General features: G+C 40.0%; 490 protein-coding genes, 2 riboswitches and 1 other annotated feature (2 of these 493 cut by a window edge). Of the genes, 79 read left to right on the top strand and 411 right to left on the bottom strand.

Features of this window, described 5'->3' with window-relative positions; all coding sequences use genetic code 11:
* From JNO66_RS04030 to JNO66_RS04055, 6 genes are all read left to right on the top strand, one after another.
* Positions 1-383: the end of an ABC transporter ATP-binding protein gene (locus JNO66_RS04030; protein WP_203086908.1), read on the top strand. 652 nt of this gene lie to the left of the window's left edge; the window shows 383 of its 1,035 coding nt (coding positions 653-1,035); the start codon falls outside the window, past its left edge; the stop codon is at positions 381-383.
* Positions 380-1,918, top strand: coding sequence for an ABC transporter permease/substrate-binding protein (locus JNO66_RS04035; RefSeq protein ID WP_210340762.1), 1,539 nt, complete (start codon positions 380-382; stop codon positions 1,916-1,918). Before JNO66_RS04030 ends, JNO66_RS04035 begins: the two co-directional genes overlap by 4 nt.
* A gap of 62 nt (positions 1,919-1,980) precedes the next feature.
* Positions 1,981-2,394, top strand: a complete 414-nt coding sequence (locus JNO66_RS04040) for a CoA-binding protein (RefSeq protein WP_203086909.1) — start codon at positions 1,981-1,983, stop codon at positions 2,392-2,394.
* Positions 2,395-2,596: 202 nt separating this feature from the next.
* A complete protein-coding gene (parE, locus tag JNO66_RS04045) occupies positions 2,597-4,573 on the top strand; it encodes a DNA topoisomerase IV subunit B (protein WP_203086910.1) in 1,977 nt (658 codons plus the stop codon).
* A complete protein-coding gene (gene parC / locus JNO66_RS04050) occupies positions 4,566-7,010 on the top strand; it encodes a DNA topoisomerase IV subunit A (protein ID WP_203086911.1) in 2,445 nt (814 codons plus the stop codon). The genes parE and parC overlap by 8 nt, the downstream gene beginning before the upstream one ends.
* Before the next feature lie 88 nt (positions 7,011-7,098).
* Entirely contained in the window at positions 7,099-7,584 is a 486-nt protein-coding gene (locus tag JNO66_RS04055; RefSeq protein WP_203086912.1) for a TraR/DksA family transcriptional regulator, read from the top strand.
* 42 nt (positions 7,585-7,626) lie between these two features.
* Here the strand turns inward: JNO66_RS04055 and ytvI are convergent, their stop codons facing one another.
* The 3 genes from ytvI to motA all read right to left on the bottom strand — a co-directional run bounded on the left by ytvI (position 7,627) and on the right by motA (position 10,497).
* Entirely contained in the window at positions 7,627-8,748 is a 1,122-nt protein-coding gene (gene ytvI, locus JNO66_RS04060; protein ID WP_203086913.1) for a sporulation integral membrane protein YtvI, read from the bottom strand.
* 146 nt (positions 8,749-8,894) lie between these two features.
* Positions 8,895-9,713 (bottom strand): flagellar motor protein MotB, encoded by an 819-nt coding sequence (locus JNO66_RS04065; RefSeq protein WP_203086914.1) that lies wholly within the window; start codon positions 9,711-9,713, stop codon positions 8,895-8,897.
* Complete coding sequence (gene motA / locus JNO66_RS04070) at positions 9,703-10,497, bottom strand: flagellar motor stator protein MotA (protein WP_203086915.1); 795 nt, start codon at positions 10,495-10,497, stop codon at positions 9,703-9,705. The genes JNO66_RS04065 and motA overlap by 11 nt, the downstream gene beginning before the upstream one ends.
* Positions 10,498-10,960: 463 nt before the next feature.
* Here motA and JNO66_RS04075 point away from each other — a divergent pair, with 463 nt between their 5' ends.
* Entirely contained in the window at positions 10,961-11,833 is an 873-nt protein-coding gene (locus JNO66_RS04075) for a DUF6612 family protein (protein WP_203086916.1), read from the top strand.
* Positions 11,834-12,042: 209 nt separating this feature from the next.
* On the opposite strand, the gene JNO66_RS04080 is transcribed toward JNO66_RS04075, so the two are convergent.
* Genes JNO66_RS04080 through JNO66_RS04090 form a run of 3 tightly spaced genes read right to left on the bottom strand, consistent with a single transcriptional unit; the run spans position 12,043 to position 13,452 of the window.
* Positions 12,043-12,228, bottom strand: a complete 186-nt coding sequence (locus tag JNO66_RS04080; protein ID WP_203086917.1) for a hypothetical protein — start codon at positions 12,226-12,228, stop codon at positions 12,043-12,045.
* A gap of 32 nt (positions 12,229-12,260) precedes the next feature.
* Positions 12,261-12,542 carry a hypothetical protein gene (locus JNO66_RS04085; RefSeq protein WP_203086918.1) on the bottom strand — a complete coding sequence of 94 codons (282 nt, stop codon included), beginning with the start codon at positions 12,540-12,542 and terminating at the stop codon, positions 12,261-12,263.
* A gap of 25 nt (positions 12,543-12,567) precedes the next feature.
* Positions 12,568-13,452 (bottom strand): phosphotransferase, encoded by an 885-nt coding sequence (locus JNO66_RS04090; protein ID WP_203086919.1) that lies wholly within the window; start codon positions 13,450-13,452, stop codon positions 12,568-12,570.
* A 218-nt stretch (positions 13,453-13,670) separates the two neighbouring features.
* Between JNO66_RS04090 and katG the strand changes: the two genes are divergently transcribed.
* Positions 13,671-15,902, top strand: coding sequence for a catalase/peroxidase HPI (gene katG / locus JNO66_RS04095; RefSeq protein WP_203086920.1), 2,232 nt, complete (start codon positions 13,671-13,673; stop codon positions 15,900-15,902).
* A gap of 188 nt (positions 15,903-16,090) precedes the next feature.
* Here the strand turns inward: katG and JNO66_RS04100 are convergent, their stop codons facing one another.
* The 3 genes from JNO66_RS04100 to JNO66_RS04110 are packed head-to-tail and all read right to left on the bottom strand — an operon-like array spanning position 16,091 to position 18,179.
* Complete coding sequence (locus JNO66_RS04100; RefSeq protein WP_203086921.1) at positions 16,091-16,936, bottom strand: amidohydrolase family protein; 846 nt, start codon at positions 16,934-16,936, stop codon at positions 16,091-16,093.
* The gene (gene fucU / locus JNO66_RS04105; RefSeq protein WP_203086922.1) at positions 16,914-17,348 is read right to left on the bottom strand and encodes an L-fucose mutarotase; all 435 of its coding nucleotides are present in this window, start codon (positions 17,346-17,348) and stop codon (positions 16,914-16,916) included. Before fucU ends, JNO66_RS04100 begins: the two co-directional genes overlap by 23 nt.
* A 12-nt stretch (positions 17,349-17,360) precedes the next feature.
* Positions 17,361-18,179 (bottom strand): helix-turn-helix domain-containing protein, encoded by an 819-nt coding sequence (locus JNO66_RS04110; RefSeq protein ID WP_210340763.1) that lies wholly within the window; start codon positions 18,177-18,179, stop codon positions 17,361-17,363.
* 228 nt (positions 18,180-18,407) lie between these two features.
* On the opposite strand from JNO66_RS04110, the gene JNO66_RS04115 reads away from it, so the two are divergent.
* Genes JNO66_RS04115 through JNO66_RS04130 form a run of 4 tightly spaced genes read left to right on the top strand, consistent with a single transcriptional unit; the run spans position 18,408 to position 22,032 of the window.
* Entirely contained in the window at positions 18,408-19,178 is a 771-nt protein-coding gene (locus JNO66_RS04115; protein WP_203086924.1) for an SDR family NAD(P)-dependent oxidoreductase, read from the top strand.
* An 18-nt stretch (positions 19,179-19,196) separates the two neighbouring features.
* Complete coding sequence (locus JNO66_RS04120) at positions 19,197-20,093, top strand: fumarylacetoacetate hydrolase family protein (protein WP_203086925.1); 897 nt, start codon at positions 19,197-19,199, stop codon at positions 20,091-20,093.
* A gap of 10 nt (positions 20,094-20,103) precedes the next feature.
* Positions 20,104-21,201 (top strand): mandelate racemase/muconate lactonizing enzyme family protein, encoded by a 1,098-nt coding sequence (locus tag JNO66_RS04125; protein ID WP_203086926.1) that lies wholly within the window; start codon positions 20,104-20,106, stop codon positions 21,199-21,201.
* A gap of 33 nt (positions 21,202-21,234) precedes the next feature.
* The gene (locus JNO66_RS04130; RefSeq protein ID WP_203086927.1) at positions 21,235-22,032 is read left to right on the top strand and encodes an SDR family NAD(P)-dependent oxidoreductase; all 798 of its coding nucleotides are present in this window, start codon (positions 21,235-21,237) and stop codon (positions 22,030-22,032) included.
* A gap of 104 nt (positions 22,033-22,136) precedes the next feature.
* Here the strand turns inward: JNO66_RS04130 and JNO66_RS04135 are convergent, their stop codons facing one another.
* From JNO66_RS04135 to htpG, 18 genes are all read right to left on the bottom strand, one after another.
* Positions 22,137-22,508, bottom strand: a complete 372-nt coding sequence (locus tag JNO66_RS04135) for a helix-turn-helix domain-containing protein (protein WP_203086928.1) — start codon at positions 22,506-22,508, stop codon at positions 22,137-22,139.
* A gap of 114 nt (positions 22,509-22,622) precedes the next feature.
* Positions 22,623-23,447, bottom strand: a complete 825-nt coding sequence (locus JNO66_RS04140) for an ABC transporter permease (RefSeq protein ID WP_203086929.1) — start codon at positions 23,445-23,447, stop codon at positions 22,623-22,625.
* Positions 23,444-24,424 (bottom strand): ATP-binding cassette domain-containing protein, encoded by a 981-nt coding sequence (locus tag JNO66_RS04145; protein WP_373367151.1) that lies wholly within the window; start codon positions 24,422-24,424, stop codon positions 23,444-23,446. The genes JNO66_RS04140 and JNO66_RS04145 overlap by 4 nt, the downstream gene beginning before the upstream one ends.
* 215 nt (positions 24,425-24,639) lie before the next feature.
* Complete coding sequence (locus JNO66_RS04150) at positions 24,640-25,458, bottom strand: carbohydrate ABC transporter permease (protein ID WP_203086931.1); 819 nt, start codon at positions 25,456-25,458, stop codon at positions 24,640-24,642.
* On the bottom strand, positions 25,458-26,372 hold the full coding sequence (locus JNO66_RS04155; protein ID WP_203086932.1) for a carbohydrate ABC transporter permease: 915 nt from the start codon (positions 26,370-26,372) through the stop codon (positions 25,458-25,460). The genes JNO66_RS04150 and JNO66_RS04155 overlap by 1 nt, the downstream gene beginning before the upstream one ends.
* Complete coding sequence (locus JNO66_RS04160; protein ID WP_203086933.1) at positions 26,365-27,663, bottom strand: ABC transporter substrate-binding protein; 1,299 nt, start codon at positions 27,661-27,663, stop codon at positions 26,365-26,367. The genes JNO66_RS04155 and JNO66_RS04160 overlap by 8 nt, the downstream gene beginning before the upstream one ends.
* A 184-nt stretch (positions 27,664-27,847) precedes the next feature.
* Positions 27,848-28,834 carry a tryptophan--tRNA ligase gene (gene trpS, locus JNO66_RS04165; protein ID WP_203086934.1) on the bottom strand — a complete coding sequence of 329 codons (987 nt, stop codon included), beginning with the start codon at positions 28,832-28,834 and terminating at the stop codon, positions 27,848-27,850.
* Positions 28,835-28,938: 104 nt separating this feature from the next.
* Positions 28,939-29,190: a binding site (T-box leader), on the bottom strand.
* A gap of 6 nt (positions 29,191-29,196) precedes the next feature.
* Positions 29,197-29,916 carry a YebC/PmpR family DNA-binding transcriptional regulator gene (locus JNO66_RS04170; protein ID WP_203087497.1) on the bottom strand — a complete coding sequence of 240 codons (720 nt, stop codon included), beginning with the start codon at positions 29,914-29,916 and terminating at the stop codon, positions 29,197-29,199.
* Between the two features lie 133 nt (positions 29,917-30,049).
* A complete protein-coding gene (locus tag JNO66_RS04175; protein WP_210340764.1) occupies positions 30,050-31,669 on the bottom strand; it encodes a type 2 periplasmic-binding domain-containing protein in 1,620 nt (539 codons plus the stop codon).
* A 26-nt stretch (positions 31,670-31,695) separates the two neighbouring features.
* Positions 31,696-32,601, bottom strand: coding sequence for a carbohydrate ABC transporter permease (locus JNO66_RS04180; protein ID WP_203086935.1), 906 nt, complete (start codon positions 32,599-32,601; stop codon positions 31,696-31,698).
* Between the two features lie 18 nt (positions 32,602-32,619).
* Complete coding sequence (locus JNO66_RS04185; protein WP_203087499.1) at positions 32,620-33,474, bottom strand: ABC transporter permease; 855 nt, start codon at positions 33,472-33,474, stop codon at positions 32,620-32,622.
* Positions 33,475-33,774: 300 nt separating this feature from the next.
* A complete protein-coding gene (locus JNO66_RS04190) occupies positions 33,775-36,060 on the bottom strand; it encodes a helix-turn-helix domain-containing protein (RefSeq protein ID WP_203086936.1) in 2,286 nt (761 codons plus the stop codon).
* 45 nt (positions 36,061-36,105) lie between these two features.
* Positions 36,106-37,575 (bottom strand): alpha-L-fucosidase, encoded by a 1,470-nt coding sequence (locus JNO66_RS04195; RefSeq protein WP_203086937.1) that lies wholly within the window; start codon positions 37,573-37,575, stop codon positions 36,106-36,108.
* A 177-nt stretch (positions 37,576-37,752) separates the two neighbouring features.
* Positions 37,753-39,261 carry a phytoene desaturase family protein gene (locus JNO66_RS04200; RefSeq protein ID WP_203086938.1) on the bottom strand — a complete coding sequence of 503 codons (1,509 nt, stop codon included), beginning with the start codon at positions 39,259-39,261 and terminating at the stop codon, positions 37,753-37,755.
* Between the two features lie 21 nt (positions 39,262-39,282).
* The gene (locus tag JNO66_RS04205; RefSeq protein ID WP_203086939.1) at positions 39,283-39,843 is read right to left on the bottom strand and encodes a methyltransferase family protein; all 561 of its coding nucleotides are present in this window, start codon (positions 39,841-39,843) and stop codon (positions 39,283-39,285) included.
* Positions 39,844-39,861: 18 nt separating this feature from the next.
* On the bottom strand, positions 39,862-40,500 hold the full coding sequence (locus tag JNO66_RS04210) for an SdpI family protein (RefSeq protein WP_203086940.1): 639 nt from the start codon (positions 40,498-40,500) through the stop codon (positions 39,862-39,864).
* A gap of 1 nt (position 40,501) precedes the next feature.
* Positions 40,502-40,771, bottom strand: a complete 270-nt coding sequence (locus JNO66_RS04215) for an autorepressor SdpR family transcription factor (protein WP_203086941.1) — start codon at positions 40,769-40,771, stop codon at positions 40,502-40,504.
* Between the two features lie 147 nt (positions 40,772-40,918).
* On the bottom strand, positions 40,919-42,799 hold the full coding sequence (htpG, locus tag JNO66_RS04220) for a molecular chaperone HtpG (protein WP_203086942.1): 1,881 nt from the start codon (positions 42,797-42,799) through the stop codon (positions 40,919-40,921).
* A gap of 179 nt (positions 42,800-42,978) precedes the next feature.
* Between htpG and JNO66_RS04225 the strand changes: the two genes are divergently transcribed.
* From JNO66_RS04225 to JNO66_RS04240, 4 genes are read left to right on the top strand one after another with little or no spacing between them, the layout of a single operon-like run.
* Positions 42,979-44,409 carry a spore germination protein gene (locus tag JNO66_RS04225; protein WP_203086943.1) on the top strand — a complete coding sequence of 477 codons (1,431 nt, stop codon included), beginning with the start codon at positions 42,979-42,981 and terminating at the stop codon, positions 44,407-44,409.
* 16 nt (positions 44,410-44,425) lie between these two features.
* Entirely contained in the window at positions 44,426-45,517 is a 1,092-nt protein-coding gene (locus JNO66_RS04230; RefSeq protein ID WP_203086944.1) for a GerAB/ArcD/ProY family transporter, read from the top strand.
* Positions 45,514-46,656, top strand: coding sequence for a Ger(x)C family spore germination protein (locus JNO66_RS04235; protein ID WP_203086945.1), 1,143 nt, complete (start codon positions 45,514-45,516; stop codon positions 46,654-46,656). Before JNO66_RS04230 ends, JNO66_RS04235 begins: the two co-directional genes overlap by 4 nt.
* Positions 46,657-46,701: 45 nt before the next feature.
* The gene (locus tag JNO66_RS04240; protein WP_203086946.1) at positions 46,702-47,004 is read left to right on the top strand and encodes a hypothetical protein; all 303 of its coding nucleotides are present in this window, start codon (positions 46,702-46,704) and stop codon (positions 47,002-47,004) included.
* On the opposite strand, the gene JNO66_RS04245 is transcribed toward JNO66_RS04240, so the two are convergent.
* The 4 genes from JNO66_RS04245 to JNO66_RS04260 all read right to left on the bottom strand — a co-directional run bounded on the left by JNO66_RS04245 (position 46,996) and on the right by JNO66_RS04260 (position 50,939).
* On the bottom strand, positions 46,996-47,997 hold the full coding sequence (locus tag JNO66_RS04245) for an LLM class flavin-dependent oxidoreductase (protein ID WP_203086947.1): 1,002 nt from the start codon (positions 47,995-47,997) through the stop codon (positions 46,996-46,998). The two genes, JNO66_RS04240 and JNO66_RS04245, sit on opposite strands and share 9 nt — an antisense overlap.
* Before the next feature lie 302 nt (positions 47,998-48,299).
* Positions 48,300-49,322 (bottom strand): LLM class flavin-dependent oxidoreductase, encoded by a 1,023-nt coding sequence (locus tag JNO66_RS04250; protein WP_203086948.1) that lies wholly within the window; start codon positions 49,320-49,322, stop codon positions 48,300-48,302.
* Positions 49,323-49,383: 61 nt separating this feature from the next.
* Complete coding sequence (locus tag JNO66_RS04255; RefSeq protein WP_203086949.1) at positions 49,384-49,977, bottom strand: hypothetical protein; 594 nt, start codon at positions 49,975-49,977, stop codon at positions 49,384-49,386.
* Between the two features lie 176 nt (positions 49,978-50,153).
* Complete coding sequence (locus JNO66_RS04260; RefSeq protein ID WP_203086950.1) at positions 50,154-50,939, bottom strand: exodeoxyribonuclease III; 786 nt, start codon at positions 50,937-50,939, stop codon at positions 50,154-50,156.
* 309 nt (positions 50,940-51,248) lie between these two features.
* Here JNO66_RS04260 and JNO66_RS04265 point away from each other — a divergent pair, with 309 nt between their 5' ends.
* On the top strand, positions 51,249-53,360 hold the full coding sequence (locus JNO66_RS04265; RefSeq protein WP_203086951.1) for an ATP-dependent Clp protease ATP-binding subunit: 2,112 nt from the start codon (positions 51,249-51,251) through the stop codon (positions 53,358-53,360).
* 72 nt (positions 53,361-53,432) lie between these two features.
* Here the strand turns inward: JNO66_RS04265 and JNO66_RS04270 are convergent, their stop codons facing one another.
* Positions 53,433-54,215 (bottom strand): SDR family oxidoreductase, encoded by a 783-nt coding sequence (locus tag JNO66_RS04270; protein WP_203086952.1) that lies wholly within the window; start codon positions 54,213-54,215, stop codon positions 53,433-53,435.
* A 290-nt stretch (positions 54,216-54,505) separates the two neighbouring features.
* Here JNO66_RS04270 and JNO66_RS04275 point away from each other — a divergent pair, with 290 nt between their 5' ends.
* The gene (locus tag JNO66_RS04275; RefSeq protein ID WP_203086953.1) at positions 54,506-55,465 is read left to right on the top strand and encodes a C40 family peptidase; all 960 of its coding nucleotides are present in this window, start codon (positions 54,506-54,508) and stop codon (positions 55,463-55,465) included.
* A gap of 51 nt (positions 55,466-55,516) precedes the next feature.
* On the opposite strand, the gene JNO66_RS04280 is transcribed toward JNO66_RS04275, so the two are convergent.
* On the bottom strand, positions 55,517-56,500 hold the full coding sequence (locus tag JNO66_RS04280) for an acrylyl-CoA reductase family protein (RefSeq protein WP_203086954.1): 984 nt from the start codon (positions 56,498-56,500) through the stop codon (positions 55,517-55,519).
* 165 nt (positions 56,501-56,665) lie between these two features.
* Between JNO66_RS04280 and JNO66_RS04285 the strand changes: the two genes are divergently transcribed.
* On the top strand, positions 56,666-57,595 hold the full coding sequence (locus JNO66_RS04285) for a diacylglycerol/lipid kinase family protein (protein ID WP_210340766.1): 930 nt from the start codon (positions 56,666-56,668) through the stop codon (positions 57,593-57,595).
* 42 nt (positions 57,596-57,637) lie between these two features.
* Here the strand turns inward: JNO66_RS04285 and JNO66_RS04290 are convergent, their stop codons facing one another.
* From JNO66_RS04290 to JNO66_RS04345, 12 genes are all read right to left on the bottom strand, one after another.
* Entirely contained in the window at positions 57,638-58,216 is a 579-nt protein-coding gene (locus JNO66_RS04290) for a DNA-3-methyladenine glycosylase (RefSeq protein WP_203086956.1), read from the bottom strand.
* A gap of 66 nt (positions 58,217-58,282) precedes the next feature.
* Entirely contained in the window at positions 58,283-58,768 is a 486-nt protein-coding gene (locus tag JNO66_RS04295) for a hypothetical protein (RefSeq protein ID WP_203086957.1), read from the bottom strand.
* A gap of 129 nt (positions 58,769-58,897) precedes the next feature.
* On the bottom strand, positions 58,898-59,968 hold the full coding sequence (locus JNO66_RS04300; protein WP_203086958.1) for a sulfate/molybdate ABC transporter ATP-binding protein: 1,071 nt from the start codon (positions 59,966-59,968) through the stop codon (positions 58,898-58,900).
* 12 nt (positions 59,969-59,980) lie between these two features.
* Positions 59,981-60,823 carry a sulfate ABC transporter permease subunit CysW gene (gene cysW, locus JNO66_RS04305; protein WP_273753209.1) on the bottom strand — a complete coding sequence of 281 codons (843 nt, stop codon included), beginning with the start codon at positions 60,821-60,823 and terminating at the stop codon, positions 59,981-59,983.
* Between the two features lie 24 nt (positions 60,824-60,847).
* The gene (cysT, locus tag JNO66_RS04310; RefSeq protein WP_203086960.1) at positions 60,848-61,681 is read right to left on the bottom strand and encodes a sulfate ABC transporter permease subunit CysT; all 834 of its coding nucleotides are present in this window, start codon (positions 61,679-61,681) and stop codon (positions 60,848-60,850) included.
* Between the two features lie 20 nt (positions 61,682-61,701).
* The gene (locus tag JNO66_RS04315) at positions 61,702-62,739 is read right to left on the bottom strand and encodes a sulfate ABC transporter substrate-binding protein (protein WP_273753210.1); all 1,038 of its coding nucleotides are present in this window, start codon (positions 62,737-62,739) and stop codon (positions 61,702-61,704) included.
* A gap of 216 nt (positions 62,740-62,955) precedes the next feature.
* Positions 62,956-63,762, bottom strand: coding sequence for an energy-coupling factor transporter transmembrane component T family protein (locus tag JNO66_RS04320; RefSeq protein ID WP_203086961.1), 807 nt, complete (start codon positions 63,760-63,762; stop codon positions 62,956-62,958).
* Positions 63,759-65,207 carry an ABC transporter ATP-binding protein gene (locus tag JNO66_RS04325; RefSeq protein ID WP_203086962.1) on the bottom strand — a complete coding sequence of 483 codons (1,449 nt, stop codon included), beginning with the start codon at positions 65,205-65,207 and terminating at the stop codon, positions 63,759-63,761. Before JNO66_RS04325 ends, JNO66_RS04320 begins: the two co-directional genes overlap by 4 nt.
* A gap of 22 nt (positions 65,208-65,229) precedes the next feature.
* Positions 65,230-65,811: an ECF transporter S component gene (locus tag JNO66_RS04330; RefSeq protein WP_203086963.1), complete on the bottom strand. Its 582-nt coding sequence runs from the start codon at positions 65,809-65,811 to the stop codon at positions 65,230-65,232.
* Between the two features lie 118 nt (positions 65,812-65,929).
* Positions 65,930-66,028: riboswitch (TPP riboswitch) on the bottom strand.
* Positions 66,029-66,089: 61 nt separating this feature from the next.
* Positions 66,090-66,878 (bottom strand): HAD family hydrolase, encoded by a 789-nt coding sequence (locus JNO66_RS04335; protein WP_203086964.1) that lies wholly within the window; start codon positions 66,876-66,878, stop codon positions 66,090-66,092.
* 48 nt (positions 66,879-66,926) lie between these two features.
* Positions 66,927-68,000, bottom strand: coding sequence for a branched-chain amino acid aminotransferase (locus JNO66_RS04340; RefSeq protein WP_203086965.1), 1,074 nt, complete (start codon positions 67,998-68,000; stop codon positions 66,927-66,929).
* Between the two features lie 84 nt (positions 68,001-68,084).
* Positions 68,085-68,897, bottom strand: a complete 813-nt coding sequence (locus JNO66_RS04345; RefSeq protein WP_203086966.1) for a uroporphyrinogen-III synthase — start codon at positions 68,895-68,897, stop codon at positions 68,085-68,087.
* Positions 68,898-69,157: 260 nt separating this feature from the next.
* Here JNO66_RS04345 and JNO66_RS04350 point away from each other — a divergent pair, with 260 nt between their 5' ends.
* The gene (locus JNO66_RS04350; protein WP_203086967.1) at positions 69,158-70,036 is read left to right on the top strand and encodes a cation diffusion facilitator family transporter; all 879 of its coding nucleotides are present in this window, start codon (positions 69,158-69,160) and stop codon (positions 70,034-70,036) included.
* Between the two features lie 119 nt (positions 70,037-70,155).
* Here the strand turns inward: JNO66_RS04350 and JNO66_RS04355 are convergent, their stop codons facing one another.
* Positions 70,156-71,220, bottom strand: a complete 1,065-nt coding sequence (locus JNO66_RS04355; RefSeq protein ID WP_203086968.1) for a peptidoglycan-binding protein — start codon at positions 71,218-71,220, stop codon at positions 70,156-70,158.
* A gap of 352 nt (positions 71,221-71,572) precedes the next feature.
* Complete coding sequence (locus JNO66_RS04360) at positions 71,573-71,947, bottom strand: gamma-glutamylcyclotransferase family protein (RefSeq protein WP_246483190.1); 375 nt, start codon at positions 71,945-71,947, stop codon at positions 71,573-71,575.
* A gap of 94 nt (positions 71,948-72,041) precedes the next feature.
* Here JNO66_RS04360 and JNO66_RS04365 point away from each other — a divergent pair, with 94 nt between their 5' ends.
* Complete coding sequence (locus tag JNO66_RS04365; RefSeq protein ID WP_203086970.1) at positions 72,042-72,761, top strand: class I SAM-dependent methyltransferase; 720 nt, start codon at positions 72,042-72,044, stop codon at positions 72,759-72,761.
* Between the two features lie 142 nt (positions 72,762-72,903).
* Positions 72,904-74,316 (top strand): NADP-dependent phosphogluconate dehydrogenase, encoded by a 1,413-nt coding sequence (gndA, locus tag JNO66_RS04370; RefSeq protein WP_203086971.1) that lies wholly within the window; start codon positions 72,904-72,906, stop codon positions 74,314-74,316.
* Between the two features lie 365 nt (positions 74,317-74,681).
* On the opposite strand, the gene zwf is transcribed toward gndA, so the two are convergent.
* The 4 genes from zwf to JNO66_RS04390 form a co-directional block, all read right to left on the bottom strand.
* The gene (gene zwf, locus JNO66_RS04375) at positions 74,682-76,169 is read right to left on the bottom strand and encodes a glucose-6-phosphate dehydrogenase (protein WP_203086972.1); all 1,488 of its coding nucleotides are present in this window, start codon (positions 76,167-76,169) and stop codon (positions 74,682-74,684) included.
* A 219-nt stretch (positions 76,170-76,388) separates the two neighbouring features.
* Positions 76,389-77,246, bottom strand: a complete 858-nt coding sequence (locus JNO66_RS04380) for an ABC transporter permease (protein ID WP_203086973.1) — start codon at positions 77,244-77,246, stop codon at positions 76,389-76,391.
* A complete protein-coding gene (locus JNO66_RS04385; RefSeq protein WP_203086974.1) occupies positions 77,239-78,174 on the bottom strand; it encodes an ABC transporter ATP-binding protein in 936 nt (311 codons plus the stop codon). Before JNO66_RS04385 ends, JNO66_RS04380 begins: the two co-directional genes overlap by 8 nt.
* Positions 78,167-80,557 carry a hypothetical protein gene (locus tag JNO66_RS04390; RefSeq protein ID WP_203086975.1) on the bottom strand — a complete coding sequence of 797 codons (2,391 nt, stop codon included), beginning with the start codon at positions 80,555-80,557 and terminating at the stop codon, positions 78,167-78,169. The genes JNO66_RS04385 and JNO66_RS04390 overlap by 8 nt, the downstream gene beginning before the upstream one ends.
* Positions 80,558-80,783: 226 nt before the next feature.
* Here JNO66_RS04390 and JNO66_RS04395 point away from each other — a divergent pair, with 226 nt between their 5' ends.
* Positions 80,784-81,068, top strand: coding sequence for a hypothetical protein (locus JNO66_RS04395; RefSeq protein WP_203086976.1), 285 nt, complete (start codon positions 80,784-80,786; stop codon positions 81,066-81,068).
* Positions 81,069-81,147: 79 nt separating this feature from the next.
* On the opposite strand, the gene JNO66_RS04400 is transcribed toward JNO66_RS04395, so the two are convergent.
* The 6 genes from JNO66_RS04400 to JNO66_RS04425 form a co-directional block, all read right to left on the bottom strand.
* Entirely contained in the window at positions 81,148-81,972 is an 825-nt protein-coding gene (locus JNO66_RS04400; protein WP_203086977.1) for a methyl-accepting chemotaxis protein, read from the bottom strand.
* Positions 81,973-82,094: 122 nt separating this feature from the next.
* Positions 82,095-82,919 carry a methyl-accepting chemotaxis protein gene (locus tag JNO66_RS04405; RefSeq protein ID WP_203086978.1) on the bottom strand — a complete coding sequence of 275 codons (825 nt, stop codon included), beginning with the start codon at positions 82,917-82,919 and terminating at the stop codon, positions 82,095-82,097.
* A gap of 128 nt (positions 82,920-83,047) precedes the next feature.
* On the bottom strand, positions 83,048-84,040 hold the full coding sequence (gene mgrA / locus JNO66_RS04410; RefSeq protein WP_203086979.1) for an L-glyceraldehyde 3-phosphate reductase: 993 nt from the start codon (positions 84,038-84,040) through the stop codon (positions 83,048-83,050).
* A gap of 80 nt (positions 84,041-84,120) precedes the next feature.
* Entirely contained in the window at positions 84,121-84,735 is a 615-nt protein-coding gene (locus tag JNO66_RS04415) for a hypothetical protein (RefSeq protein WP_203086980.1), read from the bottom strand.
* A gap of 98 nt (positions 84,736-84,833) precedes the next feature.
* The gene (locus tag JNO66_RS04420; protein ID WP_203086981.1) at positions 84,834-86,015 is read right to left on the bottom strand and encodes a NupC/NupG family nucleoside CNT transporter; all 1,182 of its coding nucleotides are present in this window, start codon (positions 86,013-86,015) and stop codon (positions 84,834-84,836) included.
* A gap of 218 nt (positions 86,016-86,233) precedes the next feature.
* Positions 86,234-86,887: an MOSC domain-containing protein gene (locus tag JNO66_RS04425; protein WP_203086982.1), complete on the bottom strand. Its 654-nt coding sequence runs from the start codon at positions 86,885-86,887 to the stop codon at positions 86,234-86,236.
* A gap of 139 nt (positions 86,888-87,026) precedes the next feature.
* Between JNO66_RS04425 and JNO66_RS04430 the strand changes: the two genes are divergently transcribed.
* The 5 genes from JNO66_RS04430 (at position 87,027) to JNO66_RS04450 (ending at position 92,225) form a co-directional block, all read left to right on the top strand.
* Positions 87,027-87,743 (top strand): restriction endonuclease, encoded by a 717-nt coding sequence (locus JNO66_RS04430; RefSeq protein WP_246483158.1) that lies wholly within the window; start codon positions 87,027-87,029, stop codon positions 87,741-87,743.
* 414 nt (positions 87,744-88,157) lie between these two features.
* The gene (locus JNO66_RS04435; RefSeq protein WP_203086983.1) at positions 88,158-89,369 is read left to right on the top strand and encodes a glycosyltransferase family 4 protein; all 1,212 of its coding nucleotides are present in this window, start codon (positions 88,158-88,160) and stop codon (positions 89,367-89,369) included.
* Positions 89,366-90,385 carry a glycosyltransferase family 4 protein gene (locus JNO66_RS04440; protein WP_203086984.1) on the top strand — a complete coding sequence of 340 codons (1,020 nt, stop codon included), beginning with the start codon at positions 89,366-89,368 and terminating at the stop codon, positions 90,383-90,385. Before JNO66_RS04435 ends, JNO66_RS04440 begins: the two co-directional genes overlap by 4 nt.
* Positions 90,382-91,416 carry a lysylphosphatidylglycerol synthase transmembrane domain-containing protein gene (locus JNO66_RS04445; RefSeq protein WP_203086985.1) on the top strand — a complete coding sequence of 345 codons (1,035 nt, stop codon included), beginning with the start codon at positions 90,382-90,384 and terminating at the stop codon, positions 91,414-91,416. The genes JNO66_RS04440 and JNO66_RS04445 overlap by 4 nt, the downstream gene beginning before the upstream one ends.
* Positions 91,417-91,496: 80 nt before the next feature.
* Positions 91,497-92,225 carry a protein-glutamine gamma-glutamyltransferase gene (locus JNO66_RS04450; protein WP_203086986.1) on the top strand — a complete coding sequence of 243 codons (729 nt, stop codon included), beginning with the start codon at positions 91,497-91,499 and terminating at the stop codon, positions 92,223-92,225.
* A 43-nt stretch (positions 92,226-92,268) separates the two neighbouring features.
* Here JNO66_RS04450 and JNO66_RS04455 read toward each other — a convergent pair whose 3' ends face one another.
* Positions 92,269-92,778 carry a hypothetical protein gene (locus tag JNO66_RS04455; RefSeq protein ID WP_210340767.1) on the bottom strand — a complete coding sequence of 170 codons (510 nt, stop codon included), beginning with the start codon at positions 92,776-92,778 and terminating at the stop codon, positions 92,269-92,271.
* Positions 92,779-92,934: 156 nt separating this feature from the next.
* Between JNO66_RS04455 and JNO66_RS04460 the strand changes: the two genes are divergently transcribed.
* Positions 92,935-93,222 (top strand): transposase, encoded by a 288-nt coding sequence (locus tag JNO66_RS04460; protein ID WP_203086988.1) that lies wholly within the window; start codon positions 92,935-92,937, stop codon positions 93,220-93,222.
* Here JNO66_RS04460 and JNO66_RS20500 read toward each other — a convergent pair.
* The 3 genes from JNO66_RS20500 to JNO66_RS04475 all read right to left on the bottom strand — a co-directional run bounded on the left by JNO66_RS20500 (position 93,219) and on the right by JNO66_RS04475 (position 95,191).
* Positions 93,219-93,395: a DUF4177 domain-containing protein gene (locus JNO66_RS20500; RefSeq protein ID WP_203086989.1), complete on the bottom strand. Its 177-nt coding sequence runs from the start codon at positions 93,393-93,395 to the stop codon at positions 93,219-93,221. The two genes, JNO66_RS04460 and JNO66_RS20500, sit on opposite strands and share 4 nt — an antisense overlap.
* A 170-nt stretch (positions 93,396-93,565) precedes the next feature.
* Positions 93,566-94,024: a hypothetical protein gene (locus tag JNO66_RS04470; RefSeq protein ID WP_203086990.1), complete on the bottom strand. Its 459-nt coding sequence runs from the start codon at positions 94,022-94,024 to the stop codon at positions 93,566-93,568.
* 105 nt (positions 94,025-94,129) lie between these two features.
* Positions 94,130-95,191, bottom strand: a complete 1,062-nt coding sequence (locus JNO66_RS04475) for a response regulator aspartate phosphatase (protein WP_203086991.1) — start codon at positions 95,189-95,191, stop codon at positions 94,130-94,132.
* Between the two features lie 197 nt (positions 95,192-95,388).
* On the opposite strand from JNO66_RS04475, the gene JNO66_RS04480 reads away from it, so the two are divergent.
* On the top strand, positions 95,389-95,577 hold the full coding sequence (locus JNO66_RS04480; protein ID WP_203086992.1) for a hypothetical protein: 189 nt from the start codon (positions 95,389-95,391) through the stop codon (positions 95,575-95,577).
* Between the two features lie 85 nt (positions 95,578-95,662).
* On the opposite strand, the gene JNO66_RS04485 is transcribed toward JNO66_RS04480, so the two are convergent.
* A complete protein-coding gene (locus JNO66_RS04485; RefSeq protein WP_203086993.1) occupies positions 95,663-95,839 on the bottom strand; it encodes a DUF4177 domain-containing protein in 177 nt (58 codons plus the stop codon).
* 467 nt (positions 95,840-96,306) lie between these two features.
* Between JNO66_RS04485 and JNO66_RS04490 the strand changes: the two genes are divergently transcribed.
* Positions 96,307-96,750, top strand: a complete 444-nt coding sequence (locus tag JNO66_RS04490) for a hypothetical protein (RefSeq protein ID WP_203086994.1) — start codon at positions 96,307-96,309, stop codon at positions 96,748-96,750.
* Here JNO66_RS04490 and JNO66_RS04495 read toward each other — a convergent pair.
* The 5 genes from JNO66_RS04495 to JNO66_RS04515 form a co-directional block, all read right to left on the bottom strand.
* On the bottom strand, positions 96,729-97,541 hold the full coding sequence (locus tag JNO66_RS04495; RefSeq protein WP_203086995.1) for a hypothetical protein: 813 nt from the start codon (positions 97,539-97,541) through the stop codon (positions 96,729-96,731). The two genes, JNO66_RS04490 and JNO66_RS04495, sit on opposite strands and share 22 nt — an antisense overlap.
* Positions 97,542-97,748: 207 nt before the next feature.
* Positions 97,749-99,263: a flagellin N-terminal helical domain-containing protein gene (locus JNO66_RS04500; RefSeq protein ID WP_203086996.1), complete on the bottom strand. Its 1,515-nt coding sequence runs from the start codon at positions 99,261-99,263 to the stop codon at positions 97,749-97,751.
* A gap of 90 nt (positions 99,264-99,353) precedes the next feature.
* Positions 99,354-99,569 (bottom strand): carbon storage regulator, encoded by a 216-nt coding sequence (locus tag JNO66_RS04505; protein WP_203086997.1) that lies wholly within the window; start codon positions 99,567-99,569, stop codon positions 99,354-99,356.
* A gap of 126 nt (positions 99,570-99,695) precedes the next feature.
* Positions 99,696-100,781, bottom strand: a complete 1,086-nt coding sequence (locus JNO66_RS04510; protein WP_203086998.1) for a hypothetical protein — start codon at positions 100,779-100,781, stop codon at positions 99,696-99,698.
* Positions 100,778-101,218: a Panacea domain-containing protein gene (locus JNO66_RS04515; RefSeq protein WP_203086999.1), complete on the bottom strand. Its 441-nt coding sequence runs from the start codon at positions 101,216-101,218 to the stop codon at positions 100,778-100,780. Before JNO66_RS04515 ends, JNO66_RS04510 begins: the two co-directional genes overlap by 4 nt.
* Positions 101,219-101,435: 217 nt before the next feature.
* On the opposite strand from JNO66_RS04515, the gene JNO66_RS04520 reads away from it, so the two are divergent.
* Positions 101,436-101,804 (top strand): YolD-like family protein, encoded by a 369-nt coding sequence (locus tag JNO66_RS04520; RefSeq protein ID WP_203087000.1) that lies wholly within the window; start codon positions 101,436-101,438, stop codon positions 101,802-101,804.
* A 325-nt stretch (positions 101,805-102,129) separates the two neighbouring features.
* On the opposite strand, the gene JNO66_RS04525 is transcribed toward JNO66_RS04520, so the two are convergent.
* Positions 102,130-102,957 carry a hypothetical protein gene (locus JNO66_RS04525; protein WP_203087001.1) on the bottom strand — a complete coding sequence of 276 codons (828 nt, stop codon included), beginning with the start codon at positions 102,955-102,957 and terminating at the stop codon, positions 102,130-102,132.
* A 173-nt stretch (positions 102,958-103,130) separates the two neighbouring features.
* On the opposite strand from JNO66_RS04525, the gene JNO66_RS04530 reads away from it, so the two are divergent.
* Complete coding sequence (locus JNO66_RS04530; RefSeq protein WP_203087002.1) at positions 103,131-103,544, top strand: hypothetical protein; 414 nt, start codon at positions 103,131-103,133, stop codon at positions 103,542-103,544.
* A 99-nt stretch (positions 103,545-103,643) separates the two neighbouring features.
* Complete coding sequence (locus JNO66_RS04535) at positions 103,644-104,132, top strand: zinc ribbon domain-containing protein (protein ID WP_203087003.1); 489 nt, start codon at positions 103,644-103,646, stop codon at positions 104,130-104,132.
* A 108-nt stretch (positions 104,133-104,240) separates the two neighbouring features.
* Here JNO66_RS04535 and JNO66_RS04540 read toward each other — a convergent pair whose 3' ends face one another.
* The 33 genes from JNO66_RS04540 to JNO66_RS04695 all read right to left on the bottom strand — a co-directional run bounded on the left by JNO66_RS04540 (position 104,241) and on the right by JNO66_RS04695 (position 134,024).
* On the bottom strand, positions 104,241-105,269 hold the full coding sequence (locus JNO66_RS04540) for a peptidoglycan recognition protein family protein (protein WP_203087004.1): 1,029 nt from the start codon (positions 105,267-105,269) through the stop codon (positions 104,241-104,243).
* Complete coding sequence (locus tag JNO66_RS04545; RefSeq protein ID WP_203087005.1) at positions 105,266-105,691, bottom strand: phage holin family protein; 426 nt, start codon at positions 105,689-105,691, stop codon at positions 105,266-105,268. Before JNO66_RS04545 ends, JNO66_RS04540 begins: the two co-directional genes overlap by 4 nt.
* Positions 105,692-105,737: 46 nt before the next feature.
* Positions 105,738-106,019 carry a hypothetical protein gene (locus tag JNO66_RS04550; RefSeq protein ID WP_203087006.1) on the bottom strand — a complete coding sequence of 94 codons (282 nt, stop codon included), beginning with the start codon at positions 106,017-106,019 and terminating at the stop codon, positions 105,738-105,740.
* 65 nt (positions 106,020-106,084) lie between these two features.
* Positions 106,085-106,276, bottom strand: a complete 192-nt coding sequence (locus JNO66_RS04555; RefSeq protein WP_203087007.1) for a hypothetical protein — start codon at positions 106,274-106,276, stop codon at positions 106,085-106,087.
* Positions 106,269-106,589, bottom strand: coding sequence for a hypothetical protein (locus JNO66_RS04560; RefSeq protein ID WP_203087008.1), 321 nt, complete (start codon positions 106,587-106,589; stop codon positions 106,269-106,271). Before JNO66_RS04560 ends, JNO66_RS04555 begins: the two co-directional genes overlap by 8 nt.
* Position 106,590: 1 nt before the next feature.
* Positions 106,591-108,702: a hypothetical protein gene (locus tag JNO66_RS04565; RefSeq protein WP_203087009.1), complete on the bottom strand. Its 2,112-nt coding sequence runs from the start codon at positions 108,700-108,702 to the stop codon at positions 106,591-106,593.
* Between the two features lie 18 nt (positions 108,703-108,720).
* Entirely contained in the window at positions 108,721-109,107 is a 387-nt protein-coding gene (locus JNO66_RS04570) for a phage tail-collar fiber domain-containing protein (protein WP_203087502.1), read from the bottom strand.
* A gap of 35 nt (positions 109,108-109,142) precedes the next feature.
* Entirely contained in the window at positions 109,143-110,621 is a 1,479-nt protein-coding gene (locus JNO66_RS04575; protein WP_203087010.1) for a putative phage tail protein, read from the bottom strand.
* The gene (locus JNO66_RS04580) at positions 110,614-111,654 is read right to left on the bottom strand and encodes a baseplate J/gp47 family protein (RefSeq protein ID WP_203087503.1); all 1,041 of its coding nucleotides are present in this window, start codon (positions 111,652-111,654) and stop codon (positions 110,614-110,616) included. Before JNO66_RS04580 ends, JNO66_RS04575 begins: the two co-directional genes overlap by 8 nt.
* A 22-nt stretch (positions 111,655-111,676) precedes the next feature.
* On the bottom strand, positions 111,677-112,111 hold the full coding sequence (locus JNO66_RS04585) for a DUF2634 domain-containing protein (RefSeq protein WP_203087011.1): 435 nt from the start codon (positions 112,109-112,111) through the stop codon (positions 111,677-111,679).
* A 9-nt stretch (positions 112,112-112,120) separates the two neighbouring features.
* Positions 112,121-112,384 carry a DUF2577 family protein gene (locus tag JNO66_RS04590; RefSeq protein WP_203087012.1) on the bottom strand — a complete coding sequence of 88 codons (264 nt, stop codon included), beginning with the start codon at positions 112,382-112,384 and terminating at the stop codon, positions 112,121-112,123.
* Positions 112,384-113,370 (bottom strand): XkdQ/YqbQ family protein, encoded by a 987-nt coding sequence (locus JNO66_RS04595; RefSeq protein WP_203087013.1) that lies wholly within the window; start codon positions 113,368-113,370, stop codon positions 112,384-112,386. Before JNO66_RS04595 ends, JNO66_RS04590 begins: the two co-directional genes overlap by 1 nt.
* 8 nt (positions 113,371-113,378) lie before the next feature.
* A complete protein-coding gene (locus JNO66_RS04600; protein WP_203087014.1) occupies positions 113,379-114,050 on the bottom strand; it encodes a LysM peptidoglycan-binding domain-containing protein in 672 nt (223 codons plus the stop codon).
* A complete protein-coding gene (locus JNO66_RS20505) occupies positions 114,043-120,207 on the bottom strand; it encodes a peptidoglycan DD-metalloendopeptidase family protein (protein ID WP_246483159.1) in 6,165 nt (2,054 codons plus the stop codon). Before JNO66_RS20505 ends, JNO66_RS04600 begins: the two co-directional genes overlap by 8 nt.
* 18 nt (positions 120,208-120,225) lie before the next feature.
* Positions 120,226-120,363 (bottom strand): hypothetical protein, encoded by a 138-nt coding sequence (locus JNO66_RS20410; protein WP_210340768.1) that lies wholly within the window; start codon positions 120,361-120,363, stop codon positions 120,226-120,228.
* Positions 120,364-120,407: 44 nt separating this feature from the next.
* Positions 120,408-120,902 carry a phage tail assembly chaperone gene (locus JNO66_RS04610; protein ID WP_203087015.1) on the bottom strand — a complete coding sequence of 165 codons (495 nt, stop codon included), beginning with the start codon at positions 120,900-120,902 and terminating at the stop codon, positions 120,408-120,410.
* A gap of 64 nt (positions 120,903-120,966) precedes the next feature.
* Positions 120,967-121,413: a phage tail tube protein gene (locus JNO66_RS04615; protein ID WP_203087016.1), complete on the bottom strand. Its 447-nt coding sequence runs from the start codon at positions 121,411-121,413 to the stop codon at positions 120,967-120,969.
* Positions 121,414-122,736, bottom strand: coding sequence for a phage tail sheath family protein (locus tag JNO66_RS04620; protein ID WP_203087017.1), 1,323 nt, complete (start codon positions 122,734-122,736; stop codon positions 121,414-121,416). It abuts the gene before it with no gap.
* On the bottom strand, positions 122,736-123,017 hold the full coding sequence (locus JNO66_RS04625) for a hypothetical protein (protein ID WP_210340769.1): 282 nt from the start codon (positions 123,015-123,017) through the stop codon (positions 122,736-122,738). Before JNO66_RS04625 ends, JNO66_RS04620 begins: the two co-directional genes overlap by 1 nt.
* Entirely contained in the window at positions 123,010-123,474 is a 465-nt protein-coding gene (locus tag JNO66_RS04630) for a hypothetical protein (protein WP_203087018.1), read from the bottom strand. The genes JNO66_RS04625 and JNO66_RS04630 overlap by 8 nt, the downstream gene beginning before the upstream one ends.
* Positions 123,471-123,992 carry an HK97 gp10 family phage protein gene (locus JNO66_RS04635; RefSeq protein ID WP_203087019.1) on the bottom strand — a complete coding sequence of 174 codons (522 nt, stop codon included), beginning with the start codon at positions 123,990-123,992 and terminating at the stop codon, positions 123,471-123,473. Before JNO66_RS04635 ends, JNO66_RS04630 begins: the two co-directional genes overlap by 4 nt.
* Positions 123,989-124,333: a DUF3599 family protein gene (locus tag JNO66_RS04640; RefSeq protein WP_203087020.1), complete on the bottom strand. Its 345-nt coding sequence runs from the start codon at positions 124,331-124,333 to the stop codon at positions 123,989-123,991. Before JNO66_RS04640 ends, JNO66_RS04635 begins: the two co-directional genes overlap by 4 nt.
* On the bottom strand, positions 124,330-124,719 hold the full coding sequence (yqbG, locus tag JNO66_RS04645; protein WP_203087021.1) for a protein YqbG: 390 nt from the start codon (positions 124,717-124,719) through the stop codon (positions 124,330-124,332). Before yqbG ends, JNO66_RS04640 begins: the two co-directional genes overlap by 4 nt.
* Positions 124,719-125,087, bottom strand: a complete 369-nt coding sequence (locus JNO66_RS04650) for a hypothetical protein (RefSeq protein ID WP_203087022.1) — start codon at positions 125,085-125,087, stop codon at positions 124,719-124,721. Before JNO66_RS04650 ends, yqbG begins: the two co-directional genes overlap by 1 nt.
* A gap of 18 nt (positions 125,088-125,105) precedes the next feature.
* Positions 125,106-126,032 carry a P2 family phage major capsid protein gene (locus tag JNO66_RS04655; RefSeq protein ID WP_273753149.1) on the bottom strand — a complete coding sequence of 309 codons (927 nt, stop codon included), beginning with the start codon at positions 126,030-126,032 and terminating at the stop codon, positions 125,106-125,108.
* Positions 126,033-126,061: 29 nt separating this feature from the next.
* Positions 126,062-127,150: an XkdF-like putative serine protease domain-containing protein gene (locus JNO66_RS04660; RefSeq protein WP_203087023.1), complete on the bottom strand. Its 1,089-nt coding sequence runs from the start codon at positions 127,148-127,150 to the stop codon at positions 126,062-126,064.
* 21 nt (positions 127,151-127,171) lie between these two features.
* Complete coding sequence (locus JNO66_RS04665; RefSeq protein ID WP_203087024.1) at positions 127,172-128,092, bottom strand: phage minor head protein; 921 nt, start codon at positions 128,090-128,092, stop codon at positions 127,172-127,174.
* The gene (locus JNO66_RS04670; protein WP_203087025.1) at positions 128,085-129,617 is read right to left on the bottom strand and encodes a phage portal protein; all 1,533 of its coding nucleotides are present in this window, start codon (positions 129,615-129,617) and stop codon (positions 128,085-128,087) included. The genes JNO66_RS04665 and JNO66_RS04670 overlap by 8 nt, the downstream gene beginning before the upstream one ends.
* 6 nt (positions 129,618-129,623) lie before the next feature.
* Positions 129,624-130,970, bottom strand: a complete 1,347-nt coding sequence (terL, locus tag JNO66_RS04675) for a phage terminase large subunit (RefSeq protein ID WP_246483160.1) — start codon at positions 130,968-130,970, stop codon at positions 129,624-129,626.
* Positions 130,971-131,190: 220 nt separating this feature from the next.
* Positions 131,191-131,778: a terminase small subunit gene (locus JNO66_RS04680; RefSeq protein WP_203087027.1), complete on the bottom strand. Its 588-nt coding sequence runs from the start codon at positions 131,776-131,778 to the stop codon at positions 131,191-131,193.
* A 410-nt stretch (positions 131,779-132,188) separates the two neighbouring features.
* Positions 132,189-133,022 carry a hypothetical protein gene (locus JNO66_RS04685; protein WP_203087028.1) on the bottom strand — a complete coding sequence of 278 codons (834 nt, stop codon included), beginning with the start codon at positions 133,020-133,022 and terminating at the stop codon, positions 132,189-132,191.
* Entirely contained in the window at positions 133,022-133,216 is a 195-nt protein-coding gene (locus JNO66_RS04690) for a hypothetical protein (RefSeq protein ID WP_203087029.1), read from the bottom strand. Before JNO66_RS04690 ends, JNO66_RS04685 begins: the two co-directional genes overlap by 1 nt.
* Positions 133,217-133,307: 91 nt before the next feature.
* Complete coding sequence (locus JNO66_RS04695) at positions 133,308-134,024, bottom strand: hypothetical protein (protein ID WP_203087030.1); 717 nt, start codon at positions 134,022-134,024, stop codon at positions 133,308-133,310.
* 183 nt (positions 134,025-134,207) lie between these two features.
* On the opposite strand from JNO66_RS04695, the gene JNO66_RS04700 reads away from it, so the two are divergent.
* Complete coding sequence (locus JNO66_RS04700; RefSeq protein WP_203087031.1) at positions 134,208-134,453, top strand: hypothetical protein; 246 nt, start codon at positions 134,208-134,210, stop codon at positions 134,451-134,453.
* 19 nt (positions 134,454-134,472) lie between these two features.
* Here JNO66_RS04700 and JNO66_RS04705 read toward each other — a convergent pair whose 3' ends face one another.
* From JNO66_RS04705 to JNO66_RS04725, 5 genes are all read right to left on the bottom strand, one after another.
* On the bottom strand, positions 134,473-135,036 hold the full coding sequence (locus JNO66_RS04705) for a sigma-70 family RNA polymerase sigma factor (RefSeq protein ID WP_203087032.1): 564 nt from the start codon (positions 135,034-135,036) through the stop codon (positions 134,473-134,475).
* A gap of 15 nt (positions 135,037-135,051) precedes the next feature.
* The gene (locus JNO66_RS04710) at positions 135,052-135,225 is read right to left on the bottom strand and encodes a hypothetical protein (protein WP_203087033.1); all 174 of its coding nucleotides are present in this window, start codon (positions 135,223-135,225) and stop codon (positions 135,052-135,054) included.
* A gap of 145 nt (positions 135,226-135,370) precedes the next feature.
* On the bottom strand, positions 135,371-135,862 hold the full coding sequence (locus JNO66_RS04715) for a hypothetical protein (RefSeq protein ID WP_203087034.1): 492 nt from the start codon (positions 135,860-135,862) through the stop codon (positions 135,371-135,373).
* A 38-nt stretch (positions 135,863-135,900) separates the two neighbouring features.
* Positions 135,901-136,101 carry an XtrA/YqaO family protein gene (locus JNO66_RS04720; protein ID WP_203087035.1) on the bottom strand — a complete coding sequence of 67 codons (201 nt, stop codon included), beginning with the start codon at positions 136,099-136,101 and terminating at the stop codon, positions 135,901-135,903.
* 27 nt (positions 136,102-136,128) lie between these two features.
* Positions 136,129-136,881, bottom strand: coding sequence for a phage regulatory protein/antirepressor Ant (locus tag JNO66_RS04725; RefSeq protein ID WP_203087036.1), 753 nt, complete (start codon positions 136,879-136,881; stop codon positions 136,129-136,131).
* Positions 136,882-137,445: 564 nt separating this feature from the next.
* On the opposite strand from JNO66_RS04725, the gene JNO66_RS04730 reads away from it, so the two are divergent.
* Positions 137,446-137,586, top strand: coding sequence for a hypothetical protein (locus JNO66_RS04730; RefSeq protein WP_210340770.1), 141 nt, complete (start codon positions 137,446-137,448; stop codon positions 137,584-137,586).
* Between the two features lie 11 nt (positions 137,587-137,597).
* Here the strand turns inward: JNO66_RS04730 and JNO66_RS04735 are convergent, their stop codons facing one another.
* From JNO66_RS04735 to JNO66_RS04840, 24 genes are all read right to left on the bottom strand, one after another.
* Entirely contained in the window at positions 137,598-137,990 is a 393-nt protein-coding gene (locus JNO66_RS04735; RefSeq protein WP_203087038.1) for a hypothetical protein, read from the bottom strand.
* Positions 137,991-138,003: 13 nt separating this feature from the next.
* Positions 138,004-138,195 (bottom strand): hypothetical protein, encoded by a 192-nt coding sequence (locus tag JNO66_RS04740; protein ID WP_210340771.1) that lies wholly within the window; start codon positions 138,193-138,195, stop codon positions 138,004-138,006.
* 170 nt (positions 138,196-138,365) lie between these two features.
* Positions 138,366-138,773: a hypothetical protein gene (locus tag JNO66_RS04745; protein ID WP_203087040.1), complete on the bottom strand. Its 408-nt coding sequence runs from the start codon at positions 138,771-138,773 to the stop codon at positions 138,366-138,368.
* Positions 138,770-138,955, bottom strand: a complete 186-nt coding sequence (locus JNO66_RS04750; RefSeq protein ID WP_203087041.1) for a hypothetical protein — start codon at positions 138,953-138,955, stop codon at positions 138,770-138,772. Before JNO66_RS04750 ends, JNO66_RS04745 begins: the two co-directional genes overlap by 4 nt.
* Positions 138,948-139,322 (bottom strand): YopX family protein, encoded by a 375-nt coding sequence (locus tag JNO66_RS04755; protein WP_203087042.1) that lies wholly within the window; start codon positions 139,320-139,322, stop codon positions 138,948-138,950. The genes JNO66_RS04750 and JNO66_RS04755 overlap by 8 nt, the downstream gene beginning before the upstream one ends.
* A 20-nt stretch (positions 139,323-139,342) precedes the next feature.
* Complete coding sequence (locus JNO66_RS04760; protein ID WP_203087043.1) at positions 139,343-139,603, bottom strand: hypothetical protein; 261 nt, start codon at positions 139,601-139,603, stop codon at positions 139,343-139,345.
* The gene (locus JNO66_RS04765; protein ID WP_203087044.1) at positions 139,590-139,754 is read right to left on the bottom strand and encodes a hypothetical protein; all 165 of its coding nucleotides are present in this window, start codon (positions 139,752-139,754) and stop codon (positions 139,590-139,592) included. Before JNO66_RS04765 ends, JNO66_RS04760 begins: the two co-directional genes overlap by 14 nt.
* Positions 139,755-139,762: 8 nt before the next feature.
* Entirely contained in the window at positions 139,763-140,245 is a 483-nt protein-coding gene (locus JNO66_RS04770; RefSeq protein ID WP_203087045.1) for a hypothetical protein, read from the bottom strand.
* A gap of 91 nt (positions 140,246-140,336) precedes the next feature.
* Entirely contained in the window at positions 140,337-140,705 is a 369-nt protein-coding gene (locus JNO66_RS04775) for a Holliday junction resolvase RecU (RefSeq protein ID WP_246483161.1), read from the bottom strand.
* The gene (locus JNO66_RS20510) at positions 140,698-140,871 is read right to left on the bottom strand and encodes a Holliday junction resolvase RecU (RefSeq protein WP_246483162.1); all 174 of its coding nucleotides are present in this window, start codon (positions 140,869-140,871) and stop codon (positions 140,698-140,700) included. The genes JNO66_RS04775 and JNO66_RS20510 overlap by 8 nt, the downstream gene beginning before the upstream one ends.
* Positions 140,872-140,907: 36 nt before the next feature.
* Complete coding sequence (gene ssb / locus JNO66_RS04780; RefSeq protein ID WP_203087046.1) at positions 140,908-141,363, bottom strand: single-stranded DNA-binding protein; 456 nt, start codon at positions 141,361-141,363, stop codon at positions 140,908-140,910.
* The gene (locus JNO66_RS04785; protein ID WP_203087047.1) at positions 141,360-141,536 is read right to left on the bottom strand and encodes a hypothetical protein; all 177 of its coding nucleotides are present in this window, start codon (positions 141,534-141,536) and stop codon (positions 141,360-141,362) included. Before JNO66_RS04785 ends, ssb begins: the two co-directional genes overlap by 4 nt.
* Positions 141,536-142,141 carry a DUF6011 domain-containing protein gene (locus JNO66_RS20885; protein ID WP_203087048.1) on the bottom strand — a complete coding sequence of 202 codons (606 nt, stop codon included), beginning with the start codon at positions 142,139-142,141 and terminating at the stop codon, positions 141,536-141,538. The genes JNO66_RS04785 and JNO66_RS20885 overlap by 1 nt, the downstream gene beginning before the upstream one ends.
* A 15-nt stretch (positions 142,142-142,156) precedes the next feature.
* Complete coding sequence (locus JNO66_RS04795; protein ID WP_203087049.1) at positions 142,157-143,443, bottom strand: helix-turn-helix domain-containing protein; 1,287 nt, start codon at positions 143,441-143,443, stop codon at positions 142,157-142,159.
* Positions 143,444-143,455: 12 nt separating this feature from the next.
* Positions 143,456-143,656, bottom strand: coding sequence for a hypothetical protein (locus tag JNO66_RS04800; RefSeq protein WP_203087050.1), 201 nt, complete (start codon positions 143,654-143,656; stop codon positions 143,456-143,458).
* On the bottom strand, positions 143,649-144,692 hold the full coding sequence (locus tag JNO66_RS04805; protein ID WP_203087051.1) for a RecT family recombinase: 1,044 nt from the start codon (positions 144,690-144,692) through the stop codon (positions 143,649-143,651). The genes JNO66_RS04800 and JNO66_RS04805 overlap by 8 nt, the downstream gene beginning before the upstream one ends.
* A gap of 93 nt (positions 144,693-144,785) precedes the next feature.
* Positions 144,786-144,986, bottom strand: coding sequence for a hypothetical protein (locus JNO66_RS04810; RefSeq protein WP_203087052.1), 201 nt, complete (start codon positions 144,984-144,986; stop codon positions 144,786-144,788).
* Positions 144,983-145,150 carry a hypothetical protein gene (locus tag JNO66_RS04815; RefSeq protein WP_203087053.1) on the bottom strand — a complete coding sequence of 56 codons (168 nt, stop codon included), beginning with the start codon at positions 145,148-145,150 and terminating at the stop codon, positions 144,983-144,985. The genes JNO66_RS04810 and JNO66_RS04815 overlap by 4 nt, the downstream gene beginning before the upstream one ends.
* On the bottom strand, positions 145,147-145,317 hold the full coding sequence (locus JNO66_RS04820) for a hypothetical protein (RefSeq protein ID WP_203087054.1): 171 nt from the start codon (positions 145,315-145,317) through the stop codon (positions 145,147-145,149). The genes JNO66_RS04815 and JNO66_RS04820 overlap by 4 nt, the downstream gene beginning before the upstream one ends.
* Positions 145,318-145,459: 142 nt before the next feature.
* On the bottom strand, positions 145,460-145,828 hold the full coding sequence (locus tag JNO66_RS04825) for a hypothetical protein (RefSeq protein ID WP_203087055.1): 369 nt from the start codon (positions 145,826-145,828) through the stop codon (positions 145,460-145,462).
* A gap of 16 nt (positions 145,829-145,844) precedes the next feature.
* Positions 145,845-145,976, bottom strand: coding sequence for a hypothetical protein (locus JNO66_RS20745; RefSeq protein WP_273753151.1), 132 nt, complete (start codon positions 145,974-145,976; stop codon positions 145,845-145,847).
* 22 nt (positions 145,977-145,998) lie between these two features.
* A complete protein-coding gene (locus JNO66_RS04830; protein ID WP_203087056.1) occupies positions 145,999-146,631 on the bottom strand; it encodes a sporulation sigma factor-processing peptidase in 633 nt (210 codons plus the stop codon).
* A gap of 75 nt (positions 146,632-146,706) precedes the next feature.
* Complete coding sequence (locus JNO66_RS04835) at positions 146,707-146,853, bottom strand: hypothetical protein (protein WP_203087057.1); 147 nt, start codon at positions 146,851-146,853, stop codon at positions 146,707-146,709.
* 84 nt (positions 146,854-146,937) lie between these two features.
* Entirely contained in the window at positions 146,938-147,168 is a 231-nt protein-coding gene (locus tag JNO66_RS04840; protein WP_273753152.1) for a helix-turn-helix transcriptional regulator, read from the bottom strand.
* Positions 147,169-147,323: 155 nt separating this feature from the next.
* Here JNO66_RS04840 and JNO66_RS04845 point away from each other — a divergent pair, with 155 nt between their 5' ends.
* From JNO66_RS04845 to JNO66_RS04870, 6 genes are all read left to right on the top strand, one after another.
* A complete protein-coding gene (locus tag JNO66_RS04845; protein ID WP_203087059.1) occupies positions 147,324-147,680 on the top strand; it encodes a helix-turn-helix domain-containing protein in 357 nt (118 codons plus the stop codon).
* A gap of 103 nt (positions 147,681-147,783) precedes the next feature.
* A complete protein-coding gene (locus tag JNO66_RS04850) occupies positions 147,784-148,800 on the top strand; it encodes a hypothetical protein (RefSeq protein ID WP_203087060.1) in 1,017 nt (338 codons plus the stop codon).
* Between the two features lie 68 nt (positions 148,801-148,868).
* Positions 148,869-149,489, top strand: coding sequence for an ImmA/IrrE family metallo-endopeptidase (locus tag JNO66_RS04855; protein ID WP_203087061.1), 621 nt, complete (start codon positions 148,869-148,871; stop codon positions 149,487-149,489).
* Positions 149,470-149,829 carry a hypothetical protein gene (locus tag JNO66_RS04860; protein WP_203087062.1) on the top strand — a complete coding sequence of 120 codons (360 nt, stop codon included), beginning with the start codon at positions 149,470-149,472 and terminating at the stop codon, positions 149,827-149,829. Before JNO66_RS04855 ends, JNO66_RS04860 begins: the two co-directional genes overlap by 20 nt.
* A 3-nt stretch (positions 149,830-149,832) precedes the next feature.
* The gene (locus JNO66_RS04865; RefSeq protein ID WP_203087063.1) at positions 149,833-151,269 is read left to right on the top strand and encodes a recombinase family protein; all 1,437 of its coding nucleotides are present in this window, start codon (positions 149,833-149,835) and stop codon (positions 151,267-151,269) included.
* A gap of 36 nt (positions 151,270-151,305) precedes the next feature.
* The gene (locus JNO66_RS04870) at positions 151,306-152,352 is read left to right on the top strand and encodes a hypothetical protein (RefSeq protein WP_203087064.1); all 1,047 of its coding nucleotides are present in this window, start codon (positions 151,306-151,308) and stop codon (positions 152,350-152,352) included.
* A gap of 46 nt (positions 152,353-152,398) precedes the next feature.
* Here JNO66_RS04870 and JNO66_RS20750 read toward each other — a convergent pair whose 3' ends face one another.
* From JNO66_RS20750 to JNO66_RS04885, 4 genes are read right to left on the bottom strand one after another with little or no spacing between them, the layout of a single operon-like run.
* Positions 152,399-152,524, bottom strand: coding sequence for a hypothetical protein (locus tag JNO66_RS20750; protein ID WP_273753155.1), 126 nt, complete (start codon positions 152,522-152,524; stop codon positions 152,399-152,401).
* 51 nt (positions 152,525-152,575) lie between these two features.
* The gene (locus JNO66_RS04875) at positions 152,576-153,346 is read right to left on the bottom strand and encodes a trypsin-like peptidase domain-containing protein (RefSeq protein WP_203087065.1); all 771 of its coding nucleotides are present in this window, start codon (positions 153,344-153,346) and stop codon (positions 152,576-152,578) included.
* Positions 153,347-153,381: 35 nt separating this feature from the next.
* Positions 153,382-153,537 (bottom strand): YycC family protein, encoded by a 156-nt coding sequence (locus JNO66_RS04880; RefSeq protein WP_203087066.1) that lies wholly within the window; start codon positions 153,535-153,537, stop codon positions 153,382-153,384.
* Positions 153,534-154,334: a YtvA family blue-light photoreceptor gene (locus JNO66_RS04885; RefSeq protein ID WP_203087067.1), complete on the bottom strand. Its 801-nt coding sequence runs from the start codon at positions 154,332-154,334 to the stop codon at positions 153,534-153,536. Before JNO66_RS04885 ends, JNO66_RS04880 begins: the two co-directional genes overlap by 4 nt.
* Before the next feature lie 168 nt (positions 154,335-154,502).
* Here JNO66_RS04885 and JNO66_RS04890 point away from each other — a divergent pair, with 168 nt between their 5' ends.
* From JNO66_RS04890 to JNO66_RS04905, 4 genes are all read left to right on the top strand, one after another.
* Positions 154,503-154,850: a YojF family protein gene (locus JNO66_RS04890; protein WP_203087068.1), complete on the top strand. Its 348-nt coding sequence runs from the start codon at positions 154,503-154,505 to the stop codon at positions 154,848-154,850.
* 19 nt (positions 154,851-154,869) lie between these two features.
* Complete coding sequence (gene bshB2 / locus JNO66_RS04895) at positions 154,870-155,541, top strand: bacillithiol biosynthesis deacetylase BshB2 (protein ID WP_203087069.1); 672 nt, start codon at positions 154,870-154,872, stop codon at positions 155,539-155,541.
* Positions 155,542-155,558: 17 nt separating this feature from the next.
* Positions 155,559-156,458 carry a 5'-3' exonuclease gene (locus tag JNO66_RS04900; protein WP_203087070.1) on the top strand — a complete coding sequence of 300 codons (900 nt, stop codon included), beginning with the start codon at positions 155,559-155,561 and terminating at the stop codon, positions 156,456-156,458.
* Positions 156,459-156,875: 417 nt separating this feature from the next.
* Positions 156,876-157,382: a hypothetical protein gene (locus tag JNO66_RS04905; protein WP_273753156.1), complete on the top strand. Its 507-nt coding sequence runs from the start codon at positions 156,876-156,878 to the stop codon at positions 157,380-157,382.
* Positions 157,383-157,432: 50 nt separating this feature from the next.
* On the opposite strand, the gene JNO66_RS04910 is transcribed toward JNO66_RS04905, so the two are convergent.
* On the bottom strand, positions 157,433-157,678 hold the full coding sequence (locus JNO66_RS04910) for a hypothetical protein (protein WP_203087071.1): 246 nt from the start codon (positions 157,676-157,678) through the stop codon (positions 157,433-157,435).
* A gap of 135 nt (positions 157,679-157,813) precedes the next feature.
* On the opposite strand from JNO66_RS04910, the gene JNO66_RS04915 reads away from it, so the two are divergent.
* Complete coding sequence (locus tag JNO66_RS04915) at positions 157,814-158,110, top strand: hypothetical protein (protein ID WP_203087072.1); 297 nt, start codon at positions 157,814-157,816, stop codon at positions 158,108-158,110.
* Between the two features lie 253 nt (positions 158,111-158,363).
* Here JNO66_RS04915 and JNO66_RS20415 read toward each other — a convergent pair whose 3' ends face one another.
* The 5 genes from JNO66_RS20415 to JNO66_RS04935 form a co-directional block, all read right to left on the bottom strand.
* Positions 158,364-158,546 (bottom strand): hypothetical protein, encoded by a 183-nt coding sequence (locus tag JNO66_RS20415; RefSeq protein WP_210340772.1) that lies wholly within the window; start codon positions 158,544-158,546, stop codon positions 158,364-158,366.
* A 179-nt stretch (positions 158,547-158,725) separates the two neighbouring features.
* Positions 158,726-159,073: a bacillithiol system redox-active protein YtxJ gene (gene ytxJ / locus JNO66_RS04920; RefSeq protein WP_203087073.1), complete on the bottom strand. Its 348-nt coding sequence runs from the start codon at positions 159,071-159,073 to the stop codon at positions 158,726-158,728.
* A gap of 73 nt (positions 159,074-159,146) precedes the next feature.
* Positions 159,147-159,989 carry a DegV family protein gene (locus tag JNO66_RS04925; RefSeq protein WP_203087074.1) on the bottom strand — a complete coding sequence of 281 codons (843 nt, stop codon included), beginning with the start codon at positions 159,987-159,989 and terminating at the stop codon, positions 159,147-159,149.
* A gap of 134 nt (positions 159,990-160,123) precedes the next feature.
* The gene (gene recQ, locus JNO66_RS04930) at positions 160,124-162,247 is read right to left on the bottom strand and encodes a DNA helicase RecQ (RefSeq protein ID WP_203087075.1); all 2,124 of its coding nucleotides are present in this window, start codon (positions 162,245-162,247) and stop codon (positions 160,124-160,126) included.
* Positions 162,248-162,304: 57 nt separating this feature from the next.
* A complete protein-coding gene (locus JNO66_RS04935; protein WP_203087076.1) occupies positions 162,305-163,387 on the bottom strand; it encodes a PQQ-dependent sugar dehydrogenase in 1,083 nt (360 codons plus the stop codon).
* 189 nt (positions 163,388-163,576) lie between these two features.
* On the opposite strand from JNO66_RS04935, the gene JNO66_RS04940 reads away from it, so the two are divergent.
* Positions 163,577-165,166, top strand: a complete 1,590-nt coding sequence (locus JNO66_RS04940) for an ABC-F family ATP-binding cassette domain-containing protein (protein ID WP_203087077.1) — start codon at positions 163,577-163,579, stop codon at positions 165,164-165,166.
* A gap of 290 nt (positions 165,167-165,456) precedes the next feature.
* Here the strand turns inward: JNO66_RS04940 and JNO66_RS04945 are convergent, their stop codons facing one another.
* Genes JNO66_RS04945 through JNO66_RS04955 form a run of 3 tightly spaced genes read right to left on the bottom strand, consistent with a single transcriptional unit; the run spans position 165,457 to position 168,497 of the window.
* Positions 165,457-166,287, bottom strand: a complete 831-nt coding sequence (locus JNO66_RS04945; protein ID WP_203087078.1) for a carbohydrate ABC transporter permease — start codon at positions 166,285-166,287, stop codon at positions 165,457-165,459.
* A gap of 15 nt (positions 166,288-166,302) precedes the next feature.
* Complete coding sequence (locus JNO66_RS04950; protein ID WP_203087507.1) at positions 166,303-167,190, bottom strand: carbohydrate ABC transporter permease; 888 nt, start codon at positions 167,188-167,190, stop codon at positions 166,303-166,305.
* Between the two features lie 59 nt (positions 167,191-167,249).
* Entirely contained in the window at positions 167,250-168,497 is a 1,248-nt protein-coding gene (locus JNO66_RS04955) for an ABC transporter substrate-binding protein (protein WP_203087079.1), read from the bottom strand.
* A gap of 122 nt (positions 168,498-168,619) precedes the next feature.
* On the opposite strand from JNO66_RS04955, the gene JNO66_RS04960 reads away from it, so the two are divergent.
* On the top strand, positions 168,620-169,549 hold the full coding sequence (locus tag JNO66_RS04960) for an aldo/keto reductase (RefSeq protein ID WP_203087080.1): 930 nt from the start codon (positions 168,620-168,622) through the stop codon (positions 169,547-169,549).
* Between the two features lie 240 nt (positions 169,550-169,789).
* Here JNO66_RS04960 and JNO66_RS04965 read toward each other — a convergent pair whose 3' ends face one another.
* The 4 genes from JNO66_RS04965 to JNO66_RS04980 form a co-directional block, all read right to left on the bottom strand.
* Positions 169,790-170,404, bottom strand: coding sequence for a DedA family protein (locus tag JNO66_RS04965; RefSeq protein WP_203087081.1), 615 nt, complete (start codon positions 170,402-170,404; stop codon positions 169,790-169,792).
* Between the two features lie 80 nt (positions 170,405-170,484).
* Positions 170,485-170,685 carry a DUF6501 family protein gene (locus JNO66_RS04970; protein WP_203087082.1) on the bottom strand — a complete coding sequence of 67 codons (201 nt, stop codon included), beginning with the start codon at positions 170,683-170,685 and terminating at the stop codon, positions 170,485-170,487.
* Positions 170,686-170,757: 72 nt separating this feature from the next.
* Positions 170,758-172,020: a dihydrolipoyllysine-residue succinyltransferase gene (sucB, locus tag JNO66_RS04975; protein WP_203087083.1), complete on the bottom strand. Its 1,263-nt coding sequence runs from the start codon at positions 172,018-172,020 to the stop codon at positions 170,758-170,760.
* A 15-nt stretch (positions 172,021-172,035) separates the two neighbouring features.
* Entirely contained in the window at positions 172,036-174,873 is a 2,838-nt protein-coding gene (locus JNO66_RS04980; RefSeq protein WP_203087084.1) for a 2-oxoglutarate dehydrogenase E1 component, read from the bottom strand.
* A gap of 422 nt (positions 174,874-175,295) precedes the next feature.
* Between JNO66_RS04980 and JNO66_RS04985 the strand changes: the two genes are divergently transcribed.
* Positions 175,296-175,526 carry a hypothetical protein gene (locus JNO66_RS04985; protein ID WP_203087085.1) on the top strand — a complete coding sequence of 77 codons (231 nt, stop codon included), beginning with the start codon at positions 175,296-175,298 and terminating at the stop codon, positions 175,524-175,526.
* Here JNO66_RS04985 and JNO66_RS04990 read toward each other — a convergent pair.
* A complete protein-coding gene (locus tag JNO66_RS04990) occupies positions 175,513-176,496 on the bottom strand; it encodes a class I SAM-dependent methyltransferase (protein ID WP_246483164.1) in 984 nt (327 codons plus the stop codon). The two genes, JNO66_RS04985 and JNO66_RS04990, sit on opposite strands and share 14 nt — an antisense overlap.
* Positions 176,497-176,661: 165 nt before the next feature.
* Between JNO66_RS04990 and JNO66_RS04995 the strand changes: the two genes are divergently transcribed.
* Positions 176,662-177,276, top strand: coding sequence for a lytic transglycosylase domain-containing protein (locus tag JNO66_RS04995; RefSeq protein WP_203087087.1), 615 nt, complete (start codon positions 176,662-176,664; stop codon positions 177,274-177,276).
* Here JNO66_RS04995 and JNO66_RS05000 read toward each other — a convergent pair.
* A complete protein-coding gene (locus tag JNO66_RS05000; RefSeq protein WP_203087088.1) occupies positions 177,267-177,452 on the bottom strand; it encodes a hypothetical protein in 186 nt (61 codons plus the stop codon). The two genes, JNO66_RS04995 and JNO66_RS05000, sit on opposite strands and share 10 nt — an antisense overlap.
* A gap of 146 nt (positions 177,453-177,598) precedes the next feature.
* Here JNO66_RS05000 and JNO66_RS05005 point away from each other — a divergent pair, with 146 nt between their 5' ends.
* Together JNO66_RS05005 and JNO66_RS05010 are read left to right on the top strand one after the other, a co-directional pair.
* Positions 177,599-178,423 carry an aldo/keto reductase gene (locus JNO66_RS05005; protein WP_203087089.1) on the top strand — a complete coding sequence of 275 codons (825 nt, stop codon included), beginning with the start codon at positions 177,599-177,601 and terminating at the stop codon, positions 178,421-178,423.
* A gap of 134 nt (positions 178,424-178,557) precedes the next feature.
* Positions 178,558-179,541, top strand: a complete 984-nt coding sequence (locus JNO66_RS05010) for an ABC transporter substrate-binding protein (protein WP_203087090.1) — start codon at positions 178,558-178,560, stop codon at positions 179,539-179,541.
* A gap of 67 nt (positions 179,542-179,608) precedes the next feature.
* On the opposite strand, the gene JNO66_RS05015 is transcribed toward JNO66_RS05010, so the two are convergent.
* From JNO66_RS05015 to queC, 7 genes are all read right to left on the bottom strand, one after another.
* Positions 179,609-179,782 carry a hypothetical protein gene (locus JNO66_RS05015; RefSeq protein WP_203087091.1) on the bottom strand — a complete coding sequence of 58 codons (174 nt, stop codon included), beginning with the start codon at positions 179,780-179,782 and terminating at the stop codon, positions 179,609-179,611.
* 112 nt (positions 179,783-179,894) lie between these two features.
* On the bottom strand, positions 179,895-180,788 hold the full coding sequence (gene thyA, locus JNO66_RS05020) for a thymidylate synthase (RefSeq protein WP_203087092.1): 894 nt from the start codon (positions 180,786-180,788) through the stop codon (positions 179,895-179,897).
* A gap of 23 nt (positions 180,789-180,811) precedes the next feature.
* Entirely contained in the window at positions 180,812-182,035 is a 1,224-nt protein-coding gene (locus JNO66_RS05025) for an RtcB family protein (protein WP_203087093.1), read from the bottom strand.
* A gap of 118 nt (positions 182,036-182,153) precedes the next feature.
* Entirely contained in the window at positions 182,154-182,651 is a 498-nt protein-coding gene (gene queF / locus JNO66_RS05030; RefSeq protein ID WP_203087094.1) for a preQ(1) synthase, read from the bottom strand.
* A gap of 12 nt (positions 182,652-182,663) precedes the next feature.
* Positions 182,664-183,374: a 7-carboxy-7-deazaguanine synthase QueE gene (gene queE / locus JNO66_RS05035; RefSeq protein WP_203087095.1), complete on the bottom strand. Its 711-nt coding sequence runs from the start codon at positions 183,372-183,374 to the stop codon at positions 182,664-182,666.
* Complete coding sequence (gene queD / locus JNO66_RS05040; protein ID WP_203087096.1) at positions 183,367-183,795, bottom strand: 6-carboxytetrahydropterin synthase QueD; 429 nt, start codon at positions 183,793-183,795, stop codon at positions 183,367-183,369. The genes queE and queD overlap by 8 nt, the downstream gene beginning before the upstream one ends.
* Positions 183,795-184,457, bottom strand: a complete 663-nt coding sequence (gene queC / locus JNO66_RS05045) for a 7-cyano-7-deazaguanine synthase QueC (RefSeq protein ID WP_203087508.1) — start codon at positions 184,455-184,457, stop codon at positions 183,795-183,797. The genes queD and queC overlap by 1 nt, the downstream gene beginning before the upstream one ends.
* Before the next feature lie 92 nt (positions 184,458-184,549).
* Positions 184,550-184,593, bottom strand: a riboswitch (PreQ1 riboswitch).
* Positions 184,594-184,718: 125 nt separating this feature from the next.
* Between queC and JNO66_RS05050 the strand changes: the two genes are divergently transcribed.
* Positions 184,719-185,948: an aminopeptidase gene (locus JNO66_RS05050; protein ID WP_203087097.1), complete on the top strand. Its 1,230-nt coding sequence runs from the start codon at positions 184,719-184,721 to the stop codon at positions 185,946-185,948.
* A 276-nt stretch (positions 185,949-186,224) separates the two neighbouring features.
* Here the strand turns inward: JNO66_RS05050 and JNO66_RS05055 are convergent, their stop codons facing one another.
* From JNO66_RS05055 to JNO66_RS05065, 3 genes are all read right to left on the bottom strand, one after another.
* Entirely contained in the window at positions 186,225-187,577 is a 1,353-nt protein-coding gene (locus JNO66_RS05055; RefSeq protein ID WP_203087098.1) for an alanine/glycine:cation symporter family protein, read from the bottom strand.
* 261 nt (positions 187,578-187,838) lie between these two features.
* Positions 187,839-188,114: an acylphosphatase gene (locus tag JNO66_RS05060; RefSeq protein WP_203087099.1), complete on the bottom strand. Its 276-nt coding sequence runs from the start codon at positions 188,112-188,114 to the stop codon at positions 187,839-187,841.
* A gap of 52 nt (positions 188,115-188,166) precedes the next feature.
* Positions 188,167-189,495 (bottom strand): S8 family peptidase, encoded by a 1,329-nt coding sequence (locus JNO66_RS05065; RefSeq protein ID WP_203087100.1) that lies wholly within the window; start codon positions 189,493-189,495, stop codon positions 188,167-188,169.
* A 230-nt stretch (positions 189,496-189,725) separates the two neighbouring features.
* On the opposite strand from JNO66_RS05065, the gene JNO66_RS05070 reads away from it, so the two are divergent.
* Positions 189,726-190,004 (top strand): spore morphogenesis/germination protein YwcE, encoded by a 279-nt coding sequence (locus JNO66_RS05070; protein WP_203087101.1) that lies wholly within the window; start codon positions 189,726-189,728, stop codon positions 190,002-190,004.
* 42 nt (positions 190,005-190,046) lie between these two features.
* On the opposite strand, the gene qoxD is transcribed toward JNO66_RS05070, so the two are convergent.
* From qoxD to JNO66_RS05110, 8 genes are all read right to left on the bottom strand, one after another.
* The gene (gene qoxD / locus JNO66_RS05075) at positions 190,047-190,358 is read right to left on the bottom strand and encodes a cytochrome aa3 quinol oxidase subunit IV (RefSeq protein ID WP_203087102.1); all 312 of its coding nucleotides are present in this window, start codon (positions 190,356-190,358) and stop codon (positions 190,047-190,049) included.
* A gap of 1 nt (position 190,359) precedes the next feature.
* Entirely contained in the window at positions 190,360-190,977 is a 618-nt protein-coding gene (gene qoxC, locus JNO66_RS05080) for a cytochrome aa3 quinol oxidase subunit III (protein WP_203087103.1), read from the bottom strand.
* The gene (qoxB, locus tag JNO66_RS05085) at positions 190,978-192,924 is read right to left on the bottom strand and encodes a cytochrome aa3 quinol oxidase subunit I (protein WP_203087104.1); all 1,947 of its coding nucleotides are present in this window, start codon (positions 192,922-192,924) and stop codon (positions 190,978-190,980) included.
* 37 nt (positions 192,925-192,961) lie between these two features.
* Positions 192,962-193,936: a cytochrome aa3 quinol oxidase subunit II gene (gene qoxA, locus JNO66_RS05090; RefSeq protein ID WP_246483165.1), complete on the bottom strand. Its 975-nt coding sequence runs from the start codon at positions 193,934-193,936 to the stop codon at positions 192,962-192,964.
* Positions 193,937-194,256: 320 nt separating this feature from the next.
* Complete coding sequence (locus JNO66_RS05095; RefSeq protein WP_246483166.1) at positions 194,257-195,429, bottom strand: alpha/beta hydrolase; 1,173 nt, start codon at positions 195,427-195,429, stop codon at positions 194,257-194,259.
* 108 nt (positions 195,430-195,537) lie between these two features.
* Positions 195,538-196,056, bottom strand: coding sequence for a peptide-methionine (S)-S-oxide reductase MsrA (msrA, locus tag JNO66_RS05100; protein WP_203087106.1), 519 nt, complete (start codon positions 196,054-196,056; stop codon positions 195,538-195,540).
* Positions 196,057-196,070: 14 nt separating this feature from the next.
* Complete coding sequence (uvsE, locus tag JNO66_RS05105; protein ID WP_203087107.1) at positions 196,071-196,952, bottom strand: UV DNA damage repair endonuclease UvsE; 882 nt, start codon at positions 196,950-196,952, stop codon at positions 196,071-196,073.
* A gap of 22 nt (positions 196,953-196,974) precedes the next feature.
* Entirely contained in the window at positions 196,975-197,274 is a 300-nt protein-coding gene (locus JNO66_RS05110; RefSeq protein WP_203087108.1) for a HesB/YadR/YfhF family protein, read from the bottom strand.
* Positions 197,275-197,435: 161 nt separating this feature from the next.
* Between JNO66_RS05110 and JNO66_RS20755 the strand changes: the two genes are divergently transcribed.
* Complete coding sequence (locus JNO66_RS20755; protein WP_273753157.1) at positions 197,436-197,558, top strand: hypothetical protein; 123 nt, start codon at positions 197,436-197,438, stop codon at positions 197,556-197,558.
* Between the two features lie 64 nt (positions 197,559-197,622).
* Here the strand turns inward: JNO66_RS20755 and JNO66_RS05115 are convergent, their stop codons facing one another.
* The 3 genes from JNO66_RS05115 to JNO66_RS05125 all read right to left on the bottom strand — a co-directional run bounded on the left by JNO66_RS05115 (position 197,623) and on the right by JNO66_RS05125 (position 200,554).
* Positions 197,623-198,528 carry a chemotaxis protein CheV gene (locus JNO66_RS05115; RefSeq protein WP_276511861.1) on the bottom strand — a complete coding sequence of 302 codons (906 nt, stop codon included), beginning with the start codon at positions 198,526-198,528 and terminating at the stop codon, positions 197,623-197,625.
* A gap of 144 nt (positions 198,529-198,672) precedes the next feature.
* Entirely contained in the window at positions 198,673-199,416 is a 744-nt protein-coding gene (locus JNO66_RS05120; protein ID WP_203087109.1) for a SurA N-terminal domain-containing protein, read from the bottom strand.
* Positions 199,417-199,609: 193 nt separating this feature from the next.
* Positions 199,610-200,554 (bottom strand): dipeptidase, encoded by a 945-nt coding sequence (locus JNO66_RS05125; protein ID WP_203087110.1) that lies wholly within the window; start codon positions 200,552-200,554, stop codon positions 199,610-199,612.
* A 66-nt stretch (positions 200,555-200,620) separates the two neighbouring features.
* Here JNO66_RS05125 and JNO66_RS05130 point away from each other — a divergent pair, with 66 nt between their 5' ends.
* Together JNO66_RS05130 and JNO66_RS05135 are read left to right on the top strand one after the other, a co-directional pair.
* Entirely contained in the window at positions 200,621-201,016 is a 396-nt protein-coding gene (locus JNO66_RS05130; RefSeq protein WP_203087111.1) for an Hsp20/alpha crystallin family protein, read from the top strand.
* A gap of 12 nt (positions 201,017-201,028) precedes the next feature.
* Positions 201,029-201,328: a YppG family protein gene (locus JNO66_RS05135; protein WP_203087112.1), complete on the top strand. Its 300-nt coding sequence runs from the start codon at positions 201,029-201,031 to the stop codon at positions 201,326-201,328.
* A 2-nt stretch (positions 201,329-201,330) separates the two neighbouring features.
* Here the strand turns inward: JNO66_RS05135 and JNO66_RS05140 are convergent, their stop codons facing one another.
* From JNO66_RS05140 to metA, 4 genes are all read right to left on the bottom strand, one after another.
* Positions 201,331-201,633 (bottom strand): iron-sulfur cluster biosynthesis family protein, encoded by a 303-nt coding sequence (locus JNO66_RS05140; RefSeq protein ID WP_210340773.1) that lies wholly within the window; start codon positions 201,631-201,633, stop codon positions 201,331-201,333.
* A 25-nt stretch (positions 201,634-201,658) separates the two neighbouring features.
* Positions 201,659-202,879 carry an EAL domain-containing protein gene (locus JNO66_RS05145; protein WP_203087113.1) on the bottom strand — a complete coding sequence of 407 codons (1,221 nt, stop codon included), beginning with the start codon at positions 202,877-202,879 and terminating at the stop codon, positions 201,659-201,661.
* A gap of 57 nt (positions 202,880-202,936) precedes the next feature.
* Complete coding sequence (locus JNO66_RS05150; RefSeq protein WP_203087114.1) at positions 202,937-203,767, bottom strand: alpha/beta hydrolase; 831 nt, start codon at positions 203,765-203,767, stop codon at positions 202,937-202,939.
* Between the two features lie 111 nt (positions 203,768-203,878).
* Complete coding sequence (metA, locus tag JNO66_RS05155) at positions 203,879-204,790, bottom strand: homoserine O-acetyltransferase MetA (RefSeq protein WP_203087115.1); 912 nt, start codon at positions 204,788-204,790, stop codon at positions 203,879-203,881.
* Between the two features lie 121 nt (positions 204,791-204,911).
* On the opposite strand from metA, the gene JNO66_RS05160 reads away from it, so the two are divergent.
* Positions 204,912-205,580, top strand: coding sequence for a reverse transcriptase-like protein (locus JNO66_RS05160; RefSeq protein ID WP_203087116.1), 669 nt, complete (start codon positions 204,912-204,914; stop codon positions 205,578-205,580).
* Between the two features lie 28 nt (positions 205,581-205,608).
* Here JNO66_RS05160 and JNO66_RS05165 read toward each other — a convergent pair whose 3' ends face one another.
* The 8 genes from JNO66_RS05165 to acnA all read right to left on the bottom strand — a co-directional run bounded on the left by JNO66_RS05165 (position 205,609) and on the right by acnA (position 217,044).
* Positions 205,609-206,469 carry a PHP domain-containing protein gene (locus tag JNO66_RS05165; protein WP_246483167.1) on the bottom strand — a complete coding sequence of 287 codons (861 nt, stop codon included), beginning with the start codon at positions 206,467-206,469 and terminating at the stop codon, positions 205,609-205,611.
* A 24-nt stretch (positions 206,470-206,493) separates the two neighbouring features.
* The gene (nadE, locus tag JNO66_RS05170) at positions 206,494-207,324 is read right to left on the bottom strand and encodes an ammonia-dependent NAD(+) synthetase (RefSeq protein ID WP_203087117.1); all 831 of its coding nucleotides are present in this window, start codon (positions 207,322-207,324) and stop codon (positions 206,494-206,496) included.
* A 61-nt stretch (positions 207,325-207,385) separates the two neighbouring features.
* Positions 207,386-207,688: a hypothetical protein gene (locus JNO66_RS05175; protein ID WP_203087118.1), complete on the bottom strand. Its 303-nt coding sequence runs from the start codon at positions 207,686-207,688 to the stop codon at positions 207,386-207,388.
* Positions 207,688-208,119: an acyl-CoA thioesterase gene (locus tag JNO66_RS05180; protein ID WP_273753158.1), complete on the bottom strand. Its 432-nt coding sequence runs from the start codon at positions 208,117-208,119 to the stop codon at positions 207,688-207,690. Before JNO66_RS05180 ends, JNO66_RS05175 begins: the two co-directional genes overlap by 1 nt.
* Positions 208,120-208,203: 84 nt before the next feature.
* The gene (locus JNO66_RS05185) at positions 208,204-210,510 is read right to left on the bottom strand and encodes an AAA family ATPase (RefSeq protein WP_203087120.1); all 2,307 of its coding nucleotides are present in this window, start codon (positions 210,508-210,510) and stop codon (positions 208,204-208,206) included.
* Positions 210,511-210,645: 135 nt separating this feature from the next.
* On the bottom strand, positions 210,646-210,786 hold the full coding sequence (locus JNO66_RS05190; protein ID WP_203087121.1) for an acid-soluble spore protein N: 141 nt from the start codon (positions 210,784-210,786) through the stop codon (positions 210,646-210,648).
* Positions 210,787-210,854: 68 nt separating this feature from the next.
* Complete coding sequence (locus tag JNO66_RS05195; RefSeq protein WP_203087122.1) at positions 210,855-214,163, bottom strand: efflux RND transporter permease subunit; 3,309 nt, start codon at positions 214,161-214,163, stop codon at positions 210,855-210,857.
* Positions 214,164-214,332: 169 nt separating this feature from the next.
* Complete coding sequence (gene acnA / locus JNO66_RS05200) at positions 214,333-217,044, bottom strand: aconitate hydratase AcnA (protein ID WP_203087123.1); 2,712 nt, start codon at positions 217,042-217,044, stop codon at positions 214,333-214,335.
* A gap of 198 nt (positions 217,045-217,242) precedes the next feature.
* Here acnA and JNO66_RS05205 point away from each other — a divergent pair, with 198 nt between their 5' ends.
* Positions 217,243-217,380 carry a small acid-soluble spore protein P gene (locus JNO66_RS05205; protein WP_203087124.1) on the top strand — a complete coding sequence of 46 codons (138 nt, stop codon included), beginning with the start codon at positions 217,243-217,245 and terminating at the stop codon, positions 217,378-217,380.
* A gap of 87 nt (positions 217,381-217,467) precedes the next feature.
* Complete coding sequence (locus JNO66_RS05210) at positions 217,468-217,551, top strand: YjcZ family sporulation protein (RefSeq protein WP_203087513.1); 84 nt, start codon at positions 217,468-217,470, stop codon at positions 217,549-217,551.
* Between the two features lie 61 nt (positions 217,552-217,612).
* On the opposite strand, the gene JNO66_RS05215 is transcribed toward JNO66_RS05210, so the two are convergent.
* Positions 217,613-217,804, bottom strand: coding sequence for a hypothetical protein (locus JNO66_RS05215; RefSeq protein WP_203087125.1), 192 nt, complete (start codon positions 217,802-217,804; stop codon positions 217,613-217,615).
* A 62-nt stretch (positions 217,805-217,866) separates the two neighbouring features.
* Here JNO66_RS05215 and JNO66_RS05220 point away from each other — a divergent pair, with 62 nt between their 5' ends.
* The 3 genes from JNO66_RS05220 (at position 217,867) to JNO66_RS05230 (ending at position 219,018) form a co-directional block, all read left to right on the top strand.
* A complete protein-coding gene (locus JNO66_RS05220; protein ID WP_203087126.1) occupies positions 217,867-218,265 on the top strand; it encodes a GNAT family N-acetyltransferase in 399 nt (132 codons plus the stop codon).
* Between the two features lie 32 nt (positions 218,266-218,297).
* Positions 218,298-218,732, top strand: coding sequence for a DUF2621 domain-containing protein (locus JNO66_RS05225; RefSeq protein WP_203087127.1), 435 nt, complete (start codon positions 218,298-218,300; stop codon positions 218,730-218,732).
* 112 nt (positions 218,733-218,844) lie between these two features.
* A complete protein-coding gene (locus JNO66_RS05230; protein ID WP_203087128.1) occupies positions 218,845-219,018 on the top strand; it encodes an aspartyl-phosphate phosphatase Spo0E family protein in 174 nt (57 codons plus the stop codon).
* Positions 219,019-219,030: 12 nt separating this feature from the next.
* Here the strand turns inward: JNO66_RS05230 and JNO66_RS05235 are convergent, their stop codons facing one another.
* The 8 genes from JNO66_RS05235 to JNO66_RS05270 form a co-directional block, all read right to left on the bottom strand.
* A complete protein-coding gene (locus JNO66_RS05235; RefSeq protein WP_203087129.1) occupies positions 219,031-220,818 on the bottom strand; it encodes an ABC transporter ATP-binding protein in 1,788 nt (595 codons plus the stop codon).
* Complete coding sequence (locus JNO66_RS05240; protein WP_203087130.1) at positions 220,815-222,572, bottom strand: ABC transporter transmembrane domain-containing protein; 1,758 nt, start codon at positions 222,570-222,572, stop codon at positions 220,815-220,817. The genes JNO66_RS05235 and JNO66_RS05240 overlap by 4 nt, the downstream gene beginning before the upstream one ends.
* Before the next feature lie 52 nt (positions 222,573-222,624).
* The gene (locus tag JNO66_RS05245; protein WP_203087131.1) at positions 222,625-222,840 is read right to left on the bottom strand and encodes a YneF family protein; all 216 of its coding nucleotides are present in this window, start codon (positions 222,838-222,840) and stop codon (positions 222,625-222,627) included.
* A gap of 101 nt (positions 222,841-222,941) precedes the next feature.
* Positions 222,942-223,400, bottom strand: a complete 459-nt coding sequence (gene sirA, locus JNO66_RS05250; RefSeq protein WP_203087132.1) for a sporulation inhibitor of replication protein SirA — start codon at positions 223,398-223,400, stop codon at positions 222,942-222,944.
* Positions 223,401-223,539: 139 nt separating this feature from the next.
* Positions 223,540-225,534, bottom strand: coding sequence for a transketolase (tkt, locus tag JNO66_RS05255; protein ID WP_203087133.1), 1,995 nt, complete (start codon positions 225,532-225,534; stop codon positions 223,540-223,542).
* 128 nt (positions 225,535-225,662) lie between these two features.
* Positions 225,663-225,902, bottom strand: a complete 240-nt coding sequence (locus JNO66_RS05260) for a DUF896 domain-containing protein (RefSeq protein WP_203087134.1) — start codon at positions 225,900-225,902, stop codon at positions 225,663-225,665.
* A gap of 84 nt (positions 225,903-225,986) precedes the next feature.
* Positions 225,987-226,664 (bottom strand): YneB family resolvase-like protein, encoded by a 678-nt coding sequence (locus JNO66_RS05265; RefSeq protein ID WP_203087135.1) that lies wholly within the window; start codon positions 226,662-226,664, stop codon positions 225,987-225,989.
* Complete coding sequence (locus JNO66_RS05270; RefSeq protein WP_203087136.1) at positions 226,645-226,875, bottom strand: hypothetical protein; 231 nt, start codon at positions 226,873-226,875, stop codon at positions 226,645-226,647. Before JNO66_RS05270 ends, JNO66_RS05265 begins: the two co-directional genes overlap by 20 nt.
* A 151-nt stretch (positions 226,876-227,026) precedes the next feature.
* Between JNO66_RS05270 and lexA the strand changes: the two genes are divergently transcribed.
* On the top strand, positions 227,027-227,656 hold the full coding sequence (gene lexA / locus JNO66_RS05275; protein WP_203087137.1) for a transcriptional repressor LexA: 630 nt from the start codon (positions 227,027-227,029) through the stop codon (positions 227,654-227,656).
* A gap of 187 nt (positions 227,657-227,843) precedes the next feature.
* Here lexA and JNO66_RS05280 read toward each other — a convergent pair whose 3' ends face one another.
* The 4 genes from JNO66_RS05280 to melA form a co-directional block, all read right to left on the bottom strand.
* A complete protein-coding gene (locus JNO66_RS05280; RefSeq protein ID WP_246483169.1) occupies positions 227,844-228,737 on the bottom strand; it encodes a carbohydrate ABC transporter permease in 894 nt (297 codons plus the stop codon).
* A complete protein-coding gene (locus JNO66_RS05285) occupies positions 228,718-229,599 on the bottom strand; it encodes a carbohydrate ABC transporter permease (protein WP_203087138.1) in 882 nt (293 codons plus the stop codon). The genes JNO66_RS05280 and JNO66_RS05285 overlap by 20 nt, the downstream gene beginning before the upstream one ends.
* A 69-nt stretch (positions 229,600-229,668) precedes the next feature.
* Positions 229,669-230,952, bottom strand: a complete 1,284-nt coding sequence (locus tag JNO66_RS05290) for an ABC transporter substrate-binding protein (RefSeq protein ID WP_203087139.1) — start codon at positions 230,950-230,952, stop codon at positions 229,669-229,671.
* 31 nt (positions 230,953-230,983) lie between these two features.
* Positions 230,984-232,285: an alpha-glucosidase/alpha-galactosidase gene (gene melA / locus JNO66_RS05295; RefSeq protein ID WP_203087140.1), complete on the bottom strand. Its 1,302-nt coding sequence runs from the start codon at positions 232,283-232,285 to the stop codon at positions 230,984-230,986.
* A gap of 168 nt (positions 232,286-232,453) precedes the next feature.
* Between melA and JNO66_RS05300 the strand changes: the two genes are divergently transcribed.
* Positions 232,454-233,317 carry an AraC family transcriptional regulator gene (locus JNO66_RS05300; RefSeq protein ID WP_203087141.1) on the top strand — a complete coding sequence of 288 codons (864 nt, stop codon included), beginning with the start codon at positions 232,454-232,456 and terminating at the stop codon, positions 233,315-233,317.
* Positions 233,318-233,368: 51 nt separating this feature from the next.
* On the opposite strand, the gene JNO66_RS05305 is transcribed toward JNO66_RS05300, so the two are convergent.
* From JNO66_RS05305 to spoVK, 7 genes are all read right to left on the bottom strand, one after another.
* A complete protein-coding gene (locus JNO66_RS05305; protein ID WP_203087142.1) occupies positions 233,369-234,247 on the bottom strand; it encodes a PhzF family phenazine biosynthesis protein in 879 nt (292 codons plus the stop codon).
* A gap of 7 nt (positions 234,248-234,254) precedes the next feature.
* The gene (locus tag JNO66_RS05310) at positions 234,255-234,770 is read right to left on the bottom strand and encodes a GNAT family N-acetyltransferase (RefSeq protein WP_203087143.1); all 516 of its coding nucleotides are present in this window, start codon (positions 234,768-234,770) and stop codon (positions 234,255-234,257) included.
* Positions 234,771-234,805: 35 nt separating this feature from the next.
* The gene (locus JNO66_RS05315) at positions 234,806-235,582 is read right to left on the bottom strand and encodes a YtvA family blue-light photoreceptor (RefSeq protein WP_203087144.1); all 777 of its coding nucleotides are present in this window, start codon (positions 235,580-235,582) and stop codon (positions 234,806-234,808) included.
* Positions 235,583-236,098: 516 nt separating this feature from the next.
* Positions 236,099-237,448 (bottom strand): type I glutamate--ammonia ligase, encoded by a 1,350-nt coding sequence (glnA, locus tag JNO66_RS05320; protein ID WP_203087145.1) that lies wholly within the window; start codon positions 237,446-237,448, stop codon positions 236,099-236,101.
* A gap of 149 nt (positions 237,449-237,597) precedes the next feature.
* Positions 237,598-238,827 (bottom strand): methionine gamma-lyase family protein, encoded by a 1,230-nt coding sequence (locus tag JNO66_RS05325; RefSeq protein WP_203087515.1) that lies wholly within the window; start codon positions 238,825-238,827, stop codon positions 237,598-237,600.
* A gap of 31 nt (positions 238,828-238,858) precedes the next feature.
* The gene (hflX, locus tag JNO66_RS05330) at positions 238,859-240,127 is read right to left on the bottom strand and encodes a GTPase HflX (RefSeq protein ID WP_203087146.1); all 1,269 of its coding nucleotides are present in this window, start codon (positions 240,125-240,127) and stop codon (positions 238,859-238,861) included.
* 67 nt (positions 240,128-240,194) lie between these two features.
* Complete coding sequence (gene spoVK / locus JNO66_RS05335) at positions 240,195-241,139, bottom strand: stage V sporulation protein K (RefSeq protein ID WP_203087147.1); 945 nt, start codon at positions 241,137-241,139, stop codon at positions 240,195-240,197.
* 146 nt (positions 241,140-241,285) lie between these two features.
* On the opposite strand from spoVK, the gene JNO66_RS05340 reads away from it, so the two are divergent.
* Entirely contained in the window at positions 241,286-242,290 is a 1,005-nt protein-coding gene (locus JNO66_RS05340; protein ID WP_203087148.1) for a tyrosine-type recombinase/integrase, read from the top strand.
* 93 nt (positions 242,291-242,383) lie between these two features.
* Here JNO66_RS05340 and hfq read toward each other — a convergent pair whose 3' ends face one another.
* From hfq to smc, 126 genes are all read right to left on the bottom strand, one after another.
* A complete protein-coding gene (gene hfq / locus JNO66_RS05345; protein WP_203087149.1) occupies positions 242,384-242,617 on the bottom strand; it encodes an RNA chaperone Hfq in 234 nt (77 codons plus the stop codon).
* Positions 242,618-242,659: 42 nt separating this feature from the next.
* On the bottom strand, positions 242,660-243,577 hold the full coding sequence (gene miaA / locus JNO66_RS05350; RefSeq protein WP_203087150.1) for a tRNA (adenosine(37)-N6)-dimethylallyltransferase MiaA: 918 nt from the start codon (positions 243,575-243,577) through the stop codon (positions 242,660-242,662).
* Between the two features lie 31 nt (positions 243,578-243,608).
* Complete coding sequence (locus tag JNO66_RS05355; RefSeq protein ID WP_203087151.1) at positions 243,609-244,388, bottom strand: class I SAM-dependent methyltransferase; 780 nt, start codon at positions 244,386-244,388, stop codon at positions 243,609-243,611.
* 15 nt (positions 244,389-244,403) lie between these two features.
* Positions 244,404-246,254, bottom strand: a complete 1,851-nt coding sequence (mutL, locus tag JNO66_RS05360; protein WP_203087152.1) for a DNA mismatch repair endonuclease MutL — start codon at positions 246,252-246,254, stop codon at positions 244,404-244,406.
* Positions 246,255-246,274: 20 nt separating this feature from the next.
* Positions 246,275-248,893: a DNA mismatch repair protein MutS gene (gene mutS, locus JNO66_RS05365; RefSeq protein ID WP_203087153.1), complete on the bottom strand. Its 2,619-nt coding sequence runs from the start codon at positions 248,891-248,893 to the stop codon at positions 246,275-246,277.
* A gap of 111 nt (positions 248,894-249,004) precedes the next feature.
* On the bottom strand, positions 249,005-249,571 hold the full coding sequence (locus JNO66_RS05370) for an outer spore coat protein CotE (RefSeq protein WP_273753159.1): 567 nt from the start codon (positions 249,569-249,571) through the stop codon (positions 249,005-249,007).
* A gap of 469 nt (positions 249,572-250,040) precedes the next feature.
* Complete coding sequence (locus JNO66_RS05375) at positions 250,041-250,451, bottom strand: YlbF/YmcA family competence regulator (protein ID WP_203087154.1); 411 nt, start codon at positions 250,449-250,451, stop codon at positions 250,041-250,043.
* A 6-nt stretch (positions 250,452-250,457) separates the two neighbouring features.
* On the bottom strand, positions 250,458-252,062 hold the full coding sequence (miaB, locus tag JNO66_RS05380; protein WP_203087155.1) for a tRNA (N6-isopentenyl adenosine(37)-C2)-methylthiotransferase MiaB: 1,605 nt from the start codon (positions 252,060-252,062) through the stop codon (positions 250,458-250,460).
* A 156-nt stretch (positions 252,063-252,218) separates the two neighbouring features.
* Positions 252,219-252,479 carry a stage V sporulation protein S gene (locus JNO66_RS05385; protein WP_203087156.1) on the bottom strand — a complete coding sequence of 87 codons (261 nt, stop codon included), beginning with the start codon at positions 252,477-252,479 and terminating at the stop codon, positions 252,219-252,221.
* A 109-nt stretch (positions 252,480-252,588) separates the two neighbouring features.
* Entirely contained in the window at positions 252,589-253,386 is a 798-nt protein-coding gene (locus tag JNO66_RS05390; protein ID WP_203087157.1) for a TIGR00282 family metallophosphoesterase, read from the bottom strand.
* Positions 253,387-253,404: 18 nt separating this feature from the next.
* Positions 253,405-254,973 carry a ribonuclease Y gene (rny, locus tag JNO66_RS05395; protein WP_210340775.1) on the bottom strand — a complete coding sequence of 523 codons (1,569 nt, stop codon included), beginning with the start codon at positions 254,971-254,973 and terminating at the stop codon, positions 253,405-253,407.
* A gap of 160 nt (positions 254,974-255,133) precedes the next feature.
* The gene (locus JNO66_RS05400; RefSeq protein WP_307730685.1) at positions 255,134-255,793 is read right to left on the bottom strand and encodes an AAA family ATPase; all 660 of its coding nucleotides are present in this window, start codon (positions 255,791-255,793) and stop codon (positions 255,134-255,136) included.
* A complete protein-coding gene (locus tag JNO66_RS05405; RefSeq protein ID WP_203087158.1) occupies positions 255,783-256,037 on the bottom strand; it encodes a hypothetical protein in 255 nt (84 codons plus the stop codon). Before JNO66_RS05405 ends, JNO66_RS05400 begins: the two co-directional genes overlap by 11 nt.
* A 20-nt stretch (positions 256,038-256,057) precedes the next feature.
* Positions 256,058-257,485 carry an AAA family ATPase gene (locus tag JNO66_RS05410; RefSeq protein ID WP_203087159.1) on the bottom strand — a complete coding sequence of 476 codons (1,428 nt, stop codon included), beginning with the start codon at positions 257,483-257,485 and terminating at the stop codon, positions 256,058-256,060.
* Positions 257,478-258,470: a metallophosphoesterase family protein gene (locus tag JNO66_RS05415; protein WP_203087160.1), complete on the bottom strand. Its 993-nt coding sequence runs from the start codon at positions 258,468-258,470 to the stop codon at positions 257,478-257,480. Before JNO66_RS05415 ends, JNO66_RS05410 begins: the two co-directional genes overlap by 8 nt.
* 59 nt (positions 258,471-258,529) lie before the next feature.
* Complete coding sequence (gene recA, locus JNO66_RS05420) at positions 258,530-259,579, bottom strand: recombinase RecA (protein ID WP_203087161.1); 1,050 nt, start codon at positions 259,577-259,579, stop codon at positions 258,530-258,532.
* A gap of 228 nt (positions 259,580-259,807) precedes the next feature.
* Positions 259,808-261,409: a DEAD/DEAH box helicase gene (locus tag JNO66_RS05425; RefSeq protein ID WP_203087162.1), complete on the bottom strand. Its 1,602-nt coding sequence runs from the start codon at positions 261,407-261,409 to the stop codon at positions 259,808-259,810.
* Positions 261,406-262,653 (bottom strand): competence/damage-inducible protein A, encoded by a 1,248-nt coding sequence (locus tag JNO66_RS05430; protein WP_203087163.1) that lies wholly within the window; start codon positions 262,651-262,653, stop codon positions 261,406-261,408. The genes JNO66_RS05425 and JNO66_RS05430 overlap by 4 nt, the downstream gene beginning before the upstream one ends.
* A gap of 16 nt (positions 262,654-262,669) precedes the next feature.
* Complete coding sequence (gene pgsA, locus JNO66_RS05435; RefSeq protein WP_203087519.1) at positions 262,670-263,248, bottom strand: CDP-diacylglycerol--glycerol-3-phosphate 3-phosphatidyltransferase; 579 nt, start codon at positions 263,246-263,248, stop codon at positions 262,670-262,672.
* A 169-nt stretch (positions 263,249-263,417) separates the two neighbouring features.
* Entirely contained in the window at positions 263,418-264,302 is an 885-nt protein-coding gene (locus JNO66_RS05440) for a helix-turn-helix domain-containing protein (protein WP_203087164.1), read from the bottom strand.
* Positions 264,303-264,322: 20 nt separating this feature from the next.
* On the bottom strand, positions 264,323-265,090 hold the full coding sequence (locus JNO66_RS05445; RefSeq protein WP_203087165.1) for a DUF3388 domain-containing protein: 768 nt from the start codon (positions 265,088-265,090) through the stop codon (positions 264,323-264,325).
* A 199-nt stretch (positions 265,091-265,289) separates the two neighbouring features.
* On the bottom strand, positions 265,290-265,538 hold the full coding sequence (locus JNO66_RS05450; RefSeq protein ID WP_203087166.1) for a DUF3243 domain-containing protein: 249 nt from the start codon (positions 265,536-265,538) through the stop codon (positions 265,290-265,292).
* Positions 265,539-265,616: 78 nt separating this feature from the next.
* Complete coding sequence (ymfI, locus tag JNO66_RS05455) at positions 265,617-266,345, bottom strand: elongation factor P 5-aminopentanone reductase (RefSeq protein ID WP_203087167.1); 729 nt, start codon at positions 266,343-266,345, stop codon at positions 265,617-265,619.
* The gene (yfmH, locus tag JNO66_RS05460) at positions 266,342-267,628 is read right to left on the bottom strand and encodes an EF-P 5-aminopentanol modification-associated protein YfmH (protein ID WP_203087168.1); all 1,287 of its coding nucleotides are present in this window, start codon (positions 267,626-267,628) and stop codon (positions 266,342-266,344) included. Before yfmH ends, ymfI begins: the two co-directional genes overlap by 4 nt.
* A complete protein-coding gene (gene yfmF / locus JNO66_RS05465; protein WP_203087169.1) occupies positions 267,609-268,901 on the bottom strand; it encodes an EF-P 5-aminopentanol modification-associated protein YfmF in 1,293 nt (430 codons plus the stop codon). The genes yfmH and yfmF overlap by 20 nt, the downstream gene beginning before the upstream one ends.
* Positions 268,902-269,147: 246 nt before the next feature.
* Positions 269,148-269,867: a GntR family transcriptional regulator gene (locus tag JNO66_RS05470; protein ID WP_203087170.1), complete on the bottom strand. Its 720-nt coding sequence runs from the start codon at positions 269,865-269,867 to the stop codon at positions 269,148-269,150.
* 29 nt (positions 269,868-269,896) lie between these two features.
* On the bottom strand, positions 269,897-272,281 hold the full coding sequence (locus JNO66_RS05475; RefSeq protein WP_203087171.1) for an FtsK/SpoIIIE family DNA translocase: 2,385 nt from the start codon (positions 272,279-272,281) through the stop codon (positions 269,897-269,899).
* Positions 272,282-272,398: 117 nt separating this feature from the next.
* On the bottom strand, positions 272,399-272,620 hold the full coding sequence (locus JNO66_RS05480; protein WP_203087172.1) for a YlzJ-like family protein: 222 nt from the start codon (positions 272,618-272,620) through the stop codon (positions 272,399-272,401).
* Positions 272,617-273,330 (bottom strand): ClpP family protease, encoded by a 714-nt coding sequence (locus JNO66_RS05485; protein ID WP_203087173.1) that lies wholly within the window; start codon positions 273,328-273,330, stop codon positions 272,617-272,619. Before JNO66_RS05485 ends, JNO66_RS05480 begins: the two co-directional genes overlap by 4 nt.
* 127 nt (positions 273,331-273,457) lie before the next feature.
* Complete coding sequence (locus JNO66_RS05490; protein WP_203087174.1) at positions 273,458-275,125, bottom strand: ribonuclease J; 1,668 nt, start codon at positions 275,123-275,125, stop codon at positions 273,458-273,460.
* Positions 275,126-275,361: 236 nt separating this feature from the next.
* Positions 275,362-276,225: a 4-hydroxy-tetrahydrodipicolinate synthase gene (dapA, locus tag JNO66_RS05495; protein ID WP_203087179.1), complete on the bottom strand. Its 864-nt coding sequence runs from the start codon at positions 276,223-276,225 to the stop codon at positions 275,362-275,364.
* 4 nt (positions 276,226-276,229) lie between these two features.
* Positions 276,230-277,477: an aspartate kinase gene (gene dapG / locus JNO66_RS05500; RefSeq protein ID WP_203087184.1), complete on the bottom strand. Its 1,248-nt coding sequence runs from the start codon at positions 277,475-277,477 to the stop codon at positions 276,230-276,232.
* Positions 277,478-277,491: 14 nt separating this feature from the next.
* Complete coding sequence (asd, locus tag JNO66_RS05505; protein WP_203087185.1) at positions 277,492-278,538, bottom strand: aspartate-semialdehyde dehydrogenase; 1,047 nt, start codon at positions 278,536-278,538, stop codon at positions 277,492-277,494.
* 105 nt (positions 278,539-278,643) lie between these two features.
* On the bottom strand, positions 278,644-279,237 hold the full coding sequence (locus tag JNO66_RS05510) for a dipicolinate synthase subunit B (RefSeq protein ID WP_203087189.1): 594 nt from the start codon (positions 279,235-279,237) through the stop codon (positions 278,644-278,646).
* A complete protein-coding gene (dpaA, locus tag JNO66_RS05515; RefSeq protein WP_203087190.1) occupies positions 279,234-280,127 on the bottom strand; it encodes a dipicolinic acid synthetase subunit A in 894 nt (297 codons plus the stop codon). Before dpaA ends, JNO66_RS05510 begins: the two co-directional genes overlap by 4 nt.
* 184 nt (positions 280,128-280,311) lie before the next feature.
* A complete protein-coding gene (locus JNO66_RS05520; protein ID WP_203087191.1) occupies positions 280,312-280,557 on the bottom strand; it encodes a YlmC/YmxH family sporulation protein in 246 nt (81 codons plus the stop codon).
* Positions 280,558-280,650: 93 nt separating this feature from the next.
* Positions 280,651-281,904 carry a M16 family metallopeptidase gene (locus JNO66_RS05525; RefSeq protein WP_373367152.1) on the bottom strand — a complete coding sequence of 418 codons (1,254 nt, stop codon included), beginning with the start codon at positions 281,902-281,904 and terminating at the stop codon, positions 280,651-280,653.
* Positions 281,888-282,898, bottom strand: a complete 1,011-nt coding sequence (locus JNO66_RS05530) for a polysaccharide deacetylase family protein (RefSeq protein WP_203087192.1) — start codon at positions 282,896-282,898, stop codon at positions 281,888-281,890. The genes JNO66_RS05525 and JNO66_RS05530 overlap by 17 nt, the downstream gene beginning before the upstream one ends.
* 103 nt (positions 282,899-283,001) lie before the next feature.
* Complete coding sequence (gene pnp, locus JNO66_RS05535) at positions 283,002-285,116, bottom strand: polyribonucleotide nucleotidyltransferase (protein ID WP_203087193.1); 2,115 nt, start codon at positions 285,114-285,116, stop codon at positions 283,002-283,004.
* Positions 285,117-285,256: 140 nt separating this feature from the next.
* Entirely contained in the window at positions 285,257-285,526 is a 270-nt protein-coding gene (gene rpsO / locus JNO66_RS05540; protein ID WP_203087194.1) for a 30S ribosomal protein S15, read from the bottom strand.
* A gap of 138 nt (positions 285,527-285,664) precedes the next feature.
* The gene (gene ribF, locus JNO66_RS05545) at positions 285,665-286,615 is read right to left on the bottom strand and encodes a riboflavin biosynthesis protein RibF (RefSeq protein ID WP_203087195.1); all 951 of its coding nucleotides are present in this window, start codon (positions 286,613-286,615) and stop codon (positions 285,665-285,667) included.
* Positions 286,612-287,553 (bottom strand): tRNA pseudouridine(55) synthase TruB, encoded by a 942-nt coding sequence (truB, locus tag JNO66_RS05550; RefSeq protein ID WP_203087196.1) that lies wholly within the window; start codon positions 287,551-287,553, stop codon positions 286,612-286,614. The genes ribF and truB overlap by 4 nt, the downstream gene beginning before the upstream one ends.
* Positions 287,554-287,631: 78 nt before the next feature.
* Entirely contained in the window at positions 287,632-287,988 is a 357-nt protein-coding gene (gene rbfA / locus JNO66_RS05555) for a 30S ribosome-binding factor RbfA (RefSeq protein WP_203087197.1), read from the bottom strand.
* An 18-nt stretch (positions 287,989-288,006) separates the two neighbouring features.
* Positions 288,007-288,288 carry a DUF503 domain-containing protein gene (locus JNO66_RS05560; RefSeq protein WP_203087198.1) on the bottom strand — a complete coding sequence of 94 codons (282 nt, stop codon included), beginning with the start codon at positions 288,286-288,288 and terminating at the stop codon, positions 288,007-288,009.
* Positions 288,285-290,426, bottom strand: coding sequence for a translation initiation factor IF-2 (gene infB, locus JNO66_RS05565; protein WP_203087199.1), 2,142 nt, complete (start codon positions 290,424-290,426; stop codon positions 288,285-288,287). The genes JNO66_RS05560 and infB overlap by 4 nt, the downstream gene beginning before the upstream one ends.
* A 16-nt stretch (positions 290,427-290,442) precedes the next feature.
* Complete coding sequence (locus tag JNO66_RS05570) at positions 290,443-290,754, bottom strand: YlxQ family RNA-binding protein (RefSeq protein ID WP_203087200.1); 312 nt, start codon at positions 290,752-290,754, stop codon at positions 290,443-290,445.
* Positions 290,751-291,029, bottom strand: coding sequence for an RNase P modulator RnpM (rnpM, locus tag JNO66_RS05575; RefSeq protein WP_203087201.1), 279 nt, complete (start codon positions 291,027-291,029; stop codon positions 290,751-290,753). The genes JNO66_RS05570 and rnpM overlap by 4 nt, the downstream gene beginning before the upstream one ends.
* A 22-nt stretch (positions 291,030-291,051) precedes the next feature.
* Positions 291,052-292,185, bottom strand: a complete 1,134-nt coding sequence (nusA, locus tag JNO66_RS05580; RefSeq protein ID WP_203087202.1) for a transcription termination factor NusA — start codon at positions 292,183-292,185, stop codon at positions 291,052-291,054.
* A 32-nt stretch (positions 292,186-292,217) separates the two neighbouring features.
* Positions 292,218-292,688: a ribosome maturation factor RimP gene (gene rimP, locus JNO66_RS05585; protein WP_203087203.1), complete on the bottom strand. Its 471-nt coding sequence runs from the start codon at positions 292,686-292,688 to the stop codon at positions 292,218-292,220.
* Positions 292,689-292,861: 173 nt separating this feature from the next.
* Positions 292,862-297,187, bottom strand: a complete 4,326-nt coding sequence (locus JNO66_RS05590; protein ID WP_210340777.1) for a PolC-type DNA polymerase III — start codon at positions 297,185-297,187, stop codon at positions 292,862-292,864.
* A gap of 42 nt (positions 297,188-297,229) precedes the next feature.
* Positions 297,230-298,840 (bottom strand): proline--tRNA ligase, encoded by a 1,611-nt coding sequence (gene proS, locus JNO66_RS05595; RefSeq protein ID WP_203087204.1) that lies wholly within the window; start codon positions 298,838-298,840, stop codon positions 297,230-297,232.
* Between the two features lie 34 nt (positions 298,841-298,874).
* Positions 298,875-300,122, bottom strand: a complete 1,248-nt coding sequence (rseP, locus tag JNO66_RS05600; RefSeq protein WP_203087205.1) for an RIP metalloprotease RseP — start codon at positions 300,120-300,122, stop codon at positions 298,875-298,877.
* Between the two features lie 24 nt (positions 300,123-300,146).
* The gene (locus JNO66_RS05605; protein WP_203087206.1) at positions 300,147-301,292 is read right to left on the bottom strand and encodes a 1-deoxy-D-xylulose-5-phosphate reductoisomerase; all 1,146 of its coding nucleotides are present in this window, start codon (positions 301,290-301,292) and stop codon (positions 300,147-300,149) included.
* Positions 301,293-301,332: 40 nt separating this feature from the next.
* Positions 301,333-302,139 carry a phosphatidate cytidylyltransferase gene (locus tag JNO66_RS05610; RefSeq protein WP_203087207.1) on the bottom strand — a complete coding sequence of 269 codons (807 nt, stop codon included), beginning with the start codon at positions 302,137-302,139 and terminating at the stop codon, positions 301,333-301,335.
* Between the two features lie 21 nt (positions 302,140-302,160).
* Positions 302,161-302,928 carry an isoprenyl transferase gene (locus JNO66_RS05615; RefSeq protein ID WP_203087208.1) on the bottom strand — a complete coding sequence of 256 codons (768 nt, stop codon included), beginning with the start codon at positions 302,926-302,928 and terminating at the stop codon, positions 302,161-302,163.
* Positions 302,929-303,031: 103 nt separating this feature from the next.
* Positions 303,032-303,589: a ribosome recycling factor gene (gene frr, locus JNO66_RS05620; RefSeq protein WP_203087209.1), complete on the bottom strand. Its 558-nt coding sequence runs from the start codon at positions 303,587-303,589 to the stop codon at positions 303,032-303,034.
* On the bottom strand, positions 303,586-304,308 hold the full coding sequence (gene pyrH, locus JNO66_RS05625; RefSeq protein ID WP_203087210.1) for a UMP kinase: 723 nt from the start codon (positions 304,306-304,308) through the stop codon (positions 303,586-303,588). The genes frr and pyrH overlap by 4 nt, the downstream gene beginning before the upstream one ends.
* A gap of 91 nt (positions 304,309-304,399) precedes the next feature.
* A complete protein-coding gene (gene tsf, locus JNO66_RS05630; protein ID WP_203087211.1) occupies positions 304,400-305,284 on the bottom strand; it encodes a translation elongation factor Ts in 885 nt (294 codons plus the stop codon).
* Positions 305,285-305,387: 103 nt separating this feature from the next.
* A complete protein-coding gene (gene rpsB / locus JNO66_RS05635) occupies positions 305,388-306,122 on the bottom strand; it encodes a 30S ribosomal protein S2 (RefSeq protein WP_203087212.1) in 735 nt (244 codons plus the stop codon).
* 150 nt (positions 306,123-306,272) lie between these two features.
* Positions 306,273-306,728, bottom strand: coding sequence for a DUF6115 domain-containing protein (locus JNO66_RS05640; RefSeq protein ID WP_203087213.1), 456 nt, complete (start codon positions 306,726-306,728; stop codon positions 306,273-306,275).
* 12 nt (positions 306,729-306,740) lie between these two features.
* Positions 306,741-307,043, bottom strand: coding sequence for a hypothetical protein (locus tag JNO66_RS05645; RefSeq protein ID WP_203087214.1), 303 nt, complete (start codon positions 307,041-307,043; stop codon positions 306,741-306,743).
* A 13-nt stretch (positions 307,044-307,056) separates the two neighbouring features.
* On the bottom strand, positions 307,057-307,833 hold the full coding sequence (locus JNO66_RS05650; RefSeq protein ID WP_273753166.1) for a FliA/WhiG family RNA polymerase sigma factor: 777 nt from the start codon (positions 307,831-307,833) through the stop codon (positions 307,057-307,059).
* Between the two features lie 43 nt (positions 307,834-307,876).
* Positions 307,877-308,362: a chemotaxis protein CheD gene (locus JNO66_RS05655; protein ID WP_203087215.1), complete on the bottom strand. Its 486-nt coding sequence runs from the start codon at positions 308,360-308,362 to the stop codon at positions 307,877-307,879.
* Positions 308,355-308,993: a chemotaxis protein CheC gene (locus JNO66_RS05660; RefSeq protein WP_203087216.1), complete on the bottom strand. Its 639-nt coding sequence runs from the start codon at positions 308,991-308,993 to the stop codon at positions 308,355-308,357. The genes JNO66_RS05655 and JNO66_RS05660 overlap by 8 nt, the downstream gene beginning before the upstream one ends.
* 16 nt (positions 308,994-309,009) lie before the next feature.
* Complete coding sequence (locus JNO66_RS05665; RefSeq protein ID WP_203087217.1) at positions 309,010-310,056, bottom strand: protein-glutamate methylesterase/protein-glutamine glutaminase; 1,047 nt, start codon at positions 310,054-310,056, stop codon at positions 309,010-309,012.
* Positions 310,057-310,069: 13 nt separating this feature from the next.
* Entirely contained in the window at positions 310,070-310,963 is an 894-nt protein-coding gene (locus tag JNO66_RS05670) for a MinD/ParA family protein (protein ID WP_203087218.1), read from the bottom strand.
* Entirely contained in the window at positions 310,950-312,059 is a 1,110-nt protein-coding gene (flhF, locus tag JNO66_RS05675) for a flagellar biosynthesis protein FlhF (RefSeq protein WP_203087219.1), read from the bottom strand. Before flhF ends, JNO66_RS05670 begins: the two co-directional genes overlap by 14 nt.
* Positions 312,056-314,098: a flagellar biosynthesis protein FlhA gene (gene flhA / locus JNO66_RS05680; protein ID WP_203087220.1), complete on the bottom strand. Its 2,043-nt coding sequence runs from the start codon at positions 314,096-314,098 to the stop codon at positions 312,056-312,058. Before flhA ends, flhF begins: the two co-directional genes overlap by 4 nt.
* 20 nt (positions 314,099-314,118) lie before the next feature.
* Complete coding sequence (flhB, locus tag JNO66_RS05685; RefSeq protein ID WP_203087523.1) at positions 314,119-315,213, bottom strand: flagellar biosynthesis protein FlhB; 1,095 nt, start codon at positions 315,211-315,213, stop codon at positions 314,119-314,121.
* A gap of 16 nt (positions 315,214-315,229) precedes the next feature.
* Entirely contained in the window at positions 315,230-316,006 is a 777-nt protein-coding gene (gene fliR / locus JNO66_RS05690) for a flagellar biosynthetic protein FliR (protein ID WP_203087221.1), read from the bottom strand.
* Positions 316,006-316,275 carry a flagellar biosynthesis protein FliQ gene (gene fliQ, locus JNO66_RS05695; RefSeq protein WP_203087222.1) on the bottom strand — a complete coding sequence of 90 codons (270 nt, stop codon included), beginning with the start codon at positions 316,273-316,275 and terminating at the stop codon, positions 316,006-316,008. Before fliQ ends, fliR begins: the two co-directional genes overlap by 1 nt.
* 13 nt (positions 316,276-316,288) lie before the next feature.
* On the bottom strand, positions 316,289-316,996 hold the full coding sequence (gene fliP, locus JNO66_RS05700) for a flagellar type III secretion system pore protein FliP (RefSeq protein ID WP_246483170.1): 708 nt from the start codon (positions 316,994-316,996) through the stop codon (positions 316,289-316,291).
* Positions 316,993-317,679 (bottom strand): flagellar biosynthetic protein FliO, encoded by a 687-nt coding sequence (fliO, locus tag JNO66_RS05705; protein WP_210340778.1) that lies wholly within the window; start codon positions 317,677-317,679, stop codon positions 316,993-316,995. The genes fliP and fliO overlap by 4 nt, the downstream gene beginning before the upstream one ends.
* The gene (locus tag JNO66_RS05710; protein ID WP_203087224.1) at positions 317,654-318,016 is read right to left on the bottom strand and encodes a response regulator; all 363 of its coding nucleotides are present in this window, start codon (positions 318,014-318,016) and stop codon (positions 317,654-317,656) included. Before JNO66_RS05710 ends, fliO begins: the two co-directional genes overlap by 26 nt.
* A 17-nt stretch (positions 318,017-318,033) precedes the next feature.
* Positions 318,034-319,188 (bottom strand): flagellar motor switch phosphatase FliY, encoded by a 1,155-nt coding sequence (gene fliY / locus JNO66_RS05715; protein WP_203087225.1) that lies wholly within the window; start codon positions 319,186-319,188, stop codon positions 318,034-318,036.
* Positions 319,185-320,171 (bottom strand): flagellar motor switch protein FliM, encoded by a 987-nt coding sequence (fliM, locus tag JNO66_RS05720; RefSeq protein WP_203087226.1) that lies wholly within the window; start codon positions 320,169-320,171, stop codon positions 319,185-319,187. Before fliM ends, fliY begins: the two co-directional genes overlap by 4 nt.
* Before the next feature lie 29 nt (positions 320,172-320,200).
* Positions 320,201-320,632: a flagellar basal body-associated protein FliL gene (fliL, locus tag JNO66_RS05725; RefSeq protein WP_203087227.1), complete on the bottom strand. Its 432-nt coding sequence runs from the start codon at positions 320,630-320,632 to the stop codon at positions 320,201-320,203.
* Positions 320,633-320,845, bottom strand: coding sequence for a flagellar FlbD family protein (locus tag JNO66_RS05730; protein WP_203087228.1), 213 nt, complete (start codon positions 320,843-320,845; stop codon positions 320,633-320,635).
* 57 nt (positions 320,846-320,902) lie between these two features.
* Positions 320,903-321,724, bottom strand: coding sequence for a flagellar basal body rod protein FlgG (gene flgG, locus JNO66_RS05735; protein WP_203087229.1), 822 nt, complete (start codon positions 321,722-321,724; stop codon positions 320,903-320,905).
* Between the two features lie 70 nt (positions 321,725-321,794).
* Positions 321,795-322,175 carry a TIGR02530 family flagellar biosynthesis protein gene (locus tag JNO66_RS05740; protein WP_203087230.1) on the bottom strand — a complete coding sequence of 127 codons (381 nt, stop codon included), beginning with the start codon at positions 322,173-322,175 and terminating at the stop codon, positions 321,795-321,797.
* The gene (flgD, locus tag JNO66_RS05745; RefSeq protein ID WP_203087231.1) at positions 322,172-322,624 is read right to left on the bottom strand and encodes a flagellar hook assembly protein FlgD; all 453 of its coding nucleotides are present in this window, start codon (positions 322,622-322,624) and stop codon (positions 322,172-322,174) included. Before flgD ends, JNO66_RS05740 begins: the two co-directional genes overlap by 4 nt.
* A 21-nt stretch (positions 322,625-322,645) precedes the next feature.
* On the bottom strand, positions 322,646-324,220 hold the full coding sequence (locus tag JNO66_RS20890) for a flagellar hook-length control protein FliK (RefSeq protein WP_203087232.1): 1,575 nt from the start codon (positions 324,218-324,220) through the stop codon (positions 322,646-322,648).
* 14 nt (positions 324,221-324,234) lie between these two features.
* The gene (locus tag JNO66_RS05755; protein WP_203087233.1) at positions 324,235-324,822 is read right to left on the bottom strand and encodes a MotE family protein; all 588 of its coding nucleotides are present in this window, start codon (positions 324,820-324,822) and stop codon (positions 324,235-324,237) included.
* A 12-nt stretch (positions 324,823-324,834) separates the two neighbouring features.
* Positions 324,835-325,272, bottom strand: coding sequence for a flagellar export protein FliJ (fliJ, locus tag JNO66_RS05760; protein WP_203087234.1), 438 nt, complete (start codon positions 325,270-325,272; stop codon positions 324,835-324,837).
* Positions 325,273-325,285: 13 nt separating this feature from the next.
* Positions 325,286-326,590, bottom strand: coding sequence for a flagellar protein export ATPase FliI (gene fliI, locus JNO66_RS05765; protein ID WP_203087235.1), 1,305 nt, complete (start codon positions 326,588-326,590; stop codon positions 325,286-325,288).
* Entirely contained in the window at positions 326,568-327,362 is a 795-nt protein-coding gene (fliH, locus tag JNO66_RS05770; protein WP_203087236.1) for a flagellar assembly protein FliH, read from the bottom strand. Before fliH ends, fliI begins: the two co-directional genes overlap by 23 nt.
* On the bottom strand, positions 327,355-328,371 hold the full coding sequence (fliG, locus tag JNO66_RS05775; protein ID WP_203087237.1) for a flagellar motor switch protein FliG: 1,017 nt from the start codon (positions 328,369-328,371) through the stop codon (positions 327,355-327,357). The genes fliH and fliG overlap by 8 nt, the downstream gene beginning before the upstream one ends.
* 14 nt (positions 328,372-328,385) lie before the next feature.
* Entirely contained in the window at positions 328,386-329,987 is a 1,602-nt protein-coding gene (gene fliF / locus JNO66_RS05780) for a flagellar basal-body MS-ring/collar protein FliF (protein WP_203087238.1), read from the bottom strand.
* A gap of 47 nt (positions 329,988-330,034) precedes the next feature.
* Positions 330,035-330,340 carry a flagellar hook-basal body complex protein FliE gene (fliE, locus tag JNO66_RS05785; RefSeq protein ID WP_373367153.1) on the bottom strand — a complete coding sequence of 102 codons (306 nt, stop codon included), beginning with the start codon at positions 330,338-330,340 and terminating at the stop codon, positions 330,035-330,037.
* Between the two features lie 11 nt (positions 330,341-330,351).
* Positions 330,352-330,783: a flagellar basal body rod protein FlgC gene (flgC, locus tag JNO66_RS05790; protein WP_203087526.1), complete on the bottom strand. Its 432-nt coding sequence runs from the start codon at positions 330,781-330,783 to the stop codon at positions 330,352-330,354.
* Positions 330,784-330,790: 7 nt separating this feature from the next.
* Positions 330,791-331,189, bottom strand: a complete 399-nt coding sequence (gene flgB, locus JNO66_RS05795; protein WP_203087239.1) for a flagellar basal body rod protein FlgB — start codon at positions 331,187-331,189, stop codon at positions 330,791-330,793.
* A 403-nt stretch (positions 331,190-331,592) separates the two neighbouring features.
* A complete protein-coding gene (codY, locus tag JNO66_RS05800; RefSeq protein ID WP_203087240.1) occupies positions 331,593-332,372 on the bottom strand; it encodes a GTP-sensing pleiotropic transcriptional regulator CodY in 780 nt (259 codons plus the stop codon).
* Between the two features lie 31 nt (positions 332,373-332,403).
* Positions 332,404-333,798 carry an HslU--HslV peptidase ATPase subunit gene (hslU, locus tag JNO66_RS05805; RefSeq protein ID WP_246483200.1) on the bottom strand — a complete coding sequence of 465 codons (1,395 nt, stop codon included), beginning with the start codon at positions 333,796-333,798 and terminating at the stop codon, positions 332,404-332,406.
* Positions 333,799-333,817: 19 nt separating this feature from the next.
* Entirely contained in the window at positions 333,818-334,360 is a 543-nt protein-coding gene (gene hslV, locus JNO66_RS05810) for an ATP-dependent protease subunit HslV (RefSeq protein ID WP_203087241.1), read from the bottom strand.
* Between the two features lie 22 nt (positions 334,361-334,382).
* Positions 334,383-335,291 carry a tyrosine recombinase XerC gene (xerC, locus tag JNO66_RS05815; RefSeq protein ID WP_203087242.1) on the bottom strand — a complete coding sequence of 303 codons (909 nt, stop codon included), beginning with the start codon at positions 335,289-335,291 and terminating at the stop codon, positions 334,383-334,385.
* A gap of 61 nt (positions 335,292-335,352) precedes the next feature.
* Entirely contained in the window at positions 335,353-336,660 is a 1,308-nt protein-coding gene (trmFO, locus tag JNO66_RS05820; RefSeq protein WP_203087243.1) for an FADH(2)-oxidizing methylenetetrahydrofolate--tRNA-(uracil(54)-C(5))-methyltransferase TrmFO, read from the bottom strand.
* A gap of 109 nt (positions 336,661-336,769) precedes the next feature.
* Positions 336,770-338,845 (bottom strand): type I DNA topoisomerase, encoded by a 2,076-nt coding sequence (gene topA, locus JNO66_RS05825; protein ID WP_203087244.1) that lies wholly within the window; start codon positions 338,843-338,845, stop codon positions 336,770-336,772.
* 143 nt (positions 338,846-338,988) lie between these two features.
* Positions 338,989-339,819: a DNA-processing protein DprA gene (gene dprA / locus JNO66_RS05830; protein WP_203087245.1), complete on the bottom strand. Its 831-nt coding sequence runs from the start codon at positions 339,817-339,819 to the stop codon at positions 338,989-338,991.
* A 174-nt stretch (positions 339,820-339,993) separates the two neighbouring features.
* Positions 339,994-340,908 carry a succinate--CoA ligase subunit alpha gene (gene sucD / locus JNO66_RS05835; protein WP_203087246.1) on the bottom strand — a complete coding sequence of 305 codons (915 nt, stop codon included), beginning with the start codon at positions 340,906-340,908 and terminating at the stop codon, positions 339,994-339,996.
* A 19-nt stretch (positions 340,909-340,927) separates the two neighbouring features.
* On the bottom strand, positions 340,928-342,088 hold the full coding sequence (sucC, locus tag JNO66_RS05840) for an ADP-forming succinate--CoA ligase subunit beta (RefSeq protein ID WP_203087247.1): 1,161 nt from the start codon (positions 342,086-342,088) through the stop codon (positions 340,928-340,930).
* Between the two features lie 141 nt (positions 342,089-342,229).
* Positions 342,230-342,415 carry a hypothetical protein gene (locus JNO66_RS05845; RefSeq protein ID WP_203087248.1) on the bottom strand — a complete coding sequence of 62 codons (186 nt, stop codon included), beginning with the start codon at positions 342,413-342,415 and terminating at the stop codon, positions 342,230-342,232.
* Positions 342,416-342,441: 26 nt separating this feature from the next.
* Complete coding sequence (locus JNO66_RS05850) at positions 342,442-342,726, bottom strand: EscU/YscU/HrcU family type III secretion system export apparatus switch protein (protein ID WP_203087249.1); 285 nt, start codon at positions 342,724-342,726, stop codon at positions 342,442-342,444.
* Positions 342,723-344,288: a hypothetical protein gene (locus JNO66_RS05855; RefSeq protein ID WP_203087250.1), complete on the bottom strand. Its 1,566-nt coding sequence runs from the start codon at positions 344,286-344,288 to the stop codon at positions 342,723-342,725. Before JNO66_RS05855 ends, JNO66_RS05850 begins: the two co-directional genes overlap by 4 nt.
* A 25-nt stretch (positions 344,289-344,313) precedes the next feature.
* On the bottom strand, positions 344,314-345,087 hold the full coding sequence (locus tag JNO66_RS05860; protein ID WP_203087251.1) for a ribonuclease HII: 774 nt from the start codon (positions 345,085-345,087) through the stop codon (positions 344,314-344,316).
* Positions 345,088-345,159: 72 nt separating this feature from the next.
* Positions 345,160-346,026, bottom strand: a complete 867-nt coding sequence (gene ylqF / locus JNO66_RS05865; RefSeq protein ID WP_203087252.1) for a ribosome biogenesis GTPase YlqF — start codon at positions 346,024-346,026, stop codon at positions 345,160-345,162.
* 8 nt (positions 346,027-346,034) lie between these two features.
* Complete coding sequence (gene lepB / locus JNO66_RS05870; RefSeq protein ID WP_203087253.1) at positions 346,035-346,592, bottom strand: signal peptidase I; 558 nt, start codon at positions 346,590-346,592, stop codon at positions 346,035-346,037.
* 213 nt (positions 346,593-346,805) lie between these two features.
* Entirely contained in the window at positions 346,806-347,765 is a 960-nt protein-coding gene (manA, locus tag JNO66_RS05875) for a mannose-6-phosphate isomerase, class I (protein WP_203087254.1), read from the bottom strand.
* A gap of 28 nt (positions 347,766-347,793) precedes the next feature.
* The gene (locus JNO66_RS05880; RefSeq protein ID WP_203087255.1) at positions 347,794-348,663 is read right to left on the bottom strand and encodes an ROK family protein; all 870 of its coding nucleotides are present in this window, start codon (positions 348,661-348,663) and stop codon (positions 347,794-347,796) included.
* Between the two features lie 32 nt (positions 348,664-348,695).
* Positions 348,696-350,618: a BglG family transcription antiterminator gene (locus tag JNO66_RS05885; RefSeq protein WP_203087256.1), complete on the bottom strand. Its 1,923-nt coding sequence runs from the start codon at positions 350,616-350,618 to the stop codon at positions 348,696-348,698.
* Between the two features lie 161 nt (positions 350,619-350,779).
* Entirely contained in the window at positions 350,780-353,416 is a 2,637-nt protein-coding gene (gene mngB / locus JNO66_RS05890) for a mannosylglycerate hydrolase (RefSeq protein WP_203087257.1), read from the bottom strand.
* Between the two features lie 41 nt (positions 353,417-353,457).
* A complete protein-coding gene (locus JNO66_RS05895) occupies positions 353,458-354,579 on the bottom strand; it encodes a PTS fructose transporter subunit IIC (protein WP_203087258.1) in 1,122 nt (373 codons plus the stop codon).
* A gap of 17 nt (positions 354,580-354,596) precedes the next feature.
* Complete coding sequence (locus JNO66_RS05900; protein WP_203087259.1) at positions 354,597-354,920, bottom strand: PTS fructose transporter subunit IIB; 324 nt, start codon at positions 354,918-354,920, stop codon at positions 354,597-354,599.
* Positions 354,921-354,922: 2 nt separating this feature from the next.
* The gene (locus JNO66_RS05905; protein WP_203087260.1) at positions 354,923-355,378 is read right to left on the bottom strand and encodes a PTS sugar transporter subunit IIA; all 456 of its coding nucleotides are present in this window, start codon (positions 355,376-355,378) and stop codon (positions 354,923-354,925) included.
* Positions 355,379-355,584: 206 nt separating this feature from the next.
* Complete coding sequence (locus JNO66_RS05910) at positions 355,585-356,022, bottom strand: DUF4871 domain-containing protein (RefSeq protein ID WP_203087261.1); 438 nt, start codon at positions 356,020-356,022, stop codon at positions 355,585-355,587.
* Positions 356,023-356,054: 32 nt separating this feature from the next.
* Complete coding sequence (locus JNO66_RS05915; RefSeq protein WP_203087262.1) at positions 356,055-356,384, bottom strand: hypothetical protein; 330 nt, start codon at positions 356,382-356,384, stop codon at positions 356,055-356,057.
* A 131-nt stretch (positions 356,385-356,515) separates the two neighbouring features.
* Positions 356,516-358,003, bottom strand: coding sequence for a DUF4041 domain-containing protein (locus tag JNO66_RS05920; protein WP_203087263.1), 1,488 nt, complete (start codon positions 358,001-358,003; stop codon positions 356,516-356,518).
* Positions 358,004-358,213: 210 nt separating this feature from the next.
* Entirely contained in the window at positions 358,214-358,567 is a 354-nt protein-coding gene (rplS, locus tag JNO66_RS05925; protein WP_203087264.1) for a 50S ribosomal protein L19, read from the bottom strand.
* 149 nt (positions 358,568-358,716) lie between these two features.
* Entirely contained in the window at positions 358,717-359,448 is a 732-nt protein-coding gene (gene trmD, locus JNO66_RS05930) for a tRNA (guanosine(37)-N1)-methyltransferase TrmD (RefSeq protein ID WP_203087265.1), read from the bottom strand.
* Positions 359,445-359,960, bottom strand: a complete 516-nt coding sequence (gene rimM / locus JNO66_RS05935; protein WP_203087266.1) for a ribosome maturation factor RimM — start codon at positions 359,958-359,960, stop codon at positions 359,445-359,447. Before rimM ends, trmD begins: the two co-directional genes overlap by 4 nt.
* Before the next feature lie 8 nt (positions 359,961-359,968).
* Positions 359,969-360,367: a YlqD family protein gene (locus JNO66_RS05940; RefSeq protein WP_203087267.1), complete on the bottom strand. Its 399-nt coding sequence runs from the start codon at positions 360,365-360,367 to the stop codon at positions 359,969-359,971.
* 80 nt (positions 360,368-360,447) lie between these two features.
* Complete coding sequence (locus JNO66_RS05945; RefSeq protein WP_203087268.1) at positions 360,448-360,678, bottom strand: KH domain-containing protein; 231 nt, start codon at positions 360,676-360,678, stop codon at positions 360,448-360,450.
* A gap of 21 nt (positions 360,679-360,699) precedes the next feature.
* Complete coding sequence (rpsP, locus tag JNO66_RS05950) at positions 360,700-360,972, bottom strand: 30S ribosomal protein S16 (RefSeq protein ID WP_203087269.1); 273 nt, start codon at positions 360,970-360,972, stop codon at positions 360,700-360,702.
* Positions 360,973-361,069: 97 nt separating this feature from the next.
* On the bottom strand, positions 361,070-362,428 hold the full coding sequence (gene ffh, locus JNO66_RS05955) for a signal recognition particle protein (protein WP_203087270.1): 1,359 nt from the start codon (positions 362,426-362,428) through the stop codon (positions 361,070-361,072).
* 11 nt (positions 362,429-362,439) lie between these two features.
* Complete coding sequence (locus tag JNO66_RS05960; RefSeq protein ID WP_203087271.1) at positions 362,440-362,769, bottom strand: putative DNA-binding protein; 330 nt, start codon at positions 362,767-362,769, stop codon at positions 362,440-362,442.
* 94 nt (positions 362,770-362,863) lie between these two features.
* Positions 362,864-363,862, bottom strand: a complete 999-nt coding sequence (gene ftsY, locus JNO66_RS05965; protein ID WP_203087272.1) for a signal recognition particle-docking protein FtsY — start codon at positions 363,860-363,862, stop codon at positions 362,864-362,866.
* Between the two features lie 11 nt (positions 363,863-363,873).
* Positions 363,874-367,440, bottom strand: coding sequence for a chromosome segregation protein SMC (gene smc / locus JNO66_RS05970; protein WP_203087273.1), 3,567 nt, complete (start codon positions 367,438-367,440; stop codon positions 363,874-363,876).
* Positions 367,441-367,578: 138 nt separating this feature from the next.
* Here smc and JNO66_RS05975 point away from each other — a divergent pair, with 138 nt between their 5' ends.
* The gene (locus JNO66_RS05975; RefSeq protein WP_203087274.1) at positions 367,579-367,803 is read left to right on the top strand and encodes a DUF1128 domain-containing protein; all 225 of its coding nucleotides are present in this window, start codon (positions 367,579-367,581) and stop codon (positions 367,801-367,803) included.
* 59 nt (positions 367,804-367,862) lie between these two features.
* Here the strand turns inward: JNO66_RS05975 and rnc are convergent, their stop codons facing one another.
* The 12 genes from rnc to JNO66_RS06035 all read right to left on the bottom strand — a co-directional run bounded on the left by rnc (position 367,863) and on the right by JNO66_RS06035 (position 379,156).
* Positions 367,863-368,651 carry a ribonuclease III gene (gene rnc / locus JNO66_RS05980; protein ID WP_203087275.1) on the bottom strand — a complete coding sequence of 263 codons (789 nt, stop codon included), beginning with the start codon at positions 368,649-368,651 and terminating at the stop codon, positions 367,863-367,865.
* Positions 368,652-368,789: 138 nt separating this feature from the next.
* Positions 368,790-369,023: an acyl carrier protein gene (gene acpP, locus JNO66_RS05985; protein ID WP_203087276.1), complete on the bottom strand. Its 234-nt coding sequence runs from the start codon at positions 369,021-369,023 to the stop codon at positions 368,790-368,792.
* 100 nt (positions 369,024-369,123) lie between these two features.
* Positions 369,124-369,867, bottom strand: coding sequence for a 3-oxoacyl-[acyl-carrier-protein] reductase (gene fabG / locus JNO66_RS05990; RefSeq protein WP_203087277.1), 744 nt, complete (start codon positions 369,865-369,867; stop codon positions 369,124-369,126).
* Positions 369,867-370,814, bottom strand: coding sequence for an ACP S-malonyltransferase (gene fabD / locus JNO66_RS05995; RefSeq protein WP_203087278.1), 948 nt, complete (start codon positions 370,812-370,814; stop codon positions 369,867-369,869). Before fabD ends, fabG begins: the two co-directional genes overlap by 1 nt.
* On the bottom strand, positions 370,814-371,827 hold the full coding sequence (plsX, locus tag JNO66_RS06000; protein ID WP_203087279.1) for a phosphate acyltransferase PlsX: 1,014 nt from the start codon (positions 371,825-371,827) through the stop codon (positions 370,814-370,816). The genes fabD and plsX overlap by 1 nt, the downstream gene beginning before the upstream one ends.
* A 19-nt stretch (positions 371,828-371,846) precedes the next feature.
* Positions 371,847-372,413 carry a transcription factor FapR gene (fapR, locus tag JNO66_RS06005; protein WP_203087280.1) on the bottom strand — a complete coding sequence of 189 codons (567 nt, stop codon included), beginning with the start codon at positions 372,411-372,413 and terminating at the stop codon, positions 371,847-371,849.
* A gap of 91 nt (positions 372,414-372,504) precedes the next feature.
* Positions 372,505-374,556 carry an ATP-dependent DNA helicase RecG gene (gene recG / locus JNO66_RS06010; RefSeq protein WP_203087281.1) on the bottom strand — a complete coding sequence of 684 codons (2,052 nt, stop codon included), beginning with the start codon at positions 374,554-374,556 and terminating at the stop codon, positions 372,505-372,507.
* On the bottom strand, positions 374,553-375,437 hold the full coding sequence (gene sdaAA, locus JNO66_RS06015) for an L-serine ammonia-lyase, iron-sulfur-dependent, subunit alpha (RefSeq protein WP_203087282.1): 885 nt from the start codon (positions 375,435-375,437) through the stop codon (positions 374,553-374,555). The genes recG and sdaAA overlap by 4 nt, the downstream gene beginning before the upstream one ends.
* A gap of 16 nt (positions 375,438-375,453) precedes the next feature.
* Positions 375,454-376,116 carry an L-serine ammonia-lyase, iron-sulfur-dependent subunit beta gene (sdaAB, locus tag JNO66_RS06020; protein ID WP_203087283.1) on the bottom strand — a complete coding sequence of 221 codons (663 nt, stop codon included), beginning with the start codon at positions 376,114-376,116 and terminating at the stop codon, positions 375,454-375,456.
* A gap of 65 nt (positions 376,117-376,181) precedes the next feature.
* Entirely contained in the window at positions 376,182-377,045 is an 864-nt protein-coding gene (locus JNO66_RS06025) for a DegV family protein (RefSeq protein ID WP_203087284.1), read from the bottom strand.
* Between the two features lie 32 nt (positions 377,046-377,077).
* Positions 377,078-378,772, bottom strand: a complete 1,695-nt coding sequence (locus JNO66_RS06030) for a DAK2 domain-containing protein (RefSeq protein ID WP_203087285.1) — start codon at positions 378,770-378,772, stop codon at positions 377,078-377,080.
* 21 nt (positions 378,773-378,793) lie between these two features.
* Complete coding sequence (locus JNO66_RS06035) at positions 378,794-379,156, bottom strand: Asp23/Gls24 family envelope stress response protein (RefSeq protein WP_203087286.1); 363 nt, start codon at positions 379,154-379,156, stop codon at positions 378,794-378,796.
* 198 nt (positions 379,157-379,354) lie between these two features.
* Between JNO66_RS06035 and rpmB the strand changes: the two genes are divergently transcribed.
* Entirely contained in the window at positions 379,355-379,543 is a 189-nt protein-coding gene (gene rpmB, locus JNO66_RS06040; protein WP_143848813.1) for a 50S ribosomal protein L28, read from the top strand.
* Positions 379,544-379,585: 42 nt separating this feature from the next.
* Here the strand turns inward: rpmB and spoVM are convergent, their stop codons facing one another.
* From spoVM to JNO66_RS06105, 13 genes are all read right to left on the bottom strand, one after another.
* The gene (gene spoVM, locus JNO66_RS06045) at positions 379,586-379,666 is read right to left on the bottom strand and encodes a stage V sporulation protein SpoVM (RefSeq protein WP_203087528.1); all 81 of its coding nucleotides are present in this window, start codon (positions 379,664-379,666) and stop codon (positions 379,586-379,588) included.
* Between the two features lie 200 nt (positions 379,667-379,866).
* The gene (gene rpe, locus JNO66_RS06050; protein ID WP_203087287.1) at positions 379,867-380,529 is read right to left on the bottom strand and encodes a ribulose-phosphate 3-epimerase; all 663 of its coding nucleotides are present in this window, start codon (positions 380,527-380,529) and stop codon (positions 379,867-379,869) included.
* Position 380,530: 1 nt separating this feature from the next.
* Positions 380,531-381,412: a ribosome small subunit-dependent GTPase A gene (gene rsgA / locus JNO66_RS06055; RefSeq protein ID WP_203087288.1), complete on the bottom strand. Its 882-nt coding sequence runs from the start codon at positions 381,410-381,412 to the stop codon at positions 380,531-380,533.
* 90 nt (positions 381,413-381,502) lie between these two features.
* Positions 381,503-383,560, bottom strand: a complete 2,058-nt coding sequence (pknB, locus tag JNO66_RS06060; protein ID WP_203087289.1) for a Stk1 family PASTA domain-containing Ser/Thr kinase — start codon at positions 383,558-383,560, stop codon at positions 381,503-381,505.
* A gap of 5 nt (positions 383,561-383,565) precedes the next feature.
* Positions 383,566-384,327, bottom strand: a complete 762-nt coding sequence (locus JNO66_RS06065) for a Stp1/IreP family PP2C-type Ser/Thr phosphatase (RefSeq protein WP_203087290.1) — start codon at positions 384,325-384,327, stop codon at positions 383,566-383,568.
* 35 nt (positions 384,328-384,362) lie between these two features.
* Positions 384,363-385,703, bottom strand: coding sequence for a 16S rRNA (cytosine(967)-C(5))-methyltransferase RsmB (gene rsmB, locus JNO66_RS06070; protein WP_203087291.1), 1,341 nt, complete (start codon positions 385,701-385,703; stop codon positions 384,363-384,365).
* 1 nt (position 385,704) lies between these two features.
* Positions 385,705-386,640: a methionyl-tRNA formyltransferase gene (gene fmt, locus JNO66_RS06075; protein WP_203087292.1), complete on the bottom strand. Its 936-nt coding sequence runs from the start codon at positions 386,638-386,640 to the stop codon at positions 385,705-385,707.
* Between the two features lie 24 nt (positions 386,641-386,664).
* Entirely contained in the window at positions 386,665-389,061 is a 2,397-nt protein-coding gene (gene priA, locus JNO66_RS06080; RefSeq protein ID WP_203087293.1) for a primosomal protein N', read from the bottom strand.
* Positions 389,058-390,272, bottom strand: a complete 1,215-nt coding sequence (coaBC, locus tag JNO66_RS06085; protein ID WP_203087294.1) for a bifunctional phosphopantothenoylcysteine decarboxylase/phosphopantothenate--cysteine ligase CoaBC — start codon at positions 390,270-390,272, stop codon at positions 389,058-389,060. Before coaBC ends, priA begins: the two co-directional genes overlap by 4 nt.
* A gap of 80 nt (positions 390,273-390,352) precedes the next feature.
* A complete protein-coding gene (gene rpoZ / locus JNO66_RS06090) occupies positions 390,353-390,574 on the bottom strand; it encodes a DNA-directed RNA polymerase subunit omega (RefSeq protein WP_203087295.1) in 222 nt (73 codons plus the stop codon).
* Entirely contained in the window at positions 390,575-391,189 is a 615-nt protein-coding gene (gene gmk / locus JNO66_RS06095; protein WP_203087296.1) for a guanylate kinase, read from the bottom strand. It abuts the gene before it with no gap.
* A gap of 31 nt (positions 391,190-391,220) precedes the next feature.
* Positions 391,221-391,484, bottom strand: a complete 264-nt coding sequence (remA, locus tag JNO66_RS06100) for an extracellular matrix/biofilm regulator RemA (protein WP_203087297.1) — start codon at positions 391,482-391,484, stop codon at positions 391,221-391,223.
* A gap of 456 nt (positions 391,485-391,940) precedes the next feature.
* Entirely contained in the window at positions 391,941-394,646 is a 2,706-nt protein-coding gene (locus tag JNO66_RS06105) for a calcium-translocating P-type ATPase, SERCA-type (RefSeq protein WP_203087298.1), read from the bottom strand.
* A gap of 123 nt (positions 394,647-394,769) precedes the next feature.
* Between JNO66_RS06105 and JNO66_RS06110 the strand changes: the two genes are divergently transcribed.
* Positions 394,770-396,485 carry an Rqc2 family fibronectin-binding protein gene (locus JNO66_RS06110; protein WP_203087299.1) on the top strand — a complete coding sequence of 572 codons (1,716 nt, stop codon included), beginning with the start codon at positions 394,770-394,772 and terminating at the stop codon, positions 396,483-396,485.
* Positions 396,486-396,680: 195 nt separating this feature from the next.
* Here JNO66_RS06110 and pyrE read toward each other — a convergent pair whose 3' ends face one another.
* From pyrE to JNO66_RS06315, 41 genes are all read right to left on the bottom strand, one after another.
* A complete protein-coding gene (pyrE, locus tag JNO66_RS06115) occupies positions 396,681-397,316 on the bottom strand; it encodes an orotate phosphoribosyltransferase (protein ID WP_203087300.1) in 636 nt (211 codons plus the stop codon).
* The gene (gene pyrF / locus JNO66_RS06120; protein WP_203087301.1) at positions 397,301-398,026 is read right to left on the bottom strand and encodes an orotidine-5'-phosphate decarboxylase; all 726 of its coding nucleotides are present in this window, start codon (positions 398,024-398,026) and stop codon (positions 397,301-397,303) included. The genes pyrE and pyrF overlap by 16 nt, the downstream gene beginning before the upstream one ends.
* Positions 398,011-398,940, bottom strand: a complete 930-nt coding sequence (locus tag JNO66_RS06125) for a dihydroorotate dehydrogenase (protein ID WP_203087302.1) — start codon at positions 398,938-398,940, stop codon at positions 398,011-398,013. Before JNO66_RS06125 ends, pyrF begins: the two co-directional genes overlap by 16 nt.
* Positions 398,937-399,719 carry a dihydroorotate dehydrogenase electron transfer subunit gene (locus JNO66_RS06130; RefSeq protein ID WP_203087303.1) on the bottom strand — a complete coding sequence of 261 codons (783 nt, stop codon included), beginning with the start codon at positions 399,717-399,719 and terminating at the stop codon, positions 398,937-398,939. The genes JNO66_RS06125 and JNO66_RS06130 overlap by 4 nt, the downstream gene beginning before the upstream one ends.
* Before the next feature lie 16 nt (positions 399,720-399,735).
* Positions 399,736-402,933 (bottom strand): carbamoyl-phosphate synthase large subunit, encoded by a 3,198-nt coding sequence (gene carB / locus JNO66_RS06135; protein WP_203087304.1) that lies wholly within the window; start codon positions 402,931-402,933, stop codon positions 399,736-399,738.
* Between the two features lie 21 nt (positions 402,934-402,954).
* Positions 402,955-404,043, bottom strand: a complete 1,089-nt coding sequence (gene carA / locus JNO66_RS06140) for a glutamine-hydrolyzing carbamoyl-phosphate synthase small subunit (protein WP_307730689.1) — start codon at positions 404,041-404,043, stop codon at positions 402,955-402,957.
* On the bottom strand, positions 404,040-405,320 hold the full coding sequence (locus JNO66_RS06145) for a dihydroorotase (protein ID WP_203087306.1): 1,281 nt from the start codon (positions 405,318-405,320) through the stop codon (positions 404,040-404,042). The genes carA and JNO66_RS06145 overlap by 4 nt, the downstream gene beginning before the upstream one ends.
* Positions 405,321-405,332: 12 nt before the next feature.
* On the bottom strand, positions 405,333-406,241 hold the full coding sequence (locus JNO66_RS06150; RefSeq protein WP_203087529.1) for an aspartate carbamoyltransferase catalytic subunit: 909 nt from the start codon (positions 406,239-406,241) through the stop codon (positions 405,333-405,335).
* A gap of 151 nt (positions 406,242-406,392) precedes the next feature.
* Positions 406,393-407,706, bottom strand: coding sequence for a solute carrier family 23 protein (locus JNO66_RS06155; protein WP_210340780.1), 1,314 nt, complete (start codon positions 407,704-407,706; stop codon positions 406,393-406,395).
* Between the two features lie 144 nt (positions 407,707-407,850).
* On the bottom strand, positions 407,851-408,405 hold the full coding sequence (gene pyrR / locus JNO66_RS06160) for a bifunctional pyr operon transcriptional regulator/uracil phosphoribosyltransferase PyrR (protein ID WP_203087307.1): 555 nt from the start codon (positions 408,403-408,405) through the stop codon (positions 407,851-407,853).
* Positions 408,406-408,590: 185 nt separating this feature from the next.
* A complete protein-coding gene (locus JNO66_RS06165; protein WP_203087308.1) occupies positions 408,591-409,505 on the bottom strand; it encodes an RluA family pseudouridine synthase in 915 nt (304 codons plus the stop codon).
* On the bottom strand, positions 409,502-409,969 hold the full coding sequence (gene lspA / locus JNO66_RS06170; protein WP_273753172.1) for a signal peptidase II: 468 nt from the start codon (positions 409,967-409,969) through the stop codon (positions 409,502-409,504). The genes JNO66_RS06165 and lspA overlap by 4 nt, the downstream gene beginning before the upstream one ends.
* 93 nt (positions 409,970-410,062) lie before the next feature.
* Entirely contained in the window at positions 410,063-410,725 is a 663-nt protein-coding gene (locus tag JNO66_RS06175) for a TraR/DksA C4-type zinc finger protein (RefSeq protein ID WP_203087310.1), read from the bottom strand.
* Between the two features lie 97 nt (positions 410,726-410,822).
* Positions 410,823-411,005 (bottom strand): hypothetical protein, encoded by a 183-nt coding sequence (locus JNO66_RS06180; protein ID WP_210340781.1) that lies wholly within the window; start codon positions 411,003-411,005, stop codon positions 410,823-410,825.
* Between the two features lie 79 nt (positions 411,006-411,084).
* The gene (gene ileS / locus JNO66_RS06185) at positions 411,085-413,850 is read right to left on the bottom strand and encodes an isoleucine--tRNA ligase (RefSeq protein WP_203087312.1); all 2,766 of its coding nucleotides are present in this window, start codon (positions 413,848-413,850) and stop codon (positions 411,085-411,087) included.
* 334 nt (positions 413,851-414,184) lie between these two features.
* Positions 414,185-414,685, bottom strand: coding sequence for a DivIVA domain-containing protein (locus JNO66_RS06190; RefSeq protein WP_203087313.1), 501 nt, complete (start codon positions 414,683-414,685; stop codon positions 414,185-414,187).
* A 105-nt stretch (positions 414,686-414,790) separates the two neighbouring features.
* A complete protein-coding gene (locus JNO66_RS06195) occupies positions 414,791-415,564 on the bottom strand; it encodes a YlmH family RNA-binding protein (protein WP_203087314.1) in 774 nt (257 codons plus the stop codon).
* Positions 415,561-415,827 carry a YggT family protein gene (locus JNO66_RS06200; protein ID WP_203087315.1) on the bottom strand — a complete coding sequence of 89 codons (267 nt, stop codon included), beginning with the start codon at positions 415,825-415,827 and terminating at the stop codon, positions 415,561-415,563. Before JNO66_RS06200 ends, JNO66_RS06195 begins: the two co-directional genes overlap by 4 nt.
* A gap of 24 nt (positions 415,828-415,851) precedes the next feature.
* The gene (locus JNO66_RS06205) at positions 415,852-416,337 is read right to left on the bottom strand and encodes a cell division protein SepF (RefSeq protein ID WP_203087316.1); all 486 of its coding nucleotides are present in this window, start codon (positions 416,335-416,337) and stop codon (positions 415,852-415,854) included.
* 16 nt (positions 416,338-416,353) lie between these two features.
* Positions 416,354-417,046 (bottom strand): YggS family pyridoxal phosphate-dependent enzyme, encoded by a 693-nt coding sequence (locus JNO66_RS06210; RefSeq protein ID WP_203087317.1) that lies wholly within the window; start codon positions 417,044-417,046, stop codon positions 416,354-416,356.
* A gap of 10 nt (positions 417,047-417,056) precedes the next feature.
* A complete protein-coding gene (gene pgeF, locus JNO66_RS06215; RefSeq protein WP_246483171.1) occupies positions 417,057-417,881 on the bottom strand; it encodes a peptidoglycan editing factor PgeF in 825 nt (274 codons plus the stop codon).
* 80 nt (positions 417,882-417,961) lie between these two features.
* Positions 417,962-418,267: a YlmC/YmxH family sporulation protein gene (locus tag JNO66_RS06220; RefSeq protein ID WP_203087318.1), complete on the bottom strand. Its 306-nt coding sequence runs from the start codon at positions 418,265-418,267 to the stop codon at positions 417,962-417,964.
* Between the two features lie 96 nt (positions 418,268-418,363).
* Positions 418,364-419,149, bottom strand: a complete 786-nt coding sequence (gene sigG, locus JNO66_RS06225; protein WP_203087319.1) for an RNA polymerase sporulation sigma factor SigG — start codon at positions 419,147-419,149, stop codon at positions 418,364-418,366.
* 156 nt (positions 419,150-419,305) lie between these two features.
* A complete protein-coding gene (gene sigE / locus JNO66_RS06230) occupies positions 419,306-420,019 on the bottom strand; it encodes an RNA polymerase sporulation sigma factor SigE (protein ID WP_203087320.1) in 714 nt (237 codons plus the stop codon).
* Positions 420,020-420,050: 31 nt separating this feature from the next.
* Positions 420,051-420,971 (bottom strand): sigma-E processing peptidase SpoIIGA, encoded by a 921-nt coding sequence (gene spoIIGA / locus JNO66_RS06235; protein ID WP_203087321.1) that lies wholly within the window; start codon positions 420,969-420,971, stop codon positions 420,051-420,053.
* A gap of 237 nt (positions 420,972-421,208) precedes the next feature.
* The gene (gene ftsZ / locus JNO66_RS06240) at positions 421,209-422,363 is read right to left on the bottom strand and encodes a cell division protein FtsZ (RefSeq protein WP_203087322.1); all 1,155 of its coding nucleotides are present in this window, start codon (positions 422,361-422,363) and stop codon (positions 421,209-421,211) included.
* A 41-nt stretch (positions 422,364-422,404) separates the two neighbouring features.
* Positions 422,405-423,700 (bottom strand): cell division protein FtsA, encoded by a 1,296-nt coding sequence (ftsA, locus tag JNO66_RS06245; RefSeq protein ID WP_203087323.1) that lies wholly within the window; start codon positions 423,698-423,700, stop codon positions 422,405-422,407.
* 580 nt (positions 423,701-424,280) lie between these two features.
* The gene (locus JNO66_RS06250; RefSeq protein WP_203087324.1) at positions 424,281-425,051 is read right to left on the bottom strand and encodes a cell division protein FtsQ/DivIB; all 771 of its coding nucleotides are present in this window, start codon (positions 425,049-425,051) and stop codon (positions 424,281-424,283) included.
* A 276-nt stretch (positions 425,052-425,327) separates the two neighbouring features.
* Positions 425,328-426,428, bottom strand: coding sequence for a stage V sporulation protein E (gene spoVE, locus JNO66_RS06255; RefSeq protein ID WP_203087325.1), 1,101 nt, complete (start codon positions 426,426-426,428; stop codon positions 425,328-425,330).
* A gap of 119 nt (positions 426,429-426,547) precedes the next feature.
* On the bottom strand, positions 426,548-427,903 hold the full coding sequence (gene murD / locus JNO66_RS06260; RefSeq protein ID WP_203087326.1) for a UDP-N-acetylmuramoyl-L-alanine--D-glutamate ligase: 1,356 nt from the start codon (positions 427,901-427,903) through the stop codon (positions 426,548-426,550).
* Entirely contained in the window at positions 427,904-428,878 is a 975-nt protein-coding gene (gene mraY, locus JNO66_RS06265; RefSeq protein ID WP_203087327.1) for a phospho-N-acetylmuramoyl-pentapeptide-transferase, read from the bottom strand.
* Entirely contained in the window at positions 428,875-430,263 is a 1,389-nt protein-coding gene (locus JNO66_RS06270) for a UDP-N-acetylmuramoyl-tripeptide--D-alanyl-D-alanine ligase (RefSeq protein ID WP_203087328.1), read from the bottom strand. Before JNO66_RS06270 ends, mraY begins: the two co-directional genes overlap by 4 nt.
* The gene (locus JNO66_RS06275) at positions 430,260-431,723 is read right to left on the bottom strand and encodes a UDP-N-acetylmuramoyl-L-alanyl-D-glutamate--2,6-diaminopimelate ligase (RefSeq protein WP_203087532.1); all 1,464 of its coding nucleotides are present in this window, start codon (positions 431,721-431,723) and stop codon (positions 430,260-430,262) included. Before JNO66_RS06275 ends, JNO66_RS06270 begins: the two co-directional genes overlap by 4 nt.
* A gap of 93 nt (positions 431,724-431,816) precedes the next feature.
* Positions 431,817-433,751: a stage V sporulation protein D gene (locus JNO66_RS06280; protein ID WP_203087329.1), complete on the bottom strand. Its 1,935-nt coding sequence runs from the start codon at positions 433,749-433,751 to the stop codon at positions 431,817-431,819.
* Positions 433,752-433,841: 90 nt separating this feature from the next.
* Positions 433,842-436,043 (bottom strand): penicillin-binding protein, encoded by a 2,202-nt coding sequence (locus JNO66_RS06285; RefSeq protein ID WP_203087330.1) that lies wholly within the window; start codon positions 436,041-436,043, stop codon positions 433,842-433,844.
* Positions 436,044-436,113: 70 nt separating this feature from the next.
* Complete coding sequence (ftsL, locus tag JNO66_RS06290) at positions 436,114-436,479, bottom strand: cell division protein FtsL (RefSeq protein ID WP_203087331.1); 366 nt, start codon at positions 436,477-436,479, stop codon at positions 436,114-436,116.
* A 12-nt stretch (positions 436,480-436,491) separates the two neighbouring features.
* On the bottom strand, positions 436,492-437,427 hold the full coding sequence (rsmH, locus tag JNO66_RS06295) for a 16S rRNA (cytosine(1402)-N(4))-methyltransferase RsmH (RefSeq protein WP_203087332.1): 936 nt from the start codon (positions 437,425-437,427) through the stop codon (positions 436,492-436,494).
* Positions 437,428-437,455: 28 nt separating this feature from the next.
* Positions 437,456-437,887, bottom strand: coding sequence for a division/cell wall cluster transcriptional repressor MraZ (gene mraZ, locus JNO66_RS06300; protein ID WP_203087333.1), 432 nt, complete (start codon positions 437,885-437,887; stop codon positions 437,456-437,458).
* Positions 437,888-438,037: 150 nt separating this feature from the next.
* A complete protein-coding gene (gene bshC / locus JNO66_RS06305; protein ID WP_203087334.1) occupies positions 438,038-439,666 on the bottom strand; it encodes a bacillithiol biosynthesis cysteine-adding enzyme BshC in 1,629 nt (542 codons plus the stop codon).
* Positions 439,667-439,776: 110 nt separating this feature from the next.
* Positions 439,777-440,166, bottom strand: coding sequence for a DUF3397 domain-containing protein (locus JNO66_RS06310; RefSeq protein ID WP_203087335.1), 390 nt, complete (start codon positions 440,164-440,166; stop codon positions 439,777-439,779).
* A gap of 25 nt (positions 440,167-440,191) precedes the next feature.
* The gene (locus tag JNO66_RS06315) at positions 440,192-441,100 is read right to left on the bottom strand and encodes a 2-dehydropantoate 2-reductase (protein ID WP_203087336.1); all 909 of its coding nucleotides are present in this window, start codon (positions 441,098-441,100) and stop codon (positions 440,192-440,194) included.
* Between the two features lie 170 nt (positions 441,101-441,270).
* Between JNO66_RS06315 and JNO66_RS06320 the strand changes: the two genes are divergently transcribed.
* A complete protein-coding gene (locus tag JNO66_RS06320) occupies positions 441,271-441,774 on the top strand; it encodes an N-acetyltransferase (protein ID WP_203087337.1) in 504 nt (167 codons plus the stop codon).
* Between the two features lie 71 nt (positions 441,775-441,845).
* On the opposite strand, the gene JNO66_RS06325 is transcribed toward JNO66_RS06320, so the two are convergent.
* The 3 genes from JNO66_RS06325 to JNO66_RS06335 form a co-directional block, all read right to left on the bottom strand.
* A complete protein-coding gene (locus JNO66_RS06325; RefSeq protein ID WP_203087338.1) occupies positions 441,846-442,415 on the bottom strand; it encodes an RsfA family transcriptional regulator in 570 nt (189 codons plus the stop codon).
* Positions 442,416-442,596: 181 nt separating this feature from the next.
* The gene (gene rpmF, locus JNO66_RS06330; protein WP_203087339.1) at positions 442,597-442,767 is read right to left on the bottom strand and encodes a 50S ribosomal protein L32; all 171 of its coding nucleotides are present in this window, start codon (positions 442,765-442,767) and stop codon (positions 442,597-442,599) included.
* A gap of 45 nt (positions 442,768-442,812) precedes the next feature.
* Complete coding sequence (locus tag JNO66_RS06335) at positions 442,813-443,328, bottom strand: YceD family protein (RefSeq protein ID WP_203087340.1); 516 nt, start codon at positions 443,326-443,328, stop codon at positions 442,813-442,815.
* 158 nt (positions 443,329-443,486) lie between these two features.
* Between JNO66_RS06335 and JNO66_RS06340 the strand changes: the two genes are divergently transcribed.
* Positions 443,487-444,716, top strand: a complete 1,230-nt coding sequence (locus JNO66_RS06340) for a nucleotidyltransferase (protein WP_203087341.1) — start codon at positions 443,487-443,489, stop codon at positions 444,714-444,716.
* A gap of 25 nt (positions 444,717-444,741) precedes the next feature.
* Here JNO66_RS06340 and JNO66_RS06345 read toward each other — a convergent pair whose 3' ends face one another.
* Entirely contained in the window at positions 444,742-445,797 is a 1,056-nt protein-coding gene (locus JNO66_RS06345; protein ID WP_203087342.1) for a SepM family pheromone-processing serine protease, read from the bottom strand.
* 110 nt (positions 445,798-445,907) lie between these two features.
* On the opposite strand from JNO66_RS06345, the gene ylbJ reads away from it, so the two are divergent.
* Positions 445,908-447,125, top strand: a complete 1,218-nt coding sequence (gene ylbJ, locus JNO66_RS06350) for a sporulation integral membrane protein YlbJ (protein ID WP_273753182.1) — start codon at positions 445,908-445,910, stop codon at positions 447,123-447,125.
* Here the strand turns inward: ylbJ and coaD are convergent.
* Positions 447,112-447,588 carry a pantetheine-phosphate adenylyltransferase gene (gene coaD / locus JNO66_RS06355; protein WP_203087343.1) on the bottom strand — a complete coding sequence of 159 codons (477 nt, stop codon included), beginning with the start codon at positions 447,586-447,588 and terminating at the stop codon, positions 447,112-447,114. The two genes, ylbJ and coaD, sit on opposite strands and share 14 nt — an antisense overlap.
* Positions 447,585-448,160 (bottom strand): 16S rRNA (guanine(966)-N(2))-methyltransferase RsmD, encoded by a 576-nt coding sequence (rsmD, locus tag JNO66_RS06360; protein WP_203087344.1) that lies wholly within the window; start codon positions 448,158-448,160, stop codon positions 447,585-447,587. The genes coaD and rsmD overlap by 4 nt, the downstream gene beginning before the upstream one ends.
* 328 nt (positions 448,161-448,488) lie before the next feature.
* On the opposite strand from rsmD, the gene JNO66_RS06365 reads away from it, so the two are divergent.
* Entirely contained in the window at positions 448,489-448,881 is a 393-nt protein-coding gene (locus JNO66_RS06365; RefSeq protein ID WP_203087345.1) for a DUF7147 family protein, read from the top strand.
* 56 nt (positions 448,882-448,937) lie between these two features.
* Here JNO66_RS06365 and JNO66_RS06370 read toward each other — a convergent pair whose 3' ends face one another.
* Positions 448,938-450,176, bottom strand: coding sequence for an MFS transporter (locus JNO66_RS06370; protein ID WP_203087346.1), 1,239 nt, complete (start codon positions 450,174-450,176; stop codon positions 448,938-448,940).
* Between the two features lie 164 nt (positions 450,177-450,340).
* Positions 450,341-450,619, bottom strand: a complete 279-nt coding sequence (locus tag JNO66_RS06375) for a YlbG family protein (RefSeq protein ID WP_203087347.1) — start codon at positions 450,617-450,619, stop codon at positions 450,341-450,343.
* 113 nt (positions 450,620-450,732) lie between these two features.
* Between JNO66_RS06375 and JNO66_RS06380 the strand changes: the two genes are divergently transcribed.
* Entirely contained in the window at positions 450,733-451,038 is a 306-nt protein-coding gene (locus JNO66_RS06380; RefSeq protein WP_203087348.1) for a hypothetical protein, read from the top strand.
* 58 nt (positions 451,039-451,096) lie between these two features.
* Here JNO66_RS06380 and JNO66_RS06385 read toward each other — a convergent pair whose 3' ends face one another.
* Entirely contained in the window at positions 451,097-451,537 is a 441-nt protein-coding gene (locus JNO66_RS06385) for a YlbF/YmcA family competence regulator (protein ID WP_203087349.1), read from the bottom strand.
* A 159-nt stretch (positions 451,538-451,696) separates the two neighbouring features.
* Here JNO66_RS06385 and JNO66_RS06390 point away from each other — a divergent pair, with 159 nt between their 5' ends.
* The gene (locus JNO66_RS06390) at positions 451,697-452,458 is read left to right on the top strand and encodes an ATP-grasp domain-containing protein (protein WP_203087350.1); all 762 of its coding nucleotides are present in this window, start codon (positions 451,697-451,699) and stop codon (positions 452,456-452,458) included.
* Between the two features lie 20 nt (positions 452,459-452,478).
* Here the strand turns inward: JNO66_RS06390 and JNO66_RS06395 are convergent, their stop codons facing one another.
* Both JNO66_RS06395 and JNO66_RS06400 read right to left on the bottom strand, forming a co-directional pair.
* A complete protein-coding gene (locus tag JNO66_RS06395; protein WP_203087351.1) occupies positions 452,479-452,745 on the bottom strand; it encodes a YlbE-like family protein in 267 nt (88 codons plus the stop codon).
* Positions 452,746-452,762: 17 nt separating this feature from the next.
* The gene (locus JNO66_RS06400; RefSeq protein WP_203087352.1) at positions 452,763-453,209 is read right to left on the bottom strand and encodes a YlbD family protein; all 447 of its coding nucleotides are present in this window, start codon (positions 453,207-453,209) and stop codon (positions 452,763-452,765) included.
* A 133-nt stretch (positions 453,210-453,342) separates the two neighbouring features.
* Here JNO66_RS06400 and JNO66_RS06405 point away from each other — a divergent pair, with 133 nt between their 5' ends.
* Positions 453,343-453,843, top strand: coding sequence for a PaaI family thioesterase (locus tag JNO66_RS06405; RefSeq protein WP_203087353.1), 501 nt, complete (start codon positions 453,343-453,345; stop codon positions 453,841-453,843).
* 6 nt (positions 453,844-453,849) lie between these two features.
* Here JNO66_RS06405 and JNO66_RS06410 read toward each other — a convergent pair whose 3' ends face one another.
* Positions 453,850-454,914, bottom strand: a complete 1,065-nt coding sequence (locus tag JNO66_RS06410) for a CAP domain-containing protein (RefSeq protein ID WP_203087354.1) — start codon at positions 454,912-454,914, stop codon at positions 453,850-453,852.
* Positions 454,915-455,136: 222 nt separating this feature from the next.
* On the opposite strand from JNO66_RS06410, the gene JNO66_RS06415 reads away from it, so the two are divergent.
* Positions 455,137-455,490, top strand: coding sequence for a YugN family protein (locus JNO66_RS06415; protein WP_203087355.1), 354 nt, complete (start codon positions 455,137-455,139; stop codon positions 455,488-455,490).
* 70 nt (positions 455,491-455,560) lie between these two features.
* On the opposite strand, the gene JNO66_RS06420 is transcribed toward JNO66_RS06415, so the two are convergent.
* The 5 genes from JNO66_RS06420 to coxB all read right to left on the bottom strand — a co-directional run bounded on the left by JNO66_RS06420 (position 455,561) and on the right by coxB (position 460,218).
* Positions 455,561-456,103, bottom strand: coding sequence for a DUF420 domain-containing protein (locus JNO66_RS06420; protein ID WP_273753186.1), 543 nt, complete (start codon positions 456,101-456,103; stop codon positions 455,561-455,563).
* Positions 456,104-456,310: 207 nt separating this feature from the next.
* Positions 456,311-456,655 (bottom strand): cytochrome C oxidase subunit IV family protein, encoded by a 345-nt coding sequence (locus tag JNO66_RS06425; protein WP_203087356.1) that lies wholly within the window; start codon positions 456,653-456,655, stop codon positions 456,311-456,313.
* Entirely contained in the window at positions 456,648-457,280 is a 633-nt protein-coding gene (locus JNO66_RS06430; RefSeq protein ID WP_203087357.1) for a cytochrome (ubi)quinol oxidase subunit III, read from the bottom strand. Before JNO66_RS06430 ends, JNO66_RS06425 begins: the two co-directional genes overlap by 8 nt.
* Position 457,281: 1 nt before the next feature.
* Positions 457,282-459,147: a cytochrome c oxidase subunit I gene (gene ctaD, locus JNO66_RS06435; protein ID WP_203087358.1), complete on the bottom strand. Its 1,866-nt coding sequence runs from the start codon at positions 459,145-459,147 to the stop codon at positions 457,282-457,284.
* Between the two features lie 24 nt (positions 459,148-459,171).
* Complete coding sequence (gene coxB, locus JNO66_RS06440; protein ID WP_203087359.1) at positions 459,172-460,218, bottom strand: cytochrome c oxidase subunit II; 1,047 nt, start codon at positions 460,216-460,218, stop codon at positions 459,172-459,174.
* A 385-nt stretch (positions 460,219-460,603) separates the two neighbouring features.
* Between coxB and JNO66_RS06445 the strand changes: the two genes are divergently transcribed.
* Positions 460,604-461,373, top strand: the 5' portion of a protein-coding gene (locus tag JNO66_RS06445) for a COX15/CtaA family protein (protein WP_308807428.1). The gene runs 145 nt beyond the window's last position; 770 of the gene's 915 nt are visible here — the first part of the coding sequence; the start codon lies at positions 460,604-460,606; the stop codon falls past the right edge of the window.

The following is a 461,373-nucleotide window of genomic DNA, read 5'->3' on the forward strand; positions in this document are numbered from 1 at the left end:
TTGGGACGCCTGAGGAATTGATTACAAACCCCAAAAACGAATTTGTTCAACAGTTTATTGGGAATCGTGCACCTAAAAACGCTGAATCAATTGAAGCATTTATAAATACTGCTAGCCCTTATCTACAACCAAATCATTCAAACGATGTAGAATTACAGTTTATCTTAAATCAAGATGGTTCATTAGCAGAAACCACATATCGCAAATCGAATCAATTGAATGTAGAAGTGTTGTCTTATAAGAATTCTGTTAAAGATGTGTATGCTTCTCTTCAGAAAAGCAATCTTCCAGCGCTTCCCGTTGAGCGAGAAAACAAAATAATAGGGACGATTTCTTATGAAGATCTTGCCCGCATGGCAGCAGAAGGGAGCGGGAGCAAATGAGTGGATTTATAAGTGATTTTTATAACCTCTTTATCCAAAGACAAGACATGCTTTGGCAAGCACTTTGGGAGCACTTGCAGTTATCGATTATTTCTTTACTCATTGCTGTGGTTATCGCTGTACCTGTAGGGATCCTGTTAACTAGAAAAGACAGTATTGCTGAAGTGATTATAGGGATTGCAGCTGTCCTTCAAACGATACCAAGTCTTGCATTACTTGGATTCATGATTTTATTTGTCGGGATTGGGACTACTCCTGCTATTATTGCGTTAACCGCTTATGCCCTTTTACCAATTCTTCGTAATACGTACACGGGTATTAAGGAAGTTAACCCTGCCATTCGCGAGGCAGCAAGGGGAATGGGAATGAACTCACTCCGTAGCCTTATAAAAGTGGAACTTCCAATCGCTTTGCCTACAGTTATGGCCGGGATTCGAACATCTATGGTTCTAATTGTCGGTACGGCGACGCTTGCTGCATTAATTGGAGCTGGAGGTCTGGGAGACTTAATTATGACGGGCATTCAGCGATCGAACAATGAGTACATTTTACTTGGTGCGATCCCAGCGGCACTTTTAGCTTTGTTGTTTGATGGCATTTTACGTTTAACAGAAAGGCTAAGCAAACGGAATTCGTATAAACCGGTAGTTGCAGTCATAGGATTATCACTTGCCATTATCTTTGTTCCGCTTTTAGCTGGAAGAGGTGCCGTAGGTCCAGATCTTGTTGTTGGTGGAAAAATGGGTGCCGAGCCTGAGATTGTTGGAAACATGTATAAGCATTTGATTGAAGAGCAGACTGATCTTACAGTGCAAGTCCAAGGAAACTTAGGAGCGACGGATTTTGTTTTTAATGCATTACGAGTTGGTGACATTGACGTATATCCAGAATTCTCTGGTACGATTGTTGGAGAATTACTCGCATTAGATGACTTTAGCTATGATCCTGATGAAGCGTACCAGCAAGCAAAAGAAGGAATTTATGATGAATATCAATTTCGTTTCTTAGAACCAATGTTATACAACAATACGTACGCTATTGCTGTGCCTAGAGAGCTCGCTGAAGAACAAGGAATTGAAACGATCTCAGACCTAAACTCAGTAAAAGACGACTGGTCATTTGGTTTTTCTTTTGAATTTATCGATCGTCAAGACGGTTATGCAGGATTCCCTGAACGATATGGGTTTGAACTGGGTAACGTAACATCTTTAGACGTTTCAGCTGGTTTCAGGGCAATTGAAAGTGGAGACATTGAAGGAACCGATGTCTTTTCAACCGATCCTCAAATTGTGGAGAATGATCTATTGGTATTAGAAGATGATGAAAACTTGTTCCCTCCTTACCAAGGCGCACCATTAATCCGTGAGGAAACATTAGAAACGTATCCTGAAGTTGAAGACATTCTTAATCAGCTTGCCGGAAAAATCTCAGAAGAAGATATTCAAGAATTAAACTATCTAGTCGATATTGAAGACGAGAACCCAAGTGATGTAGCGAGAGATTATTTAGTTGAACTTGGGCTATTAGATGAGTAATGAGTGCAAATTTACTTTTTAGGGTATGATGGTTGTACACGTGATACGAAAGGAATGATACAATGTCTATTGAAAACCCATCGAATCAAGCGATCACAAATATTCTTCACACGAGTAAGCGAATTGCTGTAGTAGGACTTTCAGACAATCCTGAGAGAACTTCTTATATGGTTTCAGAGGCGATGCAAAAAGCAGGCTATGAAATCATTCCAGTGAATCCTACGATTGATGAAGCATTAGGTGTTAAGGCCGTTTCTTCGCTCCACGAAATTGACGGAGACATCGATATTGTGAACGTCTTTAGAAGAAGTGAGTACCTCCCTGATATCGCAAAAGAAACAGTTGAAGTTGGAGCGAATGTCTTCTGGTCGCAGCTTGGTGTGGTAAACCAAGAAGCATATGATTATTTAAGAGAGCATAACATCGCAACAGTAATGGATCGTTGTATTAAAGTGGAACACGCAAAATTTAAATAAGAGTTGGGAGGGTGCCGAATGGTATCCTCCCTCAATAATCCTCTTTTACCAGACTCAATTACAGCTTAAAATAATAATAAAAATATAAAAGAACCTTGATATAACTGAAATAACCTTTAGAATGAACTTATAACTATAGCAAGAAACGTATGTTCGGTTTTTGTGCTACAATAGTAGCAGCACGTTGAAAGGGGTTCAAACTTTGGCAAAATCACAAATAGAATATAACGATGATGCGATACAAGTACTAGAAGGGTTAGAAGCCGTACGTAAAAGACCTGGTATGTATATTGGAAGTACAGATTCACGTGGCTTACACCATTTGATCTATGAAATTTTAGATAACGCTGTTGACGAAGCAATGGCGGGATTCGGTGATTACATAAAAGTAACACTTCATTCAGATGGAAGTGTCTCGGTACTAGATAATGGGCGTGGTATGCCTGTTGGAATGCATAAAATGGGGAAACCAACCCCTGAGGTAATCTTAACTGTTCTTCACGCCGGTGGTAAATTTGGTCAAGGCGGATATGCAACAAGTGGAGGCTTGCATGGTGTTGGTGCCTCTGTTGTTAATGCACTTTCTGAGTGGCTCGTTGTTGAGATTAGACGCGATGGAGAACATTATCAGCAGCGATTTGAGAATGGCGGGAAACCTGCGACAACACTCGAGAAAAAAGGGAACACTCGCAAATCAGGAACGGTTGTTCGGTTCAAGCCGGATCCAACCATTTTTTCAACAACCACCTTTAATACAGAAATCCTTTCAGAGCGGTTGCGTGAAGCGGCATTCTTATTAAAAGGTCTTACAATTGAATTGTCAGATGAGCGTGGATCGGAAACCGTGGATGAAACCTTTTTCTTTGAAACGGGAATTGAAGCCTTTGTTCAGTATTTGAACGAAGGAAAAGAAACACTTCATCCAGTGATCACTTTTAGTGGCGCTCAGAATGGAATTGAGATGGAGATGTCCTTTCAGTTTCATGATGCGTATACGGAAAATGTATTAAGCTTTGTGAACCATGTACGTACAAGGGACGGCGGCACACATGAGCTTGGTGCTAAGTCTGCCATGACCCGAAGTTTTAATGAACATGCAAGGAAATTAAAGCTCCTTAAAGAAAAAGACAAGAACTTAGAAGGCGCAGACATACGTGAAGGCTTTACAGCCATTATCTCTGTACGTGTGCCTGAAGCAAAGCTCCAGTTTGAAGGTCAAACCAAGAGTAAGCTAGGAACACCAGAAGCACGTTCTGTTTTAGATAGTGTTGTGTCTGAAAAGCTAGCGTATTTCTTTGAAGAGAATCCGGATATTGGGACAAGTCTCATTCGAAAAGCGATTAAAGCTTCTCAGGCGCGAGAGGCAGCAAGAAAAGCACGTGAGGACTCCCGAAATGGTAAGCGTAAAAAACGTGATGTGTTATTAAGTGGAAAGCTAACACCTGCTCAATCTCGAAATCCCAAGCGAAATGAACTGTATCTCGTTGAGGGTGATTCTGCTGGAGGTTCAGCAAAGCAAGGACGCGACCGCAAGTTCCAGGCTGTACTACCGTTGCGAGGAAAAGTCATTAATACGGAAAAAGCGAAGCTAGATGATATTATGAAGAATGAAGAAATTCGAACCATTATTCATACGATAGGTGCTGGCGTAGGTGCTGACTTCACTATTGAAGATGTAAACTATGACAAAGTAGTGATCATGACAGATGCTGATACCGATGGAGCACATATTCAAGTACTTCTCCTTACATTCTTTTATCGTTATATGAAAGAATTATTTGATGCGGGCAAGATTTATATTGCACTACCACCTTTATACAAAGTCAGTAAAGGCGCCGGCAAAAAAGAAGTGGTTGAATATGCTTGGGATGAGCGTGAGCTAGACAAAGCAACGAAAAAAGTCGGAAAAGGCTATGCCCTGCAACGCTATAAAGGTCTAGGTGAGATGAATCCTGTTCAACTATGGGAAACAACAATGGATCCAGAAACGCGAACGCTTATTCGAGTGACACTTGATGATGCTGCGAGAGCAGAAAAGCGTGTCACCACATTAATGGGTGATAAAGTCGAGCCGCGTCGTAAATGGATTGAATCTCACGTCGCGTTTGGTTTAGAGGAAGAAACGAATATTTTAGAAAATGAGAACTTAGGTGTGACGGAGGGCGAGCAAAATGTCTAAAAGTGAACGTTATCTTGATCTTCCGTTAGAAGAAGTCATCGGTGATCGATTTGGACGCTATAGTAAGTACATTATCCAAGAACGTGCATTACCAGATGCAAGAGATGGACTAAAACCCGTTCAACGACGAATTCTTTATGCTATGTACAAAGAAGGTAACACGGCGGAAAAGGCTTACCGTAAATCAGCAAAAACAGTCGGAAATGTAATCGGTAATTATCATCCACACGGTGACTCATCTGTTTATGAAGCCATGCTTCGAATGAGCCAAACATGGAAGGTGCGTCAATTACTAGTTGATATGCATGGGAACAATGGATCAATTGATGCTGATCCACCAGCTGCTATGCGTTATACAGAAGCTAGGTTATCTGCTATTAGCTCTGAATTACTCCGAGACTTAGATAAAGATACGGTTGAGTTTATTGATAACTTTGATGACACAGAACAGGAGCCAGTGGTTCTTCCAGCAGGATTTCCAAACCTACTGGTGAACGGTTCTACAGGGATTTCCGCAGGGTATGCAACAGACATTCCACCGCATAACCTACGCGAGATCATTGATGGCGTTATTATGCAGATGGAAAAACCTGAAACGTCCCTTGATGATCTTCTTCAAGTCGTAACAGGTCCTGATTTTCCTACTGGAGGCATTGTTCAAGGTCTTGATGGGATCAGACAAGCGTATAAAACGGGTAAAGGGAAAGTGGTTGTTCGTGCAAAAACAGAGTTAGAGGATTTACGTGGTGGACGCCAGCAAATTGTCATTACTGAAATTCCATTTGAAGTGGTAAAAGCCAATCTTGTCAAAAAAATGGACGAAATTCGTTTTGATAAAAAAGTAGATGGGATTACAGAGGTCCGAGATGATACAGACCGAACGGGACTGCGGATTGTTGTTGAACTGAAAAAAGATGCAGATACTAATGCCATCCTGCATTATTTGTTTAAAAATACGGATTTGCAAACAACCTTCCACTTTAATATGGTTGCCATTTATCATAAGGCACCACAATTAATGGGACTTCAAGCGCTAATCCAAGCGTACATAGATCATCAGAAATCGGTTATTAAGCGTCGCTCCGAATATGAGCTGAGAAAAGCGAAAGCTCGCGAACATATTGTAGAGGGATTAATTAAGGCTGTTTCGATTCTTGATGAAGTTATCAAGGTCATTCGTGCGTCACAAGATAAACGAGATGCAAAGAATAATTTAATCGATTCCTTTTCTTTCACCGAAGAACAAGCAGAAGCGATTGTTAATCTTCAACTTTATCGTTTAACCAATACGGATGTAACCACTCTTCAAAAGGAAGCAGAAGAGCTTAAAAACCGTATTAATGAATTGGAAGCAATTCTTTCAAGTGAGAAAAAGCTTATACAAGTTATTAAAAAGAATCTAAAACGGGTGCAAAAAGAGTTTGGAGAAGATAGACGAACTCAAATTACTGCCCAAATTGAAGAGTTAAAGATCAATATGGAAGTACTTATTGCAGCCGAGGATGTTCGCGTAACCGTAACAGATTCTGGTTATGTGAAACGGACAAGCTTACGATCCTTCCAAGCATCGAGTAAAGAACCTACTGGTATGAAGGAAGGAGACCGTATCCTCTTTAACCAGGAGTTGAATACAACGGACACCTTGTTACTATTCACTAAACAAGGGAACTATCTCTATATTCCTGTACATCAATTGCCGGATATTCGTTGGAAAGACAATGGACAGCATGTGGCGAATCTCGTAACACTTGATCGAGATGATGAATTTTTATGTGCTATGGGTGTCAGGGAGTTTACAGAAGAGGACTCCCTACTATTCTTAACGAAAGATGGTATGGTCAAACGGTCACAGCTGTCACTATATCAAGCAGCAAGACACTCTAAAGCGTTAGTGGCATTAAAGGTAAAAGACGGAGACCAGCTTTTATCCGTTACACGAACGAAGGGAACTAGCGAGATTTTCCTAGCCACTAATCAAGGGTACGGACTATGGTTTGGGGAAGAGGAAGTCAGCTTAGTTGGTCAGCGTGCAGCTGGTGTGAAGGCTATAAACTTAAAAGAAGGCGATACGGTTATTGGAGCAGAGACTTTCTCTTTAGACGAAAAAGTAGAATTTATTCTTGCAACACAACGTGGTTCCGTGAAAAAAATGGCGATAACGGAAATGGAAAAAAGCTCAAGAGCCAAACGCGGGCTAGTGATGTTACGTGAGTTGAAAAGTAACCCACATCGACTCGTAGGCTGTATGCGGATCTTTGCACCGACAGATGAATTTGTATTGCGTTCTGAAAAAGGAATGGAAACAACGATTCAAGCAAAATCCTATCGACCTAGTGATCGATATAGCAATGGCTCATATGCTGTTGATACGCAAAAGGATGGATCACTTACGGAAATGAAACGCATTCCTAATGATCCAATCATTGAAAAAGAGTAGGCCCAAACGGCTTACTCTTTTTTTGATCTGAGACAAAGGTTTATAACCATTTTTGAGGGGAATACAGAATACAAAGGAGGCGCTACATATGCCATTAACAGACAAACAAATGCAATCCTTAAAAGAGGAGTTGCTTACACTTAAAAAAAATCTTGAAGGTGAAGAAGGCTTCGAGGAGGATTATACAGAAACAACAGGTGAACTATCTAGTGGAGTAGATAATCATATGGCAGATCAAGCAGCCGAATACGAGGACCGGATGAAAGAACAAACATTCCAGCGTGCAGATCAAGAAAAGCTTCAGGAAGTAGATGAAGCGTTAGAGCGCATGGAGGAAGGGACGTACGGGGTTTGCGTTGATACTGGAGAAGAAATCCCTTATGAGCGATTAGAGATTGTACCGTACACAAAAAGAACGATAGAAGCTCAACAAAAAGTTGATCAAGAAGGTTCAGATCAAATGGCCGATCAGCAATTTGCTGAAGCGATGGACAATGTGGCTGATCGAGATACGTTGCGAGAAGAAACATTAACTACAACTAAACTTGATAAAGAACAAGACGCTTATAGATAATCATTAAAAAAGCATTTCTCTTAGTTGAGAAATGCTTTTTGCTTATTCTTCCTTCCAGCCGTATCGGATAAACTGTCCGATGGAGGTTGTTAATCCAATATCATGGAAAATCATAACTAAAACTAAAATCAATGGACCGACGATAATACCTACAGCGCCTAAAATTTGAAGACCTGCAAACATGGAAATAAGAACGGCTACAGGATTCAAGTTCAAACTACTGGAAAGAACCTTTGGCTCAATCATTTGACGTATAACCACGATAATTCCATATAAAATCAATATTCCGAATGCAAGTGAAAAGTCGCCGCTAATTAACAAGTAAACTGCCCAAGGGAGTAAGATTGTCCCTGTTCCTAGATAAGGCAGAAGTTCTGCAAGTCCGACAATAATCGCTAGAGTGAAAGCACCATCTACCCGAATAATTAGAAGGCCAACATACACGATAATTGCGGTAATAAACATGAGAATGACCTGTGCTCTAATAAATCCAAACAAGCGAATCCTCACACCTTGAACAAACTCACGGAACTTTTTTCGCACTCCTAATGGAACGACTTTTCTAAAGGCCGCTTGATAGCTATGCCAGCTTTTACCCATAAAGTAAATGCTTATAACTCCAAATAAGAAAGCGACAAGGAAAGCTGGAAGTCCTAAAATAAGCTGATATGTCCAATCGAGCAAAGATTGCCCAGTTTGACCGATAAGAGAGCCTAATTGGCCACCCAATTGCGAAATACTTTGCTTTAAAGCTTCTTGTTGAGTGCCATCAAGACTATTAAATAAACCTAGCCCTTGCTGCCAAAAAGGAAGAATCGTTTCATTAAAAAAGCTTTGAAACTTAATAGAGCCTGTTTCAATCCAAATTGGGACCTGATTAAAAAATTGTCTAAGACTAATGTAAATAAGAAAGACAATTCCGGCTAATAAAGAAGAAATGACAACGACTCCGCTTAATAAACTTATAATGCTTGCAAAACCTGTATTTAGTTTAACCTTTTTCATGAGTAGCCTGATAAATGGCTGCATAGTCCACGCAAAGAAAGCAGCAAACCAAAAAGGATAAGTGACTTTAAATAATTTAATAAAAAGCCAGCTTGCTAAAATGAGGGCGAGCGTAAAGAGTATGGCTCGAAGTACCATGTAGGCTTGAGCTTTGGTCATAGGATGTATCCTTTCTGATGTTCTAAAAATGTGACTGTTACTTTGTATGAACCAAGTATTTCCTTATATATTAATTCCCTTAAAATGACCTGTCAAACATTAATCAAACGAAAAAGAAACACCCTAAAAAGAGTGTTTCAGACACCTTATTCCGCGAATTCTGTTTCTAGTCGTTCTCTTTCAACATTAAATGGAAGAATTAAAATTTCTACACGTCGGTTTTGTTGACGGCCTTCCTCTGTATCATTTGAGGCAATAGGCTTGTATTCACCATGACCAGCTACAATAAACTGATTTGGGTTTAGTTGATCATTCATTAAGAAGAAGCCTAATACATTTTCAGCCCGAGAGATACTTAAAGACCAGTTTGACTGAAACTGTGGAGTGTTAATTGGATTATCATCCGTATGCCCTGAAATTTGAATATATCTAGGTGGGTCTGTTGCTAGCATATCGGAAATTTCAAATACGATATCACGAGCTTCATCTTTAAGACTGTCACTACCTGAATCAAACAGGATATTATCATTAATGGTAATGAGGAGACCATCCATTCCAATTTCCGTTGTGAGACGGTCACTTAATCCTTGTTCTTCTATGTAGCGGTTTAACTCTCGTTGTAGCTCCCACAGATCTTCAGAAGGACCTTCCTGACTGGTACCATCTTGATCGGTTTGTTGATCATTTTCTGCGTCATTTACTTCATCTAGGTCAGTCACTTCCGCGGCATCTTCGGGAGGGGAGGTTCCTTCACCCTCAAGTGAATCAGATTGCTCTAAAATACTCGTTCCACCTAATGCTTCATTTAGCGCTGACTTTAAGGATTCGTAGCGAGTGTTATCTACTTGGCCCATTGCAAACAATATGATAAAGAGGGCAAGTAATAAAGTAAGCATGTCGGCATAAGGCAATAGCCAACTCTCATCAACATGCTCTTCATCATGCTTTTTTCGTCTAGCTGACATTTTCCTGCTCAGCTCCTTCAATATAGGAAAGCTGTTCTTTTTCTCCCATATATACACTTAAATATTCTTCGATTGCTCGTGGTGAGCTTCCGTTTAAGATCGCAATCGTGCCTTCAACAATCATATGATTATGTAGAACTTCAGCTCTTGACTTACGTTTTAGCTTGTTAGCAAAGGGGTGGAAGAGAACGTACCCTAAAAAGATACCAAAAAGGGTTGCAACAAATGCAGCAGCAATGGAATGACCTAATGCTTCTGTATCGTCAAGATTTCCAAGTGCAGCAATCAATCCTAGAACAGCACCTAAAACGCCTAAACTCGGTGAATACGTACCTGCCTGCGTGAAAATAGAGGCACCAGATGCATGACGGTCTTGCATCGCATCAATTCGTTCATTTAAGGTATGACGAATAAATTCAGGCTCTTGGCCGTCAATCATCATACGAACAGCTTGTTTAAAGAATGGATCATCGATTTCATCTACCTTAGATTCTAATGCAAGCATACCTTCACGGCGTGAAATCGTTGCATATTCTACAAATTGCTTAACTAGTTCTTCCTGGGAGACTTGTTTTTTCTCGGTAAATAATACTTTAAATAAACTAGGAACTCGTTTCACCTCAGCGAAAGGGAAGGCGATCATAATTGCAGCAGCCGTTCCTGCGAAAATGATCAGAATCGCAGCAGGGTTTACGAGAACTGCCAAACTGGTTCCTTTTGCAACCATTCCAAATAATACGGCTGCAACTCCTAAGGCAATTCCGATATATGACGTTTTATCCATTATGATTCTCCTTAAAAATAAATTGATATGATTCAGTATACTATACTTAAGTCCTAGTAAGTAAGAATGGTTTAACATTCTCATAAAATGCTTGCTTCGACTTATAATTTTACCAATTTTTGCGTGAAAATAAGGAGTAATGGCGTGTAAACATTAACAAAAAACTGCCGATATCGCTAGAGGAAAGTGATTAATAAATAGTAAATTACGCTTTGACACGTCATTTTATTAGGTATATATACTTATATAGATGTAAAGGACATCGATTCCACAGTTTCTTCTTCAAAAGTGATGATTCAGTCTCATCATTTAAAAAATAATAGACTAAACATCTAGGTATATTGAAGTGAAAAATGAGTACTTTACGATTTATCCGTTTTATCGCTAGAAATGTGGTACACTGTGTATTAATGTGAAATTAGAGTGCGTCTTTAATTCATTTAAATAAAGGGAGTATATGTTAATGATTAAAGAAGCGATATCTACGTGTGTGATCTTACTATGCATTTGTATTTTACTATCTTGTGTGAATAAGGATTATCCTACTGAAGAAGTAAAGGAAACGAACCGATTCATAGCAGAAGAATTGATTCAACAAATAAAAGAAGAATTAAATGAGCTGCAAAGTGTAAGTATTGAATCTGCTCATATTCAGGCTATCAAAAAAGGTGATAACAAAGAAGATACCACAATACAGAATCGGTTTACTCAATATAATGATTCGCCATTTGTGATGTATCAACAATTTGAAACAACGCATTCATCGGCAAATGCGAGTGAAAAACTAACCCAAGTAGCTCAGTATGTTACAAAGGAATTAGCGTACGTATATAATCAGCAATCCGATGTTTGGATGGAGGTACCAGTTGAATTAAGGGAAGATTTGAATTTGCACCATGATCCAAAAGCCGAATTACAGCAATATCTTTCTATCGCTGAAGAATACAGTCATCTAATTAAGGTAGAGGAATTTGAGGAAACTGATAAAGAATGCGAACTAAGGGTTGAAGGGGCAGGAATGGAAGTGAGGTCTGCTGTTGTTCAATCTTTAGAACTAAGCAGTCTTATAAATGAGCAACAATCATCTGATTTAGTGAATCACATGGAGATTAAGGAGTTAGAATTCATTGTGAGTGTTGAGAAAAAAACAAATATGATTAACAGAATGGATATTAATATCCAACTTGCAATGCAGCATAATGGAGATCAAGTTGATATGTATCTTGAAACATATTTAAATGTACAGGACTTTAATAAAACAGAATTAAATGGTATTCCTGATGATATTATTGAGAATGCTGAAGAATATAAAATGGAACTCGGAAATATGGAATAGTAACTTAAATAAAGATGAGAATCATCATTTGAGATCATAAGAATCCAAGTGATGATTTTTTAGTTATGACATAAATTATATCATTATTTTTCTTTCGTCTCAAAACAACAAGAATACTTAGATAATGAGATATAACTGATCAATTTTCTATTGGTTCCGATAATATATATTATGTAAACCTAGAAAAATCATTAAACTTTTTTTGCAATTTACACGTTTAAACTACTCCTCTCACTATTTGAATAATGAACTTTATAACTGGTGCAAGTATTCCTGCTGAAAGCAAGTAAAAAAGTTAATAAGAAAGGTTCTAATGAAAGTCCAGAAACGAATGCGACAATGCCGAAAACGATAATTAGCTTTTTCTTTGATGTCTTCTTATCATTAGCTTCCATAGTATATTCCTCCTTTTTCATCATTACTTTTCCTAAGAACTAATAAATTTAACAAACTCCATCAGTAGTGTTAAAGGTAATAGAACGGCGATCATTCCTCCTGTAACTAAACTAATCCCCCTACCCCATTTTACTAACCTTTGATTATAATCATCTTGTTGTTTCGCAATAGATGCGAGTACGATACCAACAATTCCTACTAGACCACCTACTATAGGTAAAAAAACAAACCAAAATGCTGAGAGAATCCCGGTGATCAACGTTAAGACAGAAAGAGCATCGTATGATTGATTTTGATTTTGCTCATTATTCATGCTACTCTTCTCCCTTTACTTTTAGTTAAAACAAAATCTTTCTATTCATCCAAGTCTCAAGCTCCACATTCCCTTGTACAGATAATAGACGATATAAAAATCTGTAAGGTATTCTCACGTGTTCTAGCTGCGGTAGCTCTAACACCGTTTGATAACCTTCTTTAAAGGCTGCTGCGGATGGCTCATCTAATACATACTCAAGACCAACAAAATCAAGCTCTCGTGGAGCAACGACATAGGCTTCTGTGTCAACCAAACCTGTAATCGTGTTTCCGTCGCTCAAAAATTGAGTTGGGTCAATATCTACTAATACAAATGTTGAAGATTCTGGATGAGAAATATGCTGAAGCTGTGTACGAGTCGTGTGGAGTAATTCTTTAAAGTCCTTTTTATCATCGTAAAACCTAAATACCAGTTGACTCATTGTTTCTGTGACATGTGAATGAAACTGATCTAACGAAACGTGGAAGGTTCTACTAGGAGATCCTATATAATCTCTCTTTATGGAGTGGATTCCTGCTAATCCTGCCCCTAAGCTTTTCATCATTGATGGGTGTTGATCTATAAAGGAATGAATGGTCGCACCCTGTATTTTTTCCAATAAAGCAAATTCTTTTTCGTCTATTTTCTTAACATCAAACAAAGTTGGGATCGGAATCTGCGTCTGTTTACTCAACGTCTGGTGAATAATATTAAGTTCGGTTAATCGTCTTGGATCAATACCAAATAGATTGTGGCATCCCCACCAGAACGCATTAGATGGCTCATCAACCATCTTGGATGAGCGAACTATTACTTCTCTATCAGTTGTCTTTACTAACCAGACGTCACTGGCATGGTCTTCATATCCAGGGCTAAGTTCTTGGATTTCTATGATACTCTCGTTTGGAAATAGTTTTTTGCTAAACATTAGTCGCTCCCTCACTACTCTACTGTAATCTTATGTACTGTCTTTCCCAATAAATTGAAGTTTGAATCCAGAAATATTTTAAGCGTTTGCAATTTTGAGCATCTTTTCCTTTTCATCTCTCAAACTTTTTAATATAATAATTAGATAATAACGATTATTATCTAATAGTCGTTTTCGTGTTATTTCTACAAAAATATACAAAGAAATGGGGAATTTGCATGAGCCGTAATAATATTATTTCGCGCGCAAATCATGGCGCAGACGAGTCTGGTGGGAAATGTCCTTTTTTACACGGGAGTACAACGAGTGCACATTCCAGTGGTACAACAAATAAGGATTGGTGGCCAAACCAATTAAATTTGAACATCCTCCATCAACACGATCGTAAGTCTAACCCATTCGGAGCTGAATTTAATTATAAGGCAGAATTTGAAACATTAGATTATACCGCGTTAAAAAAGGATCTTGAAGCTCTTATGACGGATAGTCAAGATTTTTGGCCGGCAGACTATGGCCATTACGGTCCCCTTTTCATTCGAATGGCGTGGCATGCTGCAGGTACATATCGTACAGGTGATGGCCGCGGTGGTGGGAATACAGGTAATCAACGCTTTGCACCTCTAAATAGCTGGGCTGATAATGCAAACGTTGATAAAGCGCGTCGCCTTCTCTGGCCAATTAAACAAAAGTATGGAAATAAGATTTCATGGGCTGACCTCCTTCTTATGACTGGGAATGTAGCCATTGAATCAATGGGTGGAAAAACATTTGGTTTTGGTGGCGGCCGTGAAGATATTTGGCAACCGGAAGAAGATGTCTATTGGGGAAATGAAACAGAAATGCTGGGTGACAACCGTTACACAGGTGATCGACAGCTTGAAGATCCCCTTGCTGCTGTTCAAATGGGGTTAATTTACGTGAATCCTGAAGGTCCTAATGGAAAGCCAGATCCAGTTGGTAGTGGTCGAGATATTCGTGAAACGTTTGCTCGTATGGGAATGAATGATGAGGAAACGGTCGCTCTTATCGCGGGCGGACATACGTTCGGTAAGGCTCATGGTGCTGGTGATGCAAAGCAAGTTGGGCCTGAGCCTGAAGCTGCACCACTTGAAGCACAAGGCTTAGGATGGATCAGCTCTCACGGTAGCGGAAAGGGACGCGATACCATTACAAGTGGAATTGAAGGTGCGTGGACAGCCAACCCTACACAATGGGACAATGGATTCTTTGACTTATTATTCGGTTATGAGTGGGAGTTAACGAAAAGTCCAGCAGGAGCGTATCAATGGGTTGCGGTTGATCAGGACGAGAAACATCTTGCGCCTGACGCGGAAGATTCCTCTATCCGAGTCAAAACCATTATGACAACAGCTGACATGGCATTACGCATGGATTCAGCCTATGAGAAAATTGCTCGTCATTTCCATCAGAACCCTGAGGAGTTTGCAGATGTTTTTGCTCGTGCTTGGTTTAAGCTACTCCATCGTGATATGGGCCCTCGCTCTCGTTATCTTGGTCCAGAAGTTCCACAGGAAGAGTTAATTTGGCAGGATCCTGTGCCGACAGTTGATTATACATTGACCGATGAAGAGATTTCTTCACTTAAAGCGACGATTCTTCAATCAGGGCTTTCGGTTAGTGAGCTCGTATCAACGGCATGGGCTTCAGCTGCTACCTTCCGCAGGTCTGATAACCGTGGTGGCGCCAATGGCGCTCGTATCCGTTTAGAACCGCAAAAGAACTGGGAAGTAAACGAACCAGCTCAGCTTCAGAAGGTACTTCAAGTATTTGAGACAATTAAAGCAGATGGTAAAACGGATATTAGTATCGCTGACCTAATCGTATTAGGTGGTACTGCTGCTATTGAAAAAGCCGCACAGGATGCTGGCTTTAACGTAGAAGTACCTTTTGCCCAGGGGCGTGGAGATGCCACTGAGGAACAAACGGATGCAGATAGCTTTGATGTACTAGAGCCTTTTGCAGATGGGTTCCGTAACTATCAGAAGAACCAGTACAGCGTGACTGCCGAAGAGCTTTTAGTTGATAAAGCTCAGCTTCTTGGATTAACGGCTCCTGAAATGACCGTTCTTGTTGGAGGGTTACGAGTTCTCGGAGCAAATCATGGTGGTTCTGATAAAGGTGTATTCACAAATCAGGTTGGCGTGCTCACCAATGATTTCTTTGTGCACTTATTAGATAATCAAGTAGCATGGAAGCCTACTGATGAAGGTACCTATGATGGGTATGATCTTCAGAGCAAACAAGTTGTACGCAAAGCATCACGTATTGATCTTGTTTTCGGTTCAAACTCCGTATTACGCGCAATCTCAGAAGTGTACGCACAGGATGATAACAAAGGAAAGTTCGTGCAAGACTTTATCTCTGCATGGGTTAAGGTGATGAATGCGGATCGATTTGAATTAAAGCAACGAAGCAAACAATCGGTATAAAATAAAAAAGAGCTTGGGATATAACTAATAATCGATACAAAAAAGGCGAATGATTCTACGATTGAATCATTCGCCTTTCGTGTTTTTTGATTTTTAGTAAGACGAGCGAAGGATTCTCCTGAAGCGGATTTATTGCTATGTTCGTGTTTTGTTATCTAAATTGACGTTATGTCCCAGCCTCTTCTTAGTTATATGTCTATACGATAAAACCTTGCTGCATTCTCTCCAAATAGCTTATGTTTGTCTTCTTCTGATAACTTATCTTCAAATGTACTGTTTATGATCTCAACTACTTCATCATATGTTGCGGCTACTAAACAGACGGGCCAATCACTCCCAAACATTAAACGATTAGGACCAAATGCATCATATGCACGTTGAAGATATGGCTTAAAATCAAGAATCTCCCAGTCGACTTTTGCCTCTGTCACTAATCCAGAAAGCTTGCAGTAGACTGTTGAATAAGAAGCGATCTCCTGAAGCTGATCTTCCCAAGTGTCAAGCTGGGCATTTGCAATCGTAGGTTTACCTAAATGATCAATCATAGCTCTTAATTTAGGTACTTCTCTTAATAACTGTACGATTACAGGTAATTGAATTTCTCTTACCAACAAATCAACGGATATTTGCTGCTTCTCCAAATATTTAAACGCTTTCAAATATGAAGAGCTTAATAGGATGGACGGATCCTCCATATCTTGAATCATGACACGAATACCTACAAATTTCTTATGCTTCTTTAAAGTTTCTAGATCTTCTTTAAACGTATGACCTGTTACATCAACCCAGCCAACTACACCTAGTATAGAGTTTGTTTGTTCACTTAACTCTAAAAGCAACTCAGTATCTTTTATGTTTGGAGAAGCTTGAACGGTTATGGTTCCGTCCATTGAATGTGTTTTTAGATGATGGACTAAATCCTCTGGTACATAATCGCGGTAAAGTACCGAATCACTAGGATCAATCCAATCATAATAACCATCCTCGATCCTCCAGAAATGTTGATGTGCATCAATTCGAATGGTCTTCCCCATCTAAGACGACCCCCTTCTTTAGAATAATGTTGGCATACTGTGACTTCTCACCTGTCGCTACAATGGCATAGGCTTGTTTTGCTCGTTCATAGAAATCAAATCTCTCTAAGTATTCGAATGATGTGGATCCTACCTTCTCTTGGTACATTCCCCAAATAGGCGTTTCAACTCGATCTCCTTCTACAACCTTCATCAAGCTTAAAGGTTCTTGCACGTATTGGTCTAACGGAAATAAAGGTAAAATAGCGTCTAATAATGCAGGAATGGTGATCCCATCACTTCTGATTAATCGCGAGGTATGACTCGCTGCTGGAAAATGGGCATCTGCTAAAACAATTTCATCACCATGCCCCATTTCCATTAAAATCTTGACCAGTTCAGGACTTAATAATGGAGAGATCCCTTTTAACATATCATTGTCACCTCACCGTATTAGTTTATAATTTTGTTTACGGTACGTAGAGGGTGTTACCCCCACTGCTTTTTTGAATGAGCGGAAAAAATGAGGCATACTTTGATATCCTAATTGCTCCGCGATAGATTGAATGCTCCAATCTGTATGTGCTAGAAGTTCACGTGTTTTTAATAGTCGTTTTGTAGCTAAGAACTCACTAAAAGTCATACCTATCGTTTGTTTAAATTTTTTGCTGAAATACACGGTACTCATGTTTGCTATTTGAGCTAAATCCTCCAGCCTTACTGTTTTGCTTAGATTTTTGTCGATATATTCTAAGCTATCTTGAATCCACATTAAGTTCGGTGGTATAGGATTCGGAAGAAGTTTTAAGTGATCAAACCAACGATTAATCTGAAGAATGAACAAGAGAATATGTAATGAGCATACCTCCTCCCAGTGAGAATTCATCGTTAATTTCTCCTGATGTATTCGTTCAAAAAAAGTAAGGACAAGTCTCTGGTCAGGAGCTGATAGCTTATATCTAAATAATCGATCCTCTTTAACCTTTTTAAATGTTTGGTTCAATATCTGGCGGTTAGCTTCTGAAAAAATGGAGTTTGATGGTGAAAAGAATAGTGCAGTTGCTGTCAGTGTATGATCTCCTTGCAACGTAGACTTATGAATGCTGTTCGGTGGAATGAAAATGAAATCGCCTTCTTCCAATTCATAGATCATTTGATCAATAAAAAACGTTGCTCCTCCTTTATGAATGTAAATAAGCTCGCACCAATCATGTAAATGTTCGGTTAGTTCCTCCTCTTTTCCCTTGGTTATCTTATAATTCAACAAAAATGGCATGGTTCCTTCTGAAGAGAGTTTCTTTCTAATCGGATGCATCCATTCCAACCTCCGAGTCTTAAAATGTTAAAATAAGCTACGATTCTGTTAAATGAAGCTATTAGTGTAGCTTATACCATATGATAAACTAATTATGAAAATCATATCATATTGGTTTTTGTTTTTGGAAATATGTTCATGTTCAATTGATTAATAAGATGCGGAGGGAGTGTTCGAATGCGTTTAGAGGGCAAGATTGCTCTAATTACAGGAGCTGGTTCTGGAATTGGTAGGCAGACGGCACAGCTTTTTGCTAGAGAGGCAGCGACAGTTATTGTTAATGATATCGACCGGAATCGTGGTGAGGAAACAGTTCACTCTATAAAAGAAGAAGGCGGAGAATCTACCTTTATTCAAGCGGACACAACAGATGCTGAATCAGTAAAAAATATGGTTGATCAAATCATTCAAACATATTCTACGATTGATATTCTGTTTAATAATGCTGGAATAAGTGGAATTGGCCCTCTTCATTTAATTGAGGAAGAAGATTGGGACCGGATTATGCAGGTAAATATAAAAGGAGTGTATCTCCCTAGTAAATATGTACTCCCCCATATGATGAAAGAATCGAATGGAACGATCATTAATATGTCATCATGTATTGCTGAAATTGGCCTAGCAGACCGAGCGTCTTACGCTGCGACAAAAGGGGCAATCCTTTCTTTAACGAAATCAATGCAAGTAGACTATGCCTCTTATCATATTCGTGTGAACGCCATCTTACCAGGAACGATATTTACACCCTTTGTTGAACAGTATTTAAGTCAATCACCTGATCCAGAAGCAGCTATTGCAAAAGTAAAAACCCGACAATTATCTGGAGAACTAGGAAAACCTGAGGATGTCGCAAGAGCAGCATTATTCTTGGCTTCAGATGAATCCAAATTTATGATGGGTTCTCCACTGTACATTGATGGCGGTGTCGTTTTCGGAAAAAATGCTTAATCATAAGGAGTGTGTAAAGTGAAAATATGTAATATCGTTATTGACCAAAAAGATCAACTAGGTATCGTATTAGATCATCACATTATTCATATCCGTAAGGCTTTAGAAGTCTTGCCTTGTGAAGGAATACCTCAAACTGTAAGCGAATTCATAGAGGTTGGCGCTGAATCAACGATTCGTATAGCAAGTTATCTTCAAACATTACGTACGACTAGCGACCAACCTTATGTATTTGAAGAAGAAGAATGCCATTTTGGCCCTGTCGTTACTCATCCTAGCAAAATTATTTGCGTAGGATTAAATTACCGGCGCCATGCTGATGAAACAGGAGCAGCCTATCCAGAAGTCCCTATCCTTTTTAACAAATTTAATAATACGCTCACTGGCCATTTAAAGGATATCGCTATCCCGAATGTGACCGAAGAACTTGATTATGAGGTTGAATTAGCTGTCGTTATTGGTAAGAAAGCCAAAAACGTTAGTGAAGATCATGCCCTAGATTATGTTTTAGGATATACAATTGCAAATGACTTATCGGCACGTGACCTTCAGATGAGAACGCCACAATGGCTTTTAGGTAAAACCTGTGATGATTTTAGTCCAATCGGTCCCTATCTTGTTACAGCAGATGAAGTTGGTGATCCTCAATCACTGGCTCTCCAAACAACGGTAAATAATGAGCTAAGACAGGATTCTAATACGTCAGATATGATTTTCAATTGTAAAGAGATCATAAGCTACATCTCCAAACATTTCACGCTTGAACCAGGTGATATGATTTTAACTGGAACTCCAGAGGGGGTTGTTCTTGGGCAACCGGAAGATAAACGCAACTACTTAAAGCCAGGTGATGTTGTAACTGTTGAAATTGAGAAACTAGGAGCTTTAACGAATACCTTCATCGAGGAAAAGTGAGGAGCGGACTATGAAAATCACAAATGTTGAAACCTATTTATTAGATGTTCCTTTAAAACAAAAAGCCATCACGGACTCGCAAACAAGATTAGAATCGGTTGAATTTGTGGCGGTACGTATCGATACGAATGAAGGCATTAGTGGTTGGGGGTTTAATTGGAACTATACAAAAGGATCTCGGGCCATCCAGACCATTATCGATGATACGTATGCCCCTGCTCTAAAAGGAGAAGATCCTCTCCTTCATAAGAGCCTGATGAAAAAGCTACACTACACCAATCATTTTATCGGACAAGTGGGTATTACAAGAGTGGCTCTTTGTGCGGTAAACTTTGCACTTTGGGATATCAGACTTAAAGTGGCTAACATGCCATTATGGAGATACTTAGGTCCCGCTAAAGAGAAAGTTAAAGCATATAATACGGACGGTGGCTGGTTACACACAACGACAGATGAACTCGTTCGAGATATGAATGCTTTAGTTGAGCGGGGATTCGATGCGGTTAAAATGAAGTTAGGCTTGCCTGATCCTAGAGAAGATTACGAGCGAGTGAAGCAAGTGCGTCAATCTATTCCAAAAGAAGTGAAACTTATGGTTGATGTGAACACGGTTTGGGATTTGAAAACCGCTATGGTTTGGGGCAGAAAGCTTGAGGAATTTGATATTTACTGGCTTGAAGAACCGATGAATCCATTTAATAAAACGGACCATGCTAAGCTTGCTCAGGCGCTTGACGTACCTATCGCTGTAGGTGAAACCATTTATACGAAATATGATTTTCGTGAATACATTGAAGCGGGTGCGGTCGATATTATTCAGGCTGATGCGACCAAGCTCTCAGGAATTGATGAGTGGCTAGATGTAGCTGCACTTGCCCGCTGTCATGATCTAGAAGTGATTCCACATACCAACGTTCAACAAAAACTACATGTGCAGCTTGCTGCTGCCTCCTCAAATGTTCCGATGGTTGAGTGCTGCTATGAATCAATTATGGACATTTGGGAAGATCCGATCCAAGTCGTGAATGGGTACTATACGCTACCAGAAGAGCCTGGACTTGGTTGTAAGTTAAAAGACTCTGTTTTGAAGGATTGTAGGATTGGATGAGGATTTCACACTACTTGATAAGGGAGATATCATATGGGGAGATTAGCTGGCCGCATTGCTCTTGTCACTGGAGGCGCTAGAGGGATTGGGAAAGCGATCGTCACACGTCTAGCAGAAGAAGGTGCTCATGTAGCAATCAATTATCATACACAAGAATTAAAAGAACAAGCAAGCATTTTACAAAAGCATATAGAACAAACCTATCATGTGAAAACAATGATTGTTCAAGGGAATGTAGGGATTAAACAAGAAGTTGATCTAATGATTACGGAGGTTGAAGAAGCCTTAGGTCATGTTGAGATTCTTGTTAATAATGCAGGGATTGCTCCCTTTGAATCCTTTTTACATGTGTCTGAGCATACATGGGACTCAACCTATGAGACAAACGTCAAATCCATTTTCTTATTAAGTCAACGTGTTGCACCTCATATGATTGAGAAGAGATATGGTAAAATGATCACGATTGCATCTACAGCTGGTGTTCTTATTACAAGTCCAGTACTCCCACACTATATCTCATCAAAAGCTGCTGCAACTCAATTAACTAAGGCGTTGGCTATAGAATTAGGACCTTATCATATTAATGTAAATGCGGTCGGGCCAAGTACCGTGCAAACAGATATGACTAGCGCTATGTTCGAGGATGAAGAGAATCATAAGCGTGAAATAGAAGCTAATCCTATGAAAAGACTTGGAACGCCAAAGCAGATTGGTGATGCTGTCGTCTTCTTAGCTTCAGACGAAGCAGAGCAAATTAATGGTCATTTATTAATGGTAGATGGCGGATTAACCGTAAAAGCGGCTCAACCTGATGATCAATTGGAACGATAATCACTATTGAAGGAAGATGGTAACACTCCATCCTCCTTTTTTATTTGGAATCGAAACGGAACAAACGTTCCGACACCGTCAAATTTCTCATTTTTATCTATATGTTACTTGTCAGTTAAGTCTTCAATAGCTTGTTCTAACAGGGCATGAGACCTGATGAATTCATCTAGTGCTTGTTGTTTTATGCTCTGTGCTTTTTCACTATCTCTTAAGAAATATATCGTCACTTCTTGAAACGTGTCTTCTCGCAATTTTCGTTTATCAGGGCGTATGACGCCTTCTTTCATTAATTCATGTAAGGCTCTATATACTTCCGCATGATTTGGTGAAAATCCAAAGGGCTTAAATTGTTCTTTTAATTCTTGAAGCATCTGTGTACCATAGGGCCTACCTTTTTCAATGAAGGTAATCAGATACGCTTTTAAGAACAATCGTTGTTTAACTAAAAAGCCAGTCGAATTTCGTTTAGCGTTCATCTCATATCCCCTCCCCTTATTATACTAATTGTATAATAGTGGCGAATAAAGAGATATGGTTTTCACTAAAAAAGCCTTCTTATACGTTCGTTCGTCAAGAAGGCCCCTACTTTGCTATTTTTTGTTTTTGTATAAGTACATCGTTAGTGGTGCAAAGATGACTAAAATAATTGCCGATGCTAACAACACCCAGCCAATCTCTGAAGCTGCTACTGAACCATACATGCATCCTCTTACTGCCGTCACTAATAATGAAATAGGATTCACATCTACAAATCCTTGAAGAATTTCAGGAAGTGTTTGGGGGTCAACAAACACATTACTTACAAATGTCAATGGGAATAAAACCATCATACTAACCATCATTAGAGATTTTTCTGAACGCATAATGATCCCAAGTGTCGTCCAAATCCAAGACAAACTAAAGCAAAAGATGAGGATAAGACCTAAAGCAGCCAGAACGCCAATAAATCCTCCCTCTGGTCTAAAGCCAAGCAGTAACCCTAGAAGTATCATAATCGTTGACGCCATCAAATAGCGAACGGCATCTATAAGTAAAGCACCGACTAAAGCAGAAGGTAACCATATTGGTAATGTTCTAAAACGGTCAAACACACCTTTTCGAATGTCATTGTTTAAGTCTACACCTGTATACATTGTGATCTGAGCAACGGTCATCACTAAAATGCCTGGTAGCAAGAACTGTAAATACTCACCTGTTGATCCAGCAATCGCTCCACCAAACAGGTAGGTGAACATTAACAGAAAGATAATCGGGAACATTGTAACATCGAACAATTGTTCTGGTACGTGTTTAATTCGTAACAAAGCTCTTGTGGAAAAAGTTAAAGACGATGAAAGCGGACTTGGATGTGGTGGCCTAACACTTGATGCAATCGCATCTTGTAGTTTTTGGTCTACATCAGATTGTTGACTCATTTACCTTCCCCCTCCTTTTCAATTGGCGCCGTTTGGCCTGTTAAGGTAAGGAAAACCTCATCTAGACTTGGTTGACCAAGAGAAAAGTCTACAAGTGAAATGCCAGCATCATTCAACCCGTTAAGCGCCTCAATCACAATGGATGAATGTGTCACCTGACAAGTGAGTGAGGTTGAATCTGATCCGATATGTACCGGTCCATCAATTATGGTTTCGAGCAAGGCCTTCGCTTGAGTGCTTTCCTCGCTATGACGTAAACGTAATTGCAGGGTTCCTGAACCAACAGATGCTTTTAATTCATCACTTGTTCCCTCTGCAATAATTTTACCTTGATTAATTACTGCAATTCGATCTGCAAGCTGATCGGCTTCTTCTAAGTATTGAGTCGTTAATAGTACCGTCGTTCCGGCTTTTACTAACGCACGAACAATATCCCACACTTGATTTCGACTTCTAGGATCAAGTCCTGTCGTTGGTTCATCGAGAAATAGGAGTTCAGGAGTCACAACGATGCTTGCAGCAATATCAATACGACGTCGCATTCCACCTGAATACTTTTTCACTTGTCTTTTAGCCGCGTCCTCCAAGCTAAATGCATGCAACAATTCATTTGCACGCTCCTTCGCTTGTTTGCGGGAAAACCCCATTAAACGTGCAATCAGTATTAGATTTTCAATCCCTGTTAAATCTTCATCAATGGAAGCATATTGTCCAGTTAAGCTGATGCGACTTCGTACTTCAGCTGATTCTGAAGCTAGGTCATATCCAAAGATGTTCGCCTTGCCACCGTCTAAAGGTAAGAGCGTTGACAGCATACGAATGGTTGTTGTTTTACCTGCACCATTCGGACCTAAAAACCCATATACTGTTCCTTTTTTGATGGATAGATCAACACCATCTACTGCGCGGTGATCTCCAAAAACTTTGACTAACCCTTTTGCTTCAATTGCAAAATCTGAATTTACTACATGATTCAATGCTTTACACCACCCTTTTGTATACGTTGAATAACCCATGTATAGGCCATTATTCTTAGTAAACCACAACTTTATTCATATTGTTGGGATTTATGTTAAAGAACATTAAATTATTTAGGTTCTCGTAGGAGGATGATTATATAATTGCATGATCACTCATTAAAAAAACCACTCTAGCGCAATCATTTCTGCGGTAAGAGTGGTTTTTTAAACCTCTATTCTTTTACTGCACCACTTGCTATTCCTGCAATAAAGTAACGCTGTAAGAATAAAAACATAATGAAAATTGGAAGAACAGATATGGCAGCAGCAAGCATCAATTGTCCATAATCTAGATTATCTTGACCGGCAAGAATGGATAAGACGATCGGAAGAGTGTACATGTCTTCTGTGACAATCGCGACAAGTGGCCATAAGAAATTATTCCATTGATGTGTAAAAAGGAAGATGGATACTGCACCGATTGCTGGTAGCATCATTGGTAACGAAATTTGAAAGAAAATCCGGTATTCGCCACATCCATCAATTCGTGCAGATTCAAGTAATGAATCTGGGATCGACTTCATACTTTGCCTCATTAAAAAGATGGCAAATGGATAAGCGAGCTGTGGCAAAATAATAGCACTGTATGAATTTAGAATCCCAATGTTCGCGAACAATTCAAACTGTGGAATGATTAAAGCCTGATAAGGGATCATCATGGACACAAGCAGCATCGCAAACAGTGTTTTTCGACCTCTAAATTCATATTTTGCGAAAGCGTAACCTGCCGCTGCACTAAATAGTCCCGCAACAACTGTGAATGTGACTGTTATGATGGTTGAATTCCATAATGCCTGAAAGATATCAATGTTATCAATCAGGTTGCGAAAATTTGTAGCAAGTTGATCGCCTGGAATTAAATTAGGTGGAACAGATAACAGTGACCCTGAAGAGTTGGTTGCACCGACGAGCATCCAATAAAACGGACCAAGAGTGATAAACAAACCGATAGCAATAACAAGATATTTTCCAGCTAAACCAAGTGCTCGCATCAATCATCACCTGCCAATTTAAATTGAATAAATGATAATACGGCGATAATTAGTACAACGACATAAGCAATGGATGATGCGTAACCAAAGTCAAAGTACTCAAACCCGTTTTCATATAAGTACATCGTAACCGTTGTTGTTGCATTAATCGGCCCACCATCCGTTAAGTTAAAGGCTTCATCAAATAACTGGAAGGTACCAATTGTAGACATAACAAAAGCAAAGAGTAGAACAGGTTTTAGCTGAGGTAGTGTGATGGAGAAGAACTTCCTCAGTGGTGTTGCTCCATCAATGCTTGCAGCTTCGTACAAGTCTTTAGGTATAACTTGAAGTCCTGCTAGAATGATAATCATGTTGTACCCTGTCCATCTCCAAATCGTGACAATAATGAGTGATACCTTTGCCCAGAACGGATCATTTAACCAAGGAATTCGGTCCATCCCAATTGATTGTAGGATGAAATTCAAAATTCCAAAGTCTTGATTTAAGATTAATAGAAAAATCACGGCTGCTGCTACGAGTGATGTAACAGTTGGTGTGAAGAATGCCACTCGTAACACACCTTTGAACCGGTGGATCCCACTGTGAAGGACATTGGCCAATATAACCGCCAGCAAAATCATAATTGGAACTTGAAAGATTAATATGATAAAGGTGTTCAACAATGATTCATAAAACAAACTATCCTGAAACAAGCGGATATAATTTTCAAATCCAGCAAATGTATTTGCCCCTTCTACATTCGTGGTAAAGCTCAGAATGAGAGAATACACAATCGGATAACCAGTGAAAAGTAAAAAAAGGATAATCGCTGGCCCTACAAAAACATAAGGTGCCAGACCCGCTTTGTTTTTAGTTGCTTTTGCTTTAGACGTCCGAGGTGCTTTTGGTTTAGGAGTGACTGTATTACTCATCGCTTACCTCCCGTCCGGTGGCCGCTTGCAATCGATTGGACGCTGTTTCAAGCGCTTCGTCTATTGGGACATCCTGTAAGATAACTCGCCCAATGGCATCATTAAATGTATTTTGTGCGCGTAAGTAATCGTCTGTAAAGTTTACAACTGGTAAGTCTACTGCTTCTTCACCAAATAGTGTAAACACTTCCTGACCTCCAAAAAATGCATCACCCTCTTCAAGTTCTGAGCGATCGATCGCTTCAATTAAAGCTGGATATGCACCATATGATAGGGCTCCATGTACTTGATTATCAACATTAACCGATGCGAATTCACCAAATAGGTAAGCCGCTTCCTTGTTTGAAGAGACAGAAGTAATGGCAAGATTTGATCCACCGTCATTTGCAGCTGTTAAGCCACCTTCTTCAAAGGCAGGTAGCTTCATGACTCGCCACAACCCTTCTTGCTCTGGCATTTGATCTTCTATAATCCCTTTCTGCCATGATCCACTAATAACTGAAGCAACCGCATCATTTTTTATAGCGGCGTTTACCTCTTCACCATTCGAAGCATATAAGAATAAGCCCGCATCATTCATTTTTTTAAGCGTTTCCATAGAATTCAACGCTGCATATGTATTCGCTGTGATTCCGCCATCTAAATCAAAATAAAACAAATTCTGTTGTTGAAGCATGGCTCGATAGAACTGTGTATCACCAGTTAGTTGAATGCCTGTCATCAATGTTCCAGTTCGTTCTAACATCTGTTCACCTGCTTCAATGTAATCATCCCAGGTAACAATATCATTGGCATCGATTCCAGCCTCTTCAAATAAATCCTCGCGATAAAAGACCGCCATTGGCCCCGTGTCCCTTGGAAAAGCCATCACTCCACCTTCATCATTTATAAGAGGAGAGATTTTACCTTCTACAAACTTATCTCGGTGTTCATCAAACCCCATATTAGATAAATTAACGAAGCTCTCTTGAAAATTGTCCATGTATAAATCAATTCGTTGATTTTCGACCTGGACAAGGTCAGGAAGCTGACTTTCTACCCCAGCCGCTAAACCTGTGGTTAAACGCTGATACACTTGATCTCCACTTAATTTTAAAATGTTTACTTCGATATCAGGATACAATTTTTCAAACTCTGGAACTAAGTCAATTAAATAATCGGCTTCTAAATTCCAAGCCCAAACCGTAATTTCTCCTGATGCTTCTTCGGTTTCATTTGTATTTTCGTTGACGCTACAACCTGCAGTTAGAACTAAGACTACCGCTGCACTTAAAGGCCATTTAAGACGCATAATCTCCCTCCCTTATGATCGTGAAACGTGTTAAAATACTTTTGATAACGCTTCCATTATTAGCATATGGATATTCATACGTCAATTAACAACCCTTTTCAAAGTTCATATTTTAGAAAAAAGCATGTTCATTTTTTATAAAAAAAAGCGATTCCTCTAAGGGATAATCGCTTCAAAAAATGAATTAAAAATAATTTATCATCAACGCTTCTCGTACTTCTTCCATCGTCTCTTTTGCGATCAACTGAGCTCGCTCTGTTCCCGCCTGAACAATCTCTTTTGTATAGTTAGACCTTTGAAGATAGGTGTCTCTACGTTCATGCATCGGTTCAAGTAAAGTGTTAATGCTTGCTGCGATCATTGCTTTACATTCAACGCAACCTAGCATACCTTTTTGACACCCTTCATAAATGCTGCCTGATTCCTCTTTACGAAACACATTGTGATACGTATAGATAGGACAAATGTCAGGATGTCCTGGATCTGATCTTCGGATACGTGCTGGGTCTGTTTTAGCTTTCTTTATTTGATCATATACTTCTTGTTTTGTTGAATCTAAATCAATCGTATTACCTTTGCTCTTACTCATTTTGCTATCTCCGTCAAGTCCGATCAGTCTTGCACAATCACCTACGATTGCTTTTGGTTCATTGAACACCGGGGCATAAAGCTGATTAAACCGCCTCATGATTTTTCGTGACTGTTCCATATGAGGTAGTTGATCTTCACCTACTGGTACAACGGTTGCCTTGCAAAATGCAATATCAGCCGTTTGGCTAATCGGATACCCTAGAAAACCATAATATAAATCGCTGTATCCTTTTTCGCTTGCCTCAGCTTTTATTGTAGGGTTGTGTTTTAAAGAGTTAACTGTTACAAACATTGAAAAATAAGCTGTTAGTTCCGCAATTTCCGGTATAAGCGATTGAATAAAAATGGTCGATTGCTCTGGATCTATACCAACTGATAGATAGTCGAGAGTTACTTGATTTACATGTGCTTTTAAGGTTTCAGGTTGTTTATAGTGAGTCGTTAGTGCATGAACATCTGCAAGCATAAAAAAGGAATCATAGGAATCTTGAAGCTCCACACGATTTTTTAAACTTCCCACGTAATGCCCAAGATGAAGCTTGCCAGTTACACGATCTCCTGTTAATAAACGTTCTTTCATTATTTTGCCTCCTCATTTTACATACATTTATCGTTCTAATTAAGTGCCACCAGCCTTCATCCAATCGCATCACCCCCTTTAAAAAACGCAAAAAACCCCGTCCAAAAAAGGACGAGGTTCCCGTGGTACCACCTTTATTAATGACCATTAAGTCATCCACTTCTCGTACGGAAAAATCAGTTACTTTCGATACGATTCTAAGTGATAACGGGTTGAAACACCCGGCTACATCTACTACCAGTTCAACATAGCAACTCAGAAGCCCATTCTACACAAGGAGGAGATTGGTTTGCACCAGCCACCAACTCTCTTCACACCTCATCTTGTGTGTACTTACTCTTCATCAACGTTTTTTATATAAATTACTCGCTTAGATCCACATTATGATACACTTGCTGAACATCCTCTAAGTCCTCAAGTGCATCAATTAGTTTCTCAAATTGTTCTTTTGATTCTTCTGGAATAGCAACATCATTTTGAGCAAGCATCGTTAGCTCTGCTACAGAAAATTCACTAACACCCGCATTTTTAAGAACCTCTTGAACTGCATGGAATTGTTCTGGCTCTGCATAGACAATCACCGTTTCATCCTCGGCGACGATATCCTTCACATCAACATCCTCTTCCATCATCAGCTCTAATACATCATCTTCTGATTTACCTTCTATACCGATAACGGAGGCCGCATCAAACATGTAAGCAACAGATCCACTTACTCCCATGTTACCGCCGTTTTTACCAAATGCCGCACGAACATCAGATGCTGTCCGGTTTACATTGTTTGTTAATGTATCTACAATAATCATTGAGCCGTTTGGACCAAATCCTTCATATCGAAGTTCATCGTAATTCTCATCTGAACCGCCTTTAGCTTTTTCGATCGCACGATCAATGATTGCTTTTGGTACATTATATGTTTTCGCACGCTCAAGAACGACCTTTAACGCTTGGTTTGACTCTGGGTCAGGTTCCCCTTGTTTGGCGGCTACATAGATTTCACGACCAAATTTGGCATAAATTCGACTTGTATTCGCATCCTTTGAGGCTTTCTTTTCTTTAATATTATTCCATTTGCGTCCCATCTTGAACACTCGCTTTCCTTTTTCTCTCCAGTTAATCATATCCTACCTATACTTAACCTGACAAGTCGTTTGTTCCATAAGTAAAACGAGCGATCAAATCAACTGATTCATCGCTCGCTCCCGAATATGCTCATTAATTTACAGTTGCACGGTATTCATCGTATGCTTCTTGCATGATTTCAACATATCGATCTACTCCTAGTGATTCCAATCCACTTAGATAGCTATCCCAGTCTTTTTCAAAATCTAATTCCCCTACAATAAAACGAACAGCGCTTTGTTCAACATTCGTCTTAATATTCGTCTCAAGTGTTGCGACTTCCTCTTGTACAATTTCATCAAACCATACACTCCAGTAAGGGAACACTTGTTCTGGCTCTGCATCTGCATAGAGGTATGTTGCCTCTTGAAGACGACGTTCATATCCTTCCTGCGTATAAATATCCTCAGCCTGTACCCACGAATCCCTAAACTCTACTGGATGATAATATTGAGCACTAGCTCCCCAGTTACTATTCGGTTCATCTTCTGGGTGTAATTCTTTAATTTGTGCTTCTACATCTTCATTAATAGCCACATCTCCGTCTTTTGCCTCCTCCCAGGATTCGCCTTCCTCACCATACATGGAACGAAGAGAACCTTCAGTCGTAAACATATAATCAAGTAGCTGAATGGCTTTTACTTGTACGTCTTCACTTGCCTTATTTGTTATCGCAAAGGTTGCACCTTGCTCAATCGGATACTTATATGTTGAATAAGCTGCATTTGGTCCTTGTAGAGGGGCAAGTGCATCGTATTCTAAGCTATTATCATTATTTGCAAATTCATTAGGGTGCATGGATGGGCCAGCACCTAAAATAACCTCATCAGCGTTACTGCCAAGTTGTGTGTAGGCTTCAGCATTCTGAGTGAAGGCACCTGGATCAATCAGTCCTTCCTCATACAGTTCATGAATATATTCTAATCCTTGTTTCCATTCGTCAGATGTAGCAACAAAAGATACTTGATCATTGTCAACGGCTAAACGTGTCTTTGCATCGTCGTACACAAATCCATTCATTAAGAACGGAATAACGGAGTGTTGAGCAATTGAGATGGACCCACTAAATGGGATTTCATCATTTGATCCATTCCCGTTTGGATCATCGTCTTTAAACGCTCTTAACACGTCTCTAAATTCTTCATGTGTTTTAGGTGCTTCTAGGTTTAAGTTATCAAGCCATGTACTGTTCATCCATAGCTTGTTTGGCCAGGTACAATGAAAGCACTCAATTAATTGAGGGATACCATAGATATTCCCATCCGGTGCTGTAGCGAGAGCCCGATACTCATCATCTGAATCTAACACTTGCTGCAGATTAGGGGCGTGCTCTTTAATTAAATCATTTAGTGGAAGAAGAACGCCCTGTTTCCCATACCGTAGCATGTCATTAGCGGAAAATTGATCTACCCAAGGGATTAGGAAATAGACATCAGGATAATCGCCACTTGATAGGGAAATTTGACGTCGTTCTTTAGCAGCGGATGTATCATATGAAGTCGTCTCAAATTCTAAATTAAGATCAAACTCGTCTTCAACAAATGCAGTAAACGAATTGGTATCTAGATCTCTTTCAGTGTAGTCTGGCATGAAGACTTTCATTGTTGTTTTTCCATCAACAGTTTCCTCTGATACATCTTCGTTTGAACTACATGCAGTAAAAATGAAAACACATAGTGATAATAGTAAAATTTTAGACCAATTACGTTTCAAAACGATTCCCCCTCAATTTGACTATTTTATCCTTTCACAGAGCCAATCAGCATTCCTTTTACAAAATATTTCTGTGCAAATGGGTAGATTACTAATACAGGTAAGCTTGAAATAACGATCAGCGAATATTTCATCAGGTTTGCTAAGCGATCTCTTTCCGCTTGAACAGCAATGTCCATATTCGCTCCAGAATTGGTTTGTGTAATCAGTATTTCTCTAAGCTCCAATTGAAGTGGAAAGAGATCTCTTGTTTTTAGGAAGATCATCGCATCAAAATAACTATTCCATTGAATCACTGCATACATTAGCGCTAAAACGGCAATAATTGGTTTTGATAATGGTAAAACCACTGACCATAAAAACCGAATGCTACTGCATCCATCCATTTCACTTGCTTCAACTAATTCTTCAGGAATACTCGTTTGGAAGAACGTTCTTGCAATAATGACCTGCCAGACAGCGATTGCTTTTGGGATGATGATGGCCCAAATACTATCTAACAAACCAAGCTTTTGTACAAGCAGGTACTCAGGGATTAACCCTCCAGAAAAAAGCATGGTAATCAGGATAAAAAACATTAAGAATGTGCGACCATAGAAGTTTTTACGAGACAAGGGGTAGGCAAAGATCACTGTTAGAACGACTGCCAGCAACGTATAACTTACGGTATAAATAATTGAATTCTTAAAGCCTCTTAACACATCTGGGTTTGTTAGAACTTCCTTATACCCGGCGAATGAAAGATCTACTGGCCACAACCACACTTCTCCAGCTGTCACTGCCTCAGCACTACTTAAAGATGAGCTGACAATATAAACAATGGGGTACAGGACAATGATTAGAACAAGAACCAAAAAAGTGTAGACGCTATATAGAAAAAGACGGTCAGTAATTGACTCTTTCATTCGATTTTTAGAGTGGCGCTTTTTCATCTGTTCTCCTTCCTATCATTACCATAGCCCCGTTCCGGTTACCCTCCGAGCTATGAAGTTAACGATCACAATTAAAATTAAATTAATGATGGAGTTAAAAAGACCTACAGCAGCACTAAAACTAAAGCTTGCATTAATAATCCCCATTTTATATACGTAAGTTTGAAGGATTTCAGAAGTGCTTAAGTTTAACGGGTTTTGAAGTAAATAAACTTTTTCAAAACCAATGGACATGAGGCTTCCTACACTCAATATCATGATGATAACAATTGCGGGCATAATCCCTGGTATATCTACGTTCAGAATTCTTTGTATTCTTGATGCCCCATCCACTTTTGCAGCTTCGTATTGTTGTTTATCGACTCCTGCTAACGCAGCTAGATAGATAATGGCAGCATACCCCGTTTGTTGCCACGCATCAGACCATACATAAACTGAGCGAAAGGCATCTGCTTGAGATAAGAAGTTTGAAGACTCAAAACCAAGAAAGAGTAACAGATCGTTAATAATCCCTGATCTTGGAGACAGCATAATAATAATCATTGAAACGATAATGACCGTTGAGATGAAATAAGGAGCATACGTAAACATCTGAACCGTTTTCTTAAAAATGCCATGCCTAATTTCATTTAATGCTAAAGCAAGAATGATCGGTAAGGGAAAGGTAACAGCCATCTGATAAAGACTTAAATAGAGAGTGTTTTTAATGAGATCCCAAGCAACTGGATTTCTAAAAAAGGCTTCAAAATGCTTTAGACCAGCCCAGTCACTACCAAATACACCTTGAATGATGTTGTAATCCTTAAATGCAATAATAGCCCCACCCATAGGGATGTATTTAAAGATGATGAAATACAATATGGGAGGAATCATTAAGAGATAAAGCTGCCAATGTCTTTGAAAGCTTTTTTTGGCCAATTCCCTTTGTGATTTTCGTTTGAGCTTTACTTTAGGTACATATAAATCTTTTTGCAGTTCTCCTGATGTCTTCAACGCCCCACCCCTTTCTATCGTCAATTTGTAAGCGCCTTCATTACGAATATAACAGGTCTTCGCCATTTTGAAAGCGTACATTTTTTTTATCAGCGTACACTTAAATGAATTGCACCTAAAAAAAACCGTACACTTGTAATAACAAGGTACAGTTCACTAAAAACAAAGGCGTGATAAGCATCATGGACGCATATTATCTCGAAATTGCACAGGAGTAATGGAGTGTATTCGCTTAAAAACTCGACGAAAAGAGTGAGCACTATTATACCCGACCCGCTCAGCAATCTCATCAATTGTTAAAGCATTCTGCTTAAGTAATTCTTCAGCTTTTTGAATTCTTATTTTTTCTACGTATTCTATAAGCTTTTCACCCGTCACTAATTTAAAGAGGACCGTCATGTTTTTTTCCTCCATATCTAATTCAGTAGCGATCATGTATGAAGTAAGATCAGACCTGTAATAATGAATCTGGACATACTGTTTGATTTCCTTAATTAGAAGATGGTTTTCATCGGCTTGTCTTGACTTCTTCCATTGAGAATAGTGTTCTACAATGAAAAGAAAAAGTTCCTTAATTTCGCTTGTCCGTTTAGCATGTATATCTAACAAAAGTAGCTCTGTGTATATCTTCTTTCCTTTTTCATCGTACATTTGTGAATCTACTGCTCTTATAATGGTTCCTTTCATTGCCAACATAAAATGCTCAAACATAGTTGGCGACAATTTCTTTTCTTCTTGATTCTTTCTAAATACTGTCTCAATGGTTTTAAAAGCTAATTCAGCATGACCTTCTTTGATTTGTTTGAACAGCTTTAGCTCTACGTCATAGGGATAAAAATATAAAGTTGGACTCTGAGAAATTTCATCATAAAACGTTACAACCGAAGACTGATCCTGAGCGTAATGTAACGCAAGTATTGCTTCGCGATAAGATTGCGTTACATTTGAGAGCGTTTCAAATCGGTTCCCTATACCAAACTGAATTGATGGGATCGAAATGACAGTATTCATTTCTTTTAGAAACGTTTCAATCTCATAAAAGCTTTTTAAATGCTTGTCTTTATCAACTAGAATAAGATAAATCAGCTTGTTTTGACTGTGCGTTTTGTGGAAAAATGTATAAAGTGAACCTAGCTGACATTTCAACTGGTCGTCAAACTGCTCATAGTGACGATTAGAGGTTTTTTCAAGCAACAAATCTGTCGTTGAAGAACTACTCACGACAACAACTCTTCCTTGATGTTGATCCTTTAGCGAAAAATCTAAATGGTTTCCTTCTTGAATGAATCCTCCTTGCAGTAGCTGTTTAATAAATAAATCTTTGAGTACAGGAGTTTGTTTTGACAATGAATGTTGCATTTTACTATGACTTTCTAATAAGTATGAAACATGACTAATAATTGAATCGTACTCATTCTTGGTTTTCATTTCCCTTCCAACGTAGTCATCTAACTTTTGAACAATTGAAGTAATAGGTAGACTATTTTTTCTTGAGAATTGAAGAGACATAATGAATCCAACTAATAATGTAATCGTGACAACAATGAATGTAATGTCTTTAATCGGCTTCGCTTGAGCTGCAATCGTATTTTTAGGAATACCTGCTGCATAAATCCAATCATTTTTTTCTGAACGCAACGTAATGAGTAACGTTCCATCCTCTAGATAACGAACCTCTTCACCGTTAGAAAGATTCGCCCATTTAATGACATCGGACGTGCGAATGTTTGTAGAAGAAATGACGTTAGATTGTTTGTCGAGTATATACGACCATGCATTCATATCATCTGGGATTGCTTTAACGATCTTATTAATATTACTTTGTTTAATCGGGACTACAACAGAACCAAGTGGAGAGTAAGCATGATCAATAGGTATAGGCTGAACAAACGTTAATCCAAATTCGTGTTCTCCATCGGGTGAGCTGATATATGAACTTCTTGATAGATCCCCGTTTTCGATTAATTGAAGATAAGCTTCACTATAATTGCTTGCGCGATAGAAGTGTTGAGGCCGAAACTGCACAGAACCTGGGGTAATAATTAAATCACTCTTAGATACACGAATGTAGTAATCCTCAATAAAGTCATTCGTCGATGCGAAAGGAGTAATAGCTTTCGAAACATTGGTTAGGGATGAGATTTGTTCCGTAGCTTCATTCTTATTTAATAACATAATGTTAACTAGGTCTTCATTAATAGCAATTTGCCTTGTAAAACGCTCTACCTCAGATAACCTTTGTTCAAGTAAAGACTTGCTTTGATTTAAAGATTGAACACTAGTCCGAATCGCATAGTTTTGTGCCTCTTTTATCGCGGCATGATATGTAAAGTAACCTGCACATAATGGGATAAATAATATAATGACATAAGAAATAAGGAACCGTCTGTATACCTTGGATGTTTTCTTCAGGAAAATAAAGACCCTCCCCTTACGTATGAAAATGAATAGTGAGTAGGGTGCCATCGCTTAGACACCCTAGGTAAACGATACTCGGTTGAATCATTTGTTTTAGTTTAAATGAATTTTAAACACAACAGGTTTATCACTTTGGACCGCTTTAGTCCGAATGTGTAACCCTGTTTCAGATCGATTCCACTCTGGTTGCTCATCAAAGCCTAGTACTTCCACATCTTCAATCATCCCATGAAAATGTGGAAGTTTTGAAGCATCATTTTGTCCTAAAGACCTAACACATACGTTTCCATCATCTGGAAAACTAAGAACAGTTGCATAAAGAAAGGAACCATTCACTGTAAAGCGAATATCTTCTTTAGTAAACTGTTTTGATACAGAATCTGTAAACTGTCCTTCTTCTATCATGGTAGGTCCTTCTGCTGAAAGTCTCCAAACTGAAGAATTGTAGATCGATTCACCGTTTGTTTGCAGCCAATCTCCAATTTCTAGTAGGATTTTCTGATCTTCATCCGGAATCGTCCCATCTGCTTTTGGTCCAATGTTCAGAAGGAGAGAACCATTCTTACTGACGATATCAACTAGGTCAGCGATGATTTCTTTTGCTTCTTTATATTGATTATTCTCCGTGTAGCACCAGGAGTTCTTTGCTACGGCGGTGTCCGTTTGCCAAAAATAAGGCTTCTGGTCAGCAAATTGTCCTCTTTCAATATCAACAACTGCTGTCCCAAACATAAATGCATCATGTTTATAATTGATGGCTACTTCCCTACCCCATTGCTCTGCTCGATTATAATAATATGCGGCGAATTTCTTTAAGTAAGGTTTAACTGAATCATGCTGAATCCACCAGTCAAAATAAACGATACTCGGTTGATATTCATCTACGATTTCACAGGTGCGCATGAGCCAATCTTCTAGAAATTCTTCTGTAGGATATGGTTCACTAAATAAGTCATGATGATCTGGTTCTGGCATGGATGGCCAGTAAAAATCCCCTTTTTTAAGAGGTTCTTTTATGTCACTTTCAAATTCCTTGCCATGGCTCATAAAGAACCAATGTTCAACACGGTGGGTAGAGGCACATAAAGCAATGTCCCTTTTTGAGAGAGATTTACCTAGTTCACCTAACACATCTCTTTTTGGTCCCATTTCATATGCATTAAAATGTGAGAGTTTGCTCTTATACATTTGAAAACCGTCATGATGCTCTGCTACTGGCATAACATACTTAGCTCCTGCTTTTTCAAACAATGTAGCCCATTCTTCAGAATCAAACTTTTCCGCCTTGAATTGAGGAATAAAATCCTTATATCCAAATTCTTTATGTGGTCCATACGTCTTAATATGATGTTCGTATTCCTTTGAACCTTGAATGTACATGTTACGTGAATACCATTCACTTCCGAATGCTGGAACTGAATAAACGCCCCAATGAATAAAGATCCCAAACTTTGCTTTCTGATACCAGTCTGCTAATTTGTACCGAGATAAAGAATCCCAGTTATCCTGGTACGGTCCAGCTTGAATGACTTTTTCAATTGTTTCTAAATAAGAAGAGTTCATTGTATCCTCCCTTTTATAGGTAATCATCATTAGTTTAGCTTTTTATGAAAACGTTTTCAATATAAAGTTAATAAATGTTTAAAAATTTAGAAAATGACTCGTGCTCATTGCTTATAAAATAAATTAGCCTACTTTTCACGTTAAAAGTAGGCTGATTAAACGAGCGTGGTTTCCTCATTATGATCCAGTACTTGAACCCAAGTGAGTGTCATCCTCAAGAACAAGGTCAGCAGTTAATTGACCAGAGAGTGTTACCATTGGTACGCCTCCACCTGGATGCGTTGAACCTCCAACAAAATAAAGGTTTTTAAGAAGCTGACTACGACTTGGAATTTTAAAGCCACCATTTGTCTTCTTATTCGCGGCAACTCCGTAGATGGAACCTCCATTTGAGCCGTACAGTTGTTTAAGATCATTAGGAGTAAACGTATATTCGAACTCAATATGCTCACGAATGTTCTTTAAACCGTTACGCTCAAGCTTCGAAAGAACAACCTCTCTATACTCTTCCTTAAATGTAGACCAGTCATCACCGGGTTTAAGTGGGGGTACATGTGTTAAGATAAAATGATTTTCTTTGCCTTTCGGTGCATGGGTTGAATCTGATTTAGACGAAATGCCAATATAAATGGTTGGATCATTAGCTGGTCTTTTTTCTTCAAAGATTTGCTTAAACTCGAGCTTTGGATCCTTAGAGAAAAAGAAATTGTGATGAGCGAGCTGCGGATATGTCTGGTCCATCCCAAGTAATAGAACTAAACCAGAAACACTCGGTTCAAATGTCTGCAATTTTTTTACTTCTTGTTTTGCTTGATTTGAATCTGGTACGAGCGTTTCATAAGCTGGAATGACTTCAAGGTTTGAAATGATAATATCTCCATAGATGACATCCCCATTTTCAATTTGTACACCTTTTGCTACACCATTTGATTCGATCACTTGAGTGACTCGTGTATTCGTTCTATAGCGAACGTCAAGTTCATCAAGTACCTTTTGCATGGCTCGGATGATATTATACATCCCACCTTCAACATAATGTACACCAAGGCCAAATTGCACGTAAGCAAGCTGAGAAAGAACCGCAGGCGCTTGATATGGTGAGGAGCCTACATACATTACTAGAAAATCAAGCAATTGTTGAAGATGAGGGTCTCGTATGAATTTCTTAGTCGCCTGGTTCATACTTTTCATCGGATCCATGGCCAGGAGATCTTTAAAACTGTGACTTGTACGGAGATCCTTTAGTCCAGATAAGCTTCGTTGATAAAAGCTCTTTGTACACAACTCATAAATCTGACTGCTATAGTGAATGTAATCAAGAAACCCTGACTTATCATCAGGAGAGATACGATCAATCTCATCTAGCATGTCAGGTAGATCCCCTTTTAAATCGATCGTGACACCGTCTTCAAAAAAGGTACGCCATTGGGGCTCCACTCGCTTGACCGTAAGATAATCAGAAAGGTTTTTCCCTGCACGTGTAAAGAGTTGTTCCAGTGTCCACGGCATCGTTAAAATGGAAGGGCCTGTATCAAATGTGAACCCTGACCCACTGCGTATATTACATTTTCCACCTAATCGTTCATTCGCCTCAAATAATTGAACATCATAGCCTTCTGCAGCAAGTGATATCGCTGATGATAATCCACCTATGCCTCCGCCGATCACAATGACTTTTTTCTTCACTCTTCCCTACCCCTTTTTTCATTAGTAGATCCAAGGCAAGAGTATCCACCGCTTGGTTTTCCAATGAATGTACTGACTACCAAGCACGTTCTCAAGCATTTTTTCTTCAAGCTTAATCCGGTAAAGGATAGACTGGAGAACGAGTAGAATGGTAGCAGCAACTCCTATCCAAAAAGCAAGATAGAACGAGATGCCAATCATACATAAAAGTAGCCCGCTGTATAATGGATGACGCACTAAATGATAGGGTCCATGGCTAACAAGCATCTTGCTCGGTGATACGTGGACATGCCTTGTAAATTCTTGCTTTAACACAAGCATTGACCAGTATCTGAGAAAAATACCTGTACCGTAGAGAAATAAACTAATCCATTGTAAAAATAAAGAAGGGGAGTGTACAATTCGCCACTCTTGTATACCAATACATATTCCGATTGTTAGTAAGATAGAGAAAAGAATATAATAAAAGCTCTTTCGCTCCTGGCCTGGTGATGTTTTCTTTGTACCAGGATTTTTGAACAGAATAAATTCCATTAGCCAAATGACATTTAATAAAAGGAACATCCATTCTTCCGTTGTCATATGATTCCGCCCTATTCCCTAATTTGATGTGACGCGTTTATAAATAGCCCTTGAGTAAAATTGAACGACAACTGCAACGAATAGAACAATTGAAACGATTAGGACGGCTTGATATGAAGGAATAATGATCACTCCTATCACAATAAACAAACCACAAATAAAAAATGCCCAACCTGCAAAACGGTTAACAATTGACCAAACCTTATCATTTTTGAGTGTATATTGGTTTCTAGCACCAAATATCATGTTACGCTTTAATTGAGGCATAACATTACCGAGAACCATTAATAGTAAGCCAAGTGAAATGCCAAAAATAAGTTCTGTATCAAGTGATAGTCCACTGCCTGTTAGAATGATAACTAAATGACACACAAAAAGAATGCTCATTAATCCACCAAGTAATGCAAGTTCCACAAGAGAAACTGTTTTTTGGTTTTGGGCTTGTTTAGACATTAACAACGTTAGTCCTTTTGCCAAGATAAAAAGGATCACCATTACAATTGGCATAAGGCTTACAGCTGTTAAAGTAGGTAAGCTTCCGGTAACAGCTTCACCTGTCCAGTGAACAGCTAATTGATCAGGTAGTCTAGGATATGTAGCTACACTTAAAATCAAAGCAGATAAAATGAGAAGGATTCCAACAATGTTTGCTCTCATATTACTCATCTCCCTTAGGCTTAAATTGATAAAACCAGGTAAACACATCCTGAAGCACCGTTGTATTTAACGTATGATAAATAAACTGCCCCCGTTTATCTGCCGTCACAAGGTTTGCTTGCTTTAAGATCTGTAAGTGATGAGAAATACTCGGCTTACTCATCTTAAAATGATCGGCAATTTGAGTCGCTGTTAAACATCCCTCTTTACTTAATACACTCATAATCTCCCTCCTTGTCTCATCATTTAACGCTTTAAATAATTCATTCACATGTCTAGCTCCTCTAATTAGATAATTAAATAACTGTCTAATTACATCATACCATAATTACATAATTAAACAACTATCTAATTACAAATTCATCCTTTTTAATCAAAAAAAGACGCCCTATATTTAAGACGTCTTTTGCTAATCCGATTACACCATAACCTTACACATATCTTTTGTAAATTCCACTGGATCTTCAAGCGGTAATCCTTCAATTAACAGTGCTTGGCTATATAACAAGTTTGTATAAAGCTTTAGCTTTTCTTGATCTGTGTCTTTTGCAGATTGTAGAGCTTTAAATACATCATGATTCGGGTTGATTTCTAACACTTTTTCTGCTTTCACATGTTGATTATCTGGCATCGCTTGAAGAACTTTCTCCATTTCAATCGTAACTTCACCCTCTGCCGCTAAAATAACAGGGTGTGTTTTTAATCGCTTAGATAGGCGGACATCTTTTACCTTACCTGCTAAGATGGTTTTCATCTCTTCAAATAGGTCTTTATTTGCATCTAGCTCTTCTTTTGACTCTTCAGATTCATCCTCATCAAGCTTCAAGTCTGCACTTGATACAGACTGAAATTCTTTGTCTTGATAGCTTTGTAACATCTTAATCGCAAACTCATCTACATCCTCAGTAAAGTAAAGAATCTCATAGCCTTTATCTGCAACTAATTCTGTTTGAGGCAGCTTCGCAATACGCTCTATAGACTCACCAGTAGCGTAATAAATGTTGCTTTGATCTTCCTTCATACGAGATACGTATTCTGATAGCGTAACGAACCCTTTTTCCGTAGAAGAATGGAATAATAACAAGTCCTCTAAAACTTTTTTATGAGCACCAAATTCATTATAGACACCAAACTTAAGCTGACGTCCAAATGATTTGTAGAACGTCTCATATGCTTCTCGGTTGTTTTTAAGTAGTGACTGAAGCTGAGACTTAATTTTGGATTGAATGTTTTTAGCGATTAGTTTTAATTGACGGTCATGCTGTAGCATTTCACGTGAGATATTTAATGACAGATCCTCCGAGTCAACCATCCCTTTAACAAAGCTAAAGAAATCTGGTAGAAGGTCTGCACACTTCTCCATAATCAAGACACCATTTGCGTAAAGCTCAAGCCCTTTTTCATATTCTTTTGAATAATAATCAAATGGAGTACTTTCAGGAATAAACAAGATGGAATTGTATCGAACGGCGCCATCAACACTTAAGTGAATATGCTCAAGTGGCTTATCAAAGCCATAACGCTTGTCTTGATAGAACTGCTCGTAATCTTCTTTTGTGAGCTCGCTTTTGTTCTTACGCCAGATTGGAACCATACTGTTAATAATTTGTTCTTCTTGTACTTCTTCCGTTTCGCCTTCTTCGCCATCTTCTTTTGGTTTGTAGGTTGTTACATCCATTTTAATTGGATAGCGTATAAAGTCCGAATATTTTTTAACAATTGATTTTAAGCGATGCTCGTCAAGAAACTCATCAAAGGACTCATCCTCAGTGTTTTCTTTAATATGTAGTGTAATGTCTGTTCCTGGAACATCCTTCGTAGCTTCTTCGATGGTATAACCATCACTTCCATCAGACTGCCATCTGTAAGCTGAATCTGCATCTACGGATTTACTAACCACGCTCACCTGGTCAGCTACCATAAACGCTGCATAAAACCCAACACCAAACTGGCCGATAATATCATGCCCATCTTTCATTTCATTAGTCTTTTTAAAACCTAGTGAACCACTCTTTGCGATTGTTCCTAAATTTGTTTCTAGCTCGTCCTTCGTCATACCAATTCCAGTGTCGGTTAACGTCAGAGTGCGAGCCTCTTTATTAGCCGAGATATGAATCGCATAACGGTCTTGATCGAAGCTAATCGCTTCATCAGTTAATGCACGATAATATAGCTTATCAATCGCGTCACTTGAATTAGAAATCAATTCACGAAGAAAAATCTCCTTCTGCGTGTAGATTGAATTGATCATCATTTCCAACAGACGTTTGGATTCAGCTTGAAACTGCTTTTTCTCCATCTTATAAACACATCCTTAATTGAAATGGTTGTCTTTTAGCACTCGACTAATACGAGTGCTAATCTACTTATATTTTACACATTTGTTCGGTGGCGTCAACCGTTTCAATCGCAGGTGAATAATTCAGCTAGACAAAGACACACTACCAAAACGTACACCAACTGAGAGGAGCGAGGAAAATGGATCAAACGGTTCATTTTAACACAGATACTGACTATAACAAGACACTATTACATACCTTTTTCTCGAACCAATCAGACTTTGGCGAACGTCAGTTTTTTATGATTGAATTAAATAAGTCCTGTACGTTTTACTTTTTAAAATCAAGAACGAACTTTACAACACTTATGTCATTTATTCAGAAGCTTGAAAAGATTACTCCTTCATTGTTTCAAGACGTGCCTCAAGAAGAAATCGTTCAGAAATCCTTACAAACGTATTCCTATCAAACAACATACAACCTCTCTGACTGTATTCGCTTTATCTTTGAAGGCAAGTCTGTGTTAATTATTGATCAATCTGCAGAGGTCTATATTTTTGATACTGCCGACAATTTAAAAAGAGGTCTAGAAGACTCTTCTAGTGAGAAGGTTATTCGAGGACCTAAGCTAGCTTTTATTGAGAGTATTAACGATAATGTAGGACTCATCCGACAATTAACTCGCGATCAGAACATTATTGTGAAAGAACACAAATTAGATGTGCAAAACAACGAGAAATTAATTCAATACCTTTATAACCAAAAGGAAGTTAGTGATGAGCTTTTAAAAGAGGTCGATAAACGCTTGTCCTCGATAAAAACAAGTAATCTTGAGGATTCAGGAATGCTAGAAGAACTAATTGAGGACAATTCATTGTCACCGTTTCCGCAAATGCAAAACACGGAGCGGCCAGATCGGGTCATTGCGGCGTTGAACGAGGGAAGAGTTGCAATGTTTATAGACGGCTCACCTTTTGCACTTATCATGCCTACTACGTTTGATTTGCTCCTCCAATCACCTGATGACTATTATGAGCGCTGGCTTGCTGCGAGTTTTATACGAATGCTTCGCTATTTATCGATCTTTATTACGTTGTTTCTATCTGCTTTCTATATTTCTTTGGTTTCCTTTAACCAAGGCCTTCTTCCAACGGAGCTTGCTATTACAATTGCTGGAACAAGACAAAATATTCCATTCCCTCCTTTTATAGAAGCAATCATTATGGAGATCACCATTGAGTTATTAAGAGAAGCTGGAATTCGTCTTCCCACTCCCTTAGGTCAAACAATAGGGTTAGTTGGTGGAGTTATCATCGGCCAAGCGGCAGTTGAAGCCAATATCGTGAGTTCTTTAATGGTTATTATCATCGCTATTACAACGATTACTTCTTTCACAGTCCCGCAGTATAGCTTCGGACTTTCCTTTCGAATGTTGCGTTTTGGAGCCATGATTTCTGCTGCCATTTTTGGATTGTTTGGGACTGTTTGTTTCTTTATCTGGATATCGATTCATTTAGCAAGCTTAAAAAGCTTTGGGACCCATTATTTCTCATTTGAATTTTCAATCTCAAGAAAGAAATTTCTGGATTTATTCTTACGTTTGCCTAAGAAGATTAAATCTGCTCAATAAAAGGAGGGGAATATCAATGGAAAAAGAAACAGAGACACTCACAACCTTCCGATTAACTGTTCTTATGATCAATTGCATGTTAGGTGTTGGATTTCTTGTCATTCCCCGTTATCTTACAGCGATCCTGGATTCCCCTGATGGCTGGATTTCTTTACTGATCTCAGGCGGAGTTATTTTATTGGCTGTCTTTCTCCTGTTATATTATTTTAAAAAGCATCAGGTTAAAGACATTGTAGAATATAGTGAATTAGCATTCGGATCAATTATTAGCAAAGTAATATGCGCACTCTTAGTTCTTTATTTTTCTACTCTCATTGGATATGAAGCCGTCGCAATGAGTGAAATGGTGCGGTTCTTCTTGCTGGAGAAAACGCCGCAAATGCTTGTCATTTTTATTATTATTTTTTTAGCAGCTTACCTAGCTATTAAACCTTTTTCTACTCTCGTTCGAGTATGTGTATTCTTTCTTCCATTTTGTTTGTTTGTTGTTTTTTTTATCTTTGTATCTGGTATTGAAGAAGTAAATATTAATAACCTACGTCCCATCTTATATGAAGGATTCGCACCTTTATATAAAGGGTTTTTAAATACAACCTTATCTTTTCTAGGTCTTGAATCCTTATTAGTTCTGTTAGCATTTACAACCTCTAAAACGAAAAAAATGAGAGCTGCTACGATCGCAATTGGAAGCACAACACTCCTTTATTCCATCTCTTATATCATTGTAGTAGGTGCCCTCAGCTATCAAGAAGTGATGACGTTAACGTGGCCAACCATTTCCTTTATCCAGACGTTTAGTATTCAAGGAATTTTTATTGAACGATTAGATTCACTTTTACTATCTACGTGGATTCTTCAATTCTTCACCTTGTGTGCCATTAATATGTTTAACTGCTGTTATATTATGAAAAAACGATTTTCGATTCGACCGTTTATTACTTGTTTGATCGTAGTGCCAGTTGCTTTTATTGTCGCTTATATCCCTGATGACTCCGCAGAGATCGTTTTCCTCTCAAGTGTTGTCAACCGTGTTGGTTTAGCATGTTTAGTAGGGCTTCCACTCATTTGTTTTCTAGTAGTTAGTATAAAAAAGAAGGTGAGCTCATGAGAAAGATAAAATGTCTATGTAGTCTTTTAATCATGGCGATTCTTTTAGCAGGTTGTTGGGATAGCCGAAGTATTGAAGACATTTCATTAGTAATTGGTGTAGGAATTGATCTAGAAGAAGATAGTGACAATATAGCCCTTGGTCACCAAATTATAGTACCGCCTAGCAATGGAGGAGACAGCTCACAAGGGTCTCCCTTTAAGAATATTTATACCTCAGGTAAAACAGTACATAGTGCAATAAGAAATTTAGCTTTGCGAGATGACCCAGTGTATAGTGATCATCAACGAATATTACTGATACATAACAAAGTTCTTCAAAAATATAGATTAGATGAAGTGATCAATCAATTAGTAAAAGATGACAAAACTCGCCGAAGTCTTTATGTATTTACGACAGATGAATCTATAAAAAAGATTTTTTCAACCACTGATAGGGATGAAATACCCTCTAATCAATTGTATAGCCTGATTGAAAATAGAAGCCGCTCTACAAAAATACTGCCATCTGTTTCTTTAGGTAAGGTATCGTCAAACTTACAGAAAAAAGTTAGCTTTGTTTTACAGAATGTAGAAGTCATTAATAATCAAATTGCTTTAGCGGGAGGTGCAATCATTTCTGACGGTAAAATAATGAATCAAGAATTATCAGTTGACGACATTGCTACATTAAATTGGTTAACAGGGCGTATTGAAGGTGGGGTTATATCAACTGAAGAGGATTCTATGCCACTTGCATTTGAAATTCTTGATGATGTAAAGGTTAAAGTGAAATCTGAATATAAAAATGACCGGATTTATTTTACAGTTCATTCAGAAACAGAAGGACGAATTTCTGAGGATTGGAACGAAGAAGGTGATTCATTTAAAGAGGCCTACAGTGTGAACCGTGAAAGAGCTGTAGAAGAAGAAATTAAGAATCGCGTGGTGGATTTTATCCGTAAGTTGCAAACAGAAATACAAGCTGATGTCATAGGGTTTTCAGAATACGTAAAAGTTCAACAGCCTGACTTTTGGAAAGAACATAAAGAAGAATGGAACCGGTACTTCTCAGAATCAGATATTTCCTTTTCTGTGTCTGTTACAGCTGAAGATTTTGGTACAAAAGGTTCTATTAAAAAGAGAATGAGTGATAAATGATATATGATATGATAAAGACGACATTGTTTTAGGAGTTGACTACATATGAACCCATCAGAACGTGAAGCCTTTATTATTCAAAAATATAAACAAGAAGAAACGCTCATGATTCTTTTATATGCACAATGGTGTGTGAATCATGAGCTTGATCCCGTGATGATCTACGAAAAAGCCTATCCGCATCAACCTAAAAACCAACAATTACTAGATGCAATTGATCAAACCTTACCTAAAGCTGAAGCGGATCCAGTTCCACTTTCTTCATTACTAGAAGTCCTTTCATGGTTTGAGCAAAATGAGTTAGCTTTTTATGTGTCAGAAGTGGCCAACCACTTAGATTTACGTTAACTTAAATGTTGAAGCAAGCCTCTGATAAGAAGCGATCCGCTCATTTAATGAATGAACGTTAGTTAAGACTATACACTCGTTAGATTGATAAGCGTGCGCCAACGTATTGATTTGCTCCCTAACGGATTTCGCATCTCCTACAATTTGCTGTTCTCGTAATTGTATTTGCAATTCTTTTTCCGTCTCTTCTAAAGAATACTGTTTGGCATATGTGACTGGAGGCAATCCTTCGTTGCCCTTCCCTGCCGTTCGTTCAATCGACCAGATCTGCCCGCTGCATGCCAGTTCTTCCGCTTGTTCTTCTGTTTCTCCACAGATAACCGAAACAGCTAGAATCACTTCAGGCTTATCTAAGTAGTTGGAAGGTTGAAAGTGATCTCGGTACGTTTTCACAGCCTCCTCACTTGATGCTTTGTTCATAAAATGTCCAACTGCATAAGGGAGCCCAAGTGATCCTGCAAGTTCAGCACTTTTTTTACTCGTACCAAGAATCCATGGACTTGGTGAGACCTCAGGAACAGGGGCCGCTTTTAATGAAGAATAGATATGGTTCTCCGGAAAATCATTGGATAGGAAATGTAGGAGCTCCTCTACTTTTGCAGGCATTTGATAAATGGATTGCAGCATATTATCCGTTAATGCCCTGGAAGCTTCTGCTGAACCTCCGGGAGAACGACTGACTCCAAGGTCTACTCTTCCTGGATAAAGGGTTGCAAGAAGATGATATCGTTCAGCGATCGTATATGGTTTATAATTTGGCAGTAAAACTGCACCCGATCCAATTCTAATTCGATCCGTTTTTGAACCGATCAAACTAAGGATAAGATCAGGAGCAGGGCAGCAAAGGCCTGGTAAATCATGATGCTCAGCAACCCAATACCGATGATATCCCCACTCTTCAGCTAATTGTGCGAGTTGAATGCTCTCCTCAATTGCCTCTTCGGGAGTTTGACCTCTTGATTGAACAACTTGATCTAAAATACTTAGCTTCAACGGGAATCCCTCCTTTATTAGAAAGAGCGTGGGACAAAACTTTAATGTAGATGGTAAAACACGAACAGAGCAAGATATCCGCTGCAGGAGAATCCCTCCCACCCACGTGGCACGGCCTCAGCCTCTTACGCGGAACCCCATCGCTACAGAGTCTTCACCACGTACTGTATCCACAGGAGAGTCGGGTTCTCCTTTCGCTCGTCTTACCAAAAAAACCGAGAAACACGAATGGCGAATGATTCGTTCGTAGAATCATTCGCCATTTTCTCGTTCATTTATAGTTTTGTCTTAGCCTCTCCTCATTATGTTAATAATTCAGCGACAATTTCATGTGAGCGAACGCGTGCGTCATGATCGAATGTATCAGAAGAAATGATGATTTCATCTGCACCTGTTTCATCAATAAAGTCACTTAGATTTTGTTTAATGGTTTCAGGTGAACCTGTCATATAAGAGCTTGCTCCTCGGTTTCGTTCAAGAGCTGCAATTTCACCCGGAGAATAATGGTCTGCAAGGTTTTTAACAGGTGGTTTAAATTGACCAGGTGTGCCTCGCATCAAATCGAGCATTTGTTGTTTACGAGAAGTTGATAAATATTCTGCTTCCTCGTCTGTATCTGCTGCAACTAAACTTACACCAAGCATCACATGTGGTTTAGAAAGTGTTTCTGACGGCTCGAATCGACTACGATACAAATCAATGGCTTGATGCATATAATCCGGTGCAAAGTGTGAAGCAAAAGAAAATGGCATTCCTTTCGCTGCGGCAAGTCTTGCACTAAAGCCACTTGACCCAAGTAACCAAATCGGTACATCCTGCCCAACTCCTGGATAGGCTTTAACACCAGTGGATACATCCTCACTCATATATGCTTGTAGTTCTTCGACGAGCTCTGGAAAGTCTTCTCCATTACTAAACAACGTACGACGCAAAGCACGAGCTGTTAACTGATCACTTCCTGGAGCCCTACCTAGACCTAAATCAATTCGACCAGGATGAAGCGCATCGAGTGTCCCAAACTGTTCAGCAATCATAAGTGAAGCGTGATTTGGGAGCATAATTCCTCCAGATCCAACTCGGATCTGCTTTGTTCCTTGCGCAATATGATTAATGATAATCGAAGTGGCTGATGAACCAATTCCAGGCATGTTGTGATGCTCCGCGAGCCAGTAACGATTAAATCCCCATTCGTCTACTTTTTGAGCTAAATCAAGGCTTCGTTTAAATGTTTCTGTCGCATTCGATCCTTGCGTAATAGGTGCTAAATCAAGCACTGATAACAATGTATGTTTAAACTGTTTAGCATGAGGTTGTGTTAACTTCATTCTTTTCATCTACCTTTCTTGAATCCATGCACCTATTGTAAGGACTCAGAACATCAGGTGTCTACTTTCCTGCTTGTGAGCTTTGAAATCCATGTCTTGATTCCAAATAGGACGTAATCTCTTCATCCGAATAAGATAACTCAGAAAGTCCTTTAGCAATGGTTTGTGCATACGGCTCTGCTGGCTTATGAAAAGCATCCGTTCCTATATCTTGAGGATTCGTAAACGTAAGCTTAGGGTACCCATCCTCTGTCCCAAGATATACAACGCGACCATACCAGCCATCATCTAACGTAACAGATCCTTTCTCAACCAATTCGTCAAAAGATAAACCGGATGCGTCTGCTTCGTTTTCTTGTTCCACAACATCAACAAATTGGTCAAAGGTAATAAGATATTGCCTGGCAATGGTTTTCTCTGAAGGATCCTCTTGATGTCCTATAAAGGCAACGCCTCCTACCCCCCATTTGCTTGCATCCTTTGCAAAGTAAAGAGGGTAAGGTAACTCGCAGCCCTTGTTGGCAATAGGGAGTGTGTGGTCGCGACATCCTTTTTCAGCTTCAGTTGATCCAACAGGTATCCCACCTTTTATATAACAATGGAAGCGCTCCTCCATTAAGTTTGATCCATAACTTACATACCATACTAAATTCATATTTCCGCCTCTTTCTTCTTAACATTTATTGTGAGTATAAAGGTTCACTAAATGGGCTGTAAAATGAATCCTTCATACGATATTGTTTAACCATTTCTCAACCCATATAATAGTAATAAGTTGAGGTGATCTATATGAAAGAATTACGTTCCTTTTATGGAGTGGTTATAGTAGGTTTAGTCACGGCTCTCATCATGAGCTTCATCTGACAAAGTAAGCTCAAGCTTCACCGGGCAGTGATCACTTCCGTAGATATGTGAATCAATATCCGCGAGTTTTAAGAAAGGAGCAAGTTTATTTGAAACAAGAAAATAATCAATCCGCCATCCAATATTGCGCTCCCTTACATTAGCCATATAGGACCACCACGTAAACGCATCGTCTGTTTCAGGATAAATTGTTCGATAGGAATCAATGAAACCAGCTTCAAGTAGTTTCGTAAACTTCCCTCGTTCTTGATCTGTAAAGCCAGCGTTACCGATATTGGCCCGGTCATTCTTTACGTCCTGTGGCTTGTGAGCAACATTTAAGTCTCCGCACAAAATAACGGGCTTTTGTTCCTCTAATGTTTGAATATAACGGCGTGCTGCTTCTTCCCAAAGCATCCGATAGCCTAAGCGTGTTAAATCACGCTTTGCATTAGGAGTGTACACGGTCAGTAGATAAAATCCTTCATATTCTAATGTAATAACGCGCCCTTCTAAATCCTCTATCTCATCTCCAAGACCAAACGTCACACGTATTGGCTCATGTTTTGTGAATATAGCTGTGCCGGAATACCCTTTTCTTTCTGCGCTATTCCAGTATTGCTTGTAGCCCTTGAGATCAAGATCAATTTGCTCTGGTTGACACTTTGTCTCCTGTAAGCAGAAAAAGTCTGCATCTTCATTATAAAAGTAGTCTAAGAAACCTTTTTTTACACATGCTCGAATCCCATTAACATTCCACGAAATAAATTTCATTATATCCCCCAATAATCTCAAGCTAATCATTTGACCAATTTGACCTATTTTATCATAATAGACCTTACCATTCAGATCCACTATTCTATATTGATCAAAAAAGATCAAACAAAATACTTGAAAGGTCAAAAAAGGTCAGGTATAATACATGTAGAATCAAAAAACACATAAGCAGTTCATTTGACTATGAATTGTATCTGTTTTAAAATTAAGGTCAGACTTAGTCAAAGAACTCGGCCTTCTTTTTTAACTCAAAGGTCAAAGTTAATCAAAGTCTAAATTCATTCTTACTTAGGAGGAATGTTTAACATGAAATGTCAACATTGTCAGCAACGTGATGCATCAGTAGATGTGAAATTAATGATTAATAATCAAGCTCGTAACATACAACTTTGTGGTGAATGCTTTCAAATGATGCAGCAACCTCTTAATAGTCAAGGTGGATCATTTGATGATCTATTTAAGCAATACTTTATGAACCAGAATGCTGAAAATGGTCAAGGCACTAGACAAAAAGTAAAACAAAAACAGGGTGCTGGTGATGGTTTTCTTGATCAATACGGACGTAACCTTACTGCCATTGCTAAAAACGGTGAGATTGATCCAGTGATTGGTCGAGACGAGGAAGTGGAACGTGTAATTCAAGTTCTAAGCCGAAGAACAAAAAACAATCCAGTGCTTATTGGTGAAGCTGGTGTTGGTAAAACGGCGATTGCTGAAGGTCTTGCGAGACGTATTGCAGAGGGCTCCGTTCCATTTAAGATTCGTGACAAACAAATCTATAGTCTTGATCTTACGTCTCTTGTAGCTGGCACTAGCTATCGTGGTCAGTTTGAGGAGAATATTCAAAAGCTGATTGCTGAAGTAGAGGAACGTCAAGATGTCATTATCTTTATGGATGAGATTCATATGATGGTTGGTGCTGGTTCTTCGAATGATGGCAGCATGGACGCTTCAAATATTTTAAAACCGGCACTTGCTCGCGGAAAGTTTCAATTAATCGGTGCAACAACGCTTAAAGAGTTCCGCCAAATTGAGAAGGATGCAGCACTTGAGCGTCGTTTCCAACCTGTAAATGTTGCTGAACCTACACTTGAGCAGACATTTGAAATCTTAAAAGGATTACGTCCGATTTATGAAGCGTACCATCATGTTGCTTATTCAGATGACGTATTACGTGCAAGCGTCACTCTCTCTGATCGTTACATTCAGGATCGCTTCTTACCGGATAAGGCCATTGATCTTCTTGATGAAGTCGGTTCAAGACTCTCATTATCAGATGAGAATCAGGATAAAGAACAAATGAAAGAACGCTTAACAAAGATTCGCGAAGACAAGCAACAAGCATCTGAAGTGGAAGACTATGAAAAAGCAGCGATGCTCCGCCAAGAAGAGCTGCTACTTCAAGAACAACTGCAAAAATCAACAGGTGCTGCTGTAGAAGTGACAGTTGATTTAATTCAAGATGTCATTGAAAAACGCACAGGCATCCCAGTGAAAAAGCTACAAAAAGCAGAACAACAAAAAATGAAAGACCTTGCTTCTCGTCTTGCAGGTCAAGTAATTGGTCAAGAAGAAGCCGTTGAAAAAGTAGCTAAAGCGGTGAAAAGAAGTCGTGCTGGCTTGAAAGCCGCTAACCGTCCAATCAGCTTTATGTTTGTTGGTCCGACTGGCGTTGGTAAGACGGAGCTCAGTAAAACACTAGCTGAAGAGGTATTCGGTAGTCGAGACGCGATGATTCGTTTAGACATGAGTGAGTTTATGGAAAAACACTCTGTTTCTAAATTAATCGGTTCTCCTCCAGGATACGTTGGCCATGATGATGGTGGTCAATTAACAGAACAAGTTCGTCGGAAGCCTTACAGCATCATTTTATTGGATGAGATTGAAAAGGCACATCCAGACGTACAGCATAGCTTCCTGCAAATTTTAGAAGATGGTCGTCTCACCGATAGCCAAGGACGTGTGGTTTCTTTCCAAGATACGATTATCATTATGACATCTAATGCGGGTGCAGGAATTCAAAAGGCGTCTGTTGGCTTTAACCATGCACAAAGTAAAACGCTTGGCATTCTTGAGTCATTAAATGATTACTTTAAACCAGAATTCCTCAACCGTTTTGATGGAATCATTGAGTTTAATCAATTATCTGAAGACAATCTGGTAGCTATTGTTGATGTTATGCTTAATGAGCTCCAAGGTCGTCTTGATGCACAAGATATCCAAATGTCTGTTACGGATGAAGCAAAACGTAAGTTATCTGAGCTTGGTTATCACCCTACATTTGGTGCTCGTCCACTACGCCGTGTGATCCAAGAAACGATTGAAGATGAAATCACTGAATTAATCATTGATGAAGAAGTGGTATCTTCCATTGAAGTAACGGTTCAAGACAATGAGCTTGTTGTTCAAAAAGCGTAAAACGTTTTTAAAACTAAAAAGGAGTACATTCCGATACTGGAATGTACTCCTTTTTACATAGATGAGTTAAGATCATAGTAACGACTGAGCACCGTCTACGTAAAGCTCCATTCCTGACACATGATTGGAGTGTTCAGAACATAAAAACCCAACGACACTCGCAACTTGATCGGGTTTACCATGTCCCCCTAAAGGAATCTCACCTTTTGGATACTCTACAGGAATCCGAATTTCATCCACTTCCTTTTGAATATGTGTGTTTTCGCCAATGTTTGTTTCGATGGCTCCAGGACAAACCGCATTTACACGAATATTATATTGCCCAAGTTCAACAGCAGCCATTTTCATAAATGCAACCTGCCCTGCTTTGGACGCACTATATGCACTCATACCCGCTCCTGAGAATTTCCGATTCCCATTTATTGAACTTGTAATAACGATACTTCCTCCACCCGCTTCTTTTAAATATGGAATGGCGTGTTTGGTAGTTAAAAACGTACTTCGTAAATTCGTTGCTTGAGTTGTATCCCAATCTTCTACTTTCATATGCTCAATTGCTTGGAATACGCCATTTACACCTGCATTTGCTAATACGGCTTTAATTGATCCATCCCACGAAGATGCAACTTTAGAAAATGCTGTTTGAATATCATCTTCCTTTTGTACATCACCTTTTACAAACATTGCTTCTGCACCTAGTGCCTGAATTTCTTTTACTGTTTCAGACGCCGAATCCTCTTCTACCTCAAATATTGCTACTGAATAGCCTTGTTTCGCTAATTGAATCGCAGATTGCTTTCCAATGCCTGAACCCCCACCAGTAACAATGGCAATAGACTTATCTTGTTTAGCCATATTCCATATCCTCCTATCATCCATCAATATTAGTTATGTAGTACGTACTCAAACTACTTTTCTCGTAAAAATCTTGCATTTTTATAGCTTTTTCCATAGAATTCATTTGACATTCTATTCTTATTCCAAGTTTCTTTCGATTTTAAACGATAAATTTCAAATTGTAATCGAATTGTAATGTTCTTAAAACCTCACTGTTATTTAAATGAGTTAAATTAATAAATGTTAAAGAAAAACTAAATAAATTTCGTACATAATCGTTTAATTATAATCATTCGGAGGTATATTATATGTTTAAAACTAATTCAAATGTTAAAGGGCTTGTTATTAAAACAAGTTTCGTAGTCGGACTAGCTTCAGCTGCAACACTAGCAGCAAATTCAAATGCTTATGCAAATGTTGACATGAGCAAAGTCGTTGAAGAAAACAAAGCTGCTGAGGTTCAACAAGCAGAACAAACTCAAGCTGCTACTGAAAATGCAGTTGCTCAAGAGGAAACTCAAGCTGTTTCTTCTTCTACTCTTCGCCAAGGGCAAACTGGACAAGCTGTAAAAGATCTTCAAGCAAAACTTGTTAATCACGGTTATAACACAAATGGTGTAGATGGAATCTTTGGTGCTGGTACAGAGGCTGCTGTACGTTCATTCCAAGCAGATAAAAGTCTTTCTGTTGATGGACTAGCTGGTCGTCAAACAATTTCTGCACTAGGTGGCGAAGTAACAACTTCTTCTGCTCCTGCTAGCTCAAATACTGCACAAGCTTCATCATCAAATGAAAGTGCATCTGCAACAGAAACAGCAACTGCTTCTGCTACAGAGACAGCTTCTGAAGAAAATACCGTAAGTGCTCAAACTCAAGTAGCTGGAACTCAAGTTTCTGCAAGCTACGGATCTGTTATCGCAGCAGCTGAAGCTCAAATTGGCGCACCTTACAAATGGGGCGGTACGACTCCAGCTGGATTTGACTGCAGTGGTTTCATCAACTACGCATTTAATCAAGAAGGAATTAGCCTTCCTCGTACAGCACAAGGAATCTATGATTCTTCTGCTAAAAAATCTAAATCAAACCTACAAGCTGGTGATCTAGTATTCTTCACTGGCACGTATAGCGGAGCACCTACTGTATCTCATGCTGGTATCTATGTTGGCGGTGGACAATTTGTTCATGCAAGCAGCAGCGGCGTACAAAAAAGCAATCTGAACGCTGGATACTGGAGCAACCATTACTACGGTGCAGGTTCAGTAAACTAATATTAAAAATATAAAACGCTAGAAGAGATTAATCTCTTCTAGCGTTTTTACTTATCCCATTTTTACAATCGTACGCCCTCTTACTTTGCCTTCTAAAATATCTTTGAACACTTGATCAAGTTCTTCTAGCTTCACTTCAATGACCACTTCATCCTCAAGGCATGTTGGCTTTAAATCAGTTGCTAGTCGTTTCCATATGTTTTTACGAATATCCATTGGACAACGGACAGAATCAATGCCTAGCCAATTGATGCCTCTACCGATAAATGGGTATACTTGAGTTGAGACATCTACTCCTCCAGCTAATCCACTTGTTGCGACAGATGCTCCGTAAGAAAGAGTTGAGAGAATATATTGAGTTGTTTTCCCACCTACAGGATCAACAGCCCCTGCCCATTTTGAAGACCTAGTTGACTTATTTTCATGATCAACCAAATCGTCTCGATCTAAGACTTCTTTGGCTCCTAGCTTTTTTAAGTAATCTTCTTCGTTTTTCTTACCCGTACTTGCAGCAACATCATATCCTAAGTTGGCCAGCATATTGACTGCAAGGCTTCCTACTCCGCCGCTTGCTCCGGCAACTAGGACTGGACCTTGTTTTGGATTAAGGCCGTTTTTCTCAAGCTGTTCAACTGATAATGCCGCTGTAAATCCTGCAGTACCAAGTACCATAGCCTCTTTTAAAGAAAGTCCAGCCGGCTTTGGAACCACCCATTCAGCAGGAACTTTAGCGTATTCGCTAAATCCACCATGATGTCCTGTACCTAAACGATAACTTGTTACAATGACCTCGTCGCCTTCTTTAAACTGTTGGTCATTAGACTCCACTACGACGCCAGCCAGATCAATTCCTGGAATTAATGGCGTAAACTCGGATATGTTCCCCGTGCGTCCTACGATTCCATCCTTGTAATTAACACTTGAATATGAAACCTTTATGAGTACATCTCCATCTAATTGATCCGTTGACCATTCTTGAACTCCTGTTTTTACAGGGTTAGTTGATTGTAGAACAAATGCTTTAAATGCTGCCATCTTTACCAATCTCCTTACGTTTAAACTATTACTTACTATTTCCGCCTTTTCGTACAGTGAAACATCGGTTTACATAATAATGTTATGGATAACTATAAAACAAACAACATCCCCTAATTTGGCTTGAAATAATGGAAAAAGGGTAATGATACGTATTACAACCTTATGACCAATAAAGGGGTGCCAACCATGTATAACCGTGCCATTTTACTATACAACATTAAAGCAGGACAAGACAAAATAACTGATCAACTAGGAGACATTGTAGAGCAACTAGCCCCCCACGTTCATGAATTTACGCTTCTTCAAACTCTTGAAAAAGGTGAAGCAGAAGACGTTTGTTCACGTCTTGGTTCTGAAGTAGACTTACTTCTTATATTTGGTGGAGATGGGACTGTTCATGAATGCATTAATGGATTAATGAAAGTTGAAGAAGAAAAGCGTCCTAAAGTTGTTATTCTACCTGGAGGAACATGTAATGATTTTGCGCGTTCCTTAAACATTCGTACTGTAAAAGAAGCAATCGCAGCTGTCTTGGCTAATCATAGTAAAAAGCTTGATATGGGTCAGGTGAACGACCGATATTTTTCTAATTTTGTAGGTGTTGGTTTAATAACGGAAGCCTCACAAGCGAAAGAAGGTCACTTGAAAGAAAAATGGGGTAAGTTAGGTTACATTATGAGCGCTGTGCAATCATTAAAAGACCCAACCTCCTTCTCCTATTCTTTGCAGACTGATACTGAGTCTTTTGAAGGCGAAGCGGTTATGATTCTAGCCATGAATGGTCATTATCTCGGAACCGCTGGGTTATTTGTGCAAGATAACGTGATGGATGATGGAAAGCTTGATTTATATATTTTAAAGGAAGCGGGCTTTTCTTTATTAAAGAATGTATATAACAAATCAAGATCTGATACGGCTAAGGAATGGCTTTCACAGGCAGAAGATATTGAGGTTTTCCGTACAAATTCATTAAAGTTAACAACCGATCAGGCGCAACTAGCTGACTCAGATGGAGAGTTGTATCTTGAGACTCCTCTTGATGTAGTGATACATCAAAAAGCAATTGAATGGATTTACTTAGTTGAAGAATAAGAAAAACCCTCAGAGGAAACCATTTCCTCTGAGGATTTTTAACTATCTGGAGACATATTTGTTATTCGTAATCCAGAAACGGTAAGGATACTCCTTAGCGGGCCCACTGTTATCGATTCCTATTCGTGGTCCTACCTGAATATCGGTGGGAGTTGGACCATTCACTATATAGATAGGTGGTTCTGTAATGATGCTGCCGTATGCATCCATCGTAATTCCCATTGCTTTCGTTAGCTTCCCTGGCCCATTTGTTAATAAAACTCCTTGTTTATTTCTTCTTTTTCTCATAAGCTCCACACCTTCAACCGGTTCAATTGCTCGAATGAGAACAGCTTCAGGCACATCTACAACGTTAGAGACAATGTTAATCAAACAGTGAGTATGCATCACATATGTATAGATAACCCCTGGAGGGCCAAACATGACCTCCGTACGTTTCGTTCGCCTTCCATTAAAGCTGTGTGCTGCTTGATCAATCACACCAAGGTAGGCCTCCGTCTCAACAATCTTGCCAACGGTCTTACCCTCAGGACTCTCATGAACTAAATGCTTGCCAAGTAAGCTCTTAGATAGAGAAAGTGTGGACTGTTCATAAAACGACTCTGGTAGCACTTGCGACATTTTCCCATCCACCTTATGATAAAACGTATGACTTATAGCCTTCCCTATTAGCAGGGCGTTAACACTTTACTCGTACTCCGCACCTGTTTCATCCATTAATCGCTCAAGTTCAATTAAAAATTCATCTTCTAATTGGTCATATTCAGCGAATAAGTCATCTGACTCTGCTAAAAGATCCTCGTCTTGACGATAATGGCCTTCCACTTCTTTTTCGCCAGCTTCATAAAATACCTCATTAGCATCAAGATATAGTGAATGTAACTGCTTAACGTCGTCTGTTTCAGGACTAAGCGCTTGTAATTCCTCATAATACTCATCAAGCTCAGGTTTTAAATCACTCTCGTATACCTCATAAAATTCTTCGTCGGATAAGGAATCGGTTTCTCTGAAAAATTCATCCCATGCATCATCAATATCTGCTTGTATCGGTAAGATATGATCATTGTAATACACTTCAAGGTCATCGCCTACTTTGTTGTTGTTATTACATCCAGTCAGAATAAGTGCGATACCTATTGAAATAATGGTTCCATGAATAATCCACTTCTTCATTCTCTGAGTCTCCTATTCTATTGTATTCTACTTTATTCTTTAAAAAGTCTACCACGTTTCAACAATTCTTTGCAAAGATATCCACGTATTCAAAAGAGAGGAAAGCCATGTAGCCTCCCTCTCATTCGTTCATATGCTAAATTCTTCAGGCGAGAACACATGTACCTGATTAGGTCTGCTATAGACCGTATCCCCTATTTTTAATCCTAAAGGTGTGAATTCATTTTTAGGTAATTCAATATCGATGAGCTCTCCCTCGTTCACTTTTTCCGCTTCAATAAAGACAATCGGTCCCACTGGTTGGATATGCGTAATCTTGATTGGAAATGCTCCCTCAATATGTGACTGATGAAGCTCCATTTGGTGTGGCCTTATATATCCAACAACTTCTTTATTTTCATGCTTCGGACTACCAGACGTTCTAAGGGTAATGGTACCTGATGTTAAGTTGCCTTCTTGTACACGTCCTTTAAACAAATTCACATTTCCTAAAAAGTCAAAAACAAACGGAGAATTAGGATTCTCATACACTTCATCCGGAGTGCCTATTTGTTCAATTCGTCCTTTATTCATGACAACAATTCGGTCAGCCACATCCATTGCTTCCTCTTGATCATGTGTCACAAAGATACTTGTCACATCAAATTGGTTATGAAGATTTCGAAGCCAGCGTCTAAGCTCTTTTCTCACCTTTGCATCAAGTGCACCAAAGGGCTCATCCAATAAGAGGACTTCTGGTTGAACAGCTAAAGCCCGAGCTAGAGCAACCCGTTGTCGTTGTCCGCCTGAGAGCTGGGATGGATACCGTTTTTGCAAGCCATCTAGTTTTACGAGATTCAATAGCTCATCCACTTTCTCATTTATCTCTTTTTTTGATGGGCGAACGCGACGAGAGCGTACTCGAAGTCCATATGAAATATTATCTGCAACAGTCATATGTGAGAATAGTGCATAATGTTGAAAAACAAATCCAACGTGTCTTGAAACTGCATCTACATCCGTCATATCTTGATCATTAAAGAATATGGAGCCTTCAGAAGCACTTTCTAAACCCGCAATAATCCGTAATAAAGATGTTTTTCCTGATCCCGAGGGTCCAAGTAAAGCGATGAGCTCACCTTTCTTTATGGATAGTTGAATCTGTTCAAGGGCTTTAAAGTCACCAAAGTACTTCGATACATGATTGATTTCAATCGACATACATATCACTCCTTACAATTGTGGACTCTTCTTCTCTACTATGTTTTTGATAACCAGTGTAATGATTGCCAAAATAGACATCAGGGATGCAACAGCAAAAGCAGCTGTAAACATATATTCGTTGTACAAGATTTCTACGTGTAGGGGCATCGTATTTGTTAATCCGCGTATTTTTCCTGACACTACAGAAACGGCACCAAACTCTCCGATTACGCGTGCATTACACAGGATCACACCATATAATAAACCCCATTTTATGTTTGGTAATGTGACATGCCAAAATGTTCGCCATCCATTTGCCCCTAAAGAAAGTGAAGCTTCCTCTTCAGCGGTACCTTGTGCTTGCATCAAAGGAATTAATTGTCTAGCCACAAAGGGAACCGTTACAAACATACTTGCGAGCACAATACCTGGTACAGCAAAAATAATTTGAATGTTGTTGGCTAAAAGCCATTCTCCAAGTAACCCGTGAACACCAAATAAAAGAACAAAAACAAGACCCGCGATAACTGGAGATACCGCAAAGGGTAAGTCAATTAATGTAATTAAAAAGCTTCTACCTTTAAATTGAAACTTTGATAAGGCCCAAGCTGCCGTGACTCCAAAAATCGTATTAAGTGGAACAACAATCGCCACAGTTAGTAGTGTTAGCTTAATTGCCGATAATGCAGCAGGATCTGTTATTGACTGAAGATAGACAGACCAGCCACCTGCAAATGCACGAACAAAAATAGCTGTTAACGGTAAAATTAAGACAAGTGAGAGAAATAACAAAGCAATGGAAAGGAGTACCCATTTTACCCACGTCTTTTTTTTCTTACGTTTTGAATAAACTGGCTTTTGATTAATTGGGATCTCTGTATTCAACTTGTGCCTCCTTTATGTATGACGTTTAGATGCCCACCATTGTATAAGGTTCATCAGGAACAATAATAAAAATGAAAATAAGAGCATGACAGATGCAATGGCAGTAGCACCTTCGTAATTAAATTGTTCGAGCTGATTCATAATTAGTAATGGAGTAATTTCCGTTTTCATTGGCATATTACCTGAGATAAATACAACGGAACCATACTCACCTAGTGCTCTCGCAAATGCTAAAGACATCCCGGATAACAAAGCAGGAAATAAGACGGGCATAATCACTTTTGTGAAAGTGTGAAACCCATTCGCTCCAAGAGAGGATGAAGCCTCCTCGAGCTCCTTATTAAGATCTTTTAACACAGGCTCGACCATACGCACAACGAATGGTAGTCCAATAAAAATGAGGGCTGTCATGACCCCAAGTGGAGTAAATGCAACTTTAATACCAAGTAGATCAAAGTATTTGCCCACCCAGCCATCGGATGTGTAAATGGTTGTTAACGCAATCCCTGCAACCGCAGTCGGTAAGGCAAAAGGAAGATCAATAATCCCATCTATGATCTTTTTACCTGGAAAGGAGTAGCGTACTAAGATCCAAGCGAGTAATAATCCAAATACACCATTGATCAGAGCTGCAGCAAGTGCAGCTCCAATACTAAGCTTATAAGATGCAACCACACGAGGAGAGGTCACAGTCGCCCAATAATCTGAGAAACTCATATTTGACGTTTGAATGAAAATCATTGATATGGGAATTAGAACGATTAATCCTAAATACATTAATGTCATTCCTAGTGTTAATGAAAACCCAGGGATGATACTTTCTTCTTTAAAGCGTAATGTTCTCATACGATCCTCCCTTTGTGCTCTTATTGCTCATAGATTTGGTCAAAAACCCCTCCATCACTAAAATGCTTCTCTTGTGCTTCTTGCCAGCCTCCAAATGTATCGTCAATTGTTACAAGTTGAATTTCAGGGAAGTACTCACTAAATTCGTTTAAAATTTCTTCATTTCTTGGTCGATAATAATGTTCTGCTGCCAGCCGCTGTCCCTCATCGGTATACAAATATTCAAGGTAGGCCTCGGCCACTTCGCGAGTTCCTTTCTTATCTACATTTTCATCAACAACAGCAACAGGTGGCTCTGTAAGGATACTAATTGATGGAGCAACAATATCAAACTCATTCTCTCCTAATTCTTCTGTAGAAAGAATCGCTTCATTTTCCCAAGCAAGTAAGACATCTCCAATCCCACGTTCAACAAATGAAGTTGTTGCACCTCGTGCACCAGAATCGAGTACAGATACGTTTTGGTATAAATCAGAGATATACTGCTTAGCCGCATCTTCAGAGCCATATTCCTCTTCGGCCCATGCCCAACCAGCAAGATAGTTCCAACGAGCGCCTCCTGATGTTTTTGGATTTGGCGTAACCACTTCTACATCATCACGGATTAAGTCATCCCAATCTTGAATATTCTTAGGGTTGCCTTCTCTAACTAAAAAGGTAATGGTCGACGTATAAGGAGTTGAATTATCTGGTAATCTCGTTTGCCAATCTTCTGGAATGAGATCACGAGAGTCATGTAAAACATCTATGTCATAAGCAAGTGCTAACGTAACAACGTCAGCCTGCAAACCATCTATAACCGATCGTGCCTGACTACCCGAACCTCCGTGTGATTGATTAAATGTAACAGTTTGACCTGTTTCTTCTTTCCAGTGTTCAGCGAATAACTTATTAAAATCTTCATATAATTCACGCGTGGGATCATAGGAAACATTTAAAAGATCAACTGTATCTCCATCACCAGCTGCTTGATCATTTGAACCACATGCACTCAAAGCAATAAGCAAGATTGGAATAGAAGTGAATTTGAGAAGTGACTGTGTTCGGGTTGTTTTGATTTTCAATTGGTTCCTCTCCTTTTTACATTCTTTTTATATACATTTAAGTATAGTGGTTTAGTTGGCTTTAAGAACAAAAAAAGAAGCCCTCCACTAATAAACACTATTAGTAAAGGCCTTCGGTTTTCCGATCAGCAACTATCTTATTGTACTCATATCTTATCCATGCTTTTCCGATGTGTCAAGTGTATTTTAAAACGTCTACACTTTAACTCATTAATTTGTGAAGTAACGCACATCCGTGCGATCAAATAATGGAAAGGCATCTGCTAAAAAGAAGGTAATTAAAGGTGCTAACAAAATAACGATAAAAAAGAGTACATCCCACATGCGAACACTCGTTTCATAGTAGTACGTTCGCTCAGTTGCTTGAGTAAAACGTTTTGCCTCCATTGCAACAGCTATTCGTTGAGCACGCCTTATACTATGGGCAAGGAGTGGAATAGAGAAAAAATGAAGTTTTTTATAAAACCCCTTCAGCCCTTTCTCTGGAACTGCCTGTCTAATAATTAATGCATGCCTCAGCGTTTGAAACTCTTCAAACATAATCGGAATCATACGTATCGACGCTAAAAAGCTATAGGCATACTTCGAAGGAATTCGAAGCTGCTGCATCATCGAATAGAACAACAAGACAGGCTTTGTTGTTAATGCAAAAATCATTCCAAGTATGGCAAACGAAAGTGCTCGAAAGCCTAGGTGAATTCCTCGGTAAAAGCTTTCCTCGCTAATCTGAACAATTCCCCATTTGTACCAAATCGTATCTCCTCTTCCGAAGAAAATCATTGAGCTCGCTGAGGAGACAAATACTAGCACAAAGGGAAGTGAAAAGAGAAGTAAATATTTAAATGGATGACCTGAATACACATATAATATGACGCTTAGTACGATTGTTAAATATGCTAAATGAGTAGGGTTATGGATAAAAATCATATAGAAAAAGAGAAAGATAGAAAGAACTAATTTTATGCTCGGATTAACACGCGTTAACCACGTTTCTTGAACATGATATAATGAATTCATCTGCTTTCCACTCTTTTCATCTCAATATTTAAAGACTCTACCTCAGAGACTTCACCTTTTTCTACGTTCCAAACGCGAGTAGCAAATGAACGAACAATCTCTTCATCATGAGTCACCATTATAATTGTTACACCTTGGTTTTTTAATGTTTCCATCATCTCAAGTAGCGCAAATGTATTCTTAGCATCCTGTCCGAAAGTAGGTTCATCAAGTAATAATACGAGCTGCTTCCCTACAAGAGCGGTCGCAACACTCAATCTTCGCTTTTGACCAATAGATAGTTGATAAGGGTGTTGCTGCTGGTGTTGAGCAAGCGTAAAAGCATGTAATATTTCTTCTACTCTTTTATCGATTTCCTCATCGGATCGCTTTTCTTGCTTTAATGTAAATGCAATTTCCTCATGTACATGATTTGTCACAAATTGATACTCTGGATTTTGAAAAACAAATCCTAAAAGGTTACTTACTTGATCCTTCTTCTTAACCTTCATTTGATTTAATTTATAGGTTCCTTTTGTGCGAAGGACATTCATCAAACCTAAAAGCAGAGTGCTTTTACCCGCTCCATTTTCACCAGTAATGCAAATCCATTCACCAGGATCGACGTATAACGAAGGAACCGTTAATTTTACTTCTTTTCGGCGCAACACTTGAAAATCTTCCAATTCAATCAATGGATCTTGTTTTTGATATGGAGATTCTGTTGTCCACTCTCGACTTTCAAGATACTCCTGCCACACACCTGGATACCAGATACCATAGTCACGCAGAGTTTGTTTGTATGTTTTAAATATTGTATTCGTCTCGCCATCTGCAATAATTTGACCTGCATTATCTAGGACAATGACTCTCTCGACAAAATCAAGAATGTGATCAATCTTATGTTCAACGATAATAACGGTTTGATCTTTCGTAACAGATCGAATGAGGTTCCAAATATGTTCAGTACCTGTAGGATCAAGCATGGCTGTTGGCTCGTCAAAAAAGAAAGTGGATGGCTTGAGTGCGAGTACGGATGCGATGGCTAGCCTTTGCTTCATTCCTTGAGATAACTGAGAAATTGGCGTATGAAGTTCGTCAAGCTCTAAATCCACCAATTCAAGAACGTTTTTAATTCGTTCCAGCATGTCTTCTCTTGGTACACCTAGGTTCTCTAATACAAATGCTATTTCCTCATCTAAGTAAGGCATACAAAATTGACTATCTGGATCTTGAAAGACATAACCCCACGATTCGGGATGAATCAGTTTATTATATTTGAGCGGTAAATTGATAGCGGATGGCACTAATCCAGTTAATACTTGAAGCAGTGTTGATTTTCCACTGCCACTCGGCCCAAGGATAAGGACCTTCTCTCCTTCAGATATTTTAATACTCAGATCTTTAAATAAAAGCTTCCCGCTCCCAGGAAAGGTGAGCCTTAGTTTCTCTATAGTTGCTGCCATCTTTAAAGTATCTCTCCTTTCTTTACGAATCTAATGTGTCAAAATCTTTTTTAGAAGAAGGTCTTAATAAATCCGTTACACCTGTTTTCTCAAGTGCTCGAACGAGATAGTAAGCAAATACACCGGCAATTAGAATACCGCTAATGGTTCGTAAAATAACGACTAATGTGACATTCCAACCAACTAGATCAGCCATATAACCGCGGTTCCAGTCCATGACAAACGAACCGCCTGCGGATGCTGCGCCAGCAAGTGAGGTAGTAAGAATGGAGTAGCTTTTGTACATGAACAAAGCAAAAACAAGTTCGGCGCCAAGCCCCTGCATCACTCCATAAATTAACACCTCTAATCCATATTGAGAGCCTACAATAAATTCACCAGAGGCTGCTGCTGTTTCAGCAATTAAAGCAACGCCTGGTTTACGAATAATTAAAAAAGCCACAGTAGCTGCAATAAACCACATTCCATACATCAATTCATTTACTTGAAGTGGAAATAGTTTTAAGCTGTCATTTACTGGCCCCCATAATCGGTACACGATCCCAAAGACCACCGCGATAATAACTGTGACTAAAATATCTGTTAATGTTAAACGCTTCTTCATTCATTTCCTCCTGTCCCTTATTCCCACAGTCAGCCGAAAAAAAGAAGCCACTCCTAGAATGGAGTGGCTTCTTTCATACATATACACTTATCCCTTAAAAGACAAGCTGTCATAGTAAAAAGAGTCGACTCCACTTTCCTACGCTAGTATTATCTAGATCAGGTCAAGGGTTAAGGCAAAGTCGCCTCTCTCAGCTTACGCGCCCCTAGTGGAAATAAAAGTTTATAATATTGTACATGTATATTTAACCATATTCACATGAAGCCGACAATCTTTTTTTACGAATGCTTTACTAAGACAGATTCTACTTCTAAGAGAGATGTAATCTCATAAGTCGGTTCAACGTCGGTAGTCTTTTGATCTTTACGGTTAACCCATATAGAAGGAATACCTGCTCGTTGTGCGCCGAGAATGTCAGTCATTAGGTTGTCCCCAACCATAATTACTTCGTCTTTCTCAAGCTCCATTAATGATAATGCATGCTCAAAGATACCTTTATCAGGTTTACCCTTACCATAGGCTCCAGAAATCACAATGTGGTCAAAATATGGAACTAACTCAGGCGTGAGCTCCAATTTTATATTTTGTAGATCTGGAGAGCCGTTTGTTAACAATAGAAGTTTGTAGTCTTCTTTTAAACGATCTAGTACTTTAAACGTTTCATCATAAACAATCGGATTTTTGCGACGTTCAAGTGGGAATTTTTCAGATAATTCTTTTGCAAGCTCGGAATTATCTACTCCACATTTTTTCAAGGCAAGGTCCCAGGAAGCTAACCGATACCCAGGAGCGAGGTCTTTTAACTTTTGAAATTCTTCTTCATGATCCTGAAAGTTTGCCCATAGACCCTCAAAGGGATTAATTCCGATCATTTGAGTAAAAGTAAACGTCTCGTAGGATGCATATAATTGCTTTGCTTCTTCCCTTACCGCATGCTCAAGCTCATCAGCTTTAATACGTTCATCTTGTTCTGCTGCATAAACACACGTGGCGTCAAATGCTTTTTGAACACTTTTTTGATCCCATAAAAGGGTATCATCTAAGTCAAAAAAAACAGCTTTTATCATCAAGGATTCCCTTTCTTTAAATCAAGTTTAAATGAAAATCTTGTACAATTATTTTACTTCGTAAGTCCAATTAAATGAGTCTTCTATTCTGCCTTTTTGTATGCCTGTCAACGTTTCATAGAGTCTTGCAGCCAAAGGACCTGTTTCACGATTATTAATAAGCGACTGCTCCCCTTTCCAGCTAAGCTCGCCAATAGGTGAAATCACAGCTGCCGTTCCCGTTCCAAATGCCTCTTCTAGACGATTTTCTTGAATCGCAAGCAATACTTCATCAATTGAGATTTTCCGCTCTGAAACAGGCAAATCCCAACTCTTCAGTAATTCAATGATCGATTTGCGAGTAATTCCTTCTAGTATACTACCACTAAGTGCTGGCGTAATAATTTCTCCATCAATTTTAAAGAAGACATTCATACTTCCTACTTCTTCAATATACTTTTTCTCGGAACTATCGAGCCAAAGCACTTGAGCTTGACCATGGGCTGTCGCTTTATCTTGAGCTTTGTAAGCGGCAGAGTAATTACCTGCTGTTTTGGCCATACCGGTTCCACCTAATGCAGCTCTTGTATACTCATCTTCAACATAAATTCCCACAGGGGCAATACCTTCTTTATAATAGGAGCCTACAGGTGAAAGAATAATCATAAATTTATATGACGCGGAAGGTGCTACACTAAGGTTAGGTTCAGTCGCAATAATGAACGGTCGAATATACAACGAGGTTCCTTCATATGTAGGGATCCATTCTTTGTCTAACTTTACTAACTCATTTAGATAATCTAAAACAATGTCTGTATCAATATCCGGAATACTTAAACGGTCACTAGATAAGTTAAGTCGCTTAAAATTTTGTTCGGGTCTAAATAATAACACTCTGTCATCATCAGTACGATATGCTTTAAGACCTTCAAATACAGTTTGTCCATAGTGATAAATCATTGCTGCTGGATCGAGTGTTAGAGGTTGATAAGGAATAATTCGTGGACTATGCCAGCCGTTTTCATTTGTATAATCCATGATAAACATATGATCAGTAAACGTTTTACCGAACTCAAGGGTCTCAGGATCTGGCTTTGTTTTATGGTGTGTTGCGGTCATAATTTCTAAAGTTTGATCAGACATAATAAGAAACTCCCCTTTTTATCCCACGATAGTAACATTGTAACGTACTTATTATAACACGACTAAGCAAATTTTGAATGAGCCTTATCCCTTAGTCTGTTTCATATAATTTCCAAGCTCAACAAACATCGCACCCATACGTTCAATTTCTGGAGAAACCACTCGTTTAACCCCATGACTATAAAGCTCCTCAGAAGTGACTTTCCCAACTGATACGGCTAGAACACGCTCTTCAAATAACGTTAATAAGGATTGTTTTTTATCATACTTACTAGCAATTGTGAACAATTCTCTAGCTTGAATCGCTGTAGTGAAGGCAATAGCATCGTATTGACCATTTAGTAATTCGTCTAATAGGATCAGTACATCCCCCTCATTCACAGAGATATGCTGATAAGGTAAAATTTCATTTATCGTTGCTCCATTTTCTTTAAGAAACGAATGTAGGACAGGTGCACTCATTCCGTGGAGCTGAACCATCACTCGTTTATCCTCCAAATTAACGTTTTTCATTACTTTTATTAGTCCTGAGGTTGTCCCATCTTCATCTCGCAAATCAGGAGTAAAACCATACTTCTTTAGCACAGCATGCGTTTTATATCCTCTTGCTGCAATCGTGGATTGTTTTAATGCTTCAAACAGCTCAGCATCAAACTTCTCTTTTTCCGCAAGTCTAAATAAGGTTTCTGTTCCAATGCCAGTTGTAAAGATAAAAATATCTGGTTTTTTTAAAATGGTATCTTTGAATTCTTCTGCAACCTCAAGTTCAGCTAAAAAGACCGTACCCTGAAGTGATCTGACTTCGCTTGTTCCGCCTTGTTTTCGAATAATGGTTTGCATTTCTTCCGTTTTTCTCGACGCCGTTAATGCAATATGACAGTTTGTGAGACTTTTCATGAAGGTACATCCTTCCTCTTCGTGAATAAACATAATGTTTACGTTTGAATAAACTGAATATATCATGTTTTTGTTTTTTCGTTAAGTTTTTCTATTTATATATCCATTTCGGTACGTGAAATTATAATGTTGATCAAAGGAAAGATACTTTTCTTTAGACTAGAATACTGAATTAGGCTAATCATCTTGCTATAGACCCACTCGGTATCAGCTTGATACGATATAAAGGTAAAACGTTACGTTTGAAAGAGAGGAATACTATGGAGCGTTATAGCCAGTTAAAAAAAGGTGAAAAAGGTGCATGGCTAAGCATTATCGTTTATCTTGCATTATCCGCAGTAAAACTTATCATTGGGACCCTGTTCTTCTCTGACGCGTTACGTGCCGATGGTCTTAACAATGTAACAGACATTATCGCCTCCATCGCTGTTTTAATTGGATTACGGATCTCTCAAAAGCCACCAGATGCGAACCACCCTTATGGTCATTTTCGTGCTGAAAACATTGCATCACTTTTTGCCGCGTTTATTATGGCTGCTATCGGTTTGCAAGTGTTGGTCGAGGCAGTACGGTCCTTTATGTCAGAGCAGGCAGCACCTGATCCTGTAGCTGGTTGGGTTGGAGCTGGATGTGCTCTTATTATGTTCGGGGTCTATCACTACAATCAAAAGCTTGCAAAAGAAGTAAACAGTCAAGCGCTTTACGCTATAGCTGCTGATAATCGCTCCGATGCACTTGTGAGTGTCGGTGCCACCATTAGCATTCTTGCTTCTCAGTGGAATGTTGCATGGCTTGATACAGCCACAGCGCTTTTGATTGGTTTATTAATTTGTTACACTGCCTTTGACATTTTCCAAAAGGCTACCCTCTCATTAACCGATGGGTTTAATGAGCAGGATTTAAATACGTATCGAGAAACCATTGAAGTCATTCATCATGTGGAGGCCTTAAAACAGGTAAAAGCTAGACAGGTTGGATCGACCATATACGCTGATGTTATTATTGAAGTTCATCCCAATTTAAGTGTTCATGAAAGTCATCAAATTGCAGACAAGGTTGAAGCTGTTATGAGAGATAAACACAATATATCTAATACGCACGTTCACGTAGAACCATCGAATCAACCTAAAGAAGAATGACAGCAATCTGGTCATCTTTCTTTAGGTTTTATAAGATTCTGAAAAAATAGTTTATGTCGCTTACATTCGGGTATTTACATAATAAAGAAGACGAGGTCAAAGACCCCGCCTTACTACCATTAGTCTAAAATGGTTACATTGATTGTTTGACGACCAAATGCAACTGCATCGCCGTGCGATTGCATGTAAAGGTCTACTTTGTTTCCATTAATTGCGCCGCCAGTATCACCAGCAATTGCTTCTCCGTATCCTTCAACGTATACACGAGATCCTAGTGGAATGACACTTGGGTCCACAGCAATCACTTTTTGGTTTGGATTAGCATTTAAGTCAATACCAGTAGCTGTTACTCCACTGCATCCAGCACAGTTCGCTGTGTAAGCAGTTGCTTCAACTTGAATGGTCTGACCAGTTGCTTCACCTGATTGATTACTAGTTTCTGTTTCTTTAACAGACTCTTCTACTGGAGCTGATTCTTCAGCAGGAGCTTCTTCTTGAACTTCTTCTGCAGGAGCCTCTTCTACGGCTGGCTCTGATTCTTGTACAGGCTCAGCTTGCTCTGCAACTTCTTCTGCTTGTTGTTGTGGCTGTTCCGTCTCAGTAGTGGTTTCCTGAGTTTCTGGTTCAGCTGTTACTTCTTCTGCTTTTGTTTCTGTTTTTTGTTCAATCACTTTTTCAGATGCTGTATAATAAAGCTCTTTAAATGTGTTTGGTCCAGCAATTCCATCTACTGAAAGATTATGCTGTGATTGGAATGACTTCACGGCTTCTTTTGTATGCGGTCCAAAGATACCGTCTTTCCCACCATTTAGAAAACCTAGCTCATTTAATTGGCCTTGTAATTCCTTAACGATCTCTCCAGTATCACCTTCAGATAAAACATGGAGGGCTCCTACTGTTTGAGCTCCCGCTACTCCGTCAGATTCTAACTGATATTTTTCTTGAAATGCTTTTACTGCATTTTGTGTTTCAATAGTGAATGTGCCATTTATCTCATCAGTGAAGAACCCTTTTTCGGATAACAACTCTTGTAGTTGTTCAACGTTCTTCCCTTCATCTCCCTTGTTTAGGGTATCAAAATTGCTCGCTTCAGAAATGCTCGGTGAAGCAAACAAGACAAATCCAGCTGTTGCAACTGGTAACGTTACATAACGAAGTGTTTTAAATGGAATTTTAGCATTCATAGTGCCAACCTCCTTTGATTTCAACCACTGCCACATACAGTACCAGTGCGCTACAAATCTATCAATCCTTTGGTGACCTAATTAAACGAATTGAAATCTTAATGTAACAAAAGTCAAAGGAAGGTCATTTTCATTCCATTATTTAGTGTATTGACAAGTCCCCAATTAGAGATTTACCCATAATTGAAGAGATTAATTCCGCATTTTGTTTAATCCGTTAAGATTGAATCTAAAATCCTTGTATAAATGAGCTAAATTGAATGATTTCAACAGATTTCGCCTTATTTTAATCGCTTTAACATGTCACACCTGTAACCATGCTGTTATATAAGCATGATTCGACAGGGTCATTTCACACTCGTTCTTTCCAACGGCCTGATTTTATTAATGACAAATGCGCGGTCTTTATGGCTGGAAATACGTAAACTAGAGCTTGACTCACGCCAACCTTACGATACACGTTTAACTGAACGCGATTGTAATCATTCTTCAGCTCATCTCCTATGTACCCTTCTAAAGCATCAATCTTAAGAAGAATCTCATCAGTTACTTCATATAACTCTCCCCAAACAGTATGGCTCGTCTCATCAACGCACACAGCAGGGTACCCTAAACTCGTGTCATACAGTTCCCCATAAATAAAGCAACTGGAATCAATACATGCTGCTCCAACTAGCAAATGACTATTTGATTCATGTTTTAAAAGGGTTCCGTATACAAAAAGCATTGGCACTTGTCATCATCCTTCGATTATTCTGTTTTTATTTAAAGTATCAGATTTTCTGAATATTGCATAGGCTGTATAAAAAAAGAGGTGTCCAATGCATTATACGTATATGGATCTTTTGGCTGAATATGGAATAGGAAGTGCTCATCCTGGAGGCTTTCTTTTAACAAAAAGTCTTTTAAAACAGCTTCAAATTAAACCTGTTCACCATGTCTTAGACGCAGGGTGTGGGACAGGACAAACTTCCTCTTACCTTTATTCTACCTTTAAATGTCACGTAAGTGCAGTAGACAATCATCCGTTAATGATTGAAAAAGCCCTTAATCGTTTTCATATGGAAGATCAGGAAATCACATTAAAGGAGGCTTCTATTGAACAATTACCTTTTTTAAATGAGAGTTTTGATTTTGTGTTGTCTGAATCAGTTACTGCCTTTACAAACATTGCCACGACGTTGTCAGAGTTTAATCGAGTTTTACGATCAGGTGGACGTCTTCTACTCAATGAAATGGTTCAAAATCAGCCTACTACTCATTCAGAACGTTCATCATTAAGCGAGCTGTATCAAATAAATGATTTATTAAAGCCTGATCAATGGAGAGAACAGTTAACGGCATGTGGCTTCTCGCACATTGAACAATGGAGGGTTGAACCGATCTCTACTTTAGTACAACAAAAGATTGATAACGAAAATGATTTTTTCCCTTCAGATGTTTTAGACTCTTCCCTACAAGAATTATGGCAACAGCACCAACGTGTCACTCAGCTTCTTGCATCAAAATTATCATACTTGCTTGTGGTTGCAGTTAAGTGAAAAGGAGCTACCCAAGACAGGCACCCATAGCGTCTGTCTTAGTTGCTTTACTCGATCACAATCTTGATTATTTGAGCGCTCCCAAGGGTTGTGGTATATTCTTAAAGATAGATATTTTGCTGTAGGAAGGAAGACTTGATTCATGGAAAAACAAAACATTGGTATTATTGGTGTCGGGGTTATGGGTAAAAGCCTTGCACTAAATCTAGAGAGTCACGGGTTTTCCGTTTCAATGTATGATGTTTCAACTGAACGTGTAAAACGAATCGTTGAGCTTGAGAAAAAAGAACGCCTTGTAGGTACATATAGCCTTGAGGAATTTGTTTCTTCATTAGAGAGCCCTAAGAAGATTTTATTAATGGTACAAGCTGGTGCTGTGACCGATTCTGTCATTAATGAATTAATTCCACACTTGGAACCAAATGATATCGTAATGGATGGTGGGAATACATATTATACAGACACCATTCGTCGAAACGAAACACTCGCAAAATCGGGTATTCACTTTATTGGAACTGGGGTATCTGGTGGTGAAGAAGGAGCATTAAAAGGGCCTTCCATTATGCCTGGAGGACAGAAAGAAGCATATGAACTTGTTCGTCCGATGTTTGAAAAGATTGCTGCTAAAGTAAACGGCGAGCCGTGTACAACATATATCGGACCTGATGGCGCTGGTCATTATGTAAAAATGGTCCACAATGGTATTGAATATGGAGATATGCAACTGATTTGTGAAGCCTACTGGTTAATGAGAGAACATCTAGGCATGTCTTCTGAAGAATTGCACCAAACGTTTAAGGACTGGAACGACGGTGAGCTGAATAGTTACTTAATTGAAATTACAGCTGACATCTTTACGAAGATTGATGAGAAGACTGGTAAGCCTCTTGTAGATGTCATATTAGATACAGCCGCTCAAAAAGGAACTGGAAAGTGGACAAGTCAAAATTCACTAGATCTAGGTGTTCCGCTTCCGATAATTACTGAGTCTGTATTTGCTCGTTTTGTATCTGCAATGAAGGACGAACGTACAAAGGCAAGTACAATCCTACCAAAAGCCGCGGGCACTCCTGCTGAAGCATCACGCGAAGAGTGGATTGAGTCTATCCGCCAAGCGTTATATTTCAGTAAAGTGATCTCATATGCTCAAGGATTCTCTCAGCTTCGCTTTGCTTCTGATGAATTCAATTGGGATCTTCAATATGGCCAAATCGCAAGTATTTTCCGTGGAGGTTGTATTATTCGTGCCGGTTTCCTACAAAACATTATGGATGCATATGAAAAAGAACCTAACTTGAGCAATCTTCTGCTTGATTCTTATTTCGTGGAAATTGCGAAGAACTATCAGCAATCGTTACGTGATATTGTATCACTAGCTGCACAAACTGGTTTACCGACTCCAGGCTTTGCTAGTGCCCTGTCATACTATGATAGCTACCGCTCTGAAACATTGCCTGCAAACCTTCTTCAAGCTCAACGTGATTACTTTGGTGCTCATACGTACAAACGTATTGATGAAGATGGCGTGTTCCACACAAACTGGTTAGAATCTTAAGTAGAAAATTCTCTTAAAAGGAACATACACAAAATGCAAATGATTCTTAACTGAATCATTTGCATTTTTTCATTTTTCACCTTGAAAAAAAGAGGCTGGAACAGAACTCAAAATAAACGAGAAAATGGCGAATGATTCAATAAGCGAATCATTCGCCATTCGTGTTTTTATGAAACGAGCGGAGGGAGAACCTGAGACTTCTACGGAACAGAACGTGGTGAAGACACTGTAGCGGCGCTTTTCCCGCGGAAGGGGCTGAGGCCGTTCCCGTGGAAAGCGAAGGATTCTCCTGTAGCGGATATTTTGCTATGTTCGTGTTTTCGTGAGTAATTTACTGTTATGTCCCAGTCCCTTTTCCACTATTATTACATATCTTCAATCGGCCACCATTTAAAGCCGTCAGCAAGAAGAAGCTCATCCGCTTCTGTTGGTCCCATTGATCCAGATGGATAGGATGGAAGTTTGGTTTGATCTTCATCCCACGCTTCACTTATTGCATCGATGTATGCCCATGAAAGATTCACTTCATCCCAATGCGCAAAGTTTGTTGCATCACCAATCATACAATCATAAAGTAAACGTTCATAGGCTTCTGGTGTATTAATTCCGTCTATGCCGTTGTTTGAGTAATTTAAGTTTACTGGACTCGTATCACCCGTTGTGCCAATCTTCTTCCCATTCAGCATTAAGCTCATTCCTTCATCAGGCTGAATGTGAATAACAAGAAGGTTTGCGCCATTATTCTCAACTTTATCATGATAAAGATTATGTGGCTGTGGCTTGAATTCGATCACAATTTTTGTTGACTTAGCAGCCATGCGTTTTCCTGTTCGGATGTAGAATGGCACGCCAGCCCAGCGATAATTATCAATTAATAATTTACCGGCAACGTACGTTTCCGTTTGAGATTCTGGCGATACATTTTTTTCTTTAAGGTATCCTTGAACAGGATCCCCCTTATAAGTGCCTTGACCATATTGTGCTCGAACAAAGGATTCGATTACTTTTTGATTTCTTATCGGTCTAAGTGCACGGAGCACCTTAATTTTTTCACTGCGAATTTCTTCCGTACTAAGTCGTAATGGTGGTTCCATTGCAAGAAGTGTCACCATTTGCATTAAATGGTTTTGAACCATATCTCTAAGGGCACCAGAATTCTCGTAATATCCACCACGGTCCTCCACACCAAGTTGTTCACTAGATGTCACTTGAATATTCGCAATGTGCTGGTTATTCCATAAAGGTTCAAAAACAGCATTTGCAAAACGAATCACCTGAATATTTTGAACCATCTCTTTACCTAAGTAATGGTCAATCCGATAAATTTCGTCTTCATGGAAGGCTTCACGGATTTCACTGTTTAATTTCTCTGCTGAAGGAAGATCATGGCCAAATGGCTTTTCAATAACTAACCTTGTCCACCCTTCTGTATCGGTCACACCTTCTGATTTTAAATACTGAGCAATCGTTCCAAAGAACTCTGGTGCCATTGCCATATAAAAAATACGGTTGCCACCAATTTGATATCGCTCATCCAGTGTTTCAAGCATGTTTTTCAGATCTGTATATGATTCCTGGCTCGTTACATTAAATGGTTTGTAATAAAACTGATTACAAAACTCATCTAAGTTCGTATGATCGCCTTTAATTTCTGCTTGGATGGACTCTCTCACTTGATTTCTAAGAGTCTCATCTGACCATTCTCTTCTTCCTATCCCAACAACTGCAAATTGCTCACTAATGCTTCCCTGTTGAAATAAACGAAAAAGTGAAGGGAAAAGCTTTCTTTTAGCCAGATCTCCTGTTGCTCCAAAAATAACAATAATTGATTTAGGCTGCTCACTGTTTTGCATAAGATACCTCTTTTCTGACTAAAATAGTTCATTCTAAACTTTTGGTTATGTAAGGAAGTAATTTTACTACCAAACTTCAATTAGTATACAGCATAATTTCATTTTTAGAAATTTCTCTGCTTATAATTTTGAAAAAAGTAAATCAGCTTGCCTAAATAAAGTGACAAGCTGATTCATGTAAACGCCATCTTGTATCATTGTTACTCTAGATAGCTTAAACTATTCGTTGTTCGGTTTTGGTCCTTTTTTCATTCGTGGTCTTAACCTGCGAATGGAGGTAAATAATAGGAGTGAGATAAGAATTACATAAAAGCTTGCAAAAAACCACCATGGACTCAGCTTCCAACCCGCATATTCTTGAAGCATAATGATTGGCGATTGATCGAATAATCCATAGAGCATGATCGGAATGTTAATGGATGCAAGGATAAGCGGCCATGGGAAGCTTGCCCCATCTATCGTATATTCTTCCCCGAAGATGCTCATCATCAATGTAACAATTGCAAACCCTCCTGTTAGAAAAAAAGCAATCCCATATGAAGTAACCATTGATACAATAGTCTTTTGAAAAAAAGTCGATGTCCAAATACCAATAGCTGCGATCGTTATCATGGTAAGAATGAATAAACTAATAGATGAAAGTAACAGTGCTGGAGATACTCCCCCATAAAGAAATACCATTGTATATAACGGTAAAGACGCAATAAGATATAACAATAAATAAGCAAGCGAAGCGATCATTTTACTAATAATAATAACTGATGACGATTGAGCTGTTGTTAATAAAATAGGTAATGTTTGACGCTCTCTCTCAGAGCTAATCACACCTGCAGTTAATCCTGGTGTAACAAAAATAAATAAAGCGAGTTGAAACAAACAAAGGACTAGAAAAATCCCCCTACTTTCCGATGGCTGAAAGGCATGATTTGTATCAAAGCTCATGTATGCACCCATATAGCCCAAGACGAGTAAGCCAAGTACAATTAAGTATATCGCGATGCCTAGATAGCTTTTAAATGAGCGAAACCTTAATTTAATTTCTTTTGTTAATACGGGATTGTTTAACCATTTACTCATCGGTTGTCACTCCTTTTGTGATATCCATAAAGATATCCTCTAAATCTGTGTCAACCTGATTAAAGCTTAACAATGGCAATTGCGCTTCGACAGCTCGTTTTAACAAATCTTTCTGTTCAAAATCTGATCCTTTATAATCGAATTCGATCTCGCCTTCTTTTATAGACTGAATCCTTAGTACATCCTCCTCCGCTTCTAAAAAGGCAATAACTTCTTGATGGGACCCAAATGTACGAATCTGAATGACTTTTTGTTGCTGAAGCTTATCATGTATATCATTTACACTTCCATTTGCAACTAAGACCCCTTGATCTACGACTCCAATTTGATCACACATCTCAGCAAGCTCTGGCAAGATATGCGATGAAATAATAATGGTTTTATTCATAGATTTTAAGCTACGTAAAATATCACGCATTTCAACTCTTGCCCTTGGGTCTAGTCCGGATGCTGGTTCATCTAAAATGAGTACCTCAGGATTATGAATGAGGCATCGTGCCAAACAAAGTCTCTGCTTCATTCCTCTAGATAGCACATCAACGTAGTCATTTACTTTATGGGATAATTGAACCAGCTCGAGTAATTCTGGAATTAGCTTCTTACGTTCCGAAATAGACAATCCGTAACTTGCCCCATAAAAATCTAAGTACTCAGATGTTCGTAATTGATCGTATACGCCAAAGAAATCTGGCATATACCCAATTTTCCGCCTAACTTCTGTCGGATTCTGAGTAACATCTACTCCATCAATTAGCGCCGTCCCTGATGTTGGTACCATTAAAGTAGCCAAAATTTGAAAGGTTGTTGATTTTCCTGCCCCGTTTTGACCAACTAGCCCATAAACCGTCCCTTTTTTCACATGGATATTTAGCTCATTTAGTGCCGTGTACGAACCGTAACGTTTTGTGAGATCTATGGTTTCAATCATTCTTAAATTCACCTTTCAAATTAATCTGAGGGATCGTTAACGTATCTTTAGAATCATTTTTATTGATTCTAATTTGAATGTCTCCCCAATCATCAATATAAAGTGAAGGATCCTCAAAGGTCACTCGACCAGTAATGTCCTCATATAATTCTTCCTTCACATTATAGAGCTGAACAATCGTCTCTTCTTCATTCAAAGTGGATAGACTCATTTCGTTAAAGACAAATGTATCCTCCATTAGATCAGTCGGAACGGAGAACATCAGCTCATATTCTCCGTTTTCAGCGTAAATGGTTCGCTCCCCTAAAGAAACTTCCTCTTCAAAGTATATATCTCCAGTAAAACTATATCCTGAGGGCATCAAATCTTTATTGTCTAATGAAAGCTGACCCTGCTGTTCCGATTGAACATCAATAGGTTGCACAATTAAGTTGTTGACTTTAAGTATGCCTTGGCTACCATTTAATACTGGATGTAAGATTGAATCTTTAGACAAACCAGCAATAGCCGGCAGTCCTTTTGAATATACCTCCTCGTTAAAGGAAGCCTCAAACAACCCTTTTTCTACTAGCTCTGGTAATGATGTATCTTCTTCATAATCATATGGGTACGTATTGTTACTCGGTGTAAATAGAGTCTTCCCAGCTAAAGTAAACGAAACTTGATTCGTTTCTCCTTTTTTAAGGGGGCCAAGCGTGACTTTTTCTGCTCCAGCCATGAAGTAAACAGCTTCGTAATCAAAATTCGTTCGGTTTGTAATGGTTCCTTCAACTTCATTGTTCTTATACGTTAAATCTGTTTCAAAATTCCCAGCTTCCACATTCGAAATGGAACCAACTGCATTTGAGATTGACCAAAACTCTCGATTTCGGAACGTAAGCAGCTGCTCTTTTTCTAAGTGGACTACACTAGTGTCCGTTTTCCCATCAAACGTGTTAAAGTACACATTATCAACCAATGGAACAGGCAAGAACTCTTGATCTTTAAATAATAATGAATACGTCCCTTTTTTATTATTTAAAAATGATACACTACCAACACCATATCCAGTACCAGTATGGTCTAATCGCATAACCACATTCTCATTTAATTGATGATCCTTGATCCGATCCTTCCCACCTACAATAAAGATGGCAAAGCAAAGAATGATTGATAAACTAGGCAGAATCCACCAAGCATGTTCGCGTTTGTCTGCTCTTCTTAAGATAAAATAAAGTAAAGGACATAAGATAAGAACGTATCCAGCAAACACCATCACCAGATTACGTATTGGAATAAAAGAAGATGGAAATAAGTTCGAAATATTCGTAAAGGTGTATTCGTAATTCTCAAATTCTGACGCTCCATAAAAAGATGTGCTATTTTTAACAAATGGGTTGAACCACTGACTCCAAGCCTCATTTGCCCCCTCCCATTCTTCGAAATTATTCTGTAATGGGCTTACTAACAGCTGAGCAAATTCACCTTTCCCACTTTTAGTGCTGAGTAAGACTGGTTCATCATCCTCTGTTTGCAGATGAACAATAGAAGCCTTAAGAGGATTGCCTTTTTGCAATGGAACAACATCCTCGCTGTAATCGACATTCGTTAGTTTCTTAAGAAAATTTGCGTTAGCATCCGTTTCTTCCACAAATGCTTCTATAGGTAACTCGGAGGCAAAAATAGATTGTTCAATACCTTTGACATCTCCAGTTAATAATAAAGTTCCCCCTTCATTCACCCATGTGGAAATGACCCTTTGTTGTTTCTCACTTAAAGAATCCAGATCATAGTCTGATATAAGCAAAACAGACAACATGTTTAAGCCTGTTCCTAATTCAGGAATTTGATCTTGTTTCACTTCTACAACTTCAAATCGATGATCTGTGACAAGCTTCATAGATTTTAACGACTCTAACCGTTCAATAGATGGAGAAAGAACTCCGATTACTAAATCTTGATCATTAATTCCTCTCGCTGTTAGAAGTGATTTCCCTTCAAAAAGTAGGTCCTCTCCATCGTCCCAGCCACCTTCATAAAAATGAATCGTCTTAACGGTTGTTCCAGTCCCTGTTCCAGACATAGCGGTGTAATCGAAACTTGGAATACTTACAGTAAAAGAAACCTCTGATTGAGCAGGCACTTCGACAGACTGTATAAAATCTGTTGGTTCTGTTGAATATGAAGGACTTATACTAAAGGCTAAATCTCCAGAAATATCTCGATCACTCACATTGTTTATTGTGACAACAACCGGAAATCCTCTATAAGGGTTCGCTTTGTTCTCGAATCCAATATCCATTTGAATCGATAAGTCTCGTTCATGCTCTGCTTTTACAGTAATCGGAAACATAATTAGTGCTAGCATCACAATAATGATACAAATTAAACTTTTTTTACTCATTAAATTTCCCGCTTTCCGCTCAATATCTTACTTTAAACTTCTTTAAAGATAGCATAATTGCATTCATTTTTTTCTCAAGTTTTTCTAAAATTTTTCAAGCCAATGTCAAAATTCGTCGAAATAATTAAGACTTTTTGCAACTAACTGTCGGAAGAAATTTAGAGGAAATAGAAGGAATTAATAGAATATTTGTTAATAACAATATTCAAACGTGGGGGATCTCAAAATGAGCTCGATCATAAAGAACAAAGAAATCATTAAAAAACATGTTTACCACAATAGTGAGTTAGGAAAAGCGACAACTCTTCATGAGTTTTCTATAGAGTATTCTTTGGAACAAGAGGAACTTTACCGGATCTTAGACTTATTAGTTGACGAAGCAACGATCCAATGGACAAACGAAGAACAAGTTATTTCTTTCCCGTTACCTGGTTGGTATAAAAAGCAATTACAGCAAATGAAAGCATGTCACTTATCGGCTTTAGCCAAGCGACAACTAAACGAATGGTAGAAACCATAAACAAAAGGCAAACTGATCACAAATGTGACGTTTGCCTTTTGTTTGTTTGATTTATGTATGAATGATCGATCTATTCGTTACTTAATGTTTGCACAAATTTTTCAAAGCGTTTATTTTGCTCATTTAGAAGCTCAATATTTTCCATGAATGTAGCGACTAATTGCGCCTGATCGGATGATGCACCAGAAATTTCACTAATTTCTTCTTGCATTCGTTTGACTGAGTTTTGAACATTTGATACGTTCTCATCGATTTGATTAGCTGCCTTTTTAGTTTCATCAGAGAGCTTACGAACTTCTGTGGCTACCACACCAAAGCCGGCACCTGCTTGGCCCACACGTGCTGCCTCAATCGCTGCATTTAAGCCTATTAAGTTTGTTTGTCTTGAAATATCACCGATGAAATTCGTAATTTCAGCAACACTTCCTGATTCATCTACCGTCTTTATAGCATTTTTTAATAATTGATCTGAAGTTGCCGAAAGCTGTTCAGAATGTGCTGCCACTTGTTGAATTCCACTAAGGAGATTATCCGTAATTGTTGAAGTCTGTGTCATTAATTCGTTTAACTTCTTTTTATTTTTATGACTAAAATTTGCTGTTAGAACAGCAACAATTTGCCCCGTTTCATCTTTCACTGGTACAAACACGACATCAAATGCTACGCCAAATAATTCTTCTGGGATGGATCCGTATGTGACCTCGTTATGTTTAATATCTTTAAAATCCGTATGTGGCTCAACTAATGGATCCCCTGGTTTTTGTCCGATTTTTAAAGAATCGCTGTCACACCAATATAATACTTTTTCATGATCATATACAGAGAGCGCTACATCACCTTTAAATAATTGTTTGATAAATGGCATACTCGCAACCAAGCCATCAACAATAGACATTCGCTACAACCCCTTTCTTAACATCCTTCTTTTTATCGGCTATCCCATCCATTTAGTTAACAACATCTTACAAATATAAAGAAGCCCTCCTAATGATTTTCATTAAGAAGGCTAGTATCTTTTTATAAATCGTTTAAAGATTGAACGTAGTTTTTAAATTGTTGATTTTGATCATTTAGCAGCTCTATATTTTTCATAAAGTCTGTCACTAATTGGGCTTGATCATTTGAAGCATCTGTAATATCACTAATTTCCTGTTGCATTTGCTTAATGGAGCTTTGAATCTTAGACAGCGTTTCATCAATTTGGTTTGCTGCTTTTTTGGTCTCGTCTGAAAGTTTGCGAACTTCAGTGGCAACCACTCCAAAGCCAGCACCTGCTTGACCTACACGAGCGGCCTCAATGGCTGCATTTAAACCAATCAAATTCGTCTGTCTTGAAATATCACCAATAAAGGTTGTCACTTCAGCCACTGCATTTGACTCATCTACCGTTTTTACAGCATTTTTTAATAGCTGGTCTGATGTTGCTGATAGTTGCTGTGAACGAGCAGCCACCTGTCGAATTCCACTAAGAAGCTGGTCAGAAATCTCCGAGGTGTCGCCCATTAACTGTTCAATCCGATCAAGTTCCTTGCGACTACTATTCATACTTAGTACAGCTATGATGTGCTGATCATGATCTAAAAAAGGAACATATGTAATGTCATAAGCGTGTCCATAAAGTTCCTTTGGAATCTGGCTATAGGTTACACCTTTATTTTCAATGCAACTAAAATTCTCAAAACCCTTTTCGAGCGGATCCCCTGCTTTCGCTTGTATATCAAGCGTAGAACTACCGCTAAAAAACAAAATCTTTTCTTCATCAAAAAGGCTCAAAGCTACATCACCTTTGAACGCTTTTTTTAATAATGGCATATTTTTCGTTAAGCCTTCAACAAACTCCATTCCCATACTTCCTCTCTATCTATCAACATATGAAGAACATATCGGAAGAAGGGGTTCATTCGTGTAGATAAGACTCAACAAAAAGTACAGAAAACCAGTGTAAAACTATGTTTAGAGAATAAAAGGAATTATTGAAGGATTAAATCAATCTCCTTTAATTCATCTGCTGAGAATGACAAGTTCTGAAGAGCTTGAACATTTTCCTCAATCTGACTGACTCTGCTCGCTCCAATCAATGCAGATGTGACATGACCCTCTCTAAGAACCCAGGCTAAAGACATTTGCGCAAGTGTTTGGCCGCGTTCGTGTGCAATCTTATTTAATCGGTTTAAACGTTTGACCAAATCTTGATTGATTTGTTCTTCACTAAGGAAATGACTCGCTCCACCCGCACGTGAATCAAGAGGTACAGATCCGTCTAAGTATTTGTTCGTTAAGAGACCTTGAGCCAGTGGACAGAACGCGATCGAGCCTACCCCACTCTCATTTAGTACATCCAGTAACTCATCTTCAATGCCGCGATTTAACATTGAATAATTTGGTTGATGGATGAGAAGTGGTGTGCCCAAGTCAGCTAGAATTCGTGATGCTTCTTTTGTTTGAGCAGGACTATAGCTTGATATACCAACGTAGAGGGCTTTACCTTGACGTACAATTTGATGAAGAACTCCCATAGTCTCTTCTAATGGTGTGTCCGGATCCGGTCGATGAGAATAAAAAATATCAACATAATCCAACTTCATTCGTTGTAAGCTTTGGTCAAGACTTGCGATCAGATTCTTTTTAGACCCCCACTCTCCATACGGTCCTGGCCACATATAATAACCTGCTTTTGAGGAGATAATTAACTCATCCCGGTATGGCGCAAAGTCTGTTTGAAGGATTCGTCCAAACATTTCTTCAGCGGATCCTGCAGGAGGACCATAATTATTCGCTAAATCAAAATGGGTGATCCCTTGATCAAATGCACTTCTTAACATCGCACGTCCATTTTCATATGAATCGACTCCACCAAAATTATGCCAAAGTCCAAGTGACAAAGCAGGTAACTTTAAACCTGATCGTCCAGCTCGGCGGTAAGGCATTGTAGAATATCTTTGATCTGATGCAACGTAACTCAAAGTACCATCTCCTTCGTAAGCGTTATCATTTTTTATAGAGTATCACAACATGACAAAAGAGTCTTGTTTGAGCTCATGACCTATAAGTCACGTTCTTTATCATCATCACGGATTTGAATGTTGAATGAACCTAGACTACCACTTCCATTTGCTTTGTAACGATTGATTTCAATCTTATGAGTAGTTCTTGGTTTTAAAAGGATAGGCTCCCAATCGTCTTCATCAAATAGGAATTCTTTATTCCCCTCATAAAAAACATCATAGACATTTAAAAGAAACTCCACTTCATTTGATGAATGGTTTTTAAGTTCGACCTCACACATCGTATCTCTTCCATCAAATGTACAAGAGGATTCCTCGTCATTATAAGATACAGCATCCACACCCGTGGCAAGGGTAAATTGATACAGTTCAACCACCTTCATTGGTAACCACCCCACTGCAATGACCATTAAGACGGTGAGAACAGCACGGTGATCAGTAAGAGAGCGGACAAACAGAACGATGGCAATCACAAACAATATAAGCGAGATCCACTCCATCAGTTCAACTCCAGTGCGGCTACTGAGATTAAAAAGGAACAGATCACTTGATCCAGAGCCTATGAACCGTGTATTAGGATAAGGAAGGCGGTATATAATCAGTAAGATAAAAATGAAAACAGACCCCATAAGTAACCATTTATTACGAATCATACGTCACCCCGTTATTGGCTTTTTTTATCAATCATAGCACAATACGGTACTTATTAAATAAAAAAGCTGCAAAACATCATCTGTTTTGCAGCTTGAAATCAATAAATTAAACCAACAATTGTAGCGGTTAGGAAGCTAACTAATGTGGCACCAAATAATAATTTTAATCCAAACCGAGCAACCATGTTCCCTTTTTCTTCATTTAACCCTTTCACTGCACCTGAGATAATACCGATCGATGAAAAGTTGGCAAATGAGACTAGGAATACAGAAACGATGGCTTCTGATCTGGCACTTAATGATTCAGCACCTTCAGATAGGATTTGCATGGCAACAAACTCATTAGATACAAGCTTAGTTGCCATAATGCTTCCTGAATAAACCGCCTCATTCCATGGCACACCCATTAAGAAGGCAAATGGAGCGAAAATGTACCCAAGCAAGTCCTGGAATGAGATTCCAAGTACAGCATTAAATATTCCGTTAATCATCGCAATTAATGCTACAAAACCAAGAAGCATAGCAGCAACAACAACAGCTACTTTAAAGCCATCCATAATATATTCACCAAGCATTTCAAAGAATGATTGTCTTTCTTCCTCTTCTACAACAATTAAGTCTTCCTCTTCTGTTACTTGATACGGATTAATAATGGAAGCAATGATAAACCCACCAAATAAATTTAGAACAATAGCTGTCACGACATAAGCCGGATTAATTAGTGTCATATATGCACCAACGATTGACATAGATACGGTAGACATAGCTGACGCACATAATGTATACATTCGGTGTTTCGGTAATAAATGCAGCTGTTTCTTTAATGAGATAAATACCTCAGATTGTCCTAATATAGCTGAGGCCACCGCGTTGTACGATTCCAATTTCCCCATACCATTTATTTTACTTAATGCAAATCCAATGTACTTTACAATAAAAGGTAGAATTCTCCAATGCTGCAAAATACCAATCAAGGCAGAAATAAATACAATAGGCAATAGCACATTCATAAAAAATGGAGACTCACCTGGATTCATCAAACCACCAAATACAAATTGAATGCCTTCAGCAGCATAATCCAGTAGTCGTTCAAACCCGTTTGCTATTCCACTAATAATAAACTGGCCAACACTCGTAACGAGTAGTATGTATCCTAAGATAAACTGTAAGACAATCATAATAATGATTGGACGTAGTTTTACCTGCTTTTTGTTACTACTTGCTAACCAGGCAATCACTAAAAAGAGGAGTAATCCTAGTCCTCCAATAAGATACTTCAAAATCATCCTTCCCTTCTTCTAAAACATCAACGGTTCTAATCGTTATGGACCCTCTGATCCTTAGTTAGTATGACATAATCTGACCCCTTACATACAAGGGAAAACCTCCACAACATAAATGTCCGAAAACTAATACTCTTAACACTCTTTGCCCTAATTTGAATTTAAGCAAACAAAAAAAGCAAACACCGAATACATCAGAGTGCTTGCTTTCAACATTACCTATCTAATTTTGCTACCAGCCGTTCAAAATGGGTTCTCCACTTATCCGCTAAAGCCTCTTCTTGTAAGAGCAACTCTATTTGATTCTGATCTTTTTCTTGTTGAAAAAACAGGCGGTTTGCTTGAAGCACAGAAATCCCGTGCGTGCCTTTATCCTTAAGCTCAATTGAAGAGTCAGGGGTAATCATCCCCTCTTCTATCACTTTAGCAAAGTACCCAGTGTAGCCTGTTTCAATCATTTGTTTGAATAGTCCCTTACATCCGGTTCTTCGATCAATCGTGTTACATGGAACGCGACCTTGTGTGATCGTTACAACCGCCTCACCAATTTGATAGATATCACCAATACAAACCTCGTCTTCAAGCATTCCTTTAACAGTTAAATTTTCACCAAACGCTGCTGTATCAAGTGAATCTTTGTATGTTTTATTCCAATAGTCATACCGTTCATCCGCATAAAAACAAACAGCGCGCTCAACCCCGCCATGATGCTTTAAGTCAGCTACCCCATCACCTTCAAAACCGTCAATCTTAAGTACGACTTGCTCCCTTGACTGTTTTTTTATCGCTGTACTCATTTCTTGATTATCAGCATATTGCATGACCTCTGGCTTACCGACTGCAACATTTACTAATTGATAATTCCCCATGTAAACTCCTTTAAAGCTTTTTCTTTTATCTTATCAGATCAGTTAAATGATTGGCAGATTTTTTGAAAATAGATGGACAAATCTCATTTTTATTATGTATGCTTATTTAACTAGTTTATTTCCAAAAGGAGGATTTATTTTGAGCAAAAAGAAACAAAACCAATCCATCATGTACGATGTAAGAAAACTAATTTTCTTATCTATTATTGGCGCTTTATTTTTATTTCCTGAACATCGCATTTTCCTTATTTCCGTCCTTATTATCTTCCTCATCTATCCTTTCATTTTTCGAATGATAAAAGAGATCGCGAATACAAAGAAACTTCAAAAAAGCGGGATTAAACAAATTGATGAAATGAACGGTATTCAGTTTGAATATTATTTAAAAGCACTATTTTTAGGCCTCGGATATAAACCAACTGTTACAAAAGCAAGTTATGATTTTGGGGCCGATGTTGTTTTAAATGGTCCAAAGCGCATTGTCATTCAAGCAAAATGTTATGGTACTAAAAACAAAGTAGGCATTGAAGCCATTCAACAAATTTATGCGGCAAAAGCTTTTTATAAAGCCGACGATGCTTGGGTTGTAACAAATCGTAGCTTTACTCCGAGTGCCATACAACTTGCTAAAAGCTGTCAGGTATCTTTAATTGGGCGGGATGAACTCACTGAACTTATCCTTTCTATCCAAGAAAAAAATCCACAACTGGATTTGCCACTAAAGCAAGATAATCAGATCTCCTACGACTGTAAAAGGTGTGGATCCCCACTTACCTTAAGAACTGGGAAAAGAGGTTCATTTTATGGATGTACATCTTTCCCTGCATGTAAACATACAGAAGCTCTTCAATCTTAATATTTAATCCGATTAATTAACTACAAGACGACTGACGATTTAAATCGACAGCCGTTTTATTTCACTATATAAGTTTACATAATAATATTATGATAATCTATTTCATAGCTTCCAAAAGATGGTTGCTTTTATTCCGGTGTCGGTGTACTATACAATTAATACACCGTATCACATAAAATGAATTTCACTCTTTACATAATTTCTTGATTAAAACTTTAGAAAAGCTTGAGAAATGTCAGCCATTTTTTGTGCTATCTTATTAATCATGGTTTGATTTCACGCATACATATCTTACATGCTTGTAAGGTTTTTGAAAGAATAATGGATTTAAGCTTCTAGTCAATTATCGTATTCTATAGCTACTCTTTTCAACATTCCATCTAATTAACTGTTCTAAAAAGGGGTTTATTAACCATGAGAATTGCTTTATTTACTGATACGTACCATCCTCAAATTAATGGTGTTGCTACCTCAATTATGGTACTAGAAAAATACCTTCAACAAAGAGGACATGATGTGTACGTTTTTACTTCTTCAGATTCCCATGCTGACCTTACAGAAGAAAACGGAAAGGTTTTTCGTTTCCCTAGCTTAGGAGCTTTGTTTGTGCCAGAACGGCGCTTAGCTGTAGCGGGATTATCAAGGGCCTCTCACCTTATTGAAGACTTAGACATTGATCTTATTCATACGCATACTGAATTTTCTATGGGTGTAATGGGGAAAATGCTAGCGAAGAAGTATCACCTTCCTTGTATTCATACGTACCATACAATGTATAAGGATTATTTACACTATATTGCAAAGGGAAAGTTAATCCCCCCTTCTCTTGTAGGAATCTTATCTCGTCTTTACTGTAAAAAGACATATGCTGTGATCGCTCCTACAGAGAAGGTAAAAAAACAGTTAGAACAGTATAATATTCGCGGATCAATACGCACCATCCCAACTGGAATTGATTTTGCAACATTTAAGCGAGACTTTAAACAGATTGAAACAATTTACCAAATTAAAGAAAAGCTACAGCTTCAATCAACTGATACCATTTTATTGAGTGTAGGAAGAATCGCACAAGAAAAAAATATGCGAGTATTAATAGAATCCCTACCTACCCTTCTTTTGGAACACCCGTTCGTAAAGCTAGTGATGGTTGGTGATGGCCCTGAAAAAAAAGAACTCATGCAGTTAACTAAGAAACTTGGGCTCACTGAATCTGTAAGGTTTACAGGTGCCATTCCTTGGTCAGACATTCCAGCATACTATCAAATGGCCGACTTATTCTTAAGTGCTTCTACTTCTGAAACCCAAGGGCTAACCTATATTGAAGCAATGGCTTCTGGGTTGCCTGTAGTAGCGAAACAAGATCCTAGTATTGAAGAACTATTAATTGATAAACGAACAGGCTTTCTTTTTCAGGAAGATCTAGAGCTTGCTGAAACACTTAGCAACATTCTAAATCGACCAGACCAATTTCGCTCCATTAAGCAACAGGCAAAACGGCATATAGAGCGCTTATCCGCTGATCATTTTGCAAATCAAATGGAACAACTTTATGAAGAAGCCATTTATTCCTACGTAACATCGCATCACTCAATACGAACACTTAACAAGAAAGAGAGACTCTCATGATTCGATTAACTATGTTTTCATCCGCTGAAAAAGTAAAAGGGCAAGGCGTGGCTTCTGCATATCGAGAATTAATCAATCTATTGTTTAATCAAACAGATCTGTATGATATGAAGATCAATACGTATCGTTCCGCAGATATTTCTCATTATCATACAGTTGACCTGCCCTTTTACCTTTCAACGTTCTCAAAGAAACGCGGAATAAAAGTTGGATATGTTCACTTTATTCCAGAAACGGTTGATGATAGCCTTCAGCTACCTAAATGGTTTAGACGCTTTTTCTATTCATATCTGATCTCTTTTTACAAACGAATGGACAAACTAGTTGTCGTAAATCCCGCATTTATTTCTAAGTTAGAAGCATACGGAATTACGAAAGATAAGATAGAATACATTCCAAATTTTGTATCAAACCAAACGTTTTATCCATTGGACGCCACCGAACGACATGCAATTAAAGAGAAGCATGTATCAACTCACGCGTTCACAGTACTCGGAGCAGGACAAATTCAACAGCGCAAAGGGGTATTGGATTTTATAGAAGTGGCAAAGAAACTGCCTGAGGTTCAATTCATTTGGGTTGGGGGCTTTTCATTCGGAAAAATCACGTCCGGATATAAGGAGCTTAAATTGATTGTCGACAATCCACCTAAGAATGTTTTATTTACTGGAATTGTAGATCGTGAACAAATGAACATGTACTTTAATTTAGCAGATGTGATGTTCCTTCCATCATTTCACGAGCTTTTTCCTATGACGATTTTAGAAGGCATGAGCTGTGAACGACCTATCTTACTTAGGGATTTAGAGTTGTATGAAGACATTTTGTTCGATTACTATCTAAAAGCAACGTCTGTTGAAGGCTTTGTTGAGGAAATCATACAGTTAAAATCCAATCCAGAATACTATGAAGCTGCGAAGACTTCAGCTGCCAGGGGGGCTTATCACTACTCTGAGGAGCGATTATCAGAGATATGGAAAGACTTTTACTATGATCTCGCCGGGAACACAACATGAAGTCTTTTAAAAGTCACCTATTAAATATATCCTTACTATTACTCATTACTGGCGGGGTTCTTTTTTTTATTTTTCGTAAGCTAAGCTGGTACGATGTGAAAGAAGAGCTTGCAACCTTGCAGTTGGGCTGGTTCATCGCTGGTGCTGGTGCCATCATTTTAAGCTGGTTCTTTGAAGCTGTTGTTCTACATAATATGACGAATACGGACAAAACGAATGTGCGCTTCGGCTCTATTTTTAAAATTACGATGGTTGGCTTATTATTTAACAATATTACCCCTTCCTCTACGGGTGGCCAGCCTGCACAATTGTTTATGTTATTTAAACGAGGTGTGGAGGTAAGTAAGGCAAGCTCTGTGCTTCTTATTAAATTTATATTATTTCAGACGATCTTGGTCTTTCTCTTTGTTGGGATCCTTGTATTTGGTTATCAAGATTTAACCGCCATTGTGCCAAACATGAAATATTTTATTTTTATTGGTTTTATTATTAATTTAAGTGTCATTACCTGTCTGCTCCTGATTTGCTTTAGTAAAAAATCGGTGCTGTTTCTCATTCGCCTAGTTTTATATCCAATCTCCTTGTTTAAAAAGACACTAGCTGAAAAATGGAGACTATCTTTGCATGAAAAGGTTCTTACATTTCACGACGAGAGTAGAAGACTGATCCATGAAAAGTCACTTCTTCGTCGATGTTCTTTGTACACACTCTTACAGCTATTGTTCTTTTTAATTGTGCCTTACTTCGTTTTTTTAAGTTTAGGATATAATGAGTTAAGTTTATTTAGCGCTATAGCTTTTCACGCGTTTATCATGATGTTTGCGTCAGTAATTCCTACTCCAGGAGGAAGTGGCGCGGGAGAGTACAGTTTTACATTACTTTTTGGTACCGTCGCAGGTCAAACTGACCTACTTGTTGGCCTTTTACTCTGGAGATTTCTAACAGCTTACAGTCCAGCCATCATCGGGGCACTAAGTTTCGTGATTCGTTCAAACAAACCTATAAAAGAACCAACCAAAGGAGTGTCCTAGATGGATGCTTCTTTTTTTGGTCTAGTGGCAATCTTGGGTTCATACAGATAAATGGAACCCTCGCATGAAAGGAGGCTCTTATGATTACAATTGCCGGAAAGCTAATAACAGATGCCGAGTTAAATACCATTCCCCTATCTTTAAAACGTCGAGCGGTGTTAAGTAGCATTGCCACGAATCAAACTATGTATTTCTTTCCAACAATGGAGGATTTACTTTTTGAGGTGAAGGTTAGGGCGAATACGACTCAAGCATCTCATGACTTAGCTGTAAGTGGGGTTGGGTTTGCTGACTTTGATCATTCAACCTGTAACCAAGCGCTTTGGACGCTAACAAGGGAGGGCGGTTTTCTTCTTAAACCATCCATTACTCCTCAAAGAGGAATCGACGATATCTTTAATAATGGTCGCTTGTACTCATTTGAATGCGCCGTGGCAATAATTATTATCTTTTACAAAGCAACCTTAGATTCAATTGGGGCTACAGCATTTAATCAACTTTTTAGAGGGCTTTATTTATTTTCATGGAGATATGATGAGGATCTTCATTTAATTAGTCATTCAGGCTCCGAATTCTTACCAGGTGACTGCGTATACTTTAACAATCCTGACTTTAATCCAGCCACACCTGAATGGCGCGGAGAAAATACAATTGTGATGGATTATGACTTATATTTTGGACATGGAATTGGGATTTCACCAGGTGCAGATATTATTAAATCACTTAATGAAGAACGTTTTCCTGGCGCGAGACAATCTGCATACCTTGAAAACCGGATTACACACCCCGAGTATAGATATCTAGGGTAAAAGGAGTTGGAGACATGACATGTGTCTCCAACTCCTTTTTGTGTTAATGTGTTACATAAAGTTCCATTTGTTCCACTACATCATTCATCAAATAAAATGTCAGTTCGATCTGTTTATCTCGATAACTCACTTTTTGTATATATGGTTCTTCGTCCTTTTTTTCATACACTTCTCCGTACTGGTCAATGACATCCATTAGCGAATCACCATGCGATATCCCCTTACTTGTCTTTACCTCTGGATTCAATGAAGTAATTTGAACAACTTGATTTGATGAATCGAACGATAGCAACACCTGCTCATGTTCAAAGGTATGAGTAAATTCAGAGCTTGTATCGTTTGCGATGATAAGCTTCGAAGGTTCAAACTCCGTAATTGGAGTAAGTAATTGGATCTGATTAAGCGATTCATCAGAAAGGTCTAATATCCCTTCCTTTGACTCAGCTTGAAAATAAAGTTGTAGTGAAAATAACCCAAGTATACATAGTAAACATGCTACATATGTCATCCATCTTTTTTTCAAACAGTTCACTCCAGCAATTTGTCCTACCATTAGAATGAACCATGATTCTAAAGAAACTCTAAACTCCCTATCAACATTTTGTGAAGTTGTGAAGTTTTTTTATACACTGCGTCAATATGGAAGATGTCTTAATTAAACTGGTTTAGGGTAAAGTAGGAAGAAGGTGATAATGAGGAGGAGGACTAGATGTTTATTATTAGTTTTGGAGTAAGCATTATTGTATCAACAACTATGTATCTTATTCAAAGAAAATGGAGCATGTTTCGCTCTATTTTTGATATTATAGCCCTCCTCTGTCTGCTTGTATTCAGCAGCATCGCAGCCAGTGCGATCTACGAGGTTTTGATCAATCACACGGTATTTATGACAAACATTCATGCTCTCTTTTTAAATGGATTTTTCCTTGTTTCGGGAGCATACGTTTTGATGTATAGCATGTACAAACTGATCCATATGATTGTTCGTCCTGCCTAATGCTCTTCTCGAGTGAAAACAGCCAAATTCCCATCTGTTCCTCCCATTGCAGATTGGGGCGCAAAGCTATGTAATTGCCAGCCCTCACTCGCTATTTCATTTAACGCAACTTCAATTTTAGCCGCTTGTTTTTTCGTTACAGCGCCCGGTAATAAAACCGTTTTATACTCCACAGCTACCACTCCTTATAATTATTAGATTTAATGTAACATATAGGATTAAATGAGTGAAACCAAAATAGGTAGAGTAGCAAATCGCTCCCCTACCATGTTATTCATCCTTGACCATATTTCGTTTTCCTGTTTTTCAATCGCTTTTAATACGGTACGTGAAATTAAAAAACTTATTCATGCTCAATTGGAACAACAATTGTTTCCTTAAACTCATTAAAATGCTCTGTATTCATATCTTCCCAAACGAGTAAGATTTCCAAGGCTGACTCTTCTTTTGATATTGGAAAATTCGAAAAGCTTGTTAAGACTTCATGACTTTTAAGCAATTCCTTTGTTTCTCTAAAAAAGCCTCCCTCTTTTCCCGAACCAGAAGCAGAGGGCTCACTTTGATACGTATGGAGAGTCATGACATTTGTTTTCTCTCTACTCTTATTCGTCGTGACAATATGAAAATTAGAGCACCCTTCATCACATTTCGCTTGCTGTTGATCCCGACTAAAGTCTGTTTTATACACTTCTACTACCCAATCTGGCGTTTCAACCTTTGAAACCAGCTCTTCCGCTTGTGCGAAATGAATAGGTGTTAGTAAGCTAATTAAGATACTTACAAAAAAGATGATCCGTTTCAACGTACATACCTCCCAGAGTTATTTACTGGTATGGTTTGCCAAAATAAAAGAAGTATGTATTAAAACAAATAAAAATAATTCATGGTCAGATGTTTCTAAACTAAATCATTCATCCATTCCTAATTGATGATTTTTTACATTCATCTTAAATGCCATTTTTGAAAAATAGAGAGCCTTTCCAAACTGTTCACGTTCCTCATAATAGGTAACAAGCTCAACAGCGATTTCTTCCGCATCGAAGTATAATTGATGCTGAATTAATTCTTCAAATCCTTCCTTCACACCATCTTCACCCACTCCAATGAAAACATCTTCATAGATAAGTGCTTTTGCATGATATTCATTATTATCTTGTAACCACTCTTCAATTTCGTTTAATAGAGCTTTAGCAGGTTCAATTTCTCCTAGTCGAAGTTGAATAAAAGCGAGATCCGCTTTTGTCTTATTCCCTACCTTTGTTAGTACATGCTCTTTAATGTCGAGAGCTTGAATAAAGAAAGATTTTGCTTCTGTGTACTTGTGTTGTCTCAATCGATTTAATCCCAAACTACGTAAGATTAGTGCTTTTACTTTTGGAAATGCCTCCGCCTCATATAACGACTTAAAATAACGAGCCTCCGCTTTATGATACATCCCAATCTCTGAATCGATTGCTGCTAGTAATAACTGCGCATTCAAGACCTTGTTCTTATAAGTTGGATCTCTTTCAAACAGTTCAATGGCTTGTTCTAAATACGTAACTGCAAATGTATATTGATTGATTCGATAGTACCCATCTGCTATCCGAAGAAAAAATTCAGCTCGCTCAAATGGGTCACCAACAGAATCTAATAGTTTTTCAGCGCTCGTATACATACGCACCGCCGACGTATATCTGCCCTCATAGTACTCTTGCTGGCCACTGATAAAGTAATACATATAGTTTAAATATGGCTCTTCTGAAGATAATGGTAAATTCTTAGTTGTAGTTTCTTGTAATAGTAGGCTGTGACGCACGGCTAGTACTTCATAAAACGCAGTAACATGTTGATCAGCCTCCATACGATCAATCATATCTGTCACTTCATGTTTAAGTCTGATTGCTGCTTCAAAATCACTTTGAATCATGGCACTATACCAATCCAGACACCTAGATCCTACAATAACAGATGGTATTCCCTGAATCATCGTAGTAACTCCTTTTCATCTAGAGCCTAGTTCGCTGGCTCATCAAACATCATTTGATAGTCTATAAAGCATTTAACACATCTTAACACATGATTACCATTCACTTGAATCTTGAAGATAAAAAGCTGCAGTTTCTATGAAAGCATAAGTGGGAATTGTATTGATAATAAATTGGAATCTAACAATTGGAGGTCTCCATGATACATAAAAACTTTTTTATTGATGCTTTTATTACCTTCGCAATTATTTTAACGGTTTCAACCATACTTGTCTTACTTTTCAATGATGGTACCATCGCTGAAATCCTGTTAGATCGAGTCTTTTTCGCAGCAATCTTTGCTCTTGTTTGGACCATACTTTATTTTGCAATTGTAAGAACTAGGTAGTCTTATATTGAGACTATTACTTTCAAATTTGTCTACTCATAAATAAGAGCCATCCGTTTAGATGGCTAAATGATTATGTACGATGTTATTCCCTTTTTAGAATGGCTGAGTGCTCACCAAAGCTAAAGCCAAAGAAAATATATGGTTGTAAGATATGATCTAACATCCACCCCTCTTCTGCTTCTTTGTTTAAGATGTCAGCTACTTTTTGATGATCACGCTTACTGTTTATATAAGGAAGCCTGATTACTTTATATTCCATAATGATCCCCTCCACCCATATTATAACAGATATAAGCAAATCACTATGATACACGATCACTTTTAAGCTCTTCCACTAGTAACTAATTATTCTTACCAATTATCCTATGCTATCTTCATCATTATGCTTGTCAAACAATGAAAGAATGGCAAATATGATTCCAAAAATGAAGATACTGTATTGAATGATTTGATCACTAATTATTCTGCCGGTCCCTATAATCATTGATATCACGTAGAACACCAATAGTAGCAAAAGTATGATAATACATGTTAATCTTAGCGTCTTTAATATAAAATCAACTCCTTTTTATTCCATTTTAACATCTTATTAGGTGCGCTAAAACCCTGACTTTTCTTAAACCAATTTTATAAATACAAACATATATATTTTAATATAGCTTTCATTCACCCCCTCCCCCTTCCTCACATAGGCTATTGTACCGAATGGTAAGGAGGGGGATCGTTATGGTCGAGCTGACGCTTGCTCACTGGGTGTATCTTGCGGGTACGGTTTTAATCATTTTAACGATGTTATTCCGGCAAAATGTGTTGGTTCCTTCACTTTTTATGACCTTTTTAGTTGGAATCGTGTATACAGGGTCGTTTGTGGAAGGGTTACAAACAACGTTTAGTGCGAGTTTGGTTGCAGCTGCGGAATTGTTTAATATTTTCTTAATTATTACGGTGATGACAGCTCTTCTTCACGCGTTGCGGTCACTTCAAGCAGACATAAGGATGGTGCGACCGTTTGGATATGTGATGAAGTCCGGCCATTCGTCGTTTTGGGTGTTGGCTTTGATTACGTATGGTATTTCGTTATTCTTTTGGCCAACGCCTGCTGTACCTTATGTTGTGAAAGGTACAAAAACAGAAATCAAAACATGTATTTACGTATGCTTTGATATATAGTCCTTGAAGAACTTATTAATAATATCATCTGTCGTTAAGTCATAGTAAAATAAATGACCTTGGCGATTAAACTTCGCAATCTTTGTTAGATTTAATTTACATAAGCGGATGATACGCTTTTTTATTTTACTTTTAGCTTTTGAATCGATTGTATTTAGGAAATCTAATCTATTAAAGATCGTTTCATATCTTGCAATACAGGCAAATAAGTAGCTAAACGGGATGAGTAATATAGATAGAATAACCGAAATTAACACTTCGTATAGTATTAAAGATAAGTCAGCAAAATTATTTATTAGTTGAATTACGGAATAAATGAACAAGATTAACCCTGTCAATTTAAGCAAACATCCAGCTCCGTCTCCAGCTGTTTTATATTCATCCTTTTTATCATAACTATAAATAGCCACAATAAACGTTAATAATAAGATAATTACTACCAATACTAATTCAATAGCAATTGAAAAAGTATAAAAATTAATCATACATTCCAAAAACACTACTATTGAAATTGCTTTCAAGAAGGTTTTTCTAAAATAAGAATTATCTTCTGCATCTGATATGCTTTGAAATGTTACATAATATGGAACAGTTATTACCCAAACTAAAATTGTCTTAAGATTACTTTCATCTACTAATCCTATAAAGTAGATGAAAGCTATAATTATACTACTGTATAGAGTTGTAAATATTCCTGCTATAACAATTCTATTATGCATTAATTTACTAAAGAAATTTTTTAATGATGCTCTACCTTCTGAAGTAGAAATTAGTACAATAACAAAAAACAATAAAATAAGTACATAAGCCCATTCTCTCGTATTTAAAAAATTGAAAATTGTAATATCCTCCTTCTAAGGCATCTCAAAGTTAAAATACAAATTTACTAATAAAAGAATCTATTATGACTTTATCACATAATTAATAATTTTAAGCACAGCTCCAATAAAACACAAAAAAACTCGGCCAATTAAGACCGAGTCTAAATCTAGATTGTATTATCCTAGAAGTTGAAGAACTTGTTGTGGAGCTTGGTTTGCTTGAGCAAGCATAGACTGAGAAGCTTGAGAAAGAATGTTGTTCTTAGTGAACTCCATGATTTCTTTAGCCATGTCAACGTCGCGTACACGAGACTCAGCAGCTTGAAGGTTCTCAGAAGAGTTATCAAGGTTAGAGATAGTGTGCTCTAGACGGTTTTGGTTTGCACCAAGTTTAGAACGCTCAGCAGAAACTGTGTCAATTGCTGCTTGTATTGTAGTGATGGCTTCAGAAGCAGATTCATGAGTAGAAACATTCAGTGCATTTTCTGTTTGTGCATTGTTAGTACCATTAGTTACTTTTAGACTATCATTTAAAGTACCAGTAGTAGTGAGATTTAAAGCTTTTGCTCTCATATCATTGACATCTAGAGTGATACTTTGACCTTCGTTAGCTCCGATTTGGAAAGTAGATGTAAAGTTACTAACTTTGATGTCAAAATTATTACCAGAAGGTGTAGCTTCAGTTAGAGTAATAACACCGTCAGCAGCAGAAGCTGTTGTAGCAGCACCATTGATCAGAGCTGCAATGTTAGTAGCGGTCTCTGCTGAATTAGCACCTATTACAAATTGATTAGCCCCAGCAGTTTCACCAGCAGCTACTGCTGTATAAGTAGTATTGTTTACTTGAATTGTTTCTCCACTTTTTAGATTACCTGATAATGAGATAGTTGCTTGGCCAGCTGTCGCAGTTACGCCCTCAACTGAAGCAGTTGTTTGAGCAGAAGTCACATCTTCATTTGTAGAAGCAACAGTGACAGGATTACCAGTTGCTGCATTCTCTGTTAGAGTAATTGTAGCATTTGCACCGGCAGCTACTAATCCAGAAGCTGCAGTGTTACCATTAATTGCAGTACGAAGTGCTGTAGCTGTAGCATCAGCATCTGCACCAATTACAAATTCATTGGTACCACCACCTGCAGCAGCTACTGCAGTGTAAGTAACATCATTAATAGTTATTGTTTCACCGTCAGCAAAATCTGCTCCAATTGTAACTGTTGATACACCCGGAACTGCTGTAACTTCTTGAGTAGATTGAACTGTTTGTGAAACTGAGGCTTTACCTTGCAACAATTTCTGAGTATTGAACTCAGTAGTATTACCAATACGGTTAATCTCTGAAGTTAGAGAGTTGATCTCTTTTTGAATTTCATTACGATCAGAATCAGTGTTAGTATCGTTAGATGCTTGTGTAGCAAGTTCACGCATACGTTGAAGGATAGAATGAGTTTCACCTAGTGCTCCCTCAGCTGTTTGAATCATAGAGATTCCATCTTGTGCGTTACGAGAAGCTTGATCCAAGCCACGTACTTGAGCACGCATTTTTTCAGAGATTGCAAGACCAGCAGCGTCATCCCCTGCACGGTTGATGCGAAGACCTGAAGATAGTTTTTCTTGAGCTTTTGCTCCAGCAGCTTGGTTTGAACCAAGTTGACGGTGAGCGTTCATTGCAGATAAATTGTGATTAATAATCATTTAAGATTACCTCCATGTTTTGTTTTTAGGGTCACATCCGTATGCCCCTTAATTTATATACAAAACTTCCTAAGAAGTGATGTAACACTCTTACTTGATGTGCTTGCGATGTTCTTCTGCAAGAGCTTGAAGTGCTTCTCCGTGATCGGTTCTTTCTTCATAAATCTCTTCCCTAAGAATATCCACACCAATTGGCGCATCAATCTTTAACCTGACAAGGCCGTCTTCTGTTTTAAGAACCTGGACCTTTATTATGTCAGCGATAATAATCGATTGACCGTCTTTTCTTCCTAATGTTAATGCCATTTTTAATCCTCCCTGATCTCCATAATTAATCATCTTCCATGATGTTCTACTTTTTATATCGGAACTTTAATCATGATGTTTAGCTTTTTTTGCAAAAAAAAAAAGAGTTTCATGCTAAACTCTTTTTTACTCCTTACTATGAACTTTTCTTTTTACATTAAGTAAGGCATTCTTCAGAAAAGCTATGAATACTAGACTAAAAAAAATTAGTGCACATGTAGATGCAAATGGCCCTAAATCTGTATGTAAGAAATCATTATAACTTTCATTGCTTCTCCATAACATCATTGAAACACCAGCCAATGCCATAATAAACAGAAAGAAATTAGTATAAATTAATAACGGATACTTCTCAGCTGGTGAACAACTACATACAATGTCCTCAGTATTATTTTCTTTAGATATTTCTTTTCTTTTAAATAGACGTTGATTGTTACAGTTACAACTGGATAAATTAAAACCAATTAATCTACTTAATGAGTGCATCAAGAAGAATAAAATAAAAATAATGGACGCAGCACCTATAGATGAAACAAATAATATTTTTCCCATTGGAAGATTCTCAGCATTATTAAAAAGACTAGTGAATCCTTGTATCCCTCCAAAAGTACCAATTAGTACTGCAGAGAAAATACCAAGAATACCAATAAATTGAGTTACTATCCCATTATATTTAGATTTTAAATCCTCGATTTCATTCTTATATTCCTTTATTTTAATTTCAAAACTTTGGTATTCTTTTTTAGATGTTAATAGTTGTTCATTCACTTCAAACACTTGATTCTCTAATTCATCTGTAATGTGTGTACGCTGTAATACTGATAATGTTATATGTTCAATTAACTTAAAAACTTTTTCATCCAATTCCTTGCCTAATTCAAAGAAAAATTCATTCTCATAAGTTCTCCAATTATCCCCGTTCACACCTTCAATAATGCCTAAAAGTTCTGGTTTAGCCTCACGGTAGAGCACTCTTGTAATTTCAGCATAAGGCATTTTTTTTAAGGGTATGTCTTCCAGTGTTTTTAGAAGTAATTTAAACTCTTCATAGGCTACATTTTCAACATTTTCATCTTTAGAAGTTTCAGAAAATAAACCATCTAAAAAGCCTCCCTTATCCTCATTTGGAGGCTCATCAACTCTTAAAATTTCAGTGTCTACAGCTTTTAAGTAATTACGTAATCGCTCCGAAAAACTATCATAAGTATTCATTCAGTAAAGTCCGTAAAAATTTCATCTAGGGTATAAGGATCAACATGCCTGCCTTCTAAAATATCATCTTTAAAATCATCCCAAGCACTCATTTGATGAGAAAAACTAACTAATTTAAAAACATCACGGTCCAATAAATTAATTATTGCTGTATCCAGATGTTCGAATCTAGGATCTCTATTTGCTACTTGTGGAATTATAGGTTGACTTCCATATCCATTGTAAGTGAAGTATAGATCTTCTACCACAGGTCCATAACGCCATTTTGAGAAAGGTAAGTTATATATTTCTTGTGCAAGTTGATCTATTCCTCCTCTAAGTCTCAAGTGCAATCCAAGTGAGAAAAATAGAATTTTTTGCAATTGCAAATTTGTAATACTTCGCCCTGTTTCATTCGCAACAGCGAAAATGTGTCCAGCTAGCGCTTGCATGGTCATTAAAAACCGCCTCCCTTTATGACTTATTTTTATTTTATCATATTTTAGAACATACGGTCTCATTTCAAGAAATAATACTTTACATTTTATGAAAAAGTGAAGTATTACGATACATCTTATGATTATATTCTTGTCTTAGCTGTGTTAAATTAAGATTGAACGAGAACATACTTTCCCGCATTATGAATAATATTAAGTCAATTTGGGAGTGTTGATCATGCCTTCTTTTGAGGAGTTAGAGGAATACAAAACGTTTCTAAGGCGTGGAAATCTAACGTGGGAAGGTAGCCGAATGATGCTTCCAGAACATAAGCCTCGGATACTTGAAAGCAATGAGCGTGACAAGTGGATTGAAAAACATGAATTGGATCAGGATGAGCTGCAGGAGATTGGATATGTGGTAATGGATGCACTCAACCACACTCATTCTGTAGCAATTAACTACTGGCACGATTGGAATTATCACGAAATTTCGTGTTATATCTTAAATGTGAGCAGGGATCAGAAACAAATTAAGATTGAACTGTCGAATGGGGAGATTGATTATATTCAGGTAAATTTTCTTCGAAGTGTTGTGATCTTATGAGGGTAAGGAGCTTAAATACGTCTTGATGTTCTCCTTTTGAAATTGGAGAGAAATGAACTACCCTATTCCGAACTAATATAGAGTGCTTGAGCAATCTTCTAACGGTTGGTGTGTAAGCTGAGGGTGTTACTGGAGGACTTTTCTTGCGTTTATAGCGTAGTCAAATCCTTGAGGGTTTGGCGATCGATGAGGGTTTGATTGATGTGTAATAAGTCTACATAGGTTTTTAAGTTGTATGACATGTAGCATCTCCTATTAAATGATTCTTAGAAATTTGTAAGAATCCTTTTAAAGAGCTCTCTCCAGATAGGAGAGAGCTCTTTTTTTACAAGATGTCGGTAATCAATCTAAATGTATAGACCTCTCCAGACATGTATAGTTCATATTCATCAAATATAACAGTATTGCCTTTATTTAAAGTTATTTCATCTTGTTGTAACATCAATTTCAAAGCCATTGCTTCTGTTTCAACTTTATTTTCTCGGAGTAATTTATTTGCTGCATTACCTGTTACCACATATAGAAATTCTTCTTCTTCATCAATAAATGTTAATGAATAAGTATCATTCACATAAAGAGTAGTAATCAAATCTGTATGTATAGATTTATTTTTAATTTCAAATTTAATGTCTTTAGGAACCACTGCGCCTGGAAACTGTGTTTGTACATTTATATAATCCTCTAAGGACTTAATTCCGCTATATAACTCTCTTATTTTTAAAAAAGTTTGAACTTCTGAAATGATATATTCATAGTACTGGTCCTCATAATTTAGACCATTTTGATAATCTTTTATGTCGCTAATTTCAGATATTGAAGTAATAGGCTCGTCTCTTAATACGTTTTCACTAAAGTCTTTACTAATAGCACGCCAACTCTTCGAACTAACAATTTCAAGAAAGTGATCTTCTAATTTTAAAATATTTTCATATTCGTATCCATATTCATTAGTAATGGAGTAAAAATCAGATTCTTCGTACTCACTAACAAATTCCTCATCACCTAATTCAGGCTCTTTTTCACTAAAAAAAGAACTCTCATTAGTGTTTGCAGTTACACTTCCCCCATTTCCGCCAAATAAAATGTACCCCATAAAACCACCAATAATAAAAACACATAATACCAAAAGCAACTTTAAAGTTTTATTACTCATAATTTCACCTCAATATAAATTCTTATTTAATCTTTATCGGCCATTTATACTTCCTCCTTTACAATTTTAAACCAAATTTATATTTTGTTTCTAAAGATCCCACATTTATTGTCGATAAATTATAAGTGTAGATTTTTGAATAGTTATAGTAATGCAAAAAGGAGGGTATTTATTTGAGTAAATATGTAGTTAATGAAGGTAGCTCAATCTTAAATTTTTTTCATGTTGTATATTTTATTCAGAATTTATTTTTTAGCCTAATAGCTGTAGCTTTAATCCCTACTATTATTTTTCATTTTTTAGGTATTAGTACATCTATTCTTACTGAGACTACGTGGACCTTATTTGGATCTTTAATTTATTTTATAATTTCTTTGTTCCTTATCTATTATTTATCTATGAGGTTTTTATGGTTTTTAATAGTGCGGGTTATTTTATTCTCTTTTGTTTGGGGCGCAATATTTTATAACATGAATGATGGGCATTATGGTCATGGAGCAATAGCTTTTTTTATCAGTTTGTTTTTCAATATGCTCTTTATTATGTTTCCTTACATTAGCGATACAACCATTGAGAAAGTTAGTTAAGGGTAAGTAGATTTCTTTCTATTTAATAAAATAGTAACTTTTACCCTTTCAAGAGTTCTATTCACACATATTTAATAAAAATTATAATAGGAGGCAAATATGGAGTTAATTATTTTATTAATTATCATAATTATTGGCGGAGTTATTTTATATTTTGTTGATAAGTATATGATGAAGAAAAAGCGAGAGGAAGAATCTAAACAACTAATAGAGGAAATAAATCAGGAAATCGAAGTATCTGATTGGAAGAGGCCAACTGGATTTATTGTTATGCTTTTAGGTATAGGCGTTGTGGTCTATTCAATGATTCAAGCTAATAATATGCATGATGCCGTTTATTTTGCAGAGAAAGAACTTGGATTAGGAAGTAGCATAGCACAAATGGAGCAACTGGCCATTTGTGGCGGAGTGTTATTTGTTGTTGGTTTAGTTCTTTTTATGGCTTCATTCGTTTTCACCAAGACTATACCTGCGATTTCGAATGTTAAATTTAATCATACGATTCATCAAAATGTTTGCAGTGAGTGTAATTACGCAACTAGAGAAGAAGTTAAATTCTGCCCTAACTGTGGTAAAGAAAATACATAAAAGAGCCTATCTCCAAAGGGTTAGGCTCCGCTACTTAAAAAATCCCGCCAACAGTATAACACTACCTGTATAAAGTATAGCACAGGCTCTCCGATTGGAGAGTCTTTATTATTTTATGAAAGAAAGTAATTTAGCTCTTGTTGCAGGGCCGTACACACCATCAGCTGCTAACCCATTAACCTCCTGGAATCGTCGCACAGCGTCAGCCGTTTTAGGACCGTAGACTCCATCAATCCCATTGTTCTTTGCACCTTTATCAGGGTAGAAGTACGCACTCGCTAAAGCTTCTTGTACAGCTCGCACATTGGCACCATGAGGGAAAGGTCTAACAGCACGTAAAATCACATTAGGAAGGCTGATCTTTGAAACTGCTGTTCCGGATCCCTTCGTCACAGTGCCTTTTTTGTTGTCAGGTGCATATGTCACATGATTACTGTTGGCTGTTATGAATAAGCCACTGAGTAATTCAAGCATCTTAGAACCGCTTACTGTATGTTCTGCTACAACTGTGAACACCTCTCCTGCCTTCACTTTTTGATAACGCGCACTCCAGTCCTTATTATCATACACCCATAATTCAGAAGCTTTCACACGAACGGTTCCGCTACCCACATGTGACTCTTCCCCACCTGCTGTAACCGGCTTAACTTGAGGTGCAGTTGGAGCACTTTTGGTATTAGAAATAAGAGCAATATAGCTTCCCCATTCTTTCAACAAGTTAGCAGGGCAGTTCTTACCTGTCCAGAACTGGTGCGACACAACACGTGTGATCGGAATGTTATGCTTAGCCATAAGATGGCGCACTAACCACGCAGCGTTCGCTTTTGCCTTATTAAAGTCACCATCACTATTTACACACAGTTCAATTCCGATTGATTGACGATTCCCAGTAGCTCCAGCGTGCCATCCCATCTCGTTATCGGGTAGATGTTGAATAATTTCCTTGTGGTCAACCGTATAATGCCAAGACACAGATCTATCGATGGCATTTTGTCCTTTGACGTATCTAGCATGAGTAGCCGCACCTGCGCCTTTGCTTGTATTTGCTGTCTCATGCTCAGTGATGTAAGTAGGCGTAATCTTTGTACCAGGACGGTTTCGGTTGCTCTTTGGAATAAAATCTTGTTTGATGTTCATTTCTCTTCACTCTCCTCTGATTTTGTTTGTTCCTCTGGTCCATGTTGATTAAAGCCACGAAGCTTTTCCATAATGACTGGTGGTACTTTCAATCCAATGTGTGCTGAATTCTCAACAATTGATAAGATCTCATTGGCCATATAAAAAAGCACAGTCGCTGTGGCGACCATTCCGTTTAAATCGAGTATTGTATCTACGATGTTTGCCACAATGATTATTGCAAAGATAGCAATTTTCCTTGCATAGCCGAACAGTGCTGAGCGACTACGTAAATCCTTGTTCTTAATTGCTTTGAAAACACCGGTTACGATGTCAACTAACATCAGTACAAGTAAAAGATCTAAATAACTCACATTACCGAATAGATATAATTTTACAACCTCTAGACTTTCTAAATTAAAGAACACAGAAATTTGCTCCATTGCTACACCCTTTTCATTTAAATTAAAAACCCTCCAAACGGAGGGCTCATTGATTTGTGGCTTTTTTATATAATCTGAATAACTCTACTTCATTAAACGAGTAAATAATGCGGCCCTTGGTGGATATACACGGCTTCTTAGGATCAGTATCCTTGAGTTCAATGATGTTATTGAACATAAGCCTTACTAGCGTTTGATTTAGAAAGACTTGCTCACGATCCGTGAGTTGACTATACATCTCATCAGTATTTTTAACCTTAGAGATTGTCAGAGATTCATAAATAAAAACGTGTGCTGCTTCATATGAAAAGAAATTTGTTATTAACATTGAATCCCTCCTTTTTTGTCAATAATTATTCATTCGACAAAAAGAAAAGATTTCATTCATAATTTTTAATTTTCCTTGTCAGAATTACTGTCAGTGTCTGCATCGACTGGTTCTTGTACCTGTACTGGGTCGGGCTGCGGTGAATTCAGTTCATCCTCACGCCCTAACATTGCAGCAACCTGAGTTCGGCAATGATCCGGTACATCTAACAATTGCATGCGTCCAAGAGTTACCATTGTGCTGTAAAAACTATTCATTCATTTCTCCTCCAATTTGAGCCTCTAAATCGGCTATTTTTTCTTCAAGATTTTTAATAAGCTGACGGTCCTCTTCTGCTTGAATCATCATGAACGAAAGAGCCTCTCCCACGGCATTGCTGTCGACCATGACACTTGCAAGTGCAGCACCTAATTCCTCAGAATCAAATAAGACAGCTGCAAGAGCTAGCCCAACATGTTCTGCATCAATTAAAAAAGGAAGGCGATCGCCCTCCTCCGTTTCTGTGCTTAATCCCTTTTGGTTGAGTAACTCAATGATGACTCCTAAGTCTAAAGATGGTTGATTGCTCATATTACACTCCTTTCAACTGGCGCAAAGCTTTTACAACCTCGGCCAACATAAGTTCATGAACGGTTACCTGCTCTTTTGTATCCGTATTGCGCTCAACTTCTTTTTCAAAGGCTGATTTGAAGCTGGATTGATAGATCACACTCGCTCTCGTAATAGCTGTAGAAAGCGTATGCTTATCTAATGGCACATAGGTAACAGTATATTCAGCATCAGGATCGTAGTTTTTCCCAAAAGATACTCTTTGCAATCCGTGAGCGTCACCTGAAATAATGTTCGCGTTTAAATCAATAACTCCATCTTTATAAACAGCCAAGATTTTTTCTGTTTTGTATTTTAATTGACCTCCAATGGTAGCACTGGCGTGATTTATCTTATAGTTACCATCATTTTGATCTAAGACAGGAACTGTTTTCTCTCTAACAATCAACCCTTCTCCCAAATTAACTAAGTTTGCACCACTGTGTAAGCCTATTTCACCTTCCTCTGAAATATCTCGAAGAATAGGCCTATTAAGTTCATAGGTAAGAATCAAAGGATTTGCTTTAAAGAAAGCTCTGACTTCACTGTTTGAAGGGATTTTGTCATCATCCCAACCAGTTATTGAATTTGCGATGGTAACTGATGTTGATCCAAAAGAATCACCATGAACTAATATTGTATTAATAGTCCAATCATTACCTGAAACGGGTTTCTCGGTGAAATAAATTCCTGTGCTAGGCTGGAACGCAAAGGCTCTTCCTCTAGGTTTAATGGCACTACCCATTTCAAATTTCAAACGCTTAAAACCAATATAGCTTTCTTGAAAATAACTTATAGCCTCAGTCTCTGAGCCATTAACAATATAATCTTTTCTCATAAACTCTTGTAAGAAATAATTTCCCTCAACCTTATAAATTCGATCTCTTACACTCCCGTCTAAAGATGAACCTAAGAGAGTTTCAGGAAAGTAGATCTGATCATTATTAAGGGGTTCGAAAGGAATTCGCTCTGAACCTAAAGTTAAACTGAAATTTTTAAACAAGTACGTTCCGGGGGTAGATAAACTTGATAATCTTATTTCTAAATACTTGGTACCCGGAAGGGTTTTAAAGACTCCCCTGCTTGCTCCAGTACTTACATAAGCACTGTCGTCATTAGAAATTTCACTTTTATTAAACGCGATTACACCATTGTTATTTCCATCTGTCTCGACTTCGCATTGCAAAAAGTATGTTTGATTAGGTAAAACTGGCACATGAAACCTTGCAAATTGATCTGAACCATTTGCGACAAACTTTAATTCATAAGGCTTTAGAGTAACTACATCACTACTCGCTAAGCGTGAAGTAAAGTTATCAGGAAAAGCAGGAAGCAGATTCTTACCTTTCTTCATTAAGAAAGGATTTCTCACATGCTTTACACCTTCAATATAAGGAAATTTTTCTGCTAACTGTGCTTCAGAAAGTGTAATCGCCTCTTGGTACTCCTGATTAGTTAATTCATACACTCTAAGTTTCTTAAAGAAAGACGTTTCTCCATCGGCCACGTATGCATTTCCGTTCTCTAATTCTTTATTTAACTGCAGCCTGATTTGTACTTCGGATGTATCAGCAGGAGTGAAAGATCTAGCTACTCCTTTCTTATCATTCTTTAAATGATTCGATTCAACAAAGGTGCGATCTTCTTTATAATTGACGGTTCTCAATTGAGCTCTACCCACTATAGCTTCATATTCGACTATAATTAGATGCCTTTTTGATTTATCAATACTCACTTTCAAGGTCACATAATGTTCTAACGAAGCACTAGCTTCTGCTGTTAACTTAACCCCGCCATTTTCGAAACTACGTCTAACGTTCACAATTGGATCAAAATAAGTATTTGAAGAAAGGGAACCTTTAACCCCTAATAAATTCACTCGTGACTGTCCTTCTATTACTAAGTTCACAGGACTTGGTTGCACACTTTCAACGACATTTATTCCCTTCTGCAAAAGAGCCGTAATCGCATCCTGCAGACGAAGTTGCTCGGCAATCTTTTCATCTCGTTCTTTTAATTCGTTTTGACGTTTATTTAAATCATCTGCATGACCTGGTGTCTCAATCGTGTAAGGTGTAACCTCAGGTAGTTTCACAGCTTTTCATCTCCTTTCTTAGTACATATCATCGATTTCAAAACCAAATTCCATGTCACCGTCTTTACGTTTGCTGTACATGGTACGAATCGCTGTCAGCTTTCCAGCCTCATCTACTAAAGCCATTTCGTTAATGTTCCGACCAACAAGCTCTGATTCCGACAATGTAATCTCATATCTCATTGTGGCAGGAGCGATGAAAGTGGACTTTTCGATTGGTTTCCGGATCAATTGATTTTTTAAAGATTGCTCATTCCCCGTTGGAACGATAGGATTACCAGCTGAGTCTGTTCCTCCCTCGCCTAAAGCAATATGTGTATTTTTGGTAATTCTTGATCCCGACGCGCGTGCTTTAGCCATCTGTTCCCGAGCATAGATAGTGGTTTTTGTCGTTCTGTTTTCCATTAAGTTTGCAGGTATACTCACAACTTATCTCTCCTTTAGAGTGCAATTTTTTCAGATGTAGCATTTAAAAACTTTGTACCATCAAGTTTTACCGAGCCGTCCAACGTCCACCAATTCTTACGGACAGTAAGTACCCCTTTACTATTAGTGGGCACTCGTACCACGCTTTTAAAGGTCACCTTTTGTCTAAATAGAAGCGGGTGCAACTTATTGAATCCGTTTAGATACCAATTACCATCAAGCTTATCTACACCGTTGAGATAAATAGGTAAGACACCAAAGAAATCTAGCCGTGTATGAAAAATCTGCTTTTGTTTTTGATCTTTGTTTTCAAGTGAATCAACCTTTGCTCTAACGGCTGCAGAGCTTTTCGTTTGTTGTTTTTCAGGAACCTTAAATCTCGTTTTTAATTTATTAGCAAACACCTGGCGCGGATATTTATCGGTTGTACCATTGAGGTACCAGCTGCCATCTAAATAGTGACGGCCATTTAAAGACACCGGCACAAAACCAAAAAAACCAACAGCAACTCGAATGATCATCTTGCGCCATTGGATGTCTTTATTCTCAAATGATTGAACCTGGGAACGAACCTTCTGCTTAACTCTTGATTGCATCAATTGTTCACTAATCATCTTCATTAACATTTTGTGGCCAAACAACTGCCTTCTGTACCGGTTGTCGTAGCCGTCAAGTGAGAAGGTACCATCCAAATTGTAGACACCATCTAAATAGACCGGCAACATATCAAAGAAACCTACTCGAGTACGAAAGCGATTTTTCTTACCATAGTCTTTAGATTCAAACGAATCGGTGATCGCGCGAAAGATCATCTTTTCATGATTCGATAATTCAGCTTTAATCTTGCTTCTAAACTTAATAAGAAACTGATAATAATTATGAATTTCTTTCTCTGAGAATCCATTTAAGCGCCATGAACCATCTAATTTATGACTACCGTCTAAATAACCGCGTGATACCTTATCCCAATAAGGCTGAACCGCCTTAATTTTTAATTTCTGTTTGTACTGAATTAAGTTATCTGTATGCTCTTTAAACAGGGCTCTAAACGTGTATGCTAAATGCGCTGGCTTCATGCGCTCTAGTTGTTGAATGATTTGTGTCCCGTACTGCAGGTCATATCCATTTATGTTCACAATGAAATGAGGTCGTCCAGGTGTGCTCCTAACAGTTGTTGACGGGTTCATCAAATACCGGTCAATCGTCCGCTCCAACGTTTTGTAAGTTGTAGAAGGGAAGTTACTAATCTGTGAAATAATTCGATTACGACGTACATAGATATCGTCTGAACTATCTCGATCGGTTGAAAGAAGGTCTTCCCATCGATCCAACCCCCATGTAGCAGTGGGAATGAATAGTTGATCGGTTATATCAAAAAGGAGATCGTTAAGTTGCTGAAACTCTTCTGCTTCAGTACCAAAGATCTCCTTCATCTCAATTAAACGATTCAACATAGGTGGTAAATAGGCTTCCATTTCCTCACGCTTACTCATACAGGTTCACCTCTGCTAGCCTCGGAATCTCAATTTCGTCAAGCTCAAGGTTTCCGCTTTGGCCATCGATCAGAACCTCAGCATAGTCAAAAACAGAAGGCGATCGCTGAAGGATTTGGTTGATCTGACTCACACGAATGAATGGGTCCTCAAACGCCAATGTCCTGAACAGTGCTTGAACACCTTCCCGAACTTCTCTCTCACAGTCCTCAAGCGTTCTACCGGATGAAAGAACGATCTTTGCACTGATGGCTATGTCTTTCCATTCTGCGCTAACCACAGTAGCTCTGGCTCCAATTGGTGCCTCACCCTCGCCATGACCCTCTTCCGGATCAATGAACGATTGAACATCACTAATTAACCTGGTAGTCGCAGGCTCAATGTTTGCATCAGTTATAACGATCCTTACCGTACCCTCACCTAAAGCCAGAGGGAAAATCTTTGCTTTCCCTACTCCCTCGACGGATTCGGCCCACTGTTTATAATGTGCAGCGTTTCCCGAAACAGCTTCTCTCCTCACACGGACTTGATATCGTGCAAAAAGAGCTTGATCAGACTCCTCCTCCGCACCTGGTACGAGTAAACTGACTAATTGTGCTGTCTCTAGACCTGGTATTGATTCGACAGGTTGGAGAGGAAGATCTTTCATACTTGAAACGTTCCCCGCTTCACCAGCTGTTTCAGCTCTTAATTGTGAATCCCCAAGCGATTGAAAATATATAGAATGTGATTCAAGAAAGAACCGCATGCCTGCAGGTACAGATACATTAAAACACGCATCCCAAACAGCTCTAGTCGCAGGCACTCGCTCGATTCCAGCTTCAACTACACGCTTATCCAAAAACTCGCCAGTTGCTGTATCAGCGAAAACGAGATCAAATGAAGCCTCTAACCATGCGTAAGACTGAGTTACCTCTGCTGCCGCCGGTGCAAGTGCATTCCAAATGATACTGCCCTCTCGTTTATCAATATCATTTGGTACCCTATCCAACATACGCTCCATGATGGATTCAAACGTGTAGCTTTGAAGCAAATCAATGACTTCTTGATACCTTTTATTCGCTAAGGTTTCCCGCATCGCCTACCACCTCCTGAACGTCAAATAAGCCCTCTTCACTTTCAACGGTAAAGGACACAAAGAAGGAATCTCCACTTTTTTCAACTTCCATATTCGATATAGCCTCTATACGTTCATCATAAAGAAGGGCTTCCTCAATCACTCGAGGGATCTCCATTTCTTTATAAGCGTCAGAAGCCTCCTCATCGGCGCACACGGCTTTTAATTCACTGCCAATATCATGGCTATAGATCGCGTAAGCAAATCGCTCAGTGCGTAGAGAGAGAATGACAAATTGCTTAATTGCATCAATGCCATCGATTAAACGAGTGGAGATTCTTCCAGTGTCGAAATCGATTGCGTAAGTGGCTGATGTTTCAATCTCTTCCGACTCTACATCTTCCACAAAATTTAAACCTGGTGTGATCGTCATCCGAACCTCCTAAATGGCATCCAGTACATAAAACGACTGACCACCTTGTAATTTAATTGTCATGACTTTATCGCCTACACTTAATGCATAGTCACCGTGTCTGAGTCTTCGTGGTACGGTCACAAGATCACCTGGTATCACGAGCTTAGAATTAGACTGCAGTCTAATTGAAATTGGATTAATTGCAACAATTGTTGCAACGGTAAGCTCCGTTAATTCTGCTGAGGCACCAGTTAATTTAATTAGCTGAAGTAATTCTGATTCAAAGCTCACTAACTCACCTCCGGTATACGATTGTGCTCCACAAGATCAAGAGTCATCGTGTGTTTGTTGCCATGGAATGAATGTGAGTCTGAATCAACCCAATGCGTCTTATTTAAACCAATCTCATCTATCTTTACACTGACCGGCAAACCGCTTGTTACATCAGGTATGCCGACAGCAATCAGACCTTGTAGCTTCTTTTTAACGCCTTTCAATTCTTTCTGTTTGTTATCAGCTCGCCGTTGTAGCTGAGCCTTATTCATTTCCTCTGTGACATTTTCGGTATACTGTAGCACACCAAATTTAGAAGCACCGGAATTGTCTCGAGCAGTCACAGTGGTTGTTTTCCCATCAACCTCATGTGTCATTTTTACTCGAGTCGCCGATTCCTCAATACTGGTACTGTATTCCCAGCTGATGATATTTCCTGTCTTTCCGGTCTCTAAGACCCATATGTCAGACGGATCTGGCCAAGCCTGCAGACCTAACTTCCCCTCAGACGAATACAATTGATAATTACGGCCATTCTGCTCCCTCGTTTGCTTGAGAGCTTTTAGAATGATGTCATACAAGCTAGTTTGTTGCGTGATGAGCAGAGATTTAATAACATGGCCCGTATTAATAATTGAAGTCATAGGGATATCAAAGTCATTGCAAATGCGTCGAACGATTTGATCTGCACGTTGATTCGTAAAAACATAGACATCTTGGTTCCGCACAATGTAAGTAAGCATATCAAGCGCTTCAAAAAAAAGAGTGTTAGAGCGTGGAATACGACTAAACACCACGCCCCTAAATAACTCCTTACCTTTCCATTTCAAGAGAATGGTGTCGCCCTCTTCAACGCTAAAATATTTTTCACTCCCCTGCTTCGTTACGATTGTTGCTTGAACCTTTCGTGGCGCTTGAAACCTCTTACCTTCCCACTTCACTTCACCTTCAACAACAAGCTCAAGACGCTCGGTTGACTTCACATTCCAAATTTCAATACTCATATGTCACCTCACGCGGGCAGTTTTAAGACATATCCAATGTGGATCCAGTGTCCAGGTTGTCTAGTATTTCTTTTATCACGTTTGATAAGTCCAGCCTTATTAGCATTCCATAGCTTACGCCAATCTGTGTTTTTACCGTACTGCCTACCTGCAATCGCCCAAAGAGTATCTCCTTTTTTTACTTTGTACGTTTTATCAGGCTTCTTAGCAGGTCGCTTTGCTGCAGCAGGTTTTTTCGGTGCTGCTTTGACTTTGATTTTTCGTGGAGTAGCGACCTTGTATTCTTTAAGAGAAATTGAGTAATCACGATCGCCTACGCCACTCTCACCCTCTGACCAATCAAATGCCTCAAGGCTACAATTAAAATTGATCTTGGTACCCGTAACGATCAGACGAATGGGTTCGTTTTTATTTCTCCACTTTTCAATTGTCTGGACGCAGTTTTCAGGTGACGGGAATCCTTTGTATTCACATATTGGTGAATGCCTCAAAGGAAAAAAAGAATCCAATCTAATTTGCTTGGATCCTTGTTGTTTGATAAATGTTAATTCGCCGAGCTTGTCTACCTCTACTGAATCAGACTGCATGTTGCTTGTTAAGTTAATGGCTTCCGGAAGAACAGGGAGCCTAAGCTTCTCCTTCCCTTGCGAAAGCCAAATTTCATACTTCGATTTAGCCATTACTTAGCACCCCCACGGTTCCATTTAAACGCATATTTCTAAACACTGCAGCAAGATCATTTTTAATGATTGCAGCCAATTTCTCCATATCGACTTCATTATGATAATGATTGTCCCCAGTGATATTGATATGAACTGTCACATCACCTTCTTGAACGGTAGAGCTTGAGTTATCAATCTGGCTTGATGAATCAATAGAAGGACGACTGGTTAAACCAATCTCCTGAGCCACTGATTCAGGCAGATCGTAATCACTATCTCCTTGATCGATGACTTGCATACCAAGATCAGCAGCTGCCTGATTTAGGAGGTAACGACCTCTAATTCCTCGTTCAGTTGGAATGATCCACTCACGACGACCACCCTCACCGATACGAGCGATTTGTTCATTCGTAATTAAGCCACCGTTAGCATAACCACGGTACGCTCCACCATTACGCATAGAACGAATACCAGGTACATTCGAGATATCGCCGTAACGAGACTGAATGTAGCGAATAGCTGCGGCTGTGTTATGAACAGGATTATAGATATCATCCATGCCAGGAAGCTTATGAGCATTGAATGTAGGGTCGATTGTCTGCATCAACCCTTTGGATGGCACGCCCCGTCTTGCATTCGAATCCCAGTTATTAATCGCTCGAGCGTTTCCACCACTTTCTTTCATAGCAATGGTCATGAGAGGATCAATCCAGTCTTTGCCTACGCCTGTTGCTAACGCTGCTTGAGCAACAGCACTTCTGGTCGATACGTCTGCACCAGAACCACCAAATAAGGCATTTTCTCCGCCCATTGGGTTAAATGCTACACCATTTCTCCGTGTCTCATAGTGGACGTGTGGACCGGTACTATTTCCTGTTGACCCAACAAGCGCGATCGTTTGACCGCCGGTTATCATGTCGCTTTGCTTAACAAGGTTTTTGGAGTTATGACCATACATATACTCAATACCGTCCGCTCCTTGAATCTTAACCAGATTCCCGTAACCGCCTTGCCATCCACTGAATGTGACCATACCAGGTGCTTGTGAAGGAATAGGCGTACCCATAGGAGCAGCGAAATCGACACCCTTATGATTGGTTGTACCAATTCCACCTGGAGATTTACGCATTCCAAATCCGGATGTCATGGTGAAAGGAGATCCGAAGTCTGGAGCCATACCTGTATACGCACTAATTAAGCCATCAACTTGCTTATTGGCGAACTTCTTAAGGTCTACCGCATCTAACCCTTTCAAGATTCCGAGTGATGTCCATTCACCTAAGCCAAACATGACACGTGAAGGCGAATGAATACCTAGTCGCTCTTTAAAAGTGGATTCAACGGTATCAGCCAAGAACTGCGCAGCCTCTTTAACTTGCGAACTATGTGAACGCATACCTGAAACAAACTCAGACATTGTACCAGTTCCCCAGCTGCTCCCTTTCGCTTGTGTATCGTTGAAAGGTGAGTGAACCTGTCTTTGTAGATAAGATTCCGTTCCGGTTTGTGAAGCATCTTGACCTGATCTAAACGCAGTCACCGTATTTCTACCGTGTGAAGGAGCCTCTGATTCAATCGTGTTGAATGGTCTAGTCACCTGTGATGCTAAGTAAGTGCTAGTGCCTGTTTGTGAAGCATCTTGACCACTACGGAATCCCTGTACAGTACCCGAACCATGCGCGGATGCTCCACCCTGAATGACTTCAAACGGTCGTTTCACTTGATTGTGCAAGTGAGATCGAGTACCTGTTGCTGTACCATTCTGACCGGCACTGAAAGATTGCACAGTACCTGATCCAAAGCCAACAGCATCTTGGACAATACCTTGCATCGGGTTACTGATGTTACGCTGTTTCCAAGCTGATAACGAGATTGTGTTCCTGTTCACACCTGCAGATACAGCTTCACTAAACTGCTGACCATAAGCATTCGCTTCTTTTTGCATGTTCGCTGTTCGAACAGCGTCCAACGAAACGACCGCAGATACGGCAGCAGGTTGAGCAACAGTCGAAGGTGAGCTAGCGTTAATTGATCCACCAACTAAACCACCATTCGCATAAGGTCTTACACCAAGCGCAGATCCTGTTTGCTCGTAAAGATCAAGTGCACGACTTCTACGGTTGGCCGATAAAGGAATAATAGCCTCTGGTCCCGCTTCACCAACTAAACCAACATGTGGACGGTTAATAAAACCACCATTTGCATAAGCTGGCGTGTGACCACTATAAGCAGAATGCCTTGTTGGGGATGTTTTCTGTTGGCTTGCTGTAGTCGACGCATTACCAGCAGCTTGACCACTTTCTCGACCTTCTTTAAATGGTGCAGCTACATTCTCATCAAACCAAGAACCGGCTCCTTTTAAAATACCTTTACCCCATTCGAGGACATTGCTCCATTTATCTCCCCACCAGTCTTTGCTAAACAGGGAATCTGAGATCGTTGTACGAACGCTATCCCAAATGGATTGAGCACTGTCCCATTTATCCTGAGTCCATCCTTTTACGGATTCCCATTTGTTGTTCCACCAATCTCCGCTAAAGATGGTTTCTCCAATCTTAGTGGTTACGGAATCCCAAATAGATTGTGCACTATTCCATTTGTCTTGTGTCCAGGATTTGACTGACTCCCAATGTCCTGACCACCACTCGCTGTTGAAAACAGTGTCGGAAATGTTAGTCGCAATAGAAGTCCAAATACCTTTTGCGCTGTCCCACTTGCTTTGCGTCCAAGACTTAACATTTTCCCACTTCTCTAGCCACCATTCAGAACTGAAGACAGTTTCCTCAATCCCGGTCTTGATTTTATATCCTAATCCACCAATTTGAATTGCTTTCTCTGTGGACCAGGCTTTAACATCTTCCCACTTTTGATTCCACCACTCACCATTGAAAACTGTGTCATTGATAGCGTTAAGTGTTCCCTGTAACCAGGAGCCTTCGTATAGCTTTTTGGTACCCTCTACTGTAGAATCCCAGTTTCCTGACCACCATTCCGCATTAAATACGGTATTATCTATTGCCGAAACAGTCTTTTCTAGCCAAGAACCTTCATACAGTTGTCGAGACCACTGAGCTGCTTCAGCCCATTTAGCACTCCACCACTCTCCACTAAAGAGAGTCGTTTCAAGTAGTCCGAATAACTCCCCGATCTGATTAGACCACCAACTAAGATCCGTTAATTTAGAAGCGTACTCAGTAATCTCAGCCCACTGACCGCTCCACCAGTCACCGTTAAACAACGTATCTCCAATTGCAGTGATGCCTTTTTCCAACCACGAGCCCTCGTAAAGAGCGGATGTTCCTTCAGTAATAGAAGACCATTTGCTTGACCACCAAGAGCCACTAAAAACCGTATCTCCAATTGCGTTAACGGTTTTCTGCATCCAAGAGTCTTCATAAAGAACTTTTGCGCCAACTTTAGTCGCGCTCCATTGTTCGGACCACCAGTCTTTGTTGAAGATGGTATTTTTAATGCTATCTATCACACCAATGTCCTGCAGATACTGACCGAGTTTGGATCCACCAATTGAACCGGCAATTCCTCCAAGAATTCCTCCAACAATAGTTCCCACACCAGGGAAGACGGAACCGACTAACGCACCGGTGGCAGCACCACCAGCCATTCCTCCAAGAGCTCCACCTGCGACTGATGCTTTTTCTTCATCAGGGGCTCCCACAATTGCTGCAGCTGATAAACTGGTCCCTAATAGAGGAATCCCTTTTAAGCCACTTGTCATCCATTTAGGGAAGAAGGAACGCTTAGGCATTTCAATTGTAGTGGCTTTAGGTCCACCTGTTGGCAGCGTTGGCTGATTAGGATTTATTGGACCCGCACCTTTTCCATTTGGAACAAATGCAGAAAATAGACCGAATAGAGAAGCCCATTTACCTCCGCCCTTCGGAGTTCCTGGCCCTTTAGGTGGTTTTGGCCCTTTACCTCCGAACGTTTTATTCCATATATCTTTTACGCCTTTTACGCCTCTTCCAAGTCCCACGGCTATATCTTTAAAAGGCTTAAGCGCCATTAAAATCTTTCCAACAACTACTCCAGCAATTAAATTACCTAAGAATGCTGATGTATTAGCACCGTCTTGAACCCATTCCTCTTTACCAATAACGTTTCCGACATTTGATTTAAGTGCGGTTACGTTAACATCCCATAATTTCTGCCCCAATCTCTTGGATAGATCAGCTGGATCAATTGAATCTAGAAAACTATCAACAAACGAGCGACTTGCCATAGCTCCCGCAGTCACAAATTCATTATTCGACTCATCTTCTACTCCGAGCAAACCACGAATAAGTCCACCCATGACACTTCCGTAAGTAGATCCAACAGACTCCGCCCCCGATATTAAACCAGGAGCTCCTTTATCTCTCCACCACGCAGCAAACTCTTCCTGGATATTCGGCCATACAATATCCCACCTAGCTTTAAGTGTTAGATCACGGTATTGTTCAAGCTCTTCAAATCGCTTCAATGCATTAGGATCATCTTTAAATCGTTCCTTCATTTCCGGAGTCATTTCACCTGGGAACAAAATACGTAGTTGATCACCAACAAATCCAAATGTTTTGCTCATTGGGTTCATGACGGCTTGTGCAAAGTTCTCTCCAGCTACTTGCATTTGTTTAGTCATATCAGTGATAACATAAGCATTCTCACTGCGCCACGAACGGAAGCTTTCTAAAGCAGGTTGAACTACACTTGCAAGACCTGCTCCCCAAGGCATGATGATCGCATTATTCATGAATGACTTAACGCCAAGAAACAAGTTAGCCAGGTTGTCTGACATCTTGATCATCATGTCATCAAAGCGTCCGAATTCTCTCGTCGCTTCTGGCCATATCTCAGAAATATCACGTCCGCTTTCAGCAAGACCCTCTAATTTTGCTCTTGAAGCACCAGAAATAGCCCCCATCTCTTGAAGTGCTGCAGTAGCATCCCCAATAGGGCGACCATTTTGTAATCCGTCATATAAACGACCAACCCATAAGGAGACATCCGCAAACGGCTTCTGTGTGCCAGCTGCGATATCCCCGACCAATTTCATTCCATCTCCTGCAGCTAAGGCTCCATCCGTAAAAATTTGAAGCACTCGAGACGCTTCAAAAATCTCATCACGCGCAAAGGGTGTCTGTCCTGCGAATGAAATTAAATCATCTAGTCGTTGATCAGCTGCTTCCCTACTACCTAACAACGTCTCGAATGCTGTAGTCATGTTCTGACGATCAGCGGTAGCTCTTAACGGAGCAACAACACCACCGTAAGCACCGGCTCCTACACCTAACATAGCTCCAGTACTCGAAGCCATTCCGCTCAGCTTTCGCAGCGGACGTGTAGCATAGTCAGCAATCTTAACAGTCATTGTAAACGTTCGGTTTAAATGGGAATTGGCATATCCGTAAATTTTACGTGCGCCTGGTGTGGCACGATCAATTAGTGATGCAGTCATTGCATAAGATCGCGCCAAGGTACTTCGAGCATGAGAGGACATTCGGTTAACTTGCGCTGTTAAGCGATCAAGTACACCAATGGTCGCTGTGTATCCTCTACCCAACGTCCGCTTAGCAAAGCTGTTTACTCGATTAATTACTTTAGTAGATTCATCTTTTGCTTGAATATTAAACTCGTAATTTCTACCGATCAGACTACGCTTGATTCGAGATGAGATACGTTCAGTAACAGCAGTGATTCGATCACGTGCCGTAAAATTGACATCAACGGTTTTTGGTATCGCGCGATTTACCTTTGCTCTAATCTGATTGATTTTTCGATTGAGCTTTCTGTCATCTGCATCTAGGATAGTAACTCTGTTCTTGGGAAGAGCACGTTCAATCTTCTTATTAACAGAATCAACAGTCTTTACAAGCCCTTTCCCTTCGCCCAAAAGCATTGTGGTATGCTGCTTTGGCGTGGCTTTAAGGCGCTTATTCGCCTGCTCTACAACTCGTTTAGTAGAGTCCTTTGCATTAAGATGCATCGTATGGTTATTGGACCGATCTAATTGTTTATTGATCTTCGCCATTGCAGGAGTGATGCTATCAACCGCTCCAAGTTTTATACGATCTAATTTTTGCGCTAACGCCTCAGCCTTCTCCAAACCACGTGTCATACGCTCAAGCTTTTTGGAGATGCGATCCTCTAGATCAAATTTAGCGGTAAACTTCGCCATTGTTTGCCCTCCTTTCTTCTAGCTTCTAGCCATTTCTTTTCTCTCTTTTTCCTTTTGCTCCATTTCAATAGACAGTGAAGCAAAAACAAATGCCTTTCTTTTCTTGTCACCAGTCAATACACTGAAGACCTCAGAGGGATCCCATCCTTTCACCATTAACATGTAATGTGAAAAGACGGCATCTTTATCCCCTGACTTAATTAGTTTTTTGCTGCTTCTTCATCCTGTACATCTTCAGACTCTTCGCCATAACCGTTAACTAACATTGCCCGGTCAATCCAGTTGCTGTACTCCCCACCGATTGAAAGCATTTTTTTAGCAGCAGTAATCGCATCTTGAGTACCGTAGGATTTCAGAATTTTTGCATCTGAAAATTTAGGATAGATAGTGGATTCGACCGCAATTGCTGCTGAAAAACGTTCGTTATCAAAGTCTTTTTGACCACGACGTTTACCTTTTGTGATTGTTTTCGTATGGAATTTTTGTAAATCCTCAATGCGCTCGGTAGAGATTGCTTGGAAAACAAAAGGAATTGGTTCTCCATTTTGATCTTTAAAACGACGAGTAATAATAGCTTTTTCTTTCGGTGCCTTAGCTTCATTACCTGATAAGAAGAAAGACATATCATATAAATCCGTTTCCTCTTCTCTTGTTTCTACATCTACGCTTACCTTGTAACCTTGATCTTCAGTCATATTCAATCATGCTCCTTTTATTTGGGTTTAGTTTTAATATAAAAAAGGGCCGAAGCCCTTTTAATTAACGAAATGTATTTGATAAACCTTGTGGCATATCAAAGTCATCGAATGTGAATGGCACTTCTTCCTCAAGACCCTCTGATTCAACATCCAAATTAGCAATTCGTACAGAATCAATATTCACATCAAACAGGGTCACACGTTGAGTACCTCGGCGCGCTCCTTTGTCGTCATTCACGACTTCAACCGTGAAGTACTCGTCAATACCAGTACGCTTGTAATCAACCATCATTTTAACGAATTGAGAAGTGACTTTATGAAGAGTCATAGTACCTGAACCACTGGCACCAAGTGTCTTATTTCCCGACATGACACGTCCTAAAATCTTCTTTTGAGTTTTTTCTTTCTCAACGTTCGCTTCAATATTGGTTACTTGAGCAAGTTCTTGTCCATTCCAAAATACTCGCCCCTCTTTACCACTAACAATATTTTGCGCTTTAAATGTCAATTAGCTCACCTCCACATCAAGATATACTTTTTCAACTGAATCCACAGGTTGTACAGCGATTTTTACCATCACACTATCACCAGACATTAGAGACACAACAACATCCTCTTCAGGGTCGAAGTTTTGGATTGCCCCAGCTGCTTGCAACTCATTCATGTACTGAACAATCCCTGTACGGATGATAGACTCTCCATCCTCGTTACCAGGAATATCTGCTCCACCTTGCTTGGCTTGAAGGATGATCGCTTTAATACCAGAACGTAAATCATTGTTAATCGCATCGATGATACGAACAATTTTGTTCTTAGCGAATTTCCCTTTTGCAGCAGAGTTCAAGTCTTGTTCGACACTAACTGTGCGATCTGAGGGATCAAACGTGAAGATAAACTCGCCATTCTTCAAGCGCTTGATGATTTCAGCATTATCTAAACGAACTGAAACGTCTGCTGCACCTTCGTAAACAACAGATGTTAGAGCTTGTAAAGTGCTCGCTCCAGCCGTTGCACCGGCGACCCATGCGGTAGCTTCCGGATTAGTTAAAACTCGTCCAGCGTCTAACTGGACACTGCTCGTGACGTTGATAATGCCTTCATATGAGCCGTCATAGTCAGCGATAACACCCTGCACTTTAATGCCGACATCTTCGCGCATACGACGGATAAATGAGGCTGCAGTAACCTTCAACGCTTCATCAGCCACAGGAAAAGCGACTGTATTGAAGCTTTCAGTTTCAAGCGCAGATAGAAATCCTGCATATGCTTGTGGCGTGACAACTCCATCAGACCCACCTTGCAAATAGATACCAACAGTCGGATCTAATGAACCGGTACCACGAAACTCAACGTAGGCATTTGATTGTAAATCGGCAGCAGAAGCAACCGTTTGACGTTCCACCTGAGCCTCATCAAAGAATGTCTCTACATCAAATAATTCGCTATCCAATACGTTCGGAGATACACGAATCATGATACTTTCACCCTTTTTCCCTCCGTAGATTGCAGATACAGAAGAATCAGGACCAATTGAACCAGTAGCTTTCTGTCCATCATTCAAACGATATACAAGTACGGTATTACTACGTTTCTTTGCTTCACGCACAAGAAACATACTCGGATCAGATAAACTTACACCAAGCTTGTTGATCGCATCTGCATCGCTAGAAACTTCAATGATCTTGTTAGGTACACCCCACGATAAGATCACCGGCAGTGCAGCACGACCTCGGTCGCTACCACTAATACGCGTTTGGGCCTTCTCTGTAAAACGTGTGTAAATCCCTGGACGCGTCTTCTCAACACCAGGTTGAAATGTTCCACCATTCATTACGCTTTCGCCTCCTTGCTAAGATCACGAGCTAGAAACTCATCAACTCGTTTTCTTGCATCAGTTTTTGTAATCTGTAAATCTTTGCAATCAAAAAGAGCACCATCGAAAACCTCTGGATTGACTCCAAATGCTTCTCGACAATGCTCTCTTAATTGATGAATGTGGTACTTTGGTTCATCTGGTTGAATCGGTTCAGGTTCTGTTTGAATTAACGCCTTTGCCTCAACCAAATCTTCCTTGGTCACAGCTTTATTTTTACTCGAAGCTCTATTACTCACTTTTCATACCTCCTTCTAGGGTAAAATTCTCGATATTCACGTAGTCAGGACGCACATATTGGTAGTTACTCGACCATTGAAAGACCATAGTTGACGATAATCCATCTCCTGGGCGTACATCAATACTGCTAATTCGAACAAAATTGTCGATTTCTTCGCCGTTATCGTCAATCATAGGCAAATACATTCTATTTCGTTCGCATTCGTCATGAAGCGATTGTGCGACGCTCACAGCTAAAGGCTGATTATTATGAAACAATTTGAGATTAAGCGTATATGACTTTGAGTAGGTACTGAGCGAAAATGCCCCACCACCAAATGAGGTTAAGGGTGGTACATAAACAGAAGGTACCTTAAAATCTTGCGGTACCTCATTCACATAGACGGTTGACGGGAAGTGTTCCAGAAGGAACCGGACAATTGCTGCAACTTCTGGGTGCAATGCGGTCTCATTCATGCTCTACCCTCAAATGTGCTGTCGATCCATCCTTGCAGCTTCTTTTCCAAAGACCGTTCAAACATCTTCTGAAAGATGAAATTCGCATTATCCCAGTAGCCGGTACCGTCCACCCATTTGATCTTAAGCAACATCCCTTCTTTACTAGAAGGATCGTAAATGAAATGACCGTTGGTCCAGCGACCTGGTACCCACCAACGATCCTTACCGCTACTTGGATCAACTGTAAAGTGGCCATCGTTAACGAAAGAAGCGTATTCAACGTTAGTCCCGATCTCTAAGGTTAATCCACCATTGCTGATGGACCACACGTTGTCAGAATCACCTTTACCAAAGCTATTTAACAAGCGTCTGGTATCAACAGTCTTTGTACGGATGATTTCGTTTTGTATCTCATCCAAGAACTGAAATGCAGCTGCTTCTCCCCATAGCTTTATTTCTTCTTTCACACCTGACTTTGCTGCCTTTTTTGCGCTATTGATAAACTTGTCTAACCCCGCAAATCCCTTCTTACTCATAACGCATCACTCCTTGTTGCCGTCACAATGATATGATGCCCCCTAACGTCTTTAGGTTGTTGCAGCTTATAGGTAGCACCAGACCATTTAACTGTGTCGTTTAACTTAATGTCGGTCCCCGCTGGGAAGGTCACCCTCATACGTTGCACAAAGGTTGTGTGTGGCTGCCCTTGTACAACGTCCTGTGTAAGCTCTTGAAAGTAACAAGGAACACCGGTATAAACTGGCTCCTCTGCAGACTGATTCGGTTGTTCAATTTCAATACCGTAACTCTTCTTGGGAGCTACGGCAACCAAGCGAAACACATCGCATGTATGAACAAGAAAATTCTCTAAGCTCATAATGGACGCATCCTGAATCTGGGTTTATTCTCTACTGGAATAGGTAGAACGATATAATCGCGCAGCAAGATTGATAGATCCGGCTTTCTGATAGTTTCCCCATCCGCTAGCGTGTACGAATAGTTTTCGAATCTCTCAGATTTATAACCTTTTGTGAGAGATTCATCAGAATTATACAGCGCATAAAACTGAGCCAACTTACAAAGAGCGAGCTTCACCTTATGAGGAAGCGGATCATACAACTCTTTATCTGAGAAATCATGGCCAACAATGTTCTCCACCTCAACGGTTGCTTCAAGAATGTCGTTTATAAGCTGCTCATCCGCTCGCTTTTTTACCTTCGCAAACACTGAGTATGCTCGAACGTCCTCTGGAGTAACCAACATTACTCAAGACCCGCTTCTTGTGCGATCTCCTGCAACTTGAGAATTAAGGCGACACGCTCTTGAGCGTTTTTAGCTTGGCCAGGATCACCATTAAGGGATTGAATAATCTCCTCTTGTTCAGCTTGTTTCAACTTCAATAGTTCTTTCTCGGTGTAAAGCGCAGGAAGATCAATCTCATCACTGCCGTTGGGAGGTGGATGGTCCTCCTCATCCTTACTTAAGTCTGAATTGATGATTTTAAAATAACCTGTAGCTTCGGCTTCTAGCGCTTCAGCTTCGTCATCAATTTCAATAAACGGGTTACGAGCTGTCGCTTGCACCGAACCAGAATAGGAAAGTGCGTTAATTAGTTTTAATGTATAAGGCATTAACTACTGACCCCCCTATTATTTAAGCCCCGTGATGAGTACGGCAGCATCTTTTTCCTCGATAATGTTGTCATAATCAAGGTGTACAACATAAAAGCGCTTGTCTTTCATGATTGCTTCCTGTCCTTCAGTGGTCTTGCGGATACGCATATCGTAAGTGTTTACTACGATTAAGTTCTTTGGATTCGTAAGAATCATTGAATCTGCTGGCATACGTGGAACAGGAATAAAAGGCGTACTACCTGGTGCTTTCATAATTGAATCAGAAATACCGCCACCATTAGAAATACTCTGGGTCAACAAGTATTGCTCCCATTTTTGAATGAAGGACGGTGCTGCTAACCAACGTAAAGTACCGTTGTTAAATTTATCAGGCATAGCAGCAAGAGCGCTATAGAACACATCAAGATTCACTGCACCAGCATTAACTTGACTACGATCGACTACATGAGAATCATTTTGCAACTGTTTTAACCAGCCATTATTGATCTTCAAGAAGTCGTAATCCTCCGTCCCTTCCTCAATATCTTCATCACCGTTAAGGTATAAGTCCTCAAGGTCAATCCCTAATTGAGTAGTCATCAAGTTTGTGATTTTTCCTTCAAGTTGCTCACCCTCGATATTCTCACGTAATGACTCTTCAGTAATTTCCCAAGGCAAGCGGACAGCTTTAGTTGCATATTCAACCTTGGCAAATTTAGGCTTCTTACGGTACCCATCATCAGTATCCTCTACCTTTTTACGTAGAATACGAGAATCAATACCGATCTTATCAATTTCACCTGTGCGAGCCCTACGAGTCTCTTTGCGAATTACATTACCTAATGCAGTGGCTTCAAATGTTTGCTGCAAAAATTGGGAAGCTTGTTCAGGCTGAAGCAACCCTGAACTAATACCTCCTGTTGTAAGTGTTCCTTCTTTCATTAAATCTCTGTTAGTCGGCACTTGCCATTCCTCCTTGGAATGAGTGGTCCTTAAAGGATTCCACTCAGAAAATGTTTTTGTACAGGTTGTTGATTTGATCCACTATCAGGATCTTGTTGTTGAGAATTGCCACGCGATTTCTCGATGGCCGAGATTCGTTTCTCAATTGGTTCTAGTGATTTCTGAACAGCTTCTGTCACCTGTTTTACAAAGTCATCCTCAGGATTGCTTTCAGGTTCTGTAGGAGCTGGTTTTGTTGGTTCTTCTAGCTTTGCAATACGCTCATTCAATGGTTGAATTGCTGCCTCAACAGCTTTCTGTAAATCTTCTGGTTTCAATTCCTCTTCCTCCTTTTTGACCTTATCGGCCAATGCTTTTTTAACATCTTCCTGCGTTTCGATTTCGCTGACTAGCTCTAGGAAGTCCGCAGCTGCCGATTTCAATTTCTCAAAATCTGCTACATCAGGAGTCGTGTTGTCCCAACGAGACTCATAGTATTCATTTTCAAGAGCATCGAATGCAGCCCACAGGTTACGACTTCTCTGTGTTTGTTTGTAACGATCACGGACAGCACCTTTTTGAACCGGATCACCCGAGAAGAAGCTTTTTACCATCTCGAAAAAACCGGATGCTGTACGCTCGTGTGTTGGCTGTTGCGCTTGCTTTTCAATCGTTTCAGCCATACCCGCCATGCTGTAACCTGTAATATCGCCCTTTTTGATTTGCTCCCAGATATCATCGTTGGCCTTTGTTACGAGTACCCAACTACCTTTAGTAATCGTTTGTCCATTCATTTCAAACTCTGCAGGAGCCACATAACTTTCAACCACTTCACCCACACCAGCCTCAAAGTCATGCTGTGTATCAATATTTCGTGCATCCTTCATAAAGCCGTGAGCAGCCTTTTCAATTTCGGATGCTGTCATGTAGTCAGAGTGAGAATCCTCGACATCTGGCTCATACACAATTCCATACACCAGCTGCTGCTCATCCTCTTTTCTAATCAACTTGACCTCTTTTGTAAAAGTAGGCTGCGATTGATTGTCTGCTGATTTTGAAAAGAAGAAAGGTTTTTGATTTGCACCCTTATCAACGTAAGACACATGCGTAATATGAGCGTTTACTAGTTCTCTTGGCATCTTTATCACCTCCTCTCAAAGTTAAGCGACGCCAAGCTCTTCAAGAGCCTGACGCCGTATCTCTTCTTTTTCTTCTTTACTCAATCCAAAAATGTCCTCATCCACAACGGGACCAAGGACACAATGACAATTTATTCGTTCTTTAGCACTAAGCTTGGTGTCCCTCGGGTGCTGCGCTAGTTCACCGCTATCTGGAATCTCAAAATCCTCGTCTACACCAACAACCGTTCCATCAAGAGCCATATGATTCTGACGCGGTGTAATACTTTTCACACCACTATGCTTCCAACGTTTGCCTGTAACTGCAGGAGATTGACTAAAACTCTCTTGATGAGCAACCGATGAGGCCGTTAGGACTTCTGTTATAGCCGTTTTCCTAGCCCTATCACGACTGAAATCAGGAAGCTCAGCAAGCTCTGCCTCAATTTTGTCGATCCCATGACCCTCTTTAATACCTTCCACAAGAATCTTTTCAACTGATTTCTGAGTGGATGTTTGCATTAACTCTCCTAATTCTTCCGACCATTCCTCTATCCAAGAGGTGGAGCGTGAGGAAAGGACCTCGAATTGTATGTCCTGATCGATGGCATCCATAATAACGCCAGCGAACTCTTCTACAGTCATTCTAAGGAAACGAGAAGCCTCTTCTGCAAGTTCTGCAGCAAATAGATCCGCATCAAAAAATTCGCTTTGCAGATAAGTAAGTATAGCTTGAAGAGTTTCCGTATCATCCTTCGCGACAAATGAGCGGAGCACATCGAGATACCTCTTACGCTGCCTTCTCAGAAGACGCGCAACTGTTGTCTCGAAATCTTCAACCAGCTGCTCAACCTTGTCCTTACCCGGGAAGTCAGGCAGATCATCACCAAGCGATTGGTCATCCTCCGTCTCTTTGCGGATAAAAGAGTTTATATTTTTAATGAGTTGAAAGACATCAGCCATGGTTGCGATCCTCCATCATATCTCGCAAGTCCTTTAAGATAGATATCAACTCGCTCTGCTGGCTTGGTTCTCTTGATTTCAGCATTGGCAGCAGATTAGAAGAGGAACCATGGCTATTCCTCGACATCGGCTGATTGTATATCTCATCAGGAAACTCCTCGAGTGTTTTCCCGAGGATATTTCCAAGCGTATCTCTTAAATCGTTAGGAGCTACAGCACTAGCATTAACGAAAGGACCAAGTACTTTAGCGATATCTAATGGATCGCGGAAGTCAGGTCCATTTAATTTGATTCTTGTTAACGTGATTTCTAGCCCTGGTAGAAAGAGAGTATTCATCTTTCCAGAAATGCCGTTACGCTCCGGTTGGAACACCTGCTCTTCCGTTATTTTCCGAGCAGTATCAGCTGTCGCTTTGTTATATTCATCTGCCTCACCAGTATAAAGAGGAGGCAAGCGAAAGGATGAACGAAACTTGCTGCGATGCGTCGCATCATATTCAAGGAATAAAGCATCTTTCTGCACCATCTCAGCAAGACTTTTTATCTCGACTTTCACATTAGACTTTTTATCGCCTTCTGATTTAAAATTCTCATCCTCTGTCACTCCATCGACTTCAAGCAATAAGAATTTATGAGCGTTATCGCTGCCCTGCAGGTCGTTCATATAGTCTTGAAGGTTAGCGTAGGCTTCATCAGTTAACTGACCATTTTCTACAAGGATAGCAGCAGGGATATGACGGCCATTCTTAAAATAAAGATAATTCAGCTCTTCGGCTTTACGAGCACCATATGTGCTCAGTAAATGTCCGATCCAGCGCGGTATACCATAAGTACCGCTTCCTATCTTGAAATGGATAACCTCAGTAGCCCTTAAATGTTCAGGTGTATTCTCATCAAATTTACCAGTGCGACTATCCATTACACGCATATCACCAAATTCTTTGAAATAGACAGTCTTTCCATTAATCATCTGAGCATAACGTCTAAACGTACGCCAACGTGTGACCTTTGTTGGTACACCACCTTCAGTGATAACTACTTCGACTTTATCCGGTACAGTCTTAGTACAGACCCTCATGTGTCTAGTGTCCATGTAATTTATTTCGGCCGGACGATTTCGCCCGTCTCTTAATGCTTCAAGCCATCCATTCCCTGTTTTTTCTCTATCTTCGATCATATATCCGTAGATCGTTTCAGAGCTCTCATCAAAATGCTGATAACGAATGAATTCCTCTAACCTCACCCATTCAGCTTCTGCTTCTTTCTCTTTCTCTGGAGAAACATCTTTAGCATTAAAATCAAAGGTATAGGTAGGTGAGAAGCCGAATCCAACAATATTTGTGCGATATGCATCAATACATTGCTGCAGGATAGTAGAATGCTCTGCAATATTCTTAAGCTCATTAAGGTTGTAAGGCGGTGCAATGATATCCGAACCATACAAATTTTCGAATTCATCCTCATATATCTGCTTTGAAGAACCGCTAACTGTCGATTTAATTACTTTCGCACCAACTTTACTCATTGGAATTTACCTCCTCTCTCGTCGTCCGGAAGGACGGGGTCTGCTAGGTCTGCCTTTCGGCTTATCCTGAACTTTGATTCTACGCTGCAGCACTTCTGCAATACCTGTCGTTGTATCCGGTGCATCATCGTGATTGTTTTTACCGTGACGTTGGTATTCATTCATCGCCTTGTAATACTCAGGCCAACGATTTTTCCAGTCTGATGGGAAAAGAACACGCTGCATAACATAGGTTGCATTACTCAAGATACGAGCCTGTTTGTTTTTACTTTGATGGAAAGAATGGAAAACGGTCGGTGAGATCGGATACCTTTCCTTGGTTATTCGGTTCACACTACGAACAAATCCAGCTCCACCACTATTCGACTCTATGTAAGCATTATTTACTCTGTGCTCATACAGCTGCTCTGCTGTCTCTTCCTCTGTTATCTCCATGCCCTCTTGTGTATATAGGACATCGACAACGTAGGCGTAACCCTGGTATTCCTGCGCAACGATAGAACACAGATAATCGTCTCCACCATCCGCTGTATCGGTGTAATTAAATACTTGTTCAGCAAGGTTGCTGCCGTCTTCTGATGTAGGAAGTCGGTCATAGGTTTTAAATTTACTGTACAATTTACCTTTTTGATCAAGTGGACGTTGATGGTAGTTGGCCCAGAACACACCTTCGTCCATCTCTTTCTTGAAATACTCGTATCTATGCTTGGATAACAAGTCTTCACAAAGCATCTCTCCCTTTTTACTCTGTACCTCAATACGCAGCACGAACCATTCATTGCTGCCGTTACCATCAAGGATCCGCCCGCAAATGTCTTTCTTAGCCCACCTCGTCATATTGACGATCTCAATTGGCCGTCCTCCATCTTCCTCTAAACGGGATAAGAAGGTGCCCGTATACCAACGCCATTGCTTATCTAACTCACGCTCATTGTAAGCTTCCTCAGCATTCTTGACCGGATCATCCACAATAAGGATATTTCCACCTTTACCTGTAACCGATCCGCCAAGTCCAGCACCCTTATAGGAGAAGTGAGACCCTTCAAGGGACCATTGTCGATAAGACGAATCTCCTCTTTTAATCCTGGTATCCGGAAAGATATCAGAATACACAATTTCAGCTGCGGAATTCTTCTCTTCTGCTATACCATCACGTGTATATCTAGAAAAATCAGTTGCCATATCCTCGTTGTATGAGGCCGTTATAATCTTGTTCGTTCGATCACGACCAAACGCCCATTCACAAAACAAAATAAGCGTCCGGGACTTCCCGTGACGCGGTGGCATATTGATTATTAACTTGGTAAAGGGTTCATCGCTATCAGGAATTGCGTCCCAATCAAATTCGCGCATGAACCACTCCGGAGCTATATCAGCTGCTAACGAATAAAAGTAAGTCTTAGTTAGCTTTCTATTATATAAGGCCTGCAGCGTCTCAGAATAAAGTCGCAGGTACCAACGCTTGTCTTTATAGAAGTCAGAGGCTCTCGTCTTGCAATACTCCCAAAAACTCTCTTTAGATCGAAGGACCCGCAGCTGCAGCACACGCCGGAGCTTTTCTTCGTATAGTGCTCTAACCCTCATAGCTCTTCAACGCCTTAGCCAGTTCCTCATCACTTAGGCCACTGAAATCGTAACTATGTGTGGTCACGCTACCCTTGATCTCCACATGATCTGTGGCTTTGTAGCCTGCACGATCAAGGATATCCTGCAGCAAGTGGGAACGAAGTTCCTGAGCCTTAAGCCAATTATGCTGCTTCAATCGATAAGGGAACCACTCCTGCATCTCAGCAGTGAATGATTTCATTGACTGAATAGGATTTCGGTACTCTTGAGGAAATACCTCAATATGAGTCATCTTCTTATTAAGACGATCAAGCTCTGCAGCAGCCTCCTGGTCACGGTGAAGTAGTTCCTCTACATCTCGCAACTGCTCCCACAACATAGCGTAAGCTCTATTTGCATCCTCAGCCATACGCTCACGGAGGCGTGCCATCTCATGATCGATTTTTTTCTTCACGTCAACATTTGTCAACAGTCGTTGTCCTTGTGATCGTGCTGTTTTTTCGCTATACCCTGCTGCAACTGCTGCTCTTGTCGCATTAAAGCACTGAAGATATTCGTTTACGAAAAGCTCCTGTTTAACATTTAATTCCTTCACGATACATACACCCGCCTCCTTAATTTATTTAACTACAAAATCCACTCTGTTAGATATGAATTATTTCATAAACACTCTCTTAGAAAATCATTCTTTCTTATATAAAGGCGAAACGAATTCACTACCCTCTAATTCTCTTATCACCATAAGTTGCCTCTCATGTCATTGAGCTGCATCTACATGCTCATTCATGCACACCCATTTGTTAGCACTGACAATCGCTTTAATATGTTCAGTTAACCAAGCATCATCTCCCATAGACCCACCAGGAAATAGCTCATAATTTCGTAAGAAGTAATTTATCGATTTAAGCTTCTCTTTATTGATATTAAATTAGCCTCCCTACTTGTTTTGTAACACATAAAAAGAGAGCCACCAATTATGATGACTCTCTGTATATAAATTAAGTATTAACTAATGATAAACTTGCTTCCTTTTATTTGTATCTTACCCTGCTGATGCATGTCAAAAAGCAATTTCGTAATTGCGGTTGAATCAAAAATCATAGTTTCCTTATGGATCCTTGAACGGAAATCCTCAATATCATATTCCCCTGGTGGCAATTTCGTAATCGCAATAGTCGCCACATTAGTTAAACTACGTTGCGACCTCTCAAGAAAGTTCGATAAAACATTCGCCTCAGATTTATTATAAATGACATTATCTTTTTTTAAATTATTCAAGAGTTCCTCACTCTTTTTCTTCTGCTCTTCTTCGGTCATATCACCTTTATTTACGTCTTCGGCGAATTTTGTTATATCGTCTCTTAGTTTCTCATTACTCGCAGTAATCTCCGCCATATGAGATAACAGAGTTTCTTTAATTCCTGTTAAATCAGCGACTTGTGCTTGGACTTTAATAAGGTTGTCCCTCATCATTTCTGACGTTTCTTTCAAATCCCAGATATTATTCCTCTGGCCAGCAATATCCACCAAAGTCATAACAATAGCTACAATTGCCAATACAATAGATGATGCCGTTGCCCAATTATTAAGAGCTGTTGACGCCCCATCTCCAGTCCAATGATTAATAGCAATAAAACTCAGCAACACAACTCCAGCAATTATTAGCAAATATATTAAATGCAGCTTGTTCACATATACATTTTGCATACCTCTATATTCTTTGGTTTTATTAGTAATGCTTTTTTCATATGTGATTCTCTTATTTAAGAGAAAATTGATAATAATCGCAAGTGCTGCTATTACAGCTACTATAAATTCGGTAGAGTTTATAAATTCCATTATGCCGTCCAATCTGGCTCATACGTGTACACAATAGCTCCACCGTGTTTAGCTGAACCCCTAAAATTCTTAAAATCTGGGTACTTGTGCAATACAGGATGGAACGCTAAAAAATTCTCTTGCTCTACTCTGTACTCACTGATCTCCCCACTCTTCAACTGCTCTAACACTTGTCTTGCTAACTCTTCTGTCATGCTATCGCCTCCACCCATATTATAGCAGAGGCTCTTTGCTGAGTAATACGCAAAAAGAGAGCCGCAACTTAAGTAGCCCACTTTTTATGTATTACTTTATTAGACTTAATACATCTCTAGCTTCATCCATATACAACGTACTTAAATATCTTGAATTAACTTCCTTATAGCTTTTATTCGACGCCACTATCACTACAGTGTGCATCGAACTAATAAATTTATTGAGTTCTTCAAGCTCCACTAATTGCGAATCAGTAGGATTTTCTAGAAAATATAACTCGTCTTTCTCGACCAACAATTTATCTAGTTCTTCTTTAAATCCTATAACTTGGTCGTTATATTCTGAAATTGTCAGTTGCTCATTAATTAAAAGACTGTGGACATTATCAAGCTCTTGAAATATCGCATTTCCTGTCGCTTTCAACTCATAAAATTTATCAATAAATTTCTCTTTTGATATTTCATTAGATTCAATATGTCTTGTATACTCTGGCTCTCCTGAAAACCACGAATAATAACACTTAAACTGCTCCTCATCATACTTCATTAATTTTCTTTTGGATTTAACTCTTTCACTCAACCATTGAACTGTGACTACAGGTAAACCGAAATTGAGGCTTCTTTCGTGTGAATACAGATTAAGATATAAAACATCAACATTGTCAGGTTTTTGATCTGCGATGTATTTCTCTATAAGAGTAGGAACTGAATTCTTGATTTGACTTTTATCAAGATTCCCTACAACTGCTTTCACATTCATTTGATTCATAGCCTCATTATATCTTTTTGTAACTTTTCTCGGATTCATTTAAGAACCACCCCCTGCAACCTTATTCGACAGCAGAGGTCATTATCCTGCTTTTTATAAATCCGGTAAATCATTAAGTTGCTGTACTTTTGATTTAAAATTGTCCTCTTATCTATAGTGGGCAACCGTACCACAAGAATGCTGATATGTTATAGTTCTTTTAAGTAGGGAGGTGAGAGAAAAATGGGGAAGATTGAGGATTTAGATCTAACATCAATTAATCCGGAAACTGGTGAAACAACTTTTTCTATTAAAGTTAAAGGTGAGTCAGAAATGCCTTTTTGGAAACATGATTTGAGTATAAAAGCAGCAATTAAATTACTTTCCACCGTAAATGTTAAGGACTTTGAAACACAAAAGGAATTAGAACTACATACAAAATTAATGAATGAACTCCGTGAGATAGTAGACTACGCAGACGGATTATAAAAAATGCCTGTTTGCTCTTCTAAACCGCGAAGGCAAACAGGCTGCATGAAGTCTGTTCTTTTATTTTCTTTTTTGCCCGTTCTAACTGATTTTGAACAGACGTTTTTTTCACTTTCCTACACTGTGCAATTTGCTCCATCGATAATTGCTGCACATGATACATCATAAACACGTCTTTTTCGCTCTCGGTAAGCACAGAAAGAGCATCATCAATTCGAAGCTTATCCCCTTCAGTCAATTCGACCGGTTCCTCTTCTATTGGTTCCTCTGCTCGAGCATAATTCTCTAATACAACTGGGTCCATATGATAAGTCAATTCGTATACAGAACGTCGATCAATATCCCTCTTAGCTCCTGGTCTACGTCCTGTCTCAATCCATTCGATTGCATACTTTAAGTCACTAATCATGTTCCCTACAATTTCATCTTCTCTTTTTTCTTTTCCATTCTCAGTCAAGACGACAAAGGTGCCTTCGCTTAATCCTTCTGGTAGTCCAGGTCTACACTGCAACGTCTTACGATACGCCTCTAATTCCTTCAGGTCTTCTTTATACGACTTAAGCATAAAATAAAGTTCATGCATCCCTGGTTCCTCCTTTTATCGTTGATGAAATGATCTTCCACGTGAACGTCTATAAACCGGTTTGTTCATACCCATTAGATCCTTATAATCTTCTTTTTTTAGGCTTTTCTTCTTTGCTTGCTTTTGTTTTGATTGACGAATAGAGAAATCATTTGACTCACACCATTTAATTAATTGGTCCTTTAACACTGGAAGCGCCTCCTGGTTGCAAAAACATAAGTATTTTTGTAGATTGATTGCAAAACAACTTCTTGCTGCAGAAACGCAAAAAGAGGACACTGCTAGACTACGCGTATCCGTAATCTTTCAGTGTCCTCCAGTTGTCTGGTAGAACTTATTTATTTAATTTTATATCTATGTCTAAATACAAAATTTTTCCTTTATGGTCCTCACATATTACCTTTAACGAATCACAAAGATTCTTATACTTGATTAGATTATCTCCATCAATATTACATACTACTTTCTGGAGATACATTGTTTTTGGAGGTAAGTTTAGAAATTTAATTCTGTTCTCATTCAACCCATCAGTTGTTAAAATTCTTTCAAATAAGAAATGTGTACTTTCGTGATAAAATCCGAGTTTGACATTTCTATAACCTCTAAGTACATCTGAAGAATTAAAAAACTCCAATTCTATATCCAAGCGTACTCTTATTGTTTCGTTTAATTTGGCTGTAGGCACTTGTCGTTTTCCTACGTATGAGAGAACATTATCATCAACATTTTTGAAATATCTTATACGAGTTCTTCCAGAGAAAACTAGTACTTTACCACGATTTCTTAGTATATGAGTAACCACTAAGGTAACTAGTACACCAAGCAACGCACTCCAAACCCCTTGATAATCAAATAAAAATTGGGTCAGAATTCTTCCCCCTCGTCCCAAGTAACACGCTTAACTTTGCCCTGATGTGTAACCACCGTAGTACCACCATGAGTGGGCAGCTCGGTCATTCGAACTTTCCCACCAGCGATGACAATCATACAAGGCTTGTCTACTTCAAAAGTATTTAGTTCTATTGTACCAGATTGTAAATTTATCTCAACATCTTTTAACCGCATGTACGTCCCTCCGATATCTGTCTGTATTCACCCGTACTGCAGCTTCTGCTCAATTAATGCCCTCTTTCCTCTTTTTCCGAGAATACTATGGATGAAGAGCCTGCCTGCTTGTGTCCACTGTGTATTCATTACCACTTCTTTTCTACCATCTGACCGCTCTATCTCTACAGTCTGTGATTTTGTATAACCCTTGTCCTGGTACTTCGCATAAAGCAGCCATTGGTCCTTCTGCTTGAATTGAACGTGCCCTTGCTTGAGAATCTGATTTAACTGCCTAGCTGACATACCGTAGTCCTTAGCAATTTGAGTAGTCGTCACAGTAGCTTTTGATTTGAGGATATCGTCTACATAATTCGCCTTCTCTTCATACAAGGCAGCCCTTTGTTCAATTGCGAGTTTTTCTTCCTGCTCTTGGATCCACCGCTTGGCTCTTTCAATCGGATCCTCAATCATGTAGGAACCAACATTTGCTTGTTGAAGCTGGCCACGCATTCTATTAAACTCGGCAATATACTTTTCTTTGAATGCAGATGCCGCACTGCCGGTATATCCGAATACCAGGAATGAGAACCCATCTTGCGTGATGAGGTACTTCATATATTTGCGGCCTCTTTCGTTTACATAAGTTGACTCTCCAAAATTGGCGAGTGAGAATTTGGGACTGCATTCAAGGTTACGAATGTCCCTCATAACCTTGTCATGCGACTTGCCAAATGACTCTGCTATGGTCAAGCTGTCTGTAACCACTCGATTATTTTCAATAAACACTAACTGAGTCATCTTAATTCCTCCTCTTTGTTTAGTTCATCCTCCAATGTTTTGTAAGCGCCTCTATGGGTAGAGAGTTCTAACAATCAACTGGAGGGTTAATCATGTATCGATTCGGTAAATGGATAGACAGCACAGTACTTGCTTTAATAACCGCTGCTGTATTTGTAATAATGCCGATAATCACGAACAGAGATATCAATTGGTACAGCGTAATTTGTGTGTTTATAGCAACAATAATTGTGTGGGTATTTATTGCGCCAAAGATGTATAGCAGACGATAATTTTACACTAAGGTGTAAGTCGGTTAGATATAAACGATTATCCATGTATGCCCACATTTATTGCATTTAGCGTGAAGTTTATCGTGATTCCCTTCAATTGAGCCATTATCGTGATCAATAAGCATTGGTAAGGTTCCAACATCTATGACGTTACATTTGTCACAAGTATCTGCATCTATCGTCTACCTCTCCTATAAAAATCAATTTTTTGAAACTTGATCCGATTTAATCCGTATCACTTATTGAGGTGAAAAATATGAAAATGAACACGTATTACATAATCGCTATAATTATGCTTATAATCGGTGCACTAAACTATTTTATGGGTTCAAGTCCCGGTCTCTTTTGGATCTACCTAGCATTACCTGCTACCTTCTTTTTGCTCGGTGCTGATGAAGAAGAAAAAAAGAAAAAGAAGGAGGAGGAGGGTTAATACATGCCCTCCTATACGGTCGTAGTCAACTGGCGTAAAAATCCAACTTCTCTGGCCAGTACTATAATCTCGTCCATTTCGTGATCTGCATAACCCCATCCAGAAGCGAGAAGGCCTCCATAACCGTGTTTACCGTTCGTATGACCCCCGAGTAATATAAAGTCTTTGAAATCATGAACTAAGGCCCATAAAGTCCCTCCGCCCTGAAAGTTATAATCTCTTCGCAAATCATAAGGGTTCACATTAGTACCATCTGCATTTCTGAAATGAAGCCTCTTACGTTGACCACCTACTAAAACGAAATGAGCTACGTTGCCCTTCTTGTCTGAGAAGAACCCTCTGCCTCTTTCTCCAATGGCTTTAATTATTTTATTGATGGCTTCTAACCGTTGTTGCTTGTCCATCCAAGTATCCTCCTTATAAAATAAGTCGCTTATAATCTCTGTATAATTCAATTGGTGTCATCGTGTAATCTTGGTTTGCACCATCCGATGAGTATTCATAATGGATGTATCCATCAAGATCCTCATATTTTACGTAGATAAGCTCGTCCTCTGTTTTGCTTTCGAAAATACAGTCAAATTTCTTTCTTACTTTGAATTTCATCATTCACCCTATGATTAGCTGCTTGGCATGGTCGAACTGGTCTCTCGTAACCAAAATGTTTACTGGATCGTAATATTTTAGCCAGTTTTCTACATCAAAGCTGACAGCTGCATCCGACCCATATCGATCTCTAAAATGTTTTCTCAGAGCTTCTGATCCTGCCCTCAAGTTCTCTACATCAGTGTGATCTGGAGGAGTTTGTAAATCCGGTCTCCACAACATGAATCCTGATTGTATGTTATCGAGGGGGATGTCCAAGTTTTCATCATTCCAATCACCTTCATCCATTGAAGAAGCCAGATAACGGTCATCCCTATTTTGTTCTTAAACACAATCACTGGCACATTCCTGTAATACTCATTTAAAGCACATAGAACATCTTTATAAAGCTGAGATTGTTCGGAAAGACCTTTCTCCAATATCTCTCCTTCTTTATTTACAAAAAGCGAAGTGTCTAGCTGCGGCTTCCCATCGATTAAATCAAAACGGAAGAAAGTGTCCTTTAGATTGTTAATCTGAAGAATGCCCCACTCATCGATCTTTTCAGTTTTTTCAATATTGGTAATTTTACATTTACTCAAATTTTACGCCTCCCTAATTCGGTTTGTACCGCGTCTATAATTGACTGCTGCTTCTGCACGTATTCGGGTTGGTGAAACCCACCAACAGCATGGCTTGAGATCCGGCTTTCTGCATCGTCAGCTATAATTTTTAATTGATCTTCTGTGAAAGAAGATAATTGTGACTTAATCCACTCACTCATTGGCTTTCTCCAGTAGGTGAGGATGCTGATGGATGTTACCAATTACTTCTCCACGTTCAGGCTCTGCTACATATTCATCAGAGCAACAACCGCATCCATCGTCCGTAGCAAATGGATGGAAACCCACTCTGTCTAAATCAAATTTCACATGATAAACACGACCGAGAGAGTCTTTATAAATGTCATCTGAAAAAATCTCTTTTTCATTTTTATCGTGAACTCCGGATCCATACATGAATATAGGTTCGTCGCACTCAAAGTGCTCGAAACGAATGTTCAGGCTGTCATCCATGAGCTCTTCTTTCCCATACATCATGCCATCTCCATACATTTCTTCACGATCCGGATCATATGCTCTGATATTCACTTTATTAATCTCCTTTTTGTTTAGATTGGTGGCAAGTGCCTTCCTACTGGGATTTGGCTTATCTTGATTACAGTTGATTGACTTTTCATAACACGATATATTTCACTATCTATCAACTGTCCGACTATCCATTCAATCTTTTGATTTTCGTTTAAATTAGAGTTCCCTTCATGCATGTGGGGATGAACGCCTTCACTAGCTGCTAAAGCCTTCGCTTCTTCTAACTTCCCTGGTTGCTCCGTGAGATCTAACACCTTCTCCAATAGCTCAACTCTCTTCATGTTCAAACCTCACCTTGTCGGGATTATCTAAGGTTTCAAGAAGCAAGAGGACCACATCTGCTCTGTGATACCCTTTGCCGGCTAATAGTTTGCCAGTCATCATAATAAATTCTTTATCGCTTTTACTGATGTTCATATATTGCTTGGCCATATATCCTCCTAGAACAAACTCATTTGTTCCCAATCTTCTTCAGGTAAGGCATCCGGTTCAAATTCAGCCTCTTCATTTTTTGACTCAATAAGCTCATAGTCTATGAAATAATATTTCTGAAAGGTACCTCTGCCAATTGTGCATTCCGGATCATCGTAAATGTGCACTTGGGTACTTTGAGTTTTATGTTGTTTAACGTAATAGTGTTTTCCTTCTAAATCCCGATGTCCCGGCATACGCACCCACACTAGAAACGCTCTGTAAACCGCACCCATTGTTAGATCAATTTTAATCCTGGGTGGTTCAGGCGGACGTTGAGGGGATTCTTCTGCTATCACTTGAAAGAGATCCTTTTGATAACACCCAAAATGAGCTTTTGGATTATCAAATCTGCATACATAGTAATGAGTGGGACCATTAGGAAAAAGGAAATATTCTTTATCCTTGGTTAAAGTAGTTGTCCCTCCTGGATCGATACAGAGTCCTTTCAAGACTTATCACCTTCTAAAATGTCCTCATGTTCTTTCACAGCCTTTAAGGATAGCCGGCCAATGATCATGAATAAAATCCACCCTACATTCTTCATGACGATTTACGCTCCTGCAGTTGATCGACCACAGCAAGATAGTCCAATGACACACGACCTCGATCTACTTCAAAAGCGTAAATATCAAAATCAGCTAAAGGGATGCTCTTGTGGCCACCCTCTTTCGACTTGACGTAATAGTGATTTATAAACGAGACAGGACAATAAAAGTATTTACGCACTTTGCTAAATTCAATAAGGACAAATGCAATGACACCATGCTTCTCAGCGCTGATTAAATAATCTAGCTGATGATCTTTTAATAGCTTTAGAGGGAAACGTCCCTCCGTGGTACTTTTCGCTTCAAATACGACTGAATTTCCTTTATATACTCCGTCATAATCAACCGTAGATTTTTCAAGCAAAAAATCCTCTACTGATCTGCCGTCCCTTTGCTTGAACGACTGTTACTGGCGTAGCTCGTTTGTTAATTAAGGCAATTTGTTGATTCTTATATTGGGTGTTTATGATGTTTAACAAGTTCTCAAACGCTTGTCCTGTCTGTGATTTAAAGTGCTTGAAATGAGTCATGTAGTTCTCCCCTCCTGGTTACACGCTGACCGTTCTCTAAAACGGTAGATCGTCATCCGAAATATTGATTGTTCCACTGTCATTTGCGAATGGATCGTCACTATGCCCTCTACTGGTGTTGTTACTGGATTGATTTGAATTAGTTGTAGGCGATTGTGTTTCAGATCGAGAACCTTTTGACTCTAAGTAAGAAATCCTCTCTGCAACAACCTCTGTAACGTACACGCGTCTGCCCTCGTTATTATCGTAAGACCTGGTTTGAATTCTCCCGTTAACAGCGATAAGGGAACCTTTCCCCAAGTAATTAGCTGCATTCTCAGCTGGCTTCTTCCATACGACACACTGCACAAAATCAGCTTCACGATCGCCTTGCTGATTTGAGAAAGGACGATTAATGGCCAATGTAAAAGTAGCGACAGCTACACCACTTGGCGTATATTTCAACTCCGGATCTCTAGTTAAACGGCCAACCAATGATACTGAGTTCATCATGAAGCGCTCACCTGCTCACGTATGTAATTAGTGGCCTGCGAGAAGCTATTACAAAGCTCATCTGTGCCATTGACTTTTGCAATGAAACTAGCTCCTAGTGGGATGATAAAACCCGCTTCTTTGTCATCCACAAGAACGATTACGCCTGTGGACGTATGATTAACCTGAATCATCAAATCGCCTCTTTTCTAGTTAGTTCATCCATGAAGTTCCCATCACTCAACCAGGCTTTACGATCTTGCTCTTGCTGCAGTAAGTCGATTAAATCCGGCTCTTCTTGCTGTTTCTTTAAGCATTCAGGACCGTATCCAATGATCTGACTACGTCTGGACCTAAGAGGGTGATTGCACCTTAAGCACTTGTAATGCAGTGTTCCTTCGTCATCCACAACACCTTTAACCAGTAGATCATCTGCTGACTGAAATTGATCCACCATGATTTCTGCAGCTGCTAGAATGGCTTGTACTAGAGCATAGCTTGCTGTTGGTCCTTCGCCGGTTCCCAGCTGATCTGCACCAATTCTTTGATATGGTTCAACAGTCGCTTGGTGTAAGAAGCCTGGCTTAAATTCAAGTCGAACCTCTCCCATATTTTCTGCTGCTTCAATCGCTTGGTTAAGATCCTCTACAGGGTTGAACTGAGCCATTCGGATTACTGATTCACCGTTCTTCCTAAACCAACTCACAGCTGAAGTACTTCCTGTCTTTGTGACGTTTGTCCAACCATGAATCTTCGATGCAATAAGTGCATTGATCAGTTGTTTTTGTTTGAATTCCACGATCTCATTCCTTTCTTAGTGGCTGTAAGCTCGGGCTTCTTTGTTCGCCTTAAGCTCCTCAAGCATTTCTTCAAAAGATTTTTGATTTTCGACAGGTTTACTAGAGGTTGCTTGACTGCTAATGTCTTTTTTATCTTCCTCAAACCATTTAGGCATTTTATCCTTGCGCTCATTGGCTTTCCTCGGTTGTGATCGTTGACTCGCTAAACCTGCCATCTTTTCAAATTTGGTATTTAATTCACGTGGAGTCATGATGTTCGTAGACCAAAATTGATGGTTTTGAACGGCTGCCACGACCTCCCTAATACGTTCTGGCGATTTGCCGTTATCAAGAATCTTTTGCATATCTGCAGCCCAGGCATTCATGTTTGGCTCTGAGTGATCCGGTACGATTCGTTTAACGCCCTCTAGAAACTCTTTTGCTAACTCCATAGCAACTTCTCCAGTAACTGAGCTCTCTTGATGATGTTGATCTAGTATGTAGCCCACGCAGTAGGAAAGTGAATTAATTCGAGCATTAGCGTGTTTTGGCTTGTATGTGTCAAAGCATTTCTGCATATACTGCATAACCTTAGACAAGCCTATATTCGCCTCGACAAGTTCATCTGCAGCTTTGGAGTCAGCAGGTGAAGTTTGCAAACCATGAGAACGCAATCGAACAAATTCATTCAAGATTTCTTGTTTCATAGATTCAAAGGAAAAAGAATTTGAAGTAGTAGCTTTTATTTCTTCTTTTTCTTTTTTCTCTTTGTTATTTATGTTGTTATTTATATTATTTATATTGGAGTGGTCATTTTCGGCACGATCTGATTCAAAAACGGCACGCTTCGTGCCATTTTCGGCACGATTTGAAAACTCAGGGGTGCCATTTCCGGCACGAAGTGTTTCATTTTCGGCACGCTTCGTGCCGTTTTTGGCACGGTCAACCTCATCATGGGTGCCGTTTTCGGCACGAAGTGTGCCATTTTTGGCACGGTTAGTATTTGGATCAACCCATTTTTTAGATCGTTTTACTCTAAATATATTGCCTCTAGGGGTGTAATCCATTGAGATATATTCAGCTGATTGAAGCGCTTCACACTGTCTTTTAACCGTCGATTTAGATAAACCGAGTTCATCTCCAATATGACTATAGGAAACTGGCCGTCCGTAATAGACTCTGCCCGACCGCTCACCATTGTGTTCGGGCTCGTCGGTAATGCGGTTCAGTAGCCACAAATACGTCCATATGGCCTTTCCTATGCGCTCTTGATGTTCTGGTGTCAGTAGCCCCGAATACACTCTAAAATAAGTGTCGGACATCCATAGGCCTCCTTACTTTTCTTTATCCATTTTTGTGCACACTACGTAAGGCTGGGAGCCTGCTTTTACAGGCTCTAACCCCACTAACTGTAAATCTGGATGATACTTCTTTAAAAATGAAACCACATAGCTTCTGTAAAGCTCTGCTCGGTTTTCAGCATCTTTACAGAAGGAGTAATAACACGAAGGAACAGCAACCCTTTGATTAGTCATTAGGACCCTCTGGTGGTGGCTCAGCGTTATGCTCGAAATTAATGAACGGATCATCTGAAACTTTTTGTTGTGTTGGCATGTCATTTTTCTTCTTCAATTCCTTTTGCAGATGTTCCTCAACTTTTTTGATATCAACTAAGTTCCAATTCCGTGGATCCGAATCAATGGCTAGATCAAACAAAGCAATTGAGTGCATTTTTCCATCATCAAAACCTAGCTGCTCTTTCAACTGCTTGATAGATCGAGATGCTTGTCTCCACTCTTCATCTGTATTCTTTTGATTTATTGGAGGGTCGATAGCACCGCTTTTATACTGATGATTTGGCTCTAACCGCTGTATGTTCGGATCTTCATATTCAAGTGAATACTGTTTAGGCATTTCCTCTTCTGTAACCAATCCGCTGATGTTAAATTGACGCTTAAGAACGATAACTTCAGCAACCTTTTTAATCATGGCACTCGGATAACTCTTCCATACAGGATTCGAACCAGCTGCACTGCTATACTCTTTAAAATCCACCACAGCAATTGCAGGATCTCTTCCCTTTCTTTTGCAGATAGCCCAGGCACCGGTGATCTCTCCTCTATCCGAACCAAAATCATGTACCATTTGATTAGTCATTGGGTTAAATGAGAAATTATCTTTTTTCCTGATCTCAAAGCTATTTAAGCCTTCAAACTCAGGATCACTTTGAGCAACCTTCACATAGCCATCTCGGCTTGTCATGATGATAGGATCTACACCTTCATAATCGATCTCACCATTCTCCAGACGTTTGTAGTCCCAGTTTCCTTTATTGTCCTTCTGTTTCTTAGGACGTTTGATGAACCAAATTTCTTTAGTAAACGGATCCAACTGATAACGCTGTGCCAGGTGCATAAACATCTCTAATTCATCATTAGTTGCCCCTTTAGCAACAGTTCTACGGATAACCTCCACCTTTTCACTACTGAATTGAAGTAGTCCACCAGTAGTTGTGGCTATCTCATTCTTTTCTTGGGTGGAAACAGATGATTCTTTTGTTTCTTCTGCCAATTTCAGGACCTCCTGTTAACGTATTTGCAATCTTGATCAGGAAAGCCTATACTGTTAGTAGTTATACGTCGTATAGGCATTACCCACGAGTCCTCAGACTGCTATCTGATGGGCTCTTTTTTCTTTGTGCATGATGTAGAAAATACGCTCTGCTTCAATTGGAGTGATATCGAGCTGACATGCTACCTGAGCGCACCCCTTATCGATTCCTAGTACAGCAACGTGATTGTAGAGGTAAAATGTTTCACCTTCTCCCAGTACCTTGTGACGACCTCCTGGCGTTAAACTATTCATCCTTTTGGTCCCTCCATTTCCTGTTCGTTGAATTGATCCAAAATGACTAAGCAAGCATCCTGTAACTCCTCATCAGTTGTCTGGTTAATATGTGATAACTGCAACATTGCTAATGAAAGGGACAGTACTTTTGCTGTTTTACGATTCTTAGATAGCTCTCTCATCGTTTACCTCCTGTGTAAGAAAGATCATCTAAAAGCGACTCCAGAATGTTGCTAGCTTCTTCCACCTTCTCTTGGTTGGGCTCGTCTTTGAGTAGATCAACAACGTCTTGCACAGTCGATTTCGTTTCACTTAATGAAACAACACGACTCAAATTAACTGGTTGCATCAGAACAACTCCTTTTTAATTTTCAAAGATCAGGTGCAGCTGCACCGTGAGACTCACAACAGGGGGATTATGAGCCTCACGGCAAAGCTGAGCTTGCCGTCTTAACCATAATTTGCTATGATCAAGTTATCCAAATGAAGAATTACCTCGCAAAAGCATGAACTGTTCCCGCAGTTGGTGCTTTTTTTAATGGAGAATTCTTCTGTTGAAATCTATAGAATCTGATAAACACCTTTAACGAGAGGTTGTATAATTCTTTTCGTCGCAAGTCGTGTACATTTGGTCCATACATTGATAAGTTAATATTCGCCACTCGGTTTAAAGAAGTGTAAACTTGCTTCATTCCACTACCATCTAATTCAACTGATTGAAGATCCCTCTTCACTTTCTCGAAATCTAAGTCAAACTGACGCTTGTCCCATCCTTTTAATTCATGCGAGCGGTGATCCATCGCATCTAGAATGATCCTCATTTCTCTTTCGTTCATTGCTTTCAAAGCTTTAGACTTCATTTACACTCACTCCTTATTAAATTAGTGCTGTTAGAAACGCTCCAGCCAAAACCATAATTGCAGCGACAACAATAACTCTGTTTAGAAATTGCTCATGCCTCTTTTCACTACGACTCTTAACTTCTGTTAGCTTATTTGACTTTTCCAAATTTCGTCCTCCTCTTACGGAATTAAAGACTTTGAATGCGATTATGATGAAATTCAGTTAGCTTAATCTCTTCGTAGGCTGATACAGAAGCAATTACCACCTTGTCTGCTAAGGCTTCCTGAATCCAACTTCCTCTTAATCTCTGTCTATCTAACTCCCAATTTATAGACATGCTTTGCAAAGTGGATTCGGTCGCTTGTTTCATATCAAGGATTTCCTCAGCATGCTTGTACATTTCACTTATGAAGCGTTCGCTTGCCGGTTCCCCTGGACGTATCTGAGTACCCATAATGAGTAGATCCTTTGCTGAATCAATGGCTTGTTGCGCTTGTCTCATAAAGTTAACAAGTTGATCAGTTACCGATTCAAGCAAACGTGGATCAGTTGCCGGAAGGTCTAGCCCGTAGATATGCTTTATCTTTGCCTTTGCCGTGTAATCCTCGCATATATCACACCACTCTAATGCCATTTCAAAGGGTATCTGCGATTGCCCATCCTCAAATCGAGTTAAGCGAGGAAGCGATATACCAAGAGAATCCGCCATAAACTGTTTGGTACGGCGTTCGTCTTTACGCGCTCGCTCTCTCGCAATTTTTAAGATGGTTCCTATCGCTGAGGGTGAGTACAAACGGTTTTTTTGCAAAGTGTTCGTCATTATGTTCGCCTCCGAATATTCAGTTTTTGAATGTACAATGAGTCTAAGCAAGTACAATTGTTCTCAAGGGCAAAATTAAGCCCTTTTCTGTGAACCGTTGTTTTTTAATTGCTCCCGATTTTTTTTAATAAGCCTAGGAACAGAAGTCTTAAGAAAAAAATTCGCTAAGTCACGAAGCGCTTTTTCTGATGGTTCGGTTCGAATTGGCTCTTTCTCTTTCATTTGATCACTCCTCTCTTTTACAGGTGTATGTGATATGGACGCTGGGACGGTCCTAGAATTTTTATTTAATGGTCATCACCTCTTTCATTCAGATATTTGATAACTACTGGTTAACTCCTTAGGCAAAAAAATATCATCAGGTTTCATATTGAAAATTGCAGCAATTGAAACGGCTAAATCGTAATATAAACGCCGCTCGCCATTTTCAATCTGCCAGTAATAAGGTTTACTCACACCTAACTGATCAGCCATTTCTTGTAGAGTCATACGGTTATTTAGCCTAACTTCCTTTAATCGTTCTCTCAAAATATTCACCTACTCTCTTGCTGTTAACTTGTTGTTAACTTGAGTATAAGTTAACTAATAGGTAACTGTCAATATAAAAATTCCTATTTAGTTAACTTTATTTACGTTAGCTGTTAGTTAACTTATACTTAGTACATATATTGATTTAGATAGGAGCAAGCCTAATGGCATTAGCACCCGATAGACTTAAAAAATTAAGAAAAGAACGCAAGTTATCTCAAGAAGCTCTAGGCAATCATATTAACGTCACAAAAGTCTCTATATCAGGTTATGAACGCGGGGAAAGAACTCCAGATGTTGATACACTAAATAAATTAGCTGATTTTTTCGGGGTTACAACCGACTACCTACTTGGAAGAGTGGAAGAACCAGATGATATAATGAATGTTGCCTACAGCAGAGGTGGTCATAAATTCACTAAAGAAGAAAAAGAAGAACTTGATTCAATCCTTGAAAACGAAGTTGAGAAATTCTTAAGGTTAAGAAAACAATTCTTAAGAAGTAAAGATGATGATAAATAATAGATCCGACAATTTATTTAATCGGATCTATATTTTTAAGTTATAGATAGGTATTTAGTATTAATATTCTTATATATAAAGGAATTAAGGGAGGGATAATTTCTTGATTTTTCAAAGAAGATTCATGATTTCTGTCTTTGTATTAGTTTTATTATCAGTACTGAACACAAACCTTGTCCATGCTAATACGCTATCCATTAGCTATTTCAATGATGCTTTGGATGAAGATATCCAGAAAAGAACAAATGAAATTAATGAACAATGGGAAATCTTTTGGACTGAAAATCTAAAATCATACATACGACAAGATATTAATAAGAAAGAAGTAAGAGAAAGATTAGATGAACTTGAAGAGTATTTATTAGAGGAGATTGAATCAATTAAGGCTGAAGATATCCCTGAAGAATTAGATAGAAAAGACAAACGTAGCATTAAAAAAATTCACAAAGCTGAACTAAAAAACTACAGAAATCTCTTGAAACAAACTCGAAAGGTTGATAAAGATATCAAGAGAGATAAATTTGTTGATTCAGAACAATACGATAAAAAGTTAAAAACTTCTCAAAAAAATGAAGAGCGTATTAACAAAGAAATTGAAAAAATCAACTCTAAAAATGATGTTAGTATAAAAACAATCTCTTTTAATCTATCAGATGAAATAGATAAAGAAACTGTTTTAAAAGAATTAGAAGAAGAAATAAATTTAGAGAAAGAAGCACAAGAAAAAGCTGCTGCACTTGCTGAAGAAGAGCGAAATGCTCAGGGAGAGGAAAACAGTAAGGAGCTAATTGATGCATCATCCACCGATACTAATCAAAAAGAAATTGAATTTCAAAATTGGGTTAACGATTTGATCGTAACAGGAGAAGGTCTTATTGTTGATGTTAAGCCTTTTATGCCTGATGACTGGTCAAATACAGATATTTATTTGAGTTCAGAGTATTTCTTGTTAACGCCTGAACAACAAAAGTATCTGGCAGAAACTATAGGACCCACTGTAAAAAATCAAGTTTTAGCTGCAAACTTAGAGTCTTACACAAGTATTAGATTCCGATACTATGAAGACAACAGAGTCTTAGCTGAAGAAAAATTTTGGGGTAGTGGCTACAACATGAAATAAAGAAAGCCTGCGGGCTTTTCTTTTCACCAAATAACCGAACGTATATTCCCTGTCAGGAGTGAAACAGCATGAGATTTTCAGCTCATACATTCAGAGATAAAGAGGTCAGCAAATTATTAAGCAACAAAGGTATTAATTCAGTCAATGATCTATCGACTGATCACCTCAGTACCCTCTTAGACACAATGGTTATTTATGAGCCAAGTGCTTCCCGTGTAAGGTCCGTTGAAGACTTCACTCTAATTACACTAGACAGCCGTCTAAATAGGCTAGAACAAAGACGCGAATTCTTTCATGAGCTTACTCACGCCCTTTTCCATCCAGGGGATCAACAACATATGTCCCCTGAACTTTCACGCTTCCAGGAAGAACAGGCGAATTACTTAATGCTCTATTTAGCAATGCCCCTTCATTTATTTGAACCAGTCCTATTAAAATACCAATCGCTTGTAAGTTTACAAGAAATGTTTGATCTACCCCAGGATATGATCAGTTCAAGGATTGAATCATTACGACGTGAACGCTCGAGATCTTCATATCAGACTAAGCTTCAACGTATCGAGTGGCAATATAGGAAAAAGAGTCTGCGACCTGGAGAGATACACGGTGGCACCATTCAGATTCTTCAGCAATTAAAGAATCAGGTTGGCGAGGAAAGGATGAGTTCAGATGTTACGCGTTTATTATGAGGAGTTAGACGGTGCATTACTCCCTCAAAAAGTTTTAGTTAGGCCAGAAATTGAATATGGAACAATAAAATATGATGTATTTACCCCATTCGAAAGATTTTACGATGATGAATTCCATGACGAACTGAAAATCATTACTATTACACAAGCTGCACTAACTCGGGATATTTTTAATGAAACAACCATCAGTGTTGACTTAGACCAAGTAAAAAAAGATTTGTATGTTTGCGGTATTCATCCTGATCAATTATTGGAAGCCGATTATTTTCTGATGTTAATGTCAGATATAGAAGAAGTCCTTCAGATGACCTTACATCAATTTTTCAAGGCAGAGGTGTAAATAATGAAATGCGCGATTTATACAAGGGTTTCTACTGAAGAACAAGCAAAAGACGGCTTTTCAATAAGAGCTCAAAAAGAAAGATTAGACATGTTCGCACAATCGCAAGACTGGGATATCTACGACTACTATATAGATGAAGGACGTTCTGCTAAAGATACTGACCGAGAAGAACTTCAACGAATGCTTAATGATATTTCTGAAAATAAAATTGAAGTTGTTCTTGTTTACAAGTTAGATAGATTAACAAGATCTGTAATGGACCTCTATAAATTACTTGAAAGATTCGAAGCACACGGCTGCATGTTTAAATCAGCCACTGAGGTATTTGATACCACCACCCCAACAGGAAGACTTTTTATCACACTTGTAGCTGCAGTTGCTCAATGGGAACGAGAAAACCTTGGTGAGCGCGTTAAATTTGGGATGGAACAAATGGTTGAGGAAGGAAGATGGCCAGGTGGCCCTACTCCATTTGGATTTAGATTAAACGACGAAGAAAAGTTAGTTATTGATGAAGCAGAAGCGGAATTATATAGATATATGTATGAACTTTATGAAACATTTCACGGCGATGTGAAAATATCGAATATATTGAATCATGATTTACAAGCCAAAACTAGAAAAGGCAACGATTTTAGCTCTAAGACGGTCAGGGATATTATGAAAAACCCTATAGCATACGGAGCTTTAAGATGGGCAGGTAAAATAAATGAAAATTTTGCTCCTGCTATTGTTCCAAAAGAAAGATATGAAAATGCTATTAACTTAAGACAGACTAGAAATAATCATCACCCTCAAAATGTGGCATCTGATTATATATTTACTGGTGTCATAAAATGCGCAAGGTGTGGAGCTCCATTAAAAGGAACACTTAGAAACATTGGAGGAACAAAATATCGATATTTAATATGCACTAACCAACGTGAAAAAAAGTGTGATCTCCCCTTAATTCGTGAATTAAGCATTGAGCTTTATTTCTTAAATGAAATTCAGAATCAACTCAAAAAATTTCATCAGATTGCTTTTGAAGTTGGAAATGAACCTGATCAAGCTGCATTAAAAACAAAAACACATATTGATCAATTAGAAAAACAACTCAAAACAATAAGAGACCGAAGAAAGAAATGGCAAGTTGCCTATGCTAACGATGTTATCGATCTAATAGAGTTAAGAGAACATACCACCAGTGATCGCAAACGACAAGAAGAGTTAGAGAAAGAAATATCTGAACTAATCGTAGATAACCCTCAAAATACTTCTGAAGAGATTGTTAGAGCATTAACTGATTTTCTTGGTAATTGGGATTTATTAGAACCGATTGAAAAAAAACATAGTTTAATGCTTTTCCTAAAAAGATTTGATATTGATTGTGATGATGGGGCTAGGCTGAATTATAAGAAAAGGAAGCTATACCTTTCAAACTTTCAGTACAACTAGCACTTTTTTGTACCTTACACTACATGAGCTGTACCATTGGTCGGCGCCATCCTCATTCCGGTTGCCGTTAGAGCTGGACTTCCTCCAGTAGCTACTGGAGTAGCAATTGCGATTGCCGGTCAAGGAATGGCGTTATCATCGGATTATATGATTAAGATTGCACCAATGCTGACAGCAACGGCTGCCAATGTAGAAGTTTCTGCTGTGGCTGATAAGGCGCTCATTTTATCTCTCATTACCGGTATCACGGCTCTCATTCTTGCGTATTTCCGGATTCGTAAGTTGATTCAGACACCGTCTACTAGACATTTAGACGCATGGAACGCAACTCATAGTGAACCAACAGCTCCTGCTTCCCGCGCTCAATCAACTCGAGATCAATCCACTAGTATGTTTTTTGCGATTGCAGTCCCTTTAACATTTTTGGCAATTATGATTTATATGCTGTATGCGACGTTTACAGATGGAGTTACGCTTGAAGGTGGCGCTGGAGCTGCTTTAATTGGAGGCGTGGCTGTTCTTCTGATGATTGCGGCAACGGTTGCTTATAACTGGAGACAATCATTAAATCAAGTGAGTGATCACCTCGTTGAAGGATTTGTCTTCGCGTTTCGTGCGATGGGTCCTGTAATTCCAATTGCTGGCTTTTTCTTTTTAGGGAGCGGCGAAATGTCTGCTAAAATTTTTGCGTTAGAGGAAGGTTTGCAAGCACCCTCCTTTCTCTTTCAACTAGTTGAAGCAGGGCAGCAATTCATCCCCGAAAATCCTTTTTTCGCGGGGTTTGGCTTGTTACTTGTAGGTATGGTGACGGGGTTAGATGGGTCTGGTTTTTCTGGATTACCACTTGTGGGAGCACTATCTGGGGCTCTGGCGCCATCTGTTGGCGTTGATCCTGCTACACTTGGTGCAATTGGACAGATGGGAGCGGTTTGGGTTGGAGGCGGAACCTTAATTGCCTGGTCATCCATTGTTGCCGTTGCTGGGTTTGCAAGGGTGTCTGTAGTAGAGCTCGTCAGGCAGTGTTTCATCCCTGTTATGGCCGGATTAATTCTTTCTACCATCGTAGCCATTCTATTCTTTTAACGTACAAAGGCCCTTTGGCACTTTGCAAAAGGCCTTCTAATACTTTTTATTTATCTTCCTTCTCTTCTTTTTCTTTCTTACGGTCTACTGTACCGTCTTCAAGACTTTTATCAAATAAATCCTTTGTTTCTTCTTCACCAGACTTGTTTTCATTCTTTTCTTTATCACTCATGCTTACACTTCCTTTCTCTCTATGCCATACTATACCCCATAGATTTGGAAGTTAATCATTTGCCTCTGTAAGAAATGAGTGAACACGATCAATTGGTATAGCTAGGCCAACAGAGTCTTGTTCACTTGCAAAACCAGGAATTGTTTTTGCATAGATCACACCTACCACTTCTCCTGAATCGGAAATAACCGGGCTCCCACTATGTCCTTGAAAAATACTTGCATCAATTTGAATGGCATCATATTGTTCTTCGTGCTCAGTAATGTGTCCTGTAATAGCAATATGATCGTAAAGGAGTGGATTGCCAATGATATAGACGGATTGTTGGTCACTCGTTCCTGAGTCACTTAATGGCAAAGCTTCATGAGTTTGATCCGTTTCAATTGATAGTAAGGCAAGATCTAACTCCTCATCTTCATGCTCGATGTCCGCTTGATACTTCTCACCATTCACCGTTGTGACAATTAGAGGTCCGTCTCCTTCAGCCACATGATGATTCGTTAAAATCTGACCCTCCTTACCATAGAAAAAGCCTGTTCCCTTCGATCCATTTCTTTGAACGTGAACGATGCTTTCTTTGTAGGATTGAATATCGGGTTGTGTGGAAAGCTCTTCAGATTGTTCCATCAACTCTCTGCCATCTGCTCCGTAATACTGAAGTAAAAACGCACCTGCATTGCCAAGCAAAATCAGGGCAAGAAATATCGCAGCAACCTTCACCCACCATCTTGAAGGCTTTTTACGTTCCCTTTCATCAGGCAAGAAATCTTCGGGCTCTGGTTCTCCGTCCATCATTTCGTCTTCACGGCGGTCATCATTCATCAACCTCACCTCCTGCAAAAAAAGACCTGAATCACTCAGGCCTCCTCATCTTTCGTATCCTCTTTTTGTGCTAGCTTCGTTAGTTCTGCAAGTAAGATATGCTGTGGCATATGCACCAAGTGTTCAACAGGCACCTTTAAATGCGCCGCTAGTTTTACCGCACTCTCTGGGGAAAGCTGTAATGGTCTCATGTCGATTGACCTCCTTTTTCGGCAAAATCTAAATCACGCAAGACACGTTTAACCGAGCTTGCAGTCTTAATCGTCTGAAGTCCTTGGCGATCGAGCTGGATCGATTTCATCGCAAGGTCCGGTCTCATTCCGCATACAATTAATTCAGTCCCAATAAGGGTTAACACGTCACGTAAACTATAAATGCCATCAACCACTTCATCATCAAATGTTTGCAAGCCAGATACATCTAGAACCAGCGTATCGATTTTTTCTTTTACTGTTTCTGTTGTAATTTGGGTAAACATCTCTGTAAATCGTTCTCCATCTACCTGACCAATAAGTGGTAGTACAGCTAATCCATCTAGTAATGGTACAATCGGTGTAGAGATTGATCGGATTTGTTCAAGTGATTGCTTATATTCATTTTCCGTTAATTTGTGATCCGTGATATCCTTTTGAATGCCTACAAAGTAATGCTTGTCTTCTTTTTCAAGATAAACGGGATCGATGGTTAACTCGTTCCAAAACGGTTGTCCATTTTTTTTATAATTTAAAATCTCAATTGTAATTGATCTCTTTTCACTAATCGCTTCCCGTAAAAGACGGATTGCGTCAGGATCTGTATCCTTACCTTGTAGGAACCGGCAATTGGTGTTTAACGTTTCTTCAATTGAATATCCGGTCATCGATGCGAACCCCTTGCTCACATAGATAATTTCATTATCAGGTAAATCTGGATCAGTAACGAGAATTCCTACTCTCGTATAATCAAGAATTTTCACTAATAATTCTGCTTGTTCAATGATCGCCTTCAACTAGCAACCCTCCATTTGATAAAAGTGCCCTCTCTCTATATAGTTAAAAAAGTCGCGTTCATTGCCTGTATCATATGTTTGAAATATAATAAGATACATTCTATTGTAACTTTTTTTTATTAGTAGGGTCAATTTATAAATTTATATCACACGGAGGATAACATTCGAATGAAACCTATACATGTAGAAGCTGTACAAAAACGAATACAGGAATTTTCAAATCAAACGGTTTATGTTCATTTGGAAACAACAAATGGCGCTTACGCAACGCATAATAATGCAGATTTCTTTTCAGCGAGTGCTTATATTCGTAATGCAAAAGTTAACGTAGAGCACGGCAAAATTCTAGGAGATGGTCCTTATCGAGTGGGCCTTAAAATAGATATTGGCTGGGTTTACGCAGAAGGAATTACTCATTACGAGGACGAGCAAGAAGGTCGCTTACTTCTAGCTGGTCACGGCGCTGAAGGAAAGCTGGCTGTCGCATTACAAATAAGTGAAACCCCATTTGAATAATAGGTAGGAGATGAATGTCATGAAACAAGAATCACACGTACTTGTAATATTTCCACACCCAGATGATGAAGCATTCGGTGTCTCTGGCACCATCTCAGCTCACCGTGCAGCTGGAACGCCCGTTACGTATGCTTGTTTAACACTTGGAGAAATGGGACGTAACTTAGGTAACCCTCCATTTGCGACAAGAGAATCACTTCCAGGGATCCGTAAAAATGAATTACTTCAAGCAGCAAAAGCAATGGATATCCAAGACCTGCGTATGATGGGCTTTCGAGATAAAACCATTGAGTTTGAAGATGATGAGAAAATGAAACAGCTTGTTCTTGATCTAGTTGAAGAGCTAAATCCTTCTCTCGTCATTTCGTTCTATCCTGGCTACTCCGTGCACCCTGATCACGAAGCAACCGGTCGAGCCGTGGTTTCTGCATTAGCTGAACTACCAAAAGAAACACGTCCTACCTTATATTGTCTTGCGTTTTCAAACGGTCACGAAGACAAAGTTGGCGCCCCTGATGTCATACATGATGTAAGTGAATTTGCTGAGCACAAAAAGAATGCCATGCGCGCACACCTTTCTCAAACCGTTTGGATGCTAGCAGATATGGAGCCGAAATGGGAAGCAGGAAATCCCGAAGCAATAGCTTGGTTACATCGGGAACGATTTTGGACGTATTCATTTAATGATTAATAATCGAGGTGCATGATATGACGCAAGAACGCTCGTTGCTTTTAATAGATGGATTTAACCTACTTAGCCGCGGCTATTTTGCTACGGCTTATGGAAAAGAAGAAAAGGACCTTCCTAAAACAGAGGATGGCCTTTATACAAACGGACTCAGAGTATTTTGGCAAAAGCTATTTCAGCTTGTAACAAAGCATCACATCACTCACTTAGCTGTTGCTTGGGATGTAAAGCGCGAGGATTCCATTCGTCGCCAGAACTTCCCTGACTACAAGGCCACACGTGGCGAACTACCTTCGCCTCTCATTCAGCAGTATGAAACGTGTTTAGCTTTAATTGAAGCACTAGGAATCAAAGAATTAACAACACCACCATATGAAGCCGATGACGCGATTGGAGCGATCGCTGGATTATGGGAGCTTGAAGAATCTGGTCCCTGCTATATTTATAGTAATGACAAAGACCTTCTTCAGCTTTTAAGCCCACAGACCTCACAGATTATTGCAAGCAAAAAAGGGGAAGAAACCTATACCCTTAAGCATTTTCAAGATGAGTATGGAATTATGCCTTCTCAGTGGCCTGATGTGAAAGCTCTATTAGGTGATAAGAGTGATAACATTCCAGGTTGTGCCGGCATTGGTCCCAAAACTGGCTTACCTTTGATTCAGCGATACGGAACAATCGAAGGAATCTATGAAAATATCGAAAACCTTGATCCTGAATTCGCTCGTTGCTTAAAAAAGCTGCATAACGGCAAAGAAGCCACTCACGTTAGTAAGGAGCTAGCAACCATTATCTGTGAAATTGAAAGCCTAGTAGGAACGAATTTTGAGGAATATGAATTGAATGTTGATGCAGAAACGGTTGCATCAACGCTTAAACCCTTCTCCATACGAACAAGCTTTCAGCAGCCTCTCTTTTAATGAGGCTGCTTTTCTTTTAAGGGTTCAAGCTTTTTAAATGGTTCGAAGATAAAACAACTTAAAAGTAGAATAAGAGAAAGGATGCTCGCCAACGGATGCTGGACGAAATTTATAGATATCATCATATTTATTATTGCCACTACAAAAACTAAATACTGAAACAATAAAACTCTTATACCTACTTGTTGCACCTCACGACACTCAGGACAAGTAACCCTTCTATTAGCCAAACCTTTAAAAAACAGCTTATGAAACGGAACCTCCGTATGACAGTGCACACATTCACGATTTGATTTGGCCAATTTCCCTCTCCCACTTTCTGGTTTTTTCTTCTATTATATCAGAACACTTGATTTCATAGCATTCGCCTTTTATAATAATAAACTTGTGAGTAGAATGTGGTAAAGGAGTGATTGGGTGCCTACAGAACACCTGACGAAAGAGGCAGCCTATGAATGGCCTGAGCAATCGATCAGTGATGAAGAATACGAGCTAATTCGAATGCAACAGAACTTAAAAGAAATTGCCAAAGATCATAAGGTGCTCGGGATAGAGCAGACAAAAGAAGAAAAATGGGTGATTGTATCTCAAATCGATGACGGTCATACATGCCAAATTATGATTAACACGTGTACCACGTCCTACCCTGGACACTGGGAATTTGCCATTCAAGCAGAATACTATAATTCCTTTTACCTTCACATTGATGATATTAAAGGTGAAGAAAATCGAGGATTTGGCAGCATTTGTATGAATTATTTAAAAGAACACGCCAGCCGTCAAAACGTCCAAAAAATCACAGGCGATTTAGTCAAACGTGATTGGGGTCATCGAGATAGACTCATCCATTTTTATGAGAAGCATGATTTTGAAGTGGAGATTGATGAGGAAAAATTAAATGGTTCTATCGTAACAAATCTCTAAATCATATCTTATCAGAGCTACTTGTATGCTTGTCATGCGTGTAGCTTTTTTTATGTATGTTGCTTTTTCCGATCCGCAAACCAATTGACTATAAATACGAGAAGCGCAAATGGCAAGGTAAACAATAGGGCCATTAAGCTCAATGGATACGCCCAAAATAACCCGTTAAACTGAGTATTGTTGTTTACAATATATTCATAGATATCACCTGCCAATGTTAGTAACATGATAGGTGCGATTGTGAGAATACTCGTCCATACAATGGTCTTAAAAAAACCTCTTAAAAATTGATTCAATTGATCAACCTCATTTACTTTAAAACTGTGGTATTGTTTTCACCTTTCTTCCCTCCTATTGTACATGTTTAGTAATAACATTTTAAAGTACTTTCCTATCTACTCTCTTCATACGATGTAAAAAGGAGGCTTTAAATGATGTCCGAGATCCCTTTTAGTGAAGAGTTTTTGCAAAGCAGGCTGACAACGCTTAATGAATTAAATCGTTTATCCGTTTCAGTTAAGAACCTTTCGAGTCAAGAAGAGTACGAGCATTTAAGCCTTGCTCTCGACAGTGTTTATGCTAGTTTTGGGCAATTAATTGATACGTTGCTCCAGCATAAGCGAAACCGTATTTATACCTCCGATGCGGAATCGTATATTAAAGAACAACTCAACTATTCAGCAAGTCAATTGAACACATACTGTGATAAGATCGAGACGCCTGAATAGGTGTCTTTTTTTTCTGGAACAAACCTAAAAACCGACTGGAAAATGGCGAGGAATTCAATGACCAAGACGAGCGAAAGGAGATCTCGAGACTCCAATGGAATAGTACGTGGTGAAGACTCTGTAGCGGCGGGCTTCCGCGAAGGAGGCTGAAGCCGTACCCATGGAAAGCGAGGGATTCTCCTGCAGCGGATACCATGCTCTATTCATGTTTTATAATCTACTTTGATGTTTTCTCCCATAGCTATTTGAATCCTTAAACAACAAATGCTGTCGCAAACATTCCAATCAATACAATCACTCCCGCTAGTACAAGCCACTTTTCATCTGTTGCTATACGCATCGTCAACCCGCCCCTTGTCCATTCGTTTACTTCCACCTTACGTAGACAGAGATAAAAATAGAACACGAAATGGATAAATGAACCTTTATTGGACATTCTATATACGAGAATAAAGAGTGACTTGGAGGGTATCATGGACTGGTTTCGACTGTTGCAGCATACATGTTCAATCTTAGCGTTTGTTTGTTTATTTTTGGTTTATGTGAAGATGCTCCGAGAATCGAGACGGAAACATGCACATAAAAAAAGCAGCTGAATGTCAGCTGCTTTTTTTATTATGATTGAAGTTCGTTTTCAATGCTCTCTTGTGTGATATTCCAATGTGATTCTGTCCATTTCACTTCACCGTTTTTCAGTAAAAAGATTTGCGGAGATTTGTGTACGACTTCTAAGTCCTCTGCAATTTTATTTGAAACCGGACGAGATTCAATCACTTTAACATAAGCCGTAGCAACCTCTTGCCCTTTCTCTGATTCAACAAAGGTATTAAATTGCTTGAATGCATCTGCGCTAATGGGACAAGACGTGCTATGTTTAAACACAAATACCGGTTTGTCTGCATCTGCCTTCGCTTTGATATCTTGCCAATCTTGTTCACTTGTTAGTTCATGTACGTTTGTCATTGAATAGCCTCCTATCATCTGTATGCTTGACTATAACTTTTTTTAAAGGAAGAATCAATGAAACGGTTCTGGCTTATTCCGTGTAATACATTAAAGCAATGGCACCTGGTCCCGTATGTGTGCTAATAATAGGTGAAGTCGTGGTAACAAAATAAGGAACATCTGGAGCAATCGCTTTCAATGCATTCACTAGTCGACCTGCAAGCTCATCTGCTTCGATGTGACTAATACTCACTTTTTTTATTGTTTTACCAACGGATGCTTCCGAAAATTGGGTCGTTAAATATTCAATAACTTGTTTGTAGGTGCGCATATTTTTAATTGGAGAATACTCCCCATTTACAATGGCAGCTAAAGGTTTAACCTTTAATAGCGAACCGATTAACGCTTTTCCTTTCCCGATCCGACCACCCTTTTGCAAATATTCTAACGTATCTACCATAATGTACAATTCGGATTGGTCACGAATATCTTGAAGCTTTGTTAAGATTGGCCCCATTTGTATTCCATCGGCTGCCATCTCTGCAGCTTGTTCAACTTGAAAGGCTAGTGCACCAGATATGAAAGTTGAATCAAGTACAGTGACATTTGCTTTTGTTTCAGCTGCAGCAAGTTCAGCTGAACGCACGGTACCACTCATCTTTTCCGTCATGTGAATGGAAAGAATTTGAACTCCAGGGTGCTTTTTTTCTAATTGATCATATACCTCAAGGAACGATCCAACGGAAGGTTGCGAACTTTTTGGAATCTCAGTAGAAACCTCCAATAAATCGATAAACTCTGTAGGATCAAGGTCTACTCCATCTAAAAACGTTTGACCGTTTGCTTGGATAGTTAATGGAACAACCTGAATATCAAGCTTCTTAGTCACTTCAATGGGTAGGTCACATGTTGAATCGGTTACAATTTTAATCATTCATTTTCTCCTAAAGAAAGACATGTAAAAGCCTGAACATCAGGCAGATATACTGCAAATCTGACATTCAGGCTTATCACATTGTATCACAGAAAAAGGCTTCACTTTGTTTATTAAATGACGAAATAATGAATTTATTTGCCAATAACTAGACGGATCTCTTCAAATGTATAGTCTTCTGGCAGTTCATCCTTTATTGGTCTTAGAAACTCCGCTCCTACACGTTCGGCTATTTCTAGGATGTGCTTTCTTTTTTCCTCTGGAACGAGGCTTGCTAAGTTTAGCTCCATTCCTTCTGATTCTGCTCGTATCAAATGATTAAGTATTGTTCGTTCTGATAAATCCCGTTCATTTACAAGTTCTTGAATGGTTAACCCTTTTAAAAATTGGGTAGCTGTTTCTAAATGATTCCCTTTTTTCCCAGATGCCTTTGAAGACGTTTTTGTTGGTCGCAAGGTCATATCGATTTCCGGCTTTTTATCTTTAAATGGAGCAAGCGCTTGTATAAATGCATCTGCGTACTTGATCTTCTTCTGCTCCCCCACTCCACTTATTGAACCGAATTCTTCTTCTGTTTGTGGAATGTATTTGCTCATTTCTTTTAATGTCTTATCGGAAAAGACCAAATAAGGTGGAATTCCATTTGATGTGGCAAGGTCTTTACGTAAGTTACGAAGCACATCAAATACTTCATCTTGCTCCTTAGGCTCTTTTAGCTCAGGCTCGATTCGCCTCATCACTTGCTCATGGCCAAGTAATACATTTACCGCGCGCTCTGTTAATTCAATGGTTGGATATTCAGAGTTTGTCCGTTGCAAATAGTCTTCAGCCACTAGATAATCAATAAACGATTGAACGGACTTAGCTGTTTGTTGGTTCATTAGACCATAGGTTGGTAGCTTATCCAAGCCGAATTGTTTGATTTTCTGATTTGTAGAACCCGTTAAGATCTGTGCAATCATCATGGTCCCAAACCGCTCTCGCGTTCGTTTTATACAAGAGAATACCATTTGAGCTTCCCTCGTGCATTCTTGTTTTTCTCCTTGCTGCAAGCAGTTACTGCAACGTCCACATGGCTCGTCCGAATCATCGCCAAAATAACGTAATATCGTTTGTTGAAGACAGCTTTCAGTATGGCAATACGAAATCATTTTTTGGAGCTTATGAAATTCATTCTGCTTGTATTTTGCGTCTGCATCGGATTGTTCAATGAAAAATTGCTGCGTTCTAATATCCTGCCCACCAAATAATAGAATACAATCTCCTTTTTCACCATCCCGACCCGCACGACCTGCTTCCTGATAATACGCTTCAATGTTTTTTGGTAAATTAAAATGAATGACATATCGTACATTTGATTTGTTAATACCCATACCAAAAGCATTTGTTGCGACCATCATCTCCACCCGGTCATAAAGAAAATCCTCTTGACTGGCAGCTCGATCGACATCGCTCATCCCTCCATGATAGATTCCGCATGTAAAGGACTTCTTTTGAAGATGACTAGCGATTTGCTCTGCTTCCTTACGTGTTGATACATAGATAATTCCAGGCTCACCCTTACGCTGGTTCACGTACTTTGTTACGTAGGCTCGTTTGTCGACTCCTTTTATCACTTGAAAGGATAGATTCGTCCGTGCAAAGCCTGTAACAACCGCATGGTCATCTGAAATAGATAGATGTGTCTTTAAGTCATTTTGAACATCCTTTGTAGCGGTTGCGGTTAACGCCAGTACAATCGGGCGAGGCTGAAGCTGTTCAATCCACTGTGGAATTTTCATGTAACTTGGTCTAAAGTCATGGCCCCATTGAGACATACAATGTGCCTCATCAATTGCAATGAGTGAGATATTGATGGTAGACAACAACCTCTGAAACGTGAAATTTTCTAATCGTTCAGGAGCGACGTAAACAAGTTTATAGTGACCGTCTTTTATTCCTTCTGTACGAGCAGATTCTTCATCAGCAGACAATGTGCTATTCAAATAAGTAGACGCAATGCCTAGTTCATTTAATGCATCCACCTGGTCTTTCATTAATGAAATTAAGGGAGAGATTACAATTGTTAACCCTGGGAGTAGCATTGCGGGGACTTGATAACAAATTGACTTTCCTCCACCTGTAGGCATGATCGCTAGTGTATCCTGTCCATTTAGCACATGAGTTATGACTTGCTGCTGGCCTTGGCGAAAAGATTCATATCCGAACGTTTGCTGAAGTAGACGACGGGCATCCTCTTCTAGGTTTATACGTGACAAAAACAATGCCCCCTTTAAGAAATATAGTAAGTAAAAAAGTTCGCATCATGGCGAACTTTAGTTTAATTCAACTTCTATTAGTTTATCATCTGTGTCATCAGGATTGCCACGACCATCTGTGTTATTTGTTAAAAAGTATAATTGATTATCTTGCACAAGAACATCACGGATGCGACCATATCCTTCTATGAACGAACTAATCTCGCCTCCATCAACGTTTACTTCATACACAGCCTCCCCACGCAAACCTGCCATGTAAAGCTGATCTCCCGTGGCAACAAGACCGGATGGAGCCCAGGTATCATCACCAGAATGAATGAATGGTGCCTTCGTATCATCAGATGTCTCGTCTCCTTCATAATCTGGCCAGCCATAATTATTACCTGGTTCAATTTGGTTGACTTCATCTAATGCCGTTTGCCCGTGCTCAGAGCTATACATCGTTCCATCCTCTAACCAAGCAAGTCCTTGTGGATTACGATGGCCATAGGACCATACATACGAATCTTCCATTGGCATCGCACTTGGAATCGAACCATCAAACGTCATTTTTAGGATCTTTCCTGCTAAGGAATCAACATCTTGAGACAATGAGGGATCCTCTGCATCGCCTGTAGTCACATACAATTCGTCTTCAAAAACAGCTAATCTGCCTCCGTTATGAGTGGGGGCCCCTGGAATGTTTCCTAGTAGTTCTGCTTCTTCTTCCCATACATCTTCGTTTCTTACCACTTGAATCACTCGATTTTTAATCCCTTCACTATCCTGATACGAATGATATAAGAAGGCTTGTTGATTGGATTCAAAGTCAGGATGTAAAACAAACCCGAGCAGGCCAGATTCACCTTGTTGCACAATCTCCTCGGATAGATTTAATGTTTGGTCAATCACTTCTCCGTCCTGTACCATTAAAAGGTTTCCATCTCGATCGGTAATAAACCATTCATCCTGATGCATTTGCATAGCCCATGGAGAATTCAACGAGTCAGCGATCACGTTTTCACCCGTTTCAATGTCATCTGTGTCATTTGTGTCACGTTGATTTTGTCCATTCGATTCGCTCGATTCCTCATCAACTGATTCCACTCCACAAGCTGTCAGAACACTTGCAGCGAACCCAATCATTAATGTCTTCTTCATTTTATCCCCTCCAAAAACACTATTACCTTCAAGGATAAGAAGTAAACCGCATTCTTTTTTGGATCTAGTGCCTTAAAAGCCTCTTTGACGTTTACATCAGGCTTTTTAGGTTGTAGAATGGACAAGATGGACACAATTGCATAAATAAAAGCGTGTAACGCTTGTAACGATAATTGGAGGAAACAATACATGATTACAGTTCATAATGTAGGTTTGCAGTATGGAGACCGCAAATTATTCGATGAAGTGAATATTAAATTTAGCCCGGGGAACTGTTACGGATTAATTGGAGCAAATGGAGCCGGAAAATCAACGTTTATTAAAATCCTATCTGGAGAAATAGAACCTCAATCTGGTGATGTCAGCTTAAAACCGGGACAACGTTTAGCTGTTTTAAAACAAAACCACTTTGAATATGAAGAAGAAGAAGTACTAAACACAGTGATGATGGGTCATCCCCGTTTGTACGAAGTCATGCAAGAGAAAAATGCGATTTACATGAAAGAAGAATTTTCTGACGAAGATGGGATGAAAGCTGCTGAGCTTGAAGGCGAATTCGCTGAGCTTAATGGTTGGGAAGCAGAATCAGAAGCAGCTGTTCTTTTAAAAGGACTTGGCATTGATGAGTCACTTCACTATAAAAAACTAGCTGACTTAACAGGGTCTGAACGTGTAAAAATCTTGCTTGCTCAAGCACTTTTTGGCCAGCCTGACGTTCTTCTTCTAGATGAGCCTACCAACCACTTGGACCTTAAAGCGATTCAATGGTTAGAGGATTTCTTAATTAACTTTGAAAATACCGTTATCGTTGTGTCGCATGACAGACATTTCTTAAACAATGTGTGTACGCATATTGCTGACCTTGATTTTGGTAAAATCCAAGTTTATGTTGGGAACTATGATTTCTGGTATGAGTCAAGCCAGCTTGCCTTAAAAATGGCTCAAGATAATAACAAGAAAAAAGAAGAAAAGATTAAAGAATTACAAGGATTTATTGCTCGCTTTAGTGCAAACGCATCTAAATCCAAGCAAGCAACTTCACGTAAAAAATTACTAGACAAAATTGAATTAGATGATATTAAACCTTCTTCTCGTAAATACCCATACGTTCACTTCACACCAGAGCGTGAAATTGGAAACGATTTGTTGCGAGTTGAAAACTTGACAAAGACAATTGACGGCGTGAAAGTATTAAACAACGTTAGCTTTACGATGAACAAGGATGATAAGATTGCTTTGGTTGGTTCTCATGAAACAGCTAAAACAACATTATTTAAAATCCTAACGGGGGAGATGGAGCCTGATTCTGGAAGCTACAAATGGGGAATCACAACCTCTCAATCGTATTTCCCTAAGGACAATTCAAGCTTCTTTGAAGGGAATGAAACATCGATCCTTGATTGGTTAAGACAGTATTCTCCTGAGGATGATAGTGATACATTCCTACGTGGATTCTTAGGTCGTATGCTTTTCTCTGGTGAAGAAGTTCATAAAAAAGCAAACGTCCTATCTGGAGGAGAGAAAGTGCGTTGCATGCTTTCAAAAATGATGTTAAGTGGCGCAAACGTCCTTCTTTTAGATGAACCAACAAACCACCTTGACTTAGAATCGATTACAGCAGTCAACAATGGATTAATTAACTACAAAGGATCTATGATTTTTGCTTCACATGACCAACAGTTTATTCATACGATCGCTAACCGGATCATTGAATTGACAGATGAAGGATTAGTTGATAAAGAAGTTTCTTATGAAGAGTTTCTTAAGGAAAGAGCTTAAATCATTAGAAAAAAGAAGAACTTGGGACATGATAGTAAATCCATTATGAAGTCATGAACATAGCAACAAATCCGCTACGGGAGAATTCCTCGCGTTCCACGGGTACGGCTTCAGCCACTTTCGCGGGAAAAAGCACCGCTGCTGTGTCTTCACCGCGTACTATACCGTTGGAGTCTTGGGTTCTCCCTCCGCTCGTTTCATAAAAATACGAATGGCGAATGATTCGATAATTGAATCATTCGCCATTTTCTAAATTCCTATTTTAATGTCGTAGTCTCTTTTTTTACACTCTACTCCTTCACAGCCCCTTCTGCTACCCCTGCCATGAATTGTCTGCTAAAGATAATAAACAAAATAATCAGTGGTAACGTCGCCATAAGTGTTCCTGCCATAATCATTGCGTAGTCTGTATCATATACCCCATTTAATTGTGACAGCATGACCTGCAAGGTATATTTTTGTGGATCGTTTATTGTAACAAGCGGCCATAAATAGTCATTCCACACATTAATAAATGTAAAAATCCCTAAGAAGGTGAGTGCTGGTCTTAGTGTTGGTAACGCAACGTTCCAATATAACCGGAACATGCCACAGCCATCCAGTCTGCCTGCATCCAGTAAATCGTTTGGCACCGACTCTTGACAAAATTGTCTAATCCAAAAGATCCCAAATGCACTTGCCAAGCTTGGAATAATTAATGCTTTATAGGAATCTACCCAACCAAACTGAGCAATTAACAAGAAGGACGGAACAAAGCTCATTTGAGCAGGGATCATCATTGTGAGTAAGAGAGCCACAAACAGCATATTCTTACCAGGGAATTCGAATTTAGCAAAAGCGAATCCTGCTAATGAACAAAAGAAGAGTACCCCTACCGATGTAACTGTGGAAACAAAAATGGTATTAAATAAAGCTTGAAAAAAGTTAATATTATCAAATACGTCATTAATATTGGTCCACAGTTCTCCCCCGAACGTAAGACGAGGCGGGAATTGTAAGATTTCACTTGTTGTATTTGTTGCCATCACGATGAGCCAATAAAACGGAAAGATTGATATAAAGACTCCGATTAATAGCAAAAGATGTACGATAAGCTTCATATACCAGCGATCATTTGTCATTTCGTTCCCTCCCCCTTATGCTCGTTGAACAAGCTTCCAATTAATAAATGAGAATGCTCCAATGATGATAAACATCATCCAGGAAACAGCTGAGGCATAACCGTAATTGCTATTAATAAAGCCCTCATTATACATATAAAGAGTCATTGTCATCCCTGCTCCACCTACACCGCCTGATAGGCCGAGTAAGACTTCAGGCTCTGTAAAGATCTGCATGGAGCCAATCGTAGTCATAATGACTGTAAATAATATGATTGGACGAAGTAAAGGAATCGTGATACGGAAAAAGATCTGAATCTTATTCGCTCCATCGATTACCGCCGCTTCATATAACGACTTAGGAATACTCTGTAACCCTGCTAAGTAGATGATCGCGTTATACCCAACGAATCTCCATACGACCATTGATGCAATCACTACTTTAATTAAAAACGAAGAATTCATCCATTCAAGCGAGCCAATTCCAATCAGTGAAAGAACATAGTTTAATAATCCATACTGATTACTGAAAATGGTCTCAAAAATAATGGCTACCGCTACGATCGATGTTACGTTTGTAATAAAAAACATCGTTCGGTAAGCGCCCCTCATCCGTAGCCTAGGAAGATTTAATAGGAAGGCGATAACTAATGCAAAAAACAGCATCGGTACACTAGATAAGAACCAGATAGCAAATGTATTCCCAACGGATTGCCAGAAAACAGGTTCAGTTAACAAGTATGAGAATTGTGAGAACCCGACAAATGTCATGTCACCCAACCCGGACCAGCTATGAAAGGATAAATAGAGCGAGAACAAAATAGGAAACAACCCGAAGATTAAAAACAAAATGAAGAAAGGTGAAATAAAAAGATATAAGATTTTATGCTTCCATATTTCACTCCATAAAGAAGGTTTAGTCATTATAGGTTCTACACGTTCACTCGATGGATTCGGAACTGGACGATTCATTCATATCCCTCCTATTCGTTTGTTTGTCTAGATAGTTCTCGGCTAATCTTAGTCTGCACATCTTCCCATGCAGCGTCAGGATCTTTGTTTCCTCTCTCTACTAACGTAAGTTCATCTTCGAAGTAACTTCTTAGCGGGCCGTAAAGATTTCCGTAGTACGTAAGAGGTACATCTTTGGCTGCTTCAGCATACACTTCCATAACCACTTGATCACCGAAGAATGGATCTGGTTGGTACAAATCCTCTGACTCAATGGTTTCAATGGTAGAAGGGAAAAGCTCCACACCCAAGTAATGTTCTTTCTGTGATTCAGTTGATACTAATGCCTTTGTAATTTCAACAGCCAGATCTTTATCCTCTGTAGATTCTAATACGCCTAAAAATGAACCCCCATTGTTTCCTGCTCCTCCAGGTGCTGCTGTAATCCGCCATTCGCCTGCTGTATCAGGTGCAGCGTCCTTTAAGATGTTAGCTTCCCAAACAGCTCCAATAAACGAAGCGATAGATCCATTATTTAATGCTGCATTCCGTTCTCCATCAGCAATTCTTGGAGTTAGCTGCAGTTCGTTAACCTTCATTGTCATATCCCAAGCTTCTCGAACAGATCCGCCGTCCCCAATATATTCTTCATCTGTTGTAAAATATTTATCTGGTTGTTGCTCAATATTTTGTAGATAGGTTCTTAGCAAATTATCGAACATAAAGACTCCTGTACGTTCTTTCATTTGCTCTCCAGCTTCAACATAGGCATCCCACGTATCAATTTGCTCTGCAACATCATCTGGTTCAGAAGGCAGCCCAGCCTCTTCAAATAAGTCAGCCCGATAATATAGTACAGTTGGACCCGTATCAATAGGAAGAGCAATCATTGTGTCTGTCTCCGGATCAATTGCTAAATTCCATTTCCAATCTAAGTAGTCATCCTTTATGTCCTCTACATCGTATTCATTTAAATTGACAAACTTATCACTATATTGAAGATACTCTGATGCCCAGTCATTCATCGCCACGATATCTGGTCCATTGCCTGCAATTAAAGCGGTATGAAGTTTCGTTTTGTACTCTCCCCCCACTTTCTGAGCATTAATTTTGACCCCTGGAAACTCAGCCTCAACGTCTTTTATTACTTGATCATCTAACGCACGATGCCAATACCAAAGAGTAATCGTTGTTTCACCATTTGCTCCTTCCGAACTCGCACAACTAACAAGCATCCCTGTACAAAATGCACCTAGTAAAAGACGATTTAGTCGTTTCATAACATCCTCCTCAAGATATGATAACGCTTACATTTAAACTTTTTTATTAAATAGTTGGACGTACAACTTATAATATATTAAAATGAAATCGATTACAACAAGTTTACTAGGAGGCTTATTTTATGAAACACGTAAATATTTCTGCAGTTGAAAAGCCAATCAGTTCATTAATTCTAGGCTCTGATTATTTTACACCTCAAAACCAAGAAAAAGTAAACGAGATGATTGAGGCGTTTGTAGAGGTTGGTGGTAACACAATTGATACCGCTTACATATATGCGGGTGGTGAAAGTGAAAAAGCGATTGGACACTGGATTGACCAATCCTCTAATCGAGATAAATTAAATATATGGACCAAAGGTGGACATCCAAATCAAAATGGACACACCATTAACCATGGTGAGCTTTATGATCAGCTTCAAACAAGCCTTGAACGTTTAAAGACAGACCATGTAGAACTATATGCACTCCATCGTGATGACTTGACAGTACGTGTAGAAGATATACTTGAGTGGTTAAATGAGCACGTTCAAGCTGGCCGAATTCATGCATTTGGAGCATCAAATTGGAGTACAGAAAGACTTGAAGAAGCGAATCAATATGCAGCTAAAAATGGCATGCAAGGCTTTTCTTTCTCAAGTCCAAACCTGAGTTTAGCTAAAGCAAAAGAACCTTATTGGCCTGGTTGCGTTAGCGCAGATCAACAGATGATTAAGTGGCATGAGCAAAGTCAGCTTCCATTATTCTCTTGGTCCTCACAAGCCAGAGGGTTTTTCACGGGACGTTTTACTCGTGATAATTTAGAGAATGAAGATCTAGTACGTGTTTTTTATAATGATGAGAACTGGGAACGATACGACAGAGCAGAAAAACTGGCGAAAGAGAAACAGTGCAGCTTGATCGAAGTCGCTTTAGCGTATGTATTAAATCAAAGCTTCCCAACGGGTGCCATCATTGGACCACAAAACCGTCAAGAATTGATATCATGTGGGCGCGGAGCTAGTGTTTCATTAACAGCAGATGAAATTGCTTACCTTGATTTACAAAAGTAAAAGGTCTAAAAGAAGAAGGGACATCACAGTAAATTAGTCTAGAAAACACAAATAGTAGAAATTTATCCGCTTAGGGAAAAATGTCGCACCCGTGTGTTACGGACTCAGCCCTGTCTCCACGTGAGTCTCCCATTTGCCCTCCGCTAGTTCTGTATAAAAACGAAAGGCAGACGATCATTTCATCAGATCGTCTGCCTTTTTTGGATGTTTAATTGTTACGTCCCAAGCTCTTAACGTTCATTATATTTTTTGTACCATTTTATCTAACTCATTCTTTCTAGCTTTACGGTAAACAAAAAATGCAAGAGCAACACACCCGACAAGTACGATATAGGTGACATGCTCAAGTATATATTGAATTTGACTAATCATCTGGCCGAAAAAATAACCAATTGAAAAATAGACACCAACCCAGATAGAAGCCGATAAAAAAGCATACGTCGCAAAGGTTACATAACGAATGGACGAAGCCCCTACGCCTAATGGCACAGCATGACGAACAAATGGAAGATAATAGCTGAATAAAAGCGCACGCTTTCCATGCCGATTAATCATCTTTGTACTATCCTCTGCTCTTTGCTTCCATCTAGCTCCAAACCTGTTCTGATTCGACACTGTACGGTTCATTCTCGCTCCAATACTATACCAAATTGTGCCATGACAAATCACTGCAGCGAAGATGGTAAGAAACGTTGGAAGTGGTTCTACGTAAGTAAGTGTAACCATCCACCCACCTGTCATGAGCAGAACTTCGTTAGGAACTGGAAAGATAAATAGACCTATGGCAAAACAAATAAAAAGTGCAGTATAACCATATGGTAAGACATAATTTATCATTTCACTGATCCAATCCATAGTATTCATCTCCTCAGGAAATGAATACCCTTATTTCCCTAAAAGAAAACAAAAAGAATGGCCGTAAAGCCATTCTTTTGTTATCCTTTAAAATATTCTTTATAATAGCCGCCAATTTTTCCTGTGTTATCAATCACAAAGTAAAATTCGTCTGTTTCATTTTTTAGAGGATACGTGTTTCCTACAGTTAATGCACGATTAACCATATACTTTTTGGCATCCGTATGAACACATGTTAGTTCACGAATGGTCTTATTTGTTTCCCACTGTTGATGAATCATTTTCATTACCTGCCTTTAACTCATGATAAAAATAGAGAAGCTGACTCGTCAGCTTCTCTAAGCATACAATACTTATCCTTCTAACAACAAGTTTTCTGGGTCCTCAAGCATTTCCTTCACTTTCACAAGGAAGCTTACTGCTTCTTTACCATCTACAATTCTATGATCATATGAAAGAGCAATGTACATCATCGGACGATTTTCAAAGGTTTCCTCATCAATCGCAACTGGTCTCCATTGAACTTTATGCATACCTAAGATACCAACCTGAGGTGCATTAAGAATTGGTGTAGACCATAATGAACCAAATACTCCACCGTTTGTAATTGTGAAGCTACCTCCCTGTAGATCAGATAAAGCAAGCTTATTATCACGCGCTTTTAGACCTAGATTACGGATTTCACTTTCAATTCCAGCAAATCCTAAGCGATCTGCATCACGAACAACTGGTACAACTAGACCATCGTCCGTTGAAACAGCAATCCCAATGTCATAGTATTTCTTCATTAGGATTTCATCCCCTTGAATCTCTGCATTCAATAACGGGAATTGTTTTAAAGCACCAATTACCGCTTTAGTGAAGAATGACATAAATCCAAGTTTCACGCCCGTTTTTTCTTGGAAGGCATCCTTACGACGCTTACGAAGATCCATTACGTTTGTCATATCAATCTCGTTAAATGTTGTTAACATCGCAGCTGTTTGCTGTGATTCTACTAGACGTTTTGCAATCGTTTGACGACGTCTAGACATTTTAATACGTTCTACAGGCTTGGCAGGATTATCTGCTTGCGCAGGTGCTTTTGTTTCTTTCTTCGTTTCTTGTTTCGGCTCTTCCTTTTTAGAAGAATGGGAATCAACGTCTTGCTTACGGATCGTTCCGTTTGAGCTAATGTCTTTTAATGAGATTCCTTTTTCTCTTGCGCGCTTACGAGCTGAAGGAGTAGCTAGTCTACGCTCATCCTCAGTTAATTCTTCAGAAGATGTTGATTGAGCTGCCTCTTCCTTAGGCTCTTCTTTTGCTTTTGGTGCTGCTTCTTTTTTCTCTTCAGCTTGTTCAGAGCTTTGCTCATTGCTACCTTGATCACTTGATCCATCGCCGCTCTCATCAATAATCGCAATGACTTCTCCGACTTCAACTGTATCACCCGGTTCACGCTTAAGCTCCTTAATCACTCCAGAAAATTCTGATGTGATTTCAATGTTGACCTTATCTGTTTCCAGTTCTGCAATGTACTCTCCTTGATTAACATGATCGCCTACTTTTTTTAACCACTCGGCAATCGTTCCTTCAGTAATCGATTCAGCTAGTTCTGGTACTTTAATTTCAGTCATGATGGATGAGCCTCCTTAGTTTTTACGAGTAAATGTCTCGTTTACAATGCGGGATTGTTCTGTTTTATGAGCAGACGATACACCTTCAGCAGGACTTGAACGATACGTACGTCCAATATAGCTTAATTCAACTTCTTCAGGAAGAATCTCAAGAATACGGGACTCCATAAATGTCCATGCTCCCATGTTCTTCGGTTCTTCTTGCACCCACTTCACTTCTTTTAGATTCGGGAACTTCTGCAAAAGCTCGCGAACAACTCGACGTGGGAATGGATAAAGCTCCTCTACTCTTGCAATATGAATCCAGCTTGTATCTTCCTCTTGGTTTTTCGCTAAATAATCATTTAACTCCACACCAATTTTTCCACTACATAATACAACTCGTTCTACTTTTTCAGTCTCTGAACCAGTAGTCGTATGCTCAAGTACTGGCAGGAATTCACCATCCGTGAACTCGGCTGGCTTTGATGAAGCAGCCTTGTTACGTAGCAAGCTTTTTGGCGTCATAATAATTAAAGGTCTAACTGCATTTTTCTGAAGGATCGCAGCTTGACGACGCAGAATATGAAAATATTGAGCGGCAGATGTACAGTTTGCAACAGTCCAGTTATTTTCCGCTGCCATTTGCAGGAAGCGCTCTAGGCGAGCACTTGAATGCTCTGGTCCCATACCCTCATATCCGTGAGGAAGAAGTAAAACAAGCCCAGATTTTTGGCCCCATTTTGCACGAGCAGCAGACACCCACTGATCAAGCATGACTTGAGCTCCGTTACTAAAGTCTCCAAACTGAGCTTCCCAAAGTACGAGTGTTTCTGGTGAAAAGACATTATAACCATACTCATATCCTACTGCAGCTTGCTCTGACAACGGTGAATTGTAAATAGAAAATGACGCAGCTCCATCTTCAAATTCGTGAAGTGGTGTAATGGTCTTATTCGTTTCACGATCATGTAAAACCGCATGTCTATGAGCAAATGTACCGCGCTCAGTATCCTGGCCCGTCAAGCGAATCGGTGTACCATCAGCAAGAATCGTAGCAAATGCTAAATACTCCCCTAATCCCCAATCAAGCGCTCCGTTTTCTTTGAAGGCATCCAGTCTGCGATTTAGAATCTTTTCAAGTTTTTGATTCGGTTTAAAGTTATCAGGCCACTGTAAGAGCTGTTCATTAATAGACTCCAAACGCTCACGTTCTACCTGTGTTTTTACTTTTGGCAATCCATTTACAATAAAACCAGGGGGGCTAAGCTCTTGCTTATTCTCTGATTTCTTATTTGTAATGGAATCGTATTCCTCTTGTAAAAGATTTGCTTGCTCTTCATCTAGTTGTTTGCCATAATTAGCTTTTACCGTTTCGGCTTCTTCAAGCTGACGAGCATATAGTTCACGAACTGTAGGATGCTTACGAATTTCATCGTATAATACCGGCTGAGTAACAGCTGGCTCATCCCCTTCATTGTGACCATAACGTCGATAACCAATTAAGTCGATTAAGAAGTCTTTTTTAAAGCGTTTACGATATTCAATTGCTACTTTTGTGACTTTTACACAGGCCTCTGCATCATCCGCATTGACGTGAACAATTGGAATTTCAAACCCTTTTGCAGGATCGCTTGCATATGTAGTTGAGCGTGAATCAAAAATTTCTGTTGTGTAACCAATATTATTGTTAGCAATGATATGCAGGCTTCCACCAATTTGGTAGCCATTTAAACGACTTAAGTTTAATGTTTCTGTCACAACACCTTGTCCAGGAAAAGCTGCATCACCATGAATTAAAATAGCCAATGCTTTACTAACGTCCTGTTTAGGTTGACCCTTTTCAGAACGGTCTTCTTGGGCTGCACGTGCGTAGCCTTCTACAATCGGGCTTACAAACTCTAGATGACTAGGGTTGTTTGCAAGTGTAACTCTGGCGGAATGTTGCTCTTTTTCGATGATACGATTCTCACCAAGGTGATATTTAACATCGCCAGTCCAACCATCATTGTATTCTTCTCCGCCTTCTGTAGGTGCAGTACTCTCTTTAGGTGCTTGCAAAAACTCAGAGAAAATACGATTGTAAGGCTTTGCAAGTGTATGTGCCAAAACATTTAATCTTCCTCTATGAGCCATACCAATCATGACGTTTTTTGTTCCTTTATTCATAGACAAATCAATTGATTCATCAAGCATAGGAACAAGAGTATCTAGTCCTTCAATTGAAAATCGTTTTTGACCTACAAACGTACGGTGAATGAATTTCTCGAATCCTTCTACTTCCGTTAAGCGTTTTAATAGATCTTTCTTTTTATCAGTAGTCAGATCCTCAAAGAAGTCGCCTGACTCAACAGCATTTCGTAACCAAATTCTTTCTTCTTCATCTTGAATATGCTCAAATTCAAATGCCGTTGTCTTTGTATAACGATTTTTAAGATGTTCAATGACATCAAAGCCGTTACGTAAATGGGCCGGAGCATTGTTCATTAAAAGTCCTGCTGGAATATTTAATAGGTCTTCCTTTGTTAATTGAAAACGCTCTAAACTAATAAATTCATCGCTTAGCTCTGAACGTAGAATTGGATTGATGTTAGAGACCAAATGACCTTTGGCCCGAATCATATCAGCAAGTTTAACTGCACTTACTACTTTCGTCATCATGTCCGGGTTGAGCGTATTACCTGTTGCCCCTTTTGCACCATCCGTGTCTATTTGAGTTGGAGGCGGACCCCATAATTCAAATTTCTCACGTAGTTCAGGATCAACAGCATTCGCATCCTTTAAAAATTCATCATACAGTTCAATCACAACGCCTAGGTTGGGACCATGAAATCCTTGCCACGGCGCTTCTTGGTTATTCTCCTTGCTGGACATGTGATAATAACCCCCTAAGAAACTTTTCTTCTCTCAACAGTTACCGCTATTTTTTGCAACGCTTACACAGATAGTTTACCATGATTCTGTCTTGCACTCAAAGGAATCTGGTGTTTTCACGAAAATTCGCTATGAGTCTTTCAACAACCATTAAAATTGTACGCCTTTTCATTAAGAAAATCTAGCACTTATTTGGCTTTTTCTGAAAAAATGCGGCCTTTATAAAGAATGTTGTCGAACGTTAAAAATCGTCACTTAACACGTCTTTTGCTACAGTTAAAGTGATTTTTGGTGTTACGGTCGCCAACTTCTCCGTTTCTATTATACGTTAAAGGAACAAACCAAGTAAATCACTTGGTTAAATTCCAGCATATCTTTTTTTTATTTGGTAAAACTGAAGCAGAACATAAGGAGGCAAACCCATGGAAAAAACAATTTGGACAACTGAATCAAATGTACCAAGTTTGGTCATTGTTGATACTGTAAATAACCGATTTGCAATACGAAAGGCAGATACAAGTGGAGAAGTCTTTTCAAATGGGACGGAATTAAAGCAGTGGATCGAACAACATTGGAATCCTTCTCTTTTTGCCGATAGCTCCCAATATGATCAGCTCTTAAAAGAAATTCAGGATGAACTTATTTCTTTTTAAATAAAAGAACATACCATCCACCCTCTCGTATAACCGGGGTACAGGATACTTGCGTAAAGCCTGTCTTTTTTGCGTAAGATTGTAGTTCTTTTTCGTTTGGTACTGGATACATTTCTTCATGTGCGGACATAAAGCTATTAAAGCCTGTGGCAAATCTCTGTCCATGCTTTGAACGAACAAGTGGAGACATAATGAATAAATGCCCTTTTTTGGTTAAAAGTTTTGATGCTCGCTTAAAGAGTTTTAGACGATCCTGATATGAAAAATAATAAAATAAGTTATTCATCATGACCAAGTCATACTGATTCTGATCAATATAGTTCATGAAATCAGCATGTATAAGCGTAATATCTGTTCCCTTCGCTTGTTCAACCGCTTCTTTTTGAACTTTAGCATCCGCCTCAATGCCTGTTAACTGGACATCGGGAAACTTATGATGTAAACGATGCAAATACCCTCCATGTCCACACCCCACATCTAATACTCGTTTCACTTTTTCTTTTTTGACAACAGATGTCATTTTAGGGAACATCACAGATTCAAGAAGGCCAGATGTCTCTGCAACGGTATGCCCTATATCTTCTTCCAGTAGCGAGACTTCATCACCCTTCATTAAATGGCGATAAGATAACATCGTAGGGATATGTAGTTCCATCATTTCTTTTAACAGAATTCCAACTGATTGATGACTCGATTTAGATAGATAGGTCACCATTCGTTTCTTTGATTGAATTTTCTTTCCTTGCTTTCCTTTTAAATATCCGAGTGCCAAGCCCACTTCAACCCATCGTTCTAATAAATCCTCTTTATATGAATATCTTTCTGCGATCAATTTAGTTGTCACAGGTTTTTCAAATGCCTTAAACAAATCAAGACTATATCCTAAATGAGCATGCCAAGCTTGTAGGAAAGGTTCATTTTTCTTCATCCATTTACGTGCTTGCCATAATCTTTGGTACTCTGCTATCATCATTCTCTCCCCCATCACAAGTAACATAGCATCATGTGCTTAATGTTACATTCCCATCCATCAGCCAATTGAAACCGTCGCTGAATTGTCGCTTTCCTTCCATCAACTGAAACGATATAATGAAACTTCAAATTGACAAAGAAGAATACTAGAGGATGACTGTATATGAGAAAAATATTAATGCTTTTACTAGTTGGTCTAGTTGCCATGATCGCTCTGTTTGTGTATCTCTTTCAGTCTAACAATCAAGTCAGACAAATTACGTACAAGACGGTTATTGGTCAACATCAAATCCCAGAGAAATTCGTGCCCGTATACCAAGAAGCAGCTGATGAATACGACATTCCATGGCAGCTACTAGCTTCTGTACACCGAGTTGAAACGATCTTTTCAACAATGAAGCCAATGGAGAGTCCTGTTGGTGCACTAGGACCCTTTCAATTCATGCCTAGAACGTGGGTAGGTTGGTCTCACCCAGGTGGAGATATTGGAGAGCTAGAGGATGATGTGGATTATACAGATCCAGATCTCATAGAGGAGCATAATGGATACGGGATGGATGTGGAAGGAAAAGGAAAAGCTGATCCCTTTGATATTATAGATTCTGCTTATGCAGCCGCTTCTTTTCTATCTGATCACGGTGCATCAGAAGGTGATTTAGAAGGTGCGTTGTTCTCGTATAATAAAAGCGAAGAATATGTAGAGGAAGTCATGAGTTATTACGATGCATATCAAGAGAATTATGAATTAATTACTCTCCCGTTAGATGATCAAGATTGATTCGTATAGACAGGTTGCTCTGTTTGTTCTTCAACTTCTACAGGTTTAATATATGAAGGTTCATGTTTCAGTTGCATCTGTTTTTCATCGGGCTTTGTCTGTCCTAAGTCTGGCAAGCTACAACCTGCTACTAGAAAGATCCATATGAGAAAAAGACTATATCGTAACTGTTTCAATGAAACCACTCTTTCTATTACGTAGTGAAATAAAGGGTATGACCCATTTTATCATTCTTTTCTAGTCATGCATATTATTCGATTCCCTTACTCTATCATGGTATGCTTGTAGCGTCTGACATATTTATTAGAGGGAGCTGGGTTAAATGGACTTCGTAACGTTAAATAACGGTTTAAAGATGCCTCAATTAGGATTTGGAGTTTGGCAGGTTCCTGATGAAGAAGCAACACCTGCTGTAAAAAAAGCACTAGAAGTTGGCTATCGCTCCATTGATACTGCTATGATCTACAAGAATGAAAAAGGTGTAGGAGAGGCACTCAAGGATACGAGTATTGATCGTTCAGATTTGTTCATTACGACAAAAGTATGGAATGGTGATCAAGGCTATGATTCAACAATAAAAGCCTTTAATGAAAGTTTAGAGCGTCTTGGTCTAGACTATGTTGATTTGTACCTTATCCACTGGCCTACTCCAATGTATGATACGTATGTAGATACATACAAAGCGATGGAAACTCTTTATAAAGAAGGTAAAGTTAAAGCCATTGGTGTATGTAACTTTGAAATTGAGCATCTGCAAAGATTGCTTGATGAGTGCGAAGTTGTACCTGTACTTAATCAAATTGAGTGTCACCCTTATTTAGCTCAAGATGAACTTAAAGACTTCTGTGCTAAGCATAATATCTTTGTAGAAGCTTGGAGTCCACTCATGCAAGGTGGAGATGTTTTAACTGACTCCAAAGTCGTTGAAATTGCAAATGCTCACGATAAAACTCCAGCTCAAGTTGTGTTGCGTTGGCACTTACAGAATAACACGATTGTTATTCCTAAGTCAGTTACCCCAACACGTATTGAAGAGAACTTTAATGTGTTTGATTTTGAGCTTTCAGAGGATGAGATGAATACTATTCACTCGCTTAATAGTGGAACGAGACGTGGCGCTCATCCGAATGACATGGATAAACGTTAAGTAAACGAAAGACTCGAAGCTTTTGCTTTGAGTCTTTTTTTCTTTTTTATTTAAATAGTTGCTTTTGATAATGAATATCATTATTATATAGAGGGTATACTAAACGATTGAATGAAACGTGGAGGTTTTTACAAATGAGAACGATACATACATTAAAGAAATCTAAATACATGATAGCACTGGCTAGTGCAAGTATTCTGGCACTGTCGGCTTGCGGCTCATCTACTGATGATGAATCAACTGATTCAACTGATTCAACCGATTCATCTGACGCGACAAATGAAACGAACATCATGACAGATGCAATGGGTCATGAAGTAGAAATTCCAGAAAACCCTGAGCGTGTTCTTGGAACGTATTTAGAGGATTATCTTGTTACCCTTGGTGTAACGCCTGTTGCCCAGTGGTCTGCTCCTAATGGTACTCAAGTGTATCTTGAAGATCAATTAGAAGGAGTCCCCCCTATTTCTTCTGAGTTACCGCTTGAAGAAGTAGCGAGTACTAATCCTGACTTTATCTTAATTGAAAATGAAGCCCAATTGGAGTCTGGGTTGTATGAGCAATACAATTCGATTGCACCAACATTCGTCTTAGGAGATGACGTTACAAATGATTGGCGTAAAACTCTAACGGAGCTCGGTAAGATCCTTGATAAATCAGATGAAGCTGATCAAGCTCTTGCTGAGTACGATTCACTTGTTGAAGATTCTAAAGAAGAAATTCAAAAAGCAATTGGAGATGAAAAAGTGGCAGCGATCTGGTATATAGGTGATACGTATTACACAGTGTCTCCAACGCAATCAAGTGGAGCAACGTTGTTTGAAGATCTAGATCTCGAGCCTGCTAATATTATTGCAGATCTTCCAAAGGATAACATCGAACAATGGAATCCGGTTACGCTTGAAGCACTTGCTGAACTAGATGCAGATCACCTTATCTTTATTAATAGTTCTGAAGAAGCAGCAGATGATTTATTAAACGATCCAGTATGGGCGAATGTGCCAGCAGTTTCAAAAGAGCAGGTTTACCCTGTTACTAGAGAATCCTCATGGTTGTACAACGGTTTACAAGCTCATACACAAACCATTGAATCTGCAAAAGAGCTTTTAACAAATTAATCAACCAAATATTTAACAGTAATGAAAAAGGCTAATGATTTTAAAATCATTAGCCTTCTTTTTAATTCTAAGATAGAATAGCAATAATCGGAATTGAAAGAGCCACGATTGGGACAAGCACCCAATACCATTCGCTGGACTTTTCTTCTACGTATCCGGTTGCCTGTAGCTCTTCCACTTCTTTTCTTAATTCATCAATTTCCTGCTGCATTTGCTCGAGTCTTTCCTCAGTTTCGTTCATTCTTCTCCTCCTTCATCATTCTTTTACTCTAGTATAGCTTCCATTATTTTCATCTACAACATATTAAACAAAAAAGCCTGCTCCATATTTCTTTTGAGCAGACTTAAAATGGTTAGATCGCAATTTCCATTTGAACTTTATCGCCAAATTGGTAATGAAGTAACTGGAAATCATCAATTGTAAAATCATAAAAAGACGTAACTTCGGGATTAATGACAAGCTCTGGTGCTTGAAATTCCTTGCGGCTCACTTGCTGCTGCAGCGGCTCCGTGTGTCGTTCGTAAATATGAGCGTCACCGATATGGAAATGGTACTCACCCAGCTCATAACCAGTCACTTGCGCAATCATACGCTGAAGTACATTATATTGAAAAACATTAAATGGATTTCCCAGCCCCATATCATTGGAGCGACATCGCACTTCCAGATGGAGTTTGTTCCCTTTCACATGCCATTGTGTTTCATATACACATGGAGTCAAAGACATCTCATCTAGCTCATCTGGGTTCCAAAGCATCGTAATATGTCTACGTGAAGATGGATTTGACTTTAACTCTTGAATTAAGTAATCAACCTGATCAATTAAGATTGTATCTCCCGTTATTGCTTTGTGACTAGGATCGAGAAGTGCTGCGTCCAAATTCTTAACTGGATACATTCGATTACGCTTCCCTAATTGGTATCCGTAAGCCTTCCCTATTGTTCCATCCTCTTGCTCCCACTCATTCCAGATCTTAACGTTCATTTGACGAAGCTCATCTACATTATTTGATTTTTTTTGCCAAATCCACAGAAGCTCTCGTATCGCTGTTTTCCAAGCCACTTTTTTTGTTGTTAAGATTGGTACCTCTTTATTTGAAAAATGCATGGACTGTGCCACAATCGATTTTGTGTAAGCAGGTTCTCCGTCTTTCCAAACGGTTCGAACGTGTTCGCCTTGATTGCTGTATCCATCACTTATAATCTTGTTAATAATTTGTTTATACTGTACATCTGCCTCACTCATCTTATTCACTCCTATATTGCTACTCAATCCTTATATGGATCAAATTCATTGGCTCCTGCCATACATACACCGATTGGCCGTAATACATGTTTCACTTCAATGGTCTCTTGGTGAGCTTTTAGCACACTTCTAAGCTTCTTATATACAAATGGGCTTTCATCCGTCCCTCCACCACGTAGTTCCACACCATATTCGTTCAGGGCATCATTCATTTGTTTAGGAGAAATGTCTCCACCTCTACGCTGTTTTGTTTTCCAGTTCATTTTGCCAGCTGCTTGTGTTCGACTCATGATACGACCGGCTCCATGAACCGTGCTAAAATAAGCCGCTTTATTTTCATCAGAATCCTTACCTTGGATTATGACCGACTCATCCCCCATACTGCCCCCAATAAACCCCCACTGACCTGGTGCATTAGGAGTCGCTCCCTTTCGGACAACCACGACCTCTTTGTTATCATGGGTTTCCTTCCAAGCAAAGTTGTGATGATTATGAACCGTAAACGTTGCATGTGCCTTTATGATTTCAAGCACCTTATCAATCACATAGTCTCGGCCAGCATACGCATAACGCCCAGCCAACGTCATGGCTTCAAAATACATCTTTCCAATATCAGAACCTGTATCAAACAAAGTTGGGACGTCCTCCATCTTTTCACCGCCAACCTTGTCATGAAACGCTTTTCCTTTGGCTAGATTTAAAAATCCACTCGCTGTTTTATGACCAAACCCGCGACTCCCAAAGTGATTTGCAATCCAAATATCTCCTGTTTTCTCTTCCACAAACAAATCAACAAAATGATTACCGCTTCCCACGGTTCCCAGCTGCTTTCTAGCTAATTCCTTAAACGTATCTTTTGTTTGATGATCAATCTCATCAAACACACTCCAAGCGGGATCATCAAATAATTCATGATCAACCGATTCACGATTTCCTCGGCCAATTCCAAAGGAGATGGTACGAGCAATGTCATCCATGATTTTAGGGATCTGTCGTTTGATCTCTTTGTATGTACAATTTGTGCGAACCGCTTTGTTTCCACAAGCAATATCGTATCCTACACCTGAAGGAGAAATCTGACCATCATACACCATGACTCCCCCCACAGGCTGACTGTACCCTTTATGATGATCTGCCATTAATAAGCTTTGTACAACATTTCCGTGATTAGCACATAATACAGCTTGTTCAACCGCATTATCTAACGGGCGACCCCAGACGCGTACAGACTTTATCTCTTGGTACATTCTATCACCTCTAATTACTCTTTACGTTATCATACGTTTTTTCCTATAGAAGTGAAAGAGGAACTCACAAAAAAATCCAGCAGCAGACATGAGCTGCCTTTGCTGGATTCTAACGTAGTTATCGATTCGTGATCGTTTCTGGATAAAGATCATGATTCATCATTCGATAGTTCGCCATCTCTTCAAACTTTGTACCTGGCTTTCCATAGTTACAGTACGGATCAATACTAATCCCGCCACGCGGCGTGAATTTGCCCCATACCTCAATGTAACGAGGATCCATAAGCTCAATTAAATCGTTCATGATCTTATTCATACAGTCCTCGTGAAAATCACCATGGTTTCTGAAGCTAAATAAATATAGCTTTAACGATTTGCTTTCAACCATTTTCACATCAGGTACATAACTAATATAGATCGCTGCAAAGTCAGGTTGACCAGTAATCGGGCAAAGAGAAGTGAATTCTGGGCAGTTAAATTTCACGAAATAGTCTCGATTTGGATGTTGATTTTCAAAGACTTCAAGGATTCTGGGGTTATATTCCACTTCATATTTTGTGCCTTGATTACCAAGTAATGTGACACCTTCAAGCTCTTCTTTTTGTCTTCCACTCATTTAACTCTCTCCTTATACGCCTCGTTTGTTTCCCCATACTAAAGTATGAAGCTGAGGTAACACACGAGCATTGTTCATAGATTCAGCTGCAACAGCTTTATCAATAAGCCATTCATATCTTGTTAATAGATCTGAAAGTAATGCTTGATCATTTGTTGTTAATGCATCTGGATTTCCAACTTGTAGATAAAACGGAATCTCTGGATAACGCTTATGCACATCTTCTGCATAGCAGAAGTCTACGTCATCAAATACAACAACTTTTAAACTTGCCTGCTCTTTCGTCAGATGCTCAAAAAAAACGTCTAGCTTCTCGAAGTCTGTATCCATTCCTGAGCTAGGCGGTTTAGGTGAAATCGTTACATCCGTAATCATAGGTAACCAATCCTGCCAGATCGTTCCTTGAGTTTCAATGGCTGTTTCAATATTCAGCTCAGCAAGTTGATGAATCAGTTCCCCGATTCCTTTATGCAAAGCAGGATTGCCTCCAGAAATGGTAACGTGAGAGAATTTTTCTCCCCCTACTTCTTTCAACTTGAGAATAATATCTTCGGCAGTCATTAATGTACTTTTTCCTGTACCATCCCATGTAAAGCTCGAGTCACACCACGAACATTTGTAATCACAGCCACCGGTACGCACAAACATCGTTTTTTTACCAATAACCATTCCTTCACCTTGAATGGTTGGTCCAAAGATCTCCATTACCGGTATCTTACGCATGAGAATCACCTTGCTTTGGTCGAAATACAACATAGCTTGTTGGCGTTTCGCGTACAACAACCTGCAAACAAACCGGTTTGTTTGCAAGTGTATTTAATTCAGCTTGAACCGCCTCACCAATCTGACGAGAAACCTCCTCAGTTGTTGGGGGCCGGTTACTAAACTCGGCGTGCTGATTTAACAAAGTATGATCATAACGTTTATGAACGATTTGCTTAAGGCGTTTGAAATCCACTAAAAAACCTAGTTCGTCTAACTCATCACCTGCAATTGTGACATTAATAAAATACGTATGACCGTGCATGTTTTGACAGTTTCCCGCTCTTTCATCATCAATATAATGAGCAGCCGCCAAATGCATGTCTTTATTTAGTTCAAATGTATAGGAATGCGGTACTTGCGGATAAAATTGCTGTAGCATTACGCTTGCTCCCCTTTCTTAGAAAGATAAGCGTCTAAGCCATTCTTTCTGAGGATACAGGAAGGACACTCGCCACAGCCATCACCGCGCACACCGTGATAGCAAGTTAATGTTTTTTCACGAACAAAGGTAAGAGCGTCTAATTCATCTGCAAGCTCCCATGTTTGTTCTTTATTGAGCCACATTAAAGGTGTATGAATGACAAATTGTTCATCCATTGCCAAGTTTAATGTAACATTTAGAGATTTAATAAATACATCACGGCAATCCGGATATCCGCTAAAATCTGTCTCGCAGACTCCAGTAATTAGATGACGTGCACCCATTTCACGAGCATACACAGCTGCAAACGATAAGAATAAGTGATTGCGTCCTGCAACAAATGTTGACGGCAGTTCTCCCTCTTCTCCATCTTTCACTTCGATGTCATCTCGCGTTAAGGCGTTAGCAGACAGTTGATTAATGAGCGTCATATCTAGTACGTGAAACGATACACCTAACTCGTCTGCAATTTCTTTTGCACATTCAATTTCTGCGGCGTGCCTTTGACCATAATCAAACGTTACCGTATAGACTTCTTTAAATTCCTTTAGTGCCCAGAACAGACACGTTGTACTGTCTTGTCCACCGCTAAACACAACGACGGCTTTCTCTTCTTTCATCATACACTCTTAACTCCTTTTTTAAGGAAAAAGAGCGTTCGTAACCCCAAACACAGGAAAAAAAACTGGTCCAGTTAAAAACGGAACTCAGCTTACTGTTAGTTTTTTATAGAGGGAGTTTGCGAACCTCTTATACCTATTCAATCCGTTAGAACTAGTTTAACATAACTATTCTCAGTCAGCTATTCTTTTCACTTTGCGTAAAAGTTGGTAATATAGGAGAGAATAGAAATTCAGTTTGCTTAATTGAGGAGGCTCTTTATGTCTTTTGTTGAACAAGTAGAAAAATATGCAGATCTCGCCGTAAAAGTAGGAGTTAATATTCAACCAGGTCAAACACTGGTTATTCGCACTCCACTCTTTGCAGCGGAATTTGTTCGGGTGGTAGCTAAAAAAGCGTATGAAGCTGGAGCTGGTCACGTAGAAGTGGAATGGTCAGATGAAGAAATTTCTAAGCTGAAATATCATCTAGCACCAGACGAATCTTTTCATACATATCCAGAGTGGCGCGCAAAAGGTCTAGAAGAAGAAGCTGAAAAAGGCTCTGCCTTCTTGAGTATTACTGGATCTGACCCGGATTTACTAAAGGGTGTTGACCCAACACGTATTGCCAATGCGAACAAAGCAGCTGGTGCCGCATTAAATGGCTTTAGACGATACATCACTTCTGATAAAGTGAGCTGGTCGATTGTTGCAGTACCTTCAGTAGGCTGGGCAGAAACCGTTTTTCCTGAAGAGAAAGGTGAAAAAGCCGTTGAAAAACTTTGGGATGCTATTTTTGCAGCCACTCGAATTGATCAAGCGGATCCTGTAGCAGCATGGAAAGAACATCTTGCTACATTGGACGAAAAAATGGAGATTTTAAACCAACAGCACTTCCACTCGCTTCATTACACAGCGGAAGGAACAGATCTAACAATCGAATTACCAGAAACACATCTATGGGTGTCTGGGGGCAGTATTAGTAAAAGTGGCGTTGATTTTGTTGCCAACATGCCAACGGAAGAAGTCTTTACAGCTGCGAAAAAAACTGGCGTAGATGGTCATGTTACAAGCACCAAGCCACTTAGCTACGGCGGCTCACTAATTGAGAACTTCACTCTTACTTTCGAAGAGGGTAAAATCGTAAAAGCCACTGCAGAAAAAGGTCAAGAAACACTAGAACGACTACTAGAGAACGATGAAAACTCTCGTTACATTGGTGAAGTTGCACTTGTTCCGCACCAATCACCGATCTCAGATACAAACATTATTTTCTTTAATACACTGTTTGATGAGAATGCTTCAAACCACTTAGCCATTGGAAGTGCCTATGCGTTTAATATCGAAGGTGGTAAAGAAATGACGAACGAAGAGCTTGAAGCAAACGGAATCAATACAAGCCAAACTCATGTTGACTTCATGGTTGGTTCTGCTTCAATGGACATTGATGGGATTCAAAAAGATGGCAGTCGTGTTCCTGTATTCCGTAAAGGAAACTGGGCGATCTAATCAAATAGAGGCTGAGCCAAAACTAAAAATCAACGAGAAAATGGCGAATGATTCTTCGATCGAATCATTCGCCATTCGTGTTTTTGAAAAAACGAGCGGAAGGAGAACCCGAGACTCCTGCGGAAAAACACGTGTCTGAAGACTCAGCAGTGGTGTTCTTCCACTGATGAGGCTGAAGCCGTGTCCGCGGAAAGCGAGGGTTTCTCCTGGAGCGGATTTCTTGCTATATTCGTTTTTAACTCACTAATTTGATGTTTTGGCTCAGCATCTTTTTTATTATGGTTCTAGTCTTTCCCCTCTTCTAAATTCCTGAAATCTTTTAGTTTCATGCACAACAACCCCTGATAACAAGATCAGTCCAATCAAGTTTGGTATGGCCATTAACGCATTAAAGATATCAGCAATGTTCCAAACAATTTCTAGATGGGAAACAGCTCCTACAAAGACGACTAGTACATATACGGTTCGATAGATGTACGCATTTCGATCACCAAACAAGTAACCAAAACACTTTTCTCCATAGTAAGACCAACCAAGAACGGTTGTGTAGGCAAAAAAGATAATACCTATCGTGACAATCAAACCGCCATAGCCAGGTAAGAATGATTCAAAGGCAGCTCCAGTTAATATGTCTTGGCTTGTGTCTCCAAGACCAAATTGCATAATACTCATTACGATCACTAAACCGGTAATCGTACACACAATCATCGTGTCTAAAAATGTCCCAGTCATTGAGACCAATGCTTGACGACCAGGGTAATCCGTTTTGGCTGCTGCGGCTGCAATTGGTGCAGATCCTAGACCTGCCTCATTGGAGAATACTCCTCTGGCAACCCCGTATCGAATTGCTGTACCAATAGCGCCACCAGCAACTGATTCTCCAGTAAAGGCAGCCTTAAAAATCATCGCAAACGCTTCTGGTACTAGATTAATATTTAAAAGAATAATAATTAAGCCACCTACTATGTAGAAAATTGCCATAAACGGTACAATAACAGAAGCAAATTTACCTATACTTTTTATTCCACCAAGTAAGACTAACCCAGTAAGGACAGCAAGTGCCAATCCTGTTATCCAAGGTGTGATTCCAAAATTAGAACTTAGAGCTCCTGCTACAGTATTAACCTGAGTCATATTACCGATGCCGAATGAAGCCAGGAATCCAAATAATGCGAATAATACCGCCAACCATTTCCAGCCTAAGCCTTTTTCTATGTAATACATCGGACCACCGGATATCTCACCTTTTTCATTAACTACCCGGTATTTCACTGCAAGGATTGCTTCTGCATATTTGGTTGCCATTCCGAAGAATGCTGCGGCCCACATCCAAAAAATTGCGCCTACCCCTCCAAGTAGTACGGCCGAAGCGACCCCAGCCATATTACCAATCCCAAGCGTGGCTGCCATTGCAGTCATTAACGATTGGAAATGAGAGATATCTCCCTCTTCTTCACTATTTTTATCTGATTTTGTAAAAACAAGCTTCAACGCATAAGGTAATTGAAACACTTGTAAAAGTCCTAATCTCACTGTAAGGAGAATACCAGTTCCTACAATTAAAATAAGAGTGGCAGGACCCCAAACGATATCCCCTATTGCGCCTACTAAATCACTGAACCAGTCCATCCAATTCTCCTCTCGTCACTAAACTGTAACATCTATAAGACTAAATTCTACGTATTTCGTACCTCCCCGTCAATCTATTTGTTAAATTATTCGACAAGAAATCTCAATCCCCTTTAAAATATTGAGAAAAAACCAAATTTTTGGATGGATATGATATCTATGAAAATTCATATACAACCAAACAAAGAAAGACTAGTCATTCATTTAAGAATCACTAGTCCAGATATACTTCACTCTTATTTCTCTTCATCCTGATTCATTCTAGTGGATAACTTTAAACGATCTCTCTGATTTCAGTTCATCGATTTGCTTTTGATGAATCTGACTAACTTTAGCAAATCGATTCTTTGTTTTAATGGCTTCCAAAAACAAATCAATTTGCTGGTCATCACCTTCAACCTCAGCTTCAACTGAGCCGTTTGAATTGTTTCTCACCCAACCTACAAGGTCATATTCAGCTGCCTGCTGCTGGGTAAAAAAGCGAAAACCCACGCCTTGAACCTTTCCTTCTATATTTAAATAATATCTTTGAACCATCGTTTTCACTCCTTATACCCCATTGGTTTTCTATGACCGCTTACCCGTCATTTCAAACCTCTTTTCTCTTTAAAAGGTGGAGCGAATTTTCAATATTTATTTGCCCGATTGAAGCTAAATGAGAAGTTGTAGCTCCCTCAATTAATAAGTTCTTTATTGTATCAGGTGCGAGGAGCTTATTAGATTGTAAAAGAAGTGCACATACACCTGCACAATATGGAGTAGACATAGAGGTTCCTGACATTCGTGTGTAATGCTTACCTACCCGGTGGTTTTTTTGAGAACGATCAATAGAAGACCCTGGCACTCTTAGCGACACAAGGTCAACCCCTGGTGCAAGTAAATCAGGTTTAGGTTTTCCGTAAATCGTGGGACCCCGGCTCGAAAAGGATGCTGTATTCATTTCTTCGTGACCTCTATAAAAAGGAGAATCAAGTGCACCTACCGTAATGATCTGCTCACTAATCCCGGGACTTGAAATCGTAAAAGGATCTGGTCCGCTGTTACCCGCCGCCGTTACCACTGTAATGCCTGCTCTCCATGCTTCCTCGACAATTTTAACAATCGGATCATCAAGTTCTGACTGATACTTTGTAGCGTGAATACCTAGAGAAATGGATATAACATGTATGGGCTGGTTAGGGTTGTTTTGATTATAGGTAATACACCATTCAATTCCTTGAATAATCGTTTCAATGGTTCCAGTTCCCTTGTGATCAAGGACCTTAACGCCAATAATGTTTGCTTCAGGTGCAACACCACGATACTCTCCATTAGAGTGGCGCCCGTTGCCAGCAGCTATACCTGCACAATGTGTACCATGACCGTTGTCATCATATGCTTGTGTACGGTGACTAATGAAATCAACAAAACCAGAAATTCTACCTTTTAAATCGTCATGTTTAGATACACCTGTGTCAACAATTGCGATCGTCACACCTTTACCAGTGACATGCTGCGGCAAGTGCTTAAACGATACACTTGATTTGGTATAAACATTACTTTTTGGAAGGGCTACAATTTTTCTATTTAAGTAGACTTTCTTTATTGAAGGGAGAACTGATAATAGTTCATGTAAGCGATCTGGTGTGACATCTGCACTATAGCAAAAGATACTTGAAAAACGATTTCTAACAGAACATTTACTGTGAGCAGATAACAAATGATCCATGACGATAGTCTGAGACGTGAGGATTGATTTTTCGAATTCTATAATGACTGATAATTTCTGATGGTGCCATATTTTCTGATCGATTGATGAATGAGCAAAACGTGGTGTGAATCGTAAGGGTTTATAAAGCTTGATTATTTTGTCTCGTAATGGTTTATCCAGTTTGTTTGAATAACACCTTACTAGTTTAACCAATGGATAATGAAACATAAAATCCCCCCCATCCCTTTTCACCCCTCACTACAGAATATGAACATTTTTTGCATTCGATCGGATGATTGTCCACATATAACCGACAAAGGGCTTTTGCAAAAAAATAAATGTAAGGGTTTTCAAAAGTGGATTTATAGGGTATACTACAAATATCACAAAATAGACACAACTTAGACACGTAATGTTCATATGTTAGTTATAACCAATTTGTTAAGGAGTTGATGAGAATGGGTATCTTTTTCTTCTACATGTTTGTTGCTAGTGCTACTCCTTTATTCCTATGGCTTGAGTATCGTAAACTTGCGATCGCAAGTATTCCGGGCATCTTTGCACTTTGGATTCTTGGAGCGATTTATATTATAAATCCAACGTGGTGGATCGAAGCTTGGTTTATCTTCACATTTGCTGTTAACGTTGTATTAGCACATTATGCAGCAATAGTCCTTTATGGAATGCCATATATTCGAGCTAAACGTCTTGAGCGCCAACCAAAACGTCTTGTCTAAACGATAAAAAAACCACCCAATTAAATTGGGTGGTTTTCGTTTTTAATAATGCTGAGGTAAATGAACACCGAATTCTAGTACAAAGTAAGAACCGATAACAATTACAACTGCGATAAAGATAGCAAAAATCGTATGACCGGCTTGTGTCACGCCATCTTTACCTTCGCGAATATGCATAAACATAAACAATTGAACGCCTGCTTGAACAAAAGCAAACAGAAAGATCACAATGATTTTAGCAAGTGTAGATAGATCTGTATACAATGCAATCCATACTGCAAAAAGCGTCAATAGAATCGATCCGAGAAACCCAATGATGTGTGACCAAGGAGCATGTGATTTATTTTGACTCATCTTACAATCCCCCCAGACCCATCAGGTAAACACCCGTGAAGATAAAGATCCAGATTACGTCAAGGAAGTGCCAGTAAAGACTCGCAATAAACACTTTTGACGTTGTACGTGGAGTTAAACCACGACGTTTCACCTGAATAAGTAATAAAGTAATCCAGCCAATACCAATAGATACGTGTAGTCCGTGAGTTCCAAGTAAAACAAAGAATGCAGACCAGAACGCACTTGTTGATAATGTTGCACCTTCATGAGCATAATGCCAAAACTCATAAATTTCAAATCCGACAAATCCTAAACCAAGAATCAGTGTTAGAATCATCCAGGTAATAAGTTGCTTCACTTTTCCTGCTCGCATGGCATGAATGGCTAGGCCACATGTAAAACTACTAGTCAGTAAAAGGAAAGTCATAATTAAAACAAGTGGTAAATCAAACAGATGCTCAGCTGTTACTCCACCAGCTGTACGATTAACTAGTACAAAGTAAGTGGCAAACAACGTTGAGAAAAGGGCGAACTCCGCTCCGATAAAAATCCAGAAGCCAAGAATATTATTCCGACCTTCTGCTGATTGAAATTCAAGCGGTTCATTGGCGTATTCTGCGTCTTGGGCATGTGCCATTTACTTCGCCTCCCTTGCACGTTTTTCAGTTTCTTCAATTTCCTCTACACTTACATAGTAACCATCATCATAATCAAATGAACGGTATGCCATACAAGCGAAGATTCCGATAACACCTACAATACCCATCCAGAACCATTCAAAGACAAGTCCAAATCCTGCGAAGAACATGAAACATCCCATAACGAACGGTACAGCTGTATTACTAGGCATGTGAATTTTTTCGTATTTATCAATCTTGTTTGGATCAATTCCTTTTTCTTTCATATCCCAGTAAGGATCCATTGCTGTAACTTCTGGAACCTTAGCAAAGTTATAATGTGGAGGAATCGCTGAAGAAGTAGCCCACTCCAATGTACGTCCACCCCACGCATCTCCTGTTGTCTCTCTCGGAGAGTAACGGAAGCTGTAGTAGATGTTATAAACAAGAATAATAAAGGCAAGACCCATGATAAAGGCTCCGACCGTTGAAATGAAGTTAAGAGCAAACCAACCGTCTTCCACACCATAGATGTGAATTCGACGAGGCATTCCATCAAGTCCAAGGAAATATTGTGGGAAGAAACAAATATTAAATCCAGCCACAAAGATCCAGAAGAACCATTTACCAATACGCTCATTCAGCTTATGTCCAAACATCTTCGGATACCAGTAAATGAACCCAGCGAAGCAGGCAAACACGGTAGCCGCGATTAGTACATAGTGAAAGTGTGAAACTAGGAAATACGTATTGTGATATTGATAGTCAGCAGCGGCCATTGCTAGCATAACTCCTGTTACCCCACCAATAACAAAGTTAGGAATAAAAGCTACAGACCATAGCATAGGAGTTGAGAATGTAATTCGTCCTTTATGCATGGTTAGAAGCCAGTTAAAGATTTTTACCCCAGTTGGGATTGAAATCGCCATCGTTGTAATCGAGAAGAACGAGTTAACAACGGCGCCTGAGCCCATCGTAAAGAAGTGATGCACCCAAACAAGGAAACTTAATACTGAAATCGCAACGATGGAATAAACCATCGCGTTATATCCAAACAAACGCTTCTTAGAGAATGTTGTAATAATCTCTGAGAAGATACCAAACGCAGGCAATGCAACGATATATACTTCAGGGTGTCCCCATATCCAGAATAGGTTGGCCCAAAGCATTGGCATACCACCGTTGGTTAAGTTAAAGAAATGTGTTCCGAATAGACGGTCAAACGTCATTTCAGCTAAAGCAATTGTTAATACCGGGAACGCAAGAACAATAATCATTGAAGTGATTAATGTTGTCCACGTAAACATAGGCATCATCATAAGCTTCATGCCTTTGGCACGCATCTTAAAGATTGTAACCATCATGTTAATACCTGTTGCTAGCGTACCAATCCCTGAGATTTGCAGTCCTAGCAAGTAGTAGTTCTGCCCTGGACCAGGGTTCAGTTCATTTGAAGCAAGTGGCATATAACTGGTCCAACCAGCAGATGGAGATCCACCAATGATAAAGGAAATATTAAATAGTCCCATACCAATAACGAAAGTCCAGAAACTTAAATTGTTTAAGAACGGAAATGCAACGTCTCGTGCTCCAATTTGCAGTGGAATCACAACGTTCATTAAACCGATCAAGAAAGGCATCGCCATGAAAATGATCATGATTGTACCATGTGTTGTAAATACTTCATTGTAGTGCAACGAATCTAAAAATGTCATATTTGGTGCTGCTAATTGCGTACGCATCATTAATGCGTCAATTCCTCCACGGAAGAACATTAAGATCGCAATTAAGATATACATAATCCCTAATTTTTTATGATCTACACTCGTAATCCACTCATCCCAAAGCCATCTCCACTTTTTAAAGTACGTGAGCACAAACACGGCTCCAATGGCAGAAATCAGGATGGAGATTTGGGCGCCTAAAATTAGCGGATCTCCAGTTATAATAAATTCATCCCATTTCAAAAGTAGCGTCCCCTTTCATTTGAAAGTACTTCACTTGCTATTCGTTAGCAGCTTGACTTTCAAACCCTTCTATCTCTCCAGAATCTGATTGTGTTAACGCAGGCATCTCATATGCTTTACCGGCACGAGAGTGAGGATTAATTGGTTCATAACCCATACGCTCCCAAGCGTTAATTGCATATTCAGCATCAGTTGAATGATCAACCCAGTCCAAATGAGTTGAACTAAACGTCATTTCTGAAGCTGAACCAGGAACCATCAGTTTGTCATACTCTTCTTGAGTTAACTCAGGGGCATCTGATTGTGTTTCTTCCACCCAAGCATCAAAATCTCCTTGCTCTAATGCAACCACATCAAACTTTTGTTCAGAGAAGCCTTCTCCAGTGTAGTTTGCATTTCGTCCAGCGTATGTCCCTACTTCATCTGCTTGTAAGTACAATTGTGTTTCCATTCCGGCCATATTATATTTTTGACCACCTAACTGTGGAATCCACAATGCAGCCATGGAATCAGCAGATGTCAGTTTAAAGAGAATCGGTCGGTCAGTCGGGATATTCAAGTAGTTAACCGTTTCAATCCCTTCTTCTGGATAACTAAAAATCCATTTCCAGTTTACACTTGTTGCATGCACGACAACTGGCTCTTTATGTGCTGTCGCAGCTGGAGCTTCCTCAAGCTCGAAAATTGTCATAATTGTTGGTACAGAAAGAATAATAACGATAATGACAGGTATGATCGTCCAAATAATTTCTAACTTATGACTTCCTTCAATCTCTGGTTGATAACCCTTATGATCATCTCGTTCTCTATATTTGACTAGTATAATTGTTAGTAGAATAAAGACTACAAGAACAATTAAAAGCATGAATCCAATAGAGAACCAAATGAGCCAAGCTTGCGATTCTGCAACCGGGCCTTTTGGATCCAGCACTGTCATATTTCCACATCCGCTCAAAAATAGGCTCAACGCAAGGAACGCTAGCCACTTTAGAGACTTACCATTTTTCAGCAAAGGTATCACCCTTCTTCCTAAGACGTAATTACATAAACTTTTTGTGAACCCTTGAACATACCTTTCATTGCTTATATCCTACCATAAAACATGACACGTAAGGGTAGCATTTACACAAACTCTCACAAAAATATCACAAATTTTGTGGTGTGTTTTACTGACTTTGCCACATAATTGGAAATAAGTGACACTCGATAAAACACTAACCGAAATTAGCCATAATTATGTAATGAGTGAGAAAGTTCATGTGCAAAAGACTTTATGATTGTGACATATTTCTAGCGAAAAGTACAATTTTTTAACCTAAAAAAAAGCCTATCTTATTTCCCTACATTAAAAGGAAACATCGATAAGGCTTGTTTGCTAATTAAATACGTTCCAATTGTATAAGCTTCCAATTCATCTTGAAGTGAAGATCTCAAATCTCCATGCTCATAATAGGCAAGCTGATACGGTTCAAACTCTTTTTCATCTGAGAATGCCTGATTTAGGAAGGTCGCTGTATCACTTAATGCATGCTTTCCACTTTGCATCACTTCAAAAAAAGAAACAAACCCATGCATTGTCCCTTTATAACGGGTTGCCTCTACTGGTACTCCAGCAGCCGCTAACTTCTGTGCGTATGCTTCCCCTTCATCTCGAAGCGGATCAAATTCAGCTGTGATAATAAACGTTTGTGGCATATTCGTTACATCTGCTTCGAGAGGTGAGCTGTAAGGAGAATTCCACATGTTTTCATCTGGTGTATACGCTGATCTCGCTAGTTCCATCACATTTCTTGATAACAGATAATACCCACTTGAATAATGATCGCGTGAATAGAAATCTTCGTCAAGGAAGGTTGTTAATGGATATAACAAGGCTTCTGCTTTCACGGTTGGCCCATCAAGGTCTCTTGACATCATCGCTACTGATGTTGCTACATTTCCGCCTGAGCTATCGCCAACAACAGCAATGTTATTAATATCTGCATCATATTCGGCCGCATTAGTGACAATCCAATTCAGAGCATCATATCCGTCCTGAACTGCGGTTGGAAAAGGGAATTCTGGTGCTAAACGGTATTCAACCGCAACAACAATGCTGTTCGTTCTAGCTGCAAGTGAACGGACAATATTATCATGTGTATCAATATTGCCATAGCCTTTCATGAAAGCTCCTCCATGAAAATAAAGAATGACAGGATGTGGCCCCGCCTCTTTTGGCTGATACATCCGAGCTGTCACTGTGCTTGAATCTGAAGTTGGAATATCAACAAGTGCTCGGTCAAACCGAGATGAACCTTTTGCTGCTAAAAAAGATGGTGCTTTAAGATCGGTAGGCAAAAGATTATTTGCAACAGCATGGAGGATTACAGCTGTCTTTACAGGTACTTTACCTGCCTCTGTATTCGTCCAAGCTTGTACTGTAATTGTCATTGTAAGCAAAATCATAATGAGTCCTAGAGACATTGAGGCAACAAGGATTAGCCCTTTACGCATAAAAGCCTTCAACAAAACATCTCCTCCACTAAACATAAGATTATGCTACTCAGTATAGCAGAATTCATGAATAGTGGAAGAGATTACAAGAGATTTCTTTAGGTTGTCACACATTTCATTTTAGTTGTTCCAGTTCTCCTCAATAAATTCGTCTCTACCTGATTGCTTACGATCTTCTTTATACGCTTTCCGTTCTTTCTTATAAAAGTCCTGATGCTCTTCTTCCGCAGGGAAGAATGTATCTGCAGGTAAAATGTCTGTTACGATCGGTTTCGCGAATCGCTTACTATCTTCAAGATGTTGCTTTGATTGCTCAGCTAGCTGTTTCTGTTCTTCAGTATGATAGAAAATAGCTGTTCGATATTGATCTCCACGATCCTGGAATTGTCCGCCGGCATCCGTTGGATCAATTTGAACCCAGAATAAGTCCAATAACTTTTGATAGGGAAATACATCTGGTTCAAATACAATTTGAACAGCCTCATAGTGGCCTGTTTCACCTGTTTTTACTTGTTTATAAGTTGGATCTTGAACCGATCCTCCTGTGTAGCCCGAAATGATTGAATGAATCCCCGGCTGTTCATCAAATGGTTGAACCATACACCAGAAACACCCACCGGCAAATGTCGCTTTCTCCATGTTCTCTCTCTCCTTTACGTCGCAAGCTCTTCTCTTAACGAAAACAATGCTTTCTCCTTTGATTTCGCTTCTAGCATACAATCGACTTCCGTACCTTTTACAACATCAATAAGCCTTTTAAAGTCCTCTATTCGGATCAGATCAGCATGAGCGGGATCTGTCTCAGATCGCTTACCAGAACTAATGTGAACTTTCGGGTGATACAATGTATGCTCCCACGTTTGCTTGACCGAAGTAAAAAGCTCCTTTAATTCATCTGTTGTACGACCGAAACACATTTCATGATGAATATCAAAGCAAATGGTCACCCCACAAACCGCCGAAATATCTAGAACATCTTGAGTGTGAAAAACTTTATCATCATTTTCTAGCCTAATCATTTCCTGTACAGAGTCAGGTAACGTTTTAAACACATCACTAAATGTCTTTTTCGCTTTTTCCTTATCTCCGTATGCGCCACCAGTATGGATAATCATATCTGTTCCACCTACGGCCCGTAGAAAATTATGATGATATTGTAAATCTTTTTTTGCATTTTCAACCACATGCTCTCTGGGGGAATTTAAAACCGAATACTGGCCAGGGTGCATGGAAAGCCTTAAATGATACTTTTTCTGTAATGCCTGAATCTTATCAAGCTCTCGCTTTACATCTTGGTCTGATTGCCATTCCCAGGTCATTTCAGGATGCGTTGCAAATGGAATCATATCGCTCGAAATCCGAAAGAAGAAGATTTCATGGTCAATATTCCATTGAATGACCTTATTAAGCTGGTCAATATTATGTAACGTGAGCTCTTTGATCACTGACATTCCTTTATCCTGCATCGTTTTCAAACGACATGTCTTGAAAACGGTTGGAATACTTAGGTTTTGACATGGATATCCAAGGCGCATGATTCATTCTCCCTCTAACAAATTATGAAGTGATCTCCTGAGATTCGAATTCAATTTCATCCTTTGTACGACTATATTTCACTTTAAGATTATGTTGCCCAAAATACCATGCATCCTGCTCTTCTACATAAAAAATACAATCTTCTATTTTATATTCAGCTAATGGGCGCTCGGGCACCTCTTGACTAATACCAAGTGAAAAGCCACTTTGAAATGAGCCGCATCCTCCGTAGCGGGCAAAGAAACGGATATACTGATTCTCCTCTGTATCAAACTGCTCTTTAAACCAACGAACGGCTGGTTTGGTTACTTCAATCTTCATGTAAATCCTCTCCTATCACTTTCGTTATCTTATCATATCAAGTTATAGCCTAAAAAACCATGAAAGCGTACAAGCAACAACCCAATTAACTTTCCTTGATGCAACTTTATAGCGGAACTGCATATTTTATATTAAATAATAAGGTTAAGGAGTGATGAACAATGAGTTATAAAAAAGCTGTCGGATATGCGACAATTCTTCATTCTCTTGGTGGATTAACGAAAGAACAGAAAAGTCAATGGCTCTCTACTCTTTCCAATCAAAATTCTAAGAAAAAAACGTGAGAGTTTAAACAAAAAAAACGAATGTCATTTATACATGACCATTCGTCTTTTTGTGAGAGTTATCCTAACTTAACTGAAGCGTCGTATCAAGTAATTCGATCAGCTTAACAATATCAGGTTTGCTAATTTGTCCATCTGCTCCAACCGCTTTTCCTTTGTGGAATAGATCTTCAGAAATGATAGATGAGAAAATAATAACAGGTGTTTGTTCATAGGTTGGATGTTCTTTGATTCGTTTAGTCAGATGATGTCCATCCATTTGTGGCATTTCTATATCTGTAATGATAAGGTCTACCTTACTACTGATCGCACCTTGTTCATTAAGTGCATCCCAAGCAAGTTGTCCATTCTCAAATGTTGTTAATTTCGTATAGCCTGCTTCAGTAAGAGTATCTTGTAACAAATGTCGTAGCACTCCAGAATCCTCGACGATCACAATGTGCTTGCCTCCACGGTCACGGGCAGCTAATGAATGAATAGTTGAACGATTCATCCCTGCATCTGGATGGACTTCAACCACAATTTTTTCGTAGTCAAGCATAAAAGCCACATAGTCTTCCATTTTAACAATGCCTGTAACATGGCTATGCTCGCCTTGAGACAATTCATTCGGTTTTTCAACCTGTCCCCAAGAAACTCGGTGAATTCTAGATACATTATGTACGCGGAACGCTACCTTTAATTTATTTAATTCGGCCACGATAAATTTATGAGTGATTGTTTGTCCATGGTCGTTCACATCCAGCACTACGGACAAATCAATCAATGGGATGATTTCATCACGTATTCGAATGACTCCTTCTACATAAGGATGACGATTCGGTGTGGCTGTGACGTCAACAGGCTGAACGATTTCTCTTACCTTTAATACATTAATCCCGTACGTCTCTTTTCCAACCTCAAACATAACAAGCTCTAGTTCATTGGTACCACTCTCTAATAGTATATTTGACTGTGACATTTGGGTCATTTCGTTTCCCCCGTTTTTATAGACTCTTGCATAGTCGTTCCTTAGCAGACTATCCTCTCTTTTATTTCGGCCGGAACACGTATGAAGTTAAGAAAAAGTTAAAAAAACATCCACTGAAACATTTCAGTGGATGCATACTCCGTCTTAAACAAAAATCTCAACTTCATTTTCTTCTCTTAAGTCTTCAAGAATATCATTTGCTGCTTCAGAGGTTTTTTGTGCTTTCAACTGTTCAACAATTGTATCTTCTACATCTTCAAGAGGGGGAGGTTCCTCTTCTCCTTCTGATGCCGCAATGATCTCTTCATAGGTAGATTGAATTTCCTCATCTGAAGGTTCTTCAATTTGAGCCTCTTGCTCAATGTATTTCTGTGGTTTCATACTTTCTTTTATTTGAGCCTTAAACTCATCAACCGTTAAATCTTGACCACTTAAAATCTCTTCTAAGTCTTCATCTGATTCAAGCTGATACATCGCTTTAATTTGATCAAGTTGTTCATTGACGTCTTCATCCGTCACTTCAACATCCGCTTCGTTAGAGGCTTGTGTTAAAAGCTCTGTATCCACTAGGAAATTAACAGATTGATCCTTTAACTGCTCATCCACTTCTGTGGAGGATGGATCTCCTTGCCCACCCATCATCATTTGTTGTTGTTTTGCATTATTGTATTCAACGACAAAGTCGTCTTTTAATAGATCTACCCCATTAATTGTCGCAACGACATCTGGTATGTCATCAAAATTTGTTTCGGCGATTTCAGCCTCTTCCGTTTGTGGTTCTGTTTGATCATTTTGACCCTCGGCATTCTCATCTGTTTCACCGGAGCAAGCCGCTAGTCCTACAGCTAGAGCAAAAGCAGAGATTCCAAGTACAAATTTGTTTTGCATTTCCTTGACCCCTTTCTTAACAAGCATCTAGGGGCAGTGTAACACAGGTTAAACAAGTAATTAAGCGGACATCTAAATAACTACATAAATTGTGTAATCGTCTCAAAAGCAGGCAGGTATAAACCCTTGATACAGCACGTCCCAACGCTTGGACTTCCTAAATTATCAAAAATAGTGTGAAATAAAAAAACAGTTAATTTGGAAGAGACCTAAGGAAGTTCTCGCTGCAAAAACGTTTGATTTGTGCATCAGAGTAGTACTTCGTTAACCGTTCTAATAAAGCCGGGTAACACCCAGGATGCTCAAGCCCGTCTACATAGCTTGAGATCCCATCAAAGTCTGAACCAAAGCCAATCGATTTTTCACCACCTAATGCACATAAGTATTCTATATGACGAATGACATCATCCATCGTTGCTTCTTCGGTATCAGAGAGAAATTTAGGCAAAAACACTAGTCCCATGTATCGTTCATCACTAAATAACGCCTTCGCCTGCTCATCATTCAAATTTCGTTTATGCCCGCAAAGAGCTAATGCATTTGAATGACTAGCAATCACATATTTAGAATATTGTACGGTGTCCCAGAAGCTTTTTTCACTTAAGTGAGAAACATCCGTTAACAAGCTATGCTTATTATGAGTCTCTATTATTCGCTTGCCGAAATCAGTAATACCCGCTCCTCTTGATTCTTCAATACCATCTGCAACCAGGTTTGCTTGATTCCACGTTAAGCCTACAGATAAAATCCCCTGTTCAATTAGAAAATGATGTTTCCACTCATCTGAGCCAACGGCGTCCATACCTTCTAATGTCAGAATCGCTCCAATCTCACCTTCTTTTAATAATGAGATATCAGACCACTTCGTAATATGCTTCATTTCTTGATAAGGTTCAATAACCTTTTGATGAAATAAATGAATTTGTTCAAGCACCGCTTGAAACTTTAACTCCTGTTTAACGAATGGCTCAATGAAAATGGCAAAACATTGAAGCTTCACTCCGCCATTTTTTAGTTTTGTTAACGTCACGTCAAGCTGATTGCTATCTTTAAAAGATTGATTCGGATTCATCCATAATTTTAATAACACATCACAATGTGTATCAATGACATTAGATGAAGAGAAATTTTGGTTCATTCCATCAGCACCTTTCAAAGTCTAGTGACATAGACATAATTAGAATGTTTTATTGGAGGAGTTTACATGAGTGAGCAAAATTCGAGCGATTCTAAGAATTCAAGAGGGTATCAAGATGTGATGCGATCCATTGATGATTTCTTTCATCAAACGTATCGTCGATTCCAAGCTCCACCATTGTTTGCACAATCCATTGCTGTACGCACACAGGAATCACTTGAAGCATTTATTATTTATGCTGAATTACCAGGAGTCGATAAACAATTGATTCATCTAGAAGCTCTACCTCATGCACTTGCTATCCGAGTGATGTCGAGCGAATCTTCTGAACAATCAGTTGAAAAAGAACGACTTGTGTCCATACCATTCGTTTATGGAGAAAAGGATATTAAGGCAAATTATAAGGATGGATTATTACGAATTACCATTCATCGACACAGACAATCCATTTCAATTGATTAAGGAGGTTATACAATGATTCATTATAATCAAGGCCGACGTAACCAGTACCCTACCTTCCCCACTCAAGGAAGATATCCTTCTTATTATCCCACGCCAGGGAGAAGAATGAGGGCAGGTTTACGTCAGCAGCAAACAGGCATGTATTCACAAAATCAAACCGTATCACGAACCGGTTTTATAAAAAAAGCTTTTACATCAGATGATGGTCAATTTGATGTGTCTAGAACCGCTCAAACGGTTGACCAAGTCATAAAGACCGTTCAACAAGTTTCGCCATATGTTCGAAAAGTAGGCTCTTACTTCTTAAGGTAGAGTTACTTTAACGTTAAACCATATGCTAAGGTTTGATTTGGATTAATCATCTTTAAACCTTGTGTAGGCTTATAGTCAATGGTTACTCGCGAGCCAATTTCATCGCTCGCTTTTTTGTTGTAAATAAATTGTTGCCCTGCTTCCTCTACAACTGTATCTTCTGTTTCAATGGGGTCATCTAACTGTAAGTAAAATTCAATCATAGTGCTGCATTCAAACGTATCTCGTGCCACAACTCGCACCGCTTTCTTTGGTTGGATGGTTTGAAAGTACGATGCTGCTGCCTCTGTAATGATAATATCCAACTTAAACACCTCTCCTAAAGAAGACTTAAATTAAATCGTTTTGTTCAAATAAATATTCATATGGAATGTCCATGAACATATATAAAGATTCAGAGATAGGATATGCAAATGTGCGAATTTGTTCGTCTCGCTCAATATCCGTATATAAATCAGATAAAATTCCTTTTTTCTCAACATTCATGCGAACAATATTCTCAAGAAAATAAGGTCGCCAGCTCCAGTTTTTATATAAACCTTCTTTTTTAAGTTGCCATACGCCTTCTTGATCTTTCTCTACGTTTGAGGATTGCTGAAGACCCTCTTCATTACAAATGTAAATCCGAAACACATACTCGCTTAAATCCTTTGCGACAGTCAGAATGAGTTCATCCAACGTACCTGTTGTTTTTGTATGTTTTAATGTAGCACGTAGCGAATGGACTAATTCATTAGATAGTTCAAGCTGTGCTTGCATTTTTTTACGTTCATAGGTAATGAAATGCTGGAAGTCTTTTTGCATTCGTTCTCTGCAAGAATCCTCTAATACGAATTCCTTTGATGCAGCCAAAAGGTATGGCCCTTGATAATATCGTGCTCCATTACGCCACGCATAGTTTAATTGATTAAATGTTGAAATTCCATCAAATAATAATGTCGCTCCAATCTTTCGAGAGAGCATCGTAAGAGATTGATGGACATCTCCATATAGATGAGGAAGAGAATCTTGATTTAAAAAGGAAACGTTGACACGAATCACATTTGGATGCAACATTGCAATTTGGTCAATTTGACTACTGCTTTGCCCCACATTGTCAATCCCAATCCGAATCCCTAAACTTTGAAGATACGTAAGGACATGTTTAATTTCAGCATAGTAAGAGTGTACATCTTTTTCATCTAATCCTAAAATAATTTGATTATAATGGATGGTTTGGTCTTCGATATATGGGTTTATCCGTTGTAAAAAGCTTTCTCCTGAATCTTTGATCAATTGTCTAGCATCATAATTAAAATACATAGCTCCCTTAAACGATGCAGCAGCGAAATGCTCCAATGCTAACCTTTGCAGGTGATCGTCAAGTTCATTTCGGTACTCAGAGGGAATGGTTTTATCGCCAAAAAACCATCCAATTCTTTTAACGCCATCTGATGCATTAAGTCTTGCTACAACTTCGTACCCCACAACAATTTGCTTCTCAGCGTTGAAGATGGGAAGAAAATAAGGAATGACATTATCTTTTTCCATCATGACATCTAAAGGATCCATATGGCCCCTCCTCACACACAACATAATCAGTTAAGTATAGCATATGAGGAAGCAACATTACGTTATGAAACGCTTGATTAGCTGCGACGTTTTTTTAGGTTGTTCTTCTGGCACCAAGTGACCTGTTTCAGGTAGTACAGTAAGTGTGGCGTGATGTAAATCATTAGATAGCTTTTTTCCAATTGATAAGGGAATGAGCGGATCGTTCTCACCCCAAATTATTAAACACCTTTGCTTAATGGAATGTAAATCTTCAGTGGACATATCCCCTTCACGTTGTCTCATTAAGCATGCAAGAGAATCATAAAATCCTCTTTCCTTAAGTGGTCTTCCGTACTCTAAAACCATTTCATTCGTTACAGCATTTTTCTTATACATTAATTGATCAATAAACGGTCGACAATCTCTATTTCTGCCCCACGAATAAAGTAAGGTAGAGAAAAAAGGTACATAAGAAGAATAAACCATGCTTTTTTTCACTCGATGAAAATAGGCAGATGCCGACAGTAAGATGAGTGAATCAATTCGTTCAGGTGTCTGCTTTGCTGTATATAAGGCTACTTGTCCACCCATTGAATGTCCGATTAATGTTACATGGTTTAATTCATATAATTCCATTAACTCGGTCAGTAAAGTTGCATAGTTTTTAAAATCATAACAAAATGTTTTTTCTTTGCCACTCCTCCCGAACCCTGGTAAGTCAAAGCATAATAAATCATATTCCGCAGGCATTGATGGTAGCAGTTGTCTAAAACTGAAGCTTGATGATAAGAAGCCATGTATAAAAAGCAATGTCCCCTTACACTTTTTAGCAGAATGAAACCATCTTTCTACATATACATGTGTTCCTTGCATATATAATGTAGTCTGTTCGCTTTTTCGCTTCAATGCACGCCACCTCCTGTTCTTTTATACAACTAGGCTTGCCCAAACGATAACACCTTATGAACAAAAAAATCCGAACCGTTCCACTTGGGAAGCATTCGGACCTTTAACGATTTATGTTGTTAAGTCATAAGGCGTTTCCTGATACACATAATAATTTAACCAGTTTGTAAACAAGAGGTTTGAATGGGCTCTCCAACGAAGGGCAGGAGGCACCGTTTGATCATTTTCAGGAAAGTAATTTACAGGAGGTTGGATTGCTACCCCTTTACTTAAATCTCTTCGATACTCTTCATCTAAAGTCGTCACATCATATTCTGAATGACCCGTCACAAAGATGTGCTTTCCGTCTTTAGATGCTGCCATGTAAAGACCTGCATCTTTTGATGTGCTTAGAATATCCAGCTCTTGAACGTTCTCAACGTCTTCAATTCTCGTCTCAGTATGTCTAGAATGAGGCGCTAAAAATACATCATCAAACCCGCGAAGTAATTTAATTGGATCTGGATTGACCTCGTGTTCGAAAATACCAAATAATTTTTCATTCATCGGATATTTCTGAATTCCATAGTGGTGGTAAAGTCCAGCTTGTGCGCCCCAACAAATATGTAAGGTAGACGTTACATTGTCCTTACTCCAATCCATGATCCACTTTAGTTCTTCCCAATAGTCTACTTCTTCAAAATCAAGCTGCTCCACTGGTGCTCCTGTAATGATCATTCCATCAAATTTACGCTTTTTAATATCATCCATTGTTTTATAAAAAAGCTTAAGATGGTCTTGTTTCGTATTTTTTGAAACATGTGATGAAGGGTATAAAAAGGATACATCAAGCTGTAATGGCGAATTACTTAATAACCGCAGAATTTGCGTTTCTGTTGTTTCTTTAACTGGCATCAAATTTAAAATCACAATTGATAGTGGGCGAATGTCCTGACTATAAGCTCTCGATTCGTCCATAATAAATATATTCTCAGCATTTAAAATTTCCCTAGCCGGAAGATGATCTGGTATTTTAATTGGCATATTTGGCTCTCCCCTCAAGATCAATCTTGCTTATTTCTCTATCATTTCCTTGTCTATTTATCTTGATAAACGTATCATGAAACGAAGCAATCTGCAATAAACGATGAAAGGATTGAGCAATGTGAATCTCCGCCTAGAGTGGGTCTACAAGCATCCGAAACGAACAGCACGCCATCAAATGATCTCTGATTACATGAGTGCAAATGAAGCACTCTTACTTGAAGAAGATCTGATAAAGACAGGTCGATCTGTACATTGTCAGTTTTTTGATGAGGACGACACAAGTTGGACTCGAAAAGAATTACTTACATTTTTAAAGAAAATGGAAACAGAACCCCATCAAGTGAAAGCTTATGTGGATGGAGGCTATCATAAGGAAACATCTGAGGCTGGACTTGGTATGGCTATTTATTATGAACAAAACGGTCAAAAGTGGCGCTTCAGGGTAAATGAGCGTATTGATGGGATTGAGGACAATAACGAAGCAGAATATGCTGCACTCGCTTATGTATTTACAATGTTTGAGCATTTAGGCATTCATCATCAATCAGTAACTATTTATACAGATTCTAAAACGCTTTACCATCAAATGTCCGGAGAATGGCCATGTTATGAAGAAACACTAATACGGTGGGCGGACCGAATTGAAGCTAAGGCGAAACACCTTGGGCTGAAACCTACGTATTCATTTATTGGAAGACATCTTAACAAAGAGGCAGATCAACTAGCCTCTCAGGCACTTGAAGGTATCTTTATTGAAGGAAAGAAAGAACAGACAAAAAAAGGATGAACGTCTTTTTACACGTCCATCCTTGAACTTATTTTAATGCTTGTAACACTTGATCTGCATATTTGTTTTGTAGCCTGGTAACCCCTAGTGGCTCTTGTTTTCGTCCGTACGTCTCATGGTGAAAATCAGATCCGCCTGTCCGGTAAATGGTGTGACCTGTTTTTTGCTCCGCTTCTGTACAAAGCGCCTCATACCGTTCTCTGTCTTCAGAGTTATGGTCACGATGATACACTTCTATTCCATCCATATGATATTCAGTAATCCAATCAATTAATACATGATCAAGACCATAGTATCCTGGATGAGCAACGATTGACAGTCCTCCGACACGATGTGTCCAGTCGATGGCTTCCTGTATCGTCATTTCCTTCTCTTTTTCAACATAACATGGCTTGCCTTCAGCTAAGTATTGGTCAAATGCCTCAGCGACCGTTTCCACAACCCCATGTCGAACTAAAACTTTAGCAACGTGCGGACGCCCAATACTCCCACCATCGGCTTCAGCCAATACCTCATCCGCAGAAACACGAACACCAACTGCTGCTAGCTTTGAAAGCATTTTTGTCATTCTACGTTCACGCATTTCGCGTTGTTTTTTAAGCATTGATAAAAATTCCGAATGAGTAGGATCAACACCAAGCCCAAGCATGTGTACACTCTTTCCTTTATAGACACATGAAAATTCAATTCCAGGAAGGACACGTATGCCAAGCTCTTGACCTACCTCTGTCGCTTCATAAACCCCATCTATCGTATCGTGATCAGTTAATGCAATTTGAGTTAGCCCCACCGCATGGCATTTCTCTAAAAGCTGACGAGGGGAATAACCCCCATCAGATGCCGTAGAATGCATATGAAAATCACTTGTTGCCGCCTCTGTCTCTCTCAAGGCTATTCTCCCCCTCGCACTAGATTACTTTTTCCACCATGTATCATAAATGGTCGCTGGGAGCTGACGCTTATGCTCTGTTTTCTTATAACGTTCTTCAAGAGCAGCTGCAACCGGTGTATCAATTTTCTTTCCTTCAAGATAATCATCAATTTGATCATAGGTCATGCCTAGCGCTTGCTCATCAGGAAGTCCAGGCTGATCATCCTCAAGGTCTGCAGTTGGCTCCTTTGTATATAGATGCTCAGGAGCACCTAGTTCTTTCAAGATTTGCTTACCTTGGCGCTTTGTTAATCCAAACAAAGGCGTTAAATCAGCAGCTCCATCACCAAATTTTGTGTAGAATCCAGTAACAGCTTCAGCAGAATGGTCCGTTCCGATTACAAGTAGACCAAAGTGCGCGCCTAAATCGTACTGTGCTTTCATACGTTCACGTGCTTTCGTGTTACCTTTTAAGAAGTCAGAAATCGGTTCACCTACAACCGTTTTAAATGTTTCTGAAGATGCATCAACTGCAGGTTTTATATTCACAGTGTGAGTTTTAGTCGGGTTGATAAATTGAACCGCGTCACGCGCGTCCGCTTCATCCTTCTGTTCGCCGTAAGGAAGTCTCACTGCATGAAATTCATAGGACACAGCCGCTTGTTCAGCGTTCAGTTCATCAATCGCTAGTTGTGTTAATTTGCCTGCTAATGTGGAATCTTGTCCTCCGGAAATTCCTAAAATATAGCCCTTTGCACCACTTTTCACAAGATACTCCTTGAGAAATTGCACTCTTGTTTTAATCTCTTCCTTTGAATCCACTGCTGGTTGTGTATGTAGAGCTTCAATAATAGATAGTTGTGTTTCGTTCATGGGTAAACCCTCCTAAAAGTGTATAGTTAGTCTCTTCCCTAAAAAGAGCTTCAATATGCCTTTATTTGTGTAGTAGTGTGGTTAATTGATCAAGCTGACCCTCTTGTCTTAAGATTTGCTCCTGCCATTGCCCAAACAAATCGAAATGAGGGAATTCATCACGGACATGTATCCATTCTTTTTTTAATCCGTATTTCGAGCCCCACTCAATTAATCGATCAACGTCACAGCAGGCTACCTTCGTAACTGTTGTGCAATCGGGAAACCGGTCGTCAAGCCAATAATGCGTAAGAAAAGCGATTTCACCTGACTTAGCAGCTCGCTTCCAGTTATTAAGTTGTGGTCTCTTGATCCCAAAGGCCATTATGAATCCTCTTTCAATTTGATCTCTTCATATTTTGCAAACCATTCCGGAAATACTTTTTTAAATGCTGCTGGTTTAAACGTTTCCTTGCTAACAATAATATGTGTAGTGGATCCTTCTACACAGATATCTCCATGTTGATTTGAGATCACATATTTATACTCAGTGCGAAGGCCGTCGTTTTTCGCAACCCACGTTGTGACTGTTGCATCATCACCATAACGAACAGGTTTTTTGTAGGTAGCTTGTACATCATAGACCGGAGCATAGTACCCTTGCTCTTCCATTTCTACATAGCTATAACCGATATCCTCAATTAAGCCTTGTCTCCCAAGTTCAAAATATTTCAGGTAATTTGCATGATAGACAACTCCCATCATGTCCGTGTCAGCATATAAAAGTTGTATGGTGCGTTTACTCTTGAATTCCACAAATATGTCTCCTTTGTTCCAATTACATACAGCATTTGTTTGGTTAATTATAACATAATCCATTTTGCACACAACGAATAGCCTTTAGACTGAACGTTTCACATCTTCACTTGATATTGTTTGAAGAGATTTAATATCAGTATCTTTCTCCGCTGAAAGTCTTAATGCTTGCTGCTGAACTATTTGTTCGAACAATTGATCCACATAACGACCATTGGCATGATGTCCTTCATCAGGAATCACTTCAAACAATGCGTCTTTTGCTTCTGATAAAAACTCGTATCCTACTGCGCTTGCTCGGTTAATGGTCATTTCAACAAGCTCGTTTTTATTGTAGTCTTGAAAGGTTATATGCTTTCTAAATCGTGAACGAAGCCCAGGATTAGCAGACAATAATTGCTCGATTTCTTTTTCATATCCCGACAAAATAACAACAAGATTCTCATCATGTACTGTCATCGCTTCAACAAGAGCAGTGATTGCCTCCTGACCATAATCTGTGGAGGACCCTTGGATAAGAGAATAAGCTTCATCAATAAACAGTACCCCACCTAATGCGTCTTTAATGACTTCCTTTGTTTTTAGAGCTGTTTGACCTGCGTAACCAGATACAAGATCTGCACGTCCTACTTGTAACACATGTCCACGTTTTAGCAAGCCTAACTCTTTTAATGCCTTTGAATAAATGGATGCAACCGTTGTTTTACCGGTGCCAGGTGATCCACTAAATGTTGTATGAAGCTGAAGTGGCATGGACTGGAGACCTCGTTCACGTCTTAACTGTTGAACTTCAGCATAGGCAGTTAACTGCTTTAGCTCATTTTTAACGTTATCCATTCCAATCAACTGATTTAGCTGACTCGACGCAGACAAGTCATTTTCGTTCTTTTGCTTTTTAAAATGCTCAGCCTCAAGTTTGATAAAATCCGGAGCTGATCCTTGTTCTTCTAAAGTAGCCCCTTTCTCGAAAATAGCTTTGTACACCAAATTCTGAACGGTACGCGCGTTACCAAACGATGCATCTACTTTTTCCTCTTCAATTTGTTCTTTTAAAGAAACAAGAGCAGGCTCTGTTAGTATAAAATCATTATCAATTGCCATTCGCTCTGCAATGTCTAGTAGCTCACTGGATGTATAATCCCTTAGATGAAGATGGTTTTGTTCAGGAAATCTACTTCTAAGCCCGGGGTTTGAACGAAGGAATGTACGCATTTCTTCAGGATACCCAGCTAACACAACCGCAAAAGTACCTGCATACTGACCACTTGTCATCGCAGATACAAGCGTGTCAATAACGGTTTGTCCATAATCATTCCCACTGGCATCTGCTCGTTTTAAGCTATATGCTTCATCAATAAACAGAACTCCACCAGATGCACGCTCAATTGCTTTTAACGTTAGCTCTTCCGTTTGACCTACATATCCAGCGACTAATTGCGAACGATCTACCTCATATACACTTTCTTGTTTTAGCAAACCAAGCTCATAATAAATGCGAGCGAGCAAACGCGCTATGGTCGTTTTACCTGTACCTGGATTTCCAGTTAGAATCATATTTAAGTTGATTCCTTCCTTCATTCGATACCCTTCTGTTTCACGCTTTTTTTGATAGGATAAGAACTGATAAAGCTTATGTACACGTTCTTTAATTTCAGACAAACCAATCATCTTAGATAGTTTACGCAGTGCCGTATCCTCTTGCTCTTCACCTGTGACTTGTTTTAATCGATCTTGCCACTGCTTCTGAATCGACTTAATTTCCTCAACGGCTTGTTTTAATTCCTTAAATTGTGAAGCTGAATAATAGACCCCATCTAAAGAATGAGCATACGCTTCCGTAGCTTTTGAAATTCGTAAGTAAGGCTCTTCGAATTGTTGGAATGTTTTCCACAACAGGTCAATGTGCTCATAATGCGAACTTTTTGCTTCTTGTTTTAATTCAGCTAGTGAATGAATTTGCTCCTCTAATTGACTCTTAGAACGAAAATACTGTTCAGCCAATTGATAATAACGCTTCGCTGACTCTTTTTTAGCAGTACCATGATCCGTTTCCCGGATAGCAGGAAAATCTAAAGGAATAGCCGCATGAATGAACTGATCAATAATTAATTCCGCTTGTAAAAATTGGGCCATCTGACTGGATTGATCATAAACCTTTGCTTCTTTAACCCAGTTTGCCAGCAAGGAGTCAACTGTATTTAACCGCTTGTACCTAGCAAGAGCCAGAAGAATTAATCCATCGGCATAAGATGTTGGAGATTGTTGTTTAAGCTCCTCTTCCCATTGGGACAGGTGGCGCCAAAGTTTGGTTTCATCTACTTCTTGCTTTCCTGCTTTAATGTTTTCAAGCCAGCCTTTTAGATCCTCTAGCGATTCAATGGATTGTAGCATGTGATCCTCTCCTCGTACATTTACATATCTATTCAAACTATATCAGAAGTGATTTTATACCAAAAGAAAAAGGGTTTACTTTGTGTGACTAACGGAAAACATCCACCCCGATTGTTGGGATGGATGTCATCTACTTTAGCCTTTTGGAGGGATATAGTCAGGTTTTTGGTTCGATTTCGTATTCATTTTTTTCCCGTTATTTGAACTTGACTCACGGGGTTGCGTACCTAAATGATCTGGACGAAATTGTCTGCCTTCTTGATTTGGTTTGGTCATCTATCTGACACCTCCTATTGGTCTAACCATAGGATTGCCTAGACGTCTCTTTTTATCCAAAATAAGACTTACTCATCAGAGTCTTTTCGTCTGTTTTTAAGAAGATCTTCAAGTGCATCTAAAATTTCATCTTTTGAGAGATTAGATGCTTCGTTTGATTTCTTCGTTTCTTCGTCTGATGGCATAGCATTTTCATCAGTCTGCTGCGTAGAAGGTTTCTGTGTTGTTGCTTCCTCTTCTTCATTTATTTCTGGTAATGTAGGTGTCTCTTGTTGGCTTTGTGACAAGTGCTTTGGCTCAGGAACTTCATAATAATCTCCCTCAACCGTAGTTACATAATTCTGTCTCCGTCTTGTTTCTTTATCAAGCAAACTATAGACAACTGGAATAACAAACAGTGTTAAAAGCGTTCCACTAATCAATCCTCCAATGATGGCAATCGCCATTGGTTGTTGGAATTCGGACCCCTCTCCGATAGCAAGGGATAATGGCACCATCCCAAGAATCGTCGTTGCAGATGTCATAACAATCGGTCTTGTACGAAGCTGAACAGATTCAATTAATGCTTGATACGTAGACATTCCCTTTTCCTTCATCTGGTTTACGAAATCAAGCATGACAATCCCGTTGTTTACAACAATACCAAGCAAAATGATTAAACCGATAAATGTTGTAATACCGATCGCTGTTTGAGTGACCACAAGCGCAATCGACAAACCAATGACAACAAGTGGGACTGTAAACATGATAATAAATGGTAACTTCAACGATTCAAATTGTGCTGCCATTATTAAATAGATGAAAATGGCTGCTAGTACAATAGCTAAAATCATACTATTAATCGAATCATCTAATATCTCTTGTTCCCCACCATACGTAAACGTAGTTGCTTCATCAAGCTCAATGTCTTCTACGATCGTATCAACCGCTGAACGAATGGCACTAAGATTACTTGCTTCAGTGTACGTAACTGTGAATTCAACCGCACCTTCTTGGTTTAATCGTTGAATGGATGCAGCGCTCATCCCCTCATCAATCGAAGCCACTTCATTTAAGGTAATGAATTCACCTTCCGCATTACGGATATTAAGATTCTCGAGTTCCTCAGTACTTTCTGTTGACTCCGGAGCAAGACGAACAATCACTTCTAAGAATTGCTCTTGCTCTTCAATAACTGTTGCTACTTCTCCTCTTGTCGCTGTATTTACCTGTTGCGCAATTTCAGATGGTGTCAAACCATTAGAACGTGCTGCCTCTTCATCAATGGTAAGAAGAATTTCTGGTACTTGTTCTTCTATACTTAATTCAATATCACGAACCAATCGTTCGTCATTTAATTCAGCTTGTAATTCATCAGCCTCTTCATACAGTCTCTCTTGATTTGAATCAGTTAACGTAAATTGCAGCGTATTTGCTTCGCCTCCAAATGCGGCAGAAGCTGTATATGCTCTTATCTCAGCATCGGAATCAGCACGCTCAATTTCACGCTCAATCGACTCTAAGAAGGCGGCCGTGCTTTGATTTCGATCATCTGGGTCGACCATTGATACGGTAATTTCAGCCGTATAGCTGGAGTTACTTCCGCCCATCATCTGATTATCACTAGAGCCTGCAGTACTTACATAGTTCTCAATTTCTCGATACCCGTCTAAAATCTCTTCGACTGACTCAACGGCCTCTTGCGTTCGTTCTAAACTTGTCCCAGGCTCTAACTCAATGTCTACAAAGAATGAACCTTGGTCACTATCTGGAATTAACTCAGTTCCAACAGTTGTTAAACCAACTATTCCACCTACTAATAGAACAAACGTAATGGCAAGCACCGTAAATCGATGTTTTAATGACCAAATTGTTGAATGTCTTAACCCTTCCATCACTCTAGATGTTCGACGTTTAGACTCTGTTTCCTCATTTGGTTTTTTAAGCAAACGGCTTGCGAGCATCGGTACAACTGTTAAAGCAACGAGTAAGGATGCAATTAAACTAAATGAAACCGTGTAGGCTAATTCCTTAAACAAATCGCCTACAATTCCACTTATAAATACAATCGGTAAGAAGACAGAAACAGTTGTAAGCGTTGATGCTATAATCGCTCCACTTACTTCTTTAGTCCCGTCGAATGCAGCCTGCCTTGGTTCTTTTTTCATGGACAGATGACGATAAATATTTTCAATAACAACAATGGCATTATCTACTAACATCCCAATACCAAGCGCCAGTCCACCCAAGCTCATAATGTTCAGGCCGATGTCTGCAAAAAACATGAATCCAAATGTAACGATAACTGAGAAAGGAATAGCAATTCCTACAATAAAAGGAGTCTTAAGGTTGCGTAAAAAGAATAACAAAACAACCATGGCCAGAAGACCACCATAAATCATTGCACTTGTTACACTATCAATCGAGGCAGATATAAAATCTCCTTCATCATAAAGAATTGCGGCTTCAAGATCCTCATATTCAGAGTCAAGAAGCAATTCTTCAAGTTGATCATTAACAGCATTTGAAATCTGAACTGTGTTTGCACCAGACTCTGGCATGATACTCAGTTCAATTGCTTCTTGTTGATTAGATCGTGTAAGTACTTCTTGATCTTCAAGGGCTACCCTTACCTCTGCCACGTCCGTTAAAATCAGTTCATCTCCTGTAGAATTAACACCTACAACTAGCTCTTCTAATTCTTCGACATTTGAGAGCTCTTTTACGACTCTCGTTGTTAAACTTAAATCATCTCTTTTTACCGTTCCACCTGGGAGAGAGATATCACTAGCTTGAATCGCTGAAACAATCTCACCTTGACTTAATCCTGCTTCCTCTAATGATGCTGGATCAAGATCTACTTGTATTTCTTCTGATAAACTACCGCTTTCCCCAACGCTCGCTACACCAGGTATACGAATGAGTTCATCCTCAAGATCAGATACTTTGTCTTGAAAATCAACTAAATCGGCGTTTGAAGTAACAGCCATTTGAATCAGAGGCATCATGGATGGATCAAATTTTACAAAACTTGGTTCGTTTGCATCTGAGGGGAGGTTTGCACCTCGTAGTGTGTTAATAATATCTAATTCTACATCTTCAATATTTGTCGACCAGTCAAACTCAAGGATAATCATGGAAGTGCCTTCCATTGAATTAGAGGTCATATTCTTTAAACCAGAGGTTGTTGATAATTGTTGTTCGAGGGGTATTGTAACTGTATCTTCTATTTCGTTCGGGTTCACATCACTGTAACTCGTGATAACAGCGGCTACAGGAGGGTTAATTTCGGGAAATAATTGTAGCGGCAACCTCGTCAGTGCCACTATACCAATGATAATGAATAGGACCATTCCTACTAAGGTAAAAATAGGCCTTCGGATCGAAAAATTGATCATATAAACGTATCCTCCATCTTCCAATTTTTATGTATTCTCTATGTTCCTAGTCCAACTATACATACATTCCCTGCTTTTTAAAACTAAAAACCTCTTAAGTACTTGTGAATAAAATTTGTACAAAAAAAAGAACAGTCTGAGCAACAGACTGTTCTTTTAATGAAGTAAATTAAGCTAGTTTACTGCGAAGGACCATTGGCAGAATACCACCATGGCGATAGTAGTCTACGTCTACTTCACTGTCAAAGCGAACAAGTGCTTCAAACGTAGTGACTTTACCGTCTTCAGCAGTAGCCGTTACAGTTACATGCTCACGTGGTTTCACATCGTTCGTAATATCAACACTAATTGCTTCTCTTCCAGTTAGTCCTAGAGATTCAGCGTTTTCTCCATCTTTATATTGCAATGGAAGAACACCCATTAACACAAGGTTACTACGGTGAATACGCTCGTAACTCTCTGCAATAACTGTTTTAATTCCAAGTAAGTTTGTTCCTTTTGCAGCCCAGTCTCTTGAGCTTCCCATTCCATAATCTTTTCCTGCAAGAATGGCAAGTCCTGTTTGAGAATCTTTGTACTTCATTGCTGCATCGTAAATTGGCATAACTTCTTCAGTTGGCCAATATGTTGTGAAGCCACCTTCCGTACCAGGTGCTACTTCGTTACGAATACGAATGTTTGCAAACGTTCCACGCATCATCACTTCATGATGACCACGTCTAGAACCATAAGAGTTGAAGTCACGAGGCTCAACACCTTTGTCCATTAGGTATTTCCCTGCTGGCGTTGTTTTACCAATTGCGCCTGCTGGTGAAATATGGTCCGTTGTTACGGAGTCACCAAATTTACAGATTACACGAAGATCAGACAGAGAATGAATATCCTGAGGCTCTTGTGTCAATCCTTCAAAATAAGGAGGATCTGCAATGTACGTTGAATCCTCATCCCATTTGTACAGAGAATCATCTGTTGTTTCAATTTCATTCCAACGTTGGTTTGCAGTGAAAACATCTGCATACTGTTCTTTAAATAGCTCTGGAGTCACTGTTTGGGCAACTACTTGCTTCACTTCTTCAGTTGAAGGCCAGATATCTTTGAAGAAAACGTCATTTCCGTCTTGGTCTTTGCCAAGTGGATCATTCTTCAGATCAACATCAACAGTACCTGCTAATGCATAAGCCACAACTAAAGGCGGGGAAGCTAGATAGTTTGCTTTCACTAGTGGGTGAATACGTCCTTCAAAGTTACGGTTACCTGAAAGCACAGAAGTAACAGTTAGGTCATTTGAAGAGATGGCATCTTCCACTTCAAGTTCAAGTGGTCCAGAGTTACCGATACATGTTGTACAGCCGTATCCAACATTATTAAATCCAAGTGTATCCATATACGATTGAAGTCCTGCTTTAGCAAGATATCCTGTTACAACCTTAGAACCTGGCGCAAGAGATGTTTTCACATACTCAGGAACTGTTAAGCCACGTTCTACTGCCTTTTTCGCAACAAGACCAGCACCAAGCATTACGTAAGGGTTGGAAGTGTTTGTACAACTTGTAATGGCTGCAATGGCAATTGCACCCGTTTTCATTGTTGCTTGACGTCCATCCTTATACTGCACATCAACGACTTTATCAAATTCTTTTTTGTCGAGACCAAGTCCTTGTGTACCAGAAGGAGCAACAACTGCTTTTTTAAACTGTGATTGCATATCTGTAAGCTTAATCAAATCTTGAGGACGCTTAGGACCTGAAAGATTTGCTTCGATTTCAGATAAATCAATCTCAACGATATCTGTGTACGTCGGATCAGCTGTTTCGCCTGGTACGTAGAATAGGCCGTTGGCTTTGTTATAATCTTCAACAAGCTGAATTTGTTTTTCATCGCGGCCTGTTAATCTCATATAATCAAGAGCTTCCGTATCAACCGGGAAGAATCCACATGTTGCACCGTACTCTGGAGCCATGTTTGAAATGGTCGCGCGATCAGCTAGTGGCATTTCAGAAAGTCCTGGTCCAAAGAACTCAACAAACTTCCCTACAACCTTTTTCTCACGAAGAACTTGTGTTACCTTTAACGCGATATCAGTAGCTGTGGTACCGCTTGCTAGATTTCCAACAAATTTAACCCCTACAACTTCAGGTACAGGGAAGTAAGAAGGCTGTCCAAGCATTCCTGCTTCAGCTTCAATTCCTCCAACACCCCAACCAAGTACACCAATACCATTAATCATGGTTGTATGGGAGTCTGTTCCAACAAGAGTATCAGGGAAAGCAACCGTTTCCTCACCTTGTTTAACTGCTTGAACAACGTTTGCAAGATATTCTAAGTTCACTTGGTGAACGATACCTGTTGCAGGTGGAACCGCTTGATAATTATCAAACGCTTTTTTTGCCCAATTTAAGAATTCATAACGTTCTTCATTACGTTCGAATTCAAGATTCATATTAAATGCTAATGAGTCATCCGTTCCGAACTTATCAACTTGAACCGAGTGGTCAATGACTAGATCAACCGGAATTTCAGGGTTAATAACCGCAGGATCGCCGCCTAATTTTGACATAGCTTGTCTAAGTGCAGCTAAGTCTACAACTGCAGGAACTCCTGTGAAATCCTGAAGAATCACTCGAGCAGGTTTAAATGGAACATCAATTTCTTTTTGACCTGACGTTCCCCATTGCGCTAAGTTTTCAACATGCTCTTTTTTAATCACATAGTCGTCATATTGACGTAGTACGGATTCAAGGAGCACTCTTACTGAAAAAGGTAGCTTGCTAATTTCACCAAGACCAGCCTTTTCTAGGGCTTCAAGTGCATAATAGTGGTAGGTTTCTCCCCCGCTTTGAAAGGAAGAACGTGCATTAAAAACATCGTTACTTTTTGACATGTTAGACCCTCCTTCTCCAAACTATCTTACCTTAGATCGACAATATTGTCTAAATGTGTGACTTTTTTAGAAAGCGCTTTAATATGTATTCATTCGCTCCCCCTAAATAGAATAGCAAAAAAAGGTCAGATTAGAAACCATTTTTCACGTAAATACTAAAATGAAAACATTAAACATTTAAACATTAGGAGGATAATGATGACAGAGCGCCATAACGCAAAAGACATTCGAAGTAATGCTGGCCAAGGTCAACGAGGCGGACAACCAAAGCCATTAAGTGGTTCTAAAAAAGTTAAAAAAGCGAATCACGTGAATCAAACGAACGGTGAAGGGTAACTTGATCTCTTTTTAGGCGTTAGATACAGTCCGTTTTTTTGGGGATTGCATATACTGTACTATCCATGTAAGAAGGAGGTGCTTTATATGGGTTATGAAAACGGAAGTGGTTTCGCGCTAATCGTTGTGCTTTTTATTCTTCTAGTGATTGTTGGTGCTAGCTGGTTATAAAATGCTCACATACGTAAATAGATACAGAGGGTGTGCGTACTCGCACACCCTCTGTTTAACGTTAAGACCAATTTGGTTCATATGTGTAAATCGTTATTCCATGATGCTTCGCTACACCCCGAAAATTCGACACATCCTCTGCTTTCATTAATGCTTGTCTAAATGTAAGGAAATCTTCTTTTTCTATTTTTAATTCTTGTATGTTATGACTTCTTAAGTCCTCTAAAAGAGACACCGCTTGCTCATTTGTCATTGTCTTCACCTATTTCTATGTTATTCTAAGATTAACTTTATCTTAGTAGAGGAAGTGGACCTATGCAACTATCATATTATGTAAACGCTTCTGTTACTGCTCAAGAAGTAGCAGACGTTTTTGAATCATCAGGCATTAAACGTCCAATCTCAGATCTAGCAAGAATTCAGCAAATGATTGATGCCGCCCCTCTTTTGATTTCTGTTCGCGATGACAAGAAACTTGTTGGGATCGCTCGGTCTTTAACTGACTTTTGCTATTGCTGCTATCTTTCGGATTTAGCTGTTCGAAAAGAGTATCAATCTGCAGGAATTGGGCGTGAACTTATCGAACAAACAAAAAAGGAGATTGGTGATTCATGTAGTCTCGTTTTATTGTCAGCACCAAATGCCATGGATTATTATCCGCGAGTCGGCTTAACGCCTGCTCATCATGCATTTTATAACCCGCGTAAGAAGTAATTACATGATTAAAGAAAGGTTGATGAACCGGCATGTCTGATTGGTTTATGTGGTTTATTGTCTTTTGGACTCTTTTTCTTATAACTATTATGTTTATCGGTGGATACTTTATGTTTCGAAAATTCCTTAAGCGTTTACCTAAAGAAGATGGTAAATCAATTCTCGATTGGCAGGATTATTATATTGATAAAGCGCTTCCTCTTTGGGACGAGCCACAAAAGCAGTTATTAAACGAACTAGTTGAACCAGTACCTGAATTGTTTCGTGATGTCGCTAAAGGAAAAATTGCTGGAAAGATTAGTCAGATCGCTTTAGAGGAAGATGCGACTTCCATTACTGAGCCGCATATGATTAGAGGCTATATACTCGCAACACCTAAGCGTGACCACAAGTTTCTTATAAAAACATTACAGAAAAAGCAAATTGATATGACACCTTACAAACACTTACTTGAGCATTCCTCATAACTTTTTTAGATCAGATAACAATTTTACATGGTTTGTTCGTTATTTATTCATTGTCAAATCGTACGATTATGAGTACCCTTGATTGTAGTTTAGTAGAGAAGGGACGTCTAACATGGTGAAGCATTCCTTACATGAAATTATAGAAATGAAACGCCAACAGCTTCTTGTGGCGTCTCGATCGAATGGCTTAAGCTCTTCAAATGTATTAAAAATCAGTCAAGAACTAGACAAGCTTCTTAACCAATATGATAAAGAAAACAAACGCACCCCATCCCACTTGCGATGAGGTGCGTTTTGATTATGAGACAATCGTGTCTGAGCCTTTTTGAAGCTCATACATTTTTTTGTAGAGCCCATTCATCTGAAGAAGCTGATGATGATTGCCTTGCTCTACACATTCACCTTGATGAAGAACGAGGATGTAGTCGGCATCTTTTATCGTTGAAAGACGATGAGCGATGGCAATTGTCGTTCGATTCTCTTGCATGTTCCGAAGTGCAGCTTGTATGACTTCTTCTGTTTCTGTATCGATGTTCGCAGTTGCTTCATCCATAATGAGAATACTTGGGTTATGAGCCATTGTACGCGCAAAAGAGATAAGCTGCCTCTGTCCTCCAGAAAGTGTTGAACCTCTCTCCGCGACTTCTGTTTCCCACGCATTAGGCAGTCTCTCAATAAAGTCTTTAGCTCCAACAAGTTCTGCCGCATCCATAGCAGCCTCTTTTGAGACAGTTGGACGTTCTAAGGTAATATTTGAAGCAATGGTCCCGCTATATAGAAATGAATCCTGTAAGACTAATCCCAGCTTTGACCTAAGTTCATGGTTTGAATAAGTGGATAAAGGCTGACCGTCAATATAGATTGTCCCTTTTTCAAGGTCATAAAACCTCATAAGAAGATTCACAATTGAACTTTTCCCACTTCCGCTATGTCCTACTAACGCTAATGTTTCTCCTTTGTTCACTTTAAATGAAATATTTTTTAACACGTCCGTTTCTTGATCATATGAGAATGTAACGTTCCTAAACTCGATGCTACTTTGACTTTCTGTATACTCGGTCAATACCTGTTTTTCAGAAGGGGCATACTCGTTGTGATCCATTAATGTAAATACTCGACCAGCAGATACGATTGCCTGCTGATACATCGAAAGGCGCATCATAATTTGATTAACTGGCTCAAAGAATCGATCCAAATAGTTTACAAATGCATAAACCACACCAATTTCAACAGTTGTTTGGAACGATTGAATGCCAAAGAATCCTAGCACAATGACTAAAGCAAGAATAGCTAAAATATCAACCATTGGCCTTAGGAGTAGCCCATCAATTTTCATCGCTTTAAGTCCTGCAATTGTGTGCCCTTCATTGACCTCTTTAAATTCGCCTCTAAGCCTTTTTTCCTGCCTAAACATTTGAACAATCGCCATTCCTTGGATTGATTCATTCATCTTCCCATTTAGTTGACTAAGCCTGCCGCTTAAGTCTGCATAAAATTTCGCACTCATTGAACGGTATATTTTCATTAGCAATAAGATCATCGGTAAAAAAATCAGACAATAGAGTGCCAGTGTTGCATTTAAATAGAACATTGCGATAAACGTTCCGAACAGAAATAAAAAATTTTGAACGAACACGGCTAACACACTCATATACAAATCTTTAATTGATTCTGTATCATTTGTAATGCGTGAGATCAAACCACCTGCAGGCGTACGGTCAAAAAAAGACAACCCCAATTTTTGAACATTTTCAAATACATCAAGCCTAAGCTTTTGTATAATGTTTAACGCCACTTCTTGGAACATTAATCCTTGAATATAGGTAGCAATCACCCCTCCAACGTGCAAAACAATATAAACAATTGCTAGGGTTAATAAAGGCGAAAAAGGAAATTCACCTACTGTTAAGTAATCATCAATAAAGATTTTAACCAGGATTGGTCCTAGCAATTCGGCTGCCGTCCCTATCCCGAGTAAGGATAACGCAAAAATGATTTTCACCCGATGTGGCTTCGTATACCGTAACAATCTGTATAAGAGTTGCTTCTGGTCTTTACTTGTTAGGACTCGATCTTCATGTTTCACGCATCCTTCCCTCCCTTCTCAACAACATACTCAAGCTGCTGCTGGTTATACATCGTAAAGTACCACCCTGACTGATTCATTAATTCATGATGTGTTCCTCGTTCAACAACTTCCCCTTTACTTAACACTAAAATGATATCAGCATGATGGATCGCACTGAGTCGGTGAGCTGTTATAATATTTGTACTGTATTTCCGGTGGGCTTTTAATTGTTTTAGAATTTCTTCCTCTGTCGCTGCATCCACAGCTGACAGGGCGTCATCCATCATAAGTACATTTGGGTTAGAAACAAGCGCACGAGCAATAGAGATGCGTTGTTTTTGACCTCCTGATAGTGTGACACCACGTTCTCCAACTAACGTGTCATAACCATTTTTGAACCCAATGATATCTTTATGTATATTAGCGAGCTGGCAGGCTTTAATGATCTCAGTCATAGATGCCTTTGGATTAGCGAAAGCCACATTTTCTGCAATGCTTGCTGAAAATAAAAAATGATCCTGTGGTACCGTTCCGTACATCTCTTTTACTCGCTTGAGTCGCCACTTATGTAATGGAATTCCGTCTATCTTAATTTGTCCTTCTGTTACATCATATTCTCTTTGTAACAAACGAAGCAGCGTTGTTTTTCCACTTCCTGTTTTTCCAACGATTCCAATGGTTTGACCTTTTTTAATTGTGACATTCATTTTATTTAATACGGCTTGTGATGAACCAGGATATTCAAAGGAATCGATCTGTACGTCAATTGTCCCATCAACTAGCTGATCATGTGCATCTGGTTCTTCAAAAATCGTTTCTTGTTCAGCAAGTAATGCTCTTATACGATCGTAAGAAGCGCGACCACGTTCAACCGTATTAAAAAACATCCCAAGAGCAAGCATAGGCCAAATTAAAAGGGATAAGTAAACAGTGAAACTAGTTAGTTCACCAATCGTTAATGTTCCGTTTACAACCGATCGAGCACCAAATACAATGGCAAGAAAGTAACAGATTCCAACAATTAACGAAATAGTTGGTGAGAATAATGCGTCAATTCGTGCCACCCTCATGTTTTTAAACACAACATCCAACGATTTCTTTTTAAATTGTTCTGTTTCAGCCTGTTCTTGTCCAAATGCTTTTGTTACTCTTACCCCACTTATCGCACCTTGGACGTTGTCATTTAATTCAGAAAACGACTTCTGTGCATCTCTAAATCGTCTATGTAATAAACCACCATAATAATTTGTTAATAGAGCCATAAGTGGCATAGGAGATAATGTGATCAGTGTTAATTTCCAGTCAATGACGATGGCCATTGTTAAAACGACCACCCCACCCATTGTGAGTGAGTCCACAATCGTCAATACCCCTTGGCCTGCCGTCATTTGCACAGCTCTCACATCATTTGTAGCATGAGCCATTAAATCACCAGTTTTAAACCGTTGATAAAATCGACTCGACATTTTGGTGAAGTGTTCATATAATTGATTGCGAATTGTTCTGGCAAGCCGAATAGATGCTCCAAAAATCATAATTCGCCAAACGTATCTCAGACCATATGTAATGACCCCCACAGAGAGTAACAATAAAATCCACTGAGTGAGGGAGGAGCGAGTTAATGTTGATTCGTTTATCCCATCAACAATTTGCCCAATGATATAGGGCGGTACAAGAACAAGTAAAGAAACAACGACTAAAACAAAAATCCCAAGGATATACGCTTTTTTCTCTTCTTTAAAAAACCACCACAAGTCTCTATAAACTCGCACATGATCCCCCTTCTAACGCAGAAAACACCTCATTTAGAGGTGCTTGCATCATTTATTTGGTTTGCTGCTTCTGCATAGCTTTCATCATTTGATTAATCTTTTTCTGTGATGGGTTTTGTCCCATTTGCATCATCATTACACGTAGCATTTGTTCATTGATAGGCGGGTTCTTTTTCAAGTAAGACATCATTGTTTTACGAGCAACAAAGAATCCGATAGCTAGTCCAGCAAGAACAGCTACTGTATAACCAATAATATGAATCCACATTTCGGTGAACGTCCTCCTTCAAACTAAATCAAACGACGGAATCGCTCCGTACATCCTCATCTATTATATCTTAAGTTGGAACGCATTTAAAGGAAAGGTTTTCAAATAGAATGGCTATTTTGGAAGGCTTGTACTTTTTTTATTGGACCCAGCCACCCAAAACGCTTTTGTCCTACGTTCACGGCAAAGAAATACGTATTTAACTCCTTCAACCTCTCAAATAGACGCGTCTCGATCTCAAGCTTGCCAAATGCTAAGAGTAAAAGGTGTTGATCTTTAATTTTAACATCTATCCAGCTGCCTGATGATCGATGCTCCATTCGAAATGTTGATAAATCTAACCTCTCACTACTTAGATAATAATCTTCCTGCATAAGAATATTTGATACATCTTTAGTTGGTAGTGGCTTCGTGATATATTCAACTTGTTTTGTAAGTAGGAGCTTTAACGAGTGATCTGCAGTAAAACGCTCACAAAATAAATTAAAAAGCTTAATTTCCTGCCCATAGTATCGATTCACAATAGCTTCATCTAGTAGATACAATTGGTAGCTTCTCAATTGAACCCCTCCTCTTATATACAGTATGTTTGCCAAGTATACATAACTCATATTAAAAAGGCTGTTTCTTACTGTCGAAGAATTGGTCGATGCTTGTCATAAAAAAAGAGGCAGTCCTATTTGACTACCTCTTCTGTCATTATTGAAGCAGAGCTTTCGCTTTAGCTACAACATTCTCAACGGTGAAACCATATTCAGCAAGGATTTCAGATCCTTTACCAGATGCACCGAAACGGTCAATGGCAAGAATATCCCCTTCATCGCCTACATAACGATCCCATCCTAATGAAGACCCAACTTCAATACCTAGACGAGCCTTGATATGTTTTGGAATCACACTTTGTTTGTACTCTTTTGATTGAGCTTCAAAGCGATCCCAACTTGGCATACTTACAACACTTACACGGATGCCATCTTTCTCAAGCTCTTTTTTCGCTTCTACAGCAAGGCCAACTTCAGAACCAGATGCAAGAAGTAGAACCTGCGCTTCGCCATCAGCTTGATCAATCACATACGCACCTTTTTTCGTACCCTCATATGCATGCTCAGCCGTTCCTTCTAGTGTAGGAAGGTTTTGACGACTTAAAACGAGAGCTGTAGGCTGATTTGTTGATTCAAGGGCTAATTTCCATGCAGCAGTTGCTTCATTTCCATCAGCAGGACGAATAATTGACAGATTCGGCATAGCTCTAAGCGCTGCAAGCTGTTCTACCGGTTCGTGAGTTGGTCCATCTTCCCCTACAGCAATACTGTCATGTGTGAATACATACGTAACAGGGAGACCCATTAATGCAGCTAAACGAATAGCTGGGCGTAAGTAATCAGAGAACACAAAGAATGTTCCACCAAATACTTTAAGTCCTCCATGTAATGCCATACCATTTAATGCAGCACCCATAGCAAATTCACGTACTCCGAACCAGATATTACGGCCATCGTATTGATCACGGCTGAAGTTATCTTGTCCTTTTAACGTCGTGTTATTTGATCCAGCTAAGTCAGCAGATCCACCAAACAATTGTGGTATGTGTTTAGCAAATGCATTTAATGCTTGACCAGCAGAAGCACGGCTTGCAACACTTGTACCTACTTCATGAACTGGAGCTTCTTGATCCCAGCCTTCTGGAAGCTCACCAGCCATTGCAAGTTTGAATTCTTTTGCAAGCTCTGGGTATGTTTGCTCATATTGTTCAAATAATTGATTCCATTCTTTTTCTTTATCTGCGCCCTCTTCTACAACTCGAGCAAATAACTCTGCCGCTTCACTAGGAATATAGAAGTCACCTTCATAGTCCCAAGCGTAGGCTTCTTTTGTTAATTTCACCTCATCAGCACCTAGTGGTGAACCATGCGAAGCAGATTTACCAGACTTGTTAGGTGAACCAAAACCAATTGTTGTTTTTACTTCAATTAATGTTGGACGGTCATCTGTTTTTGCTTGTTCAATTGCATTGGAAATTTCCGTGACATCATTTCCATCTTCTACGCGAATGACTTGCCAGCCATAAGCTTTATAACGATCTTCCACACTTTCAGAGAAAGAGTGGTGTAAGTCTCCATCCAGTGAAATATCATTTGAATCGTAAAGAACGATTAAACGTCCTAATTTAAGATGTCCAGCTAGTGATGCTGCCTCAGCTGAGATCCCTTCCATTAGATCTCCATCTCCACAAATACTATAGGTGAAATGGTCTACAACGGAAAAGTTATCTTTGTTATAAGTAGCTGCTAGATGTCTTTCAGCCATTGCCATACCAACTGCCATCGCCACACCTTGTCCAAGTGGACCAGTTGTAGCTTCAACGCCAGGCGTATGACCATACTCAGGGTGTCCAGGTGTACGGCTTCCTAATTGTCTAAACTGTTGAAGATCATCAAGACTTAAATCGTACCCTGTTAGATGTAACAAGCTATATAAAAGCATCGAACCATGACCTGCTGACAGTACAAAACGATCGCGGTTGCTCCACTCTGGGTTACTTGGATTATGATTCATAAACTTAGTCCATAAGGCAAAAGCCATTGGCGCAGCACCCATTGGCATTCCCGGGTGACCAGAATTCGCTTTTTCTACACTATCAATCGACAATGTACGAATGGTGTTAATTGCAACTATTTCTGCATTTGTAGACATATGTATGTTCATCCTCCTGTAATACATCAATTTTCTTATTTCTCACTCATCATATACAATTCCCGTCAATTTCACAAGGTCAGACAACTATGAATGTTTGTAAAAAAGACCACTTTTAAAAGTAGTCTTTAATGAGTATGACCATTTAAACGTTTTTTACTTTCTTTTAATGCTTCAGGAGTCACATCTGTTCCTTCTTCATCAACAACTTTCACGGAGTGAAGTTGATTTTCAAAGGACTTGCGGAACCCTTTAAGATACTCAGCACGAAGCTCTTTTTGTTCTTTGGCTTCAGAGAGAGTCAGTCCACTATCTTTAGCTTTTTTAGCAAGTTGATTAATTCGATTTAATTTATCTTGATGTAGCATGATAAACACTCACTTTCTAGAAACGACTCATTTGATCATAATGTTATCACGTAAGATAAAAACCTTCAACTTCACTGCTCAGACTTAGTTGCGCGCGTTTGACTCTAATTCTTTTTGTTTCACATACTCTTGATACCGACGATGAACAGTCGCTTTTGACAAATTATAACCAAGCCCTTTTAACGTTGCAGAAATATCATAAAAAGCCAGACCTCGTTCTCTTAGACGAATGATTTCCTGTAATGGAACATCCAATCGATCTCTCCCGCCACCACCTAGGCTTGAAAAGTTCTGCTCAGGATGATATCCATCAGCCATCGCTCGCTTCATCCCTCTTCGGATCTTTAAATTATGAAGCTTTCTTTGATATTCCTCAACAATCGATACAATACTTAAAACCATTTCATCAGCTTCTGATAATTGCAATTGTTCATGGTTCTGTAAAGTGAAGATGTGAATACCAAATTTCTTTAACTGATATAAAAGGGCCATCCGGGCATGTCCTCTAGCAAGTCTCGTTTCATCTTGTATTAACAAAATATCAAATGCTTTTTCTTTCGCTAAATCAAGTATCGTTAGCATTTCTTCTCGGTCAATTTCATATCCACTTGCTTTCTCTTTAATGGAGTGAACAAGTGTCCAATGTTTCTCTTCTACCATTGATTTAAGTTCTTGCTCTTGTCGATCAAGTGATGTTTGCTGCTCTTCTTTTTCCGTACTAACTCTACTGTAAATAATGACTCTATTCTTTGGTTTTTCCATCAATCTTTGCTCCATTACTAAATTTGTACGCATAATCTACATTTGAAGGAGGTACTGTTTCTACAAGATTATCATATTGTTCATCAACACGATCAACAATTTGCTGATCAATTTGCTCGTTGGGAAGTAAAATTGTGATATACATTAGGCCTAGTGTAATGATGGCTGCTCCAAGTAAAAAGAATTCCTGTCCTGTCCATTTCTTACTCATATCGCTCACCTCTAATAGAATGTTTGTTCGCTTTTTATAATAAAGGGAACATCCGTTTGTGTCAACTATATTTTCAGAACTTATGTTTGCGTTACATATGTTCGTATGGTAGGATTTAATTACAAAGGAAATGTAAGAGGAGTGTAATAGAATGACAAAACTTTCTAAGCGTCAGGAAGAAATTCTTGGATTTATAAAAGTAGAAGTCCGTAAAAAAGGATATCCACCTTCTGTACGTGAAATTGGCGAAGCAGTCGGTCTTGCATCAAGCTCTACAGTTCATGGACATTTATCTAGACTTGAAAAAAAAGGCTATATCCGTCGTGACCCTACTAAACCTAGAGCAATTGAAGTGCTAGATTTAGAAGATATTATCGGGGCTAGTGAAAACCCTAAGCGTCAAGCAAGCTACGCACCGATTATTGGTAAAGTAACCGCCGGTCTTCCTATTACAGCTATTGAGAGTATTGAAGATTACTTGCCTCTTCCAGAACATATGACGGCTGATGATAATACATATGTTTTAGTCATTGAAGGGGAAAGTATGATAGAGGCTGGAATTTATGATGGGGATATGGTCATCGTTAGACAACAGCAGACAGCTAACAATGGAGATATTATCGTGGCCATGACAGATGAGAATGAAGCAACAGTTAAGCGTTTCTTCAAGGAAAAAGATCGAATTCGACTTCAACCAGAGAATGCTTCAATGGAGCCTATTATTCTTTCTTCTGTTACCATTTTAGGTAAAGTAATTGGGGTCTTTCGGACGATACATTGATTTAGATTATTACACGCTAACTAAAGATGTTAGCGTGTTTTTTTATGCTTGTTTTTGCGTTTTCAATTTACATTTCTGGTTCTAGTTCGGTATGTGAAATTATCTTCGAGGTTTAACGAACACGAATAAAAAACGAATACCTTATAAAGGTACCCGTTCTAAGCGTTCCAAATGTATCATTTATTTTTTACCCTTTCACACCTGTTAATGCAATTCCCTCAATGATCTGTCGTTGAGCAAATACGTAAATCACTAGAACCGGTATAACAGAGATCGTTGCTCCCGCCATCATAAGCGGCCAGTTTGTGACGTATAATCCTTTAAATGTTGCTAGTAATAGCGGAACCGTATATAAATCCTGGTCACTTAGAAAGACTAGCGGCTGAATAAAGTTGTTCCAAATACCGATAAACGAGAAAATCCCAAATGCTGCTAGAGCTGGTCTTACAAGTGGCAGAATGATTTTCCAATAAATATAAAGCGGGTTTGCTCCATCCATAACAGCCGCTTCTTCCATTTCCTTAGGAATGCCCATAATAAACTGTCTGAGCAAGAACACACCAAATGCATTAAATAGAGCGTTCGGGACCAAAATTGATAGGTGGCTGTTTACCCAGCCGATGTTATCCATAATGATATATAAAGGAATCAATGTGACCTGCATGGGTACCATCATGGTTGCTAGAAAAGCGACAAATAAAAAACGTGAGCCTGGGAACTTAATCTTTGCGAATGCATATGCAGCCATTGAACATGTGAGCAACTGGCTAAATACAACAACAAATGATATATAAAAGCTATTAAAATAAGCTCGACCAAACGGCATGGCACTTAATGAATCTGTGATGTTACTCCACATAAATGGATCTGGAATCCAAACTGGAGGAACGGCGAAGATTTGTTCAAATGACTTCAAACTACTTAATGCCATCCAAATAAATGGTCCTGCCATCACAAGTGATCCAATAATCAATGCAAGGTGTAGGGCGATTTGAGATGGTCGTATCTTAGTTTTCTTTATTTGACGCACTTGTTTAGGTGGTTGTTGTTGAATCGTTGGTTTACCTTCCTCCATCTTCATAGTGCACCCACTTTCTTGAGACTGAGAATTGAATCAGCGTGAACATTAAGATAATTGCAAATAGTACCATGGCTGAAGCTGTACTTGGACCAAAAGCGGTTCGTCCAAAGGCCGTTTCATAAATGTGATAAACCAATGTATAACTTGCCTTACCTGGCCCACCCTGTGTCATGACATAGGCTTGGTCAAATACTTGAAAGGATCCAATAACCGACATGATCGCTACGAAAAATGTGGTTGGTGAGAGAAGTGGAAAGGTAATGTGCAAGAACTTTTGAATCGATGACGCTCCATCAATATCGGCTGCTTCGTAATAGCTTCTAGAAATCCCTTGAAGACCAGCTAAGAAGATGACCATGTTTGTACCTAGGCCCCACCAAATACTCAAGCCTGCAATGGACGGTAGAACTAAATTCCGATCAGTAAGCCAACTCGGACCATCAATGCCGATCATCGCTAAAAGCTGATTAATGAGTCCAATGTCCCCGTTCAGGAGCCACATCCAGATTACCCCGATTGAAACGGAGCTTGTCACAACTGGCATAAAGAAAAAGACACGGTAAACCGTTTTCCCTTTAACTTTGTTTAAAGCAAGTGCAACTAAAAGAGCTGCTGCAATCCCAACTGGTATGACTAGGACTGAATAATAGGCTGTATTTACAAGTGCCGTAATAAAATTATCATCTTTAAATTGACTTATATAGTTGGCAAAACCAACAAACTCACGCTCTCCAAATCCGTCCCACTTCATAAAGCTTAAGCCAAAGGCAAACCCTAAAGGAAGAATTGAAAAGGCAAGCATTCCTATAAGCTGGGGTGCGATAAAGAAATAGCCCCACCATTTTCGTTTAGAATCATTCATCAGTGGTTCCTCCTCATCTATGAACATCTAAAAAGGAGTCAGAGTACTCACTGACTCCTCCATTTCAGCTTACGATTCGCCTAACATGTCTCTTGCTACTTCTGCGGCTTGATCAACGGCCTCTTCTGGAGATAAATCTCCTAGTAGCATGACTTCATAAATGTCCTCAAGCTCTTTGTTTAAACCAGGAGCTGTAAATTCTAAACCAACAACACGTCCTGTTTGACGCGCATCAAGTAGGTAAGAGCCATGTTCTGGCTTCTCTTGATTCACAACCACTTCATCAATTCCTTCAACAGATGGAACCGCGTTACCCTCTCCATCTAGTCTTGTTTCCTGACCTAATTGAGATGTATAAAATGAAACAAACTCCATTGCTTCTTCAACATGGTCCCCTTTTGCATTCGCACTCATGTATGCGGTTGCAATATTAACACTTGGAATCTCTTCTTCTGTGTTGGTTGGCCAAGGAATATAATCAAAGTCTATGCTTGTTTCAAGAAACATTGGTGTTAGCCATCTTCCTGCTCCTACCATACCTACTTGGTTAGACATGAACATCGCATCCATCCCTTGCCCTTCTGGTAGCGTGCCCGAGAAGATAAAGTTCTTATCAGCAACCATTCGCTCAACAAATTCAAATGCTTCCAGTGTTAGATCATTTTCGTCCGCAACGATTTGGTCGTCTTCAGCAAATAAACCTCCGTTTGCCCAAACCCAGTTAATTATGTTGCCATGTCCACCTTCTTGCACAAATCCGTACTTTCCTGCATCTCTTAACTGGGATGTTACTTCCTCCATTGCTTCCCAGTTCCAATTCCCTTCATCAAAATATTCTTGAGGGGTTTTAATTCCAGCTTCCTCAAACATTCCTTTGTTGTAATACATCAGGAACGGGTTACAGTCAACTGGCAAACCGTAAATTTCATTATCTTTTTGAGATGCACCCCATAATCCATCTGCAAATTCATCTGCAGTTACATAAGAAGCATCTGTGTTTAAAAATTCACTAAGAGGCTCTATCGTACCATTTGAAATGAGTGTAGAAATATCTTCTGCTCCTACATAAAATAAATCTGGCGCTTGCCCACCTTGTAATCTTGTGGTTAAGGTTTGAAAATAGTTGTCGTTTGGTATACCTGTTAATTCAACTTCAACGGAGTCACTCTGCTCGTTAAAGGCATCAACTGCTCGTTGATATACCTTTAACTCTGCTGGGTTACCCCAGGCAGAAAACGTTAATTCTACCTTCCCGTCGCCTGATCCTGAGGAACCAGAGCTACTGCAACCTGCAAGAGCAACAAGTCCAATTGCCATTCCACCAAGTACAAATACACCAGATCTTTTTTTCATTTCTTACTCCCCCAATTCATTTAGTTTACAATTATCGGTACGTTGGCAAGTAATCTCCATGAGCTTCAATCAGTTCATCACACATTGAAACAATATCATCAATTGATAATTCTGCTTTTGTATGTGGATCAAGTAAGGCAGCCTGATAAATATAATCTTTCTTTTTAGTAACCGCAGCTTCAATGGTAAGTAGCTGAGAATGAATATTGGTGTGGTTTAGTCCTGCTAGCTGTATAGGGAGCTCTCCTACAAACGTTGGTGTAATTCCACTTCGATCTGCAATGCAAGGAACTTCTACCGTTGCTTTTGTAGGTAAGTTGGTAATTAAGTTTCCTTTATTTAAAAGATTTCCACCGAATTTAAATGGTTGATTGGTCTCAATTGCTTCTACAATTCTGGAACCATATTCTTTTGAGCGAGTATGCTGTACACCATCAGACATCAAAGTTTTTTGAACCTTTTGCCAGTTAGCGATTTGCTCTTCACAACGTCTTGGGTACTCATCGAGCGGAATATTTAATTGTTCAATAAGCTCAGGGTATTTTGATTTAATAAAGTAAGGATGATACTCAGCATTATGTTCGGAGGACTCCGTCACATAATAACCAAAATGCTCCATTAATTTAAAACGAACCATATCGTAGTGTCGTTCTTTTTCTTGTTTTTCCTTGGCACGTCTTTTAATTTCGGGGTAGAGATCGATACCATCTTGCTTCACTTCAAGAAGCCATGCCATATGATTAATACCCGCGATTTTTTCTTCAATTCGATCGTGTTCCATCCCTAAATTTTTAAATAAATCTTTTGTACATATTTGAACACTGTGACATAATCCAACCGATTGCACATTTGAATGTTGTTGGATCGCTCCCATAAGTGTAGCCATTGGGTTCGTGTAATTCATAAACAGTGCATCCGGTGCAACCTCTTCGATATCCTTTGTAAAATCAAGCATGACTGGTATCGTTCTCAACGCACGGAAAATTCCACCGATTCCAACTGTATCAGCAATCGTTTGACGTAATCCATACTTTTTTGGAATCTCAAAATCAATGACCGTACTTGGCTTATATCCGCCAACCTGGATCGCATTAAATACATACTTTGCGCCTCTTAATGCTTCCTTGCGATCGCTGTATGATTTAATGTGTACATCTGCTTTTAAAGTGCTTGCAAGTTGAGTAAGTAATTTGTGTGATTCATCCATCCGCTTCGCATCAATATCATATAATGCAAATTCGAATCCAGATAAAGCTGGAACCATCATACAATCCCCTAAAACATTTTTCACAAAAACTGTACTACCTGCGCCTATAAATGTAATTTTAGACATAGACATGAACCTCCATTATAAAATCAACCTGTTAAGAAACTGTTAATATTGCTATACTATCTATAATTCATCATATTATGAAAACGCTTTCTTTTAAACGGTAATTAATTTTGATTTTAGGGTAAATTTGTTGCAAGCCACATACATATCTTCTGGGAGGTTATTAAGATGCTTACTAAAAATCTTTCACTCATGAATCAAATGTATGAATTTGACTTTAATCAACTAAACCATAAGCCTGCTGTGCTTCTAACCAATGTAGGATGGGAGACTCGTTCTGAGCAAAGCTACGATTATCATGGTATGACTCGTAAACATGATCATGGATTTCTAATTTTTCAATATACACTGTCTGGAGCTGGCTGTCTTGAATATGCCGGATCGACCTATGAGCTAAAAGCGGGGGACGCCTTTTTTGTTTCTGTTCCAAGCGATCACAGATACTATGTACCTAAAGATGGAGAGCCGTGGGAGTTTGTTTTTTTAACCCTTGGCGGTCAAGAAGCCGAAGCCATTTGGAGAAATATTGTTGAAGCTAAAGGGCCGGTTACAAACATAAATCGCAATGAAGGCATCATTAAACAACTGTTCTCAATCATTGAAGAGACGATGTCTGATCGACTGGAGGACCCATTTCAAGCTTCTTTACACGGATATCATTTCTTACTTGCGTGCATTAAGCATTTTTTAGTTGAGAACCAGCCGGACACGGAGCCAAATAGCTATAAACAGGCGCTCCGGTTCATTGAAGAGAATTATCATCTTCCCATTTCACTTGAAGATATCGCTGAAGAAGTACATTTATCGAGGTACTCCCTCCTTAGACAGTTTAAACATTATGCAAAAACGACTCCGATTCAACATTTAAATCAAATTCGCCTGCAGCAGGCATGCAGATTGCTCATCTATACAAATAAACCGATTAAACAAATTGCAGTAGAAGTTGGTTACGCAAATGCGAACTACTTTAGTAAAGTTTTTCGAAAGGCGATGGGAATGTCTGTGGGAACCTATCGAGCGAATCGACATTAATCAAGAAAAAGACGAACAGCGTTAGGTTCACTAAACTGTTCGTCTTTTATATTATTTATATGTAATGATCATTTGATCTACATACGTTGCCGTTCCTTTGATTGCGATATCAAGATGGGTTCCTTGCTTCTCTACCTCAACAATCACTTGACCATCCTTTCCAATCTCAATTCCTTGTTCAACAACTAACGAATACACGTCTTTCCCAGGCTTAATATACGTCGCGTAATAACCACCCATGACACCAGACGCAGTCCCTGTAACCGCATCTTCAATCGTCCCAGAATAAGGGGACGAAAAATGTCTCGCATGCATATCTGCTTTTGGACTTACTGTCTCAAGACAGAACGGATGAATGGATGCGCGAGGCATCTGATGAAGAATGTTAGGAAACTCAGATTGAGATGGTTTCATTCTTGAGAAAGCATCAAGTGTACGAATTGGAACAAGCAATGTCCAAATACCCGTACTTCCATAGACAATCGGAAGTGTTTCATGGAGATCTTCCTTTAAAAGTCCAATTGAATTCATCAGCTGATTTTCGTCACCTGAGAAACGTTTAAAGGTTGGATTCAATTGTTGCATTCTACAGCTTGTCCCGTCAAAAGAGACCGATATAATGCCAGCTTTCGTTTCAACTGTCCATTCTTTTGCAGGCAGTCTCCCTTTTGTCTGAAGGGCAAAACTTACAGCCATTGTTGCATGTCCGCACATATTCATTTCATGGCCAGGTGTGAAATAGCGGATTCTAAAGTCAGCAACGTCAGAACCAACAACAAAGGATGTTTCATTGAAACCAACTTTTTTTGCAATGAGCTGCATCTGTTCTTCTGATAAAAAATCAGCATCTAACACTACGCCAGCTGGATTCCCTTTATGTTTCTTTTTACTGAATACATCCCAGTGCATCACTTGAACAGATTGCTCCATAAGTCACCTACTTAGACGTTAAATTTGGTCCAGGTAAATCGAGTTGGTAAAATGCTAGATCAAGCCATTTATCAAACTTATATCCGGCTTTCGTGATTGTTCCTACATGAGTGAAGCCAAACCGAGTGTGAACGGCAATACTATTTGTATTTACTGCATCAATCCCAGCGATTAACGTAGCATAACCATCCTGTTTGGCTTGTTCAATTAATTCGGTTAACAGTTTTGTACCGATTCCTTTTTTGCGGTATTCACTATGAACGTAAATTGAATGTTCAACAGTATACCGATAAGCAGCGTGGGGTCTAAAGGCTCCAAACGTAGCAAAACCGTAAATGATCCCATCTTCTTCGCCTTCAAAAACGAGAATTGGGTAGCCAGCTTCAGCCTTTTCATCAAACCACTGCTTCATCATCTGAAATGTATATGCCTCATAATGATAAACAGCGGTTGAATGCAAGATTGCTTCATTGTAAATGGCTAAGATATCTTGAATGTCCTTTTCAAGTGCAGCTCTAATCATGATGTTCGTATCCTCTCTCTATGCAGTACCAGTTCTTAATCCATGAGTTCTGTAAGCACAGACTTAACAGAATTAGCTGTTCTAATGTCGCTCGTTAACATTCCATCAAGGTCAACAGCCTTTGCCGCCATATCTCCAGAAACTCCACTTAAAATAAGCTCAGTTCCAAGTAGCTTTAATACGTCTCTTAGCTTAATCAAATCACGTAAAACAAGATCATTAAATGTTGTTAAGCCGGAAAGATCCACAATCATTGTCTTGATCTTTTGCTTAACCACTTCGCTTGTTGAGATATCAAAGACACGATTAAATCGCTCATCATTCATCTCTCCAATCAAAGGTAGTACGGCAATTTGGTTAAGAAGAGGGACAATTGGGCAAGCCAAGGATTTGATCTCCTTAAGAGATCGCTCGTAGCTCTCCTCTACTTCCCGGCGGTATGTGACATCTTTTTGTACACCAATAAAATACGACTTTCCGTCTTCTTCACTATTAATAAAATCTACAGATAAATTGTTCCAGAAAGCTCGACCATTCTTTTTATAATTTAATAATTCTACCGTTATTGATTCACACGATTGAATTGCCTCTTTAAGCTTACCTACTTCGGCTGGGTCCGTGTCCGTTCCTTGCAAAAAGCGACAGTTTCTACCGATAATTTCTTCAGGTGTATACCCTGTCATTTCATAGAATCCATGATTCGCATAAATAATTGGATTATCTTCTTGATTTGGATCTGTAATAATTATCCCAGCACGTGTATGATTTAGCGCTTTAATCAGTAATTTCTGATTTGCAAAGATCCTTTCCATCTGAACCCTCCGACAACATGAATTAAATTTCCCTCTTATCATACCAAAATCATGACCAATTGAGAATGGTGAGGCACTTCCAGCATAATTAAAAGTGAGCATAGTGTATAAATCGTTAAGATAAGTAGAATGAAAAAGCCCAAGCATAAAACTGCCTGGACTTTATTTCAGGTAATTTAGTAGCTGGCCTTTCTCCCATTTGGCCTAATGCAAATAGCTAAACAAAAAAAGAAAAAAGCCACACTGAACCCCAGTAAATAGTGATCAAATCCAATTCCAGAAATTAAAATGCTTGGGCCCATCAATACAAATGACATCTTACTTATTAGATTTCTCATGGTAATATGCTACCATTTTACAACATGATCGTAAACCATATTCTGATTGATTTTTCGTTCGTTTCTATTTTAAATTTTAATAGGCCTTATATGGGGAAAACGTTAGTCCACCGCACGTTTTCAAATGTATCACCAAAAATAAAACCCTCAACACCAAAAGTGTCAAGGGTTCCACAAATTAATACGTTTCTAAATATTGATCTCTCTCCCACGGATGCACTTGCGTTCTAAACATATCCCACTCAATCTCTTTTGCTTCGATAAAGTGTTCAATTGCATGTTCACCGAGTGCATTCACAATCACATCATCGCCAACAAGCTTGTTAAGAGCATCTTTCAGTGTAGCTGGAAGGTCGTTAATCCCTTCTTCGATACGCTCTTCTTTGCTCATCACATAAATGTTGCGATCTGTTGCTTCTGGTGGAGTCATTTTGTTCTTAATTCCATCAAGACCTGCTGCAAGCATAGCTGCAATGGCAAGGTAAGGGTTTGCTGCTGGGTCTGGACTACGAACCTCAATACGTGTGCTAATGCCACGTGATGATGGGATACGAATTAATGGTGAACGGTTACGCATAGACCATGCCACGTAAACAGGTGCTTCGTATCCAGGGACTAGACGTTTGTAAGAGTTCACAATTGGGTTTGTTAGTGCAGTAAATGCTTCAGCATGCTTTAGGATACCTGCTAGGAATTGCATGGCAGTACGACTTAATTGAGACTCTGTATTCTGATCGTAGAACACATTGCCATTCTTATTAAATAGTGACATGTTGCAATGCATTCCTGAACCATTTACACCAAATAACGGCTTCGGCATAAATGTTGCATGCAATCCGTGTTTACGAGCAATGGTCTTAACAACAAGCTTAAATGTTTGAATGTTATCACACGTAGTAATGGCATCCGCATATTTAAAATCGATTTCGTGTTGTCCAGGAGCTACTTCATGGTGGGACGCCTCAATTTCAAAGCCCATGTCCTCAAGCTCAAGAACGATATCACGACGGCAGTTTTCACCTAGATCAGTTGGAGCTAAGTCAAAGTATCCACCTTTATCGTTTAATTCAAGTGTCGGCTCGCCTTTTTCATCATTTTTGAAAAGGAAGAATTCCGGCTCGGGTCCGATATTGAAATCAGTGAAGCCTAGCTCTTCTGCTTGCTTTAATACACGCTTAAGAATGCCGCGTGGATCTCCTTCGAATGGAACAGGCTCTTCACCTGGTTTACTAGGTTGATAAATGTCACAAATTAAGCGTGCGACTTTCCCTTTCTCTGGTGTCCAAGGGAACACAACCCATGTATCTAGATCTGGATATAGATACATATCAGATTCTTCAATACGCACGAAGCCTTCAATTGATGAACCATCAAACATCATCTTGTTGTCGAGTGCTTTAGGTAATTGATCAATTGGAATCTCAACGTTTTTAATTGTTCCTTGCAGGTCAGTAAACTGCAGGCGAATAAAGCGAACGTTGTCCTCTTGAGCAATGCGTGTAATGTCTTCTTTTGAATAGGATGACATAGTATGTACCTCTCCTTTTATCCTGTTTTTTTATATAGGAAGAACAAATGCACTAGGCATTGTTCGACTTATTCCTTCGTACCCATCATTTTTGTTTCCCTTTCTATTATCCTACTAAACCCCTGTTTAATCGTCAAATTCTGAATCTTCTAGATTTTAGACGACTCGATCGCATCTAGCGCCTGCGTAACGGCAATTTTCACATGCTCGTAGGTCAAGCCACCTTGAACATAGGCCGTGTAAGGTGGTCGAATGGGACCATCGGCAGTAAGTTCAATGCTTGCTCCTTGGATAAATGTTCCGGCAGCCATAATGACATCATCGCTGTAACCTGGCATAAAGCCTGGTTGCGGAGTGACATGTGCATTTATAGGTGAAGCTGATTGAATCGCTTGGCAGAACGTAATCATGGCTTCGGCATTTGGAAAGTGTACGGCTTGAATTAAATCCGTTCGCTTTTGATTCCAAGCCGGAGTGGATTTATATCCAGCTAACTCAAGTAGAGCTGCAGTGAAGGTTGCTCCTTTAACCGCTTGCGCTACAACATGTGGAGCAAGAAAGAAACCTTGATACATTTCAAGCAGGCTATAAAGGCTAGCTCCCCCTTCTGCTCCAATACCAGGTGCCGCTAAGCGGTATGAGGCAAGTTCAATGTATTCTTCCTTACCAGCTAAGTATCCACCTGTTTTCACAATACCGCCGCCAGGATTTTTAATTAATGATCCTGCCATTAGATCCGCTCCAACATGGCATGGCTCCTGCGTCTCTACAAATTCACCGTAGCAATTATCTACAAACACAACAACATCTTCTTTCACCTGACGTATATCCTGAATCATTTCTTTGATTTCATGAATATGGAAGGATGGGCGGTTAGCGTAGCCGCAGGATCGCTGAATACCAATCATTTTCGTTTTAGGACCGATCGCATGTTTAACAGCCACTGTATCTACTTGTCCATTATCAAGCAATGGGATGGAGCGATAACTAATCCCAAACTCTTTAAGAGAGCCCTTCCCATTTCCGCGAATCCCAACGATTTCTTCAAGCGTATCGTAAGGGGCACCTGTTATGTATAGTAGTTCATCACCTGGACGAAGTACGCCAAAGAGTGCTGTCGCGATCGCGTGAGTACCTGAGACAATCTGAGGTCTAACGAGCGCTTTTTCGGCACCAAAAACATCAGCATAGATTTCTTCTAGCGTATCTCGTCCGGCATCATCATACCCATATCCGGTAGATGGCGTAAAATGAAAGTCCGATACTTGATGTCCTTTAAACGACTCCATCACTCTTGATTGATTAACAAGCGCTACTTCGTCTATTTTCTGATGTAATTCTTTAAGTTGTTCTTCCGCCTTTTTGACTAAAGGCAGCATATAGGTTGGATTTTTAATATTCACCTTTTTATTACTCCTGTTCGTTCTTAATTGCTCGTAAAATAGTTGATAGCGGACTATCTTCTTTTACATATCCTGATGCCTTATACAAACTTGTTTCTTCCATCCATTCAAGAGATGTAACAATCGTATTCGTTTTTATAGAAGAAAGTAGCTTACCATTAGCCGGCTCAATATCAACTTCATAAGGTAACATTTGTTTAATTAGCTCACGTTCAATTTGTTCTGCTAATTTGTCTACATCGTACGGGTTGTACGCACTCATCTCAACAGATGGGAAGCGATGGTCAGGATAAAAGGCACCTGTTCGCTTTTCTTCTTTATTATAAATAAGAAGCTGTGGAAGATGGTCCACATCTAATTCTTGAATTAACTCTTGTACGGTCTGTTGATGCTGTTCGTATTCACGGTGTGAGCTGTCTACAACATGTAGGATTAAATCTGCCTCAGCAAGTTCTTCAAGTGTAGACCTGAAGGCTGCTACTAAAGCGGTTGGGAGATCCCTAATAAACCCTACAGTATCTGATAGGATTACATTTAGACCAGATGGCAAACGTAAATGTCTAGTCGTTGGATCAAGTGTTGCAAATAACATATCTTCTTCGAGTATATCTGATTCCGTCAGCCTGTTTAATAAAGTTGATTTTCCCGCATTGGTATAACCGACCAAAGCAAGCTGAGTCACATGATTATCTTTTCTACGTTCACGATAACGTTTGCGATGCTCAACAACCGTTTTTAATTGACGTTCAATGTCCGTCATTCGTCTCTTAATATGACGTCTATCCGTTTCAAGCTGCGTTTCACCAGGACCTTTACTTCCAATCCCTCCACCTTGCCTTGAAAGAGCAAGGCCTTGTCCTGCTAAACGTGGAAGCAAATAACTGAGCTGTGCAAGCTCTATCTGTAGCTTCCCTTCTCTTGAATTTGCGCGTGTAGCAAAGATATCTAAGATCAACTGAGTCCGATCAATGACTGTCACTTCTGTTTCTCTATGTACGTTACGTACTTGGCCTGTAGTCAGTTCATCATTAAAGACAATTAAATCTGCCTCAAGCTCCTCAGCAAGTGCTGCAAGCTCTTCCACTTTACCTGCTCCAATGTAGGTTGAAGGCTCAACTTTTTTTCGGCTTTGTGTTAAAGTTGCAATCACTTCTCCATTAACGGAACGAACGAGTCCATCCAGTTCTGTCATTGATTGCTCAAACCGTTCTTCATTTCCATCAAACTGGCATCCTACCAGAATGACTCGTTCTTTCTTCTTTTTATCTGAATTCATTTTATTCTTCCTTCCTGCCACGCCTAAGAAGCAGAATCTTTATTCTGCTTCCTTACACACTCTCAAGTTAAAGTTTATCATGACTTTCATTAAATTTAAAATCCTCGGCTACAAGCGTCATTAAGGCTTGACGTTCATACTGATGAAATTTCATGAGTCTGACAGCTTGCTGCCGAATTGCACGCTCAATCAGATTGCGAATATATCGTCCATTACTAAATGTAGCTTCATGATCATTCCGATACTGTTTAATATGATCTCGAACTGCATTCTCTGCATCTTTTGAAAGCTGATAGTCACGATCTTTCGCCATCGTATGAATCATTTCCATTAGTTCCTGAATGGTGTAGTTAGGGAAGGACATTGTAATTGGGAAGCGCGAAGGAAGGCCTGGATTTAATGATAAAAAGTGATCCATCTCTTTTGAGTATCCAGCAAGAATTAACACAAAATCGTGTAATTTGTCTTCCATTCCTTTTACTAAGGTATCAATTGCTTCCTTTCCAAAATCCTTCTCACCGCCACGGGCAAGAGAGTAGGCTTCATCTACAAACAATACGCCACCACTCGCCTGTTTAATGAGATCTCTTGTTTTCTGAGCGGTATGTCCGATGTATTCACCAACTAAATCTGCTCGTTCTGCTTCAATAAAATGACCCTTTGAAAGTACATTCATATCATGGAAAAAGCGTGCAATAATGCGAGCTACGGTTGTTTTCCCAGTACCAGGATTTCCTTTAAAGATCATGTGTAAAACTTGTTTATTAGCCTTTAATCCTTGTTGCTCTCGACGCTGATTCATGTATAACCAAGCATAAATCTCTTTAACAAGTCGCTTGACCTCATCTAAGCCTACAAATTGTTTAAGTTGATCTTCGAAACGTATGAGTATATCATGTGTCTGTTTCTCTTCGTCCGTTTGAAGCCATTCATCAGTAGCAGGCTGATGGGTCTGCTGATTTAACACAACATTGATTCGAGCATTTTTCTTTACATTAGTTGGGTGATTCATCACACATCCCCCTTTTCATTCTCATCGATTCGAAACTGTGTACCCTACTATACGCACCGGATCAAAAAGCGTGACAGTTGCCTAATATTTAGCTTGATTCAGTTGTATGTATTGATATACTTAATAGAAAAGAAAGGAACCAACTAATGCCTGAATTGTATACGCATCCTTTATTTGTTACTGATTTTTTAGACTCATTAGCTGAAAAAGGGCGTGCTCATTCGACAATAACACGCTACAGTTATGACCTAGAAGATTTCTTTAAATGGATGACAAATGATCTTGAGAAAGATCCTTTTACCGTTTGGTCTACATTAACTCACGAAGAGCTCGATACGTTCTTCCTATATCTTATGGAGAAAAGATCGTACAAAGTACGTACAATTAGAAGAATTATTTCTGTTACAAAGCAATTAGCTAAATTCTCGATTACAACTGGCTTAATTAACAGGCATCCAGCGACAGTCTATGAGCCTCCTAAACTAACGGTTACACCTCTAAAGAGAGAGGAATGGCTTTCAGTTGAGGAAGTGAATAAGCTATTTGCTTCCGTTTCGTCAGACGATGGCTTAACAGAAAATCAATTGCTTGCCCGTCCGATGCTTACAACCCGCAATACGTGGCTATTAACGCTTTTTCTTTCATACGGTCTTACGTTGCAAGAAGTAACTCGAGTCACGATGTTTGACATCCAATTTGCTCAAAATCAATTACGGATTCCTTCATCTCAGGATTCCACTAAATCGAGAATGATTCCTCTCACTGAAGAGGATAAGATACAGGCGTATGCGTATTATGAGCATATTCCTGAGCCTGTACGACCCAGGTTACATAGTAAAGACCCCTTTCATATTGCCTTTGACTTTCAACGAAAGACGTATCATTGGTCCTACGAGCAGGATCATCCAAAGGCATTAACAGAGATTGCGACACAGAAAATGATCCGGACCGAAGTGCAACGTGCAGGCTTACGAAAAGGGATCTCTGCACAGCATTTGAGGCATACGTTTATTTTGAGACAATTATGTCTTGGAACACCGGTAGAAGAGATTCAACGTTATTTAGGGTTCTCTAGTGCCTTGTCGCTCGACCGGTGTTTATTAACGCTTGACCATTTGCTTGAACCTGAGCGGGCGCTGCTGACACCTTAGTTCAATGACGCTTCGTATAATGTGCTGCACACACAAAAGACTGATGACTCTATTATAGAATCATCAGTCTTTAAACACGCTCGTCACTTCTTTTTACTCATCTGCTTCGGTTTTAAGTTGAACATTACGTTGTGGTGCGAATGTAGAAATAGCGTGTTTGTAAACAAGTTGCTGCTTTCCTTCGGTTTCAACAATCACTGTAAAGTTATCAAACCCTTTTATAAGACCACGCAATTGAAATCCATTCAGTAAAAAAACTGTAATAGGAATCGAATCTTTACGTAGTTGATTGAGAAATTGATCTTGAATATTTATTCCTTGTTTCATGTGTATAGACCTCCTCTATTTATCTATATATATTTTCGGCACTCATACTTGATTTCCTTCAACGAAATTCTTAATTTGACGAAAAAGTACATCTTTCTCTTCGGTACCTGCATAAAACCAGTTCATTTCCATTTTATTTCGAAACCACGTTAGTTGGCGCTTTGCATAACGTCTTGAATTTTGCTTAAGCTGATCAATCGCTTCATCTTTGGCGTACTCACCGGTAAGATATGAAATGATTTCCTTGTATCCAATGGCTTGAGCTGCCGCTTGATTATGAAGACCCTCACTCATTAAGGAGCGCACTTCATCTATTAAACCTTGTTCAACCATAAGATCCACTCGCGTATTAATTCGTTCATATAGACGTTCTCGTTCAAGGTCAAGTCCTATCCCAATGAAAGGACGTGTTGGCTTTTGAACCTGTTGCTTTGAGAAGGGCTCTCCTGTTACATGAAAAACTTCTAGAGCTCGGATTACTCGTCTAACGTTATTTGGATGAATCTCTTTTGCTGCTTCAGGATCAACGTCATATAGCTTTTGGTGAACGTACGCGTTTCCATGCTGCGCCGCTTGTTCTTCTAAATCGGTTCGCAGGGAAACATCTTCAGGCCTTTCGGAAAATTGATAGCCGTGTGTAATCGATTGAATATATAAACCCGTCCCACCGACGAGAATTGGTTGTTTATTGCGTTTTTCTAAGTCTAAAAGAATATCTGAACATCTTTTTTGGAACTCAGCAACTGAAAAGGGCTCATCAAATGTTTTGATATCAATTAAATGATGAGGGACACCGTCCATCTCTTCTTTTGTTACTTTTGCCGTACCAATGTCCATGTTCTTATACACTTGCATGGAATCACCGCTAATCACTTCTCCATCAAGTTCTTTTGCAAGTCTGATCCCTAAATCAGATTTTCCAACAGCGGTAGGTCCAGCGATTACAAGTAGTTTTTTCAATGTGATTGCCTCACTTTATCTTGTCGTTCCATTAAGTTTTTTTGATGCCATATTGAAATTCGACAGGCCTTCTTCGGTTTACATGAAAGCCAAATTCCTCAAAAAGACTGCTTGTCCAATGATCTTTTAAAACGACACGTTTTTTTGCAACACGCATGGCTTCCTGGATCGTTTGTTGTGAAAGTGCTTCGTAATGAGCAAACGATTTTAATGCTTGTATCCCTGAGGAAGAATGAATGGTTTGCTCAAACATCGGGTCAAAATAAACAACATCATAGGACGAATCAGGTAAGCTTTTTAATAAATCATAATGATGGCCTGCCAACACATGAACCGATTGCATCGCATCAAGTAACATAGGATGTGCATCCGTCCAAGTATGAAGACCCTTCTTCACAATATATGCCATAATAGCGTTCTGTTCAATTCCTGTAACATAACCATCCTGCCCAACGGCAAGTTTGGCCATCACCGCATCTGCGCCCAGGCCTAATGTACAATCTAGTAGACTGTTTCCTTTTTGCAAATCACAGGCTTCAATAAAAGCATCATATCCATTGGCAAAAAAAGCTTTTGCCCTGACCTGAGCTGCATTTGGATGATAGAAAAATGGATTCGGATCTCCATGTCGATACAGACTAAGTCGATGACGTGCGACAACTAAAAGATCGCTTTTCACTTCTTCTAACAAATTATCAACTGAGCGATCGTTTCTTTTTTGATAAGCTACATGTAATTCTTCCGCTACGACACGCGCAAGCGGCTCAAGTTTATCTGCTCGCTTTCTAGCTGTTGTCACCACAACATTCACTAACGTTCCTACTTTCTACATAACCCGCTTAAACATTTTTTCCATTTCATAGGTTGTAAATTGGATAATGACTGGTCGTCCATGAGGACATGTAAATGGATCCTCACATAGACGTAAGGTATCAAGCAAAGATTGAATCTCGTCATCACGTAAATGTCGATTCGCTTTGATGGCAGCCTTACACGCCATTAAAATAGCAGCATCCTCGCGTAGCTTTCCAATGTCAATTCGTGCATTCTCAAGCAATTGATCTAATAATTCTCTAATCGTTTCTTCTTCTAAACCATCTGGAAACCAAACTGGATGTGACCTTACGCGATACGTTTGCTGACCAAATGAATCAAGAAATACACCAACAGATTCAAGCTTTTCTAGATTCGTCTCAATTAGTGACGCTTCCTGCACAGTACACTCGATTGTAAATGGCGTTAGGAGTTCCTGAACATGCGGCGTTTGCTCCGCAACTTTTTCCCGGAAAAATTCATAATTAATTCGTTCCTGAGCAGCATGCTGATCAATTAAATATAAGCCTAGCTCATTTTGGGCAAGGATATACGTGCCATGCATCTGACCAATCGGATAAAGCGCAGGAATTCGGTCCGATCTTTCAGATACGATGGGCTTGTCTACTTGTATATCTTCCCCATTCACGATCTCTGAAGAATGTACTTCCGGCAGAACCGTAGGCTGTTCTCTTTGCACTGGCTGTTCATCTACAAACGTTTCTCGTACTTCACTAGCAGGTTCACTCACTTGGTCTTTAAAAAGCGTTTGCTCCTGAGGTTTCTGCTTTGGTTGTGTTTCTTCAAAGGATAAAGAAAGCTGTGTAGAAGCTGGCCCTACAGAACTCTGCTTAGGCTGCTGTTGTTCTGGAATTAACTGCGTCTGCTGAAATGCTTTTTTGATTGATGAACTAATCAACGCGCCTAATTCTTGTTCCTTACTTAACCTGACTTCCATTTTTGAAGGATGAACGTTCACATCAATAAGTGTTGGGTTCATCTCAATTTGAATGACAGCGATTGGGAATCGACCAATAGGCAGTAACGTATGATAACCCTGCATGATCGCACCAGCAATTGCGTAATTTCGAATGTAACGACCATTAATATAAACCGATAAATACTGTCTCGATGAACGATTCACCTCTGGTCGGCACAAGAACCCTTTCACTTGATAATCGAGTGATGATTCTTCAAACGAGACAAGCTTTGTGGCTACAGAACGTCCATAGATCTGGGCAATCACTTGACGAATGTCACCGTTTCCTGAGGTTTTTAACACTTGCTTCTCATTATGAATATATTCAAATGCAACAGATGGATTAGACATAGCTAATCGGTTCATTACATCACTTGTATGACCAGCTTCTGTGTGAGATGTTTTTAAGTATTTTAGCCGGGCAGGTGTATTGTAGAAGAGGTTGGTGATGATGAGCTCCGTTCCTTTTCTTGTTGGAGAAGCTGCTCGCTTTACAAGCTTTCCTCCTTCAAGTTGAAGCTCTACCCCTGCACCTGTTCCCGTGCTTGTTTTCATCGTTAGATATGAAACTGAGGCGATACTCGGTAAGGCCTCTCCTCGAAACCCTAATGTATGAATGTTAAATAAGTCCCGATCGGTTTGAATTTTACTTGTTGCATGACGCAAAAATGCCGTCTCTACATCGTCAGCAGGGATCCCACTTCCATTGTCAACAACTCGAATGGAGGTAAGACCTGCTTCTGTTAGTTCAACTAAGATGGATGTGCTGCCAGCATCAAGCGCATTTTCAACCAATTCTTTCACAATGGAGGCAGGGCGTTCCACTACCTCACCTGCTGCTATCTTGTTAGAAAGCGCATCGTCTAGCTGCTTTATAGTGGGCATGCCACCCTCTCCTTCCTACTCTATTCCTTTGCTTTTTGTTGCCATGTATGAATGAGCTGTAGCGCCTCAAAAGGCGTTAAATGCATAAGATCAACAGCATTAATTTCTTTTAACAATGCTTCTTGATGCTTGTTCACAATGGACATTGGCTTTTTAGGTACTTCCTCTACAGCAAATAATGATAACTGTAGGTCCTCATCCTTATCCTCAGTTTCAGGCTCTTGAACCTTTAATATATCTGTTTTAGCTGCCGCTGTTTCAAGTTGCCCGCCTTCTAGTTCCGCAAGTAACATTTCAGCACGCTCAGTAACCATACTTGGTAATCCAGCGAGCTCCGCCACGTAGATACCATAGCTTCGATCAGCTGGTCCATCAATGACTTTGTGTAAGAAAACAACATGTCCATCTTGTTCGGCTGCTGACACATGAATGTTCTGAAGCTGCTGCAATGACCGTTCCATGGTTGTTAGTTCATGATAATGTGTTGAGAACATCGTTTTAGCTTGGATATGTTCATGGATAAATTCCATAATGGCTTGAGCCAATGCCATCCCATCATAGGTAGATGTCCCTCTTCCGATTTCATCTAGAAGCAACAAGCTATCCTGTGTTGCTTTCGTTAACGCATGCTTCGTTTCAAGCATTTCAACCATAAACGTACTTTGGCCGCTTGCCAAATCATCAGCCGCACCAATTCGCGTAAAGATTTGATCAAATACAGGGAGCTCTGCTTCGTCTGCTGGCACGTAACAGCCAATTTGAGCCATCACAGCTGTGAGAGCCAATTGTCTCATGTACGTACTCTTACCACCCATATTCGGCCCTGTTAGTAGCAGCATGCCTCGACCATCTCCCATGATGACATCATTGGGAACATATTGACCTCTAGGTATAACGGTCTCCACAACAGGATGGCGATTGTTTAGAAGCTGAATACGACGTGTCTCTGAGAATGTTGGTTTCACATATGTTCGCTGTTCACTGACAGTCGCAAAGCTTGTATACACATCTAACTCACTCATTTGGCTGGCAAGACTCTGAAGCTCAGGAACAAATTGTTTGACTTGCTCTCGAATTTGAACAAATAGCTCATATTCTAGCTTTTCGGTTTGATCGTTCGCTTCTAAAATTAATGCTTCCTTTTCCTTTAGTTCTGGTGTTACAAATCGTTCAGCATTTGTTAATGTTTGTTTTCGTTCGTAACGTCCTTCCGGGATGGACGAAGCATTTGCTCGAGTGATCTCAATATAATAGCCAAACACTCGGTTATAGCCGACTTTTAGCGTTCTGATTCCAGTAATTTCACGCTCTTTCGCCTCAAGTTCAGCAATCCACTGCTTTCCGTTTGTACTCGCATCACGGTATTTATCAAGTTCCAAAGAGTAGCCTGATTGAATAATTCCGCCCTCTTTTAAGGAGATAGGTGCATCCTCAATAAGGCTTGTATCAAGTAATGTAGCCAGCCCTTCAAATGTCTCTAATTCCTTAAACCAATCTTGAGCAAAGTCTGCTTGCATGGTAGAGAGTAAATGAACAATCGCTGGTACACGCTGTAGTGATTTTTTTAATTGAACAAGCTCACGTGGACTCACACTACCGTATGCTACTCTAGCAGCAAGACGTTCTAAATCATAGACTGCTTTTAATTCATCTCGTAGCTCTTCACGCTCAAAAAAGTGAGTTAAAAATGATTCTACCGCACGTTGTCTTGACTGTATTTCTTGTTTGTTCACAAGTGGTCTTAGCGTCCATTGTCTAAGCATTCTTCCACCCATTGCGGTGACTGTATGATCAATAATCGAGAGTAACGATCCTTGTTTTCTTTTTTCGCGTAAGGTTTCCGTTAACTCTAGATTCCGTTTTGTATGTTGATCCATCTTTAAATAAGATGTAGATGCATAATAGTTCACTGGTTGTAAGTGAGATAATGAACGTTTTTGGGTGCGTACGAGATACTGCACTAATCTCGCATACGTTTTTTCGAGCTTGTCTTGCTTTAAATGTTGATAAACGGATGCATAGTCGCTTTGCTCATCAAACTCATCTTCATATGAAATCGTGAGTTGTTTTTGTTCAGCTAATCGATTCAACAATTCTTGGTCTGCGGTGCTTGCAATAATCACTTCTTTTGAATTAGCCGTTACGATTTCTTGAATGGCATCCTCTAGCTCATCACCTGTAATTGTTACACGCCCTTCTCCAGTAGACAAATCAACAAATGCAACTCCATAAGAACCATCTGCACACTCGTGAATCGTAGCCAAATAGTTGTTTTCTTTTTCCTGGATAAAATGATCACTCATCATCGTTCCAGGAGTTAAAAGCTTCACAACCTCTCGTTTTACAACACCTTTTGCCGTCTCAGGGTCTTCAACCTGTTCACAGATGGCCACTTTGTACCCTTTTTCTACAAGTCGAGTCATATACATATCCGCTGAGTGATGAGGGACACCACACATGGGAATCCGTGTTTCTCCTTGACCTCTTCCGGTAAGCGTGATTTCAAGCTCCCGTGATGCTTGTACCGCATCATCTTGAAAAAGTTCATAAAAATCGCCTAATCGAAAAAATAAAAAAGCATCCTGATATTGTGCTTTTATCTCTAAATATTGCTTCATCATAGGGGTTACCTGTGCCATACTTTCCTCCAACCGTACATTCATCTTTGCTAGTATTATAGCACAGTGAATCAAACACCTGCACTTGGAATGAACAAGAAAAAAGAGCGATGCATCGCATCACTCCTAACCCTACTTATCTAGTTCTTCGTGTAAGAAATGTGGATCAAGGTTCTCTAATTCTTCATCTGTAACTTGATCGACGTAATCTGCAATCGGGTATTCATTGATAATGCCTTGTGGATTCACCGCAACAGCAACTTTTGTTTCACCAATACACTCAACAATGAATTCACGTTCCACTTGCACGTCAACCGTCGTTCCACTGTCTGAGATGATCGCTTCTAATGTATTTGGTTGTTGTACGGCTCTTGCGACAACATCTAAGTCTTCTGATAATACGTTTTCATCTTTCATAGATAAAGGCACAATGTCTGTGTACGTCACAGTTTGTGTAGCTACATCTGTTTTTGTATTATTCGTGTACGAAAACCAAACGTTAATATCATAAGAACCCTGGACCTCTACAGTATCCCCACGTTTTTCTGCATCATAGGTGTGATTAATAATCCAGCACCCTAATATACTTGTTGGTCGATGAGCCGGCGTGATGTGGTGAGTGGCTTCAGAAAACTTCCTTCCCTTTCCACATACTGCTTTCGTAATAATTTCTCGGTAACTCATTTCATTTTCAGCCATTTGCTGACCCTCCTATTCTCATATCCTGGCTGGATGATGTGTCGGCTCCTGCCTACCGTTCCGCCTAATCACCCTCATTCTATGCAGGGAGTAAAACGGATGTGATTGAAGATTAGGTAGGGCAAACCGTTTCTATAAAGGATATGAAGCGAGAAATTGGATTAGTACAGCAATCTTAAATCTTACTGAGCTCATAAAGAAACATTTGGCAAATAACTAAAACTACTAAAAAATGGCGAATGATATAAAATTCGAATCATTCGCCATTTATGTTTTTATTAAACAAGCGGAGGGAGAACCCGAGACTCCAGCGGAAACAGTGCGAGGTGAAGACACTGTAGCGGTGATTTTTCCGCGGAAGGGGCTGAGGCCGTGCCCGCGGAAAGCGAGGGTTTCTCCTGTAGCGTGTACATTGCTATGTTCGTGTATTCATAATTAAATTACTGCTTTGTTCCAGCGTAAACTCATATTAGAAAGGACTTTTTACTGTGCGCCCTTTTAATAGATCTCCGTCGGTTGAAATAATTATCTCATCTGTAACGGTCTTAGAGATCGTATTTGTGATCATTTGTAGCAAGTAATTCACTTCAATTTGGCTTCGTTTAAACTCTTGCACAAGAGGAATCTCATCAATTTCGTTATGAAGGGAGTCAATTTTCTCTTCAACTTGCTTAAGTGCTTCCGTTTTGCCATAGTGCTTTAAATTAACCGCTTCTTTTTGTTGCTTTTTAATCTGAGCAATTAGTTCTTGAATTCGAATATGATCATTGACTTGCTTTTCTGCACGCTTATAAAAATCGATTTCTTCTGTTTCAGCTACCATCTTTGCAAGTTCTCTAGCTTTCTCCTTGACATCTTCCTTTGTATAAAGATTTGTCATCTGCCATTAGACCTCCACCGTTTCTGTAATTTCACCATTAAGTGACCATGTTTTTGCCTCTGTGATCTTCACATGTACAATTGTACCGATAATCGATTCAGGACCCTTAAAATTAACCATTCGGTTTGTACGCGTACGACCTGCTAACACGTTTGGATCTTTTTTACTTTGACCTTGCACAAGTACTTCAACAACTTTGTCTTGGTATTCAAGATTCTTTTTCGCAGAAATATCATTTACAAGTGCATTCAACCGCGCTAAACGTTCTTTTTTGACTTCCATCGGAACATTATCCTGCATCTTAGCAGCCGGTGTTCCTACGCGAGGTGAATAGATATACGTGTACGCACTGTCAAATTCAACTTCTCTCATTAAAGAAAGAGTTTCTTCAAACTGCTCATCGGTTTCATTTGGAAACCCAACAATGATATCGGTTGTAAATGAAGCGTTAGGAATCGCTTGTTTAATTTTGTGAGCAAGCTCTAGATAGCTCTCACGCGTGTACTTTCTTGCCATTAGCTTAAGGATGGCAGAGCTTCCATGCTGAACTGGTAAATGAATATGTTCAACAAGGTTCCCTCCTTGAGCCAGCACTTCAATCAATCGATCATCAAAATCACGAGGGTGACTTGTTGTAAAGCGAACGCGTGGGATATCGATCTTATGAATCTCGTCCATTAAATCCCCAAGACCGTATTCCGTATCCAGATCTTTACCGTAAGCATTGACGTTCTGACCAAGTAACGTTACTTCTTTGTAGCCTTGGCGGGCTAGATCACGAACCTCGGCTATGATATCCTCTGGCATCCGACTACGTTCTTTTCCTCGCGTATAAGGAACAATACAATACGTACAGAACTTATCACAGCCATACATGATGTTGACCCAGGCTTGTGTTTTCCCTTCACGTTTACGTGGCATGTTTTCAACAATGTCGCCTTCTTTAGACCAAACCTCAACGACCATTTCTTTACCAAAGATCGCATCACGAAGTAAATGTGGTAACCGATGAATATTGTGCGTGCCAAACACTAGATCAATGTGTTGATGTTTTTGCAAGATTCGATTGACGACGCTTTCTTCCTGCGACATACAGCCACACACACCAATGATTAGCTCCGGCTTTTCTAGCTTTAGAGGCTTCAAATGACCAATCTCTCCGAATACCTTATTCTCCGCATTTTCACGGATGGCACAGGTATTTAAAAGAATTACATCTGCCTCTTCTGTCACATCTGTCGATTCAAAGCCCATCTCTGTTAACAGTCCCGCCATATTCTCTGAATCATGTGTGTTCATTTGACAGCCGTATGTACGGATTAGAAACTTCTTGCCTGCACCAAGTGACGTTAGCTCTGGTGGAATCACATGATCAGGTCTAATCACCTGAGTCGTTTCCTTCCCACGACGTTTACCCTGTTTGTAATCAGGCTGTTCATGAATCGTGATATCTCGTCCATTAATTCGCATCACTTTTTTGTTTTCATCTTCAGAGATAATCTTTGCTTTTGAGAAGTCAAAGTATTGACTATAGTCTTTTTTTGGTTCTTGCTGCTGGTTCTTTTTTATATGGGTATTCCCTTGTTGTCCTAAGCGTTGTTCTTCATTCATCGTAAAGCAAACCCCTTCCAAAACATACCGTTCTACTAATCGTATATTATACGTGCGAATGGTCATAAACACAATGAATGTATCAAGATGAATCCAAAGAAAAAAAGTGTTTATCTGTTCTTTGAGCAACAGATAAACACTTTTTTTTGACTTGCGTTAACGAGGTTCAATGATTAACTTAATAGCAGTACGCTCTTCTCCATCAATCTCAATATCAGTGAAAGCTGGGACGCAAACAAGGTCAATCCCGCTAGGTGCAACAAATCCTCTAGCAATCGCAATAGCTTTAATCGATTGATTTAATGCTCCTGCTCCTATCGCCTGTATTTCTGCTGAACCATGTTCTCGAATGACCCCAGCTAAAGCACCAGCTACAGAATTTGGGGTAGATTTTGCTGAGACTTTTAAGACATCCATTTTTTTAGAACCTCCTCTGTGCATGAGTCATTAGCGTGTTACGAGTGAAAAATGATGGTGATCAGCACAACTCACAATAAACCTATTAAGTGAATGAATGGCTCATCCATTAACGTTCAATATATGGATGGTCCTCATTAATAAGTATACGTTTAATAGATTTTGCCTGCCCTGATTTATCGTCCACATCAATAATCACACCACTCAACTGTTCCCTGCCAGATGCGACTTCAAACCTTACCGGAAGATTTGTCAGAAATTTATGCAATACAGGTTCTTTTTCCACACCTAAGATCCCATCATAAGGTCCAGTCATTCCCACATCTGAGATATAAGCTGTTCCTTTAGGCAGAATTCTCTCATCTGCCGTTTGCACATGTGTATGTGTTCCAACAACAGCCATGACACGACCATCTAAGTACCAACCCATTGCTATTTTTTCACTGGTCACTTCCGCATGAAAATCAACAAAAATGTAAGGCGTTCGTTTTTTTGCTTCAGCTATTAATTCATCCGCTTTTCTAAAAGGACAATCATTTGCCGGAAGAAAAGTACGCCCCATTAAATTAATAACAGCAATCTCTATTTGATTAATCGTCACAAAGACCATTCCAACTCCGGGTGTTCCTTCTGGATAGTTAGCTGGTCGCACGAGCCATTTTGCCGTATCAATAAAATCAAAGATATCGCGTTTTGCCCACGCATGATTACCTAGAGTAACAGCTTGTGCACCTGCATCGAGAAAGCCTTTATAAATCTTTTCATTAATTCCTTTTCCAGCTGCTGCATTTTCTCCATTAATGACCGTAAGCGTTGGTTTATAATCTTTCTTCAGGCGCTTCACATATTCGTCTACCATTGCCCGCCCTGGAGAGCCTACAACATCTCCAATAAATAAGATCTTCATGAATCATTACCTCTTTCTTTATTTTGCATACTCAACTGCCCTAGTTTCTCGAATAACGGTTACTCGAATATGTCCTGGGTAGTCAAGCTCGTCTTCAATTCGTTTAGTGATGTCACGTGCCAGTTTATGAGCAAGTGTATCATCAACAAGATCTGGTCGAACCATAATGCGAATTTCTCGTCCCGCTTGAATGGCGTATGTTTTTTCTACACCTTCAAAGGACTCAGAAATTTCTTCTAACTTTTCTAAACGACGGATATACGTCTCAAGTGTCTCTCTACGTGCTCCTGGACGTGCTGCTGATAATGCATCGGCAGCGGCCACAAGTGTAGAAATGACTGATGTTGATTCCGTATCACCATGGTGAGAGGCAATGGCATTCACAACGACAGGATGTTCCTTGTACTTTGTTGCCAGTTCTACACCAATCTCAACATGACTTCCTTCAACTTCGTGGTCGATTGCTTTACCGATGTCATGTAAGAGTCCAGCTCGTTTAGCAAGCTTCACATCTTCACCAAGTTCAGCAGCCATCAATCCACTTAAATGAGCCACTTCAATGGAGTGTTTAAGAACATTTTGCCCATAACTTGTACGGAATTTTAGTCGACCTAAAATTTTGATTAAGTCAGGGTGAAGTCCATGAATCCCCATTTCAAATGATGTCTGCTCACCATATTCGCGAATTGCTTCATCAACTTCACGACGAGATTTATCAACCATCTCCTCGATTCGCGCTGGATGAATTCGTCCATCTTGAACTAACTTCTCAAGTGCGGTACGCGCAATTTCGCGGCGAATTGGATCAAATCCAGAGAGGATAACAGCTTCAGGTGTATCGTCAATAATGAGATCAATCCCTGTTAAGGTTTCAAGCGCACGAATATTTCGGCCTTCTCGCCCAATAATTCGACCCTTCATTTCATCGTTAGGAAGGTTCACTACTGAAACGGTCGTTTCAGCTACATGATCGGCTGAACAACGTTGAACGGCAAGAGAAAGAATTTCCTTCGCTTTTTTGTCAGCTTCTTCTTTCGCTTGAGCTAATCGTTCTTTAGCAAGAAGAGCTGTCTCATGTGCAATCTCTTCTTCCACTTCAGCTCGAACAGATAGTCTCGCTTCTTCACGACTCATACCAGAAATGCGCTCCAACTCATGCTGTTGTTTCGCTATGAGCTCATCCACTTTACTGTTCATCTCTTCAATTTGTCGTTGTTTTTTGGTGAGAGATTCCTCCCTTTTTTCCAAAGACTCTTCTTTTTTATCAAAGGTTTCGCTTTTTCGGTCTAGAATCTCTTCTTTTTGTACCAAACGATGCTCTTGTTTTTGAATCTCATTTCTACGTTCACGAACCTCACGTTCTGCTTCTGTTCGAAGGGTATGAACTTCATCCTTTGCTTCTAGAATGACTTCTTTCCGATTCGCTTCTGCATCACGTTTTGCATCTTCTACAATTTGATTCGCAGCATGCTCCGCGCTTACGATCTTCGCTTCTGCAATGGATTTTCGAACAAGATATCCAACAACTGCAGCTACTGCAGAGACAACAAGTAAAATGAGGATGAGCATATACAATGGTATATCCATATTTTCACCTCCTCTTGCTATCTAATTGTTGGTTCCATAACTCTGTTTTGCATAGATCTTTTTTATAGTAATCTTAAGTTCCATACATGAAAGCGGAGTAAAAAAGTAAAAATATAAAAGCCGCTTCACCTTTTAATTGTAAAGTCACCCACCGTTGATGTCAAGCTGTGGAAATGGGTGTGACCTCGCTTATTCCGTCCCGAATCGAAACCTCAAACGCTTGATCAGCTGACTCTGTTAAATGATGATTATGTGTAACCATGATAATTTGTCTACCAAACATCGTGCTTAATGATTTTAGAAACTCATATAAATAATAAACATACTCATTTGATACATGCTTCCCAGGTTCATCCAATATTAACGGTCCACTTACTTTTGGCTGTACAGTTTCCATTAAGGCTACTCGTAACGCAAGTGTCACAATATCAACAACACCGCCACCTCTTGAGTCTTGGGGTTTTGTTTTAATTTGAACGCCCTCATACTCAGTCGTTACATAAAATTCAGCAACCGTACGATTTCCGTGATCTTCAATTTCAATCTGAAAATGGAACAAAGGTCCAAATACATACTGGAGCGCATTGGTGACCAAAGTCTCCATTTGTTGTCGTGCTTGCTCACGCGCATACTCCGCTGACTGCTGAAGGAGAACGCGTGCTTTTTCATACACATCAATCGTATCTAAGTATTCATTAAGCTTCGCTTCTGCTTGTTCTAACTGATCAACAAGCACTTGACGTCTGGCGTCCAGCCTTGTCCACGTATCCCGTGCCTGCTTAATCGTTTGTTCAAGCTTAACTAATTCCTCATGCATCATGCTTAATCAGCTCTTTAGGAATAAGCGACCACGTTTCACTCATCGCTTGCTCAACCTCTGATTCCAGTTTTTTTATCTCGTTTTCTAATTCATCTGGGCCAACGCCTAGCTCCTCTAACTCTTTTAAAATACGATCGCGTTGATTTTGCAGCTCCTCAAGCTTTGCTTCCGCCCGGTACCTCATGTCTCTCGCCTGATCAATCGCTTGCTTCATCTTTGTTAATTCTTGCTCAATTGTACTCATCTTTTTGTACTCCCCTCGTATCAACCATGGTTGTGATTGGTTTGTATTACTTGGCCACAAGTCGGACAAATTCCATCTTTTTTAGCCAGCTCTTCGTATTGAACGGCTAGCTGTTCAAGCTCTTGCTTCTTTGTTTGGATAAACTGCTCTCCATCCTTCATTCGCTTACGTATTTCTGTATATGCTTGTTTTTTCTCGATCATTTGCTGATATTTGTTATAGGTCTCATCTATCTGATTTACTTTTAACGTGGCCATCTCAATCTGTGCAACGGTCTCTAGCTGTTTTTGTTGTTTTGCTAGTTGCTCGTTTATCGCCATGATTTGGTCTTTAAGAGAAATCAATCGTTTTACCCGTTGCCCCGTCTGTTTAACTGACTCCTCCCAGTTAGATGGAATCTGAGTCACAAACTTCGTCTTACTAGTTACTTGGTAGGCTTTACTCTCGATCGCTGTCAGTTGAGTGTATTGATCGTTTAACTTGATTAAGGCTGCTCGTTTTTGCACAAGAGTCTTTGCACGTCTCTCTCTTTCGGCTGCTTCTTCAATAGACTCAGTAAGCTGCAAGAATCTCTCCACTTTTAATAGCTGCTCTGTATAGGTTTGTTGCTGTTCGTGAAGCTTTTTAAACACTGATTGTCTCTGAATCATCCATTCAAGTCGGTACAACATCGATTCAATTGTCGGGAGTTCTTTTAGAGAATCTAATTTGTCGTGGGATTGTTTCATTAGCCCTTGATTTGTGTGCAAATCTTGATGCTTCGATTGTAAGCTTTCTAGCCTTGCTTGTTTACTCTTAATCTTCTCAAAAAGATGTGATGCCTTCTCGAGTTGTTCACCTGATCGAATGACTTGTTCATAAGGCTCTAAATCCTTTTTCAGTTGTTCTGTTTGTTCCTCACTCCATCTTTTACTTTGATTAAGCGAGTGAAGATCTCTTGAAGTGTCGCGAATAGCCGCATCCAAATAATGAGCGCCACTAATCCTTCCAATTGTTTTTGCACGCATCGACCCGGGTTGTTCAAGCAAAAAAGGTCCATCCAGCTGTTGAGCTAGATGAATGGTTAATTCATGATCTCGATCAATGCGCAATGGACGCATCCCATGTAAATCTAATACCTCTTGTGGAACATGCTGCCCAAAGCTCTCAAAAACCTGTTGTTCCTGTCCGTTTTTCTTGATCATATACCGATTCTTAGAAGCTGTTCGCTCACGTATCAGTCGATCTCCACTTTCAAATTGAATCGTTACACGGACAAAGTCGCTACCCGCACGAATAAAATCTGTTCCCCGTGGCTGGTTAAATAAGGCCCAACGTATACCACGAATCACAGCTGTTTTTCCACTATCAGACTGACCGATTAATACATTCAGGCCATCTGCAAAAGTAAATTGAGAGTCAAGGTGAGATTGGAAGTTTTCTAATCGAACATCCAGGATGTTATTCATCTCCCTCACCTCCCCAGCTTTCCTCTACCTGCGTCATTCTCCGTAGCGCTTCCTGCTTTACACGATCTTCTACTTCTGAGAGCGATGCAAGCTCACGAATAATATCGTTCATGTGTAGGTTCTTGAAATCACTTTGTGCTTTCACTTGTTGGACAAATTCGTGTAGTTTCTCTTCTTGATGGACCGCTTTTTCTACGTAGGTTCGGTCGAGCACTTCTTCACCCTTTTGTGCAGTCTTAAGCACTTGTTCTCTTAACGTTATGCCCGATGCAGTGATTTCACCAATAACGACCTTAGGCATTCGATTGAGCTCCATCCAGTGATTGTTAATACGTGAAATAGCGCCTGGATTGCAAATAAATTTTCCGTCCTGTTCTTTGATTCCAAACCCACCATGAAAGTGACCAGTTAAGATCACATCAGCTGGTGTTGTCCAAATATGATCTACTAGAGTATGAGGAATACCCTCTGGAAGAGCCTTTTCAACCAACATACTGTGTACAAGATGAATCATATAATCTGCTTGATGATGATTCATTGGATAATAATCTAATTTAACGTCTCGTTGATCTAAATCATAATGATAGGGTTGTCCAGAAATTTGAACGGATACATCCTCTTTTTTTATAAAAAGAGGCTCGTCTGGATGGATTATGGTCATGATTCCAAACGAATCTAATAATCCAAGCATCGTCCTAGAAATGGTGTCTGGATTATGACCAAATGTATCATGGTTTCCTGAAATGGCATAGATGGGAATATTCGTTTCACGGAACAGCTTTGCAAACTGTCCTACAACATTTGGAGATAGGTCCGGTCGATCAAAGACATCTCCCCCATGAAGCATGAGATCTACCTTTTCTTTTTCCGCTATCTGCATCACTTCTGTTAATTTACGTTTGATCGTCTCCGAAAAGGAATCTAATCTATTTTTGGGGGTTGTTCCCCGAATATGTGTATCTGTAAAATACAGAAATTTAATCATTGTAATCACCTCAAACTGAAAAGAATAAGCACCCATACGGTGCTTATTCAGCTACGGTTTTATTTAAGATCTAATGGAACATCTTCGAATTCTTTTTCATCAGGCACAGGAACCTCTACTTGACCATCTAATCCGTGATGTGCACGAATAAGTCCTTCAATTTCAGCCATCATTTCTGGATGCTCTTTCAAGAATATTTTAGAGTTCTCACGTCCTTGACCGATGCGTTCTTCTTTAAAGGAATACCATGCTCCACTTTTTAAAACAATGTCAAGATCAGCTGCAATGTCTAAGACAGAGCCTTGTTTAGAAATACCCTCTCCATACATAATATCCACTTCAGCTTGTTTGAACGGAGGCGCAACTTTGTTCTTAACCACTTTGATTCTTGTTTTGTTCCCGACCATATCGTTCCCTTGTTTTAATGTTTCAGCACGGCGAACTTCTAAGCGAACAGAAGAATAGAACTTAAGAGCACGACCACCTGGAGTGGTTTCAGGGTTACCAAACATCACACCAATTTTCTCACGAATTTGGTTAATAAATAACGCAATCGTTTTTGACTTGCTAATGGCGCCAGAAAGTTTACGAAGTGCCTGGGACATTAAGCGAGCTTGAAGTCCTACATGACTATCACCCATGTCACCCTCAATCTCTGCTTTTGGTACAAGAGCCGCGACACTATCCACTACGATAATATCAACCGCACCACTACGTACGAGCGCTTCAGCGATTTCAAGAGCTTGCTCTCCTGTGTCAGGCTGAGATAATAATAGTTCTTCTACATTCACACCTAGTTTTTGAGCATAAACTGGATCAAGTGCATGCTCAGCATCGATAAAAGCAGCCGTTCCTCCATTTGCTTGTACTTCAGCAATGGCATGAAGGGAAACCGTTGTTTTACCAGAAGACTCTGGTCCGTATACTTCAATTATACGACCACGCGGATAACCACCTACTCCTAGTGCAATATCTAATGCAAGAGATCCACTTGAGATCGTAGCGATACGCTGATCTGTTTGATCTCCTAGTTTCATAATTGAACCTTTACCGAATTGCTTTTCAATTTGGCGAAGCGCCATATCTAATGCTGCCTTACGATCGCTCATTCAAATCTCTCCTCTATTTAAAAAATCAATGTATAGTAAACGTTATTAGTGATTCACTGTTTCTACTGTTCTATCATAACTTGTTTTTTGAGATTTGCCAAGAGAAAACCGAACATTTATTCGCATTTTTTTAAGACAGCAAAGTGGGAGGCGTAAGTGGATAAAATAAGGGAGTTAAAAGAAGGAAAAATGCAGCAGCAAGAGCATGATGCTGCATTTTCATTTGTATCAGGAGGTCGTACCACGTTTAGGGCGTTTAGGACGCGGTTTAGCAGGTTCAAGATTTACTCTTGCCCCATTGATGCGGGAATACCTTAGAGCTTCGTAAACAAACGGAGCTGATTCTTCTGGAACATCTACAAACGTAAAGTTATCAAAGATATCCATTCGGCCAATGCTTGACGCCTTAATTCCTACTAATCTAGAAATCTCTTCAGAAAGGATTTTGGGAGTCAGATTCACATTTCGACCTACATTGATAAAGAACCGAATCATCCCTTCTGCTCCACCCGTTTCACCAAATTGATAGCCTGGATCATCGGCGGTCGAATCTGATGAAAATTGAAGAGTTAACAAAGCTTGCACAACTTCTTCGGCCGTATAATCTGTTAAAAGTTCTTGCACAAGTGGCCCAAAAAGGTCTGATCTCGCAACACCTGAATCAATCGTATCCGAAACGAGTTTTTTCCATGAGCTCTGTTGTTTTAATACCACTTCTTCAAGCGTTGGAACAGAGTAAGACGGAATTGACATCTTAATCTCTTGCTCAATTGAACGAAGATGCTTCATTTCTCTTGGCGTAACGAGTGTTAAAGCAAGACCCGTACGTCCGGCTCGACCTGTTCGTCCAATACGGTGAACATAGCTCTCAGGATCCTGAGGAATATCGTAGTTAATCACATGGCTTACATTTTGAACATCAATTCCACGTGCTGCTACGTCTGTTGCGATTAGAAAATCAATGGATGCCTCTCTAAACTTTTTCATCACAACATCTCGTTGGGGCTGAGACAAATCTCCATGTAAGCCATCTGCTAGATACCCTCGTGCTTGAAGTGCCTCGGTTAACTCAGCCACTCCTTTTTTAGTACGGCAAAATAGAATCCCAAGCTCCACATCGTCACTATCAATAATCCGACATAACGAATCAATCTTGTTTCGTTCAAGGACTTTGTAATAACGCTGCTCCACGAGAGGTGCTGTTACCTCACCTTTGTTGATCGTAACCATCATTGGCTGATTCATGTACTTCTTAGACAGCTTACGGATGGCATATGGCATCGTAGCAGAAAATAACAACGTTTGTCTCGAATGGTTCACATGGCTCAAAATGGTTTCAATGTCTTCAACAAAACCCATATCAAGCATCTCATCTGCTTCATCCAGTACGACCGTATGAACCCGGTCAAGCTTTAATGTTTGACGTCTGATGTGATCGAGCACCCGTCCAGGTGTCCCAATGACAACATGAACACCTTGCTTAAGTGCTCGAATTTGATGACCAATCGATTGCCCTCCGTAAATAGGCAGAGTACGAATTCGTTTGTGAACAGACAACTTTTGTAATTCTCCTGAAACTTGAATGGCTAGTTCTCTAGTAGGTGTTAAGATTAACGCTTGAACGTGCTGTTCATTCGTTACCTTATTAACAACAGGTATACCAAAAGCTGCTGTTTTCCCTGTTCCTGTTTGAGCTTGACCAATCACATCTCCGCCTTGAAGAATGGGCGGAATCGCTTTTTCTTGAATGGGAGAGGGCTCCTCAAAGCCCATGTCCCGAATGGCTCGTTTAACCGGATCAGATAACTCAAAATCGGTAAAATAAGTCATGTTGTTGCATGCCACCTTTTTAATTCATTCAATAAGTAGAAGCAGCAATACTTTACAGCGCGTTCTCGAATCGCTTGACGGTTTCCGCTTAATTGCAGAGGATACACAGTCACATTCGAATCTGGTCCACTAATCCCAATAAATACGGTGCCTGGTTCTTTACCTTCTTGAGGATCTGGACCAGCAACCCCTGTAAATGAAACGCCAATATTTGATTTAAACATCTTTTGGACGGAGCTTGCCATTTCATTTGCACAAGATTCGCTTACTACCCCACTTTGCTTAATCGTTTCATTCGACACTTGTAGGATATCTTCCTTCACATCTGAAGAATATGCTGAAATTCCTCCAACAAAAATAGACGATGCTCCTTTGTAAGAGGTTAAACCTGAAGTAAAAAGTCCACCTGTAAAGCTTTCAGCTGCAGACAGAGTTAACTTTGCTTCTTTTAACTGAATGGATAATTGCTCCATCAAACCTATTTCACCGTAGCCATAGAAAAATTCTCCTACCCGCTTTTGAATGGCTGCCTCTGTTTCATCTAGAAGACGTTCTGCTTCCGCTTCATCAGAATGTTTGACTGTTAACCGTAGCTTTACTTCACCATTGCCTGCGAGTGGTGCAATCGTTGGATTTGTTTGAGCATCGATTAAGTCTTCAAGGTCTGTTTCAAGCTGTGACTCACCGATCCCAAAATAACGTAAGACCCTAGATGTGATGGCTGTACCTGATCCATCGAGTAGGAGCGGTTTTAGCTCAAGCTCAAACATCGGCTGCAATTCTCTAGGAGGTCCCGGCATAAGGACAAGCTTACATTTTTCTGACTCAACATACATTCCTGGAGCCATACCTGTATGGTTCTTTAAGACAGTAGAGCCTTCAATGACAAGAGCCTGCTTCCGATTATTCGGTGTCATTTGTCGATTACGTTTTTCAAAATACGATTCAATGGAATGCAATGCGTCTTCATCATGGACTAACGAACGACCACAGAATGTTGCTGCCGTTTCTTTCGTTAGATCATCTTTTGTTGGACCAAGACCGCCCGTTAAAATAACGAGGTCGGCTCTGTTTGCCGCGAGCTCCAATGATTCCGTTAACCGTTTCTCATTATCTCCAACCACGGTATGTACATAAACATCAATTCCAAGCTCAGCGAGCTGTTTGGAAAGATATTGAGCATTGGTGTTCAAAATTTGACCTAACAATAATTCGGAACCTACTGCAAGAATTTCTGCGTTCATGTTTCATTCCCCCATGTTATTTTGATTTTAAAATGACATGCTTACTTTTTATAAAATAATCCACACCTGAGACAATCGTTAGGATTGTTGCAATCCAGATCATGATCTGATCAAATGGTATGGATAACGCAGCAAATGGTACATTATGTAACAAACAAGCAGCAATCGCAATAATCTGTGCCGTTGTTTTCCATTTTGCCAACTGACTTGCTGCAATGACATCGCCATCTGCAGCTGCCACTAAACGTATTCCTGTTACAGCAAATTCCCTACTTAGTATAATAATAACCATCCAAGCCGCAACAACTCCAGATTCAACAAGACCGATAAGTGCAGCCGTTACGAGTAACTTATCTGCAAGCGGGTCAAGAAATTTCCCGAAGTTCGTGATTAGATTTAGCTTCCTAGCAAAGTAGCCATCCAACCAATCTGTAGCAGAAGCAAAAATAAAAATAAGCGCTGCAATCAGATCAGAAATAGCAAGTTCTGTTCCATAAAATGAAAGAACTCCAAATGGCCAATCAATTAAAAGGAAAAGCATAAAAATCGGAATTAATAAAATGCGTGAGATTGTAATCTTATTTGGCAGATTCAATTTAGCCCCTTCTTTCTTAAACAATTTCTGGTCTTCATCCTTTGATTTTTATCACTTAAGGGGTAACCGTTTCATTATTGTATCATAACCTTTCTGCAAAGGTTAAAACATAGCCTATTCAAGCAATTAAAAAAATCGTTTTTGCCAGTATGACAAAAACGATTTTTTCTTATGGTTGGTACGAAATTTCAAGTTTTTGATGAACCATATCAAGCGGAAGGTCTACTTCCTCGTCATTAATAAACACTGTTGCATTTTGAGAAGCACCTAGGTTAATAAGAATAGATTCTTCTTCACTATAGTCTTCTGTAATGTCATCACCATTTTGGAATAAAGATGAAGCGATGAGGAACTCACCATTGCTGTCTTTAATGTCTGCATACGAATCACCCTCAAACTCAATTCGAACGTTCATCGCATCCGCTTCAAGTGTAAAGAAAGATGTGTTACCAGTGCTTTCATCAAGTGTCAGCTCGCTAACTGATTCTTCTGGCTCCTCTTCTTCAGTCGCCTCTCCAGATCCTTGGTTCTCGTCTTCTGCTTGCTCTTCATCTGGTGCGTCTTCACTTTCAGGCTCATCTTCTGATTCAACGGGGTCACCGTACTCAGCATCGATTGGGTTGTTATCAGGCTCTACTGGATCGTTATTCCCACTTAAGTTGGATTGGACCAAGAAAATCACTGCTAAAACCACTATAAGGAAGACAATAATCGAAATGAGTGGAATAAACGAGACAGCACGTGATTTTTTAACAGGTGCTTCTGCGACAGTTTTCCGTCGCTCTGATCTCGATGGGATACTCTCCTCACTTTTACTTGGCTTAGGCAATTCATTTTTGTGGGTTTCTAACAATTCTGTAGAATCAAGCCCTACTGCTTCAGCATAAGTCTTAACAAATGCTCTTGCATAAAACATGCCGGGTAGAGAGTCAAAGCGCCCCTCTTCAATGGCAACTAAATATCTTTTTTGAATCTTTGTTGTGCGTTGTAGATCTTCAAGCGAAAGCTGCTTATCTACGCGCGCTTGCTTTAATTGATTTCCTAGTTCTGACATTGTTACACCCACCTACACCTTTAGCTTATATCAAAGGAAGAGAATCCTGGTTCGACTACATCATAGGTGATTTTTTCATTTTCATCATTTCGCAACTCAATAATGCAGTCAAAATCCTCAAGTTCATATTCCGTTTCCCGAACAAAAATATCCGGATGCTCCACAACTTTTACAACAGGCTGCCTCATGACCTCAGATACTAATGTTCTATGTTTTTCTGTTGACCTCATCGTAGAGACAATCCCATCTATTATAAAGATGTGATCTCCACCTAATTCATCATCAGCCAATTGACTACGTACTGTTTGTCTGAGCAGCGTAGACGAAATAAAAGACCAGCGCTTGTTTGCACATACACTTGCCGCAACCACTGACTCCGTTTTTCCGACACGTGGCATTCCACGTATACCAACTAAATAATGCCCATCGCGCTTGTAAAGCTCAGCCATGAAGTCAACGAGTAGACCCAACTCACGTCGAATAAACCGGAACGTTTTACGCTCTGCTGCATCTCTTTCAATGTAACGTCCATGCCTAATAGCTAAGCGATCTCGTACTCGCGGCTCACGGAATTTCGTTACAGATACACTACCAATCGTATGTAAAATCGACTTAAAGCGCTCTACTTGGTCATCACTTTCACTACTAAGTAGCATTCCTCGCCGACTATCATCAATACCATTAATGGTCATAATGTTAATTGAAAGCATCCCGAGTAATGAAGAAATATCTCCTAATATCCCAGGTCTGTTCTCCAATAACTGGTATTCAAAATACCATTCTTTCATCTACGACACCCGCCTTGTCCAACAAAATGTTATGGAGCATGGTTCTGACAAATTCAGCTAAAAATTTCACTACTTTTTTTAATGATAATGGATTTTACACTCAATTGAAAGGATTTTTATAGTTGTCGTATATTTTATTCGGTTTTCACCTACATATTCACAAAAAAGGCACCGCTTCAAGAGAAGAGGTGCCTACTGATTATTTATGGTCGACTAGCTTAACCATCATGTTAGCGATGGCATGTTGCTCTTCTTCGCTTGCTACTTTCCATAAATCAGCAAGAACGCGTTCTTGATCATTTTTTGGCTCAACTTGGCCAGCAAGATATTCGCCAACCTGGTAAGCCACATCTGATACCACTCCATCAGACAAGCCTTTATCTTGAGCTTCGTCTAAACGAGAATTCAAAAACTCTTTCCAGTGATCCCAATTATCTACTACAGACATTGTTCATTCCTCCCTTTAATTGTACTGCATGATTAGGTTTTGTCATTTGTACAATTTTATGCAGGGAAAATGAAAGTCTTAATGCCAGGCTCCGTTAATTTCAATGATCTGCCCGTTTATGTAATTTGATTGCTCGCTCACTAAAAATAATACGGCATCAGCAATTTCCTCAGGCTTGCCGAATCTTCCGGCAGGGATTTCATCTTTAAGCTGTTGTTGTTCTCCCGGTTCATATATGGCCATCATGTTTGTTTCAAGTGCGCCTGGTGCAATCGCATTAACTTGAATACCACTTGGAGCCACTTCTTTTGCAAGTGCTTTAACAAAGCTATTTAATCCGCCTTTTGCTGCAGAGTACGCTACCTCATAAGAAGCACCGGTCACACCCCAAATAGAAGAAAGCATCATAATCTTCCCCACTTTTTTCGAGATCATATGTGGCAAAAGAGCTCTCGTCAACTTAATCGGTGAAAATAGATGAACCGACATCAGATCCGTCAACTCAGTATCCGTTAACTCAGTGAGTAAACCTTGTAATGAATAACCCGCTGTATAGATCAGCGTGTCTACTGGCATAATTAACTGCTCCATTAACTCATCTACTCCAGTTGACGAACGTAAATTACATTGAATCAGATAGACTTCTGCACCTAGTTCGCGGCACGCTTTGCTGACATCTTCTGCTTGTTCTTTATTTGAGTGGTAATGGAGGCTTAATAAAACCTCTGGAGAAGCTAGTGCGATTGCCGTAGCTGCGCCAACTCCTCCAGTTGCTCCTGTAATTAAAATATGTTTTCTTACACTCATGCTTCTGGGCGCACCTGACAGACCGTTGAACGCGATAACTCAAAGTGATCTCGCATGATTTCTTCGAGGTCTTCTTTTGTTAAAGATTCAAGCATTGGGACAACGTCAAATAAATTCATCTCATTAAACTGATAGCGTGTAAACTGAGTGGCAATAAACTCTGGTGAATTTAAAGAACGCATAAAGGATCCAATTTTCTTTTTAATCGCTCGGTCCATATTTGTTGAATCAATTTCACTAGATACAAATTCTTGGATCATCGATTTTAATGTATCAGCTAACTTATCAGGATCCTTTGAGTCTCCTCCTACAATGGTAAAGCCAAATCCTCTTTCTCCTGTGTAATCATAAGAGAACGTATCGTCAATAAGTCCAGAGTCGTATAGAGTTTGGTAATGCTTGGAGCTCTGACCAAACATAAGATCAAGGATAACCTTAATACCTAGCTCTCTTTTTAATAGATCATTTCCCTTACGTTCTGTCCCTATTTCTTTAATACCAACCAAGCATTTTGGAGCTTGAACAGGCATATGGATAACGCTTTTTTCTTTTGCAACCGAATTCGGCTCTTCTTCAAAAAAGCGTTTAATATCTTCAGGTGGTGTAAAGGTTTTTCCGGCTTGATTCGCTTTAATTTGTTGCATTACCTCATTTGGCTCGACTGCACCAACGACAAACAAAAGCATATTACTTGGATGATAAAAGGTGTGATAGCACGTATAAAGCCAATCTGAGGTAATATGTGAAATCGACTCAATCGTTCCTGCAATATCAATCTTAACAGGATGATTTTTGTACAAATTTTCAATTACACCAAAATATAAGCGCCAGTCTGGATTGTCATCGTACATTGTAATTTCTTGATTTATAATCCCTTTTTCCTTCTCAACGCTTTCAGGTGTAAAGTAAGGATGCTGAACAAAATCTACTAATGTCTCTAGATTTTTTTCAACATTAGACGTACTTGAAAACAAATAAGCAGTACTCGTAAAGCTTGTGAATGCATTAGCAGAGGCACCTTGCTTACTAAATTCGTGAAAGACGTCTCCTTCTTCACTTTCAAACATTTTGTGCTCTAGAAAGTGTGCGATCCCATCTGGAACTAAACGTTCTTCTGACTCATTGAGGGGAATAAAACGATTATCAATGGAACCATACTTCGTTGTAAATGTCGCAAATGTTTTATTAAAACCTTCCTTTGGAAGGATATAAACATGAAGACCGTTCTCAAGTGTTTCTTGATATAGGGTTTCATTTAGCTGGTTAAATGGAACTTGTTTCATGTTCATCTTCTCCCTTCAAAAAGTAAATCGTATCAAGCTGACATTTGTTTGCGCATGCTTGAATGTCTTCTTTTGAGACCTGTTTAATTTGCTCAATCAGCGCTTCAACCGACTGATTGACCTGACTTAATTGTTCACGATAATGAAGTTCAATTTGACCTGACGCAGAATCGGTTGTTTCTAATAGCTGATTGATGAGCATTGATTTTGTCTGGGCGATCTCATCCTCGGTAAAGTCGCCTTGCTTCATTCCTTCAAACTGTTCTTTAATGATTTCAACTGCACGGTCGTATTTATCAAATTCAATCCCTGCCATAACCATCAAAATGCCTTTATGACTTTCAAGTCTGGAGGCAGCATAATAAGCCAAGCTTTCTTTCTCACGCACATTTATAAATAACTTGGAGTGAGCAAAGCCACCGTACAACCCGTTGAATACTTGCATGGCTGCATAATCATGGTCGCCATAAAAGGTGTGCGTGCGGAACCCCATATTTAATTTACCTTGCTTAATTTTTTGTTTTTCTGAGATAATCTTCACTTCTTGAACAGAAGGCGTCTCAACACGTACTTTTGCCCTGTGTGGTGTGGTTTGTGGTAATGTAAATGCTTGATGAATCGACTCGGATACTTCATCCTCGTCCACATCTCCTACCACATATAGATCTATTTGATCTGATTGAAGCATTTGCTTGTAATAAGCGTATAGAGCTTCGGCTGTAATCACTTCTACCCCTTCTATATCACCAAACGCTGGGATCGCATAAGGCTCCCCCTCACACATTACTTCGGTTGCTCTCATATTTGCAAAACGCATCTTATCGTCATATACAGATTCAATTCGTTGTTTTAACGTTCTTTTTTCCCTCTCAACTACATCACTCATAAATGCACCATTGTTAGTAACAGGGTGAATCAATACGTCTGCTAAAACATCTAATGCTTGTTGAAGTAAGGGCTCAGAATCTTTTAAGTAACGCTCATTGGCCACATCCATAAAAAAGGTCATGACATGCTGCTCACCACTTTTACGAACATCTCCGCTTAATCTTGCTCCATACAGATCATCTAGATGTACGCGAAGCTTTTGCCTTGTCGGCCATTTTTCAGTTCCACCTTGAAGAACGTGTGGCAAAAGCGCACGCAACGAAACCGTCTCTTTTGTTAATGGCGCACGCAGCATAACCATAAACGTTGTTGTTTTAAATTTATCCGATTTCATCACATGAACATTCATACCTTGATGGGTGAATTGCTGTTCTGATTGTTCCATAGTTGCTACTCATTCCTTTCCATATGTCACTTCAATTAGCCACTAGCATATCACTCTAGTATACCATAATAAGGAATCATTCATGCCTCAGGACACTTGATTTTGATTAAAAAAGATTTTACCCAACACAGAGAGAATTGCTTTTGGAGAATACTCGTGAGTTCCATCATAACAAAACGGCAAACGATCCAATAACGAATCATTTGCCGCTTTTGTTTTAAGTTTAAAAATAAACTAGCCTATTATTTATGACATATACCGCTTTCGCAAGACATGAAACTTAAATTTATCCGCTCGAAAATAATTTTGAGAATATAATATCGGCTGATCATTTTGATCATAATGTGTTTGGTTAAGAAGAAGGAGAGCAGATCCTGCATCTGATTCGAGAAGTTCTGATACTTTTTCATGAAATCCAATGGGTTCAATATACGTAACAGCATGTGTGATTGTCTTTCCAATGTCCGTTAAAAATTGAAAAAGCGACTTTGTTTCAAGAACCGAATGATTGCTTAACAAATCATACGGAACACGGTCTAAACAATACACAACTGGAACGTCATCAGCTGTTCGTAGCCTTTCAATTTGAAACACCTGCTCGAGGTTCGACAATCCAAATAATTCTTGGTCTTCTTCTGTGGCTTCTAGCACAGAATCTGATAAAAAGATAGTACCCGGTTCCATGTTCGCCTTACGAATCATATCTGTTACACTAGATAATTCTTCAATGCCTGCAGTGAGCATTGGTTTGGCGTTCACAAAGGTTCCAACTCCATGTCTACGGACAACCAATCCCTCGTCCTCTAAAAGTCGTAGGGCTTCGCGCAAGGTTGCGCGACTGACGCCTAACTGTTTCGCTAATTCAAATTCAGATGGAAGCTGTTTTCCCTCATCATATTTCTCTATATCTTGCCGCAACCTGTCAATTACTTGTAAATAAAGTGGTCTGTAATCGGTTTTGATCACAGTCTCTCCCCCCATTCTCTTCTTGCAGCTTATGAGGAAGATGCTTCATCCTCAGGTTTAGCTGAAATCAGCACTTCACGTGGTTTGCTTCCTTCATACTTGCCGACAATACCGCGTAGCTCCATCTCATCGATTAACCTGGCTGCACGAGTATATCCAATCCTAAATCGGCGTTGGAGCATTGATACAGAAGCTGTATTCATCTCCACAACTAAATCAACCGCTGATAAGTACAATTCGTCTTGCACTTCTTCTTTTGGAACTTCTGCTTCTTCTGTTGGTGTCATCTCTTCTTGATATTGAGCTTTTTGTTGGGAGATAACAAAGTCTACTACTTCTTCGACCTCATCGTCAGATAAGAACGCACCTTGAATTCGTGTAGGCTTGTTTGCGCCAACCGGTAGATAAAGCATGTCTCCTCTTCCAAGTAATTTTTCGGCTCCTCCAGAATCAAGAATGGTTCTTGAATCCGTCTGAGACGAAACACCAAATGCAATACGGGAAGGGATATTTGCTTTAATTACACCTGTGATAACATCTACAGATGGTCGTTGTGTCGCAATAATCATATGAATACCCGAGGCTCTAGCCATTTGTGCCAAACGAGCAATAGAGTCCTCTACATCTCCAGAGGCCACCATCATTAAATCAGCAAGCTCATCCACAATCACCACAATGTATGGTAAAAATGGTTGCTTCGCATCTCCAGCTTCGTTTTGCTTTCTAATTAATTCGTTATAGCCTTCTAAGTTCCTTGTTCCGCTATGTGAGAAAAGGTCATATCTTCTTTCCATTTCTGCTACTACCTTTTTAAGAGCCTGCGATGCTTTCTTTGGCTCCGTTACAACAGGCGTTAGAAGATGTGGAATCCCATTGTATACATTTAACTCTACCATTTTTGGGTCAATCATCATTAGCTTTACTTCATGTGGCTTGGCTTTCATTAAAATACTCGTAATGATTCCATTAATACATACACTTTTTCCACTACCCGTTGCTCCAGCTACAAGTAAATGAGGCATCTTGTGAAGAGGAGCAAGAACAGGCTCACCAGAAATATCACGACCAAGTCCTACAGACAATACATGTTCATCTGCTTTTGAAGGTGTAGAATCCAATACTTCTCTTAACGAAACAATCGCTACTTCTTTGTTAGGAACCTCAATCCCAATGGCAGATTTGCCCGGAATTGGTGCTTCAATCCGAATGTCCTTCGCAGCAAGAGCTAAGGCAAGGTCGTCCGCTAAATTGACAATCTTGCTCACTTTTACGCCAATATTCGGATTCACTTCATATTTCGTAACGGCTGGCCCTAAATGAACCTTCGTTACACGCGCTTTTACACCAAAACTGTCTAGCGTTTGCTCAAGTTTACGAGCATTTGATGTGAGTAATTGCTTTTCCTGATGCTGTCCTGGTGAAGAAGCTGATTTTAATAGTTCATAGGAAGGTAGTATGTATGATTCATTTGTTTCCCCTGCTGTGACAAGGGAGGCAGGTGCAGCGTCCTCTTCAGGTGTTTCGTCACTCTTTTTTAAGTCACTTTCTACTGTTACAGGATCTTTTTTGGTCTTTTGCTCAGTTGGCTGTTCCTGATAAGCGTTTTGAGAGAAATCTACTATTTCAGGGATTTCAGCTTGTCCTGTTTCTTCGTTCTCTTCCTCAATACCCTTACGCGACGTTCGTGTCGGACGATGATGCTCAGATGCAGCTTCTTGTTTTTGTTGCTCTTTCTTTTTCTCATCTCTACGTGCTCGTTCTTCTTTCATCTTCTCTTTAGACTGTTTACTCCACTGCATTCCTTCTTTAAATATGGAGCTCACAAAGTCGATAAAACCAAGATACGATTTTCTAAATCCTTTTCCTAGTAACTCTGCGACGGAACGTCCTGTAATAAGGATCACACCAATAATCATTAAGATAATACACAGAAATACCGTGCCACCACTTGCAAAAAGAAAATGACTAACTGCAAAGGCTACAGCACCAATCATACCTCCGCCGAGCTCTCCACCCGTTTGATTACCACTCGCTTCAAGCCAAAACAGATGCCACGTATTCCGAATGACGGATGTATCGGAAAAGCCACTTTGTGCCCCTAATGATTGAAACAAGCTCCAGTGCCCAAGTAAAGCTAGAGATAGCACAATAATATAAAAACCTGCCATTCTCCTTGACCAAAACGCGGGTTTCGCTCGCTTAAACATAATGTACAAAGAAACAACAAGTAGCCCGATGGCCAAGAGAAAGAACCATTCTCCTAGAAAAAAACGAAACAAGCGAACAAAAGCCTCGCCTACACTGCCTAACCTGGCAAGTGTTACAACGGCTACTACGAGTAAACTCAGTCCCACAATTTCGTAGGTTAGCTGCGACTTCCAATTAGTCTTCTTTCGTTTTTTGCGTCTTGCCATAATACGGTCACCCTTTTATTCATTCATCTAACCTCATATGAATAAGCAGCCCCAAAGGCTGCTTTTCATGTATTCGATGGCTATTATTATAGCATAATCTATTAGGCGTACGAGCAATTAAATTAGATGATTTGCGTCAATTATTGCTCCTGGAGAAAATTGATCTTGCAAATAGAGCCCGACGTCTCCTGAAACAAGACGAACAACCTTAAATCGCCCGTCTTGAATTGGTTCAACAACAAGTTGTCCGCCATTAATCGGAATTGTTTGATGTTGGGTAAAATCCTGATCGGTTGGAGGGAAAATTTCATCATAAGGAGTCATCGTATACAAAATCATTGAACCATTTCTCCCTGTTTATTTTCCTCAATCAGTTGATTTAACTTTTTCATTGCTTTTCCAATACCGCCTACTTCATTAATTAAGCCGGAATCCACAGCATCCGTTCCAATGACATTCGTGCCAATATCCCTTGTTAAGTTGCCTTTTGAAAACATCAGCTCCTTGAATTTTTCTTCTGTAATATTTGAGTGTGCAGTAACAAACTTAATGACCCGTTCTTGCATTTTATCCAAATATTCAAAGGTCTGTGGTACACCAATCACCATTCCCGTTAAACGAATGGGATGAATGGTCATCGTCGCCGTTTCAGCGATGTATGAATAGTCGGATGCTGTAGCGATAGGAACACCAATCGAATGTCCTCCACCGAGAACCAAGGTCACTGATGGTTTTGACATAGATGCAATCATCTCTGAAATGGCAAGTCCTGCTTCCACGTCGCCTCCAACTGTATTTAAAATAATAAGTAATCCTTCAATCTTGGAATTTTGTTCCGCAGCAACAAGTTGTGGAATGATATGCTCATATTTTGTTGTTTTATTTTGAGGGGGTAACTGCATATGTCCCTCTATCTGTCCGATCACCACTAGACAGTGAATATTGGATGCTTCCATCTCGGGCACATTTGTCTGACCTAGTTCTTGAATCTTTTCGACTAATGATGACTTTTTTTCACCGTTTGGCTGTTGTTCCGTTTTTTCGTTCATGCCAACACTCTCCTTTTTCGTCACATACACGTAGTATGTTCGGAAGAAAGAATGTCATGCGTTGGCCCTTGGCAAAACGAAAGGCAAATGATTCATACTAGAATCATTTGCCTTAGTGATACCTATTTTACACTTCCATAATAATCGGAAGGATCATTGGACGTCTTTTTGTTTTTTCATATAAATGTCTGCTTAGTCCTTCTCTTACGTTACTTTTCAGAGAAGACCACTCACTCACTTTTTCAGACATACATTTTTTTAGGATGTCACTTACAAGCTCATTCGCATCTTCAAGCAACTGCTCTGATTCTCTAACATAAACAAATCCTCTAGAGATAATGTTTGGTCCAGATTCAATTGTTCCTGTTTTCTTATTTAATGTAACAACTACAACAAGAATCCCGTCTTTTGATAGCAGTCTACGATCACGTAAAACAATGTTTCCAACGTCCCCAACTCCTAGGCCGTCGATTAAGACGTTTCCTGAAGGAATTTTGCTTGCGCGACGTGCTTGTTTGTTGGTAAATTCAATCACTTCACCTTTTTCGATGATAAAAATATTCTCATCAGGAATGCCGACACCTAAACCTAATTGACGGTGAGCGTGCTGCATTCTGATTTCTCCGTGAACAGGCAAGAAATATTTTGGTTTCATCAGGTTTAACATGAGCTTTAGCTCTTCCTGACTACCGTGACCGGATGCATGAACTTTTGAAGAACCATACACTACGTCTGCTCCGATGCGGTGTAGCTTATCAATAACAGCTGAAACTGATTTTTCGTTACCAGGAATGGCTGATGCAGCAATGATCACTGTATCATATGCGTTAATCGTAATTTGACGGTGAGCTCCTTTTGCCATACGCGTTAACGCGGACATGGTCTCTCCTTGACTACCCGTAGTTAAAATAACAATTTGTTCAGGCTTGTATTTGTTTACTTCATCTAATTCAATAATTAAATCCTTCGGAGGACTTAAATAACCTAAACGTGTAGCAATCGAGATCACTCGAATCATACTTTTTCCAACGATGGCTAGCTTACGGTTCGCTTTTGAAGTTGCTTCAATAATCTGCTGAATTCTGTGTACGTTTGATGCGAACGATGTCACGATTAAACGTCCCGTAGTTTTTTGGAACACTTCAGTAATACCAGCGCCTACTTCAGACTCTGATTTTGTTGTACCTGGACGCTCAGCGTTTGTACTATCAGAAAGCAAGCAAAGTACACCTTTATGACCAATATTGGCCATCTTGCCGATATCCGCTTGTTTCCCGTCAACCGGTGTTTGATCAAACTTAAAGTCACCTGTATGTACAATCGCACCTTGGGACGTTTCTACACATACACCTACGCAATCCGGAATACTGTGGCTTGTCCGGAAGAAGGATATAGATGTTGATCCAACTTTAATTCTGGATTTAGCATCAATGGTTTTTAATTTTACAGAACGTAAAATTCCTGCTTCTTTTAACTTTTCTTCAACAAGACCAAGCGTTAGTTTTGTCCCATATACGGGTACGTTTACTTTTTTGAGTACGTATGATAATCCGCCAATATGGTCCTCGTGACCGTGTGTTAAGATAATTCCTTTTACTCGATCTGCTTGTTCTGTTAGATAAGTAATGTCTGGAATCACAATGTCTACGCCCAGCATATCATCATCTGGAAACATTAAGCCCGCATCAATAATAATGATGTCTTCGTCTACTTCTACCCCGTACATATTCTTTCCGATTTCGCCTACGCCACCTAGGGCAAATACGCGAATTTTCTCATTAATCTGCTTCGACAATGGTCTTTCCTCCTATACATATATACACATCAATAATTCAAGTCAATATCGGCTTCCTCGATAGGTCGCCTGGTCGATTCCGTTCCACTGTTTGTTCCATTCTTCTTCCACTTATCAATCCTTGATAAGCACCCGAACGCATCACTTAGAATCAGTATACCTTATTTTTCTAATGAAAGACAAGATAGAACCATAACAAACAAAAAACCCGACTACAACGAGTCGGGTTAAATGAATTACACAAAAAAGGAATCAACCTTTGCTTTTTCTTCTAGTGTAAGAGGCACCAATGGTAGCCTAGTCCCTCCGGTATTCAGTCCAATTTGTGCGAGTCTATGCTTCACGCAGACTGGGTTAGGTGTTAAGAATAATGCTTTCATCTTTGGAAGTAGCTTCAGGTGAAGTGTTGCTGCACGCTTTGTATCACCCGATGTAAAGGCCCTTACCATCTCTTTCATTTCATTGCCTATCACATGAGCAGCTACTGACACCACTCCGTTCGCCCCGATTGAGAGAGCAGGTAAGGTTAGCGAATCGTCACCACTATACACAGTAAATTGCTCATCTGTCCCATCTATAATTGATGCCATCTGCTCCAAGTCGCCACTTGCCTCTTTTATCGCAACAATATTCTCGACTTTTGAAAGAGTAATGACTGTTTCATCAAGCATATGGGCACCGGTACGATGTGGAACATTATACAGCATAATGGGTAGAGACACATTCGCTGCTAATTCACTGAAGTGTGCAATCATTCCAGCCTGGTTTGGACGATTATAGTAAGGAACAACAGCCATGATCGCATCGGCTCCTAGTCTCTCTGCATGCTTTGAGAGCTTGATTGAAGTCGCCGTATCGTTTGTTCCAGTCCCTAGTATGACGGGAACTCTCTTGTTCGTGTGCTGAATGACAAATTCAAATAGTTTTAGCTTTTCATCCGTTGTGAGTGTTGGAGATTCTCCTGTTGTTCCAGCCACAACAATTGATTCTGTACCCGTAGCAATCAAGTGGTCGATTAATTCGGCACTGGCTTTTAAATCAAGCTCTCCTTTTTCATCAAAAGGAGTGACCATAGCAGTTACAATCTGACCGAAGTCCATCTGTTCACTCTCCTTCAGTTCCGGATAACAATTCTTGTCCGAGTCCTGCTTCCTCAAGTTGAAACATGTGATGAAGGGCATTAACGGCTTTACTCATATCTTCATTCTTCACTAAAACCCAAATGGTTGTATGAGAATCCGCAGACTGCAGAATTTGAATATTCTCAGATGACAGCGCACTGACAATCTTCGCTGTGACACCAGGAACGCCAGTCATTCCAGCACCAACAGCAGAAACCTTTGAACAATTCCGTTGTACTTCAGGCTTAAATCCTAGTTTAGTTAGTGTCTCAATTGCTCGGTCAGCTGCTGCGTCCATTACCGTGTACACAACTCCACTAGGTGAAATGTTAATAAAGTCAACGCTGATTTTTTCCATCGCCATTGATTTAAACACTTTTTCCTGTACATCATACTGACCATCATGAGCAGCTACTTTAATTTGTGTGACGTTCGCTAAATGAGCAATACCTGTAATGAGCTGCTCTTGAACATCACTTCCTGCACCACTTGCATTCATCGTTGTGATTAACGTACCTTTATTTTCTGAATACGTAGAACGAATGTGAATTGGAATCTTAGCTTGCATTGCTATTTCAACTGCACGTGGATGTATAACCTTAGCACCTTGATAGGCCATATTACATATTTCATTATAGGTCATGACTTCTAGTGGTCTTGCCTTTTCAACAATACGGGGATCTGCAGTCATAACCCCTTCCACATCTGTAAAGATATCGACCCATTCTGCATTCACTGCCGCAGCTAATGCGGTTGCAGAAGTATCGCTTCCACCTCGACCAAGTGTTGTGGTTTCGCCTGTTTTTGATTGTCCCTGGAAGCCCGCAACAACTAGCACATCTTGGTGAGCAAGAAGGCCACGTAAGTGATCAGATTTCATATCAAGAATTTTCGCATTGGAAAATTCATCATTCGTTCTAAAACCAGCCTGTGCACCAGTCATAGCTTGAGCTTTTAATCCATAGGATTGCAAGAGATCACTAAAGACAACAGAAGAAATGACCTCTCCGCATGAAACTAATAAATCTTGCTCACGCTTATCGAGTGTCGAACTTGCTAGGCCAAGTAACGTATCCGTTGCATAGGGGTCGCCTGTGCGACCCATTGCTGATACAACGACAATAACTTTCATTCCGTCTTCTACTGCCTTACGAACATGATTTGCTGCCAATTTTCTTGTTTGATCATCTTTAACGGAGGTTCCTCCGAATTTTTGAACGATTAATTTCATAGCTCACACTCTTCTTATGATAATAGATCTTGCTGAATAAGAGATTCAGCAATCTGAACTGAATTTAGTGCTGCACCTTTTAGTAAGTTATCGGAGACAACCCAGAAATGGTACCCATTTGCACGATCTAGATCCCTACGAATACGGCCTACAAACACATCGTCTTTGCCAACAGCGTGTGCAGCCATTGGGTATACTTGATTCGCTGTATCATCTTGTAGAGTAACGCCTGGTGCTGCGTCGAGTAACTCTTTTAAATCAGCAACAGATAGCCCTCCTTGTTCTGTCTCAATGTATACAGATTCTGAATGACCCGTTTCAATTGGAAGACGAACACATGTAGCAGCTACTTCAAGCTCAGCCATGTTCATAATTTTTTTTGTTTCATTGATCATTTTCATTTCTTCAAACGTGTAGCCGTTTTCTTGAAACACATCAATTTGCGGAATTGCATTAAAGGCAATTTGATAGTGCTTTTTATCTCCACCAACCGGAAGTATTTCTGGATTTGCTTCTTTTCCAGCAAGAAGGTCAGCCGTTTGTGTTTTCAACTCATCCACTGCTTCGAGACCTGCGCCTGACACAGCTTGATACGTTGAAACAACAACTTTCTTCAAGCCGACTTTTTGACGTATCGGTTCAAGAGCCGCAACCATTTGAATGGTTGAACAATTTGGATTTGCAATAATCCCTTTATTCCACTCAAGATCTTTTGGATTAACCTCTGGTACAACTAATGGCACCTCTGTATCCATACGGAAAGCGCTCGTATTATCAATGACGACTGCTCCTCGCTTTACTGCTTCTGGAGCCAACGCTTTAGAAACAGAACCCCCTGCACTAAATAAAGCAATTTGGACACCTTCAAACGATTCAGGTGTTGCTTCTTCCACAGTATACGTTGTTCCTTTGAAAGAGAGCTCTTTTCCTGCCGAACGCTTTGAAGACAATAACTTTAAACTTGCAATAGGAAACGCTCTTTTTTCAAGTGTGGCAAGCATTTGTTGTCCTACTGCACCTGTTGCTCCAACTACCGCGATATGATAACCATTTTTTGACATGAATCTTTCTCCCTTCCCATCCAACAAGTTCATATTCTCTTTGGCATGACGCCTATACTCTATTAAACTTTACGGGAAAAAGGATTTTTGTGCAACCTCCGCTGACTAATCTCGATACTTTTCAACAATGACGGGTTGAATTTGCTTTGATTCAAGTGCTGCTTCAACCGTAGCTGGGAGGGCTTCCATTCTTGCAACCATTGACGTTGGCTTCTTATCAGGAGCATCTTGACCAAATGGGATGAAGTAAATATGTTTAGCTCCCATTAACTTCATAATATTCACACCGTTTAATCCAAGTGCATCATTTGTTGAGATTCCAAGGACAACAGGCTTCCCATTTCTAAGAGTCGCTTTCGCTCCCATTAATACTGGATTATCTGTAAGTGCATTTGCGAACTTACTTGCTGAATTCCCAGTTAGAGGAGCAATGACCATGCAGTCTAGCGGTGTAGTTGGACCAAATGGCTCTGCTTTGACGATCGAGTTCACTAACGGTTCTGGAGTAATTTCTGCAATTTGACGTAACCAGTCTTCACTGTCACCGAATTTCGTATCTGTTGTTTCTACTGTATAACTTGCAAAAGGTGTAACCTTCGCTCCTAATTCAACTAGCTTCTTCATTTGTGGAAGTACTTCGCTATACGTACAATGAGAACCTGTTAACCCAAATCCAATATGTTTACCTTTTAAATTCATGATGCATCCTCCTCGTCGTCACTCTTTAATTGATCAGCAAGAATGGTAGCTAGTATTTTCCCAGCTGTTTTTGGTGCAACAATTCCTGGCATTCCAGGAACCAGCATGGCTTTCATTCCTCGTTTCTCTGCGTACCTAAAATCTGTGCCTCCTGGTTTTGATGCAAGGTCAATGATGAAAGCATGGAGCGGCATTTCAGCGAGTACCCGTGCGGTGATCATCCGAGAAGGAATCGTATTAATACAAATATCGACATCTTTTAATTCTGTTAAGATGTGTTTTGTATGAAAGGGTTTTAAGCCCATTTCACTAATTCGTGCAAGTAAGGCAGAATCGTGAGCTCCAACCTTTACATTTGCCCCAATCGCATCAAAGCTCCTTGCTATAGTCATGCCAATTCTGCCAAAACCTAGAACGGCCACATTCGCACCGTGAATCGTAAAATCAGTATGTTGAATAGCCATCATTAAGGCCCCCTCAGCAGTAGGGATCGAATTAAAGATAGCTACGTCATCACGCTCCATTAACCTGACAAGTGGCCTTTTTGCTTTTTGATGAAGCTGATCCAAAAAATCATTACTAATTCCAGTGTAAATCGTACAATGCGCTGGCGTCTTTTCTAACTGGTCAAGTGTCAGTGAGAGTGTTTCATTTGAAAAGACGGTTTCAATCCAACCATCTGCACTCATACCACTAACCGGTAAAATAATGGCATCAACTGTGGACCAATCGACGTCGTCCAATGTAATTTTTGAAGCACCAATAAACCCGTCATCCAGCTGTTCAAAGCCAGCGAGCGAAATTTTAGCATCTAATGTAGATAATGTACGAATAATCTCTAAATGTCTGGCGTCTCCGCCTATTAATAAAATATGTTTATCCGTTAACACACAAACCCTCCTTTATGAACTAGTCAGGAGTCTATAAAAGAGCTCATACAGACTGATGTCTAGTGCGGTTATCTGCATTCATCATATGTAAGGAGTATTAATCAGTGAATCTTTCTGAAATGAAAAAATGTGCCATTTGGGCTTCAACCCAAATGACACATGCTCATCTAAACAGTAAATAACACTATGTTGTAACAGATCCAACATCAATAATTATCATATCTTCCCCAATCTTCTTAATCTGCTGCCAATAGACTGTCACAACCTGTTCCTTTTTTCCAAACTGAAACCATCGTGAGGTAGGAATCATAAAGGCTGTAATCTCACCTGTTTCTTCATTAATTAACAGATCGGTTTGCCCTAAAACACCTAACCGCTCTCCTTTTTGATAATCAACAATTTCCTTACTCGAAATTTCACTTAGTCTCATCTTCATCGCTCCCCTCACAAGTACGCTTCTTTGTATACTTTATGAGATTTCAAACAAAAAAAGACCAGTCCTAATTAAGACTGATCTTTGTTGTTATCCTTTTAATGCTTGTGGCCATTCACCCGTTGTACTAACAAGGGATATGGCAGGTTTAGATGTTAAGATATGTGCAGCTAGTTCATTTACAGAGTCAAGCGTGACGCGATTAATTTCATCTAGCATCTCATCAAGAGATTTATGTTTTTCTAGCATTAGCTCGTTTTTACCATTTCGGCTCATTCGGCTGTTTGTACTTTCTAGACTAAGCATCAAGCTTCCTTTAAGCTGTTCTTTCCCATTCTTTAGTTCTTTAGCCGACATCCCACCAGACGCCATCTCTTGAGTTGTATGATGTACAGCCTCTACAAGCTCGTCTAGCTGAGAGATTCCCGTTCCCGCATAAACGGTTAGCAATCCACTGTCTGAAAAAGATGAGTGATAAGAAAAAACAGAATAACACAAGCCTCGCTTTTCACGAATTTCTTGGAACAAACGACTACTCATACTTCCACCAAATGTATTATTTAAAAGAACTAATGAATAAATCGTCGGATCTTCAATAGATAATCCATTATATCCGATGCACAAATGTGCTTGCTCCGCATCTTTTGCACGAATTCGTTTTTCTTGCACAAATTCAGGTATGGTTAGGATATTACTCTCTATGAGTTTAGAATCTGTCGGCTTCACTTTAGAAAATGTTGTCTTTAATTGCTCAATTAATTCATCATTTACATTTCCAGCTACAGAAATGACAACATAATCCCCCGTATAGTAACGATTCATGTACGAACGTAAATCATCTGATGTAAATGAAGCCAGTCGCTCGTCCGTACCTAAAATTGGATAAGCTAGTGGGTGATTGCCGTAACAAGCCTCGCTTAGCAGCTCATGTACAAGGTCATCAGGTGTATCTTCCACCATACGAATCTCTTCAAGGATGACATTTTTCTCTTTTTCAAGTTCGACCTCATCAAATGTGGAGTGGAAGAACATATCCTGCAATACATCTAGCGCAATGCCAGCATGCTCATCAAGCACTTTTGCATAGTAACACGTATATTCTTTCGAAGTAAACGCATTTACCTGCCCACCTATTTGATCAAATGCTTCCGCAATATCATGTGGTGTTCTTGTTTCTGTTCCTTTAAACAACATATGCTCGAGCAAGTGAGACAAGCCATTCTCTTTTTCTGTTTCATGTCTTGAACCCGCTCCAACCCAAATGCCCATTGAAACCGATCGAACGGTTGAGATAGGCTCGACAATCATTCGAACGCCATTTGGTAAATCAATCTTCTGTATCAATCTCTGACCCCCTACTTTTGTCCGTTGGCTTTGGAAACTCCGTACGCGTTTCAGCTAATAAGTCGGACACCGTGCCAATTTCAAATCCTTTTTCTTTTATACCTGCGAGTAGCTGTTCTAACCCTCTAGCAGATGAATCAGTCGGATGCATCAAGATCATCGCTCCTGGATGCACCTTTCCAAGCACTCGCTGAACCATTTCCTGTGGTTGTGGTTTTCGCCAATCCACTGTATCGACAGACCAAAGAATGGTATGCATCTCTTGTTTTGCCGCTTCATTTACAACTGTGTCTGAAAAGCTCCCACTCGGTGGTGCAAACCATTTAGGTGTCACACCCAATGTGGCATCAATGACATCATTAGTTCGCTCTAGCTGATCAACGATTTCTGCTTTTGAAATGGTTTGCATATCTGGATGAGAGTATGCATGACTCCCTATTTCATGACCTTCTTCATAGATCATTTTTGCAACGTTGGGATTATTTTGGACCCACGATCCGTCCAGAAAAAAAGTGGACTGGACATCATAACGTTTCATTGTTTTTAAGATGTCAGGAATGTATTCATTTCCCCAAGCAACGTTTACAAGCAAGCTAACCATTTGCTTTTGATCGTTACCTCGGTAGATGGGAGAGGGAGGAAGGTCATCTAAATGTATTTCGGGCTCAACTTCTTTAAATACAAGCAAACTTGCTTTAAATTCTCCAAGCTCCTTCATCTTATCATACGATTTTTGAACGTCAACCTGTACACCATTTATACCGGGAACCGCCTTCCAAACTTTATCTACTCTCGCATCCTCAGGAGGAATCGTATATGCCTTTGCTTCTTCTATGATCTCTTGATATAGAGCGTCCTCTTTGGCTGAAACAGCTTCTGCCTGTGTCTGTCTAATTGCATCAACATATGAAAGTGAAAACGGATTTTGAAGTGCACCAGCTGTTAAAAGAACTAATAATAAGACTAAACCACAATGCATGATACCCTTTTTCATAACAAAACCTCCTCAACACCGAATGTATGCAGGAGGAGGACAAGGTAGAACGATAGAAATACGAAAAAGACTGGCACTAATCCAGTCCTTCTTGTCTTACATCTTATTGTTTTGCTTCAGCTTGTTTCTCTTTCTCTTCTTTCAGAATGACTTTACGAGAAAGGTTCACACGTCCTTGATTATCGATTTCAGTCACACGAACTAAGATCTCATCACCAATTTTCACAACATCCTCTACTTTACCAACACGTTCTTCAGCAAGTTGAGAGATGTGAACTAAGCCGTCTTTACCTTTGAATAATTCAACAAACGCACCGAATTTTTCAATTCGTTTCACTTTACCAAGGTATGTTTCGCCAAGCTGTACTTCACGAACAATATCTTCAATGATTTTGCGTGCTTTATCATTCATCTCTTTTTCAGTAGAAGAGATGTAGACAGTACCATCTTGTTCAATATCAATCTTAACGCCTGTTTCCTCAATGATCTGATTAATCACCTTACCACTTGGTCCAATCACATCACGAATTTTATCAGGATTGATTTTTAACGTCATGATCTTAGGAGCGTAAGCTGAAAGATCTGTGCGGTGCTCACTGATGGCTGATAGCATGTTCTCAAGGATTATCATACGACCGCGTTTTGCTTGAGCTAGCGCTTCTTCTAAAATCGTGCGATCAATTCCTGAAATCTTAATATCCATCTGCAAGGCAGTGATTCCATCTTTTGTTCCTGCTACTTTAAAGTCCATGTCTCCAAGTGCATCTTCCATGCCTTGAATATCAGTTAGAACACTAACATGCTCTTCGTGTTTAACTAGACCCATGGCAATACCGGCTACAGGTGCTTTAATTGGAACCCCAGCATCCATCATGGCAAGTGTGCTTGCACAAATACTTGCTTGCGATGTAGAACCATTTGATTCAAGAACTTCTGATACTAAACGAATCGTGTACGGGAAGTCTTCCTCAGATGGAATAACGGCTTCAAGTGCACGCTCACCTAGTGCTCCGTGTCCAATCTCACGACGGCCAGGTGCACGAATTGGACCTGTTTCACCAACGCTAAATTGAGGGAAGTTATAGTGATGCATGAAACGCTTAGACTCTTCTAAACCAAGACCATCAAGAATTTGTACATCTCCTAATGCACCCAATGTACAAATACTAAGTGCCTGAGTTTGTCCACGAGTGAACAGCCCTGATCCGTGTGTTCTTGTTAAGTAATCAACTTGTGAAGAAAGAGGACGGATTTCATCAATAGCTCGTCCATCAGGACGTACTTTTTCGACTGTAATTAAACGTCTTACTTCTTCTTTTACAAACTTCTGAAGAATTTCTTTTACTTCAGAAATAGATACTTCTTCGTCTTCTTCAAACGGTTCAATTGTCTTTTGGATAACAGCGTCAATTGCTTCTTGACGAGCATGTTTTTCTTGAACTTGAACAGCTTGCTTTAGTTCAGACTCAGCTAATTTGCGAATTTTCGCTTCAAGCTCAGCATCCGTTGTCCGTAGAACGACTTCTTTTTTCTCTTTTCCAACTTGAGCAACTACTTCTTCTTGGAAAGCAATTAACTTTTTGATTTCATCATGACCAAACATGATGGCTTCAAGCATTAATTCCTCAGAAAGCTCCTGTGCTCCTGCTTCAACCATGTTGATGGCTTCTTTCGTTCCAGCAACGACTAGGTTTAGATCGCTTTTAGCTAATTGATCAGTAGAAGGGTTGATAATAAATTCTTCATCAATTCGACCAATCGTCACACCAGCTATCGGTCCTGCGAAAGGAATATCAGAGATTGATAATGCCATTGAAGAACCGATCATAGCAGCCATCTCAGATGACGCATTTAAATCTGAACTCATAACAATACTGATAACCTGTACCTCATTACGGAATCCGTCTGGGAATAACGGTCTGATCGGACGGTCAATTAAACGACTTGTTAAAATGGCGCGCTCACTTGGGCGACCTTCTCGTTTAATGAATCCACCTGGGATTTTACCCGCTGCATATAAGCGCTCCTCATAGTTCACAGTAAGTGGGAAGAATGGAAGATCCTTTGGTTCCTTAGACGCTGTAGCTGTAGATAGTACGGCAGTGTCTCCATAACGAACAAGTACAGCACCGTTTGCTTGCTTAGCAAGTTGACCTGTTTCAATTGTCAAAGTGCGTCCTGCCCATTCCATTGAAAATTCTTGTTTACCTTGTTCCATTTGCGCGTACTCCTCTCTTGCACAGAATAAATGACGCTCATCCTAGTATGACCAGCATTTGTGATGAGCATAATTATGATTTTACAAATTAGCATCTAACCAAGAAAAAAGCGGGAACAAGTCCCCGCTTTTTGTCATGTTTATCGGCGTAAGCCAAGCTTGTCAACTAGATCACGGTAGCGCGTTACGTCTTTATTACGTAGGTACGTTAATAAGTTACGACGCGAACCAACCATTTTCAAAAGACCACGTCTTGAATGGTGATCCTTTTTATGAGTACGTAAATGCTCATTAAGTGTGTTGATTTGCTCTGTAAGGATAGCCACTTGAACCTCTGGAGAACCAGTGTCCGTGTCATGCGTTTTAAATGTAGCGATAAGCTCATTTTTACGCTCTTGTGATAATGCCATCCTATTCACCTCCTTTAGATTATATCCGGATTCCTAGCAGACGTTGGTGAAGCGTCCTGCCAAGAAACGGCTTTGTACATAAGTACAACAATTACTATACATGGCTTCACTCTATATTGCAAGGGTAAAGCGTAACAACTAACGATTGATTGTTCGTGCAATCTCTTCTGTTTGTTTTTTGTCTAGAGCAAGCTGTGCTTTTAACTCATCAATCCCATTAAATCGCACTTCATCTCTAATTCGTTCAATCCAAGTAATGGTGAGTGTTTCACCATAGATTTGCTCATTAAAATCTAGCAAATGTACTTCAATCGAAGGCTTATCAGGTTTTTCATCATGAAACGTTGGCTTATAACCAACATTACACATGCCAACAAGCACCTTGTCGTGTAGCTTTACTTGAACCACATATACTCCAGTTTTCGGAATAATGTAACGCTGATTCAGCTTCACATTGGCTGTAGGATACCCAATGGTTCTACCTCTCTTTTCACCGTCTTCAACGGTGCCTTTCACTTGATAAGGCTCACCTAATAAATCCTTTATCTCTGCAACCTTACCTTCTTGTAATAACTCTCTTAATGCAGTTGAGCTCACTTTTATCCCTTCTCTTTCTACCTTAGGTACGGCTAGGCTACTAAATCTACCCTGTGCATGATCAGGCATCGTGACCATCGTTCCTTTGCCCTTTTTTCCATAGGTAAAATCAAAGCCTGCAACAACATGTTTGGCACCTAAAGCCATTAAATAGTGGTCGACAAACTCCTGTGGTAGCAAGTTTGCAAATGATTGATTAAATTCTACCACATACGTGCGATCAACACCTAGCTCGGCAATTCGTTCAAGCTTTTCAGGGAGAGGTGTTAGAAAATGCATCGGCTGCTCAAGCTGCATTAAGACTTCTTTAGGGTGCGGATGAAAGGTCATCACTGCACTTTCAAGACCATGTTCTTTGGCATATGATACCGCTTGACGAATCACATGCTGATGGCCTTTGTGAACTCCATCAAAATATCCTAAAGCAAACACTGAAGGAACGGAAAGGGTTTCTGAATCATCAATGGGGTGACTTAAATAGATTGTTTTCATCGTTCCTGATCCTTTCTAGCAGCTTGCTCTGTAGGCTCAAACAAGATCTTCTCAGGTTTCATTCTGCCTGGTTTCTCCGGATGTGGTTTATAGATTGCTAGGAGCTCATTTGACTCGGAATAAACCACAACACGCTCTGTTGTTTTTAACTCATCAGTTGAAAGAACGGCACCATTTCGAATTCTTGCTTCGATGTCAGCAGGAACGTCAACCGTTTTCCACCCTTCTAATGCGCGTTCAAAAGGAAGAAGTTGATGTAACCTTTGATCCATTTCCATCTCGCTAAGTTCATCTAAGCTTATGCATTCGGATAGCTCAAATGGACCTGACGCTGTACGCACAAGCTTTGACATATGTGCTGGGTAACCCAATGCTTCACCAATTGAGACTGCAAGCGTTCGAATATACGTCCCCTTACTACATGTTACAGTAAAACGAATAGTATATGTACCTTCTTGAACCTGACTGGCACCATCAAAACGAATGGCATGAACAGTGATCAGTCGTTTTGGTCGTTCAACGGTTTGATTAGCTCGTGCATATTCATATAATCGTTTTCCATTCACTTTAACAGCTGAATACATTGGTGGGATTTGTACTTGTTCACCTAAAAAAGAAGACAGTGTTTCTTTAAGCTGATCGTCTGTCCACGTTTGGGTTACAGGCTTTTGTTCAACCATCTCACCTTCTGCATCCTCTGTTGTTGTGGAGAAACCTAATGTAACCTCAGCTTCATAGGTCTTTCCAAAGTCAGACATGTATTCAGCCACTTTCGTAGCCCTTCCAATACAAATAGGGAGTACACCTGTTACAGCAGGGTCTAATGTACCAGTATGTCCGACTTTTTTTGTTTGATACAGCTTGCGAATACGATACACACAATCGTGTGACGTCATTCCTGCTGGTTTAATAAGTGGTAGAATTCCTGTTGGTACCATTCGCATTCGCACTCCTTGTTTGACAATGTAAACTGCAAAAAAAAGGATAGGAAGCATTATGCTCCGCTATCCTTCTACTTAGTTTGAATCATTGCTGCGATTTAAGTCTGACAGCAACGATTCAATTCGGTTACCGTACTCGATCGACGAATCGATTTCAAATTCTAATTCAGGCGTTTTACGCAAGCGGATTCGTTTTCCTACCTCGGAGCGTAAAAACCCTTTTGCTTTGTTTAAGCCTTTTAAGCTTGCTTCTTTTTCTTCTTCACTTCCAAGAACAGTGATAAACACTTTTGCTTGCTGAAGGTCACCTGTTACATCCACACCAGTAACTGTTACAAACTTTACTCGTGGATCTTTTAAGCCACGAAGCATGATATCACTTAGTTCTTTTTTCATTTGTTCTGCTACTTTGTTTGCACGAACTTTACTCATAAGTCACCTCATTGTTGGCTATAGCCATTCCATTTCTGTTAGGGTTCGTTCTGAATCGGGATCTGCATCAATTAAGGCTAATGCTTTTTGTAGCTCTTGCTCACACCGTTTTTTGGTGGTGGACACAACTACAAGGCCAATTTCGGAACGCTGCCACAAATCGTGATAGTCCGTTTCGGAAACAGAAAGATTGTAACGCTGTCCTAAGCGAGTCAGCAAACTTTTAATCACTGCTCGCTTGGCTTTTAATGAACCAGACTCGTAAATGAATAGCTCACATCGGACAGCACCTATAATCATTTCCGTACGATTTCTTCCATTACGTAGGCTTCAATTTGGTCGCCTTCTTTAATGTCGTTGAAGTTTTCGAGCGTGATTCCACATTCGTAACCAGCTGCAACTTCCTTCACGTCATCTTTAAAGCGTTTTAGAGCATTAATTGCACCCTCGTAAATAACGATACCATCACGAATTAAACGGACCGTAGAGTTGCGAGAGATCTTACCTTCTGTCACATAAGAACCGGCAATCATACCGATTTTGGACACTTTAAATGTTGTGCGGATTTCCACTTGACCAATTACTTTTTCTTCGTATTCCGGATCAAGCATACCCTTCATTGCTGACTCAATCTCATCAATCGCATTATAAATAACACGGTGAAGACGAACATCAACTTTTTCAACTTCAGCCGTACGTTTCGCATTTACATCTGGACGAACGTTAAAGCCAATAACAATCGCATTCGATGCAGACGCTAAAATGATATCTGATTCAGCGATCGCTCCAACACCCGTATGAATAATGTTTACTTTCACACCTTCAACTTCAATCTTCTCTAGAGATCCTCGCATAGCCTCTACAGAACCTTGAACATCACCTTTAATAATGATGTTTATATCTTTAACTTCCCCTTGTTGGATCTGGTTAAACAGGTCATCTAAAGATACGCGTGATGTTTCAGTACGTGTTTCATCACGATGACGCGCATTTCTAGCTTCCCCAATTTGACGAGCTTTTTTCTCATCTTTAAATGCTTGGAATTGATCTCCTGCAAGTGGAACATCATTCAGTCCTGTAATTTCAACCGGTGTAGATGGTCCAACTGATTTCACTCGACGACCTAGGTCATTGACAAGTGCACGAACACGACCAAACGTGTTTCCTACAACAAGTGGATCTCCCACATTAAGTGTTCCAGCTTGCACTAGAAGCGTAGCAACTGGTCCGCGACCTTTATCAAGCTGAGCTTCTACAACAGAACCAACAGCCAGTTTTTCAGGGTTTGCTTTTAATTCTTCCACTTCAGCCACAAGTAAGATCATCTCAAGAAGCTCATCGATTCCTGTGCCATTAATTGCAGATACGTTTACAAAGATGGTTTCTCCACCCCATGCTTCAGGAACTAACTCATACTCTGTTAATTCTTGCATAACACGGTCTGGATTTGCCGCTTCTTTATCCACTTTATTCACCGCAACGATGATTGGTACTCCAGCAGCTTTCGCATGGCTAATCGCTTCTTTTGTTTGAGGCATTACACCATCGTCTGCTGCTACTACAAGAATGGTGATATCAGTTACCTGAGCCCCACGTGCGCGCATCGTTGTAAATGCAGCGTGACCAGGAGTATCAAGGAATGTAACCTTTTTACCATTTGTTTCAACTTGGTACGCACCGATATGCTGAGTGATCCCACCAGCTTCTCCAGCCGTTACCTTTGTATTACGAATTGAGTCAAGAAGGGTTGTTTTACCATGGTCAACGTGACCCATAATTGTTACAACTGGCGGACGCTCTTGAAGCTCTTCAGACGAATCTTCAGCATTGTAGTTATCAATATCTAATTCATCCACTGGAATGATTTCTTCAGCTTCCACACCGTAGTCTGTTGCAATCAATTCAATTGTATCTTTATCTAGTTCTTGGTTAATGGTTGCCATTACACCAAGACCCATTAGTTTTTTAATAATTTCAGAGGCTTCACGGTGAAGCTCTTTTGCCAGTTCACTCACAGATAGTGAACCTGTAAACGTAATTTTCTCCGGTAATGGCATCTGTTTAACAGGCTGCTGGCTACGATTGCGTTGGTTATTATTACGATTACGATTGCGGTTATTGTTGTTATTACGGTTTTGAGGCTGATTCCGATTTTGGTTGTTCGGACGTTGACCTCCGCCTTGTTTCTTAGCGGCTGGTTTATTTTGTGACTGTCCACCCTGAGCTTTATTATCTTGGTTTGGACGGTTCTGTTGCTTCGGTGCTGAATTCGCCGGTTTTGATTGTGCTCCTTGGTTAGAGGCTTTTTTTAATGTATCTTCGTCAACTACAGACATATGATTTGAAACCTCCACACCCATACCTTTTAATTGATCAATTAGTTGTTTGCTTTGTAGATTATGTTCTTTGGCATATTCATATATTCTCATTTTTTTCATATACTTACCTCCACATTCATTGGTCCAATAATTCGGTTATTTTTGCAGCAAATCCCCTGTTTTTAATACCAATGACTACGCGCTCTGCTTTTCCTATTGCTGAACCGAGAGTGGTTCGGTCTGCCACTTGTTTAACTGGAATATGATAATGGCTACATTTATCTTTCACCTTTTTAGCCGTTGATTCTGATGCATCTGCGGCAAGCAGTACAAGACACACTCGTTTTTTACGGACATCTTGTAAAACCATCTCTTCCCCAGTTACAATCTCACGAGCTCTAGCAGCAAGTCCAAGGAGAGAGATCCACTTTTGATCTTGATTACTCATATTCCGTTTTTCCCTTTAGGACGTGAAGCAAGCAGTTCATCGTATATTTCAGGGGTTACGGACACATTCAAATGTCTGGAGAGGACATCTTTTTTCTTTGCAAGTAAAAAGATCTCTTCTTCATTCGTTAAATATGCTCCGCGGCCATTCTTCTTACCAGTAGGGTCAAGAGAGACGTCCCCTTCTTTTGAGCGAACAATACGAATAAGTTCACCCTTAGGTTTCATCTCATTGGTTACTACACATTTTCTAAGAGGAATCTTACGCTGACTCAAAGGTCCATCTCCTTCTTAACTCTTATTCCCGTTCATCAGAAGTATAATCAGTAGATTCTAAAAACGTATTTTCGTCACGCTCTGGAACCGGCTCAAAGTTCTTTTGTTCTAACAAACCTGACTCTTCAGCCTCTGATTCACTTTTAATATCAATTTTCCATCCCGTAAGCTTTGCGGCTAGGCGAGCATTTTGTCCACGTTTCCCGATAGCAAGTGATAATTGATAATCTGGTACAATGACCTGAGTCATTTTATCTGCTTCGTTGACGTTTACACGAACAACTTTTGATGGGCTAAGCGCGTTTGCTACATACTCAACAGGATCCTCAGACCATTTTACAATATCAATCTTTTCACCTTTTAATTCATTCACAATCGTCTGTACGCGCTGACCACGAGGTCCAACACATGCTCCAACTGGATCTACTTCTGGGTTATCAGAGTGAACAGCAATCTTAGAACGATCGCCCGCTTCACGTGAGACCGACTTGATTTCAACTGTACCATCATAAATTTCTGGCACTTCAAGTTCAAATAGACGCTTCAACAAACCAGGATGCGTTCTTGAAATAAGAATTTGTGGTCCCTTTGTTGTTTTCTCTACCTTAGTAATAAACGCCTTCATACGGTCGTTATGCTTGTAAGACTCATTAGGCATTTGTTCGTTAAGTGGTAGAAGTGCTTCTACCTTTCCAAGATCCACATAGATAAAGCGATGGTCCTGACGTTGAACAATTCCAGTCATGATGTCTTCTTCGCGGTCAATAAAATCAGAATAGATAATTCCACGTTCTGCTTCACGTACGCGTTGTGTAACAACCTGTTTTGCCGTTTGCGCAGCAATTCGTCCAAAGTCCTTTGGAGTGACTTCGATTTCAATAATGTCGTCTAACGTATAGTTCGGATTCATTTGATGTGCCTCATCTAAAGTAATCTCTAAACGTGCATCAAATACTTCCTCAACAACTACTTTCCTCGCAAAAACACGAATGCTTCCGTTGTCACGATTCACGTCAACACGAACATTTTGCGCTTGATTAAAATTACGTTTGTATCCAGAAATGAGAGCAGCTTCAATGGCCTCAATAATAATGTCCTTTTTGATTCCTTTGTCGTGCTCCAGCGTAGATAATGCTTCCATAAATTCAGTATTCATGGTTTATTCCCCCTTTCAAACTTGGGCCTTTCTTAAAACTGAATGGCTAAACGCGCATTAGCGACTTTTTTATATGGGATGTCATACACTTTTTTTCTTGTTTTAATGGTGACTTCAATCTGGAGCGTCTCTCCATCAAACGCATGTAAAGTGCCTTCAAACCCTTTTTGTCCTTCAACCGGTTCATAGGTTGAGATTGCAATGTATTTTCCAACTGCTTTTTGTAAGTCAGACGCTTTCTTTAATGGCCGTTCTGCACCAGGTGAGGATACTTCTAAAAAGTACGCCTCCACAATCGGATCCGTACGGTCTAACTCTTCACTTAAACGCTCACTCACAGTTCCGCAATCATCTAAATCAATGCCTGAATCGGAATCTATAAACACACGTAAAAACCAATTAGGCCCCTCTTTCTTGTACTCGATATCAACAAGTTCAAGATTGAGTTCAGCTAAAATTGGTGTCACTAGGCTTTCTGTAATAGATGTGACATTCTTGCTCAAGCTTTACCCTCCTAACGTTCTATCTATTGAATCATTCGTTTCGTTTTATAAATGAGGCAGCACAAAAATGAAAGAGTGGGTTGCCCCACTCTCCTCCGAACGTATTCTAAGTATTACCATATCAAGATTAGCATACTCATGGTGCTTTTGCAACCGAAGGGGAAAGCTCTCCTCTAGAAGAGTGAGAGCTGATTGGAATCAGGCAGACCTTCAAGACAGCCATGCTCATCTAAATTCTCAACCACTGTTTTTGTAAGCTTCCCACGTTGCTGCAGGTCTTCTTTAGAAAGAAATTCTCTTTCTCCTCGCGCTCGCACAATATTATGCGCAGCGTTTGTTCCAACTCCTGTTAATGAATTAAAAGGAGGAAGCAATGTCATACCATCAACAATAAATTCATCTGCTGATGAGCGATATAAATCTGCTTTTTGGAATGAGAAGCCACGCTCACACATTTCAAGTGCTAGTTCTAGAACCGTTAATACAGCTTTTTCTTTTGGAGCTGCATCGAGTCCCTTTTTATTAATCTCATCAATCTGTGCACGGATGGCTGTTGATCCTTTAATCATTGTATCCATATCGAAGTCATCTGCACGAACGGTAAAATAAGATGCGTAATAAAGAATCGGATGATGCACTTTAAAATAAGCGATACGAACAGCCATAAGAACATAGGCCGCTGCGTGTGCTTTAGGGAACATGTATTTAATCTTTAGACAGGACTGAATATACCAGTCAGGTACATTGTTCTTTTTCATTTCTTCAATCCATTCAGGTTGAAGGCCTTTCCCTTTACGAACAAACTCCATAATCTTAAAGGCTAATGAGAAATCAAGTCCCTTATAAATTAAATACACCATAATGTCATCACGACAGCCAATTACATCTTTTAATTCACATGTACCGTTATAAATTAATTCATTCGCATTGTTTAACCATACGTCCGTACCATGTGACAGTCCTGAAATCTGAACAAGCTCAGAAAATGTACTCGGCTTCGTTTCCTCAAGCATTTGCCTTACAAAACGTGTCCCAAACTCCGGAATTCCAAGCGTACCTGTCTTACACATAATTTGTTCTTCATCTACCCCGAGAACATCTGGACCGCTAAAGATCTTCATCACTTCAGGATCATCAGTAGGAATTGTTTTTGGATCAATTCCACTTAAATCCTGTAGCATACGAATCACTGTCGGATCATCATGCCCTAAAATATCAAGCTTCAGCAGATTGTCGTGAATCGAGTGGAAATCAAAGTGAGTTGTTTTCCATTCTGAATTCTTATCATCAGCTGGGAATTGAATCGGACTGAAATCATGAATATCCATGTAGTCTGGCACAACGATGATTCCACCAGGGTGCTGACCTGTTGTTCGTTTAACACCAGTTGTCCCGGATACTAAACGGTCTATTTCAGCTCCACGCATCATTAAATCATGATCGCTTTGATAGCCTTTTACATAACCGTATGCTGTTTTTTCAGCTACCGTACCAATCGTTCCTGCTCTATATACATACTCTTCACCGAATAGCTCTTTTGTATATTGGTGAGCTCGAGGCTGGTAGCTACCAGAGAAGTTTAAGTCAATATCGGGAACCTTATCCCCTTTAAATCCTAAGAACGTTTCAAACGGTATATCTTGTCCATCCTTTACGTAAGGCACGGCGCAGTGAGGACAATCCTTATCCTTTAAGTCGAAGCCAGATGCGACACTACCATCATCAAAGAACTCAGAATGACAGCAGGACGGACATACATAATGCGGAGGTAAGGGATTAACCTCAGTAATCTCTGTCATCGTCGCTACAAGTGAAGATCCAACTGACCCCCTGGACCCCACAAGGTACCCATCAATCAGTGATTTTTTCACTAGTTTGTGCGAGATCAGATAGATTACAGCGAAACCATGTCCAATAATACTTTTAAGTTCTTTCTCAAGTCTCGCCGTAACAATTTCGGGAAGTTCTTCCCCGTAAATGCTTTTCGCCATGTCGTAGCTCATCTGTCTAATCTCTTCATCTGCCCCTTCAATTTTAGGCGCAAATAAGTCATCAGGTACTGGTTGTATACCGTCTTCTACCATATCAGCAATGGCATTTGTTTGAGTTACAACGATTTCTTTAGCTGTTTCTTCGCCTAGGAACGAAAATAACTTAAGCATCTCATCTGTTGTTCTGAAATGAACCTCTGGCAGCTCTTGACGATTTAACGGATTCGCACCACCCTGAGAGGCAATCAGGATTTTACGGTTTATATGGTCTTCCTTCTGCAAGTAATGAACATTCCCGGTTGCGACAACAGGTTTTCCTAGCTTTTTACCTAAGTCAACAATGTTTTGAATAATTTCATGAAGAGCGTCTTCATTCTTTACAAGCTCCCGTTCAATCAGATGCGCGTAATTGGATGGTGGCTGCACTTCTAAATAATCATAAAAAGCAGCAATGCTTTCTACTTCATCCGCAGACTTTTGCATCATTCCTTCAAATACTTCACCCTTGTCACATGCTGAACCGATGATTAATCCATTACGGTGTTTTGTCAGCTGTGAACGTGGGATTCGTGGGTTTCTAAAGAAATAATCAACGTGTGAAATACTGATAAGCTTGTAGAGATTCTTTAATCCTTCTTGTGAAGTAACTAGAATCGTACAATGAGACGGTCTTTGACGGTGGAAGTTTCCTTGTCCCATATGCTGATTAATCTCATCATGAGAGTAGATTTCTTTTTCACGCGCGTCTTTTACCATCTTCCACAGTAAGTAGCCTGTTGCTTCTGCATCATAAATGGCCCGGTGATGACTCACTAGCTCAATGTCAAATTTCTTACATAACGTATTCAAACGATGATTCTTAAGTTCTGGATATAGAAAACGTCCTAGCTCCAGCGTATCAATGACTGGATGCTGCACTTCGCCCATTCCTAGCTTTTTATAGCCTACATTTAAGAAACCAATATCAAAGCTTGCGTTGTGGGCTACGAGCACAGAGCCTTTAGCAAATTCATAAAAATCCTTTAATACATCTTCTACTTCTGGTTGACCGCGCACCATGTCATCAGTAATCCCAGTTAAATTCATGATGGTGTTACTCAAGGGCTCATGTGGATCGGCAAAAGATTCAAACCGATCAATAATTTCTCCATCTTTTATTTTGACAGCTGCAAGTTCAATGATGGTGTTATAAACCGCAGATAAACCGGTGGTCTCTACGTCAAATACGACATATTCCGCTGTTTCAAGGTCTAACTTTTGCTCGTTGTATGCGATTGGTACTCCATCATCAACAAGATTCGCTTCGAGACCGAATAATACTTTCACACCATGTTTTTTACTGGCTGAATAAGCCTCTGGAAAAGCCTGTGCTACACCATGGTCTGTAATCGCCATGGCTTTATGTCCCCATTCGGCAGCTTGTTCTACATATCTGCCAACTGATGTCATACCGTCCATTTGGCTCATTGATGAGTGTAGATGAAGCTCGACTCTTTTTTCTTCTGCTTGATCAACAATCACGTCAGGCTGAATTTGGTTAATATCGTTTGCGATCATGACAAGATCACGAACAAAGGTATCGTTTTGAATGCCACCACGAACCTTTAACCACATTCCTTTTTTCACAGCCCCAAGTAAAGGAAGGTCTTCTTTGTCACGCGAGAAGATCTTTACAAGAATTGAGTCCGTATAATCCGTAATCTTAAAAGTAAGTAGAGAACGACCACTTCTTAATTCACGAATTTCCGAAGCAAACACATACCCTTGAACTGTAATTCGGCGCTCTTCATCCACAATGCCTTCAATTGGAGTCGCGTCATCTTTGATTGGATATCCAAGCATAAGCGGTTTTCCTTGAAGCTCATTTGCCACTTGTTCTTCTGCTTTCTTCTTCTCAATCATCGCTTCCACTACTTTAGAATGATCTTCTTCTTCGCGATTTTTAACAAACTGTTCAAATGCCTGAGTGGACTCCTGATAGGTTGCTTCAAGTAGTACATTTGATAGGCCGAAGCGATTAAGACATTCATTGAGTGGATCTGCAAGCTTACGCTTTAACGCAGTAGCCTCTGTTTCATTTCGCACTTGAATGGTTACCGTGCGTCCATCATAATTCGGCGTTTGATTCTTAAGTAAATTGCGCAAAGCGTCAGAGACATCGGTAACTGTTGATGCAATCATTGGCCAATAACCTAACCAAACGGATTCTGTTGGTGAGGACTTCTCATAAGAAAAGCTATGGGTAACTGTTGCAATATGTTTAAATGTTTGAGTTAATCTAGCTTCGAATAATTGGTAAACAGATGCTGGTACTAGGTTTGGTAAAGAAATATGAAAGTGCCAGCTTTTCTTTTCTTTTGAAATCACTAGCTTTTGGATAAAGCCTTCTGAAAAATAACTAGATACAATATCTTCGGGTATTTGTAATTGCGTCAATAATAGCTGAAGCCGTTCTTGACGTGTTTGTTTTTCTTGGTCGATTTCTGGCACCCCCTCTTGTGCAGTCAATAAAAAAAGGGCTGATGCAAAAGATTGGATCAGCCCAAACCATTATACGTTTGAGAGCTCCTGCAGTTTGGTTTGAATCATGTCTGCAAGATTATCAATGTGTACGTCCTGTGATTCACCAGTTGAACGTACTTTCACTTCTACAACTCCCTCAGAAGCTCGTTTGCCTACAGATACTCGAATCGGTAATCCAATTAAGTCTGCATCCTTAAACTTAACTCCTGCTCGTTCTGGACGGTCATCATATAGAACATCCCAGCCTGATTGTTTCAGAGTTGTATAAAGCTTCTCTGATAGTTCAGCCTGCTCTTCATTTTTAGAGTTTAACGTTAATAAATGCAAATCAAAAGGCGCCACAGCAACCGGCCAAACGATTCCATTCTCATCATTATGCTGTTCAATGATCGCAGCTACTGTTCTTGAAATTCCAATTCCGTAACAACCCATTTTGTAAGGGTTGGCACGTCCATTTTTATCTAGGAACGAAGCGCCCATTGATTCAGAGTAGAAGGTTCCAAGTTTGAATACTTGTCCGATTTCAATTCCTCTAGCAAACTGAATGGTCCCTTGACCATCAGGTGAGGCATCTCCCTCTTGAATCATACGTAAATCTGCATACGAGTCAATAGATAGTTCAGCACAATTTACCGCATCACCAGTGTTTTCTATTGTGAATGATGAGGCACCTTGTAGTGATTGATCGGCAATCAATCGATATCCTTCTACAGTTTGAATCGATAGAGAACCTTTTTCAGTACTAAACGCTTCTTGTACCTCTTGATCATTAAGAGTTGAAAGAGACTTCACTTGAAGTTCATGCAAGGACTTCACTTCATTTAATTCATGACCTGCACCTAGTAAAAGAATAATGATCTCATCATCTGCTTTAACTGGTAGTAATTGAACAGAAGGATTCGTATTTTCTACGTTACCAGCTTGTACGGCTGCCATCTCAATGTTGGCTGCGTAATTTGACGTATCTGAATACGCGATTGTGTCTTCACCGACATCAGCCAGAGCCATGAATTCAAATGTATCCTTACCACCCATTGCACCAGAATCGGCAATGACCGCTCTGAATGTTAAGCCTACTCTTGTAAAGATTCGCTCGTAGGCCCGGTACATTGCTTGATAGGTATCATCAAGGCTTTCTTCAGTGTCATGGAAAGAATAAGCGTCCTTCATAATAAACTCGCGACCTCGAAGCAAACCAAATCTTGGTCTGCGTTCATCACGAAACTTCGTTTGAATTTGAAATACATTTAACGGGAGCTTCTTATAAGAACCAATGGCATCTCGAATGATGCTTGTAATTACTTCTTCATGTGTTGGCCCGAGTGCAAAATCTCGTCCGTGACGGTCTTTCAAGCGGATAAGCTCATCGCCCATTTTATCCCATCTTCCAGTTTCTTGCCATAACTCAGATGGATGTAAACTTGGAAGAGTTAACTCCTGAACATCAATCGCTTCAAGCTCTTCACGAACGATCGCTTCTACTTTTGATATCACTCGCTTTGCAAGCGGTAAATACGTGTATACTCCAGCAGCATTTTGTCGCATCATCCCTGCACGAAGCATCAGTTGATGACTTTTTACATCCGCATCGGAAGGTATATCACGTAATGTTGGTAACAAAAAGGTTTTTTGTCTCATAATCCTTATTCCCTTCTAGGATTTATCTCTATCTCTACATAAACAATTTACTAATATCGTTCCACGTCACTACAATCATGAGAAGCATTAGAAAGGCAAATCCAACAAATTGAATCATTCCTTCTTTTTGTGGATCAACTGGTTTTCCTCTTACTGCCTCATATCCTAAGAAAACGAGTCGGCCTCCATCCATTGCCGGAATTGGCAATAGATTAACGATCCCTAGGTTCATACTTAACATTGCTGCAAAATTAATCAATGTAAGAATACCAAGTGATGCGGCTTCTCCAGTAATATTATAAATACCGACTGGTCCAGCAATATAATCTAGGGAGAACTGACCCGTAATGATTGTACCAAGCGTTTTGAAAATAGATATGACGACTTCATATGGTTTAATAAACCCTTCTAAGATCGCGGCCCCAAAGTCTTGTTTGATAACAGGGCCTACACCTAACTGACCAATTTGCTCAGGACCTAAATCAACTGAAATCGTATTCGCATCTAGCTGAATCATTTGCCCATCTCGCTCTAATCCAACAGTAATGGTCGAATTAGGATGATCTTCTATAATAGACGTTACCTGTCTCCAAGTAGAAACATCTTCTCCATTAATGCTTTGGATGACGTCCCCTTGCTCGATTCCTGCCTCTTCTGCACCTGAACCCTCAGCTACAGCAGCTACTTCAGGTGTTGGTAGTCCTTGAATGGCTGCAACAATCACAAATAAGAAGAAGGCCAATACAAAGTTCATTAATGGTCCTGCGAAAATGGCCATTGATCGTTTGCCAACCGATTTCGAGCCAAATTGACGATCATAAGGCGCAATTTGATTGGGCATTTCATCTTCAATGATATCCGCTCGTTCGTGAACTTGATAGGTCATAAGCTCATCTTCATCGTTGAATGCCTCAATCACGAGTTCTCTTTCCAGGTCAATTCGTTCAACTTGCACCACTTGCGCTTCAGGATGTTTTGACTTGTTATTTACGTATATCTTTGTGACTTTATCTTGGGCATCCAGAACTAGTCCCACTTCATAACCTGGTTTGATCGATACTTGTTCAGGATCTTCCCCAGCCATACGTACAAACCCACCTATAGGAAGGAGACGAACCGTATAAATGGTTTCATCACGTTTGAACGAGAAAAGCTTGGGACCCATACCAATTGCAAACTCACGGCAGAGAATTCCGGCTTTTTGAGCAAAGTACAAATGCCCCCACTCATGAACAAATACAAGTACACTGAAAATAACCAGAAATGAAAGTAATGTATTCAATGTTAAACTTCTCCGCCTTTCTAGCTACAATTTTGATTGAACAAACTGTCTTGTTTTTGCGTCAGCCTCTAAAATTTCATCTAAACTAGGTTCAGAAATTCGAACATGCTGATTCAGGGAAGCTTCAATTAAATCTTCAATTTGTAAAAACGAGATTTGATTGTTTAAAAACGCAGCAACAGCTACTTCATTCGCAGCATTTAACACCGTAGGCATTGAGCCTGCTGCACGTCCAGCGTCATAGGCAAACTTCATGCAACGATAACGCTCCATATCTAACTTACCAAAATGAAGCTTTCCTAGTTCCCATAAGTTTAACCTTTCTGCTGTCTCACGTGCAAGTCGCTGCGGATACGTTAACGCATACTGAATGGGTAAGCGCATATCGGCAGTACCTAGCTGGGCCATTACACTTCGATCACGGAATTCGATCATTGAGTGAATAATACTCTCTTTGTGCATTAGAACTTCAATTTGATCATACGGAATCTGAAACAGCCAATGAGCTTCGATTACTTCTAAGCCTTTATTCATCATTGAAGCAGAATCAATTGTAATTTTTGCTCCCATAGACCAGTTTGGATGTGCAAGTGCTTCTTTTACAGTCACATTCTGAAGCTCATCACGTGAACGGTCTCTGAAACTCCCACCTGAGGCAGTAACAATGAGGCGGTCAATAGATTTAGGGTCTTCTCCATTTAACGCCTGGAAAATCGCCGAATGTTCGCTGTCCACCGGTATCAGTGCTACTCCATGTCTATTCGCTTCAGTGGTTACAATATGACCAGCTGTTACAAGTGTTTCTTTATTAGCAATGGCAATGTCTCGCCCAGCTCTAATTGCTGCAAGCGTTGGTTTTAGTCCGACACTTCCAATGACTGCATTTACTAATACATTTGCATCCTGATGACAGGCCACTTCCATAAGCCCATCTTCTCCTGAGAGAATGATGGTAGAATCTCCTATTTCAAGTTTCAGCTTACGAGCCTCTTCCTCCCCTTTAACACTTACTAATAAAGGGTGAAACTCTCGAATTTGGCTTGCGACCAATTCAATATTCGAACCTGCTGATAAGGCAACTAGTTTAAAATGATCAGGATTTGATCTAATGACATCTAATGTTTGTGTTCCAATTGACCCAGTTGAACCTAATAAACTAATCTGCTTCAAATGATCACTCTCCCAATTTTGCTTTTTCTATGGTGTATCCTTAAATTAGTTGAATGAGATGTAGAATGGGTAAAACAAAGATCAAGCTGTCAAAACGGTCCAATATCCCACCATGACCCGGTAATACATTTCCAGAATCTTTTACCGAATAATGTCTCTTAAGTGCCGATTCAACAAGATCTCCAATTTGCCCAAAGATGGAAGCGATCAGCATCACACCAAACGCGGTTAAAAACGATATGTACGTTGACAACTCTGGCAACACAAAATAAATGACGGTTCCGATAATGAGTGCGAACACAACGCCACCTAACGAACCTTCAATGGTTTTGTTCGGACTAATATCTGGCCACAATTTATTTTTTCCAATGGCTCGTCCTACAAAGTAAGCCGCTGAATCGGTTGTCCAGATTAATAGGATAACAAAAAAGACAAGGGACATGCCAATGATAGGGGTATCTCTCGTTAACATTAGATAATGGAAACCAAATCCAACATAAACAGAAGAAACAACTAAAAAACCCACTTCATCAAATGTAAATGTATTTTTCGTTAATACAGTAAGCATAAGCATAATTAAAATAAAAAAGATAAACAATTCAACTTTCGTAAACGGAAATGGGAATATAGCCCCAAACCAATCTGCTGGTATTAATAATATCCACATGGAAAGCAGACCAGTCAAACCTGTAATCGACATGGCCTGCATTTTTTTCATTTTTAACAGTTCAACCATAGCAATTGTTGCTGTAATACTAACAGCCAGGTTAAACAATGTTCCCCCTAAAAAAATCATCGCAATCATAATGATGCCAAATCCAGCACCAGTAATAATACGCTGTTTCATACTGAGTCAGCCCCCTTAAGCTTACACCCCGCCATATCGGCGTTTTCGTTTCTGGTATACCGCAATGGCCTCCACAAAGTCCTGTTCTTTAAAGTCCGGCCATAATACATCTGTAAACCAGAATTCACTGTAGGCAAGCTGCCAAAGCATAAAATTGCTCAAGCGAATTTCTCCACTTGTTCGAATTAATAGATCAGGATCATTTAATTGTGAAGTCATTAAGTGCGCATGTATCGTTTCTTCTGTTAATGAGTCGGCTGTTAGCTTGCCTTCTTCAATTAATCTTCCAATGCTTTTAACTGCTTCTAGCATTTCATATCGACTTCCGTAGTTTAAGGCAAAGTTTAAAATCATGCCTGTATTAGACTCAGTGTCCTTTACTGCTTTTTCTACCGCCCTTAATGTATGGTCAGGTAGATGTTCGGTTGTTCCGATCAAACGAACTTGAACATTGTTTTCAATTAATTTTGGAAGCTCAGCTTTTAAATATCGCTCAGGCAATCCAAGTAAATAATCTACTTCTTTCTTTGGTCTTTTCCAATTCTCTGTAGAAAATGCGTAAAGTGTTAAGACTTCAATCCCCATATTACTAGCTACTCGAACAATTTTGGTTACAACCTTCATTCCTTCTCGATGTCCAGCAATTCGTGGTAACCCTTTTTGTTTAGCCCACCTACCGTTGCCGTCCATGATGATGGCGATGTGCTGCGGAAGCTTGCCTTCCTCTGCTTGATCTGGTAAATCAGCTGATGTTAAGTTCGCTTTCCATTTTGAAAATATCTCAAGCATTCGTGCGCCCTCCATCTATCTAACAGTAACGTAAAACGTTAAGAATAAAAAACCCCCTGGAAATAGAGGGTCTTATTCTTGATTCATTTTACATGGAAATCGCTCACACTTCCATAACTTCTTGTTCTTTTTGATCGGCTTCTTTATCCGCAGTCGCGATAAATTGATCTGTAAGCTTTTGAATCTCATCCGTTGATTGTCTTAGATCGTCTTCTGTAAGCTCACCATCTTTTTGTTGTTTCTTTAATTCGTCGTTGGCATCTCGACGAATGTTACGAATGGCCACTTTCGCGTCTTCGGCAGATTTTTTAACAATTTTCACTAGATCACGACGGCGCTCTTCCGTTAATGCAGGAATCGCAATACGAATGACTTGTCCATCATTAGAAGGTGTAAGTCCAAGATCTGCTTTTAAAATCGCACGCTCAACATCAGCAATTGAAGACTTATCAAAAGGCTGAATAACCAATAAGCGTGCTTCTGGAACTGAGATTGTTGCAAGTTGGTTTAACGGTGTTAATGCACCATAATATTCAACCGTTACACGATCTAGAATAGCCGGATTTGCTCGTCCTGCTCTAAGTTTTGCAAGTTCTCTACGTAATGAATCAATGGCCTTTGTCATCCGTTCAGATGCTTGTTGTTTAACTTCTGTTGTCATGCGTTTGTCCCCCTCACGATCGTTCCAATATCTTCTTTTAGAACCGCTCGTTTAATATTTCCTTCTTCAAGGATAGAGAATACTACTAATGGAATATCATTGTCCATGCATAGGGATGATGCTGTAGAATCCATCACAGCTAGACCCTCTTTAAGCACATCCATATATGTAATTTCTTTGTACTTCACGGCGTTTTCATCAACAGATGGATCTGCGCTATACACACCATCTACTTTATTCTTCGCCATTAAAATCACTTCTGCTTCGATTTCAGCTGCACGTAACGCAGCAGTTGTATCTGTCGAGAAGTAAGGATTTCCTGTACCTGCAGCAAAGATTACTACACGTTTCTTTTCTAAATGACGAATCGCTTTTCTTCTGATGTATGGCTCAGCCACTTGGCGCATTTCAATCGATGTTTGTACTCGAGATTGTACTTCAATATCTTCTAAACTGTCTTGTAAGGCAAGTGAATTCATCACAGTTGCTAGCATACCCATATAATCAGCAGTTGCACGATCCATGCCCTTTGCACTTCCTGCCATTCCACGCCAGATGTTTCCTCCACCTACAACAACAGCAACTTCAACATCTAATTCTACAATTTCTTTTACTTGCTTGGCAACTGATTGAATGACACTAGGATCAATACCGTATCCTAAATCGCCAGCTAACGCTTCTCCACTTAACTTTAACACAACTCGATTATACTTGTTCATCGTTACCCTCCATCAGTTTAAAGCGATTTTTCACTCGCCGTCTATGTCTTTTCTTTGAAAAAAGGGACACGTAGGTGTCCCTCTTCTTATATTATTTCTTTACTTGTGACATAACTTCTTCTGCGAAGTTCTCTTCACGTTTTTCCATACCTTCTCCTACTTCAAAACGAACAAAAGATTTAGCTGTTGCGTTTTTAGCAGCAAGGAATTTTCCAACTTTTTGATCGCCATCTTTAACAAACGGCTGATCTAGAAGACAAACTTGCTCGAAGTATTTGCTTAGACGGCCTTCTACCATTTTCTCAACGATGTTCTCAGGCTTACCTTCGTTAAGAGCTTGTTGCTTAAGTACTTCACGCTCACGGTTTACTTCTTCCGCTTCTACTTCATCGCGAGATACATATGTTGGACGAATTGCTGCAACGTGCATAGCAACGTCTCTAGCAAGATCTTCATCAGAAGAGTTACCAAGAACCGTTAACACACCGATACGTCCGCCTTGGTGAAGGTATCCACCAAATACGTCTCCATCTTCTTTAGCAACCACTGCAAAACGACGAAGAGAAAGCTTTTCACCGATTTTAGCAATTGCACTGTTAATGTGTTCTTGAACTGTTGTGCTACCATCTTTAAATGGTTGCTCAAGTGCTTCTTCAACTGTAGCAGGTTCTTTAGCAAGAAGGTGCTCAGCAAGCTCTTTAACAAGCGTTTGGAAACCTTCGTTTTTAGCAACGAAATCTGTTTCAGAGTTTACTTCGATGATAACAGCTTTGTTTCCTTCTGTTACAACAGAAGCTAGTCCTTCAGCAGCTACGCGATCTGCCTTTTTAGCAGCACTTGCGATTCCTTTTTCACGAAGAAAATCAATTGCTTTCTCCATATCACCGTTTGTTTCAGTTAATGCTTTTTTACAATCCATCATACCTGCGCCAGTTTTTTCGCGCAATTCTTTTACCATACTAGCTGTTACTGCCATAATGTGACCGCCTCCTAATTATTATAGATCAAAATGATTCCATCCAAACGTAACAAAAAGAGTCGTAAAGGGCTTCCCCCTTACGACCCTTTTGGAAACGAGATTAAGCTGTAGTTGTTTCTTCTTCAACTTCCGCTTCTTCTTCTACTTGCTCTTCATGAGCTGTTGCTTCAATTACAGCGTCAGCCATTTTACCAGTTAGAAGTTTAACAGCGCGGATTGCATCGTCGTTACCAGGGATTACATAGTCGATCTCGTCTGGATCACAGTTTGTATCAACAATCGCAACGATTGGAATATTCAACTTGTGAGCTTCAGCGATCGCAATACGCTCTTTACGAGGGTCAATGACGAATAGTGCGTCAGGAACACCCTTCATATCTTTAATACCGCCTAGGAACTTTTCAAGACGATCTTTTTCTTTGTTTAGAAGGATAACTTCTTTTTTAGGAAGAACTTCAAATGTACCGTCTTCTTCCATTTTTTCGATGTTTTTAAGACGTTTGATACGCTTTTGAATGGTTTCAAAGTTCGTTAACGTCCCACCTAACCAGCGTTGGTTAATGAAGTACATTCCGCAACGAAGCGCTTCGTCTCTTACTGAATCTTGAGCTTGTTTTTTCGTACCAACGAAAAGGATTTTTCCTCCGTCAGCAGCGATGTCGCGAACAAAGTTGTACGCTTGCTCAACTTTCTTAACCGTCTTTTGAAGGTCAATAATGTAAATACCGTTTCTTTCTGTGAAGATGTAGCGATCCATTTTAGGATTCCAGCGACGAGTTTGGTGACCAAAGTGTACACCAGCCTCTAGCAATTGTTTCATGGAGATAACTGCCACATCAAACACCTCCTCTTGTATTGGTTTTTGTCTTCCTCCGCACTCATCATCTTTTAGTGACACTGACAAGCAGCACCCTCACTAAAATTAGAGGCGTGTGTAATAAACACCGTTAATTAATGTACCATAAGTTACTAGCTGTTGCAACTGCTAGTTAACATTTTGTTGAAATTTGATGATTAAATCTACTTCACCTTTTCCCATATGCAATCGTTTGGCAATTTCAGTAGATGAAAACCCTTGCTTTTGTAAGGAAATAATGGTTGCTTGAGGTGAAGGCTGATACGATGTCTCAGCCTGTTCCTCCTTCGGAATGGGTGGTTGATAGTCATTGGTGGCTTCGTCTTCTTCAATATGTACTTCTGTTTTTAATGGTGTACTCACTTTTTTAGATGCTCTTCCTGCAGAGACTTCGCTTAATATGCGTTCGTTTCCACTTTTCATTTCATCAGCAAAAACAAGAAGAGATTGCTCCATCTCTTCTCTCATTTGTTCACTTGTATTTAATTGTTTTTCAAGCTCAGTCAACCTTCGTTCAGTTGATTGAACCCTGAGATAAAGAAAACTGATCAAGCAAATGCTAAGGATACTTAGCACAACTGCCATATTGGTTCCTCCTTACATCGAGTAATCGATATGTGTCCCTTTAGTTGGATGCTGACTTTTTGCAGAGGATTCTTTGCTCTGTTTCTTTTTTGATCCTTTTTTTCTGGATTCATTCTGACTCGATCCATGGAATCTGGCTTCTTTCTTAAAGTCAGAAGCCTGCGCTTGTTTTCTCGCTAACTGTTCGGCTTGTCTCCCTGCCTCAGCCATCATCACTTCGTTCATCTGCACTCTTTGTTGAAGTTGTGTTTGTGCTTTGCTTGCTTTAAAAGTATGAGATAAGGATCCTAATGCTTCAATTGGCTTAAAGCTCAAGCTAAACGCCTCCTTAAGAGTTAGAACGATTTTGTTTTTCCATTACTTGACGCAATTTAAACAAGGCTTTTGAATGGATCTGTGAAATACGTGAAGTAGATAATTCTAAAATATGACCAATCTCAGTCAGCGTCAGCTCTTCATAATAGAATAAACTAATCACTAGTTGTTCTTTCTCCGTGAGACCTGCGATCACCTCAGCAAGTTCATCTTTTGTCGCTAACTCCATTAATGAAGCTTCAGGTGTTTTTGTTAGCTTATCTTCAATTGTTGCAGCAAAGGATTCCTGGCGCTCTGCCTCTTGCGTCGGTTCATCAATTGATAAAATATTTGCTACAAATTGTTCCGCCATGATCTGGGCTACATCAGATTCATCCATATGTAGAAATTCAGCAACCTCTGCACTTGATACATATCTGCCTTCCTGCTGTTCAAGCTTCTCAGACGCCGCCTCTACCCGTTTAATCTTTTCTCTCATTGAACGTGATAACCAATCTTCTTTACGCAGCCCATCAATAATCGCACCACGGACTCTAAACGACGCATACGTATCAAATTTCAAATCACGATTAGGGTCGAACTTTTCTAGAGCATCGAGTAACCCATATAAGCCATGGCTTGTGAGCTCATCTTTACGAACACTGCCAGGCAAGCCGATTGAAATACGTTGTACGTGAAATTGCACTAATGGCAGGTACATTCTAACAAGATGGTCACACGCCTCTCTACTTCGGTCATTAAACCAATCTTCCCACATTTTCTCTTCTTTACTAACTCCAACATTTAACAATTTACTGCACCTCCATTTCAATTCTTACAACGGTATTCAAGCGTTAGATCACTTTAGTTCCTAGGTGAACGGTTCGAATGGTTAGCTCATGAGTCGTTGGATCAAAGCTAATGGTTCGTCCATTTTTACCACCTGTATCTTCAGCGATTAAAGGAATCTTTAATTCGAGTAATTGTTCTTTCACAGCGATGACATTTCTTTCACCAACGCGCATCATTTCATTTCCTGCAGAAGCAAACATCTGAGCTCCACCTGCAATTTTGGCTTTTAATCGGTAGCTAGCAGCTCCCTTTGCCCTAAGTTGCCGTACAAGCTCTGGAATAGCCACGTCCGCAAATTTGCCAATTTTGTGTTCGCGATTACTCGAGATCGTAACAGAAGGAAGCATAATATGAGCCATGGCTGCATGAGTTGATCCTTCTTGATAAATGATGACACCTACACATGAACCAAGTCCGGAGGTTCTAAGCAGAGCAGACTCACTCGAACATGAAAGCTCTGCCATCCCAATTGTGACAACCTCATTCATCGATTTCGACCCCTAAAGCCTTAAATAAAACTTCAAATGATTCTGGGTCAAACAACAGCAAGATTGATCCAAAATTTCTAACGGTTGCCTCACCATCAATTTTCATATGGGTGTCGATACAAATGGCCACATCACTTTGAATTAATAGCCTGCTTAGCCCATGACTAATGATAGCCCCTGCCATGTCTATGGATAAGTCCGGTACCCCGCGAGCAACCTTCAAACCAGTTAAGTCAGCAAATGCAGAAAGATACGAACCAATGACAATGTTTCCTGCTTCTAAGAAAGCTGATTGACCGTACTGAGCTGCTAGATCCTGCTTTGATGACTCTGAAAGAGGATCTGTTAATTGTTGAATGACTGCGTTTGATTGGATGGCATCCGAAAAGAAATAAACACTACCTGGTGCGTCTCCAGTGATCGGTGTATAGATGGCGGCAATCTCATTTTCTGACCCTCCCATACGATCTGGGATCTGATCAAAGGGGATAATTGCTGCTTCTGGTATGGTCATTTCAATTTTTCTTCCTAGCAGCGCTGACAATGAAGTTGCTGCATGTCCAGCCCCTATATTTCCAATCTCTCGAAGTACATCTAGATGAGTTGAATGAATAAAGTCAAAATCCTTCATTTAAACAATCCCTCCACTAACAATGAGCTAATATTTGATTCGCCAAATCTTGTAAATGAACAACCTTATCTATTTTCCCTGTTCGAACAGCCATCTTTGGCATTCCGTAGACGACACTGGTTTCTTCAGATTGAGCGAATGCGTAACATAAACGATTTGTTTTTAATTGTTTAAGACCTTCTGAGCCATCCGCCCCCATGCCTGTCATGATGACCGCAATGACCGAAGCTTCAGCTATTAAAGAAATGGATTGATAAAGAACATCGACTGATGGGCGGTGACCATTCACAGCAGGATCAGTTGATAATGTACAGATCCACTGACCGCCAACACTCTTAACCTTTAAATGTTTTCCACCTGGTGCAATATACGCTGTACCATCTTCTAGTACATCCCCATCGTTTGCCTCGACAACTTGAATATCACTTAAGGAGTCTAAACGATCAGCAAGTGATTTCGTGAACCCTTCTGGCATGTGCTGAACAATCACAATAGGCGCAGCAATGTTTCTCGGGATCCTCGTCAAAACATCCTTTAATGCCTTTGGACCTCCAGTTGATACTCCAATAGCAACTAATTTTCTTTCCTTTGGTTTTCGCAGGAGGGAGGATAGATTCAAAGAGTTATGTTGAACAGGCTCTGACACGTTCGTTTGCCTAACGGTTGCCTGTGCTGCTAGTTTTATCTTATCTCTTAAAAGATCCGCGATTGTAAATAAGTCCAAGGAGATAGAACCGCTTGTCTTTGCAACAAAATCAACCGCTCCAGCCTCCATAGCTAGCATCGTTGTGTGAGCACCAATACTTGTTAGACTACTCACCATGACAACAGGAATTGGACGTTCAATCATGATTTGCTTCAGGGCGCCAAGCCCGTCCAAAACAGGCATCTCCACATCCATCGTGATGACATCTGGCTTTAACTTTATATTTTTCCTAGTGGCATCTTCACCATTTCTTGCCGTTCCTACTACACAAATCTGAGGATCAGCTTGTAATATATCCGTTACAACTTTACGCATAAAGGCAGAGTCATCTACTACTAGCACCCTAATTTGATTCATTGTTTGAGTCTTCCTATCTATTCTTTTTATTCGTTAGTTGGTTGTTTCGTCGCTTTGAGCTATTAAACCACTTACCCAAACGTGTGAAAAAGGGTCTAGATTCACTTTCAGTTTCACGAGTCCCTTTAAACGAAAGGTAGGAATCAACAATTTGTTTTGTTGCTACACTTGCTTTCGCTTGCTTTTGAAAAACCGTATAAGGAACTTGAGATTTCACTGCTTTAGAAACCGTTCGATCGTGAGGTACCATACCAAGCTTGTGTAATTCGATATTTAAAAACCGCTTCGTTACATGAGATAAATTTGAAAGCGTCAGCTCTCCTTCACGGCTTGAATCGGTCTGATTGGCAATCGCATAAATTTGAGGCAAATCAGGCAGTAGTGCTAATTGCTTTAACAAGCTATAGGCATCCGTCAATGCGGTTGGTTCGGGTGTAGTAACAATAAACAAATCGTTTGCAGAAGAAAGGAGCTCTAAGCTCTCCTCTGTTACACCTGCACCTAGATCCAGAAAAATATAATCAAAGTGACCGGCAAGCGTTTGAAGCTGCTGCTGGAAGTAAGACAAATCCTCTTGAGAAAATGAAGTCATCTCACTAAGTCCCGTGCCGCCCGCAATATAAGAAATGCCATATGAAGTTGTTTCTATTACGTCCCAAACGGGAAGTCGGAGCTTAATCATGTCAAGTAAGTGATGTGCTTGCTGGACACCCATAATGACATCCACATTACCCATACCACTGTCCATATCTAAAATCACTGTGCGCTCACCAGTTGATTGAAGACTAATCGCTATATTGACACATAAATTAGACTTTCCTACTCCACCTTTGCCACTTGCAACGGCAATAACTCGTGCCTCAGAGGATTGGTTCATTAGTCTTCTTAAACTCTCAGCTTGATCCATCGAGTGTCATTCCTTCCAACACCGATTCTACAATGTGGTCAATACTCGCAGGGATTACATCATCCGGGACATTTTGGCCATTTGTTACATAAGCAATTCCAATCCCTTCGTTCAAACACACATTGATCAGAGCACCGTAGCTATTTGTTTCATCTCTTTTTGTAAAAATCACTTGATGAACAGCTAATTGGTTGAACTGTTTAAGCACTGCTACCATATCCGAGTATTTAGCTGTAAGTGCTAAAACAACGTATAAGCATGATTCCTCAGATAGGTGAATCGTTTTCTGTAATTCTTTTAAATAAAAGTCATGAGTGAAATTTCGACCTGCTGTATCAACTAACACCACATCATACGCTTCAAATTGTTCCATCGCTGCGTGAAAATCGTCTAGTGAATAAGCAACTTCAACTGGAACGTTAAGAATAGACGCATAGGTCTTTAATTGATCAATTGCCGCAATACGGTACGTATCGGTCGTTAAAATCGCTACCTTTTTTCCATGTTTGATAGAAGCTTCTGCCGCTAGCTTGGCGATTGTTGTGGTTTTGCCCACTCCAGTCGGCCCTGCAAAAATCATGAATTTCTTATTAAATGAAGATTGACCAATGGTCACCTGCTGCAAACGCCTTTTCAACCATTGTCTTGTAAAATTAATAACGGCAAGCGGCGTACGATTCACTTTCTCCTGGCTATACCAGAATCCAAATGCATCCTCCTTTAATTCCTCACGTATTGATTCACCTACACCTTGTAGATTGAGCTCAGTATCAATCTGCTTAATAAGCGCAGGAGCCTCTAGTTGAGTAGCTAAGGACACTGACTGTGTTTGAGGTACATGTGTCAGGATTTGCTCTACCTCTTTCTTTGTTTCTTGTAGAGATGGCTGAGATGGTTGCAATGGTTTTGTGGCAACAGCATGCTTTACTGGGTCAATGGCAGCTGTTACCTCTAGTTTCTTTTTAGCAAAAAAACCAAACCATCCACCTGTTGAAATTTCCTTGGTATGAAGAATGACCGCCTCACTACCTAATTCGCTCTTAATCTGTTGTAGGGCTTCAGGCATCGATTCTACTTGAAACTTTTTTAACTTCATTCTGCTTTCACCACTCCAACACTTTGGACTTCAATATCTACTTCAAGTTCGTTATATGAAAGAACCGGGACGTTTGGTAAATATCGTTCAAGCAACTGTCTTACATACATTCTGACAGCCGGTGAACATAAAAGAATTGCACTCTGACCCATTTGTGATAGACGGTTGGTTTCCTCAACCGCAGAATCCAAGATTTTTTGAGAATGAGCTGGATCCATTGATAGAAAAGAACCGTGCTCTGTTTGTTGAACAGAATCAGCAACAATCTTTTCGACCGCTCCGCTTAGTGTCACTACGTAGAGTGGCTCATTTTTAGTTGAGACCTGAGTTGAAATTTGCCTTGATAGTGACTGTCGCACATATTCCGTTAATAGATCCATATCCTTTGTCATTTGTCCGTAGTCTGCGAGTGTCTCAAAAATCATTGGCAGGTTACGGATAGACACATGTTCTTTTAAAAGATTCGTTAGCACACGTTGGATATCACCAATCGATAACAAGGAAGGTGTCGTTTCCTCTACCAGCACAGGATATGTTTCTTTAAGATGATCAATGAGCTGCCTTGTTTCCTGTCTGCCTAGTAACTCGTGCGCATGGCGTTTAATGATCTCGGTTAGGTGAGTAGAAACAACTGACGGCGGATCAACTACTGTGTAGCCTGACATCTCTGCACGTTCTTTCATTTCCTCGCCAATCCATAAGGCTGACAATCCAAAGGCTGGTTCAATCGTTTCAATTCCAACGATGCTATCATCTTCGAATCCTGGACTCATTGCCATGTAATGATCCAGTAGAACTTCCCCTTTTGCTACTTCATTGCCTTTAATCTTAATGACGTATTCATTTGCTTGTAATTGTATATTATCTCTAATTCGAATAACTGGTACGATCATTCCAAGCTCAATGGCCATCTGTCTACGAATCATAACGACTCGATCAAGTAAGTCCCCACCCTGATTCGCATCAGCTAACGGAATCAGTCCATAGCCAAACTCAAATTCAATCGGATCAATTTGTAGGAGGTTTACTACATTTTCAGGAGAACGCATCTCTTCTGAATCACTTTCCTCTGGTATATCTGGGGCAAGCTCCAGATTCGTTTCACGAGTTTTGATATTCTGTAGCTGCCAGCCTGCAAAGGCAAGTAATCCGGCCATTGAAAAAGTTAAGGTCTTACTGATGGGAGTAGCAACTCCTAGTAAAAAGATCGTCCCTGCTGTAACGTATAATAATTTTGGATAAGCTAAAATTTGTTTTGTAATATCATTACTTAAACTACCTTCAGAAGCAGCCTTTGTCACAATAATCCCTGTAGCTGTTGAAATTAAGAGAGCTGGGATCTGAGTGACAAGTCCGTCCCCTACTGTGAGCAAGGTATATGTAAGGACCGCAGTATTTAAGTCCATCCCCATTTGCATCATCCCAATGATAAGCCCAACAATCATATTGATGGCTACGATGATGATACTGGCAATCGCGTCCCCTTTAACAAACTTACTTGCACCATCCATTGATCCATAGAAGTCTGCTTCTTTCTCAATTTTTTCACGGCGCTGTTTAGCTTCTGCATCTGAGATCAACCCCGCATTTAAGTCAGCATCAATACTCATCTGCTTACCAGGCATCGCGTCGAGTGTGAATCTTGCCCCTACTTCAGAAACCCTTTCAGCACCCTTAGTAATAACAATGAATTGAATGATGACCAAGATAATAAAGACAACAAATCCGACCACTGCATTTCCACCTATTACGAAGTTTCCAAAAGTATCAATGACGTTCCCAGCATCTGCATTTCCTAGAATAGAACGAGTCGTTGATACACTTAAACCTAAACGAAACAGTGTAATTAACAGCAGTAACGTCGGAAAGATTGAAAACTGCAGTGAATCCGTTGTATTCATAGCCACTAAAATAATCAAAAGTGACAATGAAATATTAAAAATGATTAGTACATCAAGAATGGGAGGAGGAAGTGGAATAATCAGCATGATGATAATTAAAATAACTCCAAACAATACAGCTAAATCCTTTGCTTTCATAAGTGTTACGCCTCCCTTCCCTAGTTTTTATAATGACTATTCGCGCTGTGCGCTTCTTTTAATCGATACACATACGCTAATACTTCCGCGACTGATTTGAATAAATCGGTTGGAACCTGCTGACCAATATCCGTTTGATGATAAAGGGCCCTTGCAAGCACTCGATTTTCAACCATCGGAATGTTATGTTCTTGTGCGCGTTTTTTTATTCGTTGAGCAGAAAAGTCTACTCCTTTTGCCACAACGAACGGTGCCTCTGCTTTAGCTTCATCGTATTTCAGAACAACAGCAAAGTGAGTGGGGTTAGTAATCACCACATCTGCATTTGGAATCTCTTGCATCATCCGCTGCATCGCAAGCTCCATTTGCTTTTGCTTTCGTTTTGATTTAATACGAGGGTCACCCTCAATGTTTTTATGCTCGTCTTTAATATCTTTTTTTGACATTCGAATTTGTTTCTCATGGTCATATCGTTGATAGATATAATCTGGAATAGATAGGACCATAAGTAAGATCGCCACGGCAAGCCCCATAAGGACTGTTAACCATCCAATGACACTCATAGCATCTGTAACTGATTTCTGAGATAAGAGAAGCACCTCATCCAGGTGAGTCCAGATGATAAAGACAACCGTTGCTCCCACAAACGAAATCTTTAAAACAGATTTCACTAGCTCGACGAGTGACCTCGCAGAGAAAATGCGTTTAAAGCCTTTAATTGGATCTAATTTGTTTAGTTTTGCTTTTAATGGTTCCGTTGTGAACATGGCCCCTACTTGAATGAAGCTACCAAACGTACCAGCAAAGGCGGCTAGTAGCATGAGTGGAAGGACAGCTAAAAGTGCCTGAGTTGATATGGTAAGGAATAGCTCCGCAACTGACTCGGCTGTTACTTCTGTGATCAAGTAGTTGGTGAACATCTCTCTCTGCATATCAGCGAACATAGAGACAATCATTTCTCCGCCGTACATCCAGAGAAAGAGAAAAACAATGAGCATCATAAGAGAGGTATTAACATCTGTACTTTTTGGTACCTGCCCCTTTTTTCTCGTTTCATCTCTTTTTTTGGGTGTGGCTTTCTCTGTTTTTTCATCTGCAAACAATTGCAAATTCATTTTTAATAACAAGGTCTTACCCACCCCCAAGTAATTGAAGAAGTGTTCTCATTACGAGGATTGTTTCCTGAAAGAGTTTCTGGACAATCATCATAAATACAGCCATGTAAACCATAATGAGCGGAAGCCCTACTAATATTTTTAATGGCATCCCTACAACAAATACGTTCATTTGCGGAACGGTTCTTGAGACTAATCCTAAAGCCAAGTCTACTAAGAACAAACAGCCTGCAATTGGGAAAGCAATTTGAACGGCAACAATAAACATCGTTGCTAATATAGAAACAGCTTGGTTCAGCACACGTTCGTCACCAAAAGGTACTGATAGTTGGTCAATTGGGACGTATTGATAGCTATAGTAAATACCATCCAGTAACAAGTGATGTCCATTAACAGTTAGAAGAAATAACAATGCAAATGTATATAAGTATCCACCAGTTAAAGGACTTTGTGCTCCCGTTTGCGGATCGACGACATTCGCAATCATAAATCCCATCGTAAAGTCTATAAGTCCACCAGCAACCTGTATCGCATAAAGTAAGATCATGGCTGCAAGACCTACAGCCAACCCTACAGCAACTTCTTTTATAATGAGTAAAATATAATTCCAATTAAACACAAGCTCAGGTATATCAAAGGCTAGAACCATAATCCAAGCAAGCATAATGGAAAGTCCTAGTTTAAAAGTTACCGGAACTGACCGATGAGAATAGAGAGGCAAAACAACCATAAACGAACTAACACGTATAAAAATTAATAAAAAGGCTGGCAAGTATGCCGCAAGTTGTGTCATTATCCAATAAACCGATGTAAGTTAGAATAAATCTGGTAAGTGAAATTAGTAATTTGTCCTAACATCCAAGGACCAAATACAATTAGAGCAACTAACACTCCTACAATCTTCGGTATAAACGCAAGCGTTTGTTCTTGGATTTGAGTGGTCGCTTGAAAAATACTGACTAACAGCCCTAGCACTAATGCAATGATAAGAAGAGGGCCTGCAACAAGCAGCACGGTCCATACGCCATTTTCAGCAATACCAATAACAAATTCCTGACTCATAAACACCCTCTCCTTACTGGAAGCTAAGTAATAGTGATTGAACGATTAAGTACCAACCGTCAACAAGTACAAATAATAAGATTTTAAATGGTAATGCGATCATCACAGGAGGCAACATCATCATCCCCATGGACATCAGTACACTTGCAACAATCATGTCAATGACTAAAAAAGGAACAAAGATTAAAAACCCAATTTGAAAGGCCGTTTTAAGCTCACTAATTGCAAAAGCAGGTACGAGAACAGTTAGCGGAATATCCTCTAACGACTCAGGTCTTTCAAGCTCTGCATAACCCATAAATAAGGCTAAATCTTTTTCACGTGTATGCTTTGACATAAATTCTTTGATTGGTGCAGTGGCCCGGTCAAAGGCTTCTTCCTGTGTAATTTCATTATTCGCGAATGGTTGTAAGGCTTCTGTGTTAATTTCACTAAAAACAGGAGCCATAATAAAAAAGGTAATAAATAAAGCAATTCCAATGAGGACTTGGTTCGGCGGCATTGATTGTGTAGCAAGCCCTTGTCTTACAAAGGAAAGCACAATAATGATTCGTGTAAAGCAAGTCATCATAATTAAAATTGATGGAGCTAGCGTCAGTACCGTTAACAAAAGGAGCAATTGGATTGTTGTGGCTGCATTTTCGTTTGATCCAGTAAGACCAGTTAAATCAAAATTGTTTAATATACCTGTCGTTGAAAGAATCATCTGTTCCACACTCATGGCTGACGCTCCTTCATGACCTTCTCAAGCTCCACTTGTGACTTTGAGGCTTCTTGAAGCTTCTCTTGAAATAGATCTTGAAAAGCAGTTGGCGTTTTTACAGCGGCAGATTGTGTCTCACTTTGATTCTTTGATCTCGTAACCCTTGACTTTATCCAATCAAACGCTTTTTGAGCTGGAACTTGTAAGTTAGCCTGATCTTGATCTTCTTGAAGCCTTTTTAATTCATCTAATTCCTGTTCAGAATCAATTTCCTTTAGCAATTGTATAGACTCTCCTACTCCAACGACTAATACACGATCCCCCACTTTGATTAATTGAATCGACCGATTTGGCCCAAGTGGCATCCCACCGATGTTTTCTAATACTTGAGATTGTCTAAACGTCTTAGTTCGTTTTCCCAGAAAGCGCACAAGCCCATACATCAACGCAATAATGAGTGCCAATGATCCAATTAACTTAAGAACCGTTAAAAAGCCATTGCCTGGCACACCGGCTGGAACTTGAGCGTCGTCTGTTGTCCCCGTTTCTCCTAAACTAGCTGAATCACACTCTTCTTTAAAACTATCATCCACCATGCCATTGCAGTCTGCTGCCTCCGCTACATGAGCGGGAGACAGCATAATACTAACTACAAGGAGTACTAGAGGGAGAAGATTACGCAAGTGTCTTGTTAATCGCATCAATCACGCGCTCCGCCTGGAAAGGCTTCACAATAAAATCTTTTGCGCCAGCTTGAATGGCATCAATAACCATAGCTTGTTGCCCCATCGCCGAACACATAATAATTTTTGCATTTGGATCGAATAATTTAATTTCTTTTAAAGCACTAATCCCGTCTTTCTCAGGCATTGTAATATCCATCGTAACAAGATCAGGTGATAATTCTTTGTATTGTGTAACAGCTTCGTTTCCATCAGCTGCTTCGCCAACAACATCAAATCCGTTTTTCGTTAAAATATCCTTAATCATCATTCTCATGAAAGCTGCATCATCCACTACTAAAACTTTTTGACCCATTTCATTCATCCCCTATGCTATTTTAAATTTCGAATTCGTTCTGCTTGGCTCACGATATCTGTTACACGAACCCCAAAGTTCTCATCAATGACAACCACTTCACCTTTGGCAATCAGTTTTTCATTAACTAGAATGTCAACAGGCTCACCTGCTAGCTTATCTAACTCAATGATTGAGCCTTGAGTAAATTCAAGAATATCGCGGATAGACTTTGTTGTTCTACCAAGCTCAACCTTTACATTTAATGGAATATCTAAAAGCATGTCCAAATTGCCTGTTTGTGCACTTGTAAGCTGAGGTTGATCAAAGCTTTCAAATGCAGCTGGCTGAATGGTGCTTGCTCCTCTTCCCGACATTCCACCCACGTGCTGTGTTGTTTCTTTTGGCTCGATTTGAAATGCTTGCTCACTTGAAGCATCTTCTCTAATCGGCGTCTGTACAGCGGGCTCCGCAACAGCAGCTACTTCTTCAACGACTTGAGGTTCTTCTGGATTTGTCAAATTTTTAATAAATTCCTTTGCAAAATGTAATGTAACAATTTGCATAATCTTCGAATCAATTAGGTCGCCTACTTGAAGCTGAAACGATATTTTTACGAGTATTTCTTCTGGGGGAACATAATCCGTGTTCTCTCCATTTTTGATATCCATTACATCAACAGATGGTGGTGAGATATCAATTTTCATATTGAACAACGTTGACATCGATGTAGAAGCGGAACCCATCATCTGATTCATCGCTTCCTGCACAGCGCTGATATGCATATCTGTTAAATCTTCAAGTGGGTTGGTTCCATCTCCACCAAGCATAAGATCAGCTATGATCGCCGCATCCGTTGTTTTAATCATTAAAAGATTTGAGCCTTCAAACCCTTCTGTATACTCTACTTTTACTGCTACGTGAGGACGCGGGAATTCTTGGTCAAGGAATTTCTTCTCAACGACCGTTACCTCAGGTGTCGTTATATCAACTTTTTGGTTAAGTAGTGAAGACAAAGCAGTCGCAGAACTACCAAACGAAATATTTCCTATTTCGCCCAGCGTATCTTTCTCCATATCTGTTAAGTATTCATTTGTATCTAGACTTGGTGCTGGTTTGTCTTTGTCCTGATCACTATCCATACCGTTCAGCAATGCATTAATTTCTTCTTGAGAGAGCATGCCGTCACTCATTCATCTGCCTCCTCTAATACTTCCGTCACTTGAACAGCTAATTTGTTTTTTTGCTTTCCTGGCTGCGCTAAGTACTTCGTTTCTCCACCTACACTTAATAAAAGCGGATGATGAATCGATTGATTTAACTCAATGACATCACCATGTCCTAAGTGAAGAAATTCCTGTACTGTCATTTCCGACCGACCAAGCTCCGCCTGAACAAGCAATGGCGTATCACGTACTTGCTTTTCAAGCTGTTTTTGTTCGTTTGGACTACGCAGCTTCTTTTTTTCTTGAAGCCAATAATGATTGGATAGCTTTGGAAGAATTTCCTCAAGCACCATGTGAGGCAAACAAATGGTGATCATTCCTGATGTTTCAGCGATATTTGTTACAAGTGAAATAACAACAACGGTTTCGTTTGGAGGAACCATTTGTAAAAATTGCGGATTCACTTCAATCTCGTCAAGAATCGGATCCATCTCAATCACTGAACTCCACGCTTCTGTAAAGCTATCTAACGTTCGCTGAAACAGTGCCGACATAATCTTCGTTTCAATTTCAGTTAAACTGTCGATCTTATTTACACTGACACCTTTTCCACCCATTAAACGATCAAGCATGGCATATGCAATGTTCGGATTCACTTCCATTAAGATGCGTCCATTTAAAGGAACAGGTTCAAATACATTTAAAATGGTCATCTTTGGAATTGAACTGATAAATTCCTCATATGGCAGCTGATCAACGGATGCTACATGAATTTGAACAAAGGTGCGAAGCTGTGCTGAAAAAAAGGTCGTGAGTAACCTAGAGAAATTCTCATGAATTCGTGTTAGGCTGCGAATCTGTTCTTTAGAGAACCTGAGTGCCCGCTTAAAGTCGTACACTCTAACCTTTTTCTGCGTTTCTTCTTTTTTAAGCTCCTCCGCATTCATCTCGCCTGTTGATAATGCGGAAAGGAGCGCATCTATTTCACCTTGCGACAGTACATCTGCCAATGGACTCACCTCTTAATTCATCACCATACTTATTGCAAAACCCATTCAGTCATATAGACCTTTTGAACTGTTCCCTCTTGCATGAGTTCATTAATTTGTTCTTTCAACTCTTCTTCAAGAGCTGTTTTCCCATCAGGTCCACTTAGATCGGACGCTTCTTTTCCCGATAACGTTGTAATGATGACATTTGTCACCTGAAAATCTCTTTTTTCCAGTTCATGTAGCGCATCTTTACTATCTAATTGAATCTTGTACTTTGAGCGTACAAACCCATTATTTAATAGATTAGTCGTTAACTCTTCCGTATCATAAGAGCGTTCAATAATTTCATCAATCGTTGGCTCTGCATTTTCTGTTTCACCTGCGGTTATGTAGTCCCATGATAGAAAGACCGCTCCACCAGCTACAGCTAACGTTAAAAACATGACTAGCAAAATAACACCTAGCTTACTTTTAAACACTTACTTCCCTCCTTTTTTAAAAACTGATCCAAGGACCCCCACTTTCTCAAAGCAATCATTTATTAATGTATAAACGTCTTCAATCTCATTTTTGACAATGATCTTTTTACCACCTATTAACGTAATACTTGTTTCTGGGATCGCTTCTACTTGCTCAATTAACAAAGCATTTAACAGGAAAAATTGTCCATTCAGTCTCTGTAATCGTATCATTCCGTTATGTAGCAGGCACTAAGGTGCCTGCATGCCTCCTATACTAAAATCAGTTGATTATCGTTTTAAACTAAGAAGCTCTTGTAAAATTTCATCGGAAGTTGTGATGATTTTTGAATTTGATTGGAATCCACGTTGAGCAACAATCATTTCTGTAAACTCTTCTGAAAGGTCGACGTTTGACATTTCAAGAGAAGAAGAGTTTATCGCACCCGTTCCATTTGCACCTGGTGCACCAATGGCCGATGGTTGACCAGAGTTAGCAGTAGGGATAAACAAGTTTCCACCAACCTTAGATAAACCACTCGTATTTGAAAATTTCACTAAACCAATCTGTCTTTCAGTTATTGCCACATCTTCATTAGAGCCGACGATGTTGATTGAACCATCCTTACCAATCGAAAAGCTTGCAATATCATTAAGATCTCCACCAACCATATCGATTACGCTAATGGTTGCATTATCACTACCTAATACACGATAGCCTTCTGCAGTAACTAAAAATCCCTCTTCGTCTAAGTAAAAGTTACCTGAACGTGTGTAAAAATTTTGATCCCCATCTGTTACCGCGAAGTATCCATCTCCTTCAATGGCTAAATCCAATGAACGACCGGTAAACTGGCTTGTTGCCCCCTCATGAATCGTATCAATGGATCCTAGTGTTGAACCTGCCCCTACTTGTTTGGAGTTAATACCGCCACGTCCACCATCCTGAGCAGCCGTTGCTCCTGCTAGCTGTTGACTGACTAGATCCTGGAATGTCACACGACTTTTCTTAAAGCCGTATGTATTTACGTTTGCGATGTTGTTACCAATTACGTCAAGTTTCGTTTGAAAGTTTTTCATACCGGAAATTCCTGAATACATCGATTTAATCATCTACATTCGCTCCTTTTATTAACTGCTTCAATCACTCCACAGTTATGTGGCATCCCTTTGTGGGTCCTGCCTAAAATGATGAATCTAAAAGAATGGTTCCATTAATATTTGTAAATATATGACTTGCAGCTTCATTGCGATTAAGTGCTGTTATAATGGTTTGACTTTTGGTATTAGCTACGAGCGCGGCGTCTTTTGTTACAACTAACGCGTCCGTAATGCCCTTTTGACTTGCTTCTTTTAGTTTTTCAGAGATAACGTTCCATTCAGATTGATTCATTTGAATTCCCCGTTGATGAAGTCGTTCATTGGCATGCTTGCTAATCGTAATTTTTTGTTGCTCGCTTTTTAGCATTTGACCAAACGATTCATTCGATTGTTGATGGACTTTTGCATTTAATGAAGCTTGTGCTCTGTAACCTGGTTTAATATGAAGCGTTGGATCAATCATTCACCTTGATCCTTAATGCCCTGAGCAATTCCTACGATTTGTTTTTCTAAGATCCATGTACCATCATCTAAACCAATTTGAAGAACTCGGTCTCGGTCGTATTTTACAGACGTAACCTTCGCCGTCTTTTGTTCTCCTTCAACCGATGTGGAATCAGCGATCTCATACGTAATTTCTTTATCAATTAATTCACTATACTGCAACAGCGTTTGTTTTGATTGAGATTGAACAAAAGATTCTAATGTTTTGTTCATGTTTGTCATTTGTTCTAGTGATGAGAAGGTTGCCATCTGCGCAATAAATTCTCGGTCGTCAACTGGATTACTTGGATCTTGGTTTTGTAATTGAATTAAAAGTAGTTTTAAAAAATCATCCTTACCTAAGCTATCTCCACTTCGGACAGCTTGAGAAGGTTTTGGTAACGAATAATCGTTTGAAATAGATGTCATCGTATTCACCTACCATTCTTGTTATGAAAACAAACCTTCTAATAATGATTTAAACGAAAAGCTTGTCTCAGCTCGTGAATTTTGTTCATTTTCTTGATGTTCCTGTTGATCTCTCTGTTCTTGTTCATGTTGTTGCTGCTGATCCTTATTCACAAACTCTTCTACATCAATTTGATCAAACGTGACATTTTGAGAATGAAGCGCTTGTCTTAATTGTGGCAAGCTTCGTTCCACTAAATCTTTAGTCGCACTTGATTCTGCAATAATTTGTGCCGCGAGCTTCTGACCATTTTGAATCACTTGAATCTGTAACTTTCCTAGATGTTCAGGAAAAAGTCTTAATGTTAACGTTGTTTGTCCATCTGATCGTAGATTCATTGAGCCTTGTTGCAGAATCCGTTGTAGTGTTTTAACAAACCGTCTTTCTTCTGTTTGTCCTTCGGCTTTCAACACTTCTGATGGCTGTAGTACTCGATCAGAGGCATGTACAGTTTTATCTGGTAAAACAAGACTCTCGTTCATTACGGACGGCTTATTTGATTCATTTTTCACAGATCCATTGAGAGTATGTTGCGCCACCGCTTGATTTGGATTTAGAGTTTCAGCTTTTTCAACTTTTGATTCAGTGAACACTGATTTAAAAGGATCCTCCATCGCTTTTTGTGATGTTTTATCTCCTTTTAATTGCAATAGCAACCTTTCAAGCTCTTCTGAGGACTCTAATTCAGTGGGTGTGACCTCATCCATGACCAGCGTCTTGCTAGCAGTTGGACGTACAATCTCTTTAATCGTAGTTATTAATTGTTTAAGTGTAGTTCGATTCTTTGAATGGAAAAAGGTTTCTACTTGTTGTTCCACTTGTTGAACAAGTTCAGCATTTTGTGATAAAAGAATTTGTCCAGGCACATTCTCACTTACTTTAATGGCATCTAGCAGACGTTCTATTGTTTGATCTTCAATCGATTGCTTATCTTGAAACTGGTAAGCTTGCATGACTGAGACAGGCATTCTATAAACGGTTGATTGCCTATTCATTTGAGTTTTTTCTTCTAATGAAGAATCTTTTATTTTTGATTCATCTGTCAAAGAACGATTCTCTTTTTCCGTCCCAATAACCATTTTACTTTGGTCATTAGATGTGGACTCATTTCTACTCGCTTCAGGTTTCAGCTCTATTTGGTTCACGTTGCTTCTTGGAATCATTACTGGATCATTTGTTGTTTCATTTGATAACGATTCATCCTGAGTGGTAGATAAAACATGCAAGATCAAGCTCGTTAACTCTTCTGGGTCAAAGTGTTCAGCTAATTCGTGTGCCTCAGCATTTAAAAAAGGTACTAGTGCTTCTTCAATCTCAACATCATCATGTTCTTTGTGTTTAATTGATTCAGATTCAACTGGTTCTTTAAGTGGCGGTTCTGTATGTGTCTCTTCAAGCTGTAAAAGTACATCTGAAAAGGATGGTAAGAATGAATCGTCAGAGTGTGGTGCTTCAACAGCCGTTGATTCACTTCCATAGCTTGTGCTTTGAGACCTAACTTGAGAACCAACCCCCACAAAACCTTTTACACTTTGAAATGGTATAAACTGATTCACGTTTTCACCTCCCTTCAATTCACCTCATCAGACCAGGCACGTACGACATCAGCGGCAAGGGGCGCTTCCATTTTGGCTAAAATGGCAGACCTAGTTTCTGTTTTCACGTCTTTAAGTTGGGTGAGAATCTCATCAACTGTTAATTCGTTTAAGATGGCCGCAGCAGCTTTAGCTGACATTTGTTCGTAGGTTTTTGCAAGCTGCTTGTTACGCTCCGCTACCGTCATATCGGTTGTCTCAATAGTAGTGCTTTCTTCAGCTTCAGCTGCATTTGCTTGAGCTTGATCTAATTGTTCCTGAGTATCCTCTAACCTTTGAGTGGCTTCTTCTAGTTGGCTTTTTGTTTGCTCAAGCTCCACTTGTAAGCTTGAATTCTCTGCTCTTAAATCATTGGGTGTTTCCGTAGAAGGGACTTCTTCTTCAGAAACAAGAGATGAAAGAACTGGTACATCTTGTGCCCATTGTTTACTACTTCCTAGTACATCAAAACCAAATAAAGGAGCAACAAAAAATAGAACAAGTAAGCAAACAACGATGAGAGGCAATACAACAGCGAGCAACATCGTTTTCAAGCCACTACTTCTCTTATCTTCTTTTGTCATGTTTTCACCCTCTTACTGTCTGACAAATCGTTGCACTGAAATTTCATCCATACTTACCTGTTCCAAACGATTTTCCTCTACCACAAATTGCATTCGTTTCTTTTCACGGATCTTCTCATGCTTTTTGTGTTCAAATGAGGCATCTAGAAGTAATTGATGCTTCTCTTCCATTTTGGCTCTAGCAAGCTGTGTTCGTTTTTGTTGCTTCACAATCGCTTCTTGGAGAAATAACATACTGGCTTGCATGGATTGAATATCGAGAACGGAAACCAAGCTTGATAGTTTTGCACGTGCATCTTCCTCAAGTGCTTCTTTCCGTTTGAGTAAATGGTATAGCTCTGTCGCGACCTCTTCAAAGGTTTTTACAGCACTTGAATAAACGTTCTCAGCTTCTTCCTTTTCTCGCTCTTTTAAATCCATTAGTTTCTGTAAGGAATAGCGAAACTGCAAGGTAGGAACCTCCTTAGAATCGATCAACTAATTGTCGTTCTGTTTCTTCAAATGTGACTTGTTCATTTGTCGCTTGCTTAATGAAAGCTACAATATCAGGATGTGCGGCCACTGCTTCATCGAGCTTTGCATTAGATCCTCTTTTGTACGCCCCAATTGAGATTAAATCTTCTGCATCTGTATAAATTGATAACAATTCGCGTAACGTAGCAGCCGCGGTTTTATGTTGAGTAGATACAATGTCACTCATCACGCGCGACACACTCTTTAATACATGAATGGCAGGAAATTGACCCTTGTTCGCTAATTGACGATCTAAAACGAGATGTCCGTCGAGGATTCCGCGAACAGCGTCAGCAATCGGTTCGTTCATATCATCTCCGTCTACTAGCACAGTGTAAAAAGCTGTAATACTACCGTGCTCATTCGTTCCTGAACGCTCTAAGAGCTTCGGAAGCATAGCGAATACTGAAGGTGGATACCCTTTTGTTGTTGGTGGTTCACCAATTGCAAGTCCTATTTCACGCTGAGCCATTGCAAATCGTGTGACCGAATCCATCATTAAATTGACGCTGAGCCCCTGGTCTCTGAAATACTCAGCCACTGCTGTTGCAGTCATTGCGCCTTTTACTCGCATGAGGGCCGGTTGATCAGAGGTTACGACGAGAAGGACCGTTTTTTTCATCCCTTCTTCACCTAAATCACGCTCAACAAAGTCTCGCACCTCGCGTCCACGCTCTCCAATAAGAGCAATCACATTCACATCCGCAGTGGAGTATTTCGCGATCATTGCTAGTAAAGTACTTTTTCCAACACCACTTCCTGCAAAAATCCCCATTCGTTGACCTTTACCAACACTAAACAATCCATCAATTACACGTACACCAAGTCCTAAACGCTCAGTAATTCGAGGGCGTTGTAACGGGTTTGGTGGAGACTGCTCGGCAGGAACCCATGCCACTGGCTCTTTCATGCTTGAAGTTGTTAAAGGTTGACCAACTGCATCAATAATTTGACCGATTAAGCTCGGTCCTACTGGGACGCTTAACGATTTTTCTGTGCACTCAACTAAATTACCTGGCGCAATTTCCACCGTATCTGAGAATGGCATTAATAACACATTGTTTTCTTTAAACCCGACAACCTCTGCTTGGATTCTCCCAATCCCATTCCTTCCGGAGTGAATAAAGCAAATGTCACCTACAGCAGCGATCGGTCCAGTAGATTCAATAGTTAAACCAACGACTCGTGTGACCTTGCCATACCACTTTCTCGTCGACATCGTTGAAAGTGAATCAACTAGCGCTTGACTGATCATGACTAGTTCCCTCTTGATGTTTTAATAATTGTCCTTTTAAAGCTTCTAGTTGATGATCAATTGAGGTGTTTAATCTTCCTTGTTTTGTCTCAATTCTACAAGCATCCTCTTCTAGCGTGAGATCTGGGACAATCAGAAGATCGCCGTCTGGCGGTAAAACAACAAGAAGCTCTTGCTTTTGATTTACAACCTTTTCGTACCAGGTTGGATGAACAAAAAGCTGGATGTCATTATGATCTCTGGCTTCAAGTACTTGACCTTTTAGAAATTGAAGAACCGTTTGATCGGAAGTAACTTCCTTACCCAATATTTTCTCTGCAATGGCACAAGCAAGCTGAATCATTTCGGGTTCAGCATCCTTCAACTTCTGTTCTTTCTCACGCTGTGCTTGATCAATCACAGCCTGCGCCTCAATAATTTTGTCGCTATAGGTTGCCCAAGCAGCTTGCTCGCCTTCTTGATAACCCGCTTCATAGCCTTTTGTCCGGTTTTCTTCAAACAGTTGTTCTGCCTGAAGCGCCATTTCTTTTTCTTTTCGTTCAAATAATTCTGTTAGTTGTTCTGATTGTTGTTCTGCCCGAGCCATCATATCTTGTGCTTGATTTTCCATTTCAATGAGGCGATTTTCGGCAATTTGTTGAGCTAATTCAACCTCATCAAGCGCTGAATCGGCTTCTGTCCAATTGTCAGTTCTATTCCATAATGGTTTAATTGCGATACTCCGCTTCGTTTGAAGTGACGCATCTGCTTTAGATTTAATGATCCTAGACAAGAACGTCATCTCCTCCGCCTCTGGCGACCACTATTTCTCCGGATTCTTCTAACTTACGGATGACAGCTACGATGCGAGATTGTGCTTCTTCAACATCACGCAACCTGACAGGTCCCTTGTATTCCATTTCGTCTCGGAAAGCATCTGCCATACGTTGAGACATATTGCCGAAAACAATGTCTTTTACTTCTTCGCTCGCTACTTTTAGCGACAACTGTAAATCTTCATTTTCCACATCGCGAATGATTCGTTGAATTGAACGATTATCAAGCGTAACAATGTCCTCAAAGACAAACATTCTCTTTTTAATTTCTTCAGCTAATTCAGGATCTTGAATTTCAAGGGCATCTAAGATTGTACGTTCTGTTGAGCGATCTACTCCATTTAATACTTCGACGACTGCTTCGACGCCTCCAGCCTCGGTGTAGTCCTGAGTCACGGATTGTGAAAGCTTCTCCTCCAGAATCATTTCCACCTGGCTCACAATTTCAGGAGACGTGCTATCCATAATAGCAATTCTTCGTGCAACATCCGCTTGCACTTCTTGAGGAAGTTCGGATAGAATTTGTCCTGCCTGTGCCGAATCTAAATAAGACAAGATTAATGCAATCGTCTGCGGATGCTCATGTTGGATAAAATTCAGGATCTGGTTTGGATCAGCTTTCCGCGCAAAATCAAACGGTCTAACTTGTAGCGTTGACGTTAGACGATTGATAATTTGCATCGCGTTCTCTTCACCAAGCGCTTTTTCTAAAATGCTTTTGGCATAACCGATTCCACCTTGAGAGATATAGTCTTGAGCCATCACGATATGATGAAACTGTTCAAGCACCTCATCCTTCACTGAGCTTTCTACTTTACGAATGTTTGAGATTTCCAAGGAAAGCTGTTCAATTTCTTCTTCAGTTAAATGCTTATATATTTGAGCTGAGACGTCTGGCCCAAGAGAGATGAGTAAAACAGCTGCTTTTTGTCTGCCTGTTAATTCTTTGTTTGAAGCTCTAGCCACTTCTCTGCCTCCTCTTAATCTTCAGATAACCAAGAACGTAATAGCTTCGAAAATTCTTCCGGTTTTTCTTTCGCCATATTTTCTAATTGCTTCCGTTTTTCATGAGCAGGTCCACTTCCTTCTACAGGTAAATCAGGTACCTCCTCAGTTGGCAGTGCCACTGAATCTAGCGTCATTTCTTCCATTGATTCCTCTATCGCAACTTGTTTTCTATTTCTAGCAAGCATGATAACTAGAACGACGACAACTAGTGCAAGTACGGCAGCTAAAACATATAACCAGGTTGGAACGCCTTGGCCAGTCTCCGGTGCTACTTCCTCTGCTTTTCCTGCAAATTGATGAGATGTCACTACAATTTTTGAATTTATTTCTTCCTGACTTAATGGTTGTCCATCTACTTCAGGTAATGTGGTTCGAACAATTGTCCCTAAGATTTGTTGAATGTCGGCGATTTGCTGGGCTGGAATAGCGTCCATTCCTTCAGGTGGTTCAAGCATAACCTGTACGCCTACATTCCTTATTTGGTAAGGACTCTCTGTGATTTCACGGTTAATGCGGTTGACCTCGTTATTAATTCGATCTTCCGTACGCTCCCACTCAGAATTTTCGTTCCCTTCTCCTTCAACAAAGTTAGGAATTCCTTCTCCCGTTCCGGCAGTACCCCCTTCAGGTACCGAACCTTCACCAGTGTACGCTTCTGATATCCGCTCAACACTTACCGCGATACCTTCCATGTTCTCTTCATCAACTGGTTCGACTAGTTGCTCCGTTCGGTTTTCTTGAGTAAAGTCAATATCAGTTGTCACTGAGATTAGAACTTTATCTGGACCAATCATTGTTCCGAGCATTTGTTGAAGATTGCGCGTCATATCCTGCTCTATTTCTTTTTGAATTCCACGCTGCTGTTCAAATGCAGCTAGTGTTGAATCTCCGGCCGATCCAGCATCGTACCCGTATGAGTTAAAGTTTTGATCTGAGATAACAATATTTTCTATAGGTAAATTAGGTACACTTTTTGATATTAAATGATAGAGTCCTTTAACTCGATCCTGGTCCAGCTGTGTGCCTAGTTTAAGGTCTAGTACGACAGCTGCCGTTGCCGATTCCTGAGAGGAGTTTAACCACACACTCTCTTCTGGTAAGGTAATGACAACATTCGCATTTTGAACCCCATCAATGTTTTTAATTAAATTTGCAATTTCTGTTTGCATCGCTGCGCGTTCCATAACTGAAAACTCATTATCGGTCATTCCAAACCCAGAAGAATCAGAAAAGATGGAGTAATCAATGCTACCACTTTGAGGGAGTCCTTCTGCGGCTAACTCAACTTTTAAAGAATCGACCTGATTGTCTGGAACCTCTATTGTCATGCCATCTTTTGATACTCGTGATGGAATCCCTTTTCCATCTAACGTTTCTTTAATTTGTCCTGTTTCTTGTAATGAAAGCTGGCTATAAAGCGGTACAAAGTTTTGTTTTGTACTAAAGTATGTAAGCGCCGCAGCCATTAATAGAATGAGAATAAGTCCTGCAACAAGCCAAATCTTCTGCCGAGGCTCTCTCCCAGTCCAGTAAGTTAGTACTGCATTCTTATATCTTGCGATTGTCTCGTTCATGCGACCTCCTGGCACCCCTGCAAACGTATTTCATTCAACGATAGAGATTAAACTTGCATTCTCATAATTTCCTGATAGGCTTCAACCATTTTATTGCGAATTTCAATGGTTGCTTGAAGGGATACAGATGCCTTTTGACCCGTGATCATGACATCATGTAATTCAATTGGCTTCCCTAAAGCAAGAGCTTCTGTTTTTTGGCTTGATTCATTTTGTAGTGTATTAACCTCTGAAAGTGCATTGCCAAGTAACGCCTTGAAACTCTCTTGAGCTTCTCCTGATGAGATCGTCTCTGCTTGTCGTTTTACTGCTTGTCCAGCTTGCAATGGACTCTGAATCGCATTCAATTCCAACTAAACCCCTCCTATTTTCCGATCTCAAGTGTTTTGAGAAGCATATTTTTTGATGCATTTAACGCGGTTACATTCGCTTCGTACGAACGCGTTGCTCCCATTAAATCAACCATTTCACGCAAGGGATCAACATTTGGCATTTGAACAAAGCCCTCTTCATTTGCATCTGGATGATCTGGTTGGAACACAAGCTTAAATGGTGTAGTATCACGCTCAATACCCGCTACCCTCACACCTTTTAATTCGTTATTTAGAATGGTTTGAAAGCCTTGCTTTGATTGATTTGGAGTAAGAGATACCATTTTACGTGTGTACGGTTGCCATTCTCCATTCACGATTTCTCCACGTGTCGTTTCCGCATTTGCCATATTTGATGAAACAACATCCATTCTTAAACGGTTTGCTGTTAAAGCTGAGGCACTAGCATGAAAACCAGTAAACATTGACACTCTATTTCCCTCCTCTTATCACTGATTGGAGGGAAGAGAACCTGCCATTCAGTCTCTCAATCAATGCATTGTATTGTATTTGATTTTCTGCAAGACTAGCCATTTCTTTATCGATATCTACACCATTTCCATTGTGATGATAACGATCTTTCAGCTCATTTAACCTCGTTGAACCCGACTCGCTTCCTTTAAAATCAACATGCTCCATATGCGTTTTATATGCACCGATTGCTGGTTCTTTTAGTGCATGCTCTAATGTTTGTGAGAACGGCACTTGTTTCGCTTTGTAACCAGGTGTATCTGCATTCGCAATATTGTTTGCAAGAACAGATTGCTTTTGTTGAGCTTGATCCAAACCTAGTTCAATAGACCGAAATGACGCGCCAGAAAAAAGATCCATGACGTTTCTCCCTTCCATTCGTACAAATTCGACATAATTATTCAAATTCACTACAACTTTTTCACTACTTATAAGGAAATTGTACTTAAATCTAATACTATTGTCTAACGAAGTTTTTAAAAAACACAGTATTTACTATTAAGTACCTACGAAATAGTATCTATATAATTTCAATTAAATGTAAATAATAACTGTATATTTTTTGTTAGCGCTTTACTTTAATATTATTATTTAAAAACCCAGTAAAAATACCTATTTCATGATTCCCATCGTTTCACTAAATCGACATAATTATCGTCCATTATACTAGTTAAAAGTAGCTACTTTACATAATGTGTGTCTTAATCACAAAAAACCTCTGAGCCATTTGGCTCAGAGGTTTAAACATTTGCGCGAATGCCGCTTATTTTGCTTTCATACGTTCCAGTTCGTTTAAGAACTTGTCATTTAATACTTTAATATATGTTCCCTTCATTCCTAGAGAGCGAGATTCAATTACACCTGCACTTTCAAGCTTACGAAGTGCATTTACAATAACTGAACGAGTAATACCCACACGGTCAGCTACTTTACTTGCAACAAGAAGACCTTCACGCCCATCAAGCTCCTCAAAAATGTGCTCAACTGCTTCTAGCTCACTGTAAGATAGCGAACTAATTGCCATTTGAACAACTGCCTTACTGCGAGCTTCTTCTTCAATTTCTTGCGTTTTCTCATGAAGAATTTCCATCCCTACAACCGTTGCACCGTACTCAGCAAGAATTAAATCGTCATCGTTAAATGAGTCATTTAATCTAGAAAGAATGAGTGTCCCTAAACGTTGACCTCCACCTTTGATCGGTACAATTGTTGTTAATCCTGATTTGAAAAGGTCTTTGTTTTCAACAGGGAAAGCTGTGTATTCACTTTCAATATCGATATTAGCTGATGTTTCATCCACTTTAAACAAACCTTCTGTATACTCTTGTGGAAATTGTTTTTCTTCAAACATTTTCTTCATACGGTCATTTTCGATTTCTTGGTGAATGGAAAACCCTAGTAAACGTCCGCGACGGCTTAAGACATAGACATTTGAGCTAATTGTTTCTGCGAGTGTTTGAGCCATATCACGAAAGCTTACGTGCTGACCACCTGACTTTTGTAGCATATCGTTAATTTTACGTGACCTTGATAATAAATCCATCTTGATAATCTCCTCCAACGAATCGTTCGTTTTATAAAATAAATTGACTTAAATCTTTGTTTTTTGCAATGGACGCCAGCTTTTCATCTACGTACTCTGGAGTAATCGTAATTTCCTCCATTGTAATATCTGGTGCTTCAAAGGATAGATCCTCAAGTAGACGTTCAAGCAAGGTATGCAATCTACGCGCTCCGATATTTTCCGTATCTTGATTGACTTCAGCTGCGATAACGGCGATCTTACGAACAGCATCGTCTGTAAACGTAATTTTAATACCTTCTGTTTCAAGTAAAGCTTGATATTGCTTTAATAAAGCATTATCGGGTTCTAATAGAATTCGCACAAAATCATCTACGCTGAGGTTTGATAATTCCACTCGAATCGGGAAGCGCCCTTGTAGCTCTGGAATTAAGTCTGAAGGCTTAGACATGTGGAAGGCTCCCGCTCCAATAAATAAGATATGGTCGGTTTTAACGGCTCCATGTTTTGTCACAACAGTTGAACCTTCTACAATAGGTAAGATATCTCGTTGAACACCTTCTCTAGATACATCGGCTGACTGCTGACTTTTTCCAGCTACTTTATCAATCTCATCAATAAAAATGATCCCAAGCTGTTCGGCACGGTGTATGGCCTCTTGATTCACATCATCCATATCGATTAATTTTTGCGCTTCTTCTTCAATTAAGACCTTTCGTGCATCTGAAACAGGGAGTTTGCGTTTCTTTTTCTTTTTAGGCATTAGGTTTCCGAACATTTCTTGCATGTTCATGCCCATCTGCTCCATGCCTGCCCCTTGAAACATATCCATCATTTGTTGACTTTGCTCTGACACTTCTATAGTAACTAAACGATCCTCAAGCTCCCCAAGCGCAAGCTTATGAGCCATCTTTCGTTTTAGTTCTTTTTGGGATAGTTCCTCTTCCGACTCTTGTTCCTCTTCATTTGAATCGTCACTTGAAAAGAATGCCTCAAACGGATTTTTAACTGCAGATTTACGTTTTCCAGATGGAACGAGTAAATCAACAATTCGTTTATTTGCAAGATCTTCAGCTGGACCACGAACGGTTTGAAGACGTTCTTCTTTCACAAGGCGGACACTTGTATCAACTAGATCTCGAACCATCGACTCAACATCACGACCTACATATCCAACCTCAGTAAACTTGGTAGCTTCTACCTTCGCAAAGGGTGCACCAACAAGCTTTGCAAGTCTTCGAGCAATTTCCGTTTTACCGACTCCAGTCGGACCAATCATCAAGATATTTTTTGGTGTAATCTCATCTCTTAATTTATCGGTTAACATACTGCGACGGTAGCGGTTACGTAGTGCAATGGCAACCGATTTTTTGGCTCCCTCTTGTCCTACGATGTATTGATTTAAGCGATTAACTATGTCTCTTGGTGTTAATGAGTCCTTCATCAATTGCTCATCTCCCTTCAGCCTACTCAAGCTCCTCTAACACAAGTTGATCATTGGTGTACACACAGATCTCACCCGCTGTTTCTAACGCAGCTTTGGCAATCTCTTTGGCACTCAGCTCAGGTGCATGTTTTTTCAAGGCCCTACCAGCGGCTAATGCATAGTTACCACCTGAGCCAATTGCAAGAATCCCATCATCAGGCTCGATGACTTCACCTGTCCCTGAAACAAGTAACAGCCGATCCTTATCCATTACAATAATCATGGCTTCAAGCTTACGTAATACTCGATCACTTCGCCATTCTTTAGCTAGCTCCACCGAAGCACGTTGTAAATTGCCATTGTATTCTTCAAGCTTTCCCTCAAACTTTTCAAAAAGCGTGAATGCATCGGCAACGGAACCTGCAAACCCCGCAAGTACTTTCCCTCCAAAGATGCGTCGAACCTTTTTAGCTGTGTGCTTCATGACCACTGCGTTTCCGAAAGTGACCTGACCGTCACCTGACATCGCAGATTTCCCTTGATGCTGAACGGCAAATATCGTTGTAGCATGAAATTGATCCATCTTCTGGCCTCCTCTTGCAACATTATGCACGTGGATGATGATTCATATATACATCTCGCAAACGGTCCTTAGATACATGTGTATAGACTTGAGTTGTTGAGAGGTGTTCATGTCCGAGTAGGTCTTGAACAACCCGCAAGTCCGCACCGTTGTTGAGTAGGTGAGTGGCAAATGAATGCCTTAACTTATGAGGGCTAATGCGGTGATAAAGGGAAGCCTCCTCCATTCTCTTCGTAAGAATGGTTCGATAACTTCGCTCTGATAATCCATTGCCTCGGTAATTTAGAAAAAGGAGATTGGTTTCAGTTACACTTTTCTCTTTTAGACTAGGTCTTCCCAGTTCCAGATAACGAAGTATCGCTTGAATGGCATAGGAACCAACCGGAACATACCGTTCTTTTTTCCCTTTTCCGTAAACGAGAACTGTACCAAGCGAGAAATCAAGGTGATTAATCTCTAACAAGCAACACTCGCTTACACGCATTCCCGTAGCATAAATCAGTTCTAGAATTGCTCGATCCCGCAAATCAATTGGGCTTTCGCCTTTTATCCCTTCGAACAGCTTCTGCATTTCCTCTTCATAAAGAAATTGAGGAAGTTTGCTGTCTGCTTTAGGCAGGGATGCATGAGCAAACACATTATCCTGTAAAATGCCTTCCCTTTTTAAGAAGCGACAGAAGCTTCTCATTGCAGATAACTTACGAGAAATCGTTTTTTTTGCATATTTCTTTTCATGTAACTCTGTTAAATACGTACGCAACACTGCATATGTAACGTCTTTTAACGAAGGAATAGCTTCTTTTTTCATAAAGAGATAAAATGCGTCAATGTCTCGTGCGTAATTTGATAACGTATGAGGCGAGCAGCCCTTCTCAATTTGTAAGTATCGCATAAAGAGTTCTACCCACTGCTGTTCAAGCTTCTGGTCCAAACCAGTCACCTCTTCTTAGCTTCTAAATTCTATCACGCAGCACAATCAAAAACAACGTTATTCACATTTCTTTCATAAAATTCTGAATTGTACCTAATGCGCGCTCAGCAAGCTGTTCGTAGCGTTCTTTTTTTGATTTAATTCGTTCTTCAAGTGGCTTTAACAAACCAAAGTTCGCATTAATCGGCTGGAAGTTCTTTTTGGCTTCGGTAGTAATATACTCAGCCATTGCTCCAAGGATTGTTTCCTCAGGAAACACAAGTAACTCTTGTCCTTTTACAAGGCGTGCAGCATTGATTCCTGCAATCATACCTGCGGCAGCCGACTCTACATATCCTTCAACACCTGTAATTTGGCCAGCAAAAAATAAATCTTCACGTGCTTTAAACTGGTAGGTGCGGTTTAATAATTTCGGCGAGTTTAAAAATGTATTACGGTGCATCACACCATAACGAACAAAATCAGCTTGCTCTAAACCTGGAATTAAACGAAAGACTTCTTTTTGAGGTCCCCATTTTAAGTGAGTTTGAAAGCCTACCATATTAAATAATGTACCGGATGAATTGTCTTGTCTTAATTGAACAACTGCATAAGGACGTTTCCCTGTCTTGGGATCCTCTAAACCAACTGGCTTCATTGGACCAAATAACATCGTCTTTGGACCACGAGCTGCCATCACTTCAATTGGCATACATCCTTCAAAGAAAATCTCTTTTTCAAATTCTTTTAAAGGAACCGTCTCTGCTGAAATCAGTGCTTCGTAGAAACGATTAAATTCCTCTTCATTCATAGGACAATTAAGATATGCCGCTTCGCCTTTGTCGTAACGACTTTTTAAGTATACTTTGTCACGATCGATTGTTTCTGCATCAATAATTGGTGCTGCTGCGTCATAAAAGTATAACGATTCTTCGCCTGTTAATTCACGTAGGCTTTTAGATAAGCCTTCTGATGTAAGTGGACCTGTAGCGATAATGGTTGGTCCATCAGGAATGGAATCAATTTCTTCATTAAATACTGTAATGTTTGGATGATTACGTACTTTTTGTGTAACTGCATCTGCAAAATCATGTCTGTCAACAGCAAGAGCTCCACCAGCTGGAACCGCCGCTCCATCAGCTGAAGCAATAATCACAGAGTCAAGGCGTCTCATTTCTTCCTTTAGCACGCCAACTGCATTTGTTAGAGAGTTACCTCGTAATGAATTACTACAAACCAATTCTGCAAATTTATCTGTATGATGAGCCGGCGTTTGCTTTACTGGTCTCATCTCGTATAAGTGGACTTGAATTCCTTCTTTTGCTATTTGCCAAGCAGCTTCACTGCCGGCTAAACCTGCGCCGATTACCGTAATAACTGGTTGTTCCATCTTAACATTCACCTTTCTTTTCTAGCTTGCTTATAGAATAGTACACGTACCAAACAGGACTGTCCAGCATAAATCATTTTTTTGATTCAGACAGCCCTGTTCTCTTCATTTAGTTTGTATCCTTTTCAGAATAATCACATGAAACGCATTGCACTTGAACACCTTTTTTCAATTTCTTTTCGACTAATAATGAACTACATTTTGGACATGGTCGTGAAATGGGTTTATCCCAAGAAACAAATTCACATTCCGGATATCGGTCACATCCATAAAAGATTCGACGCTTTTTGCTTTTACGTTCAACAATATTGCCCTCTTTACAGGTTGGACACTTCACGCCAATATCTTTCACAATTGCTTTTGTATTGCGACAGTCCGGGAAATTCGAACAAGCCATAAATTTTCCGTAACGACCCATCTTGTAAACCATTTCTGAACCGCATTTCTCACACGTTTCTCCTGCTGGCTCGTCTTTAATTTCAACTTCCTTCATCTGTTCTTCGGCAACACTTAACCGTTTTTCAAACCCTTGATAGAAGCTGTCGATTACCTTGATCCATTGATCCTTACCATCTTCAATGGAATCTAGATCTGTTTCCATTTTAGCTGTGAATTTCACATCTAAAATTTCTGGGAAAAAGTCTACGATTAACTCTAAAACAATATCACCAAGTTCTGTTGGAATAAATCGCTTTTCACTGAGGGCGACATAACCACGTCTTTGGATCGTGTCTAGGGTTGGAGCATACGTTGAAGGTCGACCTATACCTAGCTCTTCCATCGTTTTTACGAGTCTTGCCTCAGTATAACGCGGTGGTGGCTGTGTAAAATGCTGAGTTGGATCAAGCTCTTTTTGCTGAACCTTCTGACCTTCTTCAAGATTAGGTAACAATTTGTCTTCTTCTTTCTTCCCATCATCGTTCCCTTCAATATAAACCTTCATGAAACCTGGGAACTTGACTTTAGAACCAGTTGCTCTGAATAACACACCATTGTTGTTCAGATCAACTGTCATTGTATCCATGATCGCTGGCGCCATTTGACTTGATACCAGCCGCTCCCAGATTAATTTGTAAAGTCTTAATTGATCTCTAGATAAGTAAGCTTTCATTTCCTTAGGGTCGTAATTAACTGATGTCGGACGAATGGCTTCATGCGCATCTTGTGTTTTTTGATCCTTTTTTACGTTCCGTGCACCTTGAGCCACATACTCTTTTCCATATGTGGTTTCAATATACGTCTTCGTTTCTTCTTTTGCTGTATCAGAAATTCGTGTTGAATCTGTACGCATGTACGTAATTAAACCAACTGTCCCCTGCTTGCCTAAATCAATTCCTTCATATAATTGTTGAGCGATCATCATCGTTTTCTTCGCTCTGAAGTTCAGCTTTCTAGCAGCCTCTTGTTGTAATGAAGATGTTGTGAAAGGGGCAACTGGATTTCGCTTACGCTCTTTTTTCTTAACGGACTCAACATCGAAGTTTTTCCCTTTAAGTTGAGCGAGAACCTCTTTTACTTCTTGTTCAGATCCGAGTTCTTTTTTCTTACCATTTACTCCGTAAAATTTCGCTTCAAATTCATCTTTGTTTAAAAGAAATGTACCTGGAATACTCCAATATTCTTCAGGTTTAAACGCTTGAATTTCTTTTTCACGATCAATGATCATTTTTACAGCGACAGATTGAACTCTTCCCGCACTTAGTCCCTTTTTTACTTTCTTCCATAACAATGGGCTAATGTTATAACCAACAAGTCGATCGAGAATTCGGCGTGCTTGCTGTGCATCGACTAGGTCCATGTTTATCGGACGAGGTGTTTTGAAGGCGTCTTTTATCGCTTGTTTTGTAATTTCGTTAAATACTACACGACAATCAGAATGTTCATCTATATCTAAGCTATGAGCCAAATGCCATGCAATGGCTTCCCCTTCTCTGTCGGGGTCAGCTGCAAGATAAACTTTTTTTACTTTTTTTGCTGCTGTCTTTAAATCTTTTAAAACAGGTCCTTTCCCACGAATCGTAATATACCTTGGTTCAAAGTCATTGGATACATCAACACCCATTTGACTTTTTGGTAAATCCCTTACATGTCCCATTGACGCTTTAACGATATACTTTTTTCCTAAGTACTTACCAATGGTCTTTGCTTTGGCGGGAGATTCCACGATTACTAAATAATCGGCCATATAGCCACTCCCTCTCGTCTATAAATGAAATCTCCCTCATTATTAAACACACATTTGCTATTTGTCAAACATAAGAAAAAAATTTCAAGGCTTTTTTTGCCATCATTTCGGTTTATTTCAAACAAATTTAATTTCTTTTTTGTCTACTCTCCTTCATATTCTTCTATAATATCTTCTGCCGTTAATACTAGCTTTGCGCCTTGTTGGATTAAGAAATTGGTTCCTTTGGATAATGGGGAAAAAAGCGGGCCTGGAGCGGCAAACACATCTCTCCCTTGTTCAAGAGCCTGATCAGCGCTAATTAAAGAGCCACTTCGCTCAGCAGCTTCAATGACCAGTAAACCGTTAGATAACCCACTAATGATTCGATTTCGTGCTGGGAATTGCCACTTTTGTGGAGGAGTTAATGGAGGGTACTCTGTTATAACCACATGTTCTGTCACAAGATGTTCATATAATGCGAGGTTTTCTTTCGGGTAAATGTACTGAAAGCCAGATCCCATAACTGCAATGGTTTTGCCTTTCTGTTTAATTGCTTCAATATGAGCAAGACGATCAATTCCTTTAGCCATTCCACTTATAATTAGAAAATCTTCTTGAATGATCTTAGGAAACAACATTTGTATGCTTTTGATACCAACTTCTGTCGGTTGCCTTGTTCCAACCACGCCCAATGTCTTTGAAGATCTTAATAACTGAACGTTGCCTTTCGCTAAGATCACCCAGGGAGGATCATAGATTTGCTTTAGTAGCTCGGGATATTCTTGGTCTACGTAGCATATGGCATGTATGCAATCCTTTGAATACTGATTAAGTGTCTCCTTTGGAGTATGTCGATGAAGGTCTTGATAAAAAGCTTGGGGGTTTGTAAGAGTAGGATAAAACAAAGAGGATAGTTGCGCGAGAGTCATAGAAAAAATACGTGTAAGCGAAGGATCTTTTAAAAGCAGCTGAGAGAGCTTAGACCAGGTCATCCCTCGACAGCTGTGAAGATGGATTAGACGGGTTCTAAAATCAGACAGTGTGCATCCCTTCCTTCCTATTATAAAGATAGATAGCAAAATAGACCGATAGGGGGTGAGAATTAAACAGATTAAATCCTATTCTCTTTCCCTATTCGGTCAATTTCTTATTCTATTATTCTACGATTACTTCGTTGCTTCGTGTGTTGTACACGCATCAAGAAGGTTATTCTCCTTAAGTGCCGCAACAAGTGTGTCACCCATATCAGATGGTGTTGCCGCCACTTTAATTCCGCAGCTTTCAAGGGTTTTAATCTTTTCAGAAGCTGTACCCTTACCACCAGAAATGATCGCACCAGCATGGCCCATACGCTTCCCTGGAGGAGCTGTTTTTCCACCGATAAAGCCGACTACAGGTTTCGTCATGTTAGCCTTCACCCATTCAGCCGCTTCTTCCTCAGCTGTTCCACCAATTTCACCAATCATGATGACAGCATACGTATCTGGATCTTCATTAAATAGTTTAAGAGTATCGATAAAGTCTGTTCCATTAACAGGGTCTCCACCGATTCCTACAGCTGAAGATTGACCAATGCCTGCAGTTGATAATTGATGAACTGCTTCGTACGTTAACGTACCAGATCTTGAAACAACACCTACATGACCTTTTTTGTGAATGTATCCTGGCATAATCCCAATCTTACACTCATCAGGAGTAATCACTCCAGGGCAGTTCGGTCCAACCAGGCGAGTATTCTTACCTTCTAGGTAACGTTTTACATCTACCATATCAAGCACTGGAATACCTTCCGTAATACAAATCGCTAACTCAATGCCTGCGTCAGCTGCTTCCATAATCGCATCTGCTGCGAATGCAGGTGGTACGTAGATCACTGAAGCATTTGCCCCTGTTGCACGAACAGCTTCTTCTACAGTATTAAATACTGGAATGCCTTCAATTTCAGTTCCACCCTTACCAGGTGTTACTCCACCTACAACATTTGTACCGTATTCAACGGCTTGTTTTGTATGAAAAAGACCTGTTGCTCCTGTAATACCTTGAACAAGTACTTTTGTATCTTTATTAATGAGGATACTCATGTCTCCACGTCCCGCCTTTCTATTTCACTAGAGCTACGATTTTTTGTGCACCATCAGCCATTGAATCTGCAGCGGTGATATTTAAACCAGATTCTTTAAGAATCTTCTTACCAAGTTCAACATTTGTTCCTTCTAAACGAACAACTAATGGAATTTCAAGGCCCACTTCTTTTGTGGCTGCAATCACACCTTCAGCGATAATGTCACACTTCATGATTCCGCCAAAGATATTAACAAAGATTCCTTTCACATTCGTATCAGATAGAATGATTTTGAATGCTTCCGTTACTTTTTCAGCCGTCGCGCCACCACCTACATCTAGGAAGTTAGCTGGATCACCACTATAATGCTTGATGATATCCATTGTAGCCATTGCCAGTCCTGCACCGTTAACCATGCAACCAATATTTCCATCTAAAGAAATATAGCTTAAATCATGCTTAGATGCTTCAATTTCTTTTACATCCTCTTCTTCTAAATCACGGAATTCAAGAATGTCTTTTTGTCTATATAATGCATTTGAGTCAAAGTTCATTTTAGCGTCAAGAGCCATTACTTTACCGTCGCCAGTTGTAACAAGCGGGTTAATTTCTGCAATGGAGCAATCTTTTTCAACAAAGACTTTGTATAGACCAAGCATAAACTTAACAGCTTGACCAACAAGTTCTTTAGGAATATTAATGTTAAAAGCAAGACGACGAGCTTGGAAGCCTTGAAGACCTACAGCTGGATCAATGACTTCCTTGAAGATTTTTTCAGGTGTAGCCTCAGCCACTTCTTCAATTTCCGTTCCGCCTTCTTCAGAAGCCATCATAACAACGCTTGATGTCGCGCGATCTAGAACAAGTCCAATATAGTACTCGTTTTTAATGTCGCAGCCTTCCTCAACAAGTAAGCGCTTAACTTCTTTGCCTTCAGGACCAGTTTGATGAGTCACAAGAACCTTCCCCAAAATCTCTTCTGCGTATGTACGTACTTCATCGAGATTCTTGGCGACCTTCACTCCACCAGCCTTACCACGGCCACCTGCATGGATCTGTGCTTTCACAACAGATACGCTAGAGCCTAAATCCTTCGCTGCAGAAACAGCTTCTTCTACAGAGAACGCAACCTTGCCGTTCGGAACTGCTACGCCATATTGGCGAAGAAGCTCTTTCCCTTGATACTCATGGATATTCATTCTCTCTCCTGCCTCCTGTCGATTGCATGCGTTTGCATGCCTTTCAGATTTTCACCCCAACCCGGGTGAAATTCTCTTCTATCTTAGCATTTTTTTCATGCTTGTGGGAAGCAAATCGCAATAATTTGAAAAAACCAGTGATTATTTTTTTGAATTTGTCGATTTTTTCTCTTCTTGCTTTTCTTTTTCATTTTTTGATTTTGTTTTCTTTGTAAAAAGTCTACTCAATGCTTCTTTGGCATCGGTTTCTTGAGTTGATGGAAATAGTCCAAATTCACTTCCCATTTCCTCTGTATTTGTACGGTTTGTTCTCTTTTTCTCGCTCATTTCATCACCTCATCTATTGTTTGGTTTCAGTCTTCCTCAGATTGAGGTTCTTGATTCCTATCGATCCGGTAGATAAAAGCGAAAAGCTCGGCTACTACTTCATACAACTCCGTTGGAATGGTTTCATTAATCGTCAACTGACTTAATAATTCGACAAGTGTTTCGTCTTCTTGTATAGGAACATGTGAGGATTTTGCAATTCGTATTATCTCAGCTGCTGTTAATCCTTCACCCTTCGCAACAACAGTAGGAGCCTTCATTTGATCTTGTTGATATTGAAGGGCAATGGCTTTTTGATTGTCTTTATTCATATTCGAATATCCATCCCTTGATATGATGTTGGAACTTGCGGAGGAGTAAACGTACGATTGTCTGAGACTGGTGATTCTGTTGGCCAGGTTTTCCATGAAACAGCTGTGAATCGATAGTCCATCTTCTCAAGGCTTTGTTTTACGATTGGTTCAAGCATTTTAATTAACGCATCTGGTCGATCTTGATGATTCGTGACTGTTACATGGACAATTTTCTTTTGAATGGTTACTTGAACCATGGTTTCTTTTAACCGTTCAAGTTCAAGAAAAAATAGCAGTCGGCAGTTCTCTGGATCTATCGTTGTATCGTCTTGCTTTTTACCTTGCCATTGAATTATTAGATCTGTTTTCCATTCGCCTAATGTAATTGGCAGTGAAAGCATCGTTTGAACAAAAGCTGGATCAGATGATAGCGATTGAATTTGGTGACCGGTAATGGTATGAAGAACTCGCTCTGCTTGGGTGCGAATCTCAGATGACTGACTCTCTCCCATCAATTGAACAAGAAGACTTTTAATTGAAGGTGCAAGTGGTTGGTTTGCCACATTTGCCTCGTCCTGGTAGCCAACTAGTTGAACAAGGTTGAGAAGCTGATTTGCAAATGTCATTTGTTTTCCGTTAACAAACACGTGTGGCATTACAGTTTCTTTTACTGCTTTTTGTATAACCTGCTGCTCTATGGTAGTAGTGGGCTGCTGGATCATACTAGCCCAATTTCTATGGATCTTCGACAGATCATGCTCAGAAAGCAAGGATTGCTTGATTAAAGAGGCTTCCGTTGATACATCAGTTGGCATCCACTTTGTTAGAAATGAATCAACGGAGGAGTTTGGTGCGACACCAGGCCATTGAAGCTTAGTTAAAATAGCCATGGCTGCTTGTTTTTCAGTTGGACTGGCATTCCGATCAAGAAGGGTTTTTAGGATTTGATCAATGGGAGATTGAGTACTCGGTCCATCTGTCCGGCTAAAAAAGGCCTGCATCATTTGCGAGGATTGATTCATTGCAGAAGACGCAAGCTTTGTCTCAAGGTTCGTTAAGCCTTCAGATAGATGAGGCGACTGTGCTAAAGCTGCTAATGATTGAAAAACACCTTTTGTTAACGGAAGCTGCTGTTGAATCATTGTTCGAATGGTTTCTAAGCCTAATTGTCTTGAAATAGAGGGGTCCTTTAATAGCTGTGCCCCCTCTTTTAGTTGATCTCTTGTGAATGGAGTACCAGTGAGTTTTAAATCCTGTAATAGCATCTTACTTTCTTTACTTGTCGCAAGCTGTGTAGAATTCATTGATAATGTTTCAGTCTTTGCACCCGCAATATCAGGTTGAACCACTTGGAGATTAGGAACGCCTTGGCCTTCTTTAACTAAGAACCAATAAGAGCTTCCAGCATTGACCATCGTTTCAAGCTTGGCAACAACGGTTGTACCGCGAATAGATAAGGCTGCCAGTTGATCTGGATAATGCTTTAAGATCTTCCCTGAAAAGAGCTGACCCGGTTTAAGCGAGAGAAGACTCTCACGATTTTGAAGTAGATTTCCGATTTGTGACACATTCTGAAACATCGCGTCTTCTCTCCTTTTTTCAAGTTCACCCTAACAGATCCTTTACAGGCTGAAAGGACCTTCTATGTATAGGGGTAACTCCTTGTTGTTTCATTGCCTCCAAATGAGTGGGCGTCCCATAACCCGAATGAGCACTAAATCCGTACCCTGGATACGTTTGATCCCAATTGCTCATGATTTGATCACGGGTAACCTTTGCAAGAACGGAAGCTGCTGCAATACTAAGGCTCTTTTGATCGCCTTTGATTAAAGAAGTCTGCTCTATGTCGAGTGGGATGTGCATTGCATCCACTAATAAAAAGTCAGGTTCAGTAGATAATTGTTCGACCGCCAGCTTCATGGCACGTTTTGCGGCTTGGTAAATATTAATCTCATCTATCGTTTCTACGTCAACTTCTTGAATTGAAAAGGCAATGGCTTGTTTCTTAATTTCATCATAGAAAAATTCCCGCTGCTTCTTTGAGAGCTTCTTTGAGTCAGTCAGTCCAATCAATGAATGTTCAACTGGTAAGATGACCGCTGCGGCAACAACTGGACCGGCAATGGGACCCCGACCAGCCTCATCAATCCCAGCAATGGCCTGGTAGCCTTTACGTAGAAGGTCTCGTTCATATGCTTGTATGTCTTCGTGCTGCTGTAGAGCTCGTTTGTTTTTTTCTTGCTTGCGCTCGACCTGTTCTACTAATCGTTGAACTCCCTTTCGCTTATCGACCTTCAGAATCTCTATATAGCTCTCTATTTCAGATTGAGATGCTTCTTCTAATTGTTTTTTTATGATTGATATTGATTCATTTAGCATAATGTCTCTCCTACTTATATCGGCTATTTCTATAATCATTTAAAGAGAAAAACCGCTTAAAGAGCTTACTCCTTAAACGGTTTTCGCTTCTATGTCTGATGGTTTTTCAAGTGTAATAGCTCCGATTGTTCCAGCACGTAGCTCTCGCAAAACGGTTTCAGCTGTTTTGTCGTAGTCAATATATCCACGTTTTTGAAGAAAGCCGCGTTTCTCTCCAATTAGATCAAATAACTCTACATTATCCTCAGGTAGCTCGTCCACTTTATAACGCGCTTGTATGAATGTTGGGTATTCCTTCTTTAGATAAGTAAGGACAAATAAAGCAATATCTTGAAAATCAAGAAGCTCATCTTTAATTGCACCCGTTGCAGCTAAGCGATAGCCTGTGAGTTGATCCTCAAATTTAGGCCATAGGATCCCTGGTGTATCCAATAACTCTAATGAAGTACCAATCTTAATCCACTGTTGCTTTTTCGTAATACCGGGACGATCTCCAACATTTGCAGTGCGTTTAGACGCAAGACGGTTGATCAATGTAGACTTTCCAACGTTTGGAATACCAAGTATCACCACACGAATGGCACGTGGTTTCATTCCTTTTGATTCCCATCTCTCAAATAATGGCTTAGCAAGTTCTCGGCAAGCCGCTTCAATTCGTTCTGTGCCTTGACCATTTTGTGAGTTAATAGAAATCACTGAGGCTCCATTTTCCTTAAAATATGAAGTCCACGCTTTTGTCACAGTGGGATCAGCTAGATCGGTTTTATTTAAGAGGATTAAGCGAGGCTTTCCTTCTGCTAATTCATCAATTACTGGATTTCTAGAAGAAAGCGGGGCACGAGCATCTAATAACTCGATGACCACATCAATAAACTTTAGTTTCTCTGTTACTTCTCGGCGAGCCTTTGCCATGTGGCCAGGATACCATTGAATCGTCATGTAAACACCTACTCAGTTATTTTAATATTTCGGATTGGCCAGAACGTAAGACTCGCTCCACCAATCATATCTTCTTTATGGACAGCACCAATGTCACGGCTATCCTTGCTACGTCTACGATTATCTCCCATTACAAAATAGGAATCCTCCGGTACAACAGGACCAAGTGCATGTGGTAGCTCCTCTAACGTGAAGTCACCGGTTAAAATTTCACCTTCGTATCGCTGTTTCATCTCATCTAAAAATGGTTCAGCAACAGGTTCTTGATTAACATATAAGGTGTCATCTTTATATTCAATTTCTTCACCCGGCAAACCAATCACCCGTTTGATATAATCATTTCCTCCAGGAGCATGGAAAACCATAATATCAAAGCGTTCCGGTTCGCTCAGCTGTAACCCAATTTTATTAACAATTAACTTATCATCCGGCTCAAGTGTTGGTTGCATGGACTCCCCATCAACAACAACAGAAGCAAACATGAAGGTTCGGATCACAAATGCTAGCAAGAGTGCAATTGCAATGGCTTTAACCCATTCCCAAGACTCTGATCGTTTTTTTTCCATGGACAGAACCTCCAACGGGCACTAGACTTTCGTATGCAGTCTTAATAGTCTTATTTTATCATATTCACCCTTTGAATAGTAATGACGAGTCTAAACCAATTAAAATTAGATTATTTAATAAATTTGTCCCTGTGCTTTTTCAATACAAACACAAAAAGCAAATGATCCCATTTTAGAATCATTTGCCTTCAAAGTTAATCTTTCGTTTTAATACTACGTATGAGACACAATACATTCTGCATTCCCATGTATGGAATAGGTTGTCACTCCATAAGGTAGAATAAAATGTTGTCCTTTGCTTATTGGATATTCGATACCATCTACTTTTAATAACGCACCGCCTTCAATCACACTTACCTGCAAGAAGTCAGCTGTTAATGAAAGTGTGGCATCCCCTTGGAGATTCCAATGGTACACGTTAAAATATGGGTCCTCTACTAATTTTGTTTCTGTAAGCCCTTGAATCGTTTTCTCTTCTTGGGTAAATGTAGCATCCACATGGGGTACCTTTGTTACTTCAAGTGAGCGTTCGACATGTAACTCTCGTTCGTTCCCATTTGCATCCGTGCGATCATAATCATACACTCGGTACGTAATGTCTGAGCTTTGTTGAGTTTCAAGAATGACAATACCAGCACCAATCGCATGAATGGTACCGCTTGGCACGTACACAAAGTCACCTGCCTGAACCTTCACTCGTCTAAGAAGCTTGTCCCATTCTTTAGTATTCATTAATTGGGAGAGTTCTTCTGCACTTTGAGCATGGTGACCAAGAATTAACTCCGAATCTTCTTCCGCACTTACTACATACCAGCATTCCGTTTTTCCGTATGGAACCCCTTCTACATTTCTCGCAAACTCATCGTTCGGATGAACTTGTACAGATAAATCCTCTGCGGCATCTAAAATTTTTATTAATAACGGATATTCTTCTGTACTAGTAGATGGTTTATTAAATAGATTGCCTTCGTTTTCCCATAAATCTTTTAATGACTTCCCTGCAAACGTTCCATTTTCAACAACACTTATGCCATTTGGATGAGCAGAGATGACCCAAGCCTCACCTGTGTGTTCTGACGGAATGGTATAGCCAAATTCAGTTTGAAGCTTATTCCCGCCCCAAATTCGCTCTTGTAAAACAGGACTTAAAAATAGTGGTTCGTGTACAGTCATAGTAACCCTCCAAAAAGTAATCGATCTATTAAGCTATTTGTTCGTTTAGAGCTTTATACGCTAACATGAGAGCACCAGTAATTCCAGCCTGATCTCCTAGTCCTGGACTTACAATATAATTTTCTAAATCAGGTAGCGCAATATAGCCTCCATTTATCTCCGGCAAGTGCTTTCTAATCGCTTTAAAAACGGCCTCTTGATGACTAACTCCACCACCAAGGATAATCTTTTTTGGAGATAGAATTAATAGATATTGCATCATTGCCTGAGCGAGATAATATCCTTCTAACTCCCAAACTTCTTCTTTATGTGTTAGCTCAGACCCTTTTTGTCCCCAGCGTTTTTCAATAGCTGGCCCTGCTGCTAGCCCTTCAAGACAATCCTTGTGATATGGGCAAACGCCTTCAAATGAATCTTCTGGATGTTTGCGTATGAGAATATGCCCCATCTCTGGATGAGATAAGCCTTGAAGCAGATGACCTTGCATCACTGCCCCTGCTCCAACTCCTGTTCCTACAGTAATATATAAACAGCTATCAAGCCCTTTTGCTGCGCCAAACGTAGCTTCACCCAGTGCAGCGGCATTTACATCTGTATTAAAGCCGATTGGAATAGGAAACTCTTTTTTTAATTCTTGAACGATCGGATAGTCTTTCCACGCTGTTTTTGGTGTGGATGTAATGCTTCCATAGCTTGGACTATCCTGGTCAATATCAATCGGTCCAAATGAGCCAACACCCATTGCCGTTATTTGATATTGTTTAAAAAAAGCAATGACTTCTTTCATTGTTTCAGAGGGAACCGTTGTTGGAATGGTTACTTTATCAATTATTTTTCCTGTTTCATCCCCAACTGCACAAACAAACTTTGTACCTCCAGCTTCAATTGCTGCTAACATGCTGCACTCTCCCAACTCTTTAGATATCTAGCTTATTCATAGATAAGCTTTGCTCTTAGCATAAACTCAGTAAAGCTTTTAGCTGAGCAAAGAACATCTGATAAATTTTCTCTAATGACTTCAACGATAAAATCATAAATCCCCATAGCCTCTTCGTAATCTTCTTTGCTAATGGCAAGTAAGAAGATTAATCGAGTAGATTGTCCGTTATCCCATTCAATTGGCGTATCTGATATGGCAATCCCGATTTGCGTGCGAACCGAAAGCAAATTAAGTGGATGAGGAATGGCTACTCCTTCACCAATTAACGTTGAGCCTAGTTCTTCGCGTTTAAAAATGGCTTCGGTGAACTGAACTTGATCTTGAATAATGTTTTCTTTTGCCATAGCTTCAGTGAGAACGCGAATGGCTTCATCCTTAGTCTTAAAGGATTGCTTAAAGAAGATTGACGGTGAAAAGTATTTAGATAATAAGTCTTTTGTGTTACTTAACTCTTGAGTAATCTTCTTATCTAATTCGAGCATCTCTTTTTTTGATGGTAGCGTTTCAATTTTAAAGATCGGCTTATTCTTCTCTTCAATTTTAACCGAAGTGATTACCACATCTTCTTCAATATAAGGTAACTGATTATACTTTTGAGCAGAAATGGTCTTTGTAATAAATAGATTTGGAATTGCACGTTTAATTGTTGATTCAATGATACGCGCTGTTCCAAAACCTGATCCACATACGATCAAACAAGAGTTGTGACGTTCATATTTTACTTGATAATTGCGCTCTAGTGAAGCACCAATATGAAGAGCTAGATAAGCAACCTCACCTAAATTAATATCGTAGGAAAATTCTTCTTTAATGGATCGAACCGCATATAAGGTTAATTCATACGCAAGTGGAAAGTATTTTTTGATGTGTTCTTCCATTGGATTTCTAACTCTAATATTATTTTCGGCGCGATAGAGCATCGATTGAATGTGACTTTTTAAATCATGCTTTAATTGCACATCCTGTGTAAGATCATAATAATAATTCTCATTGATTTTGATTAAGAACGCGTCAATGTACGCAATCAATAGGCTTTGTGATGATTGATCAGGTATAGCCTTACTAATGACTTTACTCTTTAACTGAACAAAAAGGTAGGAAATTTCCGATTTAGGTAATGATATTGAAAATAAGTTCTCTACTATCGTCACCAAAGGATCCATCACTTGCTTGAGCTCAGATGAGATTTCGGACTGTTCATACTCATTCTCTATAGAAAGTTGGTTCGCTATGCGATCCGCCATGATAACAAGATAATAAATAAAGTTGTTTAAATTCTCATCGGTAAAATACAAATGAGCGCTGTGAAATAAAGAAGGTAGTTTCTTTTGAAGCAAAACTACATCATTGTTTTGATTTTTCCATTTAAAATATGTTTCGATTTGGGTATAGTCAATATGATTATCAATTAAAGAAAAAAGGGTCTCACGTTTTTGAATTTCTTCTCCTTCAATATAGACGCCTTTGCCAACTTTTGATTGCAAAGTTAACCCATTTTCTTGGATGAACATACGTACACCATTTAATTCAGAGCTTAGTGTTGTTCGACTGACAAAAAGCCTTTCTGATAGTTCTTCTAAACTAATATAATCACTTTCAAACAACAAACTATAAATGCATTGCTTCATTCTTCCCTCTTTTGAATGAATATCAAAGTATAAGGGCGACACTGAACTTCCTTGTTTAAATAATTGAAACCGTTCTTGTTCTACAATTTCAAAATAAAACCCTTTGCCACGTACCTTTTTAATCAGAAAACCATGCTGTGAACATACTTCATTCATTTCCTTAATTTCTTTGCGAATCGTACGGTTAGAGACAGAAAGACATTCTGCTATTTGTTCGCTACTAAGCGTTGCTTCGTTTTTTTCTATAAGGTTAAATAGTTTATTTTTGCGGTGGTCAGCAAACATTGGACTCTCCTCTCCATGATGCAAGATCTATGTTGTTTTTTCTTAGAGATCCGTCATACAACGTTTAAACCATACCTAAACCATCGCCTTATAGGTGAACGTTTCTTTATGAAAGAATGTCCACCTACTCAAATGAAGTAGGTGGAACCTAGGTAGCTTACTTATTGACCAATTAAGATGGTGCTAAACTGGTATGGTTTTAACGTTTTTACTTTCTCTGCTTGAGTGGTTTCATCGAGCATGACGAATTCACCATTCTCATTTAATGTTTCATCGATCGTTGATGTTCTTTCTGTAAATGGATTAAACACACGAACAATGTAGTTCTCACTATCTTCTGCTTTTTTAATTGTACTTATGACTGAATTCATATTCTCCAGTTGCAACAAGCTATACGAACGTTTATTTGTTTTCTCTTCATCACGATAGACATAGATCATACGACCATTTAAGAAGTCAGAGAATTGATAGTAAGCCATTGGTGATAAATATTCCTTTGCTACTTTTGCAATCTCAGCTTCATCGAATGTCGTTTCATTCTTTATGCTATAGGCAAAGGTTGCCTTAATGCTTCCGAGTAGCTGTGCATCCGGTGTTTCAACAATTGTTTCTCCAGAAGCTCTGCCAGGGCGGTATAGGAGATCTGTTTTTCCCATATGACTAAACGTTCTGAACAATGTTAGTTGAATGGTATCATATGATTCACCTACAATTTCGTACTCACGCACACCCTCTGTGAAAACAGTTGCCACACTAGTTGAATGATGAAGCGAAACGAAGCTTTGCATTGGTTCAATGGAAATTGGCGCTTCTTCCCATTTCTCCTCTTCCCACACGGCCATTTCAGGCAAGTAAACAGGTCGAGTAACCGTTCCAAATAGTTGGTCCGCTGTTGAGAATTTACTAGCAATTTCAGTGTTAAATTGAACACATAGACGATGACTTAATACTTGATTATCCATTTCAACTTCAACACGAATGAGTTCCTCGTCTTTTCTCAAAGCTACTTTCGCTTTTAACACAAACTCACGATCCGCATTCTTGTTTGCTCGTTCTTCTAAGTTGTATGGAACGTTCATTTTTAACGTGAAATCAAGATGTTCTTCCACGTCTGAAACAACATATTCTACTTGTAGACATTCTGCATCCGTAGAGAATACCAATAAATCTTCACGCGGTGGAGAATAGTTGTACGAGTCTCCGTCATCCCCGTTCTCAACAAAAATCATCTGATCATGGTACGATTTCTTCGTTAGCTTATCAGTGATCGTTAATGTATTATTCTCAGCTAGACTGATTTCAAAGAACTCATTTTCGATTTGTTTTTTTGAAGAAACGTTTGATGTTTGTTGCTCTTCATTATACGCTAGATCAAGATAAAAACTGTCATATCCTAGCCCATTCACATTGGTTACATACAATAAAATTTCGGCTAAAAATACTTTTTCTGGCGTATAGATCTTCTTACTTGGATTGAGGTGAATCGTTTGCTTTAACACATAATCTGTTAATTCAACCTTCTTCTCAATTGAGTAAGGGATCGTATTCCCATTATAATCTTTTACCGAGAAGTTTTCTTCAGGAATATAAAGTGCAACCTTCACAACACCAGAACGTTTATACGGAAGTGGATTAAACAACGTAAAGTTCAAATCATGTTGATACGGAATTCGTTCAGAAACCAATCGCATATGAAGGTCTAGAAGATTTTTTGACTTCTCATCAGCAAGTTTATAACGATATCCCACATCACGGTTTGTCGTATCGCTGTTGCAGCCACCAATACTATCATGGGCCGCATTTTCAAACATAAGCTTCCAAATCTCTTCTAGCTCACGATGTGGGTATGGATTCCCTAGTGAATAACTAATTGAAAGAATTGGTTCTAGAACATTCGCTAAGAAATTCTCAATTTCATTGTTTGATTGCTTTAGATCAGCGCGTGTAGAGAAGATCGACTTGTGAAGGCGACTATGCTTTCCTTCTGTTAACTCCCCTTTTATCACCGGAAGATCCGCAACATCTTTTTCCAGCTCATCAAAGAATGTTTCTGGAGAATGAAGGACGTATTCTCTTTTTTTGTCTAGTTCATTAAATGTATTGATAATCTCTGGCAGATTTTTTCTTAGTGGTGCTTGGTCGAGACCATTTGGGAAATACACATGTTTTGTTGAAGCCTTAGCTTCTAGTCTGCCAATAAAATCTTCAACATACGATTCAATATCTTCTACATCCTCAGGAATATTCCCGCCGTGATAATAACCAAATGGAATTTGGTTTGATAGCATCTGTGTGCCATCATCACCTTCCCATGTAAATTCCGTTTGTTTTAGACGATTATCGGCTACGCCTCTCCAGAATAGAAAACGATTAATTCCAAAGTTTTTATAGATTTGAGGCATGTTACCGCCTTGACCAAATGCATCTGGAACGTATCCAATTTCCATTGAGTGACCTAATTCTTTTGCATACCTTGTTCCGTATAATAAGTTACGAGTCACCGATTCTTGCGAGATCACTAGCTGATCGGTTTGAGTGTACCAAGGTCCCGTCATTAGTCGCTTCGCTTTGACTAATGCTTTAATTCGCTCTTCATCCTCAGGGCGATACTTAAGATAGTCTTCAATTAGAGATGTTTGAGCATCCATCAAGTAGTAATTAAATCCTTCGTTACTTTCTAGTGCATCAAGTACCTCACTTAAATGTTTCACCAAGTAAACGGTTGAACGTGAAGATGTAAAATACCATTCTCTATCCCAGTGTGTATGTGGAATCACATGTACTTTTGTTTTTTTCATAACGTAAAACTCCTTTTTCGCGTGAGAGCGAGTTTGTTTAATTAATGATCAAATTCGATCTCAAGTTCATCCAGTTCATCATTTTTTGTCTCTGCTTTTTCAGCTTTAACCACGCTTTTTTCTTCGCGGAAATCAACTAATAGATTTGAACCAATCGCAATGATCAGTGCACCAACTAGAATTCCAGCGACATATGCCCAACCACTACCGACCGTAAAGAAGCCATACACACCACCAACTGGAGGCATAATATCGTGCGCACCAAGTAAAATCGCTACAGCAGCACCCGTTGCTCCTGCCACTACATTTAATGGAATGAGCTTAAATGGACTTTTAAGTGTAAAAGGAATGGCACCCTCTGTGATCCCGATAATTCCCATGACAAATGAACCTTTTCCTGATTCTTTGAGCTCTGGAGAGAAATTCTTTTTCTTAATCATCGTAGCAAGCCCATACCCGAGCGGTGGAATACAAATGGCGATATTAACAATGATTGCAGGTAAATATATCCCACTCATTAGTAATGCGTTCCCTGCCATCCAAGCTGCTTTGTTAACTGGTCCTCCCATGTCAAACGCGATCATAGCTCCAAGTACTAATGCAAGAACCACGTTGTTAACATTACTTTGAGTCATTGATGTAATCCATTCAAGAAGAGCCGTATTCACCCAGCCTAGCGGACCACCAAGAACAAGTGACATTAAGATTCCTGTAGCTCCAACCGTAATTAATGGAAGAATAATTAGTGGGACAGCGGTTGCAAGTGAACCACCAATGACAATTTTATTTTTAACCCAATTTGTTACCCATCCAGCAAAGAAACCGGCGACAACTGCACCTAAGAATCCTGCATTCGTTGAAGTGGCTAATGCTCCCCCAACAAGTGCCGCTGCCAGAGCAGGTCTACCTGCAATGGAGAAGGCAATAAAGGCTGCAAGCACAAGGTTCAACAAACCAATTGCCGTCCAACCTACTTGTTCAAAAAGGTAGACGTAGTGGAGAAACCCTCCTGTTTCAGCAAACTCTCCTAGATCTGTATAACCTGATAGGAAAGCAATAATTTTAGCAACAGCAACGACTAAAGACCCCGCAATAATAACCGGAAGAACATATGAAATTCCTGTCATTAGATGTTTTTTAAATTCTGCGGCTTTTGATTTCATTTTCTTTTCCTCCTACATTAGGACTGTTTTCTTTTTTCTAATGCTTGTACAATCTTCTCAATGACAGCCTCACCATTGGAAACCGCTTGACCTAGCTTAATTCGAACAACTGGCTTCCCTTTGAAACGATCTTCACCATCAATGGCTTTATCAGCGGCGATAATAACGGCATCCGCTTCTTGTACATCCTCTAGCGTTACTTCATTTACAAGACCAAGTGCTCCTTGTTGCTCCATTTTCACATCATGACCAAGCTTTGCTCCGGCCTTTTCAAGTGCTTTCGCTGCCATTGGCGTATGTGCCAACCCAGCGATACACGCAGTTACTCCTACAAATTTCATCTTTACACGACCTCTCTTTCAACACTGTTTAATAACTCTAATACATCTTCTTTTGTTTGAATGGTAGCTAAGCGTTCCTGGAACTCTTCCTCCATTAATTGACCAGCTAAGGCAGACAAGATCTGCAGATGCCTTGTTCCAGCCTCCACATTTGGAACAAGAATAGCGAAAATGTTCTGTACCTTAAATTGATCCGGTGACTGCCAATCAATTTTTTCTTTCATTTTTATAAAGATCAGAGCGGCCCTCTTCACTGCCGCACTCTTCGCATGTGGTATGGCGATTCCTTCTTGAAAAGCTGTAGAGTACGTATTCTCTCTACTGGTTAAATCCGCTAGCAATTGTTCCTGATCGTCTGTTATACCTAATTCCTGTGCCTTCTGGGAAATGAGATGTAAGACATCATCTCGATTGCCTAATTCGATCTCTAAAAAAATCTGGTTGTCCTTTAAAAGCAATCTATTTCTCCCCTTTCCGTTGTTATCGCTTACAATTGTAAGTATAAAACGTTCTTTTTTTTTGCTTAATACAGAGTTTAACCATTTAAGTTGGCAAAAAGTGAACGATAGAGGAAAAATCATACGTCAATACTGGCTTAGCCTGTCTTTTAGGCATCAAAAAAAGAGACTCAACCATCTCATTATGGTTGAATCTCTTTATATGATCAGTCGGTACTCTCTGCATGTACCTGAACGAGAAACTCTTCAAAAAAATCATCTTCAATATACGTTTTAATTTTCCAAATGCCTGCAGAAGGGAATTGTACCTCAGATGGACTGTGGCTAATGATTTCAAGACTATCTCTTTGTGTAAGAATTGTATTTTGTATGATTGGATTTATTTCTTCATTTGAATCTAGATTCGTTGCTACAGCACTGAAATCCTGATTCGGAGCCTCTTCTCCCCAAAAATGCCACATCCATTTTTGGCTCTCTCCAGCAAGAACGGGCCCACCTATAATTCCAACTTTTTGATCAATGCCAAACATCTCACCAAATTCATTTGTAAAGACTGGACTCACCTCAGCCTGACTTTCACCTTTAAAACAACCAGTTAACATTAATAGAAGTGCACATCCACTTACTAAAAAAGGACTTTTCATTTGAGCTCTCCAATCTGCTATTAATTGTTTTATTAGTTTTCAGCCTTCAAAAACCGTCCTTGCTTCCATACACCCTTTTCCTTATTGTAGCCGAATACGTGCTCATATTTTTTATAGTCTTGTTTGAGGTCCACATAGGTCAGATATGTTGTATTGGCACTGTTCTTAACATTATATTCCGTTTTGACCGCTAAAATATCTTCAGGTGCATAACCTTCTATATTCAGTAGATATTCGTAAACCTCCTGATCCATCTTCTCCATGTAACTAGAGCTACCATACATCAGCCTGTGACCCGCAATAAAAGGAAGACTAAGCACTAAAATGACGACTAACGCCACAAAAAGATTTGCACGTCTCATGATTACCCTGCTTTCAAATGGGATGGTGGAGTTGAACTTTCATCAGAATTAAATAACTATTTGTATAATTTTGATGTTCTTTTCAGTGAGGAAAAGTGAATATTACCCCTTAGATTGAAGAATTGAACCATTTAACTTACAGCTATTTTATCTAAAGTTTTCTCCTCAACTTCTTCTTGAATCAATTGAAGGGACTTTCTATAATCTTCAGCAACGGCCAACTTAGTAAATTCAATTGTTTTATTATGATTTTGCCTTACTACCTTAGCTATTTCATTTATATCTACTCTAAAAAATTCTTTTCTTGGGTTTACTTTATTAATTTGATAATTTTCAAAAGCTTTATGAAGTGCTCGTTCTAGTTTAGGTGCATCGTCTGAGAATACCATTGCATGTACATCAAAGTTAAATGGCACAGATGCACTCCCAAGCTCATTTACACGGTCTAAGGGTTCCAACCTTCTTGTCATTCCAATTTTAAATACATCTGCTCCGAATGAACCAATATTAGAAATTATATAAACATAGCCAGCTCTAGCATTTTGTTCTCTGAAATCAACTTTTTCTTTTTCTGATTGAATATCTATTACTTTTGCTTGAATTTCTTCAATTTTTAACTGAATTTCTTGTTTTAACTCTTCGCTAGCGTTTTCCATTTGTACATCGTACTTTTCTAGTGCTTGTTTAAAATGTTTCTCATCTTTTTCTAACTTTTTGCGCTCACGCTCTATCTCAGCTTGAATTCGCTTCTCTTCACGCATCTGCTCTTTTAATAGCCTTTGCTCTTCTTTTTCATCTTCTTTTTTAAGGTGAAATTCGTATACTAGATATAATTCATCTATTTTTAAAGCTAAATATTCGTCTCTAATTTCAATACCATTACGAGAATTAAGTTTATTAATTTGATCTTGTGCTTTTTTAATTTGTTTTTCTATAACTTCTATATTATTGAACTTTGCTTTTAAGATTGCTGTATCACATTCTTGATTAAATGCTCTAACTGCAAGTTTAACGTTACTTTTACGCATTGCTTCACCTTTTTTTTCACTTCCATCAACTTTCCAACTTCTTGAGATCGTTGCTTCATCTACATTTGCCATTATCTTTTGCTTTTGTCTTATGTCATTTAATTCATTCTTAAATAATTCACTGTTTTCAAACCCATACTTAGGTTCATAAAATCCAAATGTTTGATTGAGGTGCTCTTCTTCGTAGGAAACTAACTCAGCTTTTAACGATTTTAGTTTATTGTTTTCATTCTCAATTTCGAGTTTGATTAGATCATTGTCTTTAGAGAGTTCCATTTCTTTATGCTTAACTTTCTCTTTGACTTTTTCAATTTCTTTTTCTAAATTTGCAGATTCAATTATTATATCCTGTTTTATTTTTTCCTTTTCTTTTTTTAGATTCTCTGATTCTTTAATTAGTTCCTCTGTTTTTAATCTAACTTTATCTAAATCATCTAATCCATTTTCTCTCCAGTATGCTTTTCTCTTATTTTCAGCTAACTGTTTTGTTATTAATAGCACTATCCCCAGAATAAAAGGGATTATTAATATCCATAAAGCAAAACATATTGAAATAAACCAAGTTGATAAGTACCATCGTTTTTCGGTCATAGATTAGTTATACCTCCATTTTTTGGATATAAAAATGTTTTCGTTAATTATACAATATATATATAATTTTATCCTTATTTATCATCAAATGTTTTACTTTGGTATCCTTACTTGCAATCAACGTTTTTCGAAAATTTATACATTTTATTTAAACAAAAAGAACGCCCTTCAAACGAAGGACGTTCTTTTTTTATCATTGTTAACCAATGATTATGCTTTTCTGCGAAGTTCTTTGATGCGGGCAGCTTTTCCACGTAGGTTACGTAGATAGTAAAGCTTAGCACGACGTACTTTACCGCGACGTTTCACTTCGATCTTGTCGATTTTCGGTGAATGTAATGGGAATGTACGCTCAACTCCTACACCATAAGAAATTTTGCGAGCTGTAAATGTTTCGCTGATTCCAAATCCGCGACGTTTGATAACCACGCCTTCAAAAAGCTGGATACGCTCACGAGTTCCCTCAACAACCTTAACGTGAATTGTTAAAGTGTCACCAGGACGGAAATCTGGAAGATCCGTGCGAAGCTGCTCATTTGTAATTTCTTGAATAATGTTGCTCATAGTCGTATTCCCCTCCTTCCAAACAGACATTCTTGTCGGATAGCCGCAGCGGAACATCTTAATAACGGGCGAATTGCCACAAGGTCTATAGTAGCATAGATAAAAGTGTGATACAAGATTCTTTTTATGAAATGCCAAGCTTTTTTACCTTACATCTCTTTTTTCCACTCTTTGATCCACTCTTGCTGTTCTTGCGTCAAAGATTCTTCCTTAATCAACTCTGGACGTCTCTCAAATGTCCGCTTGAGCGATTCCTTTGTGCGCCATTCTTCAATACGGCCGTGATGACCGGAAAGTAAGACCTCAGGTACTTCGAGTCCGCGAAACTCTGCTGGGCGCGTGTACTGCGGATGCTCAAGCATTCCTATTGTAAAGGAATCAGTTTGTGCAGATTCGTCGTTCCCTAGGGCTCCTTTAAGCAAACGAGTCACGCTATCGACAATGACCATCGCTCCAAGCTCCCCACCAGTTAACACATAGTCACCGAGCGAAATCTCATCTGTCACAAGATGTTTCCGGATACGCTCATCATAACCCTCGTAATGTCCGCAGATTAAGATAAGCTGCTCTTCTTGTGCAAATTCCTCTGCTTTCGCTTGCGTATAAGGCTCTCCTTGAGGACAGAGCAAGACTACTCTAGCTTTTGCGTCTGGCTGCTTCACATCTTCAACCGCATCAAAGATTGGTTGAGGCGTTAAGACCATGCCTGCACCCCCACCATACGGATAGTCATCCACACGGCTGTGCTTATTCGTTGAGTAGGTTCTAAAATCTGTTACGTTTAGGGAGACAAGCCCTTTCTCTTGGGCAAGCTTCAAAATAGACTGTCCGAAGACTCCTGTAAACATGTCAGGAAACAGACTTAAAACGTCAATTCTCATACATCAAGACCTTCTAGTAAATGAATCGTAATCGTCTTGTTTGTGATGTCGATTTCTCGCACAACAGACTCGATGTAAGGAACTAGAAGATCCTTTTGCCCTTCTCGTTTAACCACCCATACATCATTTGCACCGGGGCTTAAAATCTCGATTACTCGTCCAATTTTTAACCCTTCTTCATCAACGACCGTACAGCCAATGATTTCGTGATAATAGTATTCTCCGATTTCAAGCTCTTCTTGTTGATCAGCGGATACATAAAGGGTAAGCCCTTTATACCCCTCTACCTCGTTAATATTAGTATAGCCTTCAAATGTAAGTAAATGAAATTGCTTATGAACACGATGTGAGGCAACAGTTAACGTTTTATATTGCCCATTCTCCTGTCTGATAGCAAGCTGGCTTCCTTTAGCAAATCGCTTTTCAGGAAAGTCTGTTGTTGAGAGGATTTTAACCTCTCCACGCACACCATGTGTATTAACAAGTTGTCCTACTTTATACCATTCCGTCATCCGAATTCCTACTTTCCACGAAATTGTTCAATGATTCCATCCTTCACAACGACCTCTAGCGGTTGCTCAGTGTCCGGCCAAGGATCCCCTACATTTAGCTCTACAATCGCCTGCGCTTGGCCACTTGTGATCTCAGAGCCAATGGGAAGGCGCTCCAGCTGTTGAAGTCTGAACTCAATGCCCTTTTTCTTTTCAATCCGTTTATTCATTTCCTGCTCGTAACGCTTGCGAAGCTGATATTCTTGAGAGGTGGAATCTGTTTTTTTAATCGATTTGTGCATTTGAAAATGAAACTGCTCGATTTCACGTGTGAGCTGTTCTTGTTCTGCATAGAGCTCATTAGTTAATGTATCTTTTTTGATTTCGGTTAATACTTGTTTAATGGAAACGGTTTGCAAAAACTGCATGTCATCACACTCCATTCAAAACAATGAGATCACCTAACGATAGACATACAAGAAAAGGGAGAGGTTTCCCCCACCCTTTCTTATTCAACGATATCCAGCTTTACTTTCTTTCCCTGCTTGTTCACAGCTGCATAAACAACTGAGCGCAGAGCTTTTGCTGTTCGTCCGTTTTTACCAATCACTTTTCCCATATCATCCGGATGAACCGTCAATCGTAGATAAACTGTCTGACCTTCTTGATGTTCTTCAACCTTAACAGATTCCGGATCATCAACAAGTGATTGAGCTATATGTTCAACCAACGTTTTCATCACAGATCACCTCGGGTCAAATTACTTTTGGTTTTTAGCGTTGTGAAGCTTTTCCATTAACCCTTCTTTTGAGAAAAGGTTACGAACTGTGTCAGAAGGTTTTGCACCTTTTAACATCCAGTCTAATGCTTTGTCTTCTTTAACAGAAAACTGAGCAGGTTGAGCAACCGGATTGTATGTTCCGATTTCCTCGATGAAACGTCCATCACGTGGAGCACGAGAATCTGCAACTACTACACGATAGACAGGAGCTTTCTTTGAACCAATACGTTTAAGTCGAATTTTAACAGCCATTTCGCTGTACACCTCCAAGATTATTTACACAATTTAGTATAATATCATCAATTCCACGTTCCTACAAGACTTATCTTATAGAGCAGAATAGATTTTTTTAAAATGGTAGTTTCAGGCCACCGAGTCCTTTTCCACGACGTTTCCCTTTTCCAGCCTGCATTCCAGTCATCTGTTTCATCATTTTCTTCATATCTTCAAACTGCTTCAACAGACGATTGACATCCTGAATGGTTGTGCCGCTTCCTTTTGCAATCCTTCTTCTTCTACTTCCGTTTAAGATCGAAGGGTCTTGCTTTTCTTTTTTGGTCATTGAACGAACAATCGCTTCAACTCGACCAATTTGTTTTTCATCTACTTGTAAATCCTTCATGGCTTTGTTTTTCTTCATGCCAGGCATCATTCCAAGTAAATCTTCAAGAGGTCCCATGCTTCTGACCTGCTCAAGCTGCTCTAAAAAGTCATCAAAAGTAAAGTCAGCGTTACGCATTTTCTTCTCAAGCTCACGCGCTTTTTCTTCATCAACATTAAATTGAGCTTTCTCAATCAGGGATAAGACATCTCCCATGCCGAGGATCCGGGAAGCCATTCGATCCGGATGGAACGGTTCAAGCTGATCCACTTTTTCACCAATACCAGCGAACTTAATTGGTGTGTTTGTAACAGCTTTTACCGAGATCGCAGCTCCACCTCTCGTATCGCCATCTAGCTTCGAGAGGACAGCACCTGTTAAACCAAGCTGCTCGTTAAATGTCTCAGCAACATTCACCGCATCTTGACCAGTCATTGCGTCAATCACAAGTAGGATCTCATCAGGGTTAACAGATTCCTTAATTTGACTTAATTCATCCATTAGCTCTTGATCTACATGCAGGCGACCTGCTGTATCAATTAACACATAATCATGATGGTCTTCTTTTGCTTTGGCTACTGCCTGTTTGGCAATCTCAACAGGGCTCACTTGATCTCCTAATGAAAAAACAGGCATGTCAATTTGTTTCCCTAACGTCTCAAGCTGTTTAATTGCAGCTGGACGATAGATATCAGCAGCAACCATCATTGGTTTGCGGTTGTGCTTTTTGCGTAAATGATTCGCAAGCTTTGCTGTGTGCGTTGTTTTACCTGCACCTTGAAGTCCAACCATCATAATGACCGTTGGTGGCTTCGTAGAAACAGCCAGCTTGCTTTGCTCGCCACCCATAAGTGCAGTGAGCTCTTCATTTACAACTTTTATGACTTGTTGACCAGGAGTTAAGCTTTTCATTACCTCTTGGCCAAGTGCCTTTTCTTTTACATCAGCAATAAATTGTTTAACGACCTTAAAGTTCACGTCAGCTTCTAGAAGGGCAAGCCTGACTTCACGCATCATTTCTTTAATGTCTTGCTCGCTAACTTTCCCTTTGCCGCGAATCTTTGTCAGGGTACCCTGGAGCCGTTCAGCTAAGCCTTCAAATGCCATGTTACCGCCTCCTAGTCCAGTTTCCGAATCGTATCTATTAGACTCTGCATCTCATAAGGAGCCGCGTTCTCTTGAATAGCTGTTTCTAATTGTGCCAGCAAACTTGTCCGTTTCTCAAACTTCTCAAGGAGCTCAAGCTTGGTTTCGTACTCTTCAAGCATCGCTTCTGTCCGTTTGATGTTGTCATAAACCGCTTGACGACTCACTTCAAATTGCTCGGCAATCTCTCCAAGGGAAAAATCATCTAAATAATACTGGGACATGTATTCGCGCTGCTTCAGAGTGAGCAGGGAATGATAGAAATCAAACAAATAGTTCATTCTGAGCGTTTTATCTAGCACGAAGCTTCACCCCTTGTTAAGTGATTCCCCTTTACGAGAATTTATATTACAGGAGAGCCGCTCTTGTGTCAAGTTTTTTTCTTAACATAACAATTTAACTTGGCTGTACGTCGTCTGGTGAGTCTAGTACATCTTTAAACAAGCCATATACAAACTGATCTGCCTGGAATGGCTGAAGGTCATCCTTCTGCTCACCAAGTCCAACAAACTTAACTGGAATATCAAGCTCACGCTTAATCGCCATAATGATTCCGCCCTTAGCCGTTCCATCAAGCTTTGTTAAAACAATCCCCGTTACATCTGTTGACTGGCCAAATGTTTTCGCTTGAACCATCGCATTTTGACCAGTTGTCCCATCTAGTACAAGCAGAACTTCATGAGGGGCACCCGGCACTTCACGTTCAATGACCCGTTTCACCTTTTCCAGCTCGTTCATTAAATTCACTTTATTTTGAAGTCGTCCTGCTGTATCACATAGAAGTACATCGGCACCTCGAGACTTTGCTGCTTGAATCGCATCATACATTACCGCAGCTGGATCACTACCTGCTTGCTGCTTAATGACATCTGCACCAACACGCTCGCCCCATACTTCAAGCTGATCAATCGCTCCAGCACGGAATGTGTCGCCTGCAGCAAGCATTACCTTTTTGCCTTCCTGCGTTAAATAGTGAGCCATTTTTCCAATCGATGTGGTTTTTCCTACACCATTGACACCCACTACTAAAATAACAGTCAGTCCATCTGTTTGCAGGTTCAGTTCTTGTGCTTCTTTTCCTTCATCAAGCATATTCGCAAGTAGCTCAGAAATGACAGGTTGAACATCCTTAGTGTCCTTTAAGTTACGCAGGCGAACCTCATCTTTTAGCTGTTCGACAAGCTCCATCACGGTTGAGACACCTACGTCAGAGCTAATCAATAATTCTTCAAGCTCTTCAAAGAAATCCTCATCTACTTTACGGTATTTATAAACTAGCTCATTCATCTTACCTGCAAACGATTCTCTTGTTTTTTCAAGACCTGACTTAAACTTGTCTGTTACTTCCGTTGTTTGATTTGTAATTTTATCTTTTAACTTCTTAAAAAAACTCATGTTGTTTCCTCCTAGCTTTCAATTAGTTCCTTTGTTTCTTCCAGTCTAACCGAAACAAGTCTTGATACACCTGATTCCTGCATGGTCACACCATACAGTACATCTGCTTCTTCCATCGTTCCACTTCGATGTGTGATCACGATAAATTGCGTAGCTTCTGAGAAATCCTTCAAATACTGCGCAAATCGACTGACATTTGCTTCGTCTAATGCGGCTTCCACTTCATCGAGAACACAGAAAGGAACCGGTCGTACCTTTAAAATGGAGAACAGCAAAGCAATCGCCGTTAATGCACGTTCGCCACCCGATAGTAATGCTAAATGCTGCAGCTTCTTGCCAGGAGGACGAGCCATGATATCAACACCAGTTGATAAAATATTAGATGGATCTGATAATACAAGATCAGCTTCACCGCCACCAAACAACTCACGGAAGACTTCTTGGAAATGTCCTCTTACTTGAGTAAAGGTATGCTGGAAGCGATTTGTCATTTCTTCATCCATCTCTGCGATAACCTGATGTAAGGTTTCCTTTGCTTCGAGTAAATCTTGCTGTTGCTCAAGTAAAAACGAATAGCGCTCGTTCACTCGCTCAAACTCTTCGATGGACCCGAGATTGACTGGTCCTAATTCATCAATTGTTAGTTTTAAAAGCTTTAACCTTGTTTTCGCATCCTCTATAGAGCCTTCGAGTGGATAGTCTTTAACAGCTGCATCAAAGGAAAGCTCATACTCTACACGAAGCTTCTCCAAGCGGTGTTCAAGATCGACATCAAGTCGATTTAAGCGAACATCTTGGTGCTTGTAGTCATCGTGCGCTAATGCGTAATGACCTTGATTTCTTTTTAATTGTTCTTCAAGCTCAGCGTATTGATCATCAAGCTTAGCACTCTTTTCAACAAGCACTTTAAGCTGTTGCTGAACCGTATCTTTTTCTTTTCGCAACGAATGAATTTGTTCAGTTAGCTGTTCTTCCCCATTTGAACCATTATTCATGGTTGATGAAAGCAAATCGAACTCTTCACGTAAATCTTTAAGCTCACCTTTAAGGTCGTTCAGCTGTTGATTTGTAAAATCAAACTGCTCGCTTACGTGTTTTACACGCTGTTTTGATTCAGCTTCTGCAATTCTCACACGTACAAGCTTTTCTTGAAGGTCTTCTCTCGAATGCTGTTGCTCTTTTAATTGAGTCTCTAATTCTTCAATTTCAAGCTTCCATTGTTGCTCTCGTTGATTGGTTTCGACAAGCACTTTAGATAAGGCATCTAAGCGATCAATAACTGCTTGTTCTTCTTTTGCCGCAGCTGCTTCCTCACGATCCATTCGCGAATACTGTTGTTCCATATTAGCCGTTGTAAGTTCAAGCTCCTTCAAGCGAGAACGCTGCTCCTGCCATTCCGAGCGTTTTACTTGTATCTGTTGCTGCAGGCTAGCCTGTTCTGTCCGCTGCTCTGCACGATTTTGTTTTTGTTGTTGCATTCGTTGCTCTAGCTGATAGACCGTACGCTCAAGCTTCTCTGTTTGATGAGTTAAATCGTCCAGCTCTCGTTTACGTCCAACAAGTGACGACTGGTTCTGCTTTACACTCCCACCCGTCATTGATCCACCTGGGTTCACAATGTCACCATCCAGTGTCACGATGCGAAAGCGATGGCCAATCTTAGCAGCAAGCTTATTAGCACCTTCAAGCGTTTTAGCAACGACAATAGAACCGAGTAAATTTGAAAGCACATGCTGATACTCATCCTCATAACGGATAAGGTGAATGGCTAATCCGACAAACTCGTCTTCATTTGAAATGATTCGTAACTGCGCATCTGGCATCATGCGAGGCTTAATGACCGACATTGGTAAAAATGTAGCGCGGCCAAATCGTTTTTGTTTTAAAAAGCGTATGGCATCTCTGGCATGTTGTTCGTTTGTTACCACTACATGTTGAGCCTGTGCACCGAGCGCTGTCTCAATAGCAAGCTCGTGCTGTTTTTCCGTCCGAACGAGTTCAGCTACCGCCCCGCGTATACCTTGTAGTTGCCCGTCACGTGCTTTAAGAATCTCTTTAACACCCTGATAAAATCCAGTGAAGTCTGATTCCATCTCACGTAGAGCTTCCGTTCGTGACTTTGACTTCTGTAAAATGCGATAGGCTTCATACAGCTTTGATTCATTTTGTTGATATTCTTCATCAAGCTTTGACTGTGTGGCCGCAATCGTTTGTTCTTGACCAGTTAATTGTTCAAGCTCATCCTGTATCGTTGTAACGAGTGCTTTTGCATCATTAAGTTGTCGCGTTAAACTGCTCCGATTTGTTTTTGAATCGGCATGTTCTTTTACGATACGTTCGCGCTTAAAGGATTGCTGACGCTTTTGTTCTTCTAAATAACGCTGTTCATTACGAATAGACGCCTGTTCATTTAATACCTCAATGTAATCAGCCTTAAGCTGATCAAGTTTTGCTTCAATTCCAGGTCCACTTCCCTGAAGTACACCTTCAAGCGAACGCAGCTCGGCTTTCCACCGATTTAATTCTACTTTTTCTTTTTCTACAAGCTCTTGTCTTTCTGCCACCGTTGCATGGAGGCTCTCAAGCTTTGATGATTTATCTGCAATGTCTTCAGTAAGCTGATCAATATTATAGACCGCGTTTTTCTGACGCTCCTGTAAGACACCTCTTCGGCCCTCGTTTTTTTCTAATTCCTCACTTACATGGAGGCGACGCTCCTGAGCTGTTTGTAAGGCTTCGGCAACCGCTTTTGATTCTTCCCGACACGATGTGATCGCTTCTTCCGACTCCTGAATCTTTTTTTCGTGTACCTCAAGCTGTGTCTTAAACGATGCTAGCTTTTCTTTGGCTTCGGTCCATCTTGCGTGTAAGTCATTAATTTCAGCAGCAGTAATGGTGATATCTTCTTTTTTTCGTTTCTTTTCTGCTTCAATAAATTCCTTTGCGATGGACGATTGCTCGCGTAATGGCTCAACCTGAGATTCAAGTTCATGCAAGATATCTTCTACACGATTTACATTTTCCTGTGTTTCATTTAATCGTTTTTCAGCTTGAATTTTACGCGTTTTGTATTTAAGTACGCCTGCTGCCTCTTCGAAAATAAGGCGACGGTCATCTGACTTACTGCTTAAGATTTCTTCAATCTTTCCTTGACCAATTATCGAATAGGCTTCTCGGCCGAGTCCTGAATCAAGAAACAACTCCACGATATCTTTTAGCCTGCAAGGCTGACGATTTAACAGATACTCGCTATCACCTGAGCGATATACACGTCTTGTGACGCTAACCTCGCTAAAATCGATATTTAAATGTTGATCCTCATTATCTAGGATCAAACTGACTTCAGCTACATTCACTGATTTTCTGGAATCACTACCGGCGAAGATGATGTCCTCCATCTTTGCTCCGCGTAATGATTTCGCAGACTGTTCGCCAAGCACCCAACGAATGCTGTCCGAGATATTACTTTTCCCGCTGCCATTTGGTCCGACTACAGCCGTTACACCTGGCACAAACTCTACATTTACTTGTTCAGCGAAGGACTTAAATCCTTTCACTTCTAATCGTTTGAGGAACATGCATTCCCTCCTTGCTCTAGACACTTTAGATTTTAGTTTATCACACTTTAGAACGGTTTAAGAGATTTCTAAAGGGGTAAGACAAACGGATGCGATTATGATAGGATTAGCTTTATGTAATGATAAAGGAGGTCCAACATGGACTTATCAATGAACACAGCTGAGAATATGAATTATATGCTTAAAGAAATTGAAAACAAGCTACAGACCGTTAATGCTGGAGCCCTGAATGCCGAAAAGTTTGATGCTTCTTCCTATGAAGACATTCGCGACATCTTTGAATGGGTGCAAAAGCAACGCTCTGTTTCTGTTCGAGAAATGGAAGCCATTGTGTCTGAGCTTGGACAATTACGCAAATCATAACCATGTAAAAAAGGCTGCGAGTCATCGACAGCCTTTTTTACATGCAATAATCTGACCCATTACCTGCTTCTGGTGTTCGCGTTTAACTTCTCAAGCGCAAGTTTCGCCGCAAGTTGCTCTGCCTCTTTTTTGGAACGACCGATTCCATCCCCAAGTGGCGTACCATTTAGTTGCACTTCCGAGACAAATTCTCGGTCATGTGCCGGACCCCGTTCTTGTACGATTACATACTGAAGTACTCCAAGGCCATCACGCTGGATAAATTCCTGAAGCTGACTCTTAAAATCCATTTTATGCGAAAAAGCACCCTCATTAATCTTTGGATACATCGTTTGGCTAAGAAACAAATAAACGGCGTCCAAGCCTTGATCTAGATATAGCGCACCAATGAATCCTTCAAATACATCTGCAAGTAGTGCAGGACGAACACGCCCTCCAGTTACTTCTTCGCCTTTTCCGAGTAGAACAAGTTTGCCAAATTCTAGCTCTGTTGCAAACCTTGCAAGTGATGGTTCACAAACAATCGAAGCACGAAGCTTGGTCATGTCACCTTCACTCATGTTCTTGTACTTTTTGTACAGATATTGGGAAACGGCAAGTTCTAAGACAGCATCTCCGAGGAATTCTAGTCGCTCATTATCAGTCGCAGCATATAAGCGATGCTCATTCACATAAGATGAATGCGTAAAAGCCTGAATCAATAACTTACGGTTTTCAAACGTTAATCCGGTTCGGACTAGCAGGTCATCAAATTGACGCTTTTGTTCTTCGGACAAAATTAGACGACGTCCACCGCCTTTTTTGTCATGGTTTCTTGATTTACGATACGGCTTTGATTGATGTGGCATGGTGACCTCCAACACGGAAAATAAACTTACATCTAAATTGTATCAAAGTTTTTGCAAAAAGCTAAGCAAAAATTACAAAAGTCAGCTTGCAGTTCATAAATAAATCCCATATGGCATAGCCACATGGGATCAACTAGATTACTGCTGGCTGTCTATGTAAGTAATAACGTCTCCAACAGTTGCAATTTTTTCTGCTTCTTCATCAGAAATTTCAATGTCAAATTCGTCTTCAAGTTCCATTACAAGTTCCACCACATCTAGTGAATCTGCTCCTAAATCATCTTTGAAAGATGCCTCAGGTTTAACTTGCGCCTCATCAATATCAAGACGGTCGACAACAATTTTAGTCACACGTGAAAGTGTATCTGCCATGTTCATTCACCTCCTCTCAAAAAATAGCTTGTATCTCAGCTAGATGAATTCTAACGGCATTTTAAGAACCTGTCAAGAAGCACTTTGCCGCACAAATCATCTAGGGCATCACTAATCCACCATCTACATGTAGTGTTTGACCTGTCATATAGTCAGCATCACTACTTGCTAGAAAACGAACAACAGAGGCCACTTGTTTTGCTTCTCCAAGGGCTCCAAGAGGAATTTGAGTCAGGTATTGTGCTTTTACTTCATCACTTAGTACCTCAGTCATATCACTCTCAATAAAGCCTGGTGCAACAGCATTCACATGAATGTTACGGTTAGCAAGCTCTTTAGCCATTGATTTTGTTAGCCCTATCACACCAGCCTTAGCCGCTACATAATTGGCTTGCCCTGGATTACCCATAACAGCAACCACTGAAGAGATATTAATGATACGTCCATAGCGCTGCTTCATCATTTGTCTGGACACACCTTTTGCACAGTTGAATACTCCTTTTAAATTGGTATTCACTACTGCATCCCAGTCATCTTCCTTCATACGCATAAGTAAATTGTCTCTTGTAATTCCCGCATTATTAACAAGGATATCAATTCGACCAAATGTTTCAACAGAATGCTTAATCAGCGCTTGAACCTGCTCAGAATCTGCTACATCCGCTTGAACTGCAATCGCTTCTCCACCCAATTGTTTAATATCCTCTACTACCTGCTCTGCTCTTTCCTTGCTTCCAGCATAATTTACAACGACTTTTGCGCCTTTTTCAGCGAGTTCCATTGCAATGGCTTGTCCTAGCCCTCTGGATGCGCCAGTAACGATTGCTACTTGATCCTTTAACATTAGTTTGCATCCCCCTTTAATTTTGCTGCTACGTCCTCTACACTTTTACGGTCAGATACTGCGTAAGCTGCAACATTTCGATCAATTTTTCTCATGAGTCCTGTTAGCACATTACCTGAGCCAATTTCAATGAATGTATCAACTCCAAGATCTATCAGGTGCTTAATACTTTCTTCCCAGCGAACGGACGAGTAGACCTGCTCCACTAACTGTTCACGAATGGCTTCACCTGATGTGCTCTCCGTAGCTGTAACGTTTGCAATCACAGGTGTTTCGATGTCTTTAATCTCTTTGTTTGCAAGAAGTGCAGCTAGCTTTTCAGCCGCTGGTTTCATAAGGCTTGAATGGAATGGGCCACTAACTTGTAAAGGTAACACACGTTTTGCTCCAGCAGCACGTGCTAGCTCACCCGCTTGCTCCACACCTTTTGCCGTACCTGAAATGACAATTTGGCCAGGACAATTTAAGTTTGCAAGCTCTGCAACTTCCCCATTTCCTGCTACTTCGCCACTTATTTTGTTGAGACTCTCAGCATCAAGGCCAAGTACGGCTGCCATTGAGCCTACACCAAATGGAACGGCCTCTTCCATAAATAGCCCTCTATTATGTACTGATTCAATGGCTGTTTCGTATGACATTGCACCAGCTGCTGCGAGTGCACTGTATTCCCCTAAGCTGTGACCAGCCACATAATCTGCTTGAATTCCCGCTTCTTTAACTAACTCAAGTACCGCGAGACTCATTGTTACAAGAGCCGGCTGTGTATTCTCAGTGCGTCTTAGTGTCTCTTCTGGACCTTCTTTCATCACTTGACTTAGAGAATATCCTAATGTTTGATCGGCAAGGTCAAAAATGGTTTTGCTGGATGCTTCCGTTTCATACAACTCAGCTCCCATTCCCACTTTTTGTGACCCTTGTCCTGGAAATAAAAACGCAATTTTACCCATCATGATTCTCCTTTTTCTTCCTCTGCTTGAGGCATTTTTGCAAGCTCTGACTTAACGAGGGCGGCAACCTGCTGTTCAACCATTAATTTTGCTTGACGAATGGCATGAAACATTGCTGTTTCATCAGAAGAACCGTGCGCTTTAATGACAGGTGAACGTAAACCAAATAATCCTGCTCCACCATATTCAGAATAGCTCATCTGTGTTTTAATATCGCGAAACGTTGGCTTTAAAACACCTGCAGCCAGCTTGTTCTTCACGGATTTAGTCAGCTCTTTTTTGATTAAACCAAATAAGGATGACGCTGTTCCTTCGATTGTTTTTAAAACTAGATTTCCAGAAAATCCGTCACAAACGACCACATCTGCTACGCCTTCCAACAAATCACGTGCTTCCACATTTCCAATAAAGTGAAGGTTTGATTGTTCAAGCAAAGGGAAGGTAGCTTTTGTTAATTCGTTTCCTTTGCCACTTTCCGTTCCAACGTTTAAAAGACCCACTCGAGGCTTCGAGACATTTTTCACAAGCTGCATATACGTACTTCCAATCACAGCATGCTGAAGAAGATGCTGTGGTTTTGCATCCATGTTCGCCCCTACATCTAAAAGAAGAAAGCCACTTCCACCCATTGTTGGTAGCATAGGAGCTAGCGCAGGGCGATCTACTCCTTTAATTCGGCCAACATGCAAAAGACCCGCAGTCATCAATGCACCTGTGTTTCCGGAAGAGATACAAGCATCCGCTCTTCCTTCCTTCACTTCACGCACAGCAAGGACCATGGAAGCATCCTTTTTCCTTCTAACGGCGTGAGTTGGCTTATCTGTGTCTTCAATCTTTTCTGTTGTATGTATAATTGAGATCCGTTCATCATTTGTCAGATGTGATCGGATGGCTTGTTCATCGCCAATCAACGTAATTTCAAGCTCTTTAAATTCTTGAATGGCTCTCATTGCACCCATCGTTTGTGCCTTAGGTGCATGATCTCCACCCATTGCGTCTAGAGCAATTTTCACTCAGCTTCCTCCTTCACGTTCAAGACATGTTCGTTTGACTTGAACGGTACATAATAAATTCCCCTTGGAACACCTTTTCTTTTTCCACATAGCTCTCAACGGAAACCATTGTTCTTTCCTTTTCAAGACGAGTGACAGTTGCTTTGGCTACGACCCGTTCGCCACTTCTTACTTGACGCTTAAACCTGATCGTTGCTTTAGCTGTTAGCGCCAGTTCATCATTAATTACAGCGACAGCTAGAGAGTTCGCCTGCGCAAACAAATAATGCCCACGAGCAATTCCTGATTTACTAAACACTTCATCCTTACTTACTTCAAATATCGAGATGGCTCTTTCATCTAATTGTAAATCTATGATTTCACCAAACACTTCTTCTGCAGAAATGGATTGTAATTCATCTAATTGTCGCTCTGCGACGCCTTTTATTCGTTCACGCAACTCCGGGATGGACAGCTCCATACGGTCTAATCGTATCGTTTGAATACTTACTTCAAAATGAGTCGCAAGTTCTTCGTCTGTCATGAACGGATGCTGCTGTAAGGTCTCCTGAAGAAGGGCTTGCCTATCCTTTTTTTTACGTCTCATTCTTAGCTGTCCCCCTTTTCCCTGACCGAAACTACTCTTATGACTAGGTCCTAAGAGTAGTATAAACATGAATGTTCATTGATTTCAACTGCTAATCTAATTTGCCCTGATCGAGCGCCCCCGTTGTTTCTAAATACTCTCTCAACCATTGATATTCAGGATCCTTCCAGAAGTGGTTTGAATCAACCAATGCCTGCGCATCCTGCCTGGCCACTTCCAGCGTACGATAATCATGGACAACGTCCGCTACCTTAAAATCTGGCAGACCACTTTGTTTTGCTCCAAAGAAATCTCCAGGACCCCGTAGTTCAAGATCTCTTTCTGATAAAACAAATCCATCGTTTGTTTCTGTCATGATCCGCATTCGCTCACGGCCATTTTCCGTTTTCGGATCAGCGAGTAACACGCAATAGGATTGTGCATCACCGCGACCGACTCGACCACGTAATTGGTGAAGCTGGGCCAGTCCAAATCGATCCGCATCATAGATCACCATCATCGTCGCGTTTGGAACGTTTACTCCTACCTCTACAACAGTTGTTGAGACAAGTACCTGCGTTTTATTTTGATCAAATAACGCCATAACCTCGTCTTTTTCATCTGAGGATAATCTACCGTGCATTAAACCTACTGCAAAACGTTCTTTAAAGTACCCGGTTAGAATCTGGTGCACATCCAGCGCATTCTGAACATCAAGCATCTCAGACTCTTCAATAAGCGGACAAATGACATAGGCTTGGCGTCCTTGCTGTAATTCTTTTTCAACAAATCCAAGCACGCGCTCAAGCATATCATGCTTTGCCCAATAGGTCTCAATTGGTTTTCTACCAGCTGGCATTTCATCTAGGATTGAGACGTCCATATCACCAAAGACAGAAATAGCAAGCGTTCGTGGAATCGGAGTGGCTGTCATAAATAGCACATCTACATGCTCTCCCTTACTACGAAGCTGTCTTCGCTGATTCACACCAAAACGGTGCTGCTCATCTGTAATTGCAAACCCGAGTCGTTTAAACACAACATCGTCTTGAATCAACGCATGAGTACCGACTGCCAAATCAATGGCTCCATCTGCTAAATCCTGAAGTAACTCACGGCGGCGTTTTCCTTTAAGTGATCCACTAAATAGCTCCACTCGTTTTCCGAGTGGCTCGAGCCAGCCTTTTAATGATTCTAAATGCTGCTCAGCTAGAATCTCAGTCGGGACCATTAGCGCTGTTTGGTAGCCTTCACAAATCACGCCGTACAAGCATGCTGCGGCAACAACCGTTTTTCCGGAGCCTACATCCCCTTGTAACAAGCGATTCATTTGGTATGGTGATGCTAAGTCTTTAATCACTTCTTGAATAACACGATTCTGAGCATTAGTTAATGGGAATGGTAACGACGTGATAAACGTCTTTAGAATTTTTTGGTCAACCTCTATTGCTTGTCCACTACTTTGCTCCCGTTGAACTTTTCTAAATAGCTGCATCTTTAATTGAAACGCCAGAAATTCCTCATACACCATACGTCTTCTTGCTTGTTTCACAGTCCCTTGATCAGTCGGATGGTGAAGCTGGGTGACTGCTTCATGCTTCGATACAAGCTTATATTTTGTTCGAATGGCTTCAGGAAGTGGCTCAGGTACTTCTGAACCAAACTGCTTTAATGCTTGTGAAATGGCTCCTTTAATCATTTTACTTGTAACGGTTCCTGACGCAGAATACACTGGTTCAATCGTTTTTTCCTGTTGAATCGCACCTTGGTGTATCTCCGTTCCAGTTATGGTCATGCGGTGACGGTCCCATTTTCCGGAGACCGTTACTTCAGCACCTAATGTTAATTGTTTTTTTAGAAACCCTCGATTAAAAAATGTAACGGTTACGAGCAGTTTTCCTACAAGCATTCGGAACGATAAACGGTTTTTCTTTTTTCCGTAATACCGGACAGACGGTTCACTATGAATCGTTCCTATAACCGTAACGCGTTCGTCATGCTCTGCAGATTGAAGATCTTTAATTTTGTAATCTTCATATCTAAAAGGAAAATACTCAAGAAGATCCCCAACTGTTTTAAGCTTTAAGCCCTCAAACAGTTTCGCCCTCTCTTCCCCGATACCAGTTACGTCTGTAATCGGGCGTTTGTGAGGATTTATACTCATTTGTCCATTGACACTCCAAATATTTCAGCTTCTAGTCTTCTTCCAGTTGGTGTAGCTGCAAGTCCTCCCTGCGCCGTTTCTTTTAATGCAACCGGCATCGTCTGACCAATGCGATACATTGCATCAATCACTTCGTCACAAGGGATTCGGCTTGTAATGCCAGCTAGTGCCATGTCAGCTGCCGTGATGGCCACAGACGCACCCATTGCATTACGTTTCACACAAGGAACCTCAACAAGTCCGGCTACAGGATCACAAACAAGTCCAAGCAGATTTTTTAGTGCGATGGCAAGCGCCTCTCCCGATTGCTCTGGCGTTCCACCTGCAAGCTGTACAAGCGCCGCTGCAGCCATCGCTGACGCAGAACCAACCTCTGCTTGACATCCACCTGCTGCTCCTGAGATCGAAGCATTATTGGCAATCACAAAACCAAACGCACCTGCCGCGAATAAATAATCAATCATCTCATCATCTGTCGGCTGCAATCTGTTTTGCATACCAAATAACACACCCGGTACGACTCCAGCTGCTCCTGCTGTAGGCGTTGCACAGATGGTTCCCATCGCTGCATTCACTTCATTCGTAGCCATAGCCTTACTGACTGAATCTAGTAAGTTATCTCCACCAAGTGTGTTCCCTTTTGCTATATAAGCCTGTAGCTTTTTAGCGTCCCCACCTGTTAGACCAGATACAGATTTAATATCTTCCGTTGTCCCTCTCTTTACCGCTGCTTTCATGACCTCTAAGTTTGCACGCATCCGTTCAATCACTTGCTCACGTGAACGGCCTGTTTCTTCCACCTCTTGACGAATCATCACTTCAGAAATGGAAATCCCATCAAATACGGCTCTTTCTATTAATTCAGCTGCATTCCGAAACATACTATCCCTCCTACTCTTATTCGTGAATATTTGAAACTAATTTAATATTAGGCAACGAGGAGAGCTCATCTAGTAACTTTTGTTCAACATTTTGGTCGACTTCCATTACCATTAAGGCCTCTTCTCCTTTTTCTCTTCTCGATACTTCCATATGACCTATGTTCATTTCATATTTTGCTAGTAAATTTGAAACTGCAGCAATCACACCGTAGCGGTCATGGTGTACAACAAAAATCGCTGGATGGTTTCCGGATAAACGTAGCTTAAACCCATTCATTTCTATGATTTCAATTTTACCGCCGCCAATCGAAATGCCTACAAGCTCCATTGATTTTTGGTCGTTTTCCAGGACAATCCGCATGGTGTTGGGATGATCTGTAACAGCATCTTCCTCATGAAATAAAACTGTGATCCCGGCTTTCTTAGCCAAGCTTTCTGATTCTTGAATTCTTGGATCGTGTGTATCAAAATCCAGAATGCCTCCCACTACAGCCACATCGGTTCCATGGCCTTTATAGGTTTGGGCAAATGAGCCATACAAATGAATATTCGCCTGAGTAGGATCACCGTTAAATAACGTACGTGCAACACGACCGATTCTAGCAGCACCAGCAGTGTGCGAGCTAGAAGGACCAATCATAATAGGACCAATAATATCAAAAACGGTCCGATATTTCATATACAATCCCTCTCCTTCGTAAAAAAAGACTGACCTGAATGGAAGCGTCAGTCTTTTTTAAACATTTATTTGTTCGTAGCTTTTGTACAAGAGATGGATACAGTTCCCGGACCCACATGGGCGCCAATGACTGCTCCAATCGATGTAATCACAACAGATTCCACCTGACATTCTTGTTTGACACGTTCAATTAACTCATTCGCAAGCTCTTCATTCAGTGCATGCGAAGCTCCAATATGAATGGGTTCATCTCCATATTGTTCTTTAATCGCTTCTATAATACGGGATACTGCTTTTTTTGGTCCGCGAGCCTTATCAAATGGATACACTTCACCCTCTTTAGATAATGAGAGAATCGGTTTTACCTTTAACAATGAACCTAAAATGGCCGAAGCCTTCCCAATACGTCCGTTCTTTTGAAGGTATTGCAAGGTATCTACCAGAAAATAAACAGTAGTCTCTTGTAATAAATACTCTAATCTTTTATCTAAAATGTCAACAGGCTGTCCTTCATTAGCCATTTTTGCCATCTCAGCCACAATAATACCAATCGCATAAGAAGCCTGCTTAGAATCGATCACTCGAATATCAAGCTCATCTTCTAATGATTGTTTGGCAATGGTCGCAGATTGAAACGTTCCACTTAGTTTTGAAGATAAGTGAATGGAATAAATAACCTCAGCTCCGTCTGAATGAAGAGAGCGATAGAGCTGCTCAAATTGATGCGGAGTCGGCTGAGACGTTGTAGGCATAGCCTGCTCCGTCTCAAGCTTCTCGTAAAAAGCACTTGGGCTTAATGTCACTCCATCTTCATAGGTCTCGTTTTCAGAAAACACCACGTTTAAAGGAATCACTTCAATACCCCATTGATCAACGAGCTCCCGAGGAATATCGGCTGTACTGTCTGTAACAATTCGAATCTTTGTCATTGGTACACACCCCTCCTTTTCTGCTGGGCTCTTTATTCAACAGAAAAAATATAAGAATATAATGGCTGATCTCCTTGATGAATATCTAATTCAACATCTGTAAACGTGTCTTCAAGATATTGGATTAATGCTTTGGTTTCACGTTCTGACACATCTTCGCCAGCTAAAACAGTAACCATTTCACTATCATCATCGATCATATGAGTAAGAAGCTCTTTAGCCGCTTCAACTAGATCTTTATGGGTATTAACGATTTTTTTATCGGCAATTCCAATATAATCATCTTTTTGAATTTGCAGACCTTCAATTTGTGTGTCTCGAACGGCGTAGGTTACCTGTCCAGACTTTACTGCTTTCATCGCTTCATTCATATGAGAAGCATTCTTCTCAATATCAATAGAAGGGTTGAATGCAAGTAATGCTGCAAGTCCCTGTGGTACCGTTTTTGACGGGATTACGATAGCTTTTGAATCAACAACGTCAGCTGCCTGGTCTGCTGCCATAATAATATTTCCGTTGTTTGGTAGAATCAATATATTTTTCGCATTTACTTTGTTGATGGCACTAACAATATCCTCGGTGCTTGGATTCATGGTTTGACCACCTTGAATCACCTCTTGAGCACCTAACCCTTTAAAGAGTTTAGAAACTCCTTCGCCCATCGAAACGGTTACAATTCCAAACTCACTTTTAAACGTTTCTCTTTGTGCTTCCACTTGCTCAGAATCACCGTAAAACGCCTGTGTTTCATCTAGAAGATGCGTATGCTGCTCTCGCATATTCTCAATTTTAATATTAATAAAATCACCATAGCGCTGCGCACGTGATAAAACCTCACCAGGGTACTCAGCATGAATATGAACCTTAAGCAGGTCTTCGTCAGATACCACTAGTAATGAATCACCAATCTCACTTAATTCATTACGGAAATCTTCTTCAATAAACGCTTCTTTTTTCAAGCGCTCTTGATCAAAACGGACCATCACTTCCGTGCAGTAGCCAAATTCAATATCTTCTGTCGCCATATGGCTTTGTGCTGATTGATGATGGTGTTCAATCTTAACCAGGTCGTCCATATTTGGTGTGACTGGTTGCTGATCTTTTAATTTTTTCCCTTCAAGAACAGCAAGGAACCCTTCGTAAATATAAAGTAACCCCTGTCCACCAGAATCAACAACACCCACTTCTTTTAATACAGGAAGAAGATCCGGTGTCCGCTTTAAGGATGCTTTTGCCTCTTTAATCAGATCACTCATGACAACGATGATGTCATCATTCTTTTTAGCAGATTTTACAGCCTGTTTAGCTGAATCCTTGGCAACCGTTAGAATGGTTCCTTCTACTGGTTTAATCACAGCCTTATATGCTGTTTCAACCCCTTTTTCAAACGCTTTAGCGAAGTCTTCAGCATTTAGTGTTTGTTTGCCTTCCACCGCTTTGGAGAATCCTCTAAAGAGCTGTGATAAAATGACCCCTGAATTACCTCTAGCTCCCATTAACAAACCTTTAGCAAAGGAAGCAGCGATCGTCCCTGCATCCTTTGCTGTTTGAGCTTGCACTTCCTTCACACCTGAAGTGATGGAAAGGTTCATATTTGTCCCTGTATCACCGTCTGGGACTGGAAACACATTTAGGGAGTCCACAATCTTTACGTGCCTCGATAAATTATCCGCTCCCTCAATAAACATATGAGCGAGCTTATTTGCTTCTAGTCTCTTAACCGCCACAACATTTCCTCCTAACTACCCCTAAGTGTTTAACACTCGAACACCCTGTACAAAGATGTTAACTGATCCAACATCTAGTCCAAGCATTTGTTCCAGTTGATACTTCACTTTTGTTTGTACGTTATGTGCTACTTCAGAAATTTTAGTACCGTAGCTTACGATAATATACATATCAATATGAATGTCCTCTTCTACCTCACGAATTACGACGCCTCGACGGAAATTCTCTTTACCCAGTAAATCAGACAAACCATCTTTAATTTGCTTTTGTGAAGCCATACCAACGATTCCATAGCAGTCAACTGCTGCTCCACCGGCTACCGTTGCGACAACATCTCTTGAAACATCGACCATTCCAAGTTGAGTTTTCATTTCAATAGACATATGTATCCTCCTTTAAGAACTGCACATTAGCTTCATTTTACTATACATTAGGCGATTAGGAAAGAAACAATAGGGGTGTCAAGGGTTCTCCCTTGATAAAGTTATCACTTTCTATTGCTTTCTCTTAATGCCTATGCTAAGATATTCGAGTATGAATTGGTCTCATCGTAAGGTGGAATGAATAAGGAGGTGCAAGTCATGGCCCGTGTTTGTCATATTACAGGCAAAAAAGCCCGTACTGGTAATAAGCGTTCTCACGCTTTAAACAAAACTAAGCGCCGTTGGGGAGTTAACGTACAAAAGGTACGTATTCTTGTAGACGGTAAGCCGAAACGCGTTTACGTTTCAGCTCGCGCGCTTAAATCAGGAAAAGTACAACGTGTTTAATTGAACCTAGCAAAAAAGCACCGTATATTCGGTGCTTTTTTGCTAGGCTTTTTTAAATGAACTAAGTACAGCCCTCACAAATCCACCGAGAAACTTGGGCAGCTTGATGGTATAAAACTTCATGGCTCCTCCTCCTTAGCGAAATTCGCCAACACAGCTGATCACAACGGAACAACGGGATGTTTTAAAGCCCTTACCAATTCCTTACGTCACACTAAGCTTTTTCCCCCAAAAATGAATGAATAAAGCCTACGTTGTCTTCCGAGAACAGCCAAGCTATTCTTTACCACCATGCTATGCCCTTAAAAGCAAAAACAGAACTATTATTGCGTTCCAGATTGTGAGTGACGTATGTCTTGGATCGCTTTACGACGATCAGACTCACCAAAAATGGCTGATCCAGCAACAAGGACAGTAGCACCAGCGTCAAGGCAAGCCTTGGCTGTTTGAGTATTCACTCCTCCGTCAACTTCTATCTCAAAGGAATACCCATCACGTTTACTGTATGCAGCGAGCTCTGAAATATTGCCTAAAACTCCCTCAATAAACTGTTGTCCACCAAACCCAGGGTTCACTGACATCTGCAGGACAAGATCAACGTCCTTTAAAATTGGCACAACTGACCCGACCGGGGTTGCTGGGTTTAAGACCACACCTGCTTTAACCCCTTGTTGTTTAATTAATTGAATGGTGCGATGAAGATGTGTACAAGCTTCAACATGGACTGAGATGATATCAGCTCCCGCTTTGGCAAAAGCTTCTATGTATTGATCTGGATTTGAGAGCATCAAATGAACATCCAGTGGTAGTGTTGTGTGCGGTCTAATGGCTTCTACAATTAACGGGCCGATTGTTAAGTTCGGTACAAAATGTCCATCCATCGCATCTACATGGATGTAGTCAGCACCACTTGCTTCAACATCTTGAATTTCTGCTCCAAGTTTTGCAAAATCGGCTGATAAAATAGAAGGAGCGATTTTAATCATATTAGTATCTCCTTTTTCTTTGATGAATTTCTTCTAAAAATGATAGATAGTGCTCATATCGATACGATTGGATTGTACCATCCTGCACAGCATCTTTTACTGCACATTTTGGTTCAGACGTATGCAAGCAACCACGAAATTTACAATCTGGGATTCGCGTTGCGATCTCAGGGAAATACAGCCCCAAGTCCTCTGCTTCAATCTCTGTAAATTCTACAGAACTAAAGCCAGGTGTATCGGCTACTAATCCAGAACCAATGCTTAATAATTCCACATGTCTGGTTGTATGCTTACCACGCCCTAAATGAGTGGAGATTTCGTCCGTTTCAATCTGCAGATTAGGCTTTAAAGCATTTAGTAAGGAAGATTTCCCAACTCCGGATTGACCTGCTACAACAGAAATACGATCATCAAGATCAGGCAATAACCAGTTTACACCTTGCTCGTCTTCTTTTGAAGTTAAGCGTACACGATACCCTATAGCTTCATAATGCAGAGCATAGTCTCGAATCTCTGCTTCCTGCTTTTCGTCTACTAAATCCATTTTACTTATAAGAATGACAGGTTCAATTCCACTTGCTTCGATATGAACTAAAAACCGGTCAAGTAGCAGTGTGCTAAAATCAGGCTCTAAGGCAGAGAAAACAAGAAGCACTTGATCAACATTTGCTATCGGAGGACGAACAAGTTCATTTTTTCGCTCTAGCAATTCCATTATATACCCGTCCGTGTTATTTTCAGCCTCATACTCAACTCGATCTCCAACTAAGGGCTTACGCTTTTGCTTTCGAAACAACCCTCGACCTCGACATTGAATATACGAATCTTCATCCTGCACATAATAAAATCCACTAAGTGATTTTACAATTAATCCATTTGGCATAAAAACCTTCTTTCTCATTCATTTAGTAGGGTTTGTACGTGAGCAAACGTAGGACATGCACGGCCCCATTAGACCGTGCATCATCAGCTACTACTGTTCATATGTTCGTTCACTTGAGCTTTTGATTAATTCATCATTAATATACAAATCAAACGAACCAGAATAGCTAGGACTTACTCGTAAAGGAATCGTATAAGTCTTTGATTCGGAAATCTCTTCATCCACAAATACTTCATCCTCGCCTTCCGTTGACGCATCACGATAAACAATCCGAATGTCAAAAACCTTTCCATCCTCTTGTTCCTGCTGCGAAACTTCTACAGGTTGACTGACATCAATCACACGGCTCGGTTCTTCTTCGTCATCTGGTTCGTCATCCCCTGGTGTATCGGTTGCAGGAGGTGCTGTTCCTCCAGGTGACTCACCTTCTGCTCCCCTGGAAACAACCACTTCTACATTACTACCTGGATCAAGCATTTCAAATGGCTCAGGGTCTTGAGAGATGATTCTTCCCTCGGCAATCGTATCACTAAATTCAAAGGAAAACCGTCCTCTTAACCCTTCATTATTAAAATATGAGCGAGCTTCTTCTTCCGTTTCTCCTTCTAAATTAGAAAGACGAATTTGACTCTTAACGGCGTACGTTAAATACACTGGAGTGTTTGAGGGTACAATGGTTGATCCAGAAACTGGTGTTTGACTAATAACGGTCCCTTCTGGTTTTTCATTGCTTTCCCTAGTTACTCTCTCAACTGTCACATTTAATTGCTCTAGTAGTCGTTCTGCTTGCTCAATAGGTAAGTCTACATAATCTTGCAAGGTGATTTCTTCTTCAGTCCCACTCACTTGGACTCTAACGGTTGAACCCTCTTTTACTGAGGATCCTACACGTGGGTTTACTGAGATCACATGTCCTGAATCTACTGAATCATCCTCAACTTCTTCAATGTCTACAGTTAAACGAAGATCCTCTAGTGTTTGCTCTGCATCTTCAATGGGTTCATCAATGATGTCTGGAATGGTTACTTCTCCAACCCGAAAGACACTTGGTAAAATAGCAAATGCAGTGGCTCCTACTATTAAAGTGAAAAGAGCCGTTAGCATAAGGATAATTAGCCATTTTTTCCGCTTTTTCGGTTTTTTCGGTTTAGCAATCGGCTCTGCTTGAGACGGTTTACTTTCTGTCACCTGTTGAACAGGTTTTGTTGGTTCCGCTGCAATCGTTTTTTCTAAATCAACCGATTCTGGAAGCTTTCCAACAATCGGAACCGCTTTGGTCACTTCATGATCGTCTTCCTTTTTAAATGCATAAGGCACCTCATCAGATCGATCAGGATCTAGGAGCGTGTACGCATCCTCTTCCATTTCTTCAGCCGTTTGATACCTCGCAGCAGGATCCTTCATTGTTGCTTTATGGATCATATTTTCTACACTTTGAGGAATGGATGAATTGATTTGCCGAATGGAAGGCATATCGTTTTGTAAATGTTTAATGGCAATAGACACAGCTGTGTCACCTGAAAAAGGTAACACCCCTGACAGCATTTCGTAAAACACAATGCCAAGTGAATAGATATCTGAGCGATAGGTAATATGACCACCACGCGCTTGTTCAGGTGATAAGTAATGAACAGAACCCATAACAGAGTTTGTATGCGTTATGGTTGCAGCTGACATCGCTCGTGCAATACCAAAATCAGCTACTTTTGCTTCGCCATCTTCACTAATTAAAATATTATGAGGCTTTATGTCCCGATGCACAATTTGGTTAGCATGGGCATGAGCCATCGCAGCTAAAATTTGTTTAAGATAGCCTAATGCAACATCAACTTGTAATGGACCTTCTTGTTGAATCAACTCTTTAAGAGTCTGACCCTTAACATATTCCATCACAATGTAATATAGGTTGCCTTCTTCACCAACATCGAAGATATTCACAATATTTGGGTGAGCTAAGCTCGTAGCTGCCTGTGCTTCTCTGCGAAATCGTTTAATAAATTGTTCATCGTCAGAAAACTGGGGCTGAAGTACTTTAACCGCCACGTGACGATCCAATATCACATCTAGGGCTAGATAAACATTTGCCATCCCACCCCCACCGATGCCTTCAATGATCACATACCGGTCACTAATTCGTTGTCCTATCATGCAGATCACCCGACCTCATTAGAAGCTGCAGGAAAACGGACCAGCGCAATGGAGATATTATCTTCGCCCCCACGATCGTTAGCTTCCTGGATACATTGTTTGGATACGGCTTCAACTGAATCATCGGAGCTTAGAAATGATTCAATATCGGTCGTTGAAAGTTTATCAGATAACCCATCAGAGCATAAAAGTAAATCCCAAGGGGCTTCTAATGAGAAGATCATGACATCCATTTTTACCGAAGGCTCCGTACCGAGTGCTCGTAAAAGAACGTTTTTGCGCGGATGATTCTCCGCCTCTTCAGAAGAAATTTGACCTGTACGTCTTAACTCTTCAACTAATGAATGATCTGATGTTTTTTGTGAAAACGATTCATCTGTACGCAAATAGGCACGACTATCGCCGATGTGACCGATGGCAACATATTCTTCTGTACAAATAGCTGCCACAAGCGTAGTACCCATACCCTGGCACTCTTCATGAGTGTTCGCATGATCGTGAACCGCTAAATTTATCGAAGAAAATTGTTCCTTTAGCCATCGCTCCGCCTCATTAGCTGTAAGTGGTTGCTCAACTTGCTCCCACGCCCCACTTAATAATCTGGAGGTCATCGCACTCGCTACATCACCAGCCAGGTGACCACCCATTCCATCAGCAACGAATGCTAGAAGACCTGCATTCGTCTGATAGATTCCACCTGAGTCCTCGTTATGAGACCGAACTTGTCCTACGTCTGATAAGAAAATATAATCTAGGCTGTTACTCATTCATCCACCTCTTTTCATGAGCTTATCTTATTTAACTAGGCATTTCTTTTTAAAGCTGTAATAAAAAATCCATCTGAATGATGATCCTGAGGAAGAACGGTTACCATTCCATCCGTAAAACGTTCTGAATCAAGCGCCTTAGGCAATCGGTCTTTTAAGCTGGCATCCAGTGAGAACTCAGGATTCTCTTTTAAGAATGCTTGAACGGTTCCTTCATTCTCATCCTTGTCCACTGTGCAGGTACTATATACGAGAAGACCTCCAACACTTACACAAGTGCTAGCTGCTTGCAAAATATTTTTTTGAATGGTAGCAATCTGTTGAACATCTTTTTCTGATTTAGCCCACTTGATATCTGGCTTTCGTTTTAAGACGCCAAATCCTGTACACGGCGCATCTACAAGAACTCTGTCATAACGCTCCATGTGATCCACAAGCTTTCTTGCATCAAGCGCTTGCGCTTCAATAATCGACAATTCTAAGCGGCTTGCTTGTTGTTTAATGAGCTTCACCTTTTGAGGATGGAGATCGAGTGCCAACACATGGCCCTGATTATTCATACGTTCAGCTAAGTGCGTAGTTTTTCCTCCAGGAGCTGCACACGTATCTAGTACACTCATCCCTTTTTCTGGCGCAAGCGCTCGTGCCACTAGCATGGAGCTTTCATCTTGAGCCGTCATCAATCCGCTTAGGTAAGCAGATGTTTCAAATACAGCTCCTTTTTCGATGATGATTCCATCTTCAGTAAGTTCTGCAGGTTTAGCCTCTATTCCTTCTTCCACAAGTTTCTCAAGTAATGCTTCTCTCGATGTTTTTACCACATTAACTCTCATACTAACAGGGGCAGGAGTGAGGTTTTCCATACACATAGCTTCTGTTTCTTCTAATCCGTATTGCTTGATCCAACGTTCTAGTAACCAGCTAGGATGGCTTGTTTGAATGGACAAACGCTCAACCGGATCTTTGATGGCGTCAAATGACGGACGCTCTGTTCGTTGAAAGCTTCGTAGGACACCATTAACCATTCCGCTGATACCTTTATGTCCTAAACTCTTCGCGATCGTCACAGCTTCATGAACCACTGCACGCTCAGGTACACGATCTAAGTAAACCATCTGATAGATCGATAACCTCAGAAGAACTAAAACCCATGTATCTAGTTTGTCTAAGTCTTTTTTTATTAACGGTTTTAAATAGTAATCTAGCGTTAGCTTTCGCTGGATCGTCCCGTATACAATCTCTGTTAATAGTGCAGAATCACGGCGATCCAAACCTGCTTTCTTTCTCGTATCGTTTAAAAGCAGATGACTATACGCTTGATTCTTTTCAATCTTAAGTAAAACATCTAACGCTGATTCACGAACTGTTTTTCCCATGCTATTCTCCTACCTTTGTTCCAAGAGCCACTTTTTGACCTACTCCACGATAGAAGGCTGCTGCATCCATTCGTTTTTTTCCGGCTGGCTGTAATTCTGTAATTTTAATCATTCCTTTATTTCCAGTAGAAATAAATAGGCCTTCGTCATTAAGCTTAACAATGACACCCGACTCAGTTTCGGTAGACTCTTCCACTACGAGTTCAGCTTTCCATACTTTTAAATTCTGACCTTCGAGTGTTGTATAAGCCACTGGCCATGGACATAAACCTCGAATCTGGTTATACAAATCCTTTGCACTTTTTGACCAATCAAGTTTTTCCATTTCACGTGAGATGTTCCTCGCGAATGTTGCTTTTTCATCATCTTGTTTAATTGGAGTAATTTCGTTATTAAGTAATTGTTTGATCGTACGGATTAAAAGCGGCGCTCCAATTTCACTAAGCTTATCATGGAGCGTACCAACATTATCATCGTCTGAGATCTTCACAGATTCTTGACTTAAGATATCTCCAGCATCAAGCTTTTGAGCCATGTACATGATGGTGATACCTGTTTCTTTTTTGCCATCAATTATGGCTTGGTGAATCGGTGCCCCTCCACGATATTCGGGAAGAAGCGATGCGTGAACATTTAAGCACTTATATTTTGGTACATCTAAAAGCTCTTGTGGCAAAATTTGACCGAATGCAGCTGTAACGATTAAATCGGGCGCAAGATCCGCCACAATCTGCCACTCATTTTTAATTTTCTCGGGTTGTAATACCGGTAATCCCAGCTCTTCTGCCTTCACTTTGACAGGTGGAGGAGTTAATGTTTTCTTTCGACCAACAGGACGATCCGGCTGAGTCACAACGGCTTTAACTGGATATGTGGAATGCAATGCACTAAGTACTGGCACTGCAAAGTCTGGTGTTCCCATAAAAACGATATTCATAACATTTTCACGCTGCCTTTCACCCTACATAAAAAAGTAGGGATGCATATCTAAACTAATTTGTAATTTACCTTGTGTTGTATCGCGCATATAATGTTGCAAAATTTGTTGCAATGCTTCGATCAGCTTAGGTTCATTTTTGTATTTTATCATGCATTGATAGCGATATCTATCTTTTATACGGGCGATTGGAGACACAACCGGGCCTAGAATCACCGTCTCTTGACTTAGTGTTCTCTTAAGAAAATCCGTAATCTTTTGAGATTTCTCAATCACATTCGGCAAGTCAGGATCTGAGATCGTAACAAGTGCCATAAACCGGTACGGAGGGTATTCCCCAACCTTACGCTGAATCATCTCGGTTTGATAAAACGTTTCAAAATCATGAGTTTTCACAAGTTGAATGCTGTAATGATCGGGAGTATAGGATTGAAGTAATACTTCTCCCGGACGCTCATGCCTCCCTGCGCGCCCACTTACCTGTTCCATTAATTGAAAGGTTCTCTCTGCCGAACGAAAGTCAGGAATATGGAGCATTGTGTCTGCAGCCAGTACACCTACTAACGTGATGTTCGGAAAATCAAGTCCCTTCGCAATCATTTGAGTGCCAAGAAGAATATCCGCTTCTCCTTTTCCAAATGCATCAAGCAGCTGTTGGTGAGAGCCCTTCGTTCTGGTTGTATCCACATCCATCCGAATGACACGAGCTTCTGGTAGGACGCGAGCCAGTTCTTCTTCTACCTTTTGAGTACCCGAACCAAAAAAGCGAATATGTTCACTTTGACACTCAGGACACTTAATAGGCATGGCTTCTTCATGACCACAGTAATGGCATTTTAACGAGTGATTGCTCCGATGGTAGGTTAATGAGATATCACAATGCTCACATTGCGGGACATACCCACAGTCTCGACACATTACAAACGTGGAATACCCTCGTCTATTTAAAAATAATACGCTCTGCTCCCCTCGTTCTAATCTGAGCTTTAATGCTTCCATTAAGGCAACTGAAAACATTGAGCGGTTCCCTGCGCGCAATTCTTCTCTCATATCAACAATGTCAACAGAAGGCATAGGTCGATTATTCACTCGGTGTTTAAGTGAGAGTAAGGTATAGACACCTTTTTGTGCGCGAGCAAACGTCTCAAGAGAAGGAGTTGCGCTACCAAGAATAACAGGACACCCATGATACAGACTTCTCTCAATGGCTACTTCCTTTGTGTGATACCTTGGCATATCCTCCTGCTTGTAGCTCATCTCATGTTCTTCATCCATGATGATTAACCCAAGATGTTTAAAGGGAGCAAAGACCGCCGAACGTGCACCGACAACTACCTTTACCTCGCTACGATGAATCTTTCGCCATTCGTCATATTTCTCCCCAACGGATAAACCCGAGTGCAGAACAGCCACTTGATCACCAAAACGAGATTTAAATCTTGAGACAATTTGCGGGGTTAATGATATTTCTGGGACAAGCATAATGGCTTCCTTCCCTTGCTTTAACACAAGATCAATCGTTTGCAAGTAGATTTCCGTTTTGCCACTGCCTGTTACACCATGTAATAAAAAGGTTTCGCATTTTGTCTCATCAATTGATTGTTTAATAGACGAAAATGCTTGCTGTTGTTCATCAGTTAAAGGTAATGGAGGTGAGGTTGGAACATCTATCCCTTGAAAAGGATCCCGATACGTTTCCTTGTCCCACTCTTCAATCAACCCTTTATCAATGAGAGATTTTAGGACCGCTCTTGTTGACTGAGTGAGTTGAAGAAGCTCCTGTGACTTAATTGGTTCGTTTCGTTCTGATAGGTAGCGGATCAATTCTTTTTGCTTATGGGCAGTTGGTTTAACTAGTGTTTCATCCCCCTTAGGATGAAGTCTTACCCATTTCTCCGTTTTTTTCTTTCCTTTTTCTTTTACAACATAATGAACAGCAAGCTGACCAGACTCCATTGCTTTACGAAGAACCCCAAGCTGTCCGCCTAGTGCTTCAACTGCTTCTTTCCAAAGCACACATGACTTCTCACTAAAAAGCGTCTGTAGCATTGGCTGAAGCGATGATACATCTGTTTTTAAATGAATCTCTTTTATAACGGCTGTTTTTAATGCGGCTGGTAGCATCGCTTGAAACGCACTGATTTGAAAACAAATGGTTTTCTCTGCAAGCCACTTTCCTAGCTTAAGTAATTCATCTGTTAAAACAGGAACGGGATCAAGCACCTCATCGATTGCTTTAAGTCTACTCACATCACTTGTCTCGGTCACATCTAATACAAATCCTTGAATTTGACGTGGACCAAAGGGAACAACCACTCGCATACCAGGCTGAATGATCTCCTCTAGGTGAGATGGGATCAGGTAGTCAAATAACCGATCTGTTTGCGCAGCAGGTACATCGACAATCGTTCGTGCAATCATTCGTTATGCGGCTCCTTCGCAAAATCTTTAATCGCTGTTAAAATATGCAGTGCCATTTGTTTTTTACTCGCAAGGGGATAGGATCGTTCTCCATCCAAACGATCATAGATAGAAATAATGTTCGTATCTCCATCAAAACCAGCGCCTTCAGCAGAGATATCGTTGGCAACAATTAGATCAAGATTCTTTTTAACTAATTTTGCTTTTGCGTAATGCTCGATATTCTCAGATTCTGCTGCAAATCCTATTAACAACTGATTGTCCGTTTTCATTGAGCCAAGTGTTTTAAGGATATCAATTGTTGGTTCAAGTTCAACAACCCACTGATCGTCCTTTTTCTTATGTTTTTGAGCGTAAGTGATGGAGGGTGTATAATCTGCTACAGCTGCCGATTTAATTGTTACTTCAGCTGTCTTGAATGCTTCTTTCGTTGCTTGTAGCATCTCCCAAGCGGAATGAACCTTAATCAGTTTTACTCCAATAGGTGGTTCAAGAGAAGTTGGGCCAGAGACTAATGTCACATCAGCTCCCTTTTCTACAGCAGTTTCCGCTATCGCATAGCCCATTTTCCCCGAAGAATAATTAGTGAAATACCTAACTGGGTCAAGCTGTTCCTGTGTCGGTCCAGCCGTAATCAATACCTTTTTACCCGACCAAAATGAATCTTTCTCAATAAAGAATGTCTTTAGCGCTTGAACAATATCCAGCGGTTCAGCCATTCTGCCTTTTCCCACCCATCCACACGCTAAATAACCCGCCGTAGAATCAAGAAAATGGTAACCAAACTCTTGAAGCTTCTCCATGTTGTTTTGAACAGCAGGATGATTATACATATTAATATTCATGGCTGGCGCGATAAAAACGGGAGCTGTGGTAGCAAGCATCGTTGTTGTCACCATATCATCTGCGAGCCCGTGTGCTAACTTTGCCAAAACATTTGCAGTAGCTGGTGCAATGACACACGCATCAGCCCAGTCTGCTACATCGATATGCGCGATTTTCTCAGGATTTGGTTCAGTAAATGTATCGGTATAAACAGGGTTTCTTGATAACGCTTGAAACGTAAGTGGTTGGACAAATTCCTGCGCCGACTTTGTCATCATCACTTTTACCTCTGCACCTGCTTGTACCAACTTGCTTGTTAGGTCACAGGCTTTATATGATGCAATGCCACCTGTCACACCAAGTACGATTTTTTTGCCCTCTAACATGTTCCCCGCCTCTTTCTTCTATAGTTCCTCCATCATATAAGAAAACAACCTATTTCCGCAAAAATAGGTTGTTTGGTCTTTTATTCAACAGTGTCTTCAGGTTGTAGACGTTCAAACGTTAGCTTATCTGAAACGATTTCTTCAAGTGCCATGCCTACTGACTTATATGATTTTGGCTTATCTACTAATGGACCACGGCGTGCATCCTCGCTAATCTCACGTGCGCGTCTTGATGAAACCGTTACTAACGTATACTTTGAATCTAATTTCTCCATAAGGGAATCAATTGATGGATATAACATTTATTCAACCTCCACAAGTTCTTTGTATTTTTCAATCAAGCGTACGCGTTTGCAGTGTTCCGCTGTGACGATTGACTTAATTCGGCTAACCGCATGCTCAACTGCATCATTTTCAACCACGTAATCGTACATCTTCATTAAATCAATCTCTTCTTTTGCAACTGTCATACGTTGATCAATGACTTCAGCTGTTTCTGTTCCGCGTCCTACAATTCGGTTTCTTAGCTCAGCTAGACTCGGAGGCATTAAGAAAATGAAGACACCTTCAGGGAAGCTTTCTCTTACTTTCATCGCTCCTTGAACTTCAATCTCTAAAATAATATCCTGACCTTTATCTAATGTTTCGCGCACATAATCAACTGGAGTTCCATAAAAATTGCCTACATATTCTGCCCATTCAAGCAGTTTATCCTCAGCAATCATTGATTTAAACTCTTCATGGCTCTTGAAGAAATAGTTCACTCCATCTACTTCACCAGCTCTTGGATTACGAGTGGTGGCTGAAACAGAATACTGAATGTCTGTTTCCTCTTGTCTTAATGCTCCGCAAACCGTGCCTTTTCCTACTCCCGCGGGGCCTGATAACACAATCAGTAGGCCTTTCTCTTTTTTCATGTGAACCGTACCTCCATTTTAAACTGTTAGCTTACGAATCCTCGGAATTTTCATCTTTAACCGTTAGCCTTTGTGCGACTGTTTCTGGCTGAACAGCACTTAAGATCACATGATCACTGTCCGCTACAATAACCGCTCTCGTTCTACGACCATAGGTTGCATCGATCAGCATATTACGGTCTCGCGCATCTTGTATAATTCGTTTTATTGGTGCAGATTCCGGGCTCACAATAGAGATAATCCGGTTCGCTGAAACAATGTTGCCAAATCCTATATTTATTAATTGAATACTCAAAGTGGCATCCCCCTGTCTACTTGATCCTTCTAATCTCTCCGTTAGCTCTTTTTCTCATTATTATAACCAAATAATTCCTTATATTATACGAACACTTTCTACTTATACGTTGTACAATGGATAAGTAAACATTTATGTAACGAGATCGCATCCCTTCTATTCTAACGGAAACCGCGCTTAACAACAAGTCTACTTTAAATTTGAACTAAAAAATACTAATGGCAAAGTTTTGAGCATACCTGCCGCTACAATGGAAACTTCGCTTTCCGTGGGTACGGCCTCAGCCCCTTCCGTGGAAGAACGCCACTACAGTGTCTTCACCGCGCACTGTATCCACAGGAGTCTACGTTTCCATTTCCGCTATTTAGGATTTAACCAAAAAAACTGATGACCCTATATTAAGGTCACCAGACTTATGTTCTTCTTGATTAAATCTTTTGCTAAGATATTTACAATCTACTTCGCACGTTTCATTAATTGGAAGCCTCCAAGGACAACAGTTGGGATTGCGGCGAGTCCGAGGACTAGTAACCATTCTCTGAGTGTTATTGGCACGGTATGGAACACTGGTTGTAGGGACGGGATGTAGATGACAGCGAGCATTAATAGAGTTGAGATTAATACTGCCACAACTAGATACTTGTTTTCAAACGGATTTCGGTGATAAACCGAATACTCACTTCGACAATCAAATACATGGATTAATTGTGCCATCACAAGAGTTAAGAAGGCTACCGTCTGGGCACGCGTAAGGTCTGCATCGTGCTCTTGGTATACAAACCAGAAAGCAGCAAGCGTGACTAAACCGATCATAAAGCCTCGACTAACAATCTTCCATGTAAGTCCTCTTGCAAATACACCTTCATTTGGGCTTCTCGGCTTGCGCTTCATCACGTCTCCTTCTGCCTGATCCATTCCAAGAGCCATTGCAGGAAGACCATCTGTCACAAGATTCACCCATAGAATTTGAATCGCAGCAAGCGGAAGTGGTAATCCGAGAATCATCGCGAAAAGCATGACTAGAATTTCTCCAACATTTGATGCCATCATGTAGCGGATGAACTTTCGTATATTCTCGTAAATATTTCGTCCTTCTTTAATCGCCTCTTTAATGGTTGCGAAGTTATCATCACTTAAGATAAGTGATGATGCTTCCTTCGCCACGTCCGTTCCGGTAATACCCATCGCAATACCGATGTTGGCCGCTTTAATCGCCGGCGCGTCGTTTACTCCATCTCCAGTCATGGCCACAATATGACCATTTGCCTGAAGCGCTTGTACGATTCGTAGTTTATGCTGAGGTGATACTCTCGCAAACACAAAGATCCGATCAATTTGCTCGACTAATTCTTCATCAGACATTTTAGAAAGAGTCTGACCATCCACGACAAGTCCTCCGTTTGGAAGGATATTAAGCTGTCTGGCAATGGCTGATGCAGTGATTTTGTGATCTCCTGTAATCATGACTGTTCGAATTCCTGCTTCACGGCATTCAGCAATGGAGTCCTTCACTTCTGGGCGAGGAGGATCGATCATCGCCTGTATCCCAATGAATGTTAACTCTTTTTCTGTTTGGTCAGCTGTTTGGATCATTTCATGTGGATCAAGCACACGGAAGGCGATAGCAATCGTTCGGAGTGCCTCTCCAGCCATCGTTGCTACAGCTTCCTCTAGCTCTTGCTTGCCCTTAGCACTCATTCGTTCGCTTCGGTCTCTTTTTAAAATAAGGCTTGTTCGAGACGAAATGACGTCTGGCGCCCCTTTTGTAATAAGGATTCGTTTACCTGAACGATCTCGAACAATTACACTCATCATTTTTCTCGTTGAATCAAACGGAAATTCATGAATAACCTGGTACTGTTTTGTTAGCCCTTCTCTACTGTAACCAGCTTTTTTAGCGGCTACGACAAGTGCTCCTTCGGTTGGATCCCCATCAAGAACATAATCTGTTTGTGATTTTTTAAAGCGTTTTTCTTCTTTTCGTTCAACGATCTCTGCATGACTTGCGAGTAAACCGAAGCTAAGTAATTGAGCGAGCTCACGATTCTGCTCAGGGAGAACACTTTTTCCATTCTCTAAAAACTCACCACTCGGCTCATAGCCTGTTCCGGTCACATCCCAATATCGTCCGCCGCTCCAAAGCTTCGTTACTGTCATTTTGTTTTGAGTTAATGTACCCGTTTTATCTGAGCAAATAACCGATGCGCAGCCTAATGTTTCAACTGCAGGTAACTTACGTACAATTCCTTTTCGTTTGATCATACGTTGAACACCAAGAGCAAGTGCAACAGTAACGATCGCTGGAAGACCTTCCGGAATAGCTGCTACAGCAAGAGAAACCCCACTTAAGAACATCGTATTTAACTCATGTCCTTGAAGCAAACCAATTACAACCACTAAAGCCGTTAAAAGAAGGGCCACCGCAATTAGCATTTTACCGAGCTGCTCTAAACGAAGTTGAAGTGGTGTGACAAGTGTTTCAGTCGTTTGAAGCAGATGCGCAATCTTACCCATCTCGGTTTTCATTCCAGTTCCGACAACAATGCCTTGCCCATTGCCCTGGGTAATCATCGTTCCCATAAACAACATATTTTCTTGATCGCCAATCTCTAATTCTTCTGAACTTAAACTTTGACTTTTTTTATGAACAGGAACAGATTCACCAGTGAGAGACGCCTCGTCCACTCGGAGCTCATTCGTATGAAGAAGGCGGATATCTGCACCAATTCGGTCTCCACTTTCAATCCGGACAACATCACCAGGTACAACTTCTGCAGACGGAATTTTTACCCACTCGCCGTCGCGCTTTACCGTCATTTGTGGAGCTGAAAGTTCCTTTAATGCATCTAATGACTTCTCAGCCTTTCGTTCTTGAACATAGCCAAGGATCCCGTTAAGCAAAACGATACACATGATCGTAATAGCATCAATAACTTCCCCAATCAATCCTGAAATTAATGTAGCTGCAAGCAACACCAACACCATGAAGTCTTTAAATTGCGCAAGAAATACAAGAATCGCTGGTGTTTTTTTGCCCTCATCTAGCTTGTTTGGTCCCACTTGATTTAAGCGCTTTTTCGCTTCTTTAGTTGTGATCCCAACTTCTACATTTGAGCCGGTTTTACTAATGACATCTTCTTCTTGTTCTCGATACCAATTCATCTAGACACCTCACCTACAGCTTGGTTGATTAGGCCAAGCAGTCTCTTATACAAGCCATCTTATTCAGTCAGGGTGAAAAACATGCTATACTCGTTGAAGTGAGTTTTTTTAAGAGGTGATTCGATGTCGTTTGATGGACTTATGACGAGAGCTGTCATTCATGAATGTGCAAATCAATTGGCCAGTGGCCGTATATCAAAAATTTATCAACCATTTAAAACAGAATTAATTTTCACGATTCGAGCAAATGGAAAAAACCATTCCTTGTTACTTTCAGCTAATGCAAGCTTTGCTAGAGCCCATTTAACGGAAGAAAAATATGACAACCCTTCTGTTCCACCCATGTTTTGCATGCTATTACGCAAGCATTTAGAAGGTGGAGTTATTAAAAATATCCAACAAGATCAAATGGACCGGATCATTCATTTAGATGTAGTAAATAGAGATGAGCTTGGAGATGAAAAAGAACGCCGTTTAATTATTGAAATTATGGGTCGCCATAGTAACATCATCTTAGTTGACCCGAAAACCAACGTTATTATCGATAGCATTAAACACGTTAGACTTGATCAAAGTAGTTATCGTACCGTTGGACCTGGACAGGCCTACAAGCGACCTCCTGAGCAACATAAAGTGAGTCCAGTTGATGCAAGTGAGGAAGATGTATTAAAGCACATCGACTTTAATGCTGGAAAAATATCTTCACAGCTCGTTGATCAGTTTGCCGGACTGTCTCCGTTGCTTGCTGAAGAGATTGTTACCCGTGCAGGCATGGTGAACAAACAAAGCTTACCTAAGGCATTCATGCATGTAATACAACCAATTAAAGAACATGCCTATCAGCCAGAAATGGTGCTAACAGATAAGAAAGAATACTTCTATCTAGTACCCTTAACTCATATCGATGGAAAGCGATTATCGTATCCTACAATGAGCCAAATGCTCGACCGCTACTTTTACGGGAAGGCTGAGCGAGATCGTGTGAGACAGCAGGCCTTTGATCTTGAACGGTTCTTACGCAATGAATGGCAAAAGAATAAACGTAAGCTAAAAAAACTGCGTAAAACGCTAACGGATGCTGACCAGGCGGCGATCTATCAAAAATTCGGTGAGCTTGTAACCGCCAATTTATATCAAATTAAAAAAGGCGATACGAATGCAGAGGTTATTGATTATTATGACGAAGAAGGTAAATCAATTACGATTGAGCTTGACCCGTTAAAAAGTCCATCTGACAATGCCCAAGCCTATTTTAAACGATATAACAAGGCTAAGAATTCAATACAGGCTGTTCAAGAACAGATGAGCTTAACAGAAAAAGAAATGGATTACCTTGATGGACTATTGCAGCAAATGGAAAGTGCGTCTCCAAAGGATTTAGAGGAAATTCGCGAAGAACTAATGGAAGAAGGCTACATTAAGAAAAAGCAGTCTAAAAAGCCACACAAAAAGAAAAAAGATGTGAAGCCACAGCTAGAGCATTATCAGTCATCAACAGGCATTGAATTTCTAGTCGGTAAAAACAATACTCAAAACGAGTACTTAACGAACCGATTGGCAAGACAAGATGAAATATGGCTGCACACAAAGGATATTCCAGGATCTCATGTGGTTATTCGTTCGCTTGAGCCAGACGAAGAAACGATCAAAGAGGCAGCAACAGTCGCAGCCTTTTTCAGTAAAGCACGAATGTCGTCTTCTGTTCCTGTAGACTATACGCGTATTCGTTTTGTCAAGAAGCCGAATGGTGCAAAGCCCGGGTATGTAACCTATGACAAGCAAACCACCGTTTTTGTGACACCAGATGAAGATCAAGTGATGAGTTTGCGGAAGAGGTAAAGGAGAAAACGAACCGGAGACAAACACAGTTAATCGTTTATGGAACACAAACGCAGCAATTTATCCGCTCCAGGAGAATCCCTCGCTCGTCTGCTAGCCTACCAAAAAAAGTGGCGAATGATTCAGCAATTGAATCATTCGCCATTTTTTAGTTGATTTTTCGTTACGTACCAGCCTCTTCTTTCTTACATTCTTTTACTTCATCCACGCATCAGACTGCGGATTCTCTCTCCATTTGGAGAGCATGCTTTGTTCTTGCTCTGTAATCACATGAGTCTCTTTTGCCACTTGGATGAGGGTTGTGTAGTCTGTTAGAACAGTCGCTTCAACATCGGCTGCTTTTAATTGGTCCGATGCTTTTTCAAGCTCATATGTAAAGATCGCAGCAACCCCAAGCACTTCAGCTCCGTCTTCTCGTACTGCCTCTACAGCAGATAAAGAACTTCCTCCGGTTGAGATAAGGTCTTCAATGACAACCACTTTTTGACCGGCTTCAAGCTTGCCTTCAATTCGCTTTTGTTTCCCGTGGCCCTTTGCACTTCCTCTTACATAGATCATCGGCAGCTCAAGCTCATCACTTACCCATGCGGCATGCGGAATTCCAGCCGTCGCCGTTCCTGCAATGACATCAACATCTGGATAGTTCGTTTTGATCAGCTGAGCTAAACCCTTTGCAATTTCGCGACGAACCTTCGGATAAGAAAGGGTTAATCGATTGTCACAGTAGATGGGTGATTTGATCCCTGAGCTCCAGGTGAATGGGTCAGCAGGCTTCAGACTTACTGCTTCGATTGATAATAAATTTTCTGCAAATGCTACTTTGTTTGACATGCGTTCATCTCCCATTCTGTTTTCACTTGATGATAAGCGGCATTCGGATCGATGGCCTTTGTGATACTTCGACCGACAACAATGCCCCAGCTTCCTTTTTCTCTTGCCTCGGCTGGTGTAACGATTCGGTGCTGATCGCTTGCCTCATCACCTGCTAATCGTATTCCTGGCGTAACGGTCAGAAATGATGAACCGCATGCTTTATGGATATCAGCCACTTCATGTGCGGAGCAAACCACACCATCTAATCCAGATTCCTTTGTTACCCGTGCGTAATGAGCGACAACCTCATTCATTGGTTGATTAATTAATAGATCGCTTGAAAGCATCTGCTCACTTGTACTTGTTAGTTGAGTGACTGCAATAAGCTTTGCTCGTTCTCGCCCAGCGAGTGTTCCAGCTTCAAGTCCTTCACGTGCTGCTGCCATCATCTTTTGACCGCCGGCAGCATGAACATTAACAAGATCAACTTCAAGGCTAGCTAATGCTTTCATCGCTTGCTTAACCGTGTTGGGGATGTCGTGCAGCTTCAAATCGAGGAAAATACGGTGACCTTGGTTTTTTAGTTCCTCAATCACACCCGCTCCTTCGCGGTAAAAGCCTTCCATTCCTATTTTTAAATCTAGTGTTTCGCCTTTAAAGTGAGTTAAAAAGGCTTGGCGCTTCTCTTTTTGTTCAAAGTCTAAAGCAATAATTAACGGACGTTGCATGCTTCCCTCCAGCTCCCTCCAATTAAATCTTGTACTTGGTCTGCACCGAGTTCGTCTAGCATATCTGGTAGCTGTTCAATAAGTGTTGGACAAATCATCGGATCTACAAAGTTAGCAGTCCCTACTGCTACTGCACTTGCTCCAGCAAGTAAAAATTCAATGACGTCTTCAACCGTTTGCACGCCCCCCATTCCGATAATTGGAATATCAACCGCTTGACTTACCTGATGAACCATTCGAATCGCCACTGGTTTAATAGCTGGACCTGATAATCCACCATATTGATTTGCAAGGATCGGTTTTCTAGTCCGAATATCAATTCTTGAACCGAGAAGGGTATTAATCATTGATAAACCATCCGCTCCTGCTGCTTCTACCGCTTTTGCCATAGTGACAATATCTGCAATATTAGGAGATAACTTTACGTATACAGGGACGGACGATACACGTTTCACTTCTCTTGTTAACTCAGCCGCTACTTCAGGAATGGTTCCAAAAGCGATCCCACCCTTTTTTACATTTGGACAGGAAATGTTTAATTCAAGTGCATGCACATTTTTAACCTTTGAAATCGTATCGGCCACTTCAATATAGTCTTCCATTTCAGAGCCTGCAACATTGGCAAGGATCGGGACATCATAGGCCGCCAGACGAGGCAGCTCTTGTTGGATCACTGCGTTAAGTCCTGGATTTTGCAAACCAATTGCATTTAACATTCCTGACTTGGTTTCCGCCACGCGAGGTGTTGGGTTCCCAAATCTAGGCTCTGCCGTTGTTGCTTTAATTGCTATTGCCCCAAGCTCACTTAAATCATAGAATTCGGCATATTCCTTCCCAAATCCAAAACAGCCTGACGCAGGCATAATCGGGTTCTTCATTGATAAGCCAGGTAACTCTACGTGTAATCGACTCATACAACAACCTCCCCTACAGGGAATACTGGACCATCTGTACACACTTTACGATACGTAGCACCCTCTGGATCTGATTCTACGTGACACACGCAAGCAAAGCATGCACCGATGCCACATCCCATTCTTTCTTCAAATGATAGGAACGCTTTGCGCTCACGATAGCGCTCAGTTAAGGAGGCAAGCATTGGTGTTGGTCCACACGCATAAAGTACATCAAATGCAGCTACCTCTTGATCAATTGCATCCGTCACAAAGCCTTTAACTCCGTAACTACCGTCAACCGTTGCGACATAAACAGATCCTAACTCCTGAAACTCTTGTTCGTAAAACACATCTTGCTTCGATTGGAAGCCAAGCACTGCTGTTACCTCCACACCCTTCTTAACAAGCTCTTTTGCTAAATAGTAGAGTGGTGGTACACCAATTCCGCCTCCGACGAGCAGCGCATGATCTCCAGGTTGTACTGCGTCTAGTGGAAAGCCATGTCCAAGCGGACCAAGCGCGTCAATTTCCACACCATCAGATTTTGCAGAAAGGCGCTTTGTTCCAGCGCCTTCTGCTCGGTAAATCATTTTCATTTCACTTGTTTCAAGGTTTACATCACATATACTAATGGGGCGTCGTAATAACAGATCGTCGTACGGATCCACTTTTACATGAAGAAATTGTCCTGGCTCACTCATTTGCTGCACAAGTTCTCCACGGCATGTTAGTTCGAAAATATTGCGAGCAATTTCGTGTTGCGCGACAACTGTTAGCGTACCTCGTTTCTTTTGCATCGTGACATCCCCCTTCTTAAGCCTGTGTTTGCATCGCTGGCATACTTTCTGAAGAAAACGTGATTGATTCTAGCACGCGTAGTAGTGCGTCTGCCGTATCAATAGAGGTTAAGCACACCACTCCATTTTCAACTGATTCGCGACGAATCCGGAAGCCATCTCGTGCTGTTTGCTTACCTCTTGTCAGTGTATTGATGACAAACTGTGCTTCTCCTTGACGAATGGTATCAAGCAGATGAGGTTTTTCTTCGCCAATTTTGTTGACGACTTGAACCGGAATACCTGCTTCTTTAATGAGCTTTGCGGTTCCAGCAGTTGCTTGTAGGCTGTATCCAATTCGGTGGAAGCGATGGACTAGGCTCATTGCTTCTTCTTTGTCCTTATCAGCGATTGTGAACAAGACCGAACCGTGAGTTGGGATTTTCATGCCTGAGGCAATTAATCCTTTATATAATGCTTTCTCCAGCGTGACATCTCGTCCCATAACTTCTCCAGTCGATTTCATTTCAGGCCCAAGCGTAATATCTACGCGACGTAGTTTAGCAAATGAGAATACTGGTACTTTAACAGAGACTTCTTTTGGCTCTGGTTGATAGCCTGTTTCATAGCCTAACTCCGGTAATCTCTTACCTAGCATCACTTTGGTTGCAAGGTTCGCCATAGATACTCCTGTGATTTTACTTAAGAATGGTACCGTACGGCTTGAGCGTGGATTTACTTCTAGCACATACACATCATCCTTGTGCCACACAAATTGGATATTGAGTAGACCAACAATCTTTAAGCCTCGTGCAATTGCGATTGTACGGTCGATTAATCGCTGCTTTAACTCTTCTGGAACCGACTGAGTAGGATACACCGCGATGGAATCTCCAGAGTGTACGCCTGCACGTTCAATGTGCTCCATGATACCTGGAATAAAGACATTCTCTCCGTCAGAGATGGCATCAACCTCAAGCTCTTTTCCTGTTAAGTACCTGTCAATTAAGACCGGATGCTTCGGATTTACTTTTACTGCATTTGCCATATAGTTTAATAGCTCAGCTTCTTTATAGACAATTTCCATTGCCCGGCCTCCAAGTACATAAGAAGGACGTACGAGTACTGGATAGCCAATTTCAGTTGCAATAACAACCGCTTCTTCGACAGATGTCGCTGTGCGTCCGAGTGGCTGCGGAATGTTTAGTTCAAGTAACGCTTGCTCAAATTTATCGCGATTCTCCGCCCGATCCATGTTTTCCAGTGAGGTTCCGATGATTTTCACCCCACGGTTTTCAAGTTCATCAGCTAAGTTAATTGCCGTTTGACCACCAAACTGAACAATGACTCCTTCTGGCTGCTCTAAATCAATCACGTGCATAACATCTTCAATTGTCAGCGGTTCAAAATAAAGCTTGTCAGAGGTACTAAAGTCTGTTGAAACTGTTTCTGGGTTGTTGTTCATGATAATCGCTTCATAACCTGCTTCGCGTATGGCCCAGACTGAGTGAACTGTTGCATAATCAAATTCAATTCCCTGTCCGATTCGAATGGGTCCAGATCCTAGTACTAAGATACTTTTCTTATCTGTACGAATGGACTCATTTTCTTGCTCATAGGTTCCGTAAAAATATGGAGTGCTTGATTCAAACTCTGCTGCACATGTATCGACCATTTTGTACACAGGTACAATGCCTTTTTCCTTACGAGTTTGATAGAGTTCTGCTTCGTCCATACCCCATAGTCTAGCTAAGTACGAGTCAGCAAATCCTATGCGTTTTGCTTTTTCGAGTAATTCATCATTGTTACGATTTTCTACGAGCTCACCTTCAAGCTGAACAATGCGCTCGAGCTTTTGCAGGAAGAAGAAATCAATTTTAGTTAGGTCATGAATCTCTTGAATCCCTACTCCACGTCTCAATAGCTCGCCAATCGCAAACATTCGCTGATCATCTGGTCTTGAGATCTTTTTGCAAAGGTCTTCTGTTGATAAAGCCGGCATATCTGGATCAATGATGTGATCATATCCAGCTTCTAGTGAACGAACGGCTTTTAAAATGGATTCTTCAAACGAGCGACCAATTGCCATGACTTCACCCGTTGCTTTCATTTGCGTTCCTAGACGACGGTTAGCTGCTTCAAACTTATCAAATGGCCATCTTGGAATCTTTGTTACAACATAATCAAGTGCTGGCTCAAAGCTAGCATAAGTTGTACCGGTAATCGGATTTTTCAATTCATCTAGGCTGTATCCTACTGCAATTTTCGCTGCCATCTTAGCAATCGGATACCCTGTAGCTTTTGATGCGAGTGCGGACGAGCGACTCACACGCGGATTCACCTCAATGATGTAGTACTGGTTACTATCCGCATCAAGTGCAAACTGAACATTACATCCTCCTTCAATCCCTAGGGCACGAATAATTGAAAGGGAAGAGTTACGTAACATTTGATAATCGCGGTCTGTTAGCGTTTGGCTTGGTGCAGTTACAATCGAATCCCCTGTGTGTACACCAACTGGATCAAAGTTTTCCATGTTACACACAACGATTGCCTGGTTTTTGCTATCACGCATAACCTCGTACTCTACTTCTTTAAAACCAGCAATGCTTTTTTCCACTAAGCATTGCGTCACAGGACTGTATTTTAACCCACTTTGGACAATTTCAATGAGTTCTTCTTCATTATGCACAATGCCTCCGCCTGTTCCGCCAAGTGTGTAGGCTGGGCGAACAATAACGGGGTATCCAATCGTTTGAACAAATTGAAGTGCCTCATCAAGCGTATGCACAATTTCACTTTCAGGCACAGGTTCGCCTAACTCATACATTAACGAGCGAAACTGCTCTCTATCCTCTGCTTGTTGGATGGCATCAAGCTTTGTTCCAAGAAGCTCAATTCCATACGCTTCAAGGATACCTGATTGCTCAAGCTCCATTGCCATGTTTAATCCGGTTTGCCCTCCAAGTGTGGCTAAAATACCGTCCGGTTGTTCCTGACGAATGATCCGACTAACAAACTCTAATGTAATTGGTTCAATGTACACGCGATCCGCCATTGTTGTATCGGTCATAATCGTGGCCGGATTTGAATTAATTAGGATGACCTCATAGCCTTCTTCTTTTAATGCTTGGCACGCCTGTGTACCTGCGTAATCAAACTCCGCAGCTTGACCGATTACGATTGGACCAGACCCAATCACCAAAATTTTGTTTATATCTGTACGTTTACCCATGCTACTCATCCCCTTTTCTGTTTACGCTAGTACATTTGCTGTCTGTGTTTGATTCATTAATGTCATAAACTGATCAAATAAATGGTTCGCATCATGCGGTCCAGGGTTTGCCTCTGGATGATACTGCACACTAAATGCTGGGTACTCTTTATGAGCTAAGCCTTCTACTGTTTCGTCATTCACTGCGATATGTGTAATGATAAGATTTGTACCTTCAAGAGAATCATGATCCACTGTATATCCGTGATTCTGTGCTGTGATATCAATGGCACCTGTAGAAACTTCTCGGATTGGGTGGTTAGAACCCCGATGCCCAAAGCGTAATTTGCTCGTTGTTGCACCTGTTGCTAAAGCAAGAAGCTGATGGCCTAAACAAATACCGAACAATGGAACCTTTCCAAGAAGATCACTCACCGTTTGAATGGTTTCAGGAACATCCTGTGGATTTCCTGGGCCGTTAGAGACAAGCACGCCGTCTGCTCCTAGGCGAATGATTTCCTCAGCAGGCGTGTTATAAGGAACAACCACTACATCGCATCCTCGTTCGATAAGCTCAAGCAGGATCCCGTGCTTCATCCCGCAATCAACTAACACTACACGTTTTCCTTTACCTGGTACATGATACGGGTCTTTAGTTGATACTCTTGATACTTGATCTTGAAGTGGTGCGCTATCCTTTAGCTCTTGTACCACTTCGTCAACATTTACATCCATCGAACAAATTCGGCCTTTTAACGTTCCCACTTCGCGAATCATCCGTGTAAGCTTACGCGTGTCAATGCCAGAAAGCCCTGGAATACCTTTTGCACGCAGTAAGGTATCGAGTGATTCTTCGTTTCGCCAGTGACTTGGAGCCAGTTCTACCTCTCGAACAATTAGTCCATGGATCGCCGGACTGATTGATTCAAAGTCGTCTCGGTTAATTCCGTAGTTTCCAATTAGAGGGTATGTTAAGGTCACAATCTGACCGCAGTAGGAAGGGTCTGATAAAATTTCTTGATACCCAGTCATTCCTGTATTAAAAACAACCTCTCCGCTCATCTGTTGATCTGCTCCGAACCCTACACCGATTAGTACTTCGCCATTTTCTAAGATTAGTTGTTTTTTCATTTTGTTACCTTCTCCTTTTCCCAAACCAATTTTCCATCTACAAATGTTTGTACGGACCATCCAGCACAATTCCAGCCTTCAAATGGAGTATTCTTCCCTTTTGATGCAAAGTGTTGCTTTTGAATCGGTTCTGTCTGCTGTAAGTTAACAATCGTTACATCTGCCTTTGCCCCGGCTTCTAGTGTACCGGCGTCGAGTCCGAATGTTTTTGCTGGGATAATCGTTAACCAATCAACAAGCTGTTTTAATGTCATGCGGTCTTTTTGAACAAATTCTGTATAAAGAAGTGGAAAGGCTGTTTCGAGTCCAACAATTCCAAATGGTGCTCGCTCAATCGGAACATTTTTTTCTTCTTCTGTATGTGGTGCATGATCCGTTGCAATAAAGTCAATCGTGCCATCAAGTAGCCCTTCGATTAATGCTGCGTGATCTTCGCGCCCTCTGAGTGGTGGATTCATTTTAAAATTTGTATCAAGCCCTGGAATGTCATCTTCACATAGAAGTAAGTGGTGTGGAGTGACTTCCGCTGTCACACGGATACCAGCTCGTTTCGCATCTCTTACTACACGAACCGATTCTTTTGTACTAATGTGGCACACATGGTAATGGGCACCTGCTGCTTCTGCAAGGAGGACATCCCTTGCAATATGTACCGATTCGCAGACAGATGGAATGCCGTTGATTCCTTGAGCTTTAGAGAAGTTTCCTTCATGAACGGAACCATTTTGAATGAGTGTATTGTCCTCACAGTGAGCGACAATGGCCATATCTACCTCAGCTGCACGTTTCATAGCCTCAAGCATCACACCTGCAGACTGTACGCCAACACCATCATCAGTGAAAGCAAAGGCGCCTGCTTCTTTTAATCCTTTAAAATCAGTGAGCTCCTGCCCCAGTTGCCTTGTTGTAATTGATGCGTACGGAAGAACTCGAACTGAACCTGTTTCTTTTGCTCGGTTTACTAGCCACTCCATTTGTTCACGGGTGTCCGGCACTGGACGTGTATTCGGCATCGCTGCAATCGTTGTAAACCCACCTCTTGCTGCTGCTTTTGTTCCTGTTTCAATCGTTTCCTTGTTCTCGCCGCCTGGCTCACGAAGGTGAACATGTGCATCAACAAAGCCTGGTAGAATAAGGTTCCCTGCTACATCTATGGTTTCAGTTACTTCACTTTGATCTGCTTCGTACTGGATCAGTCCATTAATCATGAATACATCCTTTTGTACTTGCTCTCCGTCCTGCGTTAATACTCGTCCGTTGATTAGCTTGATTCCCATGATAACGCCCCCTTAGATTTGTTTAAGTGCTCGTTTTAATACAGCCATTCGAACAAAAACACCATTTTTCATTTGTTTAAAAATACGTGATCTCGTGCATTCGACAAGCTCGTCTGCGATCTCGACTCCACGATTGACCGGAGCCGGATGAAGAATGATACTATGTTTTTTCATCAATTGTTCTCGTTCGATCGTTAACCCGTATTGTTCATGGTAATGAGATTTTGAGAAGCTTTCATTTCCATCATGTCTCTCATGCTGAATTCTGAGCATCATCATCACGTCGGCTTTTCTTACAGCCTCATCCATGGAAAGATACCCGTAGTGGTCTTCAAACCCATTCATCCATGAGCGTGGACCGCTGATCCAGACATTCGCTCCGAGCTTCGTAAGCATTTCTGCATTTGAACGTGCTACCCTGCTATGCCTTAGGTCTCCACAAATCACTACGTCTAAGTTGTCAAAATCTCCAAATTCCTGTTGAATCGTTAAAAGATCAAGTAAGGATTGAGTTGGATGCTGACCACATCCATCCCCTGCATTAATAATCGGAATCGAAAGTTTTGGAAGAAGATTTGCATAATACTCGTCCTCTGGATGCCTGATGACCACTACATCCGCTCCTATGGATTCAAGCGTTTTAATCGTGTCGTACAACGATTCACCTTTCTTCACACTTGACGTCTCTCCGTCAAATTGTAGGAGTTCAAGGCCCAATTTCTTTTGCGCCACTTCAAAGCTAAAACGAGTTCGTGTACTTGGCTCAAAAAAAAGATTAGCGACAAACTTAGGTGACTCAGGGCACCACATTTTTCCGTCTGCAAAAGCCTGTGCTTCGTTTAGCAATGCTTGAACCTCAGCTGTTGTTAAGTCTGAGACAGAAACAAGATTTCTTCGTTGTTCGTTGATATGAATGCTCATAACCATCTTAACTCCTCCTCTAATCATCCGATTAAAACAAAAATGCCTGGAAAGTGACACTTTCCAGGCAGGTTCAAACAGACAGGTCGTCTGCTTGTTTGTCCATACCTTGAAAGTCTCTCTGTACTTTTCTTAAAGATACGCTTGTCGTTTATTTAGTTTGTGACGGCTCTTCTTTCATTTCACCAAACATGTCTGATTGTCCGTAACTCATCTCTTTGTTTGGAAGGACCAGATGAAGGAAAATTCCTACGATTGCTGCAACGGCCATTCCTGGTATCTGAACCGATTCATTGACCTGAATGAACGCACCACCAATTCCTAGAACTAAGATGACCGAAGAAATGATCAGATTACGCTTTTCACCGATATTAATTTGATTGTCAATCAACATACGCAGACCAGATGATGCAATAATTCCGAATAGGAGAATGGATACTCCCCCCATCACTGGTGACGGAATAGATGAGATAATCGCCGAAATCTTACCGATAAAGGAGAAGATAATCGCGAGAACTGCCGCGCCCCCGATAACAAAGACACTGAACACTCGTGTAATGGTCATAACCCCAATGTTTTCACCGTAGGTTGTGTTAGGTGGTCCTCCAAGACCAGCAGCAATCACAGTTGCTACTCCATCTCCAAGGATCGAACGGTGTAAACCCGGTTTTTTAATAAAGTTACGACCTGCTACCTTACTAATGACCATTTGTTGTCCAATATGCTCTGAGAGCGTAACTACAGCTACCGGAACCATAATAAAGGCGATACTCCATGAGAAGCTTGGCGTATAGGTAACGAATGGCACAATCATCTCAGGGACAGAAAACCAAGCTGCTTCTTTAATACCTGTTGTATCAACAAGGCCTAGGAAGTAAGCGAAGCTGTATCCACCTACAAGCCCGAACAGGATTGGTACTAGTCCGAAAAATCCTTTAAAGAACATGGTTGCAACAATTGTAATTCCTAGTGTAACTAATGCTGTCATTAAATAGTTCATACTATATTCAGAAGCTGCGTTATACATCGCTTGATTAACCGCACTTCCTGCTAAGCTTAGCCCGATAACCATAATGACCGGTCCAACGACGATTGGAGGCAAGATCTTCATCAGCCAGTTTACACCGATTGATTTAATGATGAGTGCTACCACTCCGTATACAAGTCCAGCAAGGAAGGCTCCAACCATCGCTCCCTCCATACCTCCGATCAGTGTTGCTGATTGGATCGGGATGATGAAGGCAAATGATGAACCTAGATACGCTGGTATTTGACCTTTTGTAACGAGTAGGTACGCAAGTGTTCCAAGTCCACTTGTTAGTAATGCTGTTGCTGGACTTAGATCTACTAGAAATGGAACCAATACGGTTGCGCCAAACATGGCGAATAAATGCTGTAAACTGAATAATAACCACTTATCGGCTCTCGGTATTTCGCGAATGCCTACTTCTTTTCCTTGAATCAATGAAATCTCTCCTACTCCTATTTCTCTAACAAAAAACCCCCATGCGCCAGGCAAGGGGGGCGTAAGAAATAGACGGGGGCCAATGGTTGGCCACGCTATTCCTTAACCCTCTTGCCAGCCTCTCTGGACTGTTTTTAAAGAGGTTTAATGTATACTTGTTTCTGATCGTTGATCGATGACCACTTCATCGGATCCATCTGCTTCAGTAACTCTTGCAGAGATGATTTCCGTTTTAGAAGTTGGTACATTTTTTCCTACAAAATCTGGTCGAATCGGAAGCTCTCTATGGCCTCGATCCACTAGCACAGCAAGTTGGATTTGTTCTGGTCGTCCTAAGTCAATTAACGCATCTAATGCTGCTCTTACTGTACGTCCGGTGAATAATACATCATCAACTAAAATGACTTTTAATCCGGATATATCAACTGGAATGTCTGTTCCTTGAAGGATAGGCTCTTCATCCTGATGTTCATGACTTAAATCATCACGGTACAAGGTGATATCTACTTCGCCAACCGGAATATCGTCACCTTCAATTTGTTCGATCTTCCGAGCCAGACGAGCAGCAAGATGTACACCGCGTGTTTTAATTCCCACGAGTACGCATTGCTCTACACCTTTATTGCGCTCAATAATCTCATGCGCAATTCGAGTAATGGCGCGATTAATGGCTGCTTCATCAAGAATGATACGTGGCATACACTCATCTCCTCTATGATGATAAAAAGACCTATTCCAGATACTGGGAAGAGGTCTCGTTTGCACAGAGAATAAAGTTCACCCTACGAACTATTCTGTGCGTTCCGTTTTCCTTCCCAGCCTCTCTGGACTGATCTTAAAGGATCATTTGATTACATATAGTATCGCAAACTTGTCGATGCATGTCAACGACTATCTTGTAGTTTCTTAAGTAGAACCTTCATATCCTCTGGCATTGGCGCTTCAAATACCATCTCTTCACCTGTACGAGGATGAGTGAAACCAAGCACAGATGCATGTAGTGCCTGTCCTTTAATATCTAGTGTCTTCTTTGGACCGTACTTCGGATCACCTGCAACAGGATGTCCAATATACTTCATATGAACACGAATCTGGTGCGTGCGTCCTGTTTCAAGCTGACACGTGATATATGAATACTTTTCAAACGTTTCAATTACCGTAAAGTGAGTGACAGCCTCGCGACCGTTGTCATCAGTCACAGCCATGCTTTGACGGTCTCGCTTGTCACGACCGATCGGCGCATCTACTGTTCCATGCTCATGTGGAATCACACCGTGCACGATGGTTTGATATAAGCGTTTAGTTGTTTTCGCTTTTAATTGATCCACTAATGATTCATGGGCCTTGTCGTTTTTAGCGACCATTAATAAGCCAGACGTATCCTTATCAATTCGGTGCACAATTCCCGGACGAATGACACCATTAATTCCGGGTAAGTCCGAACAATGATGTAGCAATGCGTTTACAAGCGTGCCATTAGGGTGTCCAGGTGCTGGATGTACAACCATCCCTCGAGGTTTGTTAATCACAATGACATCCTCGTCTTCATATACAACATCGAGTGGAATATCTTCAGCAACCGCTTCTAACTCAACTGCTTCAGGAATTGTTACAGTTAAATGGTCAGCTTCTTCAACCTTATAATTGCTTTTTACAGACTCATTATTTAATGTAACATGTCCCTCTTTAATCCAAAGTTGAATTTGGCTTCTTGAAACATCATCCATTAACTCTGTTAATAATTTATCTACTCTCGTTTGTGCTTGTTCTTCACTTACTGTAAATTCAAATTGATTCATGCTTGCTTCTCCTTTTTTGCTTTCATTTCATCACGGATAAATTTCAGCAATAGAAGAGCTACCCCAATACATAATGCCGAATCTGCCACGTTAAAAATAGCAAAGTCATATCCAAAAATATACGTGTCTGCAAAGTCTACTACTTCGCCTCTAAAAACCCGATCAATAAAGTTACCGATGGCTCCTCCGAGGATTAAGCCTAAAGGAATACCTAGGGACGGTTGACCCTTTGCTTCCTTTTGAATGTAATAAATGAGTCCAACCACTACAATGACTGTAATAATGTAGAAAAACCACATTTGACCTTGTAAAATTCCAAAAGCAGCTCCCATATTACGGTGAGATGTAATGTATGCAACACCTGGAATTAATTCAATTGACTCTCCACGCTCCATGTTTACAACGACTAACCACTTTGTTAACTGATCGATAGCAATCATAATTAATGCAAGAATATATGGCACTTGTGTTCCCCCACTCATAACACTTCACAAACTTACTACGTTAAGATTGTAGCACAAAAAAATGGCGATGACACGCCCCATCGCCACAATTCCTTATTCTTGCTCATCTAATTGATCTGAATACTCTTCATACGATTGATTATGCTGAACCTTAATGCTCTCAACACCTTGATACCCGTACATATCAGTGCTTGCAAATTGCTCATACTGTTCAACAGTGCCGCGATTTTCATCTTCCTCTTCTGAGACAGTATCTTCATAGGTCATGTCACGTTCATTAAATCGTTCAACTGATTGATACGAGTCTTCACTATCAAATTCCGTTTCCTGATCAGAGCGATCATAGTTATACTTATCAAACCCACCTAACACATCTTCTTCTACAGGTCGATAACCTGGCATCATCGGATTCAGCTTTGTATCCGCCACTCTGGCTAAAGGATTCGCCTCAAGTCTTTCAAAAGGAATTTCAATCCCTGTCACTTCGCACTTCCCATACGTTCCTTTATCAATTTTTTCAATAGCATGTAACACCTCTTCATACTCTTCACGAAGATGAGCATGTAAAGCCATATCCTTTTCCCTCTCATATAGATCTGTTCCCGCATCTGCAGGATGGTTATCATATTGTGAGAGCTCCCCCGTGTTATCTGAGAGAGCCTCCATCTTTTCACCATTTGTTCGACCATCAAGTCTTTCCTTCAGATGTTGTTGCTGACTTAACAATTGAGTTTTGATTGCAGAATAGTCCCTCATACAGAGCCTCCTAAGTGATTAGTCTTCTTAGAATGACCATAAAATGCGTTTTTCATGACTAAGAGAGGTAGAAAAATGCATAGGGTGAACACAGAGACTATTTTTCATAATTGATTCCATTCTCTCTTCGTCGATTCCGTCTTCTCTTCGTCGATTCCATCTTCTCTTCGTCGATTCCATCTTCTCTTCGTCGATTCCATCCTCTCTTCGTCGATTCCTCCTTCTCTTCGTCGATTCCATCCTCTCTTCGTCGATTCCATCCTCTCTTCGTCGATTCCATCCTCTCTTCGTCGATTCCATTTCCTCCTCACCAAACAAAAAAATCCCCCGTCTACAACAGACAGGGGATTCTCACTACCTTATTTTGCGTAATATTTACGTACAATCTCAGCGTTGTAAGGTGTTAGATCTGGGTATTCAGGATCTTTTCCTACTTCTGGTGAAACAACCCAAGAGCGGGCACATACTTCACCTTCTGCTTTTTCAACAAGTACCGCTAAATTCTCGAATCTGGCTGCTTCTTCAGGTGCAGCGGCTAAGTCTCCAGCGATGGTTACCTTGGAAACGATGAATAATTTCTCTAGGTTTCCAGCAGATTCAAGGCATTCACGTGTTGTATCATCTGCATAAAGTGTAAGCGCTGATTGCAATGATTTTCCGATTACTTTAGCGTTTCGTGCTTCCTCTAACGCTTTTAAGACATCGTCACGTAAAGCCATAAATGTTGTCCATTTTTCAACAAGAGCTTCGCTTTCTGCAAAGCTTTCTGAATCAGGCATATCCGTTAGTTGTACGCTTTCCTCTGTTACACCAGGGATGTGCTCCCAGACTTCGTCAGCAGTATGCGCCAAGATTGGTGCAGATAGCTTCACAAGTGTAACAAGTACATCATACATGACCGTTTGGAACGCACGACGCTCTGGGTGATCAGCATGCTCAATATACAGGGTATCCTTTGAGATATCCATGTAGAACGAACTTAGCTCAACTGTACAGAAATTGTGGATGAGATTATAAACGGTTGAGAATTGGTAGTTCTCATACGCTTTTTTCACATCATCAATTAACGTATTTAGTTTCACAACCATAAAACGGTGGACTTCGCTCATCTCGTTGTAAACTACACGATTTGAAGCTGGGTCAAAGTCATGTAAGTTCCCTAGGAGGAAGCGGAATGTGTTACGGATTTTGCGATACACTTCAGACACTTGTTTTAAAATCTTATCAGAAACACGGTGATCTGCTTGATAATCAACGGATGATACCCAAAGACGAAGGATATCTGCTCCAAGCTGATTCATTACTTTAATTGGTGCAATTGTGTTTCCAATCGACTTACTCATCTTACGACCTTCGCCATCCATTGTGAAACCATGGCTTAACACGCCTTTGTAAGGTGCTTTCCCGGTAACAGCAACGGCTGTAGATAAAGAAGAGTTAAACCAACCACGATATTGGTCAGAACCTTCCATATATAAGTCAGCTGGACGATCAAGTTCACTTCTTGCATGTAACACAGCCTGATGAGAAGAACCTGAATCGAACCAAACATCCATGATATCTGTTTCTTTTGTGAACTCACCATTTGGGCTATGTTCAGACGTAAATCCTTCCGGAAGAAGATCTTTGGCATCCCATTCAAACCAGATGTTTGAGCCATGCTCTGCAAACAGTTTAGAGATGTGTGCGATCGTTTCATCTGTTAAAATCACTTCACCATTCTCTGCATAAAGCACAGGGATCGGAACACCCCATACACGTTGTCTAGAGATACACCAATCTCCACGATCACGAACCATATTGTGAAGGCGGTTTTCACCCCACGCAGGCATCCACGTTGTATCTTTGATCGCTTGAAGTAAATCATCACGGATCTGGTCAATGGAAGCAAACCATTGTGCCGTTGCACGGAAAATAACAGGTTTCTTTGTTCTCCAATCATGTGGATATGAATGCGTGAAGAAAGTAAGTTTTAAAAGGGCTCCAACACTTTCAAGCTTCTCAGTGATTGGCTTGTTAGCAGCGTCGTAGAACAGTCCTTCAAAACCAGGAGCTTCGTCTGTCATGACCCCTTTGTCATCCACTGGGCATAAAACGTCTAAACCATATTTACGAGAAACAATAAAGTCATCTTCCCCGTGTCCTGGTGCCGTGTGTACACAACCAGTACCAGCATCAACAGTTACATGCTCCCCGCACATCACTAATGATTCACGGTCATAAAACGGATGCTGTGCTGTTACATATTCAAGCTCTGAACCTTTGACTGTTTTCACAACTGAATGATTTTCCCAGCCAAGTTCTTCTACAAGTGTCTCAAGCAAACCACTTGCAACGATATATTTGTTATCTCCTGTTTGAACGACACTGTATTCAAGATCTGGGTGTACGCTAATTCCAAGGTTAGCCGGAAGCGTCCAAGGAGTTGTGGTCCAGATCACAAACTTCTCGTCCCCAGCTAAAACGTCTTTACCATCTTTTACATCAAACGCAACGTAGATCGAAGCAGAACGCTTATCATGATATTCAATTTCAGCTTCAGCAAGTGCAGACTCAGAAGTTGGAGACCAGTATACAGGTTTTTTGCCTTTATAGATCAGGCCTTTTTTCGCCATTTCACCAAACACTTTGATTTGCTCTGCTTCATATTCACGATCAAGCGTAATGTACGGATTCCACCAGTCACCACGTACGCCTAAACGCATAAATTGCTCACGCTGCGTGTCTACTTGCTCTCTTGCATATTTCTCACAAAGAGCACGGAATTCAGCAGTCGTCATTTCCTTACGTTTAATCTTTTTGTTTTTTGTAAGAGCTGTTTCAATTGGTAACCCGTGTGTATCCCAACCAGGTACGTACGGTGCTTGAAATCCTGTCATTGATTTATATCGAACGATAAAATCTTTGATGATTTTATTTAGCGCGTGCCCAATATGAATATCACCGTTCGCGTATGGAGGTCCATCATGTAAAACAAAAAGTGGTTTGCCTTCCCCTCTTTTTTGAACCTTCTCATAAATGTTCATATCATCCCAAATTTGCTGTTGCTTTGGTTCGCGGTTTGGCAAATTGCCTCGCATCGGAAATTCCGTTTTTGGCATGAGTAGTGTGTCTTTGTAATCCATTCATATCCTCCTTCTTCTTCTAAAAAAACAGAAAAAACCTCTCATCCCAGTAAGGGACGAGAGGTTTTCCCGTGGTACCACCCTAATTTAGAGACATTCATCTCTACTTTAGTATTCGTAACGCGAATAACACGTTGTAGCCTACTACCTGTTGGGTTCGGTACAAAACGAATGGGTGATACATACATGAATTCATCTCGGGCTCGCACCATCCCCGATTCGCTTATGATGGGTATTTCATGTAACGGTTCCATTCTTTGTTTTAACATCATATAGTTTTAGTATGCATTATTATAAGCGAAGCGCTATTCAAACGCAAGCTACGTTACTTCTGTTATACTTTTTCCTCAAAAACATGCTCATCCGTTGTTTGCTCTTCATCAAATGAATCCCAATCATCGGTTTGCAGCATTTCAAGCTGTGCTTCAATTAACATTTTAAATCGCATTTTGTAGACAGAGGCTTGTTTCTTAAGCTCTTCCATCTCCATCATTACTTTACGAGACTTTGTTAACGCATCGTTTACAATACGGTTGGCATTCTTCTCAGCTTCCTTCACAATTAATTGTGATTCCTTCTGAGCATTACGGCGAAGTTCTTCTGCTGCCTCTTGAGCAACAAGAATGGATTTGTTCAGTGTCTCTTCAATATTATTGAAGTGATCAAGCTTCTCTTCTAAATTTGCCACCTGTTCAAAAAGATCTTTCTTTTCTCTTAGAACAGCCTCGTAATCCTTAATGACCTGATCTAGAAATTCATTGACTTCATCTTCATCGTAGCCACGAAAGGCACGAGTAAATTCCTTGTTATGAATGTCTAATGGGGTTAAAGGCATATCATTGCCACCTCCGTCAATTTGCGTTTTGTTTGGCAGATCATGCCTACCTGTTCCAAAAAATAAGTATACCTCTTACATTCTACCTTATGTATGTTGGGCCTGTCAGCCTTTTTTCGCCCAACGAACTCGAATTTTTTCTTTTTTTGTCGTACCTACGATTTCAACAAGCTTACTGCGACCTAAACCACGAACAGATAAATGATCCCCCTGCTCTAACAGGAAAGAGGTTTGCTCTGTTTTTTTCCAGTTCACTTTAACGAGTCCCTTACTAATCGCCTCGGATGCTTTTGATCTCGCAATCCGATAGATCTGCGAAAGCATGGCATCTAAGCGAAGAGAACTAACCGTTCCGCTGGCTTCAATCCATTTCTCATCAGGTACGAGATAAGAGGAGAGCGAATCCTCTTGAAATTCAACGGAAGCTCTGCCAATTTGCGTCACGTTCATACGAACGAAATCGGCAGATTCCCGAGCGACAATCAGTTGAATCTGTCCATCTTCTACAGTCATATCCCCAAACTTTTCTCGCTTCAGACCGGAATTCATGAGTGCACCAAGCAAATCTCTATGTGTAAGCTGGATAAACTTTACTGGATACGTCGCTGTAAGTAGTGTCAATGGCCAATCAGACTGTTCCATATGTAAATAAACCGGATGAATATACACTCTGGCTCGTTCTAAGCCCTCAGCCCCTCCCCAAATTCTAACCTGTACATCGTCTTGCTGTCCGATTAAGGAACGAACGATGTCTTGTTGGCGCGGATCAAGAAAATCCGTCATTTTGTCCTGATGACGAATCTCTGCGTTCTCCTTCCATGTTAGAACCTGGTCAATAAAAGGTCGTTCCTCCGGTCTAAAATGATCGTAAATACTCATAGAAGCAAGCTAGTTAACAAATAAATTAATCCATTTCCAGCGAAACGAATCACAAGTAACGCAACAAGCGGTGATAAATCAATCATTCCAATTTGTGGAACGAACTGCCTAAAGATATCAATGTATGGTTCAACAAGTCGTCCAATCATTTGTCCGATGCTGGACTCTCTGGCATTCGGAAACCAAGACATTAAAACCCACGCAAAAATTAATAGCGTATAAAGGGTAATCGCTTTTTCAACAAAGTCAATTAATATGAGCATTCTTTGATGTGTCCTCCATTCTGTCTATCGATCAAACTCTCTTAATTGCATTTCAGAGATGTTCCCTGAGATTTCTACGTTATCCGGTGTACACAAGAAGATATTCGGTCCGAGTTTATGGATATCCCCTCCAATGGCATACACCGTTCCACTTAAAAAGTGTACCATATGTCTAGCTTGACCCTCAGGTAAACGTTGCATATTTATAATAACGGCTCTACGGTTTTTTAGATGATCAGCAATTTGCTGCGCTTCATCATCAGTCCGTGGCTCCATTAAAACCATTTTTGAGCTCTTCTGCGCACTTTGCAAGCTAACTACATTCTGCTGCTTCTCAACAGCCTGAGGTGTTTTCTGCTGCTGTGTTTGGCGAGATTGTTGAAATGGAGTCTGCTGGCTTTGACGCGTCTGTTGACTATCTTCACCAGTATTGTCCTCAACCACCTGTTCGTATTCCTCCACGTGCTCGTCCAAACTGAAATAATCCCTAAACTTAGACTTAAAACTCAAGCTAACCCCTCCTTACTTAATTTGAAGTTGCTTCATTTCCAACAAGAGCCGTACCAATTCGAATGAACGTTGCTCCTTCTTCAATTGCTACAACATAATCGTTTGACATGCCCATTGATAACTCCGTACAAGGTGCGTATGGCAGCTGCAGTAACATCACTTCATCTCTTAGTTTACGTAACCCGCTAAATACAGGTCTGGTTTCCTCTGGACGATCTGTAAAAGGAGCCATCGTCATAAGTCCCACAACGTGAACCGCCGGAAACGCTTCTAATTGTTTCATAAAGGAGAGAAGCTCGTCAGGATGAACACCTGCTTTTGAATCCTCCCCAGAAACGTTTACTTGTACAAAACAATGAATGGTTTCACCAACTTCTGCTTGCTTTTGAAATTCCTTTGCAAGAGACAGACGGTCAAGGGAATGAAAATAATCAAATTCATGTATCACTTGTTTTACTTTACGAGATTGGAGCGAACCAATAAAGTGCCAGGTTGCTTGTTCTTTAACAGCTTCCTTCTTAGCTAAACCGGCTTCCGCACGGTTTTCACCAATATGTTTTACCCCTGCTTCAATTGCTTTTTTTGTTGTTTCATCACTTACATACTTGGTTACCGCAATGACATGTACGTCATCAGCCTGGCGATTCGAGCGGGAGCAAGCTTCTTTTATATCCTGTTGAATTGTTCTTAAATTTTCCTTGATGTTCATGCCTTCACCTCTATATACGCTGTCCAATCACACTCATCATTCGACCCGTTTGGCCGTTATCCGCTCGGTGAGAAAACATTCTCTCATCACTTGCTGTGCAAATAGAAGACACGTAGATTTGCTCTTCTGGAACACCGGAACGAACGAGCAATTGCTTATTAAGCTTTTTTAAATCAAGCAAAAATCGACCATTTGCTTGGGCGATATATGGACGTTCATCGTGTTGATGTAAACATTGATTCACTGCTTCAACCACAACATCATTCACTTCATACGCCTCACCACTGATAGCCGGGCCGATTAACACATGAATGTCATGAGGGTTTATACCCTCGTCATTTTGCCAACGAGTAACCATGGCTGGGCCAATTTGTCCAACCGTTCCCTTCCATCCCGCGTGTGCAAGGCCAATCGTTTGGTGATTTGGTGCGACAAAAAACAAAGGCACACAGTCTGCATATAAGCTCGTTAATAAAAGGTCAGCCTCTGTTGTATAGAGCCCATCTGTAGCAGCAATGGCTGTTTGTAAGGATTCAGTGCCTGAGCCTTGATGTTCTTTAGTCACTTTCTTAATAACAGACGCATGAACTTGATCCCCCACCACCCATGAAGCGAGCGGATAAGCAAGCTCATCGGCAAGCTTTTGTCGATTCGCAATCACATCTGAATCTGAATCAGAAACATGGAGTCCTAAGTTAAATGAAGTGTAAGGTGCTTGACTATAGCCACCATTACGGGTTGTAAATCCAGCAGTGAGCCCTGGATATTGCTGCGTCAAACAAGTCGCCTCTAAAAAGGATTGTGACGATTGCTTAAATGTTGTTTCTGTTTTCAATGTGAATTCTTCCCTTCATCCTTCACATGAGTAGCTTTATGCGTCTAGTGTACCACATGTGTACTGGTCAATAAACGACTTTATTCCCGCTTATCAGTTCGTATAAACGGCTTTGGGGCGAAGGATGACGAAGTGGGGTCAGAGACAAACGGTTTTGGTGTTTTCACTAAGATAACATCAGAACCAATTTTAATAATATTTGTCCAAGGGATGATGACCTCTTCATCCTTCCCAAAGAAGCCCATCATCTTACCCGAGCTACTAATAATCATTGCTTCAATCTGTCCAGTTTCTAGATTTAAGTCGAGATCCGTTAAATGACCAAGCCTTTTGCCTGTTTCAAGGTTTACAATGTCTTTTGCCTGCAAGTCCGAAATTTTCATCATAGTAGATCACTCCTTCATTCATATATATGAATGACTTTAAGCGTTCATGAAAAAAAGGACCCCAGAGAGGAATTTAATTCTCTGGGGTCCATACATCTAACTTTGTACATATTTGTTCATTTGATTAATTGCTGCTTTTTCCAGCCTGGATACTTGAGCCTGAGAAATCCCAATTTCATCTGCCACTTCCATTTGCGTTTTCCCTTGGAAAAACCTCATATTTAAAATTAACTTTTCTCGATCATTTAGTCGAATCATTGCTTCTTTTAAGGCGATATCTTCTACCCATTTTACATCTTTATTTCGTTCATCACTAATTTGATCCATTACAAAGATTGGATCTCCTCCATCATTGTAGATTGGTTCAAATAATGATACAGGATCTTGAATCGCATCTAGTGCGAATACCACATCTTCTTTCGGTACATCAAGTACTTTTGCAATTTCTTGTACAGTTGGTTCATGCTCTCGCTTTTTTTCCGCCATCAAATGATCACGGACCTGTAAGGCCTTATAAGCGATATCACGCAAGGAACGCGACACACGGATCGGATTATTATCTCTAAGATAACGGCGAATTTCTCCGATAATCATTGGAACTGCATAGGTAGAGAACTTTACGTTTTGACCTAGATCAAAGTTATCAATTGATTTCATAAGTCCGATACAACCTACCTGGAATAAGTCATCAACGAATTCACCGCGATTGTTAAAGCGCTGAATCACACTTAGAACAAGTCTTAAGTTTCCGTTAACTAACTCTTCACGAGCTGGTAAATAACCATCTTGAAGCTGTCTAAACAACTCTCGCATTTCATTATTCTTAAGTACAGGTAGTGTAGAAGTATCTACACCGCAAATTTCAACTTTATGTCGTGTCAAATTCTTACCCTCCATTGCTTTGGGAGATGATGTCTAGGTAAAGTATCTCCTTGAGAGGTAAAAATATGCACTTACTCTTTTGGGGAAACAGGGTCAAGATTGGATCACTCTTACTCGCCCTAGTTTAAATTTATTTGAAATTTTTTCTAACTCAAATTAGACCATTTTATTGAATTCTTTTTGCAATCGTTTGATGATACGTTTCTCAAGTCTCGAGATGTAGGATTGAGAAATTCCTAGCATATCGGCTACTTCTTTCTGCGTTTTCTCCTCAAACCCAGCAAGCCCAAAACGAAGCTCCATGATCTGTTTTTCGCGTGCATTTAACGTGTGGAGCGCTTTTTTCAATAGCTTACGATCTACCTTCTCTTCGATTCCCTTTGTAATGATATCTTCTTCTGTACCAAGCACATCTGAGAGTAAAAGTTCGTTCCCGTCCCAATCAATGTTTAATGGTTCGTCAAATGAAACCTCTGAGCGCGTTTTATTGTTGCGACGTAGGTACATGAGTATTTCATTCTCGATGCAACGCGAAGCATAGGTGGCTAGCTTTATTTTCTTTTCTGGATTAAACGTGTTTACTGCTTTAATTAGACCTATTGTTCCTATACTAATGAGATCCTCAATATTTATTCCTGTATTCTCGAATTTCCGAGCAATATAAACGACTAAGCGTAAATTGCGTTCAATTAAAACGGCTCTTACAGCTTCGTCACCACTTGGAAGCTTCATTAATAATTCTGCTTCCTCTTCTTTTGAAAGTGGCGGGGGTAATGCTTCACTTCCCCCTATGTAATAGATTTCATCAGCCTTCATGCCCAACCGTTGCAGCACACGATACCAAACGAGCGTAAGCTTGAGTTTTATCATTGTGACCTCCTTAGATTTTTAAAATGGAGCACTAGGCTAATTGTTCACTTGGAGCGCCTAACACTTGCTTTGGATGAAGAATGGCTTGATATGCACCTTCTGGAGAAAGGTCAATTGCTTGCACACCAATTAAGACTTGAGACGTTTTAAATCGCTGATTCTGATGAATGACGGTGACTTGATCTGGTTTGATAGCTGGTAAGTAAGGATTCGCTTGACCAACTGCACGAAAAGGAACAATTCGTAGTCGATCGAACAACCAATGTCGCTTTGTACCTGATGACCCATCTGTCTCTAGTTGTATAATCGCTCTTACTACATCTTGTCCAAAAACCTCTTCTAACTGATTCGCCTGCATGATCATGACGGGTGCCTTTGTAATCGGATCACTTAATTGATTCCCACTGTCGATTAATCCTTTTAGATGGAAAATATGTTCACCAATGGCCACTTCAACCTCAGCTAGCTGATGAAGATTAAACGACTTCACCTCAATGGTTTCAAATCGATGCTTTGAAAAATACCAGACAAGGGGAAATCCAAACACAACCAACATCCAGCTTATCGGACTTCCGATTGACGCATGAGGAATCAACCCTTCTGAAGAGATCGGAAGCTCTGATTGCCAAAAGAAGTGGAGAGCAAACAATGCACCACCTGTCATAAATGTGACAAAATAAAACATGAGTAACCCCTGGATATAGTACGTAAATCGTTTATAGCCAAATGCGACGAATACAATGAGTGCGGAATACAAGAGTTTTGTCACAGGGTGGTAAAACCATTCTCCAATTGGAGTAAACATAAGAAAGACAATCAAGGACGCAACAAATGCACCGAATGTAAATCTGATTTTTGAATGACGACGTTTCAGAACAAGTGCAGTGAGTAGGAGTAGTAAATAGTCAATCAGATAGTTTAGTACCCAAATCACATCCAAATACAACGTCATGGGCATCAAACTCCTTCTGAATGTCTCTCAGTATATCTTTTCAAACAATTAATGTCTGTCAGTTCATGGCGAGAAAAGAGCAGTTATTTTGGGAAGTTTTCATGGATTCTGTCACGCAGAAAATAAGTGGGGAAATCATTACGATTAAAAAAAGTATGATCTTTCTTTTAAATAATAAAAAAACCGAATGAATCTATGAAACGATTCATCCGGTTCCCTTATTCTCAAAGAATTATATTAGTTGTTACGGTTACGACGGTTACGCAGGAAAGTTGGAATATCCAATGTATCTGAGTGATCCGTTGTTGGAGCTTCCTGTTGAGGCTGAGAACGCTGTTGATATCTTTGTTCATTTTGATTTTGCTGCTTAGCAGGTTCCTCTTTTTGAAGAGTTGGTTTTGATGGACGAGCTGACGACTGCTGCTGTTTAGCATTTTCGTTATCATCAAAACCTGTTGCAATGATTGTAATCACAATCTCATCTTTTAAATTCTCATTAATAACGGAACCAAAGATCATGTTTACTTCAGCATCTGAAGCGGCAGATACAATTTCGGCTGCTTCATGTACTTCATAAAGACTTAGATTGTTACCACCAGTAATGTTCATAAGAACACCTTGTGCTCCATCAACGGATGTTTCAAGTAATGGAGAGGAAATCGCCTTTTTCGCGGCTTCGGTTGCACGGTTTTCACCTGTTGCAATTCCGATCCCCATTAATGCAGAGCCTTTATCGCTCATAATCGTTTTCACATCAGCAAAGTCAAGGTTAATTAAACCTGGTGTTGCGATAAGGTCAGAGATACCTTGTACACCTTGGCGTAAAACGTTGTCCGCTTCACGGAACGCTTCAAGCATAGGTGTATTCTTATCTACCATTTCAAGTAAACGATCATTCGGAATTACGATAAGTGTATCTACTTTTTCTTTTAAAGCGGCAATCCCATTTGCAGCTTGATTGGAACGTTTACGTCCTTCAAATGTGAATGGTCGAGTCACGACACCAACTGTTAGTGCGCCAATTTCTTTTGCTACTTCAGCAATAACTGGTGCAGCACCTGTCCCTGTTCCACCACCCATTCCAGCAGTGATAAAGACCATGTCTGCGCCTTGAAGAACTTCTTCAATTTGCTCGCGGCTTTCTTCAGCAGCTTTCTTACCAATCTCAGGGTTCGCTCCTGCTCCAAGTCCACGAGTAAGCTTGCCACCAAGCTGATATTTTGATTCTGCTTTTGAAAGATGTAGCGCTTGTGCATCCGTATTCACTGCAATAAATTCTACACCTTGAAGTCCGTTTTCAATCATACGGTTTACAGCGTTGCTTCCGCCACCGCCAACTCCGATAACTTTAATCTGTGCCAGTTGTTCCATATCCGTTTCGAATTCCAACATGTTAAAATCCCCCTAATCGCCTGTCTGCCTGCTTGTATTAGTTACTCAAAAAATGACTTGAATAAGTCTTTCATTTTCGATTTTTTGTTTTGACTTTTTTCTTCATATTCTTGTTCAATTGGTTCATGAGGTTGTTGTTGTTGACTCCGACTTTGTCTTGAGTTGTCCTCAAGATCTGTAACAGAAGCTGCTATTTCTCGACCCTGTAGCTTTACATTTCTGCTTGCAAATTGGATAAGTCCCACACTTGTTGTAAAGCGTGGCTCTCTCACTCCAATATAATCCGGAATGGCAATTCGAACATTCCCTCTAAGCAGGTCTTTTGCTAATTCTAACACACCTGGTAGCATCACAGTACCACCAGTTAAGACAAAGCCACCAGGGAAATCACGGAATCCTAAACGAACAAGCTCTTTAAAGAGTAGCTCAAAAATTTCTTCCATACGAGGTTCGATAATATGAGCTAATTCTTCTTGAGACATTGTTTGCTTTTCGTTAGAACCAATCGTTGTGAACGTAAACTGCTCTTCAACATTAGCCTCATCAACAAATGCCATACCATGTTTTTTCTTAATTTTCTCTGCATCTTCCGTTGAAACTCTTAATCCTACTGCTATATCGTTAGTAATATGGTCTCCACCGATTGGAAGAACTGAAACAGCCTGAAGTGCGCCTTGTTCAAATACAGAAACGGTAGATGATCCTCCTCCGATATCAATAATGCATACGCCTAGGCTTTTCTCGTCTTTTGAAACGGCAATCGACCCTGAAGCGAGTGACTGAAGGCATATGTCTGCAATATCTAGTCCTGCGCGTTCTACACAGCGCAATAAATTATGTAATACCGTTTTTGACCCTGTGATGATTGTGCCTTCCATTTCAAGACGAACTCCAATCATCCCTCTTGGATCTGTAATTTCATCTAATCCATCAACAATAAATTGTTTTGGAATGACATCAATAATTTCTCGTTCTGGAGGTATTGAAACAACCTGCGCTGCATCAATGACTCTTCCAATATCTTCTGTACCGATTTCACGATCCGGACTGGAGACCGCAACAACCCCGTGACAAGGTTGAAGTTGTACATGGTTTCCATTTATTCCAACCACGACTTGCTTAATTTGCAATCCTACCATTCTCTCGGCTTGATCAACGGCTCGTTGGATCGATTGAACCGTTTCGTCTATATCAACGATTGCCCCTTTTTTGATCCCTTCCGATTCCGCTGTTCCAACACCAAGAACGTTAATCGCTTTGTTTGTTACTTCTCCAATGATCACTCGTACACTCGATGTACCGATGTCTAAACTGACATATGTTTCTGTGGTGTTCATTTGCGGCACCTCCTTATCATTTAATCACAAGCTAGTTTCATATAGAATGAGAAGGTTATTGCCAGTTTATCAATTTAAAAGCGTTTAAACAGTGTAATGTCTTCCCTTTACTAAGATGAATATGTATACATTCAACACATAATAGGTGAGTTCCTGTTTATTCATTTTAATTAATTGATATCCAAACCTCTAATCCCATTTGCTTCTTCATTTCAATTTCTAGTTTAATATGGAACCGATCATTTTGATCATTATGGACTGATCATCATAAGCGTCAGTCCGTCTAGTACAAGTCTACACCAAGTTTGGTTAGTAGAAAAGCGTAACCTACCGTCAATTCGCGGAAATCTTGCATTATTTTTTAGTTACATTGGTTTGTATAGAAATTGACATCATCTCAAGACCGGTATGAAGGCAACGGAGGCTTTACCCTTCCACTTTTCGTTTGATAGACATCCATTTCATAAAAGAAAAATGCTTCAGATTGCCTAGAGGACATAAAGTGCAGTGAGGATGTTCTCCCTACGGTCTTTTATTAAAAACCTTGAATCTCCCTACCTTAGTCGTGGTTAGCAATCCTCTATTCCTCCACCTCTTCTTCTTCATAATTTAAGTCCTCGAAGTACGGACTCATTTTCATATGAAGAATGCCATGCTTTGACCGATCTACTTCCTTTGCAACAGAAGGATACGGAGACATCCATTCAGAGAAATTATTAACAGATGTTTGAACCGTTAATCCATCATTCATATACAACCGAAGAGCTAAAGGATCATCCTCTGTTGGGACAAACAGGATTTCAGAGATCCGCTCTTTAATCTGATCAGATGTTTTTCCGAGCTCTTCTGCTAGTTTTTCAAGCTTTACGTTCCCATCCTCTGAAACAATGACTGGAGCGTCTGATGGAATCTCTTGCTCAGGAAGAGCGTTAAGTAATGAGCCACTTTCAAGCATCGGACGATATCCATCCTCTTGTTTCACATATCCTACTCTCGGGTACTCAGTGATCGTGATTTCTACGGTATTCGGAAGCTTTCTTGAAAGCTCAGCTGTCGCTACTTCTTTAAGGTCTTCAATTCTCTCGACACTCTCTGTTTTATGTAAATTCCAGATACTATCCCCAGAAGAAAGGCCACTCGCTTCAATGATCTCGTCTTGATCTGCCACTACGTTCCCGTTTACTTCTATCGCTTTAACCTGACTTAGTGGTGATTGAAAATAAATCATTAATACTAAGAGAATAAAAAAAACACCTAAAAATAACAGGAGTCTTCGGTTCGCCCGCTGTTTCCGTTGCTCCTTTAACGAAGGGATGCGGTCATTAACTGAAATCACTTTCTTATCGCTCATGTTAACTCCCTTCTCAACACATTCATTATCATGCCATTTGTTATATCATTAAAAGAGCAGAAGAGTGCATACAATTCTTCTTATATCGGTTATGTACATAATACACTTTAGAGATTAAGCAGAATTTCTATTATTACGTCCTTCTATTCTAGCATGAAGATAGGCATCAATACACTCGAAACCTGTGTGAGATCTTGTGATAAATTGGGCTTTTATGCTGAATTTCGTCTTTTTATCACAATAAAGAAGAGCGGCCTCTCTAGCCGCTCTCTCTTTTTACCATTTTGCATGTCTACTAATATTTAAAAGAATCCCAATTGAAACGAGCATTAATGTGAGAGAAGATCCCCCGTAACTTAAGAGAGGAAGGGTAATTCCTGTAACGGGCATAAGTCCTGATACAACCCCGATGTTAATCATCACTTGAATGGCGATCATCGTTACAATGCCTGCCGCAAGCAAACTTCCGTACAAGTCAGGAGCTGCAAGTGCTGCTCGTACTCCACGCCAGAGCAAGATTCCGAAAAGAAACAGAATGACGCAGCCACCAATGAATCCAAGCTCTTCGCTTAAGATTGCAAATATAAAATCGGTCTGTGGTTCGGGTAAGTAAAAGTACTTTTGGCGACTGTCACCAAAACCAAGACCCATTAACCCACCTGGTCCAATGGCATAAAGAGACTGAATGATTTGAAATCCACTTCCAAGCGGATCACTCCATGGATCTAAAAATGAAGTAATACGTTGGATACGGTAGGGAGCAGATGCAATTAGGCCAACAAATCCAGCTAATCCTGCAACGCCTAACCAGACGAAGTGGCTAATTCGGGCCCCTGATACAAAAATCATCACCACACATGTGCCAACCATAACTGCCCCCGTTCCCAAATCCGGTTGAAGCATAATAAGCGCAAAAGCGCTCATCACCAATGCGAGATTTGGCACAAGACCTCTTTTGAAGGAGACAATTTTCTTTTGATTTTCAGACAAGTATCTAGCTAAAAAGATGGCCATCCCCATTTTCATAAATTCAGAGGGCTGAATGGAAAACGCACCAACACCGAGCCAGCTTCTTGCTCCTCCACGTACGAGCCCTACACCAGGGACGAGTACAAGAACTAACAGAAAGAAACATACTAGTAAAATAAGCTTTGCGTACGTTCTCCACGTCCAGTACTCTACTCTCATAATGAAGATCATAAGTGTAACTCCAACTACGGCGAAAAAGAGCTGTCTCTTCAAAAAGAAGAAGGAGTCTTCAAATCGATATTCTGCCCAAGCCGCACTTGCACTGTATACCATTATGACACCGATGGACAGCAACGTAAGTGTCGTAAGTAACAGGATATAATCTGGAGCAGATCTAGATTGTTTCATAGGACACCTCGATTACAAACTTAAGTCTATTCTTTATTCAACTTATGCTTGTACGAGTAGAAACATGTCCATAATGTGTGCAAAAATACCTCTTGGAAGACGTTCCCAAGAGGCATTGATTATTTTGGTAATTCACTAATGGCTTGAATAAATGCATGACCCCGTTCTTCAAACGTTTTATACTGATCCCAGCTCGCACATGCTGGAGAAAGAAGAAGAACATCACCCTCAGTTGATTCACGATAAGCCACTTTAACTGCTTCTGTAAGTGTGCTGACCAATTCAAGTGTTGGGATATCTGTTTTTCGTACCGTCTCAGCAATACGGTCTTTTGTTTCACCATATGTGATCACCGCTTTTACACCTTGTAAGGAAGGAATAAGCGAATCAAAGGAATTCCCTCGATCTAGCCCACCAGCAAGTAAGATGACCGGCTTGTCAAACGCCTCTAATGCTTTTGATGTTGCAAGAATGTTCGTTGCTTTAGAATCGTTATAAACCAACCGTCCATTTAACTCTTTGACGAATTGAAGTCGATGTTCAACGCCACCAAATGTTTTTAAGACAAATTGGATTTGAGTTAATGTCGCACCAGCTAGGATTGACGCCCCAATCGCACCTAATATGTTTTCAATGTTGTGTGACCCTGGGAGCATAATATCTGAGGTTGCAATAATCGGCTTTGAACGGTACCGAACAAACCCGTCAACTACATCAAGACCATCAGGTAATACTTCTGTTGTAGAGAATCCTATCTTTGTCGCATGACTTTTTTCTGCAATGTCTTTCACAAGTTCATCTGATGCGTTGTAGACCAGATAATCGGATTCTTCTTGCTTTGCCTGAATTCGGGCTTTAGCAGCGACGTAATTTTGTTTTGAACCGTGATAATCTAGATGAGCGTCAAACAGATTTAGTAGAACGGATATGGTTGGACGAAATTCATCTGTTCCCATTAGTTGAAAGCTAGATAATTCCATCACAATGATATCATCCATTGTTGCTTGTTCTGCTACCTCACAAGCAACAATTCCAATATTCCCCGCAATCTGAGGGGTCCGACCGCTGTTTTTAAGCATCTCCGTAATAAGTGTAGTCGTGGTTGTTTTTCCATTCGATCCAGTGATGGCAATGATATCTGCCTCACTAATCTGATATGCCAGTTCGATTTCAGTTAAAATGGGTATATTCTTTTTTTCTGCTTCAACAAGCAGCTCATTCGAATAAGGAATCCCCGGATTTTTAATGATAAATTCCAATGGACGATCGAGTAATGACAGTGGATGTGAACCGCAAATGACCTCGACCCCTTGCTCCATTAGCTCTTGTGCTTGTGGATTATCATCAATTGACTTTCCATCGTTTACAATCACAGTGGCACCAAGCTTATGCAATAGTCTTGCTGCTGCGTACCCACTTTTAGCAAGACCGACAACTAAAACTAATTTTCCTTGATATTGATCTGTATGAACCATCTATAACCACACTCCTGTATAGATAGCTGCAATGGCAAATACCATGCCTACTAGCCAAAACGTTACAACGACACGCCATTCTGACCAACCTGAAAGTTCATAATGATGGTGTAACGGACTCATTTTAAACACACGTTTCCCTCTTGTTTTAAAGGAAATCACTTGGATGATAACGGATAACGTTTCAATTACAAAAACGCCTCCAACTAAAATGAGCATTAATTCCATCTTACTAAGTATGGCAATTCCTGTAATGGCTCCCCCTAGAGCTAAAGAGCCTGTATCTCCCATAAAGACTTTAGCAGGATGCGCGTTAAAAACTAAGAATCCAAGTACAGCCCCAACAACTGCTGCGCTGAATAGAGAGACATCTAAAAAGCCAGCACTCCAAGCTAAGATCGCAAAGGCACCAAATGCAATGGCACCAGTTCCCGCTAGTAATCCGTCTAATCCGTCCGTTAAGTTAACAGCATTTGACGCTCCTACTAGCATGACAATGATTAAGGGCAAGTAGAAAAACCCAATATCAAACGAAACATTTGTAGCAGGTATCGCGATCTCCGTTGAGAAGCCAATTTGAATAAGACCTAAGTAAAAGACAACAGCGATAATCAGCTGTCCAACAAGTTTTTGTTTGGACGTTAAACCTAGGTTATGCTTTTTCACAACCTTGATATAATCATCGACAAACCCTACTAGTCCGTATCCTACAGTAACAATGAGTAATAAGATAATTTCTGGTGTTAATTGATTTGTACTGATCGTCACTCCTAGAACAGTAGCTAGAATCGCTAAAACAACAACGATTCCTCCCATCGTAGGTGTACCACTTTTCTTTTGGTGAGATTCTGGCCCTTCCTCACGGATACTTTGACCAAACTTTAATCGTTTTAAAAATGGGATGAATATCGGCGAAAAGATCACCGCTACTCCAAATGAAATAATCAGCGTTAGAAGCAGAAGTTGTTCATTCATTTGTTCATCTCCCCCTTCCCGCTTTCTTTTAAATAGTTGAGTATTGTTTCAAGCTTTAACCCTCTTGAGGCTTTTAATAGGATGACTGTTTGATCATTTAATAATGGTTTGATTAGATTTGCAGCCTCTTCTAAAGTCGGAGCATGGTTTAATGTAATTCCGTTTGACTTTTGTTGTCTTTTTGTTGCTTCATACAACCATTTTCCTTTGTCACCTACTGTGATGAGGTGAGTGATAGGTGTCTCAATGTCATCAGCGATTTGTTCGTGAAAGGCTTTTTCATTTGCCCCTAGTTCATACATATCACCAAGTACCGCAATATAATGTGTAAATCCATCTAAATCTTTTAATGCGTCAACAGACGCTTTCATTGAAGTAGGACTTGCATTATAGGCATCATTAATGATTAATTCACCATGGTCCCCAACCAGTCGCTCAAGCCTCATTCCACTTACCTTTACCTGCTTAAGCCCCGCTTGAATGTGAGAAAATGAAACACCCAACCCTTTAGCTAAGCTAGCAGCTAAAGCTGCATTTTTTACATTGTGCTTACCGAGCATAGGTAGTGTTAAATCTCCAACCGATTGTAATTTGAACTGAAAACCAGTTGAGTCCACTAACACGTTTGTAACCTGGTTGTGATTATGCCGATCAAACCCGACCGTACACACATCTTTTCCTTTTAGCATTTGTAGTAATGGTTCATCACCATCTATGTAGAGCATGCCTCCAGCTACTAAACCGTCTCGAATCTCCGCTTTCGCTTTGGCAATCCCTTCTCGTGATCCAAGCTGTTCCATATGAGATTCACCGATATTTGTAATAATTGCAGCATCAGGCTCAGATAATGTACTTAACAAGTGAATTTCACCGAATCCACTCATACCCATCTCTAAAATTAAAAATTGACAATCTGCCGGCATCCCAAGAATCGTTAAAGGTAAGCCAATATGATTATTATAATTCCCCTGTGTTTTATATGTGGTACCTGCATAGCTTAGAATCGAAGCGAGCATATCTTTTACAGTTGTTTTTCCATTGCTTCCAGTCACGCCTATTACCTTTGGGTTCACCTCTTTACGGTACAGCTTTGCAAGCTTCTGTAAGGCTAGTAGTGTATCTTCCACAAAATATAGTTGAAACTCAGCTGGAAGGCTCGCAGGCACTGGCATATCCTTCTGCCATATAGATGCCTGCGCTCCTTCTTCGATTGCTTTCTCTATAAATTGATGACCATCAAATCGTTCTCCACTGATTGGAACATATAATGCACCCTCCTGCAAAGAACGGGTATCAATGGATACACTGCTAAACAAAGCATTGACATCTTCAGTTAATCGCAAATGAGTGGATACCGATTTAATTAAATGATGTGCAATACTCATAGGGACAATCCTCTAATCGCTTCCTCAGCTACTTCTCGATCATCAAAATGGTGCTTTACTCCTGCAATATCTTGATACGTCTCGTGACCTTTACCGGCGATAAGGATCACATCTCCCGCCTCTGCTTGCTCAATGGCACGTACAATTGCTTGCTTGCGGTCAAGTATTGTCTCAAAGTTATCAGATACTAACCCTTCTGTCATATCTTTTAAGATGAGCTCAGGATCCTCTGAACGCGGATTATCGGAAGTGAAAATTGCGCGGTCTGCTTGTTTCACAGCGATTTCAGCCATGACTGGACGTTTGCTAGCATCTCGGTCACCACCACAACCTACAACAACCGTTACCTGTCCATTTGTTAAATCAGTAACTGTATCTAAAACGTTTTTTAAACTGTCAGCCGTGTGAGCATAATCAACAATGACTGAAAATGACTGACCACATTGAACTGGCTCAAAGCGCCCCGCAATTCCTTTTACACGTTCAAGACTTTGTTTAATTTGATCTAGCTTTAAGCCTGAAGCAAGTCCCGCCGCCACAGCCGCCAGTGCATTATATACACTAAACAATCCAATAAGTTTAAAGCTGACTTCTGTTTCTTCCCCAAATGCTTCTAATGTAAAGCTTGTGCCTTCTGGTGTCGACTTAATTTCTTTTGCTCTGACATCACACGCTTTGCGAATTCCATATGTAATGATATCTGCAGTTGTTAATTGAGCCAACCGAGCACCTGAGAGGTCATCTATATTGATGACAGCTATTTTACCTTCATATGTGTTACCTAGCTGAGAGAAAAGCAAGCTTTTAGCAAAAAAGTATTTCTCCATTGTCTCATGGTAATCAAGATGATCAGGCGTTAAATTTGTGAATACAGCAATATCAAAATCACACCCTCTGACTCTCCCATGATGAAGTGCGTGAGAAGACACTTCCATGACAGCTGTATCAACATGTTCTTGGACCATGTTTTGAAATGTTTTCTGCAAAACAAGTGATTCTGGTGTTGTATTCGCCGTATCAAATGTCGCGTCACCAATCTTCGTATACATCGTTCCAATTAAGCCTGTTTGCTGCTTGGCATCCCGAAACATTTGATCAAGAATATGAGTCGTTGATGTTTTACCATTCGTTCCCGTTACACCTACAAGACGTAGCTTCTTTGTTGGCTCATCGTAAAAATGGCTGGCAATTCGCGCCATCGCCCGCTTTGCATCATCTACTAGGATTAATGGTACCGAGACGTCAAGAGACCGCTCAGCAATGATTGCGGCGGCTCCTTGGTCGATTGCTTTTTGGGCAAAATCATGTCCATCAACTGTGTACCCTTTAATACAAATAAAAAGTGATCCCGGACTTACATTTCTTGAATCCATTTCTACTTGCTTTATTTGAATTTGTTTCTGCTCAGGCGTTAGTTCGCTTGTCGTACGCAGCGGTCTAAGCAGTTCGTCTAATGTCATCATATTAAGTCCCTCTCATTCACTGCAATAAGCTGTTTTCTTTTCAGTCAAACATTGTTGTTTACCCTTATCTGAAAACATACAAACTATATTTTAGTCGTTTGCGTCTGATTTGTCACCCATATATATCCGAACCGTTGATCCTGCTGCTACTTTACTCCCAGGTAGGGGAGCTTGCGTGACTACAACTTCTCCTTCTCCTGATGCATCCAGCCTCAAATCCATGTATCCTTCATGAATTTCCCGTTTTGTCCGTCCGACTAAATCAGGAACTTCCATAATCGGTTCGTCATTCCATGATACTTTTTTCTCAAATTGTTCTGTTCTTTTCTCAACACCCATAGCAGCCAAACTATCTCCAATAATATTTCCTACGATTGGAGCAGCAACGATGCCTCCAAATTGAAGGGTATCTTTTGGATTATCCACTGCCACGTATACCACGATTTCTGGATCATCTGCTGGTGCAAATCCAATAAATGAGACGATATGATTATTCTCAAGGTACTTTCCATCTTTCGCTTTTTGAGCTGTACCCGTTTTTCCACCAACACGGTACCCATCTACAAAAGCTCCCTTTCCGGTTCCCAAAGCTACAACGGTTTCCAGGGCATGTCGGACTTCTTTGGACGTTTCTTCTGAAATCACTTGTCGTTTCATATAAGGGGATTGATGCTTCACAACTTCTCCAGTAAGAGGATCTACCCATTCCTTGCCAATAAACGGTTTATACAGATATCCTCCATTTACCGCCGCAGATACAGCAGTTACTTGTTGTAGAGGTGTAACGGCTACACCCTGACCAAATGCAGTAGTTGCTTGTTCGAGCGGCCCTACCCGATCCCGATTAAATAAGATCCCTGTTCCTTCTCCCTGCAAGTCAATCCCTGTCTTTGATCCAAACCCAAAGTCTTCAATGTAATTAAACAATCTGTCTTTACCTAGTCGTTCACCAAGTGTAACAAAACCAGGGTTACACGAATTTTGAACTACTTCTAAAAATGTTTGTTGACCGTGGCCGCCTTTTTTCCAGCAGCGCAGTCGATGTCCCGACACTTCAATATAGCCCGGATCATAAAACTGATCATGCTCTAGATCAACTTCTCCCTCTTCTAATGCCGCTGCGAGCGTAATAATCTTAAAGGTTGACCCTGGCTCATATTGCATCCATACCGGTTTGTTTTGATTGTATATTTCAGGTGAAACCTCTTGGAAGTTCTCTGGATTATAGTCTGGACGACTGCTCATGCCGAGAACCTCTCCCGTTTTAGGATTCATTGCAATAGCCATAGCGCCGTCAGGATTATAGGTTGCCTCAGCAATATCAAGCTCTCGCTCCATAATCGTTTGTACCCGGCTATCAATGGTTAAACGCATATCTAACCCATTTACAGGAGCTTCGTACTCATCTGCCAGGTTTGGCATCCGACTATTCTTAGCTGTTGAGAAAAAGGACACGTGACCCTGCTTGCCCTTCAGCTCTTCATCGTAATATAACTCAAGCCCTGTTAAACCCTGATTGTCAATTCCAGCAAAGCCCAATACATGAGAAAGATAGTTTCCATGTGGATAATGTCTTTTACTATCTTCGGCAATAAATACACCAGGTAATCTTAGGTTACGTATTTCACTCGCTTTTTCTTTACTTATTTTTTGACCCTCAGGTCTAATCCACACTCTTGATTCAGATTTTGTTAGCTGTTCGAGTAGCCGACTCTTATCCATATCAAGAATGGCTGCAAGACTCTCTGCGCTGTGATCAGGGTCTTCAATTTGCCTAGGTACCACAAGAACGGAAGGAGCACTTACGTTCGTTGCGAGCACCTCGTCATTTCGATCACGAATTTCTCCTCTTTTCGGTTCAAAAGGGATCACGCGACTCCATGAGTCCATGGCTAGTTGAGTAAGCTCTTCCCCTTTTACAAATTGAACGTATCCTAATCGACCAGCAATGATTAGAAAGACTGCTAGTCCTACAATTAATATCGCTATAAGTCTTTTTCTCACCGTTGTCTGAGATACTCTCATAGATACTCCCTCCGATTCTAAACATCTGACAAGCCCATGCTTGTATCAGCTTATGAAAAGGAGGGAGCTAAAAGAACTTACCTGTTAAAACTATTCATTACTTTCCTCTTCGATCTCTGGTTCAAGATCGATCTGTTCTTCTTCAGTTGCGTCTTCTTCGTCAGGTATTTCCTGTTCAGTTGAAAATTCCACTTGGATCTGATCACCAGATTCAACGGGTTCACCTGGTGCTGGGGACTGATTAATCAAGAATCCATTACCCTCTTGATTCAGCTTTAAATTAAGTGCTGCAGTAACTTTAAGTACATCTCTTGCAGACCACCCTGAGAGATCAGGAAGAGTATACGGTCCTTCATCTGCTACGAGAATAACTTTTTCCCCTTCAAGTAACCCAATTTCCTCCTGAGGCTGTTGAGCAAGCACCTTTGAACCTGAACCAAGAACCGTTACCTGCATATTCTGCTCTTCTAAAATAGCTTTAGACTCTTCAATCGATGATCCTTCAAATTCGTCCATTTGATAGCCTGATTCTGTTTCTTTTTTCACTTCATCCACGGTTGGAGCAATGTTCAGATAATCTAGGCTCCGTTGCATGATCGTATTAAAAATTAACGCCACAGGCTCGCTTCCAATCTCAAATTCATCAAGCTGAGGGCGTTCAACAGCTACATAAACCATCACTTTCGGGTCATCCTCAGGTGCCATACCCATAAATGAAAAGAGGTTGTTTCCGTGGCCCTTCATGTAACCTGGTCCATCTTCATTTAAAATTTGGGCGGTTCCTGTTTTCCCAGCAATATCAAAACCTGCAATTTGATATGCATTACCCGTACCCTCTGGTTCGCTAACTACTTCTCCTAGAAGCTTACGCACTTCTTTTGCCGTCTCAGCAGAAATTGGCTGACCAACCTCTGTTGGTTCGTTTTCTTGAATGACTGTTCCTGAATCATGTTCGGTTATTTTATCAATTACATACGGCTTCATCATTTTTCCGTCGTTTGCAATTGCTGTTGCTGCTTGAACGATTTGAATAGGCGTAACAGCTGAACCTTGTCCAAATGAAGTCGTCGCAGCATCAGACCGGCCATTTTGAGCAATTAAACTATCGGTCTCGTTCGGAAGATCAATTCCTGTTTTATCAAAGAATCCAAACCTATGCCAGTAATCATATAATTTGTCTGGACCAAGCTTGTCTAAGGCCAAAATCATCATGGCAACATTTGATGAGCGAAGAAATCCCTCTCGAAATGTGATCGAGCCCCACCCACCTTGTTTATGATCACTAATTTTTGACTCTGAATCTACTTGATAGCTTCCAGATTTATATTTTTCTTCACTATCCCAGACTCCTTCTTCAATCCCCGCTGCAACGGTAAACATTTTCATCGTTGAGCCTGGTTCAAACCGGTCGGAAACAGCATAATTTGTATAGTTTTCTACTGACTCGTATTCATTCGGATTAAAGCTTGGACGGTTACTCATGGCAAGAATCTGGCCAGTTTTAGGATCAGCGACGATTGCCGTCATTTTTTTTGGTGAGTAGTCTTCTTCCACTTTCGTCATGACTTGTTCTAAAGCAAGTTGAATGTTTGAGTCGAGCGTTAAATGAATGTCATTTCCATCCTTCGCAGGCGTAATCGTATCATTTGGATTAGGCAAAGGATTTCCTTTATGATCGCTATCATATTTGATTGAGCCATTCTCAGGGCTTAAGTATTCATCTAGACTTCGTTCAAGCCCCATTCGCGCTTCTGCCATGTCTCTTTCCGTATAGCCAATCACATGAGATGCATACACCTGTTTAGGATAGTATCTCCTTGGCTGTTTCGTAAAATGAATGCCATCTAATTGCAGGTCTCTAATTTCCGTCATTTTTTCATACGAAAGATTTCTTGCTCCAGATCCTAATTCCACTTGGAACTTATCATCTTGTTCTAGCATTCGTTGTAGATCATTTGTTTCTAGACCAATCAGAGGTGCTAATTCTTTTGCTGTTTCTTCAGGATCTCTTACATGACTAAGCTGATCTGTAGCTAGAACGGCATATACACTATACGATTGCAATTGTTCAGCAACCGCGTCACCACTTCGGTCATAGATCGTCCCTCGTTTCCCTTCTATCACCTGACTTTTTTGCCACCGTTGCTCTGCTATGGCTGTAAGGTCCTGACCTTTCACTTCTTTTGCCGCTTGAATGTACGCAATTCGACCACAGAGAACTAGAAATATAACTAAAAAGCAAGCGAGCAGCATTAAAGCGCGTTTATTTGTAACAGCTCGTTTAATATCCATGTTTAGGCTCCTTCCCATCTTGTCTAGTAGAGTTTGTTCGTTCTATAAAAAAACTAGTTCATGAAATGAACTAGTTTTTGTTTACAACCTCTACGTTTTCAGCATTTAATTCAAAACCATTCTCTTTTGCGATACTGAATAAACGTTCGGGGTCACGAGCTTCCACTACTTGTAAATTCAAACCTTCATTCACTTGTGTTTGCTGAGTGATCGCCTGTTCAATTTCATGATTTTGTTTATTTAAGCTATAGATAGACACGTAATTATGTACAACAAACCCTGATAGTGCGAGCACAAGGCCGGCAATCATGAGCGCTATCAATTTTTCTCCCAGTGTAATTCTGGCTCTGGAAGTGCGAATAACCTTTTTCGTTTGTGGTGATTGTTTCGGTTGTTGATTTGGTTGATAATTCGGTTGAATTTGTCGTGCAAGCATGGTGTGTCCCCCTTATACATTCTTTTGTGCGATACGCAGTTTTGCCGATCTAGATCGATTGTTTTCATCAAGCTCTTCTTCACTTGCTACAATTGGCTTTCGTGTAATGATCTTCATTTTTGGTTCAAAACCTTCAGGGATAATTGGGAGACCCTTTGGTAGATCCGGCATTTTCGACCATTCTTTAAACATTTGCTTGCATAAGCGATCTTCTAATGAATGAAACGTAATCACACATAGTCTTCCGTCCTCATTTAGTAGATCATATGAATCCTGCAAAGCCGTTTCAAATGCACCTAATTCATCATTAACTGCAATACGGATCGCTTGAAACGTTCGTTTAGCAGGGTGACCGCCTGTTCTTCTGGCAGGGGCAGGAATCGCATCTTTAATGATTTCAACTAATTGACCTGTTGTTTCAATCGGCTCAGTCTCACGAAATGCCTCAATCTTTCTGGCTATTTGTTTGGCGAATTTTTCCTCTCCATAGCGTGAAATGATCGAAAAAAGCTTGGCGAAGGGCCACTCATTCACTACATGGTAGGCAGAAAGATCAGCTTCTTGATTCATTCTCATATCAAGTGGAGCATCTTGATGATAACTAAATCCTCTTTCAGCTTGATCAAGCTGAGGTGATGACACACCGAGGTCAAATAAAATGCCATCCACTTTCGTAACATTCCGCTCACTTAGTTCATCACGGATATGACGAAAGTTTGCTTGAATCAACGAGTAACGGCCCTCGTAGCTACTTAGTCTCTCATTTGCTGCTTTAATGGCTGTTACATCCTGGTCGAATGCGTAAAGATGTCCGCCATCAGTTAATTGCTGGACAATTCGTTCACTATGTCCTGCTCCACCTAGCGTACAATCCACATACGTACCATCTGGTTTAATATGTAATCCTTTAATTGATTCTTCTTTTAAAACGGTAAAATGATTAAACAAGGGTTCACCTTCTCTTCTTAAGCTTAGCTTAAAGATCAAAGTCTGTTAGATTCTCAGAGATCTCAGCTAAAGACTCCTCGGATTCACCCACATAGTGTTCCCACATCGATTGACTCCATACCTCTACTCGATTTGAGACGCCAATGACTACGCATTCTTTCTCAATTTGAGCATATTGACGCAGCGGAGCGGCTAAATTTACCCTGCCTTGCTTATCTAATTCACATTCTGAGGCACCAGAAAAGAAAAAGCGGGTAAATGCACGAGCATCTTTTTTGGTGAAAGGAAGCGTTTTAAGCTGTTCTTCAAGCTTGGTCCATTCTTCGTAGGGGTAAACAAACAAGCATTTATCAAGTCCACGGGTAACAACAAATGACTGACCTAATTCCTCGCGAAACTTCGCAGGAATGATCATACGGCCTTTTTCATCTACATTGTGTCGATATTCGCCCATGAACATGTTTTTCGGCCCCCCCACTAACTATCAATAACTTACCACAACCCCCCACTTTTCACCACTATCTTTTCGTAAGTTTCTCCACAAAACAAAAAAAATCCTGCCTAAGGCAGAATTTTTTTTGAGTTTTTATTGATATTGTGAGAAAAAACGTTATAAAAAGAGTAGCTTGTGCTCTCCGTTGACGGCAATTGGTTGATTAAGGATTTGTTTTAAACCACTTTGTCCCACAATGTTTAATAAAATGATGGGATGTATAATTCGCTCTTGTGGTGAGCCAAGCGGCTTAAGCCAAAAGATCGCTTCTTCAAACTGTCCGATGGCATGCTTATGCGTTTCTTCAATATGACGATGTAATCGTGATTCTAAGAACTGGATTTGATCCATAAGAAACGTTGCATTCTTCTCACTCATCGCATGTAAGGTTGGATCCATATCACGTGCTAATTCACGTAATGGAGCATGTACGTTCTGCACATTTTCTTTTACTTCTTCAACAACCTTTTCAATTGGAAACGAATGCTGTGCTTTAATCCACTCCTGTTTTAGCTGCTCACTTTCTTCTCCAAGTAGTGTTTCATACGAATAATCCACTCGTTCCACCCACTTTTGAACAGCCCTAGGAACGATCGTCATTTGTATTCGTGGAATTAAAGGTGGCATTTTCCAATCAAATAGATTAAATACGGGTTTAAGTGTTCCCCAATACGCAAGCTCACCCGGTCCAGGTATAAAGGCAAGCACTGGTAGCACCCATTCTTGCATAAGTGGCCGAGTCACCACGTTATTACTAAATCGCTCTGGTTCTGCTTCTAAAATGGATAGCAGTTCTTCTTTTGAAAACGATTGATCATCATTTCTACAAATAAAGTGTCCGTCCTCATAATCGAGGCGCACTCTTTTTTGATCAACACTCAAGAAAAGATGTGCATTCTCCTCATCAGTCACAATAGGAGCTTGATACCCTTTTTCAACAAACTCGGAAAGTCCTACTTGCTGATTCTTTTGAAGGGAATCCATCTTTTCAATTAATTCTTTGAAAAAGCCCGTTTCAAGTCGACGCAAATCCGGGTGATGAGCATCTACAAATACTAGTCCTTCTTCTTTGAAGAAATGATTCATCAATTTCATAAAAAAGTCTGTATACGTATGACACGTCGTAGCAGTCTGCTGAATCCATTCAATCAATTCACAGGTATAGTCTGTTTCAGGTAGGCTCTCAAAAACGCCTTCAAGCCACTTAAACAACTCTTCTTTAGGCAAAGCTTTCTCTGAAGCTGAGCATTGAACGTCTTCATCTACAATCGGATGCTTTCTCCACTTTCCGTCTTTTTCTTTAAATACAAAACGAATTTCCTCGAAATCATGATCCTCACCAGCAATCCAGAACACTGGGACAACAGGGATCTTTAATTCTTTTTCTTGCTGTTTTGCAGAAAGTACAACCGTTAGCGCTTTATATAAAGTGAACAATGGTCCCGTTAAAAGACCTGCCTGTTGCCCACCAACAATAACAACCGCTTCTTCCTTTTGTAGTTTTTTTATATTTTCTATAGCAGCATCTGGATACTCAAGATCACTGTGCGTTTTAAGTAGATGCGTTACTAGATCTTCTCGGTTTATCCCGCTATTCGTTCGTTTTACCAATTCATCCGCACGTTTTTTTAGCCAATCCGTTGATTTGTATGTATAATCAAACAGCTCACTTAGCTCTGTTCGTTGATTAAGATAATCACGATAAAATCCGGCAGGAGGGTTTAGATGTATTTCTTTTGTTTCCATATATGACGAATCCCTTCCTTTGTTAGTCACTTCACGATCTCGTTCTACACTCTTATGCTTAGACCTTCTTATCATAGCAAAAGTAGATGGCAATACCAAACAGAATGAACTTAAACAAATGAAAAGATACTTCGGATGAGCCCGTATCCGCTTAGCAGAATATAGATGCTCACAAATATAAGGAAGTTTAATCTCCAAATACCCTTAAGGAGCTTTGTAGCATAGAAGTCCTCCATCACATTCCAATAAATAATAGTAAATGTAATCGCCACCGAAAAAAATAAAGCGAGTACAAGCCAAACAGACGTTGGTTCCCATAGCTGTTCCATAATAAAATAGACTGCCGCCATAAACAGAACGGCAGAAAAATCACTTGCCCATTTAATTGCTTTACGCTTTTGCCTGGTCAGCTTCACGGTTGAAATATAAATTAAATACCATCCTAATGCCGGAATCGTGACAACAGTGGCAATAAAAGCCGCAAATGTACTAGTTACCATAGATACTTCACCTCTAAACAGTCTCTTATAATTGGTATGATTGTTCTCGATTTATTAACGCCTGATACAAAAAAGAAATCGTAGGAAGAGAAAGACCATTTGCTTTAGCTATACGAAGTAAATATCCTAAAATGGCATCTACCTCTGTTTGTCTCTCATGTTTTATATCGACTAACATCGATGAAGTGTTTTCTGCTGTCTGTTTGCAAACAGACAGCACTTGGGACCAATGTCTCTCTTTGTCAGGTTGAAGAGGATGAAGAAGAAAGGCTTCATCAAATACACACTTCATGAACTGTTTAAGCTCAGTAGATTCGAGCAACTCTCCGTTTTTCATACCCGTAAGAGCTGTAATTGGATTAAGACAAACATTAACTAATAGCTTCGACCAAAGAAGTTCCTCCCACACATCATGCTCATAAACAGGGAATTCACTTGATGGAAGCGTATGTAACCAGTCAGTTAAATAGTTTGTTCGCTGCTGATACATTGCCCAATTTACCTCTCCAACACCTGTGTGTTGTACGGTTGTTTGATCTAAGCGAACCGCTCCATGACTGACCGTAGCAAATGCAATCGTTGGATCTGGAAGCTTGAATGCAAGCTCAACATGAGTCATTCCGTTTTGTAAAAACAGATAGCTTTGATCTTTCTTTCTTTTACTTGTGATCTCCTTCATTATTAACTCTAAATCATACGATTTAACTGCAAAGAGACACACATCGGCCTCCTCCACTTTTGCTTGCTTCAATGTAACGCTATGTATAGGTATCGATTCTGATTGATCATTTCTTATAAGTGTTAACCCTTGTTGATTTAATTGATCTGCCTGGGCTTTTGTTCTAGTACAAAGCGTGACTTCGTTGTTTTTCTTTTTTAAATAGGCTGATACTAAAAGTCCAATAGCGCCTCCGCCAATTACATAGATTTTCAATTTAATCCCGTCCTATCCTTGCCAATAGTTGAATTGTACCATATCCTTCAAAATAAATAGATCTTTTTTAGTGGATTTAATGATGGGTATGGAATCGTTTTTAATGCGTTTTCATACTGTTTATGTTAAAATAATGAAAACGCATTCTTATATTTTTAGGAGGACTTATTATGAGCAAACCAGTTGTTGAACGTCTACTTGTTAACTATAAAACATTAGATGAATTTAAGAATTTCAGAGAGTTTGGTGCTGCAGAGCTCTCAATGAAAGATGATTTGAATGCTAACATAATAGAAAATGATAGTGAATCTCCATTTTACGGAATATACTTCGGTAAAAAGCTTGTCGCCAGAATGAGTCTTTATCGAATTGATAGCCGATTCGACCAATACTTTGATCCACCTCAGGATTACTTTGAGTTATGGAAACTAGAAGTACTTGAGCCTTATCGTAATCAAGGATATGGTCAAGCATTAGTTGAATTTGCAAAGAGCTTTGGATTACCTGTCAAAACAAATGCGAGACAGGCTTCAAGTGAGTTCTGGGACAAATCTGGTTTTACCTCTCTTACGTACGATCCAGCTCGAGATCGCGGAGAAAGTCCATATGTTTGGTTCCCTGAAGGCGTAATTGAACAGGAGCAGCAAACAGCTGCAACAACAGATCAAGACTAAACGATCTATATACACTAAAAAAGGCAAATGCTCCCAATCCGGGCATTTGCCTTTAATCATTTTCTATATGTTTACATGGTTCGTTCGATGGGGTGATCTCTTGTAAACTTTCTGGCACGATCCATGATGGTGAGTAACGCCTTGTAATCTTGAGTAATAAGGTCCTTATCTCGCGCAAGCTGCTCCAGCTTTTCTCTTAATTGTTCATTTTCCTGCCTTAACGCATCCACTTCAATTGAACTTTTTGCTTCTTGTGTTTGTTCGTACGTTTGTAAAAATGTAATAACGTCTCTTAAATTCAAATCTTGCAAGGGTTCGGAAGGCACAGCCTCCTGAATGACTTGTACATCCTCTTTAACTTGAATAACAGGTTCTGTGTCTGAGCTTGTTTTTTGTTTCTCTACTTGCGAAACTGATTTCTTTCCTTTTTGTTTTTTCGCCAATGCAACAGCTGATTCATATTTTTTTCGAATCGTTGAATTCCAACGGAACCCACACGCTGCACTTGATCTTGATAATTTTTTGCCGACTTCTTCAAAGGCAGCTAACTGAGTACTTGATTCACGAATATGTCGTAACACAACTTCGGCAAGTAACAGATCCTCATCTTCTGACCAAGCATCTTGTCGAGTGACTACCATGTTCATCTCTCCTTTTAGATCATATGCTTTCTTATGTCTATGCAAATCAAGTGTTAGATAGACTAGGAACTAGTATTCAGTTATATCCTTTTTTTCTCTAGTCTATTCACTCTACTTCGCAAGGGATTAGAACGACAAAGAAACCTCTAAGGTATGATACCTCAGAGGTTTCTTTCAAACATTATTTTGTTACTTTTTCACCTTTGTAAGAACCACATTCTTTACAAACGCGGTGGCTAAGTTTCATTTCGCCACACTCTGCACATTTCACCATGCCAGGGACAGCTAGTTTCAAGTGCGTACGACGTTTTCTTTTAGCGGTTTTAGACGTTCTTCTAAATGGTACTGCCAATATTCCCACCTCCTTAAAAAAATCAAACAATCAATCATCGACTCGTTACGACTTATCAAAAAACTTGGCTAAATCAGCCATACGCGGGTCAATTCGATCCTTTTGTGACTCTTCAGTCACAAGCTCCCAATCTTTCCCTGAAGGTGGAGCCAATGGTTCTGCACCTTCTTCAGCATAGACCTGAAATGGAATTTCTAAAAGAATTCGCTCTTCCAGTATAGGAGTTAAATCAATCTCATCATCAAGAACCAAATGAACCTCTTCCCTATCTGAGATATCAGGCATAACCGATCCCTCAGGTAGAAAATGTTCATCAAAGCTAATTGATAGTGGCCACTTCACATCTGCAAGGGTTCTTGCACATGGCAGAGTCAACTCTCCCTCAAGCTTTAAAGAAAATGTAATGAGATTTGCTGGATACGTCACTTCTCCAGTTACCCGGATGTTTGTCATATCACGAATGTCATTACTCTCTTTTAATAACTGATCAAAGCGAACCGACTCATCAATAGGAAAGGTCTTATGCTTAGCTGCTTTTAGTTCACGCAGCGTCCATTTCATGATAAACCACCTCTAAGGCACAAAAGTAATTATAGATCTGACACTAATGAATGTCAACCTTTTTTCTTTACAGTTTAATGCGTATACTAAGATTAGTTCCTTCATTAGAACTACATCCATTCTAGCATGTCAGATAACCCGAGTAAAGGAGACCGTCCATGCAAAACACAGCAAGCAAAGTAAAAGCAGTTGGAATGGTTGTAGAATACAATCCATTTCACAACGGACATCTGTATCAGCTTCAGCAAGCAAAAAAGGAGACCGGCGCTGATGTAGTTATAGTTGTTATGAGTAGCTCCTTCCTTCAACGAGGTGAACCTGCACTCCTCTCAAAGTGGTCTCGCACAAAGATGGCTTTGGCATGCGGCGTGGACCTTGTGTTAGAGCTTCCTTATGCCTATGCTACTCAAAAAGCGGAAACCTTCGCAAAAGGAGCCATCTCTATTTTAACTGCAGCTGGAGTTGACTGTCTTCACTTTGGCAGTGAATCTGGATCTATTGAAGAATTTCACGAGTTACTACATGTGATGCAGCAACATAAAGGTGAATGGGACCAATTAGTTAAAGAAAATATGAGTAAGGGTCATAGCTATCCGCGTGCCTCCTCTCTTGCTTTTAACCAGCTAGGTGCAGAGACAACTCTTTCATTAGAACAACCTAATAACATCCTGGGCTATCATTACATAAAAGCCATTAGCGACCAAAACTCATCGATCATTCCATTTACAACAAAACGAATAGCTGCAGGATATCATGATCGAACCATCACTTCGCACACGATAGCTAGTGCAACAAGTATAAGAGAAGCGATATTTTCATGTGAGGACCAAACGAGCCTTGTGCAACAAGTGATGCCCTCTGTCTCTTATGCTGAATTGATGAATTATTCACAGACTACGCACCACCTTCATAACTGGGAACAGTATTTCCCATTCTTGCAATACAGAATCTTAACTTCTTCTACTGATGAATTAGCTTTCATCTATGAATGCGTGGAGGGCTTAGAGTATCGTGTTATTGATACGATAAGCAAGGCCACATCTTTCCAAGAGTGGATGAATCTACTTAAAACAAAACGGTACACATGGACTAGATTACAGCGCCTAGCCACTCACATTCTGACTCATACAACAAAAGCTGAGCTAGACTATGTTCACAATTCTCCTCTGCCTTATATACGGCCACTGGGAATGAATGATCGCGGACAAGCTTATTTACGAACACTTAAAAAGAAATCAGCTGTACCCTTGTTGAGTCGATTTGCTTCATCCACTGATTTACTTGCCACGCTTGAACTCAGAGCCTCGAGAACTTATCTCGCACCACTTCCTCAAGAAATAAGGCAAAAGCGAATGGACGAAGAATTTAAAGCCCCCATACGACTCTAGTATCCTAGACGTATGGGGGTATTCGTTATGCTTCTTTATTGTCTGGGAGTTCTTCTAAGAAACGTAGTGCATCCTCTATCGTTTGTACAGGAATTACTTGCATATCCGTTCCTATATCTTCTGCCGCGTGTTTCGCTTCTTCATAATTTGTTCCATTTTGTCCGTTTGCATCAGGTGCAAAGAAATATTTAGCCCCCGCCTTATCTGCTGCAACCACCTTTTGGGATGCCCCACCAATTGGTCCAACTATGCCCTCATCATTTATTGTGCCGGTACCTGCAATGCGGTATCCGTGTGTAATGTCCTCATCTACAAGTTGATTATAAATCTCCAGTGAATACATGAGTCCGGCAGATGGTCCTCCGATATCTGTTTCATTAATCGTAACACCCGGCGAGAACGTGACATCTCGATCAGTTACAGGGGATAGAATACCTAGTCCCACTCGCCCTTCCTCTACTTCGTACTCTTCTGGAAAAGGCTCAAAAGCTAGTTCAACTGATCGTGGTTCCTCGTCCCTTGAGACAGTCAATGTTACAACATCATCCTTTGAATACCCTTCTAAAAGCTCTAGCAGCTCCTCCGCCGTATGAGTTGGTGTACCATTTACTTCCGTAATTAAATCACCCGTTTTCAGTTCTTTTGACGCTGGCATACCTTCGATGAGATTGGTGACAAGCACACCACGATATTCATACGTTACCTCTGCACCAGCTTGTTCGTACGCTGCAATCTTTGCATTCTCCTGAGAGTTCGACATTAACAGCCTCTGGCGTTCATGATAATCTGAATCAGTTTCATCCGTCCCTCTTACTTGTTCTTCAGGAAGGATATGTCTGTATGAGCTGAGTAGGGACCATACGTAGTACAAAGGCGTAGCTCTTGCCATCTCCACCGTTGTCAGCATAAACGCTCCTTCTTCGACTCCATTTGTTCCTTCTACAGTAATCATATCGTTCAGCTCTTGAGCAATTCCAGGCTGAGAATAGTAATAAGGAAGTTTAATTACATTCAGTAATAAAACAAGAGCTAATACAATCAGATATCGTTTTCTAATTAAAGGTTTTCTCGGTTCGTTCATTTGGATCTCCTCCTTGCAGGACGTCATTGCTCAGTGATTCATTGGTCTATTTCAATCGTTCTTACGTATAGTAAAGAATACGTAAGAGACAAGCTTGAGGGGGAGTAGATGTGCCGGTTTTAAAGACATGGTTATTTAGCGGGACAGCAATCTTAATGGCATTTGCCTTGATCATGTTCCCCAAAGAAGCACTCGAAGCATCACTAAGTGGTATGGGAATGTGGTGGGACGTTGTCTTTCCTTCCTTGTTACCTTTTTTTATCCTGTCTGAACTACTTATTGGTTTTGGAGTGGTTGCCTTTTTAGGAACCATCCTTGAACCGTTTATGCGCCCTATCTTTAGAGTACCTGGAGCCGGAAGCTTTGTTTGGGCCATGGGGCTTGCTTCAGGAAATCCAGCAGGAGCCAAACTCGCAGCTAGGCTTCGTCAACAGAAAAAAGTTACACGTGTTGAAGGAGAACGACTAGCCGCCTTTACCAATTCCTCAAATCCACTTTTTCTCTTTGGTGCGATTGCTGTTGGTTTTTTTCATAATCCTGCTCTCGGCTTACTACTTGCAGCCGCTCATTATTTAGGAAACATCCTCGTTGGCTTATCAATGAGATATTATGGACGAAAGGAAGAAAGAAATGAGCGTTCCGTTGAAACACGAAGTCGTTTCTCTTTAAAAGAAGCCTTCTCCCGTATGCACATGGAGCGAATCCAAGATGGTCGACCGATTGGACAACTTCTAGGAGACGCCGTTCAATCCTCAGTTCGGACTCTATTACTTGTTGGTGGTTTTATTATCTTATTTTCGGTCGTCAATAAAATGCTTTCAATCAGCGGCTTTACTGACATATTCGCTCAAGGCGTTTCTTGGTTGTTTTCTCTTTTTCAACTTTCTTCTCAATTAAGCATGCCTTTTATATCCGGTTTATTTGAAATTACCTCCGGCGCTCACTTACTCTCAACCGCAGATGCACAGCTCTTAGAAAAAGTAGTGGTTGCCAGCTTCTTTATTGCGTTTGGTGGTTTTTCGATCCAAGCTCAAGTAGCAAGTATTCTCTCAGAAACAGATTTACGCTTTAGACCATTCTTTATAGGACGTGTTCTGCATGGTTGCTTTAGTGCCTTTCTTATTCTGTTACTATGGAATCCACTTTATGTAAATCGAACGTCACATGAAACGTTTTTTCCTAGCTCAAACCAGATGGAACCACACATTGACTTACTCGTCACTGGTTGGAATCAATGGTTGCAGCTTTCACCTTTTATCACTTTTTTTGGACTGGTACTCTATATTGCCATAAAAGCCCGTAAGCAATTGGTTCTTAACTATAAGTAGCAATCAGTGCTTTCTCAACCGCTTCGGGAACGAGCTTCGTTAGCGGCTGTTTATACTTTGCCGCTTCCTTCACAATCGTTGAACTGATAAATGCAAGCTCAGCACTCGTCGCCAAGAAATAGGTTTCCACTTCCGGAGCAAATTGACGATTAATCGAGGCAACCTGCATTTCATAGTCGAAGTCACTAGATCCGCGTAACCCACGAATCATGGCACGACTACCTTGTTGTTTAACGTATTGTACTGTTAATCCTTCATATGAATCAACCGTGACATGAGGGAGATGGCTTATAGACTCTTTTATTAACTGTAACCGCTCTTCTACATTGAACAGCGTCTGTTTTTTTGAATTATGAACCAGTAACACTCGAACCTCTCCAAAGGCATGAGAAGCCCTCTCAATAATATCAATATGCCCTCGTGTAATTGGATCAAACGAGCCTGGGAAAACAGCTAACGTCATAACGTTCCACCTTCACTTTCTGAACGATTCGCCCAGATTGTAATCGTTGTATCACCATATTGTTCGATTCTTTGCACGATTAAACGACCACTTTGTGATGGGAGTTTAACAGAACTCGCATGCTCCACTACGATCACACCAGTTGATGTTAATAAGCTGTGCTCATCGATGATTTCAAGTTGCCGAGTGAGAGTTTGTTTTGCATAGGGAGGATCCAAAAAAATCGTATCAAACGATAATTCTCTTTTTATAATGGCTTTTAAGGCTCGATCGGCTTCCGTTCGATAGACTTCTGCCATACCTTCTAACTTTGTAAATGTTAGATTATCATGAATGGTCTGAATGGCTTTCTTATCTTGATCGACAAAGATTACAGAATTTAGCCCTCTGCTTAAGCCTTCAATTCCTAGTCCCCCGCTTCCTGCATATAGATCAAGTCCATTTCCTCCATCAAAATAAGGACCAATCATATTAAAAATAGACTCTTTTACTTTATCAGTTGTAGGTCTTGTCCCTTTTCCTGGCACAGCCTTTAATGGTAGCCCTTTTTTATTTCCAGAAATTATGCGCATCTAAGTCACCTAGCCTTTATTGTTCGTGTGAAGCCTTTTATTTATTCTATTATATCATGAAAATGATTTGTGTTATTCCATGTATAGTTTAGTTATAGTTAGCCCATACTACCAGGTAACAGCATGTTTTCATGTTGTGACAACCACGGAGAAGACTTACTTTCCCCATAAGCTCTCTCCGGTTTCTCCTCTCCCATAGCCTGTCTCATATTAAATTGAGTATAGGCAACCGCAGTCACTTTGACTGCGGCTTTTTTTATCTCGACTAACGCGTGTATTCGTGCTATATTGTCACGTGATTAAGAGATGGTAGAGGAGTGTGCTAACAATGATCCAGCGTTTTATTGAACTTGGAGAAGGATACGGGGATTTTTACGAATTACTTGAATTGGCCACAACCAATAAAGAACGTGTGGCTGCATTCGTTCAATTTGAAACAACATTAAACAATCAAAAGCGAGCTTCACTTGCAGTCATCCTACATCCAGCTACAAAAGCGGGATTTATGCCCATTTATTACTGCCGTGAAGGAATTAGTATAAAAGAAAATATTGAAAGTAAGCGCGTTCGAGAATTTAGAGAGCTTGCTGAGTCATTGCAAAAACGAGTTCGCCAATTGGAAGTAAGACCTTCAAAGGATTTTGCGGAAAAAGAGTTGTACGAGCAATACTTAATTGGCGTGTTCAGAGTGAATCATTGCTTGCCACCATTAAATTGGTAGGTAGATTAATGTTAGCAACTAAAAAGACGGATTCCGCATAGGGACTCCGTCTTTCTTTACGTTGTTGATTGTTTTAAACTGCGTTTTTGATCGCGTTGAAAGGTTTGTTCAGCAGGCTCCATAATTTTGAACTTCACTAATACAACTGCGCAAATTAAAATGATTGATGTTGTTAATAGCAGACCTCTGACTCCGTAAAGACTAACTAACCAACCCCCAATGATTGGACCTACCATCGAACCTAAATACATGGCACTATTTGAAAATCCATACGTGCGACTCTCCATTCCTTTTGGTGCATGCATACGAATTAATGTGTTAGCAGCAGGAAGAAGTCCCCCAAGACAAAGACCGACAAAAAATCGGAGAATGATTAGCTGCCAGATATGTGTCACAAATACTTGAGGGATTGTGAACAATGCGACTCCCATTAAACAATACACAAGTGTCCGGTGTGCACCTTTTCGGTCACTCATTCTTCCAAGCCATGCGGCAGTCGTAAAGTTTGCAAACCCGGTGACTGACACGACAATACCAGCATACAGAGATACATTCGCTGCTGGTGTTAGCTCTTCAACATATAAAGATAAAAGTGGATTAACACCCATGATGGCTAGTTGAATCATTAGAATCACTACGTAAATAGATAAGACTGGTCGATTTGAGGTAATCTTTTTAAATTCATTGATCGTACTCGTTTTTGTTTTTTCTTCATTTACTGGAGGTGAAAAGTTTTCTTTGACAAATATAGAAACAACAATGGCCGCTATAAGAATAAACGCACCTGTAATAAAGAAAACCATTCGATAACCAAATGCTTGTGACATTACACCACCAAACAACGGTCCACCAATCGCACCTGCTACTGTTCCTGATTGCAGAATACCGAGTGCATAGCCCGTATGCTTTTTAGGCGTATTGGTACTAACTAGTCCAATGGCAGCTGGGATAAAACCCGATATGACGCCATTTAATAATCGTAAAAATAACAAACTGATCGGACCGGCCGCAAGACCTGTCAAACTAATGACAATAGCCATTCCAAAACCAGAGCGTAAAATCATTAATTTACGTCCTCTACGGTCCGCAAGCCTTCCCCAAAAAGGTGAGAACATAAAGGCTGTTAAAAAATTGGCACCAAAAATCACGCCTGCCCACAAGCTAATTTCCTTAGGATCTGTAAGTCCTAATTCCCTCAGATATAAAGGTAGAAAGGGCATAATCATTGACATGGCGCTCATCACTAAAAAAGTGCACCCAGCTAGGATCCACACATTTCTTTTCCATGATTCCATCCCGATCACTTCCTCGTAGATCTATTATATATTTCGCCGGACGAAACAATCAAGTGATCTACTCACGTATTCTCCCCTGTTACTCTTATTTAAGTCTTTCGTTCAAACGCAGCCTCTGTTTTTCGTAGATTTCCACAAAAAAACCAAGTGGAACACCACTTGGTTTAGATACCCATTTTATAATCATACTCTTTTGCTTTATCAGGTTTTGCATTTTGGTAATCGGTTTTTATAAATGGTCTCATTGACGGCTTCACTTCACGTACAAAATGAAAACTACGAAGCTTTTCCATTGTTTCTTCAATTTGATCCTGGTTACAATAGAAAACAACGTATTTCATTTTTTTGGAGACGTAATGAACATTTCCAAATCGTCTTAGCTGCCTAGCAAATTTTAGGGAGGTTAACCATACAACAATCCCTTGACGTTGTCCATTCATCATCATCTTACTCTCCTTACTAGTTATGTCATACGTATCTTATCACGAGCATTTTCTCGTTTACAACGAACAACCTTGCGAACTTTATTTATGTATAAATGAAGGGAGTGACATGCTTGTTTACCATGTACTATTCCAGTTTAATTCAAGAGTTATTACCGCTTCAAGTAGAAAAACGGTTTATTAGTGGATTTTGCTTTCTTTACATCCAGTCAGAGTTACCAGCTGATCAGCTAGAGCGCCTTATTAACACATTCGCAGCACATATTTGCCACAATAAAAAAATTACGTATGAATGTTCACCGGTTCGCTCCATTACGGGAGGCCATATTTTTCGAATGCGCTTTTTGCCACCAAGCGGAAAAATGTTCTGCTGTGGAAATGAATGTACAGATTGCGTGAGAGAGATCCGAAAAAAATAATGGCGAACCATACGTTACGACGTACCATTCGCCATTAGCTAGTTACACCAAACACTTATTATCCGCAGCTACAACCGCCGCCAGATCCACAGCCTCCGCTGCAAGACATACTGTCGAAAAACGGATTCCCACTTGGAACCTTTATTGTTGTTGAAACAGCATGAGCGACAATTCCACTTATCTCATTTAATAAGCCTTCTAATTCCTTTTCTGCTTGTTTAAACGCAATAACGCGTTCATGTTTATCCATACTACGCTTGGCTTGTCGAATCTCTTTGGATACACGGTCGTAATCTGGATGATACTTACCAAAGCGCTGTACTTCATCATTCAGTTCCTTCAGATCATTAAATGCCTTAATTAATAACTGAGCTTCAGGATCTGCATGAAGCTGACTTCTAGCTTCTATATATTCTGCAACGGGTTCAGATTGTAAAATGACTTCACTTAACGCATCTGTTTCCGTTAATAGCTCCATTTCATTTATGGTAGCGAGCATCATAGCACCCCCTACGAAGAAGTATAGCACGTCTTTAACAGTGTTCATACCTATATAAGAACATTTACCCAAACCTTCGTTCATGCCATTGACAACGCGCGCATGCAGAACTATAATTCATTGAATTTAGTTGAGCATAGAAAGGCGTTGGATCTATAAATGAATGTAATTTCGTTTAATCCATTTCGAACAATTGGTATTCAAAATCAGCATTATATTAAGCCCGAGAATATGTTTTTGGAGAAGCAACGGATTGAAGAAGCAGACCTTTGTCTCTTCCCTGAAAACTGGCAGGTAAATTCACTTGTATACGGACTGAAAAAGCGAATCTTCCCTAGTATACAGTCGATTCAATTAGGGTTTAATAAGATTGAAATGACTCGAGCACTGTGGAGCGTTGTCCCAGAGCATGTTCCAAAAACGATGATTCTTGGTCGTAACAGGGATACGTTTCAAAAGGTACTTGATGAGTTTCCGTTCCCATTTGTTGCAAAGGAGATCCGAAGCTCAATGGGACGCGGCGTGTTTTTAATTGAAAATGAACAACAGTTTCGTGAGTATAGCGATCAAAACCCTACTTATTATATTCAGGAATTTCTCCCAATCGAACGTGACTTGCGCGTATGTATTGTTGGTGAAAAGGCGATTGCTTACTACTGGCGTGAAAACAAGGATACCTTCAAAAACAATGTAGCTCAAGGTGGACGTATTTATTTTGACGATATCCCACCAGAAGCTGTAGAGGTGGCCGTACGCACGGCTCGGACACTTGGCATTGACCATGCTGGGTTTGATTTAATTGTTGTTGATAACCACTACTACATCCTTGAATTTAACACATTATTCGGGAACCAAGGCTTCCAGGAGTTAAATGTCTCCGTGGAAGAAGAAATTGCCAACTATCTGGGACTGAAACGATAACCATCACAAACAGGAAACCGTCACGAGTTGAAGGTTTCCTGCGTTTGTGCAACTGTATCCTGACCCATTTTCAGCATCTCCATCATCATCATAGCGAGACCAAGGTTTGATTGCATCTTCTCCACACGCTGAGGAAATGTTCGACCGTAAAACCGATTCGCTTCTTTTTCAAGTGCCTGAACGGCCGATGGATCCCGCGATAAGGTGCGATACCATTGTGGGTGCTGACGAACAAATAAGCGAAATTCCTGATTCTCGTTAAACATGCGAATAATCTCAGGTCTCATCCAAGCCCTCCCTCATCTTAATCCCGCCTGAAAGAAAACGGTTGATCCGAACTTGATCGCTGCTCTTGACCTTCCGTACGTTGAAAGCCTTGTATAAGGGTCTGAACGTTTCCGAGCACTGAACTAAACTGTGCCAGATGATTTTGCAGGTCCTGGACATTCATTTTCTTAACCATACCCATGATTTGCCCCATAAACTCAGAAGCCGTGCTAGGATCTGTTTGTTGACTTGATTCATTTGCTTGTTGCTGTGTTTTTGTTTCATCATGTATAGGTTCCTCATACGACTCAGGTGATTTATAAGGCTGCCACTGACTATGGTCAGACCCTAATATACTCCATTCTTCGTAAAAGGATTGAAGTGACTTTTGACCAAGCCGAACATCGTTCATAATCATCGGATGCTCCCGAACAAACGCTTTAAAATCTTTTACACTAGGATGTAGTTCATGTGAGGACTCCATGTCTACCTCACCACCTTTTCATTTATAGTACTATTCTAGAAGAATGCCTAGTCCAAGGTTCATCTTTTTTTAAAACAACTGTGTTTTTTTGTTACAATAAACAAGGTTATTATTTTCTCAGGAGGTTTTTAGTATGGAACACCTTACAAATCAATCGATACAGACTCAATTTGAACAGTATCTACAATCAGCATCTGATCAAGATAAAGAAATCCTTTCGTCAATCCTGACAAATTTACAACAAAAAAAGGACACCAGCGGGTCCTATTTGTCAGCTCTTATTAAGATGGAAACGAAATCATTTGCGAATAAACAGCTTGAGATCACCATTCCCATTAATCCAATCATACATAATTCACTTGATATTGTGCATGGAGGTATTACGGCTACACTTGCCGATTCAACAATGGGCACATTGGTTCACCGGTTATTACCTGAGCACCAGACAGCCGTTACAACAAACTTATCTGTTCAATACATACGCCCCGGAAAAGGATCACATTTATCATGTACGGCTTCTGTTACGCATCAAGGCAAACAATTGTGTGTAACAGAAGCACGTGTTGTAGATGACCGCGGAAAACTCGTAGCAACCGCAAACGGTACGTTTATGGTCATCGCAAAATCAAAGTAAGGTAACTTATTCAGCTGGGGTCAAAAAATTCTGAGTGAAACTTCTCTGATAGACCCCAACCCCGAGTTCTGTAAATCCTTCGTGTAGAAGATTCACTCGATGTCCTTCACTATTCAGCCAACCTTCAACAGCTGCAGCACCATCAACATAATTAAGTGCAATGTTTTCCCCTGCTGTCTTAAATGGAACTTCCCCTGCAATAAATCGTGCATCAAGCTTTCCGTAAGTTGGTGAAATGTGATCAAAATAGTCATTTTCAATCATATCAAGACTATGTTTATAAGCGATGTTTCGTACATCTTCATTCCATGTGAAGGATTCAAGTCCATGTTTATTTCGAATTCGGTTTGTTAAATCAAAAATTTGTTTCTCTTCCCCTGCTTCAACCACTTTCCATTCATCCTTTGTTAGCTCTATGGTTTCAGGTAACGTTCCACGGTACGTCATGTCATAAGGCTTCTGTCTAAGAAGAATATCGGTCGTTAACAATCTGACTGTAGAAAGCTCCCCGGTATGTATGTCAAAATACAATTGTAACCAATCTTCACCATAAGGAATTAAAGGTCTAGCCTGAATGTCTGCTTCTGTTAAGATAAACTTAAAGGTACCATCTTCTGATTGAACTTCAATTGTTGATTCAAAGTCTGATTCTGCTGACAGACGTTCATACGTGAGTGGACCATTAAATGGTTCATCCGCTAGTTCGTCTCCCATATAATAACAAGTTACTACTTGGTCATCCTCAACCCCTGCTTGAAGATAGGACGTGTTATCAATCGGATAAATCCACCAATCATAACCATACGACGAAGGGTCTTTTCTCTCTGGTTCACCGTATGTTTCTTTCAGCTCATCTGTAGACATGTCTATGATGTTCTCTAGTACAACTCCAGATTGACTTGTCCGACTACCCAAGATTTCATCTGAGGGTACTTGCTTCTCATGAAGCTGTTCCTGTTTAAAAGGTGATGCCGCGTACCAACGCTGAACCTCATCTCTCTCTGTTACCTTTACTAGCATTAATGCGAGTATCAGTACCAAGGCGGCTAACAACCCTAGCCGTTTACGCAATCTCATCACTCCTTTGTCATAACCCTAACAAAAAAGTTCGTAGTTCTTCTCTACTTCCCTTTATCTACTTATGTAAACTATTGTCTTTAAACGTAGAATAGGAGTTTTATACGCCTTTGTTCTGTTTGGTTAAAAGAAAAACAATTCATTTATTGCAAGCTGATGCATTTCATACTATCATAATTATAGAAAACATGCAGGACTAAAAGGGGTGTAATAATTATGAAATTTGATGAAACCGGTTTCGAAGGACAAGAAGTAAAGTTTGAACATATCCAGCACGCTGCAAATGCATGTGGCTTTGTACATGGAGAACAGTGGGATTATGAACGCGCAATGTTTGATTATAAGATTGTAAATCAAGGCGATACATACTATGTAAGAGTACCGATCTATTCAATCAAAGGCGATATCCCTAGAAAAGACACCATCTGTCGGTTAATGTCACCGCTCTTAGGCAAACATTATTATCCACATGGAGTGGAATATGCAGGTGAAACCTTCCCTGACTCTGTAGTGACAAAAGCCAAATCAAAACTGGATCTACTAAAACATACGCTTGAACAAGAGGTTTAGTTTCACTTTTTTTATTATTCATATTAAAAAGCACGACCCTACTTTGGGGTCGTGCTTTTTGGGTTGCTCCTTAATAGTAAGGAGCAATCATTAGATAAACTAAAACGCCTGTAAAGCTTACATACAACCATAAAGGCATCGTCCAGCGAGCAATCTTTTTATGACGCTCGTTTTCCATATTCCAGGCTCTTGTCACTGTAGTAAGCGCTAGCGGTACAATCACAGCTGCGAGTACAATGTGAGTAATTAAAATAAAGTAATAAAAGTAACGTAGAAATCCTTCCCCACCGTAAGCCGTAGATGTAGATAAAAAGTGGTGAGCGACGTACGTGATTAAAAAGAACGTTGTTGTTGTAAACGCAGCATAGATAAACCGTTTATGCCATGTTACTTTCCGTTTAATAATTGAGATTAAAGCAGCAAGCAAAAATAAAAACGTAAAACTGTTAAAGATCGCATTAAACATTGGTAATAGCTTTACATCAAATGCATCAAAGTTTTCGTAACCAGGCATACCTGAGAGCACAGCAACTAATCCATTTACAATAATCGTTACAATAATAATAAGTGGTTTATAATTTCTTTTCTTATGAGTTGATACCGTTTCTGACACCTTGACCTCTCCTTTTCAAATAGAACCTGTCCAATCTAATTAGAAGTATACACTGTTACAGTTCCCTGAAACAAACGAAGGCGTCACAATCTGATGAACTTTCACGAATCTTTTTTGTTAAAAATACAAATGGCGAATGATTCAATTATAGAATCATTCGCCATTTTCAAGTTGACCAATCATTTACTTCCAATTATCTTGCATGAATTAATATTTGGTTACACCGATTAACAGCATAAGTGCAACGATGGTTGGAAGCGTAATAAAGATTCCTGTGATCATAAAGACGTTCGCCCATGCGTGATCTTTATCTTTCATATGCATAAAGAACAGAAGCTGTAGAGCAAGTTGTACAACCGCCAGGATTAAAATGAACGGGATGGCAAGCGTTCGTGGAACAAAATCTGTTGCCACTGCAGCAAAGGCCATAAAGGTTAGAGCGATCATTAATGCAAACGCAACAATTTGCTTTTTAATCTCAGCTTTATGAGAACGTTTCTCTTCATTTGTCATGGCACTTGTTTCAAAGCGCTCACTTAAATGATTAGCCATGCGATCCACCTCCTACACCCATAAGATAGACAACTGTAAAGATAAATACCCATACAACGTCGATAAAGTGCCAGTATAAGCTCGCTACGTAGAACTTAGGAGCATTTGTTAACGTGATACCAGAACGAGCGTAACGAACGATTAACAAGGTAATCCAGCATAATCCGAATGTTACGTGAGCCCCGTGAAGTCCTACTAAAGAATAGAAGGCACTCGCAAAGGCACTTGTTGTAAATCCAAACTCATACTCATTTACATACTGATAAAACTCATAGATTTCCATCCCAAGAAACCCAAGACCAAGCACAACCGTAATCACTAACCAAATCATCATCGAACGGAAGTTATTTTTCTTCATCGCTGACATAGCTAGCACACTCGTCAAACTACTTGTTAGTAGTAGCATGGTCATAATGAAAACTAACTCAAGGTGGAAGATATCAGCTGATGTGGGACCATCAGCCGTACCATTTCGGAGTCCAAGGTATGTTCCAAAAAATGTTGCAAACAAAATCGTTTCTCCACCAAGGAAAAACCAAAATCCCAAGAACTTATTTTTCCCTTCAAGGGTAGCTCTTTCCGGATGCGACGGGAGACCATTAGATAAATCAACTGATCCTGACATTCTACTTTTCCCCCTTTGTTGGTAATTCACGCTTAATTTGATCAATTGGTACATGATACCCATGATCTTCTTTAATTGACCTTATAGCCATACAGCCAAATGTAATAACAAAACCACCTACAACTACAATCCATGGATTAAATAATGCATTCTCCATTTCAAGCATGATTAATCCAAAGCCTACAAAGTAAAGACCAATGGAAATCAGGACCGGTAGAATTGATCCATTTGGCATATGAATCTCATCAATTGGTTCTGCAGGTTTCATTGTTCCGTCTCCGTGAATTTTTTCATAGAATAACGGATCAAGAGAACGAACTTGAGGTGTTTGTGCAAAGTTATACTCTGGTACAGGTGTAGGAACAGCCCACTCAAGCGTTCTAGCATCCCATGGATCTGCAACCGTTACTCGTTCACCTTTAAATGCTGAATAGATGATGTTTACAACTAGGAGAAGAACCCCAGCTGTCATAAAGAACGTTCCAATCGTACTGACCATATTATACGCATCCAGACCTTGATCTGCTAGATATGTATAGACTCGTCTTGGCATACCCATTAATCCTAAAATATGCTGAATGAAGAACGTCAGATGGAACCCAATGTAAAACAAAGCGAAAAACCATTTTCCAAGTGTTTCATTTAATTTATGATTAAACATCTTCGGATACCAGTAAAAAAGCCCAGCAAATAACGCAAGCACAATTCCACCTACAATAATGTAGTGAAAGTGAGCAACAACAAAATACGTATCGTGGTACAAGTAATCAACTGGTGCCATTGCAAGCATGACCCCCGTTACCCCACCTAATACAAAGGTTGGAACAAAGGATGAAGCGAACAGCATCGCCGTATTAAATGTGATTTTACCGCCCCACATCGTAAACAGCCAGTTGAAGATCTTAATTCCTGTAGGAACAGCAATGGTCATGGTTGCTACCGCAAATACAGAGTTAGCTACAGGTCCCATTCCCACTGTAAACATGTGGTGAGCCCATACCATGAATCCTAAAAAGGCGATAATCATCGTTGCAAAGACCATGGCCGTATAACCAAATAGCCGTTTTCTAGAGAAGGCCGGAATCACCTCAGAGATAATTCCAAACGCAGGAAGAACGAGAATATATACTTCCGGGTGACCAAAGATCCAGAAAATATGTTGCCAGATTACCACATTTCCTCCCGCACTTGGTACAAAGAACTGCGCATCAAAGATTCTCTCAAGCATTAATAGCGCAAGTCCTGCCGCAAGTGGTGTGAAAGCAAATAAGATAAGTGTAGAAGAGATGAAAGAAGTCCATACAAACAATGGTAATCTCATCATCGTCATTCCAGGTGCACGCATGTTAACAATCGTCACTAGAAAGTTAATGGCAGAGATTAGCGTTCCAATCCCCGATACTTGCAACCCTAGTACGTAAAAGTCAATTCCTAAACGATCTTGTGTTGACAATGGTACGTATGCTGTCCAACCAGCATCCGGCCCGCCCCCAAAAAACCAACTTGTACTTAACAATAGTCCTCCAGATAAGAAAATCCAGAATCCTAATGCATTTACAAATGGAAAGGCAACATCACGTGCCCCGATTTGCAAAGGAATAAAATAGTTCATAAAAGCAAACAACAAAGGTGTCGCCGCCAAGAATAGCATGATCGTTCCATGCATCGTAATAAATTCATTAAACGTTTGTCCACTTAGGAATGTATTTCCAGGAACCATTAATTGAATCCGCATAAACACGGCCATTAACCCGGCTTTACAGAAAAATAAGGTTCCAGCAATTAAATACATGATTCCTAGCTTCTTGTGGTCAACCGTTGTTAACCAGTCCATTATGACGCTTTTCTCTTGTTTTACAGCTGCCAATGTTTCATACCTCCTTTTCCGTTATTACTCTGCATTCTCTCCGTCACGAACATTTAATGAGCGTAAGTACGCAACAAGCGAGTCCATTTCGTCGTCTGAGATTTCAGACTCAGGGAATGGAACCATGTTGTTTCCTTGTTTAAAGTCATCAGGATTACGAATCCACGCTTTTAACTGTTCATCTGTATTATCAAGATATCCAGCAATGGTGTTTCGATCACCAAAGTTTGTTAATGTTGGACCTGAAGCGGAACCAGGACCACTAACAGCATGACAGCTAATACAGTTTTCTTGGAATACTTCATACCCTTGCTGAACAGAAGAATCCTCTGGCTGCTCCACATCTGCTTTCGCCGCCATATCCTCTACCCATTGATCATAATCATCACGTTCCAAAGCAATTAATTTAAAATCCATTAGTGCATGAGATGGACCACATAACTCTGCACATTTCCCCATATACGTACCTGGTTCATCTGCTTCAAGCCATAGTGTATTCTCAATACCTGGAACGGTATCAATCTTTCCTCCAAGTGCCGGTACCCAAAATGAGTGAATGACATCCGTTGCATTTAACGTGAAGTAAACGCGCTCGCCTGTTGGAATATACACTTCTTGTCCTGCTGTGAAGCCTTCCTCGTAATCAAATTGCCACCAGTACTGATGACCGGTTACATCTATGTATACGGCGTCCTCTACATCTTCAGGCGCTTGGCTTTCTGCAAAATCAAACGTTCCGATAATGGTTGGAACAAACAGAACTAATAGTAGTAGAATTGGGATAACCGTCCAGGTAATCTCCAACACTGTGCTTCCGTGTACTTGTTTCGGGTATTCGTTATCTCCTTCTTTACGACGGAATTTCGCTATAATATAGAAGAAAATCGCAAAAACCACCAAGGTGACAAATGCCATTATGTATAATGACAGAATCATATTGTCATAGATCCATTGTGCTTGAGGTCCCTTCGGATCTAAAGCCGACAAGTTCTCGTTTCCAAAACAGCCTGATAAAAGAAAAATGACTGCTAAGAATCCAAACCGCCCACTCCAAGCCTTTACTTGTTTCATCAGCATTCCCTCACTTTCTCTAAATGTTTGTCCTTTCTTTTCTCTGTAGCTTCCTTGCATACACAAAACAACGGTAAAATAAAGTCCATCTGATAAGGCTTTCAATAATCTATAAGTAATCATAAGCAGTAGACTGAAATACCCCAGAATCCGCTTGTTTTACGCCATTCACCTCCTGATGTGCTTATAGATCGCCAATTATAACCAGTATACGTTTACATTATAGCTTATTATGAGATTAGTTTCATCATAAACCTCATTTTCACATGATATTCACATTTAAAAACCGTCATAAAATGTTCTTTGCTGTAAAATTGACTTTTGCTTGCTGCATACCTATCATCAATAGAGAGCAACCTATTACGAATTTATTTTTAATTAGAAGGTGAAGAACGTGCATAAGCGATTTAAAGTTTTTGGAGTTATTACAGCCTTATTTGTGCTACTAGTCCTTATCCAGGGAGCACTCGTTTCAAAAACGGGATCTGGCGAAGGTTGTGGAAATACGTGGCCACTATGCTTTGGTGAGGTTGTTCCATTAAATCCTGCCATTGAAACCGTCATTGAGTATACACATCGAATTGTATCGGGTTTAGCTGGATTTTTAGTCATTATTCTGGCATTTTGGGCTTGGAAGCAATTAAAGCATGTTCGTGAAGCTAGATTTTTAGCGATTCTTTCTGTTTTTATGATTATTTTGCAAGGATTGATGGGAGCCGGAGCTGTTGTCTTTGGTCAACAACCGTTAGTTATGGCTCTGCATTTTGGTTTCTCAGCTTTATCTCTTTCATCCGTAGTTCTATTGATTATTTTAAGCTTCGAGGATTCCAAAAAAGGTCCTCGTCCTGCTGCGCCTGATAATAGTAAAGGGCTTCGTAAATATGTCTTGGCTGTCTTATTGTATTGTTACGCGGTTATTTATACCGGTGCTTTTGTAAAGCATACAGACTCTACTCTCGCATGTGCCGGATTCCCCACTTGTAACGGTAAATGGATTCCTGATGCGTTTTGGACTGTAGCTCCACAATATTTCCATCGAATATTCGGTACAATCATGCTTATTCTTTTAATCATTTTACTCGTATGGGTCTTTAGAAAGTTTGGTCAGAGTCGAACCATTAAATGGTTAAGTGTGATTTCAGTCTTACTCGTGAT

The sequence above is a fragment of the Alkalicoccobacillus gibsonii genome, assembly GCF_016798245.1.
GTDB lineage: Bacteria > Bacillota > Bacilli > Bacillales > Bacillaceae_D > Alkalicoccobacillus > Alkalicoccobacillus gibsonii.

Coding starts and splice junctions, on each gene's coding strand:
- pyrR (WP_203087307.1), bottom strand. CDS start 408,405: ATGCCACGTATCATTCTTGATGAAGCAGCCATTAATCGCGCCATTACT.
- sdaAA (WP_203087282.1), bottom strand. CDS start 375,437: ATGTTTCGGAATGCAGCTGAATTAATAGAAAGAGCCGTATTTGATGGG.
- fliR (WP_203087221.1), bottom strand. CDS start 316,006: ATGACACAACTTGCGGCATACTTGCCAGCCTTTTTATTAATTTTTATA.
- JNO66_RS06200 (WP_203087315.1), bottom strand. CDS start 415,827: ATGCTCATATTAATTGACTTTGTTGAAAAAGCGATTACCCTTTATACG.
- JNO66_RS06430 (WP_203087357.1), bottom strand. CDS start 457,280: ATGTCAGGATCAGTTGATTTATCTAATGGTCTCCCGTCGCATCCGGAA.
- JNO66_RS05015 (WP_203087091.1), bottom strand. CDS start 179,782: ATGAACGAAACTGAGGAAAGACTCGAGCAAATGCAGCAGGAAATTGAT.
- JNO66_RS04860 (WP_203087062.1), top strand. CDS start 149,470: ATGTTACGCGTTTATTATGAGGAGTTAGACGGTGCATTACTCCCTCAA.
- JNO66_RS06150 (WP_203087529.1), bottom strand. CDS start 406,241: ATGAGCATTCATATCAACGAACAACGAAGAAATCTTGTTTCTGTCTCA.
- mngB (WP_203087257.1), bottom strand. CDS start 353,416: ATGAAAAAAACAAAAGTACATGTGATTCCACATACACACTGGGATAGA.
- trmD (WP_203087265.1), bottom strand. CDS start 359,448: ATGAGAATTGACGTTTTAAGTCTGTTTCCTGACATGTTTACAGGAGTC.
- JNO66_RS04665 (WP_203087024.1), bottom strand. CDS start 128,092: ATGGCTGATGTCTTTCAACTCATTAAAAATATAAACTCTTTTATCCGC.
- bshB2 (WP_203087069.1), top strand. CDS start 154,870: ATGAAACAAGAATCACACGTACTTGTAATATTTCCACACCCAGATGAT.
- JNO66_RS06180 (WP_210340781.1), bottom strand. CDS start 411,005: ATGGAATCGACGAAGAGAGGATGGAATCGACGAAGAGAGGATGGAATC.
- JNO66_RS04700 (WP_203087031.1), top strand. CDS start 134,208: ATGGGGAAGATTGAGGATTTAGATCTAACATCAATTAATCCGGAAACT.
- ylqF (WP_203087252.1), bottom strand. CDS start 346,026: ATGACGATTCAATGGTATCCTGGCCACATGGCAAAGGCTCGCCGAGAA.
- JNO66_RS05880 (WP_203087255.1), bottom strand. CDS start 348,663: ATGTTAGCAGCAATTGAAGCTGGAGGTACAAAGTTTGTTTGTGCAGTT.
- JNO66_RS04360 (WP_246483190.1), bottom strand. CDS start 71,947: ATGCTTTTTGTATACGGAACCCTTTTAAAACATGAATCAAATAGTCAT.
- JNO66_RS06165 (WP_203087308.1), bottom strand. CDS start 409,505: ATGAATCAATTTGAATTTACAGTAAGTGAAGAACAAGCACAAACGAGA.
- JNO66_RS04660 (WP_203087023.1), bottom strand. CDS start 127,150: ATGCCAAGAGAACTAGTAAACGCTCATATTACGCATGTGTCTTACGTT.
- JNO66_RS04925 (WP_203087074.1), bottom strand. CDS start 159,989: ATGATTAAAATTGTAACCGATTCAACATGTGACCTACCCATTGAAGTG.
- ffh (WP_203087270.1), bottom strand. CDS start 362,428: ATGGCATTTGAAGGCTTAGCTGAACGGCTCCAGGGTACCCTGACAAAG.
- JNO66_RS05710 (WP_203087224.1), bottom strand. CDS start 318,016: ATGGGTCAAAAAGTTTTAGTAGTGGATGATGCAGCTTTCATGAGAATG.
- fapR (WP_203087280.1), bottom strand. CDS start 372,413: ATGAGACGTAAAAAAAAGGATAGGCAAGCCCTTCTTCAGGAGACCTTA.
- fucU (WP_203086922.1), bottom strand. CDS start 17,348: ATGTTAAAAGGGATCTCTCCATTATTAAGTCCTGAACTGGTCAAGATT.
- JNO66_RS04505 (WP_203086997.1), bottom strand. CDS start 99,569: ATGGCATTAACATTAGGAAGAAAAGACGGTCAATCGATTATTATCGCT.
- JNO66_RS04040 (WP_203086909.1), top strand. CDS start 1,981: ATGTCTATTGAAAACCCATCGAATCAAGCGATCACAAATATTCTTCAC.
- JNO66_RS05915 (WP_203087262.1), bottom strand. CDS start 356,384: ATGAGACGTGCAAATCTTTTTGTGGCGTTAGTCGTCATTTTAGTGCTT.
- JNO66_RS04585 (WP_203087011.1), bottom strand. CDS start 112,111: ATGACGATCACACCAGGTTTAAATTTTGTGGAAGATGTAGAGTCGGAA.
- JNO66_RS04160 (WP_203086933.1), bottom strand. CDS start 27,663: ATGCGTCTTAAATGGCCTTTAAGTGCAGCGGTAGTCTTAGTTCTAACT.
- truB (WP_203087196.1), bottom strand. CDS start 287,553: ATGGTACCAACAGGAATTCTACCACTTATTAAACCAGCAGGAATGACG.
- bshC (WP_203087334.1), bottom strand. CDS start 439,666: ATGGAAACAAAAGAAATACATCTAAACCCTCCTGCCGGATTTTATCGT.
- JNO66_RS05740 (WP_203087230.1), bottom strand. CDS start 322,175: ATGATTGATCCAACGCTTCATATTAAACCAGGTTACAGAGCACAAGCT.
- fabD (WP_203087278.1), bottom strand. CDS start 370,814: ATGGGTAAAATTGCGTTTTTATTTCCAGGACAAGGGTCACAAAAAGTG.
- JNO66_RS05315 (WP_203087144.1), bottom strand. CDS start 235,582: ATGGAAAGGATCTTTGCAAATCAGAAATTACTGATTAAAGCGCTAAAT.
- JNO66_RS04180 (WP_203086935.1), bottom strand. CDS start 32,601: ATGAAAAAGCGCCACTCTAAAAATCGAATGAAAGAGTCAATTACTGAC.
- ftsZ (WP_203087322.1), bottom strand. CDS start 422,363: ATGTTGGAATTCGAAACGGATATGGAACAACTGGCACAGATTAAAGTT.
- JNO66_RS06210 (WP_203087317.1), bottom strand. CDS start 417,046: ATGAACATCAAGGAAAATTTAAGAACAATTCAACAGGATATAAAAGAA.
- JNO66_RS05660 (WP_203087216.1), bottom strand. CDS start 308,993: ATGAAGGATTTTGACTTTATTCATTCAACTCATCTAGATGTACTTCGA.
- fliF (WP_203087238.1), bottom strand. CDS start 329,987: ATGAACGAGACAATCGCAAGATATAAGAATGCAGTACTAACTTACTGG.
- JNO66_RS04560 (WP_203087008.1), bottom strand. CDS start 106,589: ATGAGCAATCAACCATCTTTAGACTTAGGAGTCATCATTGAGTTACTC.
- JNO66_RS05485 (WP_203087173.1), bottom strand. CDS start 273,330: ATGAACGAAAAAACGGAACAACAGCCAAACGGTGAAAAAAAGTCATCA.
- JNO66_RS04820 (WP_203087054.1), bottom strand. CDS start 145,317: ATGCAACCAGTTAATTTGAGTCGTGTTGTTTCATTAAGTGAAACGAAA.
- JNO66_RS05755 (WP_203087233.1), bottom strand. CDS start 324,822: ATGACAAAAGAAGATAAGAGAAGTAGTGGCTTGAAAACGATGTTGCTC.
- JNO66_RS05135 (WP_203087112.1), top strand. CDS start 201,029: ATGATTCATTATAATCAAGGCCGACGTAACCAGTACCCTACCTTCCCC.
- asd (WP_203087185.1), bottom strand. CDS start 278,538: ATGTCAAAAAATGGTTATCATATCGCGGTAGTTGGAGCAACAGGTGCA.
- JNO66_RS06280 (WP_203087329.1), bottom strand. CDS start 433,751: ATGAGAGTATCTCAGACAACGGTGAGAAAAAGACTTATAGCGATATTA.
- htpG (WP_203086942.1), bottom strand. CDS start 42,799: ATGGAGAAAAAGCAGTTTCAAGCTGAATCCAAACGTCTGTTGGAAATG.
- ytxJ (WP_203087073.1), bottom strand. CDS start 159,073: ATGACAAACGTACATGAACTAACAAGTGAACAAGATTGGCAAGATATC.
- miaB (WP_203087155.1), bottom strand. CDS start 252,062: ATGAATGAAGAACAACGCTTAGGACAACAAGGGAATACCCATATAAAA.
- tsf (WP_203087211.1), bottom strand. CDS start 305,284: ATGGCAGTAACAGCTAGTATGGTAAAAGAATTGCGCGAAAAAACTGGC.
- JNO66_RS05975 (WP_203087274.1), top strand. CDS start 367,579: ATGGACTTATCAATGAACACAGCTGAGAATATGAATTATATGCTTAAA.
- JNO66_RS04480 (WP_203086992.1), top strand. CDS start 95,389: ATGATACATAAAAACTTTTTTATTGATGCTTTTATTACCTTCGCAATT.
- hslV (WP_203087241.1), bottom strand. CDS start 334,360: ATGGATCAATTTCATGCTACAACGATATTTGCCGTTCAGCATCAAGGG.
- JNO66_RS04350 (WP_203086967.1), top strand. CDS start 69,158: ATGGAGCGTTATAGCCAGTTAAAAAAAGGTGAAAAAGGTGCATGGCTA.
- JNO66_RS04235 (WP_203086945.1), top strand. CDS start 45,514: ATGAGAAAGATAAAATGTCTATGTAGTCTTTTAATCATGGCGATTCTT.
- JNO66_RS06335 (WP_203087340.1), bottom strand. CDS start 443,328: ATGAAATGGACGCTGCGTGAACTAAAAGCAGCTAAGCATAAGACCTTT.
- rsgA (WP_203087288.1), bottom strand. CDS start 381,412: ATGCCAAATGGATTAATTGTAAAATCACTTAGTGGATTTTATTATGTG.
- JNO66_RS04830 (WP_203087056.1), bottom strand. CDS start 146,631: ATGACGAACACTTTGCAAAAAAACCGTTTGTACTCACCCTCAGCGATA.
- JNO66_RS05070 (WP_203087101.1), top strand. CDS start 189,726: ATGGGTATCTTTTTCTTCTACATGTTTGTTGCTAGTGCTACTCCTTTA.
- ribF (WP_203087195.1), bottom strand. CDS start 286,615: ATGAAAACAATCTATTTAAGTCACCCCATTGATGATTCAGAAACCCTT.
- JNO66_RS06025 (WP_203087284.1), bottom strand. CDS start 377,045: ATGACAAAGATTCGAATTGTTACAGACAGTACAGCCGATATTCCTCGG.
- JNO66_RS04795 (WP_203087049.1), bottom strand. CDS start 143,443: ATGTCCGACACTTATTTTAGAGTGTATTCGGGGCTACTGACACCAGAA.
- JNO66_RS04035 (WP_210340762.1), top strand. CDS start 380: ATGAGTGGATTTATAAGTGATTTTTATAACCTCTTTATCCAAAGACAA.
- JNO66_RS05290 (WP_203087139.1), bottom strand. CDS start 230,952: ATGAAAAAAAGATCTGGTGTATTTGTACTTGGTGGAATGGCAATTGGA.
- JNO66_RS05390 (WP_203087157.1), bottom strand. CDS start 253,386: ATGAAGATCTTATTTATTGGAGATGTTGTAGGCTCTCCAGGGCGGGCA.
- JNO66_RS04630 (WP_203087018.1), bottom strand. CDS start 123,474: ATGAATGAGACCGCATTGCACCCAGAAGTTGCAGCAATTGTCCGGTTC.
- JNO66_RS04255 (WP_203086949.1), bottom strand. CDS start 49,977: ATGAATTTAGTATGGTATGTAAGTTATGGATCAAACTTAATGGAGGAG.
- rsmD (WP_203087344.1), bottom strand. CDS start 448,160: ATGCGCATAATTTCTGGAAATAAAAAAGGGCTACCATTAAAGGCTGTG.
- JNO66_RS05730 (WP_203087228.1), bottom strand. CDS start 320,845: ATGATACGATTACAGAGACTGAATGGACAATTTTTCCTGTTAAATGCT.
- JNO66_RS05175 (WP_203087118.1), bottom strand. CDS start 207,688: ATGGCCTTTGGGATCAAGAGACCACAACTTAATAACTGGAAGCGAGCT.
- JNO66_RS04855 (WP_203087061.1), top strand. CDS start 148,869: ATGAGATTTTCAGCTCATACATTCAGAGATAAAGAGGTCAGCAAATTA.
- JNO66_RS04965 (WP_203087081.1), bottom strand. CDS start 170,404: ATGGATTGGATCAGTGAAATGATAAATTATGTCTTACCATATGGTTAT.
- JNO66_RS06325 (WP_203087338.1), bottom strand. CDS start 442,415: ATGGTAGTCACTCGACAAGATGCTTGGTCAGAAGATGAGGATCTGTTA.
- JNO66_RS04275 (WP_203086953.1), top strand. CDS start 54,506: ATGTTTAAAACTAATTCAAATGTTAAAGGGCTTGTTATTAAAACAAGT.
- JNO66_RS05510 (WP_203087189.1), bottom strand. CDS start 279,237: ATGAATTTAAAAGGTAAACATATTGGATTTGGGTTAACAGGTTCTCAT.
- JNO66_RS04355 (WP_203086968.1), bottom strand. CDS start 71,220: ATGAATGCTAAAATTCCATTTAAAACACTTCGTTATGTAACGTTACCA.
- tkt (WP_203087133.1), bottom strand. CDS start 225,534: ATGTCTACAAATGCAGAAATAGTTGCAATTAACACCATTCGTACATTG.
- JNO66_RS04985 (WP_203087085.1), top strand. CDS start 175,296: ATGGAAAAAACAATTTGGACAACTGAATCAAATGTACCAAGTTTGGTC.
- JNO66_RS05640 (WP_203087213.1), bottom strand. CDS start 306,728: ATGGCAGTTGTGCTAAGTATCCTTAGCATTTGCTTGATCAGTTTTCTT.
- flhB (WP_203087523.1), bottom strand. CDS start 315,213: ATGAATTTGCAATTGTTTGCAGATGAAAAAACAGAGAAAGCCACACCC.
- motA (WP_203086915.1), bottom strand. CDS start 10,497: ATGGATAAAACGTCATATATCGGAATTGCCTTAGGAGTTGCAGCCGTA.
- JNO66_RS05190 (WP_203087121.1), bottom strand. CDS start 210,786: ATGACCAAACCAAATCAAGAAGGCAGACAATTTCGTCCAGATCATTTA.
- sucC (WP_203087247.1), bottom strand. CDS start 342,088: ATGAATATCCATGAGTATCAAGGGAAAGAGCTTCTTCGCCAATATGGC.
- rpmB (WP_143848813.1), top strand. CDS start 379,355: ATGGCCCGTGTTTGTCATATTACAGGCAAAAAAGCCCGTACTGGTAAT.
- gmk (WP_203087296.1), bottom strand. CDS start 391,189: ATGAAAAAAGAGAAAGGCCTACTGATTGTGTTATCAGGCCCCGCGGGA.
- JNO66_RS04055 (WP_203086912.1), top strand. CDS start 7,099: ATGCCATTAACAGACAAACAAATGCAATCCTTAAAAGAGGAGTTGCTT.
- JNO66_RS05110 (WP_203087108.1), bottom strand. CDS start 197,274: ATGAAGATTGAAGTAACCAAACCAGCCGTTCGTTGGTTTAAAGAGCAG.
- JNO66_RS06310 (WP_203087335.1), bottom strand. CDS start 440,166: ATGGTAACTAGTACATTTGCGGCTTTTATTGCCACTGTTGTCACGATT.
- JNO66_RS06125 (WP_203087302.1), bottom strand. CDS start 398,940: ATGAGTCGATTACACGTAGAGTTACCTGGCTTATCAATGAAGAACCCG.
- JNO66_RS04270 (WP_203086952.1), bottom strand. CDS start 54,215: ATGGCTAAACAAGATAAGTCTATTGCCATTGTTACTGGTGGGGGTTCA.
- JNO66_RS04610 (WP_203087015.1), bottom strand. CDS start 120,902: ATGACTGAAGATCAAGGTTACAAGGTAAGCGTAGATGTAGAAACAAGA.
- JNO66_RS06220 (WP_203087318.1), bottom strand. CDS start 418,267: ATGATGAAAATTTCGGACTTGCAGGCAAAAGACATTGTAAACCTTGAA.
- JNO66_RS06035 (WP_203087286.1), bottom strand. CDS start 379,156: ATGTCTATTGAAATGAAAACTCAACTTGGAATGGTCGATGTTTCAAGA.
- JNO66_RS04395 (WP_203086976.1), top strand. CDS start 80,784: ATGAGCTCGATCATAAAGAACAAAGAAATCATTAAAAAACATGTTTAC.
- JNO66_RS04485 (WP_203086993.1), bottom strand. CDS start 95,839: ATGGAATATAAAGTAATCAGGCTTCCTTATATAAACAGTAAGCGTGAT.
- JNO66_RS04500 (WP_203086996.1), bottom strand. CDS start 99,263: ATGATTATTAATCACAATTTATCTGCAATGAACGCTCACCGTCAACTT.
- JNO66_RS05205 (WP_203087124.1), top strand. CDS start 217,243: ATGACAGAGCGCCATAACGCAAAAGACATTCGAAGTAATGCTGGCCAA.
- JNO66_RS04170 (WP_203087497.1), bottom strand. CDS start 29,916: ATGGGACGCAAATGGAATAATATTAAAGAAAAGAAAGCCTCAAAGGAT.
- JNO66_RS04445 (WP_203086985.1), top strand. CDS start 90,382: ATGAAGTCTTTTAAAAGTCACCTATTAAATATATCCTTACTATTACTC.
- carB (WP_203087304.1), bottom strand. CDS start 402,933: ATGGGTAAACGTACAGATATAAACAAAATTTTGGTGATTGGGTCTGGT.
- metA (WP_203087115.1), bottom strand. CDS start 204,790: ATGCCAATTAAAATACCAGATCATCTTCCGGCTAGGGAAATTTTAAAT.
- JNO66_RS05195 (WP_203087122.1), bottom strand. CDS start 214,163: ATGATCAATTTTTCGATCCGAAGGCCTATTTTTACCTTAGTAGGAATG.
- JNO66_RS05845 (WP_203087248.1), bottom strand. CDS start 342,415: ATGAGCGAGAAAAAGAGAACAAACCGTACAAATACAGAGGAAATGGGA.
- murD (WP_203087326.1), bottom strand. CDS start 427,903: ATGGTTCATACAGATCAATATCAAGGAAAATTAGTTTTAGTTGTCGGT.
- JNO66_RS20505 (WP_246483159.1), bottom strand. CDS start 120,207: ATGGCGAAGTTTACCGCTAAATTTGATCTAGAGGATCGCATCTCCAAA.
- JNO66_RS04555 (WP_203087007.1), bottom strand. CDS start 106,276: ATGAATAGTTTTTACAGCACAATGGTAACTCTTGGACGCATGCAATTG.
- flgB (WP_203087239.1), bottom strand. CDS start 331,189: ATGGATCTTTTTTCTGGCGCGTCATTTCGGTCTATTGAACTAGGTTTG.
- JNO66_RS20415 (WP_210340772.1), bottom strand. CDS start 158,546: ATGTCCAATAAAGGTTCATTTATCCATTTCGTGTTCTATTTTTATCTC.
- JNO66_RS04750 (WP_203087041.1), bottom strand. CDS start 138,955: ATGAGTGAGTGGATTAAGTCACAATTATCTTCTTTCACAGAAGATCAA.
- thyA (WP_203087092.1), bottom strand. CDS start 180,788: ATGAGTGAGGCAGATGTACAGTATAAACAAATTATTAACAAGATTATA.
- JNO66_RS04690 (WP_203087029.1), bottom strand. CDS start 133,216: ATGACAGAAGAGTTAGCAAGACAAGTGTTAGAGCAGTTGAAGAGTGGG.
- proS (WP_203087204.1), bottom strand. CDS start 298,840: ATGAGACAAAAAACCTTTTTGTTACCAACATTACGTGATATACCTTCC.
- frr (WP_203087209.1), bottom strand. CDS start 303,589: ATGACAACAGAAGTTAAACAACAAGCATCTGAACGGATGACAAAGGCC.
- JNO66_RS05850 (WP_203087249.1), bottom strand. CDS start 342,726: ATGAATAAAGACAATCAAAAAGCCATTGCCCTTCAATATCAACAAGAT.
- queD (WP_203087096.1), bottom strand. CDS start 183,795: ATGCTACAGCAATTTTATCCGCAAGTACCGCATTCCTATACATTTGAA.
- dapG (WP_203087184.1), bottom strand. CDS start 277,477: ATGAAATTAATCGTTCAAAAATTCGGAGGAACCTCCGTTAAAGATGAT.
- JNO66_RS20510 (WP_246483162.1), bottom strand. CDS start 140,871: ATGACTCATTTCAAGCACTTTAAATCACAGACAGGACAAGCGTTTGAG.
- JNO66_RS06375 (WP_203087347.1), bottom strand. CDS start 450,619: ATGATGAATGGACAACGTCAAGGGATTGTTGTATGGTTAACCTCCCTA.
- JNO66_RS05560 (WP_203087198.1), bottom strand. CDS start 288,288: ATGATTATAGGTGCTGTCCGATGTGAGCTATTCATTTACGAGTCTGGT.
- JNO66_RS04550 (WP_203087006.1), bottom strand. CDS start 106,019: ATGTTAATAACAAATTTCTTTTCATATGAAGCAGCACACGTTTTTATT.
- JNO66_RS05225 (WP_203087127.1), top strand. CDS start 218,298: ATGTCTGATTGGTTTATGTGGTTTATTGTCTTTTGGACTCTTTTTCTT.
- JNO66_RS04265 (WP_203086951.1), top strand. CDS start 51,249: ATGAAATGTCAACATTGTCAGCAACGTGATGCATCAGTAGATGTGAAA.
- JNO66_RS04945 (WP_203087078.1), bottom strand. CDS start 166,287: ATGACAAATGATCGCTGGTATATGAAGCTTATCGTACATCTTTTGCTA.
- gndA (WP_203086971.1), top strand. CDS start 72,904: ATGGAAAAACAAAACATTGGTATTATTGGTGTCGGGGTTATGGGTAAA.
- ymfI (WP_203087167.1), bottom strand. CDS start 266,345: ATGAGTGTAAGAAAACATATTTTAATTACAGGAGCAACTGGAGGAGTT.
- nusA (WP_203087202.1), bottom strand. CDS start 292,185: ATGAATACTGAATTTATGGAAGCATTATCTACGCTGGAGCACGACAAA.
- JNO66_RS04100 (WP_203086921.1), bottom strand. CDS start 16,936: ATGGGGAAGACCATTCGAATTGATGCACATCAACATTTCTGGAGGATC.
- JNO66_RS04540 (WP_203087004.1), bottom strand. CDS start 105,269: ATGAACATCAAACAAGATTTTATTCCAAAGAGCAACCGAAACCGTCCT.
- hfq (WP_203087149.1), bottom strand. CDS start 242,617: ATGAAACAAGGAATAAATATTCAAGATCAATTTCTCAATCAACTACGT.
- hflX (WP_203087146.1), bottom strand. CDS start 240,127: ATGAATTCAGATAAAAAGAAGAAAGAACGAGTCATTCTGGTAGGATGC.
- JNO66_RS04460 (WP_203086988.1), top strand. CDS start 92,935: ATGTTTATTATTAGTTTTGGAGTAAGCATTATTGTATCAACAACTATG.
- JNO66_RS04335 (WP_203086964.1), bottom strand. CDS start 66,878: ATGATAAAAGCTGTTTTTTTTGACTTAGATGATACCCTTTTATGGGAT.
- recG (WP_203087281.1), bottom strand. CDS start 374,556: ATGAGTATAAATCCTCACAAACGCCCGATTACAGACGTAACTGGTATC.
- JNO66_RS06175 (WP_203087310.1), bottom strand. CDS start 410,725: ATGAGGGACTATTCTGCAATCAAAACTCAATTGTTAAGTCAGCAACAA.
- JNO66_RS05305 (WP_203087142.1), bottom strand. CDS start 234,247: ATGGAGCAATCTGTTCAAGTGATGCACTGGGATGTATTCAGTAAAAAG.
- JNO66_RS05530 (WP_203087192.1), bottom strand. CDS start 282,898: ATGAAAAAGGGTATCATGCATTGTGGTTTAGTCTTATTATTAGTTCTT.
- JNO66_RS04185 (WP_203087499.1), bottom strand. CDS start 33,474: ATGATTCCTCCCATATTGTATTTCATCATCTTTAAATACATCCCTATG.
- JNO66_RS05920 (WP_203087263.1), bottom strand. CDS start 358,003: ATGACCGAAAAACGATGGTACTTATCAACTTGGTTTATTTCAATATGT.
- cysT (WP_203086960.1), bottom strand. CDS start 61,681: ATGAGAACATTACGCTTTAAAGAAGAAAGTATCATCCCTGGGTTTTCA.
- JNO66_RS05475 (WP_203087171.1), bottom strand. CDS start 272,281: ATGGCAAGACGCAAAAAACGAAAGAAGACTAATTGGAAGTCGCAGCTA.
- JNO66_RS05610 (WP_203087207.1), bottom strand. CDS start 302,139: ATGAAACAGCGTATTATTACTGGTGCTGGATTTGGCATCATTATGATT.
- JNO66_RS04545 (WP_203087005.1), bottom strand. CDS start 105,691: ATGGAGCAAATTTCTGTGTTCTTTAATTTAGAAAGTCTAGAGGTTGTA.
- JNO66_RS04635 (WP_203087019.1), bottom strand. CDS start 123,992: ATGAGTAAGAAGGGATTTGCGGGGTTAGACAAGTTTATCAATAGCGCA.
- JNO66_RS05855 (WP_203087250.1), bottom strand. CDS start 344,288: ATGTTTCAGAATGTGTCACAAATCGGAAATCTACTTCAAAATCGTGAG.
- JNO66_RS04415 (WP_203086980.1), bottom strand. CDS start 84,735: ATGATTCGTAATAAATGGTTACTTATGGGGTCTGTTTTCATTTTTATC.
- rpe (WP_203087287.1), bottom strand. CDS start 380,529: ATGATTAAAATCGCTCCTTCTATTTTATCAGCCGATTTTGCAAAACTT.
- JNO66_RS04075 (WP_203086916.1), top strand. CDS start 10,961: ATGATTAAAGAAGCGATATCTACGTGTGTGATCTTACTATGCATTTGT.
- acnA (WP_203087123.1), bottom strand. CDS start 217,044: ATGTCAAAAAGTAACGATGTTTTTAATGCACGTTCTTCCTTTCAAAGC.
- coaD (WP_203087343.1), bottom strand. CDS start 447,588: ATGACGTTAGCTGTTTTCCCAGGCTCGTTTGATCCAATTACACGAGGG.
- JNO66_RS05005 (WP_203087089.1), top strand. CDS start 177,599: ATGGACTTCGTAACGTTAAATAACGGTTTAAAGATGCCTCAATTAGGA.
- JNO66_RS05310 (WP_203087143.1), bottom strand. CDS start 234,770: ATGATTAGAGCTGCACTTGAAAAGGACATTCAAGATATCTTAGCCATT.
- JNO66_RS04125 (WP_203086926.1), top strand. CDS start 20,104: ATGAAAATCACAAATGTTGAAACCTATTTATTAGATGTTCCTTTAAAA.
- JNO66_RS05215 (WP_203087125.1), bottom strand. CDS start 217,804: ATGACAAATGAGCAAGCGGTGTCTCTTTTAGAGGACTTAAGAAGTCAT.
- trmFO (WP_203087243.1), bottom strand. CDS start 336,660: ATGGAACAACCAGTTATTACGGTAATCGGCGCAGGTTTAGCCGGCAGT.
- JNO66_RS04955 (WP_203087079.1), bottom strand. CDS start 168,497: ATGAAACGACTAAATCGTCTTTTACTAGGTGCATTTTGTACAGGGATG.
- flgC (WP_203087526.1), bottom strand. CDS start 330,783: ATGTTTACTGGTTTTCATGCTAGTGCCTCAGCTTTAACAGCAAACCGT.
- coxB (WP_203087359.1), bottom strand. CDS start 460,218: ATGAAACAAGTAAAGGCTTGGAGTGGGCGGTTTGGATTCTTAGCAGTC.
- JNO66_RS06405 (WP_203087353.1), top strand. CDS start 453,343: ATGGAACACCTTACAAATCAATCGATACAGACTCAATTTGAACAGTAT.
- dapA (WP_203087179.1), bottom strand. CDS start 276,225: ATGGACTTCGGTCAGATTGTAACTGCTATGGTCACTCCTTTTGATGAA.
- yfmF (WP_203087169.1), bottom strand. CDS start 268,901: ATGGAACAATCAGAACAGCAATTCACCCATCAAGGTATGAATGTTCAT.
- JNO66_RS04915 (WP_203087072.1), top strand. CDS start 157,814: ATGATGTCCGAGATCCCTTTTAGTGAAGAGTTTTTGCAAAGCAGGCTG.
- JNO66_RS04575 (WP_203087010.1), bottom strand. CDS start 110,621: ATGAGTAAGCGTGAGGAAATGGAAGCCTATTTACCACCTATGTTGAAT.
- JNO66_RS04425 (WP_203086982.1), bottom strand. CDS start 86,887: ATGGGGAATTATCAATTAGTAAATGTTGCAGTCGGTAAGCCAGAGGTC.
- JNO66_RS04250 (WP_203086948.1), bottom strand. CDS start 49,322: ATGAAGTTAACACAACCTCATGCTAAACAGTTTAAACATACATTGTTA.
- JNO66_RS05405 (WP_203087158.1), bottom strand. CDS start 256,037: ATGAGTACAATTGAGCAAGAATTAACAAAGATGAAGCAAGCGATTGAT.
- priA (WP_203087293.1), bottom strand. CDS start 389,061: ATGATTGCACGAACGATTGTCGATGTACCTGCTGCGCAAACAGATCGG.
- JNO66_RS06145 (WP_203087306.1), bottom strand. CDS start 405,320: ATGGGAATCAAGCTAATCAACGGACGAGTATTAACGCAGGACGGAGAG.
- pknB (WP_203087289.1), bottom strand. CDS start 383,560: ATGATAGGACAACGAATTAGTGACCGGTATGTGATCATTGAAGGCATC.
- pyrF (WP_203087301.1), bottom strand. CDS start 398,026: ATGCAACGTCCGTTAATTATTGCTTTAGACTTTGAACAAAAAGAGAAG.
- JNO66_RS06270 (WP_203087328.1), bottom strand. CDS start 430,263: ATGAGTATTGCACATCATTTAATTAAATCGGTATCCACTCATTTGCGA.
- JNO66_RS06415 (WP_203087355.1), top strand. CDS start 455,137: ATGAAATTTGATGAAACCGGTTTCGAAGGACAAGAAGTAAAGTTTGAA.
- dprA (WP_203087245.1), bottom strand. CDS start 339,819: ATGACCTGGTCTAAGCTCTCTCAGCTGCTTTTAAAAGATCCTTCGCTT.
- JNO66_RS05060 (WP_203087099.1), bottom strand. CDS start 188,114: ATGGTTCAAAGATATTATTTAAATATAGAAGGAAAGGTTCAAGGCGTG.
- JNO66_RS05280 (WP_246483169.1), bottom strand. CDS start 228,737: ATGAAGATGGAGGAAGGTAAACCAACGATTCAACAACAACCACCTAAA.
- JNO66_RS04890 (WP_203087068.1), top strand. CDS start 154,503: ATGAAACCTATACATGTAGAAGCTGTACAAAAACGAATACAGGAATTT.
- JNO66_RS04515 (WP_203086999.1), bottom strand. CDS start 101,218: ATGACCATGCAAGCGCTAGCTGGACACATTTTCGCTGTTGCGAATGAA.
- flgD (WP_203087231.1), bottom strand. CDS start 322,624: ATGACATCTATTTCAAACGATTATTCGTTACCAAAACCTTCTCAAGCT.
- fmt (WP_203087292.1), bottom strand. CDS start 386,640: ATGAATATCGTTTTTATGGGAACACCAGACTTTGCAGTGCCAGTACTT.
- JNO66_RS04300 (WP_203086958.1), bottom strand. CDS start 59,968: ATGTCGATTGAAATCAATCATGTATCGAAGTACTTTGGTGACTTTAAA.
- JNO66_RS05415 (WP_203087160.1), bottom strand. CDS start 258,470: ATGATTAAATTTCTGTATTTTACAGATACACATATTCGGGGAACAACC.
- JNO66_RS05260 (WP_203087134.1), bottom strand. CDS start 225,902: ATGCTACATCAAGATAAATTAAATCGAATTAATCAACTTGCTAAAAAA.
- JNO66_RS04810 (WP_203087052.1), bottom strand. CDS start 144,986: ATGAATAGTTTAACGCCAGGAGGTCGTCACAAGGTACTGGGAGAAGGT.
- yqbG (WP_203087021.1), bottom strand. CDS start 124,719: ATGTTGGTTACTCCAGAGGACGTTCGAGCATACTCAGTGTTTGCGAAG.
- JNO66_RS04535 (WP_203087003.1), top strand. CDS start 103,644: ATGGAGTTAATTATTTTATTAATTATCATAATTATTGGCGGAGTTATT.
- JNO66_RS04400 (WP_203086977.1), bottom strand. CDS start 81,972: ATGTCTATTGTTGATGGCTTGGTTGCGAGTATGCCATTTATCAAACAA.
- JNO66_RS04995 (WP_203087087.1), top strand. CDS start 176,662: ATGAGAAAAATATTAATGCTTTTACTAGTTGGTCTAGTTGCCATGATC.
- JNO66_RS06425 (WP_203087356.1), bottom strand. CDS start 456,655: ATGGCTAATCATTTAAGTGAGCGCTTTGAAACAAGTGCCATGACAAAT.
- JNO66_RS04440 (WP_203086984.1), top strand. CDS start 89,366: ATGATTCGATTAACTATGTTTTCATCCGCTGAAAAAGTAAAAGGGCAA.
- JNO66_RS06340 (WP_203087341.1), top strand. CDS start 443,487: ATGCAAAACACAGCAAGCAAAGTAAAAGCAGTTGGAATGGTTGTAGAA.
- JNO66_RS04960 (WP_203087080.1), top strand. CDS start 168,620: ATGAAACACGTAAATATTTCTGCAGTTGAAAAGCCAATCAGTTCATTA.
- JNO66_RS04825 (WP_203087055.1), bottom strand. CDS start 145,828: ATGAAGTCTAAAGCTTTGAAAGCAATGAACGAAAGAGAAATGAGGATC.
- flgG (WP_203087229.1), bottom strand. CDS start 321,724: ATGATTAAATCGATGTATTCAGGAATTTCCGGTATGAAAAACTTTCAA.
- JNO66_RS05270 (WP_203087136.1), bottom strand. CDS start 226,875: ATGAGTAAGAAATGGACAGGACAGGAATTCTTTTTACTTGGAGCAGCC.
- JNO66_RS06195 (WP_203087314.1), bottom strand. CDS start 415,564: ATGAGTATTTACGATCATTTTAGACCGGAGGAACGACCTTTTATTGAC.
- JNO66_RS04835 (WP_203087057.1), bottom strand. CDS start 146,853: ATGAAAGAGAAAGAGCCAATTCGAACCGAACCATCAGAAAAAGCGCTT.
- carA (WP_307730689.1), bottom strand. CDS start 404,043: ATGAAAAAACAACTAATCTTAGAAAATGGCGAAGTACTAATCGGTGTA.
- JNO66_RS06285 (WP_203087330.1), bottom strand. CDS start 436,043: ATGGATATTAAACGAGCTGTTACAAATAAACGCGCTTTAATGCTGCTC.
- JNO66_RS20755 (WP_273753157.1), top strand. CDS start 197,436: ATGAGTTATAAAAAAGCTGTCGGATATGCGACAATTCTTCATTCTCTT.
- mraY (WP_203087327.1), bottom strand. CDS start 428,878: ATGAATGAACAACTTCTGCTTCTAACGCTGATTATTTCATTTGGAGTA.
- JNO66_RS04735 (WP_203087038.1), bottom strand. CDS start 137,990: ATGGACAAGCAACAACGGTTAGAAGCCATCAATAAAATAATTAAAGCC.
- JNO66_RS05480 (WP_203087172.1), bottom strand. CDS start 272,620: ATGATTTTGTATACGATGACTCCTTATGATGAAATTTTCCCTCCAACC.
- JNO66_RS05145 (WP_203087113.1), bottom strand. CDS start 202,879: ATGGATCCTTTAGATGTCATGATGGAAAAAGATAATGTCATTCCTTAT.
- JNO66_RS04685 (WP_203087028.1), bottom strand. CDS start 133,022: ATGGAATTTATAAACTCTACCGAATTTATAGTAGCTGTAATAGCAGCA.
- pnp (WP_203087193.1), bottom strand. CDS start 285,116: ATGGAACAAGGTAAACAAGAATTTTCAATGGAATGGGCAGGACGCACT.
- rpsO (WP_203087194.1), bottom strand. CDS start 285,526: ATGGCATTATCACAAGAGCGTAAAAATGAGCTTATCGCTACATTTAAA.
- JNO66_RS04345 (WP_203086966.1), bottom strand. CDS start 68,897: ATGAAAAGTCTCACAAACTGTCATATTGCATTAACGGCGTCGAGAAAA.
- rplS (WP_203087264.1), bottom strand. CDS start 358,567: ATGAGCAACATTATTCAAGAAATTACAAATGAGCAGCTTCGCACGGAT.
- JNO66_RS06130 (WP_203087303.1), bottom strand. CDS start 399,719: ATGCAAAAGAAACGAGGTACGCTAACAGTTGTCGCGCAACACGAAATT.
- JNO66_RS04950 (WP_203087507.1), bottom strand. CDS start 167,190: ATGACTAAACCTTCTTTATGGAGTGAAATATGGAAGCATAAAATCTTA.
- JNO66_RS04785 (WP_203087047.1), bottom strand. CDS start 141,536: ATGATTCAGGTTAATCATACGTCCACAGGCGTAATCGTTCTTGTGGAT.
- JNO66_RS05010 (WP_203087090.1), top strand. CDS start 178,558: ATGAGAACGATACATACATTAAAGAAATCTAAATACATGATAGCACTG.
- sdaAB (WP_203087283.1), bottom strand. CDS start 376,116: ATGAAATATCGGACCGTTTTTGATATTATTGGTCCTATTATGATTGGT.
- JNO66_RS04230 (WP_203086944.1), top strand. CDS start 44,426: ATGGAAAAAGAAACAGAGACACTCACAACCTTCCGATTAACTGTTCTT.
- JNO66_RS05130 (WP_203087111.1), top strand. CDS start 200,621: ATGAGTGAGCAAAATTCGAGCGATTCTAAGAATTCAAGAGGGTATCAA.
- fabG (WP_203087277.1), bottom strand. CDS start 369,867: ATGTTAAAGGATCAAGTAGCAATCGTTACTGGCGCATCCAGAGGGCTA.
- JNO66_RS05230 (WP_203087128.1), top strand. CDS start 218,845: ATGGTGAAGCATTCCTTACATGAAATTATAGAAATGAAACGCCAACAG.
- rpoZ (WP_203087295.1), bottom strand. CDS start 390,574: ATGTTATATCCATCAATTGATTCCCTTATGGAGAAATTAGATTCAAAG.
- JNO66_RS04970 (WP_203087082.1), bottom strand. CDS start 170,685: ATGATTCATCAACAGTGGGAAACAAATAAGACCATTCGTGAACTAACA.
- JNO66_RS05340 (WP_203087148.1), top strand. CDS start 241,286: ATGCCTGAATTGTATACGCATCCTTTATTTGTTACTGATTTTTTAGAC.
- JNO66_RS04510 (WP_203086998.1), bottom strand. CDS start 100,781: ATGAATACTTATGATAGTTTTTCGGAGCGATTACGTAATTACTTAAAA.
- JNO66_RS04195 (WP_203086937.1), bottom strand. CDS start 37,575: ATGAACTCTTCTTATTTAGAAACAATTGAAAAAGTCATTCAAGCTGGA.
- lexA (WP_203087137.1), top strand. CDS start 227,027: ATGACAAAACTTTCTAAGCGTCAGGAAGAAATTCTTGGATTTATAAAA.
- JNO66_RS05375 (WP_203087154.1), bottom strand. CDS start 250,451: ATGACAAATCTTTATACAAAGGAAGATGTCAAGGAGAAAGCTAGAGAA.
- JNO66_RS05055 (WP_203087098.1), bottom strand. CDS start 187,577: ATGGACTGGTTCAGTGATTTAGTAGGCGCAATAGGGGATATCGTTTGG.
- JNO66_RS05325 (WP_203087515.1), bottom strand. CDS start 238,827: ATGCTGCCTTTAGTCAAAAAGGCGGAAGAACAACTTAAAGAATTACAT.
- JNO66_RS05615 (WP_203087208.1), bottom strand. CDS start 302,928: ATGCTTGAGATATTTTCAAAATGGAAAGCGAACTTAACATCAGCTGAT.
- pyrE (WP_203087300.1), bottom strand. CDS start 397,316: ATGTCAAACAAAGTAGCATTTGCAGAAAATTTATTATCAATCGAAGCA.
- JNO66_RS04570 (WP_203087502.1), bottom strand. CDS start 109,107: ATGGAAAACAGAACGACAAAAACCACTATCTATGCTCGGGAACAGATG.
- JNO66_RS04260 (WP_203086950.1), bottom strand. CDS start 50,939: ATGAAATTTATTTCGTGGAATGTTAATGGGATTCGAGCATGTGTAAAA.
- glnA (WP_203087145.1), bottom strand. CDS start 237,448: ATGTCATCCTATTCAAAAGAAGACATTACACGCATTGCTCAAGAGGAC.
- sigE (WP_203087320.1), bottom strand. CDS start 420,019: ATGATAAAACTCAAGCTTACGCTCGTTTGGTATCGTGTGCTGCAACGG.
- katG (WP_203086920.1), top strand. CDS start 13,671: ATGAGCCGTAATAATATTATTTCGCGCGCAAATCATGGCGCAGACGAG.
- JNO66_RS04880 (WP_203087066.1), bottom strand. CDS start 153,537: ATGAGACCATTACAGCTTTCCCCAGAGAGTGCGGTAAAACTAGCGGCG.
- rnc (WP_203087275.1), bottom strand. CDS start 368,651: ATGCCACATCAATCAAAGCCGTATCGTAAATCAAGAAACCATGACAAA.
- JNO66_RS04385 (WP_203086974.1), bottom strand. CDS start 78,174: ATGATTGAAACCATAGATCTCACAAAACGTTACGGTTCGTACACGGCA.
- melA (WP_203087140.1), bottom strand. CDS start 232,285: ATGTCTAAAATTACATTTATAGGCGCAGGTAGTACAGTTTTTGTGAAA.
- JNO66_RS04845 (WP_203087059.1), top strand. CDS start 147,324: ATGGCATTAGCACCCGATAGACTTAAAAAATTAAGAAAAGAACGCAAG.
- JNO66_RS05410 (WP_203087159.1), bottom strand. CDS start 257,485: ATGAATAACATCCTGGATGTTCGATTAGAAAACTTCCAATCTCACCTT.
- JNO66_RS04475 (WP_203086991.1), bottom strand. CDS start 95,191: ATGATTCAGGGAATACCATCTGTTATTGTAGGATCTAGGTGTCTGGAT.
- ileS (WP_203087312.1), bottom strand. CDS start 413,850: ATGGATTACAAAGACACACTACTCATGCCAAAAACGGAATTTCCGATG.
- JNO66_RS06365 (WP_203087345.1), top strand. CDS start 448,489: ATGATCCAGCGTTTTATTGAACTTGGAGAAGGATACGGGGATTTTTAC.
- JNO66_RS04800 (WP_203087050.1), bottom strand. CDS start 143,656: ATGACTAATCAAAGGGTTGCTGTTCCTTCGTGTTATTACTCCTTCTGT.
- fliY (WP_203087225.1), bottom strand. CDS start 319,188: ATGAGTGACGGCATGCTCTCTCAAGAAGAAATTAATGCATTGCTGAAC.
- JNO66_RS05300 (WP_203087141.1), top strand. CDS start 232,454: ATGCTTACTAAAAATCTTTCACTCATGAATCAAATGTATGAATTTGAC.
- JNO66_RS05430 (WP_203087163.1), bottom strand. CDS start 262,653: ATGAACGCAGAAATTCTTGCAGTAGGTTCCGAATTATTGTTAGGTCAA.
- JNO66_RS05945 (WP_203087268.1), bottom strand. CDS start 360,678: ATGAAAACGTTGGTTGAACATATAGCTCAATCACTTGTTGATGATCCG.
- codY (WP_203087240.1), bottom strand. CDS start 332,372: ATGGATTTATTATCAAGGTCACGTAAAATTAACGATATGCTACAAAAG.
- JNO66_RS04940 (WP_203087077.1), top strand. CDS start 163,577: ATGATTACAGTTCATAATGTAGGTTTGCAGTATGGAGACCGCAAATTA.
- topA (WP_203087244.1), bottom strand. CDS start 338,845: ATGGCCGATTATTTAGTAATCGTGGAATCTCCCGCCAAAGCAAAGACC.
- JNO66_RS05910 (WP_203087261.1), bottom strand. CDS start 356,022: ATGAAAAGTCCTTTTTTAGTAAGTGGATGTGCACTTCTATTAATGTTA.
- JNO66_RS05370 (WP_273753159.1), bottom strand. CDS start 249,571: ATGGCTGAAAATGAAATGAGTTACCGAGAAATTATTACGAAAGCAGTA.
- qoxC (WP_203087103.1), bottom strand. CDS start 190,977: ATGGCACATGCCCAAGACGCAGAATACGCCAATGAACCGCTTGAATTT.
- fliO (WP_210340778.1), bottom strand. CDS start 317,679: ATGCGATTAACAAGACACTTGCGTAATCTTCTCCCTCTAGTACTCCTT.
- JNO66_RS04365 (WP_203086970.1), top strand. CDS start 72,042: ATGCATTATACGTATATGGATCTTTTGGCTGAATATGGAATAGGAAGT.
- lepB (WP_203087253.1), bottom strand. CDS start 346,592: ATGGAAAAAAAACGATCAGAGTCTTGGGAATGGGTTAAAGCCATTGCA.
- JNO66_RS04990 (WP_246483164.1), bottom strand. CDS start 176,496: ATGATAGCAGAGTACCAAAGATTATGGCAAGCACGTAAATGGATGAAG.
- JNO66_RS04640 (WP_203087020.1), bottom strand. CDS start 124,333: ATGAGCTTAGAGAATTTTCTTGTTCATACATGCGATGTGTTTCGCTTG.
- JNO66_RS06275 (WP_203087532.1), bottom strand. CDS start 431,723: ATGACATTAGACGAACTGCTTAGACCGCTGCGTACGACAAGCGAACTA.
- ytvI (WP_203086913.1), bottom strand. CDS start 8,748: ATGACCAAAGCTCAAGCCTACATGGTACTTCGAGCCATACTCTTTACG.
- JNO66_RS04405 (WP_203086978.1), bottom strand. CDS start 82,919: ATGGAGTTTGTTGAAGGCTTAACGAAAAATATGCCATTATTAAAAAAA.
- JNO66_RS04765 (WP_203087044.1), bottom strand. CDS start 139,754: ATGGCCAAGCAATATATGAACATCAGTAAAAGCGATAAAGAATTTATT.
- JNO66_RS04620 (WP_203087017.1), bottom strand. CDS start 122,736: ATGAATGGTGGAACATTTCAACCTGGTGTTGAGAAGACGCGTCCAGGG.
- JNO66_RS06105 (WP_203087298.1), bottom strand. CDS start 394,646: ATGAATTGGTATCGAGAACAAGAAGAAGATGTCATTAGTAAAACCGGC.
- fliP (WP_246483170.1), bottom strand. CDS start 316,996: ATGAGTGTGGAACAGATGATTCTTTCAACGACAGGTATATTAAACAAT.
- JNO66_RS04935 (WP_203087076.1), bottom strand. CDS start 163,387: ATGAAGAAGACATTAATGATTGGGTTCGCTGCAAGTGTTCTGACAGCT.
- rny (WP_210340775.1), bottom strand. CDS start 254,973: ATGGATATACCATTGTATATGCTCATCCTCATTTTACTTGTTGTCTCT.
- JNO66_RS04115 (WP_203086924.1), top strand. CDS start 18,408: ATGCGTTTAGAGGGCAAGATTGCTCTAATTACAGGAGCTGGTTCTGGA.
- JNO66_RS05065 (WP_203087100.1), bottom strand. CDS start 189,495: ATGTTTCATTATCCATTGGTTAAACTAGTAAGGTGTTATTCAAACAAA.
- JNO66_RS05265 (WP_203087135.1), bottom strand. CDS start 226,664: ATGGAAAAACCAAAGAATAGAGTCATTATTTACAGTAGAGTTAGTACG.
- coaBC (WP_203087294.1), bottom strand. CDS start 390,272: ATGTTAGAGGGCAAAAAAATCGTACTTGGTGTGACAGGTGGCATTGCA.
- mraZ (WP_203087333.1), bottom strand. CDS start 437,887: ATGTTCATGGGCGAATATCGACACAATGTAGATGAAAAAGGCCGTATG.
- JNO66_RS06390 (WP_203087350.1), top strand. CDS start 451,697: ATGAATGTAATTTCGTTTAATCCATTTCGAACAATTGGTATTCAAAAT.
- JNO66_RS04065 (WP_203086914.1), bottom strand. CDS start 9,713: ATGTCAGCTAGACGAAAAAAGCATGATGAAGAGCATGTTGATGAGAGT.
- JNO66_RS05400 (WP_307730685.1), bottom strand. CDS start 255,793: ATGATGCATGAGGAATTAGTTAAGCTTGAACAAACGATTAAGCAGGCA.
- JNO66_RS04730 (WP_210340770.1), top strand. CDS start 137,446: ATGCTTATAATCGGTGCACTAAACTATTTTATGGGTTCAAGTCCCGGT.
- JNO66_RS04190 (WP_203086936.1), bottom strand. CDS start 36,060: ATGGCACCCTACTCACTATTCATTTTCATACGTAAGGGGAGGGTCTTT.
- JNO66_RS05665 (WP_203087217.1), bottom strand. CDS start 310,056: ATGAATCAAATTAGGGTGCTAGTAGTAGATGACTCTGCCTTTATGCGT.
- terL (WP_246483160.1), bottom strand. CDS start 130,970: ATGCGCGAATTTGATTGGGACGCAATTCCTGATAGCGATGAACCCTTT.
- mutS (WP_203087153.1), bottom strand. CDS start 248,893: ATGGCACAGGTAACCCCTATGATGAAGCAATATTTAGAGATAAAAGCA.
- JNO66_RS04130 (WP_203086927.1), top strand. CDS start 21,235: ATGGGGAGATTAGCTGGCCGCATTGCTCTTGTCACTGGAGGCGCTAGA.
- JNO66_RS04085 (WP_203086918.1), bottom strand. CDS start 12,542: ATGAATAATGAGCAAAATCAAAATCAATCATACGATGCTCTTTCTGTC.
- JNO66_RS04090 (WP_203086919.1), bottom strand. CDS start 13,452: ATGTTTAGCAAAAAACTATTTCCAAACGAGAGTATCATAGAAATCCAA.
- JNO66_RS05520 (WP_203087191.1), bottom strand. CDS start 280,557: ATGAGACTAAGTGAAATTTCGAGTAAGGAAATTGTTGATTATCAAAAA.
- JNO66_RS05900 (WP_203087259.1), bottom strand. CDS start 354,920: ATGAAATTTGTAGGAGTAACTGCGTGTATCGCTGGGTTGGCACATACG.
- JNO66_RS06345 (WP_203087342.1), bottom strand. CDS start 445,797: ATGAACGAACCGAGAAAACCTTTAATTAGAAAACGATATCTGATTGTA.
- JNO66_RS05885 (WP_203087256.1), bottom strand. CDS start 350,618: ATGTTTGCTGACCACCGCAAAAATAAACTATTTAACCTTATAGAAAAA.
- JNO66_RS04080 (WP_203086917.1), bottom strand. CDS start 12,228: ATGGAAGCTAATGATAAGAAGACATCAAAGAAAAAGCTAATTATCGTT.
- JNO66_RS04155 (WP_203086932.1), bottom strand. CDS start 26,372: ATGAGTAATACAGTCACTCCTAAACCAAAAGCACCTCGGACGTCTAAA.
- queE (WP_203087095.1), bottom strand. CDS start 183,374: ATGCGTAAGATACCGGTAATGGAGATCTTTGGACCAACCATTCAAGGT.
- JNO66_RS04725 (WP_203087036.1), bottom strand. CDS start 136,881: ATGACTCAGTTAGTGTTTATTGAAAATAATCGAGTGGTTACAGACAGC.
- JNO66_RS05120 (WP_203087109.1), bottom strand. CDS start 199,416: ATGCAAAACAAATTTGTACTTGGAATCTCTGCTTTTGCTCTAGCTGTA.
- rbfA (WP_203087197.1), bottom strand. CDS start 287,988: ATGAGTAAAGTTCGTGCAAACAAAGTAGCAGAACAAATGAAAAAAGAA.
- JNO66_RS05570 (WP_203087200.1), bottom strand. CDS start 290,754: ATGAGTAATCAAGATCAAAAGTGGATCTCTCTCCTTGGACTTGCTGCT.
- JNO66_RS04980 (WP_203087084.1), bottom strand. CDS start 174,873: ATGTCCAGCAAGGAGAATAACCAAGAAGCGCCGTGGCAAGGATTTCAT.
- JNO66_RS05385 (WP_203087156.1), bottom strand. CDS start 252,479: ATGGATGTCTTAAAAGTCTCAGCAAAATCTACCCCAAATTCTGTAGCT.
- JNO66_RS04450 (WP_203086986.1), top strand. CDS start 91,497: ATGATTACAATTGCCGGAAAGCTAATAACAGATGCCGAGTTAAATACC.
- JNO66_RS04490 (WP_203086994.1), top strand. CDS start 96,307: ATGGTCGAGCTGACGCTTGCTCACTGGGTGTATCTTGCGGGTACGGTT.
- JNO66_RS05115 (WP_276511861.1), bottom strand. CDS start 198,528: ATGACCCAAATGTCACAGTCAAATATACTATTAGAGAGTGGTACCAAT.
- JNO66_RS05245 (WP_203087131.1), bottom strand. CDS start 222,840: ATGTGGATTCATATTATTGGTTATACAGTAGCTGTTCTTGCTGGACTA.
- JNO66_RS05210 (WP_203087513.1), top strand. CDS start 217,468: ATGGGTTATGAAAACGGAAGTGGTTTCGCGCTAATCGTTGTGCTTTTT.
- rsmB (WP_203087291.1), bottom strand. CDS start 385,703: ATGGGAAAAACAGTTCGTGAATCAGCGTTAGATGTTTTACTTAAGATT.
- trpS (WP_203086934.1), bottom strand. CDS start 28,834: ATGAAAGAACGTTTATTAACAGGAGATCGTGTAACTGGCAAGCTTCAT.
- ftsL (WP_203087331.1), bottom strand. CDS start 436,479: ATGCTTGCACGACAAATTCAACCGAATTATCAACCAAATCAACAACCG.
- manA (WP_203087254.1), bottom strand. CDS start 347,765: ATGACTGTACACGAACCACTATTTTTAAGTCCTGTTTTACAAGAGCGA.
- sucB (WP_203087083.1), bottom strand. CDS start 172,020: ATGACTGAAATTAAAGTACCAGAACTAGCTGAATCGATTACTGAAGGA.
- JNO66_RS06395 (WP_203087351.1), bottom strand. CDS start 452,745: ATGAGACCTGAGATTATTCGCATGTTTAACGAGAATCAGGAATTTCGC.
- JNO66_RS04380 (WP_203086973.1), bottom strand. CDS start 77,246: ATGAGTAAATGGTTAAACAATCCCGTATTAACAAAAGAAATTAAATTA.
- JNO66_RS04330 (WP_203086963.1), bottom strand. CDS start 65,811: ATGAAGAAGCGTTTAACATTAACAGATATTTTAGTCACAGTTATTATC.
- JNO66_RS05220 (WP_203087126.1), top strand. CDS start 217,867: ATGCAACTATCATATTATGTAAACGCTTCTGTTACTGCTCAAGAAGTA.
- rpsP (WP_203087269.1), bottom strand. CDS start 360,972: ATGGCTGTTAAAATTCGACTTAAACGTATTGGTTCAAAGAAAGCTCCT.
- JNO66_RS04210 (WP_203086940.1), bottom strand. CDS start 40,500: ATGAGAGCAAACATTGTTGGAATCCTTCTCATTTTATCTGCTTTGATT.
- JNO66_RS04320 (WP_203086961.1), bottom strand. CDS start 63,762: ATGAATTCATTATATCATGTTCAAGAAACGTGGTTAACGCGTGTTAAT.
- JNO66_RS06190 (WP_203087313.1), bottom strand. CDS start 414,685: ATGCCTTTAACCCCATTAGACATTCATAACAAGGAATTTACTCGTGCC.
- JNO66_RS05440 (WP_203087164.1), bottom strand. CDS start 264,302: ATGTCAGAACTAGGAAATCAATTAAAGCAAGCGCGCGTAGATAAGCAG.
- spoVK (WP_203087147.1), bottom strand. CDS start 241,139: ATGAATCACCCAACTAATGTAAAGAAAAATGCTCGAATCAATGTTGTG.
- JNO66_RS04340 (WP_203086965.1), bottom strand. CDS start 68,000: ATGTCTGATCAAACTTTAGAAATTATGACCGCAACACACCATAAAACA.
- JNO66_RS05125 (WP_203087110.1), bottom strand. CDS start 200,554: ATGAACCAAAATTTCTCTTCATCTAATGTCATTGATACACATTGTGAT.
- JNO66_RS05050 (WP_203087097.1), top strand. CDS start 184,719: ATGTCTTTTGTTGAACAAGTAGAAAAATATGCAGATCTCGCCGTAAAA.
- JNO66_RS04595 (WP_203087013.1), bottom strand. CDS start 113,370: ATGAGTATTGAAATTTGGAATGTGAAGTCAACCGAGCGTCTTGAGCTT.
- JNO66_RS04455 (WP_210340767.1), bottom strand. CDS start 92,778: ATGGTAGGACAAATTGCTGGAGTGAACTGTTTGAAAAAAAGATGGATG.
- JNO66_RS04520 (WP_203087000.1), top strand. CDS start 101,436: ATGCCTTCTTTTGAGGAGTTAGAGGAATACAAAACGTTTCTAAGGCGT.
- fliI (WP_203087235.1), bottom strand. CDS start 326,590: ATGATCAGTCAAGCGCTAGTTGATTCACTTTCAACGATGTCGACGAGA.
- JNO66_RS04650 (WP_203087022.1), bottom strand. CDS start 125,087: ATGCCTTATACATTAAAACTAATTAACGCACTTTCCTATTCTGGTTCG.
- JNO66_RS06065 (WP_203087290.1), bottom strand. CDS start 384,327: ATGAGTAACAGCCTAGATTATATTTTCTTATCAGACGTAGGACAAGTT.
- qoxD (WP_203087102.1), bottom strand. CDS start 190,358: ATGAGTCAAAATAAATCACATGCTCCTTGGTCACACATCATTGGGTTT.
- JNO66_RS04390 (WP_203086975.1), bottom strand. CDS start 80,557: ATGAGTAAAAAAAGTTTAATTTGTATCATTATTGTGATGCTAGCACTA.
- acpP (WP_203087276.1), bottom strand. CDS start 369,023: ATGGCAGATACACTTTCACGTGTGACTAAAATTGTTGTCGACCGTCTT.
- JNO66_RS04720 (WP_203087035.1), bottom strand. CDS start 136,101: ATGCGGTTAAAAGATGTTGAGATAAATTTACAATCTGGTACAATAGAA.
- infB (WP_203087199.1), bottom strand. CDS start 290,426: ATGAAAAAAATGAGAATATATGAATATGCCAAAGAACATAATCTACAA.
- spoVE (WP_203087325.1), bottom strand. CDS start 426,428: ATGAAACAATCTAGATCTGCTCCAGATTATATCCTGTTACTTACGACA.
- JNO66_RS04135 (WP_203086928.1), bottom strand. CDS start 22,508: ATGAACGCTAAACGAAATTCGACTGGCTTTTTAGTTAAACAACGATTG.
- flhF (WP_203087219.1), bottom strand. CDS start 312,059: ATGAAGTTAAAAAAGTTTCAAGTAGAATCGATGCCTGAAGCCCTACAA.
- spoVM (WP_203087528.1), bottom strand. CDS start 379,666: ATGAAGTTTTATACCATCAAGCTGCCCAAGTTTCTCGGTGGATTTGTG.
- JNO66_RS04670 (WP_203087025.1), bottom strand. CDS start 129,617: ATGAGTAAAGTTGGTGCGAAAGTAATTAAATCGACAGTTAGCGGTTCT.
- JNO66_RS04815 (WP_203087053.1), bottom strand. CDS start 145,150: ATGAGAGAGCTATCTAAGAATCGTAAAACAGCAAAAGTACTGTCCCTT.
- JNO66_RS20410 (WP_210340768.1), bottom strand. CDS start 120,363: ATGGTGAAAGGATGGGATCCCTCTGAGGTCTTCAGTGTATTGACTGGT.
- nadE (WP_203087117.1), bottom strand. CDS start 207,324: ATGAACGAAACACAACTATCTATTATTGAAGCTCTACATACACAACCA.
- mutL (WP_203087152.1), bottom strand. CDS start 246,254: ATGCCCACTATAAAGCAGCTAGACGATGCGCTTTCTAACAAGATAGCA.
- ftsY (WP_203087272.1), bottom strand. CDS start 363,862: ATGAGTTTTTTTAAGAAGTTAAAAGATAAAATTACAAATCAAACAACG.
- rimM (WP_203087266.1), bottom strand. CDS start 359,960: ATGACGGAATGGTATAAAGTAGGACAACTTGTTAATACACATGGTGTG.
- JNO66_RS05895 (WP_203087258.1), bottom strand. CDS start 354,579: ATGAAATCAAAAGCCGCAGAATTTAAAAAACATCTAATGACAGGAATT.
- ssb (WP_203087046.1), bottom strand. CDS start 141,363: ATGATGAACTCAGTATCATTGGTTGGCCGTTTAACTAGAGATCCGGAG.
- JNO66_RS04150 (WP_203086931.1), bottom strand. CDS start 25,458: ATGCGAGCACTTGGTTTAGCTGGAAAATATCTTGTTATTGCTATCGGT.
- JNO66_RS06110 (WP_203087299.1), top strand. CDS start 394,770: ATGTCGTTTGATGGACTTATGACGAGAGCTGTCATTCATGAATGTGCA.
- msrA (WP_203087106.1), bottom strand. CDS start 196,056: ATGGAGAAAGCGACATTTGCCGGTGGGTGTTTCTGGTGTATGGTTCAA.
- JNO66_RS05940 (WP_203087267.1), bottom strand. CDS start 360,367: ATGCAGTTTTTGCAAACCGTTTCCATTAAACAAGTATTAACCGAAATC.
- JNO66_RS04280 (WP_203086954.1), bottom strand. CDS start 56,500: ATGGCAGCATTTAAAGCATTTGTTCTACAATCAACTAACCCTGTAAAA.
- JNO66_RS04205 (WP_203086939.1), bottom strand. CDS start 39,843: ATGACAACGGAAGAATGGATGTTCCTTTTATTAAATGTCATTTGGCTA.
- queF (WP_203087094.1), bottom strand. CDS start 182,651: ATGAGTGGAAGACAAAAAGAAGAGCTTGAAGGTGTCACATTACTTGGT.
- JNO66_RS05445 (WP_203087165.1), bottom strand. CDS start 265,090: ATGAAAGAATGGTATTTTGAATACCAGTTATTGGAGAACAGACCTGGG.
- fliQ (WP_203087222.1), bottom strand. CDS start 316,275: ATGAGTCAGGAATTTGTTATTGGTATTGCTGAAAATGGCGTATGGACC.
- ftsA (WP_203087323.1), bottom strand. CDS start 423,700: ATGAACACCACAGAAACATATGTCAGTTTAGACATCGGTACATCGAGT.
- JNO66_RS04240 (WP_203086946.1), top strand. CDS start 46,702: ATGAACCCATCAGAACGTGAAGCCTTTATTATTCAAAAATATAAACAA.
- JNO66_RS06400 (WP_203087352.1), bottom strand. CDS start 453,209: ATGGAGTCCTCACATGAACTACATCCTAGTGTAAAAGATTTTAAAGCG.
- JNO66_RS04760 (WP_203087043.1), bottom strand. CDS start 139,603: ATGAAGAGAGTTGAGCTATTGGAGAAGGTGTTAGATCTCACGGAGCAA.
- JNO66_RS05655 (WP_203087215.1), bottom strand. CDS start 308,362: ATGAATGAGGTTGTCACAATTGGGATGGCAGAGCTTTCATGTTCGAGT.
- JNO66_RS04325 (WP_203086962.1), bottom strand. CDS start 65,207: ATGGCAGCAACTATAGAGAAACTAAGGCTCACCTTTCCTGGGAGCGGG.
- JNO66_RS05670 (WP_203087218.1), bottom strand. CDS start 310,963: ATGGATCAAGCTGAGAGTTTAAGAAGACTAATGAACCAATCCTCTGAG.
- JNO66_RS04695 (WP_203087030.1), bottom strand. CDS start 134,024: ATGAATCCGAGAAAAGTTACAAAAAGATATAATGAGGCTATGAATCAA.
- JNO66_RS04525 (WP_203087001.1), bottom strand. CDS start 102,957: ATGAGTAATAAAACTTTAAAGTTGCTTTTGGTATTATGTGTTTTTATT.
- JNO66_RS05285 (WP_203087138.1), bottom strand. CDS start 229,599: ATGAATGATTCTAAACGAAAATGGTGGGGCTATTTCTTTATCGCACCC.
- JNO66_RS04140 (WP_203086929.1), bottom strand. CDS start 23,447: ATGAGTCAACAATCTGATGTAGACCAAAAACTACAAGATGCGATTGCA.
- JNO66_RS20750 (WP_273753155.1), bottom strand. CDS start 152,524: ATGAGTGATAAAGAAAAGAATGAAAACAAGTCTGGTGAAGAAGAAACA.
- JNO66_RS05025 (WP_203087093.1), bottom strand. CDS start 182,035: ATGTACCAAGAGATAAAGTCTGTACGCGTCTGGGGTCGCCCGTTAGAT.
- JNO66_RS04435 (WP_203086983.1), top strand. CDS start 88,158: ATGAGAATTGCTTTATTTACTGATACGTACCATCCTCAAATTAATGGT.
- JNO66_RS06250 (WP_203087324.1), bottom strand. CDS start 425,051: ATGAGCGATAAGAAAGTGATTTCAGTTAATGACCGCATCCCTTCGTTA.
- JNO66_RS05185 (WP_203087120.1), bottom strand. CDS start 210,510: ATGCTACAATCCATTGAATCGCTAGAGGATCTAAAAGGCTGGCTTGAA.
- JNO66_RS05425 (WP_203087162.1), bottom strand. CDS start 261,409: ATGACTTATTTTACCGATTTTGAGTTATCTGATCCGGTTAAACGAGCC.
- spoIIGA (WP_203087321.1), bottom strand. CDS start 420,971: ATGACGTTGTATTTGGATGTGATTTGGGTACTAAACTATCTGATTGAC.
- smc (WP_203087273.1), bottom strand. CDS start 367,440: ATGTTCCTCAAACGATTAGAAGTGAAAGGATTTAAGTCCTTCGCTGAA.
- pyrH (WP_203087210.1), bottom strand. CDS start 304,308: ATGAACAAGTATAATCGAGTTGTGTTAAAGTTAAGTGGAGAAGCGTTA.
- JNO66_RS04295 (WP_203086957.1), bottom strand. CDS start 58,768: ATGAAGAAGTGGATTATTCATGGAACCATTATTTCAATAGGTATCGCA.
- sucD (WP_203087246.1), bottom strand. CDS start 340,908: ATGAGTATCCTCATTAATAAAGATACAAAAGTACTTGTTCAAGGTATT.
- JNO66_RS04225 (WP_203086943.1), top strand. CDS start 42,979: ATGGATCAAACGGTTCATTTTAACACAGATACTGACTATAACAAGACA.
- queC (WP_203087508.1), bottom strand. CDS start 184,457: ATGAAAGAAGAGAAAGCCGTCGTTGTGTTTAGCGGTGGACAAGACAGT.
- JNO66_RS04875 (WP_203087065.1), bottom strand. CDS start 153,346: ATGAATGATGACCGCCGTGAAGACGAAATGATGGACGGAGAACCAGAG.
- JNO66_RS06385 (WP_203087349.1), bottom strand. CDS start 451,537: ATGCTCGCTACCATAAATGAAATGGAGCTATTAACGGAAACAGATGCG.
- JNO66_RS04900 (WP_203087070.1), top strand. CDS start 155,559: ATGACGCAAGAACGCTCGTTGCTTTTAATAGATGGATTTAACCTACTT.
- uvsE (WP_203087107.1), bottom strand. CDS start 196,952: ATGCGCCTTGGATATCCATGTCAAAACCTAAGTATTCCAACCGTTTTC.
- zwf (WP_203086972.1), bottom strand. CDS start 76,169: ATGCAAAACAGTGAGCAGCCTAAATCAATTATTGTTATTTTTGGAGCA.
- JNO66_RS04705 (WP_203087032.1), bottom strand. CDS start 135,036: ATGCATGAACTTTATTTTATGCTTAAGTCGTATAAAGAAGACCTGAAG.
- JNO66_RS05450 (WP_203087166.1), bottom strand. CDS start 265,538: ATGTCTGTAGTAGATAATTGGGATCACTGGAAAGAGTTTTTGAATTCT.
- flhA (WP_203087220.1), bottom strand. CDS start 314,098: ATGAAAGCAAAGGATTTAGCTGTATTGTTTGGAGTTATTTTAATTATC.
- JNO66_RS04740 (WP_210340771.1), bottom strand. CDS start 138,195: ATGATGAAATTCAAAGTAAGAAAGAAATTTGACTGTATTTTCGAAAGC.
- recA (WP_203087161.1), bottom strand. CDS start 259,579: ATGAGCGATCGTAAGGCAGCATTAGATATGGCGCTTCGCCAAATTGAA.
- JNO66_RS04600 (WP_203087014.1), bottom strand. CDS start 114,050: ATGGCTAAATCGAAGTATGAAATTTGGCTTTCGCAAGGGAAGGAGAAG.
- yfmH (WP_203087168.1), bottom strand. CDS start 267,628: ATGAAACAAGTTCCATTTAACCAGCTAAATGAAACCCTATATCAAGAA.
- parC (WP_203086911.1), top strand. CDS start 4,566: ATGTCTAAAAGTGAACGTTATCTTGATCTTCCGTTAGAAGAAGTCATC.
- JNO66_RS04290 (WP_203086956.1), bottom strand. CDS start 58,216: ATGTCGCAAGTGCTACCAGAGTCGTTTTATGAACAGTCCACACTTTCT.
- JNO66_RS04285 (WP_210340766.1), top strand. CDS start 56,666: ATGACCAATAAAGGGGTGCCAACCATGTATAACCGTGCCATTTTACTA.
- JNO66_RS04865 (WP_203087063.1), top strand. CDS start 149,833: ATGAAATGCGCGATTTATACAAGGGTTTCTACTGAAGAACAAGCAAAA.
- JNO66_RS05860 (WP_203087251.1), bottom strand. CDS start 345,087: ATGCTAAATGAATCAATATCAATCATAAAAAAACAATTAGAAGAAGCA.
- JNO66_RS06320 (WP_203087337.1), top strand. CDS start 441,271: ATGAGCAAACCAGTTGTTGAACGTCTACTTGTTAACTATAAAACATTA.
- JNO66_RS06370 (WP_203087346.1), bottom strand. CDS start 450,176: ATGGAATCATGGAAAAGAAATGTGTGGATCCTAGCTGGGTGCACTTTT.